Source organism: Methylotuvimicrobium sp. KM2, assembly GCF_038051925.1.
Classification (GTDB): Bacteria; Pseudomonadota; Gammaproteobacteria; order Methylococcales; family Methylomonadaceae; genus Methylotuvimicrobium.
Map to the genome: position 1 here is coordinate 3,747,984 of NZ_CP150634.1, position 461,373 is coordinate 4,209,356.

General features: G+C 48.7%; 397 protein-coding genes, 5 tRNA genes, 1 other RNA gene and 2 pseudogenes (2 of these 405 running past the window's edge). 165 read left to right on the top strand and 240 right to left on the bottom strand.

Annotated features, from left to right (window positions below; translation table 11 throughout):
• Together WJM45_RS15760 and gspE are read right to left on the bottom strand one after the other, a co-directional pair.
• On the bottom strand, positions 1 to 726 hold the 5' portion of the coding sequence (locus WJM45_RS15760; RefSeq protein ID WP_341326020.1) for a type II secretion system F family protein. It extends 492 nt beyond the left edge of the window; 726 of the gene's 1,218 nt are visible here — the first part of the coding sequence; the start codon lies at positions 724 to 726; the stop codon falls past the left edge of the window.
• Positions 726 to 2,438 (bottom strand): type II secretion system ATPase GspE, encoded by a 1,713-nt coding sequence (gene gspE, locus WJM45_RS15765; RefSeq protein ID WP_341326021.1) that lies wholly within the window; start codon positions 2,436 to 2,438, stop codon positions 726 to 728. Before gspE ends, WJM45_RS15760 begins: the two co-directional genes overlap by 1 nt.
• 203 nt (positions 2,439 to 2,641) lie before the next feature.
• Here gspE and WJM45_RS15770 point away from each other — a divergent pair, with 203 nt between their 5' ends.
• Positions 2,642 to 3,787 (top strand): glycosyltransferase family 4 protein, encoded by a 1,146-nt coding sequence (locus tag WJM45_RS15770; RefSeq protein ID WP_341326022.1) that lies wholly within the window; start codon positions 2,642 to 2,644, stop codon positions 3,785 to 3,787.
• 73 nt (positions 3,788 to 3,860) lie between these two features.
• Here the strand turns inward: WJM45_RS15770 and WJM45_RS15775 are convergent, their stop codons facing one another.
• The gene (locus WJM45_RS15775; RefSeq protein WP_341326023.1) at positions 3,861 to 4,787 is read right to left on the bottom strand and encodes a mitochondrial fission ELM1 family protein; all 927 of its coding nucleotides are present in this window, start codon (positions 4,785 to 4,787) and stop codon (positions 3,861 to 3,863) included.
• 284 nt (positions 4,788 to 5,071) lie between these two features.
• Here WJM45_RS15775 and WJM45_RS15780 point away from each other — a divergent pair, with 284 nt between their 5' ends.
• Positions 5,072 to 6,139, top strand: a complete 1,068-nt coding sequence (locus tag WJM45_RS15780; protein WP_341326024.1) for a glycosyltransferase family 10 — start codon at positions 5,072 to 5,074, stop codon at positions 6,137 to 6,139.
• A 496-nt stretch (positions 6,140 to 6,635) separates the two neighbouring features.
• Here the strand turns inward: WJM45_RS15780 and WJM45_RS15785 are convergent, their stop codons facing one another.
• Both WJM45_RS15785 and WJM45_RS15790 read right to left on the bottom strand, forming a co-directional pair.
• A complete protein-coding gene (locus WJM45_RS15785) occupies positions 6,636 to 7,382 on the bottom strand; it encodes a hypothetical protein (protein ID WP_341326025.1) in 747 nt (248 codons plus the stop codon).
• Positions 7,383 to 7,536: 154 nt separating this feature from the next.
• On the bottom strand, positions 7,537 to 8,145 hold the full coding sequence (locus WJM45_RS15790; protein WP_341326026.1) for a hypothetical protein: 609 nt from the start codon (positions 8,143 to 8,145) through the stop codon (positions 7,537 to 7,539).
• Between the two features lie 106 nt (positions 8,146 to 8,251).
• Here WJM45_RS15790 and WJM45_RS15795 point away from each other — a divergent pair, with 106 nt between their 5' ends.
• Positions 8,252 to 9,388 carry a GNAT family N-acetyltransferase gene (locus WJM45_RS15795; RefSeq protein ID WP_341326027.1) on the top strand — a complete coding sequence of 379 codons (1,137 nt, stop codon included), beginning with the start codon at positions 8,252 to 8,254 and terminating at the stop codon, positions 9,386 to 9,388.
• A gap of 1,287 nt (positions 9,389 to 10,675) precedes the next feature.
• On the opposite strand, the gene WJM45_RS15800 is transcribed toward WJM45_RS15795, so the two are convergent.
• From WJM45_RS15800 to WJM45_RS15815, 4 genes are read right to left on the bottom strand one after another with little or no spacing between them, the layout of a single operon-like run.
• Positions 10,676 to 12,709: a methyl-accepting chemotaxis protein gene (locus WJM45_RS15800; protein WP_341326028.1), complete on the bottom strand. Its 2,034-nt coding sequence runs from the start codon at positions 12,707 to 12,709 to the stop codon at positions 10,676 to 10,678.
• Between the two features lie 24 nt (positions 12,710 to 12,733).
• Positions 12,734 to 13,300: a chemotaxis protein CheW gene (locus WJM45_RS15805; RefSeq protein WP_341326029.1), complete on the bottom strand. Its 567-nt coding sequence runs from the start codon at positions 13,298 to 13,300 to the stop codon at positions 12,734 to 12,736.
• Positions 13,301 to 13,342: 42 nt separating this feature from the next.
• Positions 13,343 to 15,550 (bottom strand): chemotaxis protein CheA, encoded by a 2,208-nt coding sequence (locus tag WJM45_RS15810; RefSeq protein ID WP_341326030.1) that lies wholly within the window; start codon positions 15,548 to 15,550, stop codon positions 13,343 to 13,345.
• Positions 15,547 to 15,876, bottom strand: coding sequence for an STAS domain-containing protein (locus WJM45_RS15815; RefSeq protein ID WP_341326031.1), 330 nt, complete (start codon positions 15,874 to 15,876; stop codon positions 15,547 to 15,549). Before WJM45_RS15815 ends, WJM45_RS15810 begins: the two co-directional genes overlap by 4 nt.
• Positions 15,877 to 16,283: 407 nt before the next feature.
• On the opposite strand from WJM45_RS15815, the gene WJM45_RS15820 reads away from it, so the two are divergent.
• Positions 16,284 to 17,852: an AAA family ATPase gene (locus tag WJM45_RS15820; protein ID WP_341326032.1), complete on the top strand. Its 1,569-nt coding sequence runs from the start codon at positions 16,284 to 16,286 to the stop codon at positions 17,850 to 17,852.
• A gap of 168 nt (positions 17,853 to 18,020) precedes the next feature.
• Here the strand turns inward: WJM45_RS15820 and WJM45_RS15825 are convergent, their stop codons facing one another.
• Both WJM45_RS15825 and WJM45_RS15830 read right to left on the bottom strand, forming a co-directional pair.
• Positions 18,021 to 18,437, bottom strand: a complete 417-nt coding sequence (locus tag WJM45_RS15825; RefSeq protein WP_341326033.1) for a hypothetical protein — start codon at positions 18,435 to 18,437, stop codon at positions 18,021 to 18,023.
• Between the two features lie 94 nt (positions 18,438 to 18,531).
• A complete protein-coding gene (locus WJM45_RS15830) occupies positions 18,532 to 19,413 on the bottom strand; it encodes an SPFH domain-containing protein (RefSeq protein ID WP_341326034.1) in 882 nt (293 codons plus the stop codon).
• Positions 19,414 to 20,536: 1,123 nt separating this feature from the next.
• On the opposite strand from WJM45_RS15830, the gene WJM45_RS15835 reads away from it, so the two are divergent.
• Genes WJM45_RS15835 through WJM45_RS15845 form a run of 3 tightly spaced genes read left to right on the top strand, consistent with a single transcriptional unit; the run spans position 20,537 to position 25,174 of the window.
• Positions 20,537 to 22,489, top strand: coding sequence for a TonB-dependent receptor (locus tag WJM45_RS15835; protein WP_341326035.1), 1,953 nt, complete (start codon positions 20,537 to 20,539; stop codon positions 22,487 to 22,489).
• Positions 22,486 to 23,112, top strand: coding sequence for a YfiR family protein (locus WJM45_RS15840; RefSeq protein ID WP_341326036.1), 627 nt, complete (start codon positions 22,486 to 22,488; stop codon positions 23,110 to 23,112). Before WJM45_RS15835 ends, WJM45_RS15840 begins: the two co-directional genes overlap by 4 nt.
• 43 nt (positions 23,113 to 23,155) lie before the next feature.
• Positions 23,156 to 25,174 carry an EAL domain-containing protein gene (locus WJM45_RS15845; RefSeq protein WP_341326037.1) on the top strand — a complete coding sequence of 673 codons (2,019 nt, stop codon included), beginning with the start codon at positions 23,156 to 23,158 and terminating at the stop codon, positions 25,172 to 25,174.
• A 148-nt stretch (positions 25,175 to 25,322) separates the two neighbouring features.
• Here the strand turns inward: WJM45_RS15845 and WJM45_RS15850 are convergent, their stop codons facing one another.
• The 16 genes from WJM45_RS15850 to rpsB form a co-directional block, all read right to left on the bottom strand.
• The gene (locus WJM45_RS15850) at positions 25,323 to 26,207 is read right to left on the bottom strand and encodes a PP2C family serine/threonine-protein phosphatase (RefSeq protein WP_341326038.1); all 885 of its coding nucleotides are present in this window, start codon (positions 26,205 to 26,207) and stop codon (positions 25,323 to 25,325) included.
• An 8-nt stretch (positions 26,208 to 26,215) separates the two neighbouring features.
• Entirely contained in the window at positions 26,216 to 26,935 is a 720-nt protein-coding gene (locus WJM45_RS15855) for a M48 family metallopeptidase (RefSeq protein ID WP_341326039.1), read from the bottom strand.
• Between the two features lie 197 nt (positions 26,936 to 27,132).
• Complete coding sequence (locus WJM45_RS15860; RefSeq protein ID WP_341326040.1) at positions 27,133 to 27,750, bottom strand: hypothetical protein; 618 nt, start codon at positions 27,748 to 27,750, stop codon at positions 27,133 to 27,135.
• Between the two features lie 27 nt (positions 27,751 to 27,777).
• Positions 27,778 to 28,938, bottom strand: a complete 1,161-nt coding sequence (locus tag WJM45_RS15865) for a VWA domain-containing protein (RefSeq protein WP_341326041.1) — start codon at positions 28,936 to 28,938, stop codon at positions 27,778 to 27,780.
• A gap of 528 nt (positions 28,939 to 29,466) precedes the next feature.
• Positions 29,467 to 31,077: a serine/threonine-protein kinase gene (locus tag WJM45_RS15870; RefSeq protein ID WP_341326042.1), complete on the bottom strand. Its 1,611-nt coding sequence runs from the start codon at positions 31,075 to 31,077 to the stop codon at positions 29,467 to 29,469.
• 21 nt (positions 31,078 to 31,098) lie between these two features.
• Positions 31,099 to 33,420 (bottom strand): ATP-binding cassette domain-containing protein, encoded by a 2,322-nt coding sequence (locus tag WJM45_RS15875; protein ID WP_341326043.1) that lies wholly within the window; start codon positions 33,418 to 33,420, stop codon positions 31,099 to 31,101.
• A gap of 513 nt (positions 33,421 to 33,933) precedes the next feature.
• The gene (locus WJM45_RS15880; RefSeq protein ID WP_341326044.1) at positions 33,934 to 35,559 is read right to left on the bottom strand and encodes a multicopper oxidase domain-containing protein; all 1,626 of its coding nucleotides are present in this window, start codon (positions 35,557 to 35,559) and stop codon (positions 33,934 to 33,936) included.
• A 374-nt stretch (positions 35,560 to 35,933) separates the two neighbouring features.
• Complete coding sequence (locus tag WJM45_RS15885) at positions 35,934 to 36,653, bottom strand: DsbC family protein (protein ID WP_341326045.1); 720 nt, start codon at positions 36,651 to 36,653, stop codon at positions 35,934 to 35,936.
• A 488-nt stretch (positions 36,654 to 37,141) separates the two neighbouring features.
• Positions 37,142 to 38,494 carry an RIP metalloprotease RseP gene (gene rseP / locus WJM45_RS15890; RefSeq protein ID WP_341326046.1) on the bottom strand — a complete coding sequence of 451 codons (1,353 nt, stop codon included), beginning with the start codon at positions 38,492 to 38,494 and terminating at the stop codon, positions 37,142 to 37,144.
• An 8-nt stretch (positions 38,495 to 38,502) separates the two neighbouring features.
• Positions 38,503 to 39,687, bottom strand: coding sequence for a 1-deoxy-D-xylulose-5-phosphate reductoisomerase (gene ispC / locus WJM45_RS15895; RefSeq protein WP_341326047.1), 1,185 nt, complete (start codon positions 39,685 to 39,687; stop codon positions 38,503 to 38,505).
• Positions 39,687 to 40,556, bottom strand: a complete 870-nt coding sequence (locus WJM45_RS15900; RefSeq protein ID WP_341326048.1) for a phosphatidate cytidylyltransferase — start codon at positions 40,554 to 40,556, stop codon at positions 39,687 to 39,689. The genes ispC and WJM45_RS15900 overlap by 1 nt, the downstream gene beginning before the upstream one ends.
• Positions 40,557 to 40,582: 26 nt before the next feature.
• The gene (locus tag WJM45_RS15905; RefSeq protein ID WP_341326049.1) at positions 40,583 to 41,347 is read right to left on the bottom strand and encodes an isoprenyl transferase; all 765 of its coding nucleotides are present in this window, start codon (positions 41,345 to 41,347) and stop codon (positions 40,583 to 40,585) included.
• Between the two features lie 12 nt (positions 41,348 to 41,359).
• Positions 41,360 to 41,917 (bottom strand): ribosome recycling factor, encoded by a 558-nt coding sequence (frr, locus tag WJM45_RS15910; RefSeq protein ID WP_341326050.1) that lies wholly within the window; start codon positions 41,915 to 41,917, stop codon positions 41,360 to 41,362.
• Positions 41,914 to 42,642 (bottom strand): UMP kinase, encoded by a 729-nt coding sequence (gene pyrH / locus WJM45_RS15915; RefSeq protein ID WP_341326051.1) that lies wholly within the window; start codon positions 42,640 to 42,642, stop codon positions 41,914 to 41,916. Before pyrH ends, frr begins: the two co-directional genes overlap by 4 nt.
• 442 nt (positions 42,643 to 43,084) lie before the next feature.
• Positions 43,085 to 43,966 carry a translation elongation factor Ts gene (gene tsf / locus WJM45_RS15920; RefSeq protein WP_341326052.1) on the bottom strand — a complete coding sequence of 294 codons (882 nt, stop codon included), beginning with the start codon at positions 43,964 to 43,966 and terminating at the stop codon, positions 43,085 to 43,087.
• A 115-nt stretch (positions 43,967 to 44,081) separates the two neighbouring features.
• Positions 44,082 to 44,834, bottom strand: a complete 753-nt coding sequence (gene rpsB, locus WJM45_RS15925) for a 30S ribosomal protein S2 (RefSeq protein ID WP_341326053.1) — start codon at positions 44,832 to 44,834, stop codon at positions 44,082 to 44,084.
• 319 nt (positions 44,835 to 45,153) lie between these two features.
• Here rpsB and map point away from each other — a divergent pair, with 319 nt between their 5' ends.
• Together map and glnD are read left to right on the top strand one after the other, a co-directional pair.
• The gene (gene map, locus WJM45_RS15930; RefSeq protein WP_341326054.1) at positions 45,154 to 45,918 is read left to right on the top strand and encodes a type I methionyl aminopeptidase; all 765 of its coding nucleotides are present in this window, start codon (positions 45,154 to 45,156) and stop codon (positions 45,916 to 45,918) included.
• A complete protein-coding gene (gene glnD, locus WJM45_RS15935) occupies positions 45,915 to 48,551 on the top strand; it encodes a [protein-PII] uridylyltransferase (protein ID WP_341326055.1) in 2,637 nt (878 codons plus the stop codon). Before map ends, glnD begins: the two co-directional genes overlap by 4 nt.
• A gap of 85 nt (positions 48,552 to 48,636) precedes the next feature.
• Here the strand turns inward: glnD and WJM45_RS15940 are convergent, their stop codons facing one another.
• The gene (locus tag WJM45_RS15940; protein ID WP_341326056.1) at positions 48,637 to 49,035 is read right to left on the bottom strand and encodes a PilZ domain-containing protein; all 399 of its coding nucleotides are present in this window, start codon (positions 49,033 to 49,035) and stop codon (positions 48,637 to 48,639) included.
• Positions 49,036 to 49,547: 512 nt separating this feature from the next.
• On the opposite strand from WJM45_RS15940, the gene WJM45_RS15945 reads away from it, so the two are divergent.
• A complete protein-coding gene (locus WJM45_RS15945; RefSeq protein ID WP_341326057.1) occupies positions 49,548 to 51,290 on the top strand; it encodes a multicopper oxidase domain-containing protein in 1,743 nt (580 codons plus the stop codon).
• 248 nt (positions 51,291 to 51,538) lie between these two features.
• Here the strand turns inward: WJM45_RS15945 and WJM45_RS15950 are convergent, their stop codons facing one another.
• Complete coding sequence (locus tag WJM45_RS15950) at positions 51,539 to 55,414, bottom strand: HAD-IC family P-type ATPase (protein ID WP_341326058.1); 3,876 nt, start codon at positions 55,412 to 55,414, stop codon at positions 51,539 to 51,541.
• A gap of 441 nt (positions 55,415 to 55,855) precedes the next feature.
• On the opposite strand from WJM45_RS15950, the gene WJM45_RS15955 reads away from it, so the two are divergent.
• Entirely contained in the window at positions 55,856 to 57,172 is a 1,317-nt protein-coding gene (locus WJM45_RS15955) for a hemolysin family protein (RefSeq protein ID WP_341326059.1), read from the top strand.
• Between the two features lie 194 nt (positions 57,173 to 57,366).
• Here the strand turns inward: WJM45_RS15955 and WJM45_RS15960 are convergent, their stop codons facing one another.
• Positions 57,367 to 58,614 (bottom strand): FAD-dependent monooxygenase, encoded by a 1,248-nt coding sequence (locus tag WJM45_RS15960; protein WP_341326060.1) that lies wholly within the window; start codon positions 58,612 to 58,614, stop codon positions 57,367 to 57,369.
• A gap of 485 nt (positions 58,615 to 59,099) precedes the next feature.
• On the opposite strand from WJM45_RS15960, the gene WJM45_RS15965 reads away from it, so the two are divergent.
• The 4 genes from WJM45_RS15965 to WJM45_RS15980 all read left to right on the top strand — a co-directional run bounded on the left by WJM45_RS15965 (position 59,100) and on the right by WJM45_RS15980 (position 71,204).
• On the top strand, positions 59,100 to 64,583 hold the full coding sequence (locus WJM45_RS15965) for a glutamate synthase-related protein (RefSeq protein ID WP_341326061.1): 5,484 nt from the start codon (positions 59,100 to 59,102) through the stop codon (positions 64,581 to 64,583).
• 89 nt (positions 64,584 to 64,672) lie between these two features.
• Entirely contained in the window at positions 64,673 to 66,415 is a 1,743-nt protein-coding gene (locus WJM45_RS15970) for a sulfite reductase subunit alpha (protein WP_341328961.1), read from the top strand.
• Between the two features lie 547 nt (positions 66,416 to 66,962).
• On the top strand, positions 66,963 to 69,773 hold the full coding sequence (gene rapA / locus WJM45_RS15975) for an RNA polymerase-associated protein RapA (RefSeq protein WP_341326062.1): 2,811 nt from the start codon (positions 66,963 to 66,965) through the stop codon (positions 69,771 to 69,773).
• 12 nt (positions 69,774 to 69,785) lie between these two features.
• Entirely contained in the window at positions 69,786 to 71,204 is a 1,419-nt protein-coding gene (locus WJM45_RS15980) for a transposase (protein ID WP_341326063.1), read from the top strand.
• A gap of 206 nt (positions 71,205 to 71,410) precedes the next feature.
• Here WJM45_RS15980 and WJM45_RS15985 read toward each other — a convergent pair whose 3' ends face one another.
• Both WJM45_RS15985 and WJM45_RS15990 read right to left on the bottom strand, forming a co-directional pair.
• A complete protein-coding gene (locus tag WJM45_RS15985; RefSeq protein ID WP_341326064.1) occupies positions 71,411 to 71,650 on the bottom strand; it encodes a hypothetical protein in 240 nt (79 codons plus the stop codon).
• Between the two features lie 703 nt (positions 71,651 to 72,353).
• Positions 72,354 to 72,755, bottom strand: a complete 402-nt coding sequence (locus tag WJM45_RS15990; RefSeq protein ID WP_341326065.1) for a group II truncated hemoglobin — start codon at positions 72,753 to 72,755, stop codon at positions 72,354 to 72,356.
• 384 nt (positions 72,756 to 73,139) lie between these two features.
• On the opposite strand from WJM45_RS15990, the gene WJM45_RS15995 reads away from it, so the two are divergent.
• The 6 genes from WJM45_RS15995 to WJM45_RS16020 all read left to right on the top strand — a co-directional run bounded on the left by WJM45_RS15995 (position 73,140) and on the right by WJM45_RS16020 (position 78,080).
• Complete coding sequence (locus WJM45_RS15995) at positions 73,140 to 73,808, top strand: Bax inhibitor-1/YccA family protein (RefSeq protein WP_017840098.1); 669 nt, start codon at positions 73,140 to 73,142, stop codon at positions 73,806 to 73,808.
• Entirely contained in the window at positions 73,801 to 74,397 is a 597-nt protein-coding gene (locus tag WJM45_RS16000; RefSeq protein WP_341326066.1) for a hypothetical protein, read from the top strand. Before WJM45_RS15995 ends, WJM45_RS16000 begins: the two co-directional genes overlap by 8 nt.
• 539 nt (positions 74,398 to 74,936) lie before the next feature.
• Complete coding sequence (gene pth / locus WJM45_RS16005; protein ID WP_341326067.1) at positions 74,937 to 75,518, top strand: aminoacyl-tRNA hydrolase; 582 nt, start codon at positions 74,937 to 74,939, stop codon at positions 75,516 to 75,518.
• A 224-nt stretch (positions 75,519 to 75,742) separates the two neighbouring features.
• The gene (locus WJM45_RS16010; RefSeq protein WP_341326068.1) at positions 75,743 to 76,999 is read left to right on the top strand and encodes an HlyC/CorC family transporter; all 1,257 of its coding nucleotides are present in this window, start codon (positions 75,743 to 75,745) and stop codon (positions 76,997 to 76,999) included.
• 71 nt (positions 77,000 to 77,070) lie between these two features.
• Positions 77,071 to 77,706 (top strand): FHA domain-containing protein, encoded by a 636-nt coding sequence (locus WJM45_RS16015; RefSeq protein WP_341326069.1) that lies wholly within the window; start codon positions 77,071 to 77,073, stop codon positions 77,704 to 77,706.
• Positions 77,703 to 78,080 (top strand): PilZ domain-containing protein, encoded by a 378-nt coding sequence (locus tag WJM45_RS16020; protein WP_341326070.1) that lies wholly within the window; start codon positions 77,703 to 77,705, stop codon positions 78,078 to 78,080. The genes WJM45_RS16015 and WJM45_RS16020 overlap by 4 nt, the downstream gene beginning before the upstream one ends.
• 36 nt (positions 78,081 to 78,116) lie before the next feature.
• Here the strand turns inward: WJM45_RS16020 and radA are convergent, their stop codons facing one another.
• From radA to rluC, 6 genes are all read right to left on the bottom strand, one after another.
• Positions 78,117 to 79,499, bottom strand: coding sequence for a DNA repair protein RadA (gene radA / locus WJM45_RS16025; RefSeq protein ID WP_341326071.1), 1,383 nt, complete (start codon positions 79,497 to 79,499; stop codon positions 78,117 to 78,119).
• 387 nt (positions 79,500 to 79,886) lie between these two features.
• A complete protein-coding gene (locus WJM45_RS16030) occupies positions 79,887 to 80,558 on the bottom strand; it encodes a response regulator transcription factor (protein ID WP_014149539.1) in 672 nt (223 codons plus the stop codon).
• Between the two features lie 244 nt (positions 80,559 to 80,802).
• Positions 80,803 to 81,069, bottom strand: a complete 267-nt coding sequence (locus WJM45_RS16035; RefSeq protein ID WP_341326072.1) for a PepSY domain-containing protein — start codon at positions 81,067 to 81,069, stop codon at positions 80,803 to 80,805.
• 109 nt (positions 81,070 to 81,178) lie between these two features.
• Positions 81,179 to 82,162 (bottom strand): signal peptide peptidase SppA, encoded by a 984-nt coding sequence (gene sppA, locus WJM45_RS16040; protein WP_341326073.1) that lies wholly within the window; start codon positions 82,160 to 82,162, stop codon positions 81,179 to 81,181.
• A 9-nt stretch (positions 82,163 to 82,171) separates the two neighbouring features.
• The gene (locus WJM45_RS16045; protein WP_341326074.1) at positions 82,172 to 82,825 is read right to left on the bottom strand and encodes an HAD-IA family hydrolase; all 654 of its coding nucleotides are present in this window, start codon (positions 82,823 to 82,825) and stop codon (positions 82,172 to 82,174) included.
• A gap of 174 nt (positions 82,826 to 82,999) precedes the next feature.
• On the bottom strand, positions 83,000 to 83,959 hold the full coding sequence (gene rluC, locus WJM45_RS16050) for a 23S rRNA pseudouridine(955/2504/2580) synthase RluC (RefSeq protein WP_341326075.1): 960 nt from the start codon (positions 83,957 to 83,959) through the stop codon (positions 83,000 to 83,002).
• Positions 83,960 to 84,463: 504 nt separating this feature from the next.
• Here rluC and WJM45_RS16055 point away from each other — a divergent pair.
• Complete coding sequence (locus WJM45_RS16055) at positions 84,464 to 86,653, top strand: Rne/Rng family ribonuclease (protein WP_341326076.1); 2,190 nt, start codon at positions 84,464 to 84,466, stop codon at positions 86,651 to 86,653.
• 107 nt (positions 86,654 to 86,760) lie between these two features.
• Here the strand turns inward: WJM45_RS16055 and WJM45_RS16060 are convergent, their stop codons facing one another.
• The 13 genes from WJM45_RS16060 to WJM45_RS16120 form a co-directional block, all read right to left on the bottom strand.
• The gene (locus WJM45_RS16060) at positions 86,761 to 87,573 is read right to left on the bottom strand and encodes an ion channel (protein ID WP_341326077.1); all 813 of its coding nucleotides are present in this window, start codon (positions 87,571 to 87,573) and stop codon (positions 86,761 to 86,763) included.
• Positions 87,574 to 87,744: 171 nt separating this feature from the next.
• The gene (dnaE, locus tag WJM45_RS16065; protein WP_341326078.1) at positions 87,745 to 91,239 is read right to left on the bottom strand and encodes a DNA polymerase III subunit alpha; all 3,495 of its coding nucleotides are present in this window, start codon (positions 91,237 to 91,239) and stop codon (positions 87,745 to 87,747) included.
• A 339-nt stretch (positions 91,240 to 91,578) separates the two neighbouring features.
• Positions 91,579 to 92,139 (bottom strand): ribonuclease HII, encoded by a 561-nt coding sequence (rnhB, locus tag WJM45_RS16070; RefSeq protein ID WP_341326079.1) that lies wholly within the window; start codon positions 92,137 to 92,139, stop codon positions 91,579 to 91,581.
• Positions 92,140 to 92,141: 2 nt separating this feature from the next.
• Complete coding sequence (gene lpxA / locus WJM45_RS16075; protein WP_341326080.1) at positions 92,142 to 92,912, bottom strand: acyl-ACP--UDP-N-acetylglucosamine O-acyltransferase; 771 nt, start codon at positions 92,910 to 92,912, stop codon at positions 92,142 to 92,144.
• Positions 92,913 to 92,914: 2 nt separating this feature from the next.
• Entirely contained in the window at positions 92,915 to 93,358 is a 444-nt protein-coding gene (gene fabZ, locus WJM45_RS16080; protein WP_014149549.1) for a 3-hydroxyacyl-ACP dehydratase FabZ, read from the bottom strand.
• A gap of 73 nt (positions 93,359 to 93,431) precedes the next feature.
• Positions 93,432 to 93,932: an OmpH family outer membrane protein gene (locus tag WJM45_RS16085; protein WP_341326081.1), complete on the bottom strand. Its 501-nt coding sequence runs from the start codon at positions 93,930 to 93,932 to the stop codon at positions 93,432 to 93,434.
• A 258-nt stretch (positions 93,933 to 94,190) separates the two neighbouring features.
• Positions 94,191 to 96,473, bottom strand: a complete 2,283-nt coding sequence (bamA, locus tag WJM45_RS16090; protein ID WP_341326082.1) for an outer membrane protein assembly factor BamA — start codon at positions 96,471 to 96,473, stop codon at positions 94,191 to 94,193.
• 383 nt (positions 96,474 to 96,856) lie between these two features.
• Positions 96,857 to 97,963, bottom strand: a complete 1,107-nt coding sequence (gene zapE, locus WJM45_RS16095; protein ID WP_341326083.1) for a cell division protein ZapE — start codon at positions 97,961 to 97,963, stop codon at positions 96,857 to 96,859.
• A 247-nt stretch (positions 97,964 to 98,210) separates the two neighbouring features.
• Positions 98,211 to 98,585: a YajD family HNH nuclease gene (locus WJM45_RS16100; protein WP_341326084.1), complete on the bottom strand. Its 375-nt coding sequence runs from the start codon at positions 98,583 to 98,585 to the stop codon at positions 98,211 to 98,213.
• A gap of 30 nt (positions 98,586 to 98,615) precedes the next feature.
• Positions 98,616 to 99,491 carry a ribose-phosphate diphosphokinase gene (locus tag WJM45_RS16105; RefSeq protein WP_341326085.1) on the bottom strand — a complete coding sequence of 292 codons (876 nt, stop codon included), beginning with the start codon at positions 99,489 to 99,491 and terminating at the stop codon, positions 98,616 to 98,618.
• A 4-nt stretch (positions 99,492 to 99,495) separates the two neighbouring features.
• Positions 99,496 to 101,031 carry a thymidine phosphorylase family protein gene (locus WJM45_RS16110; RefSeq protein ID WP_341326086.1) on the bottom strand — a complete coding sequence of 512 codons (1,536 nt, stop codon included), beginning with the start codon at positions 101,029 to 101,031 and terminating at the stop codon, positions 99,496 to 99,498.
• 321 nt (positions 101,032 to 101,352) lie between these two features.
• Positions 101,353 to 101,721, bottom strand: a complete 369-nt coding sequence (locus WJM45_RS16115; RefSeq protein ID WP_014149557.1) for a response regulator — start codon at positions 101,719 to 101,721, stop codon at positions 101,353 to 101,355.
• 19 nt (positions 101,722 to 101,740) lie between these two features.
• A complete protein-coding gene (locus WJM45_RS16120) occupies positions 101,741 to 102,952 on the bottom strand; it encodes a methyl-accepting chemotaxis protein (RefSeq protein WP_341326087.1) in 1,212 nt (403 codons plus the stop codon).
• 140 nt (positions 102,953 to 103,092) lie between these two features.
• Between WJM45_RS16120 and WJM45_RS16125 the strand changes: the two genes are divergently transcribed.
• The 3 genes from WJM45_RS16125 to WJM45_RS16135 all read left to right on the top strand — a co-directional run bounded on the left by WJM45_RS16125 (position 103,093) and on the right by WJM45_RS16135 (position 105,858).
• Complete coding sequence (locus WJM45_RS16125) at positions 103,093 to 103,902, top strand: protein-glutamate O-methyltransferase CheR (RefSeq protein ID WP_341328962.1); 810 nt, start codon at positions 103,093 to 103,095, stop codon at positions 103,900 to 103,902.
• Positions 103,883 to 104,479 carry a chemotaxis protein CheD gene (locus WJM45_RS16130; RefSeq protein WP_341326088.1) on the top strand — a complete coding sequence of 199 codons (597 nt, stop codon included), beginning with the start codon at positions 103,883 to 103,885 and terminating at the stop codon, positions 104,477 to 104,479. Before WJM45_RS16125 ends, WJM45_RS16130 begins: the two co-directional genes overlap by 20 nt.
• Before the next feature lie 272 nt (positions 104,480 to 104,751).
• Positions 104,752 to 105,858, top strand: coding sequence for a chemotaxis response regulator protein-glutamate methylesterase (locus WJM45_RS16135; protein WP_341326089.1), 1,107 nt, complete (start codon positions 104,752 to 104,754; stop codon positions 105,856 to 105,858).
• 326 nt (positions 105,859 to 106,184) lie between these two features.
• On the opposite strand, the gene rsmD is transcribed toward WJM45_RS16135, so the two are convergent.
• Genes rsmD through WJM45_RS16150 form a run of 3 tightly spaced genes read right to left on the bottom strand, consistent with a single transcriptional unit; the run spans position 106,185 to position 109,412 of the window.
• Complete coding sequence (gene rsmD, locus WJM45_RS16140; RefSeq protein WP_341326090.1) at positions 106,185 to 106,748, bottom strand: 16S rRNA (guanine(966)-N(2))-methyltransferase RsmD; 564 nt, start codon at positions 106,746 to 106,748, stop codon at positions 106,185 to 106,187.
• 4 nt (positions 106,749 to 106,752) lie between these two features.
• Positions 106,753 to 108,051: a pitrilysin family protein gene (locus WJM45_RS16145; protein WP_341326091.1), complete on the bottom strand. Its 1,299-nt coding sequence runs from the start codon at positions 108,049 to 108,051 to the stop codon at positions 106,753 to 106,755.
• Complete coding sequence (locus WJM45_RS16150) at positions 108,051 to 109,412, bottom strand: pitrilysin family protein (RefSeq protein WP_341326092.1); 1,362 nt, start codon at positions 109,410 to 109,412, stop codon at positions 108,051 to 108,053. The genes WJM45_RS16145 and WJM45_RS16150 overlap by 1 nt, the downstream gene beginning before the upstream one ends.
• A gap of 100 nt (positions 109,413 to 109,512) precedes the next feature.
• Here WJM45_RS16150 and cyoE point away from each other — a divergent pair, with 100 nt between their 5' ends.
• Positions 109,513 to 110,400, top strand: coding sequence for a heme o synthase (gene cyoE / locus WJM45_RS16155; RefSeq protein ID WP_341326093.1), 888 nt, complete (start codon positions 109,513 to 109,515; stop codon positions 110,398 to 110,400).
• 6 nt (positions 110,401 to 110,406) lie between these two features.
• The gene (locus WJM45_RS16160; RefSeq protein ID WP_341326094.1) at positions 110,407 to 111,396 is read left to right on the top strand and encodes a glycosyl transferase family protein; all 990 of its coding nucleotides are present in this window, start codon (positions 110,407 to 110,409) and stop codon (positions 111,394 to 111,396) included.
• Between the two features lie 70 nt (positions 111,397 to 111,466).
• Here WJM45_RS16160 and WJM45_RS16165 read toward each other — a convergent pair whose 3' ends face one another.
• Positions 111,467 to 112,024 carry a PilZ domain-containing protein gene (locus WJM45_RS16165; protein ID WP_341326095.1) on the bottom strand — a complete coding sequence of 186 codons (558 nt, stop codon included), beginning with the start codon at positions 112,022 to 112,024 and terminating at the stop codon, positions 111,467 to 111,469.
• A gap of 71 nt (positions 112,025 to 112,095) precedes the next feature.
• Here WJM45_RS16165 and WJM45_RS16170 point away from each other — a divergent pair, with 71 nt between their 5' ends.
• The 3 genes from WJM45_RS16170 to WJM45_RS16180 all read left to right on the top strand — a co-directional run bounded on the left by WJM45_RS16170 (position 112,096) and on the right by WJM45_RS16180 (position 113,857).
• Positions 112,096 to 112,218: a hypothetical protein gene (locus tag WJM45_RS16170; protein WP_341326096.1), complete on the top strand. Its 123-nt coding sequence runs from the start codon at positions 112,096 to 112,098 to the stop codon at positions 112,216 to 112,218.
• A gap of 361 nt (positions 112,219 to 112,579) precedes the next feature.
• Positions 112,580 to 113,164: a transglycosylase SLT domain-containing protein gene (locus WJM45_RS16175; RefSeq protein WP_341326097.1), complete on the top strand. Its 585-nt coding sequence runs from the start codon at positions 112,580 to 112,582 to the stop codon at positions 113,162 to 113,164.
• Positions 113,165 to 113,437: 273 nt separating this feature from the next.
• Complete coding sequence (locus WJM45_RS16180; RefSeq protein ID WP_341328963.1) at positions 113,438 to 113,857, top strand: FKBP-type peptidyl-prolyl cis-trans isomerase; 420 nt, start codon at positions 113,438 to 113,440, stop codon at positions 113,855 to 113,857.
• A 288-nt stretch (positions 113,858 to 114,145) separates the two neighbouring features.
• On the opposite strand, the gene WJM45_RS16185 is transcribed toward WJM45_RS16180, so the two are convergent.
• The 23 genes from WJM45_RS16185 to WJM45_RS16295 form a co-directional block, all read right to left on the bottom strand.
• A complete protein-coding gene (locus tag WJM45_RS16185) occupies positions 114,146 to 114,523 on the bottom strand; it encodes a DUF2802 domain-containing protein (protein ID WP_341326098.1) in 378 nt (125 codons plus the stop codon).
• A 151-nt stretch (positions 114,524 to 114,674) separates the two neighbouring features.
• Positions 114,675 to 114,848, bottom strand: a complete 174-nt coding sequence (locus tag WJM45_RS16190; protein WP_341326099.1) for a hypothetical protein — start codon at positions 114,846 to 114,848, stop codon at positions 114,675 to 114,677.
• A gap of 57 nt (positions 114,849 to 114,905) precedes the next feature.
• The gene (locus tag WJM45_RS16195) at positions 114,906 to 115,382 is read right to left on the bottom strand and encodes a chemotaxis protein CheW (protein WP_014149575.1); all 477 of its coding nucleotides are present in this window, start codon (positions 115,380 to 115,382) and stop codon (positions 114,906 to 114,908) included.
• Between the two features lie 266 nt (positions 115,383 to 115,648).
• Positions 115,649 to 116,389, bottom strand: coding sequence for a chemotaxis protein CheW (locus WJM45_RS16200; protein ID WP_341326100.1), 741 nt, complete (start codon positions 116,387 to 116,389; stop codon positions 115,649 to 115,651).
• Entirely contained in the window at positions 116,389 to 117,192 is an 804-nt protein-coding gene (locus tag WJM45_RS16205) for a ParA family protein (RefSeq protein WP_341326101.1), read from the bottom strand. Before WJM45_RS16205 ends, WJM45_RS16200 begins: the two co-directional genes overlap by 1 nt.
• Positions 117,193 to 117,331: 139 nt before the next feature.
• On the bottom strand, positions 117,332 to 118,225 hold the full coding sequence (gene motD, locus WJM45_RS16210) for a flagellar motor protein MotD (RefSeq protein ID WP_341326102.1): 894 nt from the start codon (positions 118,223 to 118,225) through the stop codon (positions 117,332 to 117,334).
• Positions 118,226 to 118,239: 14 nt separating this feature from the next.
• Positions 118,240 to 118,992 (bottom strand): flagellar motor protein, encoded by a 753-nt coding sequence (locus WJM45_RS16215; RefSeq protein ID WP_341326103.1) that lies wholly within the window; start codon positions 118,990 to 118,992, stop codon positions 118,240 to 118,242.
• The gene (locus tag WJM45_RS16220) at positions 118,992 to 120,092 is read right to left on the bottom strand and encodes a chemotaxis response regulator protein-glutamate methylesterase (RefSeq protein WP_341326104.1); all 1,101 of its coding nucleotides are present in this window, start codon (positions 120,090 to 120,092) and stop codon (positions 118,992 to 118,994) included. Before WJM45_RS16220 ends, WJM45_RS16215 begins: the two co-directional genes overlap by 1 nt.
• A 233-nt stretch (positions 120,093 to 120,325) precedes the next feature.
• Positions 120,326 to 122,587 carry a chemotaxis protein CheA gene (locus WJM45_RS16225; RefSeq protein ID WP_341326105.1) on the bottom strand — a complete coding sequence of 754 codons (2,262 nt, stop codon included), beginning with the start codon at positions 122,585 to 122,587 and terminating at the stop codon, positions 120,326 to 120,328.
• A gap of 10 nt (positions 122,588 to 122,597) precedes the next feature.
• Entirely contained in the window at positions 122,598 to 123,323 is a 726-nt protein-coding gene (locus WJM45_RS16230; RefSeq protein WP_341326106.1) for a protein phosphatase CheZ, read from the bottom strand.
• A 15-nt stretch (positions 123,324 to 123,338) separates the two neighbouring features.
• Complete coding sequence (cheY, locus tag WJM45_RS16235) at positions 123,339 to 123,725, bottom strand: chemotaxis response regulator CheY (protein ID WP_341326107.1); 387 nt, start codon at positions 123,723 to 123,725, stop codon at positions 123,339 to 123,341.
• Positions 123,726 to 124,481: 756 nt separating this feature from the next.
• Entirely contained in the window at positions 124,482 to 125,225 is a 744-nt protein-coding gene (locus WJM45_RS16240; RefSeq protein WP_341326108.1) for an RNA polymerase sigma factor FliA, read from the bottom strand.
• Positions 125,222 to 126,055 carry a MinD/ParA family protein gene (locus WJM45_RS16245; protein ID WP_341326109.1) on the bottom strand — a complete coding sequence of 278 codons (834 nt, stop codon included), beginning with the start codon at positions 126,053 to 126,055 and terminating at the stop codon, positions 125,222 to 125,224. The genes WJM45_RS16240 and WJM45_RS16245 overlap by 4 nt, the downstream gene beginning before the upstream one ends.
• Positions 126,056 to 126,086: 31 nt before the next feature.
• On the bottom strand, positions 126,087 to 127,541 hold the full coding sequence (flhF, locus tag WJM45_RS16250; protein WP_341326110.1) for a flagellar biosynthesis protein FlhF: 1,455 nt from the start codon (positions 127,539 to 127,541) through the stop codon (positions 126,087 to 126,089).
• Between the two features lie 16 nt (positions 127,542 to 127,557).
• Positions 127,558 to 129,651, bottom strand: a complete 2,094-nt coding sequence (flhA, locus tag WJM45_RS16255; RefSeq protein ID WP_341326111.1) for a flagellar biosynthesis protein FlhA — start codon at positions 129,649 to 129,651, stop codon at positions 127,558 to 127,560.
• 798 nt (positions 129,652 to 130,449) lie between these two features.
• Complete coding sequence (gene flhB / locus WJM45_RS16260; protein ID WP_341326112.1) at positions 130,450 to 131,583, bottom strand: flagellar biosynthesis protein FlhB; 1,134 nt, start codon at positions 131,581 to 131,583, stop codon at positions 130,450 to 130,452.
• Positions 131,584 to 131,592: 9 nt separating this feature from the next.
• A complete protein-coding gene (gene fliR, locus WJM45_RS16265) occupies positions 131,593 to 132,366 on the bottom strand; it encodes a flagellar biosynthetic protein FliR (RefSeq protein WP_341326113.1) in 774 nt (257 codons plus the stop codon).
• A 4-nt stretch (positions 132,367 to 132,370) separates the two neighbouring features.
• Positions 132,371 to 132,640 (bottom strand): flagellar biosynthesis protein FliQ, encoded by a 270-nt coding sequence (gene fliQ / locus WJM45_RS16270; RefSeq protein WP_014149590.1) that lies wholly within the window; start codon positions 132,638 to 132,640, stop codon positions 132,371 to 132,373.
• Positions 132,641 to 132,830: 190 nt separating this feature from the next.
• On the bottom strand, positions 132,831 to 133,526 hold the full coding sequence (fliP, locus tag WJM45_RS16275) for a flagellar type III secretion system pore protein FliP (protein WP_341328964.1): 696 nt from the start codon (positions 133,524 to 133,526) through the stop codon (positions 132,831 to 132,833).
• A 235-nt stretch (positions 133,527 to 133,761) separates the two neighbouring features.
• Complete coding sequence (fliO, locus tag WJM45_RS16280; RefSeq protein WP_341326114.1) at positions 133,762 to 134,199, bottom strand: flagellar biosynthetic protein FliO; 438 nt, start codon at positions 134,197 to 134,199, stop codon at positions 133,762 to 133,764.
• Positions 134,199 to 134,636: a flagellar motor switch protein FliN gene (gene fliN, locus WJM45_RS16285; RefSeq protein ID WP_341326115.1), complete on the bottom strand. Its 438-nt coding sequence runs from the start codon at positions 134,634 to 134,636 to the stop codon at positions 134,199 to 134,201. The genes fliO and fliN overlap by 1 nt, the downstream gene beginning before the upstream one ends.
• A 352-nt stretch (positions 134,637 to 134,988) precedes the next feature.
• Entirely contained in the window at positions 134,989 to 135,969 is a 981-nt protein-coding gene (gene fliM / locus WJM45_RS16290; protein ID WP_341326116.1) for a flagellar motor switch protein FliM, read from the bottom strand.
• Positions 135,970 to 135,971: 2 nt separating this feature from the next.
• Positions 135,972 to 136,475, bottom strand: a complete 504-nt coding sequence (locus tag WJM45_RS16295; RefSeq protein WP_341326117.1) for a flagellar basal body-associated FliL family protein — start codon at positions 136,473 to 136,475, stop codon at positions 135,972 to 135,974.
• A 499-nt stretch (positions 136,476 to 136,974) separates the two neighbouring features.
• Between WJM45_RS16295 and WJM45_RS16300 the strand changes: the two genes are divergently transcribed.
• Together WJM45_RS16300 and WJM45_RS16305 are read left to right on the top strand one after the other, a co-directional pair.
• Entirely contained in the window at positions 136,975 to 138,090 is a 1,116-nt protein-coding gene (locus WJM45_RS16300) for a GGDEF domain-containing protein (protein WP_341326118.1), read from the top strand.
• A 212-nt stretch (positions 138,091 to 138,302) separates the two neighbouring features.
• Entirely contained in the window at positions 138,303 to 139,796 is a 1,494-nt protein-coding gene (locus tag WJM45_RS16305; RefSeq protein ID WP_341326119.1) for an ISNCY family transposase, read from the top strand.
• A 377-nt stretch (positions 139,797 to 140,173) separates the two neighbouring features.
• Here WJM45_RS16305 and WJM45_RS16310 read toward each other — a convergent pair whose 3' ends face one another.
• From WJM45_RS16310 to WJM45_RS16355, 10 genes are all read right to left on the bottom strand, one after another.
• Positions 140,174 to 141,937 carry a TadG family pilus assembly protein gene (locus tag WJM45_RS16310; RefSeq protein WP_341326120.1) on the bottom strand — a complete coding sequence of 588 codons (1,764 nt, stop codon included), beginning with the start codon at positions 141,935 to 141,937 and terminating at the stop codon, positions 140,174 to 140,176.
• A 45-nt stretch (positions 141,938 to 141,982) separates the two neighbouring features.
• The gene (locus tag WJM45_RS16315) at positions 141,983 to 142,264 is read right to left on the bottom strand and encodes a DUF3613 domain-containing protein (protein ID WP_341326121.1); all 282 of its coding nucleotides are present in this window, start codon (positions 142,262 to 142,264) and stop codon (positions 141,983 to 141,985) included.
• 430 nt (positions 142,265 to 142,694) lie between these two features.
• Positions 142,695 to 143,762 carry an IS3 family transposase gene (locus WJM45_RS16320; RefSeq protein ID WP_341326122.1) on the bottom strand — a complete coding sequence of 356 codons (1,068 nt, stop codon included), beginning with the start codon at positions 143,760 to 143,762 and terminating at the stop codon, positions 142,695 to 142,697.
• Complete coding sequence (locus WJM45_RS16325; protein ID WP_341326123.1) at positions 143,759 to 144,091, bottom strand: transposase; 333 nt, start codon at positions 144,089 to 144,091, stop codon at positions 143,759 to 143,761. Before WJM45_RS16325 ends, WJM45_RS16320 begins: the two co-directional genes overlap by 4 nt.
• Positions 144,092 to 144,267: 176 nt before the next feature.
• A complete protein-coding gene (locus WJM45_RS16330) occupies positions 144,268 to 145,236 on the bottom strand; it encodes an IS30 family transposase (protein WP_341326124.1) in 969 nt (322 codons plus the stop codon).
• A 248-nt stretch (positions 145,237 to 145,484) separates the two neighbouring features.
• Positions 145,485 to 146,243 carry a tetratricopeptide repeat protein gene (locus WJM45_RS16335; protein ID WP_341326125.1) on the bottom strand — a complete coding sequence of 253 codons (759 nt, stop codon included), beginning with the start codon at positions 146,241 to 146,243 and terminating at the stop codon, positions 145,485 to 145,487.
• Positions 146,230 to 147,162: a type II secretion system F family protein gene (locus WJM45_RS16340; RefSeq protein WP_341326126.1), complete on the bottom strand. Its 933-nt coding sequence runs from the start codon at positions 147,160 to 147,162 to the stop codon at positions 146,230 to 146,232. Before WJM45_RS16340 ends, WJM45_RS16335 begins: the two co-directional genes overlap by 14 nt.
• Positions 147,163 to 147,173: 11 nt before the next feature.
• Positions 147,174 to 148,076 (bottom strand): type II secretion system F family protein, encoded by a 903-nt coding sequence (locus WJM45_RS16345; protein ID WP_341326127.1) that lies wholly within the window; start codon positions 148,074 to 148,076, stop codon positions 147,174 to 147,176.
• Positions 148,069 to 149,340 (bottom strand): CpaF family protein, encoded by a 1,272-nt coding sequence (locus tag WJM45_RS16350; RefSeq protein ID WP_341326128.1) that lies wholly within the window; start codon positions 149,338 to 149,340, stop codon positions 148,069 to 148,071. The genes WJM45_RS16345 and WJM45_RS16350 overlap by 8 nt, the downstream gene beginning before the upstream one ends.
• Positions 149,341 to 149,351: 11 nt before the next feature.
• A complete protein-coding gene (locus WJM45_RS16355) occupies positions 149,352 to 150,482 on the bottom strand; it encodes a hypothetical protein (RefSeq protein ID WP_341326129.1) in 1,131 nt (376 codons plus the stop codon).
• Between the two features lie 102 nt (positions 150,483 to 150,584).
• Between WJM45_RS16355 and WJM45_RS16360 the strand changes: the two genes are divergently transcribed.
• The gene (locus WJM45_RS16360; RefSeq protein ID WP_341325178.1) at positions 150,585 to 151,883 is read left to right on the top strand and encodes a transposase; all 1,299 of its coding nucleotides are present in this window, start codon (positions 150,585 to 150,587) and stop codon (positions 151,881 to 151,883) included.
• On the opposite strand, the gene WJM45_RS16365 is transcribed toward WJM45_RS16360, so the two are convergent.
• The 21 genes from WJM45_RS16365 to lpxD all read right to left on the bottom strand — a co-directional run bounded on the left by WJM45_RS16365 (position 151,884) and on the right by lpxD (position 174,726).
• Positions 151,884 to 152,018: a hypothetical protein gene (locus WJM45_RS16365; RefSeq protein WP_341326130.1), complete on the bottom strand. Its 135-nt coding sequence runs from the start codon at positions 152,016 to 152,018 to the stop codon at positions 151,884 to 151,886.
• Positions 152,019 to 152,022: 4 nt separating this feature from the next.
• Positions 152,023 to 153,372, bottom strand: coding sequence for a type II and III secretion system protein family protein (locus tag WJM45_RS16370; RefSeq protein ID WP_341326131.1), 1,350 nt, complete (start codon positions 153,370 to 153,372; stop codon positions 152,023 to 152,025).
• Positions 153,373 to 153,713: 341 nt separating this feature from the next.
• Positions 153,714 to 154,709 (bottom strand): Flp pilus assembly protein CpaB, encoded by a 996-nt coding sequence (cpaB, locus tag WJM45_RS16375; protein ID WP_341326132.1) that lies wholly within the window; start codon positions 154,707 to 154,709, stop codon positions 153,714 to 153,716.
• Between the two features lie 203 nt (positions 154,710 to 154,912).
• A complete protein-coding gene (locus WJM45_RS16380; protein WP_341326133.1) occupies positions 154,913 to 155,419 on the bottom strand; it encodes a TadE/TadG family type IV pilus assembly protein in 507 nt (168 codons plus the stop codon).
• A gap of 25 nt (positions 155,420 to 155,444) precedes the next feature.
• Positions 155,445 to 155,987, bottom strand: coding sequence for a prepilin peptidase (locus tag WJM45_RS16385; RefSeq protein ID WP_341326134.1), 543 nt, complete (start codon positions 155,985 to 155,987; stop codon positions 155,445 to 155,447).
• A 67-nt stretch (positions 155,988 to 156,054) separates the two neighbouring features.
• The gene (locus WJM45_RS16390) at positions 156,055 to 156,234 is read right to left on the bottom strand and encodes a Flp family type IVb pilin (protein WP_341326135.1); all 180 of its coding nucleotides are present in this window, start codon (positions 156,232 to 156,234) and stop codon (positions 156,055 to 156,057) included.
• Positions 156,235 to 156,870: 636 nt separating this feature from the next.
• Positions 156,871 to 158,244, bottom strand: a complete 1,374-nt coding sequence (locus tag WJM45_RS16395) for a sodium:alanine symporter family protein (protein ID WP_341326136.1) — start codon at positions 158,242 to 158,244, stop codon at positions 156,871 to 156,873.
• Between the two features lie 26 nt (positions 158,245 to 158,270).
• On the bottom strand, positions 158,271 to 158,747 hold the full coding sequence (locus WJM45_RS16400; protein ID WP_341326137.1) for a hypothetical protein: 477 nt from the start codon (positions 158,745 to 158,747) through the stop codon (positions 158,271 to 158,273).
• A gap of 537 nt (positions 158,748 to 159,284) precedes the next feature.
• A complete protein-coding gene (locus tag WJM45_RS16405) occupies positions 159,285 to 159,491 on the bottom strand; it encodes a cold-shock protein (RefSeq protein ID WP_026130375.1) in 207 nt (68 codons plus the stop codon).
• A 508-nt stretch (positions 159,492 to 159,999) separates the two neighbouring features.
• Complete coding sequence (locus WJM45_RS16410) at positions 160,000 to 161,385, bottom strand: type VI secretion system contractile sheath large subunit (RefSeq protein WP_341326138.1); 1,386 nt, start codon at positions 161,383 to 161,385, stop codon at positions 160,000 to 160,002.
• 865 nt (positions 161,386 to 162,250) lie between these two features.
• Complete coding sequence (locus WJM45_RS16415; protein WP_341326139.1) at positions 162,251 to 163,210, bottom strand: alpha-L-glutamate ligase-like protein; 960 nt, start codon at positions 163,208 to 163,210, stop codon at positions 162,251 to 162,253.
• A gap of 4 nt (positions 163,211 to 163,214) precedes the next feature.
• Positions 163,215 to 164,735, bottom strand: a complete 1,521-nt coding sequence (locus WJM45_RS16420) for an inactive transglutaminase family protein (protein ID WP_341326140.1) — start codon at positions 164,733 to 164,735, stop codon at positions 163,215 to 163,217.
• Positions 164,736 to 164,798: 63 nt separating this feature from the next.
• Positions 164,799 to 165,311 carry an ATP-dependent zinc protease gene (locus WJM45_RS16425; protein WP_341326141.1) on the bottom strand — a complete coding sequence of 171 codons (513 nt, stop codon included), beginning with the start codon at positions 165,309 to 165,311 and terminating at the stop codon, positions 164,799 to 164,801.
• 964 nt (positions 165,312 to 166,275) lie between these two features.
• Entirely contained in the window at positions 166,276 to 167,115 is an 840-nt protein-coding gene (rluB, locus tag WJM45_RS16430; protein WP_341326142.1) for a 23S rRNA pseudouridine(2605) synthase RluB, read from the bottom strand.
• A gap of 19 nt (positions 167,116 to 167,134) precedes the next feature.
• Positions 167,135 to 167,794 carry an SMC-Scp complex subunit ScpB gene (scpB, locus tag WJM45_RS16435; RefSeq protein WP_341326143.1) on the bottom strand — a complete coding sequence of 220 codons (660 nt, stop codon included), beginning with the start codon at positions 167,792 to 167,794 and terminating at the stop codon, positions 167,135 to 167,137.
• A 466-nt stretch (positions 167,795 to 168,260) separates the two neighbouring features.
• Entirely contained in the window at positions 168,261 to 169,079 is an 819-nt protein-coding gene (locus WJM45_RS16440) for a ScpA family protein (RefSeq protein ID WP_341326144.1), read from the bottom strand.
• 39 nt (positions 169,080 to 169,118) lie between these two features.
• Positions 169,119 to 169,775, bottom strand: a complete 657-nt coding sequence (locus WJM45_RS16445) for a site-2 protease family protein (RefSeq protein WP_341326145.1) — start codon at positions 169,773 to 169,775, stop codon at positions 169,119 to 169,121.
• 15 nt (positions 169,776 to 169,790) lie between these two features.
• A complete protein-coding gene (locus WJM45_RS16450; protein ID WP_341328965.1) occupies positions 169,791 to 170,411 on the bottom strand; it encodes an L-threonylcarbamoyladenylate synthase in 621 nt (206 codons plus the stop codon).
• 39 nt (positions 170,412 to 170,450) lie between these two features.
• The gene (gene tsaB, locus WJM45_RS16455; RefSeq protein WP_341326146.1) at positions 170,451 to 171,134 is read right to left on the bottom strand and encodes a tRNA (adenosine(37)-N6)-threonylcarbamoyltransferase complex dimerization subunit type 1 TsaB; all 684 of its coding nucleotides are present in this window, start codon (positions 171,132 to 171,134) and stop codon (positions 170,451 to 170,453) included.
• 634 nt (positions 171,135 to 171,768) lie between these two features.
• The gene (locus WJM45_RS16460; RefSeq protein WP_341326147.1) at positions 171,769 to 173,682 is read right to left on the bottom strand and encodes an ATP-dependent DNA helicase; all 1,914 of its coding nucleotides are present in this window, start codon (positions 173,680 to 173,682) and stop codon (positions 171,769 to 171,771) included.
• Between the two features lie 9 nt (positions 173,683 to 173,691).
• Positions 173,692 to 174,726: a UDP-3-O-(3-hydroxymyristoyl)glucosamine N-acyltransferase gene (gene lpxD, locus WJM45_RS16465; RefSeq protein ID WP_341326148.1), complete on the bottom strand. Its 1,035-nt coding sequence runs from the start codon at positions 174,724 to 174,726 to the stop codon at positions 173,692 to 173,694.
• Positions 174,727 to 175,218: 492 nt separating this feature from the next.
• Here lpxD and fusA (WJM45_RS16470) point away from each other — a divergent pair, with 492 nt between their 5' ends.
• The 6 genes from fusA (WJM45_RS16470) (at position 175,219) to WJM45_RS16495 (ending at position 182,265) form a co-directional block, all read left to right on the top strand.
• On the top strand, positions 175,219 to 177,303 hold the full coding sequence (gene fusA / locus WJM45_RS16470; RefSeq protein WP_341326149.1) for an elongation factor G: 2,085 nt from the start codon (positions 175,219 to 175,221) through the stop codon (positions 177,301 to 177,303).
• 166 nt (positions 177,304 to 177,469) lie between these two features.
• Positions 177,470 to 178,801 carry a flavohemoglobin expression-modulating QEGLA motif protein gene (locus WJM45_RS16475; protein ID WP_341326150.1) on the top strand — a complete coding sequence of 444 codons (1,332 nt, stop codon included), beginning with the start codon at positions 177,470 to 177,472 and terminating at the stop codon, positions 178,799 to 178,801.
• A gap of 242 nt (positions 178,802 to 179,043) precedes the next feature.
• Positions 179,044 to 179,661, top strand: a complete 618-nt coding sequence (locus tag WJM45_RS16480; RefSeq protein ID WP_341326151.1) for an ABC transporter substrate-binding protein — start codon at positions 179,044 to 179,046, stop codon at positions 179,659 to 179,661.
• Positions 179,662 to 179,755: 94 nt separating this feature from the next.
• Positions 179,756 to 180,280 carry an ACT domain-containing protein gene (locus WJM45_RS16485; protein WP_341326152.1) on the top strand — a complete coding sequence of 175 codons (525 nt, stop codon included), beginning with the start codon at positions 179,756 to 179,758 and terminating at the stop codon, positions 180,278 to 180,280.
• 9 nt (positions 180,281 to 180,289) lie between these two features.
• The gene (locus WJM45_RS16490) at positions 180,290 to 180,763 is read left to right on the top strand and encodes a peroxiredoxin (RefSeq protein WP_341326153.1); all 474 of its coding nucleotides are present in this window, start codon (positions 180,290 to 180,292) and stop codon (positions 180,761 to 180,763) included.
• 89 nt (positions 180,764 to 180,852) lie between these two features.
• Positions 180,853 to 182,265, top strand: coding sequence for a PhoH family protein (locus WJM45_RS16495; protein ID WP_341326154.1), 1,413 nt, complete (start codon positions 180,853 to 180,855; stop codon positions 182,263 to 182,265).
• A 412-nt stretch (positions 182,266 to 182,677) separates the two neighbouring features.
• Here WJM45_RS16495 and WJM45_RS16500 read toward each other — a convergent pair whose 3' ends face one another.
• The gene (locus tag WJM45_RS16500) at positions 182,678 to 183,778 is read right to left on the bottom strand and encodes an AI-2E family transporter (protein WP_341326155.1); all 1,101 of its coding nucleotides are present in this window, start codon (positions 183,776 to 183,778) and stop codon (positions 182,678 to 182,680) included.
• A gap of 340 nt (positions 183,779 to 184,118) precedes the next feature.
• Positions 184,119 to 186,230: a glycogen debranching protein GlgX gene (gene glgX / locus WJM45_RS16505; RefSeq protein WP_341326156.1), complete on the bottom strand. Its 2,112-nt coding sequence runs from the start codon at positions 186,228 to 186,230 to the stop codon at positions 184,119 to 184,121.
• Between the two features lie 322 nt (positions 186,231 to 186,552).
• Between glgX and WJM45_RS16510 the strand changes: the two genes are divergently transcribed.
• The gene (locus WJM45_RS16510) at positions 186,553 to 188,004 is read left to right on the top strand and encodes a M48 family metalloprotease (protein ID WP_341326157.1); all 1,452 of its coding nucleotides are present in this window, start codon (positions 186,553 to 186,555) and stop codon (positions 188,002 to 188,004) included.
• A gap of 787 nt (positions 188,005 to 188,791) precedes the next feature.
• Here WJM45_RS16510 and WJM45_RS16515 read toward each other — a convergent pair.
• The 6 genes from WJM45_RS16515 to WJM45_RS16540 form a co-directional block, all read right to left on the bottom strand.
• Positions 188,792 to 189,946 (bottom strand): PQQ-dependent sugar dehydrogenase, encoded by a 1,155-nt coding sequence (locus WJM45_RS16515; protein WP_341326158.1) that lies wholly within the window; start codon positions 189,944 to 189,946, stop codon positions 188,792 to 188,794.
• Between the two features lie 260 nt (positions 189,947 to 190,206).
• Positions 190,207 to 190,686: a RimK/LysX family protein gene (locus tag WJM45_RS16520; protein ID WP_341326159.1), complete on the bottom strand. Its 480-nt coding sequence runs from the start codon at positions 190,684 to 190,686 to the stop codon at positions 190,207 to 190,209.
• Between the two features lie 756 nt (positions 190,687 to 191,442).
• On the bottom strand, positions 191,443 to 192,201 hold the full coding sequence (locus WJM45_RS16525) for an HAD family hydrolase (protein ID WP_341326160.1): 759 nt from the start codon (positions 192,199 to 192,201) through the stop codon (positions 191,443 to 191,445).
• Positions 192,202 to 192,655: 454 nt separating this feature from the next.
• A complete protein-coding gene (sucD, locus tag WJM45_RS16530) occupies positions 192,656 to 193,546 on the bottom strand; it encodes a succinate--CoA ligase subunit alpha (protein WP_341326161.1) in 891 nt (296 codons plus the stop codon).
• 10 nt (positions 193,547 to 193,556) lie between these two features.
• Entirely contained in the window at positions 193,557 to 194,738 is a 1,182-nt protein-coding gene (locus WJM45_RS16535; RefSeq protein WP_341326162.1) for a malate--CoA ligase subunit beta, read from the bottom strand.
• Between the two features lie 377 nt (positions 194,739 to 195,115).
• On the bottom strand, positions 195,116 to 196,066 hold the full coding sequence (locus WJM45_RS16540; protein WP_341326163.1) for a CoA ester lyase: 951 nt from the start codon (positions 196,064 to 196,066) through the stop codon (positions 195,116 to 195,118).
• A gap of 406 nt (positions 196,067 to 196,472) precedes the next feature.
• Between WJM45_RS16540 and WJM45_RS16545 the strand changes: the two genes are divergently transcribed.
• From WJM45_RS16545 to WJM45_RS16575, 7 genes are all read left to right on the top strand, one after another.
• Positions 196,473 to 197,636: an aminotransferase class V-fold PLP-dependent enzyme gene (locus WJM45_RS16545; RefSeq protein ID WP_014149643.1), complete on the top strand. Its 1,164-nt coding sequence runs from the start codon at positions 196,473 to 196,475 to the stop codon at positions 197,634 to 197,636.
• 732 nt (positions 197,637 to 198,368) lie between these two features.
• A complete protein-coding gene (locus tag WJM45_RS16550) occupies positions 198,369 to 198,935 on the top strand; it encodes a GspH/FimT family pseudopilin (protein ID WP_341326164.1) in 567 nt (188 codons plus the stop codon).
• On the top strand, positions 198,932 to 199,465 hold the full coding sequence (gene pilV / locus WJM45_RS16555) for a type IV pilus modification protein PilV (RefSeq protein WP_341326165.1): 534 nt from the start codon (positions 198,932 to 198,934) through the stop codon (positions 199,463 to 199,465). The genes WJM45_RS16550 and pilV overlap by 4 nt, the downstream gene beginning before the upstream one ends.
• 366 nt (positions 199,466 to 199,831) lie before the next feature.
• Positions 199,832 to 200,884, top strand: a complete 1,053-nt coding sequence (locus WJM45_RS16560; protein WP_341326166.1) for a PilW family protein — start codon at positions 199,832 to 199,834, stop codon at positions 200,882 to 200,884.
• Between the two features lie 14 nt (positions 200,885 to 200,898).
• The gene (locus WJM45_RS16565; RefSeq protein WP_341326167.1) at positions 200,899 to 201,399 is read left to right on the top strand and encodes a PilX N-terminal domain-containing pilus assembly protein; all 501 of its coding nucleotides are present in this window, start codon (positions 200,899 to 200,901) and stop codon (positions 201,397 to 201,399) included.
• 374 nt (positions 201,400 to 201,773) lie between these two features.
• The gene (locus tag WJM45_RS16570; protein ID WP_341326168.1) at positions 201,774 to 206,183 is read left to right on the top strand and encodes a PilC/PilY family type IV pilus protein; all 4,410 of its coding nucleotides are present in this window, start codon (positions 201,774 to 201,776) and stop codon (positions 206,181 to 206,183) included.
• Positions 206,184 to 206,274: 91 nt separating this feature from the next.
• Complete coding sequence (locus WJM45_RS16575; RefSeq protein ID WP_341326169.1) at positions 206,275 to 206,706, top strand: type IV pilin protein; 432 nt, start codon at positions 206,275 to 206,277, stop codon at positions 206,704 to 206,706.
• 267 nt (positions 206,707 to 206,973) lie between these two features.
• On the opposite strand, the gene WJM45_RS16580 is transcribed toward WJM45_RS16575, so the two are convergent.
• Positions 206,974 to 208,272 (bottom strand): transposase, encoded by a 1,299-nt coding sequence (locus tag WJM45_RS16580; protein ID WP_341325160.1) that lies wholly within the window; start codon positions 208,270 to 208,272, stop codon positions 206,974 to 206,976.
• Between the two features lie 194 nt (positions 208,273 to 208,466).
• Between WJM45_RS16580 and WJM45_RS16585 the strand changes: the two genes are divergently transcribed.
• Positions 208,467 to 209,483, top strand: a complete 1,017-nt coding sequence (locus tag WJM45_RS16585) for a cytosolic protein (protein WP_341326170.1) — start codon at positions 208,467 to 208,469, stop codon at positions 209,481 to 209,483.
• Between the two features lie 568 nt (positions 209,484 to 210,051).
• Positions 210,052 to 211,023, top strand: a complete 972-nt coding sequence (locus tag WJM45_RS16590; protein ID WP_341326171.1) for a D-glycerate dehydrogenase — start codon at positions 210,052 to 210,054, stop codon at positions 211,021 to 211,023.
• A 417-nt stretch (positions 211,024 to 211,440) separates the two neighbouring features.
• On the opposite strand, the gene WJM45_RS16595 is transcribed toward WJM45_RS16590, so the two are convergent.
• Positions 211,441 to 212,424, bottom strand: coding sequence for a malate dehydrogenase (locus WJM45_RS16595; protein ID WP_341326172.1), 984 nt, complete (start codon positions 212,422 to 212,424; stop codon positions 211,441 to 211,443).
• A gap of 418 nt (positions 212,425 to 212,842) precedes the next feature.
• Here WJM45_RS16595 and WJM45_RS16600 point away from each other — a divergent pair, with 418 nt between their 5' ends.
• The 4 genes from WJM45_RS16600 to WJM45_RS16615 all read left to right on the top strand — a co-directional run bounded on the left by WJM45_RS16600 (position 212,843) and on the right by WJM45_RS16615 (position 218,410).
• Positions 212,843 to 213,700, top strand: a complete 858-nt coding sequence (locus tag WJM45_RS16600) for an NADP-dependent methylenetetrahydromethanopterin/methylenetetrahydrofolate dehydrogenase (RefSeq protein ID WP_341326173.1) — start codon at positions 212,843 to 212,845, stop codon at positions 213,698 to 213,700.
• 24 nt (positions 213,701 to 213,724) lie between these two features.
• Positions 213,725 to 215,092 (top strand): glycerate kinase, encoded by a 1,368-nt coding sequence (locus WJM45_RS16605; protein ID WP_341326174.1) that lies wholly within the window; start codon positions 213,725 to 213,727, stop codon positions 215,090 to 215,092.
• 359 nt (positions 215,093 to 215,451) lie between these two features.
• The gene (gene glyA / locus WJM45_RS16610) at positions 215,452 to 216,705 is read left to right on the top strand and encodes a serine hydroxymethyltransferase (RefSeq protein ID WP_341326175.1); all 1,254 of its coding nucleotides are present in this window, start codon (positions 215,452 to 215,454) and stop codon (positions 216,703 to 216,705) included.
• Between the two features lie 31 nt (positions 216,706 to 216,736).
• Positions 216,737 to 218,410 (top strand): formate--tetrahydrofolate ligase, encoded by a 1,674-nt coding sequence (locus WJM45_RS16615; protein WP_341326176.1) that lies wholly within the window; start codon positions 216,737 to 216,739, stop codon positions 218,408 to 218,410.
• 687 nt (positions 218,411 to 219,097) lie between these two features.
• Here the strand turns inward: WJM45_RS16615 and WJM45_RS16620 are convergent.
• From WJM45_RS16620 to WJM45_RS16635, 4 genes are all read right to left on the bottom strand, one after another.
• Positions 219,098 to 219,688 carry a Uma2 family endonuclease gene (locus WJM45_RS16620; RefSeq protein ID WP_341326177.1) on the bottom strand — a complete coding sequence of 197 codons (591 nt, stop codon included), beginning with the start codon at positions 219,686 to 219,688 and terminating at the stop codon, positions 219,098 to 219,100.
• A gap of 12 nt (positions 219,689 to 219,700) precedes the next feature.
• A complete protein-coding gene (gene cpsG / locus WJM45_RS16625) occupies positions 219,701 to 221,068 on the bottom strand; it encodes a phosphomannomutase CpsG (RefSeq protein ID WP_341326178.1) in 1,368 nt (455 codons plus the stop codon).
• 241 nt (positions 221,069 to 221,309) lie between these two features.
• The gene (locus WJM45_RS16630; RefSeq protein ID WP_341326179.1) at positions 221,310 to 221,714 is read right to left on the bottom strand and encodes a hypothetical protein; all 405 of its coding nucleotides are present in this window, start codon (positions 221,712 to 221,714) and stop codon (positions 221,310 to 221,312) included.
• Positions 221,715 to 222,241: 527 nt separating this feature from the next.
• Positions 222,242 to 222,832, bottom strand: a complete 591-nt coding sequence (locus WJM45_RS16635; RefSeq protein ID WP_341326180.1) for a hypothetical protein — start codon at positions 222,830 to 222,832, stop codon at positions 222,242 to 222,244.
• A 111-nt stretch (positions 222,833 to 222,943) separates the two neighbouring features.
• Here WJM45_RS16635 and WJM45_RS16640 point away from each other — a divergent pair, with 111 nt between their 5' ends.
• The 10 genes from WJM45_RS16640 to WJM45_RS16685 all read left to right on the top strand — a co-directional run bounded on the left by WJM45_RS16640 (position 222,944) and on the right by WJM45_RS16685 (position 238,810).
• Entirely contained in the window at positions 222,944 to 223,999 is a 1,056-nt protein-coding gene (locus tag WJM45_RS16640; protein WP_341326181.1) for a hypothetical protein, read from the top strand.
• Between the two features lie 641 nt (positions 224,000 to 224,640).
• On the top strand, positions 224,641 to 228,024 hold the full coding sequence (locus WJM45_RS16645; RefSeq protein WP_341326182.1) for a transglutaminase family protein: 3,384 nt from the start codon (positions 224,641 to 224,643) through the stop codon (positions 228,022 to 228,024).
• Between the two features lie 660 nt (positions 228,025 to 228,684).
• A complete protein-coding gene (locus tag WJM45_RS16650; RefSeq protein ID WP_341326183.1) occupies positions 228,685 to 231,252 on the top strand; it encodes a circularly permuted type 2 ATP-grasp protein in 2,568 nt (855 codons plus the stop codon).
• Positions 231,249 to 232,172 carry a transglutaminase family protein gene (locus WJM45_RS16655; RefSeq protein ID WP_341326184.1) on the top strand — a complete coding sequence of 308 codons (924 nt, stop codon included), beginning with the start codon at positions 231,249 to 231,251 and terminating at the stop codon, positions 232,170 to 232,172. The genes WJM45_RS16650 and WJM45_RS16655 overlap by 4 nt, the downstream gene beginning before the upstream one ends.
• 44 nt (positions 232,173 to 232,216) lie before the next feature.
• Entirely contained in the window at positions 232,217 to 232,912 is a 696-nt protein-coding gene (locus tag WJM45_RS16660; protein ID WP_341326185.1) for a mobilization protein, read from the top strand.
• Positions 232,913 to 233,120: 208 nt separating this feature from the next.
• Positions 233,121 to 235,625: a hypothetical protein gene (locus tag WJM45_RS16665; protein WP_341326186.1), complete on the top strand. Its 2,505-nt coding sequence runs from the start codon at positions 233,121 to 233,123 to the stop codon at positions 235,623 to 235,625.
• A 5-nt stretch (positions 235,626 to 235,630) separates the two neighbouring features.
• Positions 235,631 to 235,969, top strand: coding sequence for a J domain-containing protein (locus WJM45_RS16670; protein ID WP_341326187.1), 339 nt, complete (start codon positions 235,631 to 235,633; stop codon positions 235,967 to 235,969).
• Positions 235,966 to 236,616, top strand: a complete 651-nt coding sequence (grpE, locus tag WJM45_RS16675; protein WP_341326188.1) for a nucleotide exchange factor GrpE — start codon at positions 235,966 to 235,968, stop codon at positions 236,614 to 236,616. Before WJM45_RS16670 ends, grpE begins: the two co-directional genes overlap by 4 nt.
• 17 nt (positions 236,617 to 236,633) lie before the next feature.
• Entirely contained in the window at positions 236,634 to 238,388 is a 1,755-nt protein-coding gene (locus WJM45_RS16680) for an Hsp70 family protein (RefSeq protein ID WP_341326189.1), read from the top strand.
• Entirely contained in the window at positions 238,388 to 238,810 is a 423-nt protein-coding gene (locus tag WJM45_RS16685; RefSeq protein WP_341326190.1) for a hypothetical protein, read from the top strand. The genes WJM45_RS16680 and WJM45_RS16685 overlap by 1 nt, the downstream gene beginning before the upstream one ends.
• A gap of 132 nt (positions 238,811 to 238,942) precedes the next feature.
• Here WJM45_RS16685 and yacG read toward each other — a convergent pair whose 3' ends face one another.
• The 4 genes from yacG to WJM45_RS16705 are packed head-to-tail and all read right to left on the bottom strand — an operon-like array spanning position 238,943 to position 241,435.
• On the bottom strand, positions 238,943 to 239,149 hold the full coding sequence (gene yacG / locus WJM45_RS16690) for a DNA gyrase inhibitor YacG (RefSeq protein ID WP_341326191.1): 207 nt from the start codon (positions 239,147 to 239,149) through the stop codon (positions 238,943 to 238,945).
• Positions 239,149 to 239,919, bottom strand: a complete 771-nt coding sequence (zapD, locus tag WJM45_RS16695; RefSeq protein WP_341326192.1) for a cell division protein ZapD — start codon at positions 239,917 to 239,919, stop codon at positions 239,149 to 239,151. The genes yacG and zapD overlap by 1 nt, the downstream gene beginning before the upstream one ends.
• 3 nt (positions 239,920 to 239,922) lie before the next feature.
• On the bottom strand, positions 239,923 to 240,528 hold the full coding sequence (coaE, locus tag WJM45_RS16700) for a dephospho-CoA kinase (RefSeq protein ID WP_341326193.1): 606 nt from the start codon (positions 240,526 to 240,528) through the stop codon (positions 239,923 to 239,925).
• Positions 240,529 to 240,532: 4 nt separating this feature from the next.
• Positions 240,533 to 241,435 carry an A24 family peptidase gene (locus WJM45_RS16705; RefSeq protein ID WP_341326194.1) on the bottom strand — a complete coding sequence of 301 codons (903 nt, stop codon included), beginning with the start codon at positions 241,433 to 241,435 and terminating at the stop codon, positions 240,533 to 240,535.
• A gap of 2,098 nt (positions 241,436 to 243,533) precedes the next feature.
• Here WJM45_RS16705 and WJM45_RS16710 point away from each other — a divergent pair.
• The 9 genes from WJM45_RS16710 to WJM45_RS16750 all read left to right on the top strand — a co-directional run bounded on the left by WJM45_RS16710 (position 243,534) and on the right by WJM45_RS16750 (position 256,520).
• A complete protein-coding gene (locus WJM45_RS16710; RefSeq protein WP_341328966.1) occupies positions 243,534 to 243,638 on the top strand; it encodes a helix-turn-helix domain-containing protein in 105 nt (34 codons plus the stop codon).
• Positions 243,639 to 243,840: 202 nt separating this feature from the next.
• The gene (locus WJM45_RS16715) at positions 243,841 to 246,738 is read left to right on the top strand and encodes an SNF2-related protein (protein ID WP_341326195.1); all 2,898 of its coding nucleotides are present in this window, start codon (positions 243,841 to 243,843) and stop codon (positions 246,736 to 246,738) included.
• Positions 246,738 to 247,073, top strand: coding sequence for a hypothetical protein (locus WJM45_RS16720; RefSeq protein ID WP_341326196.1), 336 nt, complete (start codon positions 246,738 to 246,740; stop codon positions 247,071 to 247,073). The genes WJM45_RS16715 and WJM45_RS16720 overlap by 1 nt, the downstream gene beginning before the upstream one ends.
• Positions 247,070 to 248,008, top strand: a complete 939-nt coding sequence (locus WJM45_RS16725) for an Abi family protein (RefSeq protein WP_341326197.1) — start codon at positions 247,070 to 247,072, stop codon at positions 248,006 to 248,008. The genes WJM45_RS16720 and WJM45_RS16725 overlap by 4 nt, the downstream gene beginning before the upstream one ends.
• A 100-nt stretch (positions 248,009 to 248,108) precedes the next feature.
• A complete protein-coding gene (locus tag WJM45_RS16730) occupies positions 248,109 to 249,746 on the top strand; it encodes a site-specific DNA-methyltransferase (protein ID WP_341326198.1) in 1,638 nt (545 codons plus the stop codon).
• Positions 249,743 to 251,575 carry a DEAD/DEAH box helicase family protein gene (locus WJM45_RS16735; protein ID WP_341326199.1) on the top strand — a complete coding sequence of 611 codons (1,833 nt, stop codon included), beginning with the start codon at positions 249,743 to 249,745 and terminating at the stop codon, positions 251,573 to 251,575. Before WJM45_RS16730 ends, WJM45_RS16735 begins: the two co-directional genes overlap by 4 nt.
• A gap of 151 nt (positions 251,576 to 251,726) precedes the next feature.
• The gene (locus tag WJM45_RS16740; protein WP_341325412.1) at positions 251,727 to 253,625 is read left to right on the top strand and encodes an IS1634 family transposase; all 1,899 of its coding nucleotides are present in this window, start codon (positions 251,727 to 251,729) and stop codon (positions 253,623 to 253,625) included.
• A gap of 99 nt (positions 253,626 to 253,724) precedes the next feature.
• Complete coding sequence (locus tag WJM45_RS16745) at positions 253,725 to 254,624, top strand: hypothetical protein (RefSeq protein WP_341326200.1); 900 nt, start codon at positions 253,725 to 253,727, stop codon at positions 254,622 to 254,624.
• A gap of 84 nt (positions 254,625 to 254,708) precedes the next feature.
• Positions 254,709 to 256,520 (top strand): hypothetical protein, encoded by a 1,812-nt coding sequence (locus WJM45_RS16750; RefSeq protein WP_341326201.1) that lies wholly within the window; start codon positions 254,709 to 254,711, stop codon positions 256,518 to 256,520.
• 779 nt (positions 256,521 to 257,299) lie between these two features.
• Here the strand turns inward: WJM45_RS16750 and WJM45_RS16755 are convergent.
• The 5 genes from WJM45_RS16755 to WJM45_RS16775 all read right to left on the bottom strand — a co-directional run bounded on the left by WJM45_RS16755 (position 257,300) and on the right by WJM45_RS16775 (position 265,154).
• Positions 257,300 to 258,520, bottom strand: coding sequence for a type II secretion system F family protein (locus tag WJM45_RS16755; protein WP_341326202.1), 1,221 nt, complete (start codon positions 258,518 to 258,520; stop codon positions 257,300 to 257,302).
• A gap of 2 nt (positions 258,521 to 258,522) precedes the next feature.
• Positions 258,523 to 260,241 (bottom strand): type IV-A pilus assembly ATPase PilB, encoded by a 1,719-nt coding sequence (gene pilB, locus WJM45_RS16760; RefSeq protein ID WP_341326203.1) that lies wholly within the window; start codon positions 260,239 to 260,241, stop codon positions 258,523 to 258,525.
• A 108-nt stretch (positions 260,242 to 260,349) separates the two neighbouring features.
• On the bottom strand, positions 260,350 to 263,160 hold the full coding sequence (locus WJM45_RS16765) for a valine--tRNA ligase (RefSeq protein WP_341326204.1): 2,811 nt from the start codon (positions 263,158 to 263,160) through the stop codon (positions 260,350 to 260,352).
• A 65-nt stretch (positions 263,161 to 263,225) separates the two neighbouring features.
• Complete coding sequence (locus WJM45_RS16770; RefSeq protein WP_341326205.1) at positions 263,226 to 263,654, bottom strand: DNA polymerase III subunit chi; 429 nt, start codon at positions 263,652 to 263,654, stop codon at positions 263,226 to 263,228.
• Positions 263,655 to 265,154, bottom strand: coding sequence for a leucyl aminopeptidase (locus tag WJM45_RS16775; protein WP_341326206.1), 1,500 nt, complete (start codon positions 265,152 to 265,154; stop codon positions 263,655 to 263,657).
• A gap of 197 nt (positions 265,155 to 265,351) precedes the next feature.
• On the opposite strand from WJM45_RS16775, the gene lptF reads away from it, so the two are divergent.
• Together lptF and lptG are read left to right on the top strand one after the other, a co-directional pair.
• A complete protein-coding gene (gene lptF / locus WJM45_RS16780; RefSeq protein WP_341326207.1) occupies positions 265,352 to 266,488 on the top strand; it encodes an LPS export ABC transporter permease LptF in 1,137 nt (378 codons plus the stop codon).
• On the top strand, positions 266,485 to 267,552 hold the full coding sequence (gene lptG, locus WJM45_RS16785; RefSeq protein ID WP_341326208.1) for an LPS export ABC transporter permease LptG: 1,068 nt from the start codon (positions 266,485 to 266,487) through the stop codon (positions 267,550 to 267,552). The genes lptF and lptG overlap by 4 nt, the downstream gene beginning before the upstream one ends.
• 10 nt (positions 267,553 to 267,562) lie before the next feature.
• On the opposite strand, the gene WJM45_RS16790 is transcribed toward lptG, so the two are convergent.
• Complete coding sequence (locus WJM45_RS16790) at positions 267,563 to 268,054, bottom strand: RDD family protein (RefSeq protein ID WP_341328967.1); 492 nt, start codon at positions 268,052 to 268,054, stop codon at positions 267,563 to 267,565.
• Positions 268,020 to 268,199, bottom strand: a complete 180-nt coding sequence (locus WJM45_RS16795; protein WP_014147172.1) for a hypothetical protein — start codon at positions 268,197 to 268,199, stop codon at positions 268,020 to 268,022. The genes WJM45_RS16790 and WJM45_RS16795 overlap by 35 nt, the downstream gene beginning before the upstream one ends.
• A 374-nt stretch (positions 268,200 to 268,573) precedes the next feature.
• Here WJM45_RS16795 and pcnB point away from each other — a divergent pair, with 374 nt between their 5' ends.
• The 5 genes from pcnB (at position 268,574) to panD (ending at position 272,584) form a co-directional block, all read left to right on the top strand.
• Complete coding sequence (gene pcnB / locus WJM45_RS16800) at positions 268,574 to 269,917, top strand: polynucleotide adenylyltransferase PcnB (RefSeq protein ID WP_341328968.1); 1,344 nt, start codon at positions 268,574 to 268,576, stop codon at positions 269,915 to 269,917.
• A gap of 17 nt (positions 269,918 to 269,934) precedes the next feature.
• Complete coding sequence (gene folK / locus WJM45_RS16805) at positions 269,935 to 270,435, top strand: 2-amino-4-hydroxy-6-hydroxymethyldihydropteridine diphosphokinase (protein ID WP_341326209.1); 501 nt, start codon at positions 269,935 to 269,937, stop codon at positions 270,433 to 270,435.
• Positions 270,436 to 271,254 carry a 3-methyl-2-oxobutanoate hydroxymethyltransferase gene (gene panB / locus WJM45_RS16810; protein ID WP_341326210.1) on the top strand — a complete coding sequence of 273 codons (819 nt, stop codon included), beginning with the start codon at positions 270,436 to 270,438 and terminating at the stop codon, positions 271,252 to 271,254.
• Positions 271,251 to 272,108: a pantoate--beta-alanine ligase gene (gene panC, locus WJM45_RS16815; protein ID WP_341326211.1), complete on the top strand. Its 858-nt coding sequence runs from the start codon at positions 271,251 to 271,253 to the stop codon at positions 272,106 to 272,108. Before panB ends, panC begins: the two co-directional genes overlap by 4 nt.
• A 95-nt stretch (positions 272,109 to 272,203) precedes the next feature.
• A complete protein-coding gene (gene panD / locus WJM45_RS16820) occupies positions 272,204 to 272,584 on the top strand; it encodes an aspartate 1-decarboxylase (RefSeq protein WP_341326212.1) in 381 nt (126 codons plus the stop codon).
• 1,178 nt (positions 272,585 to 273,762) lie between these two features.
• Here panD and fliW read toward each other — a convergent pair.
• The 4 genes from fliW to WJM45_RS16840 form a co-directional block, all read right to left on the bottom strand.
• Positions 273,763 to 274,224 (bottom strand): flagellar assembly protein FliW, encoded by a 462-nt coding sequence (gene fliW / locus WJM45_RS16825; protein ID WP_341326213.1) that lies wholly within the window; start codon positions 274,222 to 274,224, stop codon positions 273,763 to 273,765.
• Positions 274,225 to 274,309: 85 nt separating this feature from the next.
• A complete protein-coding gene (locus WJM45_RS16830; RefSeq protein ID WP_341326214.1) occupies positions 274,310 to 274,561 on the bottom strand; it encodes a hypothetical protein in 252 nt (83 codons plus the stop codon).
• Between the two features lie 375 nt (positions 274,562 to 274,936).
• Positions 274,937 to 275,803 (bottom strand): vWA domain-containing protein, encoded by an 867-nt coding sequence (locus WJM45_RS16835; RefSeq protein WP_341326215.1) that lies wholly within the window; start codon positions 275,801 to 275,803, stop codon positions 274,937 to 274,939.
• Entirely contained in the window at positions 275,803 to 276,387 is a 585-nt protein-coding gene (locus tag WJM45_RS16840) for an MxaK protein (RefSeq protein ID WP_341326216.1), read from the bottom strand. The genes WJM45_RS16835 and WJM45_RS16840 overlap by 1 nt, the downstream gene beginning before the upstream one ends.
• Positions 276,388 to 276,559: 172 nt before the next feature.
• Here WJM45_RS16840 and WJM45_RS16845 point away from each other — a divergent pair, with 172 nt between their 5' ends.
• The 16 genes from WJM45_RS16845 (at position 276,560) to WJM45_RS16920 (ending at position 297,353) form a co-directional block, all read left to right on the top strand.
• Positions 276,560 to 276,721 carry a hypothetical protein gene (locus WJM45_RS16845; protein WP_341326217.1) on the top strand — a complete coding sequence of 54 codons (162 nt, stop codon included), beginning with the start codon at positions 276,560 to 276,562 and terminating at the stop codon, positions 276,719 to 276,721.
• Positions 276,718 to 277,587 (top strand): 5-bromo-4-chloroindolyl phosphate hydrolysis family protein, encoded by an 870-nt coding sequence (locus WJM45_RS16850; protein WP_341326218.1) that lies wholly within the window; start codon positions 276,718 to 276,720, stop codon positions 277,585 to 277,587. The genes WJM45_RS16845 and WJM45_RS16850 overlap by 4 nt, the downstream gene beginning before the upstream one ends.
• Before the next feature lie 27 nt (positions 277,588 to 277,614).
• Positions 277,615 to 278,745, top strand: coding sequence for a toxic anion resistance protein (locus tag WJM45_RS16855; protein ID WP_341326219.1), 1,131 nt, complete (start codon positions 277,615 to 277,617; stop codon positions 278,743 to 278,745).
• 635 nt (positions 278,746 to 279,380) lie between these two features.
• A complete protein-coding gene (locus WJM45_RS16860; protein WP_341326220.1) occupies positions 279,381 to 281,189 on the top strand; it encodes a hypothetical protein in 1,809 nt (602 codons plus the stop codon).
• Positions 281,186 to 281,617 (top strand): hypothetical protein, encoded by a 432-nt coding sequence (locus tag WJM45_RS16865; protein ID WP_341326221.1) that lies wholly within the window; start codon positions 281,186 to 281,188, stop codon positions 281,615 to 281,617. Before WJM45_RS16860 ends, WJM45_RS16865 begins: the two co-directional genes overlap by 4 nt.
• 194 nt (positions 281,618 to 281,811) lie before the next feature.
• The gene (locus WJM45_RS16870) at positions 281,812 to 282,009 is read left to right on the top strand and encodes a hypothetical protein (RefSeq protein ID WP_341326222.1); all 198 of its coding nucleotides are present in this window, start codon (positions 281,812 to 281,814) and stop codon (positions 282,007 to 282,009) included.
• Positions 282,010 to 283,015: 1,006 nt separating this feature from the next.
• On the top strand, positions 283,016 to 284,080 hold the full coding sequence (locus WJM45_RS16875; RefSeq protein WP_341326223.1) for a prepilin-type N-terminal cleavage/methylation domain-containing protein: 1,065 nt from the start codon (positions 283,016 to 283,018) through the stop codon (positions 284,078 to 284,080).
• 1,528 nt (positions 284,081 to 285,608) lie between these two features.
• Entirely contained in the window at positions 285,609 to 287,522 is a 1,914-nt protein-coding gene (locus tag WJM45_RS16880) for a hypothetical protein (RefSeq protein WP_341326224.1), read from the top strand.
• Positions 287,523 to 287,665: 143 nt separating this feature from the next.
• Positions 287,666 to 288,409: a type II secretion system protein GspG gene (locus WJM45_RS16885; protein WP_341326225.1), complete on the top strand. Its 744-nt coding sequence runs from the start codon at positions 287,666 to 287,668 to the stop codon at positions 288,407 to 288,409.
• 447 nt (positions 288,410 to 288,856) lie between these two features.
• Positions 288,857 to 289,387 carry a transposase gene (locus WJM45_RS16890; protein ID WP_341326226.1) on the top strand — a complete coding sequence of 177 codons (531 nt, stop codon included), beginning with the start codon at positions 288,857 to 288,859 and terminating at the stop codon, positions 289,385 to 289,387.
• 311 nt (positions 289,388 to 289,698) lie between these two features.
• A complete protein-coding gene (locus WJM45_RS16895; RefSeq protein ID WP_341326227.1) occupies positions 289,699 to 290,793 on the top strand; it encodes a prepilin-type N-terminal cleavage/methylation domain-containing protein in 1,095 nt (364 codons plus the stop codon).
• Positions 290,794 to 291,123: 330 nt separating this feature from the next.
• Complete coding sequence (locus tag WJM45_RS16900) at positions 291,124 to 292,914, top strand: hypothetical protein (RefSeq protein ID WP_341326228.1); 1,791 nt, start codon at positions 291,124 to 291,126, stop codon at positions 292,912 to 292,914.
• Positions 292,911 to 293,609 (top strand): hypothetical protein, encoded by a 699-nt coding sequence (locus WJM45_RS16905; RefSeq protein ID WP_341326229.1) that lies wholly within the window; start codon positions 292,911 to 292,913, stop codon positions 293,607 to 293,609. Before WJM45_RS16900 ends, WJM45_RS16905 begins: the two co-directional genes overlap by 4 nt.
• 12 nt (positions 293,610 to 293,621) lie before the next feature.
• A complete protein-coding gene (locus WJM45_RS16910; protein WP_341326230.1) occupies positions 293,622 to 295,268 on the top strand; it encodes a GspE/PulE family protein in 1,647 nt (548 codons plus the stop codon).
• Position 295,269: 1 nt separating this feature from the next.
• Positions 295,270 to 296,496: a type II secretion system F family protein gene (locus tag WJM45_RS16915; RefSeq protein ID WP_341326231.1), complete on the top strand. Its 1,227-nt coding sequence runs from the start codon at positions 295,270 to 295,272 to the stop codon at positions 296,494 to 296,496.
• A gap of 404 nt (positions 296,497 to 296,900) precedes the next feature.
• The gene (locus tag WJM45_RS16920) at positions 296,901 to 297,353 is read left to right on the top strand and encodes a hypothetical protein (RefSeq protein ID WP_341326232.1); all 453 of its coding nucleotides are present in this window, start codon (positions 296,901 to 296,903) and stop codon (positions 297,351 to 297,353) included.
• Positions 297,354 to 297,860: 507 nt separating this feature from the next.
• On the opposite strand, the gene WJM45_RS16925 is transcribed toward WJM45_RS16920, so the two are convergent.
• The 4 genes from WJM45_RS16925 to nhaD all read right to left on the bottom strand — a co-directional run bounded on the left by WJM45_RS16925 (position 297,861) and on the right by nhaD (position 302,169).
• On the bottom strand, positions 297,861 to 298,286 hold the full coding sequence (locus tag WJM45_RS16925; RefSeq protein WP_341326233.1) for a BLUF domain-containing protein: 426 nt from the start codon (positions 298,284 to 298,286) through the stop codon (positions 297,861 to 297,863).
• Positions 298,287 to 298,578: 292 nt separating this feature from the next.
• On the bottom strand, positions 298,579 to 298,779 hold the full coding sequence (gene rpmE, locus WJM45_RS16930) for a 50S ribosomal protein L31 (protein ID WP_083877704.1): 201 nt from the start codon (positions 298,777 to 298,779) through the stop codon (positions 298,579 to 298,581).
• Positions 298,780 to 299,420: 641 nt separating this feature from the next.
• Entirely contained in the window at positions 299,421 to 300,755 is a 1,335-nt protein-coding gene (locus tag WJM45_RS16935; protein WP_341326234.1) for an MFS transporter, read from the bottom strand.
• A gap of 55 nt (positions 300,756 to 300,810) precedes the next feature.
• On the bottom strand, positions 300,811 to 302,169 hold the full coding sequence (gene nhaD / locus WJM45_RS16940; RefSeq protein WP_341326235.1) for a sodium:proton antiporter NhaD: 1,359 nt from the start codon (positions 302,167 to 302,169) through the stop codon (positions 300,811 to 300,813).
• A 323-nt stretch (positions 302,170 to 302,492) separates the two neighbouring features.
• Between nhaD and WJM45_RS16945 the strand changes: the two genes are divergently transcribed.
• Both WJM45_RS16945 and WJM45_RS16950 read left to right on the top strand, forming a co-directional pair.
• Positions 302,493 to 304,145 (top strand): nitrite/sulfite reductase, encoded by a 1,653-nt coding sequence (locus tag WJM45_RS16945; protein WP_341326236.1) that lies wholly within the window; start codon positions 302,493 to 302,495, stop codon positions 304,143 to 304,145.
• Complete coding sequence (locus tag WJM45_RS16950) at positions 304,132 to 304,587, top strand: DUF934 domain-containing protein (RefSeq protein WP_341326237.1); 456 nt, start codon at positions 304,132 to 304,134, stop codon at positions 304,585 to 304,587. The genes WJM45_RS16945 and WJM45_RS16950 overlap by 14 nt, the downstream gene beginning before the upstream one ends.
• A gap of 472 nt (positions 304,588 to 305,059) precedes the next feature.
• Here WJM45_RS16950 and sucD (WJM45_RS16955) read toward each other — a convergent pair whose 3' ends face one another.
• Together sucD (WJM45_RS16955) and sucC are read right to left on the bottom strand one after the other, a co-directional pair.
• A complete protein-coding gene (gene sucD / locus WJM45_RS16955; RefSeq protein WP_341326238.1) occupies positions 305,060 to 305,929 on the bottom strand; it encodes a succinate--CoA ligase subunit alpha in 870 nt (289 codons plus the stop codon).
• Positions 305,926 to 307,092 carry an ADP-forming succinate--CoA ligase subunit beta gene (gene sucC, locus WJM45_RS16960; RefSeq protein WP_341326239.1) on the bottom strand — a complete coding sequence of 389 codons (1,167 nt, stop codon included), beginning with the start codon at positions 307,090 to 307,092 and terminating at the stop codon, positions 305,926 to 305,928. Before sucC ends, sucD (WJM45_RS16955) begins: the two co-directional genes overlap by 4 nt.
• A 468-nt stretch (positions 307,093 to 307,560) precedes the next feature.
• On the opposite strand from sucC, the gene WJM45_RS16965 reads away from it, so the two are divergent.
• The gene (locus WJM45_RS16965; protein ID WP_341326240.1) at positions 307,561 to 309,192 is read left to right on the top strand and encodes a HAMP domain-containing sensor histidine kinase; all 1,632 of its coding nucleotides are present in this window, start codon (positions 307,561 to 307,563) and stop codon (positions 309,190 to 309,192) included.
• Positions 309,189 to 310,526 (top strand): sigma-54 dependent transcriptional regulator, encoded by a 1,338-nt coding sequence (locus WJM45_RS16970; RefSeq protein WP_341326241.1) that lies wholly within the window; start codon positions 309,189 to 309,191, stop codon positions 310,524 to 310,526. Before WJM45_RS16965 ends, WJM45_RS16970 begins: the two co-directional genes overlap by 4 nt.
• Positions 310,527 to 310,683: 157 nt before the next feature.
• Here WJM45_RS16970 and WJM45_RS16975 read toward each other — a convergent pair whose 3' ends face one another.
• The 5 genes from WJM45_RS16975 to WJM45_RS16995 form a co-directional block, all read right to left on the bottom strand.
• Entirely contained in the window at positions 310,684 to 311,133 is a 450-nt protein-coding gene (locus WJM45_RS16975) for a hypothetical protein (RefSeq protein ID WP_341326242.1), read from the bottom strand.
• A 328-nt stretch (positions 311,134 to 311,461) separates the two neighbouring features.
• Positions 311,462 to 312,682, bottom strand: a complete 1,221-nt coding sequence (locus tag WJM45_RS16980; RefSeq protein ID WP_341326243.1) for a UbiH/UbiF/VisC/COQ6 family ubiquinone biosynthesis hydroxylase — start codon at positions 312,680 to 312,682, stop codon at positions 311,462 to 311,464.
• Positions 312,683 to 312,687: 5 nt separating this feature from the next.
• The gene (gene ubiH / locus WJM45_RS16985) at positions 312,688 to 313,899 is read right to left on the bottom strand and encodes a 2-octaprenyl-6-methoxyphenyl hydroxylase (protein WP_341326244.1); all 1,212 of its coding nucleotides are present in this window, start codon (positions 313,897 to 313,899) and stop codon (positions 312,688 to 312,690) included.
• Positions 313,899 to 315,209 carry a Xaa-Pro aminopeptidase gene (gene pepP, locus WJM45_RS16990; RefSeq protein ID WP_341326245.1) on the bottom strand — a complete coding sequence of 437 codons (1,311 nt, stop codon included), beginning with the start codon at positions 315,207 to 315,209 and terminating at the stop codon, positions 313,899 to 313,901. Before pepP ends, ubiH begins: the two co-directional genes overlap by 1 nt.
• 26 nt (positions 315,210 to 315,235) lie before the next feature.
• Positions 315,236 to 315,766 (bottom strand): UPF0149 family protein, encoded by a 531-nt coding sequence (locus WJM45_RS16995; RefSeq protein WP_341326246.1) that lies wholly within the window; start codon positions 315,764 to 315,766, stop codon positions 315,236 to 315,238.
• A gap of 258 nt (positions 315,767 to 316,024) precedes the next feature.
• On the opposite strand from WJM45_RS16995, the gene WJM45_RS17000 reads away from it, so the two are divergent.
• The 5 genes from WJM45_RS17000 to WJM45_RS17020 all read left to right on the top strand — a co-directional run bounded on the left by WJM45_RS17000 (position 316,025) and on the right by WJM45_RS17020 (position 317,876).
• Positions 316,025 to 316,252 carry a TIGR02449 family protein gene (locus tag WJM45_RS17000; protein ID WP_341326247.1) on the top strand — a complete coding sequence of 76 codons (228 nt, stop codon included), beginning with the start codon at positions 316,025 to 316,027 and terminating at the stop codon, positions 316,250 to 316,252.
• The gene (locus WJM45_RS17005; protein ID WP_341326248.1) at positions 316,249 to 316,557 is read left to right on the top strand and encodes a cell division protein ZapA; all 309 of its coding nucleotides are present in this window, start codon (positions 316,249 to 316,251) and stop codon (positions 316,555 to 316,557) included. The genes WJM45_RS17000 and WJM45_RS17005 overlap by 4 nt, the downstream gene beginning before the upstream one ends.
• 12 nt (positions 316,558 to 316,569) lie before the next feature.
• Positions 316,570 to 316,750: non-coding RNA, 6S RNA (gene ssrS / locus WJM45_RS17010), on the top strand.
• A 25-nt stretch (positions 316,751 to 316,775) separates the two neighbouring features.
• A complete protein-coding gene (locus WJM45_RS17015) occupies positions 316,776 to 317,234 on the top strand; it encodes an EVE domain-containing protein (protein WP_341326249.1) in 459 nt (152 codons plus the stop codon).
• A 201-nt stretch (positions 317,235 to 317,435) separates the two neighbouring features.
• Positions 317,436 to 317,876 (top strand): GxxExxY protein, encoded by a 441-nt coding sequence (locus WJM45_RS17020; protein ID WP_341326250.1) that lies wholly within the window; start codon positions 317,436 to 317,438, stop codon positions 317,874 to 317,876.
• Positions 317,877 to 318,192: 316 nt separating this feature from the next.
• Here the strand turns inward: WJM45_RS17020 and WJM45_RS17025 are convergent, their stop codons facing one another.
• Positions 318,193 to 319,422, bottom strand: coding sequence for a pyrophosphate--fructose-6-phosphate 1-phosphotransferase (locus WJM45_RS17025; protein WP_341326251.1), 1,230 nt, complete (start codon positions 319,420 to 319,422; stop codon positions 318,193 to 318,195).
• A 599-nt stretch (positions 319,423 to 320,021) separates the two neighbouring features.
• On the opposite strand from WJM45_RS17025, the gene WJM45_RS17030 reads away from it, so the two are divergent.
• Positions 320,022 to 320,825, top strand: coding sequence for a spermine synthase (locus WJM45_RS17030; RefSeq protein ID WP_341326252.1), 804 nt, complete (start codon positions 320,022 to 320,024; stop codon positions 320,823 to 320,825).
• A complete protein-coding gene (locus tag WJM45_RS17035; protein ID WP_341326253.1) occupies positions 320,822 to 322,957 on the top strand; it encodes a YgiQ family radical SAM protein in 2,136 nt (711 codons plus the stop codon). The genes WJM45_RS17030 and WJM45_RS17035 overlap by 4 nt, the downstream gene beginning before the upstream one ends.
• A gap of 374 nt (positions 322,958 to 323,331) precedes the next feature.
• Here WJM45_RS17035 and WJM45_RS17040 read toward each other — a convergent pair whose 3' ends face one another.
• The 9 genes from WJM45_RS17040 to WJM45_RS17080 form a co-directional block, all read right to left on the bottom strand.
• A complete protein-coding gene (locus WJM45_RS17040; RefSeq protein WP_341326254.1) occupies positions 323,332 to 324,738 on the bottom strand; it encodes a DcaP family trimeric outer membrane transporter in 1,407 nt (468 codons plus the stop codon).
• Positions 324,739 to 324,753: 15 nt separating this feature from the next.
• On the bottom strand, positions 324,754 to 325,242 hold the full coding sequence (locus WJM45_RS17045; RefSeq protein ID WP_341326255.1) for a hypothetical protein: 489 nt from the start codon (positions 325,240 to 325,242) through the stop codon (positions 324,754 to 324,756).
• Between the two features lie 93 nt (positions 325,243 to 325,335).
• A complete protein-coding gene (rimI, locus tag WJM45_RS17050; RefSeq protein WP_341326256.1) occupies positions 325,336 to 325,881 on the bottom strand; it encodes a ribosomal protein S18-alanine N-acetyltransferase in 546 nt (181 codons plus the stop codon).
• Between the two features lie 2 nt (positions 325,882 to 325,883).
• Positions 325,884 to 326,684: a uracil-DNA glycosylase gene (locus tag WJM45_RS17055; RefSeq protein ID WP_341326257.1), complete on the bottom strand. Its 801-nt coding sequence runs from the start codon at positions 326,682 to 326,684 to the stop codon at positions 325,884 to 325,886.
• 218 nt (positions 326,685 to 326,902) lie between these two features.
• Positions 326,903 to 328,447: a 2-isopropylmalate synthase gene (locus tag WJM45_RS17060; RefSeq protein WP_341326258.1), complete on the bottom strand. Its 1,545-nt coding sequence runs from the start codon at positions 328,445 to 328,447 to the stop codon at positions 326,903 to 326,905.
• Between the two features lie 241 nt (positions 328,448 to 328,688).
• The gene (gene pssA / locus WJM45_RS17065) at positions 328,689 to 329,429 is read right to left on the bottom strand and encodes a CDP-diacylglycerol--serine O-phosphatidyltransferase (RefSeq protein WP_341326259.1); all 741 of its coding nucleotides are present in this window, start codon (positions 329,427 to 329,429) and stop codon (positions 328,689 to 328,691) included.
• A 486-nt stretch (positions 329,430 to 329,915) separates the two neighbouring features.
• On the bottom strand, positions 329,916 to 330,932 hold the full coding sequence (gene ilvC / locus WJM45_RS17070; protein WP_341326260.1) for a ketol-acid reductoisomerase: 1,017 nt from the start codon (positions 330,930 to 330,932) through the stop codon (positions 329,916 to 329,918).
• Positions 330,933 to 330,975: 43 nt separating this feature from the next.
• Positions 330,976 to 331,467 carry an acetolactate synthase small subunit gene (ilvN, locus tag WJM45_RS17075; RefSeq protein ID WP_341326261.1) on the bottom strand — a complete coding sequence of 164 codons (492 nt, stop codon included), beginning with the start codon at positions 331,465 to 331,467 and terminating at the stop codon, positions 330,976 to 330,978.
• The gene (locus tag WJM45_RS17080) at positions 331,467 to 333,203 is read right to left on the bottom strand and encodes an acetolactate synthase 3 large subunit (RefSeq protein WP_341326262.1); all 1,737 of its coding nucleotides are present in this window, start codon (positions 333,201 to 333,203) and stop codon (positions 331,467 to 331,469) included. Before WJM45_RS17080 ends, ilvN begins: the two co-directional genes overlap by 1 nt.
• A gap of 503 nt (positions 333,204 to 333,706) precedes the next feature.
• Here WJM45_RS17080 and WJM45_RS17085 point away from each other — a divergent pair.
• Positions 333,707 to 334,561 carry an isocitrate lyase/PEP mutase family protein gene (locus WJM45_RS17085; protein WP_341326263.1) on the top strand — a complete coding sequence of 285 codons (855 nt, stop codon included), beginning with the start codon at positions 333,707 to 333,709 and terminating at the stop codon, positions 334,559 to 334,561.
• Here the strand turns inward: WJM45_RS17085 and WJM45_RS17090 are convergent.
• The 3 genes from WJM45_RS17090 to moaD all read right to left on the bottom strand — a co-directional run bounded on the left by WJM45_RS17090 (position 334,558) and on the right by moaD (position 336,264).
• Positions 334,558 to 335,355: a DUF2797 domain-containing protein gene (locus tag WJM45_RS17090; RefSeq protein WP_341326264.1), complete on the bottom strand. Its 798-nt coding sequence runs from the start codon at positions 335,353 to 335,355 to the stop codon at positions 334,558 to 334,560. The two genes, WJM45_RS17085 and WJM45_RS17090, sit on opposite strands and share 4 nt — an antisense overlap.
• Positions 335,356 to 335,550: 195 nt before the next feature.
• Complete coding sequence (locus tag WJM45_RS17095) at positions 335,551 to 336,024, bottom strand: molybdenum cofactor biosynthesis protein MoaE (protein WP_341326265.1); 474 nt, start codon at positions 336,022 to 336,024, stop codon at positions 335,551 to 335,553.
• Positions 336,025 to 336,030: 6 nt separating this feature from the next.
• Complete coding sequence (moaD, locus tag WJM45_RS17100) at positions 336,031 to 336,264, bottom strand: molybdopterin converting factor subunit 1 (protein WP_341326266.1); 234 nt, start codon at positions 336,262 to 336,264, stop codon at positions 336,031 to 336,033.
• A gap of 67 nt (positions 336,265 to 336,331) precedes the next feature.
• Between moaD and moaC the strand changes: the two genes are divergently transcribed.
• Positions 336,332 to 336,808 carry a cyclic pyranopterin monophosphate synthase MoaC gene (gene moaC / locus WJM45_RS17105; RefSeq protein WP_341326267.1) on the top strand — a complete coding sequence of 159 codons (477 nt, stop codon included), beginning with the start codon at positions 336,332 to 336,334 and terminating at the stop codon, positions 336,806 to 336,808.
• 672 nt (positions 336,809 to 337,480) lie between these two features.
• Here moaC and sodB read toward each other — a convergent pair.
• Positions 337,481 to 338,062: a superoxide dismutase [Fe] gene (gene sodB / locus WJM45_RS17110; RefSeq protein WP_014149744.1), complete on the bottom strand. Its 582-nt coding sequence runs from the start codon at positions 338,060 to 338,062 to the stop codon at positions 337,481 to 337,483.
• A 460-nt stretch (positions 338,063 to 338,522) separates the two neighbouring features.
• On the opposite strand from sodB, the gene WJM45_RS17115 reads away from it, so the two are divergent.
• From WJM45_RS17115 to fdxA, 3 genes are all read left to right on the top strand, one after another.
• Positions 338,523 to 338,993 (top strand): CYTH domain-containing protein, encoded by a 471-nt coding sequence (locus WJM45_RS17115; RefSeq protein WP_341326268.1) that lies wholly within the window; start codon positions 338,523 to 338,525, stop codon positions 338,991 to 338,993.
• Between the two features lie 60 nt (positions 338,994 to 339,053).
• A complete protein-coding gene (locus tag WJM45_RS17120) occupies positions 339,054 to 339,719 on the top strand; it encodes a hypothetical protein (protein ID WP_341326269.1) in 666 nt (221 codons plus the stop codon).
• A gap of 356 nt (positions 339,720 to 340,075) precedes the next feature.
• The gene (gene fdxA, locus WJM45_RS17125; RefSeq protein WP_341326270.1) at positions 340,076 to 340,399 is read left to right on the top strand and encodes a ferredoxin FdxA; all 324 of its coding nucleotides are present in this window, start codon (positions 340,076 to 340,078) and stop codon (positions 340,397 to 340,399) included.
• A 661-nt stretch (positions 340,400 to 341,060) separates the two neighbouring features.
• Here fdxA and rplQ read toward each other — a convergent pair.
• The 51 genes from rplQ to WJM45_RS17380 all read right to left on the bottom strand — a co-directional run bounded on the left by rplQ (position 341,061) and on the right by WJM45_RS17380 (position 377,272).
• A complete protein-coding gene (gene rplQ / locus WJM45_RS17130; protein WP_341326271.1) occupies positions 341,061 to 341,441 on the bottom strand; it encodes a 50S ribosomal protein L17 in 381 nt (126 codons plus the stop codon).
• A gap of 26 nt (positions 341,442 to 341,467) precedes the next feature.
• Entirely contained in the window at positions 341,468 to 342,478 is a 1,011-nt protein-coding gene (rpoA, locus tag WJM45_RS17135; RefSeq protein WP_014149749.1) for a DNA-directed RNA polymerase subunit alpha, read from the bottom strand.
• Between the two features lie 24 nt (positions 342,479 to 342,502).
• Entirely contained in the window at positions 342,503 to 343,123 is a 621-nt protein-coding gene (gene rpsD, locus WJM45_RS17140) for a 30S ribosomal protein S4 (RefSeq protein ID WP_341326272.1), read from the bottom strand.
• An 18-nt stretch (positions 343,124 to 343,141) separates the two neighbouring features.
• On the bottom strand, positions 343,142 to 343,528 hold the full coding sequence (gene rpsK, locus WJM45_RS17145) for a 30S ribosomal protein S11 (protein WP_014149751.1): 387 nt from the start codon (positions 343,526 to 343,528) through the stop codon (positions 343,142 to 343,144).
• A gap of 25 nt (positions 343,529 to 343,553) precedes the next feature.
• Complete coding sequence (rpsM, locus tag WJM45_RS17150; protein WP_014149752.1) at positions 343,554 to 343,910, bottom strand: 30S ribosomal protein S13; 357 nt, start codon at positions 343,908 to 343,910, stop codon at positions 343,554 to 343,556.
• 78 nt (positions 343,911 to 343,988) lie between these two features.
• Positions 343,989 to 344,102: a 50S ribosomal protein L36 gene (rpmJ, locus tag WJM45_RS17155; protein WP_083877706.1), complete on the bottom strand. Its 114-nt coding sequence runs from the start codon at positions 344,100 to 344,102 to the stop codon at positions 343,989 to 343,991.
• 30 nt (positions 344,103 to 344,132) lie between these two features.
• Positions 344,133 to 345,434: a preprotein translocase subunit SecY gene (gene secY / locus WJM45_RS17160; protein ID WP_014149753.1), complete on the bottom strand. Its 1,302-nt coding sequence runs from the start codon at positions 345,432 to 345,434 to the stop codon at positions 344,133 to 344,135.
• 21 nt (positions 345,435 to 345,455) lie between these two features.
• Positions 345,456 to 345,890, bottom strand: coding sequence for a 50S ribosomal protein L15 (rplO, locus tag WJM45_RS17165; RefSeq protein ID WP_341326273.1), 435 nt, complete (start codon positions 345,888 to 345,890; stop codon positions 345,456 to 345,458).
• A complete protein-coding gene (gene rpmD / locus WJM45_RS17170; RefSeq protein WP_014149755.1) occupies positions 345,890 to 346,075 on the bottom strand; it encodes a 50S ribosomal protein L30 in 186 nt (61 codons plus the stop codon). The genes rplO and rpmD overlap by 1 nt, the downstream gene beginning before the upstream one ends.
• A 5-nt stretch (positions 346,076 to 346,080) precedes the next feature.
• Complete coding sequence (gene rpsE, locus WJM45_RS17175) at positions 346,081 to 346,587, bottom strand: 30S ribosomal protein S5 (protein WP_014149756.1); 507 nt, start codon at positions 346,585 to 346,587, stop codon at positions 346,081 to 346,083.
• A gap of 10 nt (positions 346,588 to 346,597) precedes the next feature.
• Positions 346,598 to 346,951: a 50S ribosomal protein L18 gene (rplR, locus tag WJM45_RS17180; protein ID WP_341326274.1), complete on the bottom strand. Its 354-nt coding sequence runs from the start codon at positions 346,949 to 346,951 to the stop codon at positions 346,598 to 346,600.
• A 9-nt stretch (positions 346,952 to 346,960) separates the two neighbouring features.
• Positions 346,961 to 347,494, bottom strand: coding sequence for a 50S ribosomal protein L6 (gene rplF, locus WJM45_RS17185; protein WP_341326275.1), 534 nt, complete (start codon positions 347,492 to 347,494; stop codon positions 346,961 to 346,963).
• 15 nt (positions 347,495 to 347,509) lie between these two features.
• Positions 347,510 to 347,905, bottom strand: a complete 396-nt coding sequence (rpsH, locus tag WJM45_RS17190; RefSeq protein WP_341326276.1) for a 30S ribosomal protein S8 — start codon at positions 347,903 to 347,905, stop codon at positions 347,510 to 347,512.
• A 20-nt stretch (positions 347,906 to 347,925) separates the two neighbouring features.
• Complete coding sequence (gene rpsN / locus WJM45_RS17195) at positions 347,926 to 348,231, bottom strand: 30S ribosomal protein S14 (protein WP_014149760.1); 306 nt, start codon at positions 348,229 to 348,231, stop codon at positions 347,926 to 347,928.
• Positions 348,232 to 348,245: 14 nt separating this feature from the next.
• Entirely contained in the window at positions 348,246 to 348,785 is a 540-nt protein-coding gene (rplE, locus tag WJM45_RS17200) for a 50S ribosomal protein L5 (protein ID WP_341326277.1), read from the bottom strand.
• A gap of 17 nt (positions 348,786 to 348,802) precedes the next feature.
• Positions 348,803 to 349,120 carry a 50S ribosomal protein L24 gene (rplX, locus tag WJM45_RS17205; RefSeq protein WP_341326278.1) on the bottom strand — a complete coding sequence of 106 codons (318 nt, stop codon included), beginning with the start codon at positions 349,118 to 349,120 and terminating at the stop codon, positions 348,803 to 348,805.
• A gap of 14 nt (positions 349,121 to 349,134) precedes the next feature.
• Positions 349,135 to 349,503, bottom strand: a complete 369-nt coding sequence (rplN, locus tag WJM45_RS17210; protein WP_014149763.1) for a 50S ribosomal protein L14 — start codon at positions 349,501 to 349,503, stop codon at positions 349,135 to 349,137.
• Positions 349,504 to 349,542: 39 nt separating this feature from the next.
• Positions 349,543 to 349,806, bottom strand: a complete 264-nt coding sequence (gene rpsQ / locus WJM45_RS17215) for a 30S ribosomal protein S17 (protein WP_341326279.1) — start codon at positions 349,804 to 349,806, stop codon at positions 349,543 to 349,545.
• Positions 349,807 to 349,809: 3 nt separating this feature from the next.
• Positions 349,810 to 350,001 carry a 50S ribosomal protein L29 gene (gene rpmC / locus WJM45_RS17220; protein WP_014149765.1) on the bottom strand — a complete coding sequence of 64 codons (192 nt, stop codon included), beginning with the start codon at positions 349,999 to 350,001 and terminating at the stop codon, positions 349,810 to 349,812.
• Positions 350,001 to 350,414: a 50S ribosomal protein L16 gene (gene rplP / locus WJM45_RS17225; RefSeq protein WP_014149766.1), complete on the bottom strand. Its 414-nt coding sequence runs from the start codon at positions 350,412 to 350,414 to the stop codon at positions 350,001 to 350,003. The genes rpmC and rplP overlap by 1 nt, the downstream gene beginning before the upstream one ends.
• Positions 350,415 to 350,430: 16 nt before the next feature.
• The gene (gene rpsC, locus WJM45_RS17230) at positions 350,431 to 351,102 is read right to left on the bottom strand and encodes a 30S ribosomal protein S3 (protein ID WP_341326280.1); all 672 of its coding nucleotides are present in this window, start codon (positions 351,100 to 351,102) and stop codon (positions 350,431 to 350,433) included.
• Positions 351,103 to 351,110: 8 nt separating this feature from the next.
• Positions 351,111 to 351,446, bottom strand: a complete 336-nt coding sequence (gene rplV / locus WJM45_RS17235) for a 50S ribosomal protein L22 (RefSeq protein ID WP_341326281.1) — start codon at positions 351,444 to 351,446, stop codon at positions 351,111 to 351,113.
• 8 nt (positions 351,447 to 351,454) lie between these two features.
• Positions 351,455 to 351,727 (bottom strand): 30S ribosomal protein S19, encoded by a 273-nt coding sequence (rpsS, locus tag WJM45_RS17240; protein ID WP_014149769.1) that lies wholly within the window; start codon positions 351,725 to 351,727, stop codon positions 351,455 to 351,457.
• 12 nt (positions 351,728 to 351,739) lie between these two features.
• Positions 351,740 to 352,567, bottom strand: a complete 828-nt coding sequence (gene rplB, locus WJM45_RS17245; RefSeq protein WP_341326282.1) for a 50S ribosomal protein L2 — start codon at positions 352,565 to 352,567, stop codon at positions 351,740 to 351,742.
• A gap of 41 nt (positions 352,568 to 352,608) precedes the next feature.
• Positions 352,609 to 352,911: a 50S ribosomal protein L23 gene (rplW, locus tag WJM45_RS17250; RefSeq protein WP_341326283.1), complete on the bottom strand. Its 303-nt coding sequence runs from the start codon at positions 352,909 to 352,911 to the stop codon at positions 352,609 to 352,611.
• Entirely contained in the window at positions 352,908 to 353,528 is a 621-nt protein-coding gene (gene rplD / locus WJM45_RS17255) for a 50S ribosomal protein L4 (RefSeq protein WP_341326284.1), read from the bottom strand. Before rplD ends, rplW begins: the two co-directional genes overlap by 4 nt.
• Entirely contained in the window at positions 353,525 to 354,184 is a 660-nt protein-coding gene (gene rplC / locus WJM45_RS17260; protein ID WP_341326285.1) for a 50S ribosomal protein L3, read from the bottom strand. Before rplC ends, rplD begins: the two co-directional genes overlap by 4 nt.
• Before the next feature lie 18 nt (positions 354,185 to 354,202).
• Complete coding sequence (gene rpsJ, locus WJM45_RS17265; RefSeq protein ID WP_014149774.1) at positions 354,203 to 354,514, bottom strand: 30S ribosomal protein S10; 312 nt, start codon at positions 354,512 to 354,514, stop codon at positions 354,203 to 354,205.
• Between the two features lie 5 nt (positions 354,515 to 354,519).
• On the bottom strand, positions 354,520 to 355,710 hold the full coding sequence (tuf, locus tag WJM45_RS17270) for an elongation factor Tu (RefSeq protein ID WP_341326286.1): 1,191 nt from the start codon (positions 355,708 to 355,710) through the stop codon (positions 354,520 to 354,522).
• A gap of 28 nt (positions 355,711 to 355,738) precedes the next feature.
• Positions 355,739 to 357,835, bottom strand: coding sequence for an elongation factor G (gene fusA, locus WJM45_RS17275; RefSeq protein ID WP_341326287.1), 2,097 nt, complete (start codon positions 357,833 to 357,835; stop codon positions 355,739 to 355,741).
• A 24-nt stretch (positions 357,836 to 357,859) separates the two neighbouring features.
• Positions 357,860 to 358,330, bottom strand: a complete 471-nt coding sequence (rpsG, locus tag WJM45_RS17280; RefSeq protein ID WP_341326288.1) for a 30S ribosomal protein S7 — start codon at positions 358,328 to 358,330, stop codon at positions 357,860 to 357,862.
• Between the two features lie 18 nt (positions 358,331 to 358,348).
• Complete coding sequence (rpsL, locus tag WJM45_RS17285; RefSeq protein WP_014149778.1) at positions 358,349 to 358,723, bottom strand: 30S ribosomal protein S12; 375 nt, start codon at positions 358,721 to 358,723, stop codon at positions 358,349 to 358,351.
• A 164-nt stretch (positions 358,724 to 358,887) separates the two neighbouring features.
• Complete coding sequence (gene rpoC / locus WJM45_RS17290; protein ID WP_341326289.1) at positions 358,888 to 363,102, bottom strand: DNA-directed RNA polymerase subunit beta'; 4,215 nt, start codon at positions 363,100 to 363,102, stop codon at positions 358,888 to 358,890.
• A gap of 72 nt (positions 363,103 to 363,174) precedes the next feature.
• Positions 363,175 to 367,251, bottom strand: coding sequence for a DNA-directed RNA polymerase subunit beta (rpoB, locus tag WJM45_RS17295; protein WP_341326290.1), 4,077 nt, complete (start codon positions 367,249 to 367,251; stop codon positions 363,175 to 363,177).
• 127 nt (positions 367,252 to 367,378) lie between these two features.
• Positions 367,379 to 367,747 carry a 50S ribosomal protein L7/L12 gene (gene rplL / locus WJM45_RS17300; protein WP_341326291.1) on the bottom strand — a complete coding sequence of 123 codons (369 nt, stop codon included), beginning with the start codon at positions 367,745 to 367,747 and terminating at the stop codon, positions 367,379 to 367,381.
• Positions 367,748 to 367,790: 43 nt separating this feature from the next.
• Positions 367,791 to 368,285 (bottom strand): 50S ribosomal protein L10, encoded by a 495-nt coding sequence (gene rplJ, locus WJM45_RS17305; RefSeq protein WP_014149782.1) that lies wholly within the window; start codon positions 368,283 to 368,285, stop codon positions 367,791 to 367,793.
• A gap of 189 nt (positions 368,286 to 368,474) precedes the next feature.
• Positions 368,475 to 369,170, bottom strand: a complete 696-nt coding sequence (gene rplA, locus WJM45_RS17310; protein ID WP_341326292.1) for a 50S ribosomal protein L1 — start codon at positions 369,168 to 369,170, stop codon at positions 368,475 to 368,477.
• Entirely contained in the window at positions 369,170 to 369,601 is a 432-nt protein-coding gene (gene rplK / locus WJM45_RS17315) for a 50S ribosomal protein L11 (protein ID WP_014149784.1), read from the bottom strand. Before rplK ends, rplA begins: the two co-directional genes overlap by 1 nt.
• 101 nt (positions 369,602 to 369,702) lie before the next feature.
• On the bottom strand, positions 369,703 to 370,236 hold the full coding sequence (gene nusG, locus WJM45_RS17320; RefSeq protein ID WP_341326293.1) for a transcription termination/antitermination protein NusG: 534 nt from the start codon (positions 370,234 to 370,236) through the stop codon (positions 369,703 to 369,705).
• Between the two features lie 3 nt (positions 370,237 to 370,239).
• Positions 370,240 to 370,617 (bottom strand): preprotein translocase subunit SecE, encoded by a 378-nt coding sequence (secE, locus tag WJM45_RS17325; protein ID WP_341326294.1) that lies wholly within the window; start codon positions 370,615 to 370,617, stop codon positions 370,240 to 370,242.
• Between the two features lie 38 nt (positions 370,618 to 370,655).
• Positions 370,656 to 370,731, bottom strand: a tRNA-Trp gene (locus tag WJM45_RS17330).
• 36 nt (positions 370,732 to 370,767) lie between these two features.
• Complete coding sequence (gene tuf / locus WJM45_RS17335; RefSeq protein WP_341326286.1) at positions 370,768 to 371,958, bottom strand: elongation factor Tu; 1,191 nt, start codon at positions 371,956 to 371,958, stop codon at positions 370,768 to 370,770.
• Between the two features lie 38 nt (positions 371,959 to 371,996).
• Positions 371,997 to 372,072 (bottom strand) — tRNA-Thr (locus tag WJM45_RS17340).
• Between the two features lie 17 nt (positions 372,073 to 372,089).
• Positions 372,090 to 372,163: transfer RNA gene (locus tag WJM45_RS17345), tRNA-Gly, on the bottom strand.
• Between the two features lie 19 nt (positions 372,164 to 372,182).
• Positions 372,183 to 372,267: transfer RNA gene (locus tag WJM45_RS17350), tRNA-Tyr, on the bottom strand.
• Positions 372,268 to 372,429: 162 nt separating this feature from the next.
• Entirely contained in the window at positions 372,430 to 373,050 is a 621-nt protein-coding gene (locus tag WJM45_RS17355; protein ID WP_341326295.1) for a 50S ribosomal protein L25/general stress protein Ctc, read from the bottom strand.
• Positions 373,051 to 373,092: 42 nt separating this feature from the next.
• The gene (locus WJM45_RS17360) at positions 373,093 to 374,046 is read right to left on the bottom strand and encodes a ribose-phosphate diphosphokinase (RefSeq protein WP_341326296.1); all 954 of its coding nucleotides are present in this window, start codon (positions 374,044 to 374,046) and stop codon (positions 373,093 to 373,095) included.
• 40 nt (positions 374,047 to 374,086) lie between these two features.
• Positions 374,087 to 374,161, bottom strand: a tRNA-Gln gene (locus tag WJM45_RS17365).
• A 24-nt stretch (positions 374,162 to 374,185) separates the two neighbouring features.
• Complete coding sequence (gene ispE, locus WJM45_RS17370; RefSeq protein ID WP_341326297.1) at positions 374,186 to 375,034, bottom strand: 4-(cytidine 5'-diphospho)-2-C-methyl-D-erythritol kinase; 849 nt, start codon at positions 375,032 to 375,034, stop codon at positions 374,186 to 374,188.
• Positions 375,027 to 375,614 carry a lipoprotein insertase outer membrane protein LolB gene (gene lolB / locus WJM45_RS17375; protein ID WP_341326298.1) on the bottom strand — a complete coding sequence of 196 codons (588 nt, stop codon included), beginning with the start codon at positions 375,612 to 375,614 and terminating at the stop codon, positions 375,027 to 375,029. Before lolB ends, ispE begins: the two co-directional genes overlap by 8 nt.
• A complete protein-coding gene (locus WJM45_RS17380) occupies positions 375,611 to 377,272 on the bottom strand; it encodes a tetratricopeptide repeat protein (RefSeq protein ID WP_341326299.1) in 1,662 nt (553 codons plus the stop codon). Before WJM45_RS17380 ends, lolB begins: the two co-directional genes overlap by 4 nt.
• Positions 377,273 to 377,902: 630 nt before the next feature.
• On the opposite strand from WJM45_RS17380, the gene hemA reads away from it, so the two are divergent.
• Genes hemA through WJM45_RS17400 form a run of 4 tightly spaced genes read left to right on the top strand, consistent with a single transcriptional unit; the run spans position 377,903 to position 381,549 of the window.
• Positions 377,903 to 379,162: a glutamyl-tRNA reductase gene (gene hemA, locus WJM45_RS17385; RefSeq protein WP_341326300.1), complete on the top strand. Its 1,260-nt coding sequence runs from the start codon at positions 377,903 to 377,905 to the stop codon at positions 379,160 to 379,162.
• Positions 379,159 to 380,244 (top strand): peptide chain release factor 1, encoded by a 1,086-nt coding sequence (prfA, locus tag WJM45_RS17390; RefSeq protein ID WP_341326301.1) that lies wholly within the window; start codon positions 379,159 to 379,161, stop codon positions 380,242 to 380,244. The genes hemA and prfA overlap by 4 nt, the downstream gene beginning before the upstream one ends.
• 4 nt (positions 380,245 to 380,248) lie before the next feature.
• Positions 380,249 to 381,094: a peptide chain release factor N(5)-glutamine methyltransferase gene (gene prmC, locus WJM45_RS17395; protein ID WP_341326302.1), complete on the top strand. Its 846-nt coding sequence runs from the start codon at positions 380,249 to 380,251 to the stop codon at positions 381,092 to 381,094.
• A 41-nt stretch (positions 381,095 to 381,135) separates the two neighbouring features.
• Positions 381,136 to 381,549 carry a M67 family metallopeptidase gene (locus WJM45_RS17400; RefSeq protein WP_341326303.1) on the top strand — a complete coding sequence of 138 codons (414 nt, stop codon included), beginning with the start codon at positions 381,136 to 381,138 and terminating at the stop codon, positions 381,547 to 381,549.
• Between the two features lie 30 nt (positions 381,550 to 381,579).
• Here WJM45_RS17400 and WJM45_RS17405 read toward each other — a convergent pair whose 3' ends face one another.
• The 5 genes from WJM45_RS17405 to gatC all read right to left on the bottom strand — a co-directional run bounded on the left by WJM45_RS17405 (position 381,580) and on the right by gatC (position 386,212).
• On the bottom strand, positions 381,580 to 382,149 hold the full coding sequence (locus tag WJM45_RS17405; RefSeq protein ID WP_341326304.1) for a Uma2 family endonuclease: 570 nt from the start codon (positions 382,147 to 382,149) through the stop codon (positions 381,580 to 381,582).
• Between the two features lie 233 nt (positions 382,150 to 382,382).
• Positions 382,383 to 383,822, bottom strand: a complete 1,440-nt coding sequence (gatB, locus tag WJM45_RS17410; protein WP_341326305.1) for an Asp-tRNA(Asn)/Glu-tRNA(Gln) amidotransferase subunit GatB — start codon at positions 383,820 to 383,822, stop codon at positions 382,383 to 382,385.
• An 18-nt stretch (positions 383,823 to 383,840) separates the two neighbouring features.
• Positions 383,841 to 384,446 carry a Uma2 family endonuclease gene (locus tag WJM45_RS17415; protein ID WP_341326306.1) on the bottom strand — a complete coding sequence of 202 codons (606 nt, stop codon included), beginning with the start codon at positions 384,444 to 384,446 and terminating at the stop codon, positions 383,841 to 383,843.
• Between the two features lie 10 nt (positions 384,447 to 384,456).
• Positions 384,457 to 385,908, bottom strand: coding sequence for an Asp-tRNA(Asn)/Glu-tRNA(Gln) amidotransferase subunit GatA (gene gatA / locus WJM45_RS17420; protein WP_341326307.1), 1,452 nt, complete (start codon positions 385,906 to 385,908; stop codon positions 384,457 to 384,459).
• A gap of 16 nt (positions 385,909 to 385,924) precedes the next feature.
• Positions 385,925 to 386,212 (bottom strand): Asp-tRNA(Asn)/Glu-tRNA(Gln) amidotransferase subunit GatC, encoded by a 288-nt coding sequence (gatC, locus tag WJM45_RS17425; RefSeq protein WP_341326308.1) that lies wholly within the window; start codon positions 386,210 to 386,212, stop codon positions 385,925 to 385,927.
• Between the two features lie 1,096 nt (positions 386,213 to 387,308).
• Between gatC and WJM45_RS17430 the strand changes: the two genes are divergently transcribed.
• The 13 genes from WJM45_RS17430 to WJM45_RS17490 all read left to right on the top strand — a co-directional run bounded on the left by WJM45_RS17430 (position 387,309) and on the right by WJM45_RS17490 (position 401,918).
• The gene (locus WJM45_RS17430) at positions 387,309 to 388,352 is read left to right on the top strand and encodes a rod shape-determining protein (RefSeq protein WP_014149802.1); all 1,044 of its coding nucleotides are present in this window, start codon (positions 387,309 to 387,311) and stop codon (positions 388,350 to 388,352) included.
• Between the two features lie 402 nt (positions 388,353 to 388,754).
• The gene (gene mreC / locus WJM45_RS17435; RefSeq protein WP_341328969.1) at positions 388,755 to 389,636 is read left to right on the top strand and encodes a rod shape-determining protein MreC; all 882 of its coding nucleotides are present in this window, start codon (positions 388,755 to 388,757) and stop codon (positions 389,634 to 389,636) included.
• Positions 389,623 to 390,111: a rod shape-determining protein MreD gene (gene mreD / locus WJM45_RS17440; RefSeq protein ID WP_341326309.1), complete on the top strand. Its 489-nt coding sequence runs from the start codon at positions 389,623 to 389,625 to the stop codon at positions 390,109 to 390,111. Before mreC ends, mreD begins: the two co-directional genes overlap by 14 nt.
• Before the next feature lie 12 nt (positions 390,112 to 390,123).
• Positions 390,124 to 391,983, top strand: coding sequence for a penicillin-binding protein 2 (gene mrdA / locus WJM45_RS17445; protein WP_341326310.1), 1,860 nt, complete (start codon positions 390,124 to 390,126; stop codon positions 391,981 to 391,983).
• Positions 391,961 to 393,091, top strand: a complete 1,131-nt coding sequence (gene rodA / locus WJM45_RS17450) for a rod shape-determining protein RodA (RefSeq protein WP_341326311.1) — start codon at positions 391,961 to 391,963, stop codon at positions 393,089 to 393,091. Before mrdA ends, rodA begins: the two co-directional genes overlap by 23 nt.
• Before the next feature lie 2 nt (positions 393,092 to 393,093).
• The gene (mltB, locus tag WJM45_RS17455) at positions 393,094 to 394,422 is read left to right on the top strand and encodes a lytic murein transglycosylase B (RefSeq protein WP_341326312.1); all 1,329 of its coding nucleotides are present in this window, start codon (positions 393,094 to 393,096) and stop codon (positions 394,420 to 394,422) included.
• A gap of 296 nt (positions 394,423 to 394,718) precedes the next feature.
• Positions 394,719 to 395,882, top strand: a complete 1,164-nt coding sequence (locus WJM45_RS17460; RefSeq protein WP_341326313.1) for a D-alanyl-D-alanine carboxypeptidase family protein — start codon at positions 394,719 to 394,721, stop codon at positions 395,880 to 395,882.
• A gap of 3 nt (positions 395,883 to 395,885) precedes the next feature.
• Positions 395,886 to 396,731 carry a D-amino acid aminotransferase gene (locus WJM45_RS17465; RefSeq protein ID WP_341326314.1) on the top strand — a complete coding sequence of 282 codons (846 nt, stop codon included), beginning with the start codon at positions 395,886 to 395,888 and terminating at the stop codon, positions 396,729 to 396,731.
• Positions 396,728 to 396,994 (top strand): DUF493 domain-containing protein, encoded by a 267-nt coding sequence (locus WJM45_RS17470; RefSeq protein ID WP_341326315.1) that lies wholly within the window; start codon positions 396,728 to 396,730, stop codon positions 396,992 to 396,994. Before WJM45_RS17465 ends, WJM45_RS17470 begins: the two co-directional genes overlap by 4 nt.
• 129 nt (positions 396,995 to 397,123) lie before the next feature.
• Complete coding sequence (lipB, locus tag WJM45_RS17475; protein ID WP_341326316.1) at positions 397,124 to 397,732, top strand: lipoyl(octanoyl) transferase LipB; 609 nt, start codon at positions 397,124 to 397,126, stop codon at positions 397,730 to 397,732.
• Positions 397,729 to 398,694, top strand: a complete 966-nt coding sequence (gene lipA / locus WJM45_RS17480) for a lipoyl synthase (RefSeq protein WP_341326317.1) — start codon at positions 397,729 to 397,731, stop codon at positions 398,692 to 398,694. The genes lipB and lipA overlap by 4 nt, the downstream gene beginning before the upstream one ends.
• A gap of 333 nt (positions 398,695 to 399,027) precedes the next feature.
• Positions 399,028 to 401,304 (top strand): Tex family protein, encoded by a 2,277-nt coding sequence (locus tag WJM45_RS17485; RefSeq protein ID WP_341326318.1) that lies wholly within the window; start codon positions 399,028 to 399,030, stop codon positions 401,302 to 401,304.
• Positions 401,305 to 401,360: 56 nt separating this feature from the next.
• Positions 401,361 to 401,918, top strand: coding sequence for an exosortase system-associated protein, TIGR04073 family (locus tag WJM45_RS17490; protein ID WP_341326319.1), 558 nt, complete (start codon positions 401,361 to 401,363; stop codon positions 401,916 to 401,918).
• A gap of 654 nt (positions 401,919 to 402,572) precedes the next feature.
• Here the strand turns inward: WJM45_RS17490 and soxB are convergent.
• Positions 402,573 to 404,249 carry a thiosulfohydrolase SoxB gene (soxB, locus tag WJM45_RS17495; protein WP_341326320.1) on the bottom strand — a complete coding sequence of 559 codons (1,677 nt, stop codon included), beginning with the start codon at positions 404,247 to 404,249 and terminating at the stop codon, positions 402,573 to 402,575.
• A 209-nt stretch (positions 404,250 to 404,458) separates the two neighbouring features.
• Between soxB and lnt the strand changes: the two genes are divergently transcribed.
• Both lnt and WJM45_RS17505 read left to right on the top strand, forming a co-directional pair.
• Positions 404,459 to 406,048 (top strand): apolipoprotein N-acyltransferase, encoded by a 1,590-nt coding sequence (lnt, locus tag WJM45_RS17500; RefSeq protein ID WP_341326321.1) that lies wholly within the window; start codon positions 404,459 to 404,461, stop codon positions 406,046 to 406,048.
• Positions 406,026 to 407,297 (top strand): HD-GYP domain-containing protein, encoded by a 1,272-nt coding sequence (locus WJM45_RS17505; protein ID WP_341326322.1) that lies wholly within the window; start codon positions 406,026 to 406,028, stop codon positions 407,295 to 407,297. The genes lnt and WJM45_RS17505 overlap by 23 nt, the downstream gene beginning before the upstream one ends.
• 271 nt (positions 407,298 to 407,568) lie before the next feature.
• Here the strand turns inward: WJM45_RS17505 and WJM45_RS17510 are convergent, their stop codons facing one another.
• Together WJM45_RS17510 and WJM45_RS17515 are read right to left on the bottom strand one after the other, a co-directional pair.
• Positions 407,569 to 408,348, bottom strand: coding sequence for a ParA family protein (locus WJM45_RS17510; RefSeq protein WP_341326323.1), 780 nt, complete (start codon positions 408,346 to 408,348; stop codon positions 407,569 to 407,571).
• A 59-nt stretch (positions 408,349 to 408,407) separates the two neighbouring features.
• The gene (locus WJM45_RS17515) at positions 408,408 to 408,893 is read right to left on the bottom strand and encodes a zinc ribbon-containing protein (protein ID WP_341326324.1); all 486 of its coding nucleotides are present in this window, start codon (positions 408,891 to 408,893) and stop codon (positions 408,408 to 408,410) included.
• An 82-nt stretch (positions 408,894 to 408,975) separates the two neighbouring features.
• Here WJM45_RS17515 and leuS point away from each other — a divergent pair, with 82 nt between their 5' ends.
• The 3 genes from leuS (at position 408,976) to holA (ending at position 413,186) form a co-directional block, all read left to right on the top strand.
• The gene (leuS, locus tag WJM45_RS17520; RefSeq protein WP_341326325.1) at positions 408,976 to 411,426 is read left to right on the top strand and encodes a leucine--tRNA ligase; all 2,451 of its coding nucleotides are present in this window, start codon (positions 408,976 to 408,978) and stop codon (positions 411,424 to 411,426) included.
• A gap of 13 nt (positions 411,427 to 411,439) precedes the next feature.
• A complete protein-coding gene (gene lptE / locus WJM45_RS17525) occupies positions 411,440 to 411,931 on the top strand; it encodes an LPS assembly lipoprotein LptE (RefSeq protein ID WP_341326326.1) in 492 nt (163 codons plus the stop codon).
• A 229-nt stretch (positions 411,932 to 412,160) separates the two neighbouring features.
• Entirely contained in the window at positions 412,161 to 413,186 is a 1,026-nt protein-coding gene (gene holA / locus WJM45_RS17530) for a DNA polymerase III subunit delta (protein ID WP_341326327.1), read from the top strand.
• Here the strand turns inward: holA and WJM45_RS17535 are convergent.
• Both WJM45_RS17535 and WJM45_RS17540 read right to left on the bottom strand, forming a co-directional pair.
• Positions 413,167 to 413,838 carry a HAMP domain-containing sensor histidine kinase gene (locus WJM45_RS17535; RefSeq protein WP_341326328.1) on the bottom strand — a complete coding sequence of 224 codons (672 nt, stop codon included), beginning with the start codon at positions 413,836 to 413,838 and terminating at the stop codon, positions 413,167 to 413,169. The genes holA and WJM45_RS17535 overlap by 20 nt on opposite strands.
• Positions 413,838 to 415,466: a response regulator gene (locus tag WJM45_RS17540; RefSeq protein ID WP_341326329.1), complete on the bottom strand. Its 1,629-nt coding sequence runs from the start codon at positions 415,464 to 415,466 to the stop codon at positions 413,838 to 413,840. Before WJM45_RS17540 ends, WJM45_RS17535 begins: the two co-directional genes overlap by 1 nt.
• Positions 415,467 to 415,579: 113 nt before the next feature.
• Here WJM45_RS17540 and htpG point away from each other — a divergent pair, with 113 nt between their 5' ends.
• Positions 415,580 to 417,499, top strand: coding sequence for a molecular chaperone HtpG (htpG, locus tag WJM45_RS17545; protein ID WP_341326330.1), 1,920 nt, complete (start codon positions 415,580 to 415,582; stop codon positions 417,497 to 417,499).
• 75 nt (positions 417,500 to 417,574) lie between these two features.
• On the opposite strand, the gene WJM45_RS17550 is transcribed toward htpG, so the two are convergent.
• From WJM45_RS17550 to WJM45_RS17565, 4 genes are all read right to left on the bottom strand, one after another.
• A complete protein-coding gene (locus WJM45_RS17550; protein WP_341326331.1) occupies positions 417,575 to 417,976 on the bottom strand; it encodes a PIN domain nuclease in 402 nt (133 codons plus the stop codon).
• Positions 417,973 to 418,167, bottom strand: a complete 195-nt coding sequence (locus WJM45_RS17555; protein ID WP_341326332.1) for a type II toxin-antitoxin system VapB family antitoxin — start codon at positions 418,165 to 418,167, stop codon at positions 417,973 to 417,975. The genes WJM45_RS17550 and WJM45_RS17555 overlap by 4 nt, the downstream gene beginning before the upstream one ends.
• A 433-nt stretch (positions 418,168 to 418,600) precedes the next feature.
• Positions 418,601 to 418,918, bottom strand: coding sequence for a CcdB family protein (locus WJM45_RS17560; protein ID WP_341326333.1), 318 nt, complete (start codon positions 418,916 to 418,918; stop codon positions 418,601 to 418,603).
• Complete coding sequence (locus WJM45_RS17565) at positions 418,918 to 419,163, bottom strand: type II toxin-antitoxin system CcdA family antitoxin (RefSeq protein ID WP_341326334.1); 246 nt, start codon at positions 419,161 to 419,163, stop codon at positions 418,918 to 418,920. The genes WJM45_RS17560 and WJM45_RS17565 overlap by 1 nt, the downstream gene beginning before the upstream one ends.
• Positions 419,164 to 419,324: 161 nt before the next feature.
• Between WJM45_RS17565 and WJM45_RS17570 the strand changes: the two genes are divergently transcribed.
• From WJM45_RS17570 to WJM45_RS17580, 3 genes are all read left to right on the top strand, one after another.
• Complete coding sequence (locus WJM45_RS17570; protein ID WP_341326335.1) at positions 419,325 to 419,552, top strand: addiction module protein; 228 nt, start codon at positions 419,325 to 419,327, stop codon at positions 419,550 to 419,552.
• 234 nt (positions 419,553 to 419,786) lie between these two features.
• Entirely contained in the window at positions 419,787 to 420,005 is a 219-nt protein-coding gene (locus tag WJM45_RS17575; protein WP_341326336.1) for a hypothetical protein, read from the top strand.
• Positions 420,002 to 420,271 (top strand): hypothetical protein, encoded by a 270-nt coding sequence (locus WJM45_RS17580; protein ID WP_341326337.1) that lies wholly within the window; start codon positions 420,002 to 420,004, stop codon positions 420,269 to 420,271. Before WJM45_RS17575 ends, WJM45_RS17580 begins: the two co-directional genes overlap by 4 nt.
• Before the next feature lie 169 nt (positions 420,272 to 420,440).
• Here WJM45_RS17580 and speE read toward each other — a convergent pair whose 3' ends face one another.
• A complete protein-coding gene (gene speE / locus WJM45_RS17585; protein WP_341326338.1) occupies positions 420,441 to 421,289 on the bottom strand; it encodes a polyamine aminopropyltransferase in 849 nt (282 codons plus the stop codon).
• 106 nt (positions 421,290 to 421,395) lie between these two features.
• Here speE and speA point away from each other — a divergent pair, with 106 nt between their 5' ends.
• The 9 genes and pseudogenes from speA to WJM45_RS17630 all read left to right on the top strand — a co-directional run bounded on the left by speA (position 421,396) and on the right by WJM45_RS17630 (position 429,422).
• Positions 421,396 to 423,231 (top strand): biosynthetic arginine decarboxylase, encoded by a 1,836-nt coding sequence (gene speA / locus WJM45_RS17590; protein ID WP_341326339.1) that lies wholly within the window; start codon positions 421,396 to 421,398, stop codon positions 423,229 to 423,231.
• 219 nt (positions 423,232 to 423,450) lie between these two features.
• Positions 423,451 to 424,770 (top strand): IS701 family transposase, encoded by a 1,320-nt coding sequence (locus tag WJM45_RS17595; RefSeq protein ID WP_341328925.1) that lies wholly within the window; start codon positions 423,451 to 423,453, stop codon positions 424,768 to 424,770.
• Between the two features lie 65 nt (positions 424,771 to 424,835).
• Positions 424,836 to 424,991: a hypothetical protein gene (locus tag WJM45_RS17600; protein WP_341326340.1), complete on the top strand. Its 156-nt coding sequence runs from the start codon at positions 424,836 to 424,838 to the stop codon at positions 424,989 to 424,991.
• A 262-nt stretch (positions 424,992 to 425,253) separates the two neighbouring features.
• Positions 425,254 to 425,454 (top strand): annotated as a pseudogene (locus WJM45_RS17605) (type II toxin-antitoxin system RelE/ParE family toxin); the annotation flags it as partial.
• A 1-nt stretch (position 425,455) separates the two neighbouring features.
• Positions 425,456 to 426,322, top strand: a complete 867-nt coding sequence (locus WJM45_RS17610; protein WP_341326341.1) for an NAD(P)-dependent oxidoreductase — start codon at positions 425,456 to 425,458, stop codon at positions 426,320 to 426,322.
• A gap of 390 nt (positions 426,323 to 426,712) precedes the next feature.
• Positions 426,713 to 427,009, top strand: a complete 297-nt coding sequence (locus WJM45_RS17615; RefSeq protein ID WP_341326342.1) for a DUF6763 family protein — start codon at positions 426,713 to 426,715, stop codon at positions 427,007 to 427,009.
• Between the two features lie 14 nt (positions 427,010 to 427,023).
• On the top strand, positions 427,024 to 427,872 hold the full coding sequence (locus WJM45_RS17620) for an ATPase (RefSeq protein ID WP_341326343.1): 849 nt from the start codon (positions 427,024 to 427,026) through the stop codon (positions 427,870 to 427,872).
• Between the two features lie 15 nt (positions 427,873 to 427,887).
• Positions 427,888 to 428,952 carry a homoserine O-succinyltransferase gene (locus WJM45_RS17625; RefSeq protein WP_341326344.1) on the top strand — a complete coding sequence of 355 codons (1,065 nt, stop codon included), beginning with the start codon at positions 427,888 to 427,890 and terminating at the stop codon, positions 428,950 to 428,952.
• Positions 428,949 to 429,422: a nucleoside deaminase gene (locus tag WJM45_RS17630; RefSeq protein ID WP_341326345.1), complete on the top strand. Its 474-nt coding sequence runs from the start codon at positions 428,949 to 428,951 to the stop codon at positions 429,420 to 429,422. Before WJM45_RS17625 ends, WJM45_RS17630 begins: the two co-directional genes overlap by 4 nt.
• A 20-nt stretch (positions 429,423 to 429,442) precedes the next feature.
• Here the strand turns inward: WJM45_RS17630 and WJM45_RS17635 are convergent, their stop codons facing one another.
• A complete protein-coding gene (locus WJM45_RS17635; RefSeq protein ID WP_341326346.1) occupies positions 429,443 to 429,967 on the bottom strand; it encodes a hypothetical protein in 525 nt (174 codons plus the stop codon).
• 331 nt (positions 429,968 to 430,298) lie between these two features.
• On the bottom strand, positions 430,299 to 431,360 hold the full coding sequence (locus WJM45_RS17640; protein ID WP_341326347.1) for a DUF2066 domain-containing protein: 1,062 nt from the start codon (positions 431,358 to 431,360) through the stop codon (positions 430,299 to 430,301).
• A 74-nt stretch (positions 431,361 to 431,434) separates the two neighbouring features.
• Between WJM45_RS17640 and purM the strand changes: the two genes are divergently transcribed.
• The gene (gene purM / locus WJM45_RS17645) at positions 431,435 to 432,478 is read left to right on the top strand and encodes a phosphoribosylformylglycinamidine cyclo-ligase (RefSeq protein WP_341326348.1); all 1,044 of its coding nucleotides are present in this window, start codon (positions 431,435 to 431,437) and stop codon (positions 432,476 to 432,478) included.
• A gap of 110 nt (positions 432,479 to 432,588) precedes the next feature.
• On the opposite strand, the gene WJM45_RS17650 is transcribed toward purM, so the two are convergent.
• Positions 432,589 to 432,933 carry a site-specific integrase gene (locus WJM45_RS17650; protein WP_341326349.1) on the bottom strand — a complete coding sequence of 115 codons (345 nt, stop codon included), beginning with the start codon at positions 432,931 to 432,933 and terminating at the stop codon, positions 432,589 to 432,591.
• A gap of 444 nt (positions 432,934 to 433,377) precedes the next feature.
• On the opposite strand from WJM45_RS17650, the gene WJM45_RS17655 reads away from it, so the two are divergent.
• From WJM45_RS17655 to WJM45_RS17710, 12 genes and pseudogenes are all read left to right on the top strand, one after another.
• Positions 433,378 to 433,692 (top strand): CopG family antitoxin, encoded by a 315-nt coding sequence (locus WJM45_RS17655; RefSeq protein WP_341326350.1) that lies wholly within the window; start codon positions 433,378 to 433,380, stop codon positions 433,690 to 433,692.
• 74 nt (positions 433,693 to 433,766) lie between these two features.
• The gene (locus tag WJM45_RS17660) at positions 433,767 to 435,368 is read left to right on the top strand and encodes an AAA family ATPase (RefSeq protein WP_341326351.1); all 1,602 of its coding nucleotides are present in this window, start codon (positions 433,767 to 433,769) and stop codon (positions 435,366 to 435,368) included.
• Positions 435,346 to 436,440, top strand: coding sequence for a hypothetical protein (locus WJM45_RS17665; protein ID WP_341326352.1), 1,095 nt, complete (start codon positions 435,346 to 435,348; stop codon positions 436,438 to 436,440). The genes WJM45_RS17660 and WJM45_RS17665 overlap by 23 nt, the downstream gene beginning before the upstream one ends.
• A 97-nt stretch (positions 436,441 to 436,537) precedes the next feature.
• The gene (locus tag WJM45_RS17670; RefSeq protein ID WP_341326353.1) at positions 436,538 to 437,524 is read left to right on the top strand and encodes a hypothetical protein; all 987 of its coding nucleotides are present in this window, start codon (positions 436,538 to 436,540) and stop codon (positions 437,522 to 437,524) included.
• Between the two features lie 176 nt (positions 437,525 to 437,700).
• A complete protein-coding gene (locus WJM45_RS17675) occupies positions 437,701 to 438,054 on the top strand; it encodes a type II toxin-antitoxin system RelE/ParE family toxin (RefSeq protein WP_341326354.1) in 354 nt (117 codons plus the stop codon).
• Positions 438,051 to 438,326, top strand: a complete 276-nt coding sequence (locus WJM45_RS17680; RefSeq protein WP_341326355.1) for a helix-turn-helix transcriptional regulator — start codon at positions 438,051 to 438,053, stop codon at positions 438,324 to 438,326. The genes WJM45_RS17675 and WJM45_RS17680 overlap by 4 nt, the downstream gene beginning before the upstream one ends.
• 80 nt (positions 438,327 to 438,406) lie before the next feature.
• Entirely contained in the window at positions 438,407 to 439,114 is a 708-nt protein-coding gene (locus tag WJM45_RS17685) for an HNH endonuclease signature motif containing protein (protein WP_341326356.1), read from the top strand.
• 297 nt (positions 439,115 to 439,411) lie between these two features.
• A pseudogene (locus tag WJM45_RS17690) lies at positions 439,412 to 439,561 on the top strand (transposase); the annotation flags it as partial.
• A gap of 524 nt (positions 439,562 to 440,085) precedes the next feature.
• Complete coding sequence (locus WJM45_RS17695) at positions 440,086 to 440,280, top strand: type II toxin-antitoxin system VapB family antitoxin (RefSeq protein ID WP_341326357.1); 195 nt, start codon at positions 440,086 to 440,088, stop codon at positions 440,278 to 440,280.
• On the top strand, positions 440,280 to 440,660 hold the full coding sequence (locus WJM45_RS17700; protein WP_341328970.1) for a PIN domain-containing protein: 381 nt from the start codon (positions 440,280 to 440,282) through the stop codon (positions 440,658 to 440,660). Before WJM45_RS17695 ends, WJM45_RS17700 begins: the two co-directional genes overlap by 1 nt.
• 200 nt (positions 440,661 to 440,860) lie before the next feature.
• Entirely contained in the window at positions 440,861 to 441,022 is a 162-nt protein-coding gene (locus tag WJM45_RS17705; RefSeq protein WP_341326358.1) for a hypothetical protein, read from the top strand.
• A 43-nt stretch (positions 441,023 to 441,065) separates the two neighbouring features.
• Complete coding sequence (locus tag WJM45_RS17710) at positions 441,066 to 441,239, top strand: addiction module protein (protein WP_341326359.1); 174 nt, start codon at positions 441,066 to 441,068, stop codon at positions 441,237 to 441,239.
• A gap of 949 nt (positions 441,240 to 442,188) precedes the next feature.
• Here WJM45_RS17710 and WJM45_RS17715 read toward each other — a convergent pair.
• The 8 genes from WJM45_RS17715 to WJM45_RS17750 all read right to left on the bottom strand — a co-directional run bounded on the left by WJM45_RS17715 (position 442,189) and on the right by WJM45_RS17750 (position 455,174).
• Positions 442,189 to 443,619: an efflux transporter outer membrane subunit gene (locus tag WJM45_RS17715; protein WP_341326360.1), complete on the bottom strand. Its 1,431-nt coding sequence runs from the start codon at positions 443,617 to 443,619 to the stop codon at positions 442,189 to 442,191.
• A gap of 4 nt (positions 443,620 to 443,623) precedes the next feature.
• Positions 443,624 to 446,779 carry an efflux RND transporter permease subunit gene (locus tag WJM45_RS17720; protein WP_341326361.1) on the bottom strand — a complete coding sequence of 1,052 codons (3,156 nt, stop codon included), beginning with the start codon at positions 446,777 to 446,779 and terminating at the stop codon, positions 443,624 to 443,626.
• A gap of 27 nt (positions 446,780 to 446,806) precedes the next feature.
• Positions 446,807 to 447,937 carry an efflux RND transporter periplasmic adaptor subunit gene (locus tag WJM45_RS17725; protein WP_341326362.1) on the bottom strand — a complete coding sequence of 377 codons (1,131 nt, stop codon included), beginning with the start codon at positions 447,935 to 447,937 and terminating at the stop codon, positions 446,807 to 446,809.
• Between the two features lie 1,508 nt (positions 447,938 to 449,445).
• Positions 449,446 to 449,790, bottom strand: coding sequence for a zinc ribbon domain-containing protein YjdM (locus WJM45_RS17730; protein ID WP_341326363.1), 345 nt, complete (start codon positions 449,788 to 449,790; stop codon positions 449,446 to 449,448).
• A 281-nt stretch (positions 449,791 to 450,071) separates the two neighbouring features.
• Positions 450,072 to 452,387 carry a type I DNA topoisomerase gene (topA, locus tag WJM45_RS17735; protein WP_341326364.1) on the bottom strand — a complete coding sequence of 772 codons (2,316 nt, stop codon included), beginning with the start codon at positions 452,385 to 452,387 and terminating at the stop codon, positions 450,072 to 450,074.
• A gap of 18 nt (positions 452,388 to 452,405) precedes the next feature.
• The gene (locus WJM45_RS17740) at positions 452,406 to 452,873 is read right to left on the bottom strand and encodes a DUF494 domain-containing protein (protein WP_014149843.1); all 468 of its coding nucleotides are present in this window, start codon (positions 452,871 to 452,873) and stop codon (positions 452,406 to 452,408) included.
• Positions 452,874 to 453,021: 148 nt separating this feature from the next.
• Complete coding sequence (gene dprA, locus WJM45_RS17745) at positions 453,022 to 454,074, bottom strand: DNA-processing protein DprA (RefSeq protein ID WP_341326365.1); 1,053 nt, start codon at positions 454,072 to 454,074, stop codon at positions 453,022 to 453,024.
• Between the two features lie 44 nt (positions 454,075 to 454,118).
• Positions 454,119 to 455,174, bottom strand: a complete 1,056-nt coding sequence (locus tag WJM45_RS17750; protein WP_341326366.1) for a LysM peptidoglycan-binding domain-containing protein — start codon at positions 455,172 to 455,174, stop codon at positions 454,119 to 454,121.
• Between the two features lie 107 nt (positions 455,175 to 455,281).
• Here WJM45_RS17750 and def point away from each other — a divergent pair, with 107 nt between their 5' ends.
• The 6 genes in view from def to WJM45_RS17780 are tightly spaced (at most 20 nt apart) and all read left to right on the top strand, a layout consistent with a single transcriptional unit that may run on beyond the window.
• The gene (gene def / locus WJM45_RS17755) at positions 455,282 to 455,794 is read left to right on the top strand and encodes a peptide deformylase (RefSeq protein ID WP_341326367.1); all 513 of its coding nucleotides are present in this window, start codon (positions 455,282 to 455,284) and stop codon (positions 455,792 to 455,794) included.
• A complete protein-coding gene (gene fmt / locus WJM45_RS17760) occupies positions 455,791 to 456,714 on the top strand; it encodes a methionyl-tRNA formyltransferase (protein ID WP_341326368.1) in 924 nt (307 codons plus the stop codon). Before def ends, fmt begins: the two co-directional genes overlap by 4 nt.
• A 6-nt stretch (positions 456,715 to 456,720) precedes the next feature.
• Positions 456,721 to 458,010 (top strand): 16S rRNA (cytosine(967)-C(5))-methyltransferase RsmB, encoded by a 1,290-nt coding sequence (gene rsmB, locus WJM45_RS17765; RefSeq protein WP_341326369.1) that lies wholly within the window; start codon positions 456,721 to 456,723, stop codon positions 458,008 to 458,010.
• On the top strand, positions 457,988 to 458,578 hold the full coding sequence (locus tag WJM45_RS17770) for a DUF4390 domain-containing protein (RefSeq protein ID WP_341326370.1): 591 nt from the start codon (positions 457,988 to 457,990) through the stop codon (positions 458,576 to 458,578). The genes rsmB and WJM45_RS17770 overlap by 23 nt, the downstream gene beginning before the upstream one ends.
• On the top strand, positions 458,560 to 460,704 hold the full coding sequence (locus WJM45_RS17775; protein ID WP_341326371.1) for an ATP-binding protein: 2,145 nt from the start codon (positions 458,560 to 458,562) through the stop codon (positions 460,702 to 460,704). The genes WJM45_RS17770 and WJM45_RS17775 overlap by 19 nt, the downstream gene beginning before the upstream one ends.
• Before the next feature lie 20 nt (positions 460,705 to 460,724).
• Positions 460,725 to 461,373, top strand: the beginning of a protein-coding gene (locus tag WJM45_RS17780; protein ID WP_341326372.1) for a sigma-54 dependent transcriptional regulator. The gene runs 713 nt beyond the window's last position; 649 of the gene's 1,362 nt are visible here — the first part of the coding sequence; its start codon is at positions 460,725 to 460,727; the stop codon falls past the right edge of the window.

Genomic DNA, 461,373 nt, shown 5'->3' on the forward strand with positions numbered 1-461,373 from the left:
TTGATGATTCATATAGAGATAGGCCGATACAATTATCGCCAACAATAACCACCAGTAGCTTTGCAGCCAATTGGCCAGGCCCACGACAATCTGAGTCGGCACCGGCAATGCTTGACCGGCACTTTCAAACATTTCGGTAAATTGGGGCACCACAAAGGTTAGCATCACAAACAACGACGCAAACGACATGATCATTAAAATAATCGGGTATATCAACGCGGTGCTAACCGTGTCCCTAAGCTCCCGCGAACGCTCGAGATAGTCCGCCAAGCGCACCAAGACGCCGCCTAGATTGCCGCCTGCCTCTCCGGCTCGGATCATATTCAGATAAAATTTGGAGAACACGCCGGCTTGACTCTGCAAGGCATCGGCAAGAGACGTCCCGCCTTTGACTTTTTCCAATACGCGCGCGAGCAATTTGCTCAATTTTTCATTTTCCTCGGTCAAATCGATCAACACCGAAAGCGATTTATCGAGAGGTAGCCCCGAATCCAGCAAGGTGGCCAACTCGCCGGTCAACATCAATACCTCTTTTTGCGACAGCCTAAGCTGTTTAGCCCCCAGTCTTAACCCGAGAAATGTTCTACCTTTCGATAAAGAAACGTGAAGCGGTATAAAACCTTCCGTTTGCAATTCGGCGATCAAAGCCCCTTCGTCGGCGACCTCGCGCAAACCTTCTTCAACTTCGCCGTTATTGTTTACGGCTTTATACGCATAGAGTGCCATCAGGATTCCGTCGTCACGCGTAAAATTTCTTCCAGAGTGGTCAAGCCCTGCAAGGCTTTGACCACCCCGTCTTCATACATGGTAAGCATTCCCTCGCCAATTGCCAACCGGTGAATTTCCCCGGCTTCCGCATGCGCCATGATCAATCGACGAATGGGATCGGTCATCACCAAAAATTCGATGATCGACATCCGCCCTTTATATCCTAGTCCGTTGCAGGCCTGACAGCCGGTTGCTTTATAGAGGACCAAATCGCCGTCCGGTTGTAAATGTCTCAACTTCAATTCTTCGGCCAATGCGGAATCGACCGAATAAGCAGTTTTACAATGAGGACAAAGTTTTCTAACCAAGCGCTGCGCTAAAATTCCGTTGACCGTCGAACTCAGCAGGTATTCCTCCAAGCCCATATCCAATAAACGCGTCACACCGCCCGCCGCATCGTTGGTATGTAGAGTAGACAACACCAAATGTCCGGTCAACGCCGATTGCACGGCTATTCGTGCGGTTTCGATATCGCGCATTTCACCGATCATGATGACATCGGGGTCTTGTCTGACGATGGACCGTAGCGCCGCGGCAAAATTCAATCCTATCTGCGGCTTGGCTTGAATTTGATTGATGCCTTCCAATTGATATTCGATCGGATCCTCGACGGTGATGATTTTACGCTCGGCCGTATTCAATTGTTTAAGGGCCGTATATAAGGTAGTCGATTTACCGCTGCCGGTCGGCCCGGTAATCAGAATAATGCCGTGCGGTTGACTCAATACCTCGATAAATTTTTCATATTGCCTACCCGCAAACCCGAGGGCTTTAAAATCCAATACCGTCGCCTCTTTATCCAATAGACGCATTACGACACTTTCGCCATATAAAGTAGGAATCGTCGAGACCCGCAAATCCAATTCCTTACCCAGCATTTGCAGTTTGATTCGGCCGTCTTGCGGCAATCGCCGCTCGGCGATATTGAGTTTGGCCATGATTTTTATGCGCGAAAGCACGGCTGCGGTCGATGTTACCGGCGGCGCATCGATATTTTGCAGCACCCCGTCGACGCGTAAGCGGACTTTCAAGCGCTGCTCGAACGGCTCGATATGAATATCCGAAGCTCGGCTCTCAATCGCGCGCTGCATGATCAGATTAACCATTTTGATGACCGGCGCTTCACTCGCCATATCTTTAAGGTGTTCCAGATCTTCTTCGCCGATCTCGTCTGTCTCTAGATTGGCAAATAGCTTATCCATTTGTGATTTACCTTCGCCGTATTGCAGTTCGAGCGCGGCATCGATTTCCGACATCAGTCCGACTTTCGCAACAATCGGTTTAGCGGTAGCCAGTTGCAACGCATCCAACACAAAGCGATTTTCCGGGTCCATTACCGCAATATGAATTGCATCATCGGTATCGCGCAAACCGATTACATGAAATTGTTTCAGAAATCGCAGAGACACATGATTGGGCAGAGGCGATTCAAGCGGGTAATCCTCGACCCCGACTTTTTCTACGTCATGCGTTGCAACAAAAGCTTCCGCAATATCGCTTTCCGAACAAATACCGAGCTTAATCAACAAATGCGGCAAGGTTTCGGCCACGGTCGACTGCATGATTCGGTCGACCTTTTTTAGCTCGGCATCGGTTAATTTATCTTGGCGCTGAAGATAACTAAGAAAGGGATGGTATTCAGGCGCGTACTTGGCAATTGAGTAATCCATTGAACAGTCCTGGCTTTATAGATTCGGGCGGATTATAAACCATGGGTGTAATTAAAGTTGACTTGAATTCTAGCTCCTATGCCTACCCAATTTTAGATACTGCGCACCTTATACTTGAGCGCTTTCGATACTCACAGTAAACTTTCCATGTATACGACAGAGTTCAGACTCAGCCGCGCTTGAAAATTTCACATAAAATTTCGATGTCTAATCATAAAATCACGGTAATTCAAGTTTTGCCAGCCTTAAACAGCGGCGGAGTCGAAAAGGGCACGCTCGAAATCGGTCGTTACTTGGTCGAACAGGGGCATGAATCGATTGTCGTTTCGGCGTCCGGGGGCTTGGTGCAATCATTAATCGACGAAGGTAGCCGGCATATCGAAGCGGACATTGGCGCCAAAAAACTGTCAACGTTGAAATATATTCCGTGGTTCAAACAACTAATGCGGGATATTCGCCCGGACATCGTTCACGTCCGCTCGAGGCTACCCGCTTGGGTGGTTTATTTGGCCTGGAAAAGCCTACCTGAAAATGAAAGACCTCGACTCATTTCAACTTTTCATGGTCAGCATTCAGTCAATCATTACAGTGCGATCATGACCAAAAGCGAGCGTATCATCACCGTCTCTGAAATGATGCGTGATTACATTCTGCGCTCTTACCCCGATGTCGATCCTGAAAAAATTTCGGTGATCTACCGAGGCGTCGATACGACGCTGTATAACCCGAATTTTTTTCCCGATCAAAACTGGCTGGATCATTGGATGGCTACTTATCCGCAAACGCGAAATAAGCCGTTGCTGACTTTCGCGGGACGCTTGTCTCGCCGCAAAGGCATTGAAGACTTCATCCAAATTATCGCCGAATTGAAACGATCAGGCCTACCCCTGCACGGGCTGATCGTCGGCGAGACCTCGCCTAAGAAAAAAGAATACAGACAAGAACTCGAACGGCTGATCCACGAGAAACAATTGAACAATGACATCACGTTTACCGGCCACCGAAGCGACTTGCAAAACATCATCGCAATCTCGAAAATCGTTTTTTCCCTGTCGAAAAAACCGGAGTCCTTCGGTCGCACCGTTACCGAGTCTTTGAGCCTGGGCGTTCCGGTTGTTGGCTACAGTCACGGCGGCGTCAAGGAACAACTGGAGCGATTATTTCCGGAAGGCAAGATCGAAGTCGGAAATGTGAACGAGGCCGCCGAGGTCACTCGACAAATATTGACCGGAAGCCCCGTTTATATCAAGCGTAATGATATTTTCACGTTGGCGAGCATGTGCTCAGAAACGTTAAACACCTATCGAGAATTAATGACTGATAAAAGCCGCTCTGCTCTCGACCGCTAAAGCCCGAACATGTAATCCATGAAAAATGGGGCGTCACCATTGATCGTGCCATGGTAAATGTAAAAAATTGTTTTCAAGTTTTTAAGTTGGTTTTCAAGCTCATTCGCCGGCCAATTTCCCGAGCAGCATTGCCGACATCGTCGAGCGGCGAGTAAGTCCAGTTTTCCAGCTTTCCTCTAAAAGGCCTTGTATAGCCTTCCGATTGCATGATTTGATGAAATCGATTGAATTTATCCGAGCCGCCGTCAAGTTCTATGACATAAACCGGTTTTCCGGTCGTGCATGCTTCGGAAACCATATTGACTGAATCGGCGGTTACAAAAATCGCATCTGCCAAGCTTAGAAAACCCAAATACGGATTTTCCCCGTAACCGTCCCAAATAAACGAAGGCGTATCGCTCAGCTCTTCACGCAACACCGCTTCGACTTCGGCGTCGGTGCGCCGGGAAGTCGTCAATAAAATGCCTGCTCCGGTTTCTTTTGACAATGCCGCTAGCCTTGCACCGAGCTGCCTGCCAATTTGCGCCGTCATTCGATAACATTTATTGGAACCCCCCACCATTACGGCAATTAAAGGGCGCGGCAGGTCGGCAAATTGCGGCGCAAAATGCTCGGCGGCAAGCTTGAGACGAGTCGGTGTAATCGTATGGAGTCCGCCGATGCTGTTCACGATATTCGGACCCGACAAGCCGTCATGTCTCGGCGTAACAATGACATCAAACTTACTGTAGGCGTAGTAAGGATTTTGTATGCGAATATTGAAGGTTTTGCCGCCACTGGCTTTTTTTATTGCCAGAGCCACGGCCACCGTGCGTCGTCCGGTCCCGATCACGACATCGGGCCAGGGCGGATTGAAGTCCGAGCTACCCGCCCCCAAAAAACGCAATGGCGCAAAACAAAAACGCGACGGCAAATGCCGCCATGGCCAGGTCAAGCAAATCCGCTTTTGTTCGATTTCTAAACCTAATGCCTTGGCTAAACCAAGCGATTGGTTGTCCATTCCGGGTATTCCCAACGTCAATACCCAGCAAGTTTCAGCCTTCGTGTTCAAATGAGTTCTTCCTAATCGTTTAAATAAGCAGTGCTAAAATCAATTTTCTTTATCAAACAAAAGATTCGAATTTCGTGGCGACTCAGTATAATTAGCCTAATTAAGCAATTCCATCAATTTATACCCATCGTAGATCAAAATTCGGAGCCGGGGCGGCCAGTCAAAGCGTATATTTATCCGACGAATTTCGCCAACATTTGCCTTAATAAAACCCACCGTTCAATCAAAGCCCAATGATAAAAGAAGCACTCAAATCGTCACCCCCTATCGTCGTCAAGTTTCTCGCTAAAACGGAATCGCGCATGTTCATGCGACAATTCCCAAGAAATACAAATACTTGGGGATCATGTACCTTTAGTTTCGATCCGGACTTGGAAGATTACGATTGGCTAGTCGTCTATGACGACTTACCTAAAGTCGGCGGCGAACGTTTTTCGTTACGCGAAGAAAAGCTCCGTTGTCCTAAACAAAACACGCTGTTGATAACGACCGAACCTTCGACAATTAAAGTATACGGCAGCTCCTATACGGCTCAATTCAGTCATGTTTTGACCAGTCAGGAAAATTTTGCACTTGCGCACTATAACAGAATTTTTTCTCAGCCGGCCTTGATTTGGTTTTACGGAATCGGCAAGCAAACCGAAATTCCCTATGACCGTCTCGCGGCCATGCAACCGAACAAAAGTCTTACGATTTCGACGGTCTGTTCCAGTAAACAGCAAAAACACACCCTACACAATCAACGTTATCGATTTACTCAAGCGCTAAAAAAACGTCTGCCCGAGCTGGAAATATTCGGCCACGGTGTTCGCGACATGGATGATAAGGCTATCGCACTCGATGCTTATCGTTATCACATCGCCATCGAAAACTTTGTCGGCGATCATCATTGGACCGAAAAACTGGCTGATGCCTTTTTAGGCTTTGCGCTGCCTTTTTACTTCGGCTGCACCAATGTCGAGGATTATTTTCCGAAGGAAAGTTTCATTTATATCGATATTTTCGATGTAGAAAAATCTTACCGCATCATTAAAAACGCCATCGAAAACCACGAATACGAAAAGCGTTTACCTTTCATTCTTGAAGCCCGCCGCCGGGTTTTGGAGAGCTATAATTTATTTTCGGTTCTCAGCCAGCACATCGAACGACATCATGAACCGACAAAGTCATTAGCGCATGACATCATGATCCGCTCCCGCAAAGCGATCAATAAACAATCGTTGCTCAGCTCTGTTCGCTATTTCCATGAAAAATATCGCGTCAACCGCTACCGAAAACGGCAATTAAAAAATCCTTCTTAGGAATGTGCTTTTACATCAATAAGTTATTAGCTTAGCGCCTGGGTTTCCCAAGCGAGAGAGACTGTAAAAGTATTGGCAAATACATTATAAAAAAAATTTATTTACCATGAAGTACATGAAGGTAATGAAGAAAAAAACTTAGCAGGACGGGGTTTGCAACCCCGGCCTAAACGTTTGGACGTTGACCAAAGTCAGCCGAAATGTATAGGTCAAACCGAAACGCTTGGGACGGGTTAAATAACCCGTCCCGCAGAGGGATCGCTGCCGTCAAGCCACCATGGATGGGTTCATCCAGCCCCTAAATTCCAAATGTTTTAGTTGCTGGATCGAATTTCGATAATTTAGGGGCTGGAGTCCTCGATAGACACATCACATACCTTTTATTCTTAGACGGTTTTTCGATCAAAAGTGAGGAGTCCTTCATGTCACTTCATGCTCTTCATGGTTAGTTCGTTATATTAAATACCTTCAAGCTTGGGAAACAGAGCAAGCAAGCTTAGCCCTTCCAATATTGACTTACCCATGGACAAGGCCGTATCCAGCGCTTACTCTTTTTACCGCGAGGCCAAACTCCTTGTAGGGCCTCTAAAGGCTTCGGATGACCGTGAAACACTAAAACCCGGCAAGCAGGCGGTAATTTTGCCGGAATAAAAGGTTGTAATAACCGGTTGGGCAAGGCATGTACTTTAAAACTGCGACACCATTCTTCAGGCCACCATTCGACCTTTTCGGTTTTAGCGACCGAGCGAGTCAAATATACTTGTTCGTTAGAGACGGTTTTGTAAATTTCTTCATAACGCGACTCGAAATCGTCAAAAATATATTGATACCGGTCGATGTCGTATCGATAAACCGATGAGTTACCGATACCCTTACCCAGTTGCGTCCAATTCTCGATAATACAAAAAGCGCCCGGTTTATAGTCAAAAAGCACATCGATCGAATCGGTAATCAATAGATCGATATCCAAAAATAAAATATCGCCAGATAAATGATAAGGTGCTTCTTTTAATTGCGACGACAACGACGATAACTTACGCCAACCGGACCAAATCGCCGCATTGCCCAGTTCAATGTTAGGCAACGGCAATGCTTCTATCCCGTCGTTCATGCCGCTCGGATCGTCGGTCAAACAAACGAATCGGAAATCTCCGGTGATATTGTCATGAACGCCGCGATAAAGCTGGTTGACGAAATCGGCGCCGTATTGCGTGCCCCATTTCATGCAAAGTATTGTTTTCATTTTTCTATCCTAAGCGTGGACCGGTTTGACTAAACGTCTCATGAATTAAACCCGGAAATTATACCTTGTTATCGCCACCGATCCGACCTTTGTGCAACCGTTATGGACTCGCAGTAGGCTGGCCAACGGACCCTGAGAACGGCCCGAGAGGTTTCTATTGCCGGTTCCGACCATTAATAGCGTTATTTCGTGCCGCGTCCCGCTGCCGCATTTCAGTATAGTCGCGTGATATTTGACTTTCTTCCGAGCGCCCATCTCGTCTATTGAAGTCGCTATCGGCTTTTCTGTTTTTGCCTCGCACACCGGAAACTTGTTCTGACCGAAAAGCTTGACGCGAACGCCGGGATTCCGGTCGGTCGTAAGATGCCCGTCTCGTTGATTCGGTTTTTGGTTTATAGTTAACCACTCTTTCCGGCCTTGAGCTATTACCTGCGTTATAAGCCGGGCGGGCAGCGCGAGGCTGTGCGGTGCGCAAACGAGTAGCCTGTCGATGCCTTGTCTGAGGTTTTTGATACGCCTTAGCAACCGGCCTGTGACTTGGCACATATTTTCCCGAATTGTGCGCCGGTCGATAATCGATCGTCTTGACAACCGTCCTTCTTGGTTGTACGTAAACAGGATAAGGACGCTCAACAACATAACTGACAGATCGTCCTGTTTCGACAACCACCGGCCCGTCATACTGTCGATAAAAACCTTGCCGCGCGCAAGCCGAAACACTCAACAAAACCGACAAAATAAACAATCTTTTGATAAAGTTCATATCACACCCTTCCCTATCGTCTAAATGGTGAGTCAATCATGCATCGGAGTGGCTGAATGACAAATGAACTCCACTATTCGACATACTTCATGCTATTTTCTGCCTCATGAAAGCGATTCAGCTCGACAACCTTACTCAAATCAACCGAGACCAATGGAATAGTTTGGCCGGTCCAAACTACCCTTTTTTGCGCCATGAATTTTTATCGGCTTTGGAACGCAGCCGTTCGGCTAGCCCTGAAACCGGCTGGCAGCCCCGGCATTTGCTGATTTACGAACAAAACGAGCCGGTCGCATTAATGCCTTTGTACCTTAAATTGCATTCGCGTGGCGAGTACGTCTTCGACTATCAGTGGGCCGAAGCCTATCATAACCACCACTTGGCTTATTATCCGAAGTGGCTAACCGCTATCCCATTCACACCCTGTCAGGGACCGCGTATCGCGATCAAAACCGGCGCGGACCAACGGCATATCGCCTCATTCATTGCTTCTTACATAAAAGAAACGATCGCCGATACCGGCGCTTCTTCCTGGCATTGTCTGTTTCCCGATTCACTCACCGCCGAAAAACTTGTGTCCGAGGGCTTGAGTCTTAGAACCGGCATTCAATTCCAATGGTTTAATAAAGGCTATAGGGATTTCAACGACTACCTCGATGGCTTTTCGGCAGGCAAGCGAAAACAAGTCAAACGCGAACGCCGGCGCATTGCGGAACAATCCGTTCAATTTCGGCAAATTTCCGGAAAAGATATATCGGAGCAGGAATGGGAGGCTTTTTATCGCTTCTATCAAATGACTTATTTCAAGCGCGGCATGCAGCCTTATCTCAATATCGGCTTCTTTCTGGAAATCGCCGAAACGATGCCGCAAAACTTATTATTGATCGTTGCCGTCAAAGACGGCAACTATATAGGCGCGGCGCTCAGTTTTATCGGAAACGATACGCTTTACGGACGCTATTGGGGATGTAACGAGGAATACCATAGCTTGCATTTCGAGGCTTGCTACTACCAAGGGCTGGACTATTGTCTGGCTAATAATCTAAAACGCTTCGATTCCGGCGCGCAAGGCGAGCATAAAATCGCCCGAGGTTTCGAACCGGTTTACACCTATTCGGCACACTGGATCAAAGACCGGCGCTTTGCCGCTGCCATCGACGATTTTCTTGAATGGGAAACCGCTGAAATCCAAAAATACCGCTTGCTGGCCGAAAAGCATCTACCGTTTAAGCAGCAAACCTAAGCATTAAAACGATATTCACCCAAAAAACATGAGCCTAAATTCGGCAGTTTAACCATAAAGCTCATAAAGTATTTCAAAAGATTACCCAAATTTCCCCGCTAAACTCTCGGGTGAACAAAAGCTATATAAAGGGATGCTGATTCCAAAAAATGTCACTTATTTTTTACCATGAAGAGCATGAAGGACTTGAAGATACAATGTTTTTAATTTAATTGAGTGACCAACCATTAACAGCCTGTGTCATCAATATTACCACTGGGTAACTATTCAGTCCTCCGGCAATTATCGTTCCCACGCTCTGCGTCAATGCCATTAAGTTAAGGTCCTTGGAGTTTTACTCCCCTCTTTGAAAAAGAGTGGCTGGGGGAGATTTTTCCTCGTTCCCATCGCTCCAGCGTGGGAACGCATACCGATCTGGTTTCGACAGCCAAGGTACGGATTCCCACGGAGGACCGTGGGAACCAGAAAAATGCTTAACTTAATGGCAGTGACGCTCTGCGTGGGAACGCCTGAGTAGCGCTCCAGCGGTACGAGACGCTAGAGCGTCTCGGTCTTCATTCCCACGCCGGAGCGCTCATCGTTATACATAAGTCAAAAATTACCCTTTTGCAATCTTAGCCAATGAGACCTCGATACCATTTACTGTCACTTAACACTCGCGGATCACCTAGCGCTGAGCGATCCGCGTAGGGTACGCTGTGCGTACCATGGTAACCCCGCAATGTTCATGTGCCAACCGAGCCGTCAGGGCGCGGCTTTGGTACGCGCAGCGTACCCTACAATTTATACCTATCGCACATCAAATTTCGTCGCATCAATATCTTCTCCCTCCGGGAGAAGGTTAGGATGAGGGTATAAAAAACCGAAATTTGATGTGCGAACACTATATGTATAACGATGAGCGCCGGAGCGTGGGAACGATAGGGGGTGTAAATAATTACACCACTGGAGTGCAGGCGAAGCCTGCACTCCAGTCCCTCCATTGTTTTGATATTTTTTAGTCATTAACTGGTTTTGAAAACGCTGTGTGACTACATTGAATTTATACCTTTCACACTTCAAATTTCGGCAGTGCCGGAGGAGGCCTCGGGGTGCTCGGTAAAGGCTTTGCCAGCATGGAGCTGGCATAGAGCCTACATGGACGTATTTACGGCGTCCTTTGACGGGCACCCCGAGGCCGAATTTTCATCTACGATGAGTATATTTAATAAGTTCATCCGTGATATCTGAACGGTTCATAAAGCGCTCAATACTCTTTCCTTCATGATCTTCATGGTAACAAACAAGCTAAAACTTTTCGAAATCCTTGAAATCGGGATCGGCGCTCGATACTCCTCCCGAAGACCGAGACGAAGTCGCTGTATTGGCTTTTGCGGCAGGCCTCGATGCCGAAGGTTTATTCGGCATCGAGGCTTTTCTGACATGAACGTTATTCGTCGCCACATTATCGACCTTGAAGAACGCCACGGCTTGCTGTAACTGTTCCGCTTGACCGCTCATTTCCTCCGCCGTCGCGGCCAATTCTTCCGAAGACGAAGCGTTTTGTTGCGTGGCTTGATCCAACTGGCTCATCGCATCGTTGATTTGGCTTATGCCTTGGGCTTGCTCTTCCGATGATGCCGTAATTTCCTCGACCAAATCCGCCGTTTTTTGAATATTCGGCACGACGTCTTCAAGCGATTTACCGGCTTCTTCCGCGATACTCACGCTCTTGGTTGCCAGTTCGTTGATTTCGAGTGCGGTCACGCGGCTGTTCTCGGCCAGTTTACGCACCTCGGCCGCAACGACAGTAAAGCCTTTACCGTGCTCTCCGGCGCGTGCGGCTTCGATCGCCGCGTTCAACGACAATAGATTGGTCTTGTAGGCAATGTCTTCGATCAATCCGATTTTACTGGCGATTTCCTTCATCGCGGAAACGGTCCTCTTGACCGCTTCACCGCCGGATGCGGCATCGCGCGCCGAAGAATTGGCCATGTCATTGGTTACCTTGGCGTTTTCGACGTTCTGCTGAACCGATGCATTGAGCTGCTCGACCGATGACGTCGTTTGCTCGACGCTAGAAGCCTGCTCCATCGCCGACTGGCTCAAGGTTTGGGCGGTCGCGCTAATCTCATGAGAGGCGCTAGCCAAACCATCGGCATTCAAACGTACCCCTTGCACGACCTCCTTGAATTGGCGACTCATCGATTTCAAGGCATCCGCCAAGATTCCGATTTCATCTTTTTGGTCGATATCGAGCGTCGTGGTCAAGTCGCCTTCCGCCAACGATTGTGCAAAAGTAACCCCTTTAATGATCGGTTTCGTGATCAGCGACGCAAGGAACAACGCAATCATCACACCTAGAATTACCGCGATGATAATCGTGCCAATGATGATCATATTCGCCTCCTTGACTAAAGTATCGGCTTGACCGCGGGCCACGGCTAGTTGCGCAACACCCGCACTTTCCGCATCCTGGGCTTGTTGTATCACTGTATTCCCCAGTTCTTCCATGCGCTGCAGAATCTGCTTTAATTCATCGTCGTTTTTGATCCAACTTTCGGCAGCTTGCCGGTATTCCGTCGTCGCGCGGCGGGCATCCTCGATCAAGCGTAATTCTGCTTGCGCAGTGGTGATTTGTTGTAAATCGTCATACAGGCGCATCAATTGCGGCAACAACACAGTCATTTGATTCCAGCCTTTTCGATCCTTATAATTCACCTCTTCTTTTTCAAAGCGAATGATTTGGTTGGCCACTATCCGAATATTCGTAGTGAGGATATAGCGCTGCACGTATTGATCCAGGCTTCGAGCATCGGCTCCTTGCCCCATCGCATCGGTATAGGCGTTGCGTTGCATGTCCATGAATTGGGCAGCGGCATTGATGACGATTTCGCCTCGATCAACCATCTGGCGTACAGCGTCTCGATTATTTTTCAGCGCCGCCACCCCTCTTCGATATTCCTCGGCATATCGGCTCGTATCCCGGCGAGCGACTTGGGATTGCTCCAGTAAACGGTTATTGTTGAACTGTTTGGCGACCTCATCCACTTTATCCAGATAGCCGAACAATTGCTTCACATTGTCTTCGGCGCGTTGATGAATCTCGTCCCGCTCGAACAACAAATAATTTTTTTCCTCCATGATCGTCAATAGCGCCATTCGTTCGACACCGGTCGCATATTCAACCGCTTTGGCATCATGGTCTGTTATGCCGAACAATGCCCCGGAAACACGCCCCATATATACCTGGGCCAAAATTCCGAAAACGACCGTTATCGCCACTAACAACATGGCACCGCTTAGGATTTTAGTTTTTACTTTTAGATCATTGATAGCCATGAGATGAATCCCTATTCGTGAAAATTATGCCAATTCCGAGGTATCGGTTTGCGAGGCGCTGTTTTGCGACTTAACGACATGTTGTAATTGCGACAGCTCGTCGATCGAGAGAATTCGGTTAATGGCCAGCAAGATAATAAAATTATCGTCCACCCGACCCATCGCCTGAATAAATTCGGTTCTGATATCGGCGCCGAAATCGGGAGGCGGCTGAATATTGGCTTGCGGAATATCGAGAATTTCATTGACCTGATCGACCAACATGCCGATGACTTGAGCTTCGCCATGCGTTTCGACCTCGACCAAAACGATACAGCTGCGTTTGGTAATTTCACTCGGATGACGATCCAAACGCGCAGATAAATCAATCACCGGTACGACATTACCTCGCAGATTGATCACGCCTCTGATGTAATCAGGCGTCATCGGCACGCGGGTAATATTGCTGATTTCAATAATCTCCTTGACGTCCAGAATGCCGATCGCGAAATTGTCCTTGCCGACCAAAAAAGTCAAATATTGTTGAAATTGATCGACCGATCCCCCCGCTAACTCCTGACCGCTTTTTCCCTTGACGACTAAATTACTCATAAATCAGCTCCTTTACTGACTAATACATTGGCGAGACATCCTTTAACCGGTTAAACCGATTGACGCACGACTCTTGTCTCTTGTCGCGAATTGCACCAAACCTTGCACGTCCAAAATCAATGCCACATCGCCGCTACCCAATACCGTCGCGCCGCTGATGCCTTTTAGTTGCTCGAAGACCTTACCTAGCGGCTTGATGACCGTTTGATGCTCGCCATGCAGCTTATCGACCACGAACCCGACTTTAGTCTGGCCGAAACGTACTACGACCATGCTTTCCCGGTGAATATTGCTATGTTGCTTGCGATTATTGAAATAATCGCCAAGCCTTAAATAAGGCATCACTTCGCCTCGCAAATTGACATAATGCTGAATCTCGTCGACTTCGCACTCTTCGGGACCCATTTCAACGCATTCCTCGACCATGCTAAGCGGTATGATGTAACATTCTTGTTCGGCTTCAACCATGAAGCCGTCGATAATCGCCAAGGTCAACGGCAAATGAATCGTGACCGTAGTACCCTGACCCGCTTCACTATCTAGACTCACCGAGCCTCTTAGCGCTTCGATGTTGCGGCGCACGACATCCATGCCGACGCCGCGTCCCGATAAATTACTCGCCTCATCCTTCGTGCTCAAACCGGCCTCGAAAATCAAGTCAAAAACTTCTTGCTTGGTCAATACTTGATCTGCCGTTATCAAACCGTTGGCAATGGCCTTAGCTCTAATTTTTTCGTCATTCAATCCGGCGCCGTCATCGGCGATTTGGATGACGATATGCCCCGAGTCGTGATAGGCATTGAGATGTACGGTGCCTTGTTCCGGCTTGCCGGCCGCCCTACGCTGTTCCGGCATTTCTATGCCGTGATCTAGTGAATTGCGAATCAAGTGAGTCAACGGGTCGTTGATCTTCTCGACGACGGTTTTATCGAGTTCGGTTTCGCCGCCGGTAATCTTGAGTTCAATCTGCTTATTCAGCTCGTTGCTGACATCGCGTACCACGCGCCGAAATCGTGAGAACGTTTCGCCGATCGCGACCATTCTAAGTTCGAGCGCGGTATCGCGAATTTCGCTAACCAGATCGTTCATACTGACCGCGACTTCTTCGACATCGCTCAAGCCGTGCCGGTCGACCATCATGCGCATCGCCGCGCCGGAAATCACCAATTCGCCAACCAAGTTGATCAACTTACCGAGCTTTTCCGAGTCGACTCGAATATAGTTGGCTTCGGCTGCTATTTTTTGTTTGACATTTTGCTGCTTTTTGAGCGCTTGTTCGACAACCGGCTGTTCAGCCAGTTGCTGCTCAACCAGAATCTCGCCAATCGGTTTCGCTTGTTCCGGCGATTCGGCTTTATCTTCGCTTTGCCGCTGTAAAGCCTTGACGACTTCCTTCGGTGTCAATGCGCCGATATTTATCAGCATTTCTCCCAAGCGTTCGACCTGGGCGCCGTCTTCGTCGGACGGTTCTGCCAACAGACTCAGGTAATGCTCGATTTGCGAATGAGGCGGGATGATTCTAATCTCGCAGTCATCCTCAGCAAACTCGAAAACGCTTTCGATGCCTTGTTTATCGGTGTTACCTCGAAATACGATTTTAAAATGCAGATAACAGCTCTCCGGATCCATAGCGTCGCCGGTCGGTAAATCCGGTGTCGAAGTCAAGATATCGACGATGTCTCCTAGCGTTTTCAAGTACCGGATAAAGGATAACGGATCCATGCCATTACGCAAAGCATCGGGTCCGAACTCCAGAAGAATCACCCAATCGTTTCCGTTCGTATCGTCCTCGGTTTCTGACGTTTCGGAAGTGCCGTGCTTCGAGCCTGCTTCAACCGGCAAGCTTTCTTGCTTTGTCGTCGCCCCGCCTAATTGCTTGATTAAAGACTCGCCCGTCAACTTCAATTCTTGCGGCAACTCTTGTTCCGCCTCCGTTAAACAATGCTCGATCAGTTTGGATGTATGATCCTTACAATTCAGTAATGTCGAGATCAATGCGCCATCAATCTCCCGTTGACCTCGCCTGACTTGGTCCAGGACCGTTTCAGCTTCGTGAGCGAATGCGACGATAGAATCGAACCCGAACAAGCCCGAACTGCCTTTGATCGTGTGCATTGCCCTGAATACGCTATTGATGCTTTCGCTATCATCCGGGTTATCTTCCAGGCCAAGCAATGCCAATTCCATTTCAGCCAACAGTTCGTCGGCCTCTTGTACGAAAGTCTGTATTGCCGCGTCTAATTCGCTCATGATGCGTTCCAATTCGCCGAAATAATTACCGGATCGCCGAAGTGCCCCGTCAAATTCAACAACTCCAACACTTCGACAACTGCCTGACTATGCTTAACCAGACCCAAGTTAATCGAATTCCGGCCCGCTTCCTGCTTGAGCCATAACAAAAGCTGCAAGCCTGCGCTGTCCATTTCGGAAACGCCGGCCAAGTTAATCTGCAGCTCGCTGCCCGAATGTAAATATTTCGAGAGCTGGGCTTTTTGTTCGCTCGCGGTATAGATAGTCATATCGTCTTGTATCGCGATAATCGTTATACCGTTTTTTTCGCTGACTTGTATGGCCAAAGGCTTGCTCCCGGTAACTGACGGTGAAAATCGAACATTTGTACCCGCAATAAATATACCCATCGTAAATCAAAATTCGGCGCCGAGGTGTTCGGTCGTAAGTATCCAGTCCCCCTCTTTGAAAAAGAGGGGGACCAACAATTACGACTGAATTGCGGTAATTTACCAACCGGTAAATGCCAGCTCCATGCTGGCAAAGCCTTTACCGAGCACCCCGAGACCTCCTCTGGCACTGCCGAAATTTGAAGTGCGAAAGGTATAATAAAGTTAGCAGACATTCAGCGACTTAACAAACCCATTATACCTTTATCAAACGCCCCGTTGCTGACCATCGTAGACCAAAGACAAAAGGTTGTTTCATATGCTAGAAGCGATATCATACAGAAAAACTGCTTCGGTCTTAACACATGAATTCACCTCACCTCGAAACTCGACTAATCCGCTCACTCCTCAACAGTCGAGCATACCCTCATGCAACCGGTAATATTGAATTATTGGAAACGCATATTTCCTGGATTCTGCTGACCGGCGAATTTGCTTATAAAATTAAAAAGCCGGTCGATTTTGGATTTCTGGATTTTTCGACCCTCGAAAAACGCCGATTTTGTTGTCTTGAAGAATTACGACTTAACCGCCGTTTTTCGTCATCGCTTTATCTGGACGTCGTTCCGATAACGGGAAGTCCCGAAAAACCCGAGATCGGCGGGACAGGAATGGCAATCGAATATGCTGTAAAAATGCGGCAATTCGATCAGCTAGGTCTCATGAGTATGCGCGCCGAAAACGGCCTGCTTTCAAGCGAAGATATCGACGGCATCGCCCGAATCGTCAGCCGATTTCATAACAACACCGAGACGGCAAACCCGGAATCGTCTTATGGCGAGCCGGACGATATCAAACATTGGAGTGAAGAGAACTTTCAGCACATCGAACCGTTGCTAAACGACGCATCGGAAATTCGCCGATTGAAAAGCTTGCATGCCTGGAACCGGAACGAATGGCAACAGAAGGCCGAACTCATGCGGCAACGTAAACGCCAAGGCTTTATCCGGGAATGTCACGGCGATTTACACTTAGGCAATATCGCGCTGATCGACGGCCAGGTGACACCCTTCGACTGTATTGAATTCAACCCGATGCTGCGCTGGATCGATGTCGCCAGCGAAATAGCCTTCATCTTCATGGATCTACTACATCGCCGATTCGAACCCTTGGCATGGCGACTGCTGAACCGTTATCTGCAGCAAACCGGCGATTATCAGGGCTTAGCCTTACTACGTTATTATTTGGTTTACCGAGCCTTGGTGCGGGCCAAGGTGGCACTGTTGAGAATGCAACAAGACTCCGACCCAAGTAACCGCAATAGCATACACGCCGAATACCAAGCCTATGCAGGCTTAGCCGAACACCCTATTCAGACGCCACGACCAATGTTATTGATCACGCATGGTTTTTCGGGATCCGGCAAATCCTTTTTTGCCGAAAAATTGGCCGAACGACTCGGAGCAATCCATCTCCGCTCGGATATCGAACGAAAACGCCTCTATGGTTTCGCTCCTCAAGAATCAACGAATTCCGAGGCGGGAGGCGGCATTTATAACACGGAAGCAGGCGAGATTACCTACCGGCATTTGGCTGATACGGCTCACGCCATACTGAATGAAGGATTCAGCGTGATCGTCGACGCCACCTTTCTTAAACAAACCCAACGCGCGGAATTTATTGCATTGACCGAAAAAACCGACGCATCGCTACTCATCTTGGATTTTAAAGCAAGCCAAAAAACATTGATTGATCGTATCGACTCTAGGCAAAAACAAGGCACCGATCCCTCCGAGGCCACACCCGACATCTTACAACGACAGATAGACTCGGACGAACCTTTAACGGAACCGGAACAAAACATGACCATAACGGTCGACACCGAAAGCGAATCGGCTTTTGAAGAATTATTCTCGGCGGTACAGACTTTTTGATTTGTTTAAAAATAACTTTTCAATTTTTACCGTTACTGTGAAAGTTCATAGATTTAGACTCATTATCTAATTTTTCGATATACGGCGCTCGACAGAGCAAATACCGGTTCCGGAGAGGGTGCGGTTGCTCGATTGACAGGTATCGGCGGCTGGGAAGGATATCATCCATCATTCCGTATATTGCCGAGTCCTTGATTTATAATCGGTCAACGATTTGAAATGCGCGTCGCGATCTTCCCGGGTCTTGGGCTTTAAAGTATTGTCTCTGACAGGCTGTTTCGGCGGTTCACGGCTCTCTTCAGCTTTGTCGACAATCGCTCGATGGCTTGCCGCTTTGTCGAAGACTTCCGTTTTCGGGATATTGGAAGGCGAGCTCAACGCTAAAAACAGCCCGAAAGCCCATATGGTCAATGCCGCACAAAGCAAAAAAAGCCTAGTTTTTTTCAGCGTAGCCTTGGTCAACTTTTTGACGATCAGTCCGCCTCGCGCCAGCGGCTCGATCATCAATGCGGCGCAGAGCATGAAAAAGCCAATGATCAGATAAGGAAAAAACGATAGTAAAACATTGAACAGATAAGTATTCATGCTGTATCGACGGAAATCCGAACCTGTCCGAATCCGGCTGGTTTTCCGCTCCTCCCTAGAAGCCTTTGATGAAAGTAGCCGAACATAACCGCAATCAATGCTTGCCCAGCATGACACCGCCGGCGATTGTGCCGAGCATTTCCATCGGAATAAAGACCTTGTTATTCGATTCGCTCATTTTGTCGAGCACATTCAGAGAGCGGTAGCGGATGTATTCGTTCGTGACCGACTGAGCTAGGATCTTGTTTACTTCGGCCTCGGCCTCGGCTTTTTCGACGTCGATAGCGCGTTGCATGCGTTGCTCTTGAAGCTTGCGCTCTAATTGCACTTTGCTGATTTCCAATTGCGCTTCTTCCTGCTGAATCATTTCGCGCCGTTCTGCTGCATTTTCCTGTGCCTTAACAATGATTTCCGGATACCTTATGTCCGCCAACCCGACATAGCGCACTAAAAACGGCGTTCTTTCGCCTATGCTCTTCGATAACTTAGCGCTCAATTCGGAATTGATCGCTTCCCGAGAGGAACTGATTTCGGCAATCGTATAATTCGACAAAAACTCCCTGGCTTCCGATCGGATAATCTGCTGTGCATAGGTCTGGTAAACCTTATCGAGAGGAATGCTTTCAACATCCCCAACTTGCTCCGGCGCTATTTTGGAAAACAATTCATCATACTGTTCCGGTTTAACAGCCAACGTCATCCGCAAATCAAACGCCATATTCAACTTGTCTTTCGGCATGAACAACTGCATTTGCTCGGCTTTAGCAATGTCCGAAACATTCATGACGACCAACTTGTCGCAATAGGCCCAACAAGGCTCGAGCCTAAACTTCGAGGTATTGACGATGCCTTCCTTGAAGCCGTATTGCGTCATGATCTTCCCAACATGCGCAGACGGCACCTCAACCTTACTACCGCAACCCGCTAGGGCCGAAGAAGTTAGAATACAAACAGCCAGAAGTTTTTGCTGAATCATAATTTTCTCGCACTAAATACAAATGGACTCGGAAATCTTATAACCTCGAATATAGACGACCGGGAAAAATTTGCTTCATTTACTCCCTTTATATTCAAAAAATGGTTAACTTTAGACGCTTTTTCGATCAAAGCGGAGAAAGGGCTAAACTCCTCGACAAACACACATCTCACGCCTTCAATCAATTCCTAAGATTTTTCACCATAACGTTCATGAAAGCCTGGCCATCGCCCCGGCAAATGAAAGTTCTCTGGTGAGGAGGGTGCAGTCACTCGCCCGACAGGCCCAGCACCTAAATTACGCAAGATATACCTTTCGCACTTCAAATTTCGGCAGTGGCTGAGGAGGCGACGGGGTGTACGGCAAAGGCTTTGCCAGCATGGAGCTGGCATAGAGACTGTCGATCGAGCAACCGCACCCTCTCTGGAACCGGTATTTTCTCCGCCAAGCCTTTTATATCGAAAAATTAGATAATGAGTCCAAATCTACGAACATTCACAGTAATGATGCAAAATAACCATATATATTATTAGGTTGCATTTTCTATTTTAAATTCCGCTGTCAATACTATACTTAGCGCCTTAAAATCATTGACGCTTGGAACCGATCGACCATAATGTTAATCTTCAGAAAATAATAATAAACATGACACAATCTTTCTGCTTTCAATGCAAACGATGATTCGGCTAAACACATACCGCATTTACAATCGGATAATGGAGCGCTCGGCGCCTCTCAATCGCAGGTTCGAAGAACAGTCCGCATCATGATATTCAACCGGAACGCAAAACACTGCAACCCAAATAAAACAACCTCCGAAATACTCCTTATACCTTTCGCACTTCAAATTTCGGCAGTGCCGGAAAAGGCCTCGGGGTGCTCGGTCGATTTTTGCTCCTGCAAAATCTGCCCTGCCGCCGATACCTGTCAATCGAGCCGCCGCCCCCCCCCCTTCCAACAGTTGTCTAGGTTATTTCATGCTCGTTCCTAAAGCATTAAAAGACCGTTAAGAATAAAGATGAATTTCCGCTTGTCCCCACAACTTTCTGAGAACCGGAAATATTCGCCTTTCGCTTTCCGCTTTGGGAGTTTTTTCAACGCTCCTGCGAGGTTATTGACGCTAATGCTGCTCGCGAGCGCCGCCTCCTTCGCCGATTCGGACAATGACATCGACGACGCCGACTTGACCGGCATGTCGCTGAAGGAGCTCATGGATATCGAGGTTTTCAATGCCGCGTCGCTGTTACCGACCGAATACTCAAAGGCGCCCGGTACCGTTTACAGTTTTAATCGCGACTCCTTCGTTCGACTCGGCATCCGACGACTCGACGACATCCTTGCCTTCGTGCCGGGAATGCAACTTAATCAGCATCGCAAACGTCACCGAGTGATCTGGGCGCGGGGCCTGCTGGACCGCTTTAACGATAAACTGGTACTAATGGTCGACGGCATCCGCAGGCAGCATGTCTATTACGGCAATTTCTCGCTCGGCGACAACTTTCCATTGGAAAAAATCGAAAAAGTCGAAATCATTCTAGGACCCGCGTCGACGCTCTATGGAGCCAATGCTTACGGCGGCATCATTTCGGTCACGACACGCAAATTCGCCGAGAGTTCACGCATCGAAGCGACCGCCGAAGGCGGCAGTAATGCGCGCGGCAAAGGCACGCTGTTTTACAACAGCGAACAGCTACAGGTCTTCGGCAGCTATTTGGAGCAAGATGCTCCGTTCAAAAGCGACCGCAATAGCTTCATAGGCGGCGAAACATTACAACCCCTCGACGAGGATTATGCGAACCTGTTTTTCAAGGCGACTCCATTCGAAGGCTTGACGCTGACCGCCGATTATTATCGTAATAACACGCCGTTCCTGTTCATTCCCGATACTCAGAACGCCTTTATCGAAGAAGACTCTCTGACACTGGCCGCTGTATATGAAGTCGGCGATCTCGATGGCGGCAAGCTACAGGCGAATTTTTTCTACAACTGGGACAAGGCCCGAGAATTCGAAAAAGAACAAAAAACACAACAACTCGGCTACGAAGAACGCCAAAATGCGGCGATGGCCGGCGCTACCGTGACAGGCTTCAAGCGCCTGTTCGACGATCATGTATTCGCACTCGGATTCAATTGGCTACGAACCGAGGCGACCAACATGGACTTCGAGCGTCGTTTCCGTTTCGATCGCGGATTTTTCGATACACCGGAAACCGGAAGCTTATTGACTAATCCGAATGTCACTAATGACGACTTTGCGGTGTACGCACAGGATGTATGGAGCATCGCACCGCAACTCGATTTGACGCTCGGCGGACGCTACGACCGCTTCGACGAATTCGGCGATTTCTTTAATTACCGCGCGGCTCTCGTGTATACGCCGACCGACCGACAAACCATAAAGCTGCTCTATGGTACGGCGATCCGCACACCGACCTTTCGCGAATATCTGAAGGTGTTGGAAGGCACCGATTTCGTTGCGCCGATACCCGATCCTGAACGCATACGATCGCTGGAACTCGGTTATCTCTATCAATGGGAGCAGGCCAATATTAACGTCACGCTGTTCTATAACGAGGTTGATGATTACATCCATGAAACACCGACTCCGAACGGTGCGGACGAATATTTTCGCAACAGCTCCGACACATGGCAGCAACGCGGAGCCGAAGCGGTTTTCCACATGCAACCGATCGATGCTATGAATCTGCGTTTGAGCGGCTCTTATTTGCATGCCGAAGAACGTGGTTCGGGCAACGTACCTTACCTAGCTTCATGGAACGGCAGTTTCAATCTAAATTACAATTACTATGAGCGGCAAAATCTTGGATTTTCGCTGTTCTATACTAGCAACCGTCCGGACACCAACGCCTTCAGAAGAGACGACTCGAGAGAATTCTTGATCGCAAATGTTTTCGGCTCCGGCCGTATTACGCAAAACCTTTCGTATGCCTTCGGAATCGACAATGTGTTCGACACCCGGGTCTTCGATCCGGCAGCCGATTTCGGCAGACAGCACAACACCGAACGAAGCGAGCGCGAATTCTGGGGACAGCTTAAATGGAGTTTCGATCCTTGACTGAACGATCGATCAGAAAGGACACCAAGACCCGAGGCGGCGGTTTTAAAACAAACCTACGCCTTTGTCGGCCTCGTATCGAGCTGATTGTCGCGCTCGCGTGGTTCTTGTTCACTGTCAATGCCGCCGCGGACAACCAATCCGATCGGGTCGACCGCATAAAGGCCGCATTCGTTTTGAACATTGCTCGTTTCGTCTCATGGCCGCCCGAAGCATTCGAAAGCAAGGACGAGCATCTATTGCTTTGTCTCTATCGCAGCAATCCGATCCATCAAGCAGTCGATTTGATTCAAGGAGAAATGGTCAGCGGACGCCATGTTTCGATAGCCCGAGTCGACAGCCTAACCGAGAACGACTCTTGCCACATTCTGCTGATCGCTCATAATGAACTCCAAAGCTACCTCAAAGAAGCCCGTTTCGGCCCTGCCATTCCTCTCTTGACGATCGCCGACTTGACCGAATCCGACACATTATTGCACGCGGGAAGCGACATCATGATCGGCCTGGTGCGAAACGACACGCGCATCGGATTTGCAATCAATCTCACCCGATCGCGCCAAGCCGGCCTGAAAATGAGTTCGCAATTATTGAAATTGGCGACAATCGTCGACGACGCCCCCTGAAGCCATGAAGCTCTTCGGTAAAAACTCAATCAGAAAAAAACTAATGCTGATGCTGCTACTGACCAGCAGCTGCGCATTGCTGTTGTCGGCCGTCGGTTTCGCTATAAACGACTGGCTATCGATGCGCAGCGCGATATTCGAGCGCTTACACGCTCAAGCTGGTGTAATTGGCCATAACTCGATTGCGGCATTGACATTCGGCGACCCGGAATCGGCCGACAAGACGCTCGCGAGTCTCAAGAATGAAGCGGATATCGTCTCTGCTGTTTTATTCTCGAACGATGGCAACTTGTTCGCTCACTTCGAGCGAGACGAGCACAGCATTCCTCCCGCCTTTCCCGCCGAAGAAACCGGCAGCATCGACGGGAATTTTTTCATAGTTTCGCCGATAATGCTCGACGAGCATCTGGTCGGCAACATTCTGCTGATTTCGGATCTGAGTCATTGGGAACAGCGACAGACATTCCATCTGATCATCGCCTTAGGCGTCTTATTACTGTCGCTGTCGACAGCCCTCCTGCTATCGAGCCGCCTACAGCGTCTGGTTTCGGAGCCGATATTAAAACTCGCCGAGACCGCCCGCCGCGTCTCGGAGGGCCAGGATTACGGATTGCGTGCGGAAAAAATATCATCGGACGAAATCGGCACGCTAGTCGACGACTTTAACGATATGCTGAGGCAAATCCAGTTGCGTGACCGCGAACTGCAGAAGGCGCGCGATGAATTGGAGGAAAGAATCGAAGCACGCACGCTCGAACTAACCGAATTGACTCGTCAATTGGAGCACCAAGCTTATCACGACATGCTGACCGGTTTGGCTAACCGCATCACTTTCGACGACCATTTGAAGCTCGCTATCGACCAAGCCAGACGCCACGGACAGAGGCTCGCCGTGATGTTTCTCGATCTCGACCGGTTCAAAACGATCAACGACACGCTGGGACATGCGGTCGGCGATAAGTTACTCATGCAAGTTTCGCAACGCCTTCTGGCCTGCATTCGAGACTGCGATACACTGGCCCGTCTCGGCGGCGACGAGTTCGCGGTTTTACTCACGCAAATTCGCCAAGGCACCGATGCCGCCGAAGTGGCGGGCAAACTGATCGCTGCGATCGCCGAACCGATACCGATCGAGGGATACAGTTTGCACATCACGACCAGCATCGGCATCAGCCTGTTTCCGGAAGACGGCAACCATGCCGAAACTATCGTCAAAAATGCCGACACCGCGATGTATCGTTCGAAAGACCGGGGCCGCAATCAATTTACGTTCTTCTCGTCCGACATGAATGATCGCGCGGCGCGCCGTCTGGCTCTCGAAAACAAGTTGCGTAAAGCGATTGCAGAGGGCGCATTCAACATCCATTATCAACCCAGAAGAGACGCGCTCACTCTTGCGATCGTCAGCGTCGAGGCGCTCGCGCGCTGGAACGATCCCGAAGAAGGCCCGATCGCTCCTTCGGAATTCATTCCGCTGGCCGAAGAATGCGGCCTGATCGCTGCGATCGACGAATGGATGCTCGAAAACGCCTGCCGCGAATTGCTCGCATGCTGCACCGGCGGCGAAGCCGATTTAAGGCTCGCGGTCAACCTGTCTCCGGCTCAGTTCATTCGCGAAGACCTTGTCGAAGTGATCTCCGGTATATTGCAACGAACAGGCTTTCCCGGCGACAAATTGGAGCTGGAAATCACCGAAAGCCTATTTGGCCCCGGCAGCATAGACGCCTGTGCAATTTTGGAGCAGCTTTGCACACTGGGCATCGAGCTAAGCATCGACGATTTCGGCACCGCTTATTCATCACTGAGCCGTTTGAAACAACTTCCGCTACATACGCTGAAAATCGACCGTTCATTCGTGCATGATCTGGGACATGACGCCGATGACGAAACGCTCGTGCGAACCATTATCTCAATGGCGCACAATCTGAATTTGAAGGTCGTAGCCGAAGGCGTCGAAACAGAAACTCAATACGACTATGTTAGACAATACGGCTGCGACACCGTGCAAGGCTATTTATTCGGCAAGCCGGTTCCTTTCTATCAGCTGAAGGAATTATTGTAAATTTAACGCGACGACGACAGACTTTAGTATTTTACGGACAGTTATACCTTTCGCACTTCAAATTTCGGCAGTGCCGGAGGAGGCCTCGGGGTGCTCGATAAAGGCTTTGCCAGCATGGAGCTGGCATAGAGTATCTACATGGACGTATTTACCCAGCACCTAAATTCCATAGCCCTTTAGCTATGTTTAATATTATAGCTAATTTAGGTGCTGGGTTTACGGCGTCCTTTAACGGGCACCCCGAGGCCGAATTTTCATCTACGTTGAGTATAGTTTGGGATTCCGCCAACAAAATCAATGTAATATTATCGTCGGCCGCAGTCGCCAACGCTTCTGTCAAAAGCTGCTCGGCCTTATTATCCAGACTCCCTTCCCCGGCAAGTATGGCCGCGATTGTTGAATCGGGAACTTGATTGGTCAAACCGTCGCTGCAAAGTAATACAATATCCTTCTTCTCGCGTTTTTCCTCGACCACATCCACTTGCACGGCTTCTTTGTCGGAACTGCCGATTGCTTGTGTAATAACGTTTTTATAGGGATGGGTCTTAGCGCTTTGTTCATCGATTAAGCCTTGATCCATCAGCATTTGTACATAACTATGATCCTTGGTCAATTGCCTTAATCCATTCCGCCAAAGATAGGCGCGGCTATCACCGACCCAAGCGATTCGATAACGCCCCTCTTCTATTTGTACCGCGACCAAGGTCATTCCCATCCCTTGGGCTTCGGTATTTTTGAAAGCTTGCTCCTTGATTTCGAGATGCGCGCGTTGAATAGCTTCGATCAATTTTGCTCCGGAAGCCAGCTCGCGATGCAAGGTCATTAAACCGACCGCGCTGGCGACTTCTCCGCAATTATGTCCGCCCATACCGTCTGCAACGGCCCAAACACCCATTTCAGGCAGCATTAAAAAGCTATCTTCGTTATTGCTTCTAACTTTACCCGGATGAGTAAAACAACTGAATTGAATACTCGGCCTATCGGGCTTTTCGGCTTGTTTATGAATAAATCGTTTAAATAGATCGAATTTCATGCCCGTTCCTATTCGGATAATAATCGCTTTATCCGAAAAAACTCTGCGGAACTTGAGAAACTTTCATTGGTTCCCGGATCCAATCGCTTAGATAGCTTATTTAGACGAGCTTGATGTTGCTGTTCGTCGCCTTTTACCGGCAAGCGATCAATGACATTCAGCAAAACGTCAGGCGGAAAACCGGCGGCCTGCAAAATATCCAATGCGATCGCATCCGCTTCGATTTCCCTATCGATATCGATAACCTGCACCAGCGTGCCTATTTGCCTATGCTTTTTGCTAGATACGCCTGAACGGAGACAAAAATGACCGGCTAATTGATGCCCCATTTCATGAGCCAATATCGCCGCGAGTTCGGCTTCGTTATTGACGAAATGAAAACTGCCTTCGGTGATATAAGTGCGTCCGTCGCCAATCGAAAACGCGTTGATCGAGCTATCCCTGACTGTGAAAAAACGCCATCCCGAAGCCGGCCAATCGATTGGCGTGAACCACTTTAACCAAGGCCCGTTTCGGGGAACAAGACGCTCCCCGAGAGTTTGCAGATATCGGTTGACGATGTCCTGGCTCGGTCGTAACGGCCATTCCTGTTCTATACGATAGGCGGCATTCGCGGAATGCTGCTGTTCGCCGGAGCAATTTGCCCAAGCCGACCTTAAAATAAAACAGCCGCCGATCAGCAAATAAAAAAATACCCCTGCTATAGTCCTTGGCGCACTGCTTTTCATTATCCGCAAGCGGAGCATTACTCCCTTTATATTCAAAAAATGGCTAACTTTATGAAGGTATGGGGTGTGGCTAGCGAGGATGTCGGCAGCAGGGATTGCTGCCGTCAAGCCCCCATGGATGGGTTTACGGCGGTCCTCGATAGACATATCCCATACCTTTTTTCTTATACGGTTTTTCGATCAAAAGGGAGTAGCGCTTATTGAACGATAAATACGGCCTGATTGATATCGCTGCTGGTGCCGGCTTGCACTTTGGTTTCGACGACATAAGTACCGGCCGATGCATTCTTAGGTATCGGAATCGTCGCATTGACTGCATAACCGCCGGCGGAACGCTGCACATTTTGAGGCGGGGCCTCGAAAATCACCTTCCCGTCCTTTTTTAAGGTCCAGGTTTCCTCGACCGAGGCTATGCTTTGATTTTGCGGTACCGATAATGAATAATCGCTGGCAACCATGACTTGTTGCCCTGGCGTCACAGTATCCGGCGAAGCCGTGCCTTTATTCAAACGGACCAGAACGGTATTGGCGGCAGGCGTAAACCCGTATAGAGATTGGTCCTCGGCAGGACTGCGCACCTGCTCAGAACTGTATTGCGCTAATTTGACGGCGCCCCAACCGAGTGCGGCACCGCCGGCCGCCGCCGCTAAACCGTAGCCGACATTACCGGTCAACAGACCGGTCGTCAAACCGGCTGCCACCGCGCCCAATCCCGCACCAATGGCTTGTTGATTTTCCGGAGTAGTCGCACATCCAGTGATCAGGCTGGCGCATACAACCGCACTTAGGGCTGTTTTTGGAAATGCATGATTCATGATGAAATCCTCATTAGATTAGCGCTGCTACTGAACGGACGGCCTGTTGTAAAAAGGATCGTTATCCGGCAGAAGCGGGATTTTTTGATTCAATAGGTTAAGGTAGTTATCAATCGCTTGGATAGGCGGCGGCTCTATCGCTTCGAATTGACCATTATCGTAATAATACTTACCGCTACCTGTCGGATATTCGATACCGACCTTGAACGAGTGCTGCTCGCCGTCAACCGGAATATAAGAGCGAAAAGTCACGACGTAGTCACTTTGGAGAATGTTTTGAATTTCTTCGACGATGCGCTGCATCCTGTCATAGGTTTCACCCAATGAATAATAGATGCCGAACGAATTTTTCGATATGGATTCGAGATTTCTAAAATAGTCCACTGAACTCTTGCCGTAAGCAAGCGAATACACGGGTATGGGAATCCGCATCGAAGTAATTCGGCCATTCAACTCTTCGCGAGAAAGCGCACTGCCTTCATCTCGTCCGTCGGAAAAAACAACCACCGAACACGAAGCAATAACATTATCGGCCGAAGGGTCTACCGAAGATCCTTGCGCCGACATCCCGCACATCTGAATCGCCGCCCCGATACTATCGTAAATACGGCTTTTCATACCATCGATTCGAATATCCGCCAACCTTCTGGCAAGGGCGCCCGAATCCCTCTCGAATTGAGATACCAAATCATAGCCTTCTTTGGTATCTCGTATCGCCAGGATCGCCACCTCATCCTGGGGCCGTTTACTGTCGATAAAGCGGGCAGCGGCTCTGAGCGCGGTTTCCGATGCGGTTCCCGCCATCGACTTGCTGGCATCGATTACTAAAACGGAACGGGTTGCCTCACTTCGATTGCGTATGCTTTGAATGCCATATTGGCGTTTCATCGGATCGTAGCTTTTGCCTTTGATCATCAGTCCGATATTCATTTCATTGAGATTCACCAGAGGCTGCATGTTTTGATCGAAAGTCCGAATATACAATTGCACAAACGGATACAAGGCATAATTTACCCGATAGACTTTAACGCCGTAACCGCCGGGCGCAGCAAATCCGTAGCCGCCGGCATGCGCAGGCCCCGCAAGAAACAAGGCTTGCATTAAAACCAAAACAGGCACTATAAAGCTCCCTGCCCCGTTAAACCGTTTTTTGCCGGTCTGTTGCGTTTGTCTTGAATTTTTCATCATGACGTAGACTCCTCATTATAAAGTAGTGTTTTACCCATCGGACTCAATGTCCGATTCCCCCATAAACAACGATTAACCTTTGTATACCTTACTTATTCTTTGACGGCTTAACTTAATGCTAGTGACACGAACTCTGCGAAAAATTGCTAAGGAACGAGCATGAAATAACTTCGACAAATGCTGAAAGGGGGGTTCGGTCAGCAATTCCCAGTTTGAGCATTTTCGCCGATCTTAGGGTGTGGGGTATGCCTGTCGAGGAACGCCGTAAACCCATCCATGGGGGCTTGGCGGCAGCTCCCTGCTGCCAACATCCTCGCCAAGCACACCCCACACACTTTTTGATCCCCAAATTGGGAATTGCTGGGGTTCGGTGGCTCGATTGACAGGCGTCGGCGGCAGGGATAGCCGCCGTCGAGCCTACATGGATGTATTCACGGCGTCCTGTCAAGCGAGTCGCCGAACCTCCACAGTGCCTAAAACTTGTAGAAGTAAATTTGTGCATATTCCTAACTTATCTCATGCTCGTTCCTAGCGTATTTTTTGTGTTTGTCCCGGAATAATAACCCAGCCGGAATTATCTTCCTTAGGTTCGGTTTTGGCTATCGGTTTAGGTTGCGGTTTCGGCTTCGGTTTAGGGCGTGCTACAGGTTTCGGAGGCGCGCTTGGCTGCTGAACAACGCGATTCGAATCAAGTGTTTGCGAAGCTTTATTGACCGAAGACTTGCTATCCGATTCCGACTGAACGGGCCTGCGTTTATTCAATATTTCCAGCGCCGACAAACCGGAATCGGCCGATGGTTTTGTTGACGAAGGCGCGACAGGCTCCGAAACAACGGCGGGAGCGGAAAACGGCGAATCCATTGCGGCAGGCCCCGTCCCTTCGGCAATTCCGGTCTCACGCGGTAAAGACTCGGGTTCGGGTTCGGGACCGGCACTTGCAATCGGCGCCTCATTCGATCCGTCTTTGAAAAACAGCCAATAGGCGCCGCCGGCAAAAGCTGAAAATAGCACAACGACAACGACAAGCAAAATCGCCAGTTTTTTAATGGAACTATTGTCAGCTTGTGCATATTGAGTCGTTGAGCTTGAGATCGGCTGCGAGCGATTTCCTTGTGTCTTGATTACCGGTCCGAATTGCAAATCGGAAATTTGCACCGTTTTACCGGACAGCAAAGCCTCTTCGTCAACTTGGCTGCCGGCTGAAAATACACCGATGAATTCCGCTACGGTCTGCGGGCGCTCGTTGACATTGAGACTCAATCCTTTAAGAATCATGTTGTCGATTGCATCCGGCAATTCGGGCGCCATTTGTCTGGGAGGCGTCAAAGTTTTACCGGATACCCTTTCATGCGCCGCGACTGGTGTTTGACCGGTCACGGCAAAATAAACCGTGGCCGCCAATGAATAAATATCGGACCGAACGTCGGTACCGGTGCCCATGACTTGCTCTGGCGGACTGAAACCGAACGAGGCGGCTCTTCCCAAAGTGCGGGTCATTTCGTTGGGTGACGACTCCTTGGCGATGCCGAAATCAATCAGCATGATTCTGTTTTCATCGTCCAGCAACACGTTTTCCGGCTTCAAATCCCGGTGGATAATCGGCGGATTTCGCGAATGCAGATATTCGAGCACCTGCCCGACCTGAACGACCCAGTCCTTAAGGTCCTTAAAGACAATTCTACCGAGCCGCTTGCATTCGGTGGCCAACGTTCGGCTACCGCCGAATTTCAACACCAGATAAACCATGCCTTTTTCATTGAAACGGTCGACAATGATCGGAATCGAGGGATGATCGAGGTTGCTCAACAACGAGACTTCATATTCATCGAACAGCATCTCTGGAATTTCCTTGAGAGCCCAACGTTTTCCTTTCACGCGTTGGTCTTCGACCAGATAAGTCGCGCCAAAACCGCCTTTTCCCAGCACTGTTTGGATGATATAGCGATCGCCAATCAAATCGCCGACGCCTTTCAGCCAACCGAAAATACCGCGTATCGAGCCGTTAGGCGCGGTATCGATATGCGCTATTTCGTATTGGCATTGCGTACACCGGTATTTATTTTGCGCAATCGCATCGGCTGTATCCGGGTGATCGCATTTGGGACAGGTACGAGGCTGTTCTTGTACTGTTTCATTCATATGTATTCAAATCGGCTTCGGTTATTTTTTTGCATCCTTGAGTTTCAGACCTATTGCCGTCGCGATCAGAAAAAACAAACCCAATCCGGCAATCGCCGCCAAATCGCTCCCTGTGCTTCCTGCGATGGATACGACCGTGGTTCCGGTTAAATCCTTGACAGCCCTAATCTCCTCGCCGAGCGTCAATTTCATCGCGTCGAAAGACCAATAAGAAATCATCGTCGTTTTGGCTATCCAGAGTCCGGCGCCTTCGAGATTGACCACTGCACCGGATAAAATAACCTGCGGAATCAATAAAATCGGCACCGTCGCAACCGCTTTATCGTTGGAATTGACAAAGGCGCTGACGCAAAGCCCCATCGTGGTCGCCGCTATGCCCGATGCGAACAAGATCAAAAAACGTTGCATCAGATCGCCCGGCACCGATATCGATAACGCGATAACGCCTAATAACAAGAAGCATTGCACAAAACAAAGCAACGATAACGGAATCAATTTACTAACGATATAAGGCCCCAAGCCTAAATTTACCGAGCGTTCGCGAATATAAATCGGCAACTCCTTAACTAATTCCCGTGCGGAATTGAGACAACCGAACCAAATCGCGGACAACACCATGATAAACAGAATCTGGCTTTGCTTGGCCGCTCGCAGAGCGATCTGATCGTCCATCTCGAATACCAAACTGACAATCAACGCGATCAACGGCGCCTGTAAGATTAAAATTAGTAGATTTTTACGATCCGACAGAATCAATTCGCAATAACGCGACATTAACGTTTTGGTTTGGCGCCAACTCTGCAACCATTTGTTATTCGTCGGTCGCGTATTTGATTTTAAAACATCTTTATTATCGTGTTGCTCCGATAGCTTCAAACGTTTTTCGACATAAGTATCGTGAAAATTCGAAGCTCGGTATTTATCGGCCCAATACGAAGCCGATCGACTTTCGAGCAGTTCATAGACATCGGATAAGCGATCGATCCCGAAATAACCGATCACGGCTTGAGGCGGCCCATAGAAAACCAGACGCCCTTGATGCAGTAATAAGACCAGGTGACAGGTATCGATATTTTCCAGCGTATGAGTCACGCAAACGACCGTTTTTTTGTCCTCGGCCAAACTCCGAAACAATTGCATCATTTTTTTGTCGGTACCGGCATCCAGCCCGCTAGTCACTTCGTCCAGAAACAACACATTCGGATTGGCGACCAATTCCACCGCCAAACTAACGCGTTTCAGTTGACCGCCGCTCAAGGGTGTCGGCGTATCGACTGCCAATCCCGCCTTCTCGGCCAACCCGACTTTTTCAAGCACCTTCAGGACATTTTCATCCATTTCAATATCCGAGGTATCGGGCGGCAGACGCAGTTTAGCGGTGAATTTCAACGCATGCTGCATGACGATTTTGCGATGCACGATGTCCTGCTGAGGCACATACCCGATCGCCGCTCGAAACAAATCGAACGCGCCGTACAAATCGATTTCGTTATATAAAATTTCACCGCTAGTGGCGGGCCGTCGTCCGTTCAGCGCATCCAACAACGTCGATTTACCCGAACCGCTGGTGCCGAAAATGCCGACGAATTCGCCCGGATGAATCGCAAAACTCAGGCCATCCAACAAACGTTTAGTCTGACCCGACGATTCCTTGACCTCTTTGGTCAACCGATAGACTTCGATCTTGACTTGACCGTCTTGATTCGATGGAATAATGGCGTGTCCGTCGAACCGATAGTCGAATGCGGCGAAGCTCAACCAATCATTGGCTATCACCTGCTGCTTACCTTTGATACGCACCGCATTGACAAAGGTTCCGTTGGTGCTGCCGCAATCCTCGATAATCCATCCCGTAGGCTCCCTGGTTAATTTGGCATGTTCACGGGACACCAGCGGCGAAGGTATTGTTATATCGCATTGAGGTAATCGGCCTATCGTTAGCGCCGATTTTCCTGTCAGAGTAATGCCGGCGGATGCATCATCGCCGGGCAAAACGTCATCAGCGGCTTGATTCAATTGAAACTTGATTTGAAAAGGCGTGGAACCGAATAAAAGCCAATCGCCGTTATTCAGCATCAATGGTTTGTCGGCAAGCCTGCCGTTAACGGTAATTGGCGCATCGTCGATCGCAGCAATGAATAATGCGCTATCTTCACTAACAAAAATTTTGGCGTGCCGTGGTAAAACACCTTCTCCAGTTATCGGAACATCATTGCCGGTATCGCTACCGAGTCGACACGCCTTACTGAATTCACAAACTATCGCTTGCCTTGATTTTGCTGCAAGTAGTTCGAGTTGAAACGGAGCTTCGCTGACTGTGCGACCGATGTATGCATTATTCATTGTTATTTTTGAACTCGGCGCTCTTTCACCCAATTGATTTAAATTAAATTAAACTTAAAACATAAAATGATTGTAATCGCAACCCTCATTTAACGCAAAATTGTTTGCCTGCTTCCAAAAAAACTGTGCCTTGAGGATATTAATAGAGAATTAGCGCCCTCACCTGCTAAGGATATGGTCGTAAACAACTTCCCTATTTTACGGAGGGTTCGGTTGCTCGATTGACAGGTGTCGGCGGCAGGGCGGACTTTTGCTTCTCGGCAATTGCTGAATTATACCTTTCCCGCTTCATATTTCGGCGATGCTTAAGAAGTCGCGCGGGGGGGGGAATCAGTAAAGACTTTGCCAGCCAGCATGGAGCTGGCATAGAGCATGGACGTATTTACCCAGCACCTAAATCCATAACCCATTGGTCATGGTTAATTGGCTTGGATAATATTTAGGTGCTGGGCCTTTAATAGGCGCCACGGGGCCGAACTTTCATCTACGGTGAGTATATAAACCGAACTCAGATTATTTTATTAAGAAATCACGCATCATGCCCATATCTTCATGCTCAAGATTATGGCAGTGATACATAAATAGCCCTATAAAATCATTGAATGGTTTCAATACGGTCACCTTTTCGCCGGGCATCACCAGCGCCGTATCCTTCCAACCGCCCCAGACCAATCCACCGGAAATCGTTCGGTACGCTTCTCTCGATTTCGGATTGACTTGGCGTTTGATGATTTGAAATTGTTCGCCGTGTAAATGCATCGGATGAGGCATCGGCATGCCGTTCATGCCACTGTATCCATTGTCGAATTCGATGACTTGCAAGCTATTGACAGGAATGATTTCATCGTCGCGAACATCGTCCATTTTGTAGGAACGCCCATTCAATAACGCCGACATGTGCCGCATCGACAAACTAATGGTTCTTGGATCTTTGTTATTCGCTGCATCGCGAACATTCAACTTAGGTATCGTGGATAAGCGCTCCGGTAAACTCTGCGACGATTTGCCGGCTTTAATCACTTTAACGTTAAATAAAGAAAATTCACTACCCGACGGCAGATCGGAAGAGTGCATCATGCCCATACCCCCGCCCATCATGCCGCGCCGTCCTCCGCCCATCATTCCGCGACCGCCACCCATCATGCCCATGCCGCCATGACCGTGTGTCGCAATATCGAACGACAAGCTGCGCATGCTTATCTCAGAACCCACCGAACGACCGCTGAAATTGGCCCAAAGCTCGATTCTTTCGCCTGGAGCCAACATCACATAGGAATACTGCTTCGGCCTTTCCAGCAATCCGCCGTCGGTACCGATCACAGTCATTTTACTGCCGTCCGACCAGGCCAGTTTATAGATCCGAGAATTTGACCCGTTTAGCAAACGCAGCCGATAGGCCTGTCCCGCGACAGGCAACACATAATCGGGCCGACCGTTGACAAAAATCCGATCGCCGAGAAAGCCCTGCATGCGTTGCATCATGTGGTCGCTGTAGACGAGCTGATTATTCTTATCGAAGCTTCTGTCTTGGATAACCAACGGCAGATCAAATTCACCCTTGGGCAAATTCAAAGCCCGTTCTTCATCGTCATGCACAATAAACAAGCCGGCAAGACCCGAATAGACTTGTCGGGCGGTGACGCTATGGGTGTGAGCGTGATACCAGTAGGTTCCGGCACGATTCAGAATTTCGAATTCATAGATATAAGATTCGCCGTGACTGACCGCGTACATCGGATTGCCGTCCATATTGGCCGGCACATGCAGTCCGTGCCAATGCAAAATCGAATGCGCCGGTAAATTGTTATTCAAATGAATTCTGACTTTTTGGCCTTTCTTCAGGCGAATCGTCGGCGCAAGATAGGTATCGGGATGATTTTCTATCGATGAAGCCGGACCTTTAAGAACTTTAGCCCGCACTTTCCAAACTCGGGTTTCAGGCCCTTCGAAGATAGGAACCTGCGCGATATCCTGCGTCAGTTCGATTTCCACATCGGGATGAAAGTTCGCGGAAGGCGTATTGACCGCTTTAAAGGCTCCGCCCGATTGCGCCCAAGAGGGGTAAGTCGCCGCACCGGCTGCCGCAAAAGCGGCATACTTTAACCATTGTCGGCGTTGTTGATTGATCGGAGAGTTCATCGTCTTGTACCTCATGGACTTATAATTTGTTAGTATATTAGCAAATTATAAATTAATAGCAATTTAAACACCTTTATCAAAGCGTATTGCCATAAAAGCCGAAAACATGGCCGCACGAAATATTTATACTCATCGTAGATGAAAATTCGGCCTCGGGGTGCCCGTCAAAGGACGCCGTGAATACGTCCATGTAGGCTCTATGCCAGCTCCATGCTGGCAAAGCCTTTGCGAGCGCTATGGATGGCGTGAATGTCGATTTTGCAGGAGCAAAAATCGACCTAGCACCCCGAGGCCTCCTCCGGCACTGCCGAAATTTGATGCGAGGCAGTTATAGAATAAACGTTCTCAAGCACCCACAACCTAGCCGGATTATTCTATAAACCTTTTTCTTCGCGCAATACTTCAACCAGTTGTTTGGCCGGTAAGTAACCCGGATATACAGAACCTTGTTCGGTGACTATCATCGGCGTTCCGCGCGCTTCGAAATCGTTACCGAGCTTCATGTGCGCATCGACCGGATTGGTACAGGTCTTGGCTTCGGGGGTTTTCCCTTGCTTGGCTTTGGTTAAAGCATCGTTACGATCCTCCGCACACCATACCGAAACGGCTTTGGTATAAGAATCAGAGCCCTTCCCAGCTCTCGGATAAAACAAATACTGAATAGTAATGCCTTCTGCCATATATTGATCGATCTCGGAATGCAATTTCCGACAGTAGCCGCAATCGATATCGGTAAAAATAAATACTTTATGTTGACCTAATTTCGGCTTGAACACGATCATTTGATCTTGTCCCAACTTTTCCAGCGTATTCTTTCGCGTATTAGCCATTTTCGCTTCAGTCAAATCGGTTCTGGCTTCAAGGTCGATCAAGCGCCCTTGAAATAAGTATTTGCCGTCATCGGAGACATAAAAAATAGTTGCCCCCGCCGTGACTTCATAGACTCCCTTTACTTCGGAAGGCTTAATCAATTCAGGATTGAAGTTTGGCATCGATTTTTTTAAAGCCGCCTTGATGGCCGCTTCATCGGCTTGAGCAATGCTCATGCCTAAAACCGAGCCAAGCAACACCACTCTTTTAAGTATTTGTTTCATAACGTTTCCATAAATTCAGATTGACTCATGCGTTTCTAGGACTGTTGAGCGAGTATTTTGTTCATTACCCTATGAAAAAACAGAAGCCAGTATTCAGGGCTTTTCTATCGGCTTACTGTCGTCTGTTGATATATACCCATCGCAGATCAAAATTCGGCGCCGGGGTGTCCGTCGAAGGACGCCGTGAACCCAGCACCTAAATTACCAAGACAATTAATCCTAGCCAATGGGCTGTGGAATTTAGGTGCTGGGTGAATACATCCTTGTTGGCTCTATGCCAGCTCCATGCCGGCCCCTCACCTAACGTTAGGTGAGGGGCCGCACTCCCCGGCGCCTCCTCAGGCACTGCCGAAATTTGAAGTGCGAAAGTTATTACCTGTTTGGTGAGCGAAAGTTCTATACAAACGTATAACAAGCTATTGAACTAAATTTTTCTTCATGGTGAAAGGCTTTTTCTGGGATAAAGGCTTTAAAGCGGAGCGGCTTTTTTATTGAAACAAACGCTCCAAATCCAAAAATAAAGCCAATACCATCAACGACAGTAGCAGCAAAATACCGACCTGTTGTAACGCAACCTGGAATTTTTCCGAAACAGGGCTGCCTTTAATCGCTTCAATCGCAAAAAACAACAAATGACCGCCGTCTAACACCGGAATCGGCAATAAATTAAGCACGCCAAGACTGATGCTAACTTTCGCTAAGAAAGACAGGAATTCGACAACTCCGCGCTCAGCCGAAAGCCCGGCAAACTGAGCGATACTGATTGGACCGCTAAGATTTTTCACAGAAGCATTACCGAGAATCATCTGACCCATCATTTTGAGTGTTGCGGTACTAAAAAAAACGGTTCTCGAAACGGCCCCCGTCAGGGCCGGCCAAAGCGGTAAATCATTGCGCACTTGCAACGACGCCATCAAGTCTTCTGGAATTTCAGCGGCCACGCCGATTTTACCGACAACCTCGTCTGTTTCGACGACTTTTTGAGGCGTTATTTCGAGACTCAATTGCACGCCTTGCCTTTCAATAGTCAGGTCGATAAGTCTTCCTGGGCTATTTTGCACATAGTCAACCCATTGCAACCAGGTATTGATCGGCTCACCATTAGCAGAAACAATCAAATCACCGGACTGTAATCCGGCATCGGCCGCCGGCATGCCTTCCAGCACTCGCCCGACAATCGGCCTGAGCTGCGGCATCCATGGTTTAAGACCTAATTTATCGTAAAGTTTATCAGGCTCGCTTCGCAATTCTTCAGGAAGGTTGATAAGCCGCGAATATCGCTGTTCATCGATGTTTTTTACCGTAACATCGACACTTTCTCGACCGGTCATGGCCGCCGAGATAATCGACTCAATAACCTCCGACCAAGTCGCGGTGTTTTTTTGATCGACCGCTACGATCTCCTCGCCTTCGAGCAAGCCGGCTTCGGCGGCAAGCGTACCAGGCTCGACATGACCGATAATCGGGCGTAAGCCGGTTTCACCTATGAATAGCACGATCCAGAAAAACAGCACGGCTAACATTAGATTGAATAAGGGTCCAGCCGCGACAATCGCCGACCGCGCCCATAATGGCTGGCGGTTGAATGCGAAAGGCAAATCTTCATCGGCCACCTTGCCTTCGCGTTCGTCAACCATTTTCACATAGCCGCCTAGAGGTATTGCCGAGATGACATATTCGGTCGACGCAGGCGATTTCTGATAAGACCAAATAACCTTACCAAACCCGACCGAAAACCTCAGTACTTTGACGCCGGTTTTTCGCGCGACCCAAAAATGACCGAACTCATGAAACGAAACCAGAATACCGATCGCGACAATAAAATAAAACAGCGTACTCATTAACCCAATTAACGCTTAAGTTCTTCGACGATGCGCTCAGCTACTTCCCGGGCTTTGCTATCGGCTGCCAATACAATATCCAGCGTATCGGCCGGATCGGCTTTGAATTGATGCATGCTCCGTTCAATAATGAAAGGAATGTCGGTAAAACGGACGTTCTCGTCCAAAAAAGCAGCAACCGCGATTTCATTAGCTGCATTTAATACAGCCGGCATAATACCGCCTGCCTCGACCGCTTGAATCGCCAAGCGTAAACAAGGGAAACGCTGAAGATCGGGTTGTTCGAAATCCATGTGCTTAACGTCGAATATATTCAATGGTGCGGCACCGGAGTCGAAACGCTCCGGCCACGCCATCGCATGGGCAATGGGTATACGCATATCGGGATTACCCATTTGCGCCAACACAGTGCCGTCGACATAATCGACCATCGAATGAATCACGCTTTGCGGATGAATCACCACCTGAATTTTGTCCGGCGACATATTGAACAATAAACAGGCCTCAATCAATTCAAGACCTTTATTCATCATCGTCGCCGAATCAACCGAAATTTTACGTCCCATATCCCAATTCGGATGCGCGACGGCTTGATCCGGCGTGACATCGACCAACTCTTCGACCGGCTTAGTTCTGAACGGTCCGCCCGAAGCAGTCAACAAAATTCGCCGTGCTTCCTTTGCCTCTTGGCCCGCACAGTAATCTGCCGGCATGCATTGAAAAATGGCATTATGCTCGCTATCGATCGGCAGCAAATGCGCACCGGACTCGGTAACCGCTTTCATGAAAATATCGCCGGACATCACCAACGCTTCTTTATTTGCCAGCAATACAGTTTTACCGGCTCTAGCAGCCGCCAAAGTGGGTAACAAACCTGCCGCGCCCACGATTGCCGCCATTACCGAATCAACACTATCCAGTGTGGCTACTTGCTGCAACGATTCGGCTCCCGATAACACCTTTATATCGGATACCGGCGATGTAGCAATGCGCTCTGCAAATTGTTTAGCCTTATTTTCATCAACCACGACAACGTAGTCAGGACGGTGTACGATGCATTGGTCGTACAGCAGATCGATATTATTGTTCGCGGTCAGCGCTACGACTCTATACCGATTCGGATGACGAGCCGCGACATCCAGAGTGCTGACACCGATTGAACCGGTCGCGCCCAGTATACAAATACCTTTCATTAAAATAACTCTCTAATAAGCAAAATACCGGCATAGAAAAACGGGATAGCGGCCACCAAGCTGTCGATCCTATCCAACAAACCGCCATGCCCAGGCAAAATTGAGCCCGTATCCTTAACACCCTGCTGTCGTTTTATTAGGCTAAAAAATAGATCGCCGTATATCGAAATCAAAACGGTCAAGACCGACAACAAAACAAAATCAGAGCCGATCATCAAATTAAACCCGAACACCAAACTCAAAACGATCGCACTAACGAAGCCGCTTCCCAAAGCCCCGTAAAATCCTGCCATGGTTTTGCCGGGACTGATTTCAGGAGCAAGCTTGGTAGCGCCGAATTTTTTACCCACGAAATAGGCAGTAATATCGGCAATCCAAATCAACAGCAGAAAATACATCACCATATCGGAACCGTAAAAAGCACGCATGCGATAAAGAAACATCCACGCAAAAAACAGAATCACCCAGCCGATCAATCCCTTATAAACATTTTTTAATTCGAGCTTCAGCAGCGCATCCGATGCATTTCTGATCAGAAACATCATCACTACCCAAAATAAAACCGGTAAAATAATCAGCCATTCCAATAAACCGGACTGTGCCCTGACTTCCGGCCAATCGAAAACTTGTGCCACTATTTCCAGAAAATAAGTCCAAAAATAAACACCGCCCATCGGTAGAATGAGTAGGACAAGAAATAAAATCCGCATCGATGGCCTATCAATACCGGTTAAGCTTGTCCACTCCCATGCGGCAACCAACATCACCAGCGCAACAACCAGAGTAAAATAAGGTATTGGCAATAAATAGACGGCCAACACGACTAATGGCGCAAGAATCAAAGCCGTAATAATTCGCTGTAGTAACATTTTATAATTATTATCTAGTCAAATAGTTAGAGGGTAACTGCTTTTGTGAGGATTTGCTCGCCGGTATGCCCGAAACGCCTTTGCCGAGTTCTAAAGCTTCCGATAGCTTCCTCTAGCGATTGTCGATTAAAATCGGGCCATAAGGTCGGCGTGAAATATAATTCGGTATAAGCTAACTGCCAGAGCAGAAAATTACTGACACGTTGTTCACCACCGGTTCTGATAAATAAATCCGGTTCGGGTAAATCGGCGGTGGATAAATGTTGTCCGATCAATGTTTCATCGATTTCGTGGTCGTTGATCTCGCCACTTTGAATTTTCGCAGCTATTTTTTTAAACGCTTCGGACATATCCCATCGCCCACCGTAATTGGCAGCAATCACTAAAGTCAATCCGCTATTATCACGGGTTTGAATCTCGCCTTCGGCAATTTTGGCCTGCAATTTTTCGGAAAAAGCTTTTCGTTCTCCGATAAACCTTAAACGAATATTGTTCCGATGCAACTTATTGACCTCGCTTTGCAAGGTCGATAAGAACAAATTCATCAGCATCGAAACTTCAGACTCGGGCCGGCGCCAATTTTCGCTGCTGAAAGCAAATAGCGACAATACTTCTATATTCGCTTCGGCACAATATTCTACAATGGCTCTAACCGCCTTGACGCCGGCTTGATGCCCCATTGCACGAGGCATATGTCTTTGTTGCGCCCAGCGCCCGTTACCATCCATGATGATAGCAATATGCCGCGGGTTCTTATTTAATTCCGGAAGCGTTTCGGGTTCTTCGGACATTAACCTACTCCATTAAATAGACATTAAGTCCGCTTCTTTTTCTTCCAGGTGTTTTTCTATTTCTTTTATGTACTGATCGGTCAACTTTTGAATTTTATCTTCGGCCGCGCGTGCTTCATCCTCGGAAATCAGCTTTTCTTTTAACGCGTCCTTGATATCGGAATTGGCATCGCGGCGAATATTTCTTATCGCTACTCGTCCATTCTCGGCTTCTTGTTTGACAACCTTTACCAGGTCGCGACGACGCTCCTCGGTTAGCGGCGGTAATGGGATACGAATCACATTACCATTTGATGAAGGGTTAAGTCCCAAGTCGGAAGCCATTATCGCTTTTTCGACAGCCTTGACTATGGTTTTTTCCCATGGTGTAACCGTCAAAGTCCGAGAATCCTCTGTCGCGACATTGGCTACCTGCGAAAGCGGCGTATCTGCACCGTAATATGGAACGGTAATTTGATCCAATAGGCTCGGATGCGCCCGGCCTGTTCTGATTTTGGTAAATTCGTGCCTCAGCGATTCGACACTTTTGCCCATTCGCTTAGCCGCATCTTGTAGAATATCGCTTATCATGTTTTTGTTCCTCGTTCAATCAGTGAGCCGATATCTTCGCCCTGCATTAGCCGCATTATTGCACCTTGTTCAAAAATATTCATCACGCGCATCGGCAAGTTGTTATCGCGGCACAATACCAATGCTGTGGCATCCATGACGTTTAAGCGCTGATCCAACGCCTCATCATAAGTCAATCTCGGATAAAATCGGGCATCCTTAACTTTTTCAGGATCGGCCGAATAAACACCCTTAACCTTAGTCGCCTTAATCATCAACTGAGCATCAATCTCAATCGCCCGCAGACTGGCTGCTGAATCCGTAGTAAAAAAAGGATTTCCGGTTCCGGCAGCAAATATCACGACTCGACCTTTTTCAAGGTGTCTAACCGCTCTGCGGCGAATAAAATCTTCGCACACTTGATTAATCTTTAATGCAGACATGACGCGAACTTGCAAGCCTAAATACTCCAAAGCATCCTGCATCGCCAAGGCATTGATTACAGTAGCAAGCATGCCCATTTGATCGCCGGTGACTCGATCAAGACCTTCGGAAGCTTTTTGCGCGCCGCGCAAAATATTACCGCCCCCGACAACTAGACCTACCTGTATCCCTGCATCACATAATTCTTTAATTTCGCCGGCCAAGCGTTTCAGGATATCGGCATCGATACTACCTCCCTTTTCGCTCATCAATGCTTCGCCGCTTAATTTCAATAAAATTCGCTGGCAGATAAAATTTGTCATTATCGATTTTTAAGTTGAGAAATGGTTAGGAAAGTGCACTTTATCTTAGGCGACCGACGCCACGATTTTTGCGTTGCGCAAGCAGTTATATACCCACTCATAAATCAAAATTCGGCTCCCGAAGTGTTAGGCGGATTTTTGCTCCTGCAAAATCCCCATTCACGCCTTCCATGGCGCTTGCGGATTTTTGCTCCTGCAAAATCCCCATTCAACCAGCACCTAAATCCCATTGCTGTGGTTAACTATCTTGGATAATTCATCCAGCACCTAAATAAGCCATGATTTTGAATCATTGCCAAAGACCTATGGAATTTAGGTGCTGGATTTAGGTACTGGGTTTACGGCGCCCTTTGCCGGCCACCCCGATACCGAATTTTGATCCACGAAGAGTATAATCCGCTTGGAGTATAAAAACGAATCCCCGGATAAACCGGGGATTGAATTATGAGCCTCTGACTTGCGCCATGACTTCTTCGGCAAAATTTTCTTCTTTTTTCTCGATACCTTCGCCAACTTCGAACCGGGTAAAGCGAATAACGGCATTACCTTTTGACTTGACCAATTCGCCGACGGTGACTTTGTCGTCCTTAACGAAAGACTGGCCCAACAAGGTAACTTCGGCAAGAAACTTTTTGATTCTTCCGCTCACCATTTTTTCGATAATCTCAGCCGGCTTTCCACTTTCCAAAGCTTGCGCGGAAAAAATTTCTTTTTCTTTCTCAATTGCTTCTTGAGAAACTTGATCTTCGGAAACACAAGCCGGGTTGATTGCAGCAACATGCATCGCAATGTCCTTACCTAATGCCTCATCGGCTTTTTCCAGCGCGACCAATACGCCGATCTTACTGCCGTGCAAATAACATGCAGCACCGCCGTCGGACAAATTGTATTTTTCAAAACGTCTAATCGCGATATTTTCACCCAGTTTTGCAATCAGTTCACGGCGAACCTCGTCGACCGTCTTGCCGTTTGGCAGTTTCAGGTCCAACACTTGCTCGGGTGTTTGCACATCCGCGTTTAAAATAGCGTCGGTGACATTGTTGACGAAATTGACGAAATCATCACCTTTCGCAACGAAATCGGTTTCGCAATTGATGTCGGCAATCGCCGCCGTTTTAGCATCGTCGCTGACTTTTACGCCCACCACACCTTCCGCAGCAGTCCGTCCGGATTTTTTATCGGCTTTTGCTAAACCGGCTTTTCGCATATTTTCGATAGCGACTTCCAGATCACCGTTTGCTTCAACTAGTGCTTTTTTGCATTCCATCATACCGGAACCGGTTCTTTCCCGTAGTTCCTTAACCATTGCAGCTGATATGCTCATTTCTCGTTTTTCCTCTTTATTCTTAACTATAAAAAACGCCTCCCGTTAGGAGGCGCTTTTCAGTTCAATGCGCCATTGCCTTTGAAGAGCTAATTGCCCTTCACCGCACCGACGCTTACTCTGCGTTTGCTTCGACTTCTGATTCCTCAACAAAATCATCGACCTGGGCCGATAAGTTCAATGTCGCGGATTTCGCTTCCAATACTGCATCTGCTACGGATTGGCAGTAAAGTTTAACCGCTCGAATGGAGTCATCGTTACCCGGTATGATGTAATCAACGCTTTCAGGGGAATTGTTCGAATCGACAATCCCAACTACAGGTATACCGAGTTTTTTAGCTTCGCCAATCGCGTTTTTTTCATAACCGACATCCAATACGAACAATACATCGGGCACGCCTTTCATATCCTTAATGCCGCCCAAACTGCGTTCGAGTTTTTCTAATTCGCGCTCCATCCCCAGCGCTTCCTTTTTGCTAAATTTATGATAGAGCGTTCCGTCCGCTTTCATCGCTTCCAATTCTTTCAATCGGTTGATCGATTTTTTGATCGTCTTGAAATTGGTTAGCATGCCGCCCAGCCAGCGATGGTCGACATAAGGCATTCCGCAACGCTTTGCTTCTTCGGCGACCGCTTTACGGGCTGCTTTCTTGGTGCCGACAAACAGAATAGTGCCTTTATTCGCGGACATTTGTCCCAGATAATTCATTGCGTCATTAAACAATGGAAGCGTTTTCTCAAGATTGATGATGTGAATCTTGTTACGGGCGCCAAATAGGTAATTAGCCATCTTGGGATTCCAGTAACGAGTCTGATGTCCGAAATGAACACCCGCTTCTAACATTTGACGCATTGACACTGCTGCCATTTTTTTCTCCTACAGATTATGTGAAACTTAATGTTTCGTTGGGTTACGCCTCCGCCTGCCCCCCTTGGCAACCCCCCCTTCAAATTAATCAAGAAAGGCACCCTACCAAGCGTGTCGACAAACGTGAGTATTTAAAATGCAAAAATGAACTTGCCTTTATATCATAATTAGATTTCAACAACAATTAATTCTCTGCTAAACTGGCTGGACTTCTTCGTTCGCTCAAGCCTTTAATTACTGTAATCTCCACTATTGATCAACTCCTTAACGAGTTTGTTCAAGCAAACTCGCTTACTTGCCAACATAAAGCCGTCAAATCATGGGTATCATCATTAAAACACCAAGTGAAATCGATAAAATGCGCGTCGCCGGTAGACTTGCCGCCGAAGTACTGGAAATGATCGAACCGCATGTTGTACCGGGCGTCACCACCGAAGAACTTAATCAAATTTGCCACGACTATATTGTCGACGTTCAACATGCGATTCCGGCCCCGCTCAATTACCACGGCTTCCCCAAATCGATATGCACTTCGATCAATCAACAAGTTTGCCACGGCATACCTAGCAACAAAAAATTAAAAAACGGCGATATCATCAATATCGACATCACCGTCATCAAGGACGACTATCACGGCGACACCAGCAAAATGTTTTGTGTCGGCGAAGTCAGCCCCCACGCCAAACGCTTAGTGAAAATCACTCAAGAAGCCCTGTATCGGGGCATTGAACAAGTTAAACACGGAGCAACTCTTGGCGATATAGGCCATGCGATACAAAAATTCGCCGAATCGAATCGTTATTCGGTCGTCCGCGAATTTTGCGGTCACGGCATAGGCCAAAAGTTTCATGAAGAACCGCAAGTGCTGCACTACGGCAAACCAGGAGAAGGCATTGCCCTTGAAGCCGGCATGATTATCACGATTGAACCGATGCTTAATTTAGGCAAACGTCATGTGAAGGTGTTAGCGGACGGCTGGACCGCGGTGACCAAAGACCGCAGTCTCTCGGCGCAATGGGAACATACCATCCTAGTCACTAACCACGGTTATGAAATCTTGACACTAAGACAGGAGGAAATGTGACAGAAGCCTTAGCCCATATCCACTATTTCACGCAATCCGATTATATCGCTGCGTTTAAACAGTTAATTAAATCGAAAAACCTTGAGCTTGAGCGGTCATTTAACCCGCAAGAACCGGTCACGCCTTTATTAGTAGCCAAGGCTGAATTCGTCGACGAAATCCTGATTAGCGGCTGGGATCATTTCCTCTGCGAATTCGCCGATCAATTAAGCCTAATTGCGGTAGGCGGATACGGACGAAAAGAATTGTTTCCCTTTTCAGACATCGATATCGTCGTATTATTGGATAAAGAGGCCTCTACGGAAACCCAGGCTGTATTAGGACAATTCTGCAATTTCCTTTGGGACATCGGCTTAAAACCTGGATTGAGTGTACGCACAGTCGAAGAATGCATTCAATCCTGTATCGACGACCAAACCATCATGACCAGCCTAATGGAAACCAGACTATTGCGCGGCAATCCGAGCTTGTGCGCAAAAGTACTCGAACCGATAAACAGCGGAGAGATATGGCCGTCAAGCCGGTTTTTTGCCGCCAAAATGCAGGAACAGGAACATCGTTATTTTAAGTTTCACGACACCGCTTACAATCTCGAACCCAATATCAAGGAAGGCCCCGGCGGACTTCGCGACATGCAGATTATTGCCTGGGTTTTTAAACGCCATTACGGCTCATCAACCCTGAAAGAATTAATTAAATACGGCTTCTTGCCCGAATCCGAATATGAAGAACTGATCACTGCGCGCAACGTACTCTGGCGAATCCGTTATGCACTTCACCTGTTAACCGGTCGCTGCGAGGATCGCCTGCTATTCGACTTTCAACGAGACCTGGCCGAACAATTCGGATTCAAAGGCGCCGACCCGAATCAATCCGTCGAAGAATTCATGCAGCATTACTATAAAACCGTAGTCGGTTTGGAACGGCTCAATGAAATGCTACTACAACTATTTAACGAGCGTTTTATCGGCGGAGAAACGACTTATCAAGAAATCCAAACCAAAACTACAAAACTCATCGCTATTAACGGTTACCTAGAAGCCGAAACGGATAGCCTTTTCGAGGATAACCCACTGGCATTATTGGAAATTTTCCTAGTCATCCAGCAAAATCCTTCACTGAAAGGCATCCGATCAAAAACGATTCGCTTAATCCGTAAAAGCCTGCACCTGATCGACGATCAATTTAGAACCGATAAGCACGCCAATCATCTATTCATCGAGATTTTACGCCAACCGCGAGGCATCACGCACGCACTTCGACGAATGAATCGCTATGGCGTACTCGCCGCGTACCTGCCTAGCTTCGCTCACATCGTCGCCAGAATGCAGTACGATTTATTCCACATTTATACCGTGGACGAACACACCCTATTCGTAATTCGCAATTTGCGGCGCTTTTCGCTGGAAAAGCACACCCACGAACTGCCATTTTGCAACGACATTTTTTTAATGATCCCGAGACCCGAACTACTTTATATCGCGGCATTGTTTCACGATATAGCGAAAGGCAAAGGCGGGGACCACTCCCAAGTTGGCGAAGAAATCGCTCAAGCATTTTGCCAGCAGCACGACCTATCCAAACATGACACCAAGCTCGTTACCTGGCTAGTCCGCAATCATCTGATTATGTCGATGACGGCTCAGCGCAAGGACATCAGCGACCCCGACATCATTCATGAATTCGCCACCCAAGTCGGTAGCACCGAATATTTAAATCATCTTTATTTATTGACTGTCGCAGACATACGCGCAACCAATCCGGAACTATGGAACTCCTGGAAAGACGCATTATTGAAAGAACTCTATAGCGCAACCTACAACGCCTTGCGTCGCGGCCTCAAGAACCCGATCAATATCAGCGACAGACTCGAAGAAAATAAAACCGAAGCCTTGGAAGAACTGCTGAAACTAGGCATTTCCGAAGCGACTATTCATGCATCATGGAAACATGTCGGCGATGAATACTTTCTCAGATATACTGCCGAAGAAATCGCTTGGCAAACCATTGCGATCGCATCCTGCGACGAACTGGACCTGCCGCTGGTGTTACTACGCCCTCAAACTCAACGAGGCAGCGCGGAAGTCTTTATTTACACCCGCAACGAAGACTTTATTTTTTCAATCAGCACCGAGACCCTCGATCAACTCGGCCTTACGATTCTCGACGCAAGGATCGTTACCACCAGCGATCAATACGTATTGAACAGCTTCCAAGTCCTCGAACAATCAGGCGACCCGATCAAGGATTTACACCGAGAAGTCCATATTTGCACAGCGCTCCGTAAAAATCTAAAAGAACACCACATCAATAAACAAAAAAACATTCGACGCCAGTCGAGGCAAGCTCGACACTTTCCAATACCGACAACGATTTCTTTTCACGAAGATCCGCAAAGACGCTTTACGGTCATGGAGCTTATCACAACAGACCATGCGGGACTTCTTTCAAAAATCGGCCATGTGCTCAACGAGCATAACATTCAACTACACGACGCCAAAATCTCCACGATAGGAAGCCGTGCAGAAGACATGTTTTATTTTACCGATTATCAATCCAACCCGATTCAAGACCACGAAACACTACAAAACTTGGAGCAAGCCATTCATTCCGCATTACGCGACAATTTATAGCCCATTAGTTAGTCGAATTTCGGCTCCGGAAATACCCGGTAAAAGTTGCTAGCAGGGAGGATTTCGACTCCAAGCCCTGCTATGATCATACAGATGACATCGTAACTTCGTTCGAAACCAATCGATTTTCGATAAAACGAATAAGATTCTCATAACCGTCACCTTCGAGATCCTTATACCGCATACCGATTTCGCAACGGTCCCTCGCTATCCGGCGAGAAAATTCAACATTACAACGCGCTTTTACCTGTAAAGGGCGATCGCCGGCAAGCGGCAAATCCAGCCATGCATTTAATTCCACAGGGCGACCGTTACGGATGTAACATCCGCCGGGAGTCATCAAATTCCGCTGTAATATACTGCATTGTATCGAGAATCCGTCACTTGAAGTATCAATCGCCAATACTTTGAGACGCACACCTTCTTCATTGGTAACCACAACAGGCAAATGCGCAGCAACACGAGGATAAATTTTCTTTTCCATAGCCATCTCCGATCGACCAAATATTGTCATAAAAATTCTAGTCTATATCTTATTTTTTACCAGAATAAATATGCAGTTGTCGCTCAGACCTCATTCACTTAATAAGATTACTCAGCCGCGAAACAGTCCCGCTTGACAACATTCTCAAAAACATCAATCCGAAATAACCCACAAGAACCGGCTCTCCGTTATCAAAGAGCACTTTGTGACCTACCGAAATGAAATCGATCGAACCGAGGTCTTGACTTTAATCAACCTCTACGAAAGAATCTCCTGTATAATTTTCAAACAAGTTATGTTCTTTATCGCTCTTACACGACCGAAAAAACGTCTAATAAGCCAGAAAGCATCAAGAGATACCGGCAACGTCGATATCCATCGGACAGGCATTATTAGAATAATAATAACCAACTCTATCTAAACGTTTTTTCAGTCGATATGGAGTAAATAAACTTTCGCACTTTTTCCGAGTCACAGTGATTCGAATCATGTGTTTTTTCAGAGGTCTTCGCATGCACAAAAATTTCCTTACCCTTCTCTGCGGCGCCATGACGCTTATTGTTCCGCTTGAACTGCAAGCAGCCAATGATTTGCCGCCTTCCGCTAAAATTGAATTGGGCGAATCGGAAGAAGTTTGTTCCGATTTCACTTCACCGAAATGGAGGGATGCACAAGTCATCGACGGCGTTGAGATTCAAGAGTCGAGACTTTGCAACCCCGACAATCCCGCCGAAATTGCCGCCTTCGTAAAAGGCACGAACAACATCAGCATGTCGACGTTAATGGATACTCAATTGGCCGCCGACTCGATCATCAAAACCAATGACGTCGACGGCGACGGCGACCCCGACCATATCATCATAAAGCTCGAAATCGTCGAATTAAACGGCCACTCTCCGGATAGCACCGAATTGACCACTCAATTCGATATTGCGCCAGGCGTACAACCCACCTTTTGGGTATTCGCACCTAAGACCCGCGACATGTCGACTCTGAGCCTCTACGAACCGCAAGCCAATGCGCTACTGCGAGTGCCTTCGCCGACCATACGCGTCGAAGAAGGCGATACCGTCTGGCTAGTTGTCGAAAATACCCACCACATGCCGCATTCATTACATCTACACGGTGTAGATCATCCTTATATGGACCATAGCGGCAGCGGCAATGACGGCGTCGGACAAACCAGCGCAATGGACATCATGCCCGGTGAAAGTAAAACTTATGTCATCAAACCTCGCCAAGCCGGTTCTTTTTATTATCACTGCCACGTTCAGCCCCATACCCACATTCCAATGGGTTTACAGGGCATATTCGTCGTAGAAGAAAATCGCCCAAACAACTGGTTACAAACCTTCAATGTCGGCAATGGCCAAGTTCGACACCCGTCGGTAGCCGTTCAGGAAAAATACGCCCGCGAATACGACTTACATTATCAGTCGGCGGACAAGGAATTGCATGAACTGGCTCGCTCTGCCAACGACCCGCGCCTGCTCGCACAAAAACTGAACATGGAATACGACGTCACCGATGCAACCGACGATTATTTCATGCTGAACGGTCGCTCATTCCCGTATACGCTCAGGGAGTCCTTGATTGAAATGCAGCCGAATCAAAAGGTCAAGCTTCGCATACTAAACGGTCACACCGAAGCATTGGGTGTTCATATACATGGACATAGACCCATGATCACCCATTATGACGGCATCGATAACGGCCCGGGATCTTATATCATGCGGGATGTTCATACCATGGTACCGGCACAACGCATCGATCTCGAACTTGACGGCACCGACGACGGCTTACATAGCTTCGGCGAAGGGGTCTGGATGATGCATGATCATGTCGAAAAATCATTCACTACCAACGGCATCGGCGAAGGCGGCGATATCAGCTTGGTCGTTTACAAAGATTTTCTTGACGAAAAAGGAATTCCGAAAATGCAAGGCTGGACTCTGGCGCCTTATTTCACGAAAGAGTTCTGGCAAGGCAAATACCCGCTATGGCAAGATTACGACAAGTGGCGCAGCTTAGGTCTTCCTGACGCTCGCGGCTACAAAGCTCCTTTGCCGTCTCCACCTCAAATGATGCTTGAAGGACCGTCCGACTCTTTCAGCTCGACGACGACGGACTCGGAAAAATCGTTTATCGGCGATTTATTCTCCGGATTGATTTTAGGCATCCTCGCTTACATGGCTATCGTGCGGCGCGAAGACATTTTCGCCTTGTATCATAAGCTCGTTAAAAAGCCCGCCTAAATTTCGACTAGGTTTGCGGAATTCCGAAAGGATTCCGCAAACCACATCAATGACCTACCCCACACAAGTCAGATTGTCTATACAAAAAATGGGCTTATAGTGGTCGCACATCAAATTTCGGTTTTTATCCCCTCATCCTAACCTTCTCCCGGAGGAAGAAGGTATTGAAGCGCCGAAATTTGAAGTGCGAATCGTTCAACAAATTCGGATAGATCCGATGTTGAAAGCACGAAGACCGACGGAAACTTCTATTTCGAAACCGTTTTCGTCACGCATCTCGTTATCCATTTTCTCGTTTCGTCGAGCACTAAAACGCTCGAAGCAACCAGTATCGCAACCAGCCAGTCGACCGTATTCAGCGCTGTCGTTCCGAATATTTTTTGCGCGGGCGGCCAATGAACGACCAAGACTTGTAGCAAAACGACGACAAACAGAGCTAACCATAATTTTCGGTTATGAAAAAAATTGCGGTTGAACGCCGTTTCGCGCTCGGCTCGGGCGTTGAATACGTTAAAGAACTGATACAGCACAAAGGTCGTAAATGCCATCGTAACCGCATATTCAGGGTTGCCCTGTTCAAGACTATAGGTAAATACCGACAAGGTACCGATCATCATCGTCATGCCGTAAGCCACCAAGCGCAGCAAACGACCGCCGGAAAGAATCTGCGCGCCTGGACGACGCGGCGGCTCTTGCATCAAACCGCTACGAGCCGGTTCGATACCGAGCGTCATCGCCGGCGGACCATCCATGATGATGTTGATCCACAGCAATTGGATCGCCGTAAACGGCATCGGCAAAGCCAATAACGTGGATGCCAACACCGTCAAAATAGCGGCAATGTTTGTCGAAAGCTGGAATCGCACGAACTTGATAATATTGTCGTAAATAACCCGCCCCTCCTCAACCGCATGAACGATAGTCGCGAAGTTGTCGTCGGTCAACACCAGCGTGGCGGCCTCTCGTGTCACCGCCGTGCCGGTGACGCCCATTGCGACGCCGATATCGGCGGCTTTGAGGGCAGGCGCATCGTTCACGCCGTCGCCGGTCATCGCGGTGATATGACCGCCGGATTTCAACGCTCTCAGAATCGCGACCTTGTGCTGCGGCGAGACGCGTGCGAATACAGCGATATCGTCAATGCGCCGGCTCAATTCGTTCGGCGACATCCGGTCGAGTTCGCCCCCGGTGACAACATCCCCCGTCAGGCCTAACTCGTTCGCGATCGCCGTAGCGGTTGTTTTATGGTCGCCGGTAATCATTTTGACTTGAATCCCCGCCGTTTTACAGTGCGTGACGGCTTCCGCCGCTTCGGCTCGGGGCGGGTCCATCAAACCGACCAGGCCTAAAAACTCCCACGCTTCGGTCCACCGCCAAAGATCGCCTTTCGGGTCGAATTCATTCGCCGCGACTTCCCGTCTAGCGACGGCAAGCACCCTCAATGCGCTGTTGGCGAGACGGTCGTGTTCGGTTTTGATCGTGCCGAGCAGCGGATCATCGAGCGGCACCTTACCGTTATCGCCGAGGCAAAAGCGCGAATGCTTCAACAAAACGTCGGGTGCGCCTTTGATAAACATATCCACCACGTTTTCGCGCCGGTGAAAAGTGGCCATGAACTTGTGCGCAGAATCGAAAGGAATTTCCGCAATTCTCGGCGAACGTTCCTGTTCGAGAGCGGGGTCGATCCCGCTTTTTTGCGTCAATACGAAAAGCGCGCCTTCGGTCGGATCACCAATCAACTCGCCGTCTCGTACGCTTGACTCGGTACAAAGCGCCATCGGCAACAAAAACGGTCGCCAATCCCGATCGCCGGAGCTTTCGATGCGACCATCGGCCCGATACCCTTCGCCCGTGACATCGAAACGTTGACCGGCATACCATCCCGAACGGGCCGTCATCTGATTGAGTGTCAACGTGCCGGTCTTGTCGGTGCAGATGACCGTAGTCGATCCGAGCGTTTCGACCGAAGCCAGTTTTTTGAGAATCGCGCGTTTTCTCGCCATTCGCCACATACCGATTGACAGCGTCACAGTAACGACGGCGGGAAGCCCTTCCGGCACCGAAGCCACGGCCAACGCAATAGCCGTCATAGCCGCATCGGTCCACGGAGCTCCGCGTTGAATCGTCAGCGCAAAGATAATCAGCACGATCCCGCCGGCGAGAACAGCCAGCCGCTTGCCTAAAACATCGAGCTGTCTTTGCAGAGGCGAAGGCGAATCGGGTGCTTGCGCAATCATTTCTGCCAAACCGCCCATGACCGTACGCATCCCGGTGTCGGTGATTATCATTGTCGCCCGCCCTCTCGTGACGACCGTATTCATAAACAAGAGGTTGTTTTGTTCGGCCAACGGCAAATCGTCTAGATCCAGCTTTTCATATGTCTTCGCAACGGCTTGCGATTCACCGGTCAACGCCGATTCCTGCACTTCGAGACTGTGGGCTTCGACCAAGCGGCCGTCTGCCGGCACCCGATCGCCGGCTTCGAGCAAAACGATATCGCCAGGCACCAATTCCGCCGCATCGATCTCCTGCATTTGTCCGTCGCGTCGCACTTTTGCACGCGGCGCCAACATGCTTTTCAATGACGCCAATGTCTGTTCGGCACGATGTTCTTGATAAAAGCCCAAACCGGCATTGAAAGCGACGACGATTAAAATTACGATGGCATCTTTCAGATCACCGATAAACCAGGCCAGCAGGGCCGCCAATAACAAAACGACGATCAGAAAACTTTTGAATTGATCGAGAAATTTAAGCCAAAGCGGACGCGGCGGCGATTCAGTCAAACAGTTTTCGCCGTGCAATTTTAACCGATGACGGGCCTCTGCCGTGGTCAGTCCCGTTATCGAATCGGTTGCGAATTGCGCAGCCACCGTCTCGACTTCAAGCGTATGCCACGATCCGCGCTGGCGATTTACCGACGCGGACGATCGATCATCCAAATCGATCGATGCAGCTCGATTATCGTCGTTGAAATCGGCATTGAATTCGCGGATGAAGATTTCCCAAAACGCGACAAATAGAGCGGCAATCAACGGTCCGATCACGAATCCGTTCATGCCGAACCAGACTAAACCGCCGAGCGTCGACAACAAGACGATATAGTCGGGTAGTTTAGTGTCACGACCAACCAGTACCGGTCTTAATAAATTGTCGACCAAACCGATCACGCCGGCACCGAAACCGATCAGAATCAAACCATGCTCCCAGTCGCCGACAGCAAACAAATAAATCGCGACCGGCATCCAGATGAGCCCAGCGCCGATAACCGGAATCAGCGACAATAGCGCCATCACGACGCCCCATAGCAACGCGCCTTGTATGCCGAGCAACGCAAAAATGATTCCGCCCAATGCACCTTGAACTGCGGCGACCGTCAGATTGCCTTTGACGGTTGCTCTGATGACTTCGGTGAATTTCGCGAAGAGTAATTTTTCGCGTTCGTCTCCTAGCGGTAAAGCTTTTATCAACAACGCCAGCAAAACATGACTGTCGCGCAACATAAAAAAGGCGACGTACAACGTCAAGCCGAGGCTGACGACAAACTCCATCGCGCTTTGACCGATCTGAACGGCATTCTGGGCAATATGACGGCTGACCATGATCGCTGCGTTCGAGAGATGTTCCTTAAAAATATCCAGATCGAGATGCAGGCGTTCCAGCAAGCCATGAACCGCCGGAAACCCTTGTTTAATTTGAGCGATATAACGGCTGAAATCGATGTCGCCGCTTTGCAGTCGCTGATAAAGTTCCGCGCCTTCCTGAAAAAAAGACACGACAACGAACAGGGCCGGAGCGATGCCGACCAGAAGGCAAATCGCCAATGTCGCGAGCGCCGCCGGATTCGGACGCCCCCAAAGCTTGACAAGGCGCACGTACAGAGGGTGAAACAACATTCCGATCACGCAAGCCCAAAAAACGGCGCTGAAAAAGGGTTCGAGCAAATGCAAGAACAACAACGTGACCAGGACGAGCATCAATAGAAACGATCCATGTTCTAATCGGATGCGGAAACGGTCGGAATAACCGGTACCGCGATGAGCGGAATGCTCGGGTCCGTCTTTGGTTACTGTTTTATTATCTTCGTCTCGCATCGCCATCAATTCCGTTACACTGAGCTTCATCGGATCGAACTAATATAGCAGAAGCCCAACTGCCCATAACGCTTCGTTTCGTCTTTGCTACAAAAATCGTTATATATACCTTTCGCACTTCAAATTTCGGCAGTGCCTGAGGAGGCGCCAGGGTGTGCGGCCCCTCACCTAACGTTAGGTGAGGGGCCAGCATGGAGCTGGCATAGAGCCTACATGGACGTATTTACCCAGCACCCAAATTCCATAGCTCATTGACTATGGTTAACTATCTTGGATAATTCATCCAGCACCTAAATAAGCCATGATTTTGAATCATTGCCAAAGACCTATGGAATTTAGGTGCTGGGTTTACGGCGTCCTTTAACGGGCACCCCGAGGCCGCATTTTCATCTACGATGAGTATAAACTCGATAGCTTTTCACTCCGGATTTTACATACAGCTTTTTAGTTTTCTATAAATAGGAGGCATCGTTGGATATCGCTCTACTGGTTATTCTCATCATTTTAAATGGCTTGTTCGCAATGTCAGAGATTGCGTTGGTGATAGCCCGCAAAAATAGACTTCAAAAACTGGCGGATGACGGCGATAAAGCAGCAGGGATCGCTATACGTCTCGGAAGTAAACCCACTCAGTTCTTGTCGACAATTCAGATCGGTATTACAGCAATCGGCATTCTCAATGGGATAGTCGGTGAGGCCGCGCTGGCGGAGCCTCTCGCCAAGATTTTAATCGGAATTGGCATGGAGCAAAAAGCCAGCGCCACTGGCGCCACTGCAATTGTGGTTGTAGGAATAACCTATGTTTCCATCGTCATAGGCGAGCTGGTCCCGAAGAGAATAGCGCAACACAATGCCGAAGGCATTGCTCGTTTCGTGGCGCGCCCCATATCTATTCTGGCGAAACTGTCCCGTCCATTTGTATTCTTCCTATCTGTATCGACCGATAGTTTGCTGTTTTTGATTGGCAAAAAGGGGCTGAGCAACACCAACATTACCGAACAAGATATCCACGCGATGTTGGCCGAAGGCAAAGCATCAGGGGTAATTGAAGTACAGGAACACGATATGGTGCGCAACGTGTTTCGGCTTGACGATCGCCAAATAGCCTCACTGATGACGCCACGCAGCGAAATTGTCTATTTGGACATCGACAAGTCAATTGAAAAAGGTATCGAGCAGCTGATTCAATCGGGTCATTCATGTTTTCCTGTATGTCGCGGCGGATTACATGTGATTCTTGGAGTGATCAGCGCGAAACAAATGCTAAGACATCGTTTAACGACCGAGACCGACCGCATCATCGAGTTTTTGCAGCCTGCCGTTTATGTTCCCGAGTCATTGACAGGAATGAAATTACTGGAGCAATTTCGGGAATCCGGCGTCCGAATGGTTTTTGTTGTCGATGAGTACGGAGAGATATTGGGACTGATTACGTTGCACGATGTTTTAGAGGCATTGGTCGGTGAATTCAAACCTCGCGATCCGGAGGATGTTTGGGCGGTTCAACGTGAGGACGGCTCTTGGTTGCTGGACGGCTTAATTCCTATTCCGGTGCTCAAAGATCGGCTCGATTTGAAGTCAGTGCCTGAAGAAAATAAAGGTAGGTATAACACGCTCAGCGGAATGATGATGTGGCTGATCGGCAGTCTTCCGCGTACCGGCGACGTCACTCAATGGGAGCGATGGCGGCTTGAAGTTGTCGATTTAGACGGCAATCGAATCGATAAGGTGTTGGCCAGTCAGTTGCCTGATTCGAATTCCGAAAGGACGCACCAACAGTCGGATTGATAATGTAACTTGTTAATTAACAAGATAATTCTTGGCAAGACGGAAAACATTTAATTCTATCGATAGCCCTGGTAATTAATATTTATCGTTTTGTTTTTTTCAGGAAAAATCCAATCGCTTGGGTTCCGGTACAGCCTATCATATAGAAATGGTCGTGTTTCCGGTAATATCCTACTCCCTTTTGATCGAAATCCTTAGTATGTACCTGGTGTGCGCCGGCTATCTCGAAAAGTCTCACGCTTAGCTAACTTGGGTAAATCCCCATCCAAACCCATCGCGGCCCGCATGATTTTTTTCTTGGCCGGCATAATGCGTTCAGCTAGACCCAAACCCAAATTACGGAAAAACTTAACCGGGGCGATCTCATTACTGAAAACACGGTAAAAAACATCCATGACCGTCATCATTCTGAGATTATCAACACGCCTTGCCTTTTCATAACGCATTAATTCCGGCAATGAACCTATATCGCATCCAGCCTGATAAGCCTCCAGCAAAACTTCTACCAACGAAGCCGCATCGAGCAAACCGATATTGACGCCTTGACCCGCCAATGGATTAATCATATGCGCAGCATCACCGACCAAAGCGATGCCGGGTTTCACATAATTTTGAGCGTGCTGTCGTTTCAACGGAAACGAAGCGGTATTCAAGACAGCGTTGATTCTACCTAAACACTCCGGAAACGCCTCGGTCAATTCGAGCAGCAATTGCTCGCAGGATAAGGATTTTAATCGTTTGACTGCATCAGGAGAGTTATACCAAACCAACGACCCGTGTCGACCGGTTAACGGCAAAAAAGCCTGTGGCCCGCTAGGCACGAATCGCTGCCAAGTAATATCCTGCTGCGGATAATCGGTTGCCACATAAATCACCAGCGCGTGCTGCTTATAATCCCAACCGGTCACGCCGATCCCGGCGACCTGGCGAACTTTCGAATTCCCTCCGTCGGCACCGACTAAGACATTCGCCGTCAAAACCGTACCGTCATCCAACTCGACCGCCGAACGATGTCTTTCGTCATCCAAGCCGTAATCGATGCGCTTAACATTAGCCGGACAAAATAAGCTGACATTATCGAAATCCTGCAAACGCTCCAACAAGGCCAATTGGGTTACCCGGTTTTCGACGATATACCCCAACTCGTTATAATTAATGTCGTCACTGCAAAATTCGGTATCGCCGACGGTTTCCCATACTCGCATACGCCGAAAAGGGCAATAACGGCGATTCAGAACACCCTGCCACGCTCCGACCACCTCCAAAATATGCCGCGAGGCAATACTCAACGCGGAAACTCTGAGATCATGGGGCTGATCTGAAGAAAACTCATCGGGAAATACTTGCTCGATAACCGCAACTTTAAGACCGCTTCCGCCTAATCCGCAAGCCACTGCGGCCCCAACCATCCCCCCACCGACTACTACAACATCAAAATTCATTTTCTTGTTTGGAACCCGTAATTAACTATTTCTAATGTACCTATCGCACTTCAAAATCCGGCGATATACCCGTCGTGGCTCAAATTTCGGCGCCTGGGTGTCCGCTAAAGGACGCCGAGAACCCAGCACCTAAATCCAGCACCTAAATTAGCCATAATATTAAACATTGCTAATGGGCTATGGAATTTAGGTGCTGGATTTAGGTACTGGGCATTTCACGGACACCTATGCATATATCGCGAAACCCTAACAATTGATTAAGACTATAACAATTTGCATCTAAATGACTTAAAATGCGACTCATGATATCATTTGCAGGTTTCTCTAAACGCAATTGTCTGCATTACTTATTGCATCGCCAATGCACACCGCTCTATTTGAGCAGTTAACGTTTGGGCAATCAAAGTTTGACTTTAGCATGCATTGCGAGAAAAACGAACTACTAACGCTGTTGATCGCAGCATGACCGGAACGGGTTGGATATAATGACTGAAATTTCCCGAATAAACCTCAAAGAACCTTTGCTTTACGACGCCGATCTTTCCCAAGATAGCTGCGGCGTGGGTTTTATTACTCATAAACAAAGCAAACAGACTCACGAGCTACTTGTCAAAGCGCATGAAGCGCTATGCACGATTCCCCACCGCGGCGGCATGAGTGCCGAAGGTATCGGCGACGGAGCCGGCGTGAATGTCGACCTATCATTGAAGTTTTTTCGAAAAATCACCGGAAACAACAACCTACAACTCGGAGAATTTGGCGTTGCCAACTTTTTCTTTCCGGAAGATCACGAGCGTTATGATAGTTTCGCGATCGAATTGATCGAAAAACACCTAACTCGATTCGGTCTGCCGGTTATTACTTGGCGAAACATCCCTGTGGACAGCCAAGTCATCAATGAAGCCTCCAGAAAAGCGCAACTACCGATCAAACAAGTGATTTTCGGGCGCCCGGAAGCTTTGAAGACAGCGACTCATAACGAATTCGAACAACTGATTCAAAGCGCATTGCTGGATATCGAAGCCGATGGCTTTACCCGCGACGAATTAACCGGTTTCTACCCGCTATCGATGAGCTCGAGAACCCAGGTTTACAAAGGACGGCTCAATTCTTTCGAAGTAATACCGTATTTTATCGACCTCTACGACGAAGATCATGAAATACACACTCTATTCTTCCATACTCGATTCTCGACCAATACTGCTCCGGCAACGATGATGGCGCAACCGTTCCGCTACATGGCACACAACGGGGAGCTAAACACCGACAAAAAAAATCGGCTCAGTGAAAATGCGATCGCGCGCTTACACAACAAACATATCGTCTTTCCATGCGGACAATCCGACTCGGGCCGTCTCGATCAAACACTGACTCGCCGAATCAACGAGGACGAACTCGATGTCGTCACGGCCGTGCTGGCGATGATGCCGCCTGCCTGGGAAAACGACACGACTCTGTCGCCGAAAGTTCGCGCAATGCTCGAATATTTCAGCCTCTATGAAGAAAAAAATGACGGCCCCGCCGCCCTGATCTTCTGCGACGGCATACGTGTTGGCGCGCGTCTAGACCGTTTGGGGCTCAGGCCCTTGCGCTCGGTGGAAACAGAAACCTATCTTGCCGTCATGTCGGAAGCCGGTCAAATCGACTTCCCTCCCAAAGACGTTATCAAACGTGGTCGTATCGAAGCCGGGGGCATGGTTTATTTCGATCACAGCACCGGACAGATTTATAACAGCAATCAAGTCTTGGAAACACTCGCCGGACAAAAAGACTATGAGGCGATGCTCCGCGAACGCAGCTTGCATATCGGGGAACTGCCCGACGTCTCATTCGATGAGTTAACTCCGGTCAACGGCGATTTCAACATCGATCAACAACACACGGCTTATTCGCTAAATCAGGAAAGCTTTAAATTCCTGCTTGATCCGATGTTAAGCACCGGTCTTGAAAAAGTTTCGGCGATGGGCTACGGAATTGCCCCCAATGCGCTTTCCGATGCCGAAGGCGGCATGTCCCGTTATTTCAGCCAGCGCTTCGCCCAAGTCACCAATCCCCCGCTCGACTCGCTTCGCGAAAGCGACGGCATGACCTTGCGCGTCGCTCTCGGTGCCAAACCGACCTTTTCCGAAGGGAACAGCAAACAATTGGTCATCGACTCGCCAATTCTGCAAAGAACGCATTTGGAACAAATCCGCAGGCAATCCAGCGTCAAGACCATCACATTGGACATGCTATTCACGCCGGACTTCGAAAATCCAAAAAATAACGAAGAACTTCTCGAATCGTCGGTGTTTGCCGTTTGCAAGCAAATCGAACAAGCCGCCAGAGACAACACCGGCATCATCATTCTCAGCGACACCGGCATCAGCCGCGATAAAGCGGCGATTCCCGCCTTGCTGATGGTTGCCGCGGCCAATCAACACCTGGTCAAACAAGGCCTGCGTTTCCACTCGTCACTGATTGCCGAAACCGGACAAGTCGCCAGCGCTCACGATATCGCAACAATACTCGGCTTCGGCGCTTCGGCTGTCTGCCCGATCAGCGCCTACAATCGCGTCGTCAGCCAACTCCAGCCCGAGAACCAACAAAAAGCCCTCGATAACTTCAAAAAAGCGGCAGAAAAATCGCTGATGAAAACCATGGGCAAGTTCGGTCTCTGCACCGTAGAAAGCTACATCGGCGGCGAGTTTTTCGAATCGAATTATCTAGACACCAACGAGCCGCGCCTGCAACCGTATTTCCCGAATATCAACGCGCCGGTCGGCGGCGTGCGCTATGCGGACATTGCGAAAAGCGCGGCCGCATGGCATTACAAAGCCTTGAGCATCAAGGACGAAAAAGATATTCCTTTCATCGGCTTGTTCAAGGAACGGCAAGACGGGGCCGGCCATAGCTTCGGCAATCTCGCTGTCCGTGAATATATCAACATGACCGACGAACCGATCTTGTATATTCCGCAAGACAAATCGCCGGAAGCCAGCGATACCGCTTATTTCGATTTCGGTTATGAGAAACGCACACCCGAACAAATCGACAATTTCGGCATCACGCCGGCTTATCGTAGCTTCGCGAAAAACCTGTATCAAGAGCGCGACAACCGCCCGGCCGCGTTACGGGACATCATGGACCTGCCGGCCGATATCAGCCAAGCGCAAAGCACGGCCGATTTCGACCGCATTTTGGGCAAGCAAAACTTGCTCGGAAACAACAACTACATGATTCACGGAATCGCGGTTGAACGAATCGACGGCGTTAATTATTCAATTACACTGCCTGAAAACAACAGCGAAGCGCGGTTAACCGGCATCGCCGAACATTTCAAAAACCGCTTCGGCGATAGCGCCGCAACGATCAGCGTTACAAACAACGCCTGTGCAATCAAGCTCTCAGATAGCGTCAATCTTTTCGGGCAATATTTGGCCAATATTAAAACCGCCCGTTCTCCGATTGCATTGTCCGACGTTCAACCGGCTCATCAAATCACTGCCAAACTCGCATCCGGTGCAATGAGTCACGGCGCATTGATCGCCGAAGCGCACGAGGCTGTCGCGCAAGGCACTAACATTGCCGGCGCGCTCAGCAACTCCGGTGAAGGCGGCGAACACTCGAGCCGTTTCAACACGCTTCGATCAAGCAAGATCAAACAGTTCGCATCGGGCCGTTTCGGCGTCTGGGCCGGTTATCTGGCCGACCCGAACATCGAAGAAATCGAAATCAAAATCGCACAAGGCGCAAAACCCGGCGAAGGCGGACAATTGCCGGCGCCGAAAGTATCCGTCGAAATCGCGGCTTTGCGCGGCGGCACGCCGCAAGTCGAGCTGGTCAGCCCCCCTCCGCATCACGATACCTATTCGATCGAAGACCTCGGACAATTGATTCACGATGCCAAAGCAGCCCGCGTTCGAGTCGTCGTCAAACTGGTATCCTCTGAAGGCATCGGCACGATCGCAGTTGGTGTCGCAAAAGCCGGCGCCGATGTCATCAATGTGGCCGGCAGCACCGGCGGCACGGGTGCTGCCGCTGTCACGAGCCTGAAAAACACCGGCCGCTCTGCCGAAATCGGCATTGCTGAAGTTCATCAAGCATTAGCAGTGAACGGCTTACGGGATAAAGTCATATTGCGCTGCAGCGCCGCGCATCAAAGCGGACTCGATGTCGTCAAATCGGCGATATTGGGCGGCGATTCCTTCGAATTCGGCACGACCGCATTGATGATGCTGCGTTGTGTCATGGCGAAAAACTGCAACGTCAAATGCCCTGCGGGATTGACCACGACGCATGAGGAATTCAAAGGCGACCCGAGAGTGCTGGCGCAATACTTCATGAATCTAGCGCATGAAGTCCGCGAAATTCTGGCGGTACTGGGCTATCACAGCCTTAGCGAAATTCGCGGCCAAACCGATTTATTGCATCTGATCAATCATCCGTCAATCGTCGGACAGCTCGATTTCACGAAATTGCTGGCTCAAGTGCCCGTCGTCAAAATCGAAAAACCGATTTATCTTGAAGCGAATTTCAGCATCGACGACAAAATCATCGAACAAGTTAAATCGTCGGTAATTTTCGGCAATCAGACGCAAATCGTGATCGAAGGCGACGACTTCAAACTCAGTAATCGTAATAAATCGGTTGGCGGCCAAACCGCTATCGATATCGAACGCATACTGGCTTACGATTTAAACGAAGAAAAAGCCGCTCGTTCGAAAACGATTTATACCAACCAGCACGGACGCCGATATCTTGCGCCCGACTCGGTCGTCGTAAAAACAACCGGTTCGGCGGGACAAAGTTATGCTGCTTTCATGAACGACGGCATGCGCATGGAACACACGGGAACTTGTAACGACGGCGTCGGTAAATCGGCCTGCGGCGGCACCTTAATCGTCGAATCCCCAGGCGGCGGCATCAAAACGCCCGGCAATAACGTGCTGATCGGTAACTTTGCGCTGTTCGGCGCTACCGGCGGCAAAGCCTTTATCAACGGCGAGGCCGGCGACCGTTTCGCAGTCCGTAATTCCGGTGCGATGGCAGTCGTCGAAGGCGTCGGCGATTTCGCCTGCGAATACATGACCAACGGTGCGGTACTGAATCTCGGCCACTTCGGCAAGGGTTTCTGTAACGGCATGTCCGGCGGTAATGCCTATCAATACGATCCTGAAAACTTGTTACCGAAGCTTTACGACAAAACCTCGGTCGAATTGCATGAGCTGACGGAAAACACCGATACGGCCCGAGCGCATGAACAGTTCTTACTCTATATGCTCGAACAACACGCCGATTATGCAAACTCGAGCAAAGCAAGGAACATCCTGAATAATTGGGAAACCGAACGTAAGCATTTCAAATTTACGATTCCGCTATGGCTGTACAAAACGCAAACGGCTGAGTTCCTTAGCCAAACAATGGACCGCAAAGCGATGATCGAAGAATTGGCGGTCTCCTACGCAACACGCCAAATCGAGCAAATGAAATCGGCTTATCGGACAAAACAGCCATTATTCGGCGGAGCGATACCCGGTTACGGCGAAACCGACACCAACTTGACCTTTAGTCTGGTCAACAGTTACGCGGTCATTGATAAGGCGTTCCGAATAGCCGGAGAGCAATTGAACTTCAAATCCGCCACACCGACACACGAAGCCTTGGAGAAAGCGGCTTGGAAATTAATTGAAACCCGTCCGCGTAAAATTCAAGATGCGTTGGTTAAAGAGACTCGCGAAGCTTACAGTAATTACAGTGACGACCAACTGAGTTGGCTGTTGGCAAGCAAGCGTCTTACCGATTATAAAACCGCCTTGGCCAACCGTGATGTACAAAGCATCTACTCGATCGGCTCGACCGCTTGGATCATTGAGCAGGACGCTATCAACCGCGAAGCCTTGGCCGGCATTCCTGGGGTCGAACAATATCTTGCGGGACTGGTCGGTTCCAATATTATTCAGGAAATGATGGCTCCGGCTTCGGCATAATTCCATCGCACTTTTCACCAGTACCGGCATAACCTGTGATAAATCATGGGTGTGCCGGTATTACGTTCATTAATTTGTAACTAAACATGATGAAAACACCTCATATTCCACTCGATGCACCTTACAGCGACAGTCAACGAGCCTGGCTCAGTGGCTTTTTCGCGGGCATGCATACGCAAATGATACAGAGCGCCGGCAGCAAGAGCCAGGCCGACGCTCGCATCATTCATATTCTTTACGGAACGCAAACCGGTAATTCCGAAGCCTTGGCAAACGATGCCGCCGCATCCGCAAAAGCCCACGGCTTAAAACCGATCGTCAAAAGCATGGACGAAGTCGAATTGGATGCATTCGGCAAGATGGAATATCTCTTGATCATCACCAGCACTTACGGCGAAGGCGAAATGCCGGACAATGCGCAAATGCTTTGGGAAGCGATCTCGACCGATGAGGCGCCGTCGTTGCGGCACATGAAATATTCCGTACTGGCGCTCGGCGACACGAGTTACGACCAATTCTGTCAAGCCGGCATCGAATGGGATCAACGGCTTGCCGAACTTGGCGCCGAGCGTATTTATGACAGGATCGACTGCGACGTCGACTTCGAGGAACCGGCCGAGTTGTGGATTTCGGAAGTCATCCCACATATGGCCGAGGGCGCCTCAACGACCATTATCGTCGACTCCGACGCAGCAATGATCGAAGCGCCGAAATATAACCGTAAAAACCCGTTCCCGGCCAAACTATTGGTCAACCGTCTGTTGACCGCCCCCGAATCATCCAAAGAAACAAGGCATTACGAAATTTCGATCGCCGGTTCCGACCTAAGTTATGAAGCCGGGGACGCGTTGTGCGTATTCCCGACCAATTGCCCGGAACTCGTCAAAGACATACTACGAGCGATCAACTGTACAGGCGAAGAAGAAGTCCCGGTCGATGGCGAACTAATGCCGCTTAATGAAGCGCTACGCGTTCATTTCGAAATCAAACTGCCATCCAAGGAACTGATCGATGAAATCGCTCGCCGCTCCGGCGATCAAGAATTGAATACGTTGCTTGAAGAAAACGATAAGGAAAAATTGGCGAATTATCTCTGGGGCCGCGATATTCTCGACTTGTTGCTGCAATCCCCAGACATGGATATCTCTGCCGCCGAATTCATCGCCTTGCTGAAACCGCTACAACACCGTGCCTATTCGATATCGTCGAGCAGTAAAAAACACCCGGATGCCGTACATTTAACCGTAGCCAGCGTCCGTTATCAAAGCCACGACCGCGAACACAAAGGCGTGTGCTCAACCTTCCTGGCCGATCTCGTCGATGAAACGACCGATGTCCGCTGTTTTTTCACGCCGAACAAGGTCTTCCGAGTCCCCGAAGACAACAGCCTACCGATGATCATGGTCGGTCCCGGTACGGGCGTCGCACCTTTCCGCGCATTCCTACAGGAACGGGAAGCGAGGCAAGCAACAGGTAAAAACTGGCTCTTTTTCGGCGACCGTAATGCCGCGACAGACTTCATTTATCGAGAAGAACTCGAAGCAATGCAAGCCTCCGGTCTATTGACGCGGCTCGACTTGGCATTTTCCAGGGATCAGCAGGAAAAAATTTACGTTCAAGACCGAATGCGCGAACACGGAGCGGAATTATTCGCTTGGCTCGAACAAGGCGGCTATTTCTTCGTCTGTGGCGATGCCTACCGCATGGCTAAGGATGTCGATAAAGCGCTACACGATGTGATCGCCGAACACGGCCAACTCACCGAGCAACAGGCGATCGACTACGTCAATCAATTGAAAAAAGACAAACGCTACGTCCGAGATGTTTATTAATTTCGGTACACGTAACCCTTGCACACCAACGATCACTGCCATTAAGGATTTCGTGACAAATAACTTCTTTTAGCTATGAGCTTTGTAACGGGGTCGGCAACTCGCTTGACAGGACGCCGTGAACCCAGCACCTAAATCCATAGGTCATTGGCAATAATTTAATATTATGGCTAATTTAGGTGCTGGGTGAATACGTCCATGTAGGCTTGGCGGCAGCTCAAGCACCAAGGATGGCGTGTATTAGGGCACCAACAGTAGGCGCTTTAGGCGATGCAGGGCAGAAAAATGCTCCTGCATTTTCTGCATTCGTTACATCCTTGTAACTCAGCAATTGCCGAGGAGCAAAAAGCTGCCCTGCTGCCTACACCTGTCAATCGAGCAACCGAACCCCACTATAAATCGGGAAGTTATTTACGATCGAATCCTTAGGCCGTTCGTCATGAGCCCTTCGGCTGAGCTATTTGACTAGCAAAACGTGTATACGGAAAACCTTAAACCTTAGACCTTAAACCTTAGACCTTAAACCTTGAACCTTGAACCTTGAACCTTGAACCTTAATGATTTTATTCCAGGTCAACGCTGGATCAGCAACACCGAATCCGAACTGGGTTTAGGTATCGTCGTCGAGTCAGAGTATAACCGCGTAACAATGCTCTTTTTGGCTACCGGCGAACGACGCGTGTATGCGAAAGATAACGCCCCCCTGACGCGCGTCATCTTCAGCGAAGGCGATACCATCGAATCCACCGAATACAGTAAACTGACCGTAACCCAAGTCATCGAACGCAATGGTTTGGTAACCTATGTCGGTAAAACGGAGGAGAACCGGGAAACAAGCCTCGATGAAATGGAATTGAACCATCATATTCAATTCAATAAACCGCAAGATCGCTTGTTTACCGGGCAATTCGACCCGAGCGCTTGGTTTCAATTGCGTTATCAAACATGGCAATACTGCCGCGAACATCAACAATCACCGGTCAAAGGCCTACAAGGCGGACGGACGTCGCTGATCGCGCACCAATTATTCATCGCGCATGAAGCCGCCGGGCGCCCGACACCTAGAATCATGCTTGCCGACGAAGTCGGCCTCGGTAAAACCATCGAAGCCGGATTGATTCTTCATCACAGGCTCAATAACGGGTTAAGCAATCGCGCCCTGATCATCGTGCCCGAAAGCCTCCTGCATCAATGGCTGGTGGAAATGCTCAGGCGCTTTAATCTACGATTCAGCATTCTCGACGAAGTGCGCTGCCTCGGCATCGAAAACATCGATATCGACTATATCGGCGAATCCGAACCATCGACTGAAAATCCGTTCAACACCGAACAATTGATACTCTGCAGCCAGGAGTTTTTCGCGCGACATCCGAAACGGCAACAACAAGCATTGGAAGCCGGTTGGGATATGGTCATCGTCGACGAAGCTCATCATTTGGAATGGAGCGAAACCTCGGCCAGCCCGGAATATTTATTCATTGAAAATCTCGCCGCATCGACGCCCGGATTGATTCTATTGACCGCGACCCCGGAACAACTCGGCAAGGAAAGCCACTTCGCCCGGTTGCGCCTGTTGGACCCGGACCGCTTCTATAGTTTCAGCGCCTTTCTCGAAGAGGAAACACATTTTAAACCCGTTGCCGAAGCCGCCAAATCGCTGCTCGCTAATCACGCGCTAACGCCGGACGAAAAAGCCCATTTAGCGCGTCTGGTCAAGCACGATCATGTCGACACCCTACTCAAAAACCTGGACGATCCGGAAAGGTCAAAGGGAGCGCGCGAAGATCTGGTGAAGATTCTGCTCGACCATCACGGCACCGGTCGGATTTTGTTCAGAAACTCCCGGCAAACCGTGCAGGGCTTCCCTGACCGCGAACGCCGGGGTTACGCATTGAACGGAATTGCAGAATCCTTGCAGGAAGACCCGCGCACACTTTGGCTCGTCGAAAAAATCAAAGCCTTGGCGGGTCAAAAAGCATTATTGATTTGCCGGCATGCGCAAACCGCGATCGAACTCGAACACATCGTCGAAAAGCGTTTCGGCATCGCCGCGGCCGTTTTTCATGAAGGCATGTCGATCATCGAACGCGACCGCGCGGCGGCCTATTTTGCCGACCAGGAAAGTTCAGCAAAAATATTGATCTGTTCCGAAATCGGCAGCGAAGGCCGCAACTTTCAGTTTGTCCATCATTTGATTTTATTCGATTTGCCGGACAACCCCGACCTGTTGCAGCAACGCATCGGCCGTCTTGACCGCATCGGCCAACGTCACGTCATCGAAATTCATGTGCCCTACTTAACCGGCAGCCGCGAGCATACCCTATTCCGCTGGTACGACGAAGGTTTGAACGCCTTTCGCCATAATATTTCCGCGGGACAACGCGTCGCCGGTATTCTGCATGATGAATTGCACACAGCGCTCGAAAAATACGATAGCGAATCGCTCGACAAACTGATTGCCAAAACCCAGACCCTGGCGCAACAAATCGAAACCGAATTGCATAATGGCCGCGATTTACTGCTCGAACTCAATTCCTGCCGTAAGGAAGAAGCTCAAGAACTGATCGATCGGCTCAAGCAACGAGATAGTGAAGGCATGCTATGGCCTTATATGGAAGACGTCTTCGAATGTTACGGAGTCGATACCGAATTCCATTCGGCCGATTGCTTCATTCTAAGACCCAGCGAACACCTGCGCATGTCACATTTCCCTGGTCTTTCCGAGGAAGGTATAACGGTTACCCTAAACCGCGACATTGCGCTGGCCCGCGAGGAACTGCAATTTCTAACCTGGGAACATCCAATGGTCGCCGCCGCGATGGATATGATTCTGTCCAGCGATACAGGTAATGCCGGCGTCAGCGTCGTCAAGCATAAAGACCAAAAAGCCGGCCGCTTCTTATTGGAATGCTTGTTCATCGTCGAATGCAGCGCACCGCCCGAACTGCAAGTAGGGCGCTTTCTGCCGCATACACCTATTCGCATCTTAATCGACCAAAACAAGGACGACCTGACCGATACGATCGAACATACTGAGTTGATCGACTCCGGCAAAAAATTCGACAAAACACAGATCGTCGCTTTTTTGAACGTCCAACGAAAACACCTGACCACTCTGCTCGACATAGCCGAACAAAACGCCCAAGCGCAAATGAACCGGTTGATTGAGGACAGTCAAAAAACCACGCTGGAGACGATGACCGGCGAAATCAAACGGCTGACTCGGCTAAAACAAGTCAATCCGTCGATTCGCGAAGACGAAATCGAATTCCAGAAAGAAACCGCGATGCTCTTGCACGAAAATATTCAAGATGCGCAATTACGGCTCGATGCGGTCAGGTTTATCATCACCAGTTAAAAACACCGGTCAATGAAAAAAGTCACGGTCGAAAATTACCGCGAGGATAAATACTATCCTCGCATCGTTAAAGCAACGGCTGAATTACTGACGGAACATAGAGTATTTTTACCGACGAAAGTGAAAATCCCTATGATGCAGCCACAGTTAACAGATACCCTTTTTGATGACTTTTTGCAAGTGCTACCAACGGATTTTCAGGAGCGGGCCTATGAATTACAGGCGTTTGCACGAGCGCGGAAAATCCGATCACCGCTGCAGTTATTGCAGTTAGTCCTGTTGTATTGCGGACAGGACTTGTCGTTGCGCAGCTGCGCCGGCGAAGTCGCCAAGCTTCAAGGCTATTTGAGCGATACGGCGGTGATCAAGCGATTGGCGGCCTGCGTGTCGTGGATTAAATCGTTACTGAAGAGTGTGTTCGGGTTGGATAAAGCGGTCAATCACGGTGCGCTGAATTTCATTGTGATTGACGGTTCGACTGTGCAAGAGCCGGGAGCGAACGAAACGACGTATCGCCTCCATGTGGCGATCGACTTGATGAGCTTGACACTTCGCGAGGTCAACGTCACGACCGATAAAGTCGGCGAAAGCTTGGATCATTACCAGTTGGCTGCAGGTGATGTCGCGTTAGTTGATCGAGGCTACAACCAACCGAAGTCTTTAGTCCCGCTCATTGATCGCGGCGGCCACGTCGTGCTGCGCTATAATCCGCACAGCATGACGCTTTACGAACGGTGCAACGAACCGAAAGGTGTCAAAATCGACTGGGAACAGCGCATACGCGATTTGAATGGTCAGCCGGGTGCGATACCGGTTTATCTGTGTCATCAAGACAAACGTATCGAAGGCGTGGTGCATGCCATGCCGTTACCGCCGGAACAGGCGGCGCAAGCACGCCGCAAAGCGAAACAAAACGCGCGCAAGAAAGGCCGCACGGCAAGCCAAAAGACCTTGATGCTGAGCGGCTGGGTATTGGTTTTTACCTCGATTCCCGAATCGCTGCTCGACACGAAATCAATCGCTGAGCTCTACCGGGTTCGCTGGCAAGTGGAGCTGGTCATAAAACGCCTGAAAAGCTTGCTTGATATTGACCGGCTACGCGCCCGAAAAGACAGCAAGCTGGCGGATTTATATTTGCACGGTAAGTTACTGTTTGCCGCAGTGACCCAAAAAATCGCGCAACGCCGTTTCGGCCAAGCGGCCACCACGATGGCCGGCGATCGTTCGATTACCCACTGGCATTTATGGCGCACGATCGCCAATGAGATCAAGGCAGGACTCACGGCTTGTTTTCCAAAAAATAAGCGCTTTATTGACGACCACGTAAAAAGCCTTTGTGAACGTCCGCGCAAGAGAAAGCTTCAGAGTTTGCCGGGTCGCGTTTTGGAACTCGTAACTGAGTGCTGTGCTTTAGGGGTAAGCATTGCTTGATCAAAGACTTAGATGCTTAAGTTGGCGCTTATGCCCGCCTAGGTCCCGTTAGGCCGCGCCGAGCACTGGCGATTTTGAACAGCTTTAGCTGGCCCGCAGAGCGAAACCCAGGGATGGGTTTCGTAGCAGTATCGCGGTTGTCGGTCCGCGAACAGACTCCATATAAGCGTCGCGATAGCGACACAAAACCTACTTCGGATTTCAGCTTATACGTAATCAGGATCCCTTTTGCAACGGCTTAGCTCTTCGTCCAAACGAGCTTCAAAGTCGGCTATCATGACCCCATCAATGCCGGATTTGCCTTTGTTCTTCTTCACCTGCTCAAATCCCGCACTCAAATACAACGTTGAGAACAGTTGATCGAAGAGTCTTGGTTCCTCAATCAATCGGCCATGTTCGTCGTTGATTTCACTTTTTTTCTCTCTCTTGCAATGGCCTTTCTTCAATCTCGCGCAATCGATTTGTTCACTGTTTACGACGCGAAGAGTCGATTGCTCCTGTCAGGCTGATCTCAGACCCTCAGTTTATAATCAACGGCCATGGCCACTTTCGTGTTCCACCCTTCACCTCCAACTTTCTGTCACTGGTTCGATGTTTTTCCCTCAGCTATGACACCATAACTTCATCGGCATCGAACTTTACGATTACTACGGCTGCATCTGCAGCCCCTCGGTTCATCACATCAGCATTACTGCTGTGCTTAGGGCTTAAGGTGTCGCAGTTACAACGACCCGAAGCCGACGGCCCTTCACTGGGTAAGATAGTCAACTTTATATCGGTGCACCTACCTTCAATACACCAGCAAGTTACGGTGAGAATATCGGGCTTCGGTGGGCGCGGGCGCCTCATCCTCTTGCTGCCGCCTTACGAAGGTTCACTCTCGTTTAGGTGGCTGGTTCGGCTAGAGCTTCTTTGACCGCCAAGGATGGTGGGAATGCAGATATTGCAGGGGCAAATATCTGTCAGATTCCGCATTGGCTCCCGATAACCGTGCTTCCCCGTTGGGTAGCTACCGGGAGTTTCTTTGGACACCCTTGCTTTCGCCTACATCTCCCTTCTCACAGGGCAAAGGCTAGACTTTCACCAGCTAGCAGACTACTATGCCAGTCACGCCGCTACGTTCCATCCGAGCTACGCTGCTTTCACCTTTCACCTTTCACCTTCAACATTAATCATATGCGTAGCCAACTGCTGAAGCGCCTCGCTTAAGTTAGCTCTGAGCCGAGCATCCATCGGCAGTTCGCCCAAGGCTTTGTTCATACACATCATCCATTGATCGCGTTCCGAATCGCCGATCGCAAACGGAAAATGCCGGGCGCGCAGTCTTGGGTGTCCGTATTCGCGAATGAACAAATCGGGCCCGCCAAGCCAACCGGACAAAAACTTGAATAGTTTGTCGCGCGCACCCGACAAGTCCAGTTGATGCATCGCGCGAATACCTTCGGCCTCGGGTAAGGTATCCATAAAAAAATAAAATCGGTCGACCAAGCTCAACAAGGCTTTTTCTCCGCCGATCAACTCATAAGGCGTTAATCCGGTAGGTTCTGACATGGAATAGAAGGTTTAATGGAAAATATCGTATTTTACTGTAATTCAGCATTTTAAAAAGGTTAATCCATTGGCCGTCAATACTACACCAATTTCAAAACATAAGGGTAGGCTGTGCATACCACGGTAGTACCACCAGTAGTTTAACTTGTCTTGATGTGTTGCCTTTTGCCGACATTAGGCACGCGTAGTGTTCCCTACAATTTACATTAACCTGTTAAGCGCTTCCGGTAGTAGTAGATGTTTTCAGCTCGTACCGAATACATAGCTTTTAATGACCCGCCTACACATTTCGCTGCAAATGACTTACAAACTCAATGAAACTCTTGTACTATTGGCTGGTCTGTATTATCCGTAAGTTATTAATTGACATAGGAGTCATTAAACATGAGATTGAATACCGCAGTTTCACGCCCGGAAGCAAGCATTCTGGCGACCAATAAAATGCTGAAAAACACTTATATGCTGTTGTCGATGACCTTATTGTTCAGCGCGCTGACAGCGGGTCTGGCAATGACGCTGAACCTGCCTCACCCGGGCATGATCGTCTCGATGATCGGCTATTTCGGTTTGCTGTTTCTGACGACCAAATTCAGTAACAGCAGTCTTGGCCTAGTCTTTGTATTCGCATTGACCGGTTTCATGGGACTGACCTTGGGACCTATTTTAAGCATGTATATCAATGCGTTCAGCAACGGTCATGAATTAATTCTGACGGCACTAGGCGGCACCGGCGTAATTTTTCTAGGGCTTTCCGCATACGCGCTGACGACCCGCAAGGATTTCAGCTTCATGGGGGGATTCTTGATGGTCGGCATTCTGGTTGCTTTTTTGGCCGGAATCGGCGCGGTCGTATTTTCTATGCCGGCACTGTCCTTGGCAGTATCCGCGATGTTCATTCTGCTGATGTCGGGCATGATTTTGTTCCAAACCAGCGCCATCGTTAACGGCGGCGAAAGCAATTACATTCTGGCGACGGTCTCGTTGTATGTGTCTATTTACAACTTGTTCCTGAGCTTGTTGCAATTGCTTGGCGTCTTCGGCGGCGATGATTGATCGAAACACACTGCGCGCCAAAAGCCCGGTATACGCCGGGCTTTTGTTTATTGTATTCGCATTGAGCGGCTGCGAAAGCGCAAAAACCCCCGACCAAGTCACCCGCTCTTTCTGGACGGCTCTAATCGATAACGACTTAGCTACCGCCGAAAGCTACGTAACCGATGACAGCATTGCTTTGCTTGCTGCACCCCCTCATGATTTTTCAAACATCACCTCGCTCGAAACCGGCAAAGTGATCATCGACGGCAATATTGCCTCCGTCGAAACGATCCTTAACTCCGAAGATTCAAGCCTTAGTCCTCGACCGTTTGAAACGGCGCTGGTCATCGAAAACGAATTATGGCGAATCGACTACCGCCGAACCAAGCAAAACATGGCAGGAACCGTATTCGACGGTTTTTTCAAAAGCCTGCAAAACCTCGGCGAAAAATTTCAAAACCAATTCGAAAAACAACTGCCCTTGCTTGAAAAAGAGATCGAATCGTTCGGCGAGCAATTGGAAAAACAACTGGAAGAATTTGGCCGCCAACTAGAAAAAAAGTTTCCTTCGAAACAACCTGCTGAACCGCAACCCGATACGATTTAACAAAAATAACAGTTATCCTAGAAAAAGCATTTCACCATGAAGATCATGAAGAATAGGAAGTTAATTCAATAGCTTATTAAGCGTTTGTATAGAACTTTCGCTCACCAAAAAGGTTAGCGAGAAGGATTTGGTAAGTTCATGGAATCCTTCATGAACTTCATGTGCTTCATGGTTAAACTGCCGAATTCAGGGTTATACCTTTCGCACCTCAAATTTCGGCAGTGCTTGAGGATGCGCCGGGCTGTGCGACCCCTCACCTAGCGTTAGGTGAGGGGCCGGAATGGAGCGGGCATAGAGCCTACAGGGACGTATTGACGGCGTCCTTTGAGGAGCATCCCGGCGCCGAATTTTGATCTACGATAGGTATCACACCCTAAAATCCCGTTCGCCCTTAGCTTTGTCGAAGGCTTTGACAGCATGAATGCTGCCATAGAGTCTACAAGGACGTATTCGCCCGGCGCCAAAATTTAACTCGCAAAGGGTATAATAGCGCCTCACAAAAAACAGCATTTCCATTTTTCTCACAACTTATTTTTATAATGACAGGAATCAAACTTTTTGTCGGCCTTGGCAACCCCGGCAAGCAATACGAAGATACGCGACATAATGCCGGTTTTTGGTGGATTGACCATATCGGAAGACTCAATAATACTCGAATGAACGCCGAAGCCAAGTTTTTCGGAAACGCCGGCAAACTAAACACTTCGGGCCATGAGGCATGGCTTTTGAAACCCTCAACATTTATGAATCTCAGCGGCCGTTCGGTTAGCGCGCTGGCTAAATTTTACAAAATCCCTCCCGAAGCGATCCTAGTCATTCATGACGAACTTGATCTTCCTCCGGGCACTTGCAAGTTGAAAAAAGGCGGCGGTCACGGCGGTCATAACGGCCTGAAAGATATCAATGCGCAATTAGGCAGCAATGAATACTGGCGCTTAAGACTCGGCATAGGTCATCCAGGCGATAGAAATGCCGTTGTCAATTACGTGCTACACACACCCTCAAAAAACGAACTGCAAGTTATCGAGCAATCGATAGACGAAAGCGCTTCAGTCTTATCATTATTGCTTCAAGGTCAATTCGATCAAGCCATGCAAACGCTACATAGCAAGTCTGCATAATCCAAAAATCATAGGGTCGCCATTATACCTTTCGCACTTCAGACTAATACGTTTACCCTAAGCATATCTATACCTAACGCCGAAATTAAAGTTCGATAGAGATAGATATCATATCGTCAAGATTTCAAGCTAACCTGCGCAAAAAATAAAAACACTGGCTTCAGACTTGACAAAATTTCCTTATTAGAGAAACTAAAGCAGTTTTTTAAAATTAGAGCACCCCCTTGAACGATATTCCCCTTAGTATACTTTTCGGCACACTGGCAATTCTTCTTTTACTCTCTGCGTTTTTTTCCGGATCGGAAACAGCCTTAATGACAATCAACCGTTATCGGCTGAAACATTTGGTAAAAAAACGCCATCGCGGAGCAACTAAAGCTCACAAACTTCTCAAGCGTCCCGACCGCCTGATCGGGCTTATATTATTAGGTAACAATTTCGTTAACGTCCTAGCTTCCTCTATCGTTACCGTCATTTCCATTCGCTTGGGCGGTGAATCGGCCATTGCGATAGGCGCCGGGGCACTAACCCTGACCATCCTAATCTTTGCTGAAGTCACGCCAAAGACTTTGGCCGCGATTAGGCCTGAGTCGTTGGCCTTTATATCCGCGTGGATTTATGTACCGTTATTAAAAATATTTTATCCGATCGTTTGGGTCGTCAATCTTATCTGCAACTTATTACTTAGGATATTCGGCATTCATGTCTCAATAAACAGACAAGAAACCATTAATAAAGAAGAACTTAGGAGCATAGTATCGGAAGCCGATAGCTTAATGCCTACCCGTTACCACAACATGATGCTGAGTATTTTGAACCTGGAGTCCGCTACGATCGAAGACGTTATGACGCCGCGCAATGAAATCATCGGCATCGACTTAGAAGACCCTATTGAAACGATAATCGAGGTTCTTCAAAATAGCAAACATACTCGCCTACCCGTCTATAAAAAAAGCATCGATAGAGTACTCGGCTTTTTGCATTTACGAACGGCTCTGTCGTTCACCCAGCAGCCTGAATTCGACAAGCAACATATTACCAAAAACCTTATCAAGCCTTATTTCATTCCTGAAAACACGCCTCTACACACGCAAATGCAATATTTCAAGAACGAAAGGATCCGTATGGGACTGGTTGTAGATGAGTACGGCGATGTTTTAGGGCTAGTTACACTAGAAGATTTATTGCAAGAAATCGTGGGCGAATTGGTCAACGAGGACTTGGGTGTATTCAAGCAATCCGACGGTAGTTACCTGGTCGATGCCAGCTTGACCGTACGGGAATTAAACCGCATCGCCAACTGGGAGCTCCCTACCGAAGGCCCTAAAACAATCAACGGATTGATTATCGAGTTCATGGAAACCATCCCGGAACCGGGAACCAGCTTAAAATTGCACGGTTATCCGGTGGAAATCATCAAACGTAACAAAAACTCAGTCACACAAGTCAAATTTCTTCCGTTCAAGACAGGTCATCATTAACACTATTTTTTGGGCAACAGAATTAATACGGTCTATACTTTATGTCTGATAGTTAAGTACTCGCGGATACCATGGCAAAATTCACCGTTTTTTTCAAAGATAAAGCGATCGATTCGGTATTGTTTGAATCTGGCGTTATGCATATCGGTCGCGACGAAAGCAATGATCTGACACTCAACAGCTTGGCGGTAGCTCCGGCACATGCTGCCGCGATCATTAAGCAAAACGGTTGCCTAATCAAACAACTCAACGATGACTTTCCATTGATCGTCAATGGCGAAAAGCTTAAAGAATCCCTTCTTAATAATAACGACCGCATTACCCTTGGAAAATATTCACTGATATTCAATACCACAGAGTCGGTGGCTGAAATACCCAAGCACGAAAGCCCCGAGGTTAGCATGCTCAATCAAGAGATAGAGCACAACCTGAACTTACCCGAAGCCAACCTTCAGGTCATGGACGGACAGCATATCGGAAGAATTCTACCCATGAAAAAAGCCATGACTCGGCTAGGACGAAGCGGCGGAGGAATTGCTGTTATCGCCCGACGAAAAGAAGGTTACTTCATTTCTTCGCTGGAAAACAATTCGACCATGACGATCAACAACCAGCCCTTGGGCGATAAAACCGTAAAACTGAATAACAACGACTTGATTGTCATCGACAATACCACCCTACAGTTTTTTCAAAATCCAAATAAATGAAGCCCACCTCTCCCACCGACAAACGCCGTTATCATCGTATTTTTTACGATACCCCTGCACAATTGAGCTGCGAAGAAATAAACCGGCCATGCAGACTGGTCGACCTTTCATTGAAGGGCTGCCTGCTTCGCTTCGATGGCCCTTGGCAAGGCGACTTGGAAAAGATTTATATGCTCACATTCAGTCTTTCCGAGGACTACACCATTGCAATGGCGCTAAGCATATCGCATATCGTCGATGACACCGCCGGATTTAAATGTGAACACATCGACATCGACAGCATCACACACCTGAGACGCCTGGTTGAATTGAATCTTGGCGATAGTGAATTATTGGAACGAGACTTACTTGCGCTGAGCGAGCTTGAACTTTGAGCAACCTCCAGGCTATAACCGCGTGGAACAAGGCCGTTAGCACTCAACCTCGCCCAATACATCCAATGCCTCGGCCAAATTAGCAACCGGGTAAATCCTTAACCCTTCAACAGCTTTTTTAGGAGCATTGCTCTTTGGTATCACCGCCTTCTTAAAGCCGTGCTTGGCCGCATCGTTGATTCGCGCTAAACCGTTCGCAACCGGTCTAATTTCGCCATTCAAACCCAGTTCTCCGAAAAAAAACGTATCATGCGGAATGATTTTATCTTTCAAGCTGGATACGATCCCGACCACAATCGCCAAATCGGAACTGGTTTCGGTAACCTTGATGCCGCCGACCACATTCGCATAAATTTCATCATTGGCGGTAAATATTCCGCCGTGTCTCGATAATATCGCCAGCAACATCGCCAATCGGTTCTGATCGAAGCCTACTGCCAAGCGCCGGGGATTACCGTATTGACACTCGGTGACCAATGCTTGAATTTCAACTAACAATGGCCGGGTACCTTCCCACAGTACTGTCACAACACTACCCGAGGACGGCTTTTCTGCCCGGTTTAGAAACATCGCGGAAGGATTTTTAACCTCTTTGAGACCGGTACTGTCCATCGCAAAAAAACCCAATTCGCCGACGCTACCGAAACGATTCTTATCGGCTCTAAGCACCCTGAACCGAGCATCGTTAGTCGACGACAACACCACTTGGGTATCGACAATATGACTGAGCGTCATTGGCCCCGCCAACGACTGATCCTTGGTGACATGACCAACCAAAAACACCGAGACATCATGCCGCTTGGCATATTGAGTCAGGTAACTTGCCGACTCCCTAACTTGAGATACCGACCCCGGTGCCGAGTCGGTATCTTGGGTATACATGACCTGTATCGAATCGACCACTAAAACCTGCGGATTGATGTCGTCCAACACATCGCACACGTTCTGCACCGAAGTTTCCGCAAGCATGTTGATCCGCTCACCTGACACATTCAGTCGGTGAGCCCGTTCGGCGATTTGCTGCAAAGACTCTTCGCCTGAAACATAGAGCACATCGATCCCGCGTCGGGCCATGTCGGCAATCGCCTGGAGCAATATGGTACTCTTTCCAGCCCCCGGCGCGCCGCCGATTAGCGTAACGCTGCCTCTGACAACACCGCCTCCCAAAACTCGATCGAACTCGGAAATGCCGGTCGACAGTCGCTCCGCCTGAGCCAAATCAACATCGGACAATGCTTGCACGGACGACCTAACCCCGGAATAACCGTCCGTTCTTTTATTCCGCTCGGATTTTCCCGCACCTAGCCTCACTTCCTTAATTGAATTCCATGCTCCACAGGCAGTGCATTGCCCGTTCCAACGAGGGTAATCGGCACCGCATTCCTCGCAGACGAAGGCTGTTTTAGTTTTTTTACTCATATGGGATGAAAAATTACTCCCTTTATACTCAAAAAATGGCTAACTTTATGAAGGTATGGGGTGTGGCTAGCGAGGATGTCGGCAGCAGGGCAGATTTTTGCTCCATGCAAAATCTGCATTCACGCCATCCCTGGCGTTCGATTGCTGCCGTCAAGCCCCCATGGATGGGTTTACCCAGCACCTAAATTCCATAGCCCATTGGCTATGTTTAATGTCATGGCTAATTTAGGTGCTGGATGAATTCCATAGTCCATTGGCTATGGGCAACTATCTGAGATAATTTAGGTGCTGGGTGAACGGCGGTCCTCGATAGACACATCCCATACCTTTTATTCTTAGACGGTTTTTCGATCAAAAGGGAGTATGCAAGCAATAGCCTGCTTATCCTTACTCTTGCGGGATACGATAACCGCGCCCGCGCAATGTTTCGATCGGCTTACTTGTCCCGTCGGGATCAAGCTTTTTTCTTAAACGACCAATAAAGACTTCGATCACATTACTATCCCGATCGAAATCCTCTTCATAGATATGTTCAGTCAATACCGACTTTGATATGACTTCGCCTTTACGAAACATCAGGTACTCAAGCACTTTGTATTCAAACGCGGTCAATTCGAGCCTCTCGCCGGATACCCTGACTTCTTGCGCGGCAGTATCCAACTCGATATTCGCGTGCTTTAAAACAGGATGGGCCTTGCCTCCGGAGCGCCTAATCAAGGCATTGAGACGAGCTAACAACTCTTCGTAATGAAAAGGCTTGACTAAATAATCATCGGCGCCGGCTTCAAGCCCTTCCACCTTTTCCTGCCAGCGGCTTCTTGCGGTCAAGATCAATATTGGAATTACCACCTCGTCTTTGCGCAAGCGTTTTATCAATTCGATGCCTGAAAAATCGGGAAGGCCTATATCGACGATGGCCGCATCGACCGGATATTCCTTACCCAAATAATAACCGTCACTGCCTTTATTAGCCGTATCAACGGCAAAGCCCTTATCGGTCAAAAATTTTTTGATTTGTTCGCACAGAATTAATTCGTCTTCAACGACTAAAATACGCATCGGTCACTTCCTTTTAGGATCGAGTATGAAAAAACTTCGATAACTGCAGGAAGGGGGTTCGGTGGCTCGATTGACAGGTGTCGGCGGCAGGGCAGATTTTTGCTCCTGCAAAATCTGCATTCATGCCATCCTTGGCATTCAGATGCCGCCGTCAAGCCTACATGGACGTATTCACGGCGCCCTGTGCGAGTCACTGTACCGCAGCAAAGCCTACTACTTGTAGAAGTCATTTTGTGCATGCTCCTTACCTATCCCTACCTAATAATCGCCCTGTTTCGGCATCGATACGCTGATATTGTATTCTGCCGTCGGGTGTCAGGATTTTGATGACATGAACCTTTCGGCCTTCAATCGATTCGGTTTTAGCCCCCAGCACTTTGACTCTGCTATCCTGACGAACTTGCTTGGTCGCTTCATCCAAACTTACCATCGCGACCATAAATTCGCCCCCGAATGAAACAGAGACAGGTAATAATGCGGTCATCAATACCACTTTGATTAAATTTGTCATTGCTAATCCAGCACCTTAAATTAATATTCGCATTTTGCCTTAAAAGCGACCAAGGCAATGAAGTAGACCGAGCTTAAAGGGTTCATCTGAACCCTTACTGAATAAAAGGTTATTGAATCAGCATTTTTTCGCTAAAGATGCCTAGCGACTTACCGAACGACGCACCGATTCTACCCGCCAACTTATCGAGTAAGCGCTCGGGCGGCGTAAAATTAACCAATTTTTCGGCGCCGATAACATGCTTGGCAACATAATTTGCACTACCGAAATCGTCGGCCAGGCCCAATTCAACCCCTTCTTTCCCGGTCCAAACCATACCGGAAAATATCAAGTCAGTCTCCTTTAAACGTGTTCCTCGCCCTTCTTTTACCGCATCGATAAATTGCTGGTGCACTTGACCGAGCAATTTCTGCATGTGCTGAATTTCTTCTTCATCTACCGGTAAAAAAGGGTCAAGCATTCCTTTATGTTCCCCGGACGTTAGTAAACGCCGCTCTACCCCCAGCTTATCGAGCGTATCGACAAAACCGAAACCGTTCATCAACACGCCGATCGAACCGATCAGGCTGGCTTGATTCACATAAATTTTATCGGCTGCCGAAGCGACGTAATAGCCGCCGGACGCACAGATATCCCCCACGACCGATATAATCGGCAAGTCGGGATATTCTTTCTTCAATTCCCTGATTTCATGAAAGATATAGTCCGATTGCACAGGGCTCCCGCCCGGTGAATTGACATTCAGAATGATGCCGCGCGTGCTATTGTCTTTCGCGGCTTGACGCAACCCTTTGATAATGCGGCTCGCATTGGCATCCTTATCCTCGGCAATCATGCCGACCACATCGATCACCGCGGTATGCCCCTTAATATCCAACCCCATCCCAATGTCGTCCTTCCACTTTGGAAACATAATTGCCGCAAAAATGGCAACCAAATACAAAAAAGTCAGCATTTTGAAAAAAATGCCCCAGCGCCTTGCCCTTCTTTGTTCCGTTATCGCCGCAAAAGCTAATTTTTCTATCGTTTCCCGTTCCCAACCGTCTTTCCGTTCCGATTTAGAAACGGCCTGGCTGTCATTATTGCTTTCCACTTGTTAACCTCAAATAAATTCCAGTAATTGTGATGTTTGTGCCAAATTAAATAAAGGGTCGTATTGCCGCAACAGTTCCGGACTATGCGCCCCGCAAGCAACGGCCGCCGAAACAATGCCCGCATTACGAGCCATTTGCAAATCATGAATCGAATCGCCGACCATCAAGGCTCGTTCGGTCGGAATTTCGAGGCGATCGATGATTTCTTGCAACATGACAGGAGCCGGTTTGGATGCGGTTTCGTCGGCGCAACGAGTGATGTCGAACAAATGTTCGGTACCGGTTTGCACGAGAGCCTTTTGCAAGCCTTTCCGCCCCTTTCCGGTAGCCACCGCCAACCGATAGCCACTCGCTCTCAGGATATTTAGCATATCGAACACACCTTTAAACAAATCGGCTCGGCTCAGCTGTTTGGCAAAGAAAGCCTGACCATAATGCTCGATAAACGTATTCCTGGCGTCATTATCGGCTTCCGGGAACAGCTGGCGCACAGCATTATCGATGCTCAATCCGATAACATCCTTTGCCACTTGATCCTCAGGCACCTCAAAACGACATCGAACAGCAGCATTCTGCAAACAATGCACGATCCAATCGATCGTATTGACCAGTGTTCCATCCCAATCAAAAATAATCAAATCAAAGCGTTTAGGAACGAACATCAAACAACTTTTTCAAATGTTGGAAGGGGGGGCGGTGGCTCGATTGACAGGTGTCGGCGGCAACAGGGACAGCTGCCGTCAAGCCTACACGGATGTATTCACGGCGTCCTGTTAAGCGAGCCACCGAACCGCCACAAAGCTTACTGTTTCGAGAAGTTGTTATATGCATATTCCTTAGTCATCATTATTATTGTTAATCAATGCTTCCATTAGCTTCGGCACGGGCGCGGTAATCTGCAATCGTTGACCGGTAACAGGGTGGACGAATTCCAATCGGTAAGCGTGCAAAAACATTCGCTTAAAACCCAATTTTTTGAACGCCTTATTAACGTCGAAGTCGCCATAACGCTCGTCGCCGATGATGGGATGGCCTAGCCAGGCGGCATGAACACGAATCTGATGCGTTCGTCCTGTCTTAGGTGACGCTTCGACCAAAGTCGCATTGGGCAATAGCTTAATGCGTCGGAAAAAAGTTTCGGCTTCTTTTCCCGATCGACTCACTTCGACCATACGCTCTCCGCCTTTGTTGACATTTTTTTGCAACGGGGCTGTAACCACCAATTTTTTTCGCGCCCAACGACCCGCCAAAACGGCCAAATAGGTTTTTTGAATATCGTCGCCGCGAAACAGTTCATGCAGTTTTCGCAAAGCACTCCTTTTCTTCGCAATCAATAAACAACCGGAAGTATCCCTGTCCAAGCGGTGCACCAACTCTAGAAACGGCGCAGCAGGCCTTATTTGCCTGAGCCCTTCGATGACCGCAGAATCCAGTCCGCTACCGCCATGCACGGCAAAGCCGGACGGCTTATTGAGCACCAACAGCACATCGTCTTCATACAAAATGTCATGTTCTAGACTGTGTCTTAATGATTGCGGCACAAATGCATCATTTTCGGTCTCGGCAACGCGTATTGGCGGAATCCTGACGACATCGCCCTCCTTCAAGCGATATTTCACATCCACACGACCCTTATTCACGCGCACCTCGCCCTTTCGAACAATCCGATAAATCCGGCTCTTAGGCACGCCTTTCAGCTTGGCAATCAAAAAGTTATCAAGCCGCTGATCGCAGTTTTCCTCAAAAACTTCAATAAATTGAACGCCCGAATGCGTTTCTTGCTGTACTGATTTCATCGAATAATGATACCAGTATATTTTATGACATGATTCTTTAAATTGATGAGTGCCGTTAACATTGATATATTAGGCCAGTTTATACAACTAAAATAAACGCTCCGTCCGCCTTATGCGATTAGGAGCCCTAAAAAATTATTCGCTGACCAGTTACTAAACGACTGTTCAGTCATTGGAATTTTGGGTTTTATCGTTCGACCCGTGATGAGCGAAATATAATAATTCCTGTTTAGGAAGGATTTTACAAGAAGACAGGCTTGCGCACACCTATTCGCATCGAATAAATCATGCTGAATAAACAATGCAAATTCTTTTGCTTTTCATAACTTAAACGAATGAACGAAAGCAAGCGAGACCGCCAATCATAGGACGGCACACCCCCCCGTCCCGGCCCTAAAAGCCGCGGCATCGTAACAGCCCATACGAAGGTCTAACGCCGATGCGCAACCTGAAAGTCTTAAAAAAATTCTAAACATGGGACAGGAATAATCAAGGATACCTTAAATGAAAAGAATGCTTATCAATGCCACGCAACCTGAAGAACTGCGTGTCGCTTTGGTAGATGGTCAAAAACTTTACGATTTTGACATTGAAGTCCCTTCAAAAGAACAAAAAAAGTCAAACATTTACAAAGGCATTATTACCCGTATCGAACCCAGCCTAGAAGCCGCTTTCGTGAATTACGGCTCCGAAAAACACGGCTTTTTACCCTTTAAAGAAATCGCTCCGAACTTCCGGCAACGCGCGGAAGGCGACACCTCCGAAGGCGGACGCGCATCGATCAAAGATCAAATCAAGGAAGGCCAAGAAATCGTCGTTCAAATCGAAAAAGAAGAACGCGGAAACAAAGGCGCGGCATTAACCACCTACATCAGCCTCGCCGGAACCTATTTGGTATTGATGCCGAACAACCCGAAAGCCGGCGGTATTTCCAGGCGCATTGAAGGCGATACGCGAAATGAATTGCGTGAAGTCATGGCGGCATTGGAGATTCCCGACACCATGGGTTTGATCGTCCGTACCGCCGGTTGCGGCAAGAGCGCCGAGGAACTGCAATGGGACTTGAATTATCTATTGCAACTATGGGAAGCGATCGAACGTTCGGCTAGCGAGCACTCGGCCCCTTTTTTGATATTCCAAGAAAGCAATGTCATCATCAGAGCCCTGCGCGACCATCTACGCGGCAACATTGATGAAATCCTAATCGACAAGGAAGAAGCATTCCACCTGGTGCAAAAGTTTTTGAAACAGGTCATGCCGCACTTTTTGTCTAAAGCGAAACTCTATCAGGATTCGGTACCGTTGTTTAGTCGCTATCAAATCGAATCGCAAATCGAAATCGCCTACGGACGCGAAGTATCGCTGCCATCCGGCGGCTCGATCGTGATCGATCATACCGAAGCATTGACCTCGATCGATATTAACTCGGCACGCGCGACCAAAGGCAGCGACATCGAAGAAACCGCTTTGAACACCAACCTTGAAGCCGCCGATGAAATCGCTCGTCAGTTACGGCTTCGCGATTTGGGCGGTTTGTTCGTGATCGACTTCATCGATATGATGGCCAATAAAAATCAACGCGCGGTCGAAAACCGCTTACGCGATGCGTTAAAAATCGATCGCGCTCGTATACAAACCAGCCGTATTTCGCGATTCGGCTTGCTGGAAATGTCTAGACAGCGGCTTCGACCTTCGCTAGGAGAATCCACGCAACTAATCTGCCCACGCTGTAAAGGCCAAGGAACGATCCGTAATGTCGAATCGGTCGCATTGGCAGTGCTGCGCGTACTGGAAGAAGAAGCGATGAAACCCGGCACCGAAAAAGTCATCGCGCATTTGCCGATCGAAAGCGCGACTTTCCTGCTCAATGAAAAGCGGCCAGCTATCGAATTGATCGAGTCTCGATTAAAAGTCGGCATCGTGATTCTGCCGAGCAAACACCTGGAAACGCCGGCTTACACGATAGACCGAATCAAAGCCAAGGATGCGATCGAGGAAAAACCTAGCTATTTACAAATCAAGGAAGAAGATATTCCGCTTCCTGAGTTCGCGCAACAGATCAAGCCCAAAGCCGAACAAGCGGCTATTAAAGAATTTCTACCCGATGCGCCTGCGCCGGTACAAAATCGCAATACCTCGGCCAGCCTGATTAAGCGCTTTTGGCAAAAATTGGTCGGCGGTAAAGAAGAAACGACAGCCACACCCCAGCCAGCCAAAAAACAGGAACGAAAAGAAGGCGAAGAAAGAACGCAGGGCAAAAAACGCGATAACAAACGTGGACCGGGAAGTCGAAGTAACCGACCTAAAAGGCCCGCCAATAAGCGTGAAACAAAACCTGACGAACAGAAAGAGACCATTACTGAAGAAGTCGCTCAACAATCGGTTGAGCCGGACAAAACGACGAATGAAGCTGTCGAACAACCGGTAAAAAAATCGCCATCCAGAAATGGAAGAAGAGGCCCGAATAGACGTCGTCCTCGGAACCCGAATTACCGAAAACCGGAATCCTCACAACAGGACGAAACCAGCGGACCGAACGTTCCAACTCAAGCCGATGAAGGCCCGAAATCGGCAGAAGTGGTTAAAACACAAGACGAGAAGCCTCGCCGTGAACAAGACGCTACCGGCGCTAAACCGGACAACAATACCGACAGCAAACCCGTTGTTAAATCCGAAAGCGAATCGGACGTCTAAACATTAATCCCTTTTAAACTCACGGTTGCCGGAACCAAAATAACGGCAACCGTGAGGCCTACAGAAGGAACCCCATGAAATTCTCTCGCTATTTCAGTCAAAAAACATCACCCAATAACCCGCTTGGCTAAAATACCGACCAATAACCCGCCCATCAAATAACCTATCGCCATTTCGGACATCGCTAACAGTTTTTGCAGAGAACCGACCGGTACGATATCGCCATAACCGACCGTCGTAAATGTCGTCAGTGAAAAATACAGACAGTCCAAAAACGAGCGATCCATCAAACCCCAAAAAATTGCAGCATAAGCTAACACGAAACCCACAACCCATAGCGCATATCGCGAAAATGAACGACCATAATCGCAGGACCAGCGTAAAAAACAGGCGAATACCGGATAATGCCTATCCAATTGCTGAATACGTTGCTGCGACAAGGCTAAATCATATAACAAGGTTGCCAACGTAAAGTTGACTGCATGCAAATTGACGCCTAAAAAACGCGTGGAACTATTGAAACGCACATTGTCGAGCAAAGCCCTATTAAGTACGGCAAAATCGAATCGCGCACCGGAAATATCGCTCTCCGACAAATAACTGTCGGATAAATTACTGTAGGACAAATCAGCGCCGGACAAATCGGCATAAAAGAAGTCGATGTTCGACAGATCGAGTTTCGACAATTCGGCATTCGGCAAAGGAATACCGCGCAAGTCAAACTGGCCGGCAAACTTGCCGACATGACGCTCCAACGTCTCGCGCGACCAGCGTCCAGCATTTAAGCTATTCAATACACCGAGTCCTGTTGGTTTACGCCAACGCCCGCGCAAGGTTTCCTTCTCCAAGTTGGCGAAATGCTTCCATTCCAAACTATCCTTATCGCTAATGTCGACCGTAGGTCCAATAAATTCATTCATGCATGAATCATAACAAAATCAAAATAACACTAAAACCCCGAACACAAGTGAATAGTGAATAGTGAATAGTGAATAGTGAATAGTGAATAGTGAATAGTGAATAGTGAATAGTGAATAGTGAAATGATTCGGAGTTTAAACTACTTGTCAAGTTCTAATTTCCCCTTTCCCCTCACCTATATCTAACCTCAACAGCATCCGCCCCCAGCAAACGCTTTAACCGCAAGACCAATTCATCCGAAGGATGCACGCGCCATTCATCGCCGAATTGTAGCGATGACTTGGCTGTTGCGGAACGATAAGCAAGTACAATAGGGCAAGAACCACCCTTAAACGGTTGCAGCGTATCATCGAGCTTATCGACGAACGACTTTGCATCGCGCTGTTCATTCGTATTCGCCCACTGCAACGAAAGACATCGGGCATATTGATTCCGTGCGTCTTCGATACTGTATAGTTTATCGACCGTCAATCTCAGCATGCCGCTAAAATCGTCAATCGCAACACCGCCCTCTGCGACCAGCAAGGCATCCTTAGACAATAAATCGCGGTATCTTTCGTAACTGTCGCCGAAAATTGCCAATTCAAGACGGCCGGACCGATCATCCAAGGTCGCAAACCCCATCGTTTTGCCGTTTTTATTTTGCCGCGTCCGTAATTCCACGACTAGTCCTGCGGTGCGCGCCTCCATTTTTCCTCGCGTGCGCTCAACATCACCCAAGATCTTACCAATCTTGCCATGCACGATATGCTTCAATTCCGATTCATATTGCGTAATCGGATGTCCGGTCAAGAACAAGCCCAAGGTCTGCTTTTCGGCGGCCAATCGCTCCGATTCGGTCCAAGGCTCGGCTTGAGTCGTATAGACGTCCTCCTGTATCCTGTCGTCCTCATCGGGCATGCCCAAACCGAACAAGTCGTTTTGTCCGGTTTGGGCCATCTTGCCGTACTGTTCGGCCACCCGTAATGCAATTGGCAATTCCGCCAAATGCGCCGCTCGATTGGCATCAATCCGATCGAACGCACCCGCCCGAATCAAGGCCTCAAGCACACGACGATTGACCTTCCTCAAATCAACGCGCTTGCATAAATCGTACAGCCCTGCGTAAGATCCGTTAGCTTCGCGTTCTTTTAATAAATCCTCGATCGCGGATTCGCCGACCCCCTTGATTGCACCGATTCCATACACGATTTGACCTTTGTCGTTGACCGTGAAACGATAATTCGATTCGTTGAGATCGGGCGGGCAAATAGCCAATTTCATTTCGCGGCATTCTTCAATCAACACCACGACTTTATCGGTATTGTCCATATCGGAAGACAGCACCGCCGCCATAAACTCAGCCGGATAATGCGCCTTCAGCCAGGCGGTTTGATAAGCGACCAAGGCATAGGCTGCCGAATGCGATTTGTTGAAACCGTAGCCGGCAAACTTTTCCATCAAATCGAAGATATAAGTCGCGACGCTTTCCTCGATGTTATTCGCGACCGCACCTTCTGTGAAAATTTCGCGCTGCTTGGCCATCTCCTCGGGTTTTTTCTTACCCATCGCGCGGCGCAGCATGTCCGCACCGCCGAGGGTATAGCCGGCCAGTTCACGAGCGATCTGCATGACCTGCTCTTGATACAAAATAACGCCGTTAGTCGATTTAAGAATCGGCTCCAGCATGGGATGGGCATATTCGGCTTTCGCGCCGTGCTTGACGTTGATGTAATCGTCGACCATGCCGGACTCGAGCGGACCGGGCCGAAACAAAGCCACCAAGGCGATGATATCGTCGAAACAATCGGGCTTGAGCTTTTTGATCAACTCTTTCATGCCGCGCGATTCCAACTGAAACACCGCGGTCGTCTGCGCTTTCTTCAATAATTCATAGGAGGCCGAATCGTCGCGCGGAATCGTGCTAATATCGACGATAGCCTCGCCTATTTGCTGCTTCTTTAGGTTAATCGTCTCGAGTGCCCAATCGATGATCGTCAGGGTTCGAAGCCCCAAAAAGTCGAACTTGACCAGACCAACCGCCTCGACATCATCCTTGTCGAACTGCGTGACCAGGTTGCCGCCGCCCTGCTCGCAATAAAGCGGCGTAAAATCGGTCAACTTGGTCGGCGAAATCACTACCCCTCCGGCATGTTTACCGGCATTACGCGAAACCCCCTCGAGCGATCTCGCCATATCGATCAGCGTTTTGACTTCCTCTTCAGTCTCATACAACTGCTTGAGATCGGGGCTATCCTGCAGCGCCTTAGTCAGCGTCATGCCTATTTCGAAAGGAATCAGTTTTGCCAAGCGGTCGACGAAGCCGTAGGAAAAACCAAGCACTCGACCGACATCGCGCACGACCGCTTTTGCCGCCATCGAACCATAGGTAATGATCTGCGCGACATGGTCGCGACCATAATGACGCGCGACATAGTCGATAACCTCATCGCGCCGGTCCATACAGAAATCGACGTCGAAGTCGGGCATCGAAACCCGCTCCGGATTCAAGAAGCGTTCGAATAAAAGATCGAATTCGATCGGATCGAGGTCGGTAATTTTCAAGACATAAGCTACCAGCGAGCCGGCGCCAGACCCCCTGCCCGGTCCAACCGGAATCGCGTTGTTCTTGGCCCATTGAATAAAGTCGGCAACGATCAGAAAGTAACCGGGAAAGCCCATCTGCGTAATCACTTTCAACTCGGTCTCGAGCCTGTCGTAATAAACCCGGCGGTTCTCTTCTTCGCTACCGGAACCGAAAGCCGGGTGTTGTTGAAGGCGCTCTTCGAGTCCCTGACGGGACACTTCGATCAGATAGTCATCGATCGTCATGCCTTCCGGAACCGGAAAGTCGGGCAAATAATTTTCGCCTAGCGTCAGCTCCAGATTACAACGCTTGGCGATTTCGACCGAATTTTCCAAGGCTTCCGGGATATCGGCAAACAGCCCCTGCATTTCTTCACCGCTACGCAGATATTGCTGATTGGTGTAATCTTTCGGCCGCCGATTGTCATCTAAAACCCGTCCTTGATGAATACACACCCTGACTTCATGCGCATCGAAATCCTCCGGACGAATAAATCGGACATCATTGGTCGCGACGACCGGCAGCTCCATTTGTTGAGCCAAATCGACAGCCGCCGCCACATAGCGTTCTTCCTCGGCTTTACCGACACGTTGCAACTCGAGATAAAAGGAATCTTCGAATAAATGACTCCATCCCTCGGCCAGGCGTTTGGCCTCGTCGACATTTTCCGCCAACAAGGCCCTGCCGATATCGCCGCTCATGGCTCCTGATAAGGCGATCAGCCCATTGTGATTGTCGGTGATCCATTCGCGCTGAACCATAGGCACGCCTTGATGCTGCCCTTCCTGATAAGACTTTGAAATCAATTCGGTCAGCGTCGTATAACCATTAAGGTTTTTAACCAACAGCGTTAGACAGTAAGGCGATGACGGATCGTCTGGATTGAAGATGTGTACATCGGCGCCGGAAACAGGCTTTATCCCTTGCCCTAGCGCGGCGCGGTAGAATTTGACCAACGAAAATAGATTGGATTGTTCGGTAACCGCGACGGCCGGCATGTTCATGTCGGCTAAGGCTTTAATCAGCGGCTTGATTCGAACAATACCGTCGACCAATGAAAATTCGGTATGAACTCTAAGATGAACGAATGAAGGTTGCATGTTGAATGAGGTATTATCGCGCGGAGGCGCAGGGGCGCGGAGAAGTGCAGAACCTAAGCCCTGTTAATCATTAACGAAATGACGCGGCAAAATATGATTTTAGAAATACGGAATGCCCCATGCACTTTTTCAATCCGGTATTATACTCATCGTATATCAAAATTCGGCGCCGGGGTGTCCGTCAAAGGACGCCGTGAATACGTCCCTGTAGGCTCTATGCCAGCTCCATGCTGGCAAAGCCTTTGTCGAACACCCCGACGCCTCCTCTGGCATTGCCGAAATTTGAAGTGGGAAAGGTATAATCTGCGAGCCTCAGCGCCACTGCGCGAGAAATTTTTGTTAGAGCAGAGCCTTAACCGGAGCGAACGATTTTCTGTGAAACGGCGTAATACCCAACTGCATTAATTGTTGCCGATGCAATGGGGTCGGATAGCCTTTATGCAAATTGAAACCATAGCCTGGATAAAGCCGCTCCAAAAACAGCATCTCTTTGTCTCTAGCGACCTTGGCCAATATTGAAGCCGCGGAAACTTCCGGCACATTCGAATCGGCTTTGACCATGGCCTCTCCTGGTAAATCGATCGGGGGATAGCGACTGCCGTCAACGATAATCCAATCGGGAACCGGATCGATCATGGCGATCGCTCTTGCCATCGCCAACAGCGCCGCGTGCAGAATATTGATGCGATCGATCTCGCTCGGTTCCGCCCGCGCCACGGCCCAACATAGCGCATCCCGCCGGATGGTCAACGCCAGTGCTTCACGCTGCTTTTCGGAAATCTTCTTCGAATCCTTCAAACCAGCAATCGGCTTATCCGGGTCTAAAACAACTGCCGCTGCGAATACGGCGCCGGCAAGACACCCTCGACCGACTTCGTCGACTCCGGCAACTCTTTGCATAGTTATCGTAAAATGCCCCTAGTCACATTCCGCAGAAAACTGACCATCGTCGACAACTCGTCGCTGTCGCCGGCCATGCCTTCCATTTCCTCGATTGCATCTTCGAGCTTTAGGTTCATTTTATAAAGAATTTTATAGGCTTTTCTGATTTGCCGAACGGCCTCCGGCGACACGCCATTGCGCTCCATACCTACTGAATTGATGCCGTGCGGGCGCGTTGGACGACCGCCGACCATCACGAAGGGCGGTATGTCCTGCGTAATCGCGCTACCCATCGCCGAAAAACTGTATTGTCCTATTTGGGTAAATTGATGAACCAGCGTGAAACCGCCGAGTATTGCGTGGTCGCATAAATGCACATGGCCGGCCAGCGACGCACCGTTAGCCATAATTACATGATCGCCGATCACGCAATCGTGAGCGACATGCGTATACGCCATAAACAAGTTATCGGAACCGATCTGCGTTAAGCTGCGGTCCTGCAATGTCCCTCTATGCATCGTCACGAATTCTCGAATGACATTCCTATCGCCTATTTCAAGCCGAGTTACCTCGGAAGCATATTTTTTATCTTGAGGATCTTCGCCTATCGAGGAAAATTGATAAATCCGATTATCCTTGCCTATACTGGTCGGCCCGTTGATGACGACATGAGGCCCTATAACCGTACCTGCGCCAATTGTGACATCCGGGCCTATGATCGAGAACGGACCGACAGTGACATCATCGGCTAATTGGGCGCGCTCGTTAATAACTGCTCTTGAATCTATCAAAATCAATTCACCGCCGCGGCACACATAATGTTGGCACTGGCCACGAATTCGCCTTCCACTTCGGCTCGGCAATCGAACGACCAAATATTGCGTTTACTTTTAACGAATTTGGCTTCCAGCATCAATTGGTCGCCGGGACTCACCGGCCTCTTGAATCTAGCATTATCGATACCCACCAAATAATAAGTCATACCTTTTCCCAAATTGGGATCTGTTTCCGACGCCAACAAACCGGTCGCTTGCGCCAATGCTTCCAAAATCAGTACACCGGGCATTATCGGCAAATGCGGAAAATGCCCTTGAAAAAAGGGCTCATTGTAAGTCACGTTTTTAACGGCCAACAATCTGACGCCGGGTTCACATTCGACCACTTTATCGACCAATAAAAAGGGATAGCGATGCGGTAAAAACTCTTGAATTTGTAAAATATCTAGCTTGATAGACATGGATGATAAAGTGTTATTATTGGTTGATAGGTGATTCCGGCAACTTTAGCCTTTTGCTTTCATAACACCTGAATTAATCAGGCATTGCAGACAGTTTTTGCTGAATTTGATTGGTGACATCGACCGTTTCGCTCGCATAAATAACCCCTTCGGTCAGCAATAAATCGAAACTTTGACTCTTGGCCAATTCGCGGATCGCTTCGACAATTTTGCGCTGTAATTTGCCCAGCTCTTCATTGCGGCGAATATTGAAATCTTCACTGAACTCTTGCTGGCTTCTTTTAAATTCGCGTTGTTTATTAAGAATGTCTTTTTCCAGATTTCTTCTTTCGGAATCGCCCATGACCGCCGCATCCCTGTTCAATCTTTCCTCAAGATTCTTGATATCGTTTTGCTGAGCGACAAGCTGCTTGTCCCTCGGAGAAAATTCTTGCTCCAAACGTTTTTTGGCTTTTTCGGCCTGAGGCGCCTTTTCCAAAACTGCCGGAATATTGACAAAACCGATCTTCAATTCCGCCCAAGCCATATTGGCGCTCAACAGTAAAACCAAAAATAAAACAAATTTATTTTTCATTATCGAACTCGTAATTTAAATTAAAAAATAGTATCCATAAACGGACAATCCTGCGATGTAACCGCCAAATTATAGGTGATAACCCGCTTAAACCAAAAATATACTTCTGTTAACCCGGCCTTAACAAAGGTAGTGCCTACGGTCTAAATTATTGAAGCATAAGAATTAAAAAACGCACCAAAAATGGTTTCGTAGTGCCGTAAAATTTTTATTGCTTTAATATTCAATATCTTATGCACGGAAAATATTAAAGCTGGGTTAAAATCCGGAACCGAAGGAGAACTGGAAGATTCTCTCGTCATCGCCTTCTTGAAGATTCAGTGGCTTACCTGCACTGACCGCAATCGCGCCGAACGGCGATAACCATTCGCCGGATATACCGACCGAGTAACGCATATCTCCTCCGATATTGCTAGGGCTGTTGGAAACCGTACCTACATCGAGAAAAGTGCCAAGCCGGACCGACTTGAGATCCTTCATGAACGGAATCGGAAAAAACACTTCGGCGCTGCCGGCCACTTTGGTTGATCCGCCGAATGGTCGTCCTTGCGAGTCTCGCGGACCCAAGGTGTTGTCGTTAAAGCCGCGCACAGAGCGCACGCCGCCGGCAAAATAATGCTCGAAAAACGGCAAGTCATCGGTCTTGCCGTAGCCGTCGCCGTAAGCCAATTCCGCACTTAAACTAAACGTTAAATCCTTCGCGATCGGAAAATATTGTTGCTGTTTATAACTAACTTTGTAATATTCCAAATCGCTGCCCGGCACGGTCCCTAACGCGGATAGTCGGTACTGACCGCCTTCGGTCGGAAAAATCGCACGATTCAATGTGTCGTAGGTCCAACCGATCGACGGCGACAACGTGATAAAAGTATCGCCTTCCTTTTTTAGAAAATCTCTTACTTCTCTCGCTGTAAAGCCGGTTTCCTTGAGCGAGGTATGTCTAAGATCGATATTGAAGTTGAGTCGGTTAAATTCGCTGAGCGGGATGCCGAAATTGGCTCCTGCATTCGCCACGTCGGTCAGATAGCTGGAAATATTAGCCTGCTGCGCATCGGTGGTCCGGTAACCGATATCGTAGCCGAGACTGACGCCGTCCAACGTAAAATAAGGATCATAAAAACCGAATCGATAATTGGTCGAAATATCACTGTTGTTAAACGCTAAATTAAGCCGCTTACCGGAACCGAAAACGTTATCCTGGGAAACGTTGGCATTAACGATAATACCTTGTACTTGCGAAAAACCGATACCGGCCGTCAAATTACCGGCCGGCCTTTCGGTGACCGAATAATTGACATCGATCTGGTCGGCAGTGCCCGAAACAGGCGGCGTTTCGACATTCACCTCTTCGAAATATCCCAAACGCTCGAGACGCACCTTCGACCGCTCGATCTTGCTAGTCGATGCCCAACTCGACTCCATTTGCCGCATTTCTCGGCGCAGCACTTCATCGCGCGTCTTGGTATTACCCTTGAAATTAATCCGGTTGACGTAGACGCGTTTACCCGGATCGACATAAAAAGTCATCGCAACCGTTTTATCGACATCGTTAATTTCAGGCACCATGTTGACATTCGCAAACACATAACCTTCATCGCCCAAGCGATCGGAGATCGCTTTCGAGGTTTCGGTCGCATTCTTGCGGGAAAAAATCTCGCCCGGACCCACTTGCACCAACTCAACCACTTCTTCGGGATCGATGATCAGATTACCGGCGACTTTGACTTGCTCCAGCATAAACACATCGCCTTCCTTGACGTTAACGGTGATATAGATTTCTTTTTTATCAGGGGTAATCGCAACTTGCGTCGATTCAATCGAAAAATTGATATAGCCGCGATCAAGATAATATGAGCGCAGCCGCTCGAGATCCGCCGATAATTTTTGTTTGGAATATTGATCGTCTTTCGTATAAAACGACAATAAATTACCGGTGCTCAATTCGAAATTATCGAGCAAATCGTCGTTGTCGAAGGAGCGATTGCCGACAATATTGATTTCCTTGATTTTCGCTACTCGGCCTTCGGAAATATTGATGCGAATACCCACACGATTGCGGGTTAACGGAGAAACTTCGGTATCGATTTTGAGGCCGTATTTACCGTGACTAAAATACTGGCGGCTCAATTCTTGCTCGACCTTCTCGAGCATTTGTTGATTGAATACCTTGCCCTCGGCAAGCCCAATATTATTCAAAGCCTTGAGCAAGTCTTCGGAGCTAATATCCTTATTGCCTTCGAAGATGATTTTAGCGATCGATGGCCGCTCCGTAACATTGACGATCAGCGTCGAACCTTCCCTCGCCAGCGAAACATCCTTGAAAAATCCGGTTTTAAATAAGGCCCTAACCGCGTCAGGAATTCGATCCTCCGATAAAAACTCACCAACATTGACCGGAAGATAATTGTATACGGTCCCCGCAGAAATTCGCTGCAAGCCATTGACCTGAATATTATCGACCACAAATCCATCGTCGCCTTTAACCGCTTGGGAAACAACCAGAAACAGGAGAAAAAGGCGCGTAAAATTCTTTAAATTCATGAAGAGGAAGGAAGCATCGATACGATTTAGCTAAAGCGCGATTATATCACAGGAGTTTGAACATCCATATTGCCGAAAAGTCATCATTTTCACTGTAAATTTAATGACTTGATGCCTTGAATTGCTATAAATCGAGACAAATTTCCTTATATTCCAATGAGTCATTGACTAAAGTTATTGCAAGTTGGGAGATTTAATTTGCGGTTAGCGGTGAATAGTAAATAGTGCGACATTTTAACTACTTGTCAAGCCCTAATTTCATCTTTCATCTTTCATCTTTCATCTTTCATCTTTCATCTTTCATCTTTCATCTTTCATCTTTCCTCTTTCCTCTTTCCTCTTTCCTCTTTCCTCTTTCCTCTTCCCTGCTTACTGCTCACTGCTCACTGCTTTAGATAGTAATCCGACTGCATTTCGATCAATCGCGAAACAGTGCGTTTCAGGAAAAATGCGCGTATGTTTTCGTCATAGAGCTCTCTAGCCGGAGCCTCGGCACTGCATATAAGAATGACTTTATGAAAATACAAAGCATCGACCAAGGTCGAAAAACGCTTGGCTTCGTCGTGATTGTCAAAACCGAATTTCGGAATACCGGATACAATCACGACTCTAAAAGCTTGCACGATTTTCAAATAATCGGCCGGTCCTAACGGTGTCCTGCACATTTCATCGAAGGTGGTCAACGCAACATCACCATGAGCGGCTCTCAGTACGACATTTCTACCCAAAACCTTAAGACTGTAAGGCTTTAGCGGTGCCGAATGGGTCATTTCGCGATAACACTGCTCTAAAGCCGAAGCCGAGTGTTCGTCGAGCGGGTAAAAATAAGTTTTTTCAGCGCCGTGAATACGAGTCAAGCGATAATCGTGTTTGGCAACGAGCTCAACGACATCTGCCGAAGCCTTCAACAGCTCGATGAACTTTAAAAACAGCTCCGGAACCAATCCGCCTTGATATAAATCATCGGGATGCCGGTTTGAAGTGGTCACAACGACGGTACCGAGATCGAATAAACGACTGAACAAACGATCCAAAATAACGGCATTGGCGACATCGATCACATGAAACTCGTCGAAACAAAGCAGTTTTGTCGAGGCATTAATTTCAGCGGCCAGCGAATGAATGATGTCCTGTTTTTTTTCCTGACGCCAACGATGGGAAAACTCATGAACTTCCAGTATGAACGTATGAAAATGAACCCGGCGTTTTTCCTGAATCGGACAATTATCGTAAAATAAATCCATCAACATCGACTTGCCTCGTCCGACTCCGCCGTAGATATACAAACTCTTGCAAGGTTTTCCGCGCGTCGAAGGCAGCCTCAAAAATCCTGACCGGTTTTCGGATGTCAGTTTATCCAGCATTTCCTGAAGATAATGCAATGCCTCGACCTGGGCCGGATCATAATCGATAAGACCTTGTTCAACCCGCCATCGATATTCAACGAGCAACGACTCACCGGTATCTTGTTTAGCTTGAGCCGGAGTCATTTTGCTTAGGAATTTTTTAAACATGGGATGGCTTTTAAAAACCGCCTGGGTTTTCTCGACAAAATAAACCGATTATCCTAAATTCTGCAGTTTAACCATGAAGCACTTTAAGCTCATGAATGATTTCAAGGAATTACCCTAACCTGTGAAAGCCGCAACCGAGCAAAATAGCATTGCCATAAAATCCATAAACATGACCGCGCAAGCATTGCAACCGAGCTCCGATCAAATTGTAAAGCAGACTGCGTTACTGCTTTCCTTTCAACAAACTCTCGAGATTCGCGAAAGGGCTGAAAGTCGCGGTTTTACCGCTGTCTTTAGCTGAACCGGTATTGTAATGCGCATGCTCATAGCGGGCATGTTCGTTGTCATGGCAATACAGACACAATAACTCCCAATTACTGCCGTCCGCCGGATTATTATCATGATTGTGATCGCGATGATGCACAGTCAATTCCCTGACATTGCTATGATCGAATTCCCTCGCGCAACGGCCGCAAATCCACGGATACATTTTCAGCGCTTTTTCACGGTAACCCTTTTCCCGTTCGGCCTGACCGCGGCGTGCATCGAGAACGATTTGATCGAGTTTGGTTTTATCCAAAGTTTTTTTAGTCGGCATGAAATCACCTTATTATTAATGCAATTGAGACTATAAAATCGACCGGACCGCTTCGCTCAACAACGCATCGAGCTTGATGCAAGATGTCGGGTGTTCGATACTGTCCGTACTCCAAATTTCTTTGACGCCTGCCGCGCGAATATGCGCCTCGGCATCGCCGCAAAACAACGGATGCGTAATCGCGGCATAAACGGCACGCGCACCGGCATTTTGCAATAAACCGATCGTTCGAGCCAGTGTCCTTCCGGTGCTGGCCATATCGTCGATGATAACGACAAGCTTATCCTTAAACACCTTATCGGGTAAGGTAATTTCGACTTCTCGGTCGCCGCGTCTGATTTTATCGGCCACCGCATAGTCAAAACCGATTTGTGCGGCAATACCGGATACCCATTGTTCGGATTCGCTGTCCGGGCCGAGCAGAATCGCATCGTCGAACTGATTGCGCAAGTAATCGCCAATTACGCTGGCCGCAGACAAACAAACCGCATTTGCAAGCGGAATCGCCTGACGTAAATGAGAAATACGATGGAGATGCGGATCGACCGTTAGAACATCATCGAATAAATCAGCCAACAACCGACCGACAATGCGTTGACTGACTGCTTCGCCGGGGCGGTTAGCAATATCCTGACGCATATAACAAAGGTATGGCGTTACCAAGGTAATTCGCTTAGCTCCCAATTCTCTGGCCGTCCGGGCAAACAGCATTAATTCGACCAGCTTGTCGTTCGGTCGATCGAGACTTCGGCAAACGATGACATGATCGGGCAAGACAGCCGGAAGCCGAACCAAGCTTTCGCCGTCTGGAAAACGGTGTAATACAATGAGTTCGAACGGCGCGTCAAGTCGGCAAGCCAGTCTCTCGGCTGGTGCGCAATAATCGGGAAAGGCCAATACCAGCATGATATTAGAAAGCCACCAACGGTTTCAAAACATGCTCCTCGACGCCGATGCGATAACCGTTATCATCGACCGCTAACATTTTCGCGAATTTAAAATCCGCCGAAAATCCGGCATAAACGCGATAAATCGGCTCGCCTTTCTGTACCCTGTCGCCGATTTTTTTCAACAGATCGACGCCGGCTTTCTTATCCATCGGCGCACCGGCAATTCGAGCAATCTTGGCCATTTGAAAATTATCGATATGGGTCACGATACCCTCCTTATCCGCGCAAACCTCATGACATAAAATACCGGGGGTAAAGTCTATAATTTTGGCGCCTTGAGCCTGTATCAAATCGTTCATTTTGGCGATTGCGCGGCCCGAATCGAGAATATCCCGCGCAATCGCATAGCCCTGCCCGCCTCTAACATCGGGATCGAATTCAATAATTCTTCCGGCTAATTGCAGCGATTTTTGGCGCAAATCGAATGGCGCATCGGGATTATTTTCCAACACCTGCATGATATCGCGGGCCTCGAGTACCGGTCCGATGCCGCGTCCGACCGGTTGGCGACCATCGGTAATCATGACTTCCAAGTGGATATTGAGCTGATCGCCGACAAACTCGAATAACTTGCGTAAACTAAGTGCCTGACGCATGTGCCGAACTTTTGCGGTCGGCCCGACCGGAATATCGACGATCAAATGTGTGGAACCCGCCGCCAATTTCTTCGATAGAATCGAGGCCACCATTTGCCCTTGCGAGTCGATCCCGAGAGGGCGCTCGACCGAAATCAACAGATCGTCGACCGGCGCCAGCTTCGCGGTACCGCCCCATGCTAGACAGCCGCGTTCCTGGCGCACAATATCGTGCAAACGTTCAGGAGATAAATTGACTTCGGCTAAAACTTCCATCGTATCGGCGGTCCCGGCCGGCGACGTAATCGCCCGACTCGACGTTTTCGGGATCAACATCCCGTGCGCGGCGACGATAGGCACAACCAACATCGAAGTTCGATTACCCGGTATGCCGCCGATACAATGCTTGTCGGCCACCAGCGATTCGTGCCAATTCATGCGCTCGCCCGAATCCAGCATTGCTCGCGTCAAATATAGGAGCTCGTCTCGGTCGAGATTGTTTTGACCGGTCGCGACCAAAAAAGCCGCCATCTCCATTTTCGAATAGCGTGTCTCGGCAATATCCCTGGCAATACTAGTGAAATCATCCTGGCTCAAGCGTTCGCCGTTAATCTTTCGTCGCACGGCATCCATCGACGCGGGCGGCTCGGCATGTTCCACCGTAACTAATGCGCCTTCGTCAATATTGAGTTTTTGGAAAGCTTGCTCGGAAAGACCCAGTTCTCCCGAATGCACGATGGAGCTATCGTCCACGACATTGAGCACTGCCAACAGTTTATTACCGTTCGCGCAAACCTTGATTTTCGACAATGCCTGAAATCCCTCGGCGCGGTAAAACGCGCACTCCCGGTTTAAATAAGCAACGTTTTCATGATACGTATCGATTCCGATACGACGAATTTGTAACGTGTCGTTACTCATACGAGTCTAAATTAAAAGAAATTAAGTTGACATTGCTTGTTGCAACAAACAATGTCAACCGGAGCAAATTACTCCCGGATTCATAGCTGCGTAGCCCTACTAGAGCACGACGCAAACCGAGACGGGCACCCCGGGACCGAATTTTCATCTACGACGGTTATAGTTTTCGCACATCAAATTTCGGTTTTTTAAAACCCTCACCCCAGCCCTCTCCCACAGTGGGCGAGGGAGGTGAATGCCGAAATTTCATGTGCGATAGGTATATAATTTCAACTATTAACTCGAACATAGACATATTTAAGACCAGATCCTTAAAGATCTTTAAGGTAAAACCAATTTCGATACCGCCGTCATTAAGGTCTGCGGCTGAAACGGCTTAGTCAACCACGCCTTAGCACCGGCCGCCTTCCCTGCCTGTTTTTTATCTTCGGCGGCCTCAGTAGTCAACATCATCATCGGCGTAAACTTATAATCCGGTAATTTTTTGACTTCTTGCACAAAGGTAATGCCGTCCATATTCGGCATGTTGACATCGGTGATGATCAGATGAATTTTTTGGCCTTTCAGTTTGTTCAGCGCGTCTTTACCATCGCACGCCTCTAAAACGTCGTAACCGCCGCCTTTCAACGCAATGCTGACGACCTGCCGGATAGAAGCGGAATCATCGACAATCATGATCGTTTTAGCCATGTTAGAGGTTCTCCTTGAATTAGAAAAAAGTAAGATCGTCGGAATAGCTCGACCGGTCATGAGAAGTTGTAGCCGAAGCATGATTAATCAACTCTTCGGGCATCGTATAACTGAGCTCCATTGTCGATAAGGTTTGTTCGACGTTAATCATATCGGCATGGCGCATATGTCCGGCTCCTTGCGTTTTTTCGATAGCATTTTGCAGGTGTTCTAAATTATGTTCGACATGATCAAGCATCTGAGTGACTCGATCCTGGAATTGCAACGCTGTTAAAACCGAATAAATTTGATCGCGGATTTGCTCGCTATTATCCATTAATTCGACTGCATCATCTTTAAAAGCCGTCAAAGTCGCTTTGATATCGGACATGACTTGGTTGATCGCGTGATCTGCGGAACCGATATTTTGTTCGTCGCTTTCCGTCGACGACTCTGCCGTTCTCAGTGTTGTGTTCATCGCTGCAATAATTTCATTGACCGTCCGACTAATTCTTTCGCCGGTCGTCGATGAAAAGCCAGCCAGTTTTCTGACCTCGTCGGCAACGACCGCAAAACCGCGCCCGTGCTCTCCGGCTCTGGCCGCTTCGATCGCGGCATTCAAAGCCAGCAAATTGATTTGCTCGGCGACTTTACGAACTTCTTGCGCCATACTATCGAGACTATTGGTGTACGTCGATAGCTCTCTAACCTGATCGATCATGACCCGTTCAGCCTGATTGATCTGATTAAGGTTTTGGATAACGCCTTCCAAAGTCGTGCGGCTTCCGCTAAGCAAGGAATCGATATGATCTTCCTGATGACCTTGTTGCGTCAGGCCGCTCAACGCGTCGATTTGCGAAACCATGCTTGAAAATTGAACCGATAACGTGGTAATTTCCTGCTCGGTATGAGCACGGGAGGTCCCGACTTGACGAATAACGATCGGTACAACCTCCATAATCAGCTTTTCCAACTCGATCGAATATGCATTTGCGTCGTTCAGCTTGGCGTTTTCATCGTTTTTCCACTGGGCATCCAAACGCTTCAAACTCTCTTGTTGACGCTTAAACAATGTCAACCCAATAACGAAACCGATTGCCGTAAGAATCCCCATTGCGATAAAGCCGACGAGATTGAATGCGCCTTGCCAGACAGCTATCCCTCCCCCAAGCAAACCCAAACCTGTCGGCATGCTATAGAAGGCGAATTTTCCGTTTGCGGCAATACTTGGCGTGTTATCGGAAAAAGACATGAAATACTTCCTTTTTTGGCACTGTTGAGTTATCAATTATAGTAAGGTTTTACGGCACACAACACAATCAACGTTCTTTCATGACCAAGATATGACCGATTAGCGCATGACTCAAGGATACAAAGATTAGCATTTCACCCATTACTAAAAAAGAATTCGATTGCTTCCAGCGCTTAATTTACGAGCACGCAGGCATCTATTTAGCCCCCGAAAAAAAAGTCATGGTTGCCGGAAGGCTCGCCAAACGCCTGCATTTTCACGGACTGACTAGCTACGGGGAATATTTTCGATTACTGAGCAAACCCGAATTTGCCGATGAATTTCAAATAATGGTTAATTTTTTAACCACTAATGAAACATATTTTTTTCGCGAACCCAAACACTTCGAATTTTTGCGAACAACTCTTTTAAAATCTTGGCAAGGAGAAAATTTTAACGCCTGGAGCGCGGCTTGTTCATCAGGGGAAGAGGCTTACTCGTTGGCTATGATTCTGGCGGAGACATTGGGTCGAAAGAGATGGACTATACTAGGTTCCGATTTGAGCACGCGCGTACTCGACATTGCTCGAAACGGCATCTACCCGATGGCCCGCTTGGAACAAATGGACCCCGCCTTACTAAAAAAATACTGTTTGCGGGGCGTGCGCTCGCAAGAAGGCTTTTTTCGGGTTGACGAGTCGTTGATCGACCGAACGCACTTCGAGCAAATCAACCTGATGCAATCGCTACCTAACCAGCTTACCAAACACTTCGACCTGATTTTTTTACGCAATGTTTTGATTTATTTCGATCAAAATACCAAAAAAGCGGTTGTCGAGCGCATAATCAAAGCACTGAAACCGGGCGGTTATTTTTTCATCAGCCACTCCGAAAGCCTGCATCGGATAACCAGCGACCTGGAAATGATCAAACCATCGATTTTCAGAAAAAATGATCGTTCAACCTTATAAAGAAACTCGCCGCGTGATTATCGAACCCGGCGAGTACTATGTCAGTACCAGCGGCGAGTTAATATCGACCTTGCTGGGTTCTTGCGTCGCTGCATGCCTCTTCGATCCGGTCAACAAAATAGCGGGGATGAATCACTTTTTACTCGCCTATCAGCATCATTCCCGAAGCCGTCCGATTATCGAAACCGAGGAAGGCCGTTACGGACTTTATGCCATGGAGCTTTTGATCAACGATATGATGAAAAAGGGGGCAAAAAAATCGCGAATTAAAGCCAAATGTTTCGGTGGCGGCAATGTACTACACTTACGTAGCGACAAAACCGATAAACTATCCGTCGGCGAAGTCAATATCGAATTTATCAAAACATTCTTGGCACAAGAAAAAATACCGATACTGGCGGCGAGCTTCGGAGGCACGGTAGGCCGTAGCATTCATTTCGTCAGTAGCGATTTTTCGGTATACGTCAAAACCATTGAAACCTCGCTCACACAACAACTGGAAAAACAAGAGCGCTCTTTTTGGAAAAAACGCATTGATGCACAAGAAAAAATCAAATCGGACGTGGAATTTTGGTAAGGCTATGTTTGCGTTAATAGTTGAAATTAATACTATGCGAATGCCGAAAAGACTGTAGAGTACACTGTGCGTACCACAGGAGATCCGCCCGTAGCTTAACGTGCTCTCATGGGTTCCGTTGTGCCGACATTAGGTACGCATAGCGTACCCTACAATTCGTTTTGAGTTTACAAGTGTTTCCGGTAGTGGGGGCAACTATTACCGCATACTTAGCCTTTGGTAAGGCGGCTCAACCGATTTATGCCCAAGCCCTTAATATAAAAATGCAAAGCATGAATATCATTAAAGTTTTCATCGTAGACGACTCGGCCGTCGTTAGACAGGTTCTCACACAATTGTTCGAAGGCACTGCCGGCATCAGAGTTATCGGATCGGCGCCCGATCCGATTTTTGCCCTGCAAAAAATGGAAAAAGAGTGGCCGGACGTAATCGTGTTGGATATCGAAATGCCGCGCATGGACGGCGTAACTTTTCTCAAGAAAATCATGCTCGAACGCCCGACTCCGGTCGTCATTTGCTCGACGCTCACCGAAAAAGGCGCCGAAGTGACGATGCAGGCAATGAGTGCCGGAGCGGTCGACATCATCACTAAGCCTAAGGTCAACCTGCGCCACTTCCTTGAAGAATCCAACACGCTGATTATCGATGCAGTGAAAGCCGCGGCCCATGCCCGGGTTGGTAAAATAAAAAGCATGCCTTCAAACACCGAGCCCAAACCGAAACAAAATGCCGATGCGGTCATCGCCCCTTCACATTTAAAGCCCCTATCGGAAACGACCGATAGGGTGATTGCCATTGGTACTTCGACGGGCGGAACTCAGGCCCTGGAGTTTGTACTGACCAAGCTCCCTCGAACCTCGCCGGGACTGGTGGTTGTACAGCACATGCCCGAGGCATTTACCGCTGCCTTCGCAAAGCGGCTTGACGGCCTTTGCCAAGTCTCCGTCAAGGAAGCCGAAACCAACGACCGGGTCATTCCCGGACAAGTTCTGATCGCCCCGGGGGGCAAACACATGCTAATGCGCCGTAGCGGCGCACAATATCGCGTCGAAGTCAAGGACGGGCCGTTGGTCAGCCGGCACAGGCCGTCCGTGGACGTTTTATTCCGCTCCTGCGCCCAATCAGCCGGCCCGAACGCCGTCGGTATCATCATGACCGGCATGGGCGACGACGGCGCGAAGGGTATGAAAGAAATGTTCGATGCCGGCGCGTTCACCGTCGCGCAAGACGAAGCCTCCTGCATCGTATACGGCATGCCCAAGGAAGCGGTGAAACTCGGCGGCGTCTCCAAGACCCTGCCTTTACATTCGATACCTGAACTTATCGTCAATTCTTCAACCGGAACGCCTTTGGGCAAAACTTCGAATACGGCGGAATGAATATCGGCAAATAAGCCTTAATCCTGAATTCGGCAGTTTAACCATGAAGGACATGAAGTTCATGAAGGATTCCAAGAACTTACCAAATCCTTCTCGCTAACCTTTTTGGTGAGCGAAAGTTCTATACAAACGCGTAATAAGCTATTGAATTAACTTCCTATTCTTCATGATCTTCATGGTGAAATGCTTTTTCTAGGTTAATTTAGGCTATGCTCGCGTTAATAGTTGAAATTAATACTACGCCAAGTTGATGTAGGGTACGCTGTGCGTACCTCAATAGACTCGCCCGTAGATTAACGTGGCCTCATGTGTGCTCTGCACCGACATTAGATACGCGCAGCGGACCTTTCGTATAATCGATAGGCGACCTCGCCGGCCGTTTTATCTTTCAGAAGCCGCCAGTTTTCGGGCATGCCGGTGAGATCGAGCCCGATTTCCGTTTCCAAGTAGATTTTAGCCTGCGCGGACAACCAGCCCTTATCCTCGAGCCATTGACAGGTTTGCACAGCGAGACTTTTGCCAAACGGCGGGTCGAGAAAAACCAAGTCGAACGATTCGACGTCACCGGCCAAATAACGGAAAACATCCTGATTGACGATTTTGATTCGGTCGGTCGATAAAATAACGGCATTCTCTTTTAAATGCCGGCAAGCCTGTGGGTTGTTTTCGACCTGTACGACCGATTTTGCGCCTCGCGACGCCGCCTCGAAACCCAACGCTCCGCTGCCTGAATAAAGATCCAGGCAACGGCTGCCATAAATATCGCTTCGCAACCAATTGAACAAGGTTTCCCGAACTCTTGCCGGCGTCGGGCGCAATCCCGGTGCGTCGGTAAAACGCAGATTGCGACCGCGCCATTCGCCGGCGATGATTCTTAGCTTGTTTTGCACGGATTTATTGCGCTTCGCCGACGGTAATTGTTTGCAATAGCTCCGAATCGACCCGCCGCTGAAACGCGTCCTTGATCGCATCGACGGTCACTGCATTGACCTTCTCCTGGAAGGTATCCAAATAGTCGAGCGGAAGATTATAAAAACCGATCATTTCAACATAACCGATCATTTTGCTGTTGGTATCGAAACGCATGACAAAACCGCCGGTGATGTTTTGTTTTGCGGCTGTGAGTTCTTCCTCGGTCGGCCCGTCTTTAATAAATTCGGTCAAGGTTTGATTCAAGACTTCCAACGCTTTGTCGGCTTGATCGGTCCGGGTTTGCAGGCCCATCGCAAAAGGTCCTTTGCGATACATCGGTGCAAAATAACTGTAAGTGTTATACGCTAGACCTCGTTTTTCCCTGACTTCCTCGAATAATCTCGAAACCAGCATGCCGCCGCCCAGTATGTGATTGCCGACAAATAATGCGAAATAGTCGTCGTCATTGCGATAGGATCCCGGCAGACCGCTCATTACATGAGTTTGCGCGGAAGGAAACGCGATATGTTTGCGGCGGCCTTGCTTGGGCATCGCCACTTCCGGTAATTCGGCGGGTTTTTGTCCGACCGGTAATTTCGCCAACAATTTCTCGGCGGTTTGTTCAGCCTGTTTACGGCTCATATCGCCGACGATGGCTACCATCGCATTGGTAACCACATAATATTTGCTATAAAAGCTTTTAAGATCCTTGGCCTGCAAAGGTTCTACAGTCTCAATTTCGCCGGCACTTGGATGCGCATAGGGATGTTGTCCGTAAACCGCTTTATAAAAGGCAATATCGGCCAGTGTTGACGGCGAAGATTCGCGATGTTTTAAACCGGCCAACGTGCGCTTTTTTTCGCGCTGAAAATCGGCTTCCTCAAAGCGCGGTTGAGTTAGGATGGTTTGCATCGTTTCGACCGACTTATCGAACAGTTTCGGATCGGTCAAAGTCCGTAGCGACAGCCAAGCCATATCGCGGGATACGCCGGTTCCGAAACGGGCGCCGACGCTTTCGAAACGCTGTGCGATTTGATCGGCATTCCATTCGCCGGCGCCGGTATCGAGAAGCCCGGAAGTCAACGCGGCGATCCCGAATTGCTTGCCGTCGCGGGCACTGCCAGCATCAAAAGTCACCCGAATATCGGCCATCGGCAGATTTGGAGCGGGTACGAAATACACTCTAGCCCCCTGTTTGGTTGTCCAGTGTTCGATGTTTGCCGCAGCCCAAGAGGCCTGTCCTGTCAGCATCAATAACAGACTGATCAAAGCGATACGCATTATTTGCTCTCCTTAATTTTTTTATTGCCGGTTTGTTCAGCGATTGGTTGCGGCACTAAATAGGCCACGCTCAAATTGTTATCGGTAAAATATTTTTTAGCGACTTCTCGGACTTGTTCGGCGGTCACCCGATTGACCTTGTCGACATATTCGTCGGCTTTTTGCCAACCTAAACCGACGGTCTCATTGATGCCCAGTTGCATGCCTTGATAAAACATCGAGTCGCGCTCGTAGGTGGCATTCGCGAGCACCTGCGCTTTGATCCGCTGCAATTCTTCCGGTTGCACCAACTCATACTTGAGTTTTTCGATTTCTTCCTTTAACGCCGCTTCCAATTCTTGGTGACTCTTTCCTTGTGCAGGCGTCGCGTCAAACATAAACAATTCATCGAGTCTGGAACTCAAGTTGTAGCCGGCCCCGGCCGCCACAGCGATCTGTTTGCCCCTCACTAATCCGGATTCCAAGCGCGCACTGCTGCCGCCGTCCAAAATACCCGCCATCACTTCCAATGCATAGGCTTCCCACTCATGCTCGGCCGTATTCAGCACAGGGACTTTATACCCCATGACCAGATACGGCAGTTTGTCTGGCAAATTGACGATCATGCGCCGTATGCCGAGTTGTTCGACTTCGGTTTGCGGCTTCACCGGCGTAATGTCACTGGGCTTGAGCGGTCCGAAATATTTTTCGGCCAACGCGAACACCGCTTTCGGTTCGACATCGCCGATCACGACCAATGTGGCGTTATTCGGCGCATACCATTTTTGATACCAGGCCTCGAGATCGGCAATCGTGTAGTTCTCTATGTCTGTCGGCCAACCGATAATCGGATTTTTGTAGGGGCTGTTCGAATAAGCCAGTGCGGCGAAATGTTCCTGGATTTTGGAGCGAGGCTTATCGTCGGTGCGCATCCGACGCTCTTCGTAAACGACTTGCAGTTCCTTTTGCAATTCCTCATCCAGCAGTTTGAGATTACGCATCCGATCGGCTTCCAGTTTGAAACTGACTTCTAAACGGGATTTTTCCATCGTCTGGAAATAAGCCGTATAATCGCGACCGGTAAAGGCGTTTTCATTGCCGCCGTTGGCCGCGATGATTCGGGAAAATTCGCCGGGTTTGAGCTTGTCGGTGCCTTTGAACATCATGTGTTCAAGCATGTGAGAAATACCGGTAATGCCGCCCGGCTCGTAGCTGGAACCGACTTTGTACCAGACTTGGGATACCGCGACCGGCGAACGGTGATCTTCTTTGACCAGGACTTTTAAACCATTGTCTAAAATCCGCTCATGTACTTTAACCACCGCTTGTGCCGGCAACAAAAACATACCGGATAATACCGCACTCGCAATTTGCAACTTCATAACATCCTCTCTGTAGTAAGGTTAACGCGTCCGACTATTTGATAAATCAATAGTTCACTGTATTCTATAGCTTAATATAAATGTTGGAATATTTTCGATAATGACTAACCCATCCGCCCTACTCTCCTGGCGTGACTATCTTGAACTGTGCAAACCGAAAGTAGTTGCCTTAATCGTTTTTACTGCTGTGGTCGGCATGTTGCTGGCCGTGCCCGGCATACCGCCCATCGACACTTTGCTTTATAGCACCGTTGGCATCGGACTCGCCGCCTCGTCCGCCGCGGCGGTTAATCACTATCTCGATCAGAATGCCGACGCTCTAATGGGTAGAACGCAAAACCGTCCATTGCCGAAAGGCTCGTTGCACTCAGTGAATGTCATCATTTTCGCATCGCTACTCGGCCTATTATCGATGCTTCTATTAGGCCTTTTGGTTAATCCGCTGACTGCTTTTTTAACGTTATTGTCACTGATCGGTTATGCGATCATCTATACCGTCTATCTAAAACGCATGACGCCGCAAAACATCGTGATCGGAGGCGCGGCCGGCGCAGCGCCTCCGGTTTTGGGGTGGTGCGCGATGACCGGCGAAGTGCATCCTTATTCGTTGCTATTGTTTTTAATCATTTTCGTTTGGACACCACCGCATTTTTGGGCACTGGCAATCGCCCGCCGCGAAGAATACGCGAAAGTTAAAATTCCGATGTTGCCAGTCACGCACGGCCCCGAATTCACAAGACTGCAAATATTACTGTATACGGTGCTACTCTTATTGGTGACATTGCTGCCTTATTTAACCGGCATGAGCGGGCTGATTTATCTCTCCGTTGCGGTTCCCCTGGGCCTCGGTTTTATTTATTATGCAGTTTTGATGATGCGCCACAAGGACGACCGAACGGCAATGAAAACCTTCGGTTTTTCCATTATTTATTTGATGCTGATGTTTGCCGCGTTATTGATCGATCACTATGTGGTAATTGGACTGTAATCTGCCATGACAAGACAAGAACATCCTTTTGCTCACTATATCCGCATTCTCGGTAAAGGCAAAAAAGGCTCGCGCCCGCTGACCCGCGAAGAGGCCTATCAGTCGATGCGCATGATTTTGACCGGCGAAGTGCTGCCCGTGCAATTGGGCGCATTTTTGATGCTGTTGCGGGTTAAAGAAGAAACCCCTGAAGAGTTGGCCGGTTTCATTGAAGCCGCCCGCGAAACCTTTAGTCGTTCCGACGACGAATCTCCCGCCGACCTGGATTGGTCTTCCTACGCCGGCAAACGACGCCACCTCCCCTGGTTTTTGTTGTCGGCATTATTGCTCGCGGAAAATGGCATCAAAGTCTTCATGCATGGCGCCGGCGGCCATACCGAAGGCCGAATATATACGCACGATGCTCTGAAATACCTCGGCATCGAGCACGCCGCCTCCTTGCAAGAAGCGCGGCAACAACTCGAAGAACGGAACTTCAGTTATTTGCCGCTGGAATACTTCTGTCCGAAACTTCATGAAATCATCGAATTGCGCCCGATCATGGGCTTGCGATCACCGGTACATACGCTCGCCAGAATGTTGAATCCTTTTAATGCCAAACACAGCATTCAGGCGATTTTTCACCCGGGTTACCGGCCGGTGCATCAGGAAGCGGCCTTATTACTGAATGACCCTCATGTCGCGGTATTCAAAGGCGAAGGCGGCGAAGTCGAACGCAACCCCGACGCCGATTGTTTGGTGCAAAGCGTTAAGCATGGCGAATTATACGATGAGCAATGGCAGAGAATATTCGAGCGTCGCCATGTTAAATCCGAAACACTCAACCCTAACCAGCTCGCTGCAGTCTGGCAAGGCGATATCGTGGACGAATACGGAGAAGCGGCCGTTATCGGTACCGCGGCGATTGCTTTGAAGCTGCTAGAAAAAGCGGACAGTCAAGAACGCGCTATAAAGATGGCCGAAGATTTTTGGCGGAGCCGCAAGCCGTTTGGATGATGACTCGCGGAGAAAACCGCTTGAATAGATTGCAACGACTCCCTTTTGATTGAAAAAACCGTTTAAGCAGCTACCCTTTAACCATACCCGGATTATGAGGGGAAAACCTCGGGATACCTTCAACAAAGGTTTTTTCCAAGTAATTGTATTCCAAACCTAATAAGGTATTCCCGTCCTGATAATTCACCCATACGACCTTAACTTCGCCGAGAAGGTCGAGTCTTTTAAAGTTAAACGCGGCAATTGCCCCAGGCTCCACGTCAATACGCTCCGGTAACGTAACCATTAAGCCGTCTACCGATACATTAATCGTGTTGAAATGGTAATTATGGCCGTTAAGAATTATGAGTCCCGGCGCCTCCAATTTTTTCCTGTAAGCATGCCTTGCATAAAACAAGTTTTCTACATCGTGCTCGACATTTCTGAAATCCAACGCCAAATAAATCCGACCATCAATTATATCGGCTCGAACGATTTCGGCTTCGCCGGCAAGCCGCATTTCTTGCAGGTAGATATCAACGATAGGCGATATCTTTATTGTTTTGAACAGATCTTCAACATCATTAATGCGTTCATGATCGTCCAATTCAGCCAACAGACCGGTGATTGAGATATTGCTTAAGGTCATCGGAAGTTCTTCCCCATCCAGATAAATTAATCCATGGGAGGTTAGTTTTTTCCGATAATGGCGTTTTTCGTATGGCATTGTTAACCTACATTACATTCATTACATTTTTGTACGACTTCGTTATTGAAGACATGGAGTCGAAAGAAACCGGTATCTATACCTTTATCGCTCTTCAAATTTCGGCAGTGCCTTAAGAGGCGCCGGCGTGTTCGGTCGATTTTTACTCCTCGCTAAACACACCTATCGCCCCCGTCATTATTCACACCCCTATCGTTCCAACGCTCTAGCGTGGGAACGATAATTGACGGGGAACTGAACAGTTACTCTCACCCTTGTTGATTTTCAAATTGGGGACTTGCTGACAATAACCGTAAAATAAACAACGCTATTCTCTATTTCCAAACCGTAAAGGGCAAGTATTATGCTCTTACAATGAATATTAAATAATGACTAGTGTAGACTAATATTTATATTTTTCGCTTCGAACCTCGTCTTTCAGAATTTGATTGTCTATTTTTTATGCTGCTATCCATTAGATCGTTAAAAATAATTTTAATGGCTACCTCGTTTCTTATTTTACAAGCCTGTACCACGGCTCCCCCTAAAAACACAGAAAACATTTGCGAAACTTTCAGAGAAAAAAGCAACTGGTACAAACACGCCAAAACCTCTTATCAAAAATGGGGGGTACCTATTCCCGTTCAAATGGCGATCATTCATCAAGAATCTCGCTTTGTTGCCGATGCCGCCCCGCCAAGACGGAAATTATTAGGTTTCATACCTTGGTTTAGAAAAAGTAGCGCCTATGGATATGCTCAAGCACTGGACGGTACTTGGGGCGACTACATGAAACATAACCGTCGCTGGAACGCTGACCGCGAAGACTTTGCCGATGCAGTCGATTTTGTCGGCTGGTACAATCACATGAGCTATAAAAGACTCGGATTAGCTAAATCGAACGCTCGGCAACTATACCTGGCCTATCACGAAGGTCATACGGGATACCGGCGCCGAACGTTTTTGCAAAAACCCTGGCTACTAAAAGTTGCCGATAAAGTCGACCGCAAAGCCCGTATTTACGATTCGCAATTAAATTCATGCTGGAACGAATTTGAAAGCAAGAGCTGGTTTTTTTGGTAGACTATATTGCTTGTTCACAGTTGCGAACAAGCGACATCACCGGCAAAAAAAGGACAAACCGGTGTTGGAGTTAGAAGGCGCCAACCTACTGACATCCGAGCAAGAAAGATTAACTATTTTATTGGGATTAATAAACAAGCTTCTTGCTTTTTCTCGCGACTTCTCCAAAAATGGATGCAATTCCTTATAACTTACGACAGGAGGAAAAAATCTGTGACTAAACTGCATATCCGCGTTTTTTCAGTTTTTACCGCTATTATCATAGGATTTACGATGTTCTCAATGGCCAATGCGACCACCCCACAGGAAAATAAAGAAGCAGGCGAAGCCTTTCTTGCCGAAAACGCCAAAAAGGCAGGCATAAAAACCACGGCGAGCGGCCTTCAATATGAAGTTCTGAATGAAGGAAGCGGTGCCACGCCAAATGCCTCCGATAATGTTACCGTTCATTACAAAGGCACCACAATTAGCGGGGAAGAATTCGACAGTTCATATGGCCGAGGCGAACCCGCCACATTTCCGTTAAACCGAGTCATTGCCGGCTGGACGGAAGGACTGCAGTTAATGAAGGAAGGCGCTAAATACCGTTTTTACATACCCTCCGATTTGGCTTATGGCGAACGCGGCGCCGGCCGTGCAATTGGCCCTAATGCCACACTCATATTCGATGTTGAACTGATCAAAGTTCAATAAAGTCAAACGTCCCGTGTGTTTGGCAAGAATGTCGGCAGGTATTGCCGACATTCGAAGTAGCCAGCTGTATATCAACCCATCATCTATGTACCTACTCTCACGGAGCTTGGCAAGTCAAAAAATTTGCGGTGTTTCGAATAACCCGCCCTCGCGTGACGAACACCGCGTATCATTTCGCAATTCACCCTGAGTCACCAGGTACGCGTAGCGTACCCTAGAATTCACTTTGAATTTCTAAGTGCTTAAGGTAGTGGCGGGTATTTTCAACTATGATCGAATACAATGCCTTTATCTAGCCCCATGCAAACGAATCAATAGCACGGCCTCATCACGACTAATTCCGAATTTTTGTATCAATTCAGCCGCGTCTGCGCCGCTTCGCACCTTTTGAATGATCGCGTGATAAGGCTTCGCTTCTTCCTCTCTTTGTTCAAAGTCGTTGATTTTTTCGGTTAATTCCTTGAGTAATTCAGCCGTCTCGGCTAATCGATTATCGACGCCGACCGATGCCGAACATAAACCGACAATATCCAAATTATGATTATTCAGATGTTCCGCCAAGGCTCGATAGTTGCGTTTAAGCTTAATATGATCGACTGTTAACCATACCAACAAAATCGACATAACGCTCAGTACGGCAAGACCGGCATATAAAATTTCATTCATCAAATAACTTCGTCGATATGCTGAGCAGGCCCTGTATCGCCTTGCTGCTCCGGTTTTTTCTGGTTCCCACGGTCCTCCGTGGGAACCCATACCTTGGTTTCCGAGGCAAGATCAGTATGCATTCCCACGCTGGAGCGGCGGGAACGAGGAATCAAACAACTTCGTCAATGTGTTGAGCAGGCCCCGTATCGTCTTGCTGCTCCGGTTCAGAATCCTTTTCCTGCTCGTTTTGTTGTTTTTTCTTATCCGGTCGATCTTCGTCATTAGTGACTTTAGCCGGTTTAATAACCGGATATGTCGGTACTATCGGTTGTATTTCGATCATGACCGCCTCTCTTAGCCGCGGCTCAAGGAAGTTGATGTTTTCAGGTTACAATTAACTTCAAAACATATCCAATTCCGCTTTCTCTTCATCGCTTAAAAACTTATTTAGGTCGACTAGAATCAATAATTCATTATCTCGACTAGTCACCCCTTGAATATACCTAGAAGTTTCTTCATTGCCGACGTTCGGAGCCGTTTCAATATCGGACGATCTCAGCTCAACGACTTCGGCAACGCTATCGACCAAGATGCCGATAATATGCGATTCGGTTTCGATTATGACAATGCGCGAATTATCGTCGGTCTCCTTCGACATCAAACCAAATCGATTGCGCGTATCGATCACCGTTACGACATTGCCTCGCAAGTTGATGATGCCCAGCACATAAGACGGCGCACCGGGAACCGGAGCGATTTCTGCAACCCGCAGCACTTCCTGCACTTGCATGACATTGATGCCGTACTTTTCATCACCGAGACGAAAAGTTACCCATTGCATCACCGGATTGTTTTGTTTTGTGTCAAATTCACTCATTCGCGATCACCGCTTCATTATTCAAAGTTATTATTTTTTGCAAACCGTATCCGCCCAACTACTAACCCTTCACTCTATAAAAAGAATATTGTCCACGAAACACACGAAAATCACGAAATTTAAAAACTATAGTTACGCACAACGTACCATTTCACAAGTCTTCCGTAGAATCCAAGCCTAAAAAAGGTAAGCGATTCGCCCCTGGACGCTGGAGCGTCCAGGGCTGCGTTCCCACGCTGGAGCGTGGGAACGATAACCTTTATCCTTTAACCTTTCTTCTTTCCCCTTTCATCTTTCATCTTTCTTCGCGGCGTCAACTGCTCGACATCGATCACGGCGGTCAATTCCTCGATTACTGTTCCAATCAACCATGGCCGCTGCTTACGATGGGTTCGCCAACGAACTTGCTCGGGGCGCACTTTGCCGATCGACAGAAGTTCATCGCAAGCCAAGCCCCAATTGCCATCCTGGGTAATTAACATACTTTTAAAAGGCTGCTCGATTAAGTTTCGTTTATTCGCATAGCCTTTTCCTAAAATCAATTGCCCGGAATCGAGAATACCGATTTTTCGTTCCTGGTCTTCCAGCAAACCGATAAACCACGAGGGTTGCCCAGGAATTTTAGTAATCGTCTTATCGAATTTAATGGCTCTGGATAACTCAACCAAAGGCGTTGCCAGTATGAGCTGGCCTATTCTAAAAAATAAGGCTTGGAATTCATACTGCGCCCAAGACGGCATAACCGCAAGCGGCATGGTAGGCTTTGGAACCAATTGCAGTTCAACCAAGGCCGACGTCTTGGCAATGGTCTCGCTTTTTTTCTTTATTTTTGATTCGACATGTGCTGTCGGTTCGGGCGCTTTTGCCTTAGGTGCCGATGGCATAGTCACCTCGGCTTCCTCAGTCGGCATTTCCTCCAACAGGGTCTTTAAATAGCTGTCGAGAGCCAATTCCTGGTGAATAACCTGTTGCTCGATATCCAATTTGTTATCGCTAAGACCCTTCATTAAACTGCCGCCGTTTCTTTGACAGTTTGATTATCATGCAATAACAAGCGATCCAGCAAGGCCGAGTAGGCCTCCACGGCTTTCGATTCCGGCCAATAAATCGATAGCGGAATCCCTTGCGTGCTGGCATCCCTGATTTTTGTATCGATCGGTATGATCGAATTCCAAAGATAATCCGGATATTGCTGTCTCAACACCCCAAGGCTTTCTTGAGCGGCGCGCGTTCGTTTATCGAACATCGTCGGTACAATCGTGTATCGAGGCGCATGCGTACGTGATTTATAAACCATATTGAGCGTATGCATCATGCGCTCAAGCCCCTTGACAGCTAAAAATTCGGCTAACACCGGCATAATTAATTGCTGACATGCCGCCAGTGCATTAATCATCAAAACGCCGAGCATTGGCGGGCTATCGATGATGACGTAATCGTAACGACCGGATACCTTGGCTAAGGCATTATTGACTACCAATCCCATACCGCCCATCGATGCGACTTGTCGGTCCAACGTTGCAATCGCGGTCGCGGCCGGCAACACAAACAAACCGTCGAATTTAGTTTCTACAATATAAGGTTCGGGCCCCGCGTTTTTCTTTTTCAAACTGGCATCATGAAAAAGATTGTATACGCTAGCCTTGACTTCATCGGGATTCATTTTGAAATAACTCGTCAATGCGCCGTGCGGGTCTAGATCGACCAATAATGTACGAAATCCCCAGGAAGACAATAAACCGCCGAGCGTAACGACGGTCGTCGTTTTGCCTACACCGCCTTTCTGATTGGATACCGTCCAGACCTTCATAAAATGCCTTTCAACTTAAATTCATTAGCTAAACCGCAAAAAATCGGTTCTCGAAGATTTTCCTGTTCCCACAGTCCTCCGAAGGAACTCATAACTTGACCGCCAGAGCAAGTAGGAACAAAGAAGGATATACCCACCACTATGGGGAGCCTTGAGTATTATTCATTTCAGCTTCGGTAACCGGCGATATATTCAGTAACTTCGCTCTTTCTTCGTCATCCGCGCCGTAACGAGCAAAAGCATGCGACATCAACACCACCACAACCCTTCTATTTTGAAATCGACCTGCCTCGCTACTGTTATCGGCTATCGGATGAAATTCTCCATAGCCGACCGCCGACAATCGTGACGGCGCTATCTCTTCGTTGACGAACTCCCTTACTACGCTAGTCGCTCGCGCCGAAGACAACTCCCAATTGGATGGGAATTTAACAGTACTAATCGGGACCGTATCGGTATGCCCCTCGACATGAATGACATTCGGCATGCGTCTGACAATTTCCGAAACTTTTTTCAAAATCGGTAAAGCTTTTGGCGATAACTCAGCCTCGCCGCTCGCAAATAACAGTTCGCTATTCATTTCTAGCTCGATCCAAAAGTCATGTTTTTTAACCGCCACCAAATCCTTTTCGATAAATGGCGCCAAGACTTCCGACATTTGTTCGGATGCTTCAATCAAATTGCGACGCTCACGGAGGATTTCCTCACTAAGCTCATGCTTTTTTTCAACCTCTTCCAAAGTCGGATGGGGTAGCTCGATCGGTTGAACTGTCATCGGCTCTTCACCGATTTGGATCGGCTGCACCACGGTAAAAGGGGGGGCTGCTTTATCGGAAATCGCCGATTCCGATTGCCTTTTCGAAAAGGCCTCGCCCAATGAGTCGGACAGTGTTTTATATTTTCCCTCGTTGACCGACGAGATTGAATACATCACGACAAAAAACGCAAATAATAAGGTAATAAAATCAGCATAGGAAATCAGCCATCGCTCATGATTTTCAGGTTCGGCCAATTCTTTTTTTTTTCGCCGCATCACGCCCCTCCGAGCTAATCCCGGTTTTCGATTAAAAAACCGGATAATTTCAATTCGATATTTTTTGGATTTTCTCCCTCGGCAATCCCTACGATGCCCTCGACCAACAATTCCTTAGCCTGTGACATTATCAATATTTGCATCTTCAATTTGTTTGCAACCGGCAAAAAAATCAGATTGGCAAAGCCAACACCATAGATCGTCGCAACAAATGCCGTTGCAATACCGGATCCCAGTAAACCAGGCTCGGCCAGATTTTTCATGACATGAATGAGACCGATCACGGCGCCGAGAATACCGATTGTCGGCGAGTAGCCGCCCATGGCTTCGAATACTCTGGCCGCCTGTAAATCACTAAATTCCCGAGTACTAATCTCTAATTCCAAACAATCCCGAATCACTTCCGGTTCGCTACCGTCGACTAATAGCTGTAAACCCTTGATTGCGAAAGGATCGATTTCGGTATCGAGAACCGACTCCAGACCCAACAGACCTTCTTTTCTGGCCAACGCGCTCCATTCGACCATTTTATTGACTTGTTGCTTAAATAATTGCTTTTGGGGCTTGAAGATCCATAAACTGAGATTGAGGCCTCGCAAGAATACTGTCGGTGGAAATTGCAACAATGTAGCGCCTATTGTACCGCCCAAAACGATCACTAAGGCCGGTCCGTTTAGCAGTGCCTCAGCATGTCCGCCGTCCATTATCGTTCCGCCGACGATCGCCACGAAACCCAAAACAACGCCAATGAGACTTAAGTAATCCATTATGTGATCCGACTTAATTGCCGTCCTATTTCATCGAGGCTGTAAACATTATCGGCTAAGCCTGCATCGATAACCGCTTTGGGCATACCGTATATCGTGCAACTTTCCTCGTTTTGCGCCCAAACTATCGAACCGACTTGTTTCAGTTTTCGAGCGCCTTCTTTACCATCCGACCCCATACCGGTTAAAACCACAGCCAACACTGCATCTTGAAAATGCCGAGCGACTGAAGCTAGTGTAATATCGGCACATGGACTGTAAATCTCTCCGGCTATTTTCGGCCTTAAAACAATCGACTTACGCACGCCGGAGCCTTTTAATTCCAATTGCATTCCTCCTGCCGCAACCAACGCCGTTCCCGGCTCCAAAATATCGCCATCGCGTGCTTCCCTAACCTTGATACGGCATAATTGATCCAACCGCTCGGCAAAACTAGCCGTGAAGTTTTGCGGCATATGTTGAACAATGATCACCGGCAACGGACATGACTGCGGGACTTGACTTAACACTTGCTGCACCGCAACAGGACCGCCGGTCGAGGCGGCAATCACCATAATGCGTAACGCGCCCAATTGTTTCGCTGTTTGCTGAATCCCTGGCTTAGCCGGTTTTTCAAGCGATTTTTCTGCCGGTTCGGTTTTATTCTTAGCCGGCGCTCCGCTGCTTCTTGTTTTGCTTTTTCCGGCTTGCAAGGCAACCATGCGTACTCTTCGCCGAAGCAAGCGTTTGGCCGTTTCTCGGTCGGCATCGATCTCATCCAGTCGCTTCGGTAAAAAATCCACCGCACCGGCATGCAAAGCATCCAATGTCGCTTGCGCGCCTACCTGAGTCATTGCCGAAAACATCAAAATAGGGGTCGGCGTTTCCGCCATGATGCGTTTAACCGCAGTAATGCCGTCCATCAACGGCATTTCAATATCCATCGTTATGACATCGGGCGATAAGGCAGCCGTCAGCCTGATCGCTTGTAAGCCGTTATTGGCAATACCCACCACTTCAAATTCGGCGAGTCCTTCGCCATCTTTCGACTCCTCAAGGATTTCTTTGATTCTTTTACAAATAAACCCGGAGTCGTCGACTATCAGTACCTTAACGGCCATGAGAACTTATAATTAATCCTATTTGAGCCAAAAATGTCTAATATTGAAAAGGTACAGATTTGTTTGGCGATCGATCCCCTTCCAACAGTTGAAGAAATTATTTCATGCACGTTCCTATACGCCAACTGATTTACTTATCGGATAGAGTTTCGATGATTTAGAGCTGGATTCCCCGACAGAGACATACCTCGAATCTGACATAATTAAACGACTATTCGCAAAGATAAGAAGTATTAGCTTGCATATCGCTTCATTAAACCGGGCACGTCGAGAATCAGTGCAATGCGCCCGTCGCCGGTGATTGTCGCCCCCGAAAGTCCGTCCAAACCTTGCAATTTCGCACCCAAAGCTTTAATAACAACTTCTTCCTGACCAATTAATTGATCCACGACAAAACCGACTTGACGCCCACCGGCATTGACCACAACGACATGTGCAGAAGCTTGTTTATTTAGTACATAATTCGGGTCCTGCACGAGCCATTCGCCGAGATAAAATAGCGGTAGGGCTTTGTTTCGAACCATGACGACCTGCTGTCCATCCACGACATTAGTCACACGAAGATCCAGATCGAGAATTTCCATCACGCTACCCAACGGTAATGCGAAAGCTTGATCGGCTAGCTTAACCATCAATGTCGGCATGATCGCAAGCGTCAAAGGTACCTTGATAGTAATCGTAGTACCGACGCCTTCCTTTGAATCAACCTCGACCGCACCGTTCATTTGAGAAATGCGGGTCTTTACAACATCCATACCGACGCCCCGCCCCGAAACATCGGAAATCTCGGTTTTGGTCGAAAATCCGGGCATAAAAATTAAATTAAAACATTCGCGTTGATCCAGTCGAGCGGCAGTATCGGCATCCATTAAACCCTTTTCGACGACCTTGGCCCGCAAAGCATTGGCATTCATGCCCTTACCATCATCCTTTATCGATAACTCGATATGATCGCCTTGCTGCGAAGCGGTCAACACGACGACGCCTTCGGTCGGCTTACCCGCCGCTGCCCGCTCTTCCGGGCTTTCGATACCATGATCGACCGAATTTCTCACTAAATGCACCAATGGATCGGCCAAAGCTTCGACTAAGTTCTTGTCGAGATCGGTTTCTTCTCCAACCAATTCCAGTCTAATTTGTTTATTGAGACTACGCGCCAAATCCCGAACAACACGCGGAAATCGACCGAATACTTTTTTAATCGGCTGCATTCGAGTTTTCATGACCGCTAATTGTAGATCGGCTGTTACAACATCGAGATTGGCAATTGCCTTGGCCATCTGATCATCGCTCTCGGATGCAGATCTAAGCGTCTGAAAGCGATTTCGTACCAAAACCAATTCGCCGACCATGTTCATGATATCGTCGAGCACCTGAGTATCGACCCGAACGGTGGGCTCAATTTGCGGTGCGGCTGGATGAGCAGCTTTTGATGAGGCGGTTTTTTGCTCTTTAGCGCCATGCTGCTCTATCGAATAAGTAGCAGACGACGGTTTGTCTTTGTTGTCGGGAACGGATTCGGCGACAGGTTTCTTTTCCGACGCCTTAGGCGCTTGATCGCCGGTTTCGGCAACCGCTGAAGGATTGAACTTCCCTTTACCATGCAATTGATCGAGCAAATTTTCGAATTCGTCCTCGGTAATCTCATCGGAATCCGAAACCGCCTGCACCGATTTTTCGGCGGGTATCGATACCGTTTCAGCACTTTCCGATTCGGCTCCTGCATTCGATGCGGTTTCGCTTCGACCGGATTTGGGCGATGTCGGCGAACCACCTTTGCCATGCAATGCATCGAGTAGTTGCTCGAATTCATCTTCGGTAATTTCATCGGCTGCCGAAGCCGGTTGCGATTCACTTTGCGTTATTTTAGGGGCGGTCGGCGAAGCTCCTTTACCATGCAAAGTATCGAGCAATTGCTCGAACTCTTCCTCGGTGATTTCATCGGAGCCCGAACTATCATCAATGCTAGCAGATTCCTCGTCGGCCATATTCAGCATCGATTCGAATTCTTTCTCGACAATATCGATTTCATCGACGGAGGCAATCGGCGATGGCTCTTGCTCTTCCTCTCCCCTTTGCTCGGGTGTTTCCGCTTCGAATGCTTTACCGGGGGACGTAAAAGCCTGAAGTTTGTTTAGCAATGCCGGCGATGCTGATTCAGGTTCTTGTCCGGCACGGATCTGACCGAACATTTCGTTAACAATATCGAGCACCTGAAGCACGACATCCATTAATTTAGGATCGACTTCCCTATCGCCTTGTCGAAGCACATTAAAGACATCTTCAGCTTTATGGCAAATTTCAACCAGGGGGTCTATCGCTAAAAATCCGGCACCGCCTTTGACGGTATGAAAACCTCTAAATATGGCATTGAGTAAATCGTAATCATTGGGCATCTGCTCGAGTTGAACCAACTGCTCGCCCAATAATTCAATTATTTCACCGGATTCGACTAGAAAATCCTGTAAAATTTCGTCGTCCAGATCAATCGCCATAATTCAATCCTCAAAAACCCAAGCTGGATAGCAAATCGTCAACATCGTCTTGGCTAGTCGCCACCTCGTCTTTTTTATCGTCAACACCGGGCACGACCGGGCCCGGCAATTCGACGCTCGACATAGCCGCCTCTCTCGAAGTCGCCTTAACGCTTGATAAACGGATTAAGTCGACCATGCCGTTTTCCAAGTCTTCGACCATTGCTATCACGCGCCGGATGATTTGTCCGGTAATGTCTTGAAAACCTTGAGCCATTAAAATATCGTTGAGCCCGTTTTGCATAATTTCCAGCGATTTAACCGACTCATTAAAATACTCAGTGATTTCCTGACTCATGTCTTTGAACTCTTCGAAAGGCATTTTTCGAATCAAGAAACGTTCCCAGTTTTCGGCGAGTCTGGTGGCTTGTTCGTTGAGCATTCGCGCAACCGGAACGATATCCTCGACAACGGTCAAGGTTTGATCGGCAGCTTGTTCTGTCATCGTAATGACATAACGCAATCGTTCCTTCGCATCCGGAATTTCCTGCGCGGCAATCTCGGTGATTTTTGAATCCACGGAAAAATGTACCATGGCGTCGTGCAATTGCCGGGTTAATCGACCCACTTCAATAAACAACTGGCTTTCGCGGATTCCGGCTATTTCATCGAGAATTCTGTCGGCCGTTTGCTCGTCTCCTTCTTCTAATGCCTTAAGCAGGTCTTTAACCTGATTGAGGCGATCTTTATCGGTCATTAAATCCCCTCAGACTTAGCTGTCTATGCGTTCAAAGATTTTTTCGATTTTTTCTTTGAGCGTCGCGGCGGTAAACGGCTTGATGATATATCCATTGACGCCGGCTTGAGCCGCCATAATAATTTGCTCTCGCTTAGCTTCGGCCGTTACCATTAAAACCGGCAACGTGGCAAGATCCGGGTCGGATCGAACGGCTTTAAGCAAATCCAATCCGGACATGCCAGGCATATTCCAGTCCGTCACTAGAAAGTCGATGCCTCCGGCTTTTAGTCTCGGCAGAGCGGTTTTACCGTCATCGGCTTCGGCCGTATTAGTAAAACCCAAGTCCCTAAGCAAGTTCTTTATAATACGTCTCATCGTCGAAAAATCATCCACAATGAGAATTTTCATATTTTTATCCAAGGATAGTCTCCAACCCACTCAACTTAATAAATAAAACCTTTTTAACGTTTGATGCTACGCATCGCATATCTTTTTCAATAGCATGGCCAATCCCCTTGACGCTCTTTCCCAAGCTCCAGCTTGGGAAACACACCCCGGAAACTCCCCCTTCGACAAGGCTCTCCTGAGCGCTGCCGAAGGGCTCAGGGCAAGCCTTCGACAAGGCTCTCCTGAGCGCAGCCGAAGGGCTCAGAGCAAGAGCTTCCTGAGACCGACACAATCTCCGCACATTCTCAATCAACCCGGACTTGCTCGTTAAATCTTCGTTGATTGTAGGGAAGCTAGAGCGTCTCGGTCTTCATTCCCACGCTGGAGCGTGGGAACGATAAGGGGTGTGAATAATTACTCCTGAACAGATTATACCTCTCGCACTTGAAATTTCGGCATTGCCTAAGGAGCGCCGGGGTGTGCGGCCCCTCACCTAACGCTAGGTGAGGGGCCAGCATGGAGCTGCTGGCATAGAGCCTACTAGGATGTATTCACCCAGCACCTAAATTATCCAAGATAGTTAACCATAGCCAATGGACTATGGAATTTAGGTGCTGGGTTCACGGAGTCCTTTGACGGACACCCCGGCGCCGAATTTTGATCTGCGATGGGTATACCCAAGCTAGAACCAGGGTAACCGCACAAAATATTTAGTGCAAAACAAAACGTTGGGAACGGGTTCACAAAAGATCTACGATAAGCATAACGTTCATGCCTGCACAGCCTCATTCAAACGCCATTATCATGGCCTTCACGCCAGTCCGCAAGTCTCGCTCGCAATCTCAACATGGCCTGACTGCTGATTTGACTGACGCGGGACTCGCTGACATTTAATACTTGACCGATTTCGCGTAAATTTAATTCTTCGACATAATACAATGAAACCACCAACTGTTCGCGCTCGGGCAAACTTCGAATCGCATCGACTAAAGCCTGATTGAATTTTTCTCGGCTTAATCGGTTCAACGGATCATTTTTTAATGGCTGATCATCGTAAAAAGCCGCATCGCCTTCTTCGGACAACTCCTCGACACTCAAGGTACGACAGCATTGCGTGTCTTGCAATATGCGTCCATATTCGTCGGCACTGATCCCCAAATACTCGGCTACCTCGCCATCGCTGGCATCGCGGCCGGTTTTACTTTCGATATGCCTTATCGCATCAGTCACCATGCGCGCTTTTTTATGAACGGAACGCGGGGTCCAATCGGATCGTCGAACTTCATCGAGCATTGCCCCCCTAATGCGAATACCGGCATACGTGTCGAAACTGGCGCCCTGGGAAGCATCAAAATGCTTGATCGCATCCAACAAGCCGATCATTCCGGATTGAATCAAGTCTTCGACCAACACCGTTTCAGGCAATTTAGCCAATAAATGATAGGCAATGCGTTTAACTAAAGGCACATGCCGCAGCACTAGGTCTTCTTTTTCACCCGATTGCACCGACGCATACATGGCCGCTCCCTTCATGCAACATCCTTTTGTGCGCCGTATTGAATCATGCGCTCGATAAAGAACTCAAGATAACCGCCCGCTTGTCCTTTGATCGGCCAGCTATTGATTTGTCTTGCCACATTTTTCAAGGCCAAAGAGGCTTTACTGCGCGGATAGGCAGCGATGACCGGGCTTTGTTGCTGAACGGCTTTGCGTAAATATTCGTCATAAGGTACCGCACCTGCAAACTGTAACGTCACATCCAGATAACGGTCGGTGACTTTCGTCAATTTTTGAAAAAGATTCTGCCCTTGCTGTGCACTTTGAACCATGTTGGTCAAAATATGGAAGCGGCTCAAGCCGTAATCACGATTCAAGAGCTTAATGAAGGCATAGGCATCGGTTAAAGAGGTCGGCTCGTCGCACACGACAACGATGACTTCCTGGCAAGCACGGGCAAAATTAATGACGCTGGACGATATACCCGCCGCCGTATCGACAATCAGCACATCCAAATCCTGATCGATATCGCTAAATGCCCGAATGACTGCGGCTTGCTCGACAGTCGATAAATCAGACATATGCTGCAAGCCCGAGGAAGCCGGAATCACTTGCAAACCGGACGGGCCGGTCACGATAATTTCATTCAATGTCTTTTCACCTTTCAATACATGCGAAAGATTGAATTTCGGATACATACCCAGCAACACGTCAACATTGGCAAGCCCCATATCGGCATCGAGCAAAGCAACTCGCTTGCCTTGTTCAGCCAATGCCAAGCCCAAATTGACCGATAAATTGGTTTTCCCAACGCCGCCTTTACCGCTAGTGATTGCGATGACCCGAACGGGATTCGTTTTTTTCATTCTTCTGATTCCAGCTGCCTGATCGAATGGATTATGCATAACCTTGCGCCACCCAGTCGTCATAATCAAGTATCGCATTATAATCGCTTTCTTGCTCCGACTCTGCTGCGCACTGCTCAATTAATTGCTTGGCCGAAGCCGCATGCAGATCCTCAGGCACTTGTTGTCCGTCGGTAACATAAGATAGCGGCATGCGCTGTTCGATTAATGCCGATATTGCCGCCCCCTTGGTCGCTGCTTCGTCAAGTTTAGTCAATATGCCTGCTTCAGGCTGAAAAATTTGAAAGGCTTGAATAATCTCTTTCATCGCTTTGTATTGCGTCGCGGCGGACATCACCAAATAAGGTCGAATGCGTAGGTCCTCGTGTTGTAACGTTTGGATTTGCTCGGCCAAGCGTTGGTCCCGCTGACTCATTCCGGCGGTATCGATCAAAATAAGACGCTTATCGGCAAAGCCGTCGATCAAATTTCGCAGTTGCTCGGCATCGGCCGCCACGCGAACGGGCACATCGAGAATCCGACCATAGGTATTGAGTTGATCATGCGCGGCAATACGATAATTATCGGTCGTGATCAACGCGACTTGTCTCGGCCCATGTTTCAAAATGAAGCGTGCCGCCAATTTAGCGATCGTCGTAGTCTTACCGACACCCGTCGGGCCCACTAACGCGGCGATTCCACCATAATCCAAAAGCGCATCATTGTATACAGGTAGCACGTTAACCAACATTTCCTGAGCTTTTTTAAACGCCGGCTCGATGGTTTGATAATTACTCAAGCGACCGGCGACTTTCATACTCAAATTTTTGGCTATCCCCATATCGACCAAACGATGCAACAATTCGACCCGCACCGGATTGCTTTGACTGTTTTGCCGCCAACCGATTTCCGATAAACGGCTATTCATCGTCATCTTCAGCGATTTCAATTCCTGAAACATGTCTTTGATAAGCTGATCGTTCGCACTGTTTTCCCGGGCGACCGGAACGGGCTCTTCGGTCCGCGCCGACATCACCGTTTTCTCCTGAACCGCGGGTACCGACTCGTCGGGAATTTCCTCTATTTTTGCAGATACAACCGGCACCGGCTTCGTTACCGGATCGGGCTGCAAACGACGCGGGCGATTTATTTGCATTTTTTCCGCATAACCCAAATATTCGTCAAAATCCCGACGCAACGGACGCGGAGGTACCGAGCCGTCCGCTCCTTTTTTTCGAGTGCTGCTAATAATCTGAGCCGATTTGTTTTCAGCCGCAAAATCCTGTAACGGGGGCTGTTTGACTTCGGGGTTTTGAGCTTTCCGCTCAGCCGAATCTTTTTGCAATTTACTGTGAATGAGTTGCTCGTCAAAATCGCGGGCGGCGACGATTTCCACGCCGCCATCGACCGAGCGATTGGACATGATCACCGCATCGGCACCCAACTCATCTTTAACCATGCGCATCGCTTGGCGAATGTCCGATGCAAAAAAACGTTTGATTTTCATTGTACTACCCCGTCAATTAGGCGCGTTGTCCAACCGTGGAAACCACTCTTATTTGGCGATCCTCAGGTATTTCATTGTAAGCCAACACATGCAAGCCTGAAATCGAATGACGGACGAAGCGAGCCAACCAGGGACGAACAAAGGACGAAACCAATAAAACCGGCGTTTGTCCTTCCATCTCCATTTTTTGAGCACTCTCTTCCAGCGACCGATGCATTTGCTCGGCCAGCCCCGGCTCGATGCCGACACCGCCTTCACCCGCCGTCTGCAATGATTTATGCAACAACCGTTCCAACTCTGAATCCAAAGTGATAACAGGCAATTCCTGTTGTATCCCACTGATTTCATGGACGATTGATCGCCCTAGTGCTACACGGACCGCCGAGGTCAATATATCGGGATCTTGACTCTTGACGCCGAACTCCGCCAAAGTTTCGGCAATCGTTCGTATATCCCTAATGGACACATGCTCTTGCAGTAAATTTTGCAACACCTTGACCACGACACCCAACGGCAGTGTTTTTGGGACCAGATCCTCGACCAGTTTCGGGGCGACTTTCGCAAGATTATCGAGTAACTGTTGCGCTTCTTCGTAGCCGAATAATTCATGCGCGTTACTTTGCAGTAAATGACTCAAATGCGTGGCAATAACAGTACCTGGGTCAACGACGGTATAGCCCAACGTTTGCGCGTGATCCTTCTGACCCGCCTCGATCCAAACCGCCTCCAGACCGAATGCCGGGTCGCGACATTCCCTGCCTTTCAATGAACCGAAAACTTGCCCGGGATTAATCGCCAATTCCAATTCGGGAAAAACCTCCGCCTCGCCCATCGTTACACCCATCAATGTGATGCGATACATCGTCGGCGACAAATCCAAATTATCGCGAATATGCACCGTAGGCACTAAAAAGCCCAACTCCTGCGACAACTTTTTACGCACGCCTTTGATCCGCGCCATCAACTGCCCTCCTTGATTTTTGTCGACCAATGGAATCAAGCGATAGCCGACTTCCAAGCCGATAATATCGACCGGCATCACATCATCCCAACCCAACTCCTTGACCTCCGGTACGGTTTGGCGAACATCGAGCTCCCGTTTGGTTTCGATACTGGCCAAAACCTTGCTGCGCCTGTCGATCATATAAGCAGAACCAGCCATCGAGCCGGCCAGCAGAATGAATACTAAATTCGGCATGCCCGGAATAACTCCCAAAGTCCCCATTACACCGGCAGTGATATATAAGGCTTTGGAGTTTTCGAAAAGCTGCGTGCTGACTTGCTGACCGATATCTTCGGTACCGCCTTTGACGCGCGTAACGACGATAGCCGACGCACTCGACAACAATAGCGAAGGAATCTGAGCGACTAAGCCATCCCCGATAGTCAATAGCACATAAATTTCGCCGGCTTCCGCGAAACTCATTCCATGCTGACCGACGCCGATCGCGAGTCCACCGATGATATTGACGAATAAAATAATGATACCGGCAACCGCATCGCCTCTGACGAACTTACTAGCGCCATCCATCGAACCGTAGAAATCGGCCTCTGCGGCCACTTCGGCGCGCCGCTCGCGCGCCTGATCCTGCGTAATCAATCCGGAATTGAGATCGGCATCAATCGCCATTTGTTTGCCCGGCATCGCATCTAATGTAAACCGAGCGCCCACTTCAGCAACCCGACCCGCGCCTTTGGTCACCACGACGAAATTGATTACGACCAAGATCGAAAACACTACCAAGCCCACCGCAAAATTACCGCCGATGACGAACGAGCCGAACGCCTCGATCACCTTACCCGCCGCCGCACCGCCTTGATGCCCTTCGAGCAAGACAATTCGTGTCGACGCCACGTTCAATGCCAGCCTCATCAAAGTCGCCACCAAAATAACCGTCGGAAACACCGAAAACTCCAACGGATTCAGCATATAAATAACGACCAGCAGAATAATCAGAGAAAAGGCAATGTTGAACGTAAAAAATAAATCCAACAAAAACGGCGGCAACGGCAGGACCACCATCGCCAAAATCATGATGATCAACAGCGGCGCGCCGAGCCCGGAGCCGCTTATCATTTTTAAGGTGTTTAAAATTCGGGTAAGGTCCATGATTTAGTCTGGGTAATAACTCGGCGTAAATTAATATTGATCGAGGCAATTAGGAGCCAAAAGCTGGCAACCCCGGTTAAGACGAATTAGTCGTGGCATTTGCTTTGCTGAATAAGCATTTAACCTAGAAAAAAGTATTTCACCATGAAGATCATGAAGAATATGAAGCCTTTGAACGGCTTGACCCTTAGCAGGACGGGGTTTGCAACCCATACGCATCAAGCTAAAAGCGGCTAACCCGCATCACGCTCTTTTTCTCGCGCAGAGGCGCAGAGAGTTCCGCTGTTTCCCCTGCTCCAGCTTGGGAAACAGCATACACTTATCCAGTGGCTTCCTGGTCGGGGAGCTCCATTGCCCTCGAACCGCAGAGCGGTTCGGGCTGCATTCCCACGCAGAGCGCTCGCCGTTATACACAAGTATCGGTAAACTTGCTAAACAGAGGTCATCGTAGGCCTGGAAACGGTGCTGTTTGATAAATCTGCGGATATTGAACATCAGTGGCTTCGAAATCGCGACGAAGGCGTCGCTCCCACAAGGGGGCGGATGCTCTGTGGGAGCGATCCCCTGATCGCGATCTCGAGGTCGAAAGTGTTAAGTAACAATAAATGGTATCGAAGACTCATTAGCTAAGATTGCAAAACGGTAATTTTTGACTTATGTATAACGGCGAGCGCAGAGCGTGGGAACGATGAAAGGGCTTATATTAGCGTAGCGGTGTTGCCATGGTACGCATAGCGTACCCTACGTGACTCACCCTTTCCCCTTTCCCCTTTCCCCTTTCCCCTTTCCTCTTTCATCTTATTCATCCCTTCGAAATTCCTCAGGAATCGGTAAATCTTGGGGCGGCAACGGTGCATCCCAACCATAAGCCTTGGCTGTTTTTAACTGATACACATAGGCCAGCACTTGCGCGACCGCCAAAAACAGGCCTTGCGGAATCTCCTGTTTCAAATCGGTGGAGTAATACAAAGCCCGCGCCAAAGGCGGTGCAACCAATAGCGGCACATTCGCACCGGCCGCCAAATTACGAATTTGCGCCGCAATCAGATCGGTACCCTTGGCAATGACCTTCGGCGCAGCAGACGAGTTTTGATCGTATTGCAATGCCACGGCAAAATGCGTCGGATTGGTGACGATCACATCGGCATAAGGGACTTCCTCCATCATGCGCCGTTGCGACATTTCCATTTGTATTCTGCGCTGACGCCCTTTGATTTCCGGATTACCTTGAGACTCCTTCATTTCGTCACGCACTTCCTGGCGAGTCATTTTTAACTTTTCATGATGATCCCAGAGTTGGTAAGGTAGATCGACCATCACGATTAAAACCAATGATGCACTCAACAACAAAAAACCGAGACCGATATGAGATAAGGCATGCTGAATAGCCTGCCCCAAGGGCTCCGCACTCAACCCAAGAAACTCGTTCAAAAACGACTTATATAAGATCATTGCAACGCCGAACACCAATAAAAACTTGATCAGCGCCTTTAACAACTCGATCAGCCCTCTTTTCGAAAACAAACGGGCCACCCCCTTGATCGGATCGAGTTTTTCCAGCTTCGGCGTCAATGCGTCCCAACTGAACACCCATCCGCTCAAAATTAAGGGGCCAATCAACGCCGCGACAACCAGTGCCGCCAAAAACGGCGAGATGAGCCAGAAGGCATCGAGCAAGGCCTGCTTAAAAAATTTAATCGGGCTTTCGGGCGCGAAAATAACTTCCCTGCTCAATTGAAACTGGGTTTGCATGATCTCGATCATACCTTGCCCGAGGTATCCGCCCATGAATAACAGCAATACCGAGCTGGTGACCAGCATCACTAAAGTATTAAGCTCCCTGGACCTTGCGACTTGACCTTTCTTTCGAGCATCGGCAAGCCGCTTCGCCGTGGGTTCTTCTGTTTTATCCTGACCGGTATCTTCCGCCATATCGATCTGCTACAGACGCAGCACCTGTTCTAAAAGCTCATAACCCTCTGCCATGACGCCGGTGAATTGTTGAAGCATAGTCGGCAAGGTCAGCCAGATCAGCAGCAAGCCCAGCATCAACGTAACCGGAAAGCCCACCGCAAAAATATGCAACTGCGGCGCGGCGCGGGCCGCGACACCGAAACTGACATTAACCATCAATAAACTCGCCATGACCGGCAAAGCCAATAACAACCCCGAAGCAAACAAGCGACTGCTCCATGCGATGATCGACCAGATTTCAGCTTGTTCCAACCCATCGACCGCAATCGGCACGGTATTAAAGCTATCCAACACCATGCGAATCAGCATTAAATGTCCATCTAAAACAAAAAAACTCAGCGTACTAACGATAATATAAAACTGTGCCAACACCGGAATTTGCTGACCGCTTTGCGGATCGACCATCGATGCAAACCCCAAGCCCATGCTATAAGCGATCGTTTGCCCGGCAAACACTACGACGCCAAAAACCATCTGAATGATGAAACCGCTCACCAAGCCGATTAAAATCTGCTGCATCGACACCGCCAAACCCTGATAACTGAACATAGGCACATCGGGCAATGGAGGCAGCAAAGGCATGACGACCAAGGTCAAACCCAGCGCAATAACTAACCTCACCCGAGGCGGCACGCCTTGCATGCTAAACAACGGCGCTGCGACTAGCATCGCGCCGATGCGCATCAACGGCCAAATAAACGATGCAACCCAATTCAATAATTGAGCTTCGGTAAAATTCAATCGTTTACCCAATCATTTCAGGAATATCACGAATCAATTGCTGAAAAAAATCCAAGTACATTTGCAGCATCCAGGGCCCCATCGTCATCATCACGATACCGATCGCGATGAGTTTGGGAACGAAGGTCAACGTCATTTCATTGATCTGAGTGGCGGCTTGAAACATCGCGATAATCAAACCTACTATCAATGACGGCAATAACACCGGCGCGGTTAACTTAACCGCCACCCACATCGCTTCCTGGCTTACCGTGTAAATCGTTTCCGGAGTCATCGCTCTCTCCTACTCCTTTTTGATTAAAAAACTGTCTAAGAATAAAAGGTATGGGGTGTGGCTAGCGAGGATGTCGGCAGCAGGAACTGCTGCCGTCAAGCCCTCATGGATGGGTTCACGGCGGTCCTCGATAGACACATCCCATACCTTCATAAAGTTAACTAATTTTTGAGAATAAATTGAGTAATAATCAAGCCACATAAAAACTGGCCGCGAGCATTTCCATGATCAGCGACCACCCGTCTGCCATCACGAACAGCATTATCTTAAAAGGCAGCGATATAATCATCGGCGACAGCATCATCATACCCATCGACATCAATACGCTAGCGACCACTAAATCGATCACCAGAAAAGGCAGAAAAATCAAAAAACCGATTTGGAAAGCCGTCTTCAATTCGCTGGTCACATAAGCCGGTAACAATACCGAAAACGGCACATCGTCGACCGATTCGACTTCTTCGTGACCGGAAATCCTGAGAAACATTTCAAGATCGGACTCGCGTGTCTGCCTAATCATAAATTGCCGAAAAGGCGCCGATGCATTCTCGGCAGCGGTCAACACATCGATTTTTTCCTCAAGATAAGGCTGAATCGCATCGCGATTAACCTTGTCGAATACCGGCGCCATGATGAAAAACGTCAAAAATAACGATAAACCCAACAAAATTTGATTACTCGGCGCTTGCGCGGTCCCCAAAGCCTGACGCAACAGTCCCAAAACAATCATGATCCGAGTAAACGAAGTCATCGTCAGCAACAAGGACGGTAAAACCGTCAACATTGTCATTAACGCGAGGATCTGAATCGTCACCGAATAAGTTTCGCCGCCTTGCGCGTTGGTCGTAACCGTAAACGCCTCGATTCCAGTCGCATGAAGCGGCATCGGCAGCAAAACGGCGACCACGAAGCCCCACCCCGTTAGGTTCCGCAAAGATTTAGGATTTCGAGATAAATAACGTCCTGGAACTATGCGCTTTGTTGAGGATTCGGTAACTCGCTTGGCAGGACACCGTGAATACGTCCGTGTAGGCTTGACGGCGGCTTTCCCTGCCGCCGACACTTGCCAATCGAGCAACCGAACCCTCCGTAAAATAGGAAAGTTATTTACGACCAAATCCTTAACCATTACCGCGCCTCTTCATCGCTTGCATCAACTTTTGTGAAAACACGCTGGCGCCGCCTTGTCCGCCTCGCTCACTCACTAAGCGGTCTTCGCCGTCCAAAACTAACAAAGTCTCTATCCTTCCCGGCGTGACACCCAATACCATCTGTTTATTGCCGACTTCCAGCAAAACGACTTTTTCGCGCATGCCGAGGGACAAGCCGCCCAGCACTCGCATTTTTGCTTCACCATTAATCTGCAACCCGCTTAATTTACGTAACGACCAAACGAAAAGCCCAAAGATTCCCAATACGAAAAGAAGCGCTAAGCCCCATTGCAACACGTCTTGAAGTCCCACGTTTTTGACCGCAACTCCGGATACTTCGGATACGGCCGCGGCAAAAACCGACGGAAAATATGCGTAAAACAAAACGCTTAAGATAAACCTAACCATCAACGAAGCTTTTTAACCCGTTCGGTTGGGCTGACTACATCAGTCAAACGAATCCCAAACTTATCGTTTACCACGACCACTTCGCCATGAGCAATCAGGGTACCATTGACCAGAACATCCATCGGCTCGCCCGCAAGCCGATCTAACTCGACCACCGAACCTTCGTTCAATTGCAATAAATTCCTGATGCTCACCTGAGTCCGGCCGATCTCCATCGACATGGTCACCGGAATATCGAGAATGATATCCATTTGAATTTCGTTGCCGGACTCCCCCAACTCATTCGCTTCATGGGGTTGATTCTCGAATTGATCGAACGATGCCGTCTCGACATGATTGCTATTTTTGGCGCCCTTTGTTTCGGCTTCGGACTCGGCCTGCTCGTTCATCGCCGCCGCCCAATCGTCTCCTAAATCCGAATCGTCTTGTTCACTCATTATCGCTATCTCTGTTTAAAACCATTTCCTAAATCCCATCTTCGCTCTTACCCAAGCCTTGGCAGGACGGGGTTTATAACCCCGTCCTAAACGTTTCGACCATGGACAAAGTAAACCTAAACGTTCGTAAGGGGTTAAATAACCCGTCACTCGCCGGTCTAAACAGCGTAGCCCGGATGGAGCGTAGCGCAATCCGGGAAGTTCGAAGCCACGCCATTCCCGTATTCCGCTACGCTGCATACGGGCTACATGCTGAATCCCTTGGCAGGACGGGGTTTATAACCCCGTCCTAAACGTTTCGATCATGGCCAAACCAATCGAAACGTTCGTAACGGGTTGAACACTTTCACCATCAAACATAATCAGGGTTTACCTTTTTGACAATCTTGATCGCGTAATTACCGTCCGATAAACCAATCTTGCCTTCAAATACCGGAACAGTCTGCGCTCTTAACCTTACGGTATCCGGCATATCGACCGGTATCACATCGCCTTTTTTCAAATGCATGACTTCCTTAACCGTCATTTTTTTCTCAATCAGCAAGCTATCGAGTGTCACGCCCACATTCATGACACTTTTTCTCAGTAACTCCTGCCAACGCCCGTCCGTCTCCCCCCGATCACTGATCACTTGATCGAGCAATTCCCGAATCGGCTCGATCATCGTATAAGGCATGACGATATTGATATCGCCGCCGCCGCCATCAAGCTCGACATGCATCGTCGAGATCACAACAATCTCCGATGGACTGACGACATTCGCGAACTGCGGATTAACCTCGGAAGTCAAATATTCAAACTGCAACGCCAGAACCGGTCTCCAGGCTTCCTGCATATCCTTGAATATCATGTCGATAAACAAACGGATCACCCGCATTTCGGTCGGCGTAAATTCACGGCCTTCGACCTTGTTATAAAACTGCCCGGTACCGCCGAAAAAATTATCCACCGCAGTAAAAACCAATCGCGGCTCCATAACGATAAGGGCTCGGCCTTTCAACGGCATAAATTTAACAATATTCAGATTAGTCGGCACGAACAGACTCTGAACATATTCGGAAAATTTTTGGACTTGTATGCCCGAGATCGAAATTTCCGCCGAACGTCTCAAAAAATTGAACAAGGTAATTCGAAAATAGCGTGCGAAACGTTCATTGATCATCTCAAGCGTCGGCATTCGACCGCGAACGATACGCTCCTGACTGGTAAAATCGTACGTACGCGCACCGGAGTATTCTTCTACATCATCGGTTTCGGTTTCGATTTCGCCATCGTCGACACCATGCAACAAAGCATCGATTTCTTCTTGAGAAAGCAGGTCTGCGGTAGACATAATTATTGCATCACAAATGAAGTAAAAAACACCTCCTTGAGAGGCTGTTTACCGGTCATTTTTTCCAAGACCGAACTCACCTCGGCATGCACTGCCTGCCTAAGCGTCTCCTTACCTTCCCGAGAATTGAGTTCATCGGAACTTTGCGCGCTAATCAACATTAAGAGATTATTTCGAATCATAGGATCGTGTTTTTTTAAGTCTTCTATGGCTTCTTGACTATCAACCAGCAAGGATATAGAGACCTGCATTAACCGCATTCTCGAACCCGCAGGAAAATTTACAATCAGCGGTTTACTAAAATCGTAATAAAAAACCTCGAGCTTGGTTTCAGGTTTTTGTTCGGTCTCTGCAACGTCGGCCACACTCTCGGGATCATCACCGGCAAGAAAAAAATAAGCGCCGCCCGCGCCCGCCAATACCAGCAACACAGCCAGTATGATGATGATAATGAGCTTCTTAGACGACTTCTTTTCGCCTTCCGATTTTTGATTTTTTTCCGCCATATATATTTAACCTTTTATCTCAATTCATCATTCAGCAATAAACAAACCATAATTAACTTATAATTATAGATCAAAATCTTAGCCCGACAACTTAAAACCTTTGCCATAAAAATGACGGTTTTCGGTTTTTTCAGGCGATCATTCCATTGCACAGTATAAAGTAGACTCGCCGCCTTCGCTCCGGGATATACATCGAATAGCAGCAATTCCCAATTTGGAAATCAAAAAGGACAGGGAGGCTTGAATCGGATGTCGGCAGCAGGGTAAGCCGGGTTAGGCGGAGCCGTAACCCGACCTATCGAGGGACAAAATGTCGGGTTACGCTAGCGCTAACCCGGCCTACGCTACTATACTCAAAGAGGAATTTCTGGAACCTTTTAGTATCACCCAGGGCGAACTAGAAAACGCTATGGACGCAGGCCAAAAAACCGTCAGGGAGGCTGAATACTTACCTGAAATTTGCTTTTACGCCATTGACTTAACGACGGGATAAACGAACTTGATCGACCCACATCGACTTTCCACACAGTTGATCCGGCATCTCTATAGACATTCGACAAGAGATCTTGCCGTTCACTGCCTACATACGAGCCTTATTGCAGCATATTTATGGTTCGAACTTCCCTTATCGATTTGGGGGGCGTGGTTTGCTATTGCCTTGCTTGGCGGTTTTTGGCATTGGTATAGAAGCATCCGGGCGCTCAGCCATATTCCCGACGATTCAATTAAGGGCGACACAATCATACCCGACATTGTCGCTGCCGGCATTGCCGGGTTAAGCCTTGGCGCCGCCGCGCTCCTATTTCCATTGCTATCGATACATACCCGCTTATTTGTCTTCATGATGCTGGGCGCGGTAGCCGCCGCTGCATTGCCAAGGCTCAGCACGTTGCCGTCGGTCTATGCGGCATTCTTATTAGGGATAATGCTACCGTTAATTAGTATTTTAGTCGTAATGGACAACGAGCCCAACTTAAGCTCGATTCCCGCTGTATTGATACTGGGTGGCAGCCTCTTTTATTCCGCTTATCGACTACATTCCGATTTAATGGATGGTCTGCTTTCCCGCTTCGGCCTGGAAAACGAAGCCGGACAAGACAAATTGACAGGTCTTGCAAATCGACGCCGTTTCGATTTCGTCCTACAACAAGAATGGGCGCATGCACTTCGATACGGCACCCCGATTTCCTTGATCATTATGGATATCGATTTTTTCAAAAAATACAACGACCACTACGGCCATCAAGAAGGAGACGATTGCTTGGAGCAAGTCGCGGGGGCGCTCGCCGAGTCGGTTAAGCGCGCAATCGACCTGGTGGCACGTTATGGCGGAGAAGAATTTGTCGTATTGCTCAGTAAAACAGCACGTGACGATGCCTATGCGATCGGCGAGCGGATGCGTCAGGCCGTCGAGGATCTCGAAATTGCTCACGAACAATCGACGCTAGGCCATGTCACGATTAGCCTGGGAGGTTTTACAACATTTGCGAGGGAAGACATGAAGGCCGAAGACTTGGTAAAACTAGCCGACAAAGCTCTATACCGCTCTAAAGAAAATGGGCGCAACAGAGTCAGCTGGTATGACCCGAATCTGGATGAGCCTGAAAATACCTAGTGCGTGAACGGTAATATAAATACAAATATAAAACAACAGGTTATGATAAAATAAGCGCATGAAGATTGGCAGCGACCTAATTGGTGTGAAAAATGCCTTATTCAGTTAACCGGTTGATAGTTAATGCTATCTTTTTCACGCTTTAAAGTTTAGCCAGCCGTTGCCCCCCAATCACCGCCCAATTTTGTCAAAACTTCGCTGGACATGTGCCCATGAGAAACGTCTTATCGCCACAGCTGTGCATTGGTCAAATCGACATTGCCGACATCGTTATCGATGTCACTTCACGGGACGATATTCCCTTGTTGCTGTTAGGCCTGCAACACCTCTACTGCACACGGCCGTTACGCGATGCTATTTTCGGTATCCTCAAGGAGCTCGCGCCGATCCAAACGGACGGTGAGCAGACTCGCGTCGTATCGCTCGACAAGGGACGGCCCGGCATGAATCAATGGGCGATTCTGGTGCTGGGCACGCTTCGCCTGGCGCTCAATGCCGATTATGACCGTATCCTGGAATTGGCCAATGAACATAAGACGCTTCGGGACATGCTCGGACACACCGGTTTGGAGAGCGATTTCCGCTATCGCCTGCAAACCTTGCGCGACAACCTCAGGCTGTTCACTCCGGAGCTGATGGCCCGTATCAATGCGGAAGTGGTGCGCGCCGGTCATCAGGCCTTGAGCTTAAGTGCACAGGCGCCACTCCATGGCCGTTGCGATTCGTTCGTCGTCGAAACGCATGTGCATTTTCCGACCGATCTCAATCTGTTGTACGATGCCATCCGCAAACTGATCCAAGGCTGCGGCCAATGGAATGACACCTATCCGTTACTCGGCTGGCGGCAACATGCTTTCAACCTTCGACAGTTCAAGCGACTCTACCGGACCGTACAAACACTCAAGCACTCAACTTCCAAAGACGAGGTCAAGAAAGCGGCCCGACAAGAGGAAATCCATCAGGCCTGCCGGAATTACCTCGACCTTGCGCAAACCTTTCTCGATCGTGCCCGAGGTACGCTAAGCTGTCTTCGTACTCAGCATCAGGTGCCTGTTGAAATGCTCGCCTCTTTAGAGGTTTTCGGCCGGGATGCCGAACGCCAGATCGACCAAATCCAGCGGCGAATCCTGCAAGGCGAAACCATCCCACATGACGAAAAAGTGTTTTCCCTGTTTCAGCGGCACACCGAATGGATCAGCAAAGGCAAGGCCGGCGTGCCGGTCGAGCTGGGCCTGCGTGTTTGCATCCTGGAAGACCAGTATGGCTTCATCCTGCACAGTCTGGTCATGTCGAAGCTCACTGACGATCAAGTCGCGGTACCGATGGTCAAAGGCGCACAACAAGTATTTCCCAACCTGAAAACATGCAGCTATGACAAAGCCTTCCATAGTAAAGGCAACCAAAATAACCTGAAAGGCTTATTGGACACCGTGGTGCTGCCCCAAAAAGGCCGACTCTCCAAAGTCGATCAAGCCCGCGAACATGCCTCCGAATTCAAGCGTCTGAGACGGCAACATTCGGCGGTCGAATCCGCCATTAATGCCCTCGAAGTGCATGGTCTGGACACTTGCCGTGATCATGGCCTTGACGGCATTGAGCGCTATGTGGCATTAGCCGTGCTATCGCGTAACATCCAACAGCTGGGCGCCATCAAGCGAGAGCAAGCACGGCAGCGTTTAATCGAACAGCGAAAGCGCGCCGCATAGCACCCTGCCGCCTCGAGAAGAACAGGCAGCGTTCAACAGGAGGGGTTGGTGCGCCTAAAATTCACCACAAATAAGAATAATTCTTATTTGCTCGGGCAATATGAGCTAAATTGCTGTAATCCCCACTGCTTCTGTCGGTTATTGAGGTAGAGTTTCCGTCAAATTTGCAGGGGGTTTTCTGAAAAGTGGCTTTTTCGTTCAAGCACTACCTAAAACGGCGGGAGTTTTTTGCGTGGAGCTCATTCCTGCATAGAAAAGCATACAGGTTTCCCTGTAACCCACTATGCATCGAGCTAAAAACAGTCAACTCACATCCGCTTCCCAGGTTGCTTTTAAAGCATGTCGCTGCTAATCCTCCGAAGAAACTGGAAATAGTTTCATATCAACAAGTCAGGCCGGCCAATGTCTAGGTCGATCAACTTGACATCCGCATAACCGATATCAATCCCCAATACACCCAACAGTGTATCCAGCATAGGCGCAACGGCCGCTAAAATGATGCGGACCAAACCTTCGGCAATACCTAAAGAGTTCAGATCGACACCGGCAACGTTTACCAAGTTTTCATCTTCGAGCGCATTGGTCAAGCTCTGCCCCACATTGCTTTCGGCCCGCTGAATCTGCGGCAGGTCTCCGGGGCCGACTTCAAATTGCAAACTTTCCTCGATCGCGTCACTTAAATTTAGCGATAGGCTCAACGGCACCTGAATATCTTCATAACTGGGGAACAATAATAATCTGACCACCTTTAGGTTCAGCGTCACAAGAACATCGAGATCGACGTCGGCAATTCCCTTCTCGACGCCGATAGTCACAAGCGACTTCGGGCTTCCCTGGCCGGCGCATTGAATGGTTTCCAGACAAGCGCGGCCTTGGGCAGCCTCGACCGCTAAATTAATGACCACATCGACATCGATCAAATCCGACGAGCCTAACAACGCACCCAAAAGACTGAACAAATCGTCCAACAAGCTAGCCAGCAAACCTTCGCCCAGCAATCCGCCGACGACACTTTTGACTAATGAGCCCTGAGCCGTCAAGTCCAGCCTGACTTGCGCGGTTCGCGCCTCGGTGCGGCAATTACCATCTTCGTCCATACCGGGAGGGCCGATCGCGAGTTGCGGCGGCTCTATCACATTCAGTACAGTGTTTACCGAAAGCCCTCCCGGCAATCCGAAATTCAACGGCAGCGTCAGCGCACTGTCACCATTGGCAACCAAGGCCGTCGTGGTAATCAGGTCGAGCAAATTAATCTCGACCGAAGCGGCCTCCTCTACATTCGGCGCGGTCACGACCAAGACGTCTCCTAATGTCAGCTCGGCATTGGAAACAGCAGCACTCGCTAAAGTCTGCATCGCAGCGACCACCTCCAACGCCACGACATCGGAATCGTTCACCGCATTCGCGTAAATTTGCAGTAACTCGCCCACCGACACCGGCGCTTTCAACAACTCATTGACGGTACCGACCCCGGCCGCGGCCTGCACCAGACTCAGAAGAGAAATATTGGTACTAGCGACGCCTTCATAAGAAACCGCACTGAGATCGAGTGAAGACCCCAGAATTCCGCCAAGTAACGCATTAAGAACCATCGATTCCTGGGTATTCACCGACAACAATCCGCTACCGACGGAAAACCCGGCCAATCCCCGGCGCTCCGCGACCGCGGTCGCTTGTAAGGTCGCCTCTCGGCCCAGTATTCCGCCGGCAAAGAGGCTTGCCGGTACGGTATTGCCGGCGGTCACTCGCACCGCCGTCGACGTGGCCGGATTATCCACCATGAAATTCCTGACGCCGCCTGCGCCCACCGAGATCGTGCCCAGTAAAACCTCCAGCGTTCTGTCGCCGGCGAGCGGATGATTATTGCGCGCCGCGCTGGCCTGCGCGGCCGCTTCCGCGGTCGATAGATTACCATCGCCGCACCAACCGGATTGCGAGGAGGCATCCAAGGACGCCATGTCAGCTATGCTCTGTAAGCGCCGCTGTTCCACCATCAAGCGCCCGGTATCGACCGCCAGCGCGGTAAACAAGATCGACAACAACAATACCATCGCGCCCAAAATACCCAAGGCGCCTCGTTGCCGGGCGAGCGGTCGCGCACGGTGGTGGGGGATTTCACTCGGTTTGTTTAACGAATGCATAGCGTTATTGCTCCAATCTTCCTCCATCGACGTTCGAGCCGAATATCAGTTCGAAGAACCGCTGCTTATGCCGTTTTGATTCATTTTGAAATACTCGGGAATTGTATGCGTGAAGCTTTCGACATAGCGCTTATGAATCTCATGAGCGACCGGTCCCGAAACCGTCTGCCGCGTCGAAGAAGCCGCGATTCCGCTTCGCTGCAATTCTAGCCAGCGACGGGTATCCTCGCCGTGCGGACGCTCCTTCGGCAATTCGGCAAGCACGCCGGTCGCATTGAACATCAATATCAGCGGCCAGCCCGCCGCGATCGACTTAATGGACATCATTCCCCCTTTGATAGTCTAAGTTTATCTCGGTCCCACCGCGCCAGCTTAGCTGCCCTAAAAATCGTAAATACCGCCTTGCTACCGCAAGGTGCGGCTTCACACCGGGGCGGGTTATTCAATCTGCCCCATACGTTCGATTTGCTTTGGCCACGGTCGAAACGTTTAGGACGGGGTTGCAAATCCCGTCCTGCCAAGGTAGCCCGGATGGAGCGTAGCGCAATCCGGGACGTTCGAAGCCACGCCATTCCCGTATTCTGCTACGCTGCATACGGGCTACGCGCTAATGCGACCTCGATACCCTTTATTGTTACCTAACGCACCCGGCTTTCCCTCACCTAGCGTTAGGTGAGGGACGACGAAAGCGTCGCTCCCACAAGGGGGCTTCACCGACACCGGTAAATGTCAACGTAGTTGTCGCATGTGTTGAAAATTAATGAACGGTAGTGTCGGTATTTTTTACCGCATTATCGATCGGTTTATCGGGATTTAAACAGACTTGTGCCTGCCAATCCCAGTTTCGGGTACCACGGCTCCAGCGCTCCGGTTTTTTGGCTTTAGCGGCCTCATAAACGGCTTGGCGTTGCTTCAAGATCGCCTGGTCTTCACCCGTATGACGTTGCTCGGGTGTGACATATTGAATGCCGCTGTGCCGATGCTCGTGGTTATACCAGCAGACAAAGCCGGTCACCCATTCCCTGGCGGCGCTCAGCGAGGCAAAAGGCTGTGTCGGATACTGTGCGTCATATTTCAGTGTTTTGAACAACGACTCGGAATACGGGTTGTCATTACTGACCGCCGGGCGACTCCGCGAGGGCGTAACGCCCAGCTGTTGCAAGGTTGCCAGCAGCGTTACCCCTTTCATCGGGCTGCCGTTGTCGGAATGTAAGACTAACTGATGTCGTGGAATGCCTTCACGTTGGCAGAGATCGGTGATCAGATCGGCAGCCAGTTCGCTGCTTTCTTGCTCATAAACTTGCCAACCGACGATCTTGCGGCTGAAAATATCCATAAACAGATACAGATAGAAAAACTGGCCTTTGACGAGGCTGGTCAAATACGTGATGTCCCAGCTCACCAGTTGTTTTGGCGCCGTTGTGGTCAGGGCTTTCGGCTTGCTGCGCTCGACCGGTGTTCGACAGGCATGACGGTGATTCACTTGTTTCGCCTCGCGAAAAATGCGGTACATCGTCGACTCTGAAGCATAATATTCGCCGCGTTCGGCCAAGATCGGTACGATTTGATGCGGTGTTTTGTCTTTGAACTCATCGCTGTTGGCTATGGCTAATATCCCGGCGCGTTCTACGTCACTCAAACGATTGCACGGCGCTTGTTGCCGGAGCGTACGACCGTCAATCGGCACGACTTCGGGGCGTTGCCAACGTTGTAACGTGCGCAGCTGTAGCCCCATGACATCGGCGGCTTTGGCTTTACGTGCCCCGTGTTTAACGGCCTCGTTAAAGAGCGTGACTAAATGCATGCGTTCTGCAAGAGGGATCATGACGCCTTTTCCTCCCAGAACGCTTGGCACTTTTTTTGAAGAATCAACAAAGCCGCGGCTTCTGCTAAGGCTTTCTCCTTGCGCTGGAGGTCTTTTTTCAGTTGGTCAATCTCGTCCTGCAAGGGTTTCGCCGCTTTCCTTGATGTGTGGCTGGATTCGGCCGCCTCAAGCGGTTTAATAAAGTCTTGTTTCCAAGTTTGCAGATGATGGGTAAATAAGCCTCGTTCGCGGCAAAAGGCATTGAGCGCTTCGCCTTCCAAGCCTGCGCTGGCTACCAAGGCTTCAAACCGTTGTTGCCGGGTCCAGTCTTTAGGACGTTGTTGTTTCATAGTCTTTGTAATTGAAGTAGATCGTGTCCGTTTAAGCCAGCCTTTCAGTGTAAACACGCTGATATTCAATTCTTCGGCAATCGATTGAATGCTTTTATCACCGCGTTGCAATACTTTGCTCAGGGCTTGCTCTTTAAATTCTTCCTGGATTCAAGTTATAAGTGCAATCCCACTAATCATGCGGCTTTGCACTCTGGTTGTTCAAAAAACACCGAATGAGGTGTTCGATAGTCCAGTCCTTTTCGGGGGCGGTGATTGAGCCGGTGCATAACCTTTTCGACCTGCTCGTCGGTGATGTCCTCAAAGCTGCTGCCCTTGGGGAAATATTGCCGAATGAGGCCATTGGTATTCTCGTTAAGTCCACGTTCCCAGGAGCAATAAGGGTTGGCGAAATAAACTGGCGCATTGAGCGCTTGGCTGATCGCTTTGTGTCCGGCAAACTCTTTCCCGTTATCCGAGGTAATCGTCAGTACCTTGTCCTGATAATTGGTCAGTAACTCAATTGTTGCTGTCGTCACGCCTTCAGCATGCTTGCTATCGACCTTTTTAATCAAGGTGAACTTGGACTTACGATCGACCAGCGTCACCAAGGCGCCCTGATGGTTTTTTCCGATGACGGTATCAATTTCCCAATCACCGATACGGCCCTTTTCGTCAACAATCGCCGGTCTTTCTGCGATGCCGACACGCCCGACAATCTGCCCCCGTTTGTCTTTCGAGCCATATTTCTTGCGGCGCTTCTTGTTGGCTTGGCGCAAGTGCTTATACAGGTCGCCTCCCGCGCGTTTGTCTGCCCAAATGTGCTGATAGATCCGTTCATGACTGATACGTGTGCCGTGCTCCTTGTCCAGCCAGCCCGAAACTTGCTCAGGGCTCCAATCCAGACGCACTTGGCCTTCGATTAAGCTAATTACTTCCGCGGTCATTTTAACGGACTTAAAGGCTTGCCGTTTGCGTCTGTCCGACTTGATCTGGGCCTGTTTAGGACGATAGCCACGCAGTCCGCGATTACGTGTCAACTCACGGCTAATCGTGCCCTCTGAGACGCCAACAATCTCGGCGATCTTTTTATTTGTTTGTCCTGCTTTCAATAAGGCGGCAATCTGGTATCGTTGTGCTTCGGTCAACTGTTTGTAGTCCGTCATCGCTTATCCATCTTTGGTCGGATTGAGAAGGGGTGGCACTATAACAGTTGACCCCTTCTTTATCACTCAAAATGAATTGCACTTGTTAGTTGAATCCGCGCTTCACTATAACGGGTTTGCATTTTTTTACCTCTATAAAATTTTAGAGGCGACAACTATCCTGACACAGGGGGACACCGGGGCGGGTTACTCAATCCGCCCCGTACGTTCTATTTGCTTTGGCCACGGTCGAAACGTTTAGGGCGGGGTTACAAACCCTGTCCTGCCAAGTCTCTTTCCTCTTTCCTCTTTCCCCTTTTACCTTTCATAGACTCTTTAATTCCTTCGGCTTGTACCTGCAACTGTGCAACCGTTTCCGCATCTATGTGCAAATACTCGGAAAAAACCCGTAATTCCTGCTCCTTACCCATCATCGACAACAGTAAGATCATATTACTGGCGGCTAAACGGTCCCCGCCATCCAATTCCAGAACCGTCAGAAATTCTTCGCGCGCCGAATCGAAGCGGCCGTCCAGCAACAACGCATAACCCAAATCATTGCGTACGCGTAAATCGACCGGCAGTTCGTCGGCGGCTTTTTGTAAATAATAGATGGCCTCGTTAATACGCTGTTTTTTACCGGCGATCAACCCGAGCCCGTGATAACCCCTGCCCGCCAAGCAACTTTTCAGTAACTTGCGATAGAACGTTTCGGCCCTGTCTGCGTGATCCGTCCGACGCAGAATTTCCGCGCGTAAATAAGCAGCCTGCAACGAGGACGAGTGGGTATTGTCCAAGTGCGCCAATGCCGCATAAAGTTTTCCGGAGTCCATGATCTGCCGGATTAAATCGAGCTTGACGTTTTGCTCCGGTTCGTCATCGTCGCCGCAAGATCTCGCACGAACCTGAGCCTCCGTATTCGAGTCTCTGTCGATGCCGTCTTTGGGCGACAATAATCCGCAGCCGGTCATCACCGCTCCGAAAATACTCAGCAAGACGCCGGCGCGCGCACATTCACCCGGCAACATTCATCAACCCCCTCGCCAAAGCCAAAAACCCCGGCCCGGCCAGAAAAATCAGCAAAGCCGGAAAAAGAAAAATCATCATCACGATCGACATTTTCGCGGATAAGCGATTGACATATTCTCGCATCGCCGATTGTTGGCGCTCCTCGATTAATTGCGCAAAATTCGCCAGCGATTCTCGAATATTGCCGCCATACCGCGTCACTTGCTTGATGATCGCAACCGTATCGGTCAATTCGTTCACCGCGAGCGGCTCGGCCATCTCGCTCAAGGCTTCGGCCCGATCATGACCGGCATCGAAACGCTGCAGCACACCGGTCAATTCTTCGGAAAGATTGGGCATTAGAATCCGCCCTTCTTCATGCATCACGCGTATAGTATGTTCGGTGGAAAGCCCCGCATCGAACAGCATGCGCAATAAATAAATCGCGGTGGGCATTTCCCGGGCCAATGCATTACGGCGTGCGGCGGCGCGGTAACGCAACAAATAACGCGGTGCTAGAAAGCCCAACACAAAGGCGACGAACACCAACGCCATTTTTTGCTTCCCTTCCAGGTCACCATCGACGGCATCGACAATCACGGCAAACACCACCATGGCCAGCGGTGTCAGCCAGGTTGCCGACCAAAAGGTCAAACGCTTACGCGGCGCATGCCAGCCGGCCTGCTTCAAGAGGCGAGTCATTTCTTCTTGATCCGAGCCCGCGAATATTTTGCCCAACGTTTTACCGCCCATGCGTTCCGCCGCCCCCTTGATCCAGCCCTCTTCGGAACTTCCCGTACGCACTCCGACCTTGAGCAGTTCATTAAACCGGCGCTGCGTCGCCGGCGAGGCAGCGCCGGAACGATTTGCCGCAAACAACAGCAATAAACCCGCCAGCACTAGCAGCAAAGCCATCGAGAGATATAACCACAATGCCATAACGAGGATTCCTATATACTTTTAATCATGCGCCATAAAATAACGGCTCCTGATATTTGCAAACCCGTCGCCACGATCAGCATGATTTTTCCGGACGGGTCCTGCCACATGGTTTCCAAGTATTTCGGATTCATGATCATGATATAGACCGCCATGCCCGGCGGGGTCAGTCCCAGCACCCAGGCAGTCACCCGGGTCTCGCCGGTCAACGAACGCAACTCCCGGCGCACCGCTTCGCGTTCGTTGATCATGTTCGCCACGCTTTGCAACAAATCCCGTACGCTACTGCCGTAACTGCGATTGATCCTGATCGCCAAAGCCAGTAAATATAGCTCATCGATCCGGTATAGATTAGCGGCTTCCTGAATTGCCTCTCCCAAATCGGCTCCCAATTCGTTGGCGCGGAATATCCGCCCGATAATGCTCTTGAGAGGATCGGGAATTTCCTCGGCGGCCAGCTGTAACGAGCCTTCCATGCTTCGGCCGGTGCCGAGCCCTCGCAACACCTGATCAAGGAACAAAGGCAGTTGCGTCAAAATCAGTTGAATGCGTTTTTTTGCCTTATACACCAACCATAGATAAACGGCCAACACAACGGCCACGGCGACCGCCATGCCGAATATGAGACCTTTCGCCAAGCCGGCCAGGATAGCCATCAACAACAAACACAAGATTCCCGAAAGCAGCTGTTGAGGCTTAACTTCCATTCCGGCCCGCCAAAACAGCCGTTCGATCCCCGGGAAGTGCCTGCCTTCCTGCGGCAGCAGCACTTTCGTCTCCATCCCCGAGGCTTCGGCCATGCGCCGTCCCACTTTCTCGACGAGCGCTTCCTTTTGACTACGCTGATAAATGAACAAAGCGACGGCCAACAATGCGGCGGCCAGCGCGAAAATCATGATTTGCTGGCTAAGCAAAGCGTCCGCCTTCGCCGGAATCGGCTTCGAACTTCTGTCCGGAGGGACGACTGTTGATCACGGTAAAACACTTACGGATCCGGTCGTAACCGAACAATTCATTGAGCATGATCTGTCCGTCGCGCAAGTCTCCAACTTCGACTATCGCTGTGATACGGCGCGTGCCGTCGGAAAAACGGGTAATTTGCACAATGATATCGATCGCGCAGGCAATCATTTGCCGAAGAATTTCTATCCCGCCTTGAAAATTCGCCAAGGCCGACAACATTTCCAGCCGAACCAGGGCATCCCTGGCGCTATTGGCATGCACGGTACTCATCGAACCGTCATGCCCGGTATTCATCGCTTGCAGCACGTCCAATACCTCTTCGCCGCGAACCTCGCCGAGAATGATGCGATCGGGACGCATCCGCAAGGCATTGCGCACCAAATCGCGCGCTCTAATCTCACCCTCGCCTTCCACATTGGGTGGACGCGTTTCCAGGCGCACCACATGACTGTGCCCCAACTGCAATTCGGCGGCGTCCTCGATCGTTACGATTCGTTCATTGACATCGATGAATCGACTCAGAATATTCAACAGGGTCGTCTTACCGGTGCCGGTACCGCCGCTGATCAAAATATTGCATCGATAGCTCACTGCTTTACGCAGCAATTCCAGCATCGCTTCATTGATCGAACCGTATACCAATAAATCCGAATCGCGTAACGGGTCTTTCCGAAACTTACGCACCGAAAGACAAGGACCGTCTACCGCCAATGGCGGAATGATCGCATTGACCCGGCTACCGTCGGGCAGACGGGCATCGACCATCGGGCTCGACTCGTCCAGACGGCGTCCGAGCGGTCCGATGATTCGGCGAATGACGCGCAATACATGGTCATCGTCGATAAACCGCAAATCCGCCTTTTCGACCAAGCCATTACGCTCGAGAAAAATATTCTTCGCGCCATTAACCATGATATCGCTGATTTTTTCGTCGGCCAGCAGCGATTCGAGCGGCCCGAACCCGGTTAGCTCGCTAATCATATCCTCGGTCAGGTCGTCGAGATCGTAACTGGTCACGGCAATTTGCCGTTGCCCGGCATAACGCGATACATGATCGAAAACGTATCCGCGAATTTGCTCGCGCGACCATTCATTGAGTGGAACCCCGTCATCCTCGACACAATCGATCAAATAACGATGCAAACTGTACTTGAGGTCCTGATAGGTCTCGGTATGTTTTAGGCTGTAGTCATTGAGAGGATACTTGAACGCCATGCCCGATACTCCTACTTAGCGCCAAAGCGCGCCAATATGTTCTTAAAAAAACCCGAATCCTTTTCGGGCTTTCGCGCCTCGTCGGCCTTACCGCGACTATTGATAATCCTTTTCGCTAGTTTTTTTATCGCCAGCGTGTAAGGGTCGCGAGGCGCACATTTAAACAAACTATCGCCGGAATTCATCATCGCCAGGCGCGCCATGCCCGATGGCGGCAACGTAGTCTGCAAGGTCAAGCCGAAGCCGCGGGACAGACTCTCGGCATCGGGCGGTAATTGCGGCAGGTAGCGGTCTACGACCAGCTCGACAGAATCCATCGAGATTTTATGTTCGATCATTTTTTTCACCAATTGCATGTTTTGCTTACAGCTGGGAACGCTCTGCTCAACCACGACCAGCGTATTGTCGGCATTGCTCAGCAACAGATATAGAAAATCCGACCGTGGCACTCCGCCCAGATTAATCACGATACGAGGAAAATAACGGCGTAACATGCCGAGCAAGACATAGATATCGGCCGAGGTAATCTCGCCCATCGCGCTTTGTTCCTCCGGTAAGGCCAACAAACTTAGCCCGCTTTCATGCTTGGCGAACGCGCTATCGATCAGCATAGAATCCAGCCGGCGCAAACTACGCACCGCATCAATGAAACTGTAGGGCGAGGTGAGTCCGAGATAGATCAAGGTGTCTCCTGCCGGATTACCGAGATCGATCAGCAAGGCATTGCGCTCCGTGCGCGCGCCTTGCATCGCCAAAGCCAAGTGTAGCGCGAGCATCGGCGTGTCGGAACCGGGCCGGGCGCTCACCAACGCCGTGATCGTGCCGACCGATTCGGTCGGAATATTGGGTGCGGGCGCTCGGCTTTCCAGGCGCTTGACCAAACTGATCACTTCACCGGGCCGGCTTTGAGTCAAAATGAAATCGCGCGCGCCGGCGCGCATTGCCGAAAGTATCAGTTCGTTATCGGCCTGTTCCGCCATCGCGATGACGGAGAGCATGGGTTTAAAAGCCACCAAGCCTTCTATCAGCGCCGCGTCTTGTCGGTGAGATTGGGCGTGCAACAACACGAACACAACCTGCGCCCCGGTCAAATCGAGAATTTGACGCACACGCTCCAAGGACGGCGAATCGGCAACCACCACCTCATAAGCGCCAACTTAAGACGCAAGGCATTGATTCACAGTTGAAAAATCAAGATGTGGCCACAACATAGAGTATTTTTACCGACGAAAGTGAAAATCCCTATGAAGCAGCCACAGCTAACAGATACCCTTTTTGATGACTTTTTGCAAGAGCTTCCAGCAGATTTCCAGGAGCAGGCCTATGAATTACAGGCGTTTGCACGGGCACGGAAAATCCGATCACCGTTGCAATTATTGCAGTTAGTCCTGTTGTATTGCGGACTGGACTTGTCGTTGCGCAGCTGTGCCGGCGAAGTTGCCAAGCTTCAAGGCTATTTGAGCGACACGGCGGTGACCAAGCGACTGGCGGCCTGCGTGGCGTGGATCAAGTCGTTACTGAAGCGTGTGTTCGGATTGGATAAACAGATTAACAATGGCTCCTTGAATTTCATTGTGATTGACGGTTCGACCGTGCAAGAACCCGGCGCGAAAGAAACAACGTATCGCTTGCATGTGGCGATCGACTTGATGAGCTTGACACTCCGCGAGGTCAACGTCACGACCGATAAAGTTGGCGAGAGCTTGGATCACTATCAGTTGACTGCAGGTGATGTCGCGTTGCTGGATCGAGGCTACAACCAACCGAAGTCTTTAGTCCCGCTCATTGATCGCGGCGGCCACGTCGTACTGCGCTACAATCCACACAGCATGACGCTTTACGAACGGTGCAACGAACCGAAAGGTGTTAAAATCGATTGGGAACAGCGCATACGCGATTTGAATGGTCAGCCGGGTGCGATACCGGTTTATCTGTGCCATCAAGACAAACGTATTGAAGGCGTGGTGCATGCGATGCCGTTACCGCCGGAACAGGCGGCGCAAGCACGCCGCAAAGCGAAACAACGCGCGCGTGATAAAGGTCGCACGGCGAGCCAAAAGACCTTGATGCTGAGCGGCTGGGTGTTGATTTTTACTTCGCTCCCCGAAGCGCTGCTCGACACGAAATCAATCGCTGAGCTCTACCGGGTTCGCTGGCAAGTGGAGTTGGTCATAAAGCGGCTAAAGAGCTTGCTTGATATCGACCGGCTACGCGCCCGAAAAGACAGCAAGCTGGCGGATTTATATTTGCACGGCAAGTTACTGTTTGCTGCAGTGACTCAAAAAATAGCGCAGCGCCGATTCGGCCGGGCGGCTACCACAATGGACGGTGATCGTTCGATTACCCATTGGCGTTTATGGCGCACGATCGCCAATGAGATCAAGGCAGGACTTACGGCTTGTTTTCCAAAAAATGAGCGCTTTATTGACGACTGCATAAAAAGCCTCTGTGAACGTCCGCGCAAGAAAAAGCTTCAGGGTTTACCGGATCGTGTTTTGGAACTCATTATTGAAGGTCGGGGAGGTGGCGTTAGTCTTGCTTAATCAAATACTTAGATTCTTAAGTTGGCGCTTATGAACCACCACCTCCCCTTCATCTTTGAAAACCGTATTCAGCCAGCGGATATGATCTTGGTCGTTGGTAACGGCAATGAAACTTTGTTTGCGAATAACAGCCATAAGATCAATCCGAAAATCCAGAGCGTACCGGCGTTTTGGCTTTGAATTCTCCGGTTTCCTTAAAAAACACCTCGAAGAAATTAGGGTCGTATTTCCGGAAGCGTTCGCCCGGCATCGGTGGCAAAGGCGCGCCTTTGGCTATCGGGCGGACCAAATGCGGCGTCACGACCATGATCAGCTCTTTGTCGGTCCGGTCGATGCTTGTTGAGCGAAAGAAGGCTCCGAGAATCGGAATATCGCCAAGCCACGGAAACTTATCGACACTGCCGATGGTATTCTGACTGACCAGTCCGCTAATCACGAAACTCTCGCCGTCGCCCAACGAAAGACTGGTATCGGTGCGTCGAACGCGCAATGCCGGAACCGCGACGCCACCACTCTGTATGCCTGCTGTAAAATCCAATTCGCTGACTTCCGGCGCGACTTTCAGCGCGATACGGTTATCATCCAAGACCGTGGGCGTCAACGCCACGCGGACGCCGAACTCCTTGAACCTAACCGTGATACCGCTGTCGAGCGTGCCGCCCGCCCGGATCGGAATCGGAAATTCGCCGCCGGCCAAAAAATTGGCGCTTTGTCCGCTCATCGCGACCAGCGTGGGTTCCGCCAGTGTATAGGCGAAACCGTTGTTTTCGAGTACGGAAACCACACCGAGTATGCCTTCGGTAGCATTCCCGTAGAGAAAATTGAAAGCCTGGGCATGCGGAAAAAAACCGCTGCTCAACAAAGACAACGCGCCTTCACCGGCGGATTGAACGCCGGACATATTACCCGGCGTAGACAAGGCCAGCGTCGTGTTGGCCGTGTTCTTGCCGAGAAACAGGCCGGCGTTCTGCAAGCGTCTGCGGCTGACTTCGACGATCTTGATATCGATTTGCACCTGGGTGTCGAAATCCAGCACGCTGGCGTCGATCGACGCATCACTTTTCGCATCCAGAGCCTGGCGCACTTGGGCATGACTTTCCAATGAGCGGCTTTGACCCGACAAACCGAGCTTATCGCCGGCCTCCCGCACTTGAAGGTCGGCACTATCGAGTCGGCTCACCGTGCGTTGCTTCAAGCCGGCCGACGCCACGACCAACAACTCGACCTGGAGACTCGGTTTCTCGGTATCATCACCGTACCACACCATTAAATCCGTTTTGCCGGGCTTTTTTCCCATGACCAGCAATAGATTCCCGTCAACTTGCACATCGGCAATCTCGTCATTACCGATAGCGGCGCGTTTGATCGTTCTATCGGAAGGTGCCCGCCACTGCCTACCTACCTCGAGATTGACGCTTAGTTTAGCCGCATGAGAGAAATCCCCTATCGCCAAAAGCAACACGGCTAATATAACTTTCGAAATGTTCATTGGTAATCGATAATTCGCTCTTTAATATAGTTATTATTATTGATCAAGCGTGCCAAGGGTTACCCATCGCATCCCTAGATAACCATTTGAATCTAAGGCGAAGAAGATAAGGATTTCGTAATAAATTACGTCCTGGAACTATGAGCTTTGTTGAGGGTACGGTAACTCACTTGGCAGGATGCCGTGAACCCAGCACCTAAATTATCCAAGATAGTTAACCATAGCCAATGAGCTATGGAATTTAGGTGCTGGGTGAATACGTCCTTGTAGGCTTGACGGCGGCTTTCCCTGCCGCCGACACCTGCCAATCGAGCAACCGAACCCTCCCTAAAATAAGGAAGTTATTTACGACCAAATCCTAAGGTTTGCGTTGCATACCCCCTCTGAGTATTGCCCCTATGAATGACTATACCGGCTTTTGCCTCGCTTTCATACGTCATGCCCCTTTCCTCGCCTTCATGACTCCCGCCTCGAACGAGGTCTTTTAATAGCACCTGATACCTTTCATCCAAAGCCCTTTCCGGCTGCGGTAGAGACAAACCGGCTTGCAATAAAGCATCTTCGTCGACCGGCGAAATGTTTTCTTCGGGGCCTCGCAAGGCAAGCCGAATTCTACCGCTGGATTCGGCCAGCATCAGCTTCGAAGTATCGGACTCGCCAATCGCCAACACCGCCGTTTTACTTTTTTTGCCGGTAGGCTCCACATCCTTTTTTTGCCGAGTCGATGCAGGTTTACCGCCAACCTGAGTCTTTTCCATTGGGTCCGACGGAACATCATCTCTATCCCTGCTTTGTTCCGGCTTACTTAACATATTGCCGAAAGCCAACACGCGCACATTCGACAATACGACTTGCGCGGAACTATCGTTGCCGACTTCCCGGTCGCTGCGCAAATAAAGCAGCACATCAACATGATCGCCGGGTTCGATGAATCCTCCGGCACCGATCACTTCATCCACTTTGACGGCAAGCGCACGATCTCCAGGACGGAGAGCCAAGGCCAATTGACTATACGCTGGAAAATGACTGCCGAGCAGCATTTCGCCGGCGGCAATATCGACCCTGGTTTTACGTCCGGTTAACTCGGCCGCCGACGCAAAAGAGTGCACCGGACGCGTCGGCACGACAGCGGAGGTCAGGTCTTCCTCGACGATGACTTGCCCGCCCCGAATGTCTCGCGCCGCAAATACCACTGCCTCGCCTTTTGGCCGGGCTTGCTCTACGACTATCGGTTCCTGTTTTGTTGGGGTCTGACTGGTTTTATAGCCGAGATAACCGATGCCGACCGCCCCGAGCGCCAATAAAATTGCCAATACTCGTAATACTGTACTGCTCATGACGACTCCTGCTTGCTTTTTCGGCTCATTGTAATCGGAAAATTTGTCGGCGATTTATTCTACGACATTAATCCGCATACTTTATCTTTATTGCTATGAAAATACATGGGTGCTGAAAATAGGAATGAGTTCCATGATGGGTTTCCGCTTCGCTCCTAGCCATCCTACATCTTTAGGTTCTCATGGAGGAGCGTGGCGAGTTCTTACAAAATCTGCACGGAGGCCCGTCCGATTAGGTCGTCGGGCAATCTCGGCACATCGCCGATGACAGGAAAGCGCAAGATCGGCACCAGCGGATTGGCTCGATAGCCGGCATATCTAACGGTCACGGTCAAAATATCGTCGCTCCAATTAACAGCCACATCGGCATTTGCCCGCGCGGACGGCAGCAAGGTTTCATCCAGAAACGTTTCGACGACATCGCGCACCCTGGCTTCGACACCGGCTATATACGCGGCTTCGACGTTCTCTTCATCGGCGAAAAAACTCCGATCCACCGCCACGCCCGCCCGTGCGCCGGCGGACGCCGCATGATTGAAGACCTGCATCATCATCATCGGAATCGAATAACTAACGATCGCGTAAAACAGCGTGAAAAAAATGACGAACAGCAGCGCCGCCTCGATCGCAGCCGCGCCGCGCTGACCGCGCCAAGCGCAGGCAGGAGATCTGATTTTGGAATACCCGATAGAACTCTCTATGTGTCTCATGACCGGTCTTTTATGTTGATGCAGATCACTCTTGTAACGACAATAGTGAAACACCTGACGCGGCGGCCAGCAAGGCCACCAAAAAACCGACCGCCAGCGCCGCGCCGAACGGCAGGAACCTGCCTTTCGGCTCCGGCACTCCGGCACAGGACAGACCCAGTCGCGCCAACAATGGCGACAATAGAAAAAACCCGCGGTAAGCCGCCAACCACAAGATAACCGTCACACCTGACAGCAACCCCGCCACAACAAAGGTAATCAGTACCGCGTCGACGCCGCCGAACAAGCCCATTGCAGTAAACAATTTAACATCGCCCGCGCCGAGCTTTTTGAAGACATAGCCGGGCATGGTCATGACCAGCGCCAAGACCCAGCCGGCCAATGCCGAAGACAACGGTAATTCCAACCAGCCTTCCCCGGTTACCGCATAAGCGGCCAGCACCGCCACCTGCGCTCCGAGCGTTAGGCTATTGGGCAAGCGGCGCCGAATTAGATCATAGAGGCCGCAAGCGACAGCCCACAAAGCCAAAATACAAATCGGCGCCGACACCGCCGCGAATGGGTTCATGCTGTGAATCCACGATCAAACCTAGTTGCATGCATCAACTTAATACAGCCGAAATCGACTCACTAGGTTACGGAGTCAGTGCGGTCTCAATACCTTGAAAAATTGATGTTACAGCTTCACTGATACCAGGAACGAATGTTACAAGCGCAACCGCGACCATCGCGGCAATCAACGCATATTCAATACCGCTCGCGCCTTCTTCGTCACGAAGAAACTCGCCCCACCATTGTTTAAATTGAATGTTCATTTTCATCTCTCCTCGGGTTATCGACTGATATTACCCGCTTAAGTCATTGTTGTAGGCCAACGATTCCCTTCGGCTTTTTACGCATTAACCTAAACTAGATTAATCGGTCAGTTAATTATTATTCTCTTCCTTGCCTGTCATAGTCACAGAAAACCATTTAAAATAAAACTGGCTTATTCACAGTTCTTAACTATTTGTTTTTTTATAATTCAACGTTGCCGGTTGACGCATCTTTCATCGACCGAAATTTAACAGGCCTTATGAGCCTATGACATTTTACTTCTTAATTATCAAATGCTTCAGACCCCACCGACAAACCTCATCAGAACAAGCTCACCTATCATCCGCATCCGGTAAAACTAGGCATTTATCTCGCATTAGATACTATAGCCGGCTCCGAGGCCTTAACGCACAAGAGTCAAAATCCTAACCCCCAAACTCCGCCTGGTCAAGCTATTTCCTATTAATAGACTCAACTATTAGACTTTTTCCGCGTTAACGATGCGAGCGCTAAAGTAGTGCCGCGTCTCAGCGCGCACAACGTTAGCTCGTAGCCCGTATGCAACGCAGTGTAATACGGGAATGGCGTGGCTTCGAACGTCCCGGATTGCGCTGCGCTCCATCTGGGCTACACTGCTATTTCCTATCGAAAGACTCAACTTTTAGAGTGTTTTCCGCGTTAACGATGCGTGCGCTAAAATAGCGCCGCGTCTCCACGCGCACAACCTTAGAGAGCAACAACAGCCCTATCAGATTAGGCATGGCCATCAAGCCATTCATCAGGTCCGAGAAATTCCACACCAATTCCAGCTGCATCGTCGCGCCGATCACGATAACGGCAACGAAGACAACGCGATAAAGCACGATAACTCGCGTGCCGAGCAAATATTCGACGGCTTTTTCGCCGTAATAGCTCCAACCGATCAAGGTCGAAAATGCGAACAATACTGTCGCCAGTGCGACGACCAGCGTACCGGCGCTACCCAGCGTCTCGGCAAAACTCAAGCTAGTTAGAACCCCGGCACTAACGCCTTCGGTCCACGGTGTCGCGGTTAAAATAACCAGCGAGGTGATCGTGCACACCAACAAGGTATCGATGAAGGTCTGCGTCATCGATACCAGCGCTTGCTTGACCGGATCGCAAGTCCGCGCGGCCGCGGCGGCTATCGGTGCCGACCCGAGCCCCGATTCGTTGGAAAACACCCCGCGAGCCACACCGAAGCGGATAGCGGAGGCGATAGTTGCGCCGGCAAACCCACCACCCGCCGCGACCGGGTTGAAGGCATGATAAAAAATCAGCCGCAATGCTTCAGGCACTTGACTGGCGTTGATCGCGATAACGGTCAACGCGGCGCCGATATAAAGCACGATCATGAACGGCACCAGCATCGAGGTAAATCGACCGATGGAACGAATGCCGCCTATCAGCACGAAGCCGGTCAACGACATCAATACAATACCGGTCGCCCAGGTTTCGACGCCGAAGACATTATCGAGCATGACCGCGACTGAATTGGCTTGAGTCATGTTGCCGATGCCGAAAGCCGCGCCGGCCGTGAACACCGCAAACAGCCAGCCCAGCCAAGGCAATCCAGCGCCCTTTGCAATGTAATACATCGGGCCGCCGCGCATGCCATACTTACCTTGTTCGCGGTATTTAACCGCCAATACCGCTTCGGCATACTTGGTCACCATGCCGACGATGCCGGTCATCCACATCCAAAAGACCGCGCCGGGTCCACCTAGCGTAATCGCTGTTGCCACGCCGACGATATTGCCGATACCGACCGTAGCCGCCAGCGCCGTGGTCAACGCGGCAAAATGACTGATATCGCCGTCGCCCTGATGATCCTTATCGAAAATCAGCTTTAACGCGTGGCCGAGCGCCCAAAATTGCAAGCCGCGCAACAGAATCGTCAAATACAATCCGGTACCGACCAGTAAAATAAGCATCGGCGCGCCCCAGACCCAGCCCGACAAAGTCCCAATAACATTTTCGAAAGTTTCCATGGATATTCTCGTAATTGGTATTCGACTTAGTTTGTGTCGAAGCTATATTTATTTTGGAACGCGGCAAAGAGCTTATGGAGCAAATCCTTTTCGCTCTCAACGATACGGCCTCGCAAGGCATAGGGGTACTGTGTCGTGCAAGCGGCGGCGATATCCAGGCAATATTTCAGAATGCTTCGGTTTCTCTCGGAATCGGTCGATGACGCAGCATCGAGGGTTAATTCGCTCAACGCGTCAAGCAGTCTTTCCGGCGGTCGTTGATGTGCGAAGCGTTCTAAAAAATCATTGGCATCATCGACCGTTACCAAAGGAATCCCCGCCGCACGGTCAAGATGCGCGATGTGCTCGATCGTAAATTGATACAACAATGCCAGCTCGGCCGGTTGATTTTCGCCGTCGGCCCATATCATTTCGATTAACGGGATAAGATCCAGGAAATAGTAATCTGAAGGTTTAAGCTCGAACTCTTTTGCTAATAATTCAAAGGTATTTTGTTTGTCCATACTCTTCACATCGGCAAATGACAACACAATCCAAATATTAAGTTTATCCGATTTTTCCGACTGACTTTCTTTTAAATGCAACCGTCATGAGATGACGCTTTTGATCCCAAACAAAAAATTGATCCCTCGGCAGGATGGGGTTTATAACCCATACGCATCAAGATAAGGATGTCGCCCTCCGCAGGACGGGGTTTATAGCCCCGTCCTAAACGTTTTGACCGTGGCTAAAGCAATCCGAAATGTTTAGGCAACACTAAAACGTTGGGGGCGGGTTAAATAACCCGCCCCGCAAAGAGATGTGTATAAAGGCGAGAACTGGAACTTGGGAAACTCGGCAGGACGGGGTTTTGCAACCCCGTCCTGAATGCTTTGACCGTGGCTAAAGCAATCCAAAATGTTGAAGCAAAACTAAAACATGGAAAAATTCATAGTTTCTCGGTTTCGTACTCCACATAACTAGACCGCAAGATACGCAGCATTATTTCAGGCATAAAAAAACCCGCGCCCAATTCATGGGCGCGGGTTTTTTAAATCGGTTTAGATAACCGTGACTTCTTCGGCTTGCGGTCCTTTTGGGCCACGAGTAATTTTAAACTGAACGTGCTGGCCTTCATCCAGTGATTTGTAGCTGCTGGTGCCGCTCAGGATATTCCGGAAATGAACGAAAACGTCCGGACCTTGTTGTTGTTCGATAAAACCGAAACCTTTATCTGAATTAAACCATTTAACGGTGCCGGTAGTCATTGCTGCAGTATTCATAGTAAGTCCTATAAAATTTTAAATTAAAAGCCTTAAGAAAGGCGGGTAAAGCTGATAACGATGGAATTACTATATGAAAAACAGGACGAATAACTACTAAGACATCGAAATGGTAAACAAAGGTAAATCTAGTTTTCTAGCTGGAGCTCATTGTAGGCCTATTATTAGTATTGTCAATTTAATTCTGGAAAATCCGTCGATTAATTCTGTTTCCCAAGGTTCTTTGCTCGTTGTTATACATAAGCCAAAAATTACCCTTTTACAATCATTAAGCAATGAGACCTCGATACCATTTATTATCACTTAACACTCGCGAATCCCCCTCACCTAACGCTAGGTGATCCGCGTAGGGTACGCTGTGCGTACCATGGAAACCCCGCAATGTTCATTTCATGTGTCAACCGAACCGCTAGGGCACGGCTTTGGTACGCGCAGCGTACCCTACAATTTATGTATAACGATGAGCGCAAAGCGGGGGCTTGACCGATTTAACTCAACGATCCGCCAACGTCGAAATTGTCGGCAACTGAACGCCTTGACGCTGACGGAATCCAATCAACGGTGTGATGCCTTTCGACAACAAAACATTGACTTGAGTCTCGTTCAACAATGTTTCGGTGCCGGGCTGCAAAACCGGCTCATCATCCAAGGTATAACTAAATACCGGCACATCGCTCATCAATACTACATTGTCCGTACTGTCTTCTTCAGTCATTCTTATCAGCGCACGAGCGCATAACAGGGCTGGATTTCCCCATAACAGTTCATTCCGAACGGGAACCTCCGAACACTCTTCAAAAGCCAATGTTTCGATCGGGTCAAGCTTCAATCCGTAGGGTAATCTCAATAAGTAGCGAGGATATGCCAACACCACGCTATCGGCATTAATCTCGCTACGGTATCGAGCCCAATCGCCGTCTTTTTGAGATTCGCCAAAGATAGCGCTATCGATCAATGACTGGTCTGCAGCGCCCAGAAAACAACCGCCGCAAGCTCTTGCCGAAGCACTCAAAAACTTAAGCAATTCAGCATCTTCAACACTGCCGGTAAAGCTAAAATCGCTAATCAACAATACATCCCGCTCTTCGTCGTCCAATTGAACATGCGCCAATAAGCGCTCTTTAAACTCGCTGCCCCCTTCATGTACAGCGGCCATTAATTCGGCTTGGCTAATATCGACTAAAAAGAAGCGCTGTTCGTCCGCGTATTCTTCATTGACTAATGCTTCGGTGGCTCGCCAAAGGGACTCGAGGCTTTTAAAATCCTGACGGTGCAGCAGGGTTCGCAAAAATTGGCTGATTGTCCCATCGATCACATCAATCAAAGCCTGATACTGCGGCTCGATATCCTGGACAATATAGGGCGACACGACGCGCTCGATCAATTTCTCAACTGTATCGTCTTGACCGGCCTTAGGCTCCGGCGCCTTGCCCAACAAACGTTGCAAGATATCCGCTTCCCTCTCGACATCGGCTTGCTGCGTTTGGGCCGAGAGGTTTTCATTGGGGGCGATTGGAATGAACGATTGAATTTTCGCCGCAGCCTGCGCCGCCGTTTTCGGATTACTCAACGCTTTTTTTAATTCCAGCAAGTCGGCCAAAATTCGGATTTTGTTAAACCAGGCATCCGGATGAAAGTCTACTATCGATTCGAAATGCAATGTCAAACCCGCGTCGAGATTGAGCGACGGCCTGATTTGAGTCATGACCTGATCAAAAGTATCGCTATCAATTCTTTGAATATTGCGTTGACTCAACGCGGAATTGCTCCGTCCGGAAAAATCCCCCAACACATAAATTCGATAGGCGTTAGCGCGCGCTTTTTTAGATGCTATGCCCCGAGTATTAAATCCCATCGTCAAATCAATTCTTCCCGGCATACTTAATTCTCCCAATCCGATCGACAAATCCGGACAGTAGCAGACACGATTTCATCAGACAAGTAATGAAGACACTTTAAATGCTTTGCCTCCTGTCGGCTGCCCATCGGAACCGGAGTTGAAATCGGCAAGTTAGAGCTTCCGAGCCCTGCATTCCCAATCTGGAGAGACTGTTAAAGTATTGGCGAATACATTGCAAATAAATTTATTTACCATGAAGAACATGAAGGTAATGAAGGAAAAAACCAACGAACTAATTTTTCATGCTCTTCATGGTTAATAGCGTAGGTCGCGTTAGCGCTAGCGTAACCCGACCTACCCGACTGCGAAAGCATTGGCGAATACATTGCGAATAAACTTATTTACCATGAAGAACATGAAGGTAATGAAGGAAAAAGCAAAAAACCAACGAACTAATTCTTCATGCTCTTCATGGTTAATAGAGTAGGTCGGGTTAGCGCTAGCGTAACCCGACATTTTGTCTATCGATAAGTCGGGTTACGGCTCCGCCTAACCCGACCTACCCGACTACGTCTGTATCACGGCATTAAACAGCGTAGCTCCTCCTGGACGTTCGAAGCCACGCCATTCCCGTATTCCGCTACGTTGCATACGGGCTACATGCTGTTTCCCAAGCTGGAAACGTTGTGAAAGTATTCGATATACTTCGCACGGTCATGTTTTCGGCTTTTATGGCAATGCTATTTTGTTCGGTAGCAAGGCGCGAAAACAGGCGCATAGCAAGCTATGTAACTGTTTTCGCAACGCAGCTACCGGACAAAAGAGCGCGCCAGCTTACCAGAAAATGTGGCCGTGCGAAGTACATGCAGCATCACCCTAATTCACGCCGCTCCTACATCCCGGCTTATAGTTTCCGGTAAAGCTTTTTGGCCAGTTCGACGCGTTCTACGGCCGTTTCGGGAATTTTTTTTAGCTTCTCGACGGCTTCCAAACGGGGTAAAAGTCCTTTTTTGTTGGCTAATTGAATGCTTAACCCGGGACGAGCGTTGATTTCGAGCATCAGCGGACCGAGCTTCGAATCCAATACGATATCGACGCCGATATAACCGAGCGAAACCAGCTCCTTGCAACCCGCCGACAACAGCAAGATTTCCTCCCAATTCGGCAAGCTTAGTCCTGTAATCGAATGTCCTGAATCAGGGTGCGCATCGATCATGTCGTTTTGCCATACGCCGGTCGTGGTGACGCCTTGTTCGATATCGATACCCACACCAATCGCGCCTTGATGTAGATTGGCCTTACCGTCGGAAAGCCGAGTCGGCAAACGCAACATCGACATCACCGGAACGCCCATGAAAATAATCGTCCTGATGTCGGGAACGCCTTGATAGCTCACTCGATCGAAAACCGGATCAAAATCGACCCGGTATTCAATCAATGCGACATCCGGTTGCCCGCCCAAACTGTACATGCCGCTCAGTATATTGGATATGTGATGACCGATTTCCTCTTCGGTCAACAAGGTGCCGTTCAGTTTGCGATAACAATTCTTGCTGCGACCATTGACAACGATAATCCCTTCGCCTCCGCTGCCATGCGCAGGCTTGATTGCAAACTCGTCGTAGTTTTTGAGCTTTTCGGCTAAATCGGCAATTTGATATTCCGCTTCAATGACCGCATAGAGTTCGGGGACGGCAATGCCTGAAGCTTGTGCGAGCTTTTTAGTTCGCAGCTTATCGTCGACCAACGGATAATATTTACGCGGATTGTAACGCAGTATGTAGTCGCCATTACGCTGATTCATCCCCAATAAACCGACATCTCTTAGCCGTTTCGAGGGGCGCAAATAATTTTTCCAAGACATGCGGCTATCCTTTTATGACGGAACGAAACCGCCACAACTCAGTTAAGCGATAGCCGGTATAGCGACCTAACAGTAAGGTGAACGCCAAAAATGTCAATAACAATTCGGGAAATACAAAAATAAGATGCTCGAGTACGGGATGCGACATCAGCAAATAACCGATCGATGCAATGAATAAACTACCGATGCACTGTTGCAGCGCCTCCGAAGGTCCGTGCTCTTCCCAAACCAAGGACATTCGTTCAATCGTCATCGAAATGATGACCATCGGGAACAAGGCTACGGATAATCCGCGATCGATGCCCATTTTATGACTCATCAAGCTTAGCAACGTCATCAATATCACAACGATGATCAGCACACTCGCGAGCCTCGGCACCAGCAGCAAACGCAAATACTCCAAATAAAAACGCAGCATCAAACCGAATGCGATGAGCAAACCAAATAAAAAAAGCCCCCAAGATAAGCCGGTCTCTCGAAACGCCATCCCGATCAAAATCGGCATGAACGTACCGAATGTTTTAAAGCCGACGACATTTCTCAAAACAACGATCAACAAGGCGCCGATCGGCATCATCAATAAAATCCGGTAAACATTTTGTGTTTGAATCGGTAAATGGAATAGCGAGAACTCCATAATCGGCGAATCGATTTTACCGATTCGCTTCTGGGTTACCGCTGCCAATCCAAGCGACTGCTTATACACCGAAAAGTCGATCTTTTCCGATCGTCCTCCTGTCACTTTAAGTAAGGGCGCGCTTCCGTAATACCAAATGATTGAATTTTCAGGAAAACCGGATGCCCCCGAATGCGGATCAAAGGTCAACCATTGTTCACCGTTATGCACCTGAAGCCAGGGCACCAGCTTACTGTGTCTTGCCCCATCCTTTAGCATCAGGATGTTAACTTGACGAGTCGGAATCCTCGCCCCATGCAAAACATCGATCACTCGCTTCATCCACGCTTCGGGGCCGGCCGCGTCTTTTTTGATTATTTTGACATTGTCGTCGGGGCTTGGCGCATTCAACCTTCGCAACAACTCTTGAGTAAAGGATTTGATATCCGCCGATTTGCTTCTGACATCGTCCAACAATGCCGAAACGGCCGTCTGCAAGATTTCCGGATACTCGGGCTCTTCAGGATAAGGAACTTTCTTATCGGTAAAAGCTTCTTTTTCACCAGGAACGATTTGCATCCGGTAATACAATGTCTGTTCGCCTGCCGGGCGCCGAACCGCCCACTGAGCGATTCGATTATGATTGACGCTTTCAAGGGTAAGACCGTATCGACCTGAAACAAAGTTTTCATCCAAAAACATATATCCGGGGATTTGTTTCGGCAACATCAAATCGACTTTGGAAGGGCCGGGAGAAGGTTTATAGCTTACCTTGGCTTCCACAGCCCAAATAATCTCATCCTCGACCGGCAACAAAGGCAGATTTAGCTCAGTAACTTTGTAATATGTGACCGCGACGCTCAACCCGACCAGGATAAACGCCAAAACATTGACATGAAGGTTTTTCAAAACGATTGCCGTATTAATTAATTGTTGTTATAGGGCCTGAGATCAGAAAGAAACGATACCGATTTATTCTTCCACGACCGACTCCGGAAAGCCTGGAGAGCAAATAATATTTTTTATTTTTTTCGAATATTTATGCGTCACGCCTGGATCGACAATGACCTTATTTTCCAAAAAGCGACGACCTAGCAAGACCGGATAAATATAGTTGCCTCTGTCAGCCAATGTGAACTCCGTCTCGTAATAATTCGAATTCATACAAAACCCGAATTCCACAACGAAACGTCTCGCCGATTCCAATTTATGTCTTTTAATTAGCGTTTCCCTGACAACAGGCAACTCTACAGTAGTCGCTTGAGCTTTTTTTTCCAAACCTTTCGGTAATGTAAAACGAACCCAGCTTTGCCCGTCCCGCTCGAACTGTTCAACATTTTTAGCATGGATCGAAGAGGTTCTCGCACCGGTATCAAGCTTTGCTCGAAACCGTATTTGTGCCGGAGATAGAATAATGTCTTCCACCCACCCTGCGATAATTTTTCGATCTTCATATGCGCTGGCTCGACCAAAAGGACTTAACATGACCAACACAATGAAAAGGCTTATACTAACATTTCGTTTCATCATATTTTTCATTAATAATCATATATTTAAATCACCCATAAAGAGGGACTGATGCAGCACAATGTTTATAGCTTGTTATTTTATTCCCATGAAGGGAAGAGAATTGAGCGCTTTACGAACCGTCCTAATATCACAGATAAACTCAATAGATAAACCCAATGCAGTAATATACCTTTCGCACTTCAAATTTCGGCAGCGCCAGAGGAGGCGCCTGGGTGTCCGATCGATTTTTGCTCCTGCAAAATCGACATTCACGCCATCCATGGCGCTCATAAAGGCTTTGCCTACATGGACTTATTCACGGCGTCCTTTAGCGGACACCCAGGCGCCGAATTTTGATCTACGACGGGTATACAATGTTTGTAACTATTCAGCCCTCCGGCAATTATCGCTCCCACGCTCTGCGCTCATCGTTATACATAAGTCAAAAATTACCGTTTTGCAATCTTAGCTAATGAGGCTTCGATACCATTTTTTGTCGCCCAACGTTCCCGACTTCGAAATCGCGATCTGGGGATCGCTCCCACAGAGCATCCGCCCCCTTGTGGGAGCGACGCCTTCGTCGCGATTTCGAAGCCACTGATGTTCAATATCCGCAGATTTATCAAACAGTACCGTTCACAGGTCTACGATGACCTCTGTTTAGCAAGTTTACCGATACTTGTGTAAACGGTGAGCGCTCTGCGTGGGAATGCCTGAGTACCGCTCCAGCGGTACGAGAAGCTCTTGCCCTGCGCTTTTGTCGAAGGGGGAGCTTCTCGTACTGCATTCCCAAGCAAAGAGCTTGGGAACGAGCGAAATTGAAGCCCACGCCGCCATTCCCTGCTCCTCCTGCTCCCCCTGCTTACCGCTTACTGCTTACTGCTTACTGCTTACTGCTTACTGCTTACTGCTTACTGCTTACTGCTTACTAAATTAAAACTCACACCTTAGTTTTTTTATAGAACCCGTGCTTTCCGCTCTCCTGTTTACCGGGCGCTAAAGGCTTTTCCTTAGGCAAGCCGACCGATTCGAGCAAGACATCCAAGGTTTTAGATTCCAGCTCGTGAAAAGCATGAGATTTTAATCCTTCCGGCATCATCAGCAAACCATAGCGCACGCGCATCAAACGACTGACGGTTACCCCTTGAGATTCCCATAACCGCCTAACCAAACGATTCCGCCCTTCGCTAACGACGACGTGATACCATTTATTAGCGCCTTCCCCGCCGTGAAATTGAATATCGTCGAATTTTGCCGGCCCATCGTCTAGCTCAACGCCTTGTTTCAATCGTTCGAGCACCTCATCGGAAACCTCGCCCAAGATCCGCACGGCATATTCTCGATCGGCTTGCATCGACGGATGCATCAATCGGTTGGCCAATTCGCCGTTATTAGTCAACAAAAGCAAACCTGAAGTATTGATATCGAGACGCCCGACCGAAATCCAGCGACCGACTTGCAACTTAGGTAATTGCGTAAAAACAACTGGCCTGCCTTCCGGATCTTGCCTTGTCACGACCTCACCGACCGGTTTGTGATAAATCAATACTCGTGTAGTTTGGTGCGCAAATTTTTCCCAATGAACAACTCGGCCATTAAGCTGCAGATGATCGCCGTTTTGGATTCTATCACCGAGTTTCGCCTGTACGCCGTTAAGCCTGACACGCCCTTCTTCTATCCAGCGTTCGATTTCGCGCCTCGACCCCATACCGCCGCGCGCCAAAATTTTTTGTATGCGTTCGCCGGTTTCATCCTGAGGCTTGGTGAATGTTTTTTTCATCGCGACGGGGCCATCTACTTCATTCTTCCGTACTTTGGACGGAGGTCTCGGCTTCTGCTTTAAATTCGGATTCCTGCCCTTGTTCTGTGACTTCTGGTCGGTTGTTTTCTTGCTGTTCACTCTGTTCCTGCATTAGTTGCTGATTACTGGCTACCGATAAATCCAATTCTTTGATTTCCTGTAATGTCGGAAGCTCATGCAAGGAAGATAAATCGAAATAGTCCAAAAATTGTTTAGTCGTTCCATACAGCGCGGGGCGCCCCGGCACTTCTTTATGCGCAATAATCCTGATCCATTCGCGTTCAAGAAGCGTGCGAATAATATTCGAACTGACTGCAACACCGCGAATATCTTCGATATCGCCTCTCGTGACCGGTTGACGGTAGGCAATAATCGCCAGCGTCTCCAACAAAGCTCTGGAATATCTAGGCGGTTTTTCCTCGAATAAGCGTCCGACCCAAAATGATAATTCCGGCTTAACCTGAAAACGGTAACCGCTAGCGACTTTTTTCAAGGCGACAGGCCGCGATGCATAATCTTCTACAATTTCGTCAACGGCTTTTTGCAGAGTTTCGATTTCGGGCTGTTCGAGTTCGGGAAAAGTTTGCTGGAGTTGTTTGACCGTCATCGGTTTATCCGATGCGAATAACAGGGCTTCGACGATTCGTTTGATATCCACGAGAGTTGCTAGAAAGTTGCTTTTTTTAAGACTATACGTATTGTTAAATTTTTCCTCGCGCAGATGCGAAAGGGCGTAGAGGTGGTTTTACGAATTCGGTAATTCAACCCCTTCTGCGGGACGAATTATTTAACCCGTCCCCAATGTTTCGGTTTGTCCCCAAATATCTTGGATTGCTTTAGCAGGGTCGAAACATTTAAGACGGGGTTGCAACCCATACGCATCAAGCTAAAAACGGCCACCCCATATCTCGCTCTTTCCTAAGCTCCAACTTGGGAAAGACACTCCGGAAGCTCCGGCTTCATGAGACCGTCACAAGCTCCGCACACTCTTAATCAACCCCGACCTTCTCGTTCAATCTTCTTTGTTTGTCGGGAAGCTAGAGCTTCCTGATCAGGTTACCCAAGCTGGAGCTTGGGTAACAGCAAAATTCCTCTGCGCCTTTGCGCGAGAATCTTATTAAAATTTAAGCACTTGCAGCAACCGCTCTGACCACGATTTCGGTCAAAGGTTCGTGTTGAATGATTTCAATCAAGCCTTCTTTACTGAGCTCGAGAATAGCCAAAAAAGTCACGACGACGCCATGGCGCCCTTCTTGAGTCAGAAACAATCGATTGAAAATGACCCCTTCCCCACCTTTGAGCCTCTCCAAGACGCTCGACATGCGCTCTCGAACCGATAATGGCTCCCTAACAATCTGATGATGGCTTAATTGGTCGGCACGCTTTAATACGTCTTGCAAAGCCAATAACATTTCCCGCAATTGAATATCAGGTAACGGGCGTTCGATTTCAATCATCGATACGTCGGCCTTGGCAATAAACAGATCACGCTCCAGCCTCGACATGCCATCGATGTCCTCGGCCGCCTTTTTAATGACCTCATATTCCTGCAACCTTCGGATCAATAAGGCTCTCGGATCTTCATCATCATCCTCTTCTTCGGCGACCTGCCTAGGCAGTAACATGCGCGATTTAATTTCAGCCAACAGTGCCGCCATGACAAGATATTCGGCGGCCAATTCGAGCCTAAGCTCGGTCATCATATCGATGTAACCGATGTATTGACGAGTAATCTGCGCGATCGGAATATTCAGAATATCGAGATTCTGCCTCCGGATCAGATAGAGCAACAAATCCAGCGGTCCTTCAAAGGTATCGAGAAAGACTCGCAGCGCATCGGGCGGTATATAAAGATCCTCGGGAAACTCCATGAACGGCGATCCCTGAACGATAGCCAGTACTTCTTCGACCGGGGGTAAATCTTCCGCTTGCGCTACTTGCATCGTCAATAGATCACCTTAACCGAAAACCGATCAAAACCCTCACCCCAACCCAGCTAATGAAAAAAACATATTTTGCGCCAAAAACATCGGATAACCCAGTATGACATTCAATGTACCGGTAAATAACATCAGCAATAATATCAAAAAACCGTAACGCTCTAATTTGTTGTATTGCCAAGCCCATCGGTTCGGCAAAATGCCGGAAACGACGCGACTGCCATCCAAAGGCGGTATCGGTATCAGATTAATCAGTGCCAGCACCAGATTGATCGATATCCCCGCAATGCCCCAATAGATCATCGGCTGTGTCATGAAATCGACATTGATCGTCACACCCGCTCGAGCGATCAACGCCCACCCCACAGCCATCAGTAAATTCGATACCGGACCCGCCAATGCGACGATGGCCATATCCTGCCGCGGATTCTTGAAATTTCGCGCATCGACGGGTACCGGCTTTGCCCAGCCGAATATAAAACCGGTTCCGGTCAATAACAATATGCCGGGCAGAAGAATCGTACCGACCGGGTCGATGTGTTTCAACGGGTTCAAGGTCAATCGACCGAGCATTTTAGCGGTGTTGTCGCCGTATTTTTTGGCGACCCAACCGTGAGCGGTTTCATGTACGGTAATCGCGAAAATCACCGGAATAACCCAGACGATAATACGCTGGATCAAAGACAATTCGTTCATCATAGAGGGATTTCTCGGTTAGTCCAGCATCGGTGCTTGGCCTTTTCCTTGCCTGATAATTTCGAGATTTTTTCCCGAACATTCAATAATTGTAGTCGGTTCGTCCGGCACGATACCGGCATCGATTACGAGATCGAGTTCATGCTCGAGCCGATCGCGAATTTCATAGGGATCGGTTAGAGCCGACGACTCGCCCGGCAAGACCAGCGTCGAGCTGAACAACGGCACTCCAATAGTCTCCACGAGTAATGAGGCGATCGCGTGATCAGGCACCCGAATGCCTATGGTTTTTTTCTTAGGATGTTGCAAGCGGCGCGGCACTTCGCGCGTAGCATTCAGGATAAAAGTGAACGGCCCCGGCGTCAATGCCTTGATCAACCGATAGGCGTCGTTATCGATTTTGGCAAAATTCGACACCTGCGTTAGATCTTGACAGATCAAGGTAAAATTGTGTTTATCGTCCAATTGCCTAATTCTACGAATTTTGTCCAGCGCCTGCTTATCGTCCATTTGACAGGCAATCGCATAGGACGAGTCGTTCGGATAGGCAATCACTCCACCATGCTGCAAGATCTCGACTGCTCGATTGATTAACCGTTGCTGCGGATTCTCGGGATGAATTTGAAAAAATTGCGCCATAGTATGCGTGCTTGAAATAAATTCGGCCATTATACCCGATTATCGCTCCGATTCTTTTTTTGCGACTTTATCGCGCAAATATACCGGCATTGCCTGTTCGACCGGTACGGCTTGATTCAAGTTGAAACTTCGAACGCCGAGCAGTGCTATCGCCGAGGCTTTCGGCAAAGGCGTGTCGTCGACGCCGGCAAGCCAAGCATTCAAGCGATCGTCCAATGCTTCACGGTAGGTTTTCCAGCCGCTACCGATGCCGTAGCCTTTTATTTCGGGGAAGTCGACGTTTTCAGCAGACCCTACCGACTCGGAGCCGAGCAATTCGGCAAAACCCTGGTCGTTTTTACGGTAAACACCCCAAAACACCTCCCCCATGCGCGCATCCATTCCCACGAAAACAACATCTTCGGTCTTGCGTCCAAAGTAGTCCTGAGCCAAGGCCGCCAATGTCGAAACCGGCGCGACCGGCAAATCCAAACCTAGTGCGATACCTTGTATCACGCCGGTCGCAATTCTGACCCCGGTAAAAGAACCGGGGCCCCGGCCGAATGCGAGTCCGTCCAAATCCTGAGGCACGAGCCCCGCCTCGGCCATCAGCGAATCGATCATCGGCAAGATCAATTGCGTATGCGTTCGCGGCGCCAGTTCGAAGCGTTCCAAGATTTCGCCATCGATATATAAGGCGGCCGAACAAGCTTCGGTCGCGGTATCCACTGCCAATAACTTCATGCATTTCGCTCGTTGTAACTATTCTGAGTAAATTAGAATGGGCGTAGGCTATCGATTTATAAGACTATCTGCAACAGGACGTTGCAATCAGAGCTTACGGGGAGGAGTGCTGATTTCAAAAATGTCATTTATTTTTTACCATGAAGAGCATGAAGGACTTGAAGATACAGCGTTTTCAATTTAAATGAGTTACTAACCATTAACCTAAATTCGGCAATAAGTCCACGAAAATCACGAAATACACGAAAGTAATCATGCGGTTACATAATCCTCTTGAATCACTCATTAGGTAAGTAACTCGAAAAGTATAACTAATTGAATATTTTCGTGTGTTTCGTGGACAAAATGCTTTTTCTAGGATTAACAACCTAGATCATCATTATTACCGCTGAAGTGGTGGCTTTGTTTTGATATTTTTTTTTAATCATTAACTGAATTTGAAAACGCTGTATTACTGCATTGAGTTCATCTGTGATATTGGAACAGCTCATAAAGCACTCAATTCTCTTCACTTCATTATCTTCATGCACTTCATGGTAGTAAAAACAAGCTATAAGAGTTGTGCTGCATCAACACCCACAGGGAGGTTATTCCCGCGCACTTAAGAAATACAAACACACAAATTCACCGAACGTTACTGCTCGTTTTGAAAAAAGGCCCGAACATCTTCGATATCACGGGTTCGCCGCATCGGCGGTACGCTGTCGAGAAACATTTGTCCATAAGCGCGTTTTAAGAGCCGCGGATCGCAGACCAGCAAGACCCCGCGATCGCTGACATCGCGAATCAAGCGGCCGACACCTTGCCTCAACGCGATCACCGCGGCCGGAATCTGGTATTCGAAAAACGGATTCAAACCTTGCCGCTCCATCGCGCCGAGTCGAGCCTTCAAGACCGGGTCGCTCGGCGAGGCAAACGGCAATTTATCGATAATCACGCACGACAAAGCCTCGCCTCGCACATCGACGCCCTCCCAAAAACTAGCCGTGCCCAGTAAAATCGCATTACCGGCCCGTTTAAATTCATCCAACAAAATTGCTTTCGGCCGGCTGCCCTGCACCAACAACGGATATTTGATTTTTTGTCTCAATAGCAATTCCGCCTCTTTCAAGGCGCGATGACTCGTAAACAAAAAAAACGCGCGCCCTCGGCTCGCTTCGAGCACCGGCAACGCAAATTCGACAATCGTCCGGGTAAAGTTCGGATCGGCCGGTTTCGGCAAACCTTTCGGATGATAAAACAAGGATTGTTCGGCGTAATCGAACGGGCTTTCCCAACTGAGTCCCTCGGCATTCGCAAGCCCCAAACTCTTCGCGAAATGCTCGAATTTATTCGCAACACTTAACGTCGCCGAGGTAAATACCCAGGTCGCCTTGTGCTGCTGCATAAAGGCACGGAATTCGGAGGCAATGTCGATAGGCGTCCGACTGAGCGTGAAGGTCTTTTTATGGGTTTCGTACCAGCGTATCCATTTGCCGTCGTCCTCTTCGAGAATGGCCCGCAGTTGATGCCCCAGCTCTTCTGCGCGTTTGAAACAAGATTCCAAGCCCTTAGTCTTGACCGACGCCAATTCCAATTGCACGGTCAAACGTTGAAGCTGTTCCTGCAATTCGGAAAGGCCCGAGGAAATTTTCGGATGGGTCTCGATTTCGCGCCACTCGCCTCTTTTTAGCTCGATGCCGAATGCCAAGCGCAAATCCTTGATCTGGTGTTCCAGATCGTCGCAGGCGGTACGTAACTCGGGCAGATCGGTCGCATCCTTGAAATATTCAACCAAAGTATCCTTAGCCAAATCGCTCAATTGCCGGGCGCCGACCGTAATACCCAAAAAGTTAGAGGCGGTATCGGCCAATTGATGCGCCTCATCGATGATCACGATTTCGGCATCGGGCAACAATTCGCCGAAGCCGATCTCGCGAATCGACCAATCCGCGCACAACAAATGGTGATTGATGACCAGCACATCGGCTTCCTGAGCTTTTTTACGCGCCTTGACCAGAAAACACTTTTCGTAATCGGGACAATCCTGACCGAGACAATTATCGGCGGTCGAGGTCGCCTGAAACCACACCGGGTCGCTTTCCGGCACGTCCGGCATTTCTGCGACATCGCCCGATTTCGTTCGGTTGGACCATGATTTGATTTTAGTCAGCGACGCCGCATCGTCCTTACTGAAACCCAAGGTCGAATTGAGTGCGTTGCCGAGCCGATAAATACACAGATAATTGCTACGACCTTTCAGCAAAGCGGCTGCAAACGGCACGCTCATCGCTTTGCGAATGACCGGAATATCGTTGTTGAACAATTGATCCTGGAGATTTTTGGTGCCGGTCGATACGATCGCTTTGCGCCCCGATAGAATCGCAGGCACTAAGTAAGCAAAAGTTTTCCCGGTACCGGTGCCGGCTTCGGCGATCAAATGACGCTCTTGCTCGACCGCATCCCGAACCGCACAAGCCATTTCAACCTGCGCCGCACGCGGTAAATAACCGGGAATAACTTTCGATAGCGGCCCGCCGCCGGCAAAAAACGCTTCCAATTCGTTCACAAGATCGCTTTATTGTTCAAGTTTGCCGAGTCTGATTTCGATATCTTTGATTTTTTTCAGCAATCCCGGCAGTTTAGTCAGTGCAGCCAACTCTTTCCAAGCGACTTTTCTATCTTTCGCGGGACTGCCGAAGACCTGCGTAGCCGGTGCAATATCGTTCGACACCCCGGAGCGCGCCATCACGACAGCATGATGGCCGATTTTGACATGGTCGGCGATACCGGCGCTGCCGGCCAGAATCGCATTGTCTTCGATCGTGCAAGAACCCGAAATACCGGTTTGCCCGCAAATAATTACATTATTACCGATCGTGTTATTATGGCCGATTTGCACCAGATTATCGATCTTCGACCCCGAACCGATCACGGTAGAACCCAATGTGCCTCGATCGATGCAGGTATTCGCGCCGATTTCGACATCGTCCTCGATTATGATATTGCCGACATGCGGCACTTTGATCTGTTGCTCATTGCGTTGCTTATAACCGAAACCGTCCGCGCCGATCACAGCGCCGGCGTGAATTACGACATTGTTACCGATACGACTATGATCGTAAATCACGGCATTCGGATGAATACGACAATTAACTCCCAATATGACGTCATTGCCGATATAGGCGCCGTTAAGAATCTCGCAACCCTCGCCGATCAAACAACCTTTGCCGACACTTACGAACGGCGCAATATAGACGTTATGAGCGATCATCGCCGAATCGGCAATACAGGCACGCTCCGAAATTTGTTTAGGAAACTCCAATGACGGGTAAAGCAGGTGAATCGCTTTGATGAAACTGATCTCGGGATCCTTGCAAACCAGCAGTGCCATTTGCTCCGGCGGATTTTCGTGAAGTGTTTCGCGTTTGATAAAACAAGCGGTTGCCCGGGAATTGGACAAATATTGTGCATATTTGGGATCGTTTAATATGGTAATTTGCCCAGCGGCGGCCGACTTGATATCGGCCGCCGAAGTAATGGAACAATGCTTGTCTCCGCCGACAATTTCCGCATCACAATGCTTGGCCAACTCTTCTAGGATTAATGTCATAAAAAATTGATTAATTGAATAATAAATTTAAGGCTTTTCGCGTTTGATGTTCGGATTATAACCGAATAGTGAATAGTGAACAGTGAGAAGTGAGCGGCAAGTGATACGCAGTACCTAGCCCCGTATGCAGCGACAACGGAATACGGGACATTCGCAGCCTCGCCCATCCCGGATTGCGCTGCGCTCCATCCGGGCTACGCTGCTTTTCATCTTTCATCTTTCATCTTTCACCTTGCTCCTTCCACCTTTTTCCCTTAAATAAATATTTTCATTCTGTGTTTGACGTTATTTTAGGTTAGAATAGCCAGTTTTTTGAAACTGGATGAGAAAAAGATTACGCCGGAACTTTCGGATTCTCATCAGTACCCGGCTTCGGCTTGCTGCGATATCCGAATTCCAGCCGTTCGTTGCAGGGAAAAGCCTACTTTCAGGACAATATCTTGGGAGTCCGTCGAAAAAAATTTTTAATGCCTTAACCTTTAGAGTAACAACATGACAGACCTATCGCATTACAGAAACATCGGCATCTTCGCTCACGTCGATGCTGGAAAAACCACGACTACCGAGCGTATCTTAAAACTCACCGGAAAAATCCATAAACTAGGCGAAGTTCACGAAGGCGAATCGACCATGGACTTCATGGATCAAGAAGCCGAACGCGGCATCACGATTCAATCCGCGGCAACCACTTGTTTCTGGAAAGACCACCGTTTCAACATCATCGATACGCCCGGTCACGTTGACTTCACGATTGAAGTTTACCGCTCGCTGAAGGTTCTCGACGGCGGCGTCGGCGTTTTCTGCGGCTCCGGCGGCGTGGAGCCTCAATCGGAAACCAATTGGCGTTATGCGAACGACTCTAAGGTTGCCCGTGTCATTTATGTGAACAAACTAGACCGTATCGGCGCCGACTTCTACCGTGTCGTTAAACAAGTCGAAAACGTGTTGGGCGCAAATCCTATCGTCATGACACTACCGATCGGTACAGAAGACCAGTTTGTCGGTGTTGTCGACCTATTGACCGAAAAAGCTTGGGTATGGGATAACTCCGGCGATCCGATGAATTACGAAATTCAAGACATTCCTGCCGACATGCTCGAAGACGTCAAACAATGGCGCGCGGAATTGATCGAAAAAGCGGTGGAGCAAGACGATGACGTCATGGAAAAATATCTTGAAGGCGAAGAACCCGATATCGATACTTTGAAACGCTGTATCCGTAAAGGTACGATCAATCTGAGCCTGTTCCCGACTTATTGCGGTTCGTCATTCAAAAACAAAGGCGTGCAATTGGTTCTGGACGCGGTTGTCGACTATTTACCAAGCCCTACCGAAGTCAACCCCCAACCTGAAGTTGACCTGGAAGGCAACGAAACCGGTAATTTTGCTATCGTCGATCCAAACCGTCCTCTGCGCGCACTGGCGTTCAAGATCATGGACGACCGTTACGGCGCATTGACCTTCATTCGCATTTATTCAGGTCAATTGGGGAAAGGCACGACCGTACTGAACACCTTTACCGGCAAAACCGAGCGTATCGGACGTATCGTCGAAATGCACGCCGATTCGCGCGAAGAAATTGAGTCCGCGCAAGCCGGCGACATCGTCGCGGTATTGGGCATGAAAAACGTCCAAACCGGACATACTTTGTGCGACCCGAAAGATCCGGCCACATTAGAGCCGATGGTATTCCCCGACCCGGTTATCTCGATGGCGGTTGCACCGAAAGACAAAGGCGCTTCCGAAAAATTGGGCGTCGCGCTGGGCAAAATGATTCAAGAAGATCCTTCATTCCGCGTCGAAACCGATATCGACAGCGGCGAAACGATCCTGAAAGGCATGGGCGAACTGCATCTCGACATCAAGGTCGACATTCTGCGCAGAACGCACGGCGTCGATGTCATCGTCGGCAAACCGCAAGTAGCCTACCGAGAAACCATCACGCAAACCGTCGAAGACAGCTACACACATAAAAAACAATCGGGCGGTTCCGGTCAATACGGAAAAATCGATTATCTCATCGAACCGGGCGAACCGGGCAGCGGCTTCGTTTTCGAATCGAAAGTTGTCGGCGGAAACGTACCTAAAGAATACTGGCCTGCCATTCAAAAAGGTTTTGAATTGAGCATGGCCAAAGGCGTACTGGCCGGTTATCCTTGCTTGGACTTCAAAGTCACGCTTGTCGACGGCGCCTTCCATGCGGTCGACTCATCGGCAATTGCTTTCGAAATCGCCGCGAAAGCCGCTTATCGTCAATCGATTCCGAAAGCCGGCCCACAATTGATCGAACCGATCATGAAAATCGACGTATTCACCCCGGAAGATCATGTCGGTGACGTGATCGGCGACTTGAACCGCCGCCGCGGCATGATCAAATCTCAAGAAGCCGGCGTAACGGGCGTTCGCATCAAGGCCGAAGCACCGTTGAGCGAAATGTTCGGTTATATCGGCGACTTGCGTACGATGACTTCAGGTCGCGGACAATTCTCGATGGAATTCTCGCATTATCTACCGTGCCCGAAAAACGTAGCGGACGAAGTCATTAAGGAAACTTTAGAGCGCAACGCGAAAAAGTAAGCTTCCTTTATTTTAAAGATTGCCGGACGAGTCATTCGTCCGGCAATCTATTTTTTACTCTCCTCTCCTTACCGCATTCATGTCCGACAGCTTCAGCCGATAATCTTTTGCTCTTCGATCAGAATATTAGTAAGCTCGGCATCATCCCTCTATCAGGAACACAGCCGTGGCTCATTCATCCTATCGGGAACGCCTGCTGGCACTTTCCGACCGTCTCATTCAAATTCAAAAACCGATTCAAATCCTCGATTCAATCAAATGGCCGCGTAACTTTCGCGAGCAATTTTTCGCCGGCGACTCTCAATTTCTCCCGCCCGCCGACCGTGAGTTCTATCGACATCAAGCGCTAAGCTTCGACGCAGTGAGCGTATACGCCGCGCTGAAGGACTTAAGTCGAGACATTACTAAAAACTTGGGACACAACGATTCGCTCGGCTCGATTCTGCAAGATACGGTTAGTCAATACATGCGCGTTATCGATTTATTACATAGCCGCGGCACTCCCGATTTTTTAATCCATAGCCAAGCACTTTACGGTTCGGCGCGAGATCATTTACTCGGCGACAATAAAACCCTTTTGGAACTTGGTGAACGATTATGCGCCATTTTTTCGTTACCCGGGGCCAAACATCTTAACCGCGCTCACCCGAAAGAAATAAATGCCGAAACCGCAGTCGTGTCGCTGAGACAACGCCTATCAAACCATTTCGACGACGGCGCCTTGAGCGTCATTTTGAGTGATGGCATCGTTTCCGATGCCTCGGCCGGCGGGGATAAAATCAAAATCAATAATAACGCTTGGTTTTCCGAGCTCGATTTGAAAGTCTTGGAAGTGCATGAAGGGTGGGTGCATGTCGGCACCACATTGAACGGAAGATTACAACCTTGGGCCACCTGGCTTAGCGTCGGTTCGCCGCGCATCACCGCGACACAAGAAGGTTTGGCCGTTTTGACCGAAACCCTAACGTTCAGCTCTTTTCCCGATCGCGCTCGACGCATCAGCGACCGAGTCATTGCGATCGACCTGGCCGAACAAGGCGCCGATTTCATCGAAGTTTACCGTTACTTCCTGGAACGGGATGTAAGCCCTCATGACAGTTACACGATCGCTCAACGGGTGTTTCGCGGCGGCATGGTCGAAGGCGGAGCGTGCTTCACAAAGGACCTATCCTATGTCAGAGGCTTTATCGAATTAGTCAACTTCATCCGTAGCGCTACGCTGGAAGGCGTGCCGGAAATTCTGCCTATGCTGTTCGTCGGCAAGGTCACATTGGACGACATCCCTATTCTTTATGAGCACTACTTGGATGGCTTAATTGCAGAGCCAAAGTACCTCCCCCCCATGTTCAGGGATCTCAACGGGCTTTATGTCTGGTTCGGTTTTGCCTCGGGCATTGCTCAAATCAACATAGAAAATGTACAGGCTCATTTCAGTCAGCTATTTCAAAATCTACCGAGAACTCCCGATCAAGCGCCTGAAGATGCCGAAATCGATTAATACGAAACATCACTCCTAAACTCCATGATCTATTGGGTAAGATCAAGCGCTGGATTAACGCCATTCATGGGGTGGCAAAGGGTCTATAATACTTCGGCGCTTCTGTGGTTGGATGCTTTCTTTTGGAATTATCGGAAATCGAGGTATTGATGCAAAATCGTAATAAAATACAGCTAATTTTCCTTGGCTTGTAATTCGTAATACTATAGCGCTTTAAATTTACTTTTTCCCGGAGACTTTTCATGCACAACAGGCGATCGCTGTCACTACTTTTTTTATTGTTTTGCTTAGTCACGGCTTTTTACCCGCTTAATGCCGCAGCCAACCTGACCCCGCCTCAACAAATCATTCAAAACAGCTCGGATAGAATCCAACAGACACTCAGCCAACCTCTCTATCGCAACGATTTCGCCAAAGCCACACAATTTGTCGATGGCGTGGTCGGTGATTTCGTTGACATGGAAAGAGTCGCGATTTTGGTTCTGGGCCGACATATCCGCCAAGCCACCCCAACACAAAGACAAGAATTTATAAAAGAATTCAGAACATTACTGGTACGAACCTATACTAAGGCATTTCAAGAATATACCGACTGGCAGATTACTTTCTCACCCCAAGTCAGCGGCGAAGATCCAACCAGAACCATTGTCCGAACCACCGTCGACCAACCGGGTCAGCAACCCATTAATATTAACTATCGCATGATGAAAAACAGAAGCGGCGAGTGGAAAGTTTTCGATATCCTGATCGAGGGCGTCAGTCTCGTCACTAACTACCGATCGACTTTTAATCGGGAAATTACCCAAACGGGATCTATCGATGGCGTTATCAAGATGTTGGTCGATCGTAACAGACGCTAAGTCCACCTAAGTAATGAGCCGATCGAGAGCAAAACGAACCCAACCCCTCTCTATTCGGTCTTTACTGTCGTCCTGAAAAACAAAAAATAATGCCATGCAACTTGTAATCACCGTACTTGGAAAACGCCAGCCTCAATATATCGAGCCTATCCTAGCCGCCGTTAGCCGGTGTAAATGTAGTGTCGCCGAAATACGATCAACTGACTTAGCCGAATCTACAGCCGCCTATCTGTTGATCGAAGGTAATTGGAACCATATTGCCAAACTCGAAAATCTACTCGATACCCTACAAAAACAACTAAAAATTCACATCCATAAAGCACGGCAAGAAAAAACGGGGGCACCCAAATCCGGCCTACCCTATACTCTCGAAGCGATGAGCCTGGATCAAAACGACATCATTCTATCTATCGTAAACTTTCTAGCTGAACGAAACATCGCAATAGAGGAAATCAAGGCGTATCGCTACCCCGCTGCCTATATTCAAACACCGGTTTTTTCGACACAGCTCATCATTATCATTCCATCGGAACAACGTTTGTTGCAACTTCGCGAGGATTTCCTCGATTTTTGCGATCAGCTGAATCTCGATGCCATTCTCGAACCCATTAAACGCTAACTGATTATTATGACAACGATTAGCATAGGCACTGCCGTGCCCGATTTCGAAGCCGCCTCAACCGGCGATAAAAGCATAACGCTTTCCGACCTTTTAGGAAAAAATGTTGTTATCTACTTTTATCCAAAAGATAACACGCCCGGATGCACGCAGGAAGGCATCGCTTTCCGCGACCATATTGACGAATTTAACGCATTTAATACGGTTATTCTCGGCGTTTCACGCGATTCGATTAAAGTTCACGAAAATTTCAAGTGCAAACAGGCATTCCCGTTCGACTTGCTGTCCGATCAAGATGAAACCCTGTGCAACTTGTTTGGCGTCATCAAGATGAAGAACATGTACGGCAAGCAAGTCCGAGGCATCGAACGCAGTACTTTTTTGATCGATGAGCAAGGCATCCTAAGACATGAGTGGCGCGGCGTAAAAGTCAAAAACCATGTCGCAGAAGTCCTGCAAGAACTGAAGACCTTGACACAATAATATAATCATCGCATCAAATTCGGTTTTTTCTTGCACCCTCACCCGAGGGAACGAATGTGCCGAAACTTGAAGTGCGAAAGGTACAATTAATGAATATTCAAAGCTCACCAAAACTCAAATTGTTCATACTTGACACTAACGTGCTGATGCACGATCCCGCCGCGATTTTCCGCTTTCAGGAACACAACATATTTATTCCGATGGTCGTTCTCGAAGAACTCGATCATAGTAAAAGAGGGCTATCGGAAGTCGCCCGAAACGTCCGTCAGGTTAGCCGTTTTTTGGACGAACTGATTCAGGGCGCGACTTCCGAATCGATTGAAGACGGCTTTCCTCTTTCCCGTATCGAACACGCCCCCGATAGCGACATACAGTTCGGTCGTCTTTATTTCCAGACTCGCCAACTCACTTCAATGCTTCCCGACTCGATGCCGGGCCATATTGCCGACAATTCGATTCTGGTCGTGGTGCTGGCTTTAACGCAAAAATACCCCGATACCAATATCACTCTGGTGTCGAAAGACATCAACATGCGTATCAAGGCGGCGGCGCTGGGATTACATGCCGAGGATTACCATAACGACCAAACGCTTGACGATATCGAACTATTGTATCGAGGATCGGACGCCCTCGAGTCGGATTTCTGGGATATTCATGGCAGTAAGATGGAATCTTGGCAGGAAAACGACCGAACATTTTACAAGCTGCAAGGACCTCTCGTTAGCGAATGGTATCCGAATCAGTATTTATATATGGATAACGACAGCGACTTCGAAGCCATCGTCAGAAGCTGCGACGGTAAAAACGCTGTACTCGAATTGGCGCACGACTACCGAACGCCTCATAACAATGTATGGGGAATCACAGCCAAAAACCGCGAACAGAATTTTGCGCTCAACGTGCTGCTCGACCCGGAGATCGACTTCGTAACGCTTTTAGGCACTGCCGGCACAGGTAAAACCCTATTGGCATTGGCAGCCGGTCTCGAATTAACCCTAGAAGAAAAAATCTACAACGAAATCATCATGACCCGGGAAACCATTCCAGTCGGAGAAGACATCGGCTTTTTGCCCGGCACCGAAGAAGAAAAAATGGCGCCGTGGATGGGCGCCTTAATGGACAATCTGGAACTGTTAGGTAGCCGCTCGGGACACAACGAATGGCAACAAGGCGCGACCAGCAACCTAGTCATGAACCGGATCAAAATCAGGTCGCTTAACTTCATGCGCGGGCGCACCTTTCTAAACCGCTATTTGATCATCGACGAAGCGCAAAATCTGACTTCCAAACAAATGAAAACGTTGATCACCCGAGCCGGTCCCGGAACTAAAATCATTTGTATCGGCAACCTAGGTCAAATCGATACACCCTATTTGACGGCCACCACATCGGGACTCACTTATATTGTCGACCGTTTCAAGACCTGGCAGCACGCCGCGCACATCACCTTGAAACAAGGCGAAAGATCCCGTCTAGCCGACTACGCGTCGGAGATTCTATAGGTGACTTTGCGTTTTATGCCGTTATACTCATCGTAGATGAAATTTCGGCCTCGGGGTGCTCGTTAAAGGACGCCGTAAACCCAGCACCTAAGGATTTGGTCGTAAATAACTTCCCTATTTTACGGAGGGTTCGGTTGCTCGATTGGCAGGTGTCGGCGGCAGGGAAAGCCTTTATGAACGCCATGGATGGCGTGAATGTCGATTTTGCAGGAGCGAAAATCGACCGGACACCCCGAGGCCTCCTCCGGCACTGCCGAAATTTGAAGTGCGAAAGGTATACAACCGATGGTTATTACTTAAACCCGCCCCGTATTTAGCAAAAGCGGAATACGGGGGAATCCGCGCCTCAAAATCCCCGGATTTCGTTTCACTCCATCCGGGCTACACCGCTAACGGCTTACTGCTCACCCGATTAAAAAGCCGTATTCAATCCGCTATCCTCTACTTTAGGCCAAGCTCCAATCACCGCTTTAACCACGGTAGCCAGCGGAATGGCGAAAAATACCCCCCAAAAACCCCACAAGCCGCCGAAAAACAATATAGCAACGATAATTGCAACGGGATGTAAATTGACCGCCTCGGAAAACAGTAAGGGAACCAGCACGACCCCATCCAATGTCTGAATGACTGCATAGGCAATCAAAACATACATAAACTCATCCGTAGTCAATCCCCATTGGAAAAATGCCACTCCCAATACCGGAATTGTAACCAAGGTAGCGCCGACATAAGGAATAATCACCGACAGTCCTACCAGAAAGGAAAGCAAGACGGCGTAATTCAGGTTCATCGATGAAAAAGTAATATAACAAGCCGACATCAAAATAATGATTTCAGCGAACTTACCTCTTATATAGTTGCCGATCTGGCTATTCACTTCCATCCATACGTTTTGAGTCAACAACCGGTCCCGCGGCATAAACTGTCCAATCCAGCCGACTATGATCGATTTGTCCTTCAAAAAAAAGAACACCATCATCGGCACCAAAAACAAATAAACGATTGCCGTCATTATCCCGACCAACGATGCGGCCGACATTGTGACCAACTCCTGACCATAACTCAACAATTTTTCTTGAATAATCAACGTAATTTCCTTGACCCTTTCCTTAGATAACAACTGAGGATACAATTCCAGCATTCTAATGATTTCACGCTGAATTCTTTTAATGATTTCAGGAAGATGATTGACGAACGCAAAAGCTTGCTCCGACAACATCGGTATCAAGATAAAAATCAAAAATCCGAATACGGCTATAAATCCTATAAAAACCATATGCACGGCGACCAAGCGCGGAATTTTGAGCGACACAGCCTTTTGCACCAGCCCTTCCAATAAATAGGCAATCACTACCGCAGCAAATACCGGCATCAGAAAATCGGATAACGACACCACCAAAACCAAACTTAACAGAATGATGATTAGCAGCGCCATTGCCTGAGAATTAGGCAGAATGCGTTTTAAACTATTCTTGAGAAAATCGAAATAAGAAAAGTCGGCTTGTGAAGTCATTATTTATCTAATAGTTATTATTATTCTACGGACATTCTACCGGATGTCAGCCAAGCTTTGTTACTATACTTTTCGCACTACAAATTTCGGCGATGCTTAGGGATAGTGAATAGTGAATAGTGAATAGTGAATAGTGAATAGTGAATAGTGAATAGTGAATAGTGAATAGTGAATAGTGAATAGTGAATAGTGAATAGTGAAATGGTTCGACATGTTAACCATTTGTCAAGCCCTAATTTCCCCTTTCCCCTTTCCCCTTTCCCCTTTCCCCTTTCCCCTTTCCCCTTTCCCCTTTCCCCTTTCCCCTTTCCCCTTTCATCTTTCATCTTTCATCTTTCATCTAGACTAATTTACTTCGCGCCTCAAAAACCATAACACTTCGAGCCTCGACAGCACAAGCCAAACCTACCCAAACGGATTGACCAGACTTCTCTACAGCATCCAAAGGTGACACTTGCGCGGTATCGATCGCAAGATGCCAAAACCGATCGGAAACCGGGGGTAATTGCGCGGCGATTTTATGATCCGACATGTTTAATAAGACATATAAGTCTTCTTCGTCGACGGTTAAACCCGCCAACATAAAAGCCAAAAACCGGACCTGCTCATCATCCCATGCCGGCTCACCGAGGTCTGCATCATACCAAACGATATCCGGAAGATTGCGCGTCGGAATGATCTCGCCGGTCAAAAAACTGCTACGACTCAGGCTCGCATGACGGCGCCTCAAGGCAATCAATTCTTTGACAAAACGAAGCATATCGTTATTTTTTTCAACGAGATGCCAATCGAACCAGGAAATTTCGTTATCCTGGCACCAAGCATTATTATTGCCGCCTTGAGTACGCAACACTTCATCACCGGCGTTTAACATCGGCACCCCTTGACTTAACATCAACAAACTCAACACATTTTTGGCTTGCTGCCGGCGCAACTCATTAATTTTTCGGTTGAACGTTTCGCCTTCGACGCCGCAATTCCAACTCAGGTTATCGTCGGTGCCGTCCCGATTCCCCTCGCCATTCGCTTCGTTATGCTTATGCTCATAAGTTACCCAATCGTGCAACGTAAAACCGTCATGACACGTCACAAAATTGATACTGTTCACCGGCAAACGATCGCCGTCCGCGTAGAGATCGCTACTGCCGGCAATGTTGGTGGCGACAGCCCCGATTAAACCCGGATCGCCCCTGACGAAGCGGCGGATCACATCGCGGTATCGGCCGTTCCATTCCGACCAAGTCATTCCGGGAAAGGCACCGACTTGATAGAGTCCCTCGGCATCCCATGCTTCGGCAATCAAAGGTAATTCGGATAATAGCCTGGACGACTCGATTCGCCATGGCAATGGCGGATGATCCATCGGCACACCATTGTCTCCCCGCGCAAACACGCTGGCCAAATCGAAGCGAAATCCGTCGACATGCATCTGCTCAACCCAGTATTCCAGACAATGAACAATGAATGCCGTCACCATCGGATGGTTACAATTGAGAGAATTTCCACAGCCGCTGAAATCCAGATACCGCCTCCGGTCTTCAGCATCGAGATGATAAAAAATATCGTTCGCCAATCCCTTGAAATTAATTAACGGCCCCTCTTCATCGCCTTCGGCGGTATGATTGAAGACTACGTCGAGAATGACTCCGATACCTGCCGCATGCAGGGCTTTAACCAATGTTTTAAACTCTTCCTCGTGCGTGCCCAGCTCCGGCGTTATGCAAAAGCCGGGATGCGGACTGTAAAAACTATGCGTACTGTAACCCCAGTAATTTTTAAGCCCTTTGGCTTGAACCCCAGGCGGCACATGCTGTTCATCGAATGCCATCACCGGTAACAATTCTACATGCGTTATACCCAAAGCCTTTAAATACGGTATTTTTTCGATTAAGGCGGAAAATGTACCCGGATGACTGGTTTTCGAAGATTTATCTTTGGTAAAGCCCCCAACATGTAACTCATAGATAATTGCCCCTTCGAGCCCGCGCTTGATCGCTTGCTCACCCTCCCAATCGAATCGGGAGTCGGTAGCGACGGCTCGAAACGAATGATGGCCAGCTTCATTAGGGTCGCAGGCTAGACTTCGATTCCACATCGCATCGGTTACAGCGCGAGCCCAAGGGTCGAGCAGTTCCTTGCGAATATTGAAGCGGCGCCCGCTCTCGGCGGTATCGTTCGCACCATCTGTCCGCCAGGTATAATGTGTTCCCAAAGGGAGTTCCTCGACGAACACATGCCAATAAAAATAAGCGCGATGAGATTTACGGTCGAGCGAAATGATCTGAAACGGCTCGGAACTATCGGCAGCTCTATAAAGCAATAATTCAACTCGACTCGCATGACGACTGAAAACCGAAAAGTTGATACCTCCGTTCATTGGCGTTGCGCCGGGCGGAAAACGGACCCCGGGACGAAAGCGATAGGATTCGGTTAGTGCAATACTACTGTCCATACCATTCAACCTGTGCCAGCAAAAATTTCATTATACTTGGATCCGAAAAATTTGCGGGGTTTGCAAAGCTTTTTTCTTAAGTAACTGAACCGGTCTTATTGCTGGAATTTGTATGTTATTTAACGTACGCTATCGATTTCCGGGAATGCGTAAATCCAGCAACTAAACCCCATGTTTTTTGAGCTACTTTTAATATTCCAGCATATTTAAGTGGGGGCGAACGGCGTCCGTTAATGCCCCCCGGTGCCGAATTTTGATCTATGTATAATTTCGATAAAATCGAATGTGGAACAAAGTCGGTTAGCTTTTTGTCACATCGCGCATGATTAAAAAACCAGCCTTATTATTAATTTTAAGTTTGTTTTTACAAGGCAATCGCGCTTTTGCGCCCGATATAACCAAAATCGAATTACCGGATATGGGCGACTCTTCCGGCACGTTGATCTCCCCTGCTCAGGAACAACAATTAGGCGAGGCATTTTACCGAAGCCTGCATTCGCAAATCGTCATCAGCCAGGATGCTGAAATACAGCAATATATCGAAGGAATCGGTCGGAAACTGGTTGCCAACAGCGACACCCCGGGCAATCCGTTTCATTTTTTCGTGGTCATGGATAACGCGATCAATGCTTTCGCCGGACCGGGCGGTTATATCGGCATCAATTCGGGACTGATATTGACAGCCGAGGCGGAAAGCGAACTTGCTTCGGTGATGGCACATGAGATCGCTCACGTTACCCAACGCCATCTTTACCGTGCGTTCGAAGCCGCTAGCCGTCTATCCATACCGACCGCAGCGGCGACGTTGGCGGCGATCTTAATCGGCACACAATCACCGGAACTCGCTCAAGCGGCGATCATGGCTGTTCAAGCAGGCAGCATACAGTTTCAAATCGATTTTACCCGTGATAACGAACAGGAAGCCGACCGGGTCGGTATGCAAACGCTTGCGGCATCCAATTTCGACCCGCGTAGTATGCCGATTTTTTTTGAGCGTTTGCAACAATCCAGTCGTTATTATGGACGGGGCGTTCCCGAATTTTTAAGGACTCACCCGGTAACTTCTTCTCGGATCTCCGACACCCGTGGCCGAGCCGAAAAATATCCTTACCAGCAATATCCCGATTCAATGGGTTATTTGTTGACACAGGCAAAACTCAGAGTACTTAGCGCCAACGATTACACACCGGTTTTAAATTATTTCAAACCTCGACTTAGTCAAGGCACGCAACAACAACGAGCCGTGGCTCGTTACGGAACGGGTCTTGTCCATCTAAACACAAGAAACTTCCAAGAAGCCGAACAAATTTTCAAGGCATTGACCCAGGAGTATCCCGAGCAACCTCAGTTCGCGACAGCTTACGCTCGATGCGCATTGGAGGCACAAAACTTTTCGAATGCCTTAGCACGCTATCAAGCCGCAATGCAGCAATTCCCCGGTAACCAAGCGATCAAGCTCGAGACCCTATCCGCGCTGCTGAAAGCCGGCAAACCCGAACAAGCCAGACAAATTTTGCAAATGCTGGACACGAATACAAAACGGCAACCCGTCTATTTTAAACTGTTGGCGCAAATCTACAGCGATTTGAAGCAACCGGCCGAATCGCATCGCTATCTGGCTGAGTATTATTATGCAATGGGCCAAACCGACGCCGCCATCACACAAATAAAACTCGCACAGAAATCACCAGGAATCAATTATTACTTATCGGCGATTCTCAACGAACGACTGGTTTTTTTTATACGTGAAGAAGAACAGCGCAAACGCAACTAATAAAACCCAACTCTTTTACTTGGTTAGAAATAAACTGAATGCAACCTGAATAGCCAGTTACAACTGGCAGACATTGCCGTTCAATTTACCAAATAAGCAATTACTAATCGTTTATACCATATTGTTTTTCTTATATGTTTTCGACCCGAAACTATTTTTTAACTAAAATCGTTTTTTTTGATAGACATCACTAATTTTAATGATATAAAATTCTTTCCAGCTTACGGAGTGAGCCCGATTAAATAATCGGTAATGAGGAGGACAAGGCTTCAACGCCTTGAATTATAACAATAACAAACGAGCAAACTGCTTAGTTGTCTTGGCGACAACAACGTTCAAATAAATAATAACAATAACAATCTGAACACGCCCGCTTTATGCGGGCTTTTTATTGCACTAATTTTTTTGCGCGCGAAATATACCCATATACGGACTCCTTCGTAGATCAAAATTCGGCATCGACATAGCCGTCAATGTACGCCATGAACCCAAGCGCCGAATTTTGATCTACGACGAGCATACTATTTTGTAAACGTTATTTGCACATGCTCCTTAACCATTCTCTGAGCATAGGGGAGCAATATGCTTCTAGCCGAATCAATCCAGCGTTAGTTTACTATACCTTTCGCACTTCAAACTTCGGCAGTGCCTGAGGAGGCACCAGGGTGTGCGGCAAAGGCTTTGCCAGCATGGAGCTGGCATAGAGCCTACAGGGATGTATTCACGGCGTCCTTTGACGGACACCCTGGTGCCGAATTTTGATCTGCGATGGGTATATAATAACAAGTCAATGCTCTTCCACCAGAGAGTCTTCTTCGGAATCAACCGGTCGAACTTGAATCAATGATCCGTCATCGGTTGAAAAATACAACAATTCGTCAGGACCTTGCCTAACAGCGCGGATGCGTTTATTTAAGGCGCTTAATAATCGCTCTTCCTTGATCACGTTATGATTGTCGACAACCAGCCGATTTAGATGGGTCAGCGCCAACGATCCGGAAAACAAGCTTCCTTGCCAATGTGGAATTTTTTTACCGCTATAAAAGGTGAGCCCGCTCGGTGCGATCGATGGCACCCAATAGTGAATCGGCGATTTCATGCCTTTTTTTTCAACGCCCTCGCCGATTGTAGGCCCCCAATATTCTCGCCCATGACTTACGACCGGCCAACCGTAATTCCGGCCCTTTTTGATAAGATTGATTTCATCGCCGCCGCGCGGGCCATGCTCTTGCGCCCATATTTCTCCGGTCCGTGGATGTATCGTCAAACCTTGAACATTACGATGACCGTAACTCCAGATTTCAGGTTTAGCGCCCGGCTCTGTTAGAAAAGGATTGTCATCCGGAACGCTACCGTCCTGCTTCAGACGTAATATTTTTCCGTAATGAGAAGCCAAATTTTGAGCTTGATCCCTTTCGCCGCGATCACCGACACTCAAGTACAAATTGCCGGCTCGGCTCATCACGACACGGGAACCGAAGTGATGATCGCTATTGTTCGGAGGCTCCGCGCTAAACAGAACGGTCAGGTTCACCAAGGTGACGGCATCGAGTTCCGCGCGGGCCAGTCGAGTGGTCATACCGTCGCCGACATCGGCTGAATAAGTTAAATAAACAAGCCGGTTCTCAGAAAACCGGGGATGCAAATAGACGTCCAGCAAGCCGCCTTGGTTGCGCGCGGCAACGCCAGGAACACCGCTCACATCGGAGGTATTCATGGTTTTGGGATCGAATATCCTTAATCGTCCTTTCCTTTCGGTAAATATGATTTTACCGTCGGGCAAAAAATCGAAGCCCCAGATTGCATCATTGCCTTGGTAAACCGCAACGGCCTCCAATTCGACATCGTCGGACTGAAACAAATAAGGTTCCTTGGCGATAGTATCCGAAATGGGTTTACAGGATGCGAGCAAACAAAATACTACTAATATCCAAAATCTCATCGAAGATACCTAATTATTAGAGCCAAACGCTCAATTATTAGAGCCAAACGCTCATCGCTTTCGATTAACCTGAAAAGAGCGGTTAAGCGCCTCAAGCAACCGTTCGCCCTTTACCCTTCGGCTGCGCTCAAGAGAGCCCTGCCGAAGAGTGAAGGGCAGTTTGGGGCCTCACCAAGCCAGTGAAAGTATTGCGGCCCCTTCATGCTTCGACTTGGCTCAGCACGAAAATCCACAACACTTACCAACCACGCCTTTTAGAATTAAGCATCAATTTCGCAAATCGGCTTTGCGGTCATTTTATGTTTCGAGCTAACCAAAACGGAATTCTTTAAAAAGTTTCGTCCTACCAATACGGGATAAGTCATTCTACTGCGATCGGCCAGTGTAAACAGATTTTTTTCATAATGCTCTCCGACGCACAAGCCTATTTCGACGACATAGCGCTCTTGTCTACCGCTAGCCTGTTTGATACCGATCTTTTCAACCAAAGGCAGCGTCATCGGATATTGATTACCGTTACGATCATCGAATATAAAACTCACCATCGGCTGCTCGTCCGATTCAATCAACTCGATCTCTTGAGCGTTCAACGAACTTCTCGACGCACCGGTATCGAGGCGCGCCTTGATTTCAATGTCGCCTGGTATCAACGCCACTTCCTCAACATGACCGTAAACGGTATAGTTATTCATATTTGCTGCTAGAACCGATGCTTCTTGTTCGGCAACAGCCGTAGTCATGTACATCATAAAAGCAAGGGCGAAAGGGTAAATACGCATAAACGATTAAATTCTCCTCAAATGAAGTTTCATTTATTTTAAAAACTCATACTTCGATCGATAAGCAAAAAGACATAATGAGTCTTTCGAAGTACATTAACTACCTACAAAACTAACAAATTTTGTAGGGCATTGCAAAAAGCAACCATTATTAAAACCAAAGTCACGACTTAATTAATCGGCCCTGCATTAAAACAAGTAGGAAATTTGCCTCACCTTTTGCGGGACGGGTTATTTAACCCGTCCCCAACGTTTCGATTTGCCCTAAACACTTCTGCTTACTTCGGCCAAAGTCGAAATGTTTAGGACGGGGTTGCAAACCCCGTCCTGCTAGGAGATTTTGGATCGTTATCTAATTTTTCGATATTCAACACAATGCCGGTTCCGGAGAGAGTGCGGTTGCTCGATCGACAGGCGTCGGCGGCAGGGCAGATTTTTGCTCCTCGACAATTGCTCCTGCATTGCCCTAATACACGCCATCCATGGCGTAATGCAAAATCTGCATTCGCGCCATCCTTGGCGCTCGAGCCGCCGTCGAGCCTACATGGACGTATTCACCCAGCCCCTAATTCCATAGCCCATCGGTCATGGTTAATAGTCTTACTAAGTTAGGGGCTGGGTCCTGTCGGGCGAGTGACCGCACCTTCCGCCACAAGAGAACTTTCATTTGCCGGGGCGATGACCAGTCCTTCATGAACATTACCGAGATAGTGATGCTTATTTGGCCTTAAGAAAATCCTCGATACATAATAGTTCAATACCCTTTTGCATGGCCTCTTGTCTATCCTGCGCCGTATTATAGCCCCAGTCGGCCAATTGCAACTTAAGCGACTGAAGTTTTGAATTAGTCATCACAATCAACAACGCCGGCAAACGATCCTCGACAAAATAAATTTGCTGATTCGGATGGCCTTCCAAAATCTCAATTAACGTATCGGCTTTGCTTCTATTTCTTTCGAGGCCGAATATGTTGCCGCCGGGTAGCTCAATCTCATTAGCGTTCAAGATTTGGCTGACGAAGCGCTCCTGTTTCGTCGTCACCACATACCAAGTAGTCTGTTCATTCAGCTGCTTAAGCTTATCGGCAACGCTTGGAAACAATGGATTCACTCCGATCCACCCCGAAAAATCAGCCGCAATCCAGTTATCGCGCGTTTCACCGAATAATTTCTTCAGAAAATCGACATCGACACTCAATTCATCGAGCAACTTCTGTTTATTCCGCTCGAATCCGGTTAAAACCGCTCGATCATCGTCTTCCCGATCGATCAAACGCATCGCCAAAATCGCCTCGTAGCCAGTTTCAATTGCGGGTCGAACCCGTCGGAAACGATCGATCAATCGCTCCGAAAGTCGGTCCTCGGTCATATCCGGCCAAAGCCGCCCGGCGGCCTTCCAACCGGTTATCGCGGTTTCGACGGCGCTATCGCAAATAACGCCGTCGAAATCCAAGGCATATATCATCGATTGCTTCATGACGCGTGATTAATCCTTCGTAAAAAACAAAACCACAGGGAATCCACTAAGACTCCGCTGTGGCATTATGAGTTATGAGCGGCGGCTTGCCGATAAGCAATTATCGAATGCGTTGCTCCCACGGTGGGTGGGTGATTGATGCACCGTGGGCGCAATCCCCAGATCGTCCCTCACCTAGCGTTAGGTGAGGGAAGGCCGAAAATGTCAAGCTACAATAAATGGCATCAATACCGCATTGACCAAACAGTGTAGCCCGGATGGAGCGCAGCGCAATCCGGGCTACATGATTTTCACCGTTTGGTGTGCGCCGCACACCTAATACTCTTTCCCAACTCGCAGCTTGAGAAAAATAGGATGTGTGGGTTGGTCGTTTTTAGCTTGATGCGTAGGGTTACAAACCCCGTCCTGCTTAAGTTTCCACCGCTTACCATTCACCGTTTACTGTTCACCAAGTTCATGCCGATTTGGCCAAAACCGAGGCAACCGTCTCCCCCATCGCCGAAGGCGTCGGCGCGATCGTAACACCCAAATCCTTCAACACCGCGACTTTTTCGGCCGCGCTTTCACCTGCCGCCGAGATGATCGCACCAGCATGCCCCATTCTACGCCCTTCAGGAGCGGTTAGACCTGCGATATAGGAAACCAAAGGCTTGGTCATATGCTCCTTTGCGAACATGCCGGCTTCGACTTCTTGCGGCCCGCCGATTTCACCGATCATTAAGACGACTTTCGTTTCCGGATCCCGCTCGAAATGTTCGAGAATATCGCGATGCGAACTACCGTTGATCGGATCGCCGCCGATGCCGACGGAGGTCGACACCCCGATGCCGAGCCTTTTTAGCTGGTCGGCCGCCTCATAGCCCAATGTGCCCGAGCGCCCTACGATGCCGACATTACCCTGCATGTAAATATGCCCCGGCATGATGCCCAACATCGAACGCCCGGGACTGATCGTACCTGCGCAGTTAGGACCGGTCAGAATCATGCGCTCGTCTTCAGGAAAACGACGCAGAAAATTTTTGACCTTCATCATGTCTTGAGTCGGAATGCCGTCGGTAATTGCGACGCAATATTTGATGCCGGAATCGGCCGCTTCCATGATCGAATCTGCCGCGAAAGCAGGAGGTACGAATACGATGCTGGCTTCGGCGCCGGCTTGATCGACCGCTTGCTTGACCGTATTGAAAACCGGCAAACCCAGATGCGCTTGCCCGCCTTTGCCTGGAGTAACGCCGCCGACGACTTTAGCGCCGTAGTTGATCATGTCCTGCGCATGAAACGTGCCGATTTTACCGGTAAAACCTTGAACGATGATGCGTGTATTTTCGTTGATTAAAATTGCCATGTGTCTTCTCTCAGCCCTCTCTCGCCACTACTTCATCCCGTGCCTGCACGGCTTTTTCGGCCGCTTCCGCCAGAGTTTCGGCGGTAATGATCGGCAAGCCGCTCTCGGCGATGATCCTGCGTCCTTCCTCCACATTAGTACCGGACAAACGCACGATCAAAGGAATTTTCATATCGATTTTTTTGACTGCATGTACGACACCTTCAGCAATCCAATCGCAACGGTTGATACCGGCAAAGATATTGACCAACATCGCCTTGACATTCTTATCGGCCAAAACCAAACGGAACGCTTTCTCGGTACGCTCCGGCGAAGCACCGCCACCGACATCGAGAAAGTTCGCCGGCTCGCCGCCGGCCAATTTGATCATGTCCATCGTCGCCATCGCGAGACCGGCACCGTTGATCATACAGCCGATATCGCCGTCCAGGCCCACATAGCTCAGGCCGCGATCGGCAGCCGCCATTTCACGGGGATCCTCTTGGGTCTTGTCGCGCAATTCGGCGATTCGGTGACGGCGGAACAAGGCGTTGTCGTCAAAACCCATTTTACAGTCCAAGGCCAGCAAATCTTCTTTGCCGGTCACAACTAACGGATTGATTTCGAGCATGTTCGCATCGTTGTCCCGTAGCGCACGGTAGCAGCCGTTAATCGTTTTAACGGCGGTATTGATCATCGACACCGGCAAACCCAATGCAAAAGCCATTGCTCGCGCTTGAAAATCCTGCAAGCCGACAGACGGTTCGATGTAAATTTTGGTAATCGCTTCAGGTTTGGTTTGCGCTAACTCCTCGATATCCATACCGCCTTGGGCCGAGCCGACCATCACGATACGCTCGGAGCTGCGGTCCACGAGTAGGCAAAAATACAACTCTTTCGCGATATCGGTGCCCGCCTCTACATATAGCCTTCCGCAAACTTTACCGGCGGGTCCGGTTTGGTGAGTCACGAGCCGTTTGCCTAATAACTCCTCTGCAGCTTTCGCGACATCGTCATGCGACCGGCACAGTTTGATTCCGCCGGCTTTACCGCGCGCGCCGGAATGAATTTGCGCCTTCACCGCCCAAATACTGCCCCCGATTTCCCGCGCACGCTGCACGGCATCTTCCGGACTGTAAGCCAAGCCGCCATCGGGGATCCTGACGCCGTATTCCGTTAAAATTTCTTTTGCCTGATACTCATGGATATCCACAGCATAACCTCTTTCTATTTAAAAAAGTAAAGAAAGGCCCGCGCCGAAAATCGGCGCGGGTCTATTCCAATTGCTTAGGAACGAGCTTGAAATAACTTAAACAACTGTTGGAAGGGGGTTTGGTGGCTCGATTGACAGGTGTCGGCGGCAAGGCAGATTTTTGCTCCTGCAAAATCTGCATTTATGCCATCCATGGCAATCAGGTTCCGCCTTCAAGCCTACATGGACGTATTTACCCAGCACCTAAATTCCATAGCCTATTGGCCATGGTTAATCATCTTGGATAATTTAGGTACTGGGTTCAATGCGTCCTGTCAAGCGAGTCACTAAACCGCCACAAAGCCTACTACTTGTAGAAGTTATTTCGTGCATATTCCTTACTGGCCTTTTGCGGCAATTGCTTCGGCGGCCTTGACGACATTATTGGCCATCTTTTCGGACGCGGCATCGATCAGGCGCCCATCCAGCGCGGCGGCGCCCTTACCTTGCGCAGCGGCTTCTTTCAAGGCAGCCAAAATACGCTCGGCCTTTTCGATTTCAGCCGTCGGCGGCGTAAAGACTTCGTTAGCCAATTCAATTTGAGTCGGGTGAATCGCCCACTTGCCTTCGCAGCCCAATGCGGCGGCTCGCCTAGCAGCGGCTTTATAACCGTCCTTATCATTGATGTCGCCGAACGGCCCGTCGATCGGACGGAGACCGAAGGCGCGGCACGCGACCGTCATGCGGCTGATCGCGGCATGCCATTGATCGCCCGGATAATCGGGATTCAATCCGCCGATATTAGTCGTTCTTGCCCGGTTACTGGCCGCATAATCGGCGACACCGAAATGCAACGCCTCCAAACGCCCCGAAGCGCCGTTGCGGGCGATATCTTCAACGTTCGCCATACCCAATGCCGTTTCAATTAAAGCTTCGATACCGATGCGGTTTTTCAAGCCTTGTTGCATTTCGAGCTGATTAAGCATCGCCTCGACCATGTAGACATCGGCATAGACGCCGACTTTCGGGATCAGAATCGTGTCGAGTTTATCACCGGCTTGCTCAACCAGATCGACGACATCGCGGACCATGTATTGCGTGTCCAAGCCGTTGATGCGTACCGAAATCGTGATACCGTGCCCTTTCCAATCCAAATCGTTGATCGCTTGAATGACATTTTTGCGGGCTTGCAGTTTATCGTCAGGCGCCACGGCGTCCTCAAGATCCAAAAATATGAAATCCGCACCGCTTTTCAACGCTTTTTCGAACATACCGGGATTCGACCCCGGAACAGCAAGCTCGCAGCGCTGAACGCGTTGCACGGACGCTTCATACAAGGTGTGGCTCATTGTGTCTTCCTATTTCAATATGTTAATTTTTTGCCGGGCGAAATCACCCTCGATTCGGTTAAATTTGACTCGAACCGGGCGCAAAATAAATCCGACATTGTACTTTTGGCAACGATATTGTCAATTTTAACTTTCTCAACTTGCCGCTACTGCCCGCAACATCCAGCAACCGGCGCTTGCCGATTAACTGCAAATATGGCAGTATTAAGCGTTTTAGCATTCATTTTCCGGGTAACGAATCGGCATCGAAATACTCATCCATTGTTCTTCAAATTAATGCAGTTGCCGTAGCGAAAATGGGCAAATTTGCAATACTCGAATGCAATACCGGCAATTCCCGGAACAAAGCCATCCGAAACGAATCAACCCGCTTTCTTCACCATTCAATTCAAAGAGGCAATAAAACATGGCAGGCCGTAATCATTTGTATGTTCCAGGTCCAACAAACATTCCCGACGAAGTTCTCAGCGCGATGCACGTCCCCAGCGAAGATCATCGTTCACCTATCTTCCCCGAGCTATTCAAACCCTTGCTGGAAGATCTGAAAAAAGTCTTCAAAACCGAAACCGGACATAGCTTCATATTTCCGGCAACCGGAACAGCCGGCTGGGAAATCGCCCTGACCAACACCTTGAGCCCAGGCGATAAAGTCTTGATTTACCGCTTCGGTCAATTCAGCCATCTCTGGGCCGCAATGGCCAAACGCCTGGACTTCGAAGTCATTGTCATCGAAAGACCGTGGGGCGAAGGCATTCCGCTTGACGATCTCGAGGCGCGCCTAAAAGAAGACGGCAAACATGAAATCAAAGCCATTCTAGCCACGCACAACGAAACCGCGACCGGCGTCACCAGCGACATCGGCGGCGTTAGAAAAGCGATGGACGCAGCCGGACACCCGGCTTTATTGTTCGTCGACGGCGTCAGCTCGATCGCCAGCATCGATTTCCGCATGGACGAATGGGGCGTCGACGGCGCAATCAGCGGCTCGCAAAAAGGCTTCATGCTACCCGCCGGCGCCGCCCTAGTTGCATTCAGCCAAAAAGCGATAGCCGCTTGCGATACTGCACAAAGCAGACGCGCCTTTCTCGACCTGAAAGACCAACTAGCCAGCAACAAAGACGGTTACACGCCTTACACGCCATCGATCCCAATGCTGTACGGACTGCGCAAAGCCCTGGACCTGCTGCTCGAAGAAGGTCTCGAAAACGTTTATGCACGCCATTACCGCCTGGCTGAAGGTACGCGTAAAGCGATTGCCGCATGGGGTCTTGAACTGTGCGCCAAACCCGGCTTCGAATCGAATACCGTTTCGGCGGTCGTCGTTCCGGCCGGTAAGGACGCTCGCGACGTGATCGCCACAGCTTATAGCAAATACAATATTTCTCTGGGCGCGGGCTTGAACGAAGTGGCGGGTAAGGTGTTCCGCATCGGTCATGTCGGCGACATGAACGATGTCTCGATGCTCGGCGCCATTGCCGGCGTCGAAATGGCGCTGCTCGATAACGGCTTCGATATCAAAGCCGGTAGCGGCGTTGCCGCAGCGATCGAATATTATCGCACCACTGCATAATCAAAATCCGCCAACTCGGCAACCCCGGGGGCATTCCGATTAACGCCGGGATGCCTTTTTTGCGTTAATAACGCATCAAAAGCCTAATCGACGCTGTTCATACCGATAAATCGTCAATCTTCATAGAAGGCGCAGGATGACCCTTTCGAGTTACCCCTCTCTTAGCATCCGCAGCCATTCAGTTCAGCAATCAATCGACAACCAAGTGTTCTGCTGCTTCCCAAGCTAGAGCACTCATCCTGAATTCGGCAGTTTAACCATGAAGCACATGAAGTTCATGAAGGATTCCAAGAACTTACCAAATCCTTCTCGCTAACCTTTTTGGTGAGCGAAAGCTCTATACAAACGCGTAATAAGCTATTGAATTAACTTCCTATTCTTCATGATCTTCATGGTGAAATGCTTTTTCTAGGCTCATCGTTATAAATAAAAATTGTAGATTATGCATCGGAGGCCATCTCATATAGCTTACAACTGCCACAATGTCGGGTAGGTCGGATTAGGCGGAGCCGTAACCCGGCATATCGATGGACAAAATGTCGGGTTACGCTTGCGCTAACCCGACCTACGCTACTTTATCGATCACCCCGAGGCCTCCTCCGGCACTGCCGAAATTTGAAGTGCGAAAGGTGTAGTTACTATTTTTTTAACAAGCTCTCATAAGTCTTATGCGAAACGTGCTAGATTAACTTTTATGCTCAGCAGGCGATTTTCATTTCTATGACTAAACCCATGCCGGAATATTCAAAAATCCATTACGGATTTACCCTCATCGAGTTAATGATGACGATTGCCATCGGCGCAATCGTTTTGACCCTTGGCGTGCCGAGCTTTAACACTGTCATCCGAAACGATCGATTGACGACTCGAACCAATGAACTGGTTGCCTCGCTCAATTTTGCACGTAGCGAAGCCGTAAAACGCGGAATCAGAATTACCGCATGCAAAAGCCAAAACCCCAACGCTACGCCGCCTACATGTTCTACAAGCAATACCGTAAACTGGTCGATCGGCTGGATAGTCTTTACAGACCCGAATAATAACGCCACCTTCGATAGCAATACCGAAACCTTGCTGAGAATACAGGAAAACCCGCTCACCAGCATTACGATGACGGGCTCCCAAGACATTGCGAACTACATTTCTTACGTCGCTTCCGGACAAAGTCGATTAACTAACGATAACCACCAATCGGGCATTATTAAAGTGTGCGACGACCGCACAGGCAATATTGGCGTCAATATAGCACTCAATAATGCGGGCAGACTTTTAACGCAACGAGAAATCGCATGCCCATGAACGCGACCAAATTCAATACTGCTAACCTGGATCCAAATAACGCCTCGGGCTTCACCTTGATTGAGGTCCTGGTTTCAATGATCGTTTTAGCGATCGGCTTGCTAGGGCTTGCCGGCATGCAAGCCGCCAGCCTCAAAAACAATCAAAGCGCTTTTTTCCGAAGTCAAGCCACCCAGCTTGCCTACGACATGGCCGACCGAATGCGCGTTAACGGCACGGGCTTATCGAACGGCAACTATAACAACCAAGGCGCGCCCAATAACCCAACCGATTGTGAACTCAATTCATGCACCCCCGCGCAAATGGCCGATTACGATTTGGCGAGATGGAATACGGCAATAGCGGGACAGCTGCCGGGCGGCAGCGGCTGGGCCTGCATCGACAGCACTTCCGATGATGGAACGCCGGCGTCTCCGGCTTGCGACGGTAATGGCGAAACCTATGCCGTCAAAATATGGTGGACCGATCGCCGCGAAGCGGAACAGGAATCAGATCGAATCGTTCGTTTTGTCATGACATTCAGACCTTGATTTATGTATTTCACCATAACGTTCATGAAGGCCCGGCAAATGAAAGTTCGAGATGTGAATGAGGATACGGTCATTCGCCCGACAGGAGGCCGTGAACCCAGCACCTAAATTATCCAAGATAGTTAACCATAGCCAATGGCATATGGAATTTAGGTGCCGGGTGAATACATCCCTGGCTCGACGGCGGAATCTGATTGCCATGGATGGCATGAATGCAGATTTTGCAGGAGCAAAAATCTGCCCTGCCGCCGATACCTGTCGGACGAGCAACCGGACCCTCTTCGGAACCGCCATTTCCGTTGCTAAGCTTTTGCTTATCGAAAATTAGATAAGGAATGCAAATCCTCGAACTTTCACAGTAAGATAATGCGATCAACACAGAAAAAGCAACCCGCACTACTCATTTACCGCCAATCAGGCATGACCCTAGTCGAAATCATGATTTCGCTATTGATCGGCGCGTTTTTGCTAGGCGGCGTCTTGCAAATATTTACCAACACCAAACAAACCTATCGCATGCAAGAAGGCCTGTCCAGAATGCAGGAAAACGCGCGATTTGCGCTAGACACACTCAATCACGATTTACGCATGGCAGGGTTTCAAGGTTGTACGACGGTTGCTCCGAACATAATTATCGACCCCAAAAATCCAAATCCGAACCCCGCCCCCGCCAGCCTAGCCCTGGGAACCATGATAACGATCAGCGGCAACGACAACATTGCCAACAATTGGAATTCGAGCGCCTGCGGCAATGCCAACGCATGTATAGCAGGGTCCGATGCCATTACGATTACTTTCGGCGGCACCTGCGGAGGCGCATTGCCGGAAAAAGCGTCCACCGCCCAAATTCATATCAATGCCGGCAATACTTGCGATTTTAAACAATACGATATCGTCATGGTTTCCGACTGCTCCGCCGCGGATATCTTCATCGCGACCAGCGCCTCTTCTTCGGCGGGAAAACAAAACTTGGCGCATGCCAACAATCAAAATACCGACAATAAACTAAGCAAGATTTACGACGAAGGCGCCGAAGTCTTTCGATTCAACTCTTATACCTATTTTCTTCGAACCGGTGAAAGCGGACAGCCTTCGCTATGGCGCTTGGATAACAGCTGGGCCGTTCAAGCCGGAGCCAATCCCGTCGAAATGATCGACGGCATTGAAAACTTGCAAATACTTTACGGCGAGGATACGACTCAAGACAGAGTCGCGAACCGCTATGTGACGGCCAATAATGTCGGCAATTGGGCGAATGTCGTAAGCGCACGAGCTAGCCTGCTGACCCGGAGCCTTAACGACAACATAACTTCGCGGCCACAAACCTACACCTTCAACGGCGCCACCGTCACGCCGGTAGACCGGCGACTACGACAGGTTTTCACGACCACCATCGCAGTCCGCAATCGCTTACCTTAACGAGCATCTAGCTTATGAAACACCCCCATTCATTAGCACGGCAAACCGGCTCGGTACTAATCATTAGCCTCATTATGCTATTGCTACTGACATTAGCCGCCACCACTTCGATGCAAGTCACCAGCCTCGAAGAGCGCATGGCCGGCAACATGCGCAATCGCAATCTTGCATTTCAGGCCGCCGAATCCGCATTGAGAGCCGGAGAAAACATCTTGACGCAGGCAGTCCTACCCGACTTCACCAATGCCGGCGATAACGGATTGTATGCTCAAGACGGCGCGCCTCCCGGCCCGCATGACGCTTGGCAAAACAATAATACGGCGGAATTTTCAGACGCGATCGGGCAAGTATCCTCCGCGCCCCGTTATGTGATACAGCGCATGCCCAACGTAGCCGGGGGTTACAGTCTGGATGCCGGGGAATACGAGCAAAGCGAGATGTACCGCGTCACCGCGCGCGGCGTCGGTGGAACGGAAACGGCGGTCGTAGTTGTACAATCGACTTACAAACGCTGAAGGTTGAGTTGGGTTGGGTGAGCGGTAAGCAGTTAGCAGAAAGCCGGTAAAGGGGACTTGGATTTGCAGGCGATAGGCCATAGGTCTATTGATATTCTGTAGGTACGCATCGCGTACCTTGTTGGTGCCGATAACCCTATAAAAAGCATTATGTCCACGAAAATCACGAAAATATTTAATTAGTTATATTTTTCAAGTGACTCACCCTATGAGCGATTCAAGAGATTTATGTAACCGTATGACTACCTTCGTCTATTTCATACACTGACTGTCGAATTTAGGATAACTCGCAACCTCTACGAATTGGTACGCGATGCGTACTCTACGAAACTATTTTTATGTTTGCCGAATTTCATTAAGGCTGGGAAGACATTATGTATACAACAAGTCAAAACATTAGAAAAACGTTAAGTTTCGCACTAGGCCTATTGCTCGGATTTTTGGTTTCAACTCCCATTCAAGCCGCCTTAAACATTTCTCAAAATCCGTTGTTTTTGACACAATCGGCCAAACCGATCGTAATGCTAAACATTTCCAATGATCATCAACTATATATCAAAGCATACGACGACTATTCCGATTTAGATCACGACGGAATACCGGAGACTACCTACAAGCACAGCTTCGATTACTATGGATATTTCGATAGTTACAAGTGTTATAACTATTCCGGCGGTGTGTTTGTGCCGGCTTCCATCACGGCCACGAAATATTGTTCCGGAAATTGGAGCGGAAATTTTTTGAATTGGACCGCGATGACGCGTATCGATACGATCCGGAAAATCCTATACGGAGGATACCGATCCACAGACACCAACAGCAGTACCATTTTGGAGCGTTCTTATTTGCCTAACGATGCGCATAGTATCGCTAAATTTTATAATGGCGCCGACCTAAATCAATTAACTCCGCATTCACCTGCTGAAGGAATTACGCTCTGTAGTACCACTATTACTTCGACACAATATTCCCAGAATGTCACCGATCCGCCCAGAATTTTGGTGGCAAGAGGCGACTTTTCATTATGGGCGGCGGCCGAGCGTTGGCAGTGTCGCTGGCGAGAAGATAAAGATGCGCCGAATAATAATGCCCTGGCTACAACCGGAATGAATGCCGCCAATAATGCTCCCCGTCGCGATACTCACCGTTTAGGGGGGCAAGACTTTATTGCTCGGGTTGAAGTATGTAAATCGGGGCTGGTTGGCACTGAAAGCTGTAAGGATTACAACGGTTCTTTAAAACCGATCGGTTTACTGCAATCCTATGGTGATGAAGACAAAATACGATTTGGTTTACTGACAGGCTCTTATTCGAGTAACGTTTCTGGTGGTGTTTTACGTAAAAATGTCGGTAGCATGGCTGATGAAATTAACGTCGATACCGATGGTACTTTCAAGTCGGCGCCTGCTTCGGGCGGCATAATTAACACACTAAATCGATTCCGAATCTATGGCTATAGCCATAATGATGGTACTTACTTTGATGGCTCAGGTGGTGACGGCTGTAATTTTACAGTAGCCAATTTGACTAATGGCAGTTGCAGCAATTGGGGCAATCCACAATCGGAAATTTATTTGGAATCATTGCGCTATCTTGCAGGAAAATCAGCTTCCCCCGCATTTAATGCCAATGACTCAGGCCGTTTTTCAGGACTGGTGACTGCGACATGGTCCGATCCAATTCCAAGCGATGAATGGTGCTCCAAGCTTAATATTATACAATTCAATGCGAGCACTAATTCTTATGATGCGGATGAATTAGCAGGCGCCAGCGATATCGGAATCACCAATTTGAATACCATTACCAATACAATTGGCGATAATGAAGGGGTTAGCGGTAATAATTTTTTTGTCGGTAGAAATGGAACTGACAATAATGATTTATGTACATCTAAAGCCGTCAATCAGCTAAGTTCTGTAAGAGGAACATGCCCTGATGCGCCACGTCAGGAAGGGTCTTATCAAATTGCAGGGCTTGCCCATTACGCGAAAAATAACAGTATTCGTAATGATTTAGAAGGTGAGCAAAAAGTGAACACATACGGTGTCACTTTGGCCTCTGGATTGCCTAGAATTTTAGTGCCGGTACCCGGTAATACAGAACAAAAAATCACTATCTTACCAGCGTGCCAAAATACGCGTGAAAACAATAGCTGTTCTATTGTCGACTTCAAGATTATTGATCAACCTTCCACTGCCGGTGGTGTCACGACAGGGCGGGTATACATCAACTGGGAAACGGGAGAGCAAGGCGGCGACTATGACATGGATGTTCAAGGTATCTTGAATTACTCAGTTACAGCTACTCAAGCTACTGTAACGACAAATGTTTTCGCCGCATCAACTGGTGCGGCAATGGGGTTTGGTTACATTATCAATGGTACGACACAAGACGGTTATCACGCTCATTCAGGACATAATAACTATAATTACACCGACCCTACGGGAGTGTTGGGATGTAGCTCATGTGTTTCGACTAATAATGCAACCAGCGTGACTTACAACATTGGTACGGCAACCACGTCAAATTTAGAGTTACCACTTTGGTATACCGCAAAATGGGGCGGTTTCAACGACGCGAACGGTAATGGCTTGCCCGATTTGCAAGACGAATGGGACAAGGACGGCGATGGTATTCCCGATCGCTATTTTTTTGCTACCAATCCGAGCGAACTGGCCGAGTCATTGGGAAATGCGCTGGCCGACGTGATCGCTGCCAGCAGTTCTTCGGCAGCCGTTGCAACGAACTCGACTCGTCTAGATACCAATACCGTCGTCTATCAGGCTAAATTTAACAGTGTTGATTGGACCGGCCAACTTTTGGCCTACACGATTAACCCTAACGGCAGCATAGCCGAAAATCCAACTTGGGATGCCGGTCAACGAGTGACAACACAGGGCGCTGGCGGACGCTCGATATTTAGTTACAACCCAGATATAACGCCTCCAGGTATCTCATTTTTATATGACAATCTGAGCGCCGCGCAACAAGCCCATTTAAACGAAGCGCAAGTCAATTATTTGAAGGGCTTACAAAGTCAAGAGCAGCAAAACGACGGTGTTTTTCGTAATCGAACCGGCCCCAATGCGTTGCTAGGAGATTTGATCAATTCGGATCCTTGGTTTATTGGCAATATCAATTTCGGTTACTATTTGCTCCCCGGAACGGAGGGCAGTGATTATTCGAATTATCGGAATAGTGAGGCCTACAAAAATAGAACGCCATTGTTAGCGATCGGCAGTAATGGCGGTATGTTACATGTTTTTAACGCCAATGTAACAGGCACAGGTAATGGAAACGAAGTGTTCGCTTACGTTCCGCATACGCTGATACCCGATTTGGCGCAATTGACTTTGCCGGCTTACACGGCACCAAACGGGCATAGGTATTTTGTTGACGGTTCCCCGATCGCCGGCGATGCTTATTTCGATGCCGACAATAATGGCTCCAAGGAATGGCGTACTGTGCTGGTCGGTACCTTGGGTGCGGGCGGCAAAGGGGTTTTTGCTTTGGATACGACTTTCTTGAGTCCATCCGACAGCACTTACGAGACCGCCGAAGTCAATGAAAACGACGAGCCCGATTTTACGGGGAATCGAGTTCTATGGGAAATCAACTCCACCACGACCGGTTTTTCCGATCTCGGTTTTACCTTAGGCCAAGCCTCGATTGTCAGAATGGCCAACGGCGAGTTTGCTGCTGTTTTCGGCAACGGCTATAACAGCACGAACCATAAAGCAGTTTTGTATATCGTCAATATCAAAACCGGAGCTTTGATTAAGTCGCTCGATACTGTTGTCGGCAACGCCGGCAACCCAAACGGCCTCTCGACGCCTATCGCGATCGATGTAAATGGGGACCGTATAGTCGATGCGATTTATGCCGGCGATTTGCATGGCAATCTATGGAAATTTGATGTCAGTAACAGTAATCCGAATAATTGGGACTTCGGTTTTAAGTCGGGAAGTATGCCGTCTCCGCTTTTAGTTACGAAAGATGCCGGCGGCACTGTGCAATCGATAACCGCTAAACCTCAAGCCGGGTTGCATCCAAACGGCGGCGTGATGATCTATTTCGGCACCGGAAAATATTTTGAAGTGGGTGACAATTCAGTAGTCAATCCTCAAATGCAAACGTTTTATGGAGTAAGGGACTCATGTGTCAAAGCGGCGGGAGCTACCGGTAATTGCAACAATAATCCGGTTTCGGGACGTGCTGATTTGCAGCAGCAAGAAATCATCGTCGAAGGCGTTTTCGGTAATTTCGATGTTCGAGTGACCACGAAAAATGTCACTGATCTAACGGACTATCTAAGCACTAAAGAAGGGTGGTATATGGATTTGGCCTTTCCGTTAGACAGTCAAGTAGGAGAACGTGTCGTTAGTCAAGCCTTATTGCGGGCCGGTCGTATTATTTTCGTTACGATGATTCCTGAAGTGGGAAAATGTACTTTTGGCGGCACTAGCTGGTTGATGGAGCTGGATGCACTGACAGGAAACCGCCTCGATTCGACGCCGTTCGATATCAGCGGCGACGATAATATTAACTTAGACGACATGGTGACTTTGGTCGATACCAATGACGATGGACTAATCGATGGAGATGATGAGGCATTATCTGCCTCGGGTAAAAAATCGAAAGTCGGCATTATCAAATCGCCCGGCGTGGTAGGTGCCGGCGAAGTCGAGTATAAATACACCAGTGGTTCGGACAGTAATTTGGAAATGACCGTCGAATCGGTAGAAGGCGGTGCGGGAAGGCAATCCTGGCGTCAATTGCGTTAAACTCGCTACAGCCCGAGTTACGGTGGCTTTTGCCTTAACCGGCCTGAGCTGCTTTCGGCATCAATCGAATCTAAATTCTGAGAAAAAAGCTATGAAGAAATCCACAAAAGGCTTTACGCTGATCGAATTAATGATCACGGTTGCCGTGATCGGAATTTTGGCCGGCATCGCTTATCCTTCCTATCAAGATAGCATTAGAAAATCGCGCCGCGCAGATGCCAAAGGCGTATTGATGGGATTGGCGAATGCGATGGAGCGGCATTTTACCGAGACGAATAGCTATGTAGGTGCTGCGGGCACCGATGCAACCCCGGCAAACACCGGTGCCCCCAGGATTTACAGTATTCCGGCTCAGACCGCGAATTTTTATAATATAACCATTAGCGCTGCCACGGCAGATACTTTTACACTGCAAGCAGCACCGGCCGGAACCCATTCCGATCCTCGTTGCGGAACCTTATCGCTTACGCATACGGGCGCACGAGGCAAGACGGGAACCGGCACGGTGACGGAATGCTGGTAACAGTGGCGTTTTTTGCGGTTTCCACGGTCTTCCGCTCGTCGTTCCGCTGTTTCCTAAGCATCTGTACCCGCTGTTTCCCAAGCTCCAGCTTGGGAAACCCGTACGCGAAGCTCTAGCTTCGCGAAGCAAAAAACAGTTCCCATGATGGGTTTCCGCTTCGCTGCTACCCACCCTACCCCGCAGTTCATCCCGCATGGCCGCTCTTGCGTAGGGTAGAGACGGAAGCCTAAACCCCATAAGCGCCAACTTAAGCATCTAAGTTATTGATTAATAAGTGCTAACATCTAAAACTCGACTTTCAGTAATGAGCTCCAAAACGCGACCCGGCAAACTCTGAAGCTTTCTCTTGCGCGGACGTTCGCAGAGGCTTTTTATTTGGTCATCAATAAAGCGCTCATTTTTTGAAAAACAATTCGTGAGTCCTGCCTTGATCTCATTGGCGATCGTGCGCCATAAATGCCAATGGGTAATCGAACGATCGCCGGCCATCGTGGTGGCCGCTTGGCCGAAACGGCGTTGCGCGATTTTTTGGGTCACTGCGGCAAACAGTAACTTACCGTGCAAATATAAATCCGCCAGCTTGCTGTCTTTTCGGGCGCGTAGCCGGTCAATATCAAGCAAGCTTTTCAGGCGTTTTATGACCAGCTCCACTTGCCAGCGAACCCGGTAGAGCTCAGCGATTGATTTCGTGTCGAGCAGCGATTCGGGAATCGAGGTAAAAACCAATACCCAGCCGCTCAGCATCAAGGTCTTTTGGCTTGCCGTGCGGCCTTTCTTGCGCGCGTTTTGTTTCGCTTTGCGGCGTGCTTGCGCCGCCTGTTCCGGCGGTAACGGCATGGCATGCACCACGCCTTCGATACGTTTGTCTTGATGACACAGATAAACCGGTATCGCACCCGGCTGACCATTCAAATCGCGTATGCGCTGTTCCCAGTCGATTTTGACACCTTTCGGTTCGTTGCACCGTTCGTAAAGCGTCATGCTGTGCGGATTATAGCGCAGCACGACGTGGCCGCCGCGATCAATGAGCGGGACTAAAGACTTCGGTTGGTTGTAGCCTCGATCAACTAACGCGACATCACCTGCAGCCAACTGGTAATGATCCAAGCTTTCGCCGACTTTATCGGTCGTGACGTTGACCTCGCGAAGTGTCAAGCTCATCAAGTCGATCGCCACATGGAGGCGATACGTCGTTTCGTTCGCTCCCGGCTCTTGCACAGTCGAACCGTCAATCACAATGAAATTCAGCGCACCGTGATTGACCGCTTTATCCAACCCGAACACACTCTTCAGTAACGATTTAATCCACGACACGCAGGCCGCCAATCGCTTGATCACCGCCGTATCGCTCAAATAGCCTTGAAGCTTGGCGACTTCGCCGGCGCAGCTGCGCAACGACAAGTCCTGTCCGCAATACAACAGGACTAACTGCAATAACTGCAGCGGTGATCGGATTTTCCGCGCTCGTGCAAACGCCTGTAATTCATAGGCCCGCTCCTGAAAATCCGTTGGTAGCTCTTGCAAAAAGTCATCAAAAAGCGTATCTGTTAACTGTGGCTGCATCATAGGGATTTTCACTTTCGTCGGTAAAAATACTCTATGTTGTGGCCACATCTTGATTTTTCAACTGTGAATCAAGGCCTTGCGTCTTAAGTTGGCGCTTATGAGCCTAAACCCATCGTTTTGCGGGGTTCCCTTGATGTTTTTTACCCAAATAGGCGTAAAATAACCATTCCAAGAATCACTTGAATTTTAGCGTTATGACCGAATCCGCTCCGGACGAATACGATAGTCCTTGGAAAGAAGCCGTCGAGCGGTACTTTCCCGAATTCATGGCGTTTTATTTTGCGGATGCCGCGAATCTGATTGATTGGAATCAGGCCTATACGTTTTTAGATCAAGAATTACGCGCGGTCGTTCGGGATGCGACATTGGGGAAACGCTTCGTCGATAAATTGGTCCAAGTAACGTTGCTCGATGGCGATGAGCAATGGGTTTATATTCATGTCGAAGTGCAGGGGTCAAAACAAGCCCGTTTTGCCAAGCGCATGTTTACCTATAATTACCGGATTTTCGACCGTTATGATCGTCCCGTGGCAAGTTTGGCGGTGTTGGCGGACGAGCATCCCGGTTGGAAGCCCGATCGTTTCGGCTATAGCGTACTGGGCAGCGAGACTTCGATTCGGTTTCCGGTTGCCAAGATTACCGATTACCATGACCGCTTGGAAACATTATTGACTCTGCATAATCCATTTGCGATCGTGACGGCGGCCCATATTTTGACTCAGCAAACGCGAGGCGATGATCGTTTTCGCTTTCAGGCCAAATGGCGTCTGATACGCTTGCTTTATGAGCGGGGTTGGGACAAGCAGCGTGTCATTGATCTATTTCAGGTGATCGACTGGATGATGAGATTGCCGAAAGAGCTGGAATGGCAATTGTGGCAAAATATTCATGAACTCGAGGAGCATGGCAAAATGCAATATATATCAAGCGTGGAACGTATTGGCTTAGAAAAAGGCTTAGAAAAAGGCTTAGAAAAAGGCTTGGAAAAAGGCTTAGAAAAAGGCTTAGAAAAAGGCTTGGAAAAAGGAAGATTGGAAGCGGAGCAAAATACGCTACGGCGCCAAATTTCCCGCCGGTTCAAAACTTTACCCGCTTGGGCAGATGATCGAATTGCACAGGCAAGCCAAAGTGAATTAGAGCAATGGCTGGATAATATTATCGATGCGCCTACGATAGAAGCGGTGTTCGATTCCGATAATTTGACGCATTGATAGCTGGATTTCGTAACGCTTGGTGATAAATTTTCGATTGCGCAATTGAATCTAGCAACTTAGGGTTTGGCCGTAAATAACTTCCCTATTTTAAGGCATAGGTATCTACACAAGTACTTGCTCCTTTTCCCTTGAGTGGAGAAGGTTGGGATGAGGGGGATATAAGTGGTTGTTTTTACTCTCACCGCCGCAACCCTCTCCAACAGGAGAGGGTGCTAGAGCGGATTATAACTAATTGTATTTATTATATAAAAACTTGTGTAGATACTTATGATTTTAAGGAGGGTTCGGTTGCTCGATTGGCAGGTGTCGGCGGCAGGGCAGATTTTTGCTCCTGCAAAATCTGCATTCATGCCATCCATGGCAATCAGTCGCCGCCGTCAAGCCTACACGGACGTATTCACGGCGTCCTGCCAAGCGAGTGACCGAACCCTCAACAAGGCTCACAGTTCCAGGACCTTATTTATCACGAAATCCTTAGGATTTGATCGAATATAGATCAAAATTCGGCGCCGAATTTAGAATTATCGCAATTCAATATTGTCTGCAACCTTGATAAAACAAACCGATGAACAAACCCAAAGTTTTAATTACCCGTAAATGGCCCGCCTCGGTCGAAACCAAACTCAAAGAATTGTACGACGCCTCGCTCAACGAAGACGATCACCCCTTGTCACCCGACGAATTGAAATCGGCCTTGCAAAACTACGACGCCGTCTGCCCTTCGGTTTGCGACCCACTGCCCGCCGAGGTATTAAATACGCCTAACAAACGCTGCAAAATTCTCGGCAATTTCGGAGTCGGTTACAACCATATCGATATCGCAGCCGCTAAAGCGAACGGTCTCGTCGTCACGAATACACCGGGCGTGTTGACACAGAGCACCGCCGATATCGCAATGACTTTATTGCTGATGTCCGCACGTCGCGGAGCGGAGGGCGACCGCCTCGTCCGGGCCGGCAAATGGCACGGTTGGTGCCCGACGCACATGCTGAGCAGCGACGTGACCGGCGCAACGCTAGGTTTGATCGGCTTCGGTCGCATCGCGATCGCAACAGCACGCAAAGCCCATCATGGTTTCGGCATGAAAATCGTTTTTTTCAATCCGAGTACACCGGACCCATCCGTGATCGAAGAACTCCAAGCGACCCGTTGCGACTCGGTCGAGGACGTCATGAGAAACGCCGATTATATCTCTCTGCATTGCCCCGGCGGGCCCGGCACCCGACACCTGATCGACGACAAGATGATTCGCTTGATGAAACCGAGCGCTCATTTGATCAACACCGCGCGCGGCGATGTGGTCGATAGCAAGGCTTTAATCGAGGCATTACGAGATAAGAGAATCGCCGGCGCCGGTCTGGATGTCTATGAAGGCGAGCCGAATATCGACCCCGCATTTTTGACGCTTGAAAACGCCACGCTGTTGCCGCACCTAGGTAGCGCAACACTTAGTACACGCACCGCGATGGGAGAAAAAGTGTTGGCTAATTTGGCCGCGTTTTTCGAAGGACGGGAACCTGAAGACAGAGTGGCTTAACCCGGCTGCGGCTAAAGACTGCCGATATTCAGCCCCTCGCGGGACCGCTTACTCAATCTGCCCCCAACGTTTCGGTTTGCCCCGATTATCTCGGCGTCCTCGTTCCCACCGCTCCAGCGTGGGAATGCATACCGGTCTTGCCTCAGCAGCCAAGGTATGGATTCCCACGGAGGACCGCTTGCCGTTATATACATCTCTTGGAGATAATCTGTTGACCATCCAGCGCGATGGCAAAATCACGCAATCGCTGGAGCTTCGTAGGGTACACTGTGCCTACCATGGTGATCCTGCCAATATCAACCCAAGCCCTTATGGTTTGATCCTAGGTAGGGTTTCGATGCTTAGGTACGCGCAGCATATCCTACAATTTATGTATAACGATGAGCGGAGGACCGTGGGAACCAAAAAGCCACCGCATTAGAGCAAATGCTTAACCGCTTCGCGCTCTTCTTTCAACTCGGCTTCGGACTTGCGCATTTTTTCCCGGCTGAAATCACTAATTTCCAAACCTTGGACGATACTGATTTCTCCGTTTTTAACCTCAACCGGAAATGAATAAACCAAACCTTTTTCAATTCCGTAACTGCCGTCAGACGGAATTGCCATGCTGATCCAATTACCTTCGTCGGTCCCAAACACCCAGGTGCGCATCAAATTTAACGCGGCATTGGCCGCGGAAGCCGCGCTGGATCGTCCAACAGCTTGAATGACCACCGCTCCACGTTGTTGCACGGTTGGAATAAATTTGTCGACAAACCAATCCCAGTCTACCAGCGATAAAGCATCCTGCCCTTTGACTTTGGCATGATGAAGATCCGGATACTGCCCTGCCGAATGATTACCCCAAATGATAATATTTTTGATGTCGTTAGACAGTACACCGCATTTATCGGCAAGTTGAAAAGTCGCGCGCTTATGATCGAGCATCATCATCGCCGAAAAATTCTCCGGCCTTAAATCCGGTGCATTACTGATTGTTATCAACGCATTGGTATTGGCAGGATTACCCGTTACCAGCACTTTAACATTACGGCTGGCAACCTTGCTAAGGGCTTGACCCTGCACGGAAAATATCTGGGCATTGATTGCCAACAAGTCCTTGCGCTCCATCCCAGGCTTACGCGGACTCGCACCGATCAGAAATGCGTAATCGACATCTTTGAAAGCGACTTCGGGATCATCGGTCGTGACAATTTTATGCAGCAACGGATAGGCGCAATCGTTAAGCTCCATTACCACGCCATTCAATGCGCCTAATGCTAATGCCTGAGGCGTTTCCAACAAATGAAAAATCATTGGCTGATCGGGGCCTAATAGTTCTCCGCTAGCCAAGCGAAACAATAAGGAATAACTAATCTGTCCGGCGGCACCTGTAACGGCAATTTTAACTGGCGTTTTCATTTGTTTTCCTAATTATTTATTATTGTCTGGATGCGGAGTTCAAATGGCAAGCCTTTGAAACACAGCGAAAATAGCACTCACATGATGCAATTATGCCGGCCCTACTGGCAACGTCAAACTGAATGTTAACGAATAACCGCCCCCCCTGCAAGCCTGTAGAAATCGCCCCGGAGCAATGGAGAGGCAGCGTATTCGTAAATAAGGTATACTCTGCCGTTTGTAATTATTCACACCCCTCTATCGTTCCCACTCTCCAGCGCTGGAACGAATACTGAGACGCTCTAGCGTCTCGTACCGCTGGAGCGGTACTCAGGCATTCCCACGCAGAGCATGGGAACGATAATTGATGGGGGACTGAATAGTTACTGCTGTTTTGTATACGCTAATCGTTATCGCCATTATCGATCTTACGTGACCCATGAAAAAACTGTTATTCCAATTCGACACCGATCCGCGCCCTTCAGCTTTCGATACGATTGTCGCTTATGACGGCGGCGCCGACCATGTCATCGGGCATGGCGGGTTAACACCCGACACTATCGCACCCTTGGTCGAAGGCACGATTTTCACGAGAGCCCCTAAAGACAAAAAAAATACCGCCATTTTTGTCGGCGGCAGCGACATGCTGGCCGGCCAACAATTATTTGCGGCCGTACAAAAACATTTTTTTCCCGGCTTTCAAGTCTCGATCATGCTCGATAGCAACGGCAGCAATACTACCGCCGCCGCCGGCGTGGCGAAACTGGCATCAAACAGTAACCTAAGCGGCAAAAAAGCGGTTGTTTTGGCAGGTACCGGCCCGGTCGGTCAACGCGTTGCAGTCATGCTGGCTCAAGAAGGCTGCAAAGTCTCGTTAACTTCTAGGGAAATGATACGCGCGGAACACGCCTGCCAAACAATGCGTGAACGTTTCGGTGTCGAACTGACGCCTATCGAAGCCGTCGATCAAGACGCGCGCGGCAGAGCAATTGAAAACGCTCAAATCGTATTTGCGGCAGGCGCGGCAGGCGTCGAATTGCTCAAAGCCGAACATTGGCAAAATAATGATCGACTCGAATTATTGGCCGATGCTAATGCCACCCCCCCGATCGGTATCGGCGGCATCGATATGATGGATAAAGGCAACGAACGTCACGGTAAAGTCGTCTGGGGAGCCATCGGTTTCGGCGCATTCAAACTCGCTTTACACCGTGCCTGCATCGCCAAACTGTTCGAAACTAATACGCTAGTGCTGGATGCCGAACAAATTTTCGCATTCGCCAAGGAAATGGCTTAAACGCCCCTTGCACCGTTGAAACACATGAGCCGACCCGCCACTCAAAAAGCGCTCAGAAAACAGGCCGCAAGACTATTCCAAGCCGGCATCGATGCCGCCGATCCGTACCTTGCGGTTCGACGCAGCCTATCCTCGGATGGGCTTCGACTTGAAATCGCCCTGTCGCCGCACGACAATGCGCCGAAACGCACGGGACATTGGCCGAAGATTCATGTGATCGCGTTCGGCAAAGCCGCATGCAACATGGCAAAAGCCGCTCGAGACATTATTCCGGAGTCGCTATTGGCCGGCGACTGCATCATCGTTACCAATTACGAGAATGCCGCCCAGATTCCCGGCTTTAAAGTCATCGGCGCCGGTCACCCAATTCCCGACGAAGCAGGGCGGCAAGGCGCCCGGCAAATCGCCGACAGAATCACCAACGCTCAATTGGGCGAGTTGGCGCTAGTATTAATTAGCGGTGGCGGATCTGCCCTCCTACCCTATCCGCAACCTCCGATAACGCTCGAAGAAAAAGCGCAAACGACTGCATTACTGCTAGCTTGCGGCGCGACAATCAACCAAGTCAACTGTGTGCGTAAGCATATTTCCATGATTAAAGGAGGGGGACTGGCGCGCTTCGCGGCTCCGGCCGACCTGCACGCATTGATTCTTTCCGACGTACTGGGCGACGACCTAAGCGCTATCGCAAGCGGGCCGACCGTTCCGGACGACACATGCTTCGACGACGCTGTCGCTATTTTGCGCGAGAAGGGTATTTGGGAAAAGATTCCGGATTCGGTCAAATACGTTTTACAACAAGGCACCGCCGGCAATATCCCGGAAACGCCTAAAACCGGCGACGAGCTTTTCAATAACGCCGGACACACGCTGATTGGCAGCAATACGATCAGCTTGAAAGCCTTAGTCAAGGCTGCATCGCAACTGGATTACGATGTTCGAGTCTATTCGGAACATCTTAGCGGCGAAGCGAAAGACGAAGCCTTCAAGTTGGCTTTTTACGCGAAATCCCTACTCGATAGCGGCTTAGACAAACCCATCGCGCTTCTGGCAGGCGGCGAAACCACGGTAACGTTAACAGGACAAGGCCTTGGCGGTCGCAATCAAGAAATGGGGCTGGCCTTTGCCTTGGCAGCCGAACGATTAGAATTGCCCGGTAATTGGGCATTTTTGAGCGGCGGCACCGACGGCCGCGACGGCCCGACCGATGCGGCCGGCTCGCTGATTGATCCACAATCGCTCTCGCGTATGCGCGCTGCCGGAATCGACCCGAGCGCAAGACTGCAAGATAATGACTCATACCACGCGCTTCAGGCCTCAAACGATTTACTGATGACCGGCGCGACCGGCACCAATGTTGCCGATTTACAAGTATTGTTGCTCCGGCCTTAGCTTCAATTAGTACTGTGAAAGCTCGTGAAATTAGACTCTTTATCTAATTTTTCGATAGTCGAAGCTCGGTAGAAAAAATGCCGGTGCCGAAGAGGGTGCGGTTGCTCGATCGACAGACGTCGGCGGCAGGGAGCCGCCGTCGAGCCTACATGGACGTATTCACGGCGTTCTGTCGGGCGAGTGACCGTACCCTAACCCACCCCTAGCACTTTCATTTGCCGGGGTGGTGATAGCTTCTTCATGATCGTTACTCTATACTCACCGAAAATCACTGACGGCATTTTGACCTTCTCCTCTCGGGATCGCCGATAAAAACCGTTGTTGAAATGCAAAATAAAATAATTTTTTAGGAGATATTGATGTTTACTAAATCGCAAACGATTGCAGGTTACGATAATGAGTTGTTTCAGGCACTGGAAGAAGAGCGCCGCCGTCAGGAAGACCATATAGAACTGATCGCCTCGGAAAACTACACCAGTCCGCGCGTCATGGAAGCCCAAGGCACGCTACTGACCAATAAATACGCGGAAGGCTATCCCGGCAAACGCTATTACGGCGGTTGCGAATATGTCGATAAGGTCGAGCAACTCGCAATCGATCGCGCCAAAGAACTATTCGGCGCCGATTATGCGAATGTACAAGCCCATTCCGGATCACAGGCCAATATGGCGGTATTCATGGCATTGATACAGCCGGGCGATACGATACTGGGCCTAAGCCTAGCCGACGGCGGCCATTTAACGCACGGCGCCAAACCGAATTTCTCCGGCAAAATCTACAATGCGGTGCAATACGGACTACACCCGGATACGGGCCTGATCGATTACGACCAAGTCGAAGCCTTAGCGATCGAACACAAACCCAAAATCCTCGTCGCCGGCTTCTCGGCCTATTCGCGCATCTGGGACTGGCAACGCTTCCGCGAAATCGCCGATAAAGTCGGCGCCTACTTACTTGTCGATATGGCCCATGTCGCCGGATTAGTCGCGGCCGGTTTATACCCGAATCCGGTGCCAATCGCTGACGTCGTCACCAGCACGACGCACAAATCGCTACGCGGACCGCGCGGCGGATTGATTCTGTGTAAAAGCAATCCGGAAATCGAAAAAAAATTCGACTCCAGTATCTTTCCCGGCATCCAAGGCGGCCCTGCTATGCATATCATCGCCGCAAAAGCGGTCGCATTCAAGGAAGCGATGGAAACCGAATTCAAGACCTATCAGCAGCAAGTCATCAACAATGCCAAGGCGATGGCCGAAGTCTTCATCGATCGCGGTTTCGATGTCGTTTCCGGCGGAACCGACAATCATTTGATGCTGGTTTCATTGATCCCGAAAGGCATTACCGGCAAGGCCGCCGATGCGGCGCTGGGACGTGCGCATATCACGGTCAATAAAAACGCCGTACCGAACGACCCCGAGTCGCCGTTCGTGACCAGCGGCATCCGTGTCGGCACACCGGCCCCGACCACGCGCGGCTTCAAAGAAGCGCAAATGACCGAAATCGCGCATTTGATGTGCGACGTGATGGAAAACATCGATAACGAATCGGTTATTTCGGCGGTACGCGACAAAGTCGCCATCTTATGCTCGCGCTTTCCGGTTTATGGCTAATAGAGGACACATTAAAAACAGGAAAACATTCATGTCAGACATAGCAATCGCCCAACAAGCCCAAATGCGGCCGATTATCGACCTGGCCGGAGAAAAATTCGGCATTCCGGCCGAGCATTTAGATCCATACGGTCACTATAAGGCCAAATTATCGCTCGAATACGTCAATAACTTGACCGACCGCGAAGACGGCAAATTGATTCTTGTCACCGCGATCAGTCCGACTCCGGCCGGCGAAGGAAAGACCACCACCACGGTAGGCTTGGGCGATGCGATCAACCGGCTCGGTAATTCGGCGATCATGTGTCTGCGCGAACCGTCGCTCGGTCCTTGTTTCGGCGTCAAAGGCGGCGCGGCCGGCGGCGGCTACTCGCAAGTCGTGCCGATGGAAGACATTAATCTACATTTCACCGGCGACTTTCATGCGATCGGCGTCGCGCATAACTTGCTGTCGGCATTGATCGACAACCATATCAATCACGGTAACGCGCTCGACATCGATTCGCGCCGAATTCAATGGAAACGCGTCGTCGACATGAACGACCGAGCGTTGCGCAAGATCACTGTCGGCATGGGCGGTCCCGCGAACGGCTATCTGCGCGAAGACGGATACGACATCGTCGTCGCATCCGAAATCATGGCGATTTTGTGCTTGGCGACAAGCCGTATCGACCTGAAAGAACGCCTCGGCCGAATCGTCATCGGTTACAAGTCCGACCGAGTCACGCCGGTTTATGCGAGCGATCTCAATGCGCAAGGGGCAATGGCCGCATTATTGAAAGAAGCCATCAAGCCGAATCTGGTTCAGACGCTAGAAAACAATATCGCGATCATTCACGGCGGCCCGTTCGCAAATATCGCCCACGGTTGCAACACCGTCACCGCGACGAAAACCGCATTGAAACTGGCCGATTATGTCGTCACCGAAGCCGGTTTCGGTGCCGACCTAGGCGCCGAGAAGTTTCTCGACATCAAATGCCGCATGTCCGGTCTGAAACCGTCGGCAGTCGTATTGGTCGCAACGGTACGCGCGTTGAAATTCCACGGCGGGGTCGCGAAAGAGGAGTTGAACCAAGAAAACATCGACGCTCTGCAAAAAGGTTTCACCAACCTGGAGCGCCATCTCGACAATATCCAACGTCATTACGGCTTGCCTTGCGTAATCTGCATCAATCATTTCACCTTCGACACCGACGCCGAAATCGCGTTGCTCAAGGATAAATGCGAGGCGCTCGGCGCGAAATGCGTCGTCTCGAAACATTGGGCGCAAGGCGGCGCCGGCGCGGAAGAATTGGCGCAAGAAGTGCTCGCCGTCGTCGACAACCGCGAGCCGGGATTCACTTACGTCTATGACGAAGAGCTTCCACTGTGGGACAAGATCGAAACGATAGCGACCAAATTGTATGGTGCGATCGGCATCAGCGCGTCGCCGAAAGTCAAATCCGAAATCAATGCGTTACAGCAAAATTACGGCAAGTTCCCGGTCTGCATGGCCAAGACGCAAATGTCGTTTTCGACCAATCCGAACGAGAGAGGCGCGCCTTCCGGACACACGATCGAAATTAGCGAAGTCAAACTTGCCAACGGCGCGGGCTTCATCGTCGCGATCGCCGGCGACATGATGACCATGCCGGGTTTGCCGAAAATCCCGGCCGCCGAACGCATCGACATCACCGACGACGGCGTGATTACCGGGTTGTTTTAATTTGAATGGTCAGGCGCATGACGCACCCCCCCTCATACGCCTGCGTACACATTCTCAAGCAAGCTTTAACCCTAGAAAAAGCATTACACCATGAAGAATAAGGAGTTAATTCAATAACTTCTTATACGTTTGTATAGAACTTGCACTCACCCAAGAGGTTAACCCAGAAAAATATGCTGTTACCCAAGCTCCTGCTTGGGAAAGAGCGTGATGCGCATGGGTTTTCCTCGTTCCCACCGCTCATGCGTGGGAATGCATACCGATCTTGTCTCGGCAACTAAGGTATGGGTTCCCACGGAGGACCGTGGGAACCAGAAAAATATGCTGTTACCCAAGCTCCAGCTTGGGTAACCTGTTCAGGAAGCTCTAGCTTCCCGATAATCAAGAAAGATTGAGCTAGAAAGCCGGGGTGATTGAGAATGTGCGACGGTTGTTTCGGTCTCAGGAAGCTGGAGCTTCCGGGGTGTGTTTCCCAAGCCGGAAAGACTGTGAAAGTATTTAATATTATCAAATAACCATGAAGAACATGAAGTAACATAAATGACTAGATCTTTGATTCTATAGACTTTTTCTTCATTCCCTTCATGTTCTTCATGGTGAATAACTTATTTTTTGATGTATTCGCCAATACTTTCATGGTCTCCGGAGCATGGGAAAGAGAGTAATACGGGGCCTCGGGAGAGCCGCCTACTCCGCTTTAGCAGCCAAGAACGCCAGCATGTCCTCGTTATGCACGCGCTGATAAATGACTTCGACCGGCAGCGTCAAATCGATCGCCTCGAAAGTCACATCGTCTCCCAGATAATAATGTTTCGAAACCCATTCTTCGGACCGTCTCAGCACTTCGACCTCGACATAATCTTGCTCGATCATCACATATTCTTGCAGAGTCGGTAGCTTCAAGTAATTGGCCAGTTTGACGGTCTTGTCGTTGCGGCGCGTCGTCTTCGACAACACTTCGACAATGATGATAGGCGTTTCGGTATAGTAGGGCTGCGACTCGTCGAAATGACATTCGACGATCACATCGGGATAAAAAAAATTCGAACCGACTCTGACCTTCACATCCGAACCGAACGGCTCGCAGGGAAGGTTTTTTAAATGACTCCTAAACTCTGAATACACATTGCCGGCAATACGATCATGATTTCCGCTCGTCCCGACCATCGCATAGACGGCGCCATCAATCAATTCATGCTTGGTTTCGGCAATCAACTCGCCGTCCAAATAATCCTCGACACTGATCGAATAATCCGGCTTCTTTGCAATGATACTCATAAACATTCCTCATTATTCACGCTGTAACAGCTCCAAAATCTCCTCGGTTTTTTGCCGCATCAACGCAATATCCCCACGCGATTCGACATTGAGCCGGACGACCGGCTCGGTGTTCGAGAATCGCAGATTAAAACGCCAATTGTCGAACTCCAGGCTGATCCCATCGGTTTTATCGACGACAAGCGCATCGCCTTCATAAGCCGCCCTAACCCGCGCGATCGCGCCGACCGGATCGGTCAGTTTCGAGTTGATCTCGCCGGACGACGGATACGCTGCGATACGCTGCGCGACCGCTTCGGAAGGGCGGATTTTTTTGACGCACAACAACTCCGCGACCAACAGCCACGGAATCATGCCGCTATCGCAATAAGCGAAATCGCGAAAATAATGATGCGCGCTCATCTCTCCCCCGTATACGGCATCTTCGAGGCGCATGCGTTCCTTGATGAAGGCATGGCCGGTCTTCGACAACACTGGAATGCCGCCCGCCGCGGTCACGACATCGACCGTATTCCAAGTCAATCGAGGGTCGTGAATGATCTTCGCGCCGGGGTTTTTCTGTAGAAAAGCTTCGGCCAACAGCCCGACGATGTAATACCCCTCGATGAACTGCCCCTTTTCATCGAACAAAAAACAGCGATCGAAATCGCCATCCCAAGCGATACCGATATCGGCCCCGTATTCGATGACGGCATTCGCGGTATCGGCGCGGCATTCGGGCAAGAGCGGATTCGGAATGCCGTTCGGAAAACGACCGTCCGGTTCGTGATGAATCTTGACGAACTCGACCGGCGCACCGGCGGCTTTGAAGCGATCTTCCAAAGCATCGACCACATGCCCGGCCGCGCCGTTGCCGGCATTGACGACCAATTTGATCGGCGTCAAATTCTGCAAATCGATATAAGTCATCAAATGATCGACATAGCCCGACAGTATAGAGCGGCGGATCATTGAGCCTTTCTTGACGACCGGCCCAAAATCATTTTGCTCGGCCAGATGCTGTATTTCCTTCAGGCCGGAATCGCCGCTGATCGGCTTTGCGTGCTCGCGCACCAACTTCATACCGTTGTAATCCATCGGGTTGTGACTAGCGGTCACCTCTATCGCTCCTTGTACTTTCAGCGCCTGCGCCGCGTAATAGATCTCTTCGGTGCCGGTCATGCCGATGTCGATCACATCGACGCCGGCGTCCATCAAGCCTTCGGCCAATGCAGCCTTGAGCGATTCGGAAGTCAGCCGCACGTCGCCGCCGACCGCAATCGTCTTGGCCTTCAGGTATTCGCCGCAGGCGCGACCGATTCGATAGGCAATGTCTTCATTGAGCTCTGTACCCAGTTGACCGCGTATGTCGTAAGCTTTGAAACAAGTGAGTTTTTCCATGATGATTTGATTGGCTGATTTATATTAAGGTTTTGGTCATAAATAACTTCCCAGCTTTATGAAGGAGTCGGTTGCGCGCTTGACAGGTGTCGGCGGCAGGGAGCCGTCGTCAAGCTTACACGGATGTATTTACGGCGTCCTGTCAAGCGAGTAACCGCCCCCTCGACAAAGCTCATAACTCCAGGAAGCTATTTATCGCGAAATCCTAAAGTGAATACGCCAGGCGCGGCATACGCCATTGTTATCGACCCAGCGCGAAGTCTTCAAAAACCGAAGAAGGCGGACTATCGATAAAAATTGTTTCTATCAATGCTTCGGTCAAGGCTACATTCAAAATGACTTCCTCATAAAGCCAGTAAAACCAACCGTCGCGATGCACGCGATAACGCCAATTATATCGGCATTGCAGCCAATTGCCGTCTGTCGGTTTTCCGAGCCGCTGCAGCGGGCGATTTTGATTCGGCGTACCCAAATAAAATGCACTGCCATCATTCGGATTCAACAATAAGCGGTCGCAAATCAAAGACTCATCAAAGAGCGAACAATCGATTTTTCTATATTCATCGCCGCCATGAACGTCCAGTAACAAACGCTGCCGCCCCATATCGATAGCTTTCGGTGAAACGACAGGATAGCGGTCCGGCATCGCGGTCCGTTCCAGATAATCCGTCTCGCTTAACCGGCTCTTATCCCACTGCTTGATGACGATCTGTACAATATACGAAGTAATTATTCAGCCCCTACATTTAAAATAAGCTGGAAATCCACCACCCCCATGCCCATCAAGCTAAAAACAGCCAACCCACATCCACTCTTTCCCAAGTTTCTATACCCGTCGTAGATCAAAATTCGGCGCATGGGTGTCCGTTAAAGGACGCCGTGAATACGTCCATGTAAGCTCTAGCCAGCTCCATGCTGGCAAAGCCTTTATGAGCGCCATGGATGGCGTGAATGTCGATTTTGCAGGAGCAAAAATCGGCCGAACACCCAGGCGCCTCCTCTGGCACTGCCGAAATTTGAAGTGCGAAAGATATATAAAGCATGTAGCCCGTATGCAGCGTAGCGGAATACGGGAATGGCATGGCTCCGAGCTTCCCGGATGAAGCTTAGCGTAATCCGGGCTACGCTAGTTATCCCACTGCTTGATGACGGCCTGTACAATATATGACGATTTCATTCCCCGGTTTCATCATGACCTAATTCGCAGCCTTCACTGTAGAAATATAATGACGGAAGAAAAGGCAGAATATCGATCGTCAGCGTGGTTTTTTGTTGAAAATCATTGATCGCGCCCTCGATCGTATCCACGAATTGCAATTCGAATTCATTAAGCATGTTTTGCTGACTGGTTGGGCTATCGGGAAATATCGAATCGCCACCAAGATAGATACCTTTGACCGTTTCTTGCAAGGCCATCGCAGAGATCGCTTCTATTTCACGTTCAAAATCGCCGAAAATACGCGCGCCTTCCTTTATTTTGATCCGCTCCACATCGTCGGTATCGGCATAAAGTAAAAACAGCCCTTCCACGCCTTCCCGCTCGTTTTTGCAGACACCGCCTTCCATGACTCTAACCAAACGCAACTCCCGGCCTCCTTTGACATGCGTCGGCGAAGGAACCTCTTCGGACACATCCATCGGATCGGCTTGATAAACAGTAAACGCTTCAATTTCCTCATCCACCGTATCTCGGACCGGTTCGGCCGTACATGCCGCCAAGCTAGCGGACACAATCATCATGGCAGCAAGTACTTTTGGGTTCATCGATCACTCCGAATTAACTTAAATATATAACTATAGCTTACCCTCATGCTCAAGCTTCGCCAATTCCCGCCGATAAAATAATTAACATTCCCGATCTTTAAGGATAGAGCGATGAAAATCGAACAATCCAATATCCAGCTAAACGCACAACAGACATCAATTAAACAGCACTCTGTGCAAGAATCCCTGAACTTTTGGGTCGGCAATCGGCGTCCGGATAGCCTAAGTTCACAAACTCAAACGGCATTCAATCCCACTTTAGCCGACCGGGTAACGCTCAGCGCTGAAGGTAAAGCCGCCGCCGAAACTCAACAAGCCGAAATCGATCCGGAAAAAGCGCTCGAACACGAACCGCGCTATCAAATCATTAAACGTATGATAGAGGCATTGACCGGCAAGGAGATCCGGCTTAACCGCTTGGAAGCCTTCGAAGCAAAGCGATCGTTTGAGCCTGGGGCCGCAGCCCCTGCCGACGCACCTAGTGCCGATCGTCCAGCCGGATTCGGCTTGGAATATGAGCGCCGAGAAACTTATTACGAAGCCGAGCACAGCACATTTTCGGCCAAGGGACTCATCAAAACGACAGACGGCAAAGAAATCGCTTTCGATCTTAACCTGGTCATGAGCCGCGAATATTACGAAGATAATTCGGTCAATCTTCGCATGGGCGACGCCGTTATGAAAGATCCTTTGGTGATCAATTTCGAAGCGGAAGCCGCAAAGTTGACCGACATGAAATTCAGTTTCGACCTGTCATCGAACGGCAGCGCCGAACAAATTTCATTCGTCGGTCACGGTAGCGGCTTTTTAGCGCTCGACCGAAATAGCGACGGCATCATCAACAATGGCAGTGAATTGTTCGGGCCGGCAACCGGTAACGGTTTTGCCGAACTGGCCGCGCACGACCTGGACGGCAACCAATGGATAGATGAAAACGACGCGGTTTATGAGCAATTGCGCATTTGGACCAAGGATAGCAAAGGCAACGACAAGCTTCACACCTTAGCCGAAAAAAATATCGGCGCGATTTATCTGGGCAATACCGAAACCCCCTTCGAGCTTAAAAATGCTCAAAACCGCCTCGACGGACGGGTTTTAACATCAAGTATTTACCTTAGCGAAACCCGCCATGTCGGCACTGTTCAACAAATCGACTTAGCAGTTTGAAACCTGCCGAAAGTTGAAATGCGAAAGGTATAATCCTAGAAAAAGCATTTCACCATGAAGATCATGAAGAATAGGAAGTTAATTCAATAGCTTATTACGCGTTTGTATAGAACTTTCACTCACCAAAAAGGTTAGCGAGAAGGATTTGGTAAGTTCTTGGAATCCTTCATGAACTTCATGTGCTTCATGGTTATACTGCCGAATTCAGGATAATTCGAAAACCTCTGCGGCTTAAATCGAACGACAAGCATACATGATCGACCAGTAGCACCGTAGCCATTATTGGCTAAAGCTGGATTTAGACTGGCGTAAGTATGAAATATCACACCGAAATCAATTAATGCCAATTCGGGCGCGGAAATTGCATTGCTGTTGATACAGCAGTTGTATGACGATTTGTCGCATGCCGAAATGATCGAAAATAAACGGGGATATCAAAAGCACTATGATATCGCGCTAATCCGAAAGCCATCAACCCGCCTCATCTTTGTGCGAATGCACCAAAATAGAGCTTACCGTTTCAGCGCATTACCCGTTTTGCTTTTGCATCATACGCCCGAAAAGTATTCACCGCTGCTTGTTTCGTTTTTCGCTATCCCCGGGAAACGGCTCAATCGAATAGGCTTTATAGGATTAATATCATGACAATTCGCGTGGCCATCAGTCACAAAACCGCTTATCTCTTCGACCGCGCCGTCTCGTTGTCGCCCCATGTGTTTCGCCTGAGACCGGCGGTGCATTCGAGAACCCCCATCAAGGGTTATTCGTTGCGTATCGAACCCGAAGATCATTTCATCAATTGGCAGCAGGACCCGTTCGGAAATATTCTGGCCAGGGTCGTGTTTCCGAAAAAAACACGCTCGCTCAAAGTCGAAGTGGAAGTGATCGCCGACATGACGGTTATTAACCCATTCGATTTTTTTGTCGAGGAATATGCGCAAAAATACCCTTTTCAATACGATAAACAATTGGCCCGGGAACTGACGCCTTTTTTGGAAGTGACCGAAGACGGCCCTTTATTGAAACAATGGGTGGCCGATTTTGATTTGACCCCGCGTAACATCAACGATTTTTTGGTCGATTTAAATCGCCAGGTCTTCAAGGATGTCAGCTATAACATTCGCATGGAACCCGGCATTCAAACGCCCGAACAAACGCTCGAAAAACGCAACGGTTCATGCCGCGATTCGGGTTGGCTATTGGTTCAGATTCTAAGGCATCTAGGACTCGCCGCGCGCTTCGTCTCAGGTTATCTGGTGCAACTGACCGCCGACATGAAATCGCTGGACGGCCCGTCAGGTCCCGAGCACGATTTTACCGATCTGCATGCCTGGGCCGAGGTATATATTCCCGGCGCGGGTTGGATCGGCCTGGATCCGACTTCCGGCTTGCTGGCCGGAGAGGGTCATATTCCGCTAGCTTGTACGCCCGACCCGGTTAGCGCGGCGCCGGTCACCGGCGCGACCGACAAGTGCGAAGTCGAATTCGAATTCAGCAATACGGTCATGCGTCTACACGAAGACCCGCGTGTCACGAAGCCTTATACCGACGAGCAATGGTACTATATCGATGCGCTCGGCCAACAGGTCGACGCGCAATTGCAGCAAGACGACGTGCGCTTGACGATGGGCGGCGAGCCGACCTTCGTGTCGATCGACGACATGGAAGGCGCGGAATGGAATACGCGTGCGGACGGCCCGCATAAACGCGAGCGCGCCCAAGCCTTGACCAAGCGCTTGCGCGACGTGTTCGCGCCGGGTGCGATGTTGCATTACGGCCAAGGCAAATGGTATCCGGGCGAACCCTTGCCGCGTTGGCAATACGGTATCTTTTGGCGCAAGGACGGCACGCCGATTTGGCGCAACCCCGAATTACTGGCCGATATCAAAATCGATTACGGACATGGGCCCGACCAGGCCAGGCAATTCGTCGAACACCTGACCCGTCGTTTGGGTTTGACGGGCAGACACATTTCCGCGGCCTACGAAGACGTTTTTTATCACCTTTGGCAAGAAGAGATGCTGCCGGTCAATATCGACCCGCTACAGTATCGCTTAAAAGATCCGGCCGAACGCAAAACGCTGGCTAAATTATTGGATGCCGGCTTGAACCGACCGGCCGGCTTCGCGCTTCCGGTTAAATGGAATTGGAGCAAACAATCCTGGCAAAGCGGTCCATGGCAATTCAAACGCGGACAGTTGTTTTTGATTCCCGGTAATTCGCCGATGGGTCTGCGCTTGCCGCTCGACAGCTTGCCGTGGGTCGCGCCGGAAAAACGCGAAATAACCCATGAGCGTAGTTTGTTCGAGACGCTGCCGGAGTTGGGTGACTATTACGGCGAAGTCGCACAACGCTATAGCCATTTTCAAGAAATCGCCGCCAGCCATCCGGAAATCCACGAACAAAGCCCGCCCGCCGACGCCAAAGACATCGATGTCGTCGAAGTGCCTCATACAGCAATATGCGTCGAGGCTCGCGAAGGGCGAGTCCATGTATTTCTGCCGCCGTTGACGATGCTCGAGCATTATCTGGAACTGATCGCGGCAATCGAAGCGACCGCCGATCAATTGTCGATTCCGGTCGTACTCGAGGGTTATGAGCCGCCGCGCGATTACCGCATCGAACGCTTGATGGTCACGCCCGACCCCGGCGTCATCGAGGTCAATATACATCCATCCCGAAGCTGGAAGCAATTGGCCGACAATACGCATATCCTGTACGATCAGACGCGCCAAGTCCGCTTGGGCACCGAAAAATTCATGCTGGACGGGCGCCATACCGGCACCGGCGGCGGCAATCACATCACGATCGGCGGCGAAACGCCGGCCGATAGTCCGCTGCTGCGCCGGCCCGATGTATTGCGTAGCTTGATCACTTATTGGCAACATCATCCGGGGCTGTCCTATTTATTCTCCGGTATGTTCATCGGGCCGACCAGCCAAGCACCGCGTGTCGACGAAGGCCGCGATGAAAAACTCTATGAACTGGAGATCGCGTTTCAACAGATTCCCGAAGGCGAAGCGCCTTCGCCGTGGTTGATCGATCGCTTATTGCGGCATTTGCTGACTGATATTACCGGCAACACTCACCGAAGCGAGTTTTGTATCGATAAACTGTATTCGCCGGACAGCGCTTCCGGACGTCTCGGTATATTGGAACTGCGCGCCTTCGAAATGCCGCCGCATGAGCGCATGGCGCTGGTTCAAGCTTTATTGCTGCGCTCGCTTGTCGCTTGGTTTTGGCGCGAACCTTACCGGCATAAATTGGTTCGCTGGGGCACCGAACTGCACGACCGTTTTTTATTGCCGCATTATGTCAGAGAAGACATGCGCCAAGTCGTCGACGATTTGCAGCGCGCCGGCTACCCGTTTCAATTGGACTGGTTCGACCCATTTTTAGAATTCCGCTTTCCGCATTACGGCAATACGGTCGTCGAAGGAATCGATTTGGAATTGCGTTTTGCGATCGAACCTTGGCATGTTCTGGGCGAGGAAGTCAGCAATACCGGCACGGCACGTTTCGTCGACTCGTCGGTCGAACGACTGCAAGTGAAGGTGACCGGGTTGACCGATTCGCGTTATGTGTTGGCTTGTAACGGACGACATGTTCCGCTCAGAAATACCGGCCGCAAGGACGAATTCGTCGCCGGAATCCGCTACCGGGCCTGGCAGCCGCCATCGGCGTTGCACCCGACCATAAGCCCGCATACACCCTTGGTATTCGATATCATCGACACTTGGAACGGACGCGCGATCGGCGGTTGCACCTACTATGTCGCCCACCCGGGCGGCCGCAGTTACGAGACCTTTCCGGTCAATGCCTATGAGGCCGAGGCCAGAAGGATTACCCGTTTCTGGAATTACGGACATACGCCGGGTGAGATAGAAAGACCTCCGGTCATTTTGCCGTCCGATAGCGGAGTCAGTTTCATACCTCATAAGGACCCGCCAAGACCGATGGCGCCGCCGCCCGAGGAACCTAATAAAGAATATCCGTACACGCTCGATTTGAGACGGCGATATTAAGATAGCGAGTGTTGGATGCGTTCAAGAACAAAGCAATATTCACCATGAAGCACATGAAGACAATGAAGAAAAAGACTATAAGATCAAAAGTGTAATTTTTCATGTCGCTTCATGATCTTACTGTGAAAGTACGCGAACCGAAGCGGGTGCGGTTGCTCGACCGGCAGGCGTCGGCGGCAGGGAAAGCCGCCGTCGAGCCTACATGTACGTATTCACGGCGTCCTGTCGGGCGAGTGACCGTACCCAGCCATCCCTCGCACTTTCATTTGCCGGGGCGATGACAGCTTCTTCATGATCGTTACTGTGAAAGTTCGCGGATTTGAAATCTTAATCTAGTTTTTCGATATTCAATACAATGCCGGTTCCGAAGAGGGGGCGGTTGCTCGGTCGACAGGCGTCGGCGGCAGGGAGCCGCCGTCGAGCCTACATGGACGTATTTACCCAGCACCTAAATAAGCCATGATTTTTAATCATTGCCAAAGACCTATGGAATTTAGGTGCTGGGTTTACGGCGTCCTGTCGGGCGAGTGACCGCACCCTCCCCACCAGAGAACTTTCATTTGCCGAGACGATGGCTAGACCTTCATGAACGATATGGTGAAATAATTTTCCAGGATACTCTAACGGAGCCTTTGTGACCCGACTCGATCGAATTAGCCTATGAATAATAGCGCTCTCGCAAAAGAAATCGGTGCTCAGCACTACGCCACGCAACTGACCGGCTACGATGAAATGTATGCCGATAAAGGCAAAGTACTGCCTTATTGGGAACATTTCATGAATTCGATCGAGCAAATCGGTCGTGACGAATTGGAGCACCGCCGCCGCGAAGCCCAGCGTTTATTGCGTGAAAACGGCGTAACTTATAACGTTTATGCCGACGCGCAAAGCCTGAGCCGGCCATGGAAACTCGACCCGATTCCGCTGTTGATCAGCAGTGAAGAATGGGCCGTGATCGAGGCAGGTTTGATACAGCGCGCCGAATTGTTCAACCTAATATTGAAAGACATTTACGGCGAGCAAAGCCTCCTGAAAAAAGGTTTGTTACCGGTCGAACTGGTTTACGGTCATGAAGGTTTCCTAAGACCCTGCGTCGGAACTTTGCCCGATACCGAGCGACAATTATTTCTATATTCCGCCAACTTGGCTCGAGGACCGGACGGGCGCATGTGGGTACTGGACGACCGTACTCAAGCGCCTTCGGGAGCCGGCTACGCGTTAGAAAACCGGTCGGTGATGACGCGCGTACTGCCTGATTTGTTCGGCGAATCGCAGGTTCATCGTCTCGCCGGTTTTTTCCGCGCGCTTCGAACCGGATTGGCAAACCGATCCCCGACCTCCAGGGCCGATTCCAGAATCGTCGTGTTGACGCCGGGTCCTTTCAACGAAACCTATTTCGAGCATGCTTATTTATCGTCGCAACTCGGTTACACCTTGGCGCAAGGCGACGACCTAACCGTCAGAGACGGACGGGTTTGGCTAAAGTCTGTGCAAGGACTGCAACAAGTCGACGTCATCTTACGGCGCGTCGACGATTCGTTTTGCGATCCCTTGGAATTAAAATCCATCTCGCGCCTAGGTGTCGCCGGGCTTTTGGAAGCGGTCAGACGCGGCAATGTCGCGGTCGCCAATCCTTTGGGCAGCAGCGTTTTGGAAAACAATGCTTTATTGGCTTTTTTACCCAGACTGTCGCGCCATTTGTTAGGCCAAGAATTATTATTGCCGTCGGTGGCCACTTGGTGGTGCGGACAACGCCGGGAATGCAACTTCGTACTGGAAAATCTCGGCCGCTTGGTGATTAAACAAATCGACCGAGCCTCCGGTATTCACGCAGTATTCGGCGCCAACTTAAGCTCCCAGGAAAAAAGTCAATTACGCGCTGCGATTCTGGCTAAACCTTATTTGTATGTCGGGCAGGAACAGGTCGGTTTTTCAACGGTACCGGCTTTCGTGGACGGGCAAATCGCACCGCGCAATGCGATTCTTCGTAATTTCGTCGTCGCCGGTGAGGATGGTTATCAAGCAATGCCCGGCGGCTTGACGCGGATTTCCCCCCTCAAAGATAATTTGGTCGTCTCGAACCAGGCCGGCGGCATCAGCAAAGATACCTGGGTGCTGGCGGACCAACCCGATCAACAAGTCAGCATTTGGTTGCAACCGCGCCGAGATCATATTGTCGAGGCGATCAACGAGCCCTTGCCAAGCCGAGCCGCAGATAATCTGTATTGGGTCGGCCGTAATCTGGAACGCATCGAATCCGCCGCGAGATTGCTCCGAACCGTGCTGCAAAAATGGCGAGAAGCCCAGGATTATACCGAATACAGCGATGCCGACTGTCTCAAAACCTTATTACGCGCGTTAACGCATGTCACGGTGACCTACCCGGGGTTTGTAAACGGCGACCCGTCATTATTGACGAATCCTTTACCCGAACTAACAGAATTGATCAAAGATGCCGAGCGTCACGGCACGATTCCTTCAAGCATTCATGCCTTTACGCAATCCGCCTTTAGCATTCGCGATTTGTGGTCGCAAGATACTTGGCGAAGTATCGACGATATCCGGCGTTGCTGGCGCGCCGGAACATTCAATCAACCTTTGGAAATCGGCGCTCTACAAAGTAAATTAGACGATTTGATTTCAGCGATCGTCGCATTTACCGGTTTGACCAGCGAAAGTATGACCCGCGAAGCCGGTTGGTTGATGCTGGACGGCGGTCGTCGCCTGGAACGCTGTTTGTCATTGATTGCATTGCTGCGCGCGACTGTCGTGATCAAACAAGAGGACAGCACCCAATATCAATTATTGGAAGCGGTATTGATGACGACCGACAGCTTGAGCATTTATCAACGACGATACCGGTCGTTCGTACAATTACCGATGGTTTTAGAGCTGCTGGTGCTCGATCAAACGCATCCTCGTTCATTGGTCTATCAGCTTAATCAACTTTACGACTATGTCAAAGCTTTGCCTCGGGAGCGCGGTAAGGTTCGCATTAGCGCCGAGGAAAAGCTGGTGCTCGAGGCGTTTACCAAAATACGCCTAATCGACATCACCGCGTTAACCAAAACTCGGGAAGACAGCGTTATCTATTCGGCTCTCGACGAAGCGCTGGCGGACACCTCGAAATTAATGTGGCGCACATCGGAAATGATCGCAAAAGCCTATTTCAGTCATGCCGAAGGGCCGCATCAATTGAATCCGACACAACTGGAGGATGAGTTGTGAAATATCGCATCACCCACATCACGAATTACCATTATGCTCATGAGGTCGGCCTCTGTCAGAATGAAGCCCGATTACAGCCTCGCGATTTTCCGAGGCAGCAATGTTCGGCCAGCCGCTTCGATATCAACCCGGAACCCTCTGACTTTCAGGAACGACTCGACTTTTTCGGTAATCGAATCGCCTACTTCGCGATTCAAAAACCTCACTCTAAATTAACTGTCACTGCCGTAAGCGAGGTTGAAGTGCTGGCGGAATCCAATCAAGTCTTTCAAGATAACCCTATAAGCTGGGAAGACGCCAGGGACAAATTGTCCGCCAATCCGGCTCAGCAAGCACAGAGTCAATTAACAACGGGGCACGGTTCTTATGAAGCACTACTCGAGGCCAGACAATACACGCTCGACTCACCCATGGTGACATCCGGAATCGAATTAGGCGATTATGCCCGTCCTTCATTCGCGCCCGGAACTCCACTGATCGATGCGGTGACCGACTTAATGAAGCGCATTTATCAAGATTTTACTTACGACCCGTCCTTCACGACAATTGCTACGCCGTTGGCCGATGTCATGCAGCATCGACGCGGCGTCTGCCAAGATTTTGCGCATCTGGCGATAGGCTGTTTGAGATCGCTCGGCTTAGCAGCCCGCTATATTAGCGGCTACATCGAAACTTTGCCGGCACCGGGTACCGAGAGATTAGTCGGCGCCGATGCATCGCATGCTTGGTTTGCCGTATTCGTGCCGGGCAGCGGCTGGCTGGAATTGGACCCCACCAATAACAAACTCCCCGCCGATCAACATATCACCCTGGCGTGGGGACGCGACTATGCCGATGTCACTCCGCTTAAAGGCATTGCATTCGGCGGCGGCAAACACAGCCTGTCGGTTTCGGTCGACGTGCTGAGGCTAGAAAGTTAAAAACGTGCGGATTATTTCATTTCATTTTACTTAAAGGAAAACCAATGAGTACCATACATCTAATCGGCGGAGAAAAAGGCGGCGTCGGTAAATCCGTCGTTGCCCGATTACTGGCGCAGTATATGATCGACCATGAAATCCCGTTCATCGGTTTCGATACCGATCGCTCACACGGTTCTTTACTGCGTTTTTATGCCGACTATGCGTCGCCCACTATCGTCGACAACTATGAAAGCCTCGATAAAATCATCGAAACCGCGGCGGAAAACCCGGAGCAGCAAATACTCGTCGATCTTGCCGCGCAAACCCACTATCCCTTGTCTAAATGGTTAGAGGAATCCGGAGTGCTCGAATTGGCCGAAGAACTGGGCGTTACCATTCAATATTGGAATGTCATGGACTCGGGAAAGGATTGCGTCGACCTGCTAGGGAAACTTCTGGATCAATACGATGCGAAATTGAATTATGTCTTGGTTCTGAATCAACTTCGGGATGGAGATTTTACTATTTTGGAACAATCAGGCATCAAAGAACGAGCATTGGGATTAAATGCCAAATTGATCACCTTAAAACGCCTGCATACACCGGTCATGACCAAAGTCGATGCAAACAGCTCGAGCTTTTGGGCTGCTCAAAACAAGACCGTCGACAATCCTAATGCCTTGGGTTTACTGGAAAGGCAACGCGTCAAAACTTGGCTAAAACAGGCTTATAACGAATTGAAATCAATTGGTATTTGAATACGCAAAAGCGGGCACCCATGAGTTATTCAAATTATACAAGTTGAATATTGACCATGGCCGGATGATAATGAGCCGTTAATTATAAAAATGCGTTTAGAGTTCGATTAAGCTAATCGACTCATGGACAAGCAATAATGTACAATCCAAAAGCTTTCCACCCGCATTTTCATAACCCAGATCATTTTCATTTCGGCCAGACCACTTCATGAAAAAAGCCCCTTCCGCACCACCCGACACTAGTCTAGAAAAAAACGCATCCTCGCACTTTTTGGCAGGACGATATAAAAACGCCGCCGAAATCTATAAAAAATTGCTAAAACACTCCGAAAATCCGGATTGGCGCCGAAAGCTAGCCGAGTGTTATTTGCAAAGAGCATTGAACATGGCGGAAAAAGGCATGCCGAAGGAAGCCGCCGTATTGTGGGAAAATTATTCGGAATGGGCGGAGCCGCCCCTGGCCGCTTTAGAGGCTTATATTTTATGGCTGTTGTCGGTTAATAACACACAGAAAGCTTTCGCAAGACTCGATCGAATCGATGCCGAACAACTGGATAAAAACCATCCCGATCTTGCAGTCTGGTTGGGTTTTTTATTGGTTTGCGAATACCCCGGCATTGAAGCGCATATACCGCATGACTCGGCTGTAATGCTACATTGGCAAACGGTTCGCGACGCTCTCGAGGCTTACCGGAGCAACCGGCTCGAACATATCGACGAATTACTGAAAAAGCTACCCTTCCGTTCCGCCTTCCGTGACCTTCGGTCCTTACTGAAAGCGCAACTATCCCTGCCGGCGTCGATCGAGCAAGCGCACACCTTATTGTCGAAAATTCCGGATAACTCGCCCTATCGTCCGGCGGCGAATGCTTTGACCGCCTATATGTTTCAAGGATCGGCTTTCGTTGAAGCCTCGCTGCAACTTCAAGATAGCCAACGCCGACTGATCGCCAAGGCCAAAGGCTTATCGAATAAGCAGCTTGAATTGCTCGACGCTATAAACAAGCAACGCAACAATCCGACCGACAAAGCGCAATTCAATTTAGCCATCCGCTACCGCGAACTGATCGGAAACGAAGCGGCGAGTCGCTTTTGCCAAGCCATGCTGGCACGCTACCCCGCCGGACGTAAAGACTTTCTGAAAAACTTCGCCGCAAAAGACTCGATCGAAAGCGAGCGTATTCAGGCCTTGATCCACGAAGAAAACCATGACCTCGATGAAGCCGAACATCACTGGCTGCATTACATTGAGGCGTTAAAAGCCCAAGGACCGGAAAACCATAAAAAAATCGCATTGATATACAGACATTTGACTCAAAAACTTCCGCCTAGCCTGGCTGTCGGATTCTTCATGGATAGCTTACAATACGACCCGAACGACCGAGGCAGCTATTTAAAAATATTGGATTATTTCGAACAGGAAGACCCGAATCCGGAAGAACATGCGATATGGCTGGCTAAAGGCCTGGAACACCTTCCGAAAGACATCGAGATGCTGGTTTGCGCCGCCAAGTCCGCCATGCGCAAAAAAGCCTTCAAGAAGGCCGCCAAATACGCACAGGACTTGTTGAAAATCGACCCGGTCAATACGCTGGCCAAAGAGTTGTTGTTTTCAAGTCACTTAGCGCATGCCCGCAAATTGATTAAAACCCAAAAATTCCATCTGGTCGACAAAGAACTTCAAGCGGCCGAACAATTATCGATCGATAAGACTCTACTGAGGCAATCGGACTTAATTCGCGGATTTTACATTTGGGCCGCCGAAGATAAGGACCGCGGCCTCAAAGCCATAGCCGATACTCTACAATCAATGAATCCGGGGCCTGCAACCGCTCACTTCCAAGGCTTTATCGAATCGGCTTTGATGGATGTCCCCTACGCACCCATCGCAAAACAATTGCCGGCCGTCAAAGCTTACGAGCTATCCGAACCGGAACTACTGCACTTGACGGAATTGCTCAAACGCTACGGCGAACAGCTCGAAAAGCTCGACGTAGTGCTCAAAGCGCTCGATAAAATCAAGGCGCCGCTGAAAAAATCGATGAAATTGCTCAATTACGGCGAACAGGCGCTCCTAGCTTGGTGCCAAACGCTCGAAGAGATCGAACATTTCGATTTATTGAAACAATGCGCGAAATCGGCCGATGGCGTTTGGGAAAAACCGATCTGGTCGTATTACCGAGTCGTTGCGGAATGCCAGGGCGATCCGAGCCGCCTCGATATTTCCTGGACGCTAAGACTGCAAAACGCGATCGAAATCGCGCATCAACAAAAAGACAGTAAGACCGAATTCAAGATTAGACGTTTTATCGAACGCTCCATCGGCTTTCAAAATCCATTCGGTTTCGCCGATGAAGACGACTTTTACGAAAGCGGTTTTGACGAAGACGAAAGCGGATTCGACCCCGAAATTATCGAGGATTTGTTCGATCATGTGCCGAAGCGGAATATGATCAAAATCGGGAAAAAGTTTGAAGAAATGATGAATAAATCATCGCCGGAACAGCTCATGATGGATACGCTGACGAAATACGCCGGAAGAGTCGACCCGAACCTGCTCGTCGAATTACTGATGGACCCGAGCTTTCTAGTGGCGATCATGATGTTCGAAGCCGCTCAATCCTTGCGTATCGATATCGATTTGAGCCTTGACGAAATCATCGAATTTTTCACTGACGACGAACCGTTTTCTTTCCCGTTTGACCCCTACTAACCGACATGACGACACCCTATCAAATTCTCGGCGTTTCCGAACATGCCAACGATACCGAGATCAAGCAGGCTTATTTAAACTTGGTTAAGGAAAACCCGCCCGATCGCGATCAAGAACGCTTTCAGCAAATTCAACAAGCCTATGAAACGATCAAAGACAGCGACAGCCGCCTTAATTTGAAATTATTTCATTTCCCGGAAACCGACTTCAATGTATTACTGGATCAGGCTTTCCAGCAAAAAACCGAGCTACGCTCCCTGAATCCTAACGACTTTTTCAGGTTACTGAATGCCGTCTCAATCGACAATGCCGTTACGGGCGCCATTAAAAACAAGTCATCATGAACACCGAAACACCTCCAGCCGAATTGCTCGATACCTTACAGCATTATTTGGAACAAACCGACTTTGCGCATTTGGCGGCGGTCGATCAACCGGATTTGACGGTTTTATTCACCGATCTAGCCGGTTTGAAAAGCGAAGTCAAGGCCGAGTCCCGGCAATTCAAGGCAACGCTCGACACACTCAACGAAGCCGTGTCCGCTCTCAAAACCGATAACCAAGTATTGGCGAACGAACTGACCGCGTCGGCCGAGCGTCTTAAGCAACAAGTGAGAGAGTCTCAGCGCACGCTACTGCTCGACATTATCGATATTTACGACCGACTCAGCGAAGGCTTTCGAGTACTGCAAAATTACCGTCCGGTCGATGCCTTGTTCAATCATTCGAAAAAACAAGACGTACGTTTTATCAACGGTTTCGCCAAGGGCCAGGAAATCACGCTAAAACGCTTCGAACAATTGTTGCAGCGACGAAATGTTTTTTCGATCGACTGTGTCGGTAAGCCTTTCGATGCCCATACGATGAAGACGCTCGAAGTCGGCCATGACACGAAACTGGAAAACGGTATCGTGCTCGAAGAACTCCGCAAGGGTTTTCTATTTGAAGACCAAATACTGAGACTAGCCGAAGTCAAAGTCAATAAACTCTAACATTAGACAAAAACACTATGAATGAAATCATTATCGGAATCGACCTCGGAACGACTAACTCCGAAGTCGCCATCGTCGAAAACGGCAAAGTGCATGTCATTACCGACGACGGCAAAAAAATATTACCGTCCGTGGTCGGCATCGACGACAACGGCGAAATACTTGTCGGAGAAACCGCCCGCAACCAATACTTGATTTATCCGGAACGCACCGTCAAATCGATCAAGCGGTTGATGGGGCAAGATACCCACGTCGTAATGGCCGGCCTTGATTATACGCCGCAAGAAATTTCTGCGATCATCTTGAAACGGCTGAAAGCGATAGCCGAGAAGCATGTCGGCCAATCGATAAGCAAAGCCGTTATTACCGTACCGGCTTATTTTTCCGATGCGCAGCGCCAAGCGACGCATGAAGCCGGCGAAATCGCAGGTCTCGAAGTCGTACGGATGATCAATGAACCGACCGCTGCCGCTTTGGTTTACGGTGCCGGCCGAGACGAAGCCAAACGCATGTTGGTGTACGATTTGGGCGGCGGTACCTTCGACGTTTCTGTCGTCAATGTCCAAGCCGGCGTCGTCGAAGTCTTATCGAGCCATGGCGACAACCATCTCGGCGGCGACGACTTCGATCAACAAATCGTCAATCATATTCAAGACCATATCAAGGAACAGCACGGCATTAATATTTCCGAGCATAGCAAGGCGTTGGCGCGCATCACGCGCGCGGCCGAAAACGCCAAGCTGGTATTATCCGACGAACCTTTCGCGCAGATCGAAGAAGAATATCTACTTGAACACGAAGGCGCGCCTATCCACCTAACCCTGGAATTGTCGCGCGGCGATTATGAAGACATGATCGAGGATTACATCAACGCGACGATGGATGCCCTGCATATCGCACTCAAAGGCGCGAAATTGACGGTTTCCGACATCGACGAAATTATCTTGGTCGGCGGCTCGACACGAACGCCTTGTATTCGAGAGCGCTTGTTCGAAGAATTCGGCTTCGAACCGCACAGCGAAGTCGATCCGGATTTATGCGTGGCCATGGGCGCGGCCACGCAAGCCGCGATGATTGCCGGACAAGACGTCGAAACGGTCTTGGTCGATGTCACGCCTTATACCTACGGCACCAGCGCACTCGGCTTTTTGGACGGCGAACCCTATCCCTACCAATTTGTACCGCTCATCCATAAGAACAGCGTATTGCCGACACGAAAGTCCGAGGCCTTCATGACCTTCCAGGACGGACAAAAATCGGTCAACGTCAGAATTTTTCAAGGCGAAGACCCAGACGCGCTGAACAACATCGAAATCGGCGAGTTCATGGTCGAAGACCTCCAGGACGTACCGGCCGGCAATATCATTACGCTGACATTAGCCCTGGATTTGAACGGTATGCTGCATGTTTCCGCCAAGGAAAAAGCAACCGGCCTCGAAAAATCGATCACGATCAACAATGCGATTTCACGCTTCGAGACCGAAGAACTAGCCGGCGCGAAACGGCGCATCGATAACCTATTCGGACAAATGGATTCCGGCTCGAACGAGATTGAAACAAGCGATGATGTTTCAGAAAGCAAAGCCGTCGCCGAAGCCCGTCAGCTAATCAAAAAAGCCGAAGCCTTATTCGACACGGTATCCGCTGAGGACAAAGAAGACATGGTCAATTTGATCGAAACCATCATCGACTGCATCGAAGCCGGCGATGAAGCCGCTCTACAAGAGCCTGTCGAACAATTGAACGACATCATTTATTATCTCGAGTCGTAATGAAACGCTGCCCTTGCTGTAATGCGCGCCTGAAAGACGCGCCCTCTTGCTCGCGTTGCGGGGCCGACTTAAGTCGCATCCTGCGCTGCGAGCAACTCGCCAAGCAATGGCTAGGCTTATCGCTACAAACGCTTGAATCAGGCCACGCAACCATCGCGGCACATGCCGTCAAGCGTTCGTTAAGCTATCGACAAACGCCTGAAGCCGGAATTTTTCGGGAATTTCTGATTCGCCACCAATACAGCGCGCTCTATGATTCTCTAGCACGGCAAGATTGGCCGAGCGCGCGTCAAACCATCTCGAACTTACATGTTTTACAAGGCGATAATGAAGCGCTAAGCCGCTTCCAGGAATTCATCGATCATTTATCCGCCCGATCGACAAACCATTCCGAACCCTTTAGTCGTTGGCATTTACTGTGAAAGTGCGTAGCCCGTATGCAGCGTAAGCGGAATACGGGGATTGCGTGACCTCGAACATCCCGGATTGCGCATGCGCTCCATCCGGGCTACGCGGTTAAACTTTCATTTGGCGAGACAAATGCTTTTTCTTGATTAATGAAATATCGTATCGTCCGGGTAGAACTCGTCGTCGACCGCGGGATCTCCGGGAATTCTTTTCTCCTCGGCCGCCCATTCGCCCAAATCGATCATTTTGCAGCGCTCGCTGCAAAATGGCTTAAATAGTTGCTGCGTAGTCCATGGAACGGAGCTCCCGCACTGCGGACATTTAACTACCAACGTTTTTTCGTTGCCGTTCATTAGAATTGGCAGCAGGTCAACATAAAAGGTACGTTGTCCTGGCTTTGAGTGGGCCTGGAACCGTCGGGTGCAGGACGCATGAAACGTATCGTGAAACGGTGCTTGCCGCCGCTAATCTCGGCAAAACAAGGGATGCTTCGATCGACACTGATTCTGAGCAATTGCAGCGGAAGGCTTTTATCAAGCGAGGACTGATAAAACCCTGCTTCCGCTTCTTCTTCGGTCGGCGTACTACTTTGCCTAATAAATCCTAGAATCATATCGATCGCTTTACGAATATCCTTAAACGGCTTAGTCCATTGCTCCAAGGCTTGTTGTTGAACAGTCTCATCTTGTTCCAGCCAATAATGAAAAGCGGGTAAATCGAACGAGCAAGTTCCGCCCGGTATCGAGCTTCGCTGCGAGATACTTTGAAACAAATCGTTTTCCATCACTTTCAAACCGATCTTTCCGCTAGCGGCGTAGAGGTTATGACTGGTTTGGTTAAGTTCGTCGAGGATTTCATTGACTTTTTCGGCATTGACTCCCTCGCTGCCGGCCAGTTGATTCAACACCTTGATATGGCGCTCAAGTTCTTTAAGAATTTCCGACTTGAGATCGTTACGACTAAAAATAGTCAGAATATCGAGCAAGGTATTGATTGCCGCCCGCCTATCAGCCATGGTGCTCCCTTCTAAAAAATGTCCCAGTTGTTTAAAAAGCAACTCGAGCCGTATTAAAATTCGGATTCGCTCATTGAGTGGAAATTCGTAGACTATAGGGGAATTCACTGATTAAAAATCCTGCCGTACGCTTAAGTAAAGATACAAATTGTGCAGTTTTTTAACTTGTTCTGCAAGCATGGAATCGGACGTGGCATTGTCGATAAGATCGTTGGCCAGAGCTATTCGCTGTTCGCGTGTGGCTTGAGAAGCAATAATCGCTCGAACAATTTTTTCGTCGAGACAATCTCTTTTTGTTACGCGCTCAATTTGGGTTTCAACGGGGCAGTCGACCACCAAAACTCTGTCGACTAAATTGACCATATCGCTTTCAACCAACAAGGGAATGCAAATGATGCAGTAAGATGCATCAAGCGATGCCACACGCTTCAATATGCTTTGCCGTACCTTTGGATGCACAATCGCTTCCAGCTTACGTTTTTGTTCGGTATCGGCAAAAACCAATTCACGCATCGCGCCTCTATCGAGGTTGCCGTCGGCCGCAATCGCCCATTCGCCGAACGCGTGACGAATTTGTTCCAAAGCCTGACTACCTGGTGCGACGACTTCGCGGGCAATATCGTCGGCATCGATTACCGGAACATTCTGTTTGGCGAATAAATCCGCGACGGTGGTTTTACCGGAACCGATACCGCCGGTCAGACCGATTTTCAACATGGCTTTATAGTCCGGCAAAATTGAGATAAGCCTGATTGATTTTATCGCCCCATAATAAAGCGATCCACCCGGCCGCGGCCAAGTAAGGACCGAATGGAATTGGAATATTCTTGTCGCGCTTCACCAAAATAACCATCGCGATGCCGGTAACGGCGCCGACCAAGGATGACAGCAAAATGATCGGCAAAATATACTGCCAACCCAACCAAGCCCCAAACATTGCCAACAGCTTGAAGTCGCCGTATCCCATGCCCTCTTTGCCGGTCAACAGCTTGAAACCATGATAAACCGTCCAAAGTGATAAATAACCGGCTATAGCACCGATAATCGAAGAATGAGTATCGATGAAGATATCGAAAAGACTTAAAAACAAACCCAACCAAAGTAGAGGTAATGTAATCGAATCCGGCAAAAGTTGATGGTCAATATCGATTGCACTCAGCGCAATCAAGGACCAGGTGAGTATGAGAGCGAATAGAACCTCTACCGAATAACCGAAATGCCAGGCGATTAAAACCGAAAAAAAACCGGTTAATCCCTCGATAACGGGATAGCGTTTCGATATCGGCGCATTGCATTGAGCGCAACGGCCTTTCAACAACAAATAACTGAACACCGGAATATTTTGATAAGGCTTTATCGGTGTTTCGCAGTGCGGACAGCGCGACAATGGAAACACTAAGTTAAATTTTGAGTCGGTTTCCCCTCTTCCTGTATCAAGACCCACGAATTGCGCATCCCCCGTGGACTTCAAATAATCGATGCATTCACTGCGCCAACTTTTTTGCATCATAATCGGCAAACGGTAAATAACGACGTTAAGGAAACTACCGACCATGAGACCGATAACACCGGTTAAAGCCATTAGAGCAGCCGGCGAATCGGCGAATATTTCTAGTCCTTGCATGAGTATTTTTGTTGGTTGTTGAAATTAACGCAGTAAGCGGTAAGCGGTAAGCGGTAAAACGATGCAGCATTTATTGTGTTCACACATCAAATTTCGGCGCTTCAATACCTTCTCCGTCCGGGAGAAGGCTAGGATGAGGGGATAAAAAAACCGAAATTTGATGTGCGATAGGTATAAATCGCCTCTCAAGCGCCGGTTTCACCTTTCACGTAACTATTCAGCCCCCCCCGGAAATTATCGTTCCCACGCTCTGCGCTCATCGTTATACATAAGTCAAAAATTACTGTTTTGCAATCTTAGCTAATGAGGCCTCGATACCATTTTTTGTCGCCCAACGTTCCCGACTTCGAAATCGCGATCTGGGGATCGCTCCCACAGAGCATCCGCCCCCTTGTGGGAGCGACGCCTTCGTCGTCCCTCACCTAACGTTAGGTGAGGGAAAGCCACTGATGTTCAATATCCGCAGATTTATCAAACAGCACCGTTTCCAGGTATACGATGACCTCTGTTTAGCAAGTTTACCGATACTTGTGTATAACGGCGAGCGCTCTGCGTGGGAATGCCTGAGTACGCTCCAGAGGTACGAGACGCTAGAGCGTCTCGGTCTTCATTCTCACGCCGGAGCGTGGGAACGATAGAGGTGCGAATAATTACCCTTTCACAGCTAACCCCAAAACCTTTGAAAATATTGTTTCATTTTTTTCTATAGGGCTCTACAGAGTGCCCAAAGCATTGTAATATTTCTGTATTTATGGCTTTCATTTTTGTTTTATTGGTTAAACTGTTTCATTTTTAACCCAGCCTTAACATTGCGCGTCAATAGGTTATTGAATAATATGCAATAATTAATTTTATGGCACTACAAAGTTAAATTTGGCATGATTTTTAATTATTATATTTCAATAACATAGGCGGTAGGCACTACACTTGTTAAAGCTTGGTTAAGCTAAAAGTGTCTAATTTTGTTCGATTACGAGTTTGTTTTCGGCAAAATGAAACAAATCGTTTTGACGCGATAGAACAGAACAAGCAAATAAAAATGAAACATCTTTCTTATTTATAATTTGATTATAGTCGACCTAGAAATTCAGTTGAACATTTGCCGCGTAGCTTGAGCTTTACGTTCGTATTATCAACTTGAAAACTAAAGCGTTGTGCAACACTTTTCTTCAGAAACTTTCTTTCATTTTCAGTTATGTCTTTTGCCCGAAATCCTTTTCCTGTTGTTTGAACAACAAATCGCAATGAATCCTTCAGTTTTACAGGTTCCCCATCATCTTCACCAATTATACCTTTCGCACTTCAAATTTCGGCAGTGCCGGAGGAGACCTCGGGGTGCTCGATAAAGGCTTTGCCAGCATGGAGCTGGCATAGAGCCTACATGGACGTATTTACCCAGCACCTAAATTCCATAGCCCTTTAGCTATGTTTAATATTATAGCTAATTTAGGTGCTGGGTTTACGGCGTCCTTTAACGGGCACTCCGAGGCCGAATTTTCATCTACGACGAGTATACAAAGTAAGCATTCAGTCCCTCGGCCATTCTCGTTCCCATGCTCTGCGCTCATCGTTATACATAAGCCTTAAATTACCCTTTTGCAATCTTAACCAATGAGGCCTCAATACCATTGATTGTAGCTTAACACACGAGACTCTCACCTAACGCTAGATGAGGGACGATCTGGGGATCGCTCCCACAGAGCATCCAACCCCTTTTAGGAGCAACGCCTTCGTCGCGATTTTCAAAGCCATTGACTTTCAATATCCACTGATTTTTCAAACAGTACCGTTCAGGTGTCGATAAACTCTGTTTAGTACCTTTACCGGTACTTGTGTTTAACGGCGAGTGCTCTGCGTGGGAGTGTCTGAATACCTCTCCAGCGTTACGAGCCGCTAGAGCGTCTCGGGCTGCATTACCACGCTGGAGCGTTGGAGCGTGAGTGGGGTGTGAATAATTACGCTGGGTGTGCTTGCTGAATTTGAAACAAATTTTCAAAAAGAGAGGCAAGCTGAAGGCATTGCAAAGGCTAAAAAAGCCGGTAGATATAAAGGTCGGAAACCTACGGCAAGGGAAAAATCTAAAAAAATAATTTAGCTCATTGAGCAAGGCATGACTCGTCAAGCAGTTGCAGACGAGTTGGGTATCGGGATAGCAAGTGTTTACCGCATATTGAAAGAACAAAAAACTAATTTAGAGTTGTAGTGTATTATTAACAATTTCTACGATACTGAAACTAAGCATCACCTAGACGGCTCTGGCTTAAGAAACTAAGCGATACATGGATAATCTGGAACAACATTTAGTGCCATATAAATTGTTTACGGCAACTGAACTTGAACAGAGGATTGATGAAATTACCCGTTATTTTGGTTCTAAATACCAATGGACTTTCTGTTAGGTACTTATGAAAAAAGGAAGCTTCACCGATTACCATGCTAAATACTACGCCTATGAATTGACCAAACAAACATCAGGTGAGAATGTAGAGCGGCTTTCGACATCTCTGTTTGATGCTAGTGTCGATTTAAATCCCCATCAAATCGAAGCAGCTTTGTTTGCGTTACGATCCCCATTGTCAAAAGGTGTTGTACTAGCCGATGAAGTAGGCTTAGGTAAAACTATCGAAGCTGGTTTGGTTCTTTGTCAACTTTGGGCGGAACATAAACGAAATTTATTGATAATTTGTCCCGCTTCGCTTCGTCGCCAATGGGCGGCTGAACTCACAGAAAAGTTTAATTTGCCTTGTGTCATTCTCGATGCAACTTCAACTCGACAGCAAAAAAAAGCAGGCATCTATAATCCTTTTCAACAAAAAAAAGTCATTATTCTTTCATATCACTACGCTTGCCGAGTAGAGGAAGAATTAGTTGCAGTGCCTTGGGATCTTGTCACGATTGATGAAGCGCATAAACTGCGCAATGCGCATCGATCGAGTAACCGAATGGGTCAAACGCTTCGGCGAGCATTGGCGGGTCGGCAAAAGCTGTTATTGACGGCAACCCCGCTTCAAAATAGCTTGATGGAGCTCTATGGTCTATCCACTTTAGTTGATGAGCAGTTATTTGGTGACGACAAAATATTTCGTCAGCAATATATCAATGACAGTAGCCAATTACCGGAACTCAAAAATCGGCTCAATGGTTTTGTTAAACGTACGCTCAGAAAACAAGTTCTGGAATATGTGCAATATACCGAGCGTCGAACCTTTACCCAGCCTTTCAACCCCAGCGACGACGAACAGCGCCTATACGATGCACTTTCCGCTTTTATGCTGCGGGAGGACTCATACGCATTGCCAAAACGGCAACGCCACTTAACCAATCTGATCTTACGGAAATTACTTGCCTCATCTACATTGGCAGTAACAGCAACGTTAGAGCGTATCTTGACTCGGCTTATTGCTCTCAAACAGCAAACCGCTCAAAGCAATGACGATTTTCTATCTGGACTCATTGCAAGCGAAGAATTGGAAGACGAATATCTGGAAACGCTGGATGACGAAATACACGCATCAGAATCCAATGATGAAGAGATTGATCTCAAAGAAGAGATTGATCTCAAACAGTTGCAACTGGAAATAGATGAAATCAAGACATACATAGATTGGGGTAAAGCGATCCACACCGATGCCAAAACACAGCAATTAATCACCGCGCTGGAAACCGGATTTCGGGAAATGAAAAAAATGGGAGCCGCTCAAAAAGCCATTATCTTTACAGAGTCAAGGCGGACACAAGAATATTTAAAAGACTATTTAGAACAAAATGGTTTCCGAAACAAACTAGTGACTTTCAACGGTACTAATACCGAAAGTCATGCGACTGAAGTTTATCAACAGTGGCTTAAAGCAAGCCAAGGTAGTGACAAAGTCACTGGTTCAAAACCTGTTGACCGCAGAACAGCACTCATTGAACGATTTCGCGATCATGCTGAAATTATGATCGCTACCGAAGCAGCAGCCGAAGGCGTTAATTTACAATTCTGCTCGTTGGTTATCAATTATGATCTTCCTTGGAATCCACAACGAATCGAGCAACGTATTGGTCGTTGTCACCGTTATGGGCAAAAATTTGATGTGGTGGTGATTAACTTTCTCAATCAGCGCAATTACGCCGATCAGCGTGTGTTGGAGTTATTAACAGAGAAATTTAATTTATTTAACGGTGTTTTCGGGGCATCGGATGATGTATTAGGTAGTATTGAGTCTGGTGTCGATTTTGAAAAACGTATTCAAGATATTTATGACAACTGTCGAACGACTGAACAAATAGAAGCGGCTTTTGCACAGCTGCAAGCCGAACTAGAAAACGATATTAACCAACGGATTAAGCAAACTCAGCAATTATTGCTGGATAATTTTGATGAAGACATACACGATTTACTTAAACTGCAACTGGATCAAGCCGAACAGCGTTTAGATAAAATCAGTCGCTGGTTCTGGGCCGTGACCCAATACCAATTACAAAATTCTGCTGAATTTGACGAATCAAATCATAGTTTTTTGTTGCAACATAAGGTTGTTGATGAAGCGCCGACTGGCCGTTATCAATTGATTCGTAGAAGCCAACATCAAAACGAAGTTTTATCCCAAGCCCATATTTATCGCTTAACGCATCCCCTAGGGGAATGGGTGCTAAGTACCGCGAAAACAAAACAAACACCCACTGCTGAGATTACTTTTGATTATGCTGCACATGGTGCCAAAATCACTGTTTTAGAAGATCTTTTAGAACAATCGGGTATTTTAAAATGCCAGCGTTATAGCATTGACGCATTGGAACGCACCGAAGATCATCTGCTTTTTTCTGCGGAAACGCTGGCAGGCCAAGCTATTCCCGCAGAGACCGCCCAGAAAATGATGCAATTGCCTGCCGCATCATGCCAGCACCAATCGTTAGATGAAAGTCCTTCAATCGAGCAATCGCTCATTTCAGCTCAGCATGACATAACCAAAATGGTTAATAGTCGAAATCTGGCTTTTTTCGAGGAAGAAGTGAACAAGCTTGATCATTGGGCCGATGATTTAAAATCCGGTTTGAAGCAGGGCATCAAAGAAATGGACAAGGAAATTAAAGAAGTACGGCGTAACGCCAAAATAGCGCCGACATTGGAAGAAAAACTAGATTGGCAGAAGAAACAACGTGATCTGGAACGCGCTCGCAACAAAAAACGAAAAGAATTGTTTGATCGGCAGGATGAAGTCGATGAACGTAGAGAAGCGCTCATAGAACAGTTGGAAAGTAAGCTGAATCAGAAGGAAGAAGTTGAAGATTTGTTTTTTATCCGCTGGAGTCTTAAATAGTGAATAAATTGCTAGTTAATCATCTTTTAATAAAAAGCCCCGATGATTCTACCGAGGCTCTTTACCGATCGGGCATCCCCAGTCCAACTAACAGTATAAACCATTGTGGATACAAATCCGATAGATATCAGTATCTTGTAAAAAAATATTTGTTTTTATCTTTCAATGCATTAGCGTTCAATAAGCTAAAACAGCTTGATTTTGTACTGCAAACCACTAAAATAACGATCAACAATACCCCTCCCGCTTCCCGTAAGATCAGCGCACCGCGAGGGGTTACTCGTTTCTGGCGACCTGAAAAATCCTTCGCAATCCTTGTTGGAGGCCAATTATGAGTCGATCAGCCAGAAACAATCGCAATAAAATTCCTTACACCAAACCTCCCATCAACTTTTCTGACCAGGTTTCTCAACTTGAAAGTCGAGGGTTATCGGTTGCTGATCACAGCAAAGCTGAGTTTTTTTTAAGCCAACTTAACTATTATCGTATTGCCGCTTACTGCTTACCTTTTGAGCAGGATCACGCTACGCATCAATTTAAGCCTAACATTGGTTTCGATGATGTTCTTAATCTCTATATTTTTGATCGCGAGTTACGGCTACTGGTATTGGATGCCATCGAGCGGATTGAAGTCTCATTACGTACGCAACTCGCTTATCATCTCAGTCACAATCATCAAACGGCACACCCTCATCTAAAACCCGAATTGTTTTTCAATCCTGTTATTTATGGGAAAAGTTTAAGCAATCTCGATACCGACATCAAACGCAGCCAAGAAGAGTTTATTAAACACCTGACGGGGAAATATGATGAACTGATGCCGCCTATTTGGGCCGTAGTTGAACTGATGACTATGGGGCAGCTTTCTAAATGGTTTGCCAACATTAAAACTCGAGCCGATCGCCAATCCATTAGCCGGATTTATCGCCTAGATGAAAAAATCATGACTTCATTCTGCGAACATTTGTCATTGGTTCGAAATCACGCCGCGCATCATGCCCGTTTATGGAACCGCGACTTTACCAAAACCCCCATGTTGCCGAGAAAGGGCGATAACGATTTGCTTAATAGTCTGTTTACTTTGCCCGATAGCGATCGCCGCTTGCGCAAACTCTATAACACGTTTGTGATGTTGGCCTACTTGATGAATATTATTTGCGGTGAAAATCATTGGAAAGACCGGTTGATTGAATTGATCGACCAGCACCGGATAGACACCGATAAAATGGGTTTTCCTACGGATTGGCAACAAAAACCTATTTGGCAATGAGAGAGATGAAAATCATCAGTGTAGGTGCGAATTTATTCGCACAAAAAAAACAGAACAAAATTGATACCCGTGCGAATAAATTCGCACCTACGGAGAAATAATGAGCAAAACTAAACTGGAATTGACCTGGATCGGCAAGGATAAGCGGCCGAAGTTGGAACCTCGGATTTTATTGGAAGACCCGGAAAAATCCTATCATGCCAAACATCGGGTCAGTGATAACGACCAGTTCGATAACAAGCTAATTTTTGGCGATAATCTGCTGGCGTTGAAAGCCTTGGAGCAGGAATATGCGGGTAAGGTGAAATGTGTGTTTATCGATCCGCCCTATAATACCGGCAATGCTTTTGAGCATTATGACGATGGGTTGGAACATTCGATCTGGCTATCACTGATGAGAGATCGGCTGGAAATCATTCGTAATTTAATGTCCGATGACGGTTCTCTTTGGATAACTATTGATGATAATGAAGCGCATTATTTGAAGGTGTTATGTGATGAGATTTTTGGGCGTAATAATTTTGTAGCAAATGTAATGTGGGAAAAGAAATTTTCTCCACAAAATGATGCTAAGTGGCTAAGCATCAACCATGATCATATTCTAGTATTTTCAAAGAATAAGGAAACTTGGCACCCTAATCTTTTAGCTCGTAGTCAAAAACAAGAAAAAAACTTCAAGAATCCAGATAACGACCCGAGAGGAGCATGGAGTTCAGCAGATTACACATGTGCAAAATCGAAAGATGAGCGACCTAATCTTTATTATCCAATTGTAAATCCAAATACAAATGAAGAAGTATGGCCTAAACCAATTAGGGTTTGGGCTTTTGATAAAAAGTCACACGAAAAAAACGTTGCCAATAATCTGATTTGGTGGGGAAAAAATGGAAAAAACCCTGTGCCACGTTTAAAAAAATTTGCTAACAAAGTTCGAAGTGGCACTGTGCCAACTACAGTTTGGAAGCACGAAGAGGTTGGAAATAACCAAGCAGCAAAAAAGGAAGTAATTTCGTTTAATAAAACAGACCCTTTTGCAACACCAAAACCAGAAACTCTATTAGAGAAAATTATCCATATTGCCTCAAACCCAGGTGATCTTATCCTTGATTCCTTTGCCGGTTCCGGCACTACTGGTGCAGTTGCCCATAAAATGGGCCGCCGCTGGATCATGGTTGAATTAGGTGAACACTGCCATACCCATATCATTCCCCGCCTGCAAAAAGTCATCGACGGCGAAGACCAGGGCGGCATTTCCAAAGCGGTCAACTGGCAGGGTGGCGGCGGTTTCCGTTATTACAGCCTGGCGCCCTCGTTGCTGGAAAAAGACCGCTGGGGCAACTGGGTGATCAATAAAGCCTACAATCCGGCGATGTTGGCGGAAGCCTTGTGCAAACTGGAAGGTTTCACTTATGCGCCATCGGACAGCCAATGGTGGAATCACGGTTATTCGACAGAACAGGATTTTATTTATGTCACCACGCAAAACCTGTCTGTCGAACAATTACAGGAACTCTCTGAAGAAGTCGGCGGTGATCGTTCGTTGTTGGTCTGCTGCGCTGCATTCCGTTGCAAAGCCGATCGTTTTCCCAACCTGACTTTGAAGAAAATCCCCAAAATGGTCATGTCCCGTTGTGAATGGGCGCATGATGATTACAGTTTAAATGTCGCTAACCTGCCGCAAATGGAACAACCCGATGCGGAACCGGTGCAAAACGATTTATATGGAGATGACGAATGAATAGCCGTGTTTTGAATAATGTGTCGGGTCGTTTGAGTTTACGCAGTCCGCAACGTGAATCGCTGGAAGCGTTGGCAAATGCTTTAGAGTCAGCGCCGGATATGCTGAATCCGAAACGGGATGTTGAAGCGATTTTACAATCGTTGAAATCTCAGTTTCCCACCTTGGCCGATTTTGAACGTGAGTTTCCGTCGTTGTGCTTCGCGTTAGCGACGGGTGTCGGCAAAACTCGCTTGATGGGGGCGTTTATTAGTTATTTATACATGGCTAAGGGTATACAGAATTTTTTTGTGTTAGCGCCCAATTTAACCATTTATAACAAACTGATTCAGGATTTTACCCCTAATACGCAAAAGTATGTGTTTAAAGGTATTGCTGAATTTTCGACTAACACACCTAAGATCATTACAGGTGATGATTATGAGATAAAAGGTCGTGCTTTCGATGCGTTTACGTCTATTTCCATCAATATTTTTAATATTTCCAAGATCAATTCCGAGGTGCGCGGGGGTAAATCGCCGCGAATAAAGCGCTTATCTGAATATTTAGGCGACAGTTATTTTAATTATTTGGCTCAGTTACCGGATTTGGTGTTGCTAATGGATGAGTCGCACCGATACCGAGCCAGTGCGGGTGTACGCGCACTCAACGAACTGAATCCGTTATTTGGTTTGGAGCTGACGGCGACGCCCTTTGTGGAAAGTAACCGCGGCGCAGTGCCGTTTAAAAATGTCGTCGTGGATTATCCTCTCGCCCGTGCCATGGATGATGGTTTTGTGAAAGAACCTGCTGTCGTCACTCAGCGTAATTTCGATGCCAAGAATTATACGAAAGAGGAAGTGGAAACCATTAAATTGATGGATGGTATTCGTTTACATGAATCGACAAAAGTCGAATTATTGACCTATGCCCACGAAAATGATGTTAGAGTCGTTAAGCCGTTTATGCTGGTCATCGCCCGAGATACCACGCATGCCGCTTCATTATTCAAACTAATGGAATCGGATGAGTTTTTTGCCGGGCGTTATCGCGGCAAAATCATTCAGGTCGACAGTAGCCAATCCGGCGCTGCCGAGGAAGAAATGATTACCCGTTTATTGGCGGTGGAAAGTGTCGATGAGCCAACCGAAGTGGTCATTCATGTCAACATGCTGAAGGAAGGCTGGGATGTTACCAATTTATACACCATCGCACCTTTACGAGCCGCTAATGCCAGAACCCTGATAGAACAGTCAATTGGCCGTGGTCTGCGTTTGCCTTATGGTAAAAGAACGGGGGTTGCGCCGGTCGATCGTTTGAATATTGTTGCGCATGATCGTTTTCAGGAAATTATCGATGAAGCGAATAATCCTGAAAATCCGTTACGATTAAAACAGGTCATCTTGGATGCGCCGGAAAATGAAGAAACGACGGAAAGTATTGAAATCGTCTCCAACGTGGACAGTTTGATTGCAGGGACTGTCAATACCGGCAGCAAGGGGACTGTTTATCCTTCTTCGGATTCAGCTAAACCGATATTTAATGGCGTGGCTGAAACCGAAGTGGCAAAAGTGGCCTTGCATGTCATCAATCAGTATCAGCATAAACCCGCTCAAATTCCGACCAGTCAATCATTATTGAGTGAAGAGGTGCAAAAGGAGTTGGTTTCAGCCGTAACCGAGCAGTTGACGGGACAGCAGCAATCATTATTTGCCGAGGAAGAAAAAGTCGATCTGGCTGCCGTGGTGTCCAAGACCACAGAATTAATGGTGCAAAATACCATCGATATCCCTCGTGTTGTCGTCGTTCCGAAAGGCGAGGTGACCTATCCCACCTTTAACATTTTCTAGTAAATATCTATCATTCGCAAAAATTATTAATTTTTTAACTAATTGATATCATTGGGCTATAAAAATCGACTTCCTCGAAAATGGCTAATGTAGTGCCATAAAATGCCTTAGGCATCTTGCGCCGCCTCGCGGTTTGCGCTAAGTTGACGGCATGTTTATTCGACGCACTCAAACCCGCTGCAGAGCCACCGGCGAACCTCATGAGACTTATCGACTGGTTCATTCCGAACGCATCGGTCAAAAAGTTAAACAGGTCACACTGCTGAATCTAGGCCGGCATTTTTCGATCCAGCCCACTTTTTGGCCGGCCTTATGTCGCCGTGTCCTGGAGTTGTTATCGTTGCAAACGAGTTTATTCGATCCGGACTTACCTCAGACGGTGGCCTTGGCCGCGGAACATATCGCCGCGCGCTTGTTGGCGGAAAGCGCGCCATTGCTCGTGAGGCTTTCGTTGATCCCGACCCCAGCCATGAGTGTCGTCAATGAAGCCGCACAGGCGGCTTCGGAATCGGTCTCGTCGGAGCCACCGGAGTCCCGGACTCCCGCTGAAATATATACCATTGATGCGAACTCGCTGGAATTAGCGAGGCCCCGTTCGATCGGTGTCGAGCAGGTCGGTTTGGCGGCGATGGACTTGGTCAATTTTACCTCGCTGCTGATGGGACTGGGTCTCTCCGGGCCGATACGGGCGGCGGTCGTGGGTTCGATCATCGGGCGCATGGCAGCGCCGGCTTCTGAGGCCGCCACGCACCGTTGGCTAGGTCAGCGCAGCGGTTTGGGCGAGCTGTTGGACGTCGATTTCGAACGCATGAAGCCGATCACGTTGTATCGGGCTTCAGACGCTTTGATGAAGCACCGGGACGTCATCGAACGCACGCTGTTCAACCGGGTGCACGATCTGTTCGGTTTCGAGACCACGGTTACCTTATACGACTTGACCAATACCTACTTCGAAGGCACGGCGGCCGCCAATCCGAAAGCGCAACGGGGCCGCTCCAAAGAAAAGCGCCGCGACTGTCCACTGGTCACGCTGGGCTTGGTGCTCGATGGCAGCGGCTTCGTCCGCCGTTCCCAGACCTTCGACGGCAATGCCTCGGAAGGCAAGACCTTGGCCGAGATGCTCAAAGACCTCGGTGCACCACCCGGCGCCTTGGTGGTCATGGACGCAGGCATCGCCACGGAAGCCAATCTCACCTGGCTGCGCGAACACGGTTACCGCTATCTGGTCGTCAGCCGCGAACGCGCTCGGCAATTCGAAGCCGACACCGCGATCCCGATCGAAACCGCCGCCGGCTCCGCCGTCCACATCCAGCGCATCGACGACAGCGAACACCAAGAAGTGCGCTTGTATTGCTACTCCGAACAGCGCGAACAAAAAGAGCGCGGCATCAATCAACACCTGTGCGAGCGCTTCGAAGCCGGATTACAAAAAATCGCCGACGGCCTCCACAAGCCTCGCGCCGAAAAGCGCCTCGACAAACTGCAACAGCGCATCGGTCGGCTCCAAGAAAAATACCACGGTATCGGCCAGCATTACACGATCGAACTGACCCCGGATGAGACCGGCGAAAAAGTCATCGGCCTGACCTGGTCGAAACAGCCCAAAGCCGGCAGCCGCCTGAGCCATCCCGGCGTCTATTGCCTCCGCAGTAACGAAACGCAATGGGATGCTGAAAAACTGTGGCGCACCTATATCATGCTCACCGACCTGGAAGCGGTGTTTCGTAGCCTTAAATCCGAACTCGGGCTTCGTCCGGTCTACCATCACAAAGAAGTCCGCGTCGACGGCCATTTGTTCATCACCGTCCTGGCCTATCAGTTCGTGCAAATCATCCGCCGGCAACTGAAAGAACACGGCATTCACGACCGCTGGTCCACACTGCGCGACATCTTGTCCGTTCAGCAGCGCGTCACCGCCTCCTTCCGGCGCGCCGACGGCGGTATTCTGCACATCCGCAAAAGCACACAACCGGAAGCGGAATTAGCACGGATTTACCACACATTGGGCCTTGACCCGCTTCCTGGAGGTGTACAAAAAACTCTACTATAGATCGAATTACGCTTAAAAAACGCCTATGTAGTGCCTTACGGTCATTTATGATCCAATAAAATATTGATTCATAAAGAGTTTTAAAGTTAGGTGTCAAACATGGGCTATGGCTATTACCCTTTTACTTTGCAGTTAAGCAGTTTAAACCTGCAGCCTTCAGAGCGGGACATCGTGATCCAAAGTTTAGAAACGAATGATCAGGATACGTTAACCGCACAAAGTGAATTGATTACTCATAAGCCGGAAGACTTCATTGTGCATGCACTGATTGATTATGACGATATCTCTTACGATGAGCATGCCGATTTAATTTATGATTTGGCGGGGCAGGCGATAGAACATTTGAACGGTTATTTGTCTGAAGATGAGGTGAAAAATGTATTGAGTGGTAATCGGCAGTTAATAGCGAAAGCCATTCATGCACAAATGGCCAATCATTATTGGGAAAAGGCAAGCAGTTATCAGGTCGAAGTCCGCAGTGGCTTTACCCCTTTAAAAAAATGCGCGTATACCATCAATGCCGGACAAGCCGCACATAATTACCGTGATACGGTGAGCGATAAAAATAAAATCAAACAGATGCTATTTGGCGGATTTAGCCGATGTTTATATCCGCTTCAGAAATTTGATTCCGATACCGAACGTCGTTTTGCCGTCATTCTGGAACGAGATGCTACAAAATGGTTTAAACCGGCAAAAGGCCAATTCAAAATCTATTATCAAGATGGTGCTGAACACCCTGAATATGTGCCAGATTTTGTTGCGGAAACAGATGATTATGTATTAATGGTGGAAACCAAGGCGCAAAATGAACTGGACGATCCCAAAGTGCTTACTAAGGCCGATGCGGCTTTGAAGTGGTGTGAAAATGCCAGTCAGTACTTATTGGAAAACGGTGGAAAGGTATGGAAATATCTATTAATACCTCACGATCAGGTTAAAGAGAATTTTAAACTCGCTGATTACGTAATTCGTTTTGGTAAAAAAGTCGGATCGTGAGTGGTAACTGAATAATATGGTAGTTAGTGTATCTACTAGATAAAAAGCTTCACCTAGCCCTTAAGAGTAGGATGTATTCGAAATATGCAAGGAAACATGACAGAGTTTTGGCAAGATCAAAATTTGCCTGCTAAACGGCCAGAAAAGTCGATATTAGATGAAATAAATGCTTGCCGTAAGCAAGCTTCAGAGCTGTATGACGTTACTGCCAAAAAGAAGCCTGCTGTAATTTTCTCCAATGATGGAACCGGTTTCGGTAAGAGTTATGGCGTTATTAATGCGTTCATAGAAGGCGTAAAAACAGACCTGTGTCAGGGGGAATCATTTAATAATCTGATTTTTATAACACCCCAAAAGTCACAAATTGATTTTTCCCCTGACCTTGTTACAAAAGCTCATCAAAAAGGAATCGAATTTGTTAGTTTCTTAGCTCGTGCGGATCTGATCAATTTGGAGTTTGAAAGTTGGGTGTCAGGTGTAGATGGTCGGAAGCAAGTTAACCGAGATAGATATCAAGATTGGTTCAGTCGTGGTGTAAAAGATAGAACTCTTAAACGTGATCTCATTTATCTTCGGGACGTCATAAGGGATATCGACTCTACCAATCGAAGAATTAAGAATGAGAAAACTATCGCTGATGATAGTTTTAGTCTTCTTGATGATTTACAAGATCAATTAAATAATCAGCAATACAGACTCGAAAAAGTACTTGATAATTTAGCGCTTGCCGCATTTAACCCGAATGATAAGGCGGTTTCTCTTCCAGAGATTATGTCGGCATCCAGCGGCGTCGATGAACTCAGGAAAGAAATCATTTGTCATTGTGTGCCTTTTGCAATGGCGATGGTTAAGCCATGTATTATGCTGGCAACCACGAACAAGTTCGATAAAACGATCAAATTGCCGGTAAAAAACAAAAAAGGTCAGTTTTATTTTAAGCCTTTGCCGTTCGATTGCATTCTCGGAGGAAAGGTGTATTTGACTGAGAATGATGCTGGTCGTTATGCACATCATGCTCATTCCGAGCAGCTACGTTTTTTGAAGAGTGAATTTTTCGCTTTAGATGAAGACATTTTCTTTAAAAAACAGAGCATCTCTTTCACACTCATCATTGATGAAGAGCATGATGCTCATAAAATTTTTGCCGCATCGGCAAGTGTTCAGCTGATTACCTCTGATATACAGTTGGCGCATGTATTTGCAGCCGTAAATCGGGTTTTTTTACAAATCGAAAACATAGAAAAAAATGAGATTGATGAAGCGCCTTTTTATCTAGAAAAACTAGAGTTTATCAAGACTATAGAAGAAAAGTTATCGGAAAGTTGTGAATTATCACCTCATTTGGAACTGAGGACAATTTTAGGGGTATTTGCCGGTAATATAGATTTTGTTCAGATTAAGAGTGGGGATGTCGAGCAGGTTATTAATATAACCCGTAACGTTTTTAGTTTTACGCCAAAGCGTTACTTTAATGAGCAGGGACTCAAACGAGTTCGGATTAAGCCATCTTATGGATTAGGTGCGTGCCAGCTGTATTACACGACTTCCGAAGAGGATATAAATCCGTCTTTACACGATGTCTACCAAGTGACAATGGCGGTTCTTTATGCTGCTGCCAAGATAAAACCTTCATCGGAGTTTTTGAAATCGCTTAAACAGGGTGGTGATAGTAGCCAAAATTACTTGCTGTTTAAGTTTATTCGCCGGGCAAGAAAGGTAGCGTCAGAAGTCGAGCATATGTTTGAGCGAGTGGATGACGAGAATCTCGAAATCAACCATTTCTTTACCTATTTTCAACCTAAAACGGTTTTTTCAATAGAACGACTGAAAGAGCTAGAGTTTCAAGATAGTAATTATTCACGCCCCTATCGTTCCCACGCTCCGGCGTGGGAATGAAGACCGAGACGCTCTAGCGTCTCGTACCGCTGGGGCGGTACTCAGGCGTTCCCACGCAGAGCGTCACTGCCATTAAGTTAAGGTCCTTGGAGTTTTACTCCCCTCTTTGAAAAAGAGTGGCTGGGGGAGATTTTTCCTCGTTCCCATCGCTCCAGCGTGGGAACGCATACCGATCTGGTTTCGACAGCCAAGGCACGGATTCCCACGGAGGACCGTGGGAACCAGAAAAGGCTTAACTTAATGGCAGTGACGCAGAGCGTGGGAACGATAATTTCCGGGGGACTGAATAGTTACTGAAGATGAGCTGTCCGTGGTTATTGGAAAAAACAACTGTGGAAAAACATCGCTTTTGCTTATTCTCGACAAATTTATTGAAGCAGATAGCGCCAAGAACAATTTTTCCGTTGATGCCTTTAGTATTGCTTTAGGAAGAGCTAGAATCCAAAATTGAAAATGATGATGCTCTAGGTGATATTCCAACATTATTAGGGATTTCACTCAAGCTATTCATTGAATACGGTGAGAATGACGATCTTTCGAATATTGGAAATAAAGTCATTATGGATCTGGATCCAGATAATAAGGTCGCGTTGTCCTTGCATTTGAATACTTATTGTCAGAAGAAAAGTTTGGGGCGCTAAAGAGAGATTACAAGGCGTACTCTGGTAAAAGATTAGCAGAGAAAAAGAAAGAAAAAGAAAGAAAAAGATATCTTTACTTTCCTTAAAGATCATCATTCAAGTTATTTTCAGATTCAGTTATAACTCAGGTCTTTAGTTTTAACCCACTGCCGCGCCCATTTTAAAGATCGGCAGATACATCGCGACGATCAATCCCCCAACCAAGACACCCAGCACCGACATGATCAACGGCTCCATCAAACTACTGAGATTATCTACCAAATTATCGACCTCTTCTTCGTAAAAATCGGCAACCTTGCTCAGCATCGTATCTATCGAACCGGATTCCTCACCGATCGCGACCATTTGGATGACCATGTGGGGGAACAAAACGGTCTGCTGCATGGCAAATTGCAGGCGTTGGCCGGTCGCGACGTCTTCGCGCATCTTCAATACAGCATCGGCATAAATAATGTTTCCGCAAGCCCCGGCAACCGATTCCAGCGCTTCGACTAACGGAACGCCGGCAGCGGACATTGTTGACAACGTTCTGGAGAAGCGTGCGATGGCCGATTTATTCAAGATCAACCCGACAACCGGTATCTTCAATAAGGTTCTGTCAAGAAAATGATTGAACGGTCTTGAGCGTTTATGGAAATAACTAAACGTATAGACAGCCGCCACGATACTACCGACCATTATCCACCACCATTCCTGCATCCACTCAGAAAGACTGATAACCATCTTCGTAAAAGCGGGCAGATCGGCTCCGAAGCTCTGAAACAACTCTTCGAACACCGGCACGACGAAAATCAGCAAAATGGCAGTAACGACAAACGCGACAACTAGCACCGCAATCGGATAGGTCAGCGCTTTTTTAATTTTTTTCTTGAGCGATTCGGTTTTTTCTTTATAGGTCGCAATTTTATCGAGCAATGTCTCAAGCACCCCGGCCTGTTCGCCAGATTCGACCAGATTACAAAAAAGCTCATCAAAATAAACAGGTCTTCTTTTCAGCGCTTCGGCCAAGGTATCGCCGCCTTCGATATCTGACTTGATGTCTAGCAACATCTTTTGCATACTCGGGTTTTCATGCCCTCTCCCGATGATATCGAACGATTGCACCAACGGCACACCCGCTTCAAGCATGGTCGCGAGTTGCCGGCTGAAAATAGCGATATCGCCCGGCGTAATGGCTTTGACACGCGCGCCGAACAAGGGCTTGGGTTTTTTCTTGACACTAATGACGCGCACACCCATCTTGCGCAATTCGCTCCGCGCAACGGTTTCGGATTTCGCGGCGATTTCCCCCTTGGTGCGCTTCCCGCTTTTGTCTTTGCCATCCCAGATGAAATCAATTTGTTCGACTTGTTCAGACATAATTACTCCTTAGTGACCCGGTCGATTTCTTCCAGGCTAGTGATGCCTTGACTGACTTTCTCAAGACCCGACGCGCGCAGGTCGTTGATGCCTTCGGCTTTGGCTTGTGCGGCCAATTGCATGGTATTGCCGCCTTCCAAAATCAGTTTCCGCATATTTTCGCTGATCGGCATAACCTGATAAATACCGACACGGCCTTTGAAGCCGCTAGTGCAATGTTCGCAACCGTTAGGATTGGCCGTAAAAATTTTCAATTTTCCTACATGTTCTTCCTTAAAACCGGCCGAAATCAACACCGAATCCGGTAAATCGGATTTTACCTTACAATATTCGCATAAACGTCTTGCGAGGCGTTGAGCCATGATCAAATGCACCGCCGAAACGATGTTAAACGGCGGCACGCCCATTTGCACGAGTCGATTTAACGTTTGCGGCGCATCGTTAGTGTGCAGCGTGGATAATACCAAATGGCCAGTTTGAGCGGCCTTGACGGCAATTTCGGCGGTTTCCAAATCCCGTATCTCACCGACCATGATGATATCCGGATCTTGTCGCAGAAAAGCCCGCAAGGCACCGGCAAAGGTCAACCCGGCTTTCGGATTCATATTGACCTGATTGATACCCGGCACCGTAATTTCAACCGGATCTTCGGCGGTCGATATATTCCGTTCGACGCTATTGAGCAAATTCAAGCCCGTGTAAAGGGTAACGGTTTTACCGCTACCGGTAGGGCCAGTTACCAAAACCATGCCGTAAGGCCTGTTGATCGCCTCAAGGAATCGTTGTTGTTGAATGGGTTCAAAGCCGAGTTTTTCGATGCCGATTTGCGCGCTGGTCGGATCGAGAATACGCAGTACGACTTTTTCGCCGAACAATGTCGGACAACTATTGACCCGAAAGTCGATTGCCCGATTTTTCGACAGCGCCATCTTAATCCGCCCGTCCTGAGGCACGCGCCGCTCGGCGATATCCATTTTAGCCATGACCTTGATACGGGAAATAATCCGGCCTGCAATATTGGGAGGCGGACTTGCCACTTCATAGAGCATACCATCCGCCCGAAAGCGGATTCGGAAACTTTTTTCATAAGGCTCAAGATGAATGTCCGAAACCCCTTTTTTAATCGAATCGAGTAAAATTTTATTGACGAAACGAACAATAGGCGCATCGTCCACATCGCTCGCAGCCTCGTCTTCAGTCGACTCGTGATCGCCGCCGGTAATTTCCAAATTCTCCAGGTCGGCATCCAGCAAATCGGTCATCGTGGTATCGGCAGCTTCCAACGATGTCTCGATAGCCTTAGACAATTTATCTTCTTCGACCAGAATCGTGTCGATATTCAGGCGCGTATGGAACTTTATCTCGTCCTGAGCTTGAAAATTGCCGGGGTCGGAAACCGCCAAAAACAACCGGTTTCCACGCTTAAGCAACGGTAAAGCATGATGCTTTCTAATCAGTTTTTCGCTGACTAGATTGATAGGTAAGCTACGAATATCGAGCGCGTCGAGATCAAGCTGCGGAATACCGAACTCTTTGGAAGCTTTCGCAGTCACGGATTTGCTATCCACTAACTTGTTAGTCACTAAATAACTAATCAGCGGTAATTTAGCTTTCTTCGCTGCCTGCATATGCAACTGCATATCCGCTTCGGTAATCAGGCCGGCTTGTACCAAACATTTCGGTAGCCCGCCGATCGGCAGGTCGATTAAATCTGTTACCATATATGAGGTTTGAGGTTTGAGGTTCAAGCTTTAAGGTTCAATGCTTAAGGTTCAAGATATAAGTTCCACCTTGCTCATTTCTCCTTGCCACTTGAACCTTGCCCCTTATTAAAGTGCCTTTATCTTTATCAATTGCGCTTCCAAATTGTTAAGTGTAGATCGTAAATCGATGAGTTTCTGCTTTTCTTTTTCGACTACCTCGGCCGGTGCTTTATCGGTAAAGGACGGATTATTAAGCTTGCCTTCGATCCGCGGCAATTCTTTGCTGATGCGTTGAATTTCCTTGTTCAACCGGGCCGATTCGGCTTCTTTGTCGATCAATCCCGCCATCGGTATCAAAATTTTCATATCGCCGACCAAGGCAATTGCCGACTCGGGCTCGGCATCATCTTGGGTTAGCCATTCAATTTTTTCCAATCGCCCCAACTTTTCCAAATAGCCTCGATTATTCTCGACAAAATTACGGTCCTGACCTGAGCCGTTTTGCAACAATACCGGCAAAGGTTTTCCCGGAGCAATATTCATTTCGCCGCGAATTCTGCGCACACCTAGAATAAAGCTCATGATCCAATCGATTTCATGCACGGCGGCCTCATCGATTTGCTCAGCATCGGATTCCGGATATGGCTGAAGCATGATGGTCGCCTCATGAACACCGGTCAACGGAGCAACGCGCTGCCAAATTTCCTCGGTGATAAAAGGCATTAGCGGATGAGCCAACCGCAAAATTTGCTCCAAAACGGTCAATAACGTTTTACGCGTTCCTCGTTGCTGAGCTTCGCTGCCGGATTGCAACGATATTTTGGCCAATTCCAAATACCAGTCGCAATATTCGTTCCAAGTAAATTCGTAGATCGCTTGAGCCGTCAAGTCGAAACGATAAGTCTCGATGTCGCGGCGAATCGTTGCGGTCACTTCATGCAAACGGGAGCTTATCCAGCGATCCGCCAGACTATATTCACAATCGGCATCGCCTAGGCCGCTATCGTGCCCTTCGGTATTCATCAGCACGAAGCGCGCGGCATTCCACAGTTTATTACAGAAATTACGATAACCTTCCGTACGCGCCAAATCGAAACGAATATCGCGGCCGGTCGACGCCAATGACGCGAACGTGAAGCGCAACGCATCGGTACCGAACGAAGGTATGCCGTCGGGAAAATGTTTACGCGTGGCGGCTTCGATTTTCTTAGCCAAATGCGGCTGCATCATGCCGGAGATGCGTTTTTGCACCAACGATTCCAGGTCGATACCGTCGATCAAGTCGATCGGATCGAGCACATTACCTTTTGACTTGGACATTTTCTGCCCTTCGGCATCGCGGATCAAACCGTGTATGTAGACTTCCTTAAACGGCACCTGGCCCCGGAATTTCAGGCCCATCATAATCATCCGTGCGACCCAGAAGAAAATAATATCGAAACCGGTCACCAGTACGCTGGTCGGATAGTGTTTGGCCAATTCCGGCGTGTTCTCCGGCCAACCTAAGGTCGAAAAAGGCCACAGCGCCGATGAAAACCAGGTGTCGAGAACGTCGTCATCCTGTCGTAGCGGATAGTCGTCGTCGAGCTTATGCACCGCGCGGACTTCTTGTTCGGAACGGCCGACATAGACATTACCTTCGTCGTCGTACCATGCAGGAATTCTATGCCCCCACCAGATTTGCCGAGAAATACACCAATCCTGGATATTGCGCATCCACTCGAAATAGGTATTTTTCCAGTTGTCCGGCACGAATTTTATCGTACCGTTTTCGACCGCTTCGATAGCCGGCTCCGCCAAAGGCGCGACTTTGACATACCATTGATCGGTCAAGAACGGCTCGATCACGCTGCCGGAGCGGTCGCCGCGCGGTACCATCAATTTATGGTCTTCGATTTTTTCGAGCAAGCCCTGAGCTTCGAGGTCGGCAACCACCTGTTTCCGCGCGTCGAAACGGTCAAGCCCAAAATATTGATGCGGTATTAGTTGATCCGGATCGTCCTTGTTATCTCTGATTTGCGCATCGACCGTGAATATATTGATCAGCCCGCCATGCGGCAATGCCTGTATGACGCTTTGATCGCGGTGTCGCAGCCAGACTTCGTAATCGTTAAAATCATGGGCCGGCGTGATTTTGACGCAACCGGTACCGAACTCAGGATCGACGTATTCGTCGGCGATGATCGGAATGCGCCGCCCGGTCAAAGGCAGTTCGACAAACTCGCCGAGCAAATGCTTATAGCGCTCGTCATTCGGATGAATCGCAACCGCGGCGTCGCCGAGCAGGGTTTCCGGGCGTGTTGTCGCGACAACGAGATGACCGGTACCGTTGGTCAGCGGATAACGCATATGCCATAACGAACCGTTTTCCTCCTCGGACAACACTTCCAAATCGGATACGGCTGTATGTAGCACCGGGTCCCAATTGACCAAGCGCTTACCTCGATAAATCAAACCTTCTTCATAGAGCCGGATAAATACCTCGCGAACGGCGTCCGACATGCCCTCGTCCATCGTAAAGCGCTCCCTCGACCAATCCAGTGACGAGCCCATTCGGCGCAACTGGCGCATGATCGTCCCGCCGGACTCTTCTTTCCATTCCCAGATTTTCTCAATGAAGGCCTCTCGCCCGAAATCATGGCGCGTCTTGCCGTCGGCTTCGACCAGACGCTCGACGACCATTTGCGTCGCGATGCCGGCATGATCCGTTCCGGGTTGCCACAGCGTGCTACAACCTTTCATTCGATGATAACGCGTCAACGCATCCATGATCGTGTCTTGAAATGCATGGCCCATATGCAAGCTACCGGTGACATTCGGCGGAGGAATCATGATGCAATAAGATTCGCCATCCTGCCGCGGCGCAAAATAATTATTTTCTTCCCAAGCCTGATACCAGCGTTGTTCGATTGAATGAGGGTCGTAAGTCTTGTCCATGTTTATGCGTTGTTTGTATTTAGAGAAATCGGTAGAAGTTGGCTTGGAAACCGAAGCCCGGCGCATTACATTTTATGCGTGACGACGGATAGCCCGGCTTGGCGATATTGTTGATAGCGTATTCGACCGGGGCCTTTGCTTTCTTCGCTATCGTCCAATATTTCGAGGATACGTTCGCTATTCATCCAATTATCCGGAATGCGTGTCGACAGATTAATGACTATATCGCGCCAATCGTCAGACACGCCATCATGTCCGATCAGAACGGCATGGGCCCTATCGGGCGCCATGCCGCTGTATAATTGATGCGGTACAAAGCTTCCGGGTCTGAATGTCCAAAGTAGGTCGTCAAGCATCGCGCTTTGCTGGGGGCCTTCGGTCAATAGGTAGCATAGCCGTCCGCTACGATAGGCTTTTTCGGTCAGTTTACAAGCGAATAAGTGCCTATCGCGTTCGGACCGGGATGCCAAGATATAAAAACCGATATCGGGCATTTACGCTCCGGTTACGGCTCGGCATCGGTCCAGCAGATATTGCGCCAGCAAAGGCACAGGGCGCCCGGTCGCTCCTTTGGTTAGCCCCGTGCGCCAAGCCGTGCCGGCGATATCAAGATGCGCCCAGCGGAAGTTTTCGGCAAACTTCGATAAAAAACAGGCCGCGGTAATCGTGCCGGCATCCTTACCGCCAATATTGGCCATGTCGGCGAAGTTGGATTTCAGCAATTCTTGATATTCTTCCCAAAGCGGCAAGCGCCAAACACTGTCGCTCGCCGTCTCGCCGGCTTTAACCAGATCATTACAGAGCGCATCGTCATTGCCGAACAAACCGCTCGGCACACGCCCTAACGCGACAATGCAGGCTCCGGTCAGAGTTGCCATGTCGATGACCGTATCCGGATCGAATTTTTGCGCATACGTTAACGTGTCGCAAAGGAGCAGACGCCCCTCCGCATCGGTATTGAGTATTTCGATCGTTTTACCCGACATACTCGTCACAATGTCGCCCGGTTTGTTCGCATCGCCGTCCGGTAAATTTTCCGAGGAGGGAACCAAACCTACGATATTCAACGGCAACTGCATTTCCGCGGCGGCCTGTAAAGTTCCAAGAACGCTCGCGCCTCCGCACATATCGTATTTCATTTCATCCATGCCGAGTCCCGGTTTTAAGGAAATACCGCCGGCATCGAAGGTCAAGCCTTTTCCGATCAACACGATCGGTTTACCGTGTTTTTCGCCGCCCTGATAATTGAGCGCAATTAATTTGGCCGGCTGACGACTACCCCGAGACACGGACAACAACGCCCCCATGCCCAACTTTTCCATATCCGCTTCTTCCAATATATCCACGCTCATCGAAGCAAATCGTTCGGCAATACTTTGCGCTTGCTCGGCCAGATACGCCGGCGTGCAAATATTTCCCGGCAAATCCGCTAGTTGTTTAGCCAGTAAAACGCCGCCGGCAATGGCTTGTCCTTGCATTAAACCGGTTTGGGCTTCGGCTTGTTGATTTTCGGAAACCACAATACTGATACGGTCGGTCTTAAATTCATTTTCGATAACCGTCTTGCAATGCTTGAATTGATACAAGGCATCATCGAAGACTTCGATAACCTGACGCGTTTTCCAAGCCAAGTCTCTGTCTTTGACATCGATTTCAACCAGCGTGCAGGCCGCGGATTTCAATCCTGAATCACGGACGGTTTTTATCGCGGCGGCCAACGCATTACGATAGTTTTTACCGTTCATTTCTTCGGCCTTGCCAAGGCCAACCAACAGCACGCGCGCGAAAGAAGTGTCCGGCAACCAATTAATCAAAGCGATTTCGCCCACTTTCCCTTTGCAATCGCCGCGTTCGATGAATCGGCTTATCAGTTTTTGCGAACACTGGTTAATATGAGACGCAGACGGAGTAAGCGCTAGATTTTCATAAAGACCGACAATAATACAGTCGGTTTGCAGTTTGTCTAATGGAAGGCTTTCTATAGAATAGTCCATAATGTGCGATGTCTTGATTAGGTGTGATAATGGTAAATAATAAGCCTCAAGCAGTTGAGAGCGCTTTTGAGCATAATTTCGTTAAGTACGGATTATACAGCAAGCGATTTTTCTACAAAGTGGAAAATGGCTTGTCTGTCTATTGGCGTAAGAGCAGGTTTCAACTGGTGTTTAGTTATTTTTAGGAGCGGTTTTTTTTGAATACTGATTGGAATAATGGATACAAGTCACGTCATAAACCGCTAATCACGGTACTGGATAGCATGATCGTGGCCGATTTAACGCGAACGTTAACGGCGGTACTATCGGTTATCGTCGTCATCATTGTCAGCCGACGCTTTATCAGAATACTGGAAAAGGCTATCGAAGGAGCCATTTCGAACAAAACGTTGCTGAATATTCTGGGCCTAAAAATGATCGAGGCTTCTATCGCCTTTTTACCGGCCGCATTTTTTATGGCGGTATTGATGGTGGTCGGGCGAATGTATCGAGATCAAGAAATGTCGGCAATATTTTCCGCCGGCGGCGGAGCCGGATCGATTTATCGCTCGGTGTTTATCATGGCATTTCCGCTTGCCGTAATTGCAACCGGCTTATCGTTTTATGTGGGGCCTTGGGCCGAAACCGTCACGAAGGAAATGATGGCCGAGGATGAAAAATCTGCCGATATCCGAGGCATTGCGGCAGGACGCTTCAGCGAATACCAGCATGGCGACCTGGTTTTTTATGTCGAACAGATTGACGACGATGACATAATGCAACAAGTTTTCGTGCAGCACCGAAAAGGCGGCCAAACCGCGATTATCGGCGCCGAAACCGGACGCTTTGAAGACTTGGAAGGCGGTCTGTACTTAATTCTTGAGCACGGCCGCAGAGTCCTAGGTAAGCCGGGAGAAGCAAATTATACGATAGAAGAATTCGCCGAATATGCGGTCAGGCTGAAAGAAAGAAACCGTGCGGTCGTGCTAAACCTAGAAGCCATGCCGACCAAGGAATTGTGGAAAACCAAAGCCCCTGGTGAGTTGGCCGAATTGCACCGGCGACTCAGCATACCTACCGGCATTGTTTTTTTGGCGCTTCTTGCGGTGCCGCTTGCACAAATCTCCCCGAGGGGCGGCGTTTACGGCAATATGTTCGTGGCATTTTTAATATATTTCAGTTACGGCAACCTAACTCGCATCAATCATAGCTGGCTGGTCAAAGAAAAAATACCGCTATGGTTCGGTGGAATTTGGGTCGATTTAGTCTTGTCGATACTGGCTGTTGCGCTATTGGTTAGGCTTTATAGTTGGCGTTATGTCCTTATCAAAATTCAGGAAAAGGTAAAATTGTGAATGTATTGACCGGCTACATCGTCAAAGAAGTATTGAAGGGCTCATTGATCGCACTGGTCTTGCTACTGACGCTATTTAATTTATTCACTTTTACCGACGAATTAAAATCCTTGGACAAAGGAAACTATGGATTACAGGAGATTTTTAAGTACCTTGCGCTAACAAGCCCAAGGGTTCTCTATGAATTAGTTCCGTCTTCGGCCTTATTGGGGAGCCTGTTTGTCTTGGGCGCAATGGGCAATAACCGTGAGTTGATCGCGATGCGCGCATCCGGAATTTCAGTACTCGGCATTGTCAAATCAGTCATGCTGGCCGGGGCTATCCTCGCGGTTTTCGCCGTGATGGTCGGCGAATTTATCGCACCCACTGCCGAACGCAATGCTCGCATTCTAAAAATGAGCGCACTAGATCGAGATTTCATCGCACAAAGCCGATACGGCTTATGGTTGCGAGAAGGAACGAAATTCATCAATGTCCGTGAAATCAAGGATGATGGCAATCTTGCTCAAATCTATATCTACGATTTAAACGACCGGAATTTTTTGCATAGCGCCATTACAGCTAGTGAAGCGATCTTTCAACAAGACAAACAGTGGCAATTGAAAAACATCGAGCAAAGCAGCATTTCCAAGAAACAAGTCACGACGACGAAAATCGAAAGCCGCCCATGGAAGTCTTCGATCGATCCCAAGCTATTAAATGTCGTCGTCGTTAAACCTGAGAACCTATCCTTATACGACCTTGCCCTGTATATCGATTTTTTAAAGGATAATAAGCAAAAATCCGAAACCTTCGAATTGGCGTTTTGGGGACGTATTGTCAACCCGTTCGTAATTTTCGTCATGCTGTTGGTAGCAACGCCGTTTGTCATTGGCGTTAGACGCGGCATAAGTACAGGCAGTCGAATGATGATCGGTATCATTATCGGCATGAGCTTCAACATCATCGATAAAATTACCGGTCATGTAAGTTTGATCTACCATTTAAATCCGGCATTCATGTCGGTATTACCGAGCGCCATAGTATTTTCATTGGCGCTTTATGCGGTCAGAAAGGTGAGATAATGCGCTTTGGCTAAGGCTTCGGGACGAAAAATACCGCCGTTCGCGACAACCGGTCGTGCCATGCCCGGCTGTCTTTATCGATTAACACCCAAATGTAGCCTAGTCCCAAAACACTCCAGGAAAGTATCGCGCCAATAAATCGGATTGCTGCCTGCATCCAAGTGATGGATTGAAGGTCTTCGGTAAGAATTTTGAGATTCCAGGCTTTAAGGCCCAAGGTTTGTCCGCCATGCGTCCAAAACCAGCCGAAAAAGAAATAGCTGACCAGGATTAGATAGGCGTGAAAATAAAGATTATCCGAAGCAAATGCTTCGCCATGATTGAAAAGAAGGCCTGCGGCTGTTGCCACAAAAAGAACCGCCAATAAAAGTAAGCCATCGTAAAGCAATGCCGCGATGCGGCGAAAAAAACCAGCCGGCCTTATCTCGGAGCAGCCGGCTTTATTGATTGAGTCGCCGAAAATAACGTTATTCCTTGAACAGCGCCAGTTTTTGACCGAAATACATACTCATTACGGTTAACGCTCCGAGCATTAACAATGAAAATATAAAAGGCGGTCTGTGAAACAGCAAAATCGTCAAGTCCGTTACAAAAAGGCTGGTTAATAAAGGCCTATCGATTAAGCCGCTGATGATCTTTTTGAACATGAAATACCTCAATGCTGTTTAAGTTTTATGAACAAGAACTGTTTGTCTCGAAAAGCGCCAAGCCTAGCACCGCCGCCGATTTTACAACAAAATACTAACGCAACTTATTGTTGGCCGAAATTCTACTATATTCAAAAGGGGAAAGTAAAAAGAATCGTGCGGATTGAGCTTGAATTGCTTCAAATGATATGATTGCGTTATAGAGCTGTTTTCAGCCGGAAATGGTGTGCAGTAATCATAATACAACACATAAGACCAAACATCGATAGGATGACGGTTTCCGAAAAAAGTTAACTCGTTATAAGTTACCAAGGACAAAGGCCATTTTAAACTTTTTTAAAAAAATCATTTCCTCGAGCACCGGAACCCCATTAATACCGGCGAAAGGTGACAGTGTTTCACAGCCGGAAGCACCTAGAATTTATTCTCGTTCCGAGCATAATATCTCAAGATCGCAAATCAGCGAGAATGCCTTGAAAGTGCTATACCGACTCAAAAAGTCCGGCTTTGAAGCCTATTTGGTTGGCGGTTGCGTTCGAGACCTACTATTAGGCCGAGAGCCTAAGGATTTCGATGTCGTGACCGACGCCCATCCCGAGCAGGTGCGCAAAATTTTCCGCAACTGCCGATTGGTCGGCCGGCGCTTTCGCTTGGCGCATGTGCATTTCGGGCGTGAAATTATCGAAGTCGCCACATTTCGAGGCAATGCCGGAGAAGGACCGGACGACGACCTGCTGCTCAACGATGAAGGCAGATTGGTGCGCGATAATATCTACGGTACGATTGAAGAAGATGTCTGGCGACGCGACTTCACAGTCAATTCGCTCTATTACAATATTCGGGATTTTTCGGTTACCGATTACGTCGGCGGCATGGCCGATCATACGACAGGGACATTGCGCCTAATCGGCGACCCCGAAACCCGTTATCGGGAAGATCCGGTACGCATGCTGAGAGCGATCCGGTTTGCCGTTAAACTCGGCTTTACCCTGCATCCGGACTGCGAGAAACCGATAGCCGACCTTGCCGAGCTACTGTATCACATTCCTCCTGCTCGTTTATTCGACGAGGCAATAAAGCTATTTCTATCAGGCCATGCCTTACAAACTTTTGAAATGCTACGCCATTACGGCTTATTTCAAATCTTGTTCCCGGCGGTCGAGCGCAGTTTGTCCGTCGAAGAACAAGGCTTTCCAAGACTCTTTCTGATCAGGGCTTTGGAAAACTCAGATACCCGAGTCGCCGAAGGCAAGACCGTTACCGCTTACTTTTTATTCGCGGCGTTTTTGTGGGACGCGGTAAAAACCTATGCCGAAGAGCAAATAGAAAAAGGCGTTCCGGAAAACATTGCCTTTCAAGTTGCCGCCAACGAACTGATTTCCGAACAAGTCAAGCGCGTTTCATTACCTCGTCAGATTAGTTTAGCCATGCGCGAAGTTTGGAGCCTGCAACCCAGATTTACACGAAGACGAGGATCGAAACCCTATCGTTTGTTAAACCATCCGAGATTCAGAGCGGCTTACGATTTTTTATTGCTGCGCATTGAAACGGAAGGCGTGGACCCAGAGCTCGGCGAATGGTGGTCCCAATTTCAAGATGCCGGCGAAGCAGAACAAAAAATAATGACTCAGCCGGCACAAAAGTCGAAGCGCAAACCGCTTAAACGAAGGCGACCAAGGCCCAATAAACCGAGCAATGCCGATACAGCGAAAGACTAAGATTTTTAGCCTCTATAATGATGAATAACACCGACTTCGTAACGGCCTATATCGGTCTGGGCAGTAATCTCGACCGGCCTGCGGAACAACTCATGACCGCCAGACAAACCCTCGCGTCATTACCGAATATAAAGGAAACCGCATTTTCGAGCCTTTACCGCAACCCACCGATGGGCCCTCAGGATCAACCCGACTATGTCAACGCAGTGATGGCCATTACAACATCATTGCCGGCCATAGACTTGCTACGACAACTACAAGCCGTGGAGCAGTCTCAAGGGCGAATTCGAACGGGCGAACGCTGGGGAGCCAGAACACTGGATCTTGACCTGCTGCTCTATGGGGACCGGCAAATTGAAGTCCCCGACCTCACCGTTCCTCATATCGGCATAGCCGAACGCGCTTTCGTTTTATATCCTTTATATGAAATCGCGCCGGACCTATCGATTCCGGAGCTCGGCAAACTGACCGATTTAATCGCGAAATGCCCTAAAAACGACCTACATCGACTGACCTAAGTGAATAATTATTCTTCCGCTTCTCTGACCAAACCATTGACGATCACCGACCTTCAAGCGATGAAGCAGCGCGGCGAAAAAATCAGCTGCCTAACCGCTTACGACGCCAGCTTCAGCGCACTGCTCGATAAAGTAGGCATCGATATCCTTCTGGTCGGCGACTCGCTAGGCATGGTCATACAAGGTCAAACGACGACGATTCCGGTCGGCATCGAAGACATGGCCTATCATGCCGCTTGCGTGGTTCGCGGTCGACAACGGGCATTCGTGATAGCCGACATGCCTTTTATGAGCTACGCCGGCAAGGAACAAGCAGCCGACAACGCCGCTCGATTAATGCAAACCGGCGGCGTGCAAATGGTCAAACTGGAGGGCCCTAAAATCGATCTAGTCGAATTTTTATCGGAGAACGGAATCCCCGTCTGCGGGCATTTGGGCTTGCTTCCGCAATCGATCAATCGCCTAGGCGGCTACAAAATACAGGGACGCGAACGATCCGCGGCCGACCAAATGATTGCCGATGCCTGCCGACTGGAAAAAGCCGGTGCGGCATTATTGGTGCTCGAATGCGTCCCGGCGATCCTGGCCGAAGAAATCACCCGGCAATTGACGATCCCGGTAATCGGTATCGGCGCCGGAGCCGATTGCGACGGACAAGTGCTAGTACTTTACGATATTTTAGATATCGGCATCGCCAAGCGGCCTCGTTTTTCTAAAAACTTCATGCAAGATGTCTCCAGTATCGAAATGGCCATAAAAAATTTTCATGAAGCCGTCAAGCAAGGCGCCTTTCCGAGCGAAGAGCACAGCTTCCAATGAGCCTATCGACAGTCACAACAATCGAAGCATTGCGCGACACGCTAAAACCGTGGCGAAAAGCCGACTACTCCGTGGCCTTTGTACCGACGATGGGCAACTTACATGACGGGCATTTACAATTGGTTAAAAAAGCCAAGGAATCCGCCGATAAGGTGGTAGTCAGCCTTTTTGTCAATCCGACGCAATTCGGTGCCGGCGAGGATTTTGACCACTACCCTAGAACCGAACCGGAAGACGCTAAAAAACTTGACGCCATCGGCACCGACCTACTTTTCTTACCTTCGGTCTCGGAAATTTATCCTGAAAACCATAGAACTTCAGTCTCGGTATCCGGCATATCGGACTTGCATTGCGGCAAAACAAGAATCGGCCACTTCGACGGCGTCGCGACTATCGTTTGCAAGTTATTCAATATCGTGCAACCGGATCTGGCATTCTTCGGCGAAAAGGATTTTCAACAACTGACCATAATTCGCGCATTGGTTAGAGACCTGAACATTCCGGTCGAAATTCGCGGCATCGAAACGGTTAGAGAAGCTGACGGCTTGGCAATGAGCTCGCGTAACGGCTACCTGTCAGCGGAGGAAAGACTTACAGCCCCCGCCCTTTATCGTTCATTATGCCAGGCGCGCGATCGCATATTAGCGGGCGAACAAAACTACCCGGCGCTGGAAAAAAGGTTTATGCTGTCATTGCGGGAAGCGGGATTACAACCCGAGTATTTTTCGGTATGCCATCAGTCGAGTTTAATGCCGGCCGGCGCCGATGACATGGAGTTGGTTATACTTGCGGCAGCAAGGCTGGGAAAAACCCGCCTGATCGATAATGTTTATTTTTCAAAAACGCCATTATGACCGCGAGCAAACTTCAAGCGCTATTTTTAAGTTGAAGAGCACTCTCTATTAAGCGATAATGCCCGGTTTCTAAAAGAATTTATCTTGTAAATAGTATGCAAACTACAATGCTTAAAGCCAAGCTACACAGGGCGACCGTGACCTACTCCGAATTAGGTTACGAAGGTTCTTGCGCGATCGATAGTGATATTTTGGATCGAGCCGGCATTAGGGAGTATGAGCAGATTCAAATCTACAACATCAACAACGGCGAGCGCTTTACAACTTACGCAATCAAAGCGGAGGCCGGATCGCGTATTTTCTCGGTTAATGGCGCCGCGGCTCGTTTAGCCTGTCCAGGCGACATCATCATCGTTTGCGCCTACGCCATCCTGGACCAGCAAGAGCTAGCCGATTACAAGCCTACCTTGCTCTATTTCAATGACAAAAACGAAATCACTCGCTCCAGTCATATCATTCCTATTCAGTCGGCTTAAATTCGGCGCCAAATAGACTTATTGCACGTCAAATTTCGGTACTTCAGCACCTTCTCCCCTCCGGGAGAAGGCTAGCCCAGCTTTAACAAGTGTAGTGCCTACCGCCTATGCTATTGAAATATAATAATTAAAAATCATGCCAAATTTAACTTTGTAGTGCCATAAAATTAATTATTGCATATTATTCAATAACCTATTGACGCGCAATGTTAAGGCTGGGCTAGAACGAGGGCATAAAAAACCGAAATTTGATGCGCGAGCCCCTGTAACCCCCCAAACAATGAGCCTTGCAAGCCGGTTCGTTTACCATACGCATCCGGCTAAAAACGGCAAAACCGTATCACGCTCTGCCCCAAGATCCAGCTCTCATCGTTATACATAAGTCAAAAATTTCCCTTTTGCAAACTTAGCCAATGAGACCTCAATACCATTTATCTTAAATTCGGCAGTTAAACCATGAAGCACATGAAGTTCATGAAGGATTTCAAGAAATTACCTAAATCTTCTCGCTAACCTTTTTGGTGAGCGAAAGCTTGATTCATACGCGTAATAAGTTATTGAATTAACTTCCTATTCTTCATGATCTTCATGGCGAAATGCTTTTTCTAGGCTTATTGTCCTTGGCACACTCGGCTATCCCTCACCTAGCGCTAGGCGATCCGCGTAGGGTACGCTGTGCGTACCATGGTAACCCCGCAATGTTCACGTGCCAACCGAGCCGCCAGGGCACGGCTTTGGTACGCGCAGCGTACCCTACAATTTATGTATAACGATGAAAGCCCCAGCTTGGGAAAGACACTCCGGAAGATCCGGCGTCCTGAGACCGACACCTGTCAATCGAGCCACCGAACCCCCTTCCAACAGTCGTCTAAGTTATTTCATGCTCGTTCTTATAGGCTCATGGCTGAACAACAGAACTCAGCACGTAGCCCGTATGCAGCGAAGCGGAATACGGGAATGGCGTGGCTCCGAGCTTCCCGGATTGCGCTACGCTCCATCCGGGCTACGCTGTTTAGACTCCCTCAACAAAGCTCATAGTTCCAGGACGTTTTTTTTCACGAAATCCTTAGCTTGATGCGTATGGCCACCGAACCCCCTTCCAACAGTTGTCTAAGTTATTTCATGCTCGTTCTTAATAGGCTCATGGCTGAACAACAGAACTCAGGATAAAGCCTTATCTAGGCTTCCGAAAAGTCGATTTCGTGATTTTTTTCGGTCAAGGTGATGCTTTGCTCGACTTGAACCAATACTTTTTGAATACCTTTTCTCGAATTGACATTGATCAGAATCGGCGATTTGATCGAGCCTTTGATGGTAGGCTTGCTCGACTCTTCGTCATTCTCGTCGGTGTGCAATAGAATCAGTACGGCTAATTCGTCCGGACTACTCAGCTCAAGCAAGGCTTGCTCTTCGTCAGTCAAAATAAAACTGTAATTGATATTGAAGTCGACAGGATTGGCCGCGGAAAACGTCAAATCTTCGTCATCGACGGATTGCAACCAAAAAATAATCGGATTATCTTCCTGATGGAAAAGCTTAAACCGAGTTTGATCTTCAAAACCGGGAATGCCTTTCGGAAAAACGATGATAGTATCGGGGTCGACGCGTTGTTCGCCGAGAAATTTTGATTTGATTTCCATGATTATTGCCTGTTGAATTTAAAATAGCCTTTAAGTATAGACCACACTATCGATTGATCGGTAACGAACACAAACACCGTCGGCTTCATTTTTGATAGTTTTCGTAATAGTCTTTTTGAACATCATAAATAAAGCTGTCGGTTCCGTCACGAATGCCATACATTAAATCATAAACGCCTCGCTCGGCATCTCTGATAAATGCATGGATATTACTAAAAAATCCGACCGTCTGCTCACGATCCGGCAAACTGCTTGCAGATTCGCCCCGATGATTACCGGTACAGCCGAAATTGACCGCGCTTAACAAAATCATTACCAATCCGATTATGGGTTTCATACAATTCTCCGACAGTTTGCTATTGCCAAGCAATAACAAAGCCAACTAAAAAAGAACCCTATAACCTATTGATAAAAAATACAATCATCCTCGCACACAGAAAGAACGCCAACTTTTCGTCACCCGACTATCCCTGCTTTTTCTTTTTAGCTCCCGTCCGATACCGGCTGACGCCACCCAAAATGAGGTGCTGAACAGGTAAGGATTTGGTTATAAATAACTTCCCTATTATTTGATTTAGGGTAGGCGGGTTCGGTAGCTCGATTGACAGGTGTCGGCGGCAGGGAAAGCCGCCGTCAAGCCTACAAGGATGTATTTACGGCGCCCTGTCAAGCGAGCTACCGAACCAGCTAGAAAGCTCATGATTTCAATAAGTTATTTGTCACGAAACCTTAAATAAGGACCGCTAAAAATCATCAATGCAATGAGGGCCAAAATCCAACTTAATTCGTAGCGAACCACTTGCTGCTGACGAAGATCGACGGCCCGCAATGCTCTACTAAGCTGCTCCGGCGTTTCCAGGTGATGATAGTGCAGGCCCGTAATTCCGGCCAAGCGTTGCAGAACCTGTTCTTTAACCGACGTCAAATACTCGCCCGATGAGGCCTGCCTTTTGCGAATACGCCTATCTGCTTCATCGACTTGCCAATAACCGGTTTGAATGTTGTTTTGATCGTATTTAGGAATCGGAACCGGCAATAGATTACCGACCCCAACCAACAAGCCTTTAACCTTGCCTCGCTCAAGCAGGAATCTCGGATCTTTAACAGACTCCGGCGTTTGCTGCCCATCGGTAAAAAAAACCAGACTGGGATTCGAATCGATTTTTGCGGCTTCGCGAAGACTCGTATATAAGCCCCTAGCGATATGACTATCCGCAGCCCAAGCCATGCGCCAATCGATTTTCATTAGACTTTCTTCAATGACCGAGTAGTGTTCGCACACTTCGAGCGGATCGAACAACAAAAAACTATTTTTTGTGGTAAACAAACCTAACCCCACATGCGATTGACAAGGCAAAGCCGATACCACCTCTTTCAAGCTCTCCTTAACAAACGAAAGACGATCCGACGGCATGCCGTCGACATGGTAATCGCGCGCATTCATACTTTGCGTGATATCGATGACAAAAATCAGATTATAGCTGTCCTTGCGAAGTGAAATAGTCGGTTTAAACAAAGCCAGCAACAGTAAAGCAGCGGGCAACATCAAAAACCAAAGGCGCTTATCCTTAAGCATCATTAAGGCCCGCCTTCCGGAACACCCGGCATAACCGCATGCACGCTACTTTTATGACCTTGCCAGTCGGCTTTTTCCTCTTCCTTGGCGGGCGGGCGAATACGTAGAGCGAACTCAAGATTGTAGCGCGCCTGCCAATGTTCAGGCTCGACCGCCAGCACCTGCTTAAAGGCTTGCTCGGCCAAATCCAGCAAGGTATTGATCTGCCCGTACTCCCAAACGCCCTTGGCATTCCATAACTTGGCCGCTTGCTGCAAATAAATCGCGCCCATGTTGTATTTCACATCGACACGAAAACCGGCGTCGACAAGTGGCTCTATTTGTAAATAAAGCCGCAAGGCTTGTTGAAAATCCCCTTCCCTATTGAGATCAACGGCTTTGGCAAAAATAACCTCGGGCGGCAAATTGTCGCCGGCAAGCGCAATCGTTTCGGGTTGTCGAATCATCGTATTGAACTTCATCAGCTGTTGCAATTCACTGAGTTCGCGCACAGACCATGCCGCTAACACAAGCAACAGCAACCATGCCCCTACCGGGTGATAGGAATTCCAAAGCGTTATTTTTTTCGGTCGTTTAAATATCTGCATTATTGGCTTGTCAATTCGATATCGGCGGTAATGTACCTTTTTTCGGCATTCTACTGTAGATTTAGGGCTTGAAAAACCGCTAAATCGGCGGACCGTCAAAAGCCTGGCAACTGCTCGCCGAAATCTAATATACCGCCGAGTTTGTCAGCAACTTACCGGCTAAGTTAAACTGATGCCGTTTCCCCATGCGGAGTCGCCGTTCATGTCAGGTTTTTTCAGAAAATTACTCGGATTCGTGTTGCTGTTGACAACAATAGGCTTGGCAACGTGTCAATCGATGCTGAAAGCCGAACCGGTATTCGATCAACTGCTGCTTTCGCAATCCAAGCAATGACGCAAAGCCAAAACTTTCGAAAGCCCAAGCGCTTTACCTCGAACTCCTTGCAAAAATACTCGCCAAGGGGCCTGCTGCTCTATTTTCTGCCGATCGCACTACTGCCTGCAATCGTGATTGCGCTAGCCAAAGGCAATTTGACCGCGATCCTCGTCAACGCCACGGCTTATACCTTGTACCTATTCTCGGCCTGGTGCTTGCGCAAAGGGCTTCAAGCCGAAGCGCGGCATCGACAAAGACCGATGGCCTCAGCATCGAAGTATCCATTAAAATTGCTTGCCGCCATCATTACCGCATTGACGACCGGCATGCTTGCCTGGCTCGGCGCACGGCAAACCTTACCGGTCGCGGCAGCATACGCAAGCGGAGCGTTTTTGGGCATGTTTTTAAGTTACGGTTTCGACCCCAAAGCCAAAAGCACACAGGGCGCTCAGGGCTATTCGGGCGAAGAACTCGGAAAAGCGCTTGCCGAATCTCACGCCATGATTCGGCGTATCGAGCAAGCCGGCGGCAAAATCCGCAATCACGAATTCAATAACCGCATCGAACGCATCTGCGAAATCGCCGACAACATAATCGCCCAAATCGAAGCCGATCCGCGCGATTTTCGAAGGGCCCGAAAATTTCTCAATGTCTATCTCGACGGCGCGATGCAAGTCACCGAAGGTTACGCTAAAACGCATAGTCAACTCCAACTCGGCCAACTAGAACCTGCACAATTGGAACAAAACTTTCGCAATGTTCTCGAAACGATCGAAACATCGTTTCTGGAACAACAGCAAAAACTGCTTGAAGACGACATTTTCGATCTCGATGTCAAAATCGAAGTATTGACCGCGCAACTCAAACGGGAAGGCATACTGTAATGCTTTCTAACAACAAAGGTACCCTCCATGACTGATCAACCTTTATCCACAGCGACCGCAACAGAATCGAACGAGCCGATCCCCGGAATATCGAAAGACATCATTTCCTACCAAGCCGCCCCGCCGGAAAAACGGGAACAAGTCGAACAATTGTTACAAGAAATCGACATAAACGACACACATTCGATACTGTTCTTCGGCAGCAAGGCCCAAGAACAACTGACATCGATTTCCGACCGCATGCTCGACGGCGTCAAAAACAAAGACATCGGCCCGGCCGGCAACGACCTCAATGAAATGGTCGCGACACTACGCGGCTTCGATGTCGATGATCTCGATCCGAACAAAAAGCCGAGCTTTATGGCGAGACTCTTCGGCAAAGCCAAACCCGTCGTCAAATTTTTGCAGCAATACGAAGAAGTCCGAAAACAAATCGATACGATCAGCGACAAGCTGGAACGCCACAAAACCGAACTACTCACCGACATCACATCGCTCGACCGGCTTTATCAAGCCAATTTGGAATACTTTCACACGCTCGAGGATTATATCGCCGCCGGCGAAGAACAATTACGCAGGCTCGATGAAGAAATCATTCCGCAGCAACAACAACAAGCCGAAGCCGGACAAGAAATCATCGCCGCGCAACAACTGCGCGACCTGCGCTCGGCCCGCGACGATCTCGAACGCCGCGTTCACGACCTACGCCTGACCCGCCAGGTTTCGATGCAAAGCCTACCCAGCATCCGCCTGGTACAAGAAAACGATAAAGGCCTAGTCAGCAAGATCAGCTCGACGCTGGTCAACACAGTGCCGTTATGGCGTCAACAATTGGCGACCGCCGTCACCATCTTCCGCTCGTCTCAAGCCGCGCAGACCGTTAAAGCGGCAACCGATTTGACCAACGACTTACTGACCGCCAACGCCGAAACTCTCAAGCAAGCCAATGCCGAAACGCGCAAACAAATCGAACGCGGCGTATTCGATATTGAAACGATCAAACAAGCCAATCGCACCTTGATCGAGACCATCGAAGAAAGCCTACAAATTGCCGATCAAGGAAAAAAAATGCGCAGCGAAGCGGTCGTTCAACTGCAGGAATGCGAAGATGAGCTACGCAAAACACTTAGTTCCGCGCAGAGCAAGTCGGCGAGCTAGGTAACCCCTGGTTCCCACGGTCCTCCGTGGGAACCCATACCGAGGCCCAGTACAAGCACGAAACACATGCCGGCACGGAAGCGCCGGTATGCATTCCCACGCCGGAGCGTGGGAACGAGGCGGTGTAAACCCCATACAGATATCAAACACAGCCACGAGTCACACGCCGCTACCGAAGCTAAACCCACAGGCCCAGGCACAACCTCGGCCAAATGCGCATCGCTAACGCTCAACACACCCGATCGTTCCCTGGTTCCCACGGTCCTCCGTGGGAACCCATACCGAGGCCCAGTACAAGCACGAAACACATGCCGGCACGGAAGCGCCGGTATGCATTCCCACGCCGGAACATAGAAACGAGGCGGACGCCCAATACAACCTACTGCCCTGATAATTTCCAGCTTACTGTCAATTTAATCTCGAATTCTTCTAAATCCGAATAACGAGACTTTATCCTCAAAAACGCCAGGAATCAGCGGCTCGAATATTCGGGATTTATTCCTAAAGACAAGTCCGATAACGCTGACTTACACTATGCGCCCTTATGGGGGAGGGCCCCACGATACGGTTGGCATTTGCCTGGCTAATCGTATGAAAACAACAGAAATAGGCTGTAAGGTTTCTTAAGAGTGTTATTGAACAGATTGAACAAACACATCGAGTTCATCGGCATCATGCTGTTATGTATGCTCTTACCGACGACTGCATTCGCAATGCCTTTCGAGATACAGGAACTGGAATTCAAAGGCTCTAAAGTTACCGACATCATCCGAGTACTATCCGAGGACGCTCAGGTCAACATCGTCGCGACACCGGAAGCCGGTGACAAAGAAGTGACGGTGTTTTTAAAAAAAGTGACGCTCGAAGAAGCGATACGCGCGATCTGCCGTATCAGCGGCTTGTGGTACCGGCGCGACGACGGCGTCAACGGCACCTACCGGTTAATGACCAAAGAACAATACAGCAAAGACCTGGTCGTCGGACAAGACGACTCGATCCGCGTATTCCAATTGCGCAATCCGAATGTGATAGCGATCGCGATGGCGATCGAGGATTTGTACGGCAACCGTGTCCAAGTGTCTTACGGCAACAGCATGATGATGGGAGGCGGCCTTGGCGGCGCTTCCGGCGGACGAGGAGGCTTCGGCGGAGGCGCTCGTAGCGGCGGCTTCGGTGGAGGCGGTCGTAGCGGCGGTTTCGGCGGCGGCCGATCGTCCAACCGCTTCGGCGGTCGCGTCGGAGGCAGCGGCGGACGCGGTTTTTCGGGCAATTCGCGTTCGGGCGGCGGACGCTTCGGCATGCCGCTGACGCAAAGCGAACAATTGCCCGACGACTTGACGGTAGAACAAATCGAAGCCCTGTCCGCAGACGGCGGTAAACAAGTCGAAGGCGAACGGCTATCGCAAATCTCGGGCTTAAACAAGATCATCTTCGTGACCGTCAATACCGAACACAACCTGTTGATCGTCAAAACCAGCGACACATCGGTGCTGAAATCGATCGCGAGCCTGGTCGAGCAACTGGACCGCCCGCAAACCCAAGTGATGCTGGAAATGAAGATCATCGACATCAAAGTCGGCGAAGACTTCTCGTCGTTATTCAGCCTCGAGTTCAGAGACACCGCGTTCAGCGGCGACAGCCTGAATCCGATCATCATGGGCGGCGCGGCGCCGTTCACCGGCGGAGGCACGTTGATTTACGAATTTCTCAGCGAAAACATCAAGGCGAACATCGAATTGCTGGAGCGTAACAACCGCATCAATGTGGTTTCCAAACCGATGATCGTCGCCTCGAACCACCGCCCGGCGACCTTGTTCGTCGGCGAAGAACGCATCATGGTGCGCGGCTACTCGATCGACGCGATTGACAACCTGAATACCACGCGCACGGTCACGACGCCGGAAACAGAGCTGGAAGAAATCGGCACGACACTGGAGATCATCCCGCACATCAACAGCGACGGCAGCATCCATATTCAATTGCGACAGGAAAACGCGACGTTGAACGAAGGCGCGGCGGTGATACCGGTCACCGATAATATCGGCGGCGTCGTCAACCTACCGGTCGACACGATCACGACCGCGCGACTGGAAGGCGAAATCTTCGCCAAACACGGTTACACGGTTGCGGTCGGCGGCTTGATCCGCGACAGCTTTTCGAGAAACCGGCGCAAGGTACCGTTTTTGGCCGACATACCGATAATCGGCAACGTCTTCCGCTCGACGGTCGATGAAGACAGCAAATCGGAAATGGTGCTGCTGATCACGCCGTACATCCTGAACGAAGGCGACGCGCGGGAAACTTACGATCCGACCCGGCAATATCATCAATACGCGCCGGATGCGGCCTACAAGCCGGACCCGCTACCGGAACGCAGCAAACCGGCTTTGCCCGAATGCGGTGAATATTGCGCGCCGGCCAAATTGAGAGAGTCGGACTTATGATATCCGGATTGAAAACGCTTCTTATCGCTTGGCTTAGCTTGACGCTAAACGGCTGCGCGCATTTCGGCCTGGACTCGGAAGCCGACATCGCGGCCGAAAACTGCTATGCGTATCGTTACGGCGACAAATTACGCCGCATCAACTTCGCGAAGGCATTCGACTGGTGTCACCGCTCGGCGCGCTGGGGCGACGCGAACAGCCAAGCATTGGTCGGCGAACTCCATTATATGGGACTCGGGGGAGAGCGCGATTTGTTTTCAGCCGCACAATGGTTCGATAAAGCGGCGAGACAAGGCCACGCCCATGCGCAATACATGCTGTACCGCATCTATTCGCTCAGCGATGATCCGGACCAGCGCGAACAAGCGATCTACTGGCTTCAACAGGCCAGGCAAAGCGGCTACAAACTTGCGCTGCAAGTGCCGTAGCACCTCTGGTTCCCACGATCCTCCGTGGGAACCCATACCGAGACCAAGTACTGGTATGAGGCTAGTAAGGGTATGGAAGCATCGGTCTGCATTCCCACGCGGAGCGTGGGAACGAGGAGCCATAGAAGACGACAATAGAAAACCTGCCCGCGCAAGACCGAAACGCGCGGCAGCGAGAACGAGAGGAAGGAAAAATGACAGCACAAAACACCGGCATCTTTGCCGAACCCGTCAAAACCAAACTGAACGAACTGCTCGACGACGTATTGCTGCATGACGGATTCGGCGACATTCGGGTTGAGGTCAAAATCCTGAAGCGCAAACAGAAAGAAGTCATCCTGCACTGCGGCAAGCAATACCGCTTTGTCGTGGACAGCCCGGTAAAAGGCTGAGTGGAACGAGTACCACTCTGGTTCCCACGGTCCTCCGTGGGAACCCATACCGAGGCCGAGTAGCGGCGCGAAACTCATACCGGTACGGAAGCGCCGGTCTGCATTCCCACGCCGGAGCGTGGGAACGAGGTGGAGACACCCTGGTTCCCACGGTCCTCCGTGGGAACCCATACCGAGGCCGAGTAGCGGCGCGAAACTGATGCCGGTACGGAAGCGCCGGTCTGCATTCCCACGCCGGAGCATGGGAACGAGGTGGAGACGCCCTGGTTCCCACGGTCCTCCGTGGGAACCCATACCGAAGCCGAGTAGCGGCGCGAAACTCATGCCGGTACGGAAGCGCCGGTCTGCATTCCCACGCCGGAGCGTGGGAACGAGGTGAAGCTTCCCTGGTTCCCACGGTCCTCCGTGGGAACCCATACCGAGGCCGAGTAGCGGCGCGAAACTGATGCCGGTACGGAAGCGCCGGTCTGCATTCCCACGCCGGAGCGTGGGAACGAGGTGGAGACGCCCTGGTTCCCACGGTCCTCCGTGGGAACCCATACCGAGGCCGAGTAGCGGTGCGAAACTCATGCCGGTACGGAAGCGCCGGTCTGCATTCCCACGCCGGAGCGTGGGAACGAGGTGGAGACGCCCTGGTTCCCACGGTCCTCCGTGGGAACCCATACCGAAGCCGAGTAGCGGCGCGAAACTCATACCGGTACGGAAGCGCCGGTCTGCATTCCCACGCCGGAGCGTGGGAACGAGGTGGAGACACCCTGGTTCCCACGGTCCTCCGTGGGAACCCATACCCAGGCCGAGTAGCGGTGCGAAACTGATGCCGGTACCGAAGCGCCGGTCTGCATTCCCACGCCGGAGCGTGGGAACGAGATAACGAGATAACAAACGAGTGCGAGCGAGTCGCATCGAATTCTTGCAAACCCGCGACGCGGGGAACGAAAACAAGACGCCAACAGACCGCGCGCGGCGGTTGCGGTATTACGACACAATTGAAAGAGAGGCTTAATTGATGAAAACACAAACCTTAACAAACCGAGCCGCCGGTCAAAGCGGTTTTACCTTGTTGGAATTGCTGGTCGTCGTCACCTTGCTGGCGATTCTGGCCACCGGCGCGCTAGTCGCCTACGACGGCGCCGACGAAAAAGCACAATCCTCGCGGGCGGCCAACACGATTGGCGCGCTCGATCAAGGCGTACGTGCTTACCGGGCCGTCACCGGCGCTTATCCGAATCAGTGGGATAACTTGGCGGATCCGTTGACTGCGGATCAACCGGCAGGTGTTGACTTTAATGGCCCCGATGAGGTTTATATTCCTTCAAGCCTTCAGAATATTTTGGGCAGTCTTGATCTGCGGACGGCATTGGAAGGTGTTTATGGCGCCAGCACAGTCGATGATGATTTCATGGAAGATTTTTTCGTGGAGCGCTTCGGCTTCGATGAAATTCAACATGTTATGGGTACTGGTATTGGTACCAATGGCAAGGTCGAACCGAACCGGGTGCATAATGAAGGTACCAACCCATTTGACGGAACTAACGGCGCGCTCGAAACTGAATTCGGCGATTTTGGTGGCGATGTTACATTTATTTCTGTGTTAGCTTCGGATGCATTCGATGACGATGATGACACTCAGCGTTTAAGTTGTACAGTAGGTGGGCAGTCGTTAGCGCGCGTATGGGGCGATACGGATGGTAACGGCACACCCGGCCAAGCAACTGACATTGCGGATCCGCTCGTCATCAACTCCATCAACGATGCCTTGAGCACCGAGCGTTGTAATCTGGTCTTGGCGGTCGGTTTCGGCGGCGACGCGGCGCAAAGCACCGTCGATTCCTCGGCCGGCGTGGTTCAAGCTCCGACCTACACCAGCAAAAACGTCAATCCGGCTAATCAATATGCGCGTTACATCGGCCTGTTCTTGTTGGCAAAAGGAAATAAGGGTAATACAGGCGACGGTGATGGTGTAGAAAACTTGGTCGATTCCAACTTCCTGGCGCGTCCACGCTTGTTGGGCTTCATCGACACCGAAGGTAACACAATCGACATGAACATCGCCGAAGCGACCCGCGACTAAGGCGTAGCTTCCCTCTGGTTCCCACGGTCCTCCGTGGGAATCCATACCGAGGCTGAATACCGATAAGAGGCTCAGCGCCCATGGAAGCCCTGCTATGCATTCCCACGCGGGAGCGTGGGAACGAGGAGGCCGAATACCGGCAGGATCACCTTCTCGCTATGGAAGCCCCAGTATGCTCTGGTCCCACAGTCCTCCGTGGGAATCCATACCGAGGCTGAATACCGATAAGAAGCTCAGCGGCCATGGAAGCCCCGGTATGCATTCCCACGCGAGAGCGTGGGAACGAGGAAGCCGAATACCGGCAGGACGCCCTTCTCGCTATGGAAGCCCCAGTATGCCCTGGTTCCCACGTTCCTCCGTGGGAACCCATACCGAGGCTAAATACCGATAAGAGGCTCAGTGGCCATGGAAGCTCCGGTATGCATTCCCACGCGGGAGCGTGGGAACGAGGAAGCCGAATACCTGCAGGACGCCCTTCTCGCTATGGAAGCCCGAGTATGCCCTGGTTCCCACGGTCCTCCGTGGGAACCCATACCGAGGCTAAATACCGATAAGAAGCTCAGCGGCCATGGAAGCTCCGGTATGCATCCCCACGCGGGAGCGTGGGAACGAGGAAGCCGAATACGGCAGGACGCCCTTCTCGCTATGGAAGCCCCAGTATGCTCTGGTTCCCACGGTCCTCCGTGGGAACCCATACCAAGGCTGAATACCGATAAGAGGCTCAGCGGCCATGGAAGCCCTGGTATGCACTCCCTCGCGGGAGCGTGGGAACGAGGAAGCCGAATACCAGCAGGACGCTCTTCTCGCTATGGAAGCCCCAGTATGCTCTGGTTCCCACGGTCCTCCGTGGGAACCCATACCGAGGCTGAATACCGATAAGAGGCTCAGCGGCCATGGAAGCCCTGGTATGCGTTCCCACGCGGGAGCGTGGGAACGAGGAAACCGAATACCGGCAGGACGCCCTTCTCGCTATGGAAGCCCCAGTATGCTCTGGTTCCCACGGTCCTCCGTGGGAACCCATACCGAGGCTGAATACCGATAAGAAGCTCAGCGGCCATGGAAGCCCCGGTATGCATTCCCACGCGAGAGCGTGGGAACGAGGAAGCCGAATACCGGCAGGACGCCCTTCTCGCTATGGAAGCCCGAGTATGCCCTGGTTCCCACGGTCCTCCGTGGGAACCCATACCAAGGCTAAATACCGATAAGAAGCTCAGTGGCCATGGAAGCCCCGGTATGCATTCCCACGCGGGAGCGTGGGAACGAGGAAGCCGAATACCGGCAGGACGCCCTTCTCGCTATGGAAGCCCCAGTATGCTCTGGTTCCCACGGTCCTCCGTGGGAACCCATACCGAGGCTGAATACCGATAAGAGGCTCAGTGGCCATGGAAGCCCCGGTATGCATTCCCACGCGGGAGCGTGGGAACGAGGAAGCCGAATACAGGCAGGACGCCCTTCTCGCTATGGAAGCCCCAGTATTCATCCCCACGCGGGAGCGTGGGAACGAGTAACCCAAGATCATCGAACAACCATGCCCGACCACTGTAACCGATACCCGCTATTGACCTCTCTCGCCTTGCTGCTGGCGACGGCATGGCTGTATCTGCCCGGTCTGTCGGGGCCGCTGCTGTTCGACGATCAACCGAATATTTTTAACAACCCCGCGTTTTTAGACCTACACGGCTTCGATAGCCAAGCCATTGCCGCCGCGACTTGGTCCGGCGACGCGGGGCCCTTGAAGCGTCCGGTCAGCATGTTGAGCTTCGCGCTAAATTATGTCGCCACCGGCGCCGATCCGTATTATTTCAAACTCACCAATCTCATTTTGCATCTATTCACCGGCCTCAGCCTGGGCTATTTAACCTGGCGGCTATTGGCCGTTTATCAACAACGTCAGGCCGCCGAGCTGTCGCTTGTGCGCCGACAATGGTTGAGCGTGTTGGTCATGGCGCTCTGGCTGTGGCATCCGCTGAATCTGAGCCCGGTACTGCATGTCGTGCAGCGCATGACGCAGTTGGCGGCGTTGTTTACCGTCGGCGGCTTGTTGGCCTATTTGACCGGCCGCACACGCTTATTAACCAATGGCCGCTCGCCGAGCGGCTGGCTCTGGTTGGCCGTGGGGCTGATCGGCGGCACCGCGCTGGCTGCGTTGAGCAAGGAAAACGGTGCTTTGTTGCCGTTGCTGGCGCTGTTGCTGGAAGCGCTGTTGTTTGATTTTGCCTGCCGCACGCCACGCGCCCGGCGCTGGCTAATAGGCGTGTGCGCGGCGCTGCTGTTGTTGTCGGTCGTGGCAGCGTTGGCGTATTTGGGCGCGTTCAAGCCCGGCGGTCTGGGCGCGGCGTTCGCCAATCGCCCGTTCAGCTTCGAAGAGCGCGTGCTGACGCAAGGCCGGGTAATGTGGTTTTATGTCCGACTGTTGCTGTGGCCGGATATTCGCCAGATGGGCTTGTTTCACGACGATTTTCTGCTGTCCACCGGTTTAACCGCGCCGCTGACTACCTTGTTGGCTTGGCTGGGCTGGTGGCTGATGCTGTTGTTGGCCTTCATCGCCCGGCGTAAAGCGCCGCTGTTCAGCTTAGGGGTCGGTTTTTTTCTGATCGGTCACGTTATGGAATCGAGCATCGTGGCGCTGGACATGATTTACGAACACCGCAATTATTTACCCGCTTACGGCCTGCTGCTGACGCTGGCTTATTACCTAACGCATCCGCGCTTATGGCGCTGGCCGCGCTCGCCGCTATCACCGCGTATCGGCGCCTCGGCGCTTGCTGTGGTGTTGCTGGGCGTCTGCGGTTACGCCACCGCCGCGCGCGCCGCCGTGTGGTCGAGCAGTTTGAGTTTGCTGCAAACCAGTTGGGAGAACCATCCGCGCTGCGAACGCACCGCCGGGATGTTCGGCGAGGCGTTGTTGGCGGCGCTGGAGCAGCGCCGGGCGCAAGGCGAGGACACACCGGACATGCGCGAGTTACAAAGCTTTTTACGCGGCTTGTTTGCCGGCTTGCAAGCCGTCGATGATTATTATTTGGTCGGGCCTATTTTGTCCTTGCGGCTCGATGAGCTGGAAGGCAAAGCGGCGAATCCGGCGTTATTGAGCGCCTTGACCGAACGTTTGCGGCAGCCGCCCTTGTCGATCAATGCGGTCGGTTTGTTGTACGGCCAAACCGCCAAACGCTTGCGGGAACAACAAGGCTTGTCGATTGAAACGCTGTTGCCGCTGTATGCCGCGATGCTGGAAAATCCGAGAATACGCGGCGACCGCAAGGCGCGAGTATTGGGCGAATACGCCCGGCTGCTGGCGTATCGCGGCGAGCCGGGCCAGGCGCTGGCGTATGCCGCGCACGCGGTGAAACTGAATCCAGACGAGCCGAGCTTGCGTAAATTGTGGGCTGGGTTGCTGTTGAAAGCCGGTCGTACGCAAGCCGTGCGCTTGCGCGGGGGGCAGTGATGCGGCGGGTTTATCCTGGTTCCCACGCAGGCGCGTGGGAACGAGAGAAACGAGCGAGAACCCATACCAGAGCCGGGTTCAGGGTTGAGACTTGTCATGGTATGGTAGTGCAGGTCGGCATTCCCACGCAGGCGCGTGGGAACGTGAGAGGCTCGCGTAATGCAGGCTTCACTCTACTCGAACTGCTGGCCGTCATCACATTGCTGGGGGTATTGGCCGGTGGCGCGTTATTGGCCTATGAAGGCGTGCAAGAGGACGGCGAAGACAGTCTCGCCCGCTTTGAGCTGGCCGAAATCAGAAAAGCCTTGTTGCAGTTTCGGCGCGACACGCGCGAACTGCCGTGCCGGGTGTATCGGGCTGGGGATTACCAAACGAACAAGGATGCCATGGTAGCGCTGGATTTTGCCGGGCTACCATCTTCACCGGATGAAGACGATTATCATGATTGGTGCCGGAATGCCTTTTCCCAACAACAAGACAGCGGTTTGAGTATGCTGCACCGGTTTCCATACAGCGAAACCGATAGCGAACACGTCGGCAAACTGTGGAACCCGGATACCCGGCGCGGCTGGCACGGGCCTTATATTAACGAGCAAGGCTTAACCGATCCTTGGGGGCAGCGTTATATTTTGCTCGACCCCGAATTGACTTATCCTGCGTCTTATCGTTGCCGGAAGAGCGGCGCGAATTATGCCGTCGTCGATGGCGAATATGATTGCTTAAAGGCCGATGACGCCGGTATTTATACCTTGCCCGCCAATGTGGCGCGACTGGTGAGTTTGGGCCCGAATGGCCGGCTGGATTCCGAAGTGAATTATGCCGATGTCGATGAGGCCGATTGGTGTCAACCTAGCGAAGATGATTTGGTATTGTGTTTGTTTCGATGAGAGAGCGGAAGGCACTCTGGTTTCCACGGTCCTCCGCTCTTCGTTATACACAAATATCGATAAACTTGCTAAACAGAGGTCATCGTATAACTGGAAACTGTGCTGTTTGATAAATCTGCGGTTATTGGATATCAGTGGCTCCGAGATCGCGATCTGGGGATCGCTCCCACAGAGCATCCAGCCCCTTGTGGGAGCGACGCCTTCGTCGTCCCTCACCTAGCGTTAGGTGAGGGAAAGTCGGTTAGGTTAAGCAACAATAAAGGGTATCGAGGTCACATTCGCCAAGATGGCAAGACGGTATATCTACGACTTATGTATAACGGCGAGCGGTCCTCCGTGGGAATCCATACCGAGGCTAAATATCAGTAGGATACTCATGTCGCTATAGAAGCCCAGTATGCATTCCCACGCGGGAGCGTAGGAACGAGGCTATTGAGGAGGTAAAACATGGGCAGAAGTCGTTATAAGATTGTCGATCCGAAATTACCGCATTTCGTGACCTGCACGGTCTTGCACTGGATTCCGGTGTTTACTCGGCCCGCAACTGTCGATATTGTGCTGGAGTCTTTGCGGTTTCTGATGCAAGACGGCTTGAAGGTTTATGCGTTCGTGATCTTGGAAAATCATCTGCACTTGGTCGTGCAGAGCGAAGATATGGAGCGAGACATCTCACGCTTCAAATCGTATACGGCAAAGCACTTGATCCGGTATCTGTCCGAAAACAATGTGACGCAAATTCTGGAGCAATTGGCTTTTTATAAAAAGGCGCATAAAGGGGATAGAGCGTATCAATTCTGGCAGGAAGGCTGCCATCCGGAGTGGATTCAAAACGAACAGATTATGCGGCAAAAGGTAGAGTACATTCATAACAATCCGGTGCAGCGCGGGTATGTCGATTTGCCGGAGCACTGGCGCTATTCGAGTGCGCGGAATTATGCCGGGCAAGCGGGACTGATCGAGGTTTGCAAGGCATGGTGAGGACAATCTGGTTCCCACGGTCCTCCGTGGGAACCCATACCATGGGCCGGGTACAAGCACGAAACTCATGCCGGTACAGAAGCTCCGGTATGCATTCCCACGCTGGAGCGTGGGAACGAGGTGGCGCTCCCTGGTTCCCACGGTCCTCCGTGGGAACCCATACCGAAGCTGAGTACGGGCACGAAACTCATACCGGTATGGAAGCACTGGTATGCGTTCCCACGCGTGAGCGTGGGAACGAGGTGGAGTTCCCTGGTTCCCACAGTCCTCCGTGGGAACCCATACTGAGGCCCAGTACAGGCACAAAACTCATGCCGTTATGGAAGCACCGGTATGCATTCCCACGCTGGAGCGTGGGAATGAGGAGGCATCCGGCAGCCGGCTTCACGCTGCTGGAAATGGTGCTGGTGCTGTTCCTGATGGCGCTGGTGGCTTCGGCTGGTTTGATGCTGACCGAAGGCGTGGAAGATCAGGCTAAGTATGACGAAACCAAGCGCCGCATGGAAATGATCCGCAAGGCCATCGTCGGCGACCCGACCCGAACCGTCAACGGCAGCCCGGAAATCAGCGGCTTTGTCGCGGACATGGGGCGGTTGCCGGGGTGTTTACGTGAACTACTAGAAGCATTCGATTGCGACGATCCCGCCAATCCGTTGACGCAATGGACTATCGACCCGACAACGGGGGTAGCCTCCGGTTGGCGCGGGCCTTATATTCAAGTGCTACCGGACCGCGACGGGGTGCGACGTTTTCGCGACGGTTACGGCAATGATGAAGACGATAAAAACTTTGGTTGGAATTGGGCAATTTACGATGATGAGGGACGTGATACAGAGGATGCCGCATACGAACCGCCCGCCCTTAGCGTCCGATTACAAAGTAATGGTCCGGATGGAACTCTAAAATATCCGGCAGGCGATATAGACGCCGAAAATGATGAGGATAAACCAAAGGAATTGATTACTGAATACGACTGGCGAGTTAATTTGCCATATAAGGTCAATGTGGTTTTTAAAAACCAGAGCGGTGTCGATGTTCCGGAAGTTGGTGTTACCCAGGATGTGGTTTTGCTGGTTTACGGTAACGATTTCAGTTCGCCGCTTGCGGAAAGCGATTCTGCAACACTCTCGCAGAGTGCAATTCCTTCGAATAGTATGGTCATTAAAGATTTTAATTTCACAACTTCTCCCGGTCCCATTGCCATTGGAAACCGGCCTTATGTAGTCGCATGTGACAAGTGGGATCATGATAGTGATTCTGGGACTGATGATGAATATACGGCTTTTTTGGGGAACGGAGGGAGTGAAGGTTGCAGCACCGAGTCTATTGGTAAAGATGATGCCAGGATTTTTTCTGTCGTTCCCCGGCAGGCTTTGCATTTGAACTTGGATTGGGTCATTGAGTAAGTCTGCATTCCCAGGGAGGGCCGCTCGCCGTTATACACAAGTATCGGTAAACTTGGTAAACAGAGGTCATCGTGTACCTGGAAGCGGTGCAGTTTGATAAATCTGCGGATATTGAACATCAGTGGCTTCGAAATCGCGACGAAGGCGTCGCTCCCACAAGGGGCCGTATGCTCTGTGGGAGCGATCCCCTGATCGTCACTCACCTAACGCTAGGTGAGTGAGAGTCGGAGTAGATGAGGCAACAATCGCTGGTATCGAGGTCACATGCCCTGGTTCCAGGAACCACTGCACCCTAAAGCGCATAAATGGAAATCCATAAGAGTTTAGCTAATGAAGTTCAGTAAATTATTGCCTTTTGGCAAACCTTCCCAACTGCTGGTCTGCGAAACCGACGGTTTTTCGCTACGCGGCGCAGTATTGGTCCGCTCCGGTACGCAGGTCGTGGTGTTGCATCAAGCTAAAATCGAGCAAGTGGATATGGCCGATGCGGTCGCCGACTTAATTGCCGCGTTGAAAAACGACGGCTGGCATGGCGGCGGTTCGGCGGTGTTGCTGTCTCCTGCGGTGTTGTCGACACTGGTCGAGTTGCCGGTCAATCCGAAAAAACCCAGGCCGCTTCAGCAGATGATGGAATTGGTGCGCTGGGAGGTCGAGCCGTTGTTGATGCAGCATATGACGCGCTGGTCGGTCGGGCATTTGCTGGTCGGACAGGGCTACATGACCGAAGAACAAGCGCAAGCGGTGATGGATTTACAGCAAGGCAAACCGAACAAAGCCGGCGGTTTGGCGCTGTCCGACAAGTTTTCGTTGCGCCGTTTCGGCGATTTGGCCGAGGAATTGGGCTATATCAAGCGCAGTCAACTCAATGCTTGTCTTACCGGTCAGGAATGGCTTAAATCGGACGACGAGACGATCGAATGCGGCTGGGCCGCTCAAGGACCGGTGGAGGACATACCGGGCACATTCAGTTGGTTGGTGAGTTGTGTCAACAAGTCTTTGTTGCAGCGATGGATCGACGTGTTTGCCCGTCAAGGCGTGAAACTGAAGTCGTTGTATCCATTGACCGGCTGCAGCACGACGCTGCTCCCGAAAAACCCGTCTTCGGAGTTGATTCTGGAGTCGCATCGCGGCATGACTTACGGTATGCGGCTGCATGCCGGGCGCATCGCCGAGCAACGTCAGTATTTAAACGTTACGAAGACGCCCCTTGAAATTTGTCTGGAAAATTATCATGCCTTGCATGGCGCGCCGAACGAACCGGTATGGTTGGCGTGCTGGCACGACGACGCGCATGCTTTGGCGCAGGAGATGCGGCAGATGCTCGAAATCGAGGTTGAGATCATCACCGATCCGGCCATCGGTACGGCTTGTTCTCCTGGCATGGTCGGTGCGGCGAGGCACGCGTTCGGCTTTGCCGGCGACGAACGCTGCGTCGGCGTGCGGAATGGCGGGCCGCTGCCGCCGCTGCCGCAGCGAATCGAGGTCCGCGGGGCAGCTTTGGCAGTAGTGTTGCTGCTGTCGATCGGGGCATCCGAAGTCTCGCTGATGGTTCGCAAGAGTTCCGTTGAAACGCACAAGCAAGATGTCGATTCGCGCTGGAAAGTCGTCGACGAGGCGACGAAACGCATTAACGCCCAAATCCAGGAGATCGAAAAACGGAAACAAGCATTGGCTCAGAAAAAAGCCGATTTGGCGCATCTCGAAGCGATGTTGGATTTTTACAGTAACGCTGCTCCTCAACGAACCGCGCTTGTTCAAGGCGTTTTAGGCGTGCTGCAGACTGCGGTGACCGACGAGGTGATCATTGTCGCCATCGATGAAACGTCGAAAAGAGGCAATACGGTTCCCGCGCCCATCTCGCCTTCCGAAGCGCAAGACAAGCGTGTCGAAGTGGAAAGCTTTCATCTCGATGCATGGGCGATTTCCGAAGCGGCGGCGCAAACATTCATTCAAAAAATGAAGGAAGCGATAGCGCCCTGGCAATTGGAAATCCGAGACGCGCATGTCACGAGCCGGGCCGGACCGCTCAATCTCGACGGTTTCGGCGTTTCGATGCGGTTGGTCAAATTGGTACAGACAGATCGCATCTCGCAGCTTCAGCAGAAGGCGGTCCGGTCGTGAAAATACCCCGTTTGAACAATCGCGAACAACTGCTGATAGCGTTGTCGATCGTCGTCATCGTCGGCGGCGGATATGGCGTTTTCCGTTTTTGGCCGACCCACCAAACTATTACCGCGATGCAAAAAAGCGCGAAAGCGACCGAAAACCGCTTGCTGAAGGCTAGAATTCCCGATGAGCCGATCGAAGACGTCGATAAGCTCATCGAACAACTCGAAGACCGGGAGCGGGCGATCGAACTTGTGCGCACGCAGTTCGAGGCCTTGGAAACTCGGTTGGCTCCGTTCGACTCGCAGGAAATGATCGTCAGCATCTCTCGGCTTGCCCGGGATTCTCAGGTGCGGATTCGCGTCAATGAAGCGTTTAAAGCGGCAGCGAAACGAGTCGGCGTCGCGAGTAAAAAAAACAATACGAAAAATAGAAAACGCCGGGGCGTCGAATCGAAACAAACAACCCCGCTCATTTTGCCTGAGACGAGCAGTTGGATCGATAGAATGTCACCCGGAACGATGTTTCATCGTCCACTACAACGCATCGAGTTGGAGGGTTCGTTCGTGTCGATCAGAAAATTCATACATGGGCTCGACAAACTGCCTTATCAAGTCACGGTTTTGCGTTTGAAGATAGAAAAACTGCCGGCTCTCGCGCCTACCGGTTATCCGCAAACGCTGGTGTGCGGATTGGTGTTGGCTTTATAGGAAAGACATTTTGTGGCATTGACAGACGAGCAGTTAATCGATGCGGGCATGCGTAGCGGTTTGATCGATCCGGCGGTACTCGAACGCCTGCGTCTTGATGCCCGCCGGCAGCGTGTTCCGGTACTCGGTGCCGTGCAGGCTTACTACCGTTTTCCGCTGTCGGCGCTATACCGTGCGGTGGCCGAACAACGCAGCGTGCCTTACATCGATTTGAATGCCTTGCCCATTGACGGACAACTGTTAAAAAAAATCCCACCGAGTTTGGTGCGACGTAAACTGATACTCCCGGTTGTCGACAACGACCGAACGATGCTTGCCGTCGCCGACCCGGGCGATCGAGGCATGCTCGATTCGGTTCAACGTTTACTCGGTCTCACGCTGCCGGTTGCCATGGCCGATTTGTCGTTGTTGCAACTCAAAATTACACAGACTTTAGCCGGCAAAGGCGTCGAAACGGCCTCGGGAGCGACCGCGGACGACGCCGATTTAGTCGCCCTGCTCGATACGATAGTACGCGAGGCTTATTACAACCGGGCGTCTGATATCCATTTGTTGACCGAGACGAACGGGTTACGCGTACGTTTACGCGTCGACGGCAAGCTGCGGGATTATCCTGTCGATGCAAACGGCGCCGTTGCCCCCGCATTGGTATCGCGCGTGAAAGTTTTATCCGGGCTCGACATCGCCGAGCAGCGCATGCCGCAGGACGGCGGATTTTCGTATCATCTGGCGCCTCCGATCGACAAGGCGTTCAACATCCGAGTCGCGACGGCGCCTACTCGCTTGGGCGAACGCGTCACGATGCGTCTGCTCGCTCAGGAGTCGGGCGGATTGTCGTTGACCGAGCTGGGCATGTTGGACGACGATTTACACCAATTTCGAACGGCGATTCATAAACCCTACGGCATGATCTTGCTGACCGGCCCGACCGGAAGCGGTAAGTCGACGACCTTGTGCGCCGCGTTGCAAGAGATCAACAGCCCGGATATTAACATCATGACGGTCGAGAATCCGATCGAATATGTGATCGACGGCATCTCGCAAATTCAAACGGGACCGAAGATCGGCTTCGCCGATGCCTTGCGCTCGTTTTTACGACACGACCCCGACGTGCTGATGGTCGGCGAGATTCGCGATCATGAAACGGCCGATGTCGCGGTCAAGGCGGCGATGACCGGGCACATGGTGTTTTCGACACTGCATACCAACAATGCGATCAGTGCCGTGACGCGGTTGATCGATATCGGCTGCGAACCGTTTTTGATCGGCTCTACGATGACAGCCGTGATCGCACAGCGCCTGGTTCGGCGTCTATGCATGCATTGCCGCAAGCCCCGGATCGCGAGTCGTGACGAATTGCTTGAACTGGGTGCCGAAGACGAAAGTCTCGAGCTATTCGAGCCGGTCGGCTGCGCGGTATGCCAGGGTTCGGGGTTCAGGGGGCGTTTGGGTTTGTTCGAAACCCTGTGGTTCGATGAAAAACTGGCGCGGATGGTCGCGCGCGGCGCCGATGAAGAAGCTTTGGAAGCCGGCGCCGGCGAGCGCTTGAAGTTCATGTGGGAAGACGGCTGTCGGAAGGTTCTTATGGGGCTGACGACATTGGACGAATTGCGTGACGTGGCCGTTCATAAAACACACGAGACGATGGAGCTGAGCTGATATGCCGCAGTTTTCTTACGTTGCGCTCGATGCGGGCGGAAACGAAATTTCCGGAAAATTGCAGGCGGACGATGGTCCATCGGCGGCGATGATTTTACGGCAACGCGGTTTGCGCGTGATGGAGTTGAAACAAGGACGGGGCCGTTCCGGTTTTTTGGGACAAGAAAATTTTTCGGATTGGTTGGCTTCTCAGCGCTCGGTAAGCAATGGATCTCTGATTTTTTTCTTCCGGCAGATGTCATTCATGCTACGCGCGGGTCTACCGGTCGCTCAGGCGCTCGAGCTCGCCAAGGCGCAATTGACTAGTCCCCGGCTCAACCTGACCATTCGTTTGATGTTGAAGGATATCGAAGCCGGACAGTCATTGTCGGCGGCAATGGGAAAACATCCGGCGGTTTTTCCGGACATGGCGGTGAATTTGGTCGTCGCCGGCGAGAGTACCGGCGATCTCGATGCGATCATGGACAGGCTCGCGGTTCATTTGGACAAAAAGGCGGCGCTACGCGCGCAAATGATCAATGCGATGATTTATCCGGTCGTGGTGATTCTGGCGGCGATCGGCGTCGGCACTTTCATGGTCGTCAAGATCATTCCGAAATTCGCCAAGTTCCTGTTGGGCAAGGGCAAGGTATTACCGCCGTCGACGCAATTGTTGATCGATATTTCGGATAGCGTGCGTGCCAACGGCTTGTTTATCGTCAGCACTCTGATCGTTTCGATTGCCGTCCTGTTGCTGCTGTACCAGACCCGGTTCGGTCGATTATGGGTTGACCAAATTCTGTTGCGGTTGCCGGTAGTGGGGAACTTATTAGTAAACGGTTCGATGGCTCAGATGTCTTGGGCACTGTCAATTTTGCTGCGTAGCGGCGTGACGGTCTTCGATGCGACAAAAATCACGGCCAATTTAATCGGCAACCGGGTCTATTCGGATAAATTGCGGGAAACGTCCGCAAAGATACTCGAAGGGCGCGATGTTTCCAGCAGCCTCGATCATCCTAAAATACCGCCGCTGGTGGTACAGATGATCGCGGTCGGCGAGAAAAGCGGTAGCATCGATCACGTATTGCATGAACTGGCCGTTTATTACGAAAAGCTGATGGAGATCGCGATCAAGCGGCTTTCGGCGATGCTAGAGCCGGCGATGATACTGGTAATCGGCGGCATGGTCGGATTCGTTTATTACGCATTTTTTCAGGCGTTGTTTTCGCTCGTATCGGGCGGGCGCTGACGTTATGAAATACATGGCATGCGCCCCACAACCATTAAGTCAATCCAACAGGGATTGCCTGGATCAAGACCACAATAACGAGAAAGCCACCTCACCATCCATGACCTCTGTGTCCCCCCCGGTGCACAGAAACTATTAACCTAAATTCGGCAGTTAAACCATGAAGCACATGAAGTTCATGAAGGATTTCAAGAAATTACCTAATTCTTCTCGCTAACCTTTTTGGTGAGCGAAAGCTCGATTCATACGCGTAATAAGTTATTGAATTAACTTCCTATTCTTCATGATCTTCATGGTGAAATGCTTTTTCTAGGATTAACGCAATCATAGCCTAACTGACTAGCAGTGAGGTTTTGCGTATTTAAACACTCTTGTGGAAACACAAGATTTTAAAGAAGATGATTATGTACAGAATATATCGTATTTGCAGTTTGTCGTTGGGCATCGGGTTGATATACTCGGCAAGCAGTTGGGCCGACAATCGCCAACTCTCTTATCAATCAAACCCATCCGCCTACACGAATCAACAATGGGTGCGGGACCCATTTACCCCCAGCGCGTTGATGTATGAAACCGTCGGAGCACAGACAGGACACGCGAATGGCGCGTTCGGTTTCGTCCCCTCCCGCGAATCGATGCGTATCCCCAATATGAAATTGCGCGGCTTGCTGAATCAGGAAGACGAGTTTATCGCCTTGCTCGAAGTCGTTGGTGTCGGAACTTTCATGGTACGCGAAGGAGACGAGTTCAATATCGATCCGTCGCAGCCCAACAATGCGATTCGCATCGATAAAATCACCCGGCTCAGCGTGACGGTCGAGACAGGCATGCTCGGTTCGATACGAGTTTTAAGATAATTGTTGGATGTATACCCATCGCAGATCAAAATTCGGCACCAGGGTGTCCGTCAAAGGACGCCGTAAACCCAGCACCTAAATTCCATAGGTCTTTGGCAATGATTCAAAATCATGGCTTATTTAGGTGCTGGGTAAATACATCCCTGTAGGCTCTATGCCAGCTCCATGCTGGCAAAGCCTTTGCCGCACACCCTGGCGCCTCCTCAGGCACTGCCGACATTTGAAGTGCGAAAGGTATATTACCACGGACCCGTTGGGATCGATGCTTTGACTGCCTACACAATATCAGTATGCATTCCCACGGAGGACCGTGGGAATGAGGTTGCGTTCGACATCGCCGTTATCAAGAACGAACATACCCAGGAATTGATGCAGCAAGACAAGCAGCATGGAGCTGGCATAGAGCCTACATGGACGTATCACCTAGCGCCTAAATTCTATAACCCATTGGCTATAAGCTAACCACTTTGGTAATTTAGGACTGGGTTCACGGTCACGATAGCTCCACTAGAACAAGGTTTCATTTTTGAACATTTCCAACAACCGCTCAATTTCGCCGGATGCTCCTGCCAAGGAATTAGGCGTTGATTGCTCCCAAATGTCGAAACAGCCGTCAAGGCTCTCTAACTCTTCATCGTTAACTTTATTAAAGCCCATCGTCCAATCTGAAAAAGCACGCTCTTTAATTTGCTTCTTGTAAATAACCGAGACCTTTTGGTGCCTTGAGTCTTCTTTAATGCGGTTAAACGAGTCCAGCACGACTTCTTCCTCGCCTTCCAATATTTGAATAAAAAAAGGGTCAAGATGAAGCAGCATGCCGGTAATATTTAATTTGTTATTTTTTTCTCTTGCTTTTTTAAGCAAGGCTTTCAAGTCGTCATCGGACATTTCCTGACTTGAAACGCTGGTATAAACCAAACAATAAAGCGGCATTAACACTTCTCGCTACAACTTAACGCATTAAACAAGTGGCGAGTTTACCCCAGGACTCTTCTCATTGCCAGGCATAGCCTCTTCCAATGCTAAATGAGTCTGACAAACGCTTAAATCTTGTTCATGACAAGAAAATGAAACTTATCGTGAATATACCTTAAGCACTACCGAAGTTTGAAGTGCGAAAGGTATATCAGCGAGCGCTGCGGGCGTGCGCCCGCTAAGGAATCGGAAAGGATTGCGTGTTTGTTATAATCCGGCGTATAAGGAACTTTCGGTATCGATGATTGGATTATTTACCGTATTTTTTACGGAATTTATCAACCCTTCCTGCGGTGTCGACTACTCGTTGTTTACCGGTATAAAAAGGATGGCATGCGGAGCATACCTCAACTTGAAGATCCTTACCCAATACGGACCCGGTTTCGAAGGTATTGCCGCAACCACAAGTGACTGTGATTTGTTTGTATTCTGGATGAATGTCTGGTTTCATGTTTGCTTCCAAATTACCCGTTAATGGGCCACGTACTTATTAATGAACTGCGTATGATACTGTTTATATAAGTGAATCGCAATATCAATTTTTGGTCGATTCCTTATGGTGCTTGTTTCTTTCTCCACGCCGGGCGGGGTATTTAACACATACCGAATGTTTCGATTTACGTTAAATATTTCGGTTGTAATTATTCATACTCCCCTATCGTTCTCTCGCTCCAGCGTCACCGCCATTAAGTTAAACACCACAGAAATAAATAATGCTTGCATTCAGGCTCTACTGTGCATCAAAAGCTTGCCATCCATGGCACTGGATTCCGCCAATCCCTGGCGGAATGACGCGTTATTTGCTTAAGTTGGCGCATATGGGTTGCGCCGGTCTCAGGAAGCTGGAGAGACTTTGAAAGTATTCAATATTACGAAATAACCATGAAGAACACGAAGCCACACGAAAAATTAAATTTTTGATTTTATAGTCTTTTTCTTCATTATCTTCATGTTCTTCATGGTAAATAAATTGTTTTATGATGTATTCACCAATACTTTCACAGTCTCTGGAGCGTGGGAAATCTCGTATTCCGCTACGCTACATTCGGGCTACGTACTCCTCGTCCTGCTTAGAAAACCATCGCCAAACGGCTAACTTCGCGCGTAGCGCCTCATTAACACCAGCACCAAAACGATTGCCGGCAATCCGACCGATGCGGAATAGATGAAAAACAATTCATAACCGTAATGTTCGACCACTATCCCCGAGAAGCCGCCTAAAAGTTTCGCGGGCAGCGTCATCAGCGAACTGAATAAGGCGTATTGGGTCGCGGTATAGGCCTTACTGGTCATACCCGATAAGTAGGCTATGAACACCGAGGTCGCAATACCTCCGCTGAGATTATCGGCGCTGACGGCGCCGGCGAGCAAAACCAAGCTGGGCTCCGATACGGCGAGCAGCACGAAAAGTAAATTGGTCGCGGCGGCCATCACCGCGCCGAGCAACAAAGGCTTCATGATGCCATAGCGGGCCACCAATACGCCGCCAAGCGAGGCGCCGGCGATGGTCATGAAAAACCCGAAAATCTTGCTGATGTCGGCAATTTCTTTTTTACTGAAGCCGATATCCAAATAAAACGGGTTCGCCATCACGCCCATCGTGATGTCGCTCATTTTATAAGTCGCGATCAGCACCAGTATCATCAAGCCGAATTTGCCGTTCCGCGTAAAAAACTCGACGAACGGACTTAACACCGCATCGGAAAACCAGGCGCCCAATCGAGCCAGCCAATTTCGGCGCTCCGAAACACCCAGAGCGGATTCCACTCTTCGCGCCAATTTCCGCGCTTCTTGATCTCCGTTAGCGAGCGGTTCGTCAATGATCAGCGTGGCCGCGACACCGACCAGCATGCAAGCCGCCATTAGTTGATAGGCAATCGCCCAATCGAAATACTCGGCCAGATAAAACGCGCCGGCCCCGGCCACCAGCAATGCAATCCGATAGCCGAGCACATACATCGCCGCCATCGCGCCTTGATATTCGACAATGACCGCTTCGATTCGATAGGCATCGATGACGATATCTTGGGTCGAGGAACAAAACGCCACCCAAACGGCGAATATCGCTATCCATTGCAATTGCGATTCGACATCGGCGCTCGCCATGCCGACCAGGCCTGCGGCTATGCCCAATTGAGCCAGCAACATCCAGCTGCGCCGCTTGCCGAAACACTTGGTCAACCACGGCAGCGGCAGCGTGTCGACCACCGGCGCCCAAAATACCTTGATGGAGTATGTCACGCCAACCCAGCTGAAAAAACCGATGACGGACAATTCGACGCCGACATCGCGAAGCCATGCCGACAGTGTCGAAAAAACCAATAGAAAGGGAAGACCGGCTGAAAAGCCGAGAAAAACCATACCCAGCACGCGGGGCCGGGTATAGACAAGGAAGGCTTCGCGCCATCCGCTCTTAACAGCCATCATGCCGGCAACCGGCAATCAAGCAGCGGAGCGTCAACGCGAAGCCGAAGCGCCATGTTTAGCCGTTCACCAAGTAGTGAGCGAAAATACTGGCCGCATAACCTGCAGCAATCGCCGGCGTCCATTTCAGATGACTGAAAAAAGTGTATTTATGATTCGACTGCCCCATCAAGGCTACACCCGCCGCCGAACCGATCGACAACATCGAGCCGCCGACACCGGCGGTCATCGTCACCAACAGCCACTGATACAGATCCATATCCAGCCCCATGTTCAATACCGCGAACATCACCGGAATGTTATCGACGATCGCGGACATCACGCCGACCAGTATGTTGGCCGAGGTAAATCCGAGTCCGTCGTACATTGCCGCCGACATCAGCTCAAGATAGCCGATATAGCCCAAACCGCCTACCGCAAACACGACGCCGAAGAAAAAGAACAGAGTATCCCATTCGGCATCGCGCACTTTATTGAAGATATCGAATTCATAATCTTCATTGCTACGATAGAGCGTGGTGATATGAAAACCATAGAGCATCAAGATCGAAAGACCGAACATCATGCCCATGAACGGCGGCAAATGCAGGAATTGTTTGAAGCTGACCGCCGAAACGATAGTCAATGCGAACAACACGCAAACCGTTACCGCGCCCGGTTTCAATTCGATTGCCGCTTCGTGAACCGCTTCGGGCTGCTCATCGGGCACCGCGAAATGCATGAAGGCGGCCGGCACCAGATAATTAACTGCTGAAGGAATAAATAATGCGAAAAAGTCGAAAAATTCCGCATAACCGGCTTGCCATACCATCAGTGTGGTGATGTCGCCAAACGGACAAAACGCGCCTCCGGCATTTGCCGCGATCACCAGGTTAATCAAACCGATCGTGATAAATTTATCGTTTTTCTTGCCGACCGCCAATACGACCGCGCCGACCAACAAAGCCGAAGTCAGGTTATCGGCAACCGACGACAAGAAGAACGTGATGACGCCGGTTATCCAAAACAGCTTACGATAACTGAACTGTTTTCTGACCAACCAGGAACGAAGCGCTTCGAATACATTACGCTCGGCCATCGCGTTGATATACGTCATAGCTACCAGCAAGAACAGCATCAAGGCCGCGTATTCTTTTAGGTTATGCTCGAAGGCTTCGTGCAATTCTTCGGTTGAAACGCCTTTCGAGGACGCCAAAACCGCCGCATGCGCCCAAATAATTCCCGCCGCAAAGATGACCGGCTTGGATTTTTTCAATCCGGTAAACTCTTCGGCCATCACGAAACCGTAAGCGATGACGAAAATTAATACCGTATAGATACCTCGCTCGGTACCGGTTAGATTTAGGTTTTCAAACCCGCCCGCCAGCGCCAGCTCCGGCAAACACAAAGCCAGCATCACAAATATAAGCCGCAACAAAAGAACCCCCTGATTTAGTAAATTATTGGAAAAACGAACATTAAAATTTTTAAAGCGGGATATTATAACCGCATAATAAACTTTGTCATTTTATCCGTGTCGGTATAATATTGCCGGTTTGTAATTATTCACCCCTCCCCCTATTGTCCCCACGTTTCAGCGTGGGAACGAAGACCGAGACGCTCTAGCGTCTCGTACCGCTGGAGCGGTACTCAGGCATTCCCACGCAGAGCGTGGGAACGATAATTACCGGGGAGCTGAATAGTTACGCCGGTTCACTTATTCGCCCTCCTAGGGCGCTTTTCCAACAGCTCATCCTCACTATGTACCAATACACTCAAGACGATCAAACGCTCATTGATGAACGTGTCGCCCAATTCAGAGGCCAAACCGAACGCTTCCTGAAGGGAGAACTCGACGGCGATCAATTCCGCGCGCTTCGCTTAATGAATGGCTTGTACATTCAAACTCACGCGCCGATGCTGCGCGTGGCCGGCCCTTACGGCCTGCTGTCGTCCAGGCAATTGCGCAAATTGGCCGAAATCGCCCGTAAATACGACAAGGGCTATTGTCATTTTACGACGCGCCAAAATATTCAATACAATTGGCCCAAGCTCGAGGAAGTTCCCGACATTCTCGCGGAACTGGCCGAGGTTCAAATGCATGCGATTCAAACCAGCGGCAACTGCATGCGCAATACGACGACCGACCCTTTGTCCGGCGTGTGTAAGGATGAGATCGAAGACCCGCGCCCCTACTGCGAAATCATTCGCCAATGGACTACGTTGCACCCCGAATTCGCGTTTTTGCCTCGCAAGTTCAAGATCGCGGTCAGCGGCGCGCTGCACGACCGGGCCGCGACGCAATTTCATGATATCGGCCTGCATTTGGTCAAAAACGATGCCGGCGAAGTCGGTTTTAAAGTTTTCGTCGGCGGCGGCCTAGGCCGCACGCCGGTCATCGGGCAAGTCATTCGTCCGTTTCTGGAAAAAAAGCATCTACTGTCTTATCTGGAAGCCATCGTCCGCATTTACAATCTGTTCGGGCGCCGCGACAATAAATACAAAGCCAGAATCAAAATTTTGGTTAAAGAAGAAGGCCTCGAAAAGATCACCGAATTGGTCGAGCAAGAATGGCAGTTGAACAAAGATAGTCTCGAATTGAGCGACGAGCGTATAGAATCCATTAAAGCCCAATTCGCGCCGCCGGCTTACGAAACCGGCGCCGACCTTGACGGCAGTTTCAATGAGCGACTTCAAGAAAGCCCGGCCTTTGCAACTTGGGTTCAACAGAATACGGCCGATCACCGCGTGCCCGGTTATCGTGCGGCCTTCATTTCTCTGAAAGCACCCGACGCCCCTCCCGGCGACATTACCGATACGCAATTGGACTTGGTCGCCGATTTGGCCGACCGCCTCAGTTTCGGCGAAGTCCGCAGCACTCATAGGCAAAATTTGGTTTTGACCGATGTCAAGCAGGCAGATTTGTTCACCTTATGGCAGGAGCTCGACGCCGCCAAGTTAGCCACGCCGAATATCGGCTCTGCAACCGACATCATCTGCTGTCCGGGACTCGATTTTTGCTCGCTGGCCAACGCAGGTTCCATCGGCATTACCCGCGAAATCAATCAGGCCCTGGACGATCTCGATTACCTGCACGATCTCGGCGATATCAAGATCAACATCTCAGGCTGCATGAACGGCTGCGCGCATCAAAGCGTCGGCCATATCGGGATTCTCGGCGTCGATAAAAAAGGCGAGGAATGGTATCAGATCACGCTGGGAGGTTCGTCCGAAAACGAAGCCGCGATCGGCGATAGACTGGGACCCGCGGTTGCCAAGGACCAAATCACGCGGGCCATACAAGACATTCTCGATGTTTACATCAAGCAAAGACAAGAAGACGAGTCTTTCTTAAATACCGTTAAACGCGTCGGCATTACGCCCTTTAAAGAGCAAGTTTATGCAAATCATTAAAGATAAAAAAATCACCGAAGACAATTGGCAATTTGTCGCCGATGATCAAGACATCCCTCAAACCGGCGATATTACCGTTTCCGCGTCTCGTTGGTTGAACGATAAAGACTTCCTGACTCGGCGCGGCGGACAAACCGGTATCAGAATCCGTACGACCGACCAGCTTGAAGACATTGCCGTCGATCTAGCCGGAATGCCTTTGGTCGAATTGGACATCGCGATGTTCGGCGACGGGCGCTCGTTCAGCCAAGCTTGGTTGCTGCGCAACCGCTATGATTACCGGGGCGAAGTTCGCGCGGTCGGCAATTACCTGATCGATCAGATATTTTATCTGCACAGAACCGGCGTCGACGCCTTTCAATTGGATGAAAGCAGAAAGCCGGAAGACGCGCTGGCCGCATTGAACGATTTTTCGGTGGCTTATCAGCCGTCGGTGAATTAGCCGCTTCTCAGCTCTTATGCCGTAATTATTCCCCCCTATCGTTCCCACGCTCCAGCTCTCGCCGTTATACACAAGTATCGGTAAACTTGCTAAACAGAGGTCATCGTATACCTGGAAACGGTGCTGTTTGATAAATCTGCGGATATTGAACATCAGTGGCTTTCCCTCACCTAGCGTTAGGTGAGGGACGACGAAGGCGTCGCTCCCACAAGGGGGCGGATGCTCTGTGGGAGCGATCCCCAGATCGCGATTTCGAAGTCGGGAACGTTGGGCGACAAAAAATGGTATCGAAGCCTCATTAGCTAAAGTTGAAAACAGTAATTTTTGACTTATGTATAACGATGAGCACGGAGCGGGTTATTCAACCTGCTCCGAACGTTTCGATTTGCTTCAACCATTTCAGCTTGCTTCAGCCACGGGTGAAGCGTTTAGGATATAACTACAAAGCCCGTCTTGCCAGAGGCTCCTTTTATTAGCCGCAGACTTTTTTCATGACTTCGCCGATCTCGGTGGGCGAGCTGACCATTTCTACGCCGGCCGCTTTCATCGCGGTAATTTTGCTTGCCGCCGTACCTTTACCGCCGGTCACGATCGCTCCGGCATGACCCATGCGCTTGCCGGGCGGCGCGGTTTGTCCGGCGATATAACCGACCACCGGTTTCGTGACATGCGCCTTGATATATTCGGCCGCTTCCTCTTCCTCGCTACCGCCGATTTCACCAACCATGACGATGCCGTGCGTTTGCTCATCGGCCTGAAAACGGCTGATCACGTCGATGAAATTCATGCCGTGAATCGGATCGCCGCCGATGCCGACGCAAGTGCTTTGCCCCAAGCCTTCGCGCGTCGTTTGATGCACCGCCTCGTAAGTCAATGTCCCTGATCGCGACACGATACCGATCTTGCCGGGCTGATGAATAAAACCCGGCATGATGCCGATTTTACATTCGCCCGGCGTGATGATGCCGGGACAATTAGGGCCGATCAATACCGTATCGGAACCGGCCATCGCGGCCTTGACGCGCAGCATGTGCAATACCGGAATGCCTTCGGTGATACAGACGATCACTTTGATGCCGGCATCGAAGGCTTCCAATATCGCATCGGCCGCATAGAAAGGCGGCACATAAATCACCGTAGCTTCAGCCTGCGTTCTTTGCACGGCCTGTTCGACCGTATCGAACACCGGTAAATCGCAATGAGTCTCGCCGCCGCGCCCGGGCGTTACGCCGCCGACCAACTGCGTGCCGTATTCGAGCGTTTGCAACGAATGGAAAGTGCCTTGTTTACCGGTAAAGCCCTGACAGATGACTTTCGTCGCTTTGTTCACCAAAATGCTCATACACCCTCCGCCAGTGCAACTACTTGTTCGGCAGCCTTTGCTAAGTCATCCGCCGCCACTAAATTCAATCCCGACTCCCGCAATAATGTACGCCCCGCTTCGGCATTCGTGCCTTCGAGCCGAACCACGACCGGAACCTTAACACTAACCTCCTTGACTGCGGCCAAAATGCCTTCGGCGATCACGTCGCACTTGACGATGCCGCCGAAAATGTTGACCAGCACGGCCTTGACGTTCGGGTCGGCCAGGATCAATTTAAACGCTTCGGCGACTTTTTCGGTATTCGTTCCGCCGCCGACATCAAGGAAATTAGCAGGACTCCCGCCTTTCAACTTCACCAAGTCCATCGTCGCCATCGCAAGGCCCGCGCCGTTGACCATGCAACCAATGCTGCCGTCCAAGGTGATGTAATTAAGCCCGAACTGCTGCGCCTTATGTTCCTTTTCGTCCTCCTGTCCCGGATCGCGCATCGCGGTAATGTCCGGATGCACGGCGACCGCGTTGTCGTCGAAATTGATCTTTGCATCGACCGCGATCAATTCGCCCGAGTCCGTCGTCACAAGCGGGTTGATTTCGATCTGGCCGGCGTCTTTTTCGAGTAACAGCTTATAGATACCAGCCATGATTTTTTCGAGACTCTTGAATTGCGTAGACTCAAGTCCGAACGCAAATGCGACTTTGCGGCATTGATAAGGCTGAAGCCCAGCAGCCGGGTCGACTTGAAACGAAATGATGCGGTCCGGCGTTTTTTCCGCAACTTCTTCGATATCCATGCCGCCGGCCGCCGATGCGATAAAAATTACGCGTTCGCTGCCCCTGTCAACCAATGCGCTCAAATAAAACTCGCGATCGATTCGTCCGGCCTTTTCGACATAGAGCGTCTCGACCGGCAAGCCTTCGGCTCCGGTTTGCTGCGTCACTAAGCGCGTACCCAACAATTTACGACTGAATTCGGTAATCTCGTCTAAACTTTTTGCGATATGTACGCCGCCTGCCTTGCCACGCCCGCCTGCATGAACTTGCGCCTTCACGACCCAGGCATTGCCGCCGAGTTCGCGCGCGACTTGTTCGGCATGCCCCGCCGTTTCAGCCGGACTGCCTTCCGGCACGGGAATGCCATAGAGTTTGAACAACTGTTTAGCCTGGTATTCATGGATGTTCATCGTTATTTTCCGGTGGTTATAAAATTACCTGATATCTTGCTTACATTTCGATCCAATTTGAAAATATAGCTTTCCGAATTAGACCGGTAAACAGACTCCCGTATTTATCTTGCTTTCGACTCGAACCTTTTTACTGTGAAATTTTGTAAATTTGGACTCTTTATCTAATTTTTCGACATACGGCGCTCTACAGAGCAAATGCCGGTTCCGAAGAAGGTGCGGTTGCTCGATCGACAGGCGCGGCGGCAAGGATAGCCGCCGTCGAGCCTACATGGACGTATTCACCCAGCCCCTAAATTCCATAGCCCATCGGTCATGGTTAATAGTCTTACTAATTTAGGGGCTGGGTCCTGTCGAGCGAGTGACCGCACCCTCCGCCACGCCTCGAACTGTCATTTGCCGGGGCGATGACCGGGCCTTCATGAATGTTACTGTAGGTTTATTTTAACCAAGCCGCAATAAAACACCATGCTTAATAAACTCAAACCGGAAAACAAATCCGATATTATTTATCCTTGTCCTTTTTCGATGGGATACGGCATCCCGCGCCAACAAGCCTGGCTGCTATTAAAAGTCTTTCTGACTTACCGGCTGATTCTGGCTTGCTTATTCGTGATGTTATTCTTCAGCCGGCTCGGCCCCGGCACAGGCGCCCGTCACGACGAATACTTATTTATCGTCAGTGGCAGCGGTCATTTAGCGCTGACGATAGTATCCGGCTTTTGTTTATTGCGGCGACTGGTCAGCTATACCGTTCAGGCTCAAACGCTCATTTTCACCGACATTATCATCATTACACTGATCATGCATGCTTGCGGCGGCATTAACAGCGGCGTCGGCATCTTACTCGCCGCATCGATCGCCGCGAGCGGACTATTAATCGGCGGGCGATGCGCGCTGCTATTCGCCGCCATTGCCAGTTTAGCCATTCTTGCCGAGCAGATTTATGCGTTCCAAACCCATAGTTTCAGAGATACCGCGTATACCTATGCCGCGATGCTCGGCGCTTCATTCTTTACGATCGCAATGCTGGCCTATGCGCTCGCGCAACGCACCGAACAATCCACCGCGCAGCAAAAAACCATCAACCAACTCGAGGAACTCAGCAAATACATCATTCAACATTTACAATCGGGCATTATCATTTCCGATCGCGATCATCAGATACGGATGAGTAACGAAGCCGCCGCGAGACTTACGCAATGCTCGACAATGCCCGGTCATCTTCATACTATTTCTCCATACTTAGACGAAGCTTTCTCGTTCTGGCTTAACGACCCCAGCCAGGATTTCGCCGTGATTCCCTTAACGGACGGCAGCGAGATGCAAACCCGGTTTACAGCGCTTCCGACCCGGCACGAAGCGCTCAACATGATAATCTTGGAAGATATCGCGTTTTACAATCAGCGTTTACAACAAAGTAAACTCGCCTCTCTAGGGCAATTAACCGCCAGCATCGCTCATGAAATTCGCAACCCGCTCGGCGCCATCAGCCATGCAGGACAACTGCTTGCTGAAAACATCGAATTATCGGACGAAGACCGGCGTCTCACCGAAATTATTAGAGATCATTCGACCCGCGTGAACAAAATCATCGAGGATATTTTACAATTGTCCCGGCGTAGCGCTTCGTTACGTAAAAAAATCGACTTGATTCAATGGTTAGACGACTACATTGAGCAATTCTGCGCTGAAAACGGTCACGCACGCGATCTTTTCACCCTGACGACAGAATCGGAGCAAGCGCAAGCATTGGTGGACAAAGGCCATTTAAAACAAATTCTCGACAATCTGTGCCAAAATGCCTTGAAATACGGCAACCCCGAAAAAAAATCAATCACATTGGCGATCCGTCAACATGAGCAAATGCCCTGTATTGAGGTTATCGATTCCGGCCCCGGCATCGACCCGAGCCACCGCAAGCATCTGTTCGAACCTTTTTTTACGACCTCGGCGCACGGAACCGGTCTGGGACTTTATATTTCGAAGGAATTAGCCGAACTGAATCAAGCCCGGTTAAGCTATCATATTACCGACCGGAACCGAAGTTGCTTCCGGCTCTGTTTACCGAACGCCGAACAAACTTTGATTGAAATATGAAACACCCCCTAACGTTAATCGTCGACGACGAACCGGACATCCGAGAGCTTTTAAGCATTACGCTCAAGCGCATGAACATCGATACCTTGTGCGCGGAAAATGTCGGCTCGGCTCGCCAGTTGTTGCAACATCATCCGTTCGATCTTTGCCTAACCGATATGAAGCTACCCGACGGCAACGGACTCGAATTGGTCGAATACCTCCAAAGCACGGGTAGCACGATTCCGATTGCCGTGATTACCGCACACGGAAACATGGACACTGCGATCAAGGCAATGAAAGCCGGCGCCTTCGACTTTATCTCAAAACCGGTCGATTTACCGGTGCTTCGGCAAATCGTCACGAAAGCCCTACAACTAGGCCCCGACGCCGACACCAAAGAAAGACGCACACGACATATTTTATTGGGCGAATCGGAGCCGATGCGTCAAGTCCGGTCCAAAATCGACAAACTGGCACGTAGCCAGGCGCCGGTCTATATCAGCGGCGAATCGGGGTCGGGTAAGGAATTGGTGGCGCGCTTGATTCATCAGCAAAGCCCGCGTAGCGACAAGCCTTTTGTTGCCGTAAACTGCGGAGCAATTCCGCCCGAACTCATGGAAAGCGAGTTTTTCGGACATAAAAAAGGCAGTTTCAGCGGTGCAATTGCCGATAAAAAAGGTTTGTTTCAAGCGGCCGAGGGCGGCACGCTGTTTCTCGATGAAGTCGCTGATCTGCCTCCCTCGCTGCAAGTCAAATTACTCCGCGCGATTCAGGAAAAAAAAGTCCGCGCGGTCGGCGAACAACACGAAACACCGGTCGATGTTCGCCTCCTAAGCGCCACGCATAAAGATTTGAATCAATTGGTTCAGGAAGGGGGTTTTCGGCAAGACTTATACTACCGGATCAATGTCATCGATCTCAATATTCCGCCGCTTCGCGAACGAGGCGATGATATCGCGCAACTTGCCGAACATATTTTGACTTCGTTGAATAGCAACAACCTTTACCGAGTTCGGCTTTCGGAATCGGCGCTGACCGCATTGAAAAAGTATCGTTTCCCAGGCAATGTGAGGGAACTCGAGAATATTCTAGAACGCGCCGTTGCGCTCAGCGACGGCAAAACGATCGATTCGGACGATTTAAATCTGCCGATTAATCCGGAAATCGTTCCTGATGCCCCCGTGTTCAACCCGTCAAAAGCGTCGTTAGAAGATTATTTGGAAGATATCGAGCGAACCGCCATTACCATCGCTCTCGAAAATAACCGATGGAATAAAACCGCAGCGGCAAAAGAGCTGGGTTTATCGTTCCGCTCATTGCGTTACCGGCTAAAAAAACTGGGCTTGGACTAGACCTGTCTAAAAAAGTCCTTTTCGTCAATTCCAGTGTTCTCGCTTTTTAATCTCAACATGTCTTGGAAGGTGCGCGATGCGCACCCGACAATGCCATCCATTGAACGGCTAACAACACCAACTGTAAAGCGCCCGACCGTGGTGATACGGTAGCCTATTAAGCGCGGTATTTATCCATTTGCAGCAAGCTGTCCAAAGCCGTTTTGATTTTAGCATTAGCCTCATCGTCCAATTCACTGTTTTTATAGACTTTATCGAGCAAACCTTCTTTGACCATGGCCTCTTTTATCCAACGCTTGGCAAAGCGGTAATTGGTCGGAATGCTGGCCGTTTCGCCGGTCGCCGGATCGCGCAAACCGCTCTTGCTTGCAGACGATTCATTTTTTTCAGGCGCCTGTGCAACGGGCTCGGGCGCTTTTTTAGCAGTTCTCGGCGCCGGTTTATTTTCGACAACTTTCACTTCAGCGGGTTTAGCGGTTTCGGCTTTCGCCGGATGCGAACCCTCTTTTGCCTTAATGGCTTTCATATCGGCCATTTGATCGCCAACCACCGCATAAACTACATAAGCCACAAAAATCGTCGTTAAAATAAACAATATTTCCGCCATATTCCCTTCCTCCAGTTAATTAATTGAATTGCCCGGTTAATTCGCCATTCGGCATGATTATTAGGCTGTTTGTTATTATCTTTTTCATCGTTTAAAAAAGCCGTGAACTTATTCGTTATTTTTCTTAACCTTGTCACCGACCACCACATAGACGACATACGCGACGAATATCGTCGTTAAAATATAAAACCCCGTTGCCATCGATTACTCCATTTTGATTTGTTATTCTATTTTCGCCGAAAAAAAGGCCTTTTTTAATAAAAAACCAAGCGTTTGGCGATAACAGCGAATATACCAGAAGCCGCGCGACCGGGTAAACCGTAAATCCTTACCAACAGACCTGCCCTTTGGCCAAGCTCGGCAAGTCATCCCTTAATCCCATGGCATGACGGTTCAAATAATCTTTCAACGCCGCAGTATGATTGATACGGTTCATGCCGAACGAACGTAGTTTGGCGAACATTGGATTGTCGACCGCATAGGTTTTATTAATTAAATCCATACTCGCCATCATCATTAAATTATCGCCTTTACGCCAGCGTTCATAATGCCTTAAATATTGAACACCGGATAACGGCCGACCCGACCGTTTAGTGTCTATGACGGCTTCAGACAAGGCCGCGGCATCCAACAAGCCGGCATTGGCGCCTTGTCCGGCCAAAGGATGCATCGCATGCGCCGCATCGCCCACTAATGCAAAATGACTGTCGGTATAGCGGTCGGCAAATTGAAATTTCAGCGGAAAGGCCGCGCGCGGGCCGATCTTGAGCATGTTACCAAGAATACCGCCCGATGCTTGCTGTAATAGGCTTAAAAACTCGTCATCAGGCACTGTTAAATACTGTTGCGCAGTCTCGGTCGATAAGGTCCAGACAATCGAACACTGGCCATCGAAAAGGGGTAAAAAAGCCAACGGTCCTTCTTCGAGAAACCGTTGCCATGCTGTCGCTTGATGCTCGAGCTCGGTTTGCACGGTCGCGACCAAACCGTCTTGTCGATAGGGCCAACCCGTCACGCCGATACCGGCCATAGACCGCAAGGCCGATTCGCGCCCATCGGCGGCAACCACCAAAGACGCTTCAAAACTTCGCCCATCCGTCAATCTTAGGCGCCTGCCGTTTTCAATCAATTCCATGAACTCGATTTCGGCAGGCGTAATGCATTGAACGGTCGGCAAACTATCTAAAACATCCCAAAGCGCCGCGATCGTGATCCGGTTTTCGACGATATGTCCCAATTCGGTAAAAACCGTATCGGCGCAATCGAAATGCAAATAGCCATCGGAGCGACCATCCCAGACACGCATGTCTTTGTAGGGCGCGGCGCCTTTTTGCACGATTCCGCGCCAAGCACCGACCCCCTCCAGAATGGCCTGAGAGGCTTTGGTCAACGCCGATACGCGGATATCCCGCAGGCTTTCGTCCCATTGGCGTTCCGGACTGCGCCTGTCCAATAACAAGGTTTCGACCCCGCCATGCCCCAGCGCACAAGCCAAGGCCGCCCCGACCATGCCGCCGCCGACCACTATCACTTCCGCTTGCCTCGTCATCCGCCTTATCTCCTGTTGCCGACGCGCGGCAGTCTGCCGGCCAAGCCCATGGCATGACGAGTCAATAACGATTTACCTCCCGGCAAGGTATCGAGCAATGCCAAACCGAGATTTCTTGCCGCCGCCAATGCGATCCAATCATTCGAAAAAATCCTGACTACGTTATCGGTAAAGCCGATTATTTTATTTAGATCCTTGCGCCTGGATTGAGCATAACCTCTCAAGAACATCGAGTCGCCGATATCGCGTTCGCGCTTGGCTTGTTCGATCAGCATCTCAGCTAACTGCACGACATCGCGAAGCCCCAGATTGAAGCCTTGTCCTGCAACCGGGTGCAATTGATGCACAGCATTACCGATAATGACGGCACGCCCTTTCACCATCGTATCGGCCTGTACCAAGGTCAGCGGGAAGGCCCGGCGCGGAGCCGCCAAACTCAATTCTCCCAGGCGATAGCCGAAACACTCTTGCAATCGTTCGATGAATTCTTCGTCGGAAACCGACATCAAGCTTTCGGCGTCCCGGTGCGTATTGGTCCACACCACGGCGCATTGACTTCCTTGGATGGGCAATAAGGCCAAGGGCCCGGAAACGGTAAAGCGTTCGAAAGCGGTATTGCGATGCGGCAATGAGCAATTTATGGTCGTCACCAACGCCGTTTGTCCGTATTCGGTCGTTTGCTGCCCGATATCGAGCAATTTCCGCACCGAGGAATTACCGCCGTCGGCGCCGATCAGCAGCTTGGCAGTCAAGGTTATTGATTCGTCATGGTATTTGAGACTCGCGCCGACATCGCTATCGGTACTAGCCAAACCCGCCAATCGAGCAGGACTGAGTTTGACAACCCCGGTCCGTTCGACCAAGTCCGCGACATGGCTTTCGATATCGCGGGCCTTGATCACATAACCCAGTGCCTTGACGCCTTCCTTTTTCGCCGACAAGCGGGTTTTTCCGAAATGCCCGCGATCGGACACATGAATATCCTCGATCGGCGCGGCCTTATCGGAAACACCCTGCCACGCGCCGAGCGCATCAAGCATCGTGACGGTCCCGGTCGCCAATGCCAAGGCGCGATCGCCGGCCCATGAGTTTTGTAACTGTTCGCGGCTCTGCGCTTCGACCATGGCGATTTCGAGTCCCGAACCTTCAAGGGCCAAAGCCAGACAATTACCGGCCAATCCGCCGCCGATAATCAATGCATCGTATTGAGTCCGCATCAGGCCGCCTGCATCAACGCTTCAATGGCTTCAATGCTTTTCGGCACATTTACCGTCAAAATCTCGTAGCCGTCTTGCGTTACCAGCACATCGTCTTCTATTCTGATCCCGATACCCCGCCATTGCTCGTCTACTTGCTCGCAATCTTTAGGAATATAAAGGCCGGGTTCTATCGTCAAGACCATGCCCGGCTCCAATATCCGCCATTCGTCCTTGACCTTGTAATCGCCGACATCGTGTACGTCCATGCCGAGCCAATGCCCGATTCTGTGCATATAGAATTTTTTATAGGCTTCGTCCTTGATCAGTTTCGCTACGCGACCTTTCAGCAAACCCAATTTAACCAAGCCTTTGGTCAAGGTTTTTACCGATGCCTCATGAGCCTGATTCCAAGGATTGCCGGGCTTGATCTCGGCCAAGGCCGCCGACTGAGCATCGAGCACTAGTTGATAAAGTTGCTTTTGCGGTTCGGAAAAACGCCCGGAAACGGGAAAAGTGCGCGTGATATCGGCCGCATAGTGATCGCATTCGGCGCCGGCATCGATCAATAATAAATCGCCGTCGGTCAATTTAGACGTATTTTCGGTGTAATGCAGCACGCAAGCATTCTTACCGGCGGCTACGATCGAAGGATAGGCAACCGCCCTTAGGCCTTGCTGTAAAAAATGATAAATGATTTCGGATTCGATTTGATATTCATATAGACCAGGGCGGCATTTTTGCATCGCCTTGACATGCGCTTCGGCGGAAATTTCGGCCGCCTTGCGCATCAATTTGATTTCGGCCTCGCTTTTGAACAAGCGCATTTCGTGTAATATATGTTCGAGCGATACCAACTCCAAGGGCGCGTTGACGCCGGCGCGCGATTGATTGCGTAAATGGTGCACCCATTCGAGCAGGCGGTGATCCAAATCGCTATCCCGGCCCATCGGATAAAAAACCTTTTCTTTATTTTCAATGAGCCCGGGCAAAATTTCATCGATATCGTCGATTGGAAATGCATCGTCGGCGCCGTAATCGGTCGTTGCTCCGATCAAACCGGCATGCGCACCTTCCCAAAGCGCTTTTTTTTCATCGTATTCGCGGCAAAAAAGTAAATATTGTCCTTGCTGCCGACCCGGTATGAATACCGCAAGCGCATCCGGTTCGTTAAACCCGGTCAGATAATAAAAATCGCTATCTTGACGAAACGGGTAATGCACATCCCGATTACGGGTTTGCGCCGATGCGCTAGGTATCAATCCAATATTACCCTTGCCGATTTGTTGCATTAAGCGCTTACGGCGTTTTTTAAATTCTGCTTGCTTCATTTTTCCTCAGGTACGCTATTTCAGATTTAATGCGCGCTACCGCCGACGGAACCGGCCATTTCGTTACGAACTAACTGTACCGCAACTCGTAAGTATTCTTGAATTTCAGCAAAGGCTTCTTGGCCCTCTTCGCTATCATCATCGTCAGAGATGGCTTCCAGCTTTGTGATTTCCACAATATCCTTCACTATTTCGCCGACATCCCCAGTCCAATTTGAAGACGATTGACTAAATCCGATACCGAATAAAAAGCCTTGACACCAATCGCGCATCGCTTCAACGGCTTCGCTTAAGTTATCCTCTTCGACATCCGGCAACATTAAATCGAAAGTATAATCGTCATCCGTCAATAACGCTCTGGTTTGTTCGAACAAATCCCCTAACAAGATATTTCCGCCAGAAGCGTAAGCCCCTTCTCCGAATAGCTCATCCAACCAGTTTGATTGACTCGCTCTAACGTCAACACACAACATACCGGTTGCAATGCCATGCGCTTCTGCTGCCGACACCTCGGCCCCCTGTTGACGTAGCGTCTGATCGATTGTCTGATAAATCATTTTCTTGTTAAAAAGTACGGATTCCAAAAAATTAACCGGCTTATGCTAACATTGATTGACTTAATGGATAATACTGAGAGAAAGTTATTTTTAGCAATCCGTCATTTTCAGTACAATTAGCCAAGTTGCACATTCTATCTTCTTGAGTTTATTCGCAAGGTCAATTCGGCTGCTTCGCCTCTACCCCATTAGGAAAAGGCCGGAACATAAATCCGAAATTTACCAAGCGATGATTACACTTTATCTACTTAAATTATTATGCCAAACGCTGAAAACGACCATTCACTCGAATTAAAAGACTTGGAAGAAAAGCTTGATCTTTTGATCGAACAATACAATGCGATCAAAAATGAAAACCATTCGCTCAAGGTCAAGCAAGCGGAACTTGTCAAGCAAAAAGCCAAATTGCTCGAAAAAACCACATTAGCCAAAACCCGCGTCGAAGCGATGATCTCCCGTTTAAAATCCATGGAGCATGGCGCATGAGCAGAACACCTTCCGCTGTCACACTTGAAATTCTCGGCAAGGAATACAAAATCGCTTGCGAACCCGAGGAACAAGACGGACTGATAGAATCCGCTCGGCAACTCGACAGAAAAATGCGCCAAATCAGAGACTCCGGCAAAGTCAGCGGCACCGATCGGATTGCGGTAATGGCAGCCCTGAACATGGCTCACGAGCTCCATCTAGCCGAATCCCGCAACCGCGAACTGGAATTACATCTGCAGGATAGCCTGATAAAAATGAGTAATAAAATAGAAAACGTTTTGGAAATTACAGAAACGCGTTAAAATGAAGCCCTGTATCTCCTGCAGCGTTCGAGGGTGGGCTGGGTGTTTCCTGAACCTATATTTACCCCGGGAACAAATGTTCGAACTTGGTGTGCATACCCGCTTTACGCGGGAAGCCTGATAGGTCGTCTGCGTTCCCACTTGAACCATTGGTTCAAGGACGATAGCTCATTACGGCGCAGGTGGGAGATACTGCCTCTATTGCCTTTCCTATATCCATGAACTACTGGTTAATGAAATCCGAACCTAACGAGTTCGGTATCGACGATTTATTCAACAGACCCCATCAAACCGAACCTTGGGACGGCGTCAGAAACTACCAAGCCAGAAACATGATGCGCGATCAAATGAAGATCGGCGACTTGGCTTTCTTTTATCATTCCAACTGCGATATCCCCGGCATCGTCGGCATCATGAAAATTAGACGCGAAGGCTACCCCGACCATTTCGCTTTCGACCCCGACGACAAACACTTCGACCCAAAAAGCTCGCCCGAAAATCCGCGCTGGTTCATGGTCGATGTTCAATTCGTAAAAAAACTATCCCGAACGATCTCGTTGCAAGAACTGAAACAACACCCAGAATTGGAAGACCTCGCGCTAGTCAGACGCGGCAACCGCCTATCGATTATGCCGGTTTCGAAAGCGCAATGGGATTTCATACTGGGGCTTGAGTGAAACGATAGTATTTGATTTATGCTGGCATAAAAGATAGGGGCTCACGCGAAGGCGCAAAGACGCGAAGAGATATGAATATGCTGCTATCACACCCTGACATATCAGCAATGATAATCGTGTTATTTGCAGGTACTTTAATCTTTCTTAAAGTCCTTCGCATCACGCGAAGACGCTAAGCCGCGAAGGAATAAGGAGTCCAGTATGCCTAAAACTTATCACGCAAAATCAAGAATGGATGTTGAGGAAATATCTGCGATTGTGGTGGACACGGCCCTCAAATTGCATCGCGATCTTGGGCCCGGGCTTCTGGAATCGGTTTATGAATCGGTGTTATCCAAAATGCTGGAACAACGTGGGTTGTTAGTCGAGAGACAAAAGCCGATTCCTATTCGTTACCAGGGAGTGGAACTCGACGAAGGCTTTCGGCTGGACTTGCTAGTCAACGGTCAACTAATCGTGGAGTTGAAGTCGGTCGAAAATATTCATCCAGTTCATCCCAAACAGCTATTGACCTATCTACGCCTAATGAACCTTCCTCTCGGCCTGCTAATCAATTTCGGCGCACCACTCCTAAAGGACGGACTCAAGCGCATTGTCAATAACCATAAATTCGACTATTCCCCACGCAAAGGCACGATATGAACAACAATAAAGAATAATGAATTCGCTGCTATCACACTCTTTCGTAAAAGCAATAAACCTGTATGGCTAAAACTTATCACGCGAAGGCGCGAAGACGTGAAGAGTTAATGAATGATGAATGCGCTGCTATCACAGCCTGATTTACTAGCAAGGTTAACGTGTTATTTGCAGACTCTTGTTTATTCTTTCCTTCGCGTTGCCGCTAAACGATCCGGTTTTGACTTTTTGCTTTTCTTAGCGTCTTCGCGCCTTCGCGTGAGGAAAAAGATCACTTGATAAATAGCCGGGCGACGGCAGCCGCCCGACGATATGGCTTTTAGTGGCTAACTTCGACTCGCGCGCCTTTACTTTGCCCGATTCCGCCAAGCATTTGCACGAACCAAGGCGTGTCGATATCGAACGGTTTGCCGCCTTTGATGCGCGGGAATTCGATCGCACGCAAGACGTTGCCGTTGTCTTCGTCGTGACCGATGACCCCGGACTCGCGGCGTAATGCGCATTCGACCGCTAGATCGGCGCAGGATTTGATCAAACGGATATCATCGACGTTCGAGGCCGAAGCTCGCGAGAAATAACCCGATTTTTGAATCAAGGTTTTTTCGGCACCGATCATTTCGGCGAATTGCTCGCCGAACCATTTGCCCGGATTGACCGCATCGAGCTTGATGTGACCGAACGCATCGCGCGGAACTTCTTGGCCCTTGGACTGCATTTCGGCGACGATCGCATCGACACCAGCGCCTTCCGATACGAAAATATTGACGCAATCGACTTTATCCATCACTTCGCGCAAGCGCTTCGCTTCGGCTGCCAGGTCGATTTCCATTTCGGGAACAAAGACCCCGTGAACTTCGTATGCCGCACGATCGAGACCGATTTCAGGCAGCCATTCGGAGCGATCCAACAATTTACGGTATTCCATTGCGGTTGCGGCAGTCAGCCATCCGCAATTGCGGCCCATGACTTCATGAACAATCAGCATGCGCGGATTGGCGTTATACTCGGCCACGACATTTTGGAAATAATGAGCGCCTTGCTCCGCCGCAGTCCATGCGCCCAAAGATTGTTTAATCGGGAAAACATCGTTGTCGATCGTTTTCGGCAACCCGATAACCGTCAATCCGTAATCGTTTTTCGCCAAGAAGGCCGCCAAATCGGCTGCCGCGGTATTGGTGTCGTCGCCGCCGATCGTATGCAGGACATCGACGCCGTCTTTGACTAATTGATCGGCCGCGACTTTTTGCGGATCCTGGCCTTCTTGAACCAATCCGCGCTTGATGCAGTCTTTGACGTTGGTCAGTTTGACTCGGCTGTTGCCGATCGGCGAGCCGCCGAACTTATGCAGCAACGCGGCGTTTTCGCGGATCTTCGGGGTCACGGCGTAAGAATCACCGAGCAATAAACCTTTGTAACCGCTACGGTAGCAGATGATCTCGATCGAAGGGTCGATTTCGGAGTAACGCTCGATGAGACTGCCAATGGCTGAACTAAGGCAAGGCGCTAAACCGCCTGCGGTGAGAATTGCGACTTTTTTTGGTTTGTTCATGAGATTTAAGCTTTATGGTTATAAAAATTGTTTCGTTGTGTAAACGCGGAAATCACTTTCTCCGCTTTTTAACCCGGCTCATGCCGTTTGGCGATTTAAATGACGATGCGCTTAAAGATAGAGCCTGAATTGGTTGACGTTGAATTTTAGCATAATCGGAACAATTCGCTGCCGTCGATTTATACTCATCGTAGATGAAAATCCGGCCTCGGGGTGCCCGTTAAAGGACGCCGTAAACCCAGCACCTAAATTCCATAGCCTATTGGCCATGATTGATTACATAGATAATTTAGGTGCTGGGTAAATACGTCCATGTAGGCTCTATGCCAGCTCCATGCTGGCAAAGCCTTTATGAACGCTATGGATGGCGTGAATGTCGATTTTGCAGGAGCAAAAATCGACCTAGCACCCCGAGACCTCCTCCGGCACTGCCGAAATTTGAAGTGCGAAAGGTATAAACCTCTAATACCTGAAAATGACCGCGATACAAGTTCCTGAGAGCCGATTTTTAGGACAGGCCGCTCAATTTCGGCGAAAATAGAAACCAATTCTTAACTCTATTCATTAACCTGCCTCCATCTTTCGGATCATCCGACCTTATGCGTAAATACCAGGGACAATTAGTTCACCAAAGCTTCGATGAAGAAGGCATCATCGAAATTGTCGAATCGGAAGGCGTCCGCGCCTTGCATTTCGGCTCGTCTTCACGGCAAAGCAGCATGTTGCTGACCGATCCGGACCAATTGCATTCGCTGTATGCCCGCGCGATGATGGCCTGGCTGTTGTTTAAAGACGCCCCCGGCGATGTATTGATGATAGGCTTAGGCGGCGGATCTTTGGCAAAGTTTTTACTGCAACGTTTCGAAGACTGTAAAATAAAGGTCGTGGAATACCGGCGCGGCGTCGTCAAAATCGCACGCAGCCATTTCGACTTACCGCTCGATTCGCGTCTGAAAATAAAAATCGGCGACGGCGGGCACTATATTCGCCAAAAGAGTCTAACGGCATCGGAAAGCTACGATTTATTGATGATCGATGCGTTCGATCATGAAGGCATGTCCGATTCAATCGGCGGCGAAGCGTTTTTCGACGGCTGCAAGAATTTGCTGAATCCGGACGGCATGCTAACCATCAATTTATGGGGCACCGACAAAGCGCTGTTTCAGGATGTCGCCTGGCACTTAGGCCGGGTTTTCGACTGGCGCCTATTGTTTCTGCCGGTACGCGGGAGGGGCAATGTCATCGGCTTTGCTTTTAACGACCCCATGCCCTTGCCGACTCAAAAAGAACTTCGAGGCCGCATGCAACTTCTGGAAAACAAATACCACCTGGAATTCCCCGTTTTTTTGCAAGATTTAAAGCGTAACAACCGTACTTTATTCAACCGGATTATCAAACCATGATTGCTCCCGCTATGCCTAGCGCGCCGAATCTTTTCGGCTACCGCAAATACTGGGCGCACCGTTTCGGAACGGCGCCCGAATTACCGATGACTCGCGCCGAAATGGACGAACTCGGCTGGGATTCGTGCGACGTTATTCTAGTCACCGGCGACGCCTATATCGACCATCCGAGCTTCGGCATGGCGCTGATCGGCAGACTCCTCGAAGCACACGGTTTTCGGGTCGGTATTATTTCGCAGCCGGACTGGACTAGCGCGGAAGATTTCAAACGCCTGGGCGCACCCAATCTTTTTTTTGGCGTGACCGGCGGCAACATGGATTCGATGGTCAACCGCTACACGTCGGACAAAAAGATCCGCTCTAACGATGCTTATACGGCAGGCGGCGAAGCAGGCAAACGACCTGATCGCGCGGTCAACGTGTATTCGCACCGCTGCCGCGAAGCTTTCAAAAATGTTCCGATCGTCATTGGCGGGATCGAGGCGAGCCTACGCCGAATTTCGCATTACGATTATTGGTCGGACAAGGTCAAAAAATCGGTCTTGCTCGACTCGAAAGCCGACCTATTGGTGTACGGCAATGCCGAACGGCAAGTCGTCGAGATCGCGCATCGGCTGGCAGGCGGCGAAGCCATCGCCGATTTGCAATTCATTCGCGGTACCGCGCATTTCGTCAAACAAATCCCCGAAGGCTGGCTCGAAAAAGATTCGACCGATGTCGACATTCCGGGCCATGTCGCGCCGCCCGCAAACCCTTATCAAGAAGAACCCGCCTGCGACAGCAAGCCGACCGGCAATGTGATCCGTTTCGAGCGACGCATCCGCAACGACAAACGCGCGCAAACCGTCATTCGTCTGCCGGCCTATGAGGCCGTCAAAGACGACACCATTCTTTACGCCCATGCATCCCGAGTGATGCACGGCGAAACCAACCCGGGCAACGCGCGCGCGTTGATTCAACAGCACGGCAACCGATTACTCTGGGTCAATCCGCCGCCGACCCCGCTCAGCACGCAGGAAATGGACGGTGTGTTCGACCTCCCCTATTCGCGCCTGCCGCATAAACGTTACGGCGATGCGAACATTCCCGCGTTCGAGATGATTCAACACTCGGTCAATATCATGCGCGGCTGCTTCGGCGGCTGTACATTCTGTTCGATCACCGAACACGAGGGGCGCATCATACAAAGCCGCTCCGAAGATTCGATCATCCGTGAGATCGAGGCGATCCGCGACACCTCGCCGAATTTCACCGGACACATTTCCGACCTGGGCGGGCCGACCGCGAACATGTACCGTCTAGCCTGCAAGGACCCGAAGATCGAAGCGGCCTGCCGCAAGCCGTCGTGCGTCTTTCCCGGCATTTGCGACAATCTGAATACCGACCATTCCCATTTGATCAAATTATACCGACGCGCCCGCGCACTGCCCGGCATCAAGAAAATCTTCATCGCATCGGGACTGCGCTACGATTTGGCCGTCGAATCGCCGGAATACGTCAAGGAATTGGTCACGCACCATGTCGGCGGTTATCTTAAAATCGCGCCGGAACACACCGAACAAGGTCCGTTGTCGCTTATGATGAAACCGGGCATCGGCACTTACGACCGTTTCAAGCAAATGTTCGATAAATATTCAAAGGAAGCCGGCAAGGAGCAGTATCTGATCCCCTATTTCATCGCCGCGCACCCGGGCACGACCGACGAAGACATGCTGAATCTCGCACTCTGGCTCAAACGCAACGGTTTCCGAGCCGACCAGGTTCAAGCGTTTCTGCCGTCGCCGATGGCGATCGCGACCGCGATGTATCACTCCGGCAAGGACACACTGCACAAAATCGGCCGCAAGGCACCGGATATTTCGATTCCGAGAAGCGTCAAGCAACGCCGCTTGCATAAGGCTTTTTTGCGCTATCACGATCCGAAAAACTGGCCGCTGCTACGCGAGGCTTTGAAAAACATGGGGAGAGCCGATTTGATCGGCAACGGTAAAAAGCATCTGGTACCGACGTTTCAGCCGAAAGGCACCGTCGACACCGCACCCGCTAAGACGCAGCGATTTAAAACCAAGCATACCGGCTTCGGCATTAAACAACGCAAGCAACCGGGCCGGAGAACCGCCAAGCCACGTTAAAAGGGTGCTGATTTCAAAAAATGTCATTTATTTTCTACCATGAAGAGCATGAAGGACTTGAAGATACAGCGTTTTCAATTTAAATGCGTTACTCACCCTTAACAGCCTATGTCATCATTATTGCCCCTGGAGTGCGGGCTTTACCTACCTGCGCAGACGAAGCCAGCACTCCGGTCCCGCCATTGTTTTGATATTTTTAGTCATTAACGGGACTTGAAAACGCTGTATTACTACATTGAATTTATCTATTGATTCAGTTCATCTATGATATTGGGACAGTTCATAAAGCACTCAATTCTCTTCCCTTCATTATCTTCATGCCCTTCATGGTAATAAAAAACAAGCTATAAACATTGTGCTGGATCAGCACCCCGTTAAAAGTTATACAAAGCCCTGAAATAAATCATGTCGAAACCGCCTTGACTGCCGTTTTCGAGATCGCGGCGGTAGCGCATGTACTCCAATCCGAACAAGGCGTCTTCGATCGGCATCCAAAACAAATTGGCTTGCCATGACCCGACCCGCTTATTGGCGGTACCTGGCGTTCTCGGGTTATTATCGGTCGCCGCCATCGAATACAGCACGGTAGACCGCCATTCCGGACTCCACCAATGCCGGTAAGCCGCATAAGCGCCCCAACTCGTCTGCAGATCGATTTCACCCCTTGTATTAATAGTCGCATCGCTGAAGGTATTGGCGGCCACATAACGACCCAAGCCGCTACCGTAAACGTAACCCAAACGGATATCGTCCTTATTCCAGGTTTTGATCAGCGCCGAACCACTGGTCGACCAACTCAGTTTAGAATCGGTATTGTCGAGCTGCAAGCCATTGCTCAAGGTCGTTTTATCCTGCCGGATATCGCGCAACATTAGCGCCATCGTCGCCGAACCCCAGTCGGCTTGATGCCGGATACGCCCAACCAAATCCGGCCAGCGATCGTCGGAAGGCAGCACCTGCCTGCCCCAAGGATCGGTTAGCGTCGTTTCGGGATTTTCGACCGAAACATCATAGGAAAGCCAACCGCCATGCGAGCTCCAGCGAATCTGAGGCTGACGAATGAAGCCCATGATGGTCGGGTCGACGATGACGTCCGCGGTCTCGTTCAATTGAAACGCGGACCAAGTCTGTCCGACCGTCAAACCGTCCAATTGAAAATAGGCATGGCGCAAACGTATCTGATGCGAATTAGTCAGAATTTCGTTTCCTGGGGTTCCGGCGAAGTCGGTTTCAACCAATGCTCGGAGTATGCCGAAACGAGTAGGCGTTCGGCTTTTAATCCAGAGCCGGGTCTCGCGGAGATGACTATTAAATTGACCGTTCTTTCCGGAACCATCGAGCGGCGCCTCGTAAGTTCTTCGCAATGGGGTATCGGGCCACATTTGAAAAGCATCCAATGTCAAGCGTCCGCCGACCGTCAACTCCGTATCCAAGGCTTTCAGCTCCAACAGGCCATCGCCCTCCTGCGTCGTTTTTTCTCCGGCAACATCGACGACACCGGTCGCCAAGGTTTCCGTTGCACTTTCGATTGACATTGAATCGACTGATTCAACGGGGCTTTCAATTGAGATAGGAGTTTGTTGCCGAGCCTCTAGCTTGGCTTCCAAATATTCCAGACGCTTCATGATTTCACTGGCTTGCTGCCGCAATTGGCGAATTTCCTCTTGCGGATCGAGCTCTTCCGCGCCAGACGAATTCAATGCATGCATTGTCAGCACACCGAAAAGCCAAGCATTTGCTAAAAACCTGGAATGCTTGACCCGTAAAATTCCATGCCGCATCTAAATTTCCTTCGCTCAACGAACTTGAAAACGGCTGTGGCATTCATTGCAAGTCTCTGCGACTCGATCGAGCGAGGCATTCAATGCTCTAATCCGGTAAGCTTTCGCCAAACGCCTAATGTCTTCGGCTTGTTCGCCTAATCGGACGGCTAACATTGAAAAAACCGCTTTCTCATCATCATCGAGTTCAAGATAATTGTCCTTGCCGGACAAATCTCGTATGTAGCGACTTACGCTTATGATTCTGTCAGCCATTTGCAAGGCTTGCCGCCGCCGCTCGTCTTCGACCTCTAAGGCATTGAGTTTTTGATCGTAAACCTCATGGCTCATCGAACGCATCAAACTACGCAAGCAATCTCTCGCTGCCATCACCGCACACGGATCATCGAATTGACCATGAATACCGGCTCCAGATTGCCCGGTTTGGCAAGCAGATAGCACTATCAATAACTGGACACACATGAAAGTCACCAAACGTTGGAGTCTATTTCGTTCGATGCCCATCTCAGCCTCTTCTACAAAGCAGAACTCGGTTATTCAATCAACGAATCCAAAGGAATCGGCGATTATTGTTTAGGAACCGGCAATCAAACCCCTTCAATAAAACAACTCCAAAGCCAGCATTAATGCGTCTTCCCGCCCTTCTTGAGCAGGGTAATAATCCTTTCGGATACCGATTTCGTTAAAACCCATTTTTTCGTATAACGCAACGGCGCCAAGATTGGAAGGACGGACTTCCAAAAAGACGGTTTCGGTTTTGTGCCATCTGGCAACCTCGATCAGATGCGTCAACATTTTTCGGCCGATACCTTGTCCCTGCTCTTCCGGTGCGACTGAAATATTCAAAATATGCGCTTCGCCAACCGCGATAGAAACAATGCTATAGCCCAATATTCTATCGACATCTTCACAGACCCAACAGCTGTAGCCGGCTTTGAAGCAGTCTTTAAAAACGCCTTCGCTCCATGGAAAATCGTAGTTAGTATTTTCTATCGTCAAGACTGCGCTTAAGTCTTTGCCGGTCATGCGCCGCATCCTTAACAAGTCATCCCTAGTTACCGAGTCCGGAAAGATTTTTGCGTAGAACTCACGATCGGCATCGTAGACGACAATATCTTTAAATCGTTGCAATAACTCCCGCATGTTCAACCTTTAATCTCGTCAAATGTAGCTATGGCCAATTGTAGATCCTGCCAGGCTTTGCGCTTTTCTAGCGGCGACCTTAACAAATAAGCGGGATGGTATACCACAATTAGCGGAATGCCGTCCAATGAATGTACCGTCCCTCTGAGCTGGCCTATGTTCTTGTCGGTTTTGAGTAGATTTTGTGCGGAAACGCGCCCGACCGCCAGAATAATTTTCGGCTTGAGCCAAGCGATTTGTCGATGCAAATAGTCGCTACATGCTTCGACTTCGACCATTAAAGGATCACGGTTATTCGGCGGCCTGCATTTTAGAATATTGGTGATAAAAACGTCATCGCGCTTTAAGCCAATGGCTCTTAGCATTTCGGTTAGCAATTGACCGGCCCTTCCGACAAACGGTTCACCTTGACGATCCTCGCTTTCGCCCGGCGCTTCGCCGATGACCATCCACCCCGAACTTGCCGAACCGCTGCCGAACACGGTTTGCGTCCGGCTTTCGCATAATGCGCATTGTCGACATGCCGCCACTTCACTTTGTAAATCCTCCCACGTTGGTTTGGAATCTAACAGTATCGGCTGCGCTTCGACTTCAGGAACAAGGGGGAGCTCAGGTACAACCGGTGTCGCTGTTTTTTGAACATCACCGAGTAAAGTGGATACGGCTGTTTGCGTCGACGCCAAATCACTTACATCGGAGTTTATTCGATCACTAGCCGGCGCGTGGCGGGAAACCCAGACATCGATCCCGATCGCTTTTAGGTAATGAAGTCGAGTCTCAGTATCCAACATTGTTAGGTGCATGCTCAGCAATTCCCAATTTGAGGATCAAACAGGGCGCAGGGTGTGCTTGACGAGGATGTCGGCGGCAAGGAGCCGCCGCCAAGCCCCCACGGATGGGTTTACGGCGTTCCTCGACAGGCATACCCCGCACCCTGAATACGGCGAAATTTTTCAAACTGGGAATTGCTGAAGTATGCTCGCGCACTTTGAAAGTGCGCGATCGGATAGGAAAAAGAAGCTTAAACATCGCCTTTTTGCGGATGCCGACGCTGGTTAGGCGCATGCAATTTATTGACAGCATTGATATAGGCTTTTGCGGAGGCAATCACAATATCGGTATCGGCGCCCAAGCCGTTGACGATTCGCCCTGCCTTGTCGAGACGAATCGTGACTTCGCCTTGCGAATCGGTACCGTTGGTAATATTGTTGACTGAATACAATTCCAAAAGGGCGTGCGTATTGACCAGACTTTCAATCGCCTTCAAACTGGCATCGACCGCACCGCTGCCGGAGGAGCTGCCGGTCATTTCTTGATTATCGATGCGTAAAGTAACCCGCGCCGTCGGCACTTCTCCGGTTTCGGAGCAAACGCTCAACGCAATCAATTTGATGTATTCATCCTCGCCGCTAATGCTGACTTCGGAAATCAAGGCTTGCAAATCTTCATCGAAGATCTCGTGTTTTTTGTCGGCCAGTTGTTTGAAACGGAAAAAAGCTTCGTTTAATTCTTCTTCCGAGGTGAACTCGAAACCGAGTTCTGTCATACGAGTTTTGAAGGCATTGCGACCGGAATGTTTACCCAACACCATCCGGTTAGCGGCCCAACCGACATCTTCGGCGCGCATGATTTCATAAGTTTCACGACTTTTCAGCACGCCGTCCTGATGAATGCCGGATTCATGCGCGAAGGCATTCGCGCCGACGATCGCTTTGTTCGGTTGCACCGGAAAACCGGTGATCGTCGAGATTAAGCGCGAACAAGTCATGATTTCTGTCGTATCGAGTGTCGTGTCGCATGGAAAAACATCTTGACGCGTTCTTACCGCCATCACGACTTCTTCCAGCGCGGCATTGCCGGCACGTTCGCCGAGTCCGTTGATCGTGCATTCGACCTGGCGTGCGCCGTTCATCACCGCCGCTAAAGAATTGGCAACCGCCAACCCCAAATCGTTGTGACAATGCACCGAGAAAATCGCCTTATCGGAATTCGGTATTCGTTGAATCAAGTTACCGATTGTCGCGCCGAATTGATGCGGAACACTGTATCCGACCGTATCGGGGATATTCAGCGTAGTCGCGCCGGCATCGATGACCGCCTCCAGTATCCGGCACAAAAAATCTTCTTCGGAGCGCCCCGCATCCTCGGGCGAAAATTCGACGTTATCGGTATATTGCAGTGCGCGTTTGACGGCTTTGACGGCCAACTCGATCACTTGTTCCGGTTGCATCTGCAATTTCATTTGCATATGGATCGGGGAGGTTGCGATAAAGGTATGAATGCGCGAGCTTTCGGCGGCTTTCAGAGCCATACCCGCTTTATCGATGTCTTTTTCTAATGCCCGAGCTAAACCGCAAACAGTGCTGGTTTTGACCGCTTTCGCAACCGCTTCGACCGCTTCGAAGTCGCCCGGACTCGCGGCAGGAAACCCCGCTTCGATCACATCGACCTTCATTCTTTCCAGCGCTTTTGCAATTCGAACTTTTTCATCGCGCGTCATCGACGCACCCGGACTCTGCTCGCCATCGCGCAAAGTCGTATCAAAAATAATTAATTTGTCTTTCATGAGAACTCCGTTCATCAAGAAATTTGATGTTAAGAAAACTGATTAGTAAGAATTGTATATAACGGGGGGAGAAATAAAGTATGTGCCCGCTAGGGCAGCAGCAGAACAAGAAGAGTCGGTTTGAACGGCGCCGGAAAAGCAGCACCGAAAACGGTGCTTGTCGAATTGCTGGCGGTAATAGAGAAGTGAAATTTCATGTATTGGACTATACGCGATTGTGTTTTTTGCCTCAAGAAATTTGTTAAGTCTTTCTATGAAGTCTGCGGCGACGCATGACCAAGGTAAAAACCGGTCCGGAAATCGCATACCCTAAAGCCAACAAAAACAACATGGTTTGCGGCTGTGCCATCACAAACGCAACTCCCAACATCACTGCAATCGCGACGACGAACGGCACCTTACCCTTCCAATCTATCCCTTTGAAACTGAAATAACGAAAATTACTAACCATCAGTAAGCCGGTTGCGATCGTCAAAACTAAGGCGGCATATTTTAGCGTATCGATATCGTAATCGTACTCGATCGAAATCCAGATAAAGCCGGCCAATATCGCCGCGGCGGCGGGACTCGGCAAACCTTGGAAATAGCGTTTGTCGTCGGTTTCGACTTGCGCATTGAAACGTGCCAATCTCAACGCGCCGCCGGCCATGTGCACGAATGCCGCAAACAGGCCTAGCTTACCCAAGCTGGAAAACGCCCAGAGGTACATTACCAAGGCCGGAGCCGCACCGAACGAGATCATATCGGATAAGCTATCGTATTCGACACCGAATTTGCTTTGCGTATTTGTCAAACGCGCTACGCGCCCGTCGAGCCCATCCAAAATCATGGCGGCAAAAATCGCCACGGCCGCGGTTTCGTATCGCCCGCCCATCGCCGATGTAATCGCATAAAAACCGGCAAACAACGCCCCGGTCGTAAACAGATTGGGTAATAAATAAATACCGCGGCGGCGGGGCGTGGAAGATTTTTCAGGCGTCATAATTTTTCATCTACTGTTGCAACATTTGCAATAAAACAATGCCGCCGATTATACAATGAGCCGAAAAAGCACTCATGAATTAATAGCGACTTGGAAAATGGCCCCGGAGGCGAATCATTTGTGCTACGTAACGGATAAACACATACTTTGATGCATATTTCGTTTAGGATTAGGTATAAATAACTTTATTTATCGTTCCCACGCTCTGCGTGGGAACGCCTAAGTACCGCTCCAGCGGTACGAGACGCTAGAGCGTCTTGATCTTCATTCCCACGCTGAAGCATGGGAATGATAGGGGGATGTGAATAATCAATACTATGATGCCTATTTCGTTTAACGCCAAAGTCATTTAAGGGACAAACATTAAATAAGTACGCTATACAGGACAAAAGAGCGTGTCAGTTACATGAAAACGGGACCCCGCGAATTCTAAAATGCGAGAGCGGCAAAAAAGCCGCTCTCGCATGCCTCGTAAACGCTATCCGATTAGTTTTTCGACTTGTCGACGATTTTGTTGGCGCTAATCCATGGCATCATGCTGCGAAGTTTTTCACCGACGATTTCGATCGGATGCTCGGCATTTAGGCGACGTCTTGCCGTCATTTCCGGATAACCGGTCATGCCTTCCATGATGAATCTTTTCGCGTATTCGCCTTTTTGAATGTTTTCCAACGCCTCGCGCATGGCGTAACGGCTTTCTTCGTTGATGACTTTAGGACCGGTCACATACTCGCCGTATTCGGCGTTGTTAGAAATCGAATAGTTCATGTTCGCGATGCCACCTTCGTACATCAGGTCGACGATCAATTTCAATTCGTGCAAACACTCGAAGTATGCCATTTCCGGCTCGTATCCGGCTTCAACCAGTGTCTCGAACCCTGCCTTGACTAACTCAACCGCACCACCGCACAAGACGGCTTGCTCGCCGAACAAATCGGTTTCGGTTTCATCACGGAAGGTAGTTTCAATGATGCCGGAACGACCGCCGCCGATAGCCGATGCATAGGATAAACAAATACTCTTTGCGGTACCGGAGGCATCCTGCTGAATCGCGATTAAATCGGGAATACCGCCGCCGCGGACAAATTCGGAACGCACAGTATGGCCCGGAGCTTTCGGAGCAATCATAATCACATCGAGGTCGGCACGCGGCACGATTTGGTTATACAAAATCGAAAAGCCGTGCGCAAATGCCAATGCCGCGCCTTGTTTCAGATTCGGTTCGATTTCCGCTTTGTATAATTGCGCTTGGAATTCATCCGGCGTCAGGATCATCACGACATCGGCGCTCGACACTGCTTCAGGAACCGATTTAACCGTCAAGCCTGAAGCTTCGGCCTTGGCTACCGAAGGAGAACCCGCGCGCAGACCGACAACGACATCGACGCCCGAGTCTTTTAAATTGTTGGCATGCGCATGACCTTGAGAACCGTAGCCGATGATTGCTACTTTTTTACTTTTGATGATCGAAAGATCGGCGTCTTTATCGTAATAAACTTGCATGTGTTTTCTCGTTTTGTTTTATAAATAATGTTTGCTTTGAATTCTAGAGATGCAGCCCTTTTTCGCCCCGGCATATTCCGGTAGCGCCCGATCGGACTACTTCGATGATAGCCGTTTCATCGATCGACTTGACGAATGCATCCAGCTTATCCGATGTTCCGGTCATTTCGATCACGAAAGTCGTCGGTGTTACATCGATTATTCGACCGCGAAAAATATCGGCGATACGTTTAATTTCGGCGCGCGTAGCTTCGCTGGTTTTGACCTTAACCATCATCAATTCGCGTTCGATATGCGCCGATTCCGCCAAATCGATTAGTTTCACGACATCGACCAACTTATTGAGCTGCTTAGTGATTTGCTCGATGATATCATCATTGCCTCGCGTGACCAGAGTCATGCGCGACAGACTCGAGTCTTCGGTCGGCGCAACGGTCAATGATTCGATATTGTAGCCACGCGCCGAAAAAAGCCCGGCGACTCTCGATAATGCGCCGGCTTCATTTTCAATTAAAATGGAAATTATATGCCTCATTATGCCAACTCCCTGTCCGTCGGTGTTCCTGGGGCGACTCGCAATTTCATGTCATGATGGGCCTTACCCGATTCGATCATCGGATAAACGTTTTCGGTACGATCGGTAATGATGTCCATGAATACGGTTCTATCTTTCATCGCGAACGCCTCTTCCAGAGCGGAGCGCAAATCGGCTTTGTTTTCGACCAGCATGCCGACATGACCATAAGCCTCGGCTAGTTTGACGAAGTCGGGCAAGGTATCCATGTACGAATGCGAATAACGGCTTTGATAAGAAAACTCCTGCCATTGCCGCACCATACCCATGTAGCGATTATTCAAGTTAATGATTTTAACCGGCGTTTTATATTGCAGCGCAGTCGACAGCTCTTGTATGCACATTTGAATACTGGCTTCACCAGTCACGCAAGCGACATCCGCCTCCGGAAACGCCAATTTAACGCCGATCGCAGCCGGTAAACCGAAACCCATCGTACCCAATCCACCCGAATTGATCCAGCGACGAGGCTTATCGAAATGATAGTACTGGGCTGCATACATCTGATGCTGACCAACATCCGAAGTAATGTAAGCATCGCCTTTCGTTACTTCGTAAAGCTGCTCGATAACATACTGCGGCTTGATCAACGGACTTTCACGATCATATTCCAAGCATTGCACCGAACGCCATTTATCGATTTGCTCCCACCATGCCGCCAAGGCTTTTTTGGATGGCTGCTTTTTGCTCTCTTTGATCTGCTCGATCATTTGAGTCAGAACGGGTTTGACTTGCCCAACGATCGGTATATCGACTTTGACGGTTTTCGATATCGATGCCGGATCAACGTCGATATGAATAATTTTGGCGTAAGGACAAAATTCAGCCAATTTACCGGTAACCCGGTCATCGAAACGTGCGCCGACGGCAAGAATCACATCGCTCTCATGCATGCCCATATTCGCCTCGTAGGTGCCATGCATACCCAACATTCCGATGAATTGCTTATCGGTGGCGGGATAGGCGCCTAAACCCATTAGCGTATTAGTAATCGGATAACCCAGTGCTCGAGTCAATTCGATCAATTCCCGACTTGCTTCACCGAGGATCACCCCCCCACCCGAATAAATCATCGGACGCTGAGCGGACAAGAGCAATTCGACGGCTTTCTTGATCTGGCCTTTGTGCCCTTCGACGGCCGGATTGTAAGAACGCATAGTCACTTTGCGTGGATACTTATACGGAACTTTAATACTGGGATCGGTAATATCTTTCGGCACATCGACGACAACAGGACCGGGGCGCCCTGTCGATGCGACATAAAAGGCTTTTTTAATGGTTTCGGCCAGCTTAGTGACGTCTTTGACCAAAAAATTGTGCTTGACGCATGGACGACTAATTCCCACCATGTCGACTTCTTGAAACGCATCGCTACCGATAACAGGCGACGGCACCTGCCCTGAAATCACCACCATTGGAATTGAGTCCATATAAGCGGTTGCAATACCTGTTACCGCATTTGTAGCCCCCGGACCGGAAGTCACCAAAACGACTCCCGTTTTTCCGGTCGCTCGCGCATAGGCATCAGCGGCATGAGTGGCGCCTTGTTCATGGCGCACTAGTATATGCTTGACGTCGTCTTGTTGAAAAATAGCGTCGTAAATATGCAGCACTGCTCCGCCCGGATAGCCGAATATATACTCCACTCCTTCGTCTTTGAGACTTTGAACTAAAATTTGTGCGCCGTTTAGCTCCACACTATTACCCTCTGCATTAACTATCAGGTGATCAATAAAACCCATTCATGACCGAATCGCTTGGTTTTATTTTAAAAAAAGGTTAGATAAACTACTGGTTTTGCACTTGTTCGTCAAGACAAATCAAGACTTTGATGCCATGGCTACCATCACTAAACACGACATAATCAATGGGTTATAAAGCGCGAAATTCATGGTTCGAATTCAACAACTCATGACCCATAACATTGAGTACCTACCGGTATTGCTCACACCCCGCTCCACCAGCACTACCGAAACCGACTTAGGAACTAGCATGAAATAACTTAGACAATGGTTGGAAGGGGATTTGGTGGCTCGATTGACAGGTGTCGGCGGCCGGGATAGCCGCCGTCAAGCCTACATGGACGTATTCACGGCGTCCTGTCAAGCGAGTCACCAAATCGCCACAAAGCCTACTGCTTGTATAAGTTATTTTGTGCATATTCCTTACTAAAACTCTCTGTCCAATTTAAATAAAGCCAATGAACGCCGCCGAAAAATTACGCCTGTTACTCGCCCGCCCCGGAATTATCGTGATGCCGGGCTGTCATGATGCATTATCTGCAAAACTATGCGAAAAAGCCGGCTTCAGCACGGCTTTTATGAGCGGTTTTGCGGTTTCGGCCGACCGCCTCGGCCTGCCGGATACAGGCCTGATTTCTTATGCCGAATTGCTCGATCAGGGGCGTAATATTTGCAATGCCGTGTCGATTCCTATCTGGGGCGACGGCGATACCGGTTTCGGAAACGCGCTCAACATCAAGAGAACCGTACAAGGTTATGCTCTAGCCGGTTTTGCCTGCATCATGCTGGAAGATCAAATCGCTCCCAAACGCTGCGGACATACCCGAGGCAAATCGGTTGTCGGACGCGACGAAGCCGCAATGCGGATACAAGCGGCCGTCGACGCCCGCAACGAAGGCGCCGACATATTGATCATGGCTCGAACCGACGCCAGAGCCACTCATGATTTGGACGAAGCGATCCTGCGCGCGAATCTGTTTCACGAAATCGGCGCCGATATCAATTTCCTGGAAGCTCCGGAAAGCGAACAAGAAATGCGCCGTTATTGTGCCGAAGTACCGGGACACAAAGTCGCTAATTTGATCGAAAACGGAAAAACACCGCTACTGCCTCACGAGCAACTCGAAGCGATGGGTTATAAAATTGCCGTTTATCCATTGACACTGCTCAATGCTTCAATTGTCGCGATGCAAAACGCGCTAACGGGGTTGAAAACCGGCCAAAACACACCAAAAACACTCAGTTTCAAGGAATTGACCGAAACCGTCGGATTCGAGGACTACTATCGGGAAGAAAAACGTTATCGTTTTTAGTCTACCCAAAATTCGATCTGATAACCCGAAAATTTTCTTACATTGATCACGCCGGTATCGAATAACAAATATTGACCTTTTATCCCTTCTAAAACCCCTCTGACTTCGGCTTGCTTATCGAAATTAAAGGATTTGACCTTGGCCGGATAACGTTGAACGGGATAAGCGATATCGACCGACTCGGCATTCGGCAGATATTCGATCGCACTATCGCCGAAGCGCGCGCTAATATCAGCCAACTCCTCCCGACATAATGATAAAAGCTCATCGCGCTTAGCACATAAATCAGCCGGCGCTGTATTGTTTTTGAGCATTTGCTGCCAACTGGTTTTATCGCTGACATATCGACCAATTGCCACTTCAACCAATCCTGACACATAGCGTGAAGCCACTTTCATGATAGGCAATGCCTGTATAGCGCCTTGATCGATCCACCGTGTCGGAATCTGCGTTTGCCGTGTAATTCCGACTTTAATACCGGAAGCATTGGCCAGATAAACATAATGCGGCTGAAAACAAAATGTTTCACCCCACTCCGGTTCGCGGCAGGTACCTTGATGATAGTGACATTTTTCCGGCTTTAAAATACACATATCGCATTGCGCGAGCGACACGAAACAAGGATAACAATAACCTTGGCTAAAACTTTTTTTGGTGTCCCTCCCGCAATGAACGCAAGCAATCTTACCGGTAAAGCGCAAGGTTACCGGGCGACCGATAAACTGATTCAGATCTATGCCATCCTTGCCTAAAGCCAACCGATAACTAACCGACTCGCCTAACTCCGCTTGCATTTTCGTTAAAAACCCTAACACTAATTATTCCCCCGACCTAGTATTTTCCAATAGACCAATAAGTCGCTTCAAATAGAGCTGATATACCCGTCGTAGATCAAAATTCGGGTTATTTATCCACCCAGAACGTTTCGATTTGCTTTAGCCTCGCTCAAAACGTTTAAGGCGAAGTTACAAACCTCGTCCTTCTTAACCCTAAAACTTTGACATATCGTTTTTTGGAGAGCGCAAATAACCATCGGTATTGTGCTCAACCCAGCGTTCGCCGCCATTTTGCAGTCGCTCTTTTTTCCAGAACGGCGCCTTATTTTTCAGCGCCTCCATGATCTGACGCCCCGCGTCGAAAGCATCACCTCGATGCGAAGCCCAAACCGCGACTAACACAATCGGTTCATTCGGTTTAATCTCGCCAACTCGATGCACGACCAAAGCATCCAGCAAATGCCAATCACGTATTGCTTGCGCCACGATATCATCCAATTGCTTTTCGGTCATCCCGGGATAATGCTCTAGAACCATAGCGGATACCGAATCGCCATCGTTAAAATCCCGCATCGTCCCGACGAATACATTAGTTGCTCCAAACTTACCGGCCCAATGCTTCGCCGAATCTTGATACACTACGACCTCATGCCACGGGTCGAATAAGTCGGCACTAATTTTGATCATATCGTCTCAGCCTCCCGTAACCGGCGGAAAAAAAGCCACTTCATCGCCGCTTTGAACCGAATGCGCAATATCGACATATTCCATGTTTACCGCAGCCAATATATTGTCCGGCATCGGCCGGTTAGCATTGGCCATCGCCCAAATTTCCGCCACCGTCACTATACCGTTCACCTCAACCAGATCTTCAGTGCGGCCGACACTGTCCTTTAAACTAGCAAAATAACGAACTTTAACTGACATAATCATTCACGCCACACTAAAAAGATAAGATAATGAAGGTACATAACCATTTATTCTTCTAAACTCTATGACCCAATTGACCCATTTTAACCAATCCGGTGAAGCCCACATGGTAGATGTCGGCAATAAGGATATAACAGAAAGAGTCGCTATCGCCGAGGGCTATATTGAAATGAACCCGACTACGCTAGCACTCATCGAGCAAGGGACGCATAAAAAAGGCGATGTACTGGGTATTGCTAGGATCGCGGGCATCATGGCCAGCAAAAAGACTGCCGACCTTGTTCCATTATGCCATCCGTTGCCTATTTCGCACGTCGAAGTCAACCTTGAAATCGAAAATGACACAAGTCGAGTCTATTGCCGAACCACCGTCAAAACCCGAGGACAAACCGGGGTCGAAATGGAAGCATTGACCGCCACTCAAGTTTCGCTACTGACTGTTTACGACATGTGCAAAGCGGTGGACCGGGGCATGACCATTCAAGGCGTACGCCTACTCAAAAAATCCGGCGGCAAGTCAGGCGATTGGCTACGCCCTTGATAATGCAGCCCAGCCCGTAATTATTCACACCCCTATCGTTCCCACGCTCCGGCGTGGGAATGAAGACCGAGACGCTCTAGCGTCTCGTACCGCTGGAGCGGTACTCAGGCATTCCCACGCAGAGCATGGGAACGATAATTGCCGGGGGACTGAATAGTTACCCCAACCCTACAGCCGCCATCTCATATTAAATGACTTATTTTAGTGAAGCATTAGCCGCCGCTTTCCGGCTCATTATACAAAATTCGATCACGACATATTTTTCATCGCTTGGACATCGCTTAAAACTGCCTTTATCGCCACAGTCTCTGCAGGGATTGGCGAGATGATACTCGAGGGAGATATTCAGGCGCTACCGGCACAATCTCGACTGCAATTGCATTAGAAACCGGCAAAGGTGACTTCGAAATGGGATTGCTCTTGGAATACCGCTTCTGTCGATCGTTTTTTTCATTAATCTTGCCTTGCAAATTCTACCTGCCAAACCCAGCACATAAAAAAGCCCCAACCACTGCAACTGCAATTGGGGCCCTTTACCGTCAATAAATTTTCTATACCCTTTGCTAGTCAAATTTCCGCGCCGGGACGATCTTCCTCGTCAAAGGAAGACGTAAACCCAGCACCACAACATAACAAGCAGATGTCGAGTCCAAATGATAGATACTGCCGCTATTACGCCGTGTAATTTGCCGACGCAAAATCCCAATTGACTAGCGCCCAAAATGCCTCCAAGTATGCTGGGCGTGCATTGCGGTAATCGATGTAGTAAGCATGCTCCCATACATCGCAAGTTAGCAAAGGTGTCTGACCTTCGGTCAATGGGCAGCCAGCATTACTGGTACTCACCAAGGCCAAAGAACCGTCTTTATTTTTTACCAACCATGCCCATCCCGATCCGAAGGTGGTAACCGCACATTTGGTAAAAGCCGCTTTAAATTCGTCAAACGAACCAAAAGTTCTGTTGATCGCATTTGCCAGATCGCCGGTCGGTTCGCCTCCGCCATTCGGGCTCAAGCTATTCCAATAAAAAGTGTGATTCCAGATTTGCGCCGCATTATTGAAAATACCGCCAGAAGATTTAACCACAATTTCCTCGAGAGGCAATCCGTCAAATTCGGTACCGGGAACCAAATTATTGAGGTTTGTTACATAGGTTTGATGATGCTTCCCATAATGAAACTCTAAGGTCTCCTCCGAAATATGAGGCGCCAGCGCATCTTTTGCATAAGGTAATGCAGGAAGTTCGTAAGCCATGTATTTCTCCTAAATTTTGAATAAAAAAACAACCGACAATATGCCGGGCAGAAATATAAACCAAGTAATTTAATAAAGAATTATACTTTATCATTCGCAGCCGATTAAATAAAGCCCCCATAAGCCGACATGCATATTTAACAGAGCATACATTTCTCAACATTCGACATCGGCGCTTGCGAAATCCTGTGCGGCCACCATCCCAGCACAGAAATCTGACTAACAAAAGGTATGGTACCAAAATAGATTTTTTATTGCATAAGGGATTCGGTCATAACAGCAATTCCCAATTTGAAGATCAAAAAGGGTGTGGGGCGAGCGTGGTGAAGCAGTGCATCTTTTGACGGACACCCCGGCGTCGAATTTTGATCTACGATGGGGATATCATGCCATTACCGGCCAACCACAATAGACGCAACACGCTATAATATACGCATTTTCGAATAACATTCTTCCTACTATGGCAATCGAAATAGAACACAAATTTTTATTACTTAATGACGACTGGCGAAAATTGGTCACCAAGTCCACAAAGTACAAACAAGGTTATTTAGCTTCGGAAAAAAACACTTCAATTCGCGTAAGAATCAGTGATAAAGAAGCGTGGCTCAACATTAAAAGCGCCACAATAGGCAATTTTCGCCATGAATACGAATACGAAATTCCTTATCAAGATGCAGAGGAAATAATCAACAATCTCTGCAGAAAACCACTCATTGAAAAAACCCGTCACTTGATACCGATAGGCCCGCATATCTGGGAAATCGATGAGTTTGAAGGAGAAAACAGAGGGCTCATTGTCGCCGAGATTGAGCTACAAGAAACCGATCAATCCTTCAATAAACCGGAATGGATAGGACAAGAAGTCACTCATGATTTGCGCTATTACAACAACAATTTATCATCGACCCCATTTTCAAAATGGGGTTAATGTAATTTAAAAGCATAAATATCATTGTAATAGAGATTTTTTTGTCCTATTATTTGCGGTATGAAAAAGTTTATTTTTGTTGTTTTTTTGCTACTCCCAAACTCAGGCTTCGCTAACGAGCTTGATCATATCGTTCAGGCAATAGAAGCAGAATGGGCCTCTATTTACTTTTCCACAGAAATTCGCGACAAAGAAAACGCCTACACCCGCCTATTGAATAAAACCACAGAATTCGCCAAACAAACCCACGAAAGCCCCGAACTAATGTTTTGGCAAGCTACCATCATTGCCTCTAGAGCTGAACATCAAAACCCTATCGATGCGTTGGCCGCCATTCATAAAGCACAGGATCTACTGATAAAAACCATAAAAATTAAACCCGACACACTAGACGGATCCGCACTCATTACATTAGGTTCACTTTATCATCAAGCACCCGGCTGGCCTATTGCATTCGGAGACGATAAAAAAGCCGAGCAATACCTCAAAGAAGGACTACAAATCAATCCCCGGGGAATAGAAAGCAACTTTTACTATGGGCAATATCTCTTGAATAAAGACCAACCGGAAGAAGCAATAGAGTATTTCAAAACAGCACTAAACGGGCCGATACGCAAAGAACAAGAATTTGCCGACTCATCTCTTAAAGAAAAAATAAAAAATATAATGATCAAGACAGCCACCACCGAATCGAAATCGCGAAAAAAACAGATTGCATCTTTATAGACCGCTTCGAAACGGGGTTCCGAGGCATTCGTTCCCTCACCTGGCAATAGGGAGGAGGCATCAAGCATACATGGTCGTATTAACCCAGCATTTAAATTCCATAGTCCATTGGCCATGATTAATTATTGGAAATTAAGATGCAAGGCTTATGACGCCCACGACTGGCATACCACACACCCTTCACCCTTAAATCGGCGAAACCGCTTAAACTGGGAAATTTCCTTTTTTAAGCATACGATCAGCGATATCTTGTAGAATGTTTTTATCATCTCAAGAGATTCATTCAGAACTTGCTTTCTGATATGATTAGTCCATTTTAAATTCGCAATTTTAATTAACATCAACTGGTAACTAATATGACCTTTGTAGTCACTGAGAACTGTATTAAATGTAAATATACCGACTGCGTTGACGTTTGCCCCGTCGACTGCTTCCATGAAGGCCCCAACTTTCTAGTTATCGACCCCGACGAATGCATTGATTGCACGCTCTGTGAACCCGAATGCCCAGCTGAAGCCATTTTTGCCGAAGACGAACTACCGGAAGGACAAGAAATGTTTATCGAAATCAATGCCGATCTCGCAAAGAAATGGCCCGTAATCAGCGAAGTCAAGGACCCCTTGCCCGAAGCCGACGAGTGGAACGGTAAACCGGACAAAACAAAACTATTGGAAAAATGACCCGCTAACAACCACTATTCAGGATTTGGACATAAATAATTTCCCTATTCTTTATGTAGCGCTAGCAAGGCTCGGTAAACGGATAAAACCTAAAAGGAGCAGCCGGCATCTGCTACAGACCGCTCGCACCGATCAAGGCCAAGACCGAATCATGAAGTGGTTACAACACACCGGCTTGTTAAAGCCTCAAAACCACCCCGACAAGTTCAGGGCGAACGACAGATTGACACCCTCAACTGCTCATTAATTGGTTTACGCTCGAATGAAGAATAAGATAACTGAGATATACTCACCGTAGATGAAAGTTCGACCTCGAGGTGCCCGCTAAAGGATGCCGCAAACCCAGAGACAATTAACCATGGGTTATGGAATTTAGATGATGGCTAAATATGTCCATGTAGACTCTATGCCAGCTATATGCTGACAAAGCCTTTATCGAGCACCCCGAGAATCCCATCCGTCACTGCCGAAAATTGAACCGCGAAAGGTATAGTCAGCAGGTTATGGATGATATTAGGCGCCGGGGAAAGAACTACACACCCCAGCGCCTTTAACAGTTGTAAATAAAACCATGAAAAGCATATCGCACCTCATAAAACTCAAGACATGAAAAAGCCGGTATTAAACCGGCTTTTTCATGTCTTGATGAGTCATGCAATTTTTATTCGGTACTTTCGCCACCTATAGGACGATCAACCAACTCAACATAAGCCATAGGAGCGGAGTCGCCTGGCCTGAAACCACATTTCATAATGCGTAAATATCCACCTTGACGATCTTTATAACGAGGACCCAATTCATTAAACAATTTAGTCACTACAGAACGGTCACGCAATTTAGCGAAGGCCAATCTTCTCTTTGCAACCGAATCTTCTTTGGACAAAGTGATTAACGGCTCAGCATAACTTCTTAACTCTTTAGCCTTAGGCAAAGTAGTTTTAATAAGCTCATGCTTAATTAACGAACCGACCATATTGCTGAATAGCGCCTTACGGTGGCTGCTATTCATATTAAACTTTCTTCCAGACTTACGATGTCTCATTGTAATTACGACCTAAAGTTATAATTTTAAAAACTGCTTTGATTTTGATCAATCAGATTATCAGGAGGCCAATTTTCTAACCGCATACCTAGAGATAATCCTTTTAAAGCCAGCACATCTTTGATTTCAGTGAGGGACTTTTTACCTAAATTCGGGGTTTTAAGCAACTCAACTTCAGTTCTTTGAATCAAATCACCTATGTAAAAAATGTTTTCCGCCTTTAAACAGTTTGCCGATCTAACAGTTAATTCTAAATCATCAACAGGTCTCAACAAAACAGGATCAATATCAGGACCTTCTTGAGGCGCTTCTTTTTCATCGACAGGAGGAGCAACCTTTTCAAAATCCACGAAAACGGATAATTGATCATGCAATATGGTTGCCGCAAGCTTTATAGTCTCTTCCGGATCAACCGTACCATTCGTCTCTAATTCGACGATTAACTTATCAAGATTAGTTCTCTGCTCTACACGAGTACTCTCAACTTGATAAGCAACTTTTATAATCGGACTATATGAAGCATCGACCTGAAGACTACCGATGATAGGATTATCGGTTTGCTGTTTTCGCGCACTTACCGGCTCATACCCTCGCCCCCTTCTGACGCGAATCTTCATATTGAACTGCTTATCCTGGGTCAAATTTGCAATAACCAAGTCAGGATTAACAATTTCTACATCGTGAGGCAACTGAATATCTGCAGCTGTAACAACACCGACACCGCTCTTGGAAAGAGTCAATACGACATCATCTTTCGAGTGCAAAAGGACTGCTAACTTTTTTAAGTTCAAGATGATATCAATAACATCTTCCTGAACACCCTCAATCGCGGTATATTCGTGCAGCACACCTTCAATTTCAATATCTGTAACTGCGCAACCGGGAATCGAAGACAATAACACCCGTCTCAAAGCGTTACCAAGCGAATGTCCGAATCCACGCTCAAGAGGCTCTATTACAATCCTTGAATGATTAGCGGATTTGCTTACCACCTCAACAAGACGAGGTCTTAATAAGCCGGAAATACTATTCTGCATTTATATCCCTTAGTTTAAGGTTTATTATTTCGAGTACAACTCAACAACAAGCTGCTCATTAATATCAGAACCCAATTCGACGCGATCAGGTAAAGACTTAAAGGTACCAGCCATGTCCTTGCTATTAACATCAACCCAATTTGGGAATCCGTATTGCTCAGTGACAGTTAACGCATCGATAATTCTTTGTTGTTTTTTTGCCTTTTCCCTGATGCTAATCACATCACCAGGTTGAACCTGATAGGAAGGGATATTAACTAACGAGTCGTTGACAAGAATCGATTTGTGACTTACCAACTGACGAGCTTCCGCTCTGGTAGCAGCAAAACCCATTCTATACACTACGTTATCGAGTCTCGATTCAAGAAGGTTTAATAGATTTTCGCCCGTTGCGCCTTTCTTTAAATCGGCAACTTTATAATAATTTCTAAATTGCTTTTCTAGTACGCCGTAAATCCTTCTAATTCTTTGTTTTGCACGCAACTGCAACGCATAATCAGAACTTCTTGTACGTTTAGTACCGTGCTGCCCAGGACGCTGATCAAGCTTACACTTGCCATCTAACGACTTGCCTCTACTTTTTAAAAAAAGATCGGTCCCTTCTCTACGGCTTAATTTACACGTAGGGCCAAGATATCTTGCCATAACAAACTACTCCAGAACTTAAACGCGGCGTTTTTTAGGTGGACGGCAACCGTTATGAGGGATTGGCGTCACATCAATGATATTGCTGATTTTAAAACCCAAGTTACTCAATGAACGAACGGCTGATTCTCTACCAGGACCAGGCCCCTTAACCATCACGTCTAGGTTTTTCATTCCGTATTCCAATGCGACCGAACCAGCTCTTTCGGCAGCAACCTGAGCAGCAAAAGGAGTACTTTTTCTTGAACCCCTAAAACCCGAACCACCGGACGTTGCCCAAGAGAGCGCGTTACCTTTTCTATCGGTAATTGTAACGATGGTATTATTGAAGGAGGCATGCACATGCGCAATGCCATCCGCTATTTCTTTTTTTATGCGTTTACGCGCACGATTAGGACTTGCCATTTATGAACCTCTTATCGAAATATCTTTACTTTCTAATAGGCTTGCGAGGGCCCTTACGGGTTCTTGCATTCGTCCGTGTTCTCTGCCCTCTTAAAGGCAGGCCTCGACGATGTCGGATACCACGATAACAACCTAGATCCATCAATCGTTTGATGTTCATTGAAACTTCACGTCGCAAGTCGCCTTCGACGGTCATTTTTGAAATAACTTCACGAACAGAATCAAGCTGTTCTTCTGTCAATTCTTTAATCTTTCTTGACGGTGCTATACCCACTTTCTCGCAAATCTGATTTGCTGTTTTGCGTCCAACACCATAAATCGCTGTCAATGCAATTTCTGCATGCTTATGATCTGGTACGTTAATCCCGGCAATACGTGCCATTTAGATACTCCCCTGAGCAATGACTCTAAAGTTAAGCGCCGAATAATAACATTTAATGATTTATGGCGCAATAGAAAATTATCCTTGACGTTGTTTATGGCGCCCATCTTCACAGATCACCCTAACAACACCATTTCTTTTTATGACTTTGCATTTTCTGCATATTTTTTTAACTGACGCACGAACTTTCACAATGCACTCCGTAATACTTAAACTACTTAATTATTTTTTAAGATGCGCTTTCTTCATCAAGCCTTCGTATTGTTGTGACATCATGTGAGTCTGCATCTGAGAAATAAAATCCATAACGACAACAACGATAATCAACAACGAGGTCCCGCCAAAATAAAACGGCACATTCCAGTAAACGATTAGAAACTCAGGCAATAAGCAAACGCCTGTGATGTAAAAAGCACCAATCAATGTAAGACGCGTCATCACTTTATCAATATAGGCACTGGTCTGCTGTCCAGGTCTAATGCCAGGCAAGAACGCACCCGATTTTTTTAAATTATCCGCAGTCTCTTTCGAATTAAAAACCAAAGCGGTATAGAAAAAACAGAAAAAAATGATGGCTGCCGCATAAAACATGACGTAAACCGGCTGACCAGGCGATAACATAGTCGCAATATCTTTAAGCCAACCAAAGCCTTCGGCATTTCCGAACCAACCTGCTACCGTAGCCGGAAACAAAATGATACTTGAGGCAAAAATGGGAGGTATAACCCCCGCCATGTTGAGTTTCAAAGGAAGAAAACTACTTTGCCCGGCATACATCCTTCTACCTTGCTGTCTTTTAGGATAGTTGATAATGATTCTTCGCTGACCTCTTTCAACAAAGACAACTAGAGCGGTAACAGCGATCGTTAACAAGAATAGCAAAATAATGAACGCACTGTTCATTTCGCCTGTTCTAGCAAGCTCCAAAGTGCCACCGACAGCCGAGGGAAGCCCTGAAACGATACCGGCAAAAATAATTAACGAAATACCGTTGCCAATTCCTCTCTCAGTAACTTGCTCGCCCAACCACATCAAAAAAATCGTCCCCGTTACAAGCGTTATCGTCGTAATGAGAACAAAACTCATGCCTGGTGCAATAACAACAGACAATCCACCGGCCGTTTGATTTTGCAAAGCTATTGAAATACCAACAGCTTGAAAAGTCGCCAAAACAACGGTTCCGTAACGGGTATATTGAGATATTTTACGCCTTCCGGACTCGCCTTCTTTTTTCATCTGCTCCATCGTTGGAATAACCACAGTCATCAACTGCATGATGATCGAAGCAGAAATGTAAGGCATGATACCAAGAGCAAATAAGCTTAAACGCATTAATGCCCCACCCGAAAACATGTTAAACATATCGAGAATGGAACCGCTTTGCTGTTCAAACATTAGAGCTAACGCTTTTGGATCGATACCGGGAACAGGGATATGAGCCCCAACTCGATAGACGAAAAACGCCCCCAGCACGAATAGCAATCTAGACCTTAATTCTGAATAGCCACCTGCTTTTTCAGCCATTTGTGCTCTTGTCGTATTCACTTAGACCTCTACTTTGCCGCCAGCCGCTTCAATAGATGCTTTTGCGCCTGCAGTCACTTTTATACCTTTCAACGTCACAGCTTTTGAAATTTCACCCGATTGGATTACTTTAGCGGTTTTAGTGAAAACAGGAACAACACCCGTTTCGATCAGCACTTGTAAATCGATGGTTTCAGTCGGCAAATTAGCTAACTCACTCAAACGAACTTCCGCTGTCAAACGCTTGCATCTTGACGTAAAACCGACTTTCGGTAATCGTCTCTGAAGGGGCATTTGTCCACCTTCAAACCCAACCTTGTGAAATCCACCACTTCTTGCTTTTTGGCCTTTATGACCTCTTCCGCAGGTTTTTCCAAGAGTGGATCCGATACCGCGACCGACACGCTTGGCTTTATTTCTCGATCCTTCTGCAGGACTTATTGAATTCAAGTACATTACAATTCCTCTACCCTTAGCATGTAGGAAACTTTATTAATCATCCCACGATTTTCAGGGGTATCGGAAACCGATACCGTATGATTAATACGACGCAAACCTAAACCTTTTAAGCACGCTTGATGGCTTGCTAAACGGCCGTGTTTACTTTTTGTCATTGTTAATTGTAATTTTTTATCTGACATAACAATTATCCAATTATCTGCTCAACCGACAGGCCGCGCTTGGCTGCGATGTCTTTTGGCTCATGCATTTCAGTTAACCCGGCAATAGTCGCTCTAACAACGTTAATTGGGTTGTTAGTTCCAATGCATTTGGCCAATACGTTATGAACACCGACCACTTCGAATACCGCGCGCATTGCTCCGCCAGCAATAATACCGGTACCATCCGATGCCGGTTGCATATAGACTTTTGCCGCCCCGGTGGACGCCGTAACAGCGTATTGCAAAGTGTCGCCTTTTAATGCAACTTTACGCATGTTTTTTCTAGCCTGTTCTAACGACTTTTGGATTGCAACGGGAACTTCTCTGGCTTTACTCACGCCATAACCCACACGACCTTCACCGTCGCCGACGACCGTTAAAGCAGCAAAGCCGAAAACTCGACCGCCTTTCACAACTTTTGCAACACGTCGTACCGATACTAATTTTTCTTGCAAACCGTCTGTACTTGCTTGAGATGGTGCTGTAGCCATAATCAATCTCCTAAAATTTTAAACCGGCTTCACGCGCGGCATCAGCAAGCGCTTTAACACGCCCATGATATTTAAAACCTGAGCGGTCGAAAGCCACTTCAGTGATTCCAGCCGCAATGGCTTTTTGGGCTACAAACTTTCCAACTTCGGCAGCCGCCTCAACATTTCCTGTATTTTTTACGGCTGATTTGACCTCAGCCTGAACAGTCGAAGCACTTGCAAGCGTATGCGTCCCATCGGAACTAATAACCTGCGCATAAATGTGTTGCGCAGTTTTATGTATGGTTAAACGGTTCGCTCCGGAATTCTTTATTTTAGTGCGCAGCTTCAGAGCGCGCTTTAAGCGTGATGCTTTCTTATCCATTACCTTACCTTACTTCTTCTTGGCTTCTTTTCTAACCACATTCTCATCAGCGTATCTGACACCCTTGCCTTTATAAGGCTCTGGCGGACGATACCCTCTAATTTCTGCAGCGACCTGACCGACTTTTTGCTTATCAAAACCTTTGACAATAATTTCGGTTTGACTGGGGGTTTCGATCGTTATACCCGCCGGCACTTCATAATCAACCGGATGAGAAAAGCCAAGTGACAACCCTAAAGTATTACCTTTAGCTTGAGCTCTATAACCAACACCGACTAAAGCCAGTTTTTTTTCAAAACCTTGTGATACGCCAATTACCATATTATTAATAACGGCGCGAGCGGTTCCGGCTTGTGAATTGGCAATTTTATCTGCCTTATCCCACTTAATTTCAATTTGGCTATTATCGATGGCCAAACTTACTTTTTCGTGTAACGAGGCCGACAACTGACCCTTACTACCTTTTACTGTAACTTCGTTGCCTTCGAGTTTGATATCAACTCCGCTTGGAAGAGCGATAGGTACTTTTGCAATTCTTGACATGACTTGACTCCCTAATTAACAAACAGTACAAACAACTTCACCGCCATGCCCTATCGCACGCGCCGCTCTGTCAGTCATGACACCTTTCGATGTCGAAACGATAGCTATGCCTAGGCCTCCCAAAACCTTTGGAAGCTCTTCTTTCGACTTATAAATTCTAAGTCCCGGCCTGCTGATTCTTTTTACTTTTTCGATGACGGGGCGTCCTTGATAGTATTTTAATACTATGGTCATTTCACTATGACTACCTTTCGTCTCAACGCTATAGTCGGTGATGTAACCTTCATCTTTTAAAACTTTAACAATGGCTACCTTCAATTTAGAAGAAGGCAGTTTTACGCTCATTTTTCCAGCAGATTGACCATTTCTAATTCTGGTCAACATATCTGCTATCGGGTCTGTCATACTCATTTCAATTCTCCAAACAGATCTTACCAACTCGCCTTAACTAAACCTGGCACATCACCACGCATTGTCGATTCTCTTAATTTATTTCGAGATAAACCGAATTTGCGATAATAGCCATGGGGACGCCCAGTGATATTACACCGGTTGCGCAAACGAGAAGCGCTGGAATCCCTTGGTAGCTTTTGTAATTGAAAATGAGCAGCTTCTTTTTCTTCAAAAGTAGCTCCAGGATTGCGAATAATTTCTTTTAACTCTTTTCGCTTGGTTTCATATTTCTTTACTAATTTGTTACGCTTTACTTCTCGCGCAATCATTGATTTTTTAGCCATTAGTCGATCGCCTTTTAGTTTTTGAATGGAAAGTTAAATAGCTTCAACAAAGCTAAACCTTCTTCGTTGGTTTTTGCTGTTGTCGTAATGGTAATATCCATTCCGCGAATAGCATCAATTTTGTCATAATCAATTTCAGGAAAAATGATTTGCTCTTTGACGCCCATCGAATAATTACCACGCCCATCAAAACTCTTAGGACTCATTCCCCTAAAATCCCTAATACGAGGAATGGAAATATTAATCAAGCGATCCAAAAATTCGTACATTCTATCACTACGCAGAGTGACTTTACAGCCAATTGGCATGTCATCGCGTATTTTGAAACCGGCTATCGATTTTCTCGCCAAGGTAACAATCGCTTTTTGACCGGCGATTTTTTCCATATCGCCGAGAGCGGATTGTAATATTTTCTTATCCGCAACCGCACCGCCAACACCCATATTAAGAGTGATTTTGGTAATTCGGGGCGCCTGCATAACGGATTTATAGCCGAATTTTTTCATTAATTCCGGCAGGATCTTCTCTTTGTATTCAGTTTCTAGTCTAGCCATGTCTAAATAATCCTCTATTAGATATCAACAACTTCATTAGTTGATTTAAAAAACCTGACTTTTCTTCCATCTTCTAGAAACTTAAAGCCGATTCGATCCGCTTTTAGGGTTTGTGGATTGTAAATACCGATATTAGAAAGGTGGATAGGCATATCTTTATCAACGATACCGCCAGATACTCCGGCACGAGGGTTACCTTTTTGGTGTTTTTTGACACGATTGATTCCCTCTACGATTACCTTGTTATCCTTAAATACTTTAGTTACTTTACCGCGCTTACCTTTATCTCTTCCGGTCAATACAATGACTTCGTCGCCTTGTTTTATTTTTTGCATGATTTAATCCTTTTTTATAAAACTTCAGGAGCCAGAGAAATAATTTTCATGAATTTATCTCCCCTTAGTTCGCGAGTTACAGGACCAAATATGCGTGTACCGAGAGGCTGCAATTGGTTATTAAGTATGACAGCGGCATTTCCGTCGAAACGGATAACCGAACCATCAGGACGACGAACTCCTTTACGAGTTCTTACAACCAAGGCGTTGTAAACTTCGCCTTTTTTTACTCTACCACGCGGTATTGCGTCTTTAACACTGACTTTGATAATATCGCCAATGCCTGCATAACGCCTGTGTGAACCGCCTAGCACTTTGATACACATGACCTTTTTTGCACCGCTATTATCGGCAACGTCAAGGTTAGTTTGCATCTGAATCATGATTAATTCCCAATTGTCTCGATATTAAATTCTTTGTGCTTATTTATTGTTGCTTTCAACAACTTCAACTAGCCTGAAGGTTTTGTTTTTAGACATTGGCCTACAAGATGTAATGGACACAATATCACCTTCATTGCATTGATTTTGCTCATCATGAGCCATTAATTTGGTCGAACGCTTGATATATTTGCCGTACACAGGGTGCTTGACAAAGCGCTCAACCAAGACGGTAATGCTTTTGTCCATTTTATTACTAATGACACGACCGCTTAAGGTTCTTAATTTTTCAGTTTTTTCGCTCATGACTTAAGCTCTCCCTAATTCATTCAATACAGTATGTATACGGGCAATATCACGTCTGACTTGCTTGACTTGAGCGGTCTTAGTTAACTGACCTGTACCTTTTTGCATCCTGAGATTGAATTGCTCTCTTGAGAGCTCAAGTAGCATATCGGCTAACTCTTGTTTTGATTTTTGTCGTAATTCGGTGGCTTTCATCACATTATCGTCCGAGCTATGAATGTTGTCTTAATCGGCAGTTTGGCAGATGCTAATGCAAACGCTTCTCTTGCAAGCTCTTCGGGCACACCTTGGATTTCATAAAGCATGGTGCCCGGTTTAATCTGAGCAACCCAGTATTCTACACTACCTTTACCTTTTCCCATCCTAACTTCTAAAGGTTTTTTGGTAATAGGCTTGTCTGGAAATACTCTGATCCATATTTTACCACCACGCTTTACATGACGAGTAATCGCTCTACGTGCAGCTTCGATCTGACGGGCTGTAATCCTTCCTCTTGTTGTGGCTTTTAATCCGAATTCACCGAAACTAACCGATGAGCCACGAACAGCAATGCCGTTATTTCTATTCTTATGCTGCTTACGAAATTTTGTTCTTTTGGGTTGAAGCATGACTTTATCCGTTCAACTATTTTTTAGATTCTGTAACATCGGATACACCTTGTGTATCCACATCAAATACTTCGCCTTTGAAAATCCAGACTTTAATGCCAATGATTCCATAAGTGGTATTTGCCTCGGCCGTACCATAATCGATGTCGGCTCTTAGTGTGTGCAAAGGGACACGGCCTTCTCTATACCATTCGGTTCGGGCAATTTCAGCACCGTTTAAACGGCCGGCAACATTAATTTTGATACCTTCCGCGCCCAAACGCATAGTATTGGTAACCGCACGCTTCATAGCCCTACGGTACATGATTCTTTTTTCAAGTTGCTGAGCAATGCTTTCCGCTACCAGATAAGCATCTAATTCCGGCTTTCTGATTTCTTCGACATTCATCTGAACAGGAATGCCCATCATCGCCGAAACTTCTTGTCTTAATTTATCGATGTCCTCGCCTTTTTTGCCAATCACAATCCCTGGTCTTGCAGTATGAACGGTGATGTGGGCATTACTTGCCGGACGATTAATCTGAATGCGACTAACCGAAGCGTGAGCAAGCTTTTTTTTGATAAAGTCTCTAACTTTAAGATCTTGATGCAGAAAAACCGGGTAATCTTGAGAGTTTGCGTACCATCTAGAAGTCCAGTCTTTAACAATTCCAAGGCGAATACCCGTTGGATGTACTTTTTGTCCCATTTTTACCTCTACTCGTATTCTGCTACTTTAATTGTTATGTGACAGGTCCTTTTCAATATTTTATTGGCTCGACCTTTCGCTCGCGGTTTAAAACGTTTCATGGTCGGCCCTTCGTTGACAAAAACCGTCGTAACTTTCAGTTCGTCAACATCGGCGCTCTCGTTATGCTCCGCATTGGCAATCGCCGACTCTAAAACTTTTTTTATGACTGCAGCCGCACTTTTTGTACTAAATGACAAAATTGCCAGCGCTTTCTCGACCGGTAGACCGCGAATTTGATCACCTACCAACCTGGCTTTCTGTGCCGACATAGGTGCATTGCTTAATTTTGCTGATATTTCCATCCTACACCTTACCTTGACTTCTTATCGGCCACATGCCCTTTATAGGTGCGTGTCGGCGCAAATTCACCGAGTTTATGCCCTATCATATTCTCAGAAACAAGAACAGGGACGTGTTGACGCCCATTGTGGACAGCAATAGTTAAACCCAACATATCGGGAATAATCATTGATCTTCTTGACCATGTTTTAATCGGTTTCCTATTATTGGCTTTTACCGCATCCTCAACTTTTTTCAGAAGATGATGATCTATAAAAGGACCTTTTTTAATTGATCGTGGCACGCTATTTCCTCTCTATTTCTGCTTACGGCGTCTGACAATCATGTTGTCTGTGCGTTTATTTTTACGTGTTTTATAACCTTTGGTAGGCATACCCCATGGCGAAACAGGATGTCTGCCGCCGGATGTACGTCCTTCACCACCACCATGCGGATGATCTACAGGATTCATTGCCACACCGCGAACGGTTGGCCTTACCCCGCGCCAGCGCTTTGCCCCAGCCTTACCCAATGAAGTTAAGTTGTGCTCGGAGTTGGATACTTCTCCAACTACAGCCTTACAATCCGCCATGACTTTGCGCATTTCCCCCGATCTTAGCCGGATGGTTACGTAAGCGCCTTCTCTAGCGACTAACTGGCAAGATGCACCTGCGCTTCTTGCTAATTGAGCTCCTTTACCGGGCTTTAATTCAACGCAATGTATAGTAGTACCCAATGGAATATTTCTAAGCGGCATGCAATTACCCGGCTTAACCGCAGTAGTTTCAGCGGATAAAATCTCTTGCCCTTGGGTTATGCCTTTTGGGGCGATAATATATCGACGCTCACCGTCCTTAAAGAGAATCAAAGCAATATTGGCAGTTCTGTTGGGATCGTATTCGATACGCTCAACTACAGCCGGAATATCTATTTTATTTCTTTTAAAATCAATGATCCGGTAGTGATGCTTATGACCCCCACCGACATGACGTGTGGTTATGCGCCCTTGATTATTACGTCCGCCATTTTTGCTGTTTTTATCAAGCAACTGTGCGAATGGCTTGCCTTTATGTAACTCATCGTTTTTGACACGTACAACAAACCTCGATCCAGCCGATGTAGGTTTTGATTTTACAATAGCCATGCTTTCTACCGTTTCCTATTGATCTTTTAAACTTTTAACTATTAAGCTGCCGAGAAATCTATATCGTGGCCTTCTTTGAGCTTGACATAGGCTTTTTTCCAATCGGAACGTTTGCCAAGGGTTTGACCAAACCTTTTTTTCTTACCTTTGACATTCAGTACTCGGACCGAATCGACTTTTACTTCGAACATAAGCTCGACGGCTTGCTTTATTTGATTCTTGGTTGCCTGTTTCTGAACGTTAAACACAAACTGTTTATTCGCTTCAGCCGCAACTGTGCTTTTTTCTGAAACAACAGGAGCTCTCAAGACACTTGCCAACTTACTTTTGATTAGCTCGTTCATGCCAACCTCTCCTCTATCAGTTTTACCGCCGCAGGCGTCATAATGACTTTTTCCGCTGCTACCAACGATACCGGACTCAAATTATCCGCAGAACATACTTCTAAATACGGAATATTTCTTGAAGCCAAAGCCAGATTAAAGTCGACTTCGTCAGATATGATTAAAACGCGCTTACAATCCAAACCACTCAGCTTTGCAACCATTTCTTTCGTTTTTGGAGTCGAAGGAAGGATTTCACTACTGACAACCAAACGGTCTTGTCTTAGTAACTCGGACAAAATTGAACGCAAACCCGAACGAAACATTTTTTTATTTAATTTTTGCTCGAATGAACGCGGTCTTGCAGCAAAGGTCACGCCACCGGTTCTCCACAGTGGACTGCGCATTGTACCAGATCTTGCTCGCCCCGTCCCTTTTTGACGCCAAGGTTTAATCCCGCCGCCACTTACATCGGAACGGGTCTTCTGTGCTTTTGTCCCGGAACGAGCGCCGGCCAGGTGCCGAGTCACCAATTGATGAACTAACGTCTCATTAAAATCTTGCCCAAAAACTTCTTCGCCTACCGCGACTGCTGCGGCAGATTCGCTTTCGTTAATTGCAGGAATTTGTATACTCATGATTTATCCTTCTTATTCCGCATTTTTGCAGCCGGGGTAATCACAACATCGCTACCTTTTGCTCCAGGCACAGCCCCTTTGACTAAAATCAAGTTTCTCTCGCTATCGACCGCATGAATCGTTAGATTATCGATTGTCGTTTTAGCGGCGCCCATATGACCGGACATTTTTTTCCCTTTAAAAACGCGCCCCGGAGTTTGACACATACCGTTAGAACCTGGAGCTCTATGGGAAAGCGAATTACCGTGCGTCGCATCCTGCGTTCTAAAATTATGCCGTTTGACTGTACCTTGATAACCTTTACCGATGCTTGTTCCGCGAACATCAACCACCTGTCCTTGAGCAAAAATACTTGCTTGTAATTCGGAACCGGCAGAGAGATCGTCGCCTTCACCGTCATCCAGCCTGAATTCCCACAGACCTCTACCTGCGGTTACATTCGCAGCAGCAAAATGACCAGCCATCGCTTTATTCACTCTGGATGATTTTTTTTCACCCGCAGTGACTTGTATCGCGCGATAGCCATCTTTTTCGATGCTTTTAACTTGAGTGACTCGGTTAGACTCTATCTGAAGAACCGTCACGGGCACTGACGACCCATCCTCGCAAAATACTCTGGTCATACCACATTTACGACCAATTAGACCTATTGACATCTGCCAATTCCCCTACATTTAATTCAACTTTATTTGAACGTCCACACCGGCTGCCAGATCCAATTTCATCAAGGCATCGACAGTTTTTTCGGTTGGCTCGACGATGTCGAGCAATCGTTTGTACGTTCTTAATTCATATTGATCGCGCGCGTCTTTATTGACATGCGGAGAGATCAAAATCGTAAACCGCTCTTTCTTAGTAGGCAGCGGGATAGGGCCTTTAACTTGCGCGCCCGTTCTTTTCGCTGTTTCTACGATTTCACCTGCGGATTGATCAATTAATTTATGATCAAATGATTTCAGGCGTATTCTAATAGTTTGACTCGTCATATTGTTTACTCGATGATTGATGCAACAACGCCCGCGCCAACGGTACGGCCACCTTCACGAACCGCGAAACGCAAACCTTCTTCCATCGCAATCGGAGCAATTAACTTCACTTCAACGTTGACGTTATCGCCGGGCATCACCATTTCCACGCCTTCCGGAAGATCGACCGCTCCGGTTACATCCGTTGTTCTGAAATAAAATTGTGGACGATAGCCATTAAAGAATGGTGTATGACGCCCGCCTTCGTCTTTCGACAATACGTAGATTTCCGCCTTGAAATGGGTATGCGGCTTAATGGTGCCTTTGTGCGCCAAGACTTGTCCGCGTTCAACTTCGTCTCTTTTGGTGCCTCTTAACAAGACCCCAACGTTATCGCCCGCTTGACCTTGATCCAATAATTTACGGAACATTTCCACGCCGGTGCAGGTTGTGGTTGTAGTCGGTCTGATTCCGACAATTTCAATCTCTTGCCCAACCTTAATGATCCCACGCTCGACACGCCCGGTAACCACTGTGCCGCGACCGGAAATCGAGAACACGTCTTCAATCGGCATTAGGAACGGCTGATCGATCGCACGCTCAGGCTCTGGAATATAGCTATCTAAGGCCTCGACCAATTTAATGATCGACGGCACGCCAATTTCACTGGTATCGCCTTCCAAGGCTTTTAACGCCGAGCCGATAACTAACGGGGTATCGTCGCCCGGAAATTCGTACATGTCCAATAATTCTCTGACTTCCATTTCCACTAATTCGATCAACTCGGCATCATCCACCATATCGGCTTTATTCAAATAAACCACGATATAGGGAACACCTACTTGACGCGCTAATAATATATGCTCACGAGTTTGCGGCATCGGACCGTCGGCCGCCGAACAGACGAGGATAGCTCCATCCATTTGTGCCGCACCGGTAATCATGTTTTTGACATAGTCGGCATGACCCGGGCAGTCCACATGCGCATAGTGGCGCGCATCCGATTCGTACTCCACATGAGCCGTTGCGATTGTAATGCCACGCTCGCGCTCTTCGGGGGCGTTATCAATTTGATCGTAGGCCTTGTAGACGCCGCCACGCGCATCCGCCATCACTTTTGTCAATGCCGCGGTCAATGTGGTTTTACCATGATCGACGTGACCGATGGTTCCTACGTTTACGTGTGGTTTTTTACGTTCGAATTTTTCTTTGGACATGATTCAATACCTTTATTTTCTATTCAATTTATGAAACTTTTTTTATGATTGCTTCTGCAATATTTGCAGGTGCTTCAGCGTATTTTTCAAATTGCATACTGTATGTTGCTCGCCCCTGTGTTGCAGATCGCAAATCAGTCGCATAACCGAACATCTCCGCCAACGGAACTTCACAACTGATAGTTTTACCTGCAGGAGTGTCGTCCATACCCTGAATGATTCCACGGCGCCTGTTTATATCACCTACAACATCACCCATGTAATCTTCCGGAGTCACGACTTCTACCTTCATTATTGGCTCCAGAAGGACCGGGTCGGCTTTTTTCGCACCCTCTTTAAAGCACATTGATCCAGCAATTTTAAATGCCATCTCGCTCGAATCAACATCGTGGTACGATCCATCAAACAATGATACTTTTACATCCACCACTGGAAACCCTGCCAAAACTCCATTTTCCAGTTGCTCCTGCACTCCTTTGTCAACTGCCGGTATGTATTCCCTTGGAACCACGCCACCAACAATTTCATTCACAAATTCATATCCGGAACCGGGTTCTTTCGGCTCGATTCGCAACCATACATGTCCATATTGACCTCGCCCGCCGGATTGACGAATAAACTTGCCTTCTTGCTCCACTTGCTTGCGAATAGTTTCTCTATAGGCAACTTGAGGAGCTCCTACGTTAGCATCGACGCTGAATTCCCTTTTCATTCTGTCTACAATGATCTCCAGATGTAATTCACCCATTCCGGAAATAATGGTTTGACCTGACTCCTGATCGGTATGCACACGAAACGATGGATCTTCTTGGGCAAGCTTGCCAAGAGCAACACCCATTTTTTCTTGATCGGCTTTAGTTTTCGGCTCTACCGCAACCGATATTACCGGCTCAGGAAAATCCATTCTCTCAAGCACAATGACCGATTTCATGTCACATAAAGTATCGCCGGTAGTGACATCTTTCAGACCTATTGCCGCCGCTATATCCCCGGCATGCACTTCCTTAATTTCTTCGCGGGAATTAGCATGCATTTGCACTAATCGCCCTATACGCTCTTTCTTCTTTTTTACCGAGTTATAAACCGCATCGCCCGAGTTAAGCACGCCCGAATAAACCCGGATAAAGGTTAAAGCACCTACAAAGGGATCGGTTGCAATTTTAAATGCTAGCGCCGCAAAAGGCGCCTCATTGTCCGCAGGTCGCTCTTCTTCGGTCACATCATCCGCAAGAACACCTTTAATCGGCTTAACTTCCGTAGGCGAAGGCAAATACTCGATTACAGCATCCAACATCGCCTGAACACCTTTGTTTTTAAAGGCCGATCCGCAAAATGTAGGAACCGCAAGATTATTTAATGTGAGCTGTCGTATCCCTTTTTTAATCTCATCCTCAGAGAGATCAACGCCGTCAAGGTATTTTTCCATTAGCTCATCTGAACCTTCCACTGCCGACTCAATCATGTGATCACGCCATTCTTGACAGAGCGAAAACATATCGACCGGTATTTCACGTTCCTCGAAATTCATTCCCTTGGTCGCCTCATCCCAATAAATGGCTTTCATTTTTATCAGGTCTACAACGCCTTCGAACGAATCATCAGCACCTATCGGCAATTGCATCGGAATAGGATTACTTCCTAAACGAGCTTTTATTTGCTGAACCACCCTTAAAAAATTAGCTCCTTGCCTATCCATCTTATTGATGAACGCCAACCTTGGCACATGGTATTTATTAGCCTGCCTCCACACTGTTTCGGATTGCGGCTCAACTCCGCCCACCGCGCAAAATACAGCACAAGCCCCATCTAAAACTCTAAGGGATCGTTCAACCTCGATCGTAAAATCAACATGTCCCGGCGTATCGATAATGTTTATCTGATGCTCCGGAAACTGCTTGCTCATACCGCTCCAAAAACAGGTGGTAGCGGCCGAGGTAATGGTAATACCTCTTTCTTGCTCTTGAGCCATCCAATCCATGGTTGCCGCACCATCATGCACCTCGCCAATCTTGTGCGAAACGCCTGTATAAAACAGAACGCGCTCGGTAGTCGTTGTCTTACCGGCATCGATATGAGCCATGATGCCTATGTTTCGATAACGACTAAGGGGAGTTTTCCGTGCCACTGCTCAAGCCTTCAGTAACTTAAATTACCAACGGTAATGAGAAAACGCCTTGTTCGCCTCGGCCATACGATGAGTTTCCTCACGCTTTTTAGCTGCCGCCCCACGACTTTCGAAGGCATCCAACAACTCGCCGGCCAACTTTGAAGGCATGTTTTTTTCGTTTCTTTTACGTGCCGCATCAATCAGCCAGCGCATCGCCAAGGCCGCACGACGGGAAGGCCTAACTTCAACAGGAACCTGATAAGTTGCACCACCGACACGTCTTGACTTAACTTCAACACGCGGCTGCACATTTTCCAGAGCTCGAGTCAACACCTCCAACGGCTCGGTATGACCTTTACTTTCGATAACATCCAGCGCACCATATACAATCTTTTCGGCAACTGATTTCTTTCCGCTAGTCATGATCATATTCATGAACTTGGTTAGCATGGTGCTACCAAACCTAGGATCCGGAATGACGTCTCTTTTCGCCGCTACTCTTCTTCTTGACATTTAATTCACCAAACTTCGTTAGGCTTTAGGTCTTTTCGTTCCATACTTCGAACGACCACACTTTCTGTTTTTGACACCCGAAGTATCAAGACTTCCGCGAACGACGTGATATCGCACACCCGGCAAATCCTTTACCCTACCGCCACGAATCAACACAACGGAATGCTCTTGCAGGTTGTGACCCTCACCACCAATATAGCTACTTACCTCCGCACCGTTTGTCAACCGTACCCGCGCGACCTTTCTTAATGCCGAGTTCGGCTTCTTGGGAGTCGTGGTATAGACTCTAGTACATACTCCGCGACGCTGAGGACATGCCTCTAACGCCGGAACATTGCTTTTTTCTATTCTTTTAGCACGCGGCTTACGAACCAATTGGTTGATCGTGGCCATATATTTGTTACTCCAATAATTCAGTTTACCCGCCAGTCAATAAAAATAACCGCCGTACATTTCTATGCACAGCGGCCATATAATGCTTATCCTGACAAATAGCGTTAGCTCATTTGAGCAGAGCATCTTAACGCTATTTTTTTTCCAGGTCAAGCCGATTTAAATTATTCAGTGTTTAAGGCTTGCTTTAACGCTTCTTCTACATCACCCGCATCTACTGATGAAATATTATCACCCTCGGATGGAACCTCGATGTCTTTGGAGCGTCGCTTCCTTCTTTGTTCATGATAAGCTAATCCAGTACCCGCAGGTATTAATCGCCCAACGATCACATTTTCCTTCAACCCATGTAAACCATCGCTCAGTCCGCGAACCGCCGCATCCGTCAACACTCGAGTCGTCTCCTGGAAGGAAGCCGCCGAGATAAATGACTCAGTTGCCAATGAAGCTTTAGTGATACCTAACAAAACAGACTCAAAACTTGCAGGTATCTTTCCTTCCGCCTCCATTTTTTCATTGATCTCACGGACATAGGCCCGCTCGACCTGATCGCCTTTCAGGAATTCCGTGTCACCGCCCGCGGTAATTTCAACTTTACGAAGCATTTGTCTAATAATTGCCTCTATATGTTTATCATTGATTTTTACACCCTGTAATCGATAAACATCTTGAATCTCTTTCACTAGATAATTCGCTAGATCTTCAATACCACGCAATCTTAAGATATCGTGCGGGGTCAATTCACCTTCAGCGATGGTTTCACCTTTCTCGACATGCTCGCCTTCGAACACTGTGATATGCCGCCATTTCGGCACCAATGTTTCATATTGCTCGCCGCTTGCATCCGTTATGATCACACGCTGCTTACCTTTGGTTTCTTTACCGAACGATATCGTGCCGGTTGTTTCCGCTAAAATCGCCGGATCCTTGGTTTTTCTTGCCTCAAACAAGTCGGCTACACGAGGTAAACCACCAGTGATATCGCGCGTTTTACTCGACTCCTGAGGAATCCTCGCCAATACGTCACCAACTTTAACCTCATGACCATCCTTGATACTGACAATTGCTCCGGTCGGCAAGAAATACTGTGCGGGAATTTCTGTTCCCGGTAAATAAATAGTTTCTCCGGCGGCATCCATTAGCTTAACCATCGGGCGCAAGTCTTTACCTGCACTACCCCTTTGCTTAGGGTCGGTAACCACTAAGGAACTTAAGCCCGTAACCTCATCTGCCTGTTTTTGAACCGTTACACCATCCATGAAGTCGAATAAGCTGACCACGCCATCGACTTCAGTAATTACCGGATGCGTATGCGGATCCCAGTTGACGATAATTTCTCCACCGTTAATTTTACTTCCGTCCTGCACTAACAACACCGCGCCATAAGGAATTTTATACCGCTCGCGCTCACGGCCATATTCGTCGATGATGCCAATTTCACCGGACCGGGATACCGCTACCAGATTTCCCTCCCGGTTTGTAACTGTCTTAAGGTTACTTAACTTAACCGTTCCAGCCGCTTTAACTTGTACATTACTAATCGCAGCCGATCTCGAAGCTGCACCGCCAATATGGAAAGTACGCATTGTCAACTGCGTCCCCGGCTCACCGATGGATTGCGCAGCAATGACACCGACCGCTTCTCCACTATTGACTAAATGCCCTCTAGCCAAGTCTCTGCCGTAACATGCAGCACAAACACCATGACGATTTTCACAAGTGATAACCGAACGCACATAAACGTGATCAACGCTGTTTTCTTCAAGCACCGACACCCAGTATTCATCAAGCAAGGTTCCGTTTTTAACAATAACTTTTTCGCCAGCCGCATCCATCACGTCGTTAATGACTACACGACCCAATACACGCTCGGCCAATGGCTCGACCACATCACCACCTTCGATAATGGGCATCATCGAGATACCTTGCGTCGTGCCGCAATCGTCGCCAGTAATAACCAAATCCTGAGCCACATCGACCAAACGTCTTGTCAAATAACCCGAGTTGGCGGTTTTCAACGCTGTGTCGGCTAGCCCTTTACGAGCGCCGTGAGTCGAAATAAAGTACTGCAGTACGTCCAGACCTTCCCTAAAGTTCGCAGTAATCGGCGTTTCGATAATCGAACCATCCGGCTTCGCCATCAAACCTCGCATACCGGCCAATTGTCTAATCTGTGCAGCGGAACCCCGAGCACCCGACTCGGCCATCATAAATATTGAGTTGAACGATTTCTGAGTAACCTTATTGCCATCGGCATCTTCGATTTCCTCAACACCCAAGCCATCCATCATGACTTTCGCAACCTGATCGTTGGCATGAGACCAGATGTCAACCACCTTGTTGTATCGCTCACCGTCAGTCACCAGACCTGATGAGTATTGACTTTGTATTTCGTTAACTTCCGCATTAGCCGTATTGATGATTTCTTCTTTCTTAGCCGGTATCTCCATATCTTCGATACCGAAAGACACACCCGAGCGGGTTGCATAACGAAAACCAAGATACATCAATTGGTCGGCCATAATGACCGTTTCCTTGATACCTAAATGCCGATAGCAATAATTGATCAGCCGCGATATATTTTTCTTCGTCATATCGCAATTGACTATCTCGTACGGCATACCATCGGGAACAATTTCCCAAATCAATGCTCGACCAACCGTCGTTTCGACACGATAGGTTTTTTGTTCGGCAACCCCTCTATCAGTTTTTATTCTTTCAGTAATTCTTAATTGAATCTTGGCTTGTAAGTCGACGCTTTTAAATGCCAAGGCTTTATGAACCTCATCTATTGAAACAAAGATCGAGCCATTGCCTTTTGCATTGACTTTTTCTCGGCTTATAAAATAAAGCCCTAAAACCACGTCCTGAGATGGGTTGATAATCGGCTCGCCGCTTGCCGGCGACAAAATATTGTTGGTCGCCATCATCAACGTTCTGGCTTCAAGCTGCGCCTCTATCGACAATGGCACATGTACCGCCATTTGGTCACCGTCAAAATCGGCATTGAAAGCGCTACAAACCAAAGGATGCAACTGTATCGCTTTACCTTCGATCAAGGTTGGCTCGAACGCTTGTATCCCTAAGCGATGCAAGGTAGGCGCCCTATTTAACAATACCGGATGTTCGCGAATGACTTCCTCGAGAATATCCCAAACTTCGGCACCTTCTCGCTCGACCATTTTTTTCGCGGCTTTAATCGTTGTCGCGAGTCCTCTTAACTGCAATTTGCTGAAGATAAACGGTTTGAATAATTCCAGAGCCATTTTTTTAGGCAAACCGCATTGATGTAAACGTAGCGTTGGCCCAACCACAATAACCGAACGCCCGGAATAGTCGACACGCTTACCTAGCAAATTTTGCCTAAATCTGCCTTGCTTACCCTTAATCATATCGGCAAGGGATTTGAGCGGTCTTCTGTTAGTGCCGGTGATAGCTCTGCCTCTACGGCCATTATCAAGCAATGCGTCAACCGACTCTTGCAGCATTCGCTTTTCGTTACGAACGATAATATCCGGCGCGTTCAAATCCAACAAACGATTTAGCCGGTTATTCCTATTGATAACGCGACGATAAAGATCGTTTAAATCCGACGTGGCAAACCGTCCGCCATCCAAAGGCACCAATGGCCTCAACTCCGGAGGCAAAACCGGCAATACTTGCATAATCATCCATTCAGGACGATTTTTAGAGCTTAACAGCGATTCGATCACTTTTAAGCGCTTTGAAAACTTTTTAATTTTGGTTTCTGAATTAGTGCCGTTAATCTCTTCCCGCAAACGATTGATCTCGCCATTAAGATCAATTGCCTTGAGCAAGTCAAAAACAGCTTCGGCGCCCATTTTCGCAACGAAATCATCGCCAAATTCCTCGACGGCATCGAGATATTCGTCATCGGTTAACAATTGCCCTTTATTAAGCGGAGTTACCCCCGGATCAAGCACCACGAATGACTCGAAATACAAGACGCGCTCAATTTCACGAAGCGTCATGTCTAGCAGCAGTGCAATCCGCGATGGCAAGGACTTCAAAAACCAAATATGAGCAACTGGACTAGCTAACTCAATATGCCCCATTCTTTCTCGACGTACTTTTGAAAGCGTGACTTCAACGCCGCATTTTTCACAGATTACACCTCTGTGTTTCAGTCTTTTATATTTTCCGCATAAACATTCATAATCGCTCACAGGGCCAAAAATTTTGGCGCAAAACAATCCATCTCGTTCCGGCTTAAAAGTTCGATAATTAATCGTTTCGGGCTTTTTAACTTCTCCATAAGACCAAGAACGGATCATGTCAGGAGACGCCAAGCCTATGCGAATTGAATCGAAATCATCGGCGCGGCCTTGGCGCTTTAAAAAGTTCATTAAATCTTTCAAGAGCTTATCCTCTCTAAATGGTTTCCGGCACGAGGCCGGAACGGGCAATCAAATTAAGGTAAATTATCGAACTCAATCGCTTTCTAACTCAATATTGACACCGAGTGAACGTATTTCTTTGATCAAGACGTTGAACGATTCCGGCATACCCGCTTCCATTTTATGGTCGCCATCAACGATATTTTTATACATTTTGGTTCGACCGGTTACATCATCGGATTTCACAGTCAACATTTCTTGCAAGGTATAAGCCGCCCCATAAGCCTCCAAAGCCCATACCTCCATTTCGCCGAATCGTTGACCGCCGAATTGAGCCTTTCCACCCAGCGGCTGTTGAGTTACCAGACTATAAGGACCGGTAGAGCGCGCATGCATTTTATCATCTACCAAGTGGTTCAATTTCAACATGTACATGTAACCAACGGTAACTTCGCGTTCGAACGGTTCGCCGGTCAAACCGTCATAAAGTACAGTTTGACCATGTTCAGGATAATCCGCCAGTCTCAACATGGTTTTAATTTCGTCTTCGGTAGCGCCATCGAAAACCGGAGTCGCCATCGGCACCCCTTCTACCAAATTATGGGCTAGTTCGAGGATCTCTTTATCGGTTAAGGCATTCAAGTCTTCCTTACGACCGCTGCTATTATAGATTTTTTCTAAAAACCCTCTAATTTCAACAATTTTTGCTTGAGCCTCAAGCATTTTACCAATCTTGATACCCAAACCCTTGGAAGCCCAACCCAAATGCGTCTCCAACACCTGGCCTACATTCATTCGGGACGGAACCCCGAGAGGATTCAATACGATATCGACCGGATTACCATCTGCTGTATAAGGCATGTCTTCGATCGGTCTAATCATGGAAATAACCCCTTTATTTCCATGTCGTCCAGCCATTTTATCGCCCGACTGAATTCTTCTCTTAACCGCGAGGTAGACCTTAACCATTTTTAGAACACCGGGCGGCAAATCATCGCCCATAGTGATCTTTTTGCGCTTGATATCAAACTTGACATCGAAATCCTTTCTCTGCTTTTCGATTTGCTCGATGACTCCTTCCAATTGAACATTGATGTTTTCATCTTCCATTTTGATTTGCAGCCATTGAGAAGGCCTCAATTGATCCAGATATCCCTGATTTACGACGGTGCCTGAAGATAAATTATCCGGCCCGGATAAGGCCTTCTTGCCGACGATTAATCTAGCGACTCGCGCATATATGTCCTTTTCGACAATTTTTAGCTGATCGTCAAGATCTTTTCTATAACGCTTGATTTGCTCTTCTTCTATTTCGAGCGCACGCTTATCTTTCTTAACGCCATCTCGCGTGAAGACCTGGACATCGATAACCGTCCCTTCAACACCGTTAGGCACTCTTAATGACGTGTCTTTTACATCGGCCGCTTTCTCACCGAAAATCGCACGTAATAGTTTTTCTTCAGGTGTCAATTGCGTTTCACCTTTCGGAGTCACTTTCCCAACCAGAATATCACCGCCCTTAACCTCGGCACCGACATAAACGATCCCGGACTCATCCAATTTCGATAAGGCTTCTTCGCTGACGTTTGGAATGTCCGCGGTAATCTCTTCCGGGTTATATTTAGTATCCCGCGCAACGCACGTTTTTTCTTCAATATGAATAGTCGTAAAACGATCTTCTTTAACAACCCGTTCGGAAACTAAAATTGAATCCTCAAAGTTGTATCCATTCCAAGGCATGAAAGCCACCAACATATTTTGACCCAAAGCCAATTCGCCGATATCGGTCGAAGGCCCATCGGCCAATATATCGCCAGCATTGACGATGTCGCCAAGCTTAACCAATGGCTTTTGGTTAATACAGGTATTTTGGTTGGATCGCGTGTACTTGGTCAGGTTATAAATATCGACTCCAGGCTCACCTGACTCGGTTTCGGCATCGTTCACCCTGACCACAATCCTAGCGGCATCGACGGCCTCAATGGTTCCGCCTCGCGTAGCTACGACAGCCACCCCGGAATCCTTTGCTACGGTTCGCTCCATACCCGTTCCTACTAGCGGCTTCTCGGCTCTTAGAGTCGGAACCGCTTGACGCTGCATATTCGAGCCCATTAACGCTCTATTCGCGTCGTCGTGCTCCAAGAAAGGGATGATAGACGCTGCAACCGATACGATTTGTTTAGACGATACGTCCATATATTGCACGGTATCGGACATCGACAATGTAAATTCGTCTTTATAACGGCATGATACCAGCCCTTCTTTTAGACGACCGTCCGCATCGACCGGCACAGCCGCCTGAGCGATGACAAACTCCCCTTCTTCGATCGCCGAAAGATATTCAACCTGATCGGTCAGTTTTCCATCGACAACTTTTCTATAGGGCGTTTCAAGAAAGCCATATTCGTTGGTTCGTGCATAAACGGCCAATGAGTTGATCAAACCGATATTCGGTCCCTCCGGAGTTTCGATCGGACAAACGCGCCCGTAATGCGTGGTATGAACATCACGCACCTCGAAGCCGGCGCGCTCGCGCGCCAATCCACCGGGGCCTAAAGCCGATACTCGGCGCTTATGCGTGACCTGAGAAAGCGGATTATTTTGATCCATGAACTGTGACAGCTGGCTTGAGCCGAAAAACTCTTTAACCGCCGCCGATACCGGTTTCGCGTTGATAATTTCCTGCGGCATCAAGCCTTCGGAATCGGCCAATGTCAATCTCTCTTTAACCGCTCGCTCCACCCTGACCAAGCCAACTCGGAATTGGTTTTCGATCATCTCGCCAACCGAACGGACTCTTCGGTTACCCAAATGATCGATATCATCGACATTACCGTTTCCGTTTCGGATATTGATCAATTCCTTTAATACATCAATGATATCTTCCTTGCTGAGCGTGCCCTCTCCGGTTGTTTCTTGACGACCCAGGCGCCGATTGAATTTCATACGTCCAACCGTCGACAAATCGTAACGGTCTTCGGTAAAAAACAGGTTTTGAAACAGATTTTCCGCTGATTCTTTTGTCGGCGGCTCTCCTGGTCTCATCATGCGATATATTTCAACTAGCGCTTCCAGTTGCGTGCTACTCGTATCCAAACGCATCGCATTCGAGATATAGGGCCCTCTATCGAGATCGTTGACATAAATCGTGTTTAGCTCTTGTATACCGCTATCTATGATTTTATCGAGTAATTCCTCGGTAAGCTCATCATTGACATTGGCAATCAGCTCGCCTGTCGATTCATCGATCAGGTTACGGCTTAACACTTTTCCATGCAGATAGGCTTTAGGGACTTCGACTTGAGTGACGCCCGCTTCTTTTAATTGGCGTATATGTTTTGCCGTAATCCGACGCCCCTCTTCGATCAGAACCTTTCCATCATGTTTAAAATCGAAGGCGGCAATTTCGCCTCTCAGTCGCTCAGGCACCAAATCAAACAAACAACTATCATCAGTCAAGATAAAGCGATTGGTTTCAAAGAAAATATCCATCATTTCTTCGTTATTATAACCCAGCGCTCTTAATAAGATCGTTGCCGGAATTTTTCTACGTCTATCTATTCTGACATAGACACAGTCCTTGTGATCGAACTCGAAGTCAAGCCAAGAGCCGCGATAAGGGATAACTCTTGCGTTGAATAATAACTTTCCTGATGAATGCGTTTTACCTTTATCGTGATCAAAAAACACGCCCGGAGAACGGTGTAACTGAGAAACAATTACCCGCTCGGTTCCATTAATGACGAAAGTTCCGTTATCGGTCATTAACGGCAACTCCCCCATGTAGACTTCCTGCTCCCGGATATCCTTAACAACTTTCGTGCTTCCAGGCGCGTCTTTATCGTAAATGACCAAGCGCACCAACACTCTCAGTGGCGCAGCAAAAGTTGCACCCCTTTGTTGACATTCCCTGACATCGAATGTCGGCTCTCCTAACCGGTATTTTACATATTCCAGAACCGCATATCCGGAATGACTTTCTATTGGAAATACACTGGAAAAAGCGGCGTGCAAACCCACATTCAACCGCTTTTCCGGCGGCATACCGGATTGCAGGAAACTCGCGTAGGAATTGATTTGCGTCGCTAAAAGATAAGGCACGTCGAGTACTTCTGTACCCTTGCCAAAGTTGTTACGAATGCGTTTTTTTTCGGTAAAAGAGTAGGCCATATTGCTTCCATACCTATTTCATCAGGAATTATTTTTTGCCACTTATGAATAAGCAGCAAAAGGCCGATGACAAAATGTCACCAGCCGTACTAAGGGGCTTAATGCCTTAAATTTTGCGTCAAAATCTTTACTTAATTTCGACTGAAGCACCTGCGTCCTCAAGCTCCTTTTTGACCGCTTCTGCTTCATCTTTGCTAACGCCTTCTTTCAAAGTAGTTGGCGCTCCTTCAACAGCGTCTTTCGCTTCTTTCAAGCCCAGACCCGTGATTCCGCGAACCGCTTTAATCGCGGCAACCTTGTTAGCTCCGGCCGCAGTCAAAATAACATCGAATTCGGTTTGTTCTTCAGCCGCTGCCGCCGTCGCTGCCGCTGGAGCCGCAGCCATGACAGCCGCCGATACGCCGAATTTTTCTTCCATCGCTGAAATTAAATCAACGATTTCCATAACCGTCATGTTAGAGACCGCTTCCAAGATATCTTCTTGTGAAATTGCCATTATGTATTCCTCTAAAATAGATGTAAAACTGGTTAAAAAAAGGTTATGCCGCTTCTTTAAGGTCTTTAAGTGCAGCCAATGTCCGTGCAAGCTTACCAACCGGTGCTTTCATGACCGACATCAACATGCTAATTCCTTGATCGCGTGTCGGCAGTTTTGCCAATCTTTCAAGTTCATTAGCATCATATGCCTGCCCACCGATAGCCACTATTTTAGTGACGAGCTTGTTATGACTTTTTGCAAACTCATGGATTAATCTTGCCGCACAACCTGGATCTTCCATCGAAAACGCTAGCAATAACGGACCGACTAAGCCCTCTTGCATACATTCGAATTCTGTCCCGGCTATGGCTCTTTTTGCCAATGAGTTTTTCACAACCCGCAGATAAACACCCGTTTCTCTTGCAGTTTTCCGTAACTCGGTCATTTCCGACACGGTCAAACCGCGATATTCCGCCGCCACGGCGGAATGGGCTTTAGCGGCGAATTCGGCAACCTCTTCGACGACAGCTTTCTTGCTATCTAAATTTAGTGCCACAATTTACCTCCGGTACATATCTGATTTTTTGTCAGAATCAATAAAACGCATCTTTGAGTAGATGCCCCTTACGGTCCCTTTCACCAGCTTTGCGGCTCCAGCTCCCGTCTACGCAGGACAATTAAGTTTTTACAACACCTGCGGTCTTTGACGGTTGCCGGCATTTCCGGCAACCCAAAGTCTTTCGCCTTAACCAGCCAGCCCGCTCTGATCGATCCAAAGCCCTGGACCCATGGTCGATGACAGCGTAATTTTTTTCATATAAACGCCTTTCGCGGCACTCGGCTTAGCTTTGCGCAAGTCGGCCAATAACGCTTCCAGGTTTTGTTGAATGGCTGTCGCGTCAAAATCCACTTTACCGATTGAGCAGTGGATGATCCCCGACTTATCGGTTCGATAACGTACTTGCCCTGATTTTGCGTTTTTAACTGCGGTTGCAACATCCGGCGTAACCGTTCCGACTTTTGGATTTGGCATTAAGCCTCTTGGGCCTAAAATCTGACCCAGCTGACCAACAACCCTCATTGCATCGGGAGAAGCGATCACTACGTCGAAATTCATTTCGCCCTTTTTAACCTGATCGGCTAAATCTTCCATACCAACGATATCCGCCCCCGCTTCTTTCGCCGCATCTGCATTGGCTCCTTGAGTAAATACAGCAACTCTTACGGATTTACCGGTTCCATTAGGCAATACGGTTGCGCCACGAACATTTTGATCGGATTTTCTTGGATCGACGCCTAAGTTGACACTGACATCGATCGATTCGACAAACTTGCTGTTTCCTAGCTCTTTCAATAAACCAACCGCTTCGTCGACCGAATATTGTTTACTTCTATCTACTTTCGACTTAATCAGTTTTGCTTTTTTAGTCAGCTTTGCCATTACACGCCCTCCACATTGAGGCCCATACTACGAGCACTTCCGGCTATAGTTTTAACTGCCGCATCCAAGCTTGCCGCATTTAAATCTTCCATTTTGGTTTTGGCGATTTCTTCAAGCTGTTCACGCGTCACTGTGCCAATTTTCACTTTATTCGGCGTACTACTGCCGCTCTTTACACCAACAGCTTTCTTTAACAAAATCGAAGCAGGCGGAGTTTTAGTAATAAAGGTAAAACTACGATCGCTATAAACGGTAATAACAACCGGAATCGGCAACCCTTTTTCTAACTCTTGAGTTTTTGCATTAAAGGCTTTACAAAACTCCATAATGTTGACACCATGCTGACCTAATGCAGGTCCAACTGGTGGGCTAGGGTTAGCTTCACCAGCTTTTACTTGCAACTTTATGTATGCATTAATTTTTTTTGCCATTATTTACTCCAAATCGGGTGCAATCGCTTTTCAGCTCCCCTAATAAACAAAAATCCCGGACACAGTCATATCCAGGATTTTAAAAAATTTTTGACGCTTTATTATGATTTTTCAACTTGATTGAAGTCCAGCTCTACCGGTGTCGACCTGCCAAAAATTAAAACCGAAATCCTAAGCTTGCTCTTTTCGTAATTAACTTCTTCTATCGTTCCATTGAAATCCTTAAAAGGCCCGTCGTTCACTCTTACAACCTCACCGACTTCAAATAAAACTTTTGGCCTTGGTTTATTAACCCCTTCCTCGACTCTATTTAAAATAGACATCGCCTCTTTTTCCGTTATAGGGGCCGGCTTGTCGGATGTTCCACCAATAAACCCAAGCACTCTAGGGACATCTCTAACCATATGCCATGTTTCATCGGTCAATTCCATCTGCACGAGCACATAACCCGGAAAAAACTTGCGCTCGCTTTTACGCTGCTGCCCCATACGCATCTCGACAACTTCTTCCGTAGGCACAAGAATCTTGCCGAAGTACTGACCTAGACCTTCCCGCTTTATCCTTTCTTCTAACGCTTCTTTGACTTTATTTTCAAAGTTTGAATAAGCATGAACAACATACCAACGAAGTGCCATTTATCAGCCTCCTTGACCGGTCAATAAACGAACACCCCAAAATAAAAACATATCAAGCAACCAAAGTATCACACCAACGATAATAACCATTGCAAAGACCATTAAAGTCGTCCGCATTGTTTCTTGACGCGTCGGCCAAACTACCTTTCTTACTTCTTGTTTCGATTCCAATGCGAAAGTCCAAAACCCCTGACCCAATTGAGTAGTCAACATGAGACCCATTGCAATCAGAACAATTACGACTAGCGAGAGTACCCTATATAACAAGGCAAATTCGGAAAAGTAGTAAAAACCCGCAAGGCCTGCAATAACAAAAACAATTGAGAAAACTTGCTTAACAACATCACCTACCGATGCTGAGGATTCAACTTGTGTACTCATGATTGTTATTACGATTTATAGTTATTGTATTTTTCTGATGGCAGGCCAGGAGGGAATCGAACCCCCAACCTGCGGTTTTGGAGACCGCTGCTCTGCCAATTGAGCTACTGACCTAATTCAGAAAACATTAAAAATTATTTAGCGCTTACGTTATTCGATAATGGAAGCAACAACGCCCGCGCCAACGGTACGGCCACCTTCACGAACCGCGAAACGCAAACCTTCTTCCATCGCAATCGGCGCAATCAACTTCACTTCAACGTTGACGTTATCGCCCGGCATCACCATTTCCACGCCTTCCGGAAGATCGACCGCTCCGGTTACATCCGTTGTTCTGAAATAAAATTGTGGACGATAGCCATTAAAGAATGGTGTATGACGCCCGCCTTCGTCTTTCGACAATACGTAGATTTCCGCCTTGAAATGGGTATGCGGCTTAATGGTGCCTTTGTGCGCCAAGACTTGTCCGCGTTCAACTTCGTCTCTTTTGGTGCCTCTTAACAAGACCCCAACGTTATCGCCCGCTTGACCTTGATCCAATAATTTACGGAACATTTCCACGCCGGTGCAGGTTGTGGTTGTAGTCGGTCTGATTCCGACAATTTCAATCTCTTGCCCAACCTTAATGATCCCACGCTCGACACGCCCGGTAACCACTGTGCCGCGACCGGAAATCGAGAACACGTCTTCAATCGGCATTAGGAACGGCTGATCGATCGCACGCTCAGGCTCTGGAATATAGCTATCTAAGGCCTCGACCAATTTAATGATCGACGGCACGCCAATTTCACTGGTATCGCCTTCCAAGGCTTTTAACGCCGAGCCGATAACTAACGGGGTATCGTCGCCCGGAAATTCGTACATGTCCAATAATTCTCTGACTTCCATTTCCACTAATTCGATCAACTCGGCATCATCCACCATATCGGCTTTATTCAAATAAACCACGATATAGGGAACACCTACTTGACGCGCTAATAATATATGCTCACGAGTTTGCGGCATCGGACCGTCGGCCGCCGAACAGACGAGGATAGCTCCATCCATTTGTGCCGCACCGGTAATCATGTTTTTGACATAGTCAGCATGGCCCGGGCAGTCCACATGCGCATAGTGGCGCGCATCCGATTCGTACTCCACATGAGCCGTTGCGATTGTAATGCCACGCTCGCGCTCTTCGGGGGCGTTATCAATTTGATCGTAGGCCTTGTAGACGCCGCCACGCGCATCCGCCATCACTTTTGTCAATGCCGCGGTCAATGTGGTTTTACCATGATCGACGTGACCGATGGTTCCTACGTTTACGTGTGGTTTTTTACGTTCGAATTTTTCTTTGGACATTTTACTTTCCCGAAAAAGCTTTTATTGTTGCAAATTTATGGAGCCCATAACCGGATTTGAACCGGTGACCTCTTCCTTACCAAGGAAGTGCTCTACCTACTGAGCTATATGGGCAGAAACCACCGATCATCTGGAGCGGGTGATGGGAATCGAACCCACGTGACCAGCTTGGAAGGCTGGAGTTCTACCATTGAACTACACCCGCAATCTCAATTTAAACAGGATGGTGGAGGGGGGAGGATTCGAACCTCCGAAGGCAGAGCCGGCAGATTTACAGTCTGATCCCTTTGGCCACTCGGGAACCCCTCCAAAACCAGGTAGCAGGACATTCTCACAAAACTTTTTGTCTTTGTCAACAAGAACAACCTGTTTTTGCGTTTCCGCCTTCTTTCTAAAGACAAAAACACATATTACAAACTTTTTATTATTTTTTGCCCACTTATTGACAACTGCAGACAAAGCATTAATCAATCACTCTTCAGCTTCCGAATCAACTTCGGACTTCTCAACCTTTGGCGGCACAATTGTTACCACCGAAACATCCGCATCATGATCGTCGCCGTGTGATAACGCTAAGAACTCAACACCTTTCGGCGCTTTCAATTGAGAAACATGCAACGATTCACCAAGATTCAAATTCGTTAAATCAACTTCGATATACTCAGGCAAATCTTCTGGCAAGCAAGCCACCTCTATGTCGACTAAATTATGCATAACCACACCGCCTACTTTAGCACCAACACAGATTTCTTCATTGATGAAATGAAGAGGCACTTGAGCCTTTAACTTCTCATTCGCCTTTACTCGCAAAAAATCCAAATGCAAGACCTTAGCTTTAGCCGGATGTCTTTGTACGGATTTTAAAATTGCTTTTTGCACTTTGCCCGCAACAACCACATCTAAGATATGCGAATAAACAGCTTCGTGAGCAAGATGCTTAACAACTTCATTATGATCCAAAACCAACATTTCAGGATCAGCTTCTCCGCCGTAAATTACCGCCGGAATTTTTCCTTGTCGACGAACCGACTTAGCAGAAGCAGTTCCCGGCTTTACCCGAGCTTCCGCCACGAATTCAAATACGCTTGACATTTCATTCTCCAAAGCTGTGCATCTATACACTTCGCTAATTTATCAATCCACATACAACGAGCTAACCGACTCGCCGACAGCGATACGTCTTATCGTTTCCGCCAGCATCTCAGCAACGCTGAGCTGCCGAATTTTACCAATGCGAGTTGCTTCCAAGCTTAACGGTATCGTATCGGTTACGACCAATTCATCTAGCACCGAATCTTTCAAATTATCAATTGCCCTTCCGGAAAGAACAGCATGCGTACAGTAAGCCACAACCCTGACCGCACCATGATCTTTCAATGCTTCCGCCGCATGACATAGAGTACCTGCAGTATCGACTAGATCATCGATCATTACACAGGTGCGCCCTTCAACATCGCCTATAATGTGCATTATCTCGGAAACATTAGCTTTCGGACGTCTTTTATCTATTATTGCCAAATCAGCATCATCAAGCCGTTTTGCCAGAGCCCTTGCCCTAACAACCCCACCCACATCGGGCGAAACAACTATTAGATCCTTATATTTTTGCCGCCAAACATCGCCCAGCAAAATCGGCGAAGCGTAGACATTATCTACCGGTATATCAAAAAAACCCTGAATTTGATCCGCATGAAGATCAACAGTGAGCACCCGATCCGCCCCGGCCTCACCTATCATTTTGGCGACCAATTTAGCACTGATAGGCACCCTTGCGGAACGCGAACGCCTATCCTGTCTTGCATAACCATAATACGGCATAACCGCCGTTATTCGAGATGCCGATGCGCGACGAAATGCGTCGATCATCACCAACAACTCCATTAAATTCTCATTTGTCGGAGAACAAGTCGGCTGAATGACAAACACATCCTTGCCCCTTATGTTTTCCTCAACCTCAACAGCGATCTCTCCGTCACTGAATCGACCTACCGCAGCCATACCAAGCCGCATACTAAGCTTTTTAACAATACCTTCCGACAACGCCCGATTTGCATTACCGGAAAACACCATTAAAGAGGCGTCACTCATTCAGGCACTCCCAGATTGAATTAATTTGCTATTTAGGTAATGGCTGGGCCGCCAGGATTCGAACCTGGGTATGCGGGGATCAAAACCCCGTGCCTTACCGCTTGGCGACGGCCCAATTACTTAGATATACTTACCAGTCTTAAGCATCATTCAGACTTGAGTACAACGGAGACCTGTTTATTCCCTTACACAGATAGGATTGCCACTTTCCGCTAAGCGACAAATACGCTTTTTTAGCTGCCAACTCTGTATCAAACTGAGCAAAAACGCATGCTCCTGTACCTGTCAACCTTGCTTCGGAAAATATCGACAATTCTCTCAAAGCCCTATTAACAGACGGGTAAAGCTTCCGAACAACGCCTAAACAATCGTTTTGGTGCTGCCCTGCAATAAAGTCGGCTATTTTGATTGATTTACTATCCCTTGTCAAATCTTTTGATGAAAAAATTTCCTTGGTATCGACATGACAATCCGGCTTCAGCACTACAACCCATTTTTCCGGCACCTCAATCTCTTGAAACACCTCGCCAACGCCTTCCGCCCAGGCGCTATGACCGAAAACAAAAATCGGCACGTCCGCGCCCAGCCGCAAGCCTAATTGCATCAATCGCTCACGGGAAAGCCCTAATTTCCACAAATTATTCAGGGCCACCAACGTCGTTGCTGCATCGGAACTCCCCCCGCCTAGACCTCCCCCCATAGGCAAGTGCTTTTCAATCTCGATGACAACTCCACCTTCATAACCAGTTTCTTCTTTTAACAACTGCGCGGCCCGAAAAGTTAAATCCTCAGCCTCCGGAACCCCGGGGAGCGGATTGCGCAATGAAATCACCGAATCTTTAACTGGACGAAATACCAACCAATCGCACAAATCAATGAATTGGAATACTGTTTGCAACAAATGATACCCATCTTCCCTCTGCCCCACAATTCTCAACATTAAATTCAATTTTGCGGGCGCAGGCCATCGTTTATTTACCTCACTCATGCGTATTCCATTGATCTATGATTAGCTTTAATTTCACTTCCGGATTAGAAACATCGATTTTATAGGGCAACAGCCCTCGATCGGTTTTTTGCATCTTTCTATATCGTATCGTCCAGCCGGCCTGGATAAAACCATTACCAATATTTTCGAACGACTCATTCGGATCGGCCAAACCTATCACCCAGTAGCGCAATGATCTTAATGGCACATAAAAACCCAGTTGTTCGGTTATAAACTCATCGGACCGATCATAATATCTAACCGCACCGTCGCCTCGATCGACGTCGACATAATCGTCGGCAATATTAATATTAACCGCTCCCTGACCGAATGGCCCCGAAACTCGAATCATCTCTTCGCTATCCGCGCGCCGCCATTCTATAGCGCCAGCCCACGAATCATGCCGGGCCGTTAACGATACACGCCCATCCAGACTCCATTCCCGCAATTGATAAAACTCACCTCGACCAAGCTCCGAATAAGCCGCCAAATCTTTAACCGGTGAGGTCGAACATCCCGTTAAAACCGTTAGAACCAATACCAGCCATCCATAGCGAGATCTTGTGTATTGATTTCTCATTCAGCATCAAGAATGCGTTGCTGAAAATCCAAAAGATATTCATCGTCCGGCGATATTTTTATCGTCTGCTCGAATAATTTCTTCGCCTCATCCCTGCGACCCAAGACCCATAAGACTTCCGCCAAATGCGCCGCAATTTCGTTTTCTTGCTGCTTGGAATAAGCCTTCTGCAAATATTCTAAAGCCTTTTCATAATTCCCGAGCTTAAATTGCAACCATCCATAGCTGTCAATAATGACAGCCTCATCCGGCTGCAATTCCAGAGCCTTTTCAAGATACACCAACGCCTCTTCGTAACGCTCGGTTCTATCCGCCAAGGTATAACCCAATGCGTTCAAAGCACTCACATCATCGGGATACTGAGCCAGTATCCTTCTTAAGTCTTGCTCCAGCACGTCGAGGCGATCAATACGCTCCGAGACCAAAGCCCGTGTATATAACAATTCTTTTTGATCTGGCATTTCCTCAATTGCCTTGCTCAACAAATCGAATGCCTTGATATATTGCTTTTGTTCGTTATAGAACTCCGCCTCTAACAACAGCGCTCTCATCTTTTCATCGGACGAACGCGCACGAAGCCGACTTAATCGCTCGGACGCCTCTTCAAATTGCTTATCTTTAATCAGTAGCGATATCCCCGCAGCCGCGGCATCGAAACGTAGACTCCCCCTCGTGACCCTATCGAACCAAACCAACGCCTCGCTATTTTTGCCATCCCGAACTGCAATTCTGCCCAGGTAAAAGCTTGCTTGATCAGTCCATTCGGGATAAGGAATCAAGCCCTTAAACAACGACTCCGCTTTATCGTCTCGCTCCATCTGTAAATTAACCAACGCCAAAGAAAAACGCGATTCAAAATCCTCCGGCTCCTGATCAATAATATCAAGATACAACCTGTCAGCCTCTCCATACTCGCCCAACTTAACCAAGACTTGGGCCAACAATTTCTTAATCTTCAAACTATCCTGATTTTGCTCAGATAAATCCGTGAGATAAACTCTCGCATTATCTAAATCTCCTGAAAAAGCCGCCATTTGCGCCCTAAACAACAAAGCCTTTTCCCAATCCGGTCGCAATTCAATGGCTTGATCAATTTTACGTTGCGCCAAAACATTGCTGTTTAACTGCATTGCCAACATGGCTTGAATAAAAAAAACAGTGGCTTCTTCCGGTCTTTGCTCGGCAAGATCTTCCAACACATCATATACGAAAGCGGTATTGCCTTTTTGACCCAACGCTCTAATCAACTCAACAAACGCATCCTCAAAACCTTCCGAATCCATATCCAACAAAAAAAGAGCATGCTCGATAGCCGAAGGCCTTACTTCTTTTCTTAAGGCCGATAGCAAGGCTATTTTTCTTGCTGTTAAATTATCCGGCTCTTGTTTCAACCAAAGCGCAACAGCCTCATCGCCTCGTTCGGTATCTTTAATATAAAGAGCAATCTTCGCAGCACGCTCGGTCAACCTAACATCGTTGACCCGTTTTGCGGCCTCGAGATACCCTTCCAGAGCAACATCGTACTGCCCTCGTTGTCCGGCAATTTCAGCGGCCAGCAACATGTACATGATATCCGGCTCAATAGCGGTTATAAGCTCCGCTGATTCAACGCCTTGCTCGTCATGAGAACTTTGTGAATACTCGTCAAGCTCATCCATGGCTCGCCCTCTTTCCTGAGAGGAACCGCAACCACTAACAAAAACAAGGGCTATTACGGCAATTAACTTATAATTCGACACACTCACATCCTTCATATTTTGCAATAGATTTTTGCAATAGATTAGCAGAAAAACATTTCAGTTCGGATAGTTGTTTTAATGCATTTGAATAAAACTTAATTATTTAATTAAAATATTAAAAAATTTGACTAAAAAAATGATTTTGGCAAACAATGGCGCGCTATGGAAACTAACTTAGGATTTGGCCATAAATAACATTTCTATTTCTTATGACAGGATCTTCAGGAGCTTGGGACGAGCAGTTTTTTGCTCTCGCAAAACGTGCACTAACCCAGCATCTAAGCTACATAGCCCATTGGCTTATGACCAACTATCTTGGATAATTAAGGCGCTAGGCCTGTAAAGCGAGCAACAGAACCTAATTAAAACACATAGACCTTAAGTTGCTTGCCACGAAATCCTTTATGACGAAACTTAAATCGACTAAGTTCAACCGGTAATTTCACACACGCAGAATCAATACAGCAACTTTAAACGATTTCCATAGCCTAATGGCCTGACTTACCAAGCTAAAAAACCACATTCGCTCTGACCTCTAAATTTAAAACGATGACACTTCTTGCCGTAGGGATAAATTACAACACCGCCCCCGTTTCTATCCGAGAACGGCTAGCTTACCCTGCCGAAATATTGGATTCATCACTCAAAGACTTATGGCGTTTAAAGGATATATCCGAAGCCGCTATTCTATCGACCTGCAACCGAACGGAATTTTATTGCGAATCATCCAACGAAAATAAACACATTTTAATCGATTGGGTCGCTCAAACCCGTAACATTAAGCCTAACGATTTAACCCCCTATCTTTACACCTACAACGATAACCAGTTAATTCGGCATATGTTTCGAGTTGCATGCGGCTTGGACTCCATGGTCCTCGGCGAACCACAAATATTAGGTCAAATGAAAGCCGCTTATCAAGCCGCTAATGAAGCGGGCACCTTGGGCAAATATTTAGGTAAGCTCTTTCAGCACACCTTTTCCGCGGCCAAAAAAGTCAGAACCGATACCGCCATTGGATCGAGCCCGGTTTCAGTAGCCTTCGCCGCCGTGCAACTGGCACAACAAATCTTCGACAAATTAAGCGAACAAACCGCGATTCTAATCGGCGCGGGCGAAACCATCGAATTGACGGCACGGCATTTAGTCCAACATGGCATCGGACGCATCATCATCGCCAATCGAACCTATGATAAAGCGCACGCCTTGGCGACGCGCTTTAACGGTTATGCCATTTCGCTATCGGAATTACCGATGCACTTGGCCGAAGCCGATATCGTCGTTTCATCGACAGCAAGCTCACTGCCGATTTTAGGGAAGGGCCGAGTAGAAAGTGCCATCAAAAAGCGCAAACACAAGCCAATGTTCATGGTCGACTTGGCAGTTCCGCGCGACATAGAATCAGAAGTCGAACAACTGAACGACGTCTATCTCTATACGGTCGACGACCTCAAAAACACAATCGACCAAAACATGGATAACCGGCGCAAGGCTGCGGAACAAGCCGAAGAAATCATCGATACCCAAGTCGAACATTTTCTGTCCTGGCTGCGTTCGCAAGGTGCGTTAACCACGATCAAAGACTACCGCATTCAGGCCGAGCAAATTCGCGACGAAGCGTTACGCAAGACATTAAATCAATTACAAAGCGGCATTTCCGCCGAAGAAGCGCTGCAGAGGCTCGCTCACACATTAACCAATAGACTGATCCATACCCCCAGCGCGCAAATCCGCGAAGCAGGCGCCAATGAAAGACACGATCTGATTGCCGCGGCCCGCGAAATTTTCAAATTGAACAACACACAATGAAGCCATCCATAGAGCACAAATTAGCCAACCTAAGCGAACGATTCGATGAAATTACCGCCTTATTGGCCGAACCCGAAGTACAAGCCAATCAGAATAAATTCCGCTCATTGAGCCAAGAATACGCTCAAATCAACCCGATTGTCACATGCTATAAACGCTATCTCGATACCGCCGAAAATCTAGCCGGGGCGCAAGAAATGGCAAAAGACCCGGACCCTGATCTGCGCGAAATGGCCCGCGAGGAAATACTCGCCGCAGAAAAACAACAAGAGGTCATCGAGCAAGAACTGCAGATTTTATTATTGCCGAGAGATCCTAACGACAACAGAAACATTTTCCTGGAAATCCGCGCCGGGACCGGCGGCGATGAAGCGGCGATATTTTCAGGCGATCTCGCGCGCATGTATCAGCGCTATGCCGAGAAAAAAGGCTGGAAGACCGAGATTATCAATGAAAACGAAGGCGAACATGGCGGCTATAAGGAAATTATCCTGCGCGTAACCGGCCAAGATGTCTATTCTCAACTCAAATTCGAATCGGGAGCGCATCGAGTTCAACGCGTCCCGGAAACCGAGTCCCAGGGGCGCATCCATACTTCGGCTTGCACCGTTGCAGTCATGCCCGAAGTCGAGGAAATCGATGCTATCGACATTAATCCCGCAGACCTTCGTATCGATACGTATCGTTCGTCCGGCGCGGGCGGTCAACATGTCAACAAAACGGACTCGGCAATCCGCATCACTCATCTTCCGAGCGGCATCGTCGTCGAATGCCAGGACGAACGTTCACAACACAAAAACCGTGCCCGAGCTATGTCGTTATTGCAATCGCGCCTATTATCGGCCGAACAAGAAAAACATCAAGCCGAGCAACAGGCGAATCGCAAACTTCAAGTCGGCAGCGGCGACCGCTCCGAGCGGATTCGCACCTACAATTACCCGCAGGGGCGCATGACCGACCACCGAATCAATCTGACGCTGTATAAACTTGACGAGATCATGGAAGGCGGACTCGATCATGTCATCGAGCCGTTAATTAACGAGCATCAAGCTGAACTATTGACGCAATTGGGCGAAAATTAAACCGATGCCCACCGTTCAATCGGCATTGGCACACGCGGCCCAAAGCTTGAGTTTCGTTTCCGAATCGCCCTTACTCGACGCCGAAATTCTGCTCTGCCTCGCGCTCGATAAAGACCGCTCTCATCTGCGCGCATGGCCGGATAAAAAGCTATTACCCGAACAAAACAGCCATTTCGAAGCACTGCTGCAAAAGCGCGTTTCCGGCATGCCGATCGCATACATCACCGGCAACCGCGAATTCTGGTCGCGTGATTTCGAAGTTAACCGCGACGTGCTGATTCCAAGACCCGACACCGAACTACTAATCGAACTGGCCTTGCAACGGATACCGGAACGGCAACCTTACCGACTGATCGATTTAGGCACCGGCTCCGGCATCATAGGCATTACCCTGGCCGCCGAGCGCCCCGATAGTGAAGTCATTGCCACCGACTTCAGCACTAACGCGCTGACAATCGCCCGCCGAAATGCCCAGAGACACAATGTTCGGAACATCCAATTTTTGCAAAGCGATTGGTTTGGGACGATAAGCGACTCGGCGTTGTTCAACCTTGTCGTCAGCAACCCGCCCTATGTCGCCGATAACGACCCGCACTTAACCGAGGGTGATGTCAGATTCGAACCCATATCCGCGTTGATTGCGGACAATCACGGCCTGAGTGATATCGAGCGCATCGCGACCGCCGCCAGGCGACATTTGCTTCCTCAAGGTCATTTATTGATCGAACACGGCTACAATCAACAAGATCAAGTCCAGGCTATCTTCAGCCAATTGAATTACCGTAATATCGTCACTTATCCCGATCTTTCAGGACATCCTCGGGTCACCTATGGACAATGGCGCTCGTAGCGATTAAATTTAAACCCTCCACACGCCGACAGCGAATCACGATGCAAATTTCAGAAATTCATATTCCCCGAAAAATCACCAATCAACTGCTGCATCTCGCGCAATTGTCGCCCGAGGCCGAGATCTGCGGACTGATCGGAAGCTTGCACGGCATTCCGAACCATTGCTACCCGGTCGACAATAGCGCCGATACCCCTGAAAACCGGTTTTTATTGGATCCCAAACAGCAAATCGCGGCAATGGCGCAAATTCGCGAAAAAGGCGAGGAATTGTTCGCGATTTATCACTCCCACCCGACAGCGCCGGCCTTTCCTTCAAAAACCGATTTGGAAATGGCAAGCTATCCTAAAGCACTCAATTTGATCATTTCGCTGAACACGAAAGGCGTACTGGAAATGCGCGGCTTCCGAATCGCCGAACAAAAGGCCGAGGAAGTCCCGTTGATTTTGGGCTAATGCTTGGTTTTGGCGCAACATAACCGCTCCTCAGCTATCGCCGCCAAAGCGTAAGCCCTCATAAATATCACCGATATCGGCGACCCAATCGATCGATGCAAAAAAGACGGCCTGGCCTTGCTGAAACAACTGCAAATCCCATTGTTCATCGCGCCGGTAGCATTCGACACGCTGCGTATCCTGGGCGATCAACACATACTCTTCGAGACTAGTTAATTTCCGGTAGTGATGAACTTTCTCGGCGCGATCGTAACGCTCGGTTGCGTCGGAGAGTATCTCGACGATCAATTTCGGCTGAGTGTTGAAATGTTCATGGGTATCGTCAGCCGAACAGGTGACATGCAGATCGGGATAGAAAAAATAATCGTCCGCTTCGGTTTGCACCCGGACCTTCATTTCGCTTGAATGGACTCGGCAAGGCGTTCCTCGCAAATGTGCATGTACATGAGCGATCAGGTTCATTGCGATCGTGTCATGCGCACGCTTAACGCCGACCATCGCATAAACTTCCCCCCCGACATACTCATGCTTGATGTCACTGAGCAATTCGCCTTGCAAATAATCCTCGACGCTGATTTTCGGCTTTTCTGTTAATACCATATAAACCGCGCCTATTCCGTTGGATGGGCCGGAATTCCGCCCATCCATAAACCTAGAAAAAGCATTTCACCATGAAGATCATGAAGAATAGGATGTTAATTCAATAACTTATTACGCGTTTGAATAGAGCTTTCGTTCACCAAAAGGGTTAGCGATAAGATTTGGGTAATTTCTTGAAATCCCTCATGAACTTCATGTGCTTCATGGTTGAACTGCCGAATTTAGGATAAATCTTACCTTTTCAACTTAGTCTTCAAAATCTTATTGACCTCGGCCGGATTCGCCTTCCCTTGCATTTCCTTCATGACTTGGCCGACAAAAAAGCCGAAGACTTTATCCTTACCGCCGAGATATTGTTCGACTTGACCAGGATTGTCGGCGATGATTTTATCGATGATCGCCTCGATCGCACCGGTATCGGTGATTTGCTTTAAACCTTGACTTTCGATGATTTGATCTGCCGTTTCTTGGCCTTGCCACATCGCCTCGAAGACTTGTTTTGCGATTTTGCCCGAAATCGTGTCATCGGCGATACGTTTCAGCAAGCCCGCCAAACGCTCGGCATCGACCGGGCATTGACCGATTTCCAAACCGGCCTTGTTCAGAGCGCCGAGCACGTCGCCGGTCACCCAATTTGTACAAATCTTCGCTTCGCCGCCGGATGCATCGACCAACGCTTCGTAGTAATCGGCTAATTGTCTTGACGAAGTCAGCGTAGCCGCACTCTCATCGTCCTGACCGTATTGCTCGATAAAACGCCGTTTCTTCGCATCGGGCAATTCCGGTAAAGTGGCGCGCACTTCGTCTTTGAAGGCTTCGGTAATCTCGACCGGCAATAAATCGGGGTCGGGAAAATAACGATAGTCGTTCGCCTCTTCTTTGCCTCGCATCGAGCGGGTTTCATCTTTGTTCGCGTCGTAAAGCCGCGTTTCCTGAACGACCTTGCCGCCGCTTTCGATCAGGTCGATCTGACGTTCGATTTCGTGATTAATCGCTTTTTCAACGAAGCGGAACGAGTTGATGTTTTTGATCTCGGCGCGCGTGCCGAATTCCGCCTGACCTCTCGGACGCACCGAAACATTTGCGTCGCAACGGAACGAACCTTCTTGCATGTTGCCGTCGCAGATTTCCAGATAGCGCACCAGTTCGTGCAGCTTGCGCATATAGGCGACCGCTTCTTTCGCCGAACGCATGTCGGGTTCCGAAACGATTTCCAGCAATGGCGTGCCGGCACGATTCAAATCGATGCCGGTTAGGCCGTGAAAATCCTCATGCAAGGATTTTCCGGCATCTTCCTCTAAATGCGCTCGCGTCACGCCGACGCGTTTCGTTGCCCCATCGACGTCGATATCCAGGTGCCCATTGCCGACGATCGGCAACTCGAACTGACTGATCTGATAACCTTTCGGCAGGTCCGGATAAAAATAATTTTTGCGCGCGAAGACCGAGTAAGACGCGATTTCCGCTTCGATCGCGAGACCGAATTTGACGGCCATGCGCACGGCCTCTTGATTCAACACCGGCAACACGCCGGGCAAGCCTAAATCGACCGCGCAAGCCTGTGTGTTCGGTTCGGCGCCGTAGGCTATCGATGCGCCTGAAAAAATTTTGGATTTTGTCGCGAGTTGTGCATGAATTTCCAACCCGATGACGACTTCCCATTGTGAATTCATTGCTTGTTCCTTATTGATTTATTCGGCAAAAACTTCGGCCAAATCGATTTTTAGTTCGGGAAAAAGATAGGGCTGTGCCGATTCGTCGCCTGCATAGAGGGCGTGGAGCCGATAGGCTTCGCCATCCCGGTCCAACACAAATTGCTGCACGGCGCGTTCATACGGAAACACCAACCAGTATTCGCCGACGCCGCTTTCCTGATACAGATCGTATTTGAAGCGAAGCTCCTTCTTATTATTGCCCGGAGAAAGCACTTCGATGATCCAATCGGGCGCGCCGTCGCAGCCTTGTTCGGTCAATTTGTTTTTATCGCAAATCACGCACAAATCGGGCTGTACGACACTAAAAACTTCGCGGTCGCTCAATTTCGATTTGCGGCGATCGTAAAGCTTGACGTCGAACGGGGCCGAGAAGACTTCGCAGCGTTTATCTGCCATATAATTAACGATCGGCTTGAAAAGATTGCGAGAAATCCGCTGATGCTTGACATTCGGCGCCGGCGACATCGTAAAGATCTTGCCCTTGATCAACTCGACCGTTTGATCCAAACGCCACGTCAAATAATCGGCGTAGCTGTAACTCCCGTTCATATCCAATTGAGACAATTCGGTAACCTTGGCCATATCCAACCTCTTATTCGAACCCTTTCGGCACCTGTTTGTGCCAGTCAGTATTCATCTGATAGCGATGAGCTACATTCAACAACCGGTCCTCGGCAAAATAATTCCCGATGATTTGCAAACCAACCGGTTTATTGTCAACGAAACCGGCCGGAATCGACATGGCCGGAAGACCTGCCAGATTGACCGCGATTGTATAAATATCGGACAAATACATTTGAATCGGGTCGCCGGTTTTTTCGCCGAGACCGAACGCCACCGTCGGCGATACCGGACCCATCAGCACATCGACCTCGGCCAATGCGCTTTTGAAATCGTCAGTGATCAAACGCCTGACTTTTTGAGCTTTTAAATAATAGGCATCGTAATAACCGGCCGACAAAGCATAGGTTCCGATCAAGATGCGACGCTTGACTTCCTTGCCAAATGCCTCGCCGCGCGAGCGCGTGTATAGGTCGGTCAAATCGGCCGGATTGTCGCAACGGTAGCCGAAACGAACGCCGTCGAAACGCGATAGATTCGCCGAGCATTCGGCCGGCGCAATCACATAATAAGCCGGAATCGCGTGTTTCAGATTCGGCATCGAGACTTCTTTGACCTCGGCACCCAATTTGCGATATTCATTGACGGCTGTTTCGATGACTGCTGCAATTTCGCCGTTCAACCCTTCGCCGAAAAATTCTTTCGGCAGACCGATTTTCAAACCGCTTAACGGCTGATTCAGGCCGGCCGAATAATCGGGAACCGGTATATCGACGCTAGTCGAATCCTTCTCGTCGAAACCGGCCATCGCTTGCAGCATGATCGCCGCATCCTCGGCAGTACGCGTCATCGGACCGCCTTGATCGAGGCTCGAGGCATAGGCAATCATGCCATATCGGGACACGCGCCCGTAAGTCGGCTTCAAACCGGTAATACCGCAGAAAGCCGCCGGTTGACGTATCGAACCACCGGTATCCGAACCTGTCGCACCTGCCGTGAGTCCTGCGGCAACCGCCGCGGCCGACCCGCCCGAAGAACCGCCCGGAACGCACGAAACATTCCAAGGGTTCTGGACCGAACCATAAAAACTGGTTTCGTTCGACGAGCCCATTGCAAATTCATCCATATTCGATTTACCGAGCATCACTGCGCCGGCGGCATTAAGTTTTTCGACGACAGTGGCATTGTACGGCGAAATGAAATTATCGAGCATCTTCGAACCGCAAGACGTTTTTACACCATCTGTGCAGAAAATATCTTTTTGCGCAACCGGTATTCCGGTTAATAAATCGGCCGTTCCTGCAGCCAACCGTTTATCCGCGGCTTCGGCTTGGGCAAGCGCCTGCTCGGCCGTCACAGTAATATATGTATTGAGCGCCGAAAACTGCCGAATCCGCTCTAAATAGTCTTGCGTCAACTCCACGCTGGAAAATTCGCCGGAACGCAAGCCTTTAGCTAGTTCGGCGATGGTTTTATTATTCATAGCCTTTCCCCATCCTTCATTCGATCACCTTAGGGACTAAATACAATCCCGCTTCGACTTGAGGTGCAATCGCTTGAAATTTTTCTCTCATATTCGTTTCGGTTACCCGATCCGGTCTCAACCTCTGGCCTTGCTCCATCGGATGCGCCATGGGCGCAACTCCCTCGGTATTTAATTGGCTCATTTGCGTAACCAAATCGAGTATCCCCGATAAATCATGCGCATAAGTATCGACATCTTGGATATCGACGCCCAACCTTGCTAAATGCGCGATTTTATTTACATCGTCGGTCGTTAAAGACATTTTACAACTCCATTAATCATTAATCCGAAAACATGACTATTCGCAACTCAAAATCCGAGCGTTTCATAATTTTTTGGGTAGCTATTCAGCATGAGCTTGCTATTTTTGGTTTCGAGCATTGATTGCTAAGAATTCGGTCATAAATAACTTTCCCATTATTTAATGCAAAGTAAGCGTAACTATTCAGTCCCCCGGAAATTATCGTTCCCACGCTCTGCATGGGAACGCCTGAGTACCGCTCCAGCGGTACGAGACGCTAGAGCGTCTCGGTCTTCATTCCCACGCCGGAGCGTGGGAACGATAGGGGGTGTGAATAATTACAAGTAAGCACGCTAGATTGCTCGGTTGACATCTCTCGGCGGCAGGGCAGATTTTTGCTCCTGCAAAATCTGCATTCACGCCATCCATGCCGTTTGCAGATTTTTGCTCCTGCAAAATCTGCATTCACCCAACAACTAAATTATCTATACAATCAATCATGGCCAATAGACTATGGAACTTAGGTGCTGAGTTTACGAGGTCCTGCAAGCGAATTACCGAACCTGCTACAAAACTCATAATTACAGTAACGTTCATGTAGGTCTGGCCATCGCCCCGGCAAATGAAAGTTCTCTGGTGGCGGAGGGTGCGGTCACTCGCCCGACAGGACGCCGTGAACCCAGCACCTAAATTACGCAAGATAGTTAGCATAGCCAAAGGGCTATGGAATTTAGGTGCTGGGTGAATACGTCCATGTAGGCTCGACGGCGGCTGTCGATCGAGCCACCGCCCCCTCTCCGGAACCGGCATTTTCTCTGCCGAGCTTCTTATATCGAAAAATTAGATAAAGAACCAAAATCTACGAACTTTCACAGTAAGTTATTTTCACGAATTCCTAAAGACGCGTGACTGAAACGTCATATCCACGCTGCCTTAAAAATCAACTCTCGACTTATCGCTCCCCTTGCAGGGAAAAGCGTTTAATTACAAAGCGGCGAAAGGCGAAAAATGAAACGGCATTTTAAATTGCGTTAAGTATAATACTTTATATCTTGCTCAATTACCCGCTTGATTGATAAAGTAATACAATTTATTCGCTCAGGATACAGGTTAATAAATGTTCAAACGAATACGCGGCCTTTTTTCCAACGATCTCTCGATAGATTTAGGAACCGCCAACACTTTGATTTACGTTCCGGGAAAAGGAATCGTATTAAACGAGCCTTCGGTTGTGGCCATCAAGGAAGACAAAATTCGCGGAGCTAAAACCATCGCGGCAGTAGGTATGGAGGCCAAAATGATGTTAGGCCGAACTCCCGGCAACATCACCGCGATTCGTCCTTTAAAAGATGGCGTGATTGCTGATTTCGCCGTAACCGAACGCATGCTGCGGTATTTCATCGAGAAGGTTCACGAAAATAAACTCCTACGCCCTAGCCCTCGTATCCTGATTTGCGTCCCATGCGGCTCCACTCAAGTAGAACGCCGAGCGATTCGAGAGTCCGCCTCGATGGCCGGCGCCCGTGAAGTGTATTTAATCGAGGAACCTATGTCGGCTGCGGTCGGAGCAGGACTCCCCGTCGATGAAGCCCAAGGTTCGATGGTGCTCGATATAGGCGGAGGTACATCGGAAGTCGCCGTCATCTCATTGAACGGTATTGTCTATTCGGCATCGGTACGAATCGGAGGCGATCGTTTCGATGAGGCGATCATCAATTATGTCCGCCGTAATTACGGCACACTGATCGGCGAGGCCACAGCCGAACGCATCAAACATGAAATTGGGGCGGCTTACCCGGGTAGCGAAGTCAAAGAAATTGAAGTTAAAGGGCGCAATCTCGCCGAAGGCGTACCGCGCAGCTTTTCATTAAACAGTAATGAAATTCTGGAAGCACTTCAAGACCCTTTGTCCGGCATCGTCGGTTCTGTTAAAGTCGCACTGGAACAGACTCCGCCGGAGCTCGGCGCCGATGTCGCGAACCGAGGTATCGTTCTGACCGGCGGCGGCGCACTACTTAAAGATATCGATCGTTTGATCGCAGAGGAAACCGGACTACCGGTTTATATCGCCGACGACCCTCTAACCTGCGTGGCTCGAGGCGGTGGAATCGTTTTGGAAATGCTGGATAAAAAGGGCCCTAGCGCATTTTCGCTAGAATAACTTCAACCGAAAACAATAACTCGCCACGCCGATTGACTCGGCAGAATCGAAGCTTTGAATAGCTTAGGATTTGGTCGTAAATAACTTCCTTATTTTATGGAGGGCTCGGTTGCTCGATTGGCAGACCCAGCGAGTTACCGAAACCTCAACACAACTCATAGTTCCAGGACATTATAATCACGAAATCCTTACTAAATCAATTTCCACGGATAGAATGTCGATTCGAATGATACACAATCGAACTATCCAAATAATATTCTGTCCGTATATCGGATATACATCGAGCGATCATGCTTGTAGCTTTTATGGCAATGCTATCGACCAAAAGAGCTCGTCAGAAACCCGCAAACATGACCGCGCGAAATATCTTTGCCTATACGGTTCATTTTCGAGGTAATCGTTATTAATCCTTTATTTGCCACCGGCCCTTCGATTAATACGCGACTGCTGGTGGCAGTAGTGGCTTCAATCGCGCTTCTGGTCGCTGAACGCAAAAGCTCGCAACTGGACAAACTTCGCAGCGTGCTATCAATGATTACCTATCCGATTCAATCGATTACAGACTGGCCTCTACATCACTCAAAAGAAACCGTAGAATCGATAAAATCACTTTATAGTTTAAATGAAGAAAATGAACGGCTACGCCAAGAACAATTGATTTACAAATCCCAATTGCTTAAATATGAAGCCCTGGAGAAAGAAAATATCCGGCTAAGGGCATTGCTGGAAAAATCCTTTAAACTGGGCGAACAGGTACTGGTGGCTGAGTTATTATCCGTTAACCTAGCACCTTTCGAACATGTCGTCGTCGTTGATAAAGGAACACGATTCGGCGTGCATGCTCAGCAAGCGGTTTTGGATGCATATGGCGTGGTCGGCCAAGTATACCGCGCGCTTCCGCTTAACTCAGAGATCATGTTAATTACCGATCCCGGCCATGCAATTCCAGTACAGATCAATCGCAACGGCTTACGTACGATCGCAGTCGGCAGCGGGCGAATCAATAGGCTAATATTGCCTTATTTAGCAAACAACGCCGACATCAAGGAAGGCGATCTGCTGATTAGTTCAGGCCTAGGCGGTATTTTTCCGCAAGGCTATCCGGTTGCTGTAGTCGAAAAAATAATCCCCCAGCCTAACAAACCTTTTGCCGAAATATACGCAACACCAAAGGCACAATTAAATCGAAGCCGGGAATTGTTAATCGTATGGAAAAGCGAAGCACCTATCCCGCTGGAAACTCATGAATCAGAACAAGCGGACGAAAACCATGCCGAAGAATAATGCTTTCGGCTACGGTCGCTATCTTCTCTCGATTATTTTTGCCATGTGCCTGAATATCGCCGCCTGGCCTCAACCCTTGGCGCAATTCAATCCCAATTGGATATTACTCGTGGTTATTTACTGGGTACTGGCCGCGCCCGACCGAGTCGGCATATTTAGCGCTTGGACCATTGGCTTACTGACTGATGTATTAACCGGTAGAATGCTGGGTTTAAATGCGCTCACCAACTCACTGGTAGCCTTCCTGTGCTTGAGGCTACACAAGCGACTCAGACAATACCCGATTCTGCAACAAGGACTATTTATCTTTTTTTGCCTACTCGTATCTCAATTTTTGATATTCTGGATCACTGATAGCCAAACTATCGCACGCGCTTCTTACACTTTTTGGTTACCTGTACTAACCGGCACCTTTTTCTGGCCCTTAGTCTTTTTTTCTTTGCGTGCAATACGACTATACCGACGCATTCGTTGAATCGTTTGTCTCATGCCTCGCACCTACACCATAAAAAACCCGGCGGAGGAAAACCGCATTTTTACTGGGCGCGCGTTTGTCGCGCTAATCTTCATTCTACTGCTATCGACCGGCTTAATCGTTCGCTTGGTTTATTTGCAGATTGTCGGTCACGAACATTACGCGACCCTAGCTAAAAACAACCATATTAAAATATCGCCGCTGCCACCGACCCGCGGCATCATCTTCGACCGAAAAGGTAGAGTGTTGGCCGATAATGTTCCAACATACAGCCTTGAACTAATCCCCGAACAAATCAAAGATCTCGACGACACACTCGCTCGATTACAAGAATTACTGGACATTCCCGAAGATAAAATCGAGCAGTACCAAAAATTGCGCAAACGCGAAAAACGCTTTACCAGCACACCGCTATTGCTGCGCATGTCCGAGGAAGAAATCGCCAAATTCGCTGCAGTTAGACCTTATTTTCCGGGCGTCGATATTCATGCTCGCCTGGTCAGACACTATCCCTACGACATTCTAACCTCGCATGTCATCGGTTATGTTGGGCGTATCAACGAAAATGAATTAAAAAGACTCCCTGTCTCCGAATATCGCGGCACCCACCATGTCGGCAAAGTTGGAATCGAGTTAGCTTATGAGACCGAACTACACGGCAAGGCCGGCTATGCCGAAATAGAAACCAACGCGCAATCCCGAGCGATCAGCACTTTAAAAACAGTCGACCCGACTGCGGGCTCGAACCTACATCTAACCCTCGATATCGATCTACAAAAGACCGCTTATGATGCTCTCGATATTTATAACGGGGCGGTCGTGGCGATCGAGATAAAAACCGGCGGCGTCTTGGTTTTTACAAGTCGCCCCGGCTTCGATCCGAACCCGTTCGTCTACGGAATCGACAGCAAATCTTATAAAGAACTGCAAACCTCGGATGCCCAACCGATGTTCAATCGGGCGCTAAGAGGACAATACCCGCCCGGCTCAACGATCAAGCCTTTCATGGCATTGGCCGGGCTTGAATATCAAGTGACTCACCCAGGCCAAAAAACTTATTGCCCCGGTTATTTTCAACTTCCCAATGTCAAACATAAGTACCGGGATTGGAAAAGAGGCGGCCATGGAACGGTTGACCTGAATCTCGCAATCGTGCAGTCTTGCGACGTGTACTTTTACAGCCTGGCTTTATCGCTCGGCATCGACAATATCCACCGTTTCTTCACGAAGTTCGGCTTCGGAGAAAAATCAGGCATTGACCTAGTCGGCGAACTATCAGGCCTACAGCCCTCTAAACAATGGAAGCGCAAAGCCCGTAATCAATCTTGGTATCCCGGCGAAACGGTTATTACCGGCATCGGCCAAGGCTATACCCAAGTCACGCCGCTGCAATTGGCTCGGGCTACTGCTACGCTGGCCAATAGAGGCAAGGTCGTCCACCCGCACTTAGTGGACTCGTTTACCGAGAATGGCATTCTGAAACCCGCAGAAGCCAAACCGGAAACCACCCTCGCGCTAAATCCCAGAAATATCGACGCGGTCGTCTCCGCGATGATCAATGTCGTCCATAGCGCCAGAGGTACAGCCAGAGTCATCAGCCGCGGCATCGATTATCAAATTGCCGGCAAAACCGGCACGGCCCAGGTCTTTACCGTAAAACAAGAAAAGCGCTATAACGAAAACGAAATCGCTTTTAAACTACGCGACCATGCTTTATTCATGGCATTCGCGCCGGCTCACGACCCACAAATCGCGGTTGCCGTCATTGCCGAAAACGGCGGCCATGGCGGCTCGGTTGCGGCACCGATAGCCGGAAAAATCATTCGTCAATATTTACAGGAACCTAGCGATGAAGACCGAAACGCGCAGTGAACAATTCGTACCGCACTCGCTCCTCGGCAATCTATTGAGAAAACTGCATATCGACATTCCCTTGCTGATATGTTTACTGCTAGTTCTTAGCCTAAGCTTTCTGATTTTGTATAGCGCTAGCGGACAAGATACCGAAATCTTGATCCGTCAGGCCACCCGCATGCTGATTGCCTTTGTCCTGATGATACTGCTTGCGCATATTAATCCTTATCACTTCAAACGCTATTCGACGATTCTATACGGAATCGGCGTAACCTTGCTGGTTGCCGTACTGATCATGGGGCAAATCGGTAAAGGCGCGCAGCGTTGGCTCGATTTAGGCTTCTTTCGCTTTCAACCCTCCGAAATGCTTAAGATTACCGCACCGATGATGATTGCCTGGTATTTATCGGAAAACACATTGCCTCCGAAGTGGAAGCAGATGGGAATCGCCGGCTTGTTGATCCTGATACCGACGCTATTGATTGCGAAGCAACCCGATCTAGGCACCTCGATATTGGTGTTCAGCTCGGGAGCCATGGTCATCTTTTTTGCCGGATTGTCATGGCGATTCATCATCAGCATCGGCACCATCATTGCTTCGCTGACTCCCATCATTTGGCATTTTATGCGCGATTATCAACGCGCCCGGGTTTTGACCTTTCTCGACCCGGAAGCCGACCCCCTCGGTCGCGGCTATCATATCATCCAATCGAAAATAGCCATCGGCTCCGGCGGTATCTACGGCAAGGGTTGGCAAGGCAGCACCCAGGCCCAGCTCGATTTTCTGCCGGAAAGCTCAACCGACTTCATTTTCGCTGTATTTGCCGAAGAATTCGGCCTCTCCGGTTGCCTTGTGTTAATCACGCTTTACATTGTCATTATCAGTCGTTGCCTGTATATTTCAATACAAGCGCAAGACAGTTATAGCCGCTTATTGGCGGGAAGTCTCAGCTTCACCTTTTTTGTCTACGTCTTTGTTAACATAGGCATGGTCATCGGCATATTACCGGTTGTCGGCGTCCCGTTACCGCTGATCAGCTACGGCGGCACCTCGATGGTTACCTTGCTCGCAGGATTCGGCATCCTGATGTCTATCCACACCCACAAAAAATTCTTACCGACTTAACAATGAAGCAAACCTCAACAGCCACTCTAATTGTCTGCGGAGCTCTGATACTGAGCCCCTCCTTCCCTTCTTCGGTGCAAGCGGCCGCACCAGCCTCACAGTCCGAAACATTGCCCGAAAACATGTCGGCATTCATACGCACGATGTCGGCTAAGCACGGCTTCGACAAGAGCAAGCTGAATACATTATTCCGGTCGGTCGAATTGCAACCGCGCATCATTGAGGCCATCACCCGTCCTGCCGAAGCGATGCCCTGGTACAAATACCGGAAAATATTCATGACCGAAGCGCGCATCGAAGGCGGTGTAAAATTTATGCATGATAATGCCGCAGCCTTGGCCGTTACCGAACAAAAATACGGCGTCCCGCCGGAAATCATCACGGCGATCATCGGCGTCGAGACTTCCTACGGTAAAAATACCGGCAGTTACCGGGTCATCGATGCCTTGTCGACATTGGCTTTCAACTACCCGAAACGGAGCCCGTTTTTCACCGGCGAACTTGAAAACTTTTTATTGCTGTGCCGCGAGGAACACATCGATCCGTTACAACCGACGGGATCTTATGCCGGCGCAATGGGCATTCCGCAATTTATGCCGAGCAGTTTTCGCAGCTATGCAGCCGATTTCGAAGGAGACTATCACCGCGATATCTGGAACAATCCGGCCGATGCCATTGCCAGTGTCGGCAATTATTTTTTCAAACATCACTGGCAACGAGACCAACCGGTGGCATTTCGGGCGAGCGCGCAAGGAAACGCTTACCGGCAAGCACTGCAGGGCGATATCAAGCCTGACCGCACTATCTCGCAGTTAAAAGCGTTGCAAGTCAAACCTCAACAAACGCTCACTGCGGATATAAAAGCTAAATTGCTAGCCTTTGAACTCGAACAAGGACAGGAGCTTTGGCTAGGATTGGATAACTTCTATGTTATCACCCGCTACAATCACAGTCCGCTTTACGCAATGGCGGTTTATCAGCTCAGCCGCGCGATTGCCGAACACTCGGAAACACCAAAGATAAGCGCCAGCCTACCGGACAACCCAACTGCTGCTCCTCCCCTTCAGGAAAGCGGTCAACAGGCCGCCATCTATATCCAACTGGGCGCCTTTGGTAATGAGGCCAATGCTCTAGCTTTACGTAAAAAAATCGCCGAACACAGCCTACTGCCGCTACCCAAAATTAAACCCGTTACTCAAAACGGAACGACGCTTCACAAAGTGCAAATCGGTCCGTTAAAATCCGCCGAAGACGCCGAGCGATTAAACGACAAACTGAATGAAATCGGCATCGATCAAACACGGTATATCGTCGAAAGCATCGGAAATTAACTACTCCCTTTTGCTTGAAAAACCGTCGAAGAATAAAAGGTATGGGATATGTCTATCGAGGATCGCCGTTCACCCAGCACCTAAATTATTCAAGGCAATTAACCATGGCCAATGGATCATGGAATTTAGGTGCTGGGTAAACCCATCCATAGGGGCTTGACGGCAGCGCTCCCTGCTGCCGACATCCTCGCTAGCCACAACCCATACCTTCATAAAGTTAACCATTTTTTGAGTATATAGGGAGTAATCACTGTTACAATATGACCTTCTGTTTTTGTATGCCCACACCGCGAATAATGACCTCCTCAAAAGTTTACCTCAGCCTGATTGTTTATCTATTTTTTAGCTTATTGCAAACGGCAAACGCGGCCTCCGATAAAACCGATCCGATCATGATTCCTTCGCCGCCGAGTGTCGCCGCGAGCAGTTATATTTTACTCGATGCCGATAGCGGTAAAGTGCTGGGCGAAAACAATGCCGACGTCAAGCTCCCCCCCGCCAGTCTGACCAAAATCATGGCCGTTTATGTCGTATTCACCGAGTTGAGTAAAGGCCACCTGAGTCTCAGCGAAAATGTCACGGTCAGTCAAAAGGCCTGGCGCACCCCGGGCTCGCGCATGTTCGTCGAAGTCAACAAACAAGTCACGGTCGAAGAGTTGCTCAAAGGCATCATCATTCAATCGGGGAATGACGCGAGCGTCGCACTAGCCGAACATGTCGCCGGAGACGAAGCCACTTTCGCCGAAATGATGAACCAACAAGCCGCCATACTCGGCATGAAAAACAGCCATTTCGTCAATAGCATGGGGCTACACGATGACGACCATTACACAACAGCTCAAGATTTGGCGATATTAACGCGCGCAATGATTCGTGAATTCCCCGATTATTACGCATGGTTTTCGGAAAAAGAATACACCTACAATAAAATCACGCAACGCAATCGCAATAAACTTCTGTGGCGCGATCCCAGCGTCGACGGTGTCAAGACGGGCCATACGGAAGCGGCCGGTTACTGTTTAGTCGCATCGGCGGTTCGTGATGGCATGCGCCTGATCTCTGTAGTCATGGGAACGAAAAGCGAACGCGCCCGCGCCAATGAAAACCAGTCTTTGCTAAATTACGGTTACCGCTTCTATGAAACTCATCGACTGTACAAAGGCAATGAAGCCTTGACTGAGACCCGCATCTGGAAAGGCGCGGATAAAAACTTGGCTTTAGGCCTGGCCGAAGACCTTTATGTCACGATCCCTCGCCGCCATTACGAAGACCTGAAGGCCATCATTAATTTTGAACAAAAAATCATCGCACCGGTCAACCAAGGTGACAATTTAGGCACCGTCAATGTGACGTTGGCCGGCGAACCATTAATTGAAAAGAAACTAATCGCGCTAACTTCCGTAGAAAAAGGCAATTTAATGCGTAACCTTTACGATACTGTTCTCATGCTGGTGAAATAAAAAATGAGTGATAACCCGACAGTTTATTTAAACGGCCAGTATCTCCCGCTCGATCAAGCTAAAATCCCAGTGCTCGACCGCGGCTTTTTATTCGGCGACGGCATTTACGAAGTCATTCCGGCTTATGCCGGACACTTATTCCGCCTCCCGGAACACATCGACCGTCTCGAAGCCAGCCTGAAAAGCATTCGCCTAAATAGCCCTCACAGCCGCGAGCAATGGGCCGGTATTCTAGAGCCGCTACTCGAACCGGGACAGGATCAATACATCTATTTGCAAATCACACGCGGCGTAGCGCCGAAACGTGATCATGCATTCCCCGAGCATATCGAACCAACCGTGTTCGCCATGTGCTCGCCTATCATACCCCTAAGCGGCCGCGACAGCGGCGTCAAAGCCATCACGCTCGACGACACCCGCTGGGCATTATGTCATATCAAGGCCATTACCTTATTAGCCAACATTTTGCTTAGACAAAAAGCGGTAGACCAAGGTTGTACAGAGGCGATATTAGTTAAAGACGGCTACGTGACAGAAGGCGCGGCCAGCAATATTTTCGCAGTCCTCGACGGCATTCTGGTAACGCCGCCGAAAGGCGAAGAAATTTTGCCCGGCATCACCCGCGACGTCATCCTGGAACTCGCCAAGACCAACGACATTCCCTATAGCGAAGATATTATTTCGCTCGAAGCTCTAAAAACCGCCGACGAAATCTGGCTCACCAGTTCGACCCGCGAAATCATTCCGGTCGTCGAACTCGACTCGGAACCTGTCTCGGACGGTAAACCGGGACAGGTTTGGCAAAAAATGCATCAACTTTATCAAGAGTTCAAGAAAGCCCAATCATGAGCGAACAAGAAGATATACTGAAATTCCCCTGCCGCTTTCCAATTAAAGCGATGGGCATGAACAGCATCGAATTAGATATTCATGTCGTCGAAATTATTCGGCGCCATGTCAACGACCTTCACGAAAGCGCAGTCACATCGCGCCCCAGTAAAGGCGGAAAGTACACTTCAGTAACCGTCACCATCACCGCGACCAGCAAACAACAACTAGATGCAATTTATCAAGATTTAACCGACTCGCCGCTCGTATTGATGGCTTTATAGTGACAAACGGATAACGCTTTCCAATGAAGACTTTCCATGAAATACCGTTGACGGCAGTGATAACGAAGAATATCGGCGATAATATGCCCTATCCGAATAATCTGCATCCCATTGCATAAGAATAAAGCGATGTCACTGGCGATCCGCAACCTCGGCCTGCAACCCTACGAAGGGGTTTGGCGCGACATGCAAACGTTCACGCAGCAACGCACCCCCCATACTCCTGACGAACTATGGATCGTCGAACATCCGCCTGTTTATACGCTCGGTTTGAACGGCAAACGCGAACACCTCTTGCAAGTCAGCGATATTCCGGTCGTACAAACCGATCGAGGCGGCCAGATTACCTACCACGGCCCGGGACAACTGGTACTATATACATTACTGGACATCAAGCGCTTGAACCTGGGTATCCGAGCACTGGTCACGACGCTCGAGCAAGCAATCATAGAAACGCTGGCCCAATACGGCATCCGAGCATCATCGCAAGCCGACAAACCCGGCGTTTATGTCGCGAACAAAAAAATCGGATCGATCGGGCTACGGGTAAAAAAAAACTGCAGCTATCACGGTCTGAGCTTGAATAACCACATGGATTTAAAACCGTTCGACCTGATCAACACTTGCGGCTTTGCCGACATGCAAGTCACGCAATTAGCCGACCTCGGCATCGAAATCGAAACTAGCGAACTGGCCGTACCGGTCGCTCACGCCATCACTCAGGCAATATCACGATGACTTTACAAGCCCCCTCACGAAACACGCCGGAGTCGCATCAACGCAACTCCGTCAAACTCTCTCGAATCCCAGTCAAAGTCGAACCGGTTGCAGAACCGCTACGCAAGCCCGATTGGATACGCATTAAAGTCTCGGCGAACGACGAAATTAACCGCATCAAAAAACTATTGCGCGAAAACAATCTGCACACGGTCTGCGAAGAAGCCGCTTGCCCCAACCTTGGCGAATGTTTCAGCCACGGAACTGCGACCTTCATGATCATGGGCGACCTATGCACCCGTCGCTGCCCTTTCTGCGACGTTGCACACGGCAAACCTAAACCGCTCGATCAAAACGAACCGCTACATTTGGCGCAGACGATCAAGTCAATGAAGCTGAAGTATGTCGTGATTACCTCGGTCGACCGCGACGACTTGCGAGACGGCGGCGCCGGACATTTCGCCGATTGTATCGCCGCAATTCGACAAGAAACGCCGGCCACCAAAATTGAAATACTGGTTCCCGATTTTCGCGGCCGCCTCGACAAGGCCGTCGACATACTGAGCAGAGAGCCTTGCGATGTATTCAATCATAACCTGGAAACAGTTCCAAGGCTTTACCGAGAAGCAAGGCCGGGCGCCGATTATCAAGGCTCGCTCGATCTGCTCAAACGTTATCATGAAGTCTGCCCGGAAACACCGACCAAGTCCGGTATAATGTTGGGCCTCGGTGAAACGCACGACGAAGTCGTCGAGGTTATGAAAGATTTAATCGCTCACGGCTGTTCAATGTTGACATTGGGCCAATACCTACCGCCAAGCAAGGATCATCTGCCGGTCAAGCGCTATTGGGCGCCCGAGGAATTCGACGAACTTGCCGAAACGGCTTACGAAATCGGCTTCAAACAAGTCGCCAGCGCACCGCTGGTCCGCTCGTCCTACCACGCCGATCTGCAAGCCAAAGCGGTGGTATCGACAGATTAACAATAAAACCCATCGACCGGAAGTTGTCGATGGGTTTCACTCTGTTCAGCCAATCCTACGCTAAGACCAAAACCCGTTCGTTGGAAACTAACCGAATCTTAAGGAATATGCACAAAATAACCTATACAAGTAGTAGGCTTTGTGGCGGTTTGGTGACTCGCTTGACAGGACGCCGTGTATACGTCCATGTAGGCTTGACGGCGGCTATCCCTGCCGCCGACACCTGTCAATCGAGCCACCAAACCCCCTTCCGACAGTTGTCTAAGTTATTTCATGCTCGTTCCTAACCAATCCTTCACTTTTTACGATTCACGATTCACTATTCACCAAAATATGGACATCACTCAACGCATCGCCGAAGAATTAGCCGTCAACCCGAAACAAGTCAACGCCGCTATTGCATTATTGGACGAAGGCGCGACCGTGCCTTTCATCGCTCGTTACCGCAAGGAGATCACCGGCGGCCTTGACGACACGCAACTGCGTAACCTGGAAGAACGCCTGATTTATTTACGCGAGTTGAACGACCGGCGCGAAACCATTCTCGAAAGCATCAAATCGCAAGGCAAACTGACGCCCGATTTGGAAAAAGCTATCCTCGATGCCGACACCAAAACGCTGCTCGAAGATCTCTACCTGCCGTACAAACCGAAGCGCCGCACCAAGGCCCAGATTGCGCGCGAAGCGGGTCTAGAACCCTTGGCCGATGCGCTATTGAACGACCGCGGCCTTATCCCGAACGAAGCCGCGCTTAGCTATATCGATCAAGATAAAGGCGTTCCAGATACCGCCGCCGCACTGGACGGGGCACGCCAAATCATCATGGAACGCATTTCCGAAGACGCCGAACTACTCTCCGAACTGCGCGAACGCATCTGGCAAAAAGGCATCATTCACTCGGTCGTCGTCGCCGGTAAAGAACAGGAAGCCGCTAAATTCAAGGACTACTTCGATTATCAGGAAGCCATCAACAAGATTCCATCGCACAGAGCACTGGCTTTATTCCGTGGCCGCAACGAAGACTTGCTCAACATTAGCCTGAAACCAGCCATGGAAGACCAAGACGAACACCGACTTTGCGAACAATTCGTCGCGAAGCGTTTGAATATCACCGATACATCCAAACCGGCCGATGCCTGGCTTGCCGAGACAGCGCGCTTCGCATGGAAGATCAAGTTGTTCACGCGCATCGATCTGGACTTGAAACTGCGCCTGCGCGAAGCGGCCGAATTTGAGGCGATCCGCGTCTTCGCGAGCAACTTACGGGATTTGTTACTCGCCGCACCGGCCGGCCCGAAGGCAACGATGGGACTCGACCCCGGCATCCGCACCGGCGTCAAGGTTGCGATCGTCGACCCGACCGGAAAACTGCTCGCAACCGAAACGATCTATCCATTTCAACCTCGCAATCAATGGGATCAGTCCATCGACACATTAGCTCGACTGATCGCACAACATCGAGTCGATTTAGTCAGCATCGGCAACGGCACCGGCTCGCGCGAGACCGATCAACTGGTCGGCGATCTGATCAAGCGCCATCCGGAACTAAAAGTCACCAAACTGACTGTTTCGGAAGCCGGCGCATCGGTTTATTCGGCATCGGAACTCGCCGCGAAAGAATTTCCCGATCTCGACGTCTCGCTCAGAGGCGCGGTCTCGATTGCGCGACGCCTACAAGACCCGCTCGCCGAACTGGTCAAGATCGATCCGAAATCGATCGGCGTCGGCCAATATCAGCACGATGTCAATCAAGCGCAACTGGCTCGCATGCTCGACACCGTCGTCGAGGATTGTGTGAACGCGGTCGGCGTCGACGTCAATACCGCATCGGTCGCATTGCTCAAGCAGGTATCCGGCTTATCGGCCAGCGTTAGTGAAAACATCGTCGCGTTCCGCGATCAAAACGGGCCGTTCAAAAACCGCAAGCAATTGAAGAAAGTTCCGCGCCTCGGCGACAAAGCCTTCGAACAAGCGGCCGGTTTCTTACGCGTAATGAACGGCGACAATCCGCTCGACGCTTCCGCCGTGCATCCCGAAGCCTATCCTGTCGTCGAAGCGATCATTGGCGACACCGGCAAATCGGTTCGCGACTTAATCGGCCAAAGCGCTTATCTACGTTCACTGAACCCGGCCAACTACACCGATGAAACCTTCGGCCTGCCGACTGTAACCGATATTTTGCAAGAACTCGAAAAACCGGGACGCGACCCGCGCCCCGAATTCAAAAGCGTGCAATACAAGGAAGGTGTCGAAAAAATCACCGATCTGAAACCCGGAATGATGCTCGAGGGTGTCGTGACTAATGTCGCGAACTTCGGAGCTTTTGTCGATATCGGCGTACACCAGGACGGTCTGGTGCATATTTCGCATTTAGCCGATGTCTTTATCAAAGACCCTCGCGATGTAGTCAAAACAGGCGACATGGTCAAGGTTAAAGTATTAGAAGTCGATGTGCCCAGACAACGCATTTCGCTGACCATGAAAAAGGGAGAACCCAACACGGAATCAAAACCGGCACCTTCGCCCCGCAAACCTGCCAAACAACCCCGGCAAGCACCGAAACCTCAAGGCGCGATGGCCGACGCATTAGCCAAAGCGTTGAAAAAATAAACTTTAAATCCTCTGCTATACTGAAGCGAAAAATAAATCAACCGGCAGGATTTGCTATGACATCATCTAATCGCACCATGATCCCAGTGTTACTGGTCAGTTTTTTGACCGCCTTCGCGCCCGAGTCTCAGGCTCAAAACGCCCATCCCCGCGTTTGCGGCAGCTATGGCGAAATAATCGGCCATAAAACGCTTAATGCCTTCGGTAACTTGGGCGGCTCAATACTTGAATTACCGAAGAATGTCATCAATACATCGAATCAAAGCAACGTCTTTTACGGCTTCACCGGAGGCCTTTTTAAAGGCATCGTCAACATGGCAGGCCGGATAGGCGTCGGCATCGCCGACTTGGTAACGATTCCGCTTCCGACCAAACCCATCGCATATCCTCTCTATGTTTGGGATGATTTCGACATCGACACGACCTATGGTGAAGCTTACCGTCTCTACCAGTGCACGCCGAAACCGAAACCCATCGTCCAAGCCCCGGAACCCGAGCCCGTCATTGAGCCTGAACCGACGGTATACACTCCGCAGCCAGTTGAAACACCGGAAGTCTATCAAGACACCACACGAAAAATAGATCAGTTATTCAAAGAGGAAATGCATAAATAATGAAAACAGGTGGAACCGAGCATAAGGCATAATCCTAAATTCGGCAGTTTGACCATAAGAATTTCTAGATATTATCTACTCCCTTTTGATTGAAAAACCGACTAAGAATAAAAGGTATGGGATGTGTCTATCGAGGACCGCCGTGAACCCATCCATGGGGGCTTGACGGCAGCAATCCCTGCTGCCGACATCCTCGCTAGCCACACCCCATACCTTCACAAAGTTAGCTAATTTTTGAGTATAAAAGGAGTAAGCCTTTTCGCTAAGCTCTTGGGTGTGAAGGAGTGTTATATATACTCATCGTAGATGAAAATTCGGCATCGGGGTGCCCATTAAAGGACGCCGCAAAGCCTACTACTTGTAGCAGTTATTTTGTGCATATTCCTAACCCAGCTTTAACAAGTGTAGTGCCTACCGCCTATGCTATTGAAATATAATAATTAAAAATCATGCCAAATTTAGCTTTGTAGTGCCATAAAATTAATTATTGCATATTATTCAATAACCTATTGACGCGCAATGTTAAGGCTGGGCTAAGCAAAAGCGAAGCAGAGGCACTATATGGCTTTCCATGGCTCGCATCGATTGCAATCGGCTCCAATTCGAATCGCGCGGCGGGTCTCGGAAAGCTAGAGCCTGGAAAAAAGCCCCCTTTCATCTTTCACCTTTCACCAAATAATCGACAACAACCTCCCAAACCGGCTTTCCCGAAGACGGCTCGCCGACACCGGCCCAACCCGCGACTTTATAAGTTTTATCGGCATCAAGCGGCTTTCCGCCCGGCATTCTAAGGCCGGAGATACGACGACCGATTTCCGCGTTCGGATCGCAATCAAAACGGAGGCCGCCGACGCGCACCATGTCGCCGCCTTGGCGATAATATGGGTCGCGGTTGAATAAATTGTCCGCAACATCTTCGAGAATCGCTTTGATTTCGCGGCCTAATAGAGAACGCTCGTAAGTTTCGGGATAAGTGATTGCAGTATGATTCATCACGTCTTCCAGCGTAATCGTTTGGCCTGGCAGTAGCGTATTACCCCAACGGAATCCCGGCGACATAGCGATATCGGCATCTCCGACTTCAAGCAAGGCGTCGAGAATCAATTGATCGAAGGTACCGTGAAAACGGTCGCGCCGATACAAAAGCCGGTCGGCAGTCGCTAATGGATAAGTCAATTGATCGATATAAGGATTTCTAACGGTTTTAATCAATCGCTGCATCATAGGATCGGGCGGCAGCAGATTCGAGAATATCGGCAATAAACGGTAATTCAAACCTTTCAGTCGACCTTTACCAACATTCAAATCCAACACCGCCAAAAACTTGCCATGGCAGCCTGCATTGCTCACCCAAGTCTTGCCGCCCGAATTCTCGATCAAGATTGGTTTGGGCAAGGCATCGTGCGTATGCCCACCTAAAATAATATCCAGCCCACTGACTCTCGATGCCAATTTTAAATCGACATCGAGGCCGTTATGAGACAGCAGTACGATGACATCGGCGGATTTATCGGTTTTGATCCGGTCGATAACGCCTTGCAAATTGTATTCTTGAATGCCGAATTGCCAGTCGGGGACGAAGCGCTTGGGATTGGCTATCGGCGTATAAGGAAAAGCTTGGCCGATGACGGCAATTCGCGCGTGTCGTAAGGTTTTAATGACATAGGGTTTAAACACAGCCGTGTTATCGTCATCGCTATCGAATCGGGCCACATCGGTCAACGCAATATTTTGCGCGGCGAACTCGCCGTTAAACTGTTTGAGATTTTCCAATACACGCTTGCTGCCATAGGTGAATTCCCAGTGTCCGGTCATCACGTCGACGCCCAAGAGATTGCACACCGCGACCATATCTCGCCCTTGCGTCCACAATGCCGTCGCCGAACCTTGCCAACTATCTCCGCCGTCGAGCAATAAGGTGTTGCCCGGACCGCTTTCTCCCCGAAGCCGCTCGATCAATGTCGCCAAGTGCGCGAAACCGCCCATTTTTCCGTAGATTTCGGCCAATTCGATAAAGTGTAAATGCGTGAAGGCATGGGCTTCGGGGCTGCCGAATTTTAGCCGGTAATAATCGAGTAATGCCTGCCCGCCTAAAGGAGTCGCGCCTCCATGCGTTTCGCCGGCGGCAAGATTATTCGAAGGCTCCCGATAATAAACAGGAAGCAATTGCGCGTGGCAATCGGTAAAATGCAGCAATCTGACATTGCCGAAGGGCTGTGCCGAATATAGGCCTTCGATGTCGAAATCGCCGAAACGCCTTTGTTTCGAACAATTCGAGGACAATAGTGCTAACGTAAGCGCTTGTAAAAATTCACGGCGACTTAAATTCATCGTTTGGATTTTCTCCGATGGATGGACATACGAAAAATGCTTTTTATATTCAATAGTTACAGTGAAAGCTCGTGAATTTGAACTCTTTATCTAATTTTTCGATATGCAAAACCTCAGCAACGAAAATGCCGCATCCTCCGCCACGCCTCGAACTTTCATTTGCCGGGGCGATGGACAGGCCTTCATGAATGATATTGTAAAGAATGAACATGCCGGAAACTGCTTTCAATCACAATTTAAGCGCTTTTTTCAAAGGGTTTTACGGCGACTTATTCGCGCCGGCCGCCGGTATTGCAATGGCGCTGGCTTTCGCTCCTTTCGATCATGCCTATCTGGGCTTCGTCGCCTTGGCTTTTATATTTGCGTCTTGGGAGGTATTAACTCCCGCCCGCGCCGCCTTGCGGGGATTTTTGTTTGGCTTGGGCTTATTCGGCTTCGGCGTTTCATGGGTATTCGTCAGCGTTCGAGTCTATGGCGGAGCCGATTTGTTGAGCTCCGTAGTGATCACGCTGTTATTTGTATCGGTCTGGTCCCTCTTCCCGGCACTGACCGGATACTTAACCAGCGCGATCGCTCGTCGTTCAGACCTCGCTATCAATAGCTTAATTCCGCCCTGCATCTGGATTTTAGTGGAATATATCCGAGGCAATTGGTTTCTTAACGGCTTTCCGTGGCTGCAAATCGCCTACTCGCAACTCGATACCCCCTTTTCGGGCTATATTCCTATTATCGGTGTGTACGGCACCGGTTTTTTGATGGCTCTGAGCGCCGGCCTCGCGCTGCAATGCCGTCACGGCAAACGGCACATCGTGACGAATCTAACCCTGATTGCCGTGCTTTTCGCGAGCGGCGCCCTATGCAAAAACATCTCATGGACCCATTCAATCGGAGAGAATATTCGCGTCAGCTTATTGCAAGGCAATATTCCGCAGGAACAAAAGTGGGCACCGGAAAACCGCGATTCAACGTTACGGAAATACCGCGAATTAACGGAAAAACATTGGTATTCCGACATTATCGTCTGGCCGGAAACATCGATTCCGGCTTATTATTCCGAAGTCAAAGAAAACTTTATCGAACCGCTGGAGCGCAAAGCCGTCGAACATAACAGCAACATCATCGTCAGCCTCCCTATGAAAGGCGATCAACCGCACGTAAAATACAACTCGGTATTAGTGCTCGGCAAACAGCGAAGTATTTATCATAAAAACCATTTACTGCCTTTCGGCGAATATTTGCCCTTACAACCCTTGTCCGGAAAAATTCTCGATTTTTTAAACATGCGCCTCGGACACTTCACCCCAGGGGGAGACGATCAAACGTTGCCAATCGCGGCAGGACATCCGTTTGCGGCCTCGATCTGCTATGAAGATGCCATTAGCAAAGAAGCACGCACAAAATTGCCGGATGCCGCTTTTTTAGTAAACGTTACCAACGACGCCTGGTTCGGACAATCGATAGAGCCTTTTCAACACTTGCAAATCGCCAGAATGCGCGCGCTCGAAACGGGCCGTTATCTCTTGAGGGCAACTAATACCGGCGTAACAGCCATTGTTTCACCTATGGGCGGCATCATTAAACAAGCAATACCTTTCGAAACGGCGGCGATCAGCGGCATAATAAAGCCGATGGGCGGGCTGACGCCCTATGCCAAAACCGGGAACGCTCCGGCGGTCTCGATACTCGTTGCTCTGTTAATAGCAAGCATGTCGACTCAAATAAAATACAACCGCCGCACTCAAAGTCGTCAGCGGGATCAATACGAAAGAGGAAGCCATGATGAACCACTGGAGCCGTAACGAATTCGCCTCATCAATCGACTTATTTAAGATAGATGTCAAGGACTTGCGCGTCGGCATGTATGTCTCGAAACTCGATCGCCCCTGGCTGGAAACGAATTTTTTGTTTCAAGGCTTTGAACTGAAAAACGAAAACGACATCGAAGCCGTCCAGCAACAATGCGAATATGTCTATATCGATGTCACGAAACAATCGAAAGCCCCGCAAATCTATGCCAAAAGCACCGCTTACTCCAAAGACTTTCTGGAAAAACACACGCCGCCCGAAAAACGCTCGACATTCGCGAAGGAAATCAAGAATGCCGAATATGTTCATCATAAAACGAGCAATTTAGTCAAAAGCTTCATGGAAGAAGTTCGCCTCGGCAAGACCATCAATGTCGAGCTCGCTAAAAAAGCCGTCGCCGAATGCGTCGAAAGCATCATCAATGCTCCCGATGCGCTGATGTGGATGACGCAATTGAAAAAACGAGACGAATATACCGCTCAGCACAGCATGAATGTTTGCATTTACTCAATCGCCTTAGGCAGACATATCAATCTCCCGATAGCCGAATTGCACCATGTCGGTTTGTGCGGAATGATGCACGACATGGGCAAAATGAAAATACCGCTGGAAATTTTAAATAAGCCCGGAAAATTTACTCCCGAGGAACTGAAAATCATGCAAGGTCATACGACGCTGGGCTGGAAATTATTGATGGCCTCGCCAGGCATGTATGGCGGCGCCATCGACGTTGCTCATACCCATCATGAAAAGCTGGACGGCACCGGCTATCCGCGTCAATTAAAAGCCGAACAAATCACACCTTACGCGCGCATCGTCGCCATTGCCGATATGTACGACGCGATCACCAGCGATAGGGTTTATCAAAACGGCCGCGCGCATCTCGAAGCCATCAGTTTATTGACCAAAAATTCCGGCTCGCATCTCGACTCCTCGCTGACGATTAAATTCATCGAATGCCTGGGTATTTATCCGCCTGGAAGTGTTGTCGAATTGAACACTGGAGAAGTCGGGATTGTCGTCGAGGTAAACCCGAAAGCCAAGATCCGCCCGAAAATCATCTTGTTATTGGATGAAAATAAAAAACCGCGCCAAGAACGCTTGGTCGATCTCTCGAAGTTGGATTTGGATGCTAGCGGTCATACTTATAGCATACGAAAGATTGAACGCCCCGACACATATAATGTCGATGTGATCCAATATTACCAAAAGGGAATACTGAATGCGGCAATCGACGCTTGATCTTGATGCCGGGGCGATGGCCGGGCCTTCATGAGCGGTACTGTGAAAGTTCGTAGATTTTGGCTCTTTATCTAATTTTTCGATATTCAACACAATGCCGGTTACGGAGAGGGGGCGGTTGCTCGGCCGACAGGCGTCGGCGGCAGGACAGCCGCCGTCGAGCCTACACGGACGTATTCACGGCGCCCTGTCGGGCGAGTGACCGCGCCCTCCCCACCCGAGAACTTTCATTTTTGCCGGGGCGATGGCCGGGCTTTCATGAACGTTAAGATCAAGCTTTGCCGGTAATTTCGATATGCAGCGCCCGGAACTCATCGGTCAGTTTATGATAAGGGGCATAATAAACCAAAGGTTTCGATTCGCTGTGCGATTCCCTAATTTTTACCGACGGTGAAATTTTTGCGTCGAGCACCGGATGGCCTTCGGTAATCAGATCCTCGACCAATTGCCGAGGCAGATTGGCTTGTTTTTGGTATTGGTTGACAACAATGCCTTCGATTTCAAGCGCTTGATTATGGTCGACCTTGACTTCCGCCAAGGCTTGCATCAACGTATATAAAGCCTCGCGGGAAAATGCATCGCAGTCGAATGGTATCAAGCACCTATGCGCCGCAATCAATGCCGACTGACTGTAAAAATTCAAGATCGGCGGAGTATCCATGTAAACCGCATCGAATCCTTCCAGCTTTTCCAGGGCTTCTTTCAATTTGAAAATCTTGTACCGGGATTCCAGCCTGGCTTGTAAAGGCTCAAGTTCAGGATGAGAAGGAATCACAAAAAGATTAGGAAAAGGCGTTTCATGAATCACGTCCTCAAGTCCCGGATTATTACTGCCGAACAATCCGAGACCTAAACAATCCTTGAAAAACTTGGCAATGGTTTTATCCGAATTAGCGACTTTTCCCCCCAGTAGATACTGAGTCGCATTGCCTTGCATATCCAAATCCACGACTAGCGTTTTTTTGCCTTCGACCGCACTGATTGCCGCCAAATTGCAAGAAATGGTGGACTTGCCGACTCCGCCTTTCTGGTTGAAAATGACCCTGCGCATGCTATGCTCCATAAAATCAAATAGTTAAAGTCGGCATTATAAGGTTTGACAGGATAATATCAACACCGAACGAAAGTATCGGCTCCGCAGGCCGGACATTTCGGAATCTCGCTGATCGTTTTAAACGAAATTTCCTTATTGCATTGATCGCAAACAAAGGTGCCGGGACTGGCGATTTCACCGCTATGATAGGTATTGACTTCGGCAATGGCCCTGAATTTGGCTAATTCGACGCTAGTTTTATCGGCCAAACTCATAAATTCCTCCAGCGCGAAATTTTCGAGTAAATCGATATCGAATTTCAGCCATTCGGATAAATCGTCATCATCCTCACTTTCATTACGCGAATGCGCCGCATGCACGACATCGCGCTTGACGTAGTCGGATACTTTATTAATTTCTTCCTGCGTCAAACCACCGAGTTCGCTGGTCTTTTCCTTAGCTTGTTCGAGCGCATGAGCCAAAGAATGTATACCGTCGTCCATCACCTCATAAAGGTGTTCCATCAAATTGTTATAGGCTTTAATTAATTTATTGTCACTCATACGATGAACTCCTTAAAATGAGGCTTTAGATTTAAACAAGTGTACTGTATTCTAATATATTTGACCGGAAAAGATGAGAAGGATGGAAGAAAGTTATAAGCCGTTAGAAATCGAGCAAGCGATTCAACAATCCTGGGAAGACACCAACGCCTTTGCTGCCCATGAAGATTCGAATCGCGAAAAATATTACTGCCTATCGATGTTCCCCTACCCCAGCGGCAAACTGCATATGGGCCATGTTCGGAATTATACGATAGGCGATGTGATCAGTCGATTTCAGCGCATGCAAGGCAAGAACGTCCTACAACCGATGGGCTGGGATGCTTTCGGTTTGCCGGCCGAAAATGCCGCGATGCAGCACGGCGTTCACCCGGCCGACTGGACCTATGAAAACATCGAATACATGCGCGACCAGTTGAAACGTCTCGGTTTCGGTTACGACTGGAACCGAGAACTGGCGACTTGCGATCCCGATTATTACCGCTGGGAGCAATGGTTTTTCTTGAAGCTATTCGAAAAAGGCTTGGTTTACAAAAAAACCGCACCGGTCAATTGGTGTCCGAACGACCTGACCGTGCTCGCCAACGAACAGGTTATCGACGGCTGCTGCTGGCGTTGCGACACACCGGTCGAGCGCAAAGAAATTTCGCAGTGGTTCTTAAAAATCACCGCCTATGCCGATGAATTGTTAGAGGCCCTAGAAAGCCTGGACGGCTGGCCGGAACAGGTCAGAACGATGCAATCCAACTGGATCGGTCGCTCCGAAGGCGTCGAAATGGATTTTGCGGTCCCCGGCGAAAACGAAGCGCTCAGAATCTATACGACCCGCCCCGATACGTTAATGGGTGTGACTTACTTGGCCGTTGCCGCCGAACATCCCTTGGCTCTTAAAGCCGCCGAAAACAATGCCGAAATCGCGCGCTTTGTCGAGGAGTGCAAAATCATGGAAACCTCTGAAGCGGCGATGGAAACCATGGAGAAAAAAGGCATCGATTCCGGCATCAAGGCCGTGCATCCGATCAGCGGCGAACAAGTGCCGGTATGGATCGCGAATTTCGTGTTGATGGGTTACGGTACCGGCGCGGTCATGGCGGTGCCTGCGCACGACCAACGCGATTTCGAATTCGCGCATAAATACGGCATTGCTATCAAGCAGGTCATTCATTCGCTCGACGATTCCGACGACAGCTGCGCCGAACAAGCCTTTACCGACAAAGGGATACTGCGCAATTCGAGTGAATTCAACGACTTGACCTCCGAGCAAGCTTTCATCGCGATCGCCGAAAAACTCGAAAAAGAAAACCGCGGCACGCGCAAGACCAATTTCAGACTACGCGACTGGGGCGTTTCGAGACAACGCTATTGGGGCGCGCCGGTTCCGATTATCTATTGCGACGACTGCGGCACGGTACCAGTCCCTGAAGACCAACTGCCGGTAACATTGCCGCGCGACGTCGTGCTCGACGGTTCGCAATCGCCATTGGTCGCGCATCCAACCTTTTCGCATGTCGATTGCCCGAAATGCGGCAAACCGGCCCGGCGCGAAACCGACACCTTCGATACCTTCATGGAATCGTCATGGTATTTCGCGCGTTTCGCGAGTCCCAAAGCGGACTCAATGGTCGACGAAGCCGCGAAATACTGGCTGCCGGTCGATCAATACATCGGCGGGATCGAACACGCGATACTACATCTCCTGTACGCCCGTTTTTTTACCAAATTGATGCGCGACGAGGGCATGCCGGCCCCTGACGAGCCGTTCAAGAACTTGCTGACGCAAGGCATGGTGCTGAAAGACGGCAGCAAGATGTCGAAATCGAAAGGCAACACGGTCGACCCGCAGGCCTTGATCGATCAATACGGCGCCGACACGGTGCGCTTGTTCATCATGTTTGCATCGCCGCCCGAACAATCGCTGGAATGGTCCGACAGCGGCGTCGAAGGCGCGTTCCGTTTTCTGCGCCGGCTTTGGAAACAAGTCCATCAGCATGTTCAAAACGATCTACCGACGCCTGGACTCGACCGCAATGCAATGACCGACGATGAAAAAAACCTTCGCCGGCAACTGCATCAAACCATCGAAAAAGTCACCGACGACCTGGGCAGGCGGCATACCTTCAATACCGCGATCGCGGCGAACATGGAACTTTTAAACGCCATTGCAAAATTTACCGCCGACTCGAACAACGCCAAGGCTATACGGCAAGAAGCGCTCAGCGCGATCGTACTGATGCTGTCGCCTATCGTTCCACATATCTGTCAGCGGCTTTGGGAACATTTGGGACAAAGCGGCAGTCTTCTGGATACCAAATGGCCCAAAGCCGATTCGAGCGCGATGCGGCTCGACACGCTCGACATTGTCGTTCAGGTCAATGGTAAGCTGCGCAGCAAAATTTCAGTGGCCGCCGACGCTTCGAAGGAGCAAATCGAAGCCATTGCTCTCGGCGATGATAATGTCAAACGCTTTATCGAAGATAAACCAGTCAAAAAAGTCATTGTCGTACCGAATAAATTAGTCAATATCGTCGTATGAAACGAGGTCGCGCATGAGATTGAAAATAGCCCTGCTAATTTTACTGACATTGGCGTTAGGCGCCTGCGGATACCGACTACAAGGAACCGTCGACCTCCCCGACGATATCAACAAGGTTTATCTGCAGGGAGCTTCGGGCAGTCTGCGCGACCACTTTACTCGGACATTGAGATCATCTCCCGTGCGGATCGTCGATTCGATCGGCCAAGCCGAGTTGGTGATCAATACGTTGAATGAAAAACTGGATAGGCGCGTTTTGTCGCTAAGCTCCATCGGCAAAGCAAACGAGTTCGAATTAAATTACAAATTGGAATACGAACTTTTGGATAATCAAGGCGCCGTTCTGGCTCGCAATCAATCGGTCGAAATTATCCGGGAATATTACAACGACCAGGAAGCGGTCATTGCTCAAGCCAACGAGGAACAAGTAATTATTAACGAAATGTACAAACAAGCGGTACGATCAATTCTCGACCGCACACGAACCCAACTTCACAAATATTAAGGAATATGCACAAAATAACTTCCATAAGCATTAAGCTTTGTGGCGGTTTAGTGACTCGCTTGACAGGACGCCGTGAATACGTCCTTAAAGACGGCTATCTGAACGCCAGGGATGGCGTGAATGCAGATTTTGCAGGAGCAAAATCTGCATTCACGCCAACACCTGTCAACCGAGCCACCAAGCCCCCTTCCAAAATTTGTCGAAATTATTTCATGCTCGTCCCTAAGCCTTGCGTTTAAAAGCGGAACAACTCGAAGCGGCGCTGAACAAAAATTTGGCGCCGGTCTATTTGATTGCAGGCGACGAACCGTTGCAATTGGGCGAAGCCGCCGATGCCGTCCGGCGCGCCGCGAGAAAAGCCGGATTCGAAAATCGCGAAGTATTGACCGTCGACGCTCATTTTGAATGGGCTTCGCTCGGCGAATCCGCCGATTCATTCAGTATTTTTGCCGATAAAAAAATCATCGATTTACGGCTACCCTCCGGCAAGCCCGGCGCGGAAGGCTCAAAGGCATTGACCGAATATTGCTCACGCCTGCCCGAGGACACATTGCTGCTCATCACATCCGGCAAGCTCGACAGCGCTTCGTTAAAATCAAAATGGGCTCAAGCCTTGGATAAGGCCGGCGTCATCATCCAAATATGGCCGCCTTCAGGGCAAGATCTCATCAACTGGCTGCAAAAACGAATGGCGACTAAGGGATTATCCGGCGATCGAGAGGGGTTGCGCCTATTGGCCGGTCGGGTCGAGGGCAATTTGCTGGCTGCCGCACAGGAAATCGAAAAGCTTTTTGTGCTGTACGGCCCCAAACAACTAAGCCGACACGATATCGAGTCGGCCGTCGCGGATAGCTCGCGTTACGATGTCTTTAATCTTTGCGATGTGATGCTGGCCGGAAAAACCGGACGCATACTGAAAATGTTGCAAGGCTTGAAGTCGGAAGGTACTGCGGAACCGGTTGTGTTATGGGCATTGACCCGGGACATCCGTTTGCTGATATCGGTCAAAACCGCCCGATATGAAGGCTTTTCTAAAGATCAGGCGCTCAGAAACGCTCGAGTCTGGGAAAACCGGAAAGGACTGGTTCTCGGCGCCGAACAACGCCTTAAATTAGCGCAATTGAATAAAGCCCTGCTGATGAGTACGGAAGCGGACCGGCGAATCAAAGGGGCTTCCAAGGGCAATGCTTGGGATACACTAACTCAAATCTGCCTACTGATCGGAGGCGCCGAAGTCATGGCAGAAACAATCTAAACCGAGCCCCCTCAAAACGACTATCGTTATCGATTCGCACGATACCGTTTTTCGTTCCATTGCCATGCAACTCGGCAATCGTTGTCGCGAAAAACAATCCAAGGCCGGTATTACCCGGTCCATTCACAACCGGATGCGATAAATCCGCTATCAATTCCGCTGGATAACCCTCGCCGTCGTCCTCGACCTGGAAACAAACCGAATCGCCGGATTGATAAGCCGATAACACAATGGTTTTGCGGCAATAACGCTGGGCGTTATTAATGATCGAAATCAGTACGGTATTAATTAATCCGCTATCGCAATAACAATACAGGTCGTCGGCACATTCGACGATCAAGCCTATCCCGCCCAAAGCCAGCACGCCCCTCTGTTGAGCCGCCACATCGTCGAGAATATCTTTGACTTGGTACTCATCGATCACCGGACAAAACAGCGACGAATCGATTTTGTACAATACCAACAATTGCATCAGACTGCTATTCATGCGGCTTGCTTCAAACTCCAACTGTCGAAATTCGGGAGTCTCTGCAACACCGTCAAGCTTAGCTAATTGTGCAATTAATTCGCGGGCAGTCGACAAGGAATTTTTGATGTCATGAATCGATGCTGCCAAAATCGTCGAAAAATTATTGATAGGGGATATAGACATTAGACCTTGGATTCGTTCACGGCAGACATTTTTTCCAATTGCATCAACATATTCCCGATTTTATCCGGATTAACGCCATATTTAGCGGCTTTTTTGATCAAGTCCTGAGCCCTTGCAAATTTGTGTTGATTAAATCCCGACTTTTTCAAATCATAAATCAAAATCTTGATCATATTGATCATGATCGTTTTGTTTTCGGGCATAATCTCGGCCGCTTCTTCAAAAACCCGCATCGCTTCCAATAGCTTCCCTCGCTTGAACAAATCCACTCCTTTGTTATTGATTTCGATCAGGGCCTGCTTGATCGGTGCAATCAATGCATCCGCATGATGCTCGCTAACGATACTACCCAACATAGTCTTGACGTTGCCGATAAAATGTTCGTCATCGATATTATTCTTGATCAATTGATCCAGTATCGCTTTCGCCGATTCATTATTTCCTTTTAAATAATGCGCCTTAACGACATCCATGCGCAAATCATTCGGAATTTTATCGCCCAACTTTTCGCACAACGCCTGTGCTGTCCGATAAGCCTGCTCCGACATTTCTTCATCGCCGATTTGCTGGTAGACTTCGGTCTCCAATGCCGCCGCTCGAAGTTCTGCCTCCGGATCATTGATATACTGTTTGCGCATGTCTTTCAGCGTATTCAGCGCTGCAGCGCTATTATTGGTCTTCGAATAAACTTTGGCCAACCCGGAAAAATCCCCGGATGACTTGTGAACGGAGTTTTTGCCTAAATTGACCGCCGATAAATAAGCCTTTTCGGCGATTTCCAAATGCCCCGTTTTATCGGCTAAAGCCGCTAATTTCTTATGCCGCAAAATAGCCTGCGGTGAAATCTTGGTCGCCTTATCTAACGCGGCTTGCGCGGTTAGATAATCGCCGCTCGCTTCATGAGCTTTGGCTAACCAGTCATAAGCCTCCAACATCATCGGCTGACTGTCGATTAAGTTTTGAAAAACTTCAACGGCCGATTCGTAGTCGCCTTGCAAATAAGCGATAATTCCCAACCCCAGACGCGCCCAATTAAGCTCTCGCGCGGCCAACACTTCGCGGTAAATACTTTCCGCTTTTTTAAAATCGCCGGTATTAACAGCCAATTCGGCACGAATTTTCTGCAAATGCAAATGCATTTTCCGGTTGCCTTCTTGGAGCTTGCTATCGCAATACTGGATCGCCAGACTATAATTATCGGCCTCGATTGCCTGTTCTATATCGGCGAAAAACTCTTTTTTAGTTTGATTTCTTTCCAGCCGCATCAGTAATTGCTGACCGTTAAAAGGCTTAGTCAAATACTCGTCAGGCTTACTTTCCATAGCCCCCAAGACCATACTTTGATTTTGTTCCGCCGTTACCATAATAAAGGTGGAGCTGTAAGGTAACAATTTACGAAACCTGGCTTCTTCTAATACTTGCTGTCCGTTCTTCCCCTCGCCTAAGTTGTAATCGCACAACACGACATCGAAACGCTCCCTTTTCATCGCAGCAATCGCATTTAGACCATTGGCAGCTTCGACGATATGCTGCACATCGAGCGTATACAGCAATTCGCGTATCGCTTTACGCATATTGGCCAGATCTTCGACGATCAGAAATTTTTTGGACTTTAGATTTAGATTCATGAAAGCAATTTTAACCATAGTTTCTAAAGTGTCTAGCTCATGACTTGAAAATAATCAAAGCGCCCCCACATCGAATGCAAATTTCTTTTGAATCGATAAGAGGACACTCAAGCATGACCGTTGAAGCAAAAAAAGAAACCTTAGGCTTTGAAACCGAAGTCAAACACTTGCTACACCTGATGATTCATTCCTTGTACAGCAACAAGGAAATATTTTTACGCGAACTCATCTCCAACGCCTCCGACGCCGCCGACAAACTGCGTTTTGAAGCCTTATCCAACGACGGACTCTACGAAGGCGACAGCGAATTGAAAATTCGGCTAGAATTCGACAAGGATAAACGCACGATCACCGTCATCGACAACGGCATCGGCATGAGCCGTCAAGAAGTTCAAGAACACATCGGCACGATAGCCAAATCCGGCACCAAACAATTCTTCGAATCATTGACCGGCGACCAAGCCAAAGACAGCGAGCTAATCGGCCAATTCGGCGTCGGCTTTTATTCGTCGTTCATCGTCGCGGACAAAGTCACGTTGAAAACTCGTAAAGCCGGTGCTTCTCATGAAGAGGGCGTGCTTTGGGAATCCTCCGGCGAAGGCGAATACACGCTGGAATCGATCGACAAACCGCAGCGCGGCACAGAAATCGTTCTGCATCTGAAAGAAGGCGAGGACGAATTTCTCGACGACTGGCGTCTGCGCTCTATCGTGCGCAAATATTCCGACCACATCTCATTACCGATCGTAATGGACAAGGAAATTCCGGCCGAAACCGACGATGAAGGCAACGAAACCGCGCCGGCACGCATTGAGGAAGAAACGGTCAACAGCGCATCGGCCTTATGGACCAAAGCACGCCAGGATATTTCCGAACAGGACTACAACGAATTTTACAAGCATGTCGGACACGACTTCCAGGACCCGCTTGCACATATCCACAGCAAGGTCGAAGGCACGAACGAATATACGCTATTGCTCTATATTCCTTCGCGCGCGCCGTTCGATTTATGGGATCGCGACGCCAAACACGGCGTAAAACTGTATATCAAAAAAGTCTTCATCACCGACGACGCCGAACAATTGATGCCGCGCTATCTTCGTTTCATCCGCGGCGTAATCGACGCTAACTCGCTACCTTTGAACGTTTCGCGAGAAATCTTGCAACAAAGTAAACAAATCAGCACAATCAAATCCGGCGCCGTCAAAAAAGTGCTGGGACTGATCGAAGGCCTGGCTAAAAACGAAGCCGAAAAATACGAAGCCTTCTGGTCCAATTTCGGCAATGTCATCAAAGAAGGCATTATCGAAGACTTTAGTAACAAAGACCGCATCGCAAAATTGCTGCGTTTTTCTTCGACCCACACCGACAGCGAAAAACAGGACGTCTCGCTCGAAGACTATGTCGGCCGTATGAAGGAAGGTCAAGAAAAAATCTATTTCATCACGGCAGACAGCTTCGCGGCCGCGAAAAACAGCCCGCACCTGGAAATCTTCCGTAAAAAAGGCATCGAAGTGCTGCTACTGTCCGATCGTATCGACGAATGGCTTGTCTCGAGCCTGACCGAATTCGACGGCAAGCATATGCAATCGGTAGCGAAAGGCGATCTGGACCTGGGCAAACTGGAAGACGAAGAAGAGAAAAAACAGCAGGAAGAAGTCAACAAGGACTTCGAGTCGGTCGTCAATCAAATCAAGGAAGTGCTGAAAGACAAAGTCAGCGAAGTGCGTCTGTCGCACCGTTTGACCGACTCCCCTTCATGTCTGGTCAGCGATGTTTACGGCATGAGCCTGAACATGGAACGGATCATGAAAGAAGCCGGCCAAAAAATGCCCGGCAGCAAGCCGATATTCGAGCTGAATCCGACTCACGCGTTGGTCACTCGCCTGAAAGAGGAGCAAGACGACCAACGTTTTGCAGACCTGACAAACATTTTGTTCGACCAGGCGATCCTGAGCGAAGGCGGACAATTGGACGACCCGTCGGCGTTCGTACATAAATTGAACGAACTACTGCAGGGATTATTGAAATAACCGAAGAAAAAAAGGCCGGGCAACCGGCCTTTTTATGCTCCATTGAAAAACCCGTCACGTAACTTACCCGTAATGTTAAGTTTCTGGTACGACAGATTCCAAACCAAGATGATCGACGAAGGGAATGAAGTCTCGATCAAGATAGAGGAGTGGTATCCGTTGTTCGATGCAGAAAGTCGCTATGATGACGTCGGCGGTTTTCCGTATGGTGATTCCTTTTTTGCGCAATGCCCGATAATTCTCGGCACATTTTATAGCCATTCCCTTGCCAAACATTTCATACTGATCCAAGGTTAAGAGAGATTGTTTGGTTTTGTGATAATCTCGATCGTTGCGAATGCCCTGAAGGATTTCCAGAAATATCAAATCGCCGATCGCAACAACCCCCTCGATAATCGCCGAATCGAGCATATCGGTGTGACAATTTTGGACGCCATTGAAGTAGTCGATCCAGACACTGGTATCGACCAGTATCATTGTTCGCCTCGCATTTCATCCAGGTCGCCTTCCCACATGACTTTGCCGCGCAGCTTGCGTAGTTCCTGTTGTTGGCTCCGGCGCACCAAGAGCTTAAGCCCTTGCTCTACCACCTCTTTTTTGGTTTCGCACCCGGAAGCATTGAGTGCGTCAGCCATTAATTTGTCGTCTATTACAATGTTGGTTCTCATGGGACACCTATGTGTATACAATCAATATTTATACACAATCTATCACGAGCAGGGAAACATAACAAGACCATAAACTCTGCCCCAAAAAGCGCCGTTCCTTCGTCGCTCGGCTTTTTAGGTTCGCTTATGGTTAGCGCTAGCATCTGTACGCTGTGCGGACCACAGCGGTATCACCTGTAGTTTAACGTGCCCTCATGTGTTGCCTTGTGCCGGCATAAGGTACGCGCAGCGTACCCAATTAACTTTGGATTTATAAGTGCTTCCGGTAGTGGCGGGTGTTTTCTGCTATTGCCGCAACATACGAAGATTTTCTAACGCGACAATCCGCCCCCCCTTGACCCGCAAACGTATCTCCTCCATTTGGTGATGCCGGCGCCGAATCAACATGTTTCAACAAAGTCTGCAGCCGGCTACCGCCTGGGCTTTTATGCCGTTAAATGCCGGAAATCATGAAGTCCAATGCGGTAATAATTTCAGAGCGGTACTGCGAAAGGTCGCAGATTTCTTTAAGAAGATATTTTCGATCTATGCCGGCAATTTGCTGGGTGAGCGCAATAAAAGATCTGCCATCAATTTCTAAGATTGGACATAGCTTTGTAATTGCTGCTTTTCCTGCAAGGCTGGTAGGCAAAAGCGGAATGACGACTGTGGTTCGTAAATCGTCGAGTAAGTTGGATTGAATATCCAAAAGATAAGGGTAGGTTTTCATGGTTGCTTTGTTTGAATTCTCGTAAGCCCTGAACTGAGCCACTAAAAGCTCCTTAAATCGTCACTAAAGTTTCCATGATCCTCTACCAATTGATTGTACGCTTCGATGGCAATCTTGTTTTCGCACATCCAAAGTTCTCGTTGCCGAGCGTTTACTAATTCGGTTAGAGCTTTTTCCAAGGTTGCCGACAAATTGATCTTTAGTTCTTTCGCTTTAACAAGTAAATCACTATTTATACTGACGTTTGTTGGTTTTTTTGGGGCGTGGGTGTCAAAGACCGGGGACATGCGCATATCTCCTACACAATTAATGCGCATATATTATGTGCATTTTTTATGAGACGCAAGACACTGAGATTGCCGTGACTTTTTGAGAAGTTACAACTATTTGACGTAATGTCTTACCTCTATTAGGATGCCTAACGATAAACTTTCGTTGAGAAACTCCCATGGACATCGAAACTATTCGTCATGAAGCTTTATTGCTCCCACCTCAGGAACGGGCGCAACTGGCTGAACAACTGTTGCCCAGCTTTGATACTTTATCTGAAATAGAAATCGAGCAACTTTGGTATCAAGAAGCAGCTCGTCGGGCTGCTGAAATGGACCAAGGGCTAGTTGAGCGTATACCTGCCGAAGTGGTTCTTCGTGAGGCCAAAGCTCTATTTAAAAAGTGAACTTTTTTCAATCCCCTCGCTCGACTCGAACATTTAGAGCATGTGACTTACTACGAATCTCGGCAAAAGGGTCTCGGCGCACGTTATCTTGCAGCCTGATATTCGGCGCCACCTGTGTCAGGATATTTGTCGCTTCATTAACCAAAGAGCCACGTTCAACCGTTGGTGGCTACCAGCGCACAAGGCCGTAAACTCGGACGCGCAGTTCGGAGTCTCCCCCTAGGAAAAAACGATATGACAAAGTTGCTTGACCAAGCCTTTCAAGAGGCATCCAAACTCCCTGATACGCAGCAGAATATAATCGCTCGATGGTTGCTGGATGAATTATTGGCAGAAAAAAAATGGGAATCGTTATTTGCCGAATCTGAAGATTTCTTAGCTAATTTAGCCGATGAGGCTTTAAAAGAACATCGCGCCGGCAAGACTAAGCCTTTAGACTTTGATGCGCTGTGATTTCACATACGACAGAAAAATTTTGGAAGCTGTATTCTGCTTTGCCTATGGACATTCGGAAGCAAGCAAAAATTGCGTATACTCAATTTAAAAACAATCCATATCACCCTAGTTTGCAGTTCAAGCGGGTTCATTCCAGCAAACCAATTTATTCTGTGCGCATCAACATCGACTTTAGAGCGGTAGGTATTGTTGATGACGCTGAAATCGTGTGGTTTTGGATTGGCTCTCATAGAGAATATGAAAAAATACTTCAAAAATTATAGCCCACCATGTCGCTCCATTGCTGCCGGTGCGCTTTGTCATTGACGACCTAACTCCCTTCTCCAAAGTCAGACTGTGCCGCAACAAATTTCCAAAGCGCCCGATCGAGCCGTTTTTTATTTGAAGTATGGCGGGCATCTACATCGCCCGCCTTGCCGTGCATACCAGCAATCAACCGCCGAACGCCCGCTTGACGAACTCCGGCTGCGCGAGCGCCGCGCGGTGAATGTCGACGTTGTAATATTCGGTCGCGAACGGTTTGCTAGCCGAGTCCTCCTGCCTGAAAGCGTTCAATCCTTTCTTGCCGGCGATGGTCGCGCTCCACCAGCCTGACGGATAGATGCATTGCGGGAAGAACAGCGTTTGCAGATGCTCGAAGCCGGCCGCGCTCATTGCATTGCGCATCGCTTGCATTAGATTCAAATGATAGAGGGCCGACTCGGATTGTTGTATGACCATGCCGTTGTCGGACAGGCAATTCAGACAATCGCGATAAAACGCTTCGCCGAACAAGCCTTCGGCCGGCCCTACCGGATCGGTGCTATCGACGATGATGATGTCGACCGAACCGGGCGCGGCGTCTTTGACCCATTTGATGCCGTCGATAAATTTCAGCTCGGCGCGGGGGTCGCCGTTCGACTCGCACAACTCAGGAAAATAAATTTCGGCCAGACGCGTCACGCGTTCGTCGATATCGATCTGCACGACCTGTTCGACACCCGGATGCTTCAAGACTTCTTTCAACGTACCGCAGTCGCCGCCGCCGATGATCCAGACCCGTTTCGGATCGGGATGGGTAAACAGCACCGGATGGCTCATCATTTCGTGATAGAAGAAATTATCGCGGGTCGAGACCATCGTGCAGCCGTCGATGACCATCAGATTGCCGAAATCCTCTGTTTCATAGATTTCGAGAAATTGAAAATCGGATTGTTCTTCATGCAATTTACGCTTGATTTTCAATGAAAAAGCCGAGCCGGCGCCGGGCGCTTGTTCGGTAAACCATTCAGTTGGGTTCATTGTTGGGTAATTCTGTTGGAAAGGTTTAAAATAGCGCCATTATATTAGAAATTCATGCAGCATTGAAAAATTAAGCCACCCTACCTTTCAAACCAAGGACAACCGAGTGCAATTCAAGCCTGAACACCCCTGGACCATCGAACAATCGGCACATATTTACGGCATCGCCAATTGGGGCGAAGGTTTTTTTTCGATCAACGAAGCTGGACGAGTGACCGTTAACCCCTGCCCCGATAAAAATGTCGAGCTGGATTTATACGAAATCGCACAGACCTTAAACGAAAAAAATCTATCGTTACCGGTGTTGGTACGTTTTACCGACATTCTAAAAAACCGGGTCAAGCAATTGCATGACGCGTTCGGCAAAGCCTGCGTCTCGAATACTTACCAAGGCACTTACACACCGGTTTACCCGATCAAGGTCAACCAGCAGCGCAAAGTGATCGAAGGCATCGTGGCCGGCAAACAAGTCGGTCTCGAAGCCGGCAGTAAGCCGGAATTGCTGGCGATCCTAGCTTTGTCGCCCGGACTGATTGTCTGCAACGGTTATAAAGACCGCGCTTATATTCGCCTCGCCTTGATCGGCTTGCGCATGGGCTTGAAGGTGTATATCGTCATAGAAAAACCATCCGAGCTGGAAATGATTCTGCAGGAATCGCAAAAACTGGGCATCAAGCCGCTGCTCGGCGTCAGAGTCCGGCTTTCGAGCATTAGCGCCGGAAAATGGCAAAATAGCGGCGGCGAAAAATCCAAATTCGGCTTTCACGCCGGAGAAGTCCTGCAATTAGTCGAGCGTCTCGACAAGGAAGGCTTGCTCGACACCTTGAAACTGATGCATTTCCACATGGGCTCACAAATCGCGAACATTCACGACATCAAGACCGCGCTGAAGGAAGCCGGACAGTTCTATGCCGAATTGCACAAGCTCGGCGCTAAAATCGATACCGTCGATGCCGGCGGCGGTCTCGGCGTCGATTACGACGGCAGCCGTTCGCGCCGCGACTGCTCGATCAATTACAGCATCGACGAATACGCGCAAAACATCGTGCGCGGCTTCGCCGAAAGCTGCGCCGAACACGGTTTGCCGCATCCGCACATCATCACCGAATCGGGCCGCGCGCTAACCGCGCATCATGCCGTGTTGATCAGCAACGTCACCGATATCGAATCGCTCGACACCGAACTCGACGAATGCGACTCGCCATTCTCATCGCACAACATCGCCGAACAATATCACGACGCACAATTCAACCTGAACGAGGCACGCACCGCCTTCGTGCAAGGCAAACTCGGACTGGTCGAACTCGCCGAAGCCGAACGCGAATACATCCGACTGTTCCGGCAAATCAAGGCGCATCTGAATCCCAACAACCACAGCGAAGCGGCGATCTTGCAGGAACTGAACGAAAAACTGGCCGACAAGGTGTTTTGCAATTTCTCGCTATTTCAATCGTTACCGGACATCTGGGGCATCGATCAGATCTTTCCGATCATGCCGATTCACCGGCTCGACGAGTACCCTTCCCGGCGCGCGGTGCTGCAAGATTTGACCTGCGATTCGGACGGACGCATCGATCATTATGTCGACGGACCGAATATCGAAAATACGATGCCGCTGCATAAAATCGACTTGAACGAACCCTATTTGATCGGATTTTTCATGGTCGGCGCCTATCAGGAAATTCTCGGCGACATGCACAATCTCTTCGGCGACACGCATTCGATCAATATCGAACTCGACGCCGACGGCTACCATTTTTCCGACTTACAGGAAGGCGAGCATGTCTCCGATTTATTGGATTATGTCCATATCAATCCTGAAGAATTAAAAGAAGCCTATCGTAACAAGCTAACGCAAAGCGGTATCGGCGAATTGGAGCGCTACGAATATGAAAAAGAACTCGAAGCTGGACTTCGGGCTTATACTTATTTAGAAAAATAATTCTAATTTCATAAATACCAGGATCCTGTCATGTCTAATTCGACTTTGTCATGTTTAAGTATTTGAATACTATATAAATATAGTATAATGCACGCATTATCGCAGAGCGATGAAAACAGGGCAACAGGATGATTTACAAACCACTCGACTAACGAAACATTCAACGGGATTCAAGATGACAAAGCACTCTTCTCGCTTTGTCAGTCCTTAGATTCGTTTATCGGAACGTTTCAAGATTTATTTCGTTCCGGGAATCATAACGTATTCAAGCAAGCCGGCCATTACATCAAAGGCTTATTCCAAGCTAACAAACGTAACATGGAGCGGATGGCCGAGGTGGTTCCGGACTCTGACGACCAGGCCCTGCAAAATTTTCTCACGCATTCCAGTTGGCTCGCCCGTCCGGTCATGGATCGCGCGGCCCTGGCAGCCGATCAATGCTTCGAGGGCGCCGAAGGCACCGCGCTCATTATCGATGAGTCGGGCTTTGCCAAAAGCGGAAAGCATTCGGTTGGCGTGGCTCGCCAATGGAACGGTCGATTGGGTAAGGTCGATAATTGCCAAGTGGGCGTTTTCGGCGCTTTAGGTAAAGGCGATCGCGTCGCATTAATCGATGCCCGCTTGTATTTGCCTCATGCCTGGACCGATGACGCAGAACGGTGCGAGAAGGCCGATGTACCGCGCGACTGTCGAAGTTATCGCACCAAGCCGGAATTGGCGCTTGAGATCGTACAGCATGCGCGGTCGATCGGCGTTCGCTTCGACTGGGTCGGCTTCGATGGCCTCTACGGTAACGCGCCCCATCTACTTCGTGCGCTGGATGCCGATGGCGAGCGCTTCATGGCCGATGTTCACAAAGATCAACAGATCTATGTGGACGATCCCCAACCCTATTTGCCGGAACGCAAGCAAGGCAAAGGAAGACCTATCACTCGCTACCAGAGCCAAGCGCAAGCCATTCAAGCCCAAGAATGGGCCGCGCAACAGCCAGAACCGGCTTGGCAACGGCTGACGCTACGAGATACCTGTCGAGGATCGCTGACGATTGAGGTCCTCCACCAACGGGTTTGGCTTTGGGAGGCCGGCAGCGATACGGCTTATCAGTGGCATTTATTGGTCCGTCGGGAGCTCGATTCGCCGGACGAGATCAAATACAGCTTGAGCAACGCGCCGGCACAAACGGCAGTGTCTACCTTGGCGCATCAACAGGCGCAGCGATATTGGGTCGAACGAGCTTTTCAGGATCACAAAAGCCATATCGGTCTGGCGCACTATCAAGCCCGAAAATGGCAATCCTGGCATCGACACATGGCGCTCGCCATGATAGCCGGCTTGTTCATGTTGCAGCAACGCATGACTCATGAGGAAAGCTATCCGCTATTGAGCTGCTATGACATACAAATACTCTTAGCCAAAAGCTTGCCGAACAAGCAAACCGACTTCGCTGTGTTACTCGCTCAAGTGAAAGAGCGCCACCGTCGGCGCTTATCGGCTATCAGATCAGCCAGCAAGAAAAACGAAACTGTCCAAAATGAGTAAGTGGGTGACTTTTAATACAAACAACATGACAAAGTCGAACTAATGTTAAAGAGAAAATCGTCGAAGTGATCGAATCGCAACCGGACGATGCCAGCTATGATGAAATTATGCGGGAACTAGCCTTTGAACGCATGATTGAGCGTGGCATGGAAGACTCTCGTCTAGGACGCATTATCAAAGACGAAGAACTAAAAGCACGCATTCATGCATGGTGGAAATAGTATGGACCGAAGAGGCCTTGCGCTGGCTTCAAGAAATCTTCACTTACATTTCAGAAGATAGCCCTACCGCTGCCCGCAAAGTTGTTTCTGGTATTTATACTTCGCGCGGCCACATTTGCGGGTTTCTGACACGCTCTTTTGTTCGGTAGCTGCGTTGCGAAAACAGTTACATAGCTTGCTATGCGCCTGTTTTCGCGCCTTGCTATCGAACAAAATAGCATTGCCATAAAATCCGCAAACATGGCCGCGCGAAGTATATGACAAGGTCCAATTGCTCAAGGACTTTCCTGAAATCGGCTATCAATATCGATCCGAAAACGAAGGCGATATCAGAGTATTGCTTTACGGACATTATCGAATCGCTTACTTACTGAAATCAACGACACGAATCGAAATTTTGGGCGTGTTTCATGGCGCTCTCGATATCGACAACTATTTCACAAAATTCGATCGGGATAATTAAGATGAAAACAGGACTCATCGGACTCGGCGCCATGGGCGCTGGCATGGCGAGAAATCTCGCGAAGGCAGGCTTTTTAACCGGCGTCTATAACCGCACTGCCGATAAAACGCAAGCGTTGGCCGACGAACTCGGTGTCGTCGCATTCGACACACCATCCGCACTCGCCACTGCATGCGAGGTCATTTTTATGTGCGTCTCGCGCGACGAAGACGTTCTAGAAATGGTTGCTGCTGTCGAGCAGACGGTCAAACCGGGCACGGTCGTCGTCGATATGTCAACGATCAGCAGCTCAACTGCACAACAAGCTGCCGCAATACTCGCCGAAAAACAAGCGCACTTTCTCGATGCGCCGGTCTCGGGCGGCGTCGAAGGCGCTCAAAAAGGCACCTTGGCAATGATGGTAGGCGGGAGTAGCGAAACTTTAGAAAAAATTCGGCCGATTCTTGCCGCGATCGCCTCGCGCATCCTGCACATGGGACCGGTCGGTAGCGGACAGGCCACGAAGGCGGTCAATCAAATCATGGCCGCCGGCATCAATCAGGCCGTGTCCGAAGCACTCGCCTTCGGCGAAACGCAAGGACTGCCGATGGATAAAGTCATCGAAGTCGTCTCGGGTGGCGCTGCCGGCAATTGGTTTCTCGAACATAGAGGCCCAACAATGATGCAGAATAAATTCGCACCGGGCTTCAAATTGGCATTACATCACAAAGATTTGGAAATCTGCCGTAAGATGGCCGAAAACGTCGGCATACCTATCCCACTGGCCGAAATGACATTACTCGATTATGCACAGTTAATGGAACAAGGCTTCGGTGACGAGGACATTTCGGCATTGTACCGATTGAAAATGCCTCGCAAATTAAGCTAAGGCCTGATCAACCCAGCGGGCAAAACCGAAGCTCTGTAATTCTTCTGCAAAATATTGTTGCCGATTGGCCAAAAACAACTTCCTTCTGAAAACCTTTACCTCATAAAATACATCGCCACCCTGTAACTTATGAATTCGCCACGACCGTTAAAAATTTCTTTTCTTTACAGGCAATTTCAGCTAGCTTTGATGGTAACGGCGTGAATAATTTTTCATAGCCGACCGGCACAACCGCTTTCCGGTTATACCTTTCGCACTTCAAATTTCGGCAGTGCCGGAGGAGGCCTCGGGGTGCGGGGTTCATGGCATCCTTTGACGAGCACCCCGGTGCCGAATTTTGATCTGCGATGGGTATAATTACGGAATACCTAACTTCTTGAGGACTTTAACATGACGACAATAGCAGACCCCGTCATCGACAGATGGTACAAAGATGTCGAAAATAATTTAACGTTCAAAATCATTGCGATCGATGAAAGCGACGATTCAATCGAAGTACAATATTTGAACGGAGAGATTGGCGAATACGACAACGACAGCTGGTATAATTCTACCTTCGACTATATTGAAGAACCCGAGGATTGGAGCGCACCTTTCGAACTAGACGACGAAGATCTCGGTTATAGCGATCCGGATGAACACCGGCGCAACATGGACGATTTAAACTTTGACGATTACATTGATTAACGGAAACACTTCGCATGAAAATGAGTGCACCGGAATTCCTGGATTGGGAATCCAAAAGCATTACACTAATGGCCATGTCTGGCGCTGGTAAAACCACGCTGGCCAATAAGCTACCTAGACAAAAATGGTTTCATTATTCCGGCGACTATCGGATCGGCACTAAGTATCTGGATGAACCCATCCTGGACAACATCAAGCGTCGAGCGATGGATGTACCATTTTTGCGCGAGTTACTGTTATCCGACTCTATTTATATATGCAACAACGTCACCGTCGACAACCTAACTCCGGTATCGAGTTTTCTCGGGAAAATCGGCAACCCCGAGCTAGGCGGATTGTCTTTAACGGAATTCAAACGCCGCCAACAATTGCATCATCAAGCCGAAATTGCAGCAATGCTCGATGTTCCCGATTTCATAAAAAAATCCGAGGACATATACGGCTACAAACACTTCATTAACGATGCCGGCGGCAGTTTATGCGAGCTGAGCAACAAGGCAGTACTGGAAACACTCGCCAAGCATACGCTAATTCTCTATATCAAGATTTCGCCGGATCTCGAAAAAACGATTATCGAGCGCGCCAAAACCGACCCGAAGCCGCTCTATTATCGTGAAGCCTTTTTAGATGAAAAACTGGCCGAATTCATGGTCAAACACCACTATCCTGACCCCGAAACGATTCCGCCCGATGAATTCGTCACCTGGGTTTTCCCGGAATTATTCAAGTCGCGCTTACCTCGTTATGAGGCGATAGCCCGACAGTACGGCTATACTATCGACGCCAACGATGCCGCACAGGTCAACAACGAAGACGATTTCATTCGGCTGATCGCAGACGCGATCGCCGAACAACAGGCTTAAATAAGGTTAGGATTAATGCCCTTAGTCGCACACACCGATTTACCGACATTCCAGCGTCTGCGTGAAGAAGGCGAAGAAATTCTGAACCCGGAGCGGGCGCGCCACCAAGATATTCGAGAAATGCATATCGGCTTGCTGAATATGATGCCGGATGCCGCGCTTGAAGCGACCGAACGCCAATTTTTCCGGCTGGTCGGCGCGTGCAACCAAATCACGCAGTTTCATGTTCATCCTTTTACCGTCGACGGATTGCCCCGAAACTCGGAAGCAAAAGCACACATAGAGCGTTATTACGAATCGTTCGAAACCATTAAGCGAGACGGGCTGGACGCATTGATCATCAGCGGAGCCAATGTCACAAAACCGAAACTAGACCAAGAAGATTTTTGGCAACCACTGACCGAAGTGTTCTTGTGGGCCAAACAAAACGTTCCGTCCATTTTATGTTCGTGCCTGGCAACGCACGCCGTCATACAGTTTTGCTACGGCATCGAAAGAACCCGGTTACCCGCCAAACGCTGGGGCGTGTTTCCGCACAAAGTATTGGATCGCAAACACCCCTTAGTCTCGGAAATCAATACCCGTTTCGATGTCCCGCATTCGCGTTTTAACGAAATCTTTCGCGAAGACATAGAACAAAAAGGCTTGAAAGTATTGGTTGCGAGCAAGGAGGCAGGCGTCCATCTGGCGGTTAGTCCGGACGGTTTCCGAATCGTATTCTTTCAAGGCCACCCGGAGTACGATGACATCAGCCTGCTAAAAGAATATAAGCGTGAGGTGTCTCGTTATTATAACGGCGAGACAGAAGACTATCCGCCGTTTCCAGAGCATTATTTCAGCCCAAGAGTGCAGCGCACTTTCACAGACTACCGCGATCACGTCATAGCTGCGCGACGAGGCAATAAACCGATCGAACCTTTTCCGGAAGCCGCCGTTCTCGATTACATCGACAATACTTGGCGAGATACGGCTCGAGCAGTCTTTAACAACTGGCTCGGAAAAATTTATCAGGTCACCGACCAGGACCGGCGTATTCCGTTTATGCCGGGCATCGACCCCAACAACCCTTTAGGCTTATGAGCACGCACTCGGACTATTTACAACAAGCGATCAATCTCGCTGCCGAAAACGTCGAATCCGGACAAGGCGGGCCTTACGGCGCACTGATCGTCAAAGAAAATAAAATCATTGCCGCCAGCGGCAACCAAGTCACCAGCCGGCTCGACCCGACGGCTCATGCCGAAGTCATGGCCATTCGCATGGCCTGCCAAGCTATGAACGACTTTCAATTGACCGGCTGTACCTTGTACACCAGTTGCGAACCGTGCCCGATGTGCCTAGGAGCGATTTATTGGGCCCGTCTCGACAATGTTTATTACGCTTGTAGCCGAGAAGACGCGGCCGCTGCCGGATTCGACGACAGCTTCATTTATGATGAAATCCCGCTACCGCCGAATAAAAGACGCATCCTCATGTTAAACCTCAAACAAGACAACGATCTCAAGCCTTTTGAGTTATGGAACGCTAAACCCGATAAGATCCTTTATTAGCCAACGCAACGGCCGGCGGATTATTCTCCCGCTTTCTCGACGATAGCCTCGACTTGCTCTTCTTCAACTTCGTCGACAACCTGTTCGGCAACAGTCTTGCCAACATTTTCGTCAGCTTCGGGCTCGGAGGCCAAAATTTGAGGGCTATCGGCAATCTTAATCAACCACCCATCCATGCCTTTACAACCAAGAACGGCATCGGCTCTTACGTTGATTCGAGCATATTTTCCGTTCAATGAAGCCGGCAATTTTGCGCTGACTCTAAAAAAACTATTTTTATTTTCGACGTTCACCTCTAGAGGAATACCTTTTGCCGTTACGGTAATAGACTCCGGGGCTATCCAATTAGAAACCGTAAACATCAGCTCGGATTCGGGTTCAACCTCGACTTTGTTTTCCGCACTATAAACCGGCAGATTAAAATCCCTGAATTTTGGTGTTTTGCATGCGGGCTTTTCCATGTCTTCGGAATAAGCAAAAGCCCCATTTGCCAATGATGCGGCAATCGAAAAAATAGTCAGTTTCAATAATTTCTTTGTCATCATAACCTTCTCACATTTATAGTTATTTTAATTGTTGTATGCAAAAGCCTTATCCTTGCTTAACTTTAACCCAGCCTTAACATTTGCTTATTATAAGCCGCTGAAAATTAAGACTATAAAAATATTATGCCGCTACAAAACTATTTTTAGCAGCTTTTTTAATTTTTATGCTTCAATAACTTGGACGTAAGAACTACATTTGTAAAGGCTGGTTAAATATACCCATCGCAGATCAAAATTCGGCGCCGGGATGTGCGGCCCCTTAGTCAATGCCGAAATTTCAAGTGCGAAAGGTATAGTTCTTGAATTCAACTCTCAAGAATATATCACGACTTTACCGCATGGGAAGCAACCTAAAACTCAACTCATCGGAACCCAATCCGACTGACCCCATCGGCTCTAAAACTCCACCGGAGCCGAGCGCATGCCGAAACACGCGAAAATCGCCTTCATAATTGATTCGATAGCGATTAAAGCCATCTCTAACACTGAGCCAAGCCACCGACTTAACCATCGGCAGCGATTCTATATGACGCGTAACTCGAGTAATATCGTTCATACCGGCAATCCCGGCAATATTGAGCATCATCATGCCCTGTTCAAGTATATCCGGCTTAACGCCATAATAATGAGACAAACGCGTATAAACGCCCCGCATACCGCCCAACAACGCTTCATGCAATGTGCCGCAAGAATTTGACCACTGTTGAACGCCTCCGTCGAAATAAAAAGCCCAATCCGCTTGCCAACAATCGGCTTGCCGGGCCACCCTACCCGCCAATATCGACACCACATCGTAGCGCCCGGAAATATCCAATAGTTGTTCAGGATAAGCACTCAGAACATCATGCACGGCAATTTGGGCGCGCTCTTCAAGATCAAGCAAAGGAAAAATCAGCGGCAATCCCTGCTGTTTCGCGGCACTGCTAATAGCATGCTCCAAAGACGGCATCAATTCGGGTTTAAAAAAACGCCGCTTGCCGTGCTCGTCGACGACCAACCAAAGCAATGTTTCCGGCCTAATCTCGCTCCAAATCCCCAATCGCCCGGTACTGAGCAAATTCAATAGCCGCGTCTCGTCAAACAAAACCCTCATGACTCGTGCCCGACCTGATGCATCGCTCGCTTTCTCAACCAAAGAATATTGGTGCTGCTTGACGTAAAAACGCGCCTGGGCCAAAGCCGTCTTGGCAACGGGGTCATCGAGAACATCGCTGCCGGATAATACCCGCTGCAAGACAATGGTCATCGCTTCCTTAATCGCGGCCTCAATATCTTCCGGTCGCTGGCTTTTCGCAATGACCTCCGTTTCGAACAAGCCTTTGACTTCGGCGGCCCAGCCGATCGAACCGCACAAATAAACGATAACCGCAAGAACCCTAAATAGTGACTTCATATCCCTCACACAAATCCGATGATGTCTTGTACAATATCGGTCATTAACATTTTTACTTTATAGAGAACATCACATTGAGCGCACAAAATCAAGACGGCTTGAATTATAAGAGTGCCGGCGTGGATATCGAAGCCGGCAATGCACTGGTCGAACGGATCAAACCGATCGCAGCCAGAACCCGCACACCTGGCGTGTTAGCCGGACTCGGCGGTTTCGGATCGATGTTCGAACTCCCTCTCGACCGCTACCGACAACCGATACTGGTTTCCGGGACCGATGGAGTAGGCACTAAGCTCAAACTGGCGATCGATCTCGGCATCCATAACACGGTCGGTATCGACTTAGTCGCGATGTGCGTCAACGATATCATTGTTCAAGGCGCGGAACCTTTATTCTTTCTCGATTATTTCGCCACCGGGAAACTCGATGTCGACACGGCAGCCGCAGTCGTCGAAGGTATAGGTAAAGGCTGCGAATTGGCCGGAGCCTCGCTGGTCGGCGGCGAAACGGCCGAAATGCCCGGCATGTACGCAGACGGCGAATACGACTTAGCCGGATTTTGCGTCGGCATCGTCGAAAAAAGCAACATCATCGACGGCAGCAAGGTCAAGGTAGGCGACAAACTGATCGGCATCGCATCAAGCGGACCGCATTCGAACGGCTACTCGCTAGTGCGTAAAATATTAGCGCACGGTAATACGCCGCTATCTGCGCCCTTCCACGGCAAAACACTCGGCGAAGCACTGTTGGAACCGACCCGTATCTACGTCAAACCGCTGATGAAACTGCTGGAATCCGTACCGGTTCATGCGCTGGCCCATATCACCGGCGGCGGCATCACCGAAAACCTGCCGCGCGTACTACCGGAAGACACAAACGCACACATCAAATTAGGATCGTGGAAACGCCCGGAAGTTTTCGATTGGTTACAGCAACAAGGCAAGGTTTCCGATGCCGACATGCTGACCACTTTCAATTGCGGCATCGGAATGATCGTTTGCGTCGCCGAAGAAGACGAAGCGGCAACGCTGCAAATTTTGACGGAAGCCGGCGAATCAGCGTTTTCGATAGGGACATGCGAATCATCGGAAGGCAAGCCGAAGGTTGAATACTCTTAAACGAAAGCGGCAATGGACTCTCGAACCGAGATTAGCGCTCGGTATCCAAAGAGATATCGATTTAAAAAGTGAAACAATAGTACGGACGGCGTTGCAAAACCCGTCCGGAGTTAGAGATTTTGACCTGAAAGAAACAGGCGGTTTTTTTGGATTGCATTTTCTAACGCGAGTGAAATCGGCAAAAGCCATAAATCTAAGACTTGACCTCGTTTTTTTGCCGTTTTTTTGGCAGCCGCCACCTTGCCGTTGACCGCCAAATGCGTTAAAAACTGCTCCACCTCGCTAGCGCCCAAGTCACGCGGACAGCGCTTGCCAAAATGCGAAATATAGCGTTTAACCCAGTCCGTATAGGCCTGTTCGGTACGAATGCTATAATGCTTCAAGCGAATCTTAGCCCGTACTTGATCCAATAATTTCGGTGAATTTTCCGAATTCGACACTGACGTATTTTGCATGTTTATTAGGAAAGGTTGTTTTTTACAACTCACTGAAAGTTTTATGATTTTAATTTTCAAAATCGAATTAGGCAACTGTTTGACGCAATATTTTGCGTCATTTAGGATGTCTAATTATAGTTAGTTTTATTGAAGACAAAATGCACACATTTGTGCTAGACTTCCATCCATGAAAATCTACAATTGGAACCCTGATAAAAATCGGGAGCTTATAGTCAATAGGAGCGTATCCTTTGAGGAGGCGATCTTTTACATTGAGCATGGAGGTCTGTTGGATGATATCGCCCACCCTAATGCTTCAAATTACCCCAATCAACGGATTTTCGTCATTTGTATCAGGGAGTACGCTTATCTTGTCCCCTATGTAGAAAGTGTTGATGAGATATTTTTGAAAACGATCATTCCCAGTAGAAAATTTACCAAGCTGTACCTTGGAGGTAGATCATGAGCAAGTCCAAGTTATCCAAAGAAGAGAAAGAGCTCCTTGATGCTGTTGAGGCTGGGGAGTTTGAATCAGTTTTAACAGAGTCTCGAAGAGAAGAGCTGGAGGCAATTGCCAGTAACACATTTAAGAAAGATAAAAGAATAAACATTCGAATCTCCAATAGAGATTTAACGGCTATCCAGTCTAGAGCCACAGAGGAAGGTATTCCTTACCAAACCTTTGTGTCGAGCATCATTCACAAATACATCTCAGGTTCTTTGCAAGACCTCACAGCTAACAAACAAATGCAGCCGACGCAAAAAACGCGCGGCTGATTTGGGCGTTATGGCCTAGACGAACTCTGATGGCAGTTCGGCGCTTGAATGCTAGTTAAAAAGAGAATCGCATTGTGGCAATCACATTTATAAAGCAGGCTAGGGGTGGGAACTTTCATGCGCAGTCGCATAACGCTGCCTATCTACAGCCCGACAACTGGGATGACTTTGGCTACAAAACGCTTTTTAGCCTCACAGTATTTGATGATAAAGGTAACAAACACACTATCGGTAACGTAAAGATTGGCTTTTGTGGACAAACTGAAGGCTGGACTGAAGAAAGTATCCAGCAACAGTTCGACGTCTTGCCAGATAGTTATTATTCTTTAGGGCAAGACGCGGACTATTATAGAAACCTTGTAGAGAGACTTCGTGATGAGCTGGCTGCCAATGTTCTGGCTGCGCTAGGGGACGTCGCCTACGACCCTGACCGCTTAGCTATTGCTGAAAATGAACGTGCTTTTAACAACTCTTTAACAAGGACTGTAAATCATACGACTATTGGGCATCAATTTCGAAGAATATTGCGAAGAGAGGCGCCGCTTACAGACTACGACTTCTTTTACGAAAAGCCTGCCGCTCAGCGTTACTCTGGCATTAAGGTTGAGTTCCAAGTAGAACCAAATTCCAAACCTTCTTCGAATATTCACATATTAATCGGACGTAATGGCGTAGGAAAAACAACCCTATTGAACAATATGGTGGATGCATTGCTTCCTGGGAGCGGGGCAGTGGAAGAGACAGGCTATTTTGGTCGGCGTGCAGCATTGGGGCGAACTGCCGATCTCCAGAAAGACTATTTTGCGGGCGTGGTTTCCGTATCTTTCAGCGCGTTTGATCCCTTTTGCCCACCTGATGATCAGTCGGATGCGAGCGCGGGGATGCGTTATTGCTATATTGGTTTGAAAAAACGTGATGCTCAAAAAGATCAGGATCAATGGGTGCTTAAGGATAAACGTGATCTTTGTCTCGATTTCACTAACAGTTTGCGGCTGTGTTTTTCTCTAACAGCAAAAAAAGACAGGTGGATTAATGCCGTTAGAAAGCTAGAGTCGGACTTTAATTTTGCTGAAATGGATCTGTGTCAACTGGGCACCGTTTACGCAAACTCATCGGATAGTAAGTCCCAGTTTGTTGAGGTGGCTTCGGCATTGTTCGATAGAATGAGTTCAGGTCATGCTATCGTGCTATTGATCATGACAAAACTTGTTGAAACTGTAGAGGAAAAAACGCTTGTTCTTCTTGATGAGCCAGAAAGCCACCTCCATCCGCCACTACTGTCAGCGTTCACTAGAGCCTTGTCGGACTTGCTTGTTAATCGTAATGGTGTGGCGATTATAGCCACCCATTCGCCAGTCGTTTTACAGGAAGCACCTAAGTCATGCGTGTCGATTATTAGAAGAACTCGACTAGTTTGTAGCGTCGATAGGCCGGAATGTGAAACATTTGCAGAAAACGTTGGTGTGTTAACGCGCGAGGTGTTCGGCCTAGAGGTTTCTAAGTCGGGTTTTCATGATTTGCTGGCGAGTTCTGTGGCTGATGGGAAGAGTTACGAAGAAATTGAACGCGAATACAAATATCAGTTGGGATTTGAAGGAAAGGCAATATTGCGATCAATGCTTGCGACTAGGGGGCCAATGTTGGGGGCAAAGAATGAGAGTTATAGCTGCCCCTAATCAAGACCCGCAAGCGGTTTATCAAACTTGCGTAAATGCTATAACTGATGATGGTTTGCGCAATCGCCTCGAGGTTCTGAGTGGTTCGATAGCCTCGGTCGCGACGGATTATGAGAGAAAAGGTGTTGCAAAAAAACTATATACTCTCCCAGTTAATGAGTGCCGGAATGATGAGGTAGTTATCGGTGACGTGACGAAGGCCGAGATAAAAAACGTCTATACGACCTATATGGTGGGCAAAGCGAGGCCAGCAAGGGCTATATACGACGCGATGTTGTCGCGTGCACCACTAGGGCGATGTCCTTTTTGTGGTATGGGTCATGCGTCTACATTGGACCACTATCTACCGAAAGCTAAATATCCTATGCTTTCAGTTGTGCCGCTGAATCTTGTGCCATCCTGCAAGAACTGCAACACCGGGAAACGTACGTCTATTGCTGCGAGAGCGGAAGAGCAGAGTCTTCATCCTTATTTTGACCACCAGCACTTCATAATCGATCAATGGCTTTTCGCGGAAATAGTGTCAACTGAACCTGAGACGGTTCGTTATTTTGTTCGTGCACCAGAATCGTGGGACGATGTATCTAAGGGACGAGTGAAGTCACATTTTGTGGCTTTCAATTTGGCCAGCAGGTTTTCGGTTGAGGCAGCTAATGAGCTGGCAAGTCAAAAACAATTCTTGAATGAGTTCAGTAAAAAAAATGGACTTCACGCGCTAGTCGGGCTGCTTTCAGATCAGGCTGAGTCGCTCTCGAGAATACACGCAAATTCTTGGCAGACTGCGTTCTATCAAGCTCTTCTTGGAAAAACTCTAGAGACCTTTAGCGTCAATGAGGAATTGACTGAAATATGCCCAGTCTGCGAAGGTGAGGGCGTGTTTGTCAAATATTCGTGTCCGTGCTGTAAAGGAAATGGGTTTGTTTCACCACGCTTACTGGAGGAAATTAACCTGCCTGACTACGAGTATTTAAAGTGTACTGAATGCGACGGTAGACCGGGATGCCGATTGTGCTCTGGAAAAGGTTCGATTCGACGGGAAACAGCACTAAGTTTGACGCGAAGTCGGCCATAACAATCGGCTGCACAGCGACTGCTTGCCGCCGCTTTGCAGCTCCAAACCGGCGCGTGAGCCGAACGTTAGGTATCTATCACCAAAAAGGGAGAGCTAGTTGAATCAATTAAATTATTCATCTAAAGCAATTGACGACTTGTTGCTGAAAGCAAAATCGCATGGAGCGAGAATAGATTCGCAGAGCTTTTCTAAAGTAGCATCTTTATTGGAGCAGGCAGTTAAGTTCCAGTTGCCGGATAATGGAGACCTTTTTGAAGATGGTTTTCGTGCTTTACCAGCTATTTTTCGTTTGCCTTATCCTGTTATCGCGGCTGAATTTCAAATTGTTCGTAATGCTAGATTAGAACACCAACCACTATCTAAACGTGGTGAAGAGGTTATAGCGAGTTCAAAAAGAATAGCGCTTGCAATAGAAATCAATACGGATAATTTCGAAGAATTTTTATGGATGCTGCCAAAAGAAAAATTTAATCTTTTGACCCTGGATGGTGCAATTGCAATCATTCCTGTGTTCTATTTAGATGGGCAGCAACAATGGACAATTCCCCCTTTAGGTGTCGTTATTCCATCACGAAAAATTGATCCTAGGCCAGATCTAGAAGACCAAACTAAGAAAATTTATGGTAATACCTTGCCTAAGGGAATGCAGCAAGTGCCTTTGGAAGAGCATCCAATAGTTTTAATGCCTGAATATGTAAGAGAACTTCAAAGCGTTGAAGGCCCGGACTACATAATGGCTGTTACAGCACAAGATACACATGATGAAAGCAGAGCTATTTTGGGACTCCTTGAAATCCTATCTTGCAAAAACGTAGTAACAGAAACAGTACAACCACCCAAAGCACTCAATAAAAAACGATTAGCAAAAGGGAAATTGCCTTTTTTTGAATACAAAATATTAACGCTTCCAAATGAAAGTGTGTCAAACAAAGCTTCAGGCGGAACACATGCTTCACCAAGGGTTCATTTAAGACGCGGACATATTAGAAGATTACCTGGGAAGAACATCTGGGTTAATGCGACAATTGTTGGCAATAGCGATTTAGGTGTGGTAATCAAAGATTATTCTGTCACTAAGTCATAAAGCTGAAGGTAAATGTTGTGCGAAATATACCTAACCAGCGGGTCAACTTGACCGGCAAAAGCTACGCTCCTATCGTCGCTACGCTTTCGCCGTCAAGTTACCCTTATCGTTAGCTATGCAAAAATTCCTCGACATTTTTTATAGTCGGACGTTAACATGCATGTTAACATTGACTAATGAGAAAAATTCGCTTTTACCGCACAGAATCAGGTGCTTGTCCAATCGAAGAATTCTTGGACTCCTTGTCTGGAAAACAAGCCCAGAAAGCCGCCTGGGTACTCCAACTTATTGAGGAAATTGAAGTTATTCCTGTTCAATATTTCAAAAAGCTAACGAATACAGATGATTTATGGGAAGTTCGAATTCAGGCCGGAAATGATATATTTCGCTTGCTCGGGTTCCTTGATGGAAATGAACTGGTCGTTCTGAACCATGGATTTCAAAAGAAAACTCAAAAAACGCCTAAAAAGGAAATCCAGAGCGCGGAAGCACGTAAGAAAGACTATCTGAAAAGAAGGTATGAATCATGAGTGACCTAAAGAATTATATTAGTAACCGTAAAGTTAAAGACTCCGAATTTAGCGAAGGCTATGATGACGGTTATCAATCTTTCAAAATAGGCGCTTTATTGAAGCAGGCGAGAGAAGAATCAGGCTTAACTCAGGAAGAAATTGCCGAGAAGTTAAATACAAAGAAATCGGCTATTTCTAGAATGGAAAATCACGCTGAAGATATTAAGCTTTCTACTCTTGAAAAGTTTGCTTCTGTTTTGGGCCGTAAAATAGAAGTTTCAATTACGTAAAATACTGCTAACCAACGCATAACCCGACTTCGCTATGCTACGCGGGTTATGCTTTACGTTATGCGTAAAAGGAACATTGGATGATTGAACGATTGGCGGAAAACGGTTTTCTTGTTGGTGCTTGGCAGTACAACAATGAAAGTCCACCGCGCAAGATCTTCCCATATCTGGTTAAGAAGCGTGGAAGCGAAGAAAAGATGCTTGATGTCTCGCTTTCGGGAAAAAGCAACTCTTATAGAGGAATGTCCATACAAGAGTTCGTAGATCGTCTTAGCGCCGGGCAATTCCCAAAGGAATGCACGATCCGCATGAAGCCTCTTGCGAACAATCAAGGGCAAAGTAGCGGCTGGCTGGTACGCAACATTCAGATAGAAGGCGAGCTTCAAAAGGTAATTCAGGAGATCCGCGCGAAAAAGCAACAAGCCGTTAGCACGCTCGAAGAAGAGCGCGCGAAGTTTGATCGTGCCGTTAACGCAGCAGCGCTATTGAGCGACGAAGAACTAAATAAACGTCTACCGCGATCGGATGAATTGCCCGAAACACGTACGGTAACAACAAAGGTGTATGTTCGAAATCCGTTCGTGGTGGAAGCTGTTCTTAGGCGAGCGAAAGGAGTTTGTGAGGGCTGTGGCGATGACGCTCCGTTTACCAAACGAAGTGATGGCTCTCCATACCTGGAAGTCCACCATAAACGGCCACTGGCCGAGAAAGGCCCAGATACAGTTGGTAACGCAATTGCCTTGTGTCCAAATTGCCATCGGAAAGCACATTATGGAAAAAACGCATAACGAATAAGGTTAGATTTTGGTTCGCGTTGCTCACAAAATCTAACCTTATTCGTTAGGGCTGCAAGGAAAACAAGATAGCTATTAATCATCAAGGTAGAACAACCAGTTACCCGACTGCCCCTCACAAATCCCGGCGTGCGGAATTACCGCACCGGGCTTTTCAAAATTGCTCGCTTTGCACTGACGCGATGTTTCCTTGATTCCTAGAGAGCATGGCATATGCGCGGTTTTGCGAGTCCAAAATACGTGATCAATTCCTTAAATCCTATCCAGTTGTAGCTCTTGCGCTGACTACGCCGATTGACAGTTGAACGGGTCAATGCGCGATTGAAAGATGAATTTGGCGGTCGCATGGTGCGCGTCCGTGGCCATGCCAAGGTCATGTGTCATTTGATGTTTGGCATTCTCGCACTGACAGCGAACCAACTGATGACGTTCGTCACGTAAAAACGCTTTGACGTATTATTGAGTGGCTGATTCATACGACTAACAGGAGAGGTGCGCCTAAAGGGTTGGAAAAACGATGAATTAAAGCGGTAACTTCGACAAAATAAAAGGATGGCTTCAAAAATTTAGTCTGAATGGCTGCGAGGCGAAGTTTGTCCCGCCTCTCGACTTATAATTTTGCAAGAGACTCATACTGTTTAATCCAGTCACAGTAGGTTCTTTCCGTATGGATGGAATAGTGTTTCAGCCTCATGATTGCTCTGACTTCATCCAGTAACTTGGTATTGTTAGCAGTTGACATTAATTTTCTAGCGGATAAGCTCAGGATTAAAATATCAGGTAAATTTGCCAGGTTTGCCGGTAAATATCAACTAATCAGGGCAAAAGGAATATGCTGGCAAATTTGCCCGAAAACACCGGCAATATCAGGTTATCAGGGCAAATTTGCCGGACATATTAGTTAGCCTCTTGAAGTGATATGCATGAATAACTAAAATGATATGCATAAAACTAAGGAGGCTACGATGAGAACAACCCTGGATTTACCCGAAAACCTGCTCGATGAGGCTATGAAGGTCTCCCATACTGATACTAAAACAGCCGTCATAGTAAAAGCCCTAGAAGAATTGGTAAGAAAATCAAAGATTTCAGGGATCAAAAAGTATCGCGGCAAGATTGATCTTGATATCGACCTAAATGAATTAAGAGATCGTCATTGATGGAGGTGCTGGTTGATACTTCAATATGGATTGATTACTTCAGGGGTGGGGATAACTCTAAAGACCTAGATTATCTAATAGATGAAAATCTGTTAGTTACCAACGATATTATTCTGGCTGAATTGATTCCTTATCTGAAAATAAAGAAGCAAAATAAAGTCATTACTCTTCTTCATGAGATAAATAAAGTTCCACTTTCTATTCATTGGGAAGAGATTATTGAATATCAAGTGAAGTGCTTAAAAGGTGGAGCTAACGGGGTCGGCATTCCTGATTTAATCATTGCACAAAATGCAAAACAAAATAGCTGCAATGTTTACTCACTTGATAAGCACTTCCGGCTGCTTAATCGGGTATTGAAAGTTAAGCTTTATGGATAGCAAGGCTAACAAGGCAAATTCACACGGACAAATTTCCGCAACGCTCGTTTGTGCGTAAATCGCACAAACGAGCGTTGCGGAAATTTGCCGGTGATTTGCGGCGTTAGCTTAAGCGTGGTTTGTACGACTTAGGGATAATTTTTCAGTTTATAGGTACGTCGTTAATGAGCAAGAGGTACGCTCAGAAGGAAAAAGAGTATATGGCTGAAATGGCTATTGAGATCGTAGTTAAGCTAAATGGCGACTACCCGTCTTTCAAAAACTATGTTTGGGCTGCGCAACATCTATTGAACGGCGGTACACCAAATAATCGAGTAGACGAATTAGTCTTGGAAAAACTTAAATCGTCGGGCCGTTTATAAGTTTCGCTTTTGATTTTTACCGAATATGGATACCGCATCTGTCATGAACACTATCTCTATTACCGATATTCTTAAACTTCCGGTGCAGGAGCGCATTCAACTTGTTGAGCTTATTTGGAACAGCGTCGCCGCAGTACCTGAAGCCGTGGAAGTTTCACCAGAGCTTAAGACTGAACTGGAATCACGCCTAAAAGATGGTTCATGGCGTACCGCTTGAAGTTTTCTGCTCGCGCATTACGTGAAACCGGCGAAGCCCAAGAATGGTAAAAATCACAGAGTCCAGGCCTTGGTGAAGAATTTATCGCCGCTATGGAACTGCAGCTGAAACGGCTGGAACAAGCGCCATTGCTATTTGCCTAGGTAATTCCAAGTGTTCGCCGCGCACTTCTACCACGTTTTCCATTCGACTTGTTTTATGTGGTACATGGCAATTTAGTTCATATCTTGGCGGTGTTGCATGATGCCAGAAATGCGACTCCGTTGACCTAAAAGCCGCTAACCATGCGCTCAAAGGAACGCTCCGCGATGCTACGCCCCTTACCTTTACGTCAAGTACTATGGATTTCGTGATAAATATCGTCTTGAAACTATGAGCTTTGTTGAGGGTTCGGCAACTCGCTTGGCAACGCCGTGAAACCAGCACTTAAATCATCCAAGATAATCAATCATAGCCAAAGGTTATGGTATCAAGTTACATAAAATGGCTTCGAGGTCAAAAAGGCTAAAATATACTGTTACCCAAGCTCCAGCTCTCGCCGTTATACACAAGTATCGGTAAACTTGCTAAACAGAGTTCGTCGTATAACTGGAAACGGTGCTGTTTGATAAATCTGCGGATATTGAACATCAGTGGCTTCGAAATCGCGACGAAGGCGTCGCTCCCACAAGGGGGCGGATGCTCTGTGGGAGCGATCCCCAGATCGCGATTTCGAAGTCGGGAACGTTGGGCGACAAAAAATGGTATCGAAGCCTCATTAGCTAAGATTGAAAAACAGTAATTTTTGACTTATGTATAACGATGAGAGCTTCAGCTTGGGCAACTTGTTCAGGAAGCTGGAGCTTCCGGAGTGCCTTTCCCAAGCTGGAGCTTAGGAAAGAGCGTGATGCGCGGATACGCAGCCAACCAATGCTAGTCAAAGCCAGGTTAAACCGGTCCCAGCGCTCTATCAAGTCCACCCCCCACCCAAGGCTTTGTATATTTTGACGGTCGCAATCCATTTTTGCCTGACGACTTCGATCAATTCGAGGTTGGTTTGCAAGGCATTTTGTTGAGCTGTCAGAACCTCCAGATAACTGGCACGAGCCGATTTATAAAGTTCTTTCGATGCCTCGACCGATTGCTTCAATACATCGCTCTGCTGTTTTTTGAGAGTGTTAATGCTTTGTAAGTTATCGATATTTGAAAGTTCATTGCTGACCTCAACATAAGCATTCAATATTTTTTTCTGATAATCATACATTGCGGATAGTTGATTGGCCTTGGCGGTATTGAATTGGGCTTTCAATGCGTTTAAGTTAATCAGCGGCGCGACCAGCGTCCCCATGACTGAATAGGCAAGCGATGCGGGCGACATGAACAGAAATTCGGGATTAAATGCTTGAAAGCCCACGGCTGCCGTGATATTGACATTGGGAAAAAAGGCGGCTTTTGCGGCTTCTAAATCGAAATTACTGGCCTTGATCTCGAATTCCGCCTGACGAATGTCGGGACGATTGGCCAGCAACTCGGAAGGAATTCCTAATGCGATTTGCTTGGGAATATCAGAGAATAGAACTTCTTTCTTTCGAGGAACAGGTTGCGGAAAGCGGCCCAACAGAAAATTAATCTTGTTTTCGGTTTCGGCGATTTTTTGGAGTGTTTCATTCTCCATGACCTGACTTTCAAGCAGTTGGGCATTGAATTGCTGCACGGCCAATTCATTTGCACGCCCCGCCTCTTTCTGCAATTTCACGACATCTAGCGCTTCTTTTTGCCTTTGTATCGTTTGCCTAATGGTTTCCAACTCGTTATCGAGCGCCAGAAGTTGATAATAAAAAATCGCGACATCCGCAACGAGATTGGAGATCACGAAATTGGTCCCTTCGATGCTCGCCAGGTATTCCGAAAGCGCCGATTTGCGCTGGTTCTGTAATTTGCCCCAGACATCGATTTCCCATGACGCCATCAAACCCAAATACATATCCGGCAAGTTTTCCGGGACGGTTTGACCTGGCGTGATTTCGGTGCTGGCGTTCCCCGCGCCGTCCATCGTATAAAGCCCGAACTTGCGGACCCCTCCGCCGATATCCAGGCCGACTTGCGGCAGCAGCGCGCCGTTGGCCAGTTTCACACTGGCGCGAGCGGTTTCAATGCGTTGCAGAGCGATCTGCAAGTCAAAGTTGTTCCGAATTGCGGTATCGACCAACTTCAGCAGTTGAGGGTCCGAAAAATAGTCGCGCCAGTCGATTTCGGCAATCGAGGTTTGGTCGGCATGGTTGTCAAAAGTTTCAGGAATCGGATTTTCGGCTATCGATAAGTCGGTATTGAGCGCTCCGCAACCACCTATGCCAGCGCCCATGCAGATTGCAGCAATGATATTAAATACTTTGTTATTCATTGTGTTACAGGGTCTCAGTATAAGCGATTTCTTCTTTTCTATTACCGCGCAATTTGTCGGCGATGCGTGCAAAAAATACATACAAACCGGGAATGACTATGACACCGAATATTGTGCCAAAAATCATGCCACCTGCGGCCGCCGAACCTATAGTATTATTTCCGATTTCACCGGCGCCCGATGCGAACATCAATGGAATGAGTCCGGCGACAAAGGCAAACGAAGTCATCAAAATGGGCCGCAGACGCAGAGCCGCGCCTTCGATGGCTGCTTCGAACGGTGATTTTCCAAGGCGATGTTTGATCGTGGCGAATTCAATGATCAAAATCGCATTCTTGCCCAGAATACCAATCAACATCACCATCGCGATTTGAGCATAGATATTGTTTTCAAGGCCCATGATCATCAGGAAAAACAAGGCGCCGAAGACGCCAATCGGCAAGCTTAGGATGACTGCCAGTGGTAGTAAGAAGCTTTCGTATTGTGCCGCCAACAATAAGTAGACGAAAATCAAACATACGAGAAAAATATAAATGGCTTGATTGCCTGCTTCAGCCTGATCCTTGGAAGAGCCGGCCCAGTCATAACCATAGCCTTTGGGAAGGCTTTGTGCGGCGACTTCTTTGATTGCGGTAATGGCATCACCGCTACTGTAACCAGGTGCCGGTTGTCCATTGATCATTGCCGACGGGTACATGTTATAGCGTGTGACTTGTTCGGGCCCATAAACCTTTTCTATGCTCAGAAAAGAGGAAAAAGGGACCATTTTTCCGGAATCGCTTTTAATGTAGAGTTTCAACAAGTCTTCCGGCTGCGCCCTATATTCGGGAAGCGCTTGAACCATGACTTTGTACATTTGCCCGAAACGAATAAAATTGGTCGCGTATTCACTACCAATGACGGTCTGGAGCGTGCTCATTGCGTTCTCGGTTGTAATGCCTTTTTGAGCGGCTTTATCCGTGTCGATCCGTAGTAAAAATTGCGGAAAACTGACATTCAATGTCGTAAATGCGTTCGTTATTTCAGGTCGAGCGTTGAGCTCATCGAGGAAGGCATTGGCCACATTTAGTAATTGCGCGAGGTCGTCAGAGCCTGTTTTGTCCAATAGTCTCATTTCAAAACCACTGGCATTTCCGTAGCCGGGCACGGGCGGAGGCGTAAAAAATTCAATATTGGCATCTTTGATATGCTTGGTTTTTTGTTCCAATAGGCCAATGATTTTCTTATCGGATGTCGATCTTTCCTCCCAATTTTTCAAGCTGATCAGATTCATGCCATAGACGGCGCCAGTACCTTCCGATAGCAAACTGAAGCCGGCAAGACTGGAAACGGAACTCACCCCATCTAATTCTAATGCGATACGCTGGACTTCATCGACGGCTTTTTCGGTGCGTTCAAGCGTTGCGCCTGCCGGAGCTGTGATGTTGGCGTAAATAGTGCCTTGGTCTTCTTCTGGGATAAAACCAGAGGGTACATAAGTGCCAAGCAAACCCGCCCCAAACGAAAATGCCAATAATACGGAAAAAGTGACAAGGTTTCTGTTCGCAATCAGGCTGATCAGTTTTTTGTATTTATCCGATAGCTTGTTATATCGGTGATTAAAACCAGCAAATAATTTTTGTAACCTTGATTGATGATGCTGATTTGCGTGATGAGTGTTTTTAAGAAAAAGACCGCATAATGCCGGAGTTAGGGTTAATGCGGTAATGCCCGAGAGTACGATCGAAATAGCCATTGTTAGCGAAAATTGCCGGTAAAAAATACCGGTTGGCCCTTCCATAAAGGCGACCGGTAAAAAAACCGCCGACATGACCAGCGTAATTGCGATAATTGCGCCGCTGATTTCGCGCATCGCTTGATCGGTCGCTTTGCGTGGGCCAATTCCTGAGCGCTCCATTTTGGCATGCACGGCTTCGATCACAACGATCGCATTGTCGACGACGATACCGATAGCTAGGACCAAGGCAAACAAAGTGATTAGATTAAGCGAGAAACCAATCAATTGCATGAAGAAAAACGTTCCGATCAAAGAAACCGGCACGGCGAGAATCGGTATCAGTGTCGAGCGAAAATCCTGTAGAAAGATAAACACCACAAGGGCGACGAGTACAAATGCCTCGAATAGGGTTTTGACGACTTCATGAATGGAGGCGTCCAAAAATTCGGAAACATCGTAACTGAGTGTGTAGTCCATCCCCGGAGGGAACGAATTCGATTTGATGCGAGCCATAGTCTCTTTGATGTCTTTGATAACATCATTGGCATTGCTACCGGGGCGCTGTTTCAAAATAATCGCGGCGGAAGGCTGTCCGTTTTCTTTGGATAACACGTCATAGTCCAATGAATCGAACTCAACGACGGCAACGTCTTTGACCCGCAATATTTCTCCGTCTTCTCGACTTCTCAGAACGATGTTTTCATAGGCTTCCTTGGTATTGAATTTACCGGTATATTTCAGAACGTATTGGAGCGTTTGTGCCTTTTTGCCCGAGCTTTCGCCGACTTTTCCGGGCGCCGCTTCTACGTTTTGCGTTTTCAGTTTTTCAACAATCTCATTTGCCGAAATGTTGTACATCAACATCTTGTCCGGTTTCAACCAGACTCGCATGGCGTATTCTCTGGAGCCCAAAATTTCGGCGAAACCGACGCCATCGATTCGCTTGAGTTCTTTCAAAACATTGATATCGGTAAAGTTATAGAGAAATTTTTCATCTAATAAAGGATCGGAACTCAGTATGTTGATATATAAAAGCATACTATTTTGGACCTTTTCCACGATGACCCCCGACTTAATGGCTTCTTCGGGCAACTCATCAAGAACGGCGGCAACTCGGTTTTGCACGTTGACTGAAGCGACTTCCGGATCGGTTCCCGCCTTGAAAATGATTTGAATCACACTGGTGCCATCGTTTCCGGATACCGAGGACATATAGGACATTCCGGGTACGCCGTTGATTGCCCTCTCCAGCGGGGTAACTACTGCTTTGACAACAGTTTCGGCATTGGCCCCAACGAATTTTGTCGTTACATTGACTTCAGGCGGAGCGATCTCCGGATATTGAGTGATGGGTAGTTGAAACAAGGACAATAAACCCAGCAAAGTAATTAGAATCGATATTACGATCGACAGTACCGGGCGATGAATGAATTTGCTCGTCATATGCGTTTCTATGGATAGAATTAAATATTATCGTGCGGTCATGACTGTATTTAAATCAACCAGAACGGTGTTGATTTTATTGCCGTCTCTAACATTTTCGACGCCTTCGAAGAGTATTTTTTCATCCTTGGACAAGCCGGATTCGATGACATAAAAATCATCCAGGCGCATTTGAAAGACGACATTTCTTTGTTCGGCAATGCCTTCGGCATTGATTACAAAAACATATAATTTGTCTTGAATTTCGAAAGTCGACTTTTGAGGTATCAATAAAGCTTGTTCGAGCGTTTTATCGACGACAACCTTGCCGCTGGCGCCATGCCTCAATAGACCTTCCGGATTTGGAAATCTTGCCCTAAATGCGATGTTACCGGTTTCGGGATCGAGCTCGCTTTCGATCATTTCAATTTTACCTATGTGTTCATAGAGTTGATGATTGGCGAGTTTAAGGCGGACGCTTTTCATTTCAGCCTCACCATGCATCGCATAGTTCAAGTATTCGATTTCGGATTGATTGAAGTAGGCGAAAATCTCGGTGTTGTCGGAGATCGACGTCAGCATGTCGCCCTCGTTGATAAGGCTGCCGACTTTATTCGGAATACGGTTGATCGTACCGGAGAAGGGGGCTCTGATTTTGGTAAATGAGATGTAAAGGGCTTCTTCTTCTTTTTTAGCCAACGCCTCTTCCACGTCAGCTCTCAATGCTTCGATTTTGGCCTTGGCAACATCGAGCTCGGTTTTCGAAATAATGTTCTTTTCAACCAACAGCTTTACATTGTTCAATTCAACTTCTGCCGCTTTCAAATCGGCAATCGCATTTTTATGAGCGGCAATAGCTTTTTTTAGGTCTTTTTCAAACTCGGATGCATCCAATGTAAACAGTAATTGATCTTTTTGAACTTCTTCTCCTTCGTCGACATGAATTTTTTGCAAATAACCTTTCAGTCGACTTCTCAGCTCGACATATTTAACCGAATGAATCTCGGCGACATACTCATGGCTGTAGGTCATGTCTTGGATTAGCGGAGAAACAATCTGATAAGTATCGGCCTTCAATTCTTCTTGAGGCGAGTTACAAGATAATACGATTAGGGAAATTGCAGTAAATAATAGTTTTTTGAAGCGCATCGGTGAAAAACTTACTTTTGTCAAGTGCATGTTTAATACTTGATAGCGAAACAGATGGAATGAAGCAACAATAGGTTCGATAAATTCAAACTATGTGTTCGCTCTTCGATTGCTCATACGATTCAATCCTAATAGAGTGATATACGGATTGGGTCTTTGGCATAAGGTTTTTTGTAAGGATATGAAAAATGATTTTTTTCGGTTTAACAATAAAGTTGATTAGCTTTTTGCCAAATTAAAGCAAAAAACTTTCCATTAGGGAATTGGGTTTTGTATTGAGATTGAAAATTAATCGATACATCGAAATATCAATAATAATTTCAATAATATAAATTCGAGACTCACTTTTAGCAGTGGGATGTGAAAAATGAATTAGACGAGTATCATGAGGCAGGGTGAACAATCAGCCCAGTTTCGTTTACGCTAATGCACTAAAACGATGCATTAATTTTAGTCATTACATGAGACATACAATCAAGATCATTACCCTGGAAAGGAATAAACCACGGCAATCTCGTCATTGTTGTCAATTGAATGTTTGTACAAATAATTCCAGGAGTCGATTGTTGCTTTCAACGACCAAGAATTAATCTACTTTAGTGTAAAGATAAATAAATTTGATTGCAACTTGAAGGTTCGCATTCAAGGCAATCAAAATATACCTATCGTAGATCAAAATTCGCCCCCTGCGCCGAGTTTTGATCTACAAATAACCGGGGCAAAGAAAAATTAAACGCCTAACATTGCTCTCTACCGGAGATCGGCCATTTGACACTTTATTTATTTCCAAGCTTTTTCAGGCCGCACCTGATTACTCCCTTTATATTCAAAAAATGGTTAACTTTATGAAAGTATGGGGTGTGGCTAGCGAGGATGTCGGCAGCAGGGATCGCTGCCGTCAAGCCCCCATGGACGGGTTCACGGCGGTCCTCGATAGACATATCCCATGCCTTTTTATTCTTAGACGGTTTTTCAATCAAAAAGGAGTAGGATAATTTAGGTGCTGGGTTTACGGCGTTCCTCGATAGACACATCCCATACCTTTTATTCTTAGACGGTTTTTCAATCAAAAGGGAGTAGCTTTACGTTATGCACTCAGGGAGATTAACAAAAAAAGCAGCACTCCCTCTCCAACTCGGGCTATCGATAGCTAGCGTGGGTAAGCAGCTATACTTCACGCTATCATGTTTGCAGTAGACGCTAAGGATTTGGTCATAAATAACTATCCTATTTCATGGGCAGTTCGGTTGCTCGATTGGCTGGTATCGGGGGCAAGGAATACCGCCGACAAGCCTTTGTCTGACACTCAGGCGCCTCCTCTGACGCTTCCGACATTTGAAGTGCAAAAGGTATATTTATCCTGGGTAATTTAGGTGCTGGGTTCACGGCGTCCTGTCAAGTGAACCACCGAACCCTCGACAAATCACAAAACACCAGGAAGTTATTAATCGCGAAATCCTAAATCATCTTACCCAGAACCGTCACCATCGACGCGAATTCGAGAATATTGCACGCCGACCTTCGATTCATGAGATCGATCAAACCTTTTTTACAAATTCCGATTTCAATTTCATCGCGCCTATGCCGTCGATTTTACAATCGATGTCGTGATCGCCTTCGACCAACCGGATATTTTTAACCTTTGTGCCGACTTTAACGACAAGGGACGAGCCTTTTACCTTGAGGTCCTTGATCACCGAAATCGTATCGCCATCCTGCAATACGTTGCCATTGGCATCTTTGATTATCCGGTCTTCGTTTCCGGTGCCACCGCCCTCCGAGTCTTGCGGCCATTCATACCCGCACTCCGGACAAATGTACATGCTTCCATCGATATAAGTGTATTCAGAGTTGCACTGCGGACAATTGGGTAATTCGCTCATCTTCGTATTGTATTTATTTGATTATTTTGGCTGGCAGTCTGTTGAAAAAGAACTCGACAGGTTCGTCTTTATCTTCGGGCTGCCTTTTTGATTGAAAAAACGGCTGATAATCAAAAGATCAAGGGGTATGTTTGCCAACATTTTCGTCAAACATACCACATACCTAATGATCATGCGGATACTCTCACCACTTCGGTAATGAAAGTACCCGGACCGATTAAGGATTAGAAAATACGATCACGAATTAACACAAATCCGTAATCGAGAAATGCTTTGCGGCACTATCCTTTAGGCCCTAAAACATCATCGGGATCACCCTCATAAGGCGTGGCATAGCTACATTCCTTTTGCGGACACACTTTTTCGGCACCTCGACGCTTGGTGTTTTTTAGCGTCAAAATAGGCCAATTACATTCCGGGCAATTTTCTTGAACCGGGGCATTCCAGATTGCATAGCTGCATTTCGGATACTCTGAACAGGAATAAAAAATTTTGCCGTTTCTGGATTTACGCTTAAGCAAATTGCCTTTTTTGCATTGCGGGCATTCGACGCCGGTATCGACCGGCTTTTCGAGCGGCTCGATGTGTTTGCATTTCGGGTAAGCGCTGCAGCCGATAAATTTACCGTAACGTCCGGTTTTAATTACCAACGGCGACTCACACTTCGGACAAACGCGCCCTTCGACGACTTCAGGCTCGGACGATTTACTGGCGTCTTCGTTCAAATTGCGCGTATAGGAACAATCGGGATAATTGGTGCAACCGATAAAGCGCCCATTCCGCCCCAGCCTAATCGACAAAGGACTGCCGCATTCCGGACATTTTTCATCAATCGCCTCTTGCGTGACATCCTTGCGCTGTACGCTTTCTTCTTTTTCATGAATCAGCGTATTGAAAGGTTCCCAGAAAGAGCGCATCAATGGAATCCAGTCTTTTTCACCTCGCGAAACTGCGTCGAGCTCATCTTCGAGGTTCGCGGTGAAATCATAGTCGACGTATTTATTGAAATGCTCGGTCAAAAATTTATTGACGATACGGCCCACATCGGTCGGATAAAAGCGCTTGCTTTCCAACGTAACGTAATCCCGGTTTTGTAATGTCGAGATAATCGATGCATAGGTCGAAGGCCGACCGATACCGAATTCTTCGAGCGCCTTAACCAAACTGGCCTCGCTGTAGCGCGGCGGCGGTTCTGTAAAATGCTGACCGGCGATGATATCGTTGAGCGGAACCGGGCGCCCTTCTTCGAGAGACGGTAAAAAATTCTCTTTGTCATCACCTTCGGCATTATCATCCTTGCCTTCCAGGTACACGGCCATGAAGCCTGGATCGGCGATCGTCGAACCTGTTGCCCGAAATACATTACGGTCGCTACCGCAATGCAGATCCACCGCTACGGTATTAATCGTCGCATGAACCATTTGGCTCGAGATCGTACGTTTCCAAATCAAATCATAAAGCTTGAATTGTTCGGAACTCAAAAATTTTTGCAACTCGACCGGAATGCGTCTCGCCGAAGTCGGGCGAATCGCTTCGTGCGCTTCTTGGGCGTTTTTCGATTTAGTCTTGTAATCGCGCGGACTCTTCGGCACATTCTTAGCCCCGTATTTTTCCGCGATCAATTCGCGAATTTCGGCAATCGCTTCGGCAGCGAGATTAACCGAATCGGTACGCATATAGGTGATCAAACCAACCGTCTCGCCTCCGATATCGATGCCTTCGTACAACTGTTGCGCAACCATCATCGTGCGCTTGGTCGTAAAGCCGAGTTTACGCGCGGCTTCTTGCTGTAACGTCGACGTAATGAACGGCGGCGCGGGATTACGTTTACGCTGTTTTTTTTCGACTTTCGCGACCAACAGTTTGCCGTCGGCAGCATCGAACAAGGTTTGCTTGACTTGTAGCGCACGCTCCTCATTGTCTATCGTGAATTGCTCGACTTTTTCACCTTCGAAATGAGTCAACTTAGCCTTGAAAGCTTGCTCTTCAGCACTCAATTCGGCATCGATCGTCCAATATTCGCGGCTTTTGAATGCTTCGATTTCCAATTCGCGCTCGACGATCAAGCGCAACGCGGGGCTTTGCACGCGCCCGGCCGAAAGGCCTCTGCGGATTTTTTTCCACAACAGCGGCGACAGATTAAAGCCCACCAAGTAATCCAGGGCACGACGAGCTTGCTGGGCATTAATTAAATCGATCGACAGCTCGGCCGGGTTTGCAATCGCCTCGGTAACGGCTTTTTTGGTGATCTCATGAAAGACGACGCGATGAACCGGTTTATCCTTTAGCAGTTTTTTATCCTTGAGCAATTCGTATAAATGCCAGGAGATCGCCTCGCCTTCCCTATCCGGGTCAGTTGCCAGATACAGCGCTTGAGCTTGCTTGATAGCCTTTGTTATCGCTTGAACATGGCGCTGATTCCGATCGATGACTTCATATTTCATCGCGAAGTCATGTTCGGGATCGACCGCGCCTTCTTTCGGGACTAGGTCGCGAACATGACCATAGGAGGCTAGAACATGGAAGTCCTTGCCTAGATACTTTTCAATGGTTTTAGCTTTTGCAGGCGATTCTACAATAACGAGATTATTACTCATTCAGTTAGGAAAATACGATTAGTGTAAGTAAGCCGGGATGAGATCATAGACAATGTCCTCCATTCTTGAGAATGCGATTTCTTCGTCGGGCTGACTGAGCAACACCATCAGTACGATCCATTTCAATTTTTCCAATGAAATTTCTTCATTTTCCAAGGCCATCGCGCGATCGATTACGATTTCGCGGTTGGCATGCGATAAAATGCCGCTGTGTTCAATGAACATCAGAAAATTACGGCATTCCAAATCCAGTTTTTCTTGTTCCTGACTGGAAAAAATCCGAAATGCGGTCGGCACCGTCGGCGTAATCTGTCCTTGCAGGCTAAGCGATTCGAGCCAATCAAAAGCCTTGACCACTTCGACTTGATCGAATCCCGCTTCTTCCAGCTCTGTTTTTATCAACTCGTTATCCGGCAGGATATCGATCTCATCTTCCATATAGTTTTCAAACAGATACATAATTACATCAAAAATATTTTCTTTCATAGCGGGTCTTCTTTAAATAAAGTTTCTATACGGAACCCTTCACTCCGCGAGAGGGATTCCTTTTTGGAATCGATCCGATTCCTCCGTTTTCAAAGCCTGTGTCGGCAAAAAACGGCGGCACTTCTTATACTAAGTCGTCATGCTGCGTTTATTTAACTCGGGTATAACAGCCACCTGAAACGGATTCTACGTATCCTTGAAGCTCCAAAACCAGCAACATCGACGAAATGACTTCGACCGGTAGCCCGGTATTTTCCACTAAACTATCAACGGAAGTGGGACTGAACATAATTAGATTCAATAATGTTTGCTGCTCAAGGTCAAGCGTTGTTTGTCTCAATTCCGTAAAAATATCCCTATCTATATGATTATAAAAATTTAATTCTTCAAGGATATCGCGGGCGGTTTCCACCAGTTTAGCTCCCTCCCGAATCAAAGCGTTACATCCTCTTGCCAAGGGATTATGAATCGAACCCGGAATCGCGAACACTTCGCGGTTCTGCTCCAAAGCCATGCGCGCAGTAATTAAAGAGCCGCTTTGCTTGGCTGCCTCCACTACCAGTAGCCCGATACATAAACCGCTGATAATTCGGTTTCGTCTAGGAAAATGATCGGCTTTCGCCCCGGTTCCGGGAGGAAACTCTGAAATCATTGCGCCATGATTAACAATTTCAGTCGCCAGTGCTCTATGACGCGCCGGATACACTCGATCTAGGCCGGTTCCCGCTACGGCAATCGTGTAACCTTGAGCTTGCAAGGCTCCTTTATGCCCGGCGGCATCGATACCCAAAGCCAATCCGCTGGTGATCACAAAGCCCTCTCTTGCCAAGGCTTTAGCAAATTCGGCGGCGGTGTCGACACCTAAATGGGAAGGGTTTCGACTACCAACGATAGCGATTTGAGGAAGCGCCAAAATATCCGGATTTCCTCTAATAAACAATAATGGCGGCGGATCGGCGATTTCCTTTAACTGCGGTGGATAACAAGGGTCGGCTAAAGTCACCGCCAAATGTCCAGGTTGCTCCAACCAACGCAAATCCTGCTCTACCCTGGTCCAATCGGGATTCCGTATCGATTGAACGACCGAATCCTTTAACCCGAGAGCGGCCAATCCACTGCTTGACTCGGAAAACAATTGCTGAGGAGTATGACTGTCGAGCGTTTTAAGAAACGACCGACAGCCGAAACCCGGCGTGCGCAATAAAGCAAGCCAGTATTTGATATCGGAGGAAATTTGAAAATTTTTCAGGGGGTTTGAACTTTATCTAAGACATGAATCGCTTGACGCGCATCCATTACCAACGCATAACTAATCCGATCGAAGGTTCGGAAAATCATCAAGGTTCCGGCCAACTCATTGGGTAGTTGAATCGTATCGTTCCTTATTTTACTAAAAGGATCTCGAACGGATTTCCCTTTCTTGTAAATATCGAGCACATGCCCGACTTTCAGGCCATCCGATGCTCCCTTATCGATAGCAACGACATTATAGCGCCCAATTTGAGTAACGCCATCCAGCACACTAATAATACTACCTTGTATTTCGGATTCCGGCGACTTAGGGAAGTAATGCAGGGTAAAATCGCCTTCTTGGTGCGGCATTAGCCTGTCGCCCATGCGAATCTCGCTGGTCGAACGCGTAACAAGCAGCGTTGCGGGATCGCCGGGCTCTTGTAGCGTCGTATTTGCAACAAACTTCGCTTCATACCCCAAAACTTCTTTGGTCTCGGCACTGACGAAAGTATCGCCTTTACGATAAATCGTATAGGTCAAGCTTTCCGGCTTTTCGATCGCACGAACATAAACACGATCGCCCGGGCCCGCGACTAGATGTTCGCCTGCGAAATCGATGACGTAAGGCGAATTTTCCAAATCATCCTGCCCAACCACGCGCGGCGAGGCCAAATATTTGGCGATTTTTTCGGAAGGAATTAACTCGATCGCATCAATGAGATCCATTTCACGAATGCGAGGATAGAGCTTAACTTCTCTTGACGAGCCTGAATTGCCGAGAAATCCTGACGGAGACAAACTTAAGCGTGGCTTACCACCGGCTTCGGAAAAATAAATGGTATCGCCCGGATAAATCAAATGCGGGTTATCGATTTGCGGATTACCTTCCCAAATTAAAGGCCATTGATGAGGTTTTCGCAAAAACCTTCCCGAAATCTCCCACAATGTATCGCCCTTAACTACCGTGTATTGGTCCGGGTGAGAAGGATTGACCTCTATTTCCTGCGCCCAACCGGGGACGATAACTGCTAACGAAACGATCAATCCAAAAATTTGTCGAAAAGCCATAGAGAGTTCCTGAAACGAGAGTTCCGGTAATATTATGCGGTCTGAATTCAAAGTTTAGATGAATTCATATAAAATTCCAGAATTGTAATATGATAGTGGAGAAATTGTTGAGCATTCTAACTATACTCGAGTTCCCTGATGAGCGCTTGCGTAAAAAGGCGGCTCCGGTCGAAACGGTCGATGCCGATATCGGAAAACTCGTCGACGATATGTTCGAAACCATGTACGAAGCTCGCGGCGTCGGCTTGGCCGCGACTCAAGTCAACGTTCACAAGCGGGTCATTGTAATTGACGTCAGCGAGGAGAAGAAATCTCCGCTTTGTCTAATCAATCCTGAAATCCTTGCCAAGGACGGCATCGAAGAAACCGAAGAAGGCTGTTTGTCGGTCCCCGGTTTTTTCGAAACAGTCAAACGCGCCGAACACATTAAAGTCCGCGCCCTCAATCGCGACGGTGAATCATTTGAATTCGAAGCCGAGGATCTGTTGGCGGTCTGTGTGCAACATGAAATGGATCACCTGGAAGGCAAGTTGTTCGTCGATTATATTTCGCCGCTGAAACGCCAAATGATTAAAAAGAAACTGAATAAAATTCATCGATTGGAACAAAAAGCCTCATGAAAATCGTTTTCGCCGGCACCCCTGAATTTGCCGTGCCTACGCTACGCATGCTGATTGACTCAAACCATCAAATTTGCGCTGTTTATACTCAACCCGACCGCCCCGCAGGGCGCGGACGGCAATTGAAACCCAGCCCTGTCAAGGAACTGGCAATGCAATCCGGAATTCCGGTTTTACAACCGGAATCTCTGAAATCCGACCACGACTTTCAACAACTAGCCGCGCTCGAACCGGGTTTGCTGATCGTGGTCGCCTACGGCATGCTTCTGCCGCAACGGGTACTGGATTTGCCGACATTCGGCTGCATCAACGTACACGCTTCGTTACTACCGCGTTGGCGCGGCGCGGCGCCGATTCAAAGAGCCTTGATCGCCGGCGACGAAAAAACCGGTGTCACGATCATGCACATGGCGCTCAAATTGGATGCCGGTGACATGCTGCACAAAGAGGAATATCGCATTACAACCAAAGACACGGCGGGCGATCTGCACGACAAATTAGCCAAACTCGGCGCAATCGGCATGAGCAAAGTATTACCGGATATTGAAAACAATACGCTACATCCGGAAAAACAAGATGAAAGCCAAGTCACTTATGCCGCGAAACTCGAAAAAAACGAAGCGAATCTAGATTGGAACGAGTCTGCCGAACAATTGGATCTAAAAATCAGAGGCTTCAATCCGTGGCCGGTCGCGCAAACGCACTATAAAGATCAAGTTTTACGCATTTGGTTAGCCGAACCGCTCAGCGATCAAACCGATGCGAAACCGGGTACGCTACTTAAAAACGGCAAATACCTTGAGGTCGCCACCGGCAACGGTTTACTGCGCCTGCTTGAAGTCCAACTGCCCGGCGGCAAACGTATATCCGCCTCCGCCTTCATGAATGCGCACGATGTAGCCGCGCAAAGCCTGGGTTAATCTTCCGTGAACCTAAGAAATCTCTCGGCCCGGATTGTGAGCCGGGTATTGAAGGAAGGCCAATCGCTAACCGCAGCCCTCGAACAATCGACCGGCACGATCGAGTCGGCCAATGACAAGGCTTTCGTTCAAGCGCTATGCTATGGTGTCATTCGTGAATTTTACAGGCTCGACTTTCTGCTCGGACAATTATTGAATAAACCGATTAAAGACGATGAAATCAAAACCTTAGCCATTATCGGTCTTTATCAGCTCGAATACATGCGCGTTAAAGCCCATGCCGCGGTTTCCGAAACGGTTTCGGCCGCCCCGCGAAAAAAGTCTTGGGCAAAACCGCTGCTCAACGCCATCATGAGAAACTATCAAAGACACAGAGATGAATTACAATCGCTGGCCGACAACGACCCAGTAGCCGCAAACAATCATCCGCAGTGGCTAATCGATACGATCAGCTCAAATTGGCCGGAACAAGCCGGGCACTTATTGGCCGAAAACAATCTTCAGGCACCAATGACTCTGCGCGTCAATTCAGCACGCATCGGTCGAACCGAGTATAAAGAGCTACTAGCCGCCGCCCAACTCGGTGCAATCGAGACTTCCGAGTGCCCTTCCTCGCTTACCCTTGAGCGGCCGGTCCCGGTCGAACAATTGCCTGGATTTTCCGAAGGATTGGTTTCGGTACAAGACCTTGCCGCCCAATTTTCGGCCGGATTACTAGACCTGAAACCGAACCAACGAGTACTTGATGTCTGTGCGGCCCCCGGTGGCAAATCGGCACATATTCTTGAAATGCAAGCAAATTTATCGGGGCTAACGGCAATCGACATCGATGCCAATCGCATGCAAAAAGTCCGCGATACTTTGCGGCGCTTAAGGCTCGATGCCGAATGCATTGTCGCGGACGCTTCGCAACCGAACGACTGGTGGGACGGCGTTCCGTACGACCGAATCCTACTCGATGCGCCGTGCTCGGCACTTGGGGTAATCCGCCGACATCCGGACATAAAATTACTGCGCAAACCCGGCGACATAGGGCCACTAAAACAACTTCAGAAAAAAATCCTCGAAGCCATATGGCCTTTGTTAGCTCCGGGCGGCATACTAGTTTATGCGACGTGTTCGATTTTGAAGGAAGAAAATGAACTGCAAATCCAAAGGTTTTTAAATCATCATCAAGATGCCACGGAATGGTCTATTGATGGCAATTGGGGAACGGCAAGACCCCATGGCCGGCAAATACTGACCGGTAGCCAGGCAATGGACGGATTTTATTATGCGCGTATTCGAAAGCACTAACCGTCTACTATCGATAGGCTTATGGATCGCGCTACTCGCCAGCCTACTGGCTCGACCGGCTTTTCTTCACGCGGACGAATCGAAGATTGAAATCCGAAGCATCGACTTCGCATTGAGAGACGGCCATTATTACTTATCCGCAGATATCCACTATGAATTGACTCAAACCGCTCGCGAAGCACTGCAAAAAGGCATTCCTTTATACTGGGACGTGTTGATTAAAGTCGTTCGCGAACGCGCTTGGCTTTGGAACAAAACCCTGGTTGACTTCAAAATTCGTTACCGCATCCAATATCACGCCTTGTTGAACAATTATCGAGTCACTAATATCAGCTCCTCGGACAGCACGAGTTATGCGTCGCTTTCCACGGCATTAGCCGGTATGTCGAAGATCCGTAATATTGCCGTACTTACTGAAGGCGATATCGCCGAGGACGAGAGCTATCATGTCGGCGTCAAGACTCGTTTCGACCGCGAAGCGCTACCTTTGCCATTACGCCCCGCCGCATACATCAACCCGCAGTGGTATTTATCAAGCGATTGGTTGCAATGGCCCGTGCAAAGATGAGATTTCCCCTTGCCCCGTTAATTGCGGTGCTATTCGGACTGGTTTTGCTGTCTTTGCAATTAATGAGTTCGGCAACCCAAGAATCCTCGCAACTCAACGAGATGTATTCATCGTTGCTGGTTATCAATGCACTGGGCTCGATCGTATTGCTGGGGTTGATCGGGGTCAACATCGCCTCGCTTACCCAACAGCTCAAAAAACGCGAGGCTGGATCCAAGCTAACGATTCGCATGGTCTCGCTGTTCGTGCTTTTGGCGCTGGCGCCCGCCGGCATCGTTTTTTTCTTTTCGATGCAGTTTTTGCATCAGGGTATCGATAGTTGGTTCAATGTCGAAATCGACCGAGCGATGGAAGACTCGCTCGAACTCAGCCAAGCCTCTCTTGACCAACGGATGCGCTGGCATTTACGGCAGACTCAGCAACTCGTCGACCAACTGTACGAAACCAAGTCCGAAACGCAACGCATGGACGACCTGGAAAAAATACGCGCCCAAGCAGGTGCAGCAGAAATGACCTTGTTTTCCAGGCAAGGCCGCATCATCGCATCGAGCAGCATCAACCCCGGCGATATTCTCCCGCATCTTCCCGACGAACATGCCTGGCTGGACGTGCGTCGCAACGACCACTATGTCGCGATCGACTCAACCAAGGAAGAGCAACTGCGTGTACATGTCATCGTCACTGTCAGCACTCAAGACATTCAGTATCTTCAAGCATTGTACCCGGTTCCGCTTAGAATCATGGACCTAGCCGATTCGGTCGAATTCGCGTTCGTGCGTTACCAGGAAATGAATTTTCTACGGGATTCGTTGAAACTAAGTTTTTCGCTTGCTTTATCGCTGGTATTGTTAATGAGCCTATTAGCGGCGATCTGGGTTGCATTTATCAGCATCAGAAACATCGTCGCGCCGGTCAAGGAGTTGGTCAAAGGCACGCAAGCTATCGCGGCGGGCCATTACAACCAACAGCTTCCGGTACTAACCCAGGACGACTTGGGGTTTCTGGTTATATCGTTCAACGACATGGCCCAACGTATCGCCAAGGCCCGCGATGAAACCCGTCTGGCCGGCATCGAAGTGGAGAATCAACGCGCTTATCTGGAAACGATTCTAGCCAACCTGACGGCCGGCGTGATAAGTTTTGACCAGGATTTTAGAATCCGCACGGCCAACCAGGCCGCCTACCGTATCTTTCATCTACAAGTCAGCGGATTTTACGGGCAAACTTTGTTGGACTTGTCAACAGAGCACTCGGATTTAGCCGATCCTTTGCGAAAAATTCAACATTTGCTTGAAAATGCCGAGGATATTTGGGAGCAACGCATCGCCTTCCTGGGTCCCAACGGCCTGCAAGAACTGTTATGCAGAGGAACCCCGCTCTACTCGCCCGAAGGCCGTAGCATAGGAGCTGTCGTCGTGTTCGACGATGTCACCGACCTAATACAAGCGCAAAAAAATGCCGCGTGGGGTGAAGTCGCCCGGCGCCTGGCTCACGAAATCAAAAATCCGCTAACGCCAATACAACTATCGGCCGAACGCCTGCAACACAAGCTCGCCAATGAATTGCAACCAAAATCGCTTGCGATATTACAGCGCTCCACCGAAACCATCGTCCAGCAAGTCGAAGCGATGAAAGAAATGGTGGATGATTTCTCCGAGTATGCCAGAGTCTCTAAAAAGCAAACCGAGCACATCAACCTGCCGTCGCTAATACAGGAAGTTCTAGCCCTTTACGCCTCACAGGGCGGCGAGAAATTCACAACTTCGGTCGAAGAAGAGATTATGATGATCAACGCTGACCGAATCAGTATTCGACAGGTTCTGCACAACCTGATAAAAAACGCCTTAGAAGCCACTGAAAAAAACGGCAACGTAAAAATCACAGTGTCTAACCGATTTAAAAATAATGCCCGGTTCGTCGAAATGGCTGTTCATGATGACGGCCCGGGCATTAAAGAAGAACATTTGGATAAAATATTCGAACCTTATGTGACAACCAAGGCAAAAGGTACCGGCTTAGGACTCGCCATCGTCAAAAAAATTATCGAGGAACACGGCGGAGCCATTTGGATCGATACAGGTTATAAAGCCGGGGCGGGCTTCGTGATCCAACTCCCAGCCGTATAACGCTATTACTTACTTAAATTATGAATGCAAAAGCAGCACACATCTTAGTGGTCGACGACGAACCGGATATTCGTCGACTGGTTCATGAAATCCTGGAAGACGAAGGCTACGAAGTCAGCACCGCTGAAAACGCAGGCCAAGCTAGGCGATTAAAGAACGAAAAAAACCCGGATTTGATCTTACTGGATATCTGGATGCCCGACACAGACGGGATAACGCTCCTTAAGGAATGGATCGCCGAAGGCGGTTTTGCCTCGCCGGTAGTGATGATGTCCGGTCACGGCTCAGTCGAATCCGCCGTTGAAGCCACGCGACTAGGCGCTTACGACTACCTGGAAAAACCGTTGTCTCTGGCCAAATTATTGTTGATCGTCGAGCGGGCACTTGAATCGCGTCAATTGCAAACCGAACTGCCTGTTCCGAAGGCATACCAAACATTGGATTTCGAACCGGTCGGGAAAAGCGCAACGATTGCCCGAATTAAAGAACAACTGAAGCGTCTCGCGCAACACGATACCCGCGTGCTGTTCGTCGGCGATGCCGGTGTCGGTAAAGAACTCTATGCGCGTTATCTACATAACAATAGCGTACGACGGGACTGGCCGTTTGTCGACGTCGCGGTCGGTAGTCTTTCCCCTGAAAACTCGGTAATCGAATTTTTCGGCAAGG

Excerpts from the sequence above, each read along its gene's own strand:
- gspE (WP_341326021.1), bottom strand. The coding sequence starts at position 2,438 with ATGGATTACTCAATTGCCAAGTACGCGCCTGAATACCATCCCTTTCTT.
- WJM45_RS15770 (WP_341326022.1), top strand. The coding sequence starts at position 2,642 with ATGTCTAATCATAAAATCACGGTAATTCAAGTTTTGCCAGCCTTAAAC.
- WJM45_RS15775 (WP_341326023.1), bottom strand. The coding sequence starts at position 4,787 with ATGGACAACCAATCGCTTGGTTTAGCCAAGGCATTAGGTTTAGAAATC.
- WJM45_RS15780 (WP_341326024.1), top strand. The coding sequence starts at position 5,072 with ATGATAAAAGAAGCACTCAAATCGTCACCCCCTATCGTCGTCAAGTTT.
- WJM45_RS15785 (WP_341326025.1), bottom strand. The coding sequence starts at position 7,382 with ATGAAAACAATACTTTGCATGAAATGGGGCACGCAATACGGCGCCGAT.
- WJM45_RS15790 (WP_341326026.1), bottom strand. The coding sequence starts at position 8,145 with ATGAACTTTATCAAAAGATTGTTTATTTTGTCGGTTTTGTTGAGTGTT.
- WJM45_RS15795 (WP_341326027.1), top strand. The coding sequence starts at position 8,252 with ATGAAAGCGATTCAGCTCGACAACCTTACTCAAATCAACCGAGACCAA.
- WJM45_RS15800 (WP_341326028.1), bottom strand. The coding sequence starts at position 12,709 with ATGGCTATCAATGATCTAAAAGTAAAAACTAAAATCCTAAGCGGTGCC.
- WJM45_RS15805 (WP_341326029.1), bottom strand. The coding sequence starts at position 13,300 with ATGAGTAATTTAGTCGTCAAGGGAAAAAGCGGTCAGGAGTTAGCGGGG.
- WJM45_RS15810 (WP_341326030.1), bottom strand. The coding sequence starts at position 15,550 with ATGAGCGAATTAGACGCGGCAATACAGACTTTCGTACAAGAGGCCGAC.
- WJM45_RS15820 (WP_341326032.1), top strand. The coding sequence starts at position 16,284 with ATGAATTCACCTCACCTCGAAACTCGACTAATCCGCTCACTCCTCAAC.
- WJM45_RS15825 (WP_341326033.1), bottom strand. The coding sequence starts at position 18,437 with ATGAATACTTATCTGTTCAATGTTTTACTATCGTTTTTTCCTTATCTG.
- WJM45_RS15830 (WP_341326034.1), bottom strand. The coding sequence starts at position 19,413 with ATGATTCAGCAAAAACTTCTGGCTGTTTGTATTCTAACTTCTTCGGCC.
- WJM45_RS15835 (WP_341326035.1), top strand. The coding sequence starts at position 20,537 with ATGCTGCTCGCGAGCGCCGCCTCCTTCGCCGATTCGGACAATGACATC.
- WJM45_RS15845 (WP_341326037.1), top strand. The coding sequence starts at position 23,156 with ATGCTGATGCTGCTACTGACCAGCAGCTGCGCATTGCTGTTGTCGGCC.
- WJM45_RS15850 (WP_341326038.1), bottom strand. The coding sequence starts at position 26,207 with ATGAAATTCGATCTATTTAAACGATTTATTCATAAACAAGCCGAAAAG.
- WJM45_RS15855 (WP_341326039.1), bottom strand. The coding sequence starts at position 26,935 with ATGAAAAGCAGTGCGCCAAGGACTATAGCAGGGGTATTTTTTTATTTG.
- WJM45_RS15860 (WP_341326040.1), bottom strand. The coding sequence starts at position 27,750 with ATGAATCATGCATTTCCAAAAACAGCCCTAAGTGCGGTTGTATGCGCC.
- WJM45_RS15865 (WP_341326041.1), bottom strand. The coding sequence starts at position 28,938 with ATGATGAAAAATTCAAGACAAACGCAACAGACCGGCAAAAAACGGTTT.
- WJM45_RS15870 (WP_341326042.1), bottom strand. The coding sequence starts at position 31,077 with ATGAATGAAACAGTACAAGAACAGCCTCGTACCTGTCCCAAATGCGAT.
- WJM45_RS15875 (WP_341326043.1), bottom strand. The coding sequence starts at position 33,420 with ATGAATAATGCATACATCGGTCGCACAGTCAGCGAAGCTCCGTTTCAA.
- WJM45_RS15880 (WP_341326044.1), bottom strand. The coding sequence starts at position 35,559 with ATGAACTCTCCGATCAATCAACAACGCCGACAATGGTTAAAGTATGCC.
- WJM45_RS15885 (WP_341326045.1), bottom strand. The coding sequence starts at position 36,653 with ATGAAACAAATACTTAAAAGAGTGGTGTTGCTTGGCTCGGTTTTAGGC.
- rseP (WP_341326046.1), bottom strand. The coding sequence starts at position 38,494 with ATGAGTACGCTGTTTTATTTTATTGTCGCGATCGGTATTCTGGTTTCG.
- ispC (WP_341326047.1), bottom strand. The coding sequence starts at position 39,687 with ATGAAAGGTATTTGTATACTGGGCGCGACCGGTTCAATCGGTGTCAGC.
- WJM45_RS15900 (WP_341326048.1), bottom strand. The coding sequence starts at position 40,556 with ATGTTACTACAGCGAATTATTACGGCTTTGATTCTTGCGCCATTAGTC.
- WJM45_RS15905 (WP_341326049.1), bottom strand. The coding sequence starts at position 41,347 with ATGTCCGAAGAACCCGAAACGCTTCCGGAATTAAATAAGAACCCGCGG.
- frr (WP_341326050.1), bottom strand. The coding sequence starts at position 41,917 with ATGATAAGCGATATTCTACAAGATGCGGCTAAGCGAATGGGCAAAAGT.
- pyrH (WP_341326051.1), bottom strand. The coding sequence starts at position 42,642 with ATGACAAATTTTATCTGCCAGCGAATTTTATTGAAATTAAGCGGCGAA.
- tsf (WP_341326052.1), bottom strand. The coding sequence starts at position 43,966 with ATGAGCATATCAGCTGCAATGGTTAAGGAACTACGGGAAAGAACCGGT.
- rpsB (WP_341326053.1), bottom strand. The coding sequence starts at position 44,834 with ATGGCAGCAGTGTCAATGCGTCAAATGTTAGAAGCGGGTGTTCATTTC.
- map (WP_341326054.1), top strand. The coding sequence starts at position 45,154 with ATGGGTATCATCATTAAAACACCAAGTGAAATCGATAAAATGCGCGTC.
- WJM45_RS15940 (WP_341326056.1), bottom strand. The coding sequence starts at position 49,035 with ATGGAAAAGAAAATTTATCCTCGTGTTGCTGCGCATTTGCCTGTTGTG.
- WJM45_RS15945 (WP_341326057.1), top strand. The coding sequence starts at position 49,548 with ATGCACAAAAATTTCCTTACCCTTCTCTGCGGCGCCATGACGCTTATT.
- WJM45_RS15950 (WP_341326058.1), bottom strand. The coding sequence starts at position 55,414 with ATGAAGCTCAGTGTAACGGAATTGATGGCGATGCGAGACGAAGATAAT.
- WJM45_RS15960 (WP_341326060.1), bottom strand. The coding sequence starts at position 58,614 with ATGAATTTTGATGTTGTAGTAGTCGGTGGGGGGATGGTTGGGGCCGCA.
- WJM45_RS15965 (WP_341326061.1), top strand. The coding sequence starts at position 59,100 with ATGACTGAAATTTCCCGAATAAACCTCAAAGAACCTTTGCTTTACGAC.
- WJM45_RS15970 (WP_341328961.1), top strand. The coding sequence starts at position 64,673 with ATGAAAACACCTCATATTCCACTCGATGCACCTTACAGCGACAGTCAA.
- WJM45_RS15980 (WP_341326063.1), top strand. The coding sequence starts at position 69,786 with ATGAAAAAAGTCACGGTCGAAAATTACCGCGAGGATAAATACTATCCT.
- WJM45_RS15990 (WP_341326065.1), bottom strand. The coding sequence starts at position 72,755 with ATGTCAGAACCTACCGGATTAACGCCTTATGAGTTGATCGGCGGAGAA.
- WJM45_RS15995 (WP_017840098.1), top strand. The coding sequence starts at position 73,140 with ATGAGATTGAATACCGCAGTTTCACGCCCGGAAGCAAGCATTCTGGCG.
- WJM45_RS16000 (WP_341326066.1), top strand. The coding sequence starts at position 73,801 with ATGATTGATCGAAACACACTGCGCGCCAAAAGCCCGGTATACGCCGGG.
- pth (WP_341326067.1), top strand. The coding sequence starts at position 74,937 with ATGACAGGAATCAAACTTTTTGTCGGCCTTGGCAACCCCGGCAAGCAA.
- WJM45_RS16015 (WP_341326069.1), top strand. The coding sequence starts at position 77,071 with ATGGCAAAATTCACCGTTTTTTTCAAAGATAAAGCGATCGATTCGGTA.
- WJM45_RS16020 (WP_341326070.1), top strand. The coding sequence starts at position 77,703 with ATGAAGCCCACCTCTCCCACCGACAAACGCCGTTATCATCGTATTTTT.
- radA (WP_341326071.1), bottom strand. The coding sequence starts at position 79,499 with ATGAGTAAAAAAACTAAAACAGCCTTCGTCTGCGAGGAATGCGGTGCC.
- WJM45_RS16030 (WP_014149539.1), bottom strand. The coding sequence starts at position 80,558 with ATGCGTATTTTAGTCGTTGAAGACGAATTAATTCTGTGCGAACAAATC.
- WJM45_RS16035 (WP_341326072.1), bottom strand. The coding sequence starts at position 81,069 with ATGACAAATTTAATCAAAGTGGTATTGATGACCGCATTATTACCTGTC.
- WJM45_RS16045 (WP_341326074.1), bottom strand. The coding sequence starts at position 82,825 with ATGTTCGTTCCTAAACGCTTTGATTTGATTATTTTTGATTGGGATGGA.
- rluC (WP_341326075.1), bottom strand. The coding sequence starts at position 83,959 with ATGAAATCAGTACAGCAAGAAACGCATTCGGGCGTTCAATTTATTGAA.
- WJM45_RS16055 (WP_341326076.1), top strand. The coding sequence starts at position 84,464 with ATGAAAAGAATGCTTATCAATGCCACGCAACCTGAAGAACTGCGTGTC.
- WJM45_RS16060 (WP_341326077.1), bottom strand. The coding sequence starts at position 87,573 with ATGAATGAATTTATTGGACCTACGGTCGACATTAGCGATAAGGATAGT.
- dnaE (WP_341326078.1), bottom strand. The coding sequence starts at position 91,239 with ATGCAACCTTCATTCGTTCATCTTAGAGTTCATACCGAATTTTCATTG.
- rnhB (WP_341326079.1), bottom strand. The coding sequence starts at position 92,139 with ATGCAAAGAGTTGCCGGAGTCGACGAAGTCGGTCGAGGGTGTCTTGCC.
- fabZ (WP_014149549.1), bottom strand. The coding sequence starts at position 93,358 with ATGTCTATCAAGCTAGATATTTTACAAATTCAAGAGTTTTTACCGCAT.
- WJM45_RS16085 (WP_341326081.1), bottom strand. The coding sequence starts at position 93,932 with ATGAAAAATAAATTTGTTTTATTTTTGGTTTTACTGTTGAGCGCCAAT.
- bamA (WP_341326082.1), bottom strand. The coding sequence starts at position 96,473 with ATGAATTTAAAGAATTTTACGCGCCTTTTTCTCCTGTTTCTGGTTGTT.
- zapE (WP_341326083.1), bottom strand. The coding sequence starts at position 97,963 with ATGACTCCGGCTCAAGCTAAACAAGATACCGGTGAGTCGTTGCTCGTT.
- WJM45_RS16100 (WP_341326084.1), bottom strand. The coding sequence starts at position 98,585 with ATGCCGACTAAAAAAACTTTGGATAAAACCAAACTCGATCAAATCGTT.
- WJM45_RS16105 (WP_341326085.1), bottom strand. The coding sequence starts at position 99,491 with ATGCTGGTATTGGCCTTTCCCGATTATTGCGCACCAGCCGAGAGACTG.
- WJM45_RS16110 (WP_341326086.1), bottom strand. The coding sequence starts at position 101,031 with ATGAGTAACGACACGTTACAAATTCGTCGTATCGGAATCGATACGTAT.
- WJM45_RS16115 (WP_014149557.1), bottom strand. The coding sequence starts at position 101,721 with ATGGCTAAAACGATCATGATTGTCGATGATTCCGCTTCTATCCGGCAG.
- WJM45_RS16120 (WP_341326087.1), bottom strand. The coding sequence starts at position 102,952 with ATGTCTTTTTCCGATAACACGCCAAGTATTGCCGCAAACGGAAAATTC.
- WJM45_RS16130 (WP_341326088.1), top strand. The coding sequence starts at position 103,883 with ATGATCGTTCAACCTTATAAAGAAACTCGCCGCGTGATTATCGAACCC.
- WJM45_RS16135 (WP_341326089.1), top strand. The coding sequence starts at position 104,752 with ATGAATATCATTAAAGTTTTCATCGTAGACGACTCGGCCGTCGTTAGA.
- WJM45_RS16145 (WP_341326091.1), bottom strand. The coding sequence starts at position 108,051 with ATGCGTATCGCTTTGATCAGTCTGTTATTGATGCTGACAGGACAGGCC.
- WJM45_RS16150 (WP_341326092.1), bottom strand. The coding sequence starts at position 109,412 with ATGAAGTTGCAAATTGCGAGTGCGGTATTATCCGGTATGTTTTTGTTG.
- cyoE (WP_341326093.1), top strand. The coding sequence starts at position 109,513 with ATGACTAACCCATCCGCCCTACTCTCCTGGCGTGACTATCTTGAACTG.
- WJM45_RS16160 (WP_341326094.1), top strand. The coding sequence starts at position 110,407 with ATGACAAGACAAGAACATCCTTTTGCTCACTATATCCGCATTCTCGGT.
- WJM45_RS16165 (WP_341326095.1), bottom strand. The coding sequence starts at position 112,024 with ATGACCTTAAGCAATATCTCAATCACCGGTCTGTTGGCTGAATTGGAC.
- WJM45_RS16170 (WP_341326096.1), top strand. The coding sequence starts at position 112,096 with ATGGCATTGTTAACCTACATTACATTCATTACATTTTTGTACGACTTC.
- WJM45_RS16175 (WP_341326097.1), top strand. The coding sequence starts at position 112,580 with ATGGCTACCTCGTTTCTTATTTTACAAGCCTGTACCACGGCTCCCCCT.
- WJM45_RS16180 (WP_341328963.1), top strand. The coding sequence starts at position 113,438 with ATGTTCTCAATGGCCAATGCGACCACCCCACAGGAAAATAAAGAAGCA.
- WJM45_RS16185 (WP_341326098.1), bottom strand. The coding sequence starts at position 114,523 with ATGAATGAAATTTTATATGCCGGTCTTGCCGTACTGAGCGTTATGTCG.
- WJM45_RS16190 (WP_341326099.1), bottom strand. The coding sequence starts at position 114,848 with ATGATCGAAATACAACCGATAGTACCGACATATCCGGTTATTAAACCG.
- WJM45_RS16195 (WP_014149575.1), bottom strand. The coding sequence starts at position 115,382 with ATGAGTGAATTTGACACAAAACAAAACAATCCGGTGATGCAATGGGTA.
- WJM45_RS16200 (WP_341326100.1), bottom strand. The coding sequence starts at position 116,389 with ATGAAGGGTCTTAGCGATAACAAATTGGATATCGAGCAACAGGTTATT.
- WJM45_RS16205 (WP_341326101.1), bottom strand. The coding sequence starts at position 117,192 with ATGAAGGTCTGGACGGTATCCAATCAGAAAGGCGGTGTAGGCAAAACG.
- motD (WP_341326102.1), bottom strand. The coding sequence starts at position 118,225 with ATGCGGCGAAAAAAAAAAGAATTGGCCGAACCTGAAAATCATGAGCGA.
- WJM45_RS16215 (WP_341326103.1), bottom strand. The coding sequence starts at position 118,992 with ATGGATTACTTAAGTCTCATTGGCGTTGTTTTGGGTTTCGTGGCGATC.
- WJM45_RS16220 (WP_341326104.1), bottom strand. The coding sequence starts at position 120,092 with ATGGCCGTTAAGGTACTGATAGTCGACGACTCCGGGTTTATTTGTAAA.
- WJM45_RS16225 (WP_341326105.1), bottom strand. The coding sequence starts at position 122,587 with ATGGCGATTGATCTGGACGACGAAATTTTACAGGATTTTCTAGTCGAA.
- WJM45_RS16230 (WP_341326106.1), bottom strand. The coding sequence starts at position 123,323 with ATGACCGATAAAGATCGCCTCAATCAGGTTAAAGACCTGCTTAAGGCA.
- WJM45_RS16240 (WP_341326108.1), bottom strand. The coding sequence starts at position 125,225 with ATGAAGGGAGCGGCCATGTATGCGTCGGTGCAATCGGGTGAAAAAGAA.
- WJM45_RS16245 (WP_341326109.1), bottom strand. The coding sequence starts at position 126,055 with ATGAAAAAAACGAATCCCGTTCGGGTCATCGCAATCACTAGCGGTAAA.
- flhF (WP_341326110.1), bottom strand. The coding sequence starts at position 127,541 with ATGAAAATCAAACGTTTTTTTGCATCGGACATTCGCCAAGCGATGCGC.
- flhA (WP_341326111.1), bottom strand. The coding sequence starts at position 129,651 with ATGGACCTTACCCGAATTTTAAACACCTTAAAAATGATAAGCGGCTCC.
- flhB (WP_341326112.1), bottom strand. The coding sequence starts at position 131,583 with ATGGCGGAAGATACCGGTCAGGATAAAACAGAAGAACCCACGGCGAAG.
- fliQ (WP_014149590.1), bottom strand. The coding sequence starts at position 132,640 with ATGACTCCGGAAACGATTTACACGGTAAGCCAGGAAGCGATGTGGGTG.
- fliP (WP_341328964.1), bottom strand. The coding sequence starts at position 133,526 with ATGCCGCTTCATGCGACTGGAATCGAGGCGTTTACGGTTACGACCAAC.
- fliO (WP_341326114.1), bottom strand. The coding sequence starts at position 134,199 with ATGGTTAGGTTTATCTTAAGCGTTTTGTTTTACGCATATTTTCCGTCG.
- fliN (WP_341326115.1), bottom strand. The coding sequence starts at position 134,636 with ATGAGTGAACAAGACGATTCGGATTTAGGAGACGATTGGGCGGCGGCG.
- fliM (WP_341326116.1), bottom strand. The coding sequence starts at position 135,969 with ATGTCTACCGCAGACCTGCTTTCTCAAGAAGAAATCGATGCTTTGTTG.
- WJM45_RS16295 (WP_341326117.1), bottom strand. The coding sequence starts at position 136,475 with ATGGCGGAAAAAAATCAAAAATCGGAAGGCGAAAAGAAGTCGTCTAAG.
- WJM45_RS16305 (WP_341326119.1), top strand. The coding sequence starts at position 138,303 with ATGAGAAACGTCTTATCGCCACAGCTGTGCATTGGTCAAATCGACATT.
- WJM45_RS16310 (WP_341326120.1), bottom strand. The coding sequence starts at position 141,937 with ATGCATTCGTTAAACAAACCGAGTGAAATCCCCCACCACCGTGCGCGA.
- WJM45_RS16315 (WP_341326121.1), bottom strand. The coding sequence starts at position 142,264 with ATGATGTCCATTAAGTCGATCGCGGCGGGCTGGCCGCTGATATTGATG.
- WJM45_RS16320 (WP_341326122.1), bottom strand. The coding sequence starts at position 143,762 with ATGATCCCTCTTGCAGAACGCATGCATTTAGTCACGCTCTTTAACGAG.
- WJM45_RS16325 (WP_341326123.1), bottom strand. The coding sequence starts at position 144,091 with ATGAAACAACAACGTCCTAAAGACTGGACCCGGCAACAACGGTTTGAA.
- WJM45_RS16330 (WP_341326124.1), bottom strand. The coding sequence starts at position 145,236 with ATGACGGACTACAAACAGTTGACCGAAGCACAACGATACCAGATTGCC.
- WJM45_RS16335 (WP_341326125.1), bottom strand. The coding sequence starts at position 146,243 with ATGTTGCCGGGTGAATGTGCGCGCGCCGGCGTCTTGCTGAGTATTTTC.
- WJM45_RS16340 (WP_341326126.1), bottom strand. The coding sequence starts at position 147,162 with ATGGCATTGTGGTTATATCTCTCGATGGCTTTGCTGCTAGTGCTGGCG.
- WJM45_RS16350 (WP_341326128.1), bottom strand. The coding sequence starts at position 149,340 with ATGGCGTTCAAGTATCCTCTCAATGACTACAGCCTAAAACATACCGAG.
- WJM45_RS16360 (WP_341325178.1), top strand. The coding sequence starts at position 150,585 with ATGAAGCAGCCACAGCTAACAGATACCCTTTTTGATGACTTTTTGCAA.
- WJM45_RS16365 (WP_341326130.1), bottom strand. The coding sequence starts at position 152,018 with ATGGCTGTTATTCGCAAACAAAGTTTCATTGCCGTTACCAACGACCAA.
- WJM45_RS16370 (WP_341326131.1), bottom strand. The coding sequence starts at position 153,372 with ATGAACATTTCGAAAGTTATATTAGCCGTGTTGCTTTTGGCGATAGGG.
- cpaB (WP_341326132.1), bottom strand. The coding sequence starts at position 154,709 with ATGAGCAGTACAGTATTACGAGTATTGGCAATTTTATTGGCGCTCGGG.
- WJM45_RS16380 (WP_341326133.1), bottom strand. The coding sequence starts at position 155,419 with ATGAGACACATAGAGAGTTCTATCGGGTATTCCAAAATCAGATCTCCT.
- WJM45_RS16385 (WP_341326134.1), bottom strand. The coding sequence starts at position 155,987 with ATGAACCCATTCGCGGCGGTGTCGGCGCCGATTTGTATTTTGGCTTTG.
- WJM45_RS16390 (WP_341326135.1), bottom strand. The coding sequence starts at position 156,234 with ATGAACATTCAATTTAAACAATGGTGGGGCGAGTTTCTTCGTGACGAA.
- WJM45_RS16395 (WP_341326136.1), bottom strand. The coding sequence starts at position 158,244 with ATGGAAACTTTCGAAAATGTTATTGGGACTTTGTCGGGCTGGGTCTGG.
- WJM45_RS16400 (WP_341326137.1), bottom strand. The coding sequence starts at position 158,747 with ATGGACAAACAAAATACCTTTGAATTATTAGCAAAAGAGTTCGAGCTT.
- WJM45_RS16405 (WP_026130375.1), bottom strand. The coding sequence starts at position 159,491 with ATGACTACCGGCACCGTTAAATGGTTTAATTCAGATAAAGGTTTCGGT.
- WJM45_RS16410 (WP_341326138.1), bottom strand. The coding sequence starts at position 161,385 with ATGCCGGGAAGAATTGATTTGACGATGGGATTTAATACTCGGGGCATA.
- WJM45_RS16415 (WP_341326139.1), bottom strand. The coding sequence starts at position 163,210 with ATGTCTTGGAAAAATTATTTGCGCCCCTCGAAACGGCTAAGAGATGTC.
- WJM45_RS16425 (WP_341326141.1), bottom strand. The coding sequence starts at position 165,311 with ATGTTAAGTCCTTTTGGTCGAGCCAGCGCATATGAAGATCGAAAAATT.
- rluB (WP_341326142.1), bottom strand. The coding sequence starts at position 167,115 with ATGAAAAAAACATTCACCAAGCCTCAGGATGAAACCGGCGAACGCATA.
- WJM45_RS16440 (WP_341326144.1), bottom strand. The coding sequence starts at position 169,079 with ATGCAAGTAGCGCAAGCGGAAGATTTACCCCCGGTCGAAGAAGTACTG.
- WJM45_RS16445 (WP_341326145.1), bottom strand. The coding sequence starts at position 169,775 with ATGATGAACGAATTGTCTTTGATCCAGCGTATTATCGTCTGGGTTATT.
- WJM45_RS16450 (WP_341328965.1), bottom strand. The coding sequence starts at position 170,411 with ATGGCGCAATTTTTTCAAATTCATCCCGAGAATCCGCAGCAACGGTTA.
- tsaB (WP_341326146.1), bottom strand. The coding sequence starts at position 171,134 with ATGAAGTTATTGGCAGTGGATACCGCGACCGAAGCTTGTTCGGCCGCC.
- lpxD (WP_341326148.1), bottom strand. The coding sequence starts at position 174,726 with ATGACATTAATCCTAGAAGAGTTGGCCAAGCATTGTGATGCGGAAATT.
- fusA (WP_341326149.1), top strand. The coding sequence starts at position 175,219 with ATGACAGACCTATCGCATTACAGAAACATCGGCATCTTCGCTCACGTC.
- WJM45_RS16480 (WP_341326151.1), top strand. The coding sequence starts at position 179,044 with ATGCACAACAGGCGATCGCTGTCACTACTTTTTTTATTGTTTTGCTTA.
- WJM45_RS16485 (WP_341326152.1), top strand. The coding sequence starts at position 179,756 with ATGCAACTTGTAATCACCGTACTTGGAAAACGCCAGCCTCAATATATC.
- WJM45_RS16490 (WP_341326153.1), top strand. The coding sequence starts at position 180,290 with ATGACAACGATTAGCATAGGCACTGCCGTGCCCGATTTCGAAGCCGCC.
- WJM45_RS16495 (WP_341326154.1), top strand. The coding sequence starts at position 180,853 with ATGAATATTCAAAGCTCACCAAAACTCAAATTGTTCATACTTGACACT.
- WJM45_RS16500 (WP_341326155.1), bottom strand. The coding sequence starts at position 183,778 with ATGACTTCACAAGCCGACTTTTCTTATTTCGATTTTCTCAAGAATAGT.
- glgX (WP_341326156.1), bottom strand. The coding sequence starts at position 186,230 with ATGGACAGTAGTATTGCACTAACCGAATCCTATCGCTTTCGTCCCGGG.
- WJM45_RS16510 (WP_341326157.1), top strand. The coding sequence starts at position 186,553 with ATGATTAAAAAACCAGCCTTATTATTAATTTTAAGTTTGTTTTTACAA.
- WJM45_RS16515 (WP_341326158.1), bottom strand. The coding sequence starts at position 189,946 with ATGAGATTTTGGATATTAGTAGTATTTTGTTTGCTCGCATCCTGTAAA.
- WJM45_RS16520 (WP_341326159.1), bottom strand. The coding sequence starts at position 190,686 with ATGACTACGGCTGTTGCCGAACAAGAAGCATCGGTTCTAGCAGCAAAT.
- WJM45_RS16525 (WP_341326160.1), bottom strand. The coding sequence starts at position 192,201 with ATGAAGCAATCGATGATATATGCCTTGGATTTCGACGGCGTTATTTGC.
- sucD (WP_341326161.1), bottom strand. The coding sequence starts at position 193,546 with ATGGCAATTTTAATCAACGAAAATACACGCATCATCGTTCAAGGTTTT.
- WJM45_RS16540 (WP_341326163.1), bottom strand. The coding sequence starts at position 196,066 with ATGAGCCACACCTTGTATGAAGCGTCCGTGCAACGCGTTCAGCGCTGC.
- WJM45_RS16545 (WP_014149643.1), top strand. The coding sequence starts at position 196,473 with ATGGCAGGCCGTAATCATTTGTATGTTCCAGGTCCAACAAACATTCCC.
- WJM45_RS16550 (WP_341326164.1), top strand. The coding sequence starts at position 198,369 with ATGCCGGAATATTCAAAAATCCATTACGGATTTACCCTCATCGAGTTA.
- pilV (WP_341326165.1), top strand. The coding sequence starts at position 198,932 with ATGAACGCGACCAAATTCAATACTGCTAACCTGGATCCAAATAACGCC.
- WJM45_RS16560 (WP_341326166.1), top strand. The coding sequence starts at position 199,832 with ATGCGATCAACACAGAAAAAGCAACCCGCACTACTCATTTACCGCCAA.
- WJM45_RS16565 (WP_341326167.1), top strand. The coding sequence starts at position 200,899 with ATGAAACACCCCCATTCATTAGCACGGCAAACCGGCTCGGTACTAATC.
- WJM45_RS16570 (WP_341326168.1), top strand. The coding sequence starts at position 201,774 with ATGTATACAACAAGTCAAAACATTAGAAAAACGTTAAGTTTCGCACTA.
- WJM45_RS16575 (WP_341326169.1), top strand. The coding sequence starts at position 206,275 with ATGAAGAAATCCACAAAAGGCTTTACGCTGATCGAATTAATGATCACG.
- WJM45_RS16580 (WP_341325160.1), bottom strand. The coding sequence starts at position 208,272 with ATGATGCAGCCACAGTTAACAGATACGCTTTTTGATGACTTTTTGCAA.
- WJM45_RS16585 (WP_341326170.1), top strand. The coding sequence starts at position 208,467 with ATGACCGAATCCGCTCCGGACGAATACGATAGTCCTTGGAAAGAAGCC.
- WJM45_RS16590 (WP_341326171.1), top strand. The coding sequence starts at position 210,052 with ATGAACAAACCCAAAGTTTTAATTACCCGTAAATGGCCCGCCTCGGTC.
- WJM45_RS16595 (WP_341326172.1), bottom strand. The coding sequence starts at position 212,424 with ATGAAAACGCCAGTTAAAATTGCCGTTACAGGTGCCGCCGGACAGATT.
- WJM45_RS16600 (WP_341326173.1), top strand. The coding sequence starts at position 212,843 with ATGAAAAAACTGTTATTCCAATTCGACACCGATCCGCGCCCTTCAGCT.
- WJM45_RS16605 (WP_341326174.1), top strand. The coding sequence starts at position 213,725 with ATGAGCCGACCCGCCACTCAAAAAGCGCTCAGAAAACAGGCCGCAAGA.
- glyA (WP_341326175.1), top strand. The coding sequence starts at position 215,452 with ATGTTTACTAAATCGCAAACGATTGCAGGTTACGATAATGAGTTGTTT.
- WJM45_RS16615 (WP_341326176.1), top strand. The coding sequence starts at position 216,737 with ATGTCAGACATAGCAATCGCCCAACAAGCCCAAATGCGGCCGATTATC.
- WJM45_RS16620 (WP_341326177.1), bottom strand. The coding sequence starts at position 219,688 with ATGAGTATCATTGCAAAGAAGCCGGATTATTCGATCAGTGTCGAGGAT.
- cpsG (WP_341326178.1), bottom strand. The coding sequence starts at position 221,068 with ATGGAAAAACTCACTTGTTTCAAAGCTTACGACATACGCGGTCAACTG.
- WJM45_RS16630 (WP_341326179.1), bottom strand. The coding sequence starts at position 221,714 with ATGCCGGACCGCTATCCTGTCGTTTCACCGAAAGCTATCGATATGGGG.
- WJM45_RS16635 (WP_341326180.1), bottom strand. The coding sequence starts at position 222,832 with ATGAACCCAAAAGTACTTGCTGCCATGATGATTGTGTCCGCTAGCTTG.
- WJM45_RS16640 (WP_341326181.1), top strand. The coding sequence starts at position 222,944 with ATGAAAATCGAACAATCCAATATCCAGCTAAACGCACAACAGACATCA.
- WJM45_RS16645 (WP_341326182.1), top strand. The coding sequence starts at position 224,641 with ATGACAATTCGCGTGGCCATCAGTCACAAAACCGCTTATCTCTTCGAC.
- WJM45_RS16650 (WP_341326183.1), top strand. The coding sequence starts at position 228,685 with ATGAATAATAGCGCTCTCGCAAAAGAAATCGGTGCTCAGCACTACGCC.
- WJM45_RS16660 (WP_341326185.1), top strand. The coding sequence starts at position 232,217 with ATGAGTACCATACATCTAATCGGCGGAGAAAAAGGCGGCGTCGGTAAA.
- WJM45_RS16665 (WP_341326186.1), top strand. The coding sequence starts at position 233,121 with ATGAAAAAAGCCCCTTCCGCACCACCCGACACTAGTCTAGAAAAAAAC.
- WJM45_RS16670 (WP_341326187.1), top strand. The coding sequence starts at position 235,631 with ATGACGACACCCTATCAAATTCTCGGCGTTTCCGAACATGCCAACGAT.
- grpE (WP_341326188.1), top strand. The coding sequence starts at position 235,966 with ATGAACACCGAAACACCTCCAGCCGAATTGCTCGATACCTTACAGCAT.
- WJM45_RS16680 (WP_341326189.1), top strand. The coding sequence starts at position 236,634 with ATGAATGAAATCATTATCGGAATCGACCTCGGAACGACTAACTCCGAA.
- WJM45_RS16685 (WP_341326190.1), top strand. The coding sequence starts at position 238,388 with ATGAAACGCTGCCCTTGCTGTAATGCGCGCCTGAAAGACGCGCCCTCT.
- yacG (WP_341326191.1), bottom strand. The coding sequence starts at position 239,149 with ATGAACGGCAACGAAAAAACGTTGGTAGTTAAATGTCCGCAGTGCGGG.
- coaE (WP_341326193.1), bottom strand. The coding sequence starts at position 240,528 with ATGTTGAAAATCGGTCTGACCGGCGGTATCGGTTCCGGTAAAACCACC.
- WJM45_RS16705 (WP_341326194.1), bottom strand. The coding sequence starts at position 241,435 with ATGCAAGGACTAGAAATATTCGCCGATTCGCCGGCTGCTCTAATGGCT.
- WJM45_RS16715 (WP_341326195.1), top strand. The coding sequence starts at position 243,841 with ATGAAAAAAGGAAGCTTCACCGATTACCATGCTAAATACTACGCCTAT.
- WJM45_RS16725 (WP_341326197.1), top strand. The coding sequence starts at position 247,070 with ATGAGTCGATCAGCCAGAAACAATCGCAATAAAATTCCTTACACCAAA.
- WJM45_RS16730 (WP_341326198.1), top strand. The coding sequence starts at position 248,109 with ATGAGCAAAACTAAACTGGAATTGACCTGGATCGGCAAGGATAAGCGG.
- WJM45_RS16735 (WP_341326199.1), top strand. The coding sequence starts at position 249,743 with ATGAATAGCCGTGTTTTGAATAATGTGTCGGGTCGTTTGAGTTTACGC.
- WJM45_RS16740 (WP_341325412.1), top strand. The coding sequence starts at position 251,727 with ATGTTTATTCGACGCACTCAAACCCGCTGCAGAGCCACCGGCGAACCT.
- WJM45_RS16745 (WP_341326200.1), top strand. The coding sequence starts at position 253,725 with ATGGGCTATGGCTATTACCCTTTTACTTTGCAGTTAAGCAGTTTAAAC.
- WJM45_RS16750 (WP_341326201.1), top strand. The coding sequence starts at position 254,709 with ATGCAAGGAAACATGACAGAGTTTTGGCAAGATCAAAATTTGCCTGCT.
- WJM45_RS16755 (WP_341326202.1), bottom strand. The coding sequence starts at position 258,520 with ATGTCTGAACAAGTCGAACAAATTGATTTCATCTGGGATGGCAAAGAC.
- pilB (WP_341326203.1), bottom strand. The coding sequence starts at position 260,241 with ATGGTAACAGATTTAATCGACCTGCCGATCGGCGGGCTACCGAAATGT.
- WJM45_RS16765 (WP_341326204.1), bottom strand. The coding sequence starts at position 263,160 with ATGGACAAGACTTACGACCCTCATTCAATCGAACAACGCTGGTATCAG.
- WJM45_RS16770 (WP_341326205.1), bottom strand. The coding sequence starts at position 263,654 with ATGCCCGATATCGGTTTTTATATCTTGGCATCCCGGTCCGAACGCGAT.
- WJM45_RS16775 (WP_341326206.1), bottom strand. The coding sequence starts at position 265,154 with ATGGACTATTCTATAGAAAGCCTTCCATTAGACAAACTGCAAACCGAC.
- WJM45_RS16795 (WP_014147172.1), bottom strand. The coding sequence starts at position 268,199 with ATGTTCAAAAAGATCATCAGCGGCTTAATCGATAGGCCTTTATTAACC.
- folK (WP_341326209.1), top strand. The coding sequence starts at position 269,935 with ATGATGAATAACACCGACTTCGTAACGGCCTATATCGGTCTGGGCAGT.
- panC (WP_341326211.1), top strand. The coding sequence starts at position 271,251 with ATGAGCCTATCGACAGTCACAACAATCGAAGCATTGCGCGACACGCTA.
- panD (WP_341326212.1), top strand. The coding sequence starts at position 272,204 with ATGCAAACTACAATGCTTAAAGCCAAGCTACACAGGGCGACCGTGACC.
- fliW (WP_341326213.1), bottom strand. The coding sequence starts at position 274,224 with ATGGAAATCAAATCAAAATTTCTCGGCGAACAACGCGTCGACCCCGAT.
- WJM45_RS16830 (WP_341326214.1), bottom strand. The coding sequence starts at position 274,561 with ATGAAACCCATAATCGGATTGGTAATGATTTTGTTAAGCGCGGTCAAT.
- WJM45_RS16835 (WP_341326215.1), bottom strand. The coding sequence starts at position 275,803 with ATGATGCTTAAGGATAAGCGCCTTTGGTTTTTGATGTTGCCCGCTGCT.
- WJM45_RS16840 (WP_341326216.1), bottom strand. The coding sequence starts at position 276,387 with ATGCAGATATTTAAACGACCGAAAAAAATAACGCTTTGGAATTCCTAT.
- WJM45_RS16845 (WP_341326217.1), top strand. The coding sequence starts at position 276,560 with ATGCCGTTTCCCCATGCGGAGTCGCCGTTCATGTCAGGTTTTTTCAGA.
- WJM45_RS16850 (WP_341326218.1), top strand. The coding sequence starts at position 276,718 with ATGACGCAAAGCCAAAACTTTCGAAAGCCCAAGCGCTTTACCTCGAAC.
- WJM45_RS16855 (WP_341326219.1), top strand. The coding sequence starts at position 277,615 with ATGACTGATCAACCTTTATCCACAGCGACCGCAACAGAATCGAACGAG.
- WJM45_RS16865 (WP_341326221.1), top strand. The coding sequence starts at position 281,186 with ATGATATCCGGATTGAAAACGCTTCTTATCGCTTGGCTTAGCTTGACG.
- WJM45_RS16870 (WP_341326222.1), top strand. The coding sequence starts at position 281,812 with ATGACAGCACAAAACACCGGCATCTTTGCCGAACCCGTCAAAACCAAA.
- WJM45_RS16875 (WP_341326223.1), top strand. The coding sequence starts at position 283,016 with ATGAAAACACAAACCTTAACAAACCGAGCCGCCGGTCAAAGCGGTTTT.
- WJM45_RS16880 (WP_341326224.1), top strand. The coding sequence starts at position 285,609 with ATGCCCGACCACTGTAACCGATACCCGCTATTGACCTCTCTCGCCTTG.
- WJM45_RS16890 (WP_341326226.1), top strand. The coding sequence starts at position 288,857 with ATGGGCAGAAGTCGTTATAAGATTGTCGATCCGAAATTACCGCATTTC.
- WJM45_RS16895 (WP_341326227.1), top strand. The coding sequence starts at position 289,699 with ATGCCGTTATGGAAGCACCGGTATGCATTCCCACGCTGGAGCGTGGGA.
- WJM45_RS16900 (WP_341326228.1), top strand. The coding sequence starts at position 291,124 with ATGAAGTTCAGTAAATTATTGCCTTTTGGCAAACCTTCCCAACTGCTG.
- WJM45_RS16915 (WP_341326231.1), top strand. The coding sequence starts at position 295,270 with ATGCCGCAGTTTTCTTACGTTGCGCTCGATGCGGGCGGAAACGAAATT.
- WJM45_RS16920 (WP_341326232.1), top strand. The coding sequence starts at position 296,901 with ATGTACAGAATATATCGTATTTGCAGTTTGTCGTTGGGCATCGGGTTG.
- WJM45_RS16925 (WP_341326233.1), bottom strand. The coding sequence starts at position 298,286 with ATGCCGCTTTATTGTTTGGTTTATACCAGCGTTTCAAGTCAGGAAATG.
- rpmE (WP_083877704.1), bottom strand. The coding sequence starts at position 298,779 with ATGAAACCAGACATTCATCCAGAATACAAACAAATCACAGTCACTTGT.
- WJM45_RS16935 (WP_341326234.1), bottom strand. The coding sequence starts at position 300,755 with ATGATGGCTGTTAAGAGCGGATGGCGCGAAGCCTTCCTTGTCTATACC.
- WJM45_RS16945 (WP_341326236.1), top strand. The coding sequence starts at position 302,493 with ATGTACCAATACACTCAAGACGATCAAACGCTCATTGATGAACGTGTC.
- WJM45_RS16950 (WP_341326237.1), top strand. The coding sequence starts at position 304,132 with ATGCAAATCATTAAAGATAAAAAAATCACCGAAGACAATTGGCAATTT.
- sucD (WP_341326238.1), bottom strand. The coding sequence starts at position 305,929 with ATGAGCATTTTGGTGAACAAAGCGACGAAAGTCATCTGTCAGGGCTTT.
- sucC (WP_341326239.1), bottom strand. The coding sequence starts at position 307,092 with ATGAACATCCATGAATACCAGGCTAAACAGTTGTTCAAACTCTATGGC.
- WJM45_RS16965 (WP_341326240.1), top strand. The coding sequence starts at position 307,561 with ATGCTTAATAAACTCAAACCGGAAAACAAATCCGATATTATTTATCCT.
- WJM45_RS16970 (WP_341326241.1), top strand. The coding sequence starts at position 309,189 with ATGAAACACCCCCTAACGTTAATCGTCGACGACGAACCGGACATCCGA.
- WJM45_RS16975 (WP_341326242.1), bottom strand. The coding sequence starts at position 311,133 with ATGGCGGAAATATTGTTTATTTTAACGACGATTTTTGTGGCTTATGTA.
- WJM45_RS16980 (WP_341326243.1), bottom strand. The coding sequence starts at position 312,682 with ATGACGAGGCAAGCGGAAGTGATAGTGGTCGGCGGCGGCATGGTCGGG.
- ubiH (WP_341326244.1), bottom strand. The coding sequence starts at position 313,899 with ATGCGGACTCAATACGATGCATTGATTATCGGCGGCGGATTGGCCGGT.
- pepP (WP_341326245.1), bottom strand. The coding sequence starts at position 315,209 with ATGAAGCAAGCAGAATTTAAAAAACGCCGTAAGCGCTTAATGCAACAA.
- WJM45_RS16995 (WP_341326246.1), bottom strand. The coding sequence starts at position 315,766 with ATGATTTATCAGACAATCGATCAGACGCTACGTCAACAGGGGGCCGAG.
- WJM45_RS17000 (WP_341326247.1), top strand. The coding sequence starts at position 316,025 with ATGCCAAACGCTGAAAACGACCATTCACTCGAATTAAAAGACTTGGAA.
- WJM45_RS17005 (WP_341326248.1), top strand. The coding sequence starts at position 316,249 with ATGAGCAGAACACCTTCCGCTGTCACACTTGAAATTCTCGGCAAGGAA.
- WJM45_RS17015 (WP_341326249.1), top strand. The coding sequence starts at position 316,776 with ATGAACTACTGGTTAATGAAATCCGAACCTAACGAGTTCGGTATCGAC.
- WJM45_RS17020 (WP_341326250.1), top strand. The coding sequence starts at position 317,436 with ATGCCTAAAACTTATCACGCAAAATCAAGAATGGATGTTGAGGAAATA.
- WJM45_RS17025 (WP_341326251.1), bottom strand. The coding sequence starts at position 319,422 with ATGAACAAACCAAAAAAAGTCGCAATTCTCACCGCAGGCGGTTTAGCG.
- WJM45_RS17030 (WP_341326252.1), top strand. The coding sequence starts at position 320,022 with ATGCGTAAATACCAGGGACAATTAGTTCACCAAAGCTTCGATGAAGAA.
- WJM45_RS17035 (WP_341326253.1), top strand. The coding sequence starts at position 320,822 with ATGATTGCTCCCGCTATGCCTAGCGCGCCGAATCTTTTCGGCTACCGC.
- WJM45_RS17040 (WP_341326254.1), bottom strand. The coding sequence starts at position 324,738 with ATGCGGCATGGAATTTTACGGGTCAAGCATTCCAGGTTTTTAGCAAAT.
- WJM45_RS17045 (WP_341326255.1), bottom strand. The coding sequence starts at position 325,242 with ATGGGCATCGAACGAAATAGACTCCAACGTTTGGTGACTTTCATGTGT.
- rimI (WP_341326256.1), bottom strand. The coding sequence starts at position 325,881 with ATGCGGGAGTTATTGCAACGATTTAAAGATATTGTCGTCTACGATGCC.
- WJM45_RS17055 (WP_341326257.1), bottom strand. The coding sequence starts at position 326,684 with ATGCACCTAACAATGTTGGATACTGAGACTCGACTTCATTACCTAAAA.
- WJM45_RS17060 (WP_341326258.1), bottom strand. The coding sequence starts at position 328,447 with ATGAAAGACAAATTAATTATTTTTGATACGACTTTGCGCGATGGCGAG.
- pssA (WP_341326259.1), bottom strand. The coding sequence starts at position 329,429 with ATGACGCCTGAAAAATCTTCCACGCCCCGCCGCCGCGGTATTTATTTA.
- ilvC (WP_341326260.1), bottom strand. The coding sequence starts at position 330,932 with ATGCAAGTTTATTACGATAAAGACGCCGATCTTTCGATCATCAAAAGT.
- ilvN (WP_341326261.1), bottom strand. The coding sequence starts at position 331,467 with ATGAGGCATATAATTTCCATTTTAATTGAAAATGAAGCCGGCGCATTA.
- WJM45_RS17085 (WP_341326263.1), top strand. The coding sequence starts at position 333,707 with ATGAACGCCGCCGAAAAATTACGCCTGTTACTCGCCCGCCCCGGAATT.
- WJM45_RS17090 (WP_341326264.1), bottom strand. The coding sequence starts at position 335,355 with ATGCAAGCGGAGTTAGGCGAGTCGGTTAGTTATCGGTTGGCTTTAGGC.
- WJM45_RS17095 (WP_341326265.1), bottom strand. The coding sequence starts at position 336,024 with ATGATCAAAATTAGTGCCGACTTATTCGACCCGTGGCATGAGGTCGTA.
- moaD (WP_341326266.1), bottom strand. The coding sequence starts at position 336,264 with ATGTCAGTTAAAGTTCGTTATTTTGCTAGTTTAAAGGACAGTGTCGGC.
- moaC (WP_341326267.1), top strand. The coding sequence starts at position 336,332 with ATGACCCAATTGACCCATTTTAACCAATCCGGTGAAGCCCACATGGTA.
- sodB (WP_014149744.1), bottom strand. The coding sequence starts at position 338,062 with ATGGCTTACGAACTTCCTGCATTACCTTATGCAAAAGATGCGCTGGCG.
- WJM45_RS17115 (WP_341326268.1), top strand. The coding sequence starts at position 338,523 with ATGGCAATCGAAATAGAACACAAATTTTTATTACTTAATGACGACTGG.
- WJM45_RS17120 (WP_341326269.1), top strand. The coding sequence starts at position 339,054 with ATGAAAAAGTTTATTTTTGTTGTTTTTTTGCTACTCCCAAACTCAGGC.
- fdxA (WP_341326270.1), top strand. The coding sequence starts at position 340,076 with ATGACCTTTGTAGTCACTGAGAACTGTATTAAATGTAAATATACCGAC.
- rplQ (WP_341326271.1), bottom strand. The coding sequence starts at position 341,441 with ATGAGACATCGTAAGTCTGGAAGAAAGTTTAATATGAATAGCAGCCAC.
- rpoA (WP_014149749.1), bottom strand. The coding sequence starts at position 342,478 with ATGCAGAATAGTATTTCCGGCTTATTAAGACCTCGTCTTGTTGAGGTG.
- rpsD (WP_341326272.1), bottom strand. The coding sequence starts at position 343,123 with ATGGCAAGATATCTTGGCCCTACGTGTAAATTAAGCCGTAGAGAAGGG.
- rpsK (WP_014149751.1), bottom strand. The coding sequence starts at position 343,528 with ATGGCAAGTCCTAATCGTGCGCGTAAACGCATAAAAAAAGAAATAGCG.
- rpsM (WP_014149752.1), bottom strand. The coding sequence starts at position 343,910 with ATGGCACGTATTGCCGGGATTAACGTACCAGATCATAAGCATGCAGAA.
- secY (WP_014149753.1), bottom strand. The coding sequence starts at position 345,434 with ATGGCTGAAAAAGCAGGTGGCTATTCAGAATTAAGGTCTAGATTGCTA.
- rplO (WP_341326273.1), bottom strand. The coding sequence starts at position 345,890 with ATGTACTTGAATTCAATAAGTCCTGCAGAAGGATCGAGAAATAAAGCC.
- rpmD (WP_014149755.1), bottom strand. The coding sequence starts at position 346,075 with ATGTCAGATAAAAAATTACAATTAACAATGACAAAAAGTAAACACGGC.
- rpsE (WP_014149756.1), bottom strand. The coding sequence starts at position 346,587 with ATGGCTACAGCACCATCTCAAGCAAGTACAGACGGTTTGCAAGAAAAA.
- rplR (WP_341326274.1), bottom strand. The coding sequence starts at position 346,951 with ATGGATAAGAAAGCATCACGCTTAAAGCGCGCTCTGAAGCTGCGCACT.
- rplF (WP_341326275.1), bottom strand. The coding sequence starts at position 347,494 with ATGTCAAGAATTGCAAAAGTACCTATCGCTCTTCCAAGCGGAGTTGAT.
- rpsH (WP_341326276.1), bottom strand. The coding sequence starts at position 347,905 with ATGAGTATGACAGACCCGATAGCAGATATGTTGACCAGAATTAGAAAT.
- rpsN (WP_014149760.1), bottom strand. The coding sequence starts at position 348,231 with ATGGCTAAAAAATCAATGATTGCGCGAGAAGTAAAGCGTAACAAATTA.
- rplE (WP_341326277.1), bottom strand. The coding sequence starts at position 348,785 with ATGGCTAGACTAGAAACTGAATACAAAGAGAAGATCCTGCCGGAATTA.
- rplX (WP_341326278.1), bottom strand. The coding sequence starts at position 349,120 with ATGCAAAAAATAAAACAAGGCGACGAAGTCATTGTATTGACCGGAAGA.
- rplN (WP_014149763.1), bottom strand. The coding sequence starts at position 349,503 with ATGATTCAGATGCAAACTAACCTTGACGTTGCCGATAATAGCGGTGCA.
- rpsQ (WP_341326279.1), bottom strand. The coding sequence starts at position 349,806 with ATGAGCGAAAAAACTGAAAAATTAAGAACCTTAAGCGGTCGTGTCATT.
- rpmC (WP_014149765.1), bottom strand. The coding sequence starts at position 350,001 with ATGAAAGCCACCGAATTACGACAAAAATCAAAACAAGAGTTAGCCGAT.
- rplP (WP_014149766.1), bottom strand. The coding sequence starts at position 350,414 with ATGCTTCAACCCAAAAGAACAAAATTTCGTAAGCAGCATAAGAATAGA.
- rpsC (WP_341326280.1), bottom strand. The coding sequence starts at position 351,102 with ATGGGACAAAAAGTACATCCAACGGGTATTCGCCTTGGAATTGTTAAA.
- rplV (WP_341326281.1), bottom strand. The coding sequence starts at position 351,446 with ATGGAAATATCAGCAAAATTAAGCAATGCACCTATGTCGGCACAGAAA.
- rplB (WP_341326282.1), bottom strand. The coding sequence starts at position 352,567 with ATGGCTATTGTAAAATCAAAACCTACATCGGCTGGATCGAGGTTTGTT.
- rplW (WP_341326283.1), bottom strand. The coding sequence starts at position 352,911 with ATGAACGAGCTAATCAAAAGTAAGTTGGCAAGTGTCTTGAGAGCTCCT.
- rplD (WP_341326284.1), bottom strand. The coding sequence starts at position 353,528 with ATGAGTATACAAATTCCTGCAATTAACGAAAGCGAATCTGCCGCAGCA.
- rplC (WP_341326285.1), bottom strand. The coding sequence starts at position 354,184 with ATGTCAATAGGTCTAATTGGTCGTAAATGTGGTATGACCAGAGTATTT.
- rpsJ (WP_014149774.1), bottom strand. The coding sequence starts at position 354,514 with ATGACGAGTCAAACTATTAGAATACGCCTGAAATCATTTGATCATAAA.
- tuf (WP_341326286.1), bottom strand. The coding sequence starts at position 355,710 with ATGTCCAAAGAAAAATTCGAACGTAAAAAACCACACGTAAACGTAGGA.
- rpsG (WP_341326288.1), bottom strand. The coding sequence starts at position 358,330 with ATGTCAAGAAGAAGAGTAGCGGCGAAAAGAGACGTCATTCCGGATCCT.
- rpsL (WP_014149778.1), bottom strand. The coding sequence starts at position 358,723 with ATGGCCACGATCAACCAATTGGTTCGTAAGCCGCGTGCTAAAAGAATA.
- rpoB (WP_341326290.1), bottom strand. The coding sequence starts at position 367,251 with ATGGCCTACTCTTTTACCGAAAAAAAACGCATTCGTAACAACTTTGGC.
- rplL (WP_341326291.1), bottom strand. The coding sequence starts at position 367,747 with ATGGCAATTTCACAAGAAGATATCTTGGAAGCGGTCTCTAACATGACG.
- rplA (WP_341326292.1), bottom strand. The coding sequence starts at position 369,170 with ATGGCAAAGCTGACTAAAAAAGCAAAACTGATTAAGTCGAAAGTAGAT.
- rplK (WP_014149784.1), bottom strand. The coding sequence starts at position 369,601 with ATGGCAAAAAAAATTAATGCATACATAAAGTTGCAAGTAAAAGCTGGT.
- nusG (WP_341326293.1), bottom strand. The coding sequence starts at position 370,236 with ATGGCACTTCGTTGGTATGTTGTTCATGCTTATTCAAACTTTGAAAAT.
- secE (WP_341326294.1), bottom strand. The coding sequence starts at position 370,617 with ATGAGTACACAAGTTGAATCCTCAGCATCGGTAGGTGATGTTGTTAAG.
- tuf (WP_341326286.1), bottom strand. The coding sequence starts at position 371,958 with ATGTCCAAAGAAAAATTCGAACGTAAAAAACCACACGTAAACGTAGGA.
- WJM45_RS17355 (WP_341326295.1), bottom strand. The coding sequence starts at position 373,050 with ATGTCAAGCGTATTTGAATTCGTGGCGGAAGCTCGGGTAAAGCCGGGA.
- WJM45_RS17360 (WP_341326296.1), bottom strand. The coding sequence starts at position 374,046 with ATGAGTGACGCCTCTTTAATGGTGTTTTCCGGTAATGCAAATCGGGCG.
- ispE (WP_341326297.1), bottom strand. The coding sequence starts at position 375,034 with ATGAGTGAGGTAAATAAACGATGGCCTGCGCCCGCAAAATTGAATTTA.
- lolB (WP_341326298.1), bottom strand. The coding sequence starts at position 375,614 with ATGAGAAATCAATACACAAGATCTCGCTATGGATGGCTGGTATTGGTT.
- WJM45_RS17380 (WP_341326299.1), bottom strand. The coding sequence starts at position 377,272 with ATGGATGAGCTTGACGAGTATTCACAAAGTTCTCATGACGAGCAAGGC.
- hemA (WP_341326300.1), top strand. The coding sequence starts at position 377,903 with ATGACACTTCTTGCCGTAGGGATAAATTACAACACCGCCCCCGTTTCT.
- prfA (WP_341326301.1), top strand. The coding sequence starts at position 379,159 with ATGAAGCCATCCATAGAGCACAAATTAGCCAACCTAAGCGAACGATTC.
- prmC (WP_341326302.1), top strand. The coding sequence starts at position 380,249 with ATGCCCACCGTTCAATCGGCATTGGCACACGCGGCCCAAAGCTTGAGT.
- WJM45_RS17400 (WP_341326303.1), top strand. The coding sequence starts at position 381,136 with ATGCAAATTTCAGAAATTCATATTCCCCGAAAAATCACCAATCAACTG.
- WJM45_RS17405 (WP_341326304.1), bottom strand. The coding sequence starts at position 382,149 with ATGGTATTAACAGAAAAGCCGAAAATCAGCGTCGAGGATTATTTGCAA.
- gatB (WP_341326305.1), bottom strand. The coding sequence starts at position 383,822 with ATGAATTCACAATGGGAAGTCGTCATCGGGTTGGAAATTCATGCACAA.
- WJM45_RS17415 (WP_341326306.1), bottom strand. The coding sequence starts at position 384,446 with ATGGCCAAGGTTACCGAATTGTCTCAATTGGATATGAACGGGAGTTAC.
- gatA (WP_341326307.1), bottom strand. The coding sequence starts at position 385,908 with ATGAATAATAAAACCATCGCCGAACTAGCTAAAGGCTTGCGTTCCGGC.
- gatC (WP_341326308.1), bottom strand. The coding sequence starts at position 386,212 with ATGTCTTTAACGACCGACGATGTAAATAAAATCGCGCATTTAGCAAGG.
- WJM45_RS17430 (WP_014149802.1), top strand. The coding sequence starts at position 387,309 with ATGTTCAAACGAATACGCGGCCTTTTTTCCAACGATCTCTCGATAGAT.
- mreD (WP_341326309.1), top strand. The coding sequence starts at position 389,623 with ATGCCGAAGAATAATGCTTTCGGCTACGGTCGCTATCTTCTCTCGATT.
- mrdA (WP_341326310.1), top strand. The coding sequence starts at position 390,124 with ATGCCTCGCACCTACACCATAAAAAACCCGGCGGAGGAAAACCGCATT.
- rodA (WP_341326311.1), top strand. The coding sequence starts at position 391,961 with ATGAAGACCGAAACGCGCAGTGAACAATTCGTACCGCACTCGCTCCTC.
- mltB (WP_341326312.1), top strand. The coding sequence starts at position 393,094 with ATGAAGCAAACCTCAACAGCCACTCTAATTGTCTGCGGAGCTCTGATA.
- WJM45_RS17460 (WP_341326313.1), top strand. The coding sequence starts at position 394,719 with ATGACCTCCTCAAAAGTTTACCTCAGCCTGATTGTTTATCTATTTTTT.
- WJM45_RS17465 (WP_341326314.1), top strand. The coding sequence starts at position 395,886 with ATGAGTGATAACCCGACAGTTTATTTAAACGGCCAGTATCTCCCGCTC.
- WJM45_RS17470 (WP_341326315.1), top strand. The coding sequence starts at position 396,728 with ATGAGCGAACAAGAAGATATACTGAAATTCCCCTGCCGCTTTCCAATT.
- lipB (WP_341326316.1), top strand. The coding sequence starts at position 397,124 with ATGTCACTGGCGATCCGCAACCTCGGCCTGCAACCCTACGAAGGGGTT.
- lipA (WP_341326317.1), top strand. The coding sequence starts at position 397,729 with ATGACTTTACAAGCCCCCTCACGAAACACGCCGGAGTCGCATCAACGC.
- WJM45_RS17485 (WP_341326318.1), top strand. The coding sequence starts at position 399,028 with ATGGACATCACTCAACGCATCGCCGAAGAATTAGCCGTCAACCCGAAA.
- WJM45_RS17490 (WP_341326319.1), top strand. The coding sequence starts at position 401,361 with ATGACATCATCTAATCGCACCATGATCCCAGTGTTACTGGTCAGTTTT.
- soxB (WP_341326320.1), bottom strand. The coding sequence starts at position 404,249 with ATGAATTTAAGTCGCCGTGAATTTTTACAAGCGCTTACGTTAGCACTA.
- lnt (WP_341326321.1), top strand. The coding sequence starts at position 404,459 with ATGCCGGAAACTGCTTTCAATCACAATTTAAGCGCTTTTTTCAAAGGG.
- WJM45_RS17505 (WP_341326322.1), top strand. The coding sequence starts at position 406,026 with ATGATGAACCACTGGAGCCGTAACGAATTCGCCTCATCAATCGACTTA.
- WJM45_RS17510 (WP_341326323.1), bottom strand. The coding sequence starts at position 408,348 with ATGCGCAGGGTCATTTTCAACCAGAAAGGCGGAGTCGGCAAGTCCACC.
- WJM45_RS17515 (WP_341326324.1), bottom strand. The coding sequence starts at position 408,893 with ATGAGTGACAATAAATTAATTAAAGCCTATAACAATTTGATGGAACAC.
- leuS (WP_341326325.1), top strand. The coding sequence starts at position 408,976 with ATGGAAGAAAGTTATAAGCCGTTAGAAATCGAGCAAGCGATTCAACAA.
- lptE (WP_341326326.1), top strand. The coding sequence starts at position 411,440 with ATGAGATTGAAAATAGCCCTGCTAATTTTACTGACATTGGCGTTAGGC.
- WJM45_RS17535 (WP_341326328.1), bottom strand. The coding sequence starts at position 413,838 with ATGTCTATATCCCCTATCAATAATTTTTCGACGATTTTGGCAGCATCG.
- WJM45_RS17540 (WP_341326329.1), bottom strand. The coding sequence starts at position 415,466 with ATGAATCTAAATCTAAAGTCCAAAAAATTTCTGATCGTCGAAGATCTG.
- htpG (WP_341326330.1), top strand. The coding sequence starts at position 415,580 with ATGACCGTTGAAGCAAAAAAAGAAACCTTAGGCTTTGAAACCGAAGTC.
- WJM45_RS17550 (WP_341326331.1), bottom strand. The coding sequence starts at position 417,976 with ATGATACTGGTCGATACCAGTGTCTGGATCGACTACTTCAATGGCGTC.
- WJM45_RS17555 (WP_341326332.1), bottom strand. The coding sequence starts at position 418,167 with ATGAGAACCAACATTGTAATAGACGACAAATTAATGGCTGACGCACTC.
- WJM45_RS17565 (WP_341326334.1), bottom strand. The coding sequence starts at position 419,163 with ATGTCCCCGGTCTTTGACACCCACGCCCCAAAAAAACCAACAAACGTC.
- WJM45_RS17570 (WP_341326335.1), top strand. The coding sequence starts at position 419,325 with ATGGACATCGAAACTATTCGTCATGAAGCTTTATTGCTCCCACCTCAG.
- WJM45_RS17575 (WP_341326336.1), top strand. The coding sequence starts at position 419,787 with ATGACAAAGTTGCTTGACCAAGCCTTTCAAGAGGCATCCAAACTCCCT.
- speE (WP_341326338.1), bottom strand. The coding sequence starts at position 421,289 with ATGAACCCAACTGAATGGTTTACCGAACAAGCGCCCGGCGCCGGCTCG.
- WJM45_RS17610 (WP_341326341.1), top strand. The coding sequence starts at position 425,456 with ATGAAAACAGGACTCATCGGACTCGGCGCCATGGGCGCTGGCATGGCG.
- WJM45_RS17615 (WP_341326342.1), top strand. The coding sequence starts at position 426,713 with ATGACGACAATAGCAGACCCCGTCATCGACAGATGGTACAAAGATGTC.
- WJM45_RS17620 (WP_341326343.1), top strand. The coding sequence starts at position 427,024 with ATGAAAATGAGTGCACCGGAATTCCTGGATTGGGAATCCAAAAGCATT.
- WJM45_RS17625 (WP_341326344.1), top strand. The coding sequence starts at position 427,888 with ATGCCCTTAGTCGCACACACCGATTTACCGACATTCCAGCGTCTGCGT.
- WJM45_RS17630 (WP_341326345.1), top strand. The coding sequence starts at position 428,949 with ATGAGCACGCACTCGGACTATTTACAACAAGCGATCAATCTCGCTGCC.
- WJM45_RS17635 (WP_341326346.1), bottom strand. The coding sequence starts at position 429,967 with ATGATGACAAAGAAATTATTGAAACTGACTATTTTTTCGATTGCCGCA.
- WJM45_RS17640 (WP_341326347.1), bottom strand. The coding sequence starts at position 431,360 with ATGAAGTCACTATTTAGGGTTCTTGCGGTTATCGTTTATTTGTGCGGT.
- WJM45_RS17650 (WP_341326349.1), bottom strand. The coding sequence starts at position 432,933 with ATGCAAAATACGTCAGTGTCGAATTCGGAAAATTCACCGAAATTATTG.
- WJM45_RS17655 (WP_341326350.1), top strand. The coding sequence starts at position 433,378 with ATGAGCAAGTCCAAGTTATCCAAAGAAGAGAAAGAGCTCCTTGATGCT.
- WJM45_RS17665 (WP_341326352.1), top strand. The coding sequence starts at position 435,346 with ATGAGAGTTATAGCTGCCCCTAATCAAGACCCGCAAGCGGTTTATCAA.
- WJM45_RS17675 (WP_341326354.1), top strand. The coding sequence starts at position 437,701 with ATGAGAAAAATTCGCTTTTACCGCACAGAATCAGGTGCTTGTCCAATC.
- WJM45_RS17680 (WP_341326355.1), top strand. The coding sequence starts at position 438,051 with ATGAGTGACCTAAAGAATTATATTAGTAACCGTAAAGTTAAAGACTCC.
- WJM45_RS17685 (WP_341326356.1), top strand. The coding sequence starts at position 438,407 with ATGATTGAACGATTGGCGGAAAACGGTTTTCTTGTTGGTGCTTGGCAG.
- WJM45_RS17695 (WP_341326357.1), top strand. The coding sequence starts at position 440,086 with ATGAGAACAACCCTGGATTTACCCGAAAACCTGCTCGATGAGGCTATG.
- WJM45_RS17700 (WP_341328970.1), top strand. The coding sequence starts at position 440,280 with ATGGAGGTGCTGGTTGATACTTCAATATGGATTGATTACTTCAGGGGT.
- WJM45_RS17705 (WP_341326358.1), top strand. The coding sequence starts at position 440,861 with ATGGCTGAAATGGCTATTGAGATCGTAGTTAAGCTAAATGGCGACTAC.
- WJM45_RS17710 (WP_341326359.1), top strand. The coding sequence starts at position 441,066 with ATGAACACTATCTCTATTACCGATATTCTTAAACTTCCGGTGCAGGAG.
- WJM45_RS17715 (WP_341326360.1), bottom strand. The coding sequence starts at position 443,619 with ATGAATAACAAAGTATTTAATATCATTGCTGCAATCTGCATGGGCGCT.
- WJM45_RS17720 (WP_341326361.1), bottom strand. The coding sequence starts at position 446,779 with ATGACGAGCAAATTCATTCATCGCCCGGTACTGTCGATCGTAATATCG.
- WJM45_RS17725 (WP_341326362.1), bottom strand. The coding sequence starts at position 447,937 with ATGCACTTGACAAAAGTAAGTTTTTCACCGATGCGCTTCAAAAAACTA.
- WJM45_RS17730 (WP_341326363.1), bottom strand. The coding sequence starts at position 449,790 with ATGAGCGAATTACCCAATTGTCCGCAGTGCAACTCTGAATACACTTAT.
- topA (WP_341326364.1), bottom strand. The coding sequence starts at position 452,387 with ATGAGTAATAATCTCGTTATTGTAGAATCGCCTGCAAAAGCTAAAACC.
- WJM45_RS17740 (WP_014149843.1), bottom strand. The coding sequence starts at position 452,873 with ATGAAAGAAAATATTTTTGATGTAATTATGTATCTGTTTGAAAACTAT.
- WJM45_RS17750 (WP_341326366.1), bottom strand. The coding sequence starts at position 455,174 with ATGGCTTTTCGACAAATTTTTGGATTGATCGTTTCGTTAGCAGTTATC.
- fmt (WP_341326368.1), top strand. The coding sequence starts at position 455,791 with ATGAAAATCGTTTTCGCCGGCACCCCTGAATTTGCCGTGCCTACGCTA.
- WJM45_RS17770 (WP_341326370.1), top strand. The coding sequence starts at position 457,988 with ATGCGCGTATTCGAAAGCACTAACCGTCTACTATCGATAGGCTTATGG.
- WJM45_RS17775 (WP_341326371.1), top strand. The coding sequence starts at position 458,560 with ATGGCCCGTGCAAAGATGAGATTTCCCCTTGCCCCGTTAATTGCGGTG.